General features: G+C 48.6%; 416 protein-coding genes, 1 tRNA gene, 1 other RNA gene and 21 pseudogenes (2 of these 439 cut by a window edge). 250 read left to right on the top strand and 189 right to left on the bottom strand.

All coding sequences use genetic code 11. From position 1 onward, the window contains the following. A protein-coding gene (locus tag ACPXXB_RS10705) for an arsenite methyltransferase (RefSeq protein WP_423907314.1) crosses the window boundary here: on the bottom strand, window positions 1–117 show its beginning. Its footprint begins 687 nt before the window's first position; only the first 117 of its 804 coding nucleotides appear in the window; the start codon lies at window positions 115–117; its stop codon lies beyond the left edge, outside the window. A gap of 505 nt (window positions 118–622) precedes the next feature. Between ACPXXB_RS10705 and ACPXXB_RS10700 the strand changes: the two genes are divergently transcribed. The 8 genes and pseudogenes from ACPXXB_RS10700 (at window position 623) to ACPXXB_RS10665 (ending at window position 12,297) form a co-directional block, all read left to right on the top strand. Beyond that, window positions 623–1,585 carry an acetyl-CoA carboxylase carboxyltransferase subunit alpha gene (locus ACPXXB_RS10700; protein ID WP_423907313.1) on the top strand — a complete coding sequence of 321 codons (963 nt, stop codon included), beginning with the start codon at window positions 623–625 and terminating at the stop codon, window positions 1,583–1,585. Continuing rightward, window positions 1,582–3,030, top strand: a complete 1,449-nt coding sequence (tilS, locus tag ACPXXB_RS10695) for a tRNA lysidine(34) synthetase TilS (RefSeq protein ID WP_423907311.1) — start codon at window positions 1,582–1,584, stop codon at window positions 3,028–3,030. The genes ACPXXB_RS10700 and tilS overlap by 4 nt, the downstream gene beginning before the upstream one ends. A gap of 335 nt (window positions 3,031–3,365) precedes the next feature. Next, window positions 3,366–5,015 (top strand): CTP synthase, encoded by a 1,650-nt coding sequence (locus tag ACPXXB_RS10690; RefSeq protein WP_423907310.1) that lies wholly within the window; start codon window positions 3,366–3,368, stop codon window positions 5,013–5,015. 48 nt (window positions 5,016–5,063) lie between these two features. Next, on the top strand, window positions 5,064–5,891 hold the full coding sequence (kdsA, locus tag ACPXXB_RS10685; RefSeq protein WP_423911130.1) for a 3-deoxy-8-phosphooctulonate synthase: 828 nt from the start codon (window positions 5,064–5,066) through the stop codon (window positions 5,889–5,891). A 115-nt stretch (window positions 5,892–6,006) separates the two neighbouring features. Beyond that, entirely contained in the window at window positions 6,007–7,311 is a 1,305-nt protein-coding gene (gene eno / locus ACPXXB_RS10680) for a phosphopyruvate hydratase (protein ID WP_423907308.1), read from the top strand. Between the two features lie 11 nt (window positions 7,312–7,322). Next, window positions 7,323–7,598 carry a septum formation initiator family protein gene (locus tag ACPXXB_RS10675; protein ID WP_423907306.1) on the top strand — a complete coding sequence of 92 codons (276 nt, stop codon included), beginning with the start codon at window positions 7,323–7,325 and terminating at the stop codon, window positions 7,596–7,598. 35 nt (window positions 7,599–7,633) lie between these two features. Then, a pseudogene (locus ACPXXB_RS10670) lies at window positions 7,634–10,083 on the top strand (type IIL restriction-modification enzyme MmeI). Between the two features lie 1,050 nt (window positions 10,084–11,133). Further along, a complete protein-coding gene (locus ACPXXB_RS10665) occupies window positions 11,134–12,297 on the top strand; it encodes a Fic family protein (protein WP_423907304.1) in 1,164 nt (387 codons plus the stop codon). Between the two features lie 54 nt (window positions 12,298–12,351). Here ACPXXB_RS10665 and ACPXXB_RS10660 read toward each other — a convergent pair whose 3' ends face one another. After that, window positions 12,352–13,173, bottom strand: coding sequence for an MOSC domain-containing protein (locus ACPXXB_RS10660; RefSeq protein WP_423907302.1), 822 nt, complete (start codon window positions 13,171–13,173; stop codon window positions 12,352–12,354). Window positions 13,174–13,239: 66 nt separating this feature from the next. Here ACPXXB_RS10660 and argE point away from each other — a divergent pair, with 66 nt between their 5' ends. Together argE and folP are read left to right on the top strand one after the other, a co-directional pair. Beyond that, a complete protein-coding gene (gene argE / locus ACPXXB_RS10655; protein WP_423907300.1) occupies window positions 13,240–14,400 on the top strand; it encodes an acetylornithine deacetylase in 1,161 nt (386 codons plus the stop codon). A 6-nt stretch (window positions 14,401–14,406) separates the two neighbouring features. Then, window positions 14,407–15,711 (top strand): dihydropteroate synthase, encoded by a 1,305-nt coding sequence (gene folP, locus ACPXXB_RS10650; protein ID WP_423907299.1) that lies wholly within the window; start codon window positions 14,407–14,409, stop codon window positions 15,709–15,711. Window positions 15,712–15,745: 34 nt separating this feature from the next. Here the strand turns inward: folP and apaG are convergent, their stop codons facing one another. Next, a complete protein-coding gene (gene apaG / locus ACPXXB_RS10645; protein ID WP_423907297.1) occupies window positions 15,746–16,123 on the bottom strand; it encodes a Co2+/Mg2+ efflux protein ApaG in 378 nt (125 codons plus the stop codon). Between the two features lie 193 nt (window positions 16,124–16,316). Between apaG and ACPXXB_RS10640 the strand changes: the two genes are divergently transcribed. From ACPXXB_RS10640 to ACPXXB_RS10630, 3 genes are read left to right on the top strand one after another with little or no spacing between them, the layout of a single operon-like run. Then, window positions 16,317–17,207: an ABC transporter permease gene (locus ACPXXB_RS10640; protein WP_423907296.1), complete on the top strand. Its 891-nt coding sequence runs from the start codon at window positions 16,317–16,319 to the stop codon at window positions 17,205–17,207. Then, window positions 17,200–18,057, top strand: a complete 858-nt coding sequence (locus tag ACPXXB_RS10635; protein WP_423907294.1) for a quaternary amine ABC transporter ATP-binding protein — start codon at window positions 17,200–17,202, stop codon at window positions 18,055–18,057. Before ACPXXB_RS10640 ends, ACPXXB_RS10635 begins: the two co-directional genes overlap by 8 nt. 7 nt (window positions 18,058–18,064) lie before the next feature. Continuing rightward, window positions 18,065–18,289, top strand: a complete 225-nt coding sequence (locus ACPXXB_RS10630) for a hypothetical protein (protein ID WP_423907292.1) — start codon at window positions 18,065–18,067, stop codon at window positions 18,287–18,289. Window positions 18,290–18,554: 265 nt separating this feature from the next. On the opposite strand, the gene clpB is transcribed toward ACPXXB_RS10630, so the two are convergent. Then, window positions 18,555–21,149 (bottom strand): ATP-dependent chaperone ClpB, encoded by a 2,595-nt coding sequence (gene clpB, locus ACPXXB_RS10625; protein ID WP_423907290.1) that lies wholly within the window; start codon window positions 21,147–21,149, stop codon window positions 18,555–18,557. Window positions 21,150–21,358: 209 nt separating this feature from the next. Further along, window positions 21,359–22,240 carry a YkgJ family cysteine cluster protein gene (locus tag ACPXXB_RS10620; RefSeq protein ID WP_423907288.1) on the bottom strand — a complete coding sequence of 294 codons (882 nt, stop codon included), beginning with the start codon at window positions 22,238–22,240 and terminating at the stop codon, window positions 21,359–21,361. 216 nt (window positions 22,241–22,456) lie between these two features. On the opposite strand from ACPXXB_RS10620, the gene glmU reads away from it, so the two are divergent. The 4 genes and pseudogenes from glmU to ACPXXB_RS10600 form a co-directional block, all read left to right on the top strand. Next, complete coding sequence (glmU, locus tag ACPXXB_RS10615; protein ID WP_423907287.1) at window positions 22,457–23,869, top strand: bifunctional UDP-N-acetylglucosamine diphosphorylase/glucosamine-1-phosphate N-acetyltransferase GlmU; 1,413 nt, start codon at window positions 22,457–22,459, stop codon at window positions 23,867–23,869. Window positions 23,870–23,910: 41 nt separating this feature from the next. Continuing rightward, window positions 23,911–25,743, top strand: a complete 1,833-nt coding sequence (gene glmS, locus ACPXXB_RS10610) for a glutamine--fructose-6-phosphate transaminase (isomerizing) (RefSeq protein ID WP_423907285.1) — start codon at window positions 23,911–23,913, stop codon at window positions 25,741–25,743. A gap of 142 nt (window positions 25,744–25,885) precedes the next feature. Beyond that, complete coding sequence (locus tag ACPXXB_RS10605; RefSeq protein WP_423907284.1) at window positions 25,886–26,569, top strand: transposase; 684 nt, start codon at window positions 25,886–25,888, stop codon at window positions 26,567–26,569. 113 nt (window positions 26,570–26,682) lie between these two features. Then, window positions 26,683–27,075, top strand: a pseudogene (locus ACPXXB_RS10600) (transposase); the annotation flags it as partial. A gap of 17 nt (window positions 27,076–27,092) precedes the next feature. Here ACPXXB_RS10600 and ACPXXB_RS10595 read toward each other — a convergent pair. Beyond that, complete coding sequence (locus ACPXXB_RS10595) at window positions 27,093–28,007, bottom strand: hypothetical protein (protein WP_423907282.1); 915 nt, start codon at window positions 28,005–28,007, stop codon at window positions 27,093–27,095. A 171-nt stretch (window positions 28,008–28,178) separates the two neighbouring features. Between ACPXXB_RS10595 and pdxA the strand changes: the two genes are divergently transcribed. Further along, window positions 28,179–29,543, top strand: a complete 1,365-nt coding sequence (gene pdxA, locus ACPXXB_RS10590; RefSeq protein ID WP_423907280.1) for a 4-hydroxythreonine-4-phosphate dehydrogenase PdxA — start codon at window positions 28,179–28,181, stop codon at window positions 29,541–29,543. 29 nt (window positions 29,544–29,572) lie between these two features. Then, window positions 29,573–30,412: a 16S rRNA (adenine(1518)-N(6)/adenine(1519)-N(6))-dimethyltransferase RsmA gene (gene rsmA, locus ACPXXB_RS10585; protein ID WP_423907278.1), complete on the top strand. Its 840-nt coding sequence runs from the start codon at window positions 29,573–29,575 to the stop codon at window positions 30,410–30,412. 3 nt (window positions 30,413–30,415) lie between these two features. Here rsmA and ACPXXB_RS10580 read toward each other — a convergent pair whose 3' ends face one another. From ACPXXB_RS10580 to ACPXXB_RS10545, 8 genes and pseudogenes are all read right to left on the bottom strand, one after another. Further along, the gene (locus tag ACPXXB_RS10580) at window positions 30,416–31,141 is read right to left on the bottom strand and encodes a lysophospholipid acyltransferase family protein (RefSeq protein WP_423907276.1); all 726 of its coding nucleotides are present in this window, start codon (window positions 31,139–31,141) and stop codon (window positions 30,416–30,418) included. 21 nt (window positions 31,142–31,162) lie between these two features. Continuing rightward, on the bottom strand, window positions 31,163–31,732 hold the full coding sequence (gmhB, locus tag ACPXXB_RS10575; RefSeq protein ID WP_423907274.1) for a D-glycero-beta-D-manno-heptose 1,7-bisphosphate 7-phosphatase: 570 nt from the start codon (window positions 31,730–31,732) through the stop codon (window positions 31,163–31,165). Then, the gene (glyS, locus tag ACPXXB_RS10570; RefSeq protein WP_423907272.1) at window positions 31,722–33,908 is read right to left on the bottom strand and encodes a glycine--tRNA ligase subunit beta; all 2,187 of its coding nucleotides are present in this window, start codon (window positions 33,906–33,908) and stop codon (window positions 31,722–31,724) included. Before glyS ends, gmhB begins: the two co-directional genes overlap by 11 nt. After that, the gene (gene glyQ, locus ACPXXB_RS10565) at window positions 33,908–34,846 is read right to left on the bottom strand and encodes a glycine--tRNA ligase subunit alpha (RefSeq protein WP_423907270.1); all 939 of its coding nucleotides are present in this window, start codon (window positions 34,844–34,846) and stop codon (window positions 33,908–33,910) included. The genes glyS and glyQ overlap by 1 nt, the downstream gene beginning before the upstream one ends. A gap of 82 nt (window positions 34,847–34,928) precedes the next feature. Beyond that, window positions 34,929–36,614: a hypothetical protein gene (locus tag ACPXXB_RS10560; RefSeq protein WP_423907269.1), complete on the bottom strand. Its 1,686-nt coding sequence runs from the start codon at window positions 36,612–36,614 to the stop codon at window positions 34,929–34,931. Window positions 36,615–36,744: 130 nt separating this feature from the next. After that, window positions 36,745–37,758 (bottom strand): UDP-glucose 4-epimerase GalE, encoded by a 1,014-nt coding sequence (gene galE, locus ACPXXB_RS10555; protein ID WP_423907267.1) that lies wholly within the window; start codon window positions 37,756–37,758, stop codon window positions 36,745–36,747. Between the two features lie 11 nt (window positions 37,759–37,769). Then, window positions 37,770–38,181 (bottom strand): annotated as a pseudogene (locus ACPXXB_RS10550) (alanine:cation symporter family protein); the annotation flags it as partial. A 124-nt stretch (window positions 38,182–38,305) separates the two neighbouring features. Further along, window positions 38,306–40,786, bottom strand: a complete 2,481-nt coding sequence (locus tag ACPXXB_RS10545; RefSeq protein ID WP_423907265.1) for a DNA internalization-related competence protein ComEC/Rec2 — start codon at window positions 40,784–40,786, stop codon at window positions 38,306–38,308. 199 nt (window positions 40,787–40,985) lie between these two features. Between ACPXXB_RS10545 and ACPXXB_RS10540 the strand changes: the two are divergent. Next, window positions 40,986–41,167: pseudogene (locus ACPXXB_RS10540) on the top strand (type II toxin-antitoxin system ParD family antitoxin); the annotation flags it as partial. Between the two features lie 91 nt (window positions 41,168–41,258). Here ACPXXB_RS10540 and groL read toward each other — a convergent pair. The 12 genes from groL to ACPXXB_RS10480 form a co-directional block, all read right to left on the bottom strand. Then, window positions 41,259–42,902, bottom strand: a complete 1,644-nt coding sequence (gene groL, locus ACPXXB_RS10535) for a chaperonin GroEL (protein ID WP_423907263.1) — start codon at window positions 42,900–42,902, stop codon at window positions 41,259–41,261. 37 nt (window positions 42,903–42,939) lie between these two features. Next, window positions 42,940–43,230, bottom strand: coding sequence for a co-chaperone GroES (gene groES / locus ACPXXB_RS10530; RefSeq protein WP_423911128.1), 291 nt, complete (start codon window positions 43,228–43,230; stop codon window positions 42,940–42,942). A gap of 274 nt (window positions 43,231–43,504) precedes the next feature. Further along, window positions 43,505–43,756 (bottom strand): hypothetical protein, encoded by a 252-nt coding sequence (locus tag ACPXXB_RS10525; protein ID WP_423907261.1) that lies wholly within the window; start codon window positions 43,754–43,756, stop codon window positions 43,505–43,507. Between the two features lie 270 nt (window positions 43,757–44,026). Further along, window positions 44,027–44,254 (bottom strand): GIY-YIG nuclease family protein, encoded by a 228-nt coding sequence (locus tag ACPXXB_RS10520; RefSeq protein WP_423907260.1) that lies wholly within the window; start codon window positions 44,252–44,254, stop codon window positions 44,027–44,029. Further along, entirely contained in the window at window positions 44,241–44,828 is a 588-nt protein-coding gene (locus ACPXXB_RS10515) for a hypothetical protein (RefSeq protein ID WP_423907258.1), read from the bottom strand. Before ACPXXB_RS10515 ends, ACPXXB_RS10520 begins: the two co-directional genes overlap by 14 nt. A 66-nt stretch (window positions 44,829–44,894) precedes the next feature. Next, window positions 44,895–47,444, bottom strand: coding sequence for a DEAD/DEAH box helicase (locus ACPXXB_RS10510; protein WP_423907257.1), 2,550 nt, complete (start codon window positions 47,442–47,444; stop codon window positions 44,895–44,897). A 5-nt stretch (window positions 47,445–47,449) separates the two neighbouring features. Further along, the gene (locus tag ACPXXB_RS10505; RefSeq protein WP_423907255.1) at window positions 47,450–48,532 is read right to left on the bottom strand and encodes a lipase family protein; all 1,083 of its coding nucleotides are present in this window, start codon (window positions 48,530–48,532) and stop codon (window positions 47,450–47,452) included. Between the two features lie 95 nt (window positions 48,533–48,627). Beyond that, on the bottom strand, window positions 48,628–48,813 hold the full coding sequence (locus ACPXXB_RS10500) for a hypothetical protein (protein WP_423907253.1): 186 nt from the start codon (window positions 48,811–48,813) through the stop codon (window positions 48,628–48,630). A 36-nt stretch (window positions 48,814–48,849) separates the two neighbouring features. Beyond that, window positions 48,850–49,389, bottom strand: a complete 540-nt coding sequence (locus ACPXXB_RS10495; protein WP_423907251.1) for an REP-associated tyrosine transposase — start codon at window positions 49,387–49,389, stop codon at window positions 48,850–48,852. A 241-nt stretch (window positions 49,390–49,630) separates the two neighbouring features. Further along, complete coding sequence (locus ACPXXB_RS10490) at window positions 49,631–51,031, bottom strand: site-specific DNA-methyltransferase (protein ID WP_423907249.1); 1,401 nt, start codon at window positions 51,029–51,031, stop codon at window positions 49,631–49,633. Window positions 51,032–51,164: 133 nt separating this feature from the next. Further along, complete coding sequence (locus tag ACPXXB_RS10485; protein WP_423907247.1) at window positions 51,165–53,096, bottom strand: SulP family inorganic anion transporter; 1,932 nt, start codon at window positions 53,094–53,096, stop codon at window positions 51,165–51,167. A 1,613-nt stretch (window positions 53,097–54,709) separates the two neighbouring features. Then, window positions 54,710–55,840, bottom strand: coding sequence for a carboxylate-amine ligase (locus tag ACPXXB_RS10480; protein WP_423907246.1), 1,131 nt, complete (start codon window positions 55,838–55,840; stop codon window positions 54,710–54,712). A 160-nt stretch (window positions 55,841–56,000) separates the two neighbouring features. On the opposite strand from ACPXXB_RS10480, the gene ACPXXB_RS10475 reads away from it, so the two are divergent. Continuing rightward, window positions 56,001–57,371 (top strand): aspartate aminotransferase family protein, encoded by a 1,371-nt coding sequence (locus ACPXXB_RS10475; RefSeq protein WP_423907244.1) that lies wholly within the window; start codon window positions 56,001–56,003, stop codon window positions 57,369–57,371. Here the strand turns inward: ACPXXB_RS10475 and ACPXXB_RS10470 are convergent. Further along, window positions 57,355–57,417, bottom strand: a complete 63-nt coding sequence (locus tag ACPXXB_RS10470; RefSeq protein ID WP_423911125.1) for a hypothetical protein — start codon at window positions 57,415–57,417, stop codon at window positions 57,355–57,357. The genes ACPXXB_RS10475 and ACPXXB_RS10470 overlap by 17 nt on opposite strands. Window positions 57,418–57,628: 211 nt before the next feature. On the opposite strand from ACPXXB_RS10470, the gene ACPXXB_RS10465 reads away from it, so the two are divergent. The 5 genes from ACPXXB_RS10465 (at window position 57,629) to ACPXXB_RS10445 (ending at window position 59,310) form a co-directional block, all read left to right on the top strand. Next, a complete protein-coding gene (locus ACPXXB_RS10465) occupies window positions 57,629–57,994 on the top strand; it encodes a hypothetical protein (protein ID WP_423907243.1) in 366 nt (121 codons plus the stop codon). Between the two features lie 50 nt (window positions 57,995–58,044). Next, window positions 58,045–58,440 carry a hypothetical protein gene (locus tag ACPXXB_RS10460; protein ID WP_423907241.1) on the top strand — a complete coding sequence of 132 codons (396 nt, stop codon included), beginning with the start codon at window positions 58,045–58,047 and terminating at the stop codon, window positions 58,438–58,440. 44 nt (window positions 58,441–58,484) lie between these two features. Continuing rightward, window positions 58,485–58,649: a hypothetical protein gene (locus tag ACPXXB_RS10455; RefSeq protein WP_423907239.1), complete on the top strand. Its 165-nt coding sequence runs from the start codon at window positions 58,485–58,487 to the stop codon at window positions 58,647–58,649. Between the two features lie 116 nt (window positions 58,650–58,765). Then, entirely contained in the window at window positions 58,766–58,894 is a 129-nt protein-coding gene (locus ACPXXB_RS10450; RefSeq protein WP_423907237.1) for a hypothetical protein, read from the top strand. Continuing rightward, window positions 58,891–59,310, top strand: coding sequence for an Lrp/AsnC family transcriptional regulator (locus tag ACPXXB_RS10445; protein WP_423907235.1), 420 nt, complete (start codon window positions 58,891–58,893; stop codon window positions 59,308–59,310). The genes ACPXXB_RS10450 and ACPXXB_RS10445 overlap by 4 nt, the downstream gene beginning before the upstream one ends. Before the next feature lie 25 nt (window positions 59,311–59,335). Here the strand turns inward: ACPXXB_RS10445 and ACPXXB_RS10440 are convergent, their stop codons facing one another. Beyond that, window positions 59,336–59,947 carry a LysE family translocator gene (locus tag ACPXXB_RS10440; RefSeq protein ID WP_423907234.1) on the bottom strand — a complete coding sequence of 204 codons (612 nt, stop codon included), beginning with the start codon at window positions 59,945–59,947 and terminating at the stop codon, window positions 59,336–59,338. Window positions 59,948–60,158: 211 nt separating this feature from the next. On the opposite strand from ACPXXB_RS10440, the gene ACPXXB_RS10435 reads away from it, so the two are divergent. The 8 genes from ACPXXB_RS10435 to lipA all read left to right on the top strand — a co-directional run bounded on the left by ACPXXB_RS10435 (window position 60,159) and on the right by lipA (window position 69,019). Beyond that, the gene (locus ACPXXB_RS10435) at window positions 60,159–61,076 is read left to right on the top strand and encodes a hypothetical protein (protein ID WP_423907232.1); all 918 of its coding nucleotides are present in this window, start codon (window positions 60,159–60,161) and stop codon (window positions 61,074–61,076) included. Between the two features lie 16 nt (window positions 61,077–61,092). Then, window positions 61,093–62,232: a glycine cleavage system aminomethyltransferase GcvT gene (gene gcvT / locus ACPXXB_RS10430; protein WP_423907230.1), complete on the top strand. Its 1,140-nt coding sequence runs from the start codon at window positions 61,093–61,095 to the stop codon at window positions 62,230–62,232. A gap of 47 nt (window positions 62,233–62,279) precedes the next feature. Next, a complete protein-coding gene (gcvH, locus tag ACPXXB_RS10425) occupies window positions 62,280–62,654 on the top strand; it encodes a glycine cleavage system protein GcvH (RefSeq protein WP_423907229.1) in 375 nt (124 codons plus the stop codon). A gap of 69 nt (window positions 62,655–62,723) precedes the next feature. Next, window positions 62,724–65,582: an aminomethyl-transferring glycine dehydrogenase gene (gene gcvP, locus ACPXXB_RS10420; protein ID WP_423907227.1), complete on the top strand. Its 2,859-nt coding sequence runs from the start codon at window positions 62,724–62,726 to the stop codon at window positions 65,580–65,582. 279 nt (window positions 65,583–65,861) lie between these two features. Continuing rightward, window positions 65,862–66,374 carry an iron-containing redox enzyme family protein gene (locus ACPXXB_RS10415; RefSeq protein WP_423907225.1) on the top strand — a complete coding sequence of 171 codons (513 nt, stop codon included), beginning with the start codon at window positions 65,862–65,864 and terminating at the stop codon, window positions 66,372–66,374. A 3-nt stretch (window positions 66,375–66,377) separates the two neighbouring features. Continuing rightward, window positions 66,378–67,238: an EamA family transporter gene (locus tag ACPXXB_RS10410; protein ID WP_423907223.1), complete on the top strand. Its 861-nt coding sequence runs from the start codon at window positions 66,378–66,380 to the stop codon at window positions 67,236–67,238. Between the two features lie 52 nt (window positions 67,239–67,290). Then, a complete protein-coding gene (locus ACPXXB_RS10405) occupies window positions 67,291–67,860 on the top strand; it encodes a LysE family translocator (RefSeq protein WP_423907221.1) in 570 nt (189 codons plus the stop codon). A gap of 190 nt (window positions 67,861–68,050) precedes the next feature. Beyond that, window positions 68,051–69,019, top strand: a complete 969-nt coding sequence (gene lipA, locus ACPXXB_RS10400) for a lipoyl synthase (RefSeq protein WP_423907220.1) — start codon at window positions 68,051–68,053, stop codon at window positions 69,017–69,019. Between the two features lie 43 nt (window positions 69,020–69,062). Here the strand turns inward: lipA and chrA are convergent, their stop codons facing one another. From chrA to ACPXXB_RS10385, 3 genes and pseudogenes are all read right to left on the bottom strand, one after another. Further along, window positions 69,063–70,508 carry a chromate efflux transporter gene (chrA, locus tag ACPXXB_RS10395; RefSeq protein ID WP_423907219.1) on the bottom strand — a complete coding sequence of 482 codons (1,446 nt, stop codon included), beginning with the start codon at window positions 70,506–70,508 and terminating at the stop codon, window positions 69,063–69,065. Continuing rightward, the gene (locus ACPXXB_RS10390; protein WP_423907217.1) at window positions 70,489–71,280 is read right to left on the bottom strand and encodes a chromate resistance protein ChrB domain-containing protein; all 792 of its coding nucleotides are present in this window, start codon (window positions 71,278–71,280) and stop codon (window positions 70,489–70,491) included. The genes chrA and ACPXXB_RS10390 overlap by 20 nt, the downstream gene beginning before the upstream one ends. 251 nt (window positions 71,281–71,531) lie before the next feature. Beyond that, window positions 71,532–72,508, bottom strand: a pseudogene (locus ACPXXB_RS10385) (IS30 family transposase). 100 nt (window positions 72,509–72,608) lie between these two features. Between ACPXXB_RS10385 and ACPXXB_RS10380 the strand changes: the two are divergent. The 7 genes from ACPXXB_RS10380 to ACPXXB_RS10350 all read left to right on the top strand — a co-directional run bounded on the left by ACPXXB_RS10380 (window position 72,609) and on the right by ACPXXB_RS10350 (window position 80,353). Then, on the top strand, window positions 72,609–73,319 hold the full coding sequence (locus tag ACPXXB_RS10380; RefSeq protein WP_423907216.1) for a 2OG-Fe dioxygenase family protein: 711 nt from the start codon (window positions 72,609–72,611) through the stop codon (window positions 73,317–73,319). Window positions 73,320–73,343: 24 nt separating this feature from the next. After that, the gene (locus ACPXXB_RS10375; protein ID WP_423907214.1) at window positions 73,344–74,051 is read left to right on the top strand and encodes a LysE family translocator; all 708 of its coding nucleotides are present in this window, start codon (window positions 73,344–73,346) and stop codon (window positions 74,049–74,051) included. A gap of 355 nt (window positions 74,052–74,406) precedes the next feature. Further along, window positions 74,407–75,426, top strand: coding sequence for an amino acid ABC transporter substrate-binding protein (locus ACPXXB_RS10370; protein WP_423907212.1), 1,020 nt, complete (start codon window positions 74,407–74,409; stop codon window positions 75,424–75,426). 236 nt (window positions 75,427–75,662) lie between these two features. Beyond that, complete coding sequence (locus tag ACPXXB_RS10365) at window positions 75,663–76,856, top strand: amino acid ABC transporter permease (protein WP_423907210.1); 1,194 nt, start codon at window positions 75,663–75,665, stop codon at window positions 76,854–76,856. Window positions 76,857–76,861: 5 nt separating this feature from the next. After that, window positions 76,862–77,989 carry an amino acid ABC transporter permease gene (locus ACPXXB_RS10360; protein WP_423907208.1) on the top strand — a complete coding sequence of 376 codons (1,128 nt, stop codon included), beginning with the start codon at window positions 76,862–76,864 and terminating at the stop codon, window positions 77,987–77,989. Window positions 77,990–78,036: 47 nt separating this feature from the next. Beyond that, window positions 78,037–78,810 carry an amino acid ABC transporter ATP-binding protein gene (locus tag ACPXXB_RS10355; protein WP_423911123.1) on the top strand — a complete coding sequence of 258 codons (774 nt, stop codon included), beginning with the start codon at window positions 78,037–78,039 and terminating at the stop codon, window positions 78,808–78,810. A gap of 133 nt (window positions 78,811–78,943) precedes the next feature. Further along, complete coding sequence (locus ACPXXB_RS10350; protein ID WP_423907207.1) at window positions 78,944–80,353, top strand: hypothetical protein; 1,410 nt, start codon at window positions 78,944–78,946, stop codon at window positions 80,351–80,353. A 56-nt stretch (window positions 80,354–80,409) separates the two neighbouring features. On the opposite strand, the gene ACPXXB_RS10345 is transcribed toward ACPXXB_RS10350, so the two are convergent. Both ACPXXB_RS10345 and ACPXXB_RS10340 read right to left on the bottom strand, forming a co-directional pair. Beyond that, entirely contained in the window at window positions 80,410–81,078 is a 669-nt protein-coding gene (locus ACPXXB_RS10345) for a dienelactone hydrolase family protein (RefSeq protein WP_423911120.1), read from the bottom strand. A 358-nt stretch (window positions 81,079–81,436) separates the two neighbouring features. Further along, entirely contained in the window at window positions 81,437–82,027 is a 591-nt protein-coding gene (locus tag ACPXXB_RS10340; protein WP_423907205.1) for a DNA-3-methyladenine glycosylase family protein, read from the bottom strand. Between the two features lie 144 nt (window positions 82,028–82,171). Here ACPXXB_RS10340 and ACPXXB_RS10335 point away from each other — a divergent pair, with 144 nt between their 5' ends. The 7 genes from ACPXXB_RS10335 (at window position 82,172) to ACPXXB_RS10305 (ending at window position 89,534) form a co-directional block, all read left to right on the top strand. Further along, the gene (locus ACPXXB_RS10335; protein WP_423907204.1) at window positions 82,172–82,852 is read left to right on the top strand and encodes a winged helix-turn-helix domain-containing protein; all 681 of its coding nucleotides are present in this window, start codon (window positions 82,172–82,174) and stop codon (window positions 82,850–82,852) included. Beyond that, window positions 82,836–84,314, top strand: a complete 1,479-nt coding sequence (locus ACPXXB_RS10330) for an ATP-binding protein (RefSeq protein ID WP_423907203.1) — start codon at window positions 82,836–82,838, stop codon at window positions 84,312–84,314. The genes ACPXXB_RS10335 and ACPXXB_RS10330 overlap by 17 nt, the downstream gene beginning before the upstream one ends. Before the next feature lie 47 nt (window positions 84,315–84,361). Beyond that, on the top strand, window positions 84,362–85,390 hold the full coding sequence (locus ACPXXB_RS10325) for an AI-2E family transporter (protein ID WP_423907201.1): 1,029 nt from the start codon (window positions 84,362–84,364) through the stop codon (window positions 85,388–85,390). Window positions 85,391–85,613: 223 nt separating this feature from the next. Beyond that, window positions 85,614–86,393, top strand: a complete 780-nt coding sequence (locus ACPXXB_RS10320; protein ID WP_423907199.1) for an SDR family NAD(P)-dependent oxidoreductase — start codon at window positions 85,614–85,616, stop codon at window positions 86,391–86,393. Window positions 86,394–86,597: 204 nt separating this feature from the next. Next, window positions 86,598–87,524 carry a homocysteine S-methyltransferase family protein gene (locus ACPXXB_RS10315; protein WP_423907197.1) on the top strand — a complete coding sequence of 309 codons (927 nt, stop codon included), beginning with the start codon at window positions 86,598–86,600 and terminating at the stop codon, window positions 87,522–87,524. A gap of 43 nt (window positions 87,525–87,567) precedes the next feature. Beyond that, window positions 87,568–88,455: a DNA cytosine methyltransferase gene (locus ACPXXB_RS10310; protein WP_423907195.1), complete on the top strand. Its 888-nt coding sequence runs from the start codon at window positions 87,568–87,570 to the stop codon at window positions 88,453–88,455. After that, window positions 88,452–89,534: a HindVP family restriction endonuclease gene (locus ACPXXB_RS10305; protein ID WP_423907193.1), complete on the top strand. Its 1,083-nt coding sequence runs from the start codon at window positions 88,452–88,454 to the stop codon at window positions 89,532–89,534. The genes ACPXXB_RS10310 and ACPXXB_RS10305 overlap by 4 nt, the downstream gene beginning before the upstream one ends. Before the next feature lie 29 nt (window positions 89,535–89,563). On the opposite strand, the gene ACPXXB_RS10300 is transcribed toward ACPXXB_RS10305, so the two are convergent. The 4 genes from ACPXXB_RS10300 to ACPXXB_RS10285 all read right to left on the bottom strand — a co-directional run bounded on the left by ACPXXB_RS10300 (window position 89,564) and on the right by ACPXXB_RS10285 (window position 95,048). Beyond that, window positions 89,564–90,091, bottom strand: a complete 528-nt coding sequence (locus ACPXXB_RS10300; protein WP_423907192.1) for a very short patch repair endonuclease — start codon at window positions 90,089–90,091, stop codon at window positions 89,564–89,566. Between the two features lie 69 nt (window positions 90,092–90,160). Next, window positions 90,161–93,427, bottom strand: coding sequence for a carbamoyl-phosphate synthase large subunit (gene carB, locus ACPXXB_RS10295; RefSeq protein ID WP_423907190.1), 3,267 nt, complete (start codon window positions 93,425–93,427; stop codon window positions 90,161–90,163). Beyond that, complete coding sequence (carA, locus tag ACPXXB_RS10290) at window positions 93,420–94,598, bottom strand: glutamine-hydrolyzing carbamoyl-phosphate synthase small subunit (protein ID WP_423907189.1); 1,179 nt, start codon at window positions 94,596–94,598, stop codon at window positions 93,420–93,422. Before carA ends, carB begins: the two co-directional genes overlap by 8 nt. Window positions 94,599–94,802: 204 nt before the next feature. Beyond that, a complete protein-coding gene (locus tag ACPXXB_RS10285) occupies window positions 94,803–95,048 on the bottom strand; it encodes a hypothetical protein (RefSeq protein WP_423907187.1) in 246 nt (81 codons plus the stop codon). Window positions 95,049–95,082: 34 nt separating this feature from the next. Here ACPXXB_RS10285 and ACPXXB_RS10280 point away from each other — a divergent pair, with 34 nt between their 5' ends. Together ACPXXB_RS10280 and ACPXXB_RS10275 are read left to right on the top strand one after the other, a co-directional pair. Then, window positions 95,083–95,421, top strand: a complete 339-nt coding sequence (locus ACPXXB_RS10280; RefSeq protein ID WP_423907185.1) for a hypothetical protein — start codon at window positions 95,083–95,085, stop codon at window positions 95,419–95,421. Then, window positions 95,421–95,666, top strand: coding sequence for a hypothetical protein (locus tag ACPXXB_RS10275; protein ID WP_423907183.1), 246 nt, complete (start codon window positions 95,421–95,423; stop codon window positions 95,664–95,666). The genes ACPXXB_RS10280 and ACPXXB_RS10275 overlap by 1 nt, the downstream gene beginning before the upstream one ends. Before the next feature lie 49 nt (window positions 95,667–95,715). On the opposite strand, the gene ACPXXB_RS10270 is transcribed toward ACPXXB_RS10275, so the two are convergent. The 7 genes from ACPXXB_RS10270 to ACPXXB_RS10240 all read right to left on the bottom strand — a co-directional run bounded on the left by ACPXXB_RS10270 (window position 95,716) and on the right by ACPXXB_RS10240 (window position 104,409). Then, on the bottom strand, window positions 95,716–95,868 hold the full coding sequence (locus tag ACPXXB_RS10270; RefSeq protein ID WP_423907181.1) for a helix-turn-helix domain-containing protein: 153 nt from the start codon (window positions 95,866–95,868) through the stop codon (window positions 95,716–95,718). A 219-nt stretch (window positions 95,869–96,087) separates the two neighbouring features. Continuing rightward, window positions 96,088–96,429 (bottom strand): hypothetical protein, encoded by a 342-nt coding sequence (locus ACPXXB_RS10265; RefSeq protein WP_423907179.1) that lies wholly within the window; start codon window positions 96,427–96,429, stop codon window positions 96,088–96,090. A 33-nt stretch (window positions 96,430–96,462) separates the two neighbouring features. Beyond that, window positions 96,463–96,954 carry a helix-turn-helix domain-containing protein gene (locus tag ACPXXB_RS10260; RefSeq protein ID WP_423907178.1) on the bottom strand — a complete coding sequence of 164 codons (492 nt, stop codon included), beginning with the start codon at window positions 96,952–96,954 and terminating at the stop codon, window positions 96,463–96,465. Between the two features lie 319 nt (window positions 96,955–97,273). After that, on the bottom strand, window positions 97,274–98,686 hold the full coding sequence (locus ACPXXB_RS10255) for a phosphomannomutase/phosphoglucomutase (protein ID WP_423907177.1): 1,413 nt from the start codon (window positions 98,684–98,686) through the stop codon (window positions 97,274–97,276). Window positions 98,687–98,738: 52 nt separating this feature from the next. Beyond that, entirely contained in the window at window positions 98,739–100,178 is a 1,440-nt protein-coding gene (gene lpdA / locus ACPXXB_RS10250) for a dihydrolipoyl dehydrogenase (RefSeq protein ID WP_423907175.1), read from the bottom strand. Window positions 100,179–100,181: 3 nt separating this feature from the next. Then, a complete protein-coding gene (gene odhB / locus ACPXXB_RS10245) occupies window positions 100,182–101,531 on the bottom strand; it encodes a 2-oxoglutarate dehydrogenase complex dihydrolipoyllysine-residue succinyltransferase (RefSeq protein ID WP_423907173.1) in 1,350 nt (449 codons plus the stop codon). A gap of 64 nt (window positions 101,532–101,595) precedes the next feature. Beyond that, complete coding sequence (locus ACPXXB_RS10240) at window positions 101,596–104,409, bottom strand: 2-oxoglutarate dehydrogenase E1 component (RefSeq protein WP_423907171.1); 2,814 nt, start codon at window positions 104,407–104,409, stop codon at window positions 101,596–101,598. 211 nt (window positions 104,410–104,620) lie between these two features. On the opposite strand from ACPXXB_RS10240, the gene ACPXXB_RS10235 reads away from it, so the two are divergent. Next, window positions 104,621–105,391 carry a HesA/MoeB/ThiF family protein gene (locus ACPXXB_RS10235; RefSeq protein ID WP_423907169.1) on the top strand — a complete coding sequence of 257 codons (771 nt, stop codon included), beginning with the start codon at window positions 104,621–104,623 and terminating at the stop codon, window positions 105,389–105,391. A 23-nt stretch (window positions 105,392–105,414) separates the two neighbouring features. On the opposite strand, the gene ACPXXB_RS10230 is transcribed toward ACPXXB_RS10235, so the two are convergent. The 3 genes from ACPXXB_RS10230 to ACPXXB_RS10220 form a co-directional block, all read right to left on the bottom strand. Next, window positions 105,415–105,681 carry a hypothetical protein gene (locus tag ACPXXB_RS10230; protein WP_423907167.1) on the bottom strand — a complete coding sequence of 89 codons (267 nt, stop codon included), beginning with the start codon at window positions 105,679–105,681 and terminating at the stop codon, window positions 105,415–105,417. A 103-nt stretch (window positions 105,682–105,784) separates the two neighbouring features. Next, entirely contained in the window at window positions 105,785–106,705 is a 921-nt protein-coding gene (locus ACPXXB_RS10225; RefSeq protein WP_423907165.1) for a hypothetical protein, read from the bottom strand. A gap of 385 nt (window positions 106,706–107,090) precedes the next feature. Beyond that, window positions 107,091–107,489, bottom strand: a complete 399-nt coding sequence (locus ACPXXB_RS10220; RefSeq protein WP_423907164.1) for a coiled-coil domain-containing protein — start codon at window positions 107,487–107,489, stop codon at window positions 107,091–107,093. 114 nt (window positions 107,490–107,603) lie between these two features. Here ACPXXB_RS10220 and ACPXXB_RS10215 point away from each other — a divergent pair, with 114 nt between their 5' ends. Then, window positions 107,604–107,822, top strand: coding sequence for a hypothetical protein (locus tag ACPXXB_RS10215; RefSeq protein ID WP_423907162.1), 219 nt, complete (start codon window positions 107,604–107,606; stop codon window positions 107,820–107,822). Here ACPXXB_RS10215 and ACPXXB_RS10210 read toward each other — a convergent pair. Both ACPXXB_RS10210 and ACPXXB_RS10205 read right to left on the bottom strand, forming a co-directional pair. Then, window positions 107,800–110,370: a putative Ig domain-containing protein gene (locus ACPXXB_RS10210; RefSeq protein ID WP_423911117.1), complete on the bottom strand. Its 2,571-nt coding sequence runs from the start codon at window positions 110,368–110,370 to the stop codon at window positions 107,800–107,802. The genes ACPXXB_RS10215 and ACPXXB_RS10210 overlap by 23 nt on opposite strands. Before the next feature lie 133 nt (window positions 110,371–110,503). Beyond that, window positions 110,504–110,725 (bottom strand): hypothetical protein, encoded by a 222-nt coding sequence (locus ACPXXB_RS10205; RefSeq protein WP_423907161.1) that lies wholly within the window; start codon window positions 110,723–110,725, stop codon window positions 110,504–110,506. A gap of 339 nt (window positions 110,726–111,064) precedes the next feature. Between ACPXXB_RS10205 and ACPXXB_RS10200 the strand changes: the two genes are divergently transcribed. From ACPXXB_RS10200 to ACPXXB_RS10190, 3 genes are read left to right on the top strand one after another with little or no spacing between them, the layout of a single operon-like run. Continuing rightward, the gene (locus ACPXXB_RS10200; RefSeq protein ID WP_423907160.1) at window positions 111,065–111,262 is read left to right on the top strand and encodes a hypothetical protein; all 198 of its coding nucleotides are present in this window, start codon (window positions 111,065–111,067) and stop codon (window positions 111,260–111,262) included. Next, complete coding sequence (locus ACPXXB_RS10195) at window positions 111,225–111,596, top strand: hypothetical protein (RefSeq protein ID WP_423907158.1); 372 nt, start codon at window positions 111,225–111,227, stop codon at window positions 111,594–111,596. Before ACPXXB_RS10200 ends, ACPXXB_RS10195 begins: the two co-directional genes overlap by 38 nt. Continuing rightward, entirely contained in the window at window positions 111,589–111,948 is a 360-nt protein-coding gene (locus ACPXXB_RS10190) for a hypothetical protein (RefSeq protein WP_423907156.1), read from the top strand. The genes ACPXXB_RS10195 and ACPXXB_RS10190 overlap by 8 nt, the downstream gene beginning before the upstream one ends. Before the next feature lie 694 nt (window positions 111,949–112,642). Here ACPXXB_RS10190 and ACPXXB_RS10185 read toward each other — a convergent pair. Next, entirely contained in the window at window positions 112,643–113,050 is a 408-nt protein-coding gene (locus ACPXXB_RS10185; RefSeq protein ID WP_423907154.1) for a ComF family protein, read from the bottom strand. 427 nt (window positions 113,051–113,477) lie between these two features. Here ACPXXB_RS10185 and ACPXXB_RS10180 point away from each other — a divergent pair, with 427 nt between their 5' ends. Next, window positions 113,478–114,173, top strand: a complete 696-nt coding sequence (locus ACPXXB_RS10180; protein WP_423907152.1) for a class I SAM-dependent methyltransferase — start codon at window positions 113,478–113,480, stop codon at window positions 114,171–114,173. Here ACPXXB_RS10180 and ACPXXB_RS10175 read toward each other — a convergent pair. Continuing rightward, window positions 114,170–115,579, bottom strand: coding sequence for a M48 family metalloprotease (locus ACPXXB_RS10175; protein ID WP_423907151.1), 1,410 nt, complete (start codon window positions 115,577–115,579; stop codon window positions 114,170–114,172). The two genes, ACPXXB_RS10180 and ACPXXB_RS10175, sit on opposite strands and share 4 nt — an antisense overlap. Before the next feature lie 215 nt (window positions 115,580–115,794). Here ACPXXB_RS10175 and ACPXXB_RS10170 point away from each other — a divergent pair, with 215 nt between their 5' ends. Then, entirely contained in the window at window positions 115,795–116,712 is a 918-nt protein-coding gene (locus ACPXXB_RS10170; protein WP_423907149.1) for a sulfurtransferase, read from the top strand. A gap of 17 nt (window positions 116,713–116,729) precedes the next feature. On the opposite strand, the gene rpiA is transcribed toward ACPXXB_RS10170, so the two are convergent. Further along, a complete protein-coding gene (rpiA, locus tag ACPXXB_RS10165) occupies window positions 116,730–117,392 on the bottom strand; it encodes a ribose-5-phosphate isomerase RpiA (protein ID WP_423907148.1) in 663 nt (220 codons plus the stop codon). A gap of 5 nt (window positions 117,393–117,397) precedes the next feature. Then, the gene (locus tag ACPXXB_RS10160; RefSeq protein WP_423907147.1) at window positions 117,398–118,207 is read right to left on the bottom strand and encodes a CbbQ/NirQ/NorQ/GpvN family protein; all 810 of its coding nucleotides are present in this window, start codon (window positions 118,205–118,207) and stop codon (window positions 117,398–117,400) included. A gap of 221 nt (window positions 118,208–118,428) precedes the next feature. On the opposite strand from ACPXXB_RS10160, the gene ACPXXB_RS10155 reads away from it, so the two are divergent. The 10 genes and pseudogenes from ACPXXB_RS10155 (at window position 118,429) to ACPXXB_RS10110 (ending at window position 129,989) form a co-directional block, all read left to right on the top strand. Next, window positions 118,429–119,793: a CoB--CoM heterodisulfide reductase iron-sulfur subunit A family protein gene (locus tag ACPXXB_RS10155; RefSeq protein ID WP_423911114.1), complete on the top strand. Its 1,365-nt coding sequence runs from the start codon at window positions 118,429–118,431 to the stop codon at window positions 119,791–119,793. 70 nt (window positions 119,794–119,863) lie between these two features. Further along, window positions 119,864–120,628, top strand: a complete 765-nt coding sequence (locus ACPXXB_RS10150) for a hypothetical protein (protein ID WP_423907145.1) — start codon at window positions 119,864–119,866, stop codon at window positions 120,626–120,628. A 2-nt stretch (window positions 120,629–120,630) separates the two neighbouring features. After that, the gene (locus ACPXXB_RS10145; protein ID WP_423907143.1) at window positions 120,631–121,383 is read left to right on the top strand and encodes a hypothetical protein; all 753 of its coding nucleotides are present in this window, start codon (window positions 120,631–120,633) and stop codon (window positions 121,381–121,383) included. A gap of 15 nt (window positions 121,384–121,398) precedes the next feature. Beyond that, window positions 121,399–123,789 carry an FAD-dependent oxidoreductase gene (locus ACPXXB_RS10140; protein ID WP_423907141.1) on the top strand — a complete coding sequence of 797 codons (2,391 nt, stop codon included), beginning with the start codon at window positions 121,399–121,401 and terminating at the stop codon, window positions 123,787–123,789. A gap of 256 nt (window positions 123,790–124,045) precedes the next feature. After that, window positions 124,046–124,900, top strand: a complete 855-nt coding sequence (locus tag ACPXXB_RS10135) for a restriction endonuclease (protein ID WP_423907139.1) — start codon at window positions 124,046–124,048, stop codon at window positions 124,898–124,900. 51 nt (window positions 124,901–124,951) lie between these two features. After that, window positions 124,952–125,218, top strand: a pseudogene (locus ACPXXB_RS10130) (DUF4160 domain-containing protein). 2 nt (window positions 125,219–125,220) lie between these two features. After that, window positions 125,221–125,472 (top strand): DUF2442 domain-containing protein, encoded by a 252-nt coding sequence (locus tag ACPXXB_RS10125; RefSeq protein WP_423907138.1) that lies wholly within the window; start codon window positions 125,221–125,223, stop codon window positions 125,470–125,472. Then, window positions 125,469–126,083 (top strand): 4Fe-4S dicluster domain-containing protein, encoded by a 615-nt coding sequence (locus tag ACPXXB_RS10120; protein ID WP_423907137.1) that lies wholly within the window; start codon window positions 125,469–125,471, stop codon window positions 126,081–126,083. The genes ACPXXB_RS10125 and ACPXXB_RS10120 overlap by 4 nt, the downstream gene beginning before the upstream one ends. Window positions 126,084–126,139: 56 nt before the next feature. Beyond that, the gene (locus tag ACPXXB_RS10115; RefSeq protein ID WP_423907135.1) at window positions 126,140–127,054 is read left to right on the top strand and encodes a CoB--CoM heterodisulfide reductase iron-sulfur subunit B family protein; all 915 of its coding nucleotides are present in this window, start codon (window positions 126,140–126,142) and stop codon (window positions 127,052–127,054) included. Between the two features lie 190 nt (window positions 127,055–127,244). Further along, window positions 127,245–129,989, top strand: coding sequence for a class I SAM-dependent DNA methyltransferase (locus ACPXXB_RS10110; protein ID WP_423907134.1), 2,745 nt, complete (start codon window positions 127,245–127,247; stop codon window positions 129,987–129,989). Window positions 129,990–130,421: 432 nt separating this feature from the next. Here the strand turns inward: ACPXXB_RS10110 and ACPXXB_RS10105 are convergent, their stop codons facing one another. Continuing rightward, window positions 130,422–130,640, bottom strand: a complete 219-nt coding sequence (locus tag ACPXXB_RS10105) for a hypothetical protein (protein WP_423907132.1) — start codon at window positions 130,638–130,640, stop codon at window positions 130,422–130,424. 94 nt (window positions 130,641–130,734) lie between these two features. After that, complete coding sequence (locus ACPXXB_RS10100; protein WP_423907130.1) at window positions 130,735–131,802, bottom strand: YgfZ/GcvT domain-containing protein; 1,068 nt, start codon at window positions 131,800–131,802, stop codon at window positions 130,735–130,737. A 302-nt stretch (window positions 131,803–132,104) separates the two neighbouring features. Between ACPXXB_RS10100 and sdhC the strand changes: the two genes are divergently transcribed. From sdhC to ACPXXB_RS10055, 9 genes are all read left to right on the top strand, one after another. Then, window positions 132,105–132,476, top strand: coding sequence for a succinate dehydrogenase, cytochrome b556 subunit (gene sdhC, locus ACPXXB_RS10095; protein WP_423907128.1), 372 nt, complete (start codon window positions 132,105–132,107; stop codon window positions 132,474–132,476). Continuing rightward, window positions 132,473–132,826, top strand: a complete 354-nt coding sequence (sdhD, locus tag ACPXXB_RS10090; RefSeq protein ID WP_423907126.1) for a succinate dehydrogenase, hydrophobic membrane anchor protein — start codon at window positions 132,473–132,475, stop codon at window positions 132,824–132,826. The genes sdhC and sdhD overlap by 4 nt, the downstream gene beginning before the upstream one ends. A gap of 72 nt (window positions 132,827–132,898) precedes the next feature. Beyond that, window positions 132,899–134,689 (top strand): succinate dehydrogenase flavoprotein subunit, encoded by a 1,791-nt coding sequence (sdhA, locus tag ACPXXB_RS10085; RefSeq protein WP_423907124.1) that lies wholly within the window; start codon window positions 132,899–132,901, stop codon window positions 134,687–134,689. Continuing rightward, a complete protein-coding gene (locus ACPXXB_RS10080) occupies window positions 134,689–135,480 on the top strand; it encodes a succinate dehydrogenase iron-sulfur subunit (RefSeq protein ID WP_423907123.1) in 792 nt (263 codons plus the stop codon). Before sdhA ends, ACPXXB_RS10080 begins: the two co-directional genes overlap by 1 nt. Window positions 135,481–135,495: 15 nt before the next feature. Continuing rightward, window positions 135,496–135,774: a succinate dehydrogenase assembly factor 2 gene (locus ACPXXB_RS10075; RefSeq protein ID WP_423907121.1), complete on the top strand. Its 279-nt coding sequence runs from the start codon at window positions 135,496–135,498 to the stop codon at window positions 135,772–135,774. Between the two features lie 19 nt (window positions 135,775–135,793). Further along, window positions 135,794–136,153 (top strand): hypothetical protein, encoded by a 360-nt coding sequence (locus tag ACPXXB_RS10070; protein WP_423907119.1) that lies wholly within the window; start codon window positions 135,794–135,796, stop codon window positions 136,151–136,153. Between the two features lie 161 nt (window positions 136,154–136,314). Beyond that, window positions 136,315–139,440, top strand: a complete 3,126-nt coding sequence (locus tag ACPXXB_RS10065; RefSeq protein ID WP_423907117.1) for an SNF2-related protein — start codon at window positions 136,315–136,317, stop codon at window positions 139,438–139,440. A 12-nt stretch (window positions 139,441–139,452) separates the two neighbouring features. Beyond that, window positions 139,453–140,946 (top strand): hypothetical protein, encoded by a 1,494-nt coding sequence (locus ACPXXB_RS10060; protein ID WP_423907115.1) that lies wholly within the window; start codon window positions 139,453–139,455, stop codon window positions 140,944–140,946. A gap of 116 nt (window positions 140,947–141,062) precedes the next feature. Next, a complete protein-coding gene (locus tag ACPXXB_RS10055; RefSeq protein WP_423907113.1) occupies window positions 141,063–141,998 on the top strand; it encodes a DMT family transporter in 936 nt (311 codons plus the stop codon). Here ACPXXB_RS10055 and ACPXXB_RS10050 read toward each other — a convergent pair. The 3 genes from ACPXXB_RS10050 to ACPXXB_RS10040 all read right to left on the bottom strand — a co-directional run bounded on the left by ACPXXB_RS10050 (window position 141,993) and on the right by ACPXXB_RS10040 (window position 145,028). Continuing rightward, window positions 141,993–142,757, bottom strand: a complete 765-nt coding sequence (locus ACPXXB_RS10050; protein ID WP_423907112.1) for a phosphoadenylyl-sulfate reductase — start codon at window positions 142,755–142,757, stop codon at window positions 141,993–141,995. The genes ACPXXB_RS10055 and ACPXXB_RS10050 overlap by 6 nt on opposite strands. Window positions 142,758–142,834: 77 nt before the next feature. Further along, a complete protein-coding gene (locus ACPXXB_RS10045) occupies window positions 142,835–143,371 on the bottom strand; it encodes a DUF934 domain-containing protein (protein ID WP_423907110.1) in 537 nt (178 codons plus the stop codon). Beyond that, window positions 143,322–145,028, bottom strand: a complete 1,707-nt coding sequence (locus ACPXXB_RS10040; protein WP_423907109.1) for a nitrite/sulfite reductase — start codon at window positions 145,026–145,028, stop codon at window positions 143,322–143,324. Before ACPXXB_RS10040 ends, ACPXXB_RS10045 begins: the two co-directional genes overlap by 50 nt. Before the next feature lie 144 nt (window positions 145,029–145,172). On the opposite strand from ACPXXB_RS10040, the gene ACPXXB_RS10035 reads away from it, so the two are divergent. The 12 genes and pseudogenes from ACPXXB_RS10035 (at window position 145,173) to waaA (ending at window position 157,516) form a co-directional block, all read left to right on the top strand. Further along, window positions 145,173–145,646, top strand: a complete 474-nt coding sequence (locus tag ACPXXB_RS10035) for an Lrp/AsnC family transcriptional regulator (protein WP_423907107.1) — start codon at window positions 145,173–145,175, stop codon at window positions 145,644–145,646. 163 nt (window positions 145,647–145,809) lie between these two features. Continuing rightward, a pseudogene (gene aroQ, locus ACPXXB_RS10030) lies at window positions 145,810–146,241 on the top strand (type II 3-dehydroquinate dehydratase); the annotation flags it as partial. Window positions 146,242–146,462: 221 nt separating this feature from the next. Next, window positions 146,463–146,930, top strand: coding sequence for an acetyl-CoA carboxylase biotin carboxyl carrier protein (gene accB / locus ACPXXB_RS10025; protein ID WP_423907105.1), 468 nt, complete (start codon window positions 146,463–146,465; stop codon window positions 146,928–146,930). Between the two features lie 40 nt (window positions 146,931–146,970). Continuing rightward, the gene (gene accC, locus ACPXXB_RS10020; protein WP_423907103.1) at window positions 146,971–148,347 is read left to right on the top strand and encodes an acetyl-CoA carboxylase biotin carboxylase subunit; all 1,377 of its coding nucleotides are present in this window, start codon (window positions 146,971–146,973) and stop codon (window positions 148,345–148,347) included. Window positions 148,348–148,354: 7 nt separating this feature from the next. Next, complete coding sequence (locus tag ACPXXB_RS10015; RefSeq protein ID WP_423907101.1) at window positions 148,355–149,587, top strand: zinc-ribbon and DUF3426 domain-containing protein; 1,233 nt, start codon at window positions 148,355–148,357, stop codon at window positions 149,585–149,587. Window positions 149,588–149,738: 151 nt separating this feature from the next. Beyond that, entirely contained in the window at window positions 149,739–151,373 is a 1,635-nt protein-coding gene (purH, locus tag ACPXXB_RS10010) for a bifunctional phosphoribosylaminoimidazolecarboxamide formyltransferase/IMP cyclohydrolase (protein WP_423907099.1), read from the top strand. Between the two features lie 32 nt (window positions 151,374–151,405). Further along, the gene (locus tag ACPXXB_RS10005) at window positions 151,406–152,527 is read left to right on the top strand and encodes a DUF2628 domain-containing protein (RefSeq protein ID WP_423907098.1); all 1,122 of its coding nucleotides are present in this window, start codon (window positions 151,406–151,408) and stop codon (window positions 152,525–152,527) included. A 24-nt stretch (window positions 152,528–152,551) separates the two neighbouring features. Beyond that, a complete protein-coding gene (purD, locus tag ACPXXB_RS10000; RefSeq protein WP_423907096.1) occupies window positions 152,552–153,850 on the top strand; it encodes a phosphoribosylamine--glycine ligase in 1,299 nt (432 codons plus the stop codon). Window positions 153,851–154,044: 194 nt separating this feature from the next. After that, complete coding sequence (purE, locus tag ACPXXB_RS09995) at window positions 154,045–154,557, top strand: 5-(carboxyamino)imidazole ribonucleotide mutase (RefSeq protein ID WP_423907095.1); 513 nt, start codon at window positions 154,045–154,047, stop codon at window positions 154,555–154,557. Further along, window positions 154,554–155,180 (top strand): L-threonylcarbamoyladenylate synthase, encoded by a 627-nt coding sequence (locus ACPXXB_RS09990; protein WP_423907093.1) that lies wholly within the window; start codon window positions 154,554–154,556, stop codon window positions 155,178–155,180. The genes purE and ACPXXB_RS09990 overlap by 4 nt, the downstream gene beginning before the upstream one ends. Before the next feature lie 23 nt (window positions 155,181–155,203). Further along, the gene (hemF, locus tag ACPXXB_RS09985) at window positions 155,204–156,130 is read left to right on the top strand and encodes an oxygen-dependent coproporphyrinogen oxidase (protein WP_423907091.1); all 927 of its coding nucleotides are present in this window, start codon (window positions 155,204–155,206) and stop codon (window positions 156,128–156,130) included. Between the two features lie 84 nt (window positions 156,131–156,214). Then, window positions 156,215–157,516 carry a lipid IV(A) 3-deoxy-D-manno-octulosonic acid transferase gene (waaA, locus tag ACPXXB_RS09980; RefSeq protein WP_423907089.1) on the top strand — a complete coding sequence of 434 codons (1,302 nt, stop codon included), beginning with the start codon at window positions 156,215–156,217 and terminating at the stop codon, window positions 157,514–157,516. A 183-nt stretch (window positions 157,517–157,699) separates the two neighbouring features. Here the strand turns inward: waaA and ACPXXB_RS09975 are convergent, their stop codons facing one another. Next, the gene (locus tag ACPXXB_RS09975; RefSeq protein ID WP_423907087.1) at window positions 157,700–158,605 is read right to left on the bottom strand and encodes a DMT family transporter; all 906 of its coding nucleotides are present in this window, start codon (window positions 158,603–158,605) and stop codon (window positions 157,700–157,702) included. Next, complete coding sequence (locus ACPXXB_RS09970) at window positions 158,602–159,210, bottom strand: TauD/TfdA family dioxygenase (protein ID WP_423907085.1); 609 nt, start codon at window positions 159,208–159,210, stop codon at window positions 158,602–158,604. The genes ACPXXB_RS09975 and ACPXXB_RS09970 overlap by 4 nt, the downstream gene beginning before the upstream one ends. On the opposite strand from ACPXXB_RS09970, the gene ACPXXB_RS09965 reads away from it, so the two are divergent. Further along, on the top strand, window positions 159,121–159,309 hold the full coding sequence (locus tag ACPXXB_RS09965; protein ID WP_423911224.1) for a hypothetical protein: 189 nt from the start codon (window positions 159,121–159,123) through the stop codon (window positions 159,307–159,309). The two genes, ACPXXB_RS09970 and ACPXXB_RS09965, sit on opposite strands and share 90 nt — an antisense overlap. Before the next feature lie 294 nt (window positions 159,310–159,603). Here ACPXXB_RS09965 and pepN read toward each other — a convergent pair whose 3' ends face one another. From pepN to ACPXXB_RS09910, 11 genes are all read right to left on the bottom strand, one after another. Then, complete coding sequence (pepN, locus tag ACPXXB_RS09960; protein WP_423907084.1) at window positions 159,604–162,345, bottom strand: aminopeptidase N; 2,742 nt, start codon at window positions 162,343–162,345, stop codon at window positions 159,604–159,606. Between the two features lie 83 nt (window positions 162,346–162,428). Next, a complete protein-coding gene (fdxA, locus tag ACPXXB_RS09955) occupies window positions 162,429–162,752 on the bottom strand; it encodes a ferredoxin FdxA (RefSeq protein ID WP_423907082.1) in 324 nt (107 codons plus the stop codon). A 257-nt stretch (window positions 162,753–163,009) separates the two neighbouring features. After that, on the bottom strand, window positions 163,010–163,390 hold the full coding sequence (locus ACPXXB_RS09950; protein WP_423907081.1) for a hypothetical protein: 381 nt from the start codon (window positions 163,388–163,390) through the stop codon (window positions 163,010–163,012). Between the two features lie 374 nt (window positions 163,391–163,764). Continuing rightward, the gene (locus ACPXXB_RS09945) at window positions 163,765–164,955 is read right to left on the bottom strand and encodes a YbfB/YjiJ family MFS transporter (protein WP_423907079.1); all 1,191 of its coding nucleotides are present in this window, start codon (window positions 164,953–164,955) and stop codon (window positions 163,765–163,767) included. 15 nt (window positions 164,956–164,970) lie between these two features. Continuing rightward, complete coding sequence (locus tag ACPXXB_RS09940) at window positions 164,971–165,858, bottom strand: diiron oxygenase (RefSeq protein WP_423907077.1); 888 nt, start codon at window positions 165,856–165,858, stop codon at window positions 164,971–164,973. 191 nt (window positions 165,859–166,049) lie between these two features. Further along, window positions 166,050–166,679 carry a hypothetical protein gene (locus tag ACPXXB_RS09935; RefSeq protein WP_423907076.1) on the bottom strand — a complete coding sequence of 210 codons (630 nt, stop codon included), beginning with the start codon at window positions 166,677–166,679 and terminating at the stop codon, window positions 166,050–166,052. Window positions 166,680–166,732: 53 nt separating this feature from the next. Continuing rightward, on the bottom strand, window positions 166,733–167,248 hold the full coding sequence (locus tag ACPXXB_RS09930) for an SAM-dependent methyltransferase (protein WP_423907075.1): 516 nt from the start codon (window positions 167,246–167,248) through the stop codon (window positions 166,733–166,735). Beyond that, the gene (locus tag ACPXXB_RS09925; RefSeq protein WP_423907073.1) at window positions 167,238–167,351 is read right to left on the bottom strand and encodes a class I SAM-dependent methyltransferase; all 114 of its coding nucleotides are present in this window, start codon (window positions 167,349–167,351) and stop codon (window positions 167,238–167,240) included. The genes ACPXXB_RS09930 and ACPXXB_RS09925 overlap by 11 nt, the downstream gene beginning before the upstream one ends. A 69-nt stretch (window positions 167,352–167,420) precedes the next feature. Continuing rightward, window positions 167,421–167,558, bottom strand: a complete 138-nt coding sequence (locus tag ACPXXB_RS09920; RefSeq protein WP_423907072.1) for a hypothetical protein — start codon at window positions 167,556–167,558, stop codon at window positions 167,421–167,423. Between the two features lie 36 nt (window positions 167,559–167,594). Further along, a complete protein-coding gene (locus ACPXXB_RS09915; RefSeq protein ID WP_423907071.1) occupies window positions 167,595–168,059 on the bottom strand; it encodes a MaoC/PaaZ C-terminal domain-containing protein in 465 nt (154 codons plus the stop codon). Further along, window positions 168,059–168,313: an acyl carrier protein gene (locus ACPXXB_RS09910; RefSeq protein WP_423907069.1), complete on the bottom strand. Its 255-nt coding sequence runs from the start codon at window positions 168,311–168,313 to the stop codon at window positions 168,059–168,061. The genes ACPXXB_RS09915 and ACPXXB_RS09910 overlap by 1 nt, the downstream gene beginning before the upstream one ends. Before the next feature lie 186 nt (window positions 168,314–168,499). On the opposite strand from ACPXXB_RS09910, the pseudogene ACPXXB_RS09905 reads away from it, so the two are divergent. After that, window positions 168,500–169,173, top strand: a pseudogene (locus ACPXXB_RS09905) (IS1595 family transposase). Window positions 169,174–169,234: 61 nt separating this feature from the next. On the opposite strand, the gene mutS reads toward ACPXXB_RS09905, so the two are convergent. Further along, window positions 169,235–171,871: a DNA mismatch repair protein MutS gene (gene mutS / locus ACPXXB_RS09900; RefSeq protein ID WP_423907067.1), complete on the bottom strand. Its 2,637-nt coding sequence runs from the start codon at window positions 171,869–171,871 to the stop codon at window positions 169,235–169,237. Window positions 171,872–171,895: 24 nt separating this feature from the next. After that, window positions 171,896–172,726, bottom strand: a complete 831-nt coding sequence (locus ACPXXB_RS09895; protein WP_423907065.1) for an inositol monophosphatase family protein — start codon at window positions 172,724–172,726, stop codon at window positions 171,896–171,898. A gap of 131 nt (window positions 172,727–172,857) precedes the next feature. Between ACPXXB_RS09895 and ACPXXB_RS09890 the strand changes: the two genes are divergently transcribed. The 10 genes from ACPXXB_RS09890 to ACPXXB_RS09845 all read left to right on the top strand — a co-directional run bounded on the left by ACPXXB_RS09890 (window position 172,858) and on the right by ACPXXB_RS09845 (window position 185,033). Next, a complete protein-coding gene (locus ACPXXB_RS09890; RefSeq protein ID WP_423907063.1) occupies window positions 172,858–173,664 on the top strand; it encodes an RNA methyltransferase in 807 nt (268 codons plus the stop codon). Further along, the gene (locus ACPXXB_RS09885) at window positions 173,661–174,263 is read left to right on the top strand and encodes a DUF924 family protein (RefSeq protein WP_423907061.1); all 603 of its coding nucleotides are present in this window, start codon (window positions 173,661–173,663) and stop codon (window positions 174,261–174,263) included. The genes ACPXXB_RS09890 and ACPXXB_RS09885 overlap by 4 nt, the downstream gene beginning before the upstream one ends. 131 nt (window positions 174,264–174,394) lie before the next feature. Then, complete coding sequence (locus tag ACPXXB_RS09880) at window positions 174,395–176,413, top strand: DNA methyltransferase (RefSeq protein WP_423907060.1); 2,019 nt, start codon at window positions 174,395–174,397, stop codon at window positions 176,411–176,413. A 153-nt stretch (window positions 176,414–176,566) separates the two neighbouring features. Then, window positions 176,567–176,692: a hypothetical protein gene (locus ACPXXB_RS09875; RefSeq protein WP_423907059.1), complete on the top strand. Its 126-nt coding sequence runs from the start codon at window positions 176,567–176,569 to the stop codon at window positions 176,690–176,692. 191 nt (window positions 176,693–176,883) lie between these two features. Beyond that, window positions 176,884–177,441: a DEAD/DEAH box helicase family protein gene (locus ACPXXB_RS09870; protein ID WP_423907057.1), complete on the top strand. Its 558-nt coding sequence runs from the start codon at window positions 176,884–176,886 to the stop codon at window positions 177,439–177,441. Then, window positions 177,425–179,464 carry a DEAD/DEAH box helicase family protein gene (locus ACPXXB_RS09865; protein ID WP_423907055.1) on the top strand — a complete coding sequence of 680 codons (2,040 nt, stop codon included), beginning with the start codon at window positions 177,425–177,427 and terminating at the stop codon, window positions 179,462–179,464. The genes ACPXXB_RS09870 and ACPXXB_RS09865 overlap by 17 nt, the downstream gene beginning before the upstream one ends. A gap of 153 nt (window positions 179,465–179,617) precedes the next feature. After that, entirely contained in the window at window positions 179,618–180,319 is a 702-nt protein-coding gene (locus tag ACPXXB_RS09860; RefSeq protein WP_423907053.1) for a thermonuclease family protein, read from the top strand. A 381-nt stretch (window positions 180,320–180,700) separates the two neighbouring features. Continuing rightward, the gene (gene tkt / locus ACPXXB_RS09855; RefSeq protein WP_423907051.1) at window positions 180,701–182,698 is read left to right on the top strand and encodes a transketolase; all 1,998 of its coding nucleotides are present in this window, start codon (window positions 180,701–180,703) and stop codon (window positions 182,696–182,698) included. An 83-nt stretch (window positions 182,699–182,781) separates the two neighbouring features. Then, entirely contained in the window at window positions 182,782–183,783 is a 1,002-nt protein-coding gene (gene gap / locus ACPXXB_RS09850) for a type I glyceraldehyde-3-phosphate dehydrogenase (RefSeq protein ID WP_423907049.1), read from the top strand. A gap of 74 nt (window positions 183,784–183,857) precedes the next feature. Further along, entirely contained in the window at window positions 183,858–185,033 is a 1,176-nt protein-coding gene (locus tag ACPXXB_RS09845; RefSeq protein WP_423907048.1) for a phosphoglycerate kinase, read from the top strand. A 358-nt stretch (window positions 185,034–185,391) separates the two neighbouring features. On the opposite strand, the gene ACPXXB_RS09840 is transcribed toward ACPXXB_RS09845, so the two are convergent. Then, on the bottom strand, window positions 185,392–186,000 hold the full coding sequence (locus tag ACPXXB_RS09840) for a YjbE family putative metal transport protein (protein ID WP_423907046.1): 609 nt from the start codon (window positions 185,998–186,000) through the stop codon (window positions 185,392–185,394). Between the two features lie 169 nt (window positions 186,001–186,169). Here ACPXXB_RS09840 and ACPXXB_RS09835 point away from each other — a divergent pair, with 169 nt between their 5' ends. The 3 genes from ACPXXB_RS09835 to ACPXXB_RS09825 are packed head-to-tail and all read left to right on the top strand — an operon-like array spanning window position 186,170 to window position 187,386. Next, complete coding sequence (locus ACPXXB_RS09835; protein ID WP_423907045.1) at window positions 186,170–186,424, top strand: hypothetical protein; 255 nt, start codon at window positions 186,170–186,172, stop codon at window positions 186,422–186,424. Beyond that, on the top strand, window positions 186,417–186,593 hold the full coding sequence (locus tag ACPXXB_RS09830) for a hypothetical protein (RefSeq protein ID WP_423907043.1): 177 nt from the start codon (window positions 186,417–186,419) through the stop codon (window positions 186,591–186,593). The genes ACPXXB_RS09835 and ACPXXB_RS09830 overlap by 8 nt, the downstream gene beginning before the upstream one ends. Then, window positions 186,529–187,386: a hypothetical protein gene (locus ACPXXB_RS09825; RefSeq protein ID WP_423907041.1), complete on the top strand. Its 858-nt coding sequence runs from the start codon at window positions 186,529–186,531 to the stop codon at window positions 187,384–187,386. Before ACPXXB_RS09830 ends, ACPXXB_RS09825 begins: the two co-directional genes overlap by 65 nt. Before the next feature lie 30 nt (window positions 187,387–187,416). Here ACPXXB_RS09825 and ACPXXB_RS09820 read toward each other — a convergent pair. After that, window positions 187,417–187,593 (bottom strand): annotated as a pseudogene (locus tag ACPXXB_RS09820) (DEAD/DEAH box helicase family protein); the annotation flags it as partial. Between the two features lie 187 nt (window positions 187,594–187,780). On the opposite strand from ACPXXB_RS09820, the gene ACPXXB_RS09815 reads away from it, so the two are divergent. The 5 genes from ACPXXB_RS09815 (at window position 187,781) to ACPXXB_RS09795 (ending at window position 193,176) form a co-directional block, all read left to right on the top strand. Continuing rightward, on the top strand, window positions 187,781–188,638 hold the full coding sequence (locus ACPXXB_RS09815; RefSeq protein ID WP_423907039.1) for an IS481 family transposase: 858 nt from the start codon (window positions 187,781–187,783) through the stop codon (window positions 188,636–188,638). Then, window positions 188,631–188,864 carry a hypothetical protein gene (locus ACPXXB_RS09810; protein WP_423907037.1) on the top strand — a complete coding sequence of 78 codons (234 nt, stop codon included), beginning with the start codon at window positions 188,631–188,633 and terminating at the stop codon, window positions 188,862–188,864. The genes ACPXXB_RS09815 and ACPXXB_RS09810 overlap by 8 nt, the downstream gene beginning before the upstream one ends. Before the next feature lie 21 nt (window positions 188,865–188,885). Continuing rightward, the gene (locus tag ACPXXB_RS09805) at window positions 188,886–189,911 is read left to right on the top strand and encodes a putative 2-aminoethylphosphonate ABC transporter substrate-binding protein (RefSeq protein ID WP_423907035.1); all 1,026 of its coding nucleotides are present in this window, start codon (window positions 188,886–188,888) and stop codon (window positions 189,909–189,911) included. Window positions 189,912–190,021: 110 nt separating this feature from the next. Next, on the top strand, window positions 190,022–191,167 hold the full coding sequence (locus tag ACPXXB_RS09800; RefSeq protein WP_423907033.1) for a putative 2-aminoethylphosphonate ABC transporter ATP-binding protein: 1,146 nt from the start codon (window positions 190,022–190,024) through the stop codon (window positions 191,165–191,167). Beyond that, window positions 191,167–193,176 carry a putative 2-aminoethylphosphonate ABC transporter permease subunit gene (locus tag ACPXXB_RS09795; RefSeq protein WP_423911112.1) on the top strand — a complete coding sequence of 670 codons (2,010 nt, stop codon included), beginning with the start codon at window positions 191,167–191,169 and terminating at the stop codon, window positions 193,174–193,176. Before ACPXXB_RS09800 ends, ACPXXB_RS09795 begins: the two co-directional genes overlap by 1 nt. A gap of 29 nt (window positions 193,177–193,205) precedes the next feature. Here the strand turns inward: ACPXXB_RS09795 and ACPXXB_RS09790 are convergent, their stop codons facing one another. The 3 genes from ACPXXB_RS09790 to ACPXXB_RS09780 are packed head-to-tail and all read right to left on the bottom strand — an operon-like array spanning window position 193,206 to window position 196,380. Then, window positions 193,206–193,955 (bottom strand): SDR family NAD(P)-dependent oxidoreductase, encoded by a 750-nt coding sequence (locus ACPXXB_RS09790; RefSeq protein ID WP_423907032.1) that lies wholly within the window; start codon window positions 193,953–193,955, stop codon window positions 193,206–193,208. A gap of 23 nt (window positions 193,956–193,978) precedes the next feature. Continuing rightward, window positions 193,979–195,502: an alkaline phosphatase family protein gene (locus ACPXXB_RS09785; protein ID WP_423907030.1), complete on the bottom strand. Its 1,524-nt coding sequence runs from the start codon at window positions 195,500–195,502 to the stop codon at window positions 193,979–193,981. Then, a complete protein-coding gene (locus ACPXXB_RS09780; RefSeq protein ID WP_423907028.1) occupies window positions 195,499–196,380 on the bottom strand; it encodes a LysR substrate-binding domain-containing protein in 882 nt (293 codons plus the stop codon). The genes ACPXXB_RS09785 and ACPXXB_RS09780 overlap by 4 nt, the downstream gene beginning before the upstream one ends. A 272-nt stretch (window positions 196,381–196,652) precedes the next feature. Here ACPXXB_RS09780 and ACPXXB_RS09775 point away from each other — a divergent pair, with 272 nt between their 5' ends. From ACPXXB_RS09775 to ACPXXB_RS09760, 4 genes are all read left to right on the top strand, one after another. Next, window positions 196,653–197,786, top strand: coding sequence for a 2-aminoethylphosphonate--pyruvate transaminase (locus ACPXXB_RS09775; RefSeq protein ID WP_423911109.1), 1,134 nt, complete (start codon window positions 196,653–196,655; stop codon window positions 197,784–197,786). Between the two features lie 147 nt (window positions 197,787–197,933). Next, on the top strand, window positions 197,934–199,631 hold the full coding sequence (locus ACPXXB_RS09770) for a Na/Pi cotransporter family protein (RefSeq protein ID WP_423907026.1): 1,698 nt from the start codon (window positions 197,934–197,936) through the stop codon (window positions 199,629–199,631). A gap of 239 nt (window positions 199,632–199,870) precedes the next feature. Further along, window positions 199,871–200,719, top strand: a complete 849-nt coding sequence (locus tag ACPXXB_RS09765) for an EamA family transporter (RefSeq protein WP_423907024.1) — start codon at window positions 199,871–199,873, stop codon at window positions 200,717–200,719. Window positions 200,720–200,840: 121 nt separating this feature from the next. After that, on the top strand, window positions 200,841–203,342 hold the full coding sequence (locus ACPXXB_RS09760) for a GcvT family protein (protein WP_423907023.1): 2,502 nt from the start codon (window positions 200,841–200,843) through the stop codon (window positions 203,340–203,342). Window positions 203,343–203,379: 37 nt separating this feature from the next. Here the strand turns inward: ACPXXB_RS09760 and ACPXXB_RS09755 are convergent, their stop codons facing one another. Then, window positions 203,380–204,843, bottom strand: a complete 1,464-nt coding sequence (locus tag ACPXXB_RS09755; RefSeq protein WP_423907022.1) for a PLP-dependent aminotransferase family protein — start codon at window positions 204,841–204,843, stop codon at window positions 203,380–203,382. 496 nt (window positions 204,844–205,339) lie between these two features. Here ACPXXB_RS09755 and ACPXXB_RS09750 point away from each other — a divergent pair, with 496 nt between their 5' ends. Genes ACPXXB_RS09750 through ACPXXB_RS09740 form a run of 3 tightly spaced genes read left to right on the top strand, consistent with a single transcriptional unit; the run spans window position 205,340 to window position 207,722 of the window. Then, entirely contained in the window at window positions 205,340–205,852 is a 513-nt protein-coding gene (locus ACPXXB_RS09750) for a tetratricopeptide repeat protein (RefSeq protein WP_423907020.1), read from the top strand. Next, entirely contained in the window at window positions 205,738–206,799 is a 1,062-nt protein-coding gene (locus tag ACPXXB_RS09745) for a trypsin-like peptidase domain-containing protein (RefSeq protein ID WP_423907018.1), read from the top strand. The genes ACPXXB_RS09750 and ACPXXB_RS09745 overlap by 115 nt, the downstream gene beginning before the upstream one ends. A gap of 2 nt (window positions 206,800–206,801) precedes the next feature. Continuing rightward, entirely contained in the window at window positions 206,802–207,722 is a 921-nt protein-coding gene (locus tag ACPXXB_RS09740; RefSeq protein ID WP_423907016.1) for a hypothetical protein, read from the top strand. 46 nt (window positions 207,723–207,768) lie between these two features. On the opposite strand, the gene ACPXXB_RS09735 is transcribed toward ACPXXB_RS09740, so the two are convergent. Continuing rightward, the gene (locus ACPXXB_RS09735) at window positions 207,769–207,927 is read right to left on the bottom strand and encodes a hypothetical protein (RefSeq protein ID WP_423907014.1); all 159 of its coding nucleotides are present in this window, start codon (window positions 207,925–207,927) and stop codon (window positions 207,769–207,771) included. A 39-nt stretch (window positions 207,928–207,966) separates the two neighbouring features. Here ACPXXB_RS09735 and ACPXXB_RS09730 point away from each other — a divergent pair, with 39 nt between their 5' ends. Continuing rightward, the gene (locus ACPXXB_RS09730) at window positions 207,967–209,019 is read left to right on the top strand and encodes a cobalamin-independent methionine synthase II family protein (RefSeq protein WP_423907012.1); all 1,053 of its coding nucleotides are present in this window, start codon (window positions 207,967–207,969) and stop codon (window positions 209,017–209,019) included. A gap of 213 nt (window positions 209,020–209,232) precedes the next feature. Here ACPXXB_RS09730 and ACPXXB_RS09725 read toward each other — a convergent pair whose 3' ends face one another. Together ACPXXB_RS09725 and ACPXXB_RS09720 are read right to left on the bottom strand one after the other, a co-directional pair. Then, window positions 209,233–209,628 carry a hypothetical protein gene (locus tag ACPXXB_RS09725; RefSeq protein ID WP_423907011.1) on the bottom strand — a complete coding sequence of 132 codons (396 nt, stop codon included), beginning with the start codon at window positions 209,626–209,628 and terminating at the stop codon, window positions 209,233–209,235. Between the two features lie 90 nt (window positions 209,629–209,718). Beyond that, window positions 209,719–210,039, bottom strand: coding sequence for an ABC transporter substrate-binding protein (locus ACPXXB_RS09720; protein ID WP_423907009.1), 321 nt, complete (start codon window positions 210,037–210,039; stop codon window positions 209,719–209,721). On the opposite strand from ACPXXB_RS09720, the gene ACPXXB_RS09715 reads away from it, so the two are divergent. The 3 genes from ACPXXB_RS09715 to ACPXXB_RS09705 all read left to right on the top strand — a co-directional run bounded on the left by ACPXXB_RS09715 (window position 209,927) and on the right by ACPXXB_RS09705 (window position 213,251). Next, a complete protein-coding gene (locus ACPXXB_RS09715) occupies window positions 209,927–210,508 on the top strand; it encodes a LysR substrate-binding domain-containing protein (protein ID WP_423907008.1) in 582 nt (193 codons plus the stop codon). The two genes, ACPXXB_RS09720 and ACPXXB_RS09715, sit on opposite strands and share 113 nt — an antisense overlap. Before the next feature lie 621 nt (window positions 210,509–211,129). Continuing rightward, window positions 211,130–212,668, top strand: a complete 1,539-nt coding sequence (locus ACPXXB_RS09710) for a CoA-acylating methylmalonate-semialdehyde dehydrogenase (RefSeq protein WP_423907007.1) — start codon at window positions 211,130–211,132, stop codon at window positions 212,666–212,668. A gap of 205 nt (window positions 212,669–212,873) precedes the next feature. Then, window positions 212,874–213,251 carry a hypothetical protein gene (locus tag ACPXXB_RS09705; RefSeq protein ID WP_423907005.1) on the top strand — a complete coding sequence of 126 codons (378 nt, stop codon included), beginning with the start codon at window positions 212,874–212,876 and terminating at the stop codon, window positions 213,249–213,251. Window positions 213,252–213,519: 268 nt separating this feature from the next. Here the strand turns inward: ACPXXB_RS09705 and ACPXXB_RS09700 are convergent, their stop codons facing one another. From ACPXXB_RS09700 to ACPXXB_RS09685, 4 genes are all read right to left on the bottom strand, one after another. Then, on the bottom strand, window positions 213,520–214,362 hold the full coding sequence (locus tag ACPXXB_RS09700) for a glycerophosphodiester phosphodiesterase family protein (RefSeq protein ID WP_423907003.1): 843 nt from the start codon (window positions 214,360–214,362) through the stop codon (window positions 213,520–213,522). 72 nt (window positions 214,363–214,434) lie between these two features. Further along, window positions 214,435–215,115, bottom strand: coding sequence for a thiol:disulfide interchange protein DsbA/DsbL (locus ACPXXB_RS09695; protein WP_423907001.1), 681 nt, complete (start codon window positions 215,113–215,115; stop codon window positions 214,435–214,437). Between the two features lie 37 nt (window positions 215,116–215,152). After that, the gene (mpl, locus tag ACPXXB_RS09690) at window positions 215,153–216,583 is read right to left on the bottom strand and encodes a UDP-N-acetylmuramate:L-alanyl-gamma-D-glutamyl-meso-diaminopimelate ligase (protein WP_423906999.1); all 1,431 of its coding nucleotides are present in this window, start codon (window positions 216,581–216,583) and stop codon (window positions 215,153–215,155) included. Beyond that, complete coding sequence (locus ACPXXB_RS09685) at window positions 216,580–217,095, bottom strand: hypothetical protein (protein ID WP_423906998.1); 516 nt, start codon at window positions 217,093–217,095, stop codon at window positions 216,580–216,582. Before ACPXXB_RS09685 ends, mpl begins: the two co-directional genes overlap by 4 nt. Window positions 217,096–217,139: 44 nt before the next feature. Here ACPXXB_RS09685 and rnd point away from each other — a divergent pair, with 44 nt between their 5' ends. Further along, complete coding sequence (gene rnd, locus ACPXXB_RS09680; protein WP_423906997.1) at window positions 217,140–218,255, top strand: ribonuclease D; 1,116 nt, start codon at window positions 217,140–217,142, stop codon at window positions 218,253–218,255. Window positions 218,256–218,369: 114 nt separating this feature from the next. On the opposite strand, the gene ACPXXB_RS09675 is transcribed toward rnd, so the two are convergent. After that, window positions 218,370–219,563: a murein transglycosylase A gene (locus tag ACPXXB_RS09675; RefSeq protein WP_423906995.1), complete on the bottom strand. Its 1,194-nt coding sequence runs from the start codon at window positions 219,561–219,563 to the stop codon at window positions 218,370–218,372. A gap of 266 nt (window positions 219,564–219,829) precedes the next feature. Between ACPXXB_RS09675 and rpsU the strand changes: the two genes are divergently transcribed. The 3 genes from rpsU (at window position 219,830) to ACPXXB_RS09660 (ending at window position 220,813) form a co-directional block, all read left to right on the top strand. Continuing rightward, on the top strand, window positions 219,830–220,045 hold the full coding sequence (rpsU, locus tag ACPXXB_RS09670; protein WP_423906993.1) for a 30S ribosomal protein S21: 216 nt from the start codon (window positions 219,830–219,832) through the stop codon (window positions 220,043–220,045). 46 nt (window positions 220,046–220,091) lie between these two features. After that, window positions 220,092–220,445: a GatB/YqeY domain-containing protein gene (locus ACPXXB_RS09665; RefSeq protein WP_423911106.1), complete on the top strand. Its 354-nt coding sequence runs from the start codon at window positions 220,092–220,094 to the stop codon at window positions 220,443–220,445. 155 nt (window positions 220,446–220,600) lie between these two features. Further along, on the top strand, window positions 220,601–220,813 hold the full coding sequence (locus ACPXXB_RS09660; RefSeq protein WP_423906991.1) for a hypothetical protein: 213 nt from the start codon (window positions 220,601–220,603) through the stop codon (window positions 220,811–220,813). 326 nt (window positions 220,814–221,139) lie between these two features. Here ACPXXB_RS09660 and ACPXXB_RS09655 read toward each other — a convergent pair whose 3' ends face one another. Continuing rightward, the gene (locus ACPXXB_RS09655) at window positions 221,140–221,454 is read right to left on the bottom strand and encodes a hypothetical protein (protein ID WP_423906989.1); all 315 of its coding nucleotides are present in this window, start codon (window positions 221,452–221,454) and stop codon (window positions 221,140–221,142) included. 274 nt (window positions 221,455–221,728) lie between these two features. On the opposite strand from ACPXXB_RS09655, the gene ACPXXB_RS09650 reads away from it, so the two are divergent. Beyond that, the gene (locus ACPXXB_RS09650) at window positions 221,729–223,858 is read left to right on the top strand and encodes an autotransporter domain-containing protein (RefSeq protein ID WP_423906987.1); all 2,130 of its coding nucleotides are present in this window, start codon (window positions 221,729–221,731) and stop codon (window positions 223,856–223,858) included. 244 nt (window positions 223,859–224,102) lie between these two features. Here ACPXXB_RS09650 and ACPXXB_RS09645 read toward each other — a convergent pair whose 3' ends face one another. Further along, entirely contained in the window at window positions 224,103–224,507 is a 405-nt protein-coding gene (locus ACPXXB_RS09645; protein ID WP_423906986.1) for an NUDIX hydrolase, read from the bottom strand. A gap of 38 nt (window positions 224,508–224,545) precedes the next feature. On the opposite strand from ACPXXB_RS09645, the gene ACPXXB_RS09640 reads away from it, so the two are divergent. Further along, window positions 224,546–225,241: a hypothetical protein gene (locus ACPXXB_RS09640; protein WP_423906984.1), complete on the top strand. Its 696-nt coding sequence runs from the start codon at window positions 224,546–224,548 to the stop codon at window positions 225,239–225,241. A 269-nt stretch (window positions 225,242–225,510) separates the two neighbouring features. Then, a complete protein-coding gene (locus tag ACPXXB_RS09635; RefSeq protein WP_423906983.1) occupies window positions 225,511–225,657 on the top strand; it encodes a hypothetical protein in 147 nt (48 codons plus the stop codon). A 179-nt stretch (window positions 225,658–225,836) separates the two neighbouring features. Here ACPXXB_RS09635 and ACPXXB_RS09630 read toward each other — a convergent pair whose 3' ends face one another. The 8 genes from ACPXXB_RS09630 to ACPXXB_RS09595 all read right to left on the bottom strand — a co-directional run bounded on the left by ACPXXB_RS09630 (window position 225,837) and on the right by ACPXXB_RS09595 (window position 235,015). Beyond that, on the bottom strand, window positions 225,837–226,838 hold the full coding sequence (locus tag ACPXXB_RS09630) for a Fic family protein (protein ID WP_423906981.1): 1,002 nt from the start codon (window positions 226,836–226,838) through the stop codon (window positions 225,837–225,839). Between the two features lie 209 nt (window positions 226,839–227,047). Next, window positions 227,048–228,028, bottom strand: coding sequence for an ABC transporter ATP-binding protein (locus ACPXXB_RS09625; RefSeq protein WP_423911104.1), 981 nt, complete (start codon window positions 228,026–228,028; stop codon window positions 227,048–227,050). After that, window positions 228,025–228,993, bottom strand: coding sequence for an ABC transporter ATP-binding protein (locus ACPXXB_RS09620; protein WP_423906979.1), 969 nt, complete (start codon window positions 228,991–228,993; stop codon window positions 228,025–228,027). The genes ACPXXB_RS09625 and ACPXXB_RS09620 overlap by 4 nt, the downstream gene beginning before the upstream one ends. A gap of 10 nt (window positions 228,994–229,003) precedes the next feature. Next, window positions 229,004–229,840 (bottom strand): ABC transporter permease, encoded by an 837-nt coding sequence (locus ACPXXB_RS09615; protein ID WP_423906977.1) that lies wholly within the window; start codon window positions 229,838–229,840, stop codon window positions 229,004–229,006. Then, window positions 229,837–230,781 (bottom strand): ABC transporter permease, encoded by a 945-nt coding sequence (locus tag ACPXXB_RS09610; RefSeq protein ID WP_423906976.1) that lies wholly within the window; start codon window positions 230,779–230,781, stop codon window positions 229,837–229,839. The genes ACPXXB_RS09615 and ACPXXB_RS09610 overlap by 4 nt, the downstream gene beginning before the upstream one ends. Window positions 230,782–230,872: 91 nt before the next feature. Beyond that, on the bottom strand, window positions 230,873–232,459 hold the full coding sequence (locus tag ACPXXB_RS09605) for an ABC transporter substrate-binding protein (protein WP_423906974.1): 1,587 nt from the start codon (window positions 232,457–232,459) through the stop codon (window positions 230,873–230,875). 122 nt (window positions 232,460–232,581) lie between these two features. Then, on the bottom strand, window positions 232,582–234,141 hold the full coding sequence (locus ACPXXB_RS09600) for a M81 family metallopeptidase (protein ID WP_423906973.1): 1,560 nt from the start codon (window positions 234,139–234,141) through the stop codon (window positions 232,582–232,584). A gap of 127 nt (window positions 234,142–234,268) precedes the next feature. After that, window positions 234,269–235,015, bottom strand: a complete 747-nt coding sequence (locus tag ACPXXB_RS09595) for a hypothetical protein (protein ID WP_423906971.1) — start codon at window positions 235,013–235,015, stop codon at window positions 234,269–234,271. A 479-nt stretch (window positions 235,016–235,494) separates the two neighbouring features. On the opposite strand from ACPXXB_RS09595, the gene ACPXXB_RS09590 reads away from it, so the two are divergent. After that, on the top strand, window positions 235,495–237,519 hold the full coding sequence (locus tag ACPXXB_RS09590; protein ID WP_423906969.1) for a CocE/NonD family hydrolase: 2,025 nt from the start codon (window positions 235,495–235,497) through the stop codon (window positions 237,517–237,519). A gap of 107 nt (window positions 237,520–237,626) precedes the next feature. Here ACPXXB_RS09590 and ACPXXB_RS09585 read toward each other — a convergent pair whose 3' ends face one another. From ACPXXB_RS09585 to speB, 6 genes and pseudogenes are all read right to left on the bottom strand, one after another. Next, on the bottom strand, window positions 237,627–238,067 hold the full coding sequence (locus ACPXXB_RS09585) for an NUDIX hydrolase (protein ID WP_423911101.1): 441 nt from the start codon (window positions 238,065–238,067) through the stop codon (window positions 237,627–237,629). A 93-nt stretch (window positions 238,068–238,160) separates the two neighbouring features. After that, window positions 238,161–239,807 (bottom strand): annotated as a pseudogene (gene gpmI / locus ACPXXB_RS09580) (2,3-bisphosphoglycerate-independent phosphoglycerate mutase); the annotation flags it as partial. Between the two features lie 32 nt (window positions 239,808–239,839). Next, window positions 239,840–240,427 carry an RdgB/HAM1 family non-canonical purine NTP pyrophosphatase gene (rdgB, locus tag ACPXXB_RS09575; protein ID WP_423911099.1) on the bottom strand — a complete coding sequence of 196 codons (588 nt, stop codon included), beginning with the start codon at window positions 240,425–240,427 and terminating at the stop codon, window positions 239,840–239,842. Window positions 240,428–240,438: 11 nt separating this feature from the next. Then, a complete protein-coding gene (gene rph, locus ACPXXB_RS09570; protein ID WP_423906967.1) occupies window positions 240,439–241,173 on the bottom strand; it encodes a ribonuclease PH in 735 nt (244 codons plus the stop codon). Window positions 241,174–241,275: 102 nt separating this feature from the next. Next, the gene (locus tag ACPXXB_RS09565) at window positions 241,276–241,776 is read right to left on the bottom strand and encodes an N-acetyltransferase family protein (protein WP_423906965.1); all 501 of its coding nucleotides are present in this window, start codon (window positions 241,774–241,776) and stop codon (window positions 241,276–241,278) included. Between the two features lie 76 nt (window positions 241,777–241,852). Further along, a complete protein-coding gene (gene speB, locus ACPXXB_RS09560) occupies window positions 241,853–242,809 on the bottom strand; it encodes an agmatinase (protein ID WP_423906964.1) in 957 nt (318 codons plus the stop codon). Window positions 242,810–243,041: 232 nt separating this feature from the next. On the opposite strand from speB, the pseudogene ACPXXB_RS09555 reads away from it, so the two are divergent. From ACPXXB_RS09555 to ACPXXB_RS09510, 10 genes and pseudogenes are all read left to right on the top strand, one after another. Further along, window positions 243,042–243,190 (top strand): annotated as a pseudogene (locus ACPXXB_RS09555) (dissimilatory-type sulfite reductase subunit beta); the annotation flags it as partial. Window positions 243,191–243,220: 30 nt separating this feature from the next. Next, window positions 243,221–243,613 (top strand): sulfurtransferase complex subunit TusD, encoded by a 393-nt coding sequence (gene tusD / locus ACPXXB_RS09550; RefSeq protein WP_423906962.1) that lies wholly within the window; start codon window positions 243,221–243,223, stop codon window positions 243,611–243,613. A gap of 38 nt (window positions 243,614–243,651) precedes the next feature. After that, window positions 243,652–244,059, top strand: coding sequence for a sulfurtransferase complex subunit TusC (tusC, locus tag ACPXXB_RS09545; RefSeq protein ID WP_423906961.1), 408 nt, complete (start codon window positions 243,652–243,654; stop codon window positions 244,057–244,059). 56 nt (window positions 244,060–244,115) lie between these two features. Then, complete coding sequence (tusB, locus tag ACPXXB_RS09540) at window positions 244,116–244,418, top strand: sulfurtransferase complex subunit TusB (RefSeq protein WP_423906960.1); 303 nt, start codon at window positions 244,116–244,118, stop codon at window positions 244,416–244,418. Between the two features lie 339 nt (window positions 244,419–244,757). Next, on the top strand, window positions 244,758–245,399 hold the full coding sequence (locus ACPXXB_RS09535) for a hypothetical protein (protein WP_423906958.1): 642 nt from the start codon (window positions 244,758–244,760) through the stop codon (window positions 245,397–245,399). 40 nt (window positions 245,400–245,439) lie between these two features. Continuing rightward, on the top strand, window positions 245,440–245,646 hold the full coding sequence (locus ACPXXB_RS09530) for a hypothetical protein (RefSeq protein WP_423906956.1): 207 nt from the start codon (window positions 245,440–245,442) through the stop codon (window positions 245,644–245,646). Between the two features lie 196 nt (window positions 245,647–245,842). After that, complete coding sequence (locus tag ACPXXB_RS09525; RefSeq protein WP_423906954.1) at window positions 245,843–246,181, top strand: TusE/DsrC/DsvC family sulfur relay protein; 339 nt, start codon at window positions 245,843–245,845, stop codon at window positions 246,179–246,181. A 1,679-nt stretch (window positions 246,182–247,860) separates the two neighbouring features. Next, window positions 247,861–248,307 (top strand): tetratricopeptide repeat protein, encoded by a 447-nt coding sequence (locus ACPXXB_RS09520; protein WP_423906952.1) that lies wholly within the window; start codon window positions 247,861–247,863, stop codon window positions 248,305–248,307. Window positions 248,308–248,560: 253 nt separating this feature from the next. Then, window positions 248,561–248,797: a sulfurtransferase TusA family protein gene (locus tag ACPXXB_RS09515; protein WP_423906950.1), complete on the top strand. Its 237-nt coding sequence runs from the start codon at window positions 248,561–248,563 to the stop codon at window positions 248,795–248,797. A gap of 72 nt (window positions 248,798–248,869) precedes the next feature. Then, on the top strand, window positions 248,870–249,982 hold the full coding sequence (locus ACPXXB_RS09510) for an anthranilate phosphoribosyltransferase (RefSeq protein ID WP_423906949.1): 1,113 nt from the start codon (window positions 248,870–248,872) through the stop codon (window positions 249,980–249,982). A 127-nt stretch (window positions 249,983–250,109) separates the two neighbouring features. Here ACPXXB_RS09510 and ACPXXB_RS09505 read toward each other — a convergent pair whose 3' ends face one another. From ACPXXB_RS09505 to ACPXXB_RS09485, 5 genes and pseudogenes are all read right to left on the bottom strand, one after another. Next, complete coding sequence (locus tag ACPXXB_RS09505; protein WP_423911096.1) at window positions 250,110–251,645, bottom strand: AMP-binding protein; 1,536 nt, start codon at window positions 251,643–251,645, stop codon at window positions 250,110–250,112. A 13-nt stretch (window positions 251,646–251,658) separates the two neighbouring features. Beyond that, window positions 251,659–253,140: an acylating sulfoacetaldehyde dehydrogenase gene (gene sauS, locus ACPXXB_RS09500; RefSeq protein WP_423906947.1), complete on the bottom strand. Its 1,482-nt coding sequence runs from the start codon at window positions 253,138–253,140 to the stop codon at window positions 251,659–251,661. 87 nt (window positions 253,141–253,227) lie between these two features. Then, a pseudogene (locus tag ACPXXB_RS09495) lies at window positions 253,228–254,159 on the bottom strand (Bug family tripartite tricarboxylate transporter substrate binding protein). 198 nt (window positions 254,160–254,357) lie between these two features. Beyond that, entirely contained in the window at window positions 254,358–254,900 is a 543-nt protein-coding gene (locus tag ACPXXB_RS09490) for a tripartite tricarboxylate transporter TctB family protein (protein WP_423906946.1), read from the bottom strand. Further along, complete coding sequence (locus ACPXXB_RS09485; RefSeq protein WP_423906944.1) at window positions 254,897–256,426, bottom strand: tripartite tricarboxylate transporter permease; 1,530 nt, start codon at window positions 256,424–256,426, stop codon at window positions 254,897–254,899. Before ACPXXB_RS09485 ends, ACPXXB_RS09490 begins: the two co-directional genes overlap by 4 nt. 200 nt (window positions 256,427–256,626) lie before the next feature. Here ACPXXB_RS09485 and ACPXXB_RS09480 point away from each other — a divergent pair, with 200 nt between their 5' ends. After that, complete coding sequence (locus tag ACPXXB_RS09480; RefSeq protein ID WP_423906942.1) at window positions 256,627–257,337, top strand: GntR family transcriptional regulator; 711 nt, start codon at window positions 256,627–256,629, stop codon at window positions 257,335–257,337. 50 nt (window positions 257,338–257,387) lie between these two features. Here the strand turns inward: ACPXXB_RS09480 and ACPXXB_RS09475 are convergent, their stop codons facing one another. From ACPXXB_RS09475 to ACPXXB_RS09460, 4 genes are all read right to left on the bottom strand, one after another. Then, a complete protein-coding gene (locus ACPXXB_RS09475; protein ID WP_423906940.1) occupies window positions 257,388–258,872 on the bottom strand; it encodes an aminotransferase class V-fold PLP-dependent enzyme in 1,485 nt (494 codons plus the stop codon). Between the two features lie 229 nt (window positions 258,873–259,101). Then, entirely contained in the window at window positions 259,102–261,708 is a 2,607-nt protein-coding gene (locus ACPXXB_RS09470) for an ABC transporter permease (RefSeq protein ID WP_423906938.1), read from the bottom strand. Window positions 261,709–261,742: 34 nt separating this feature from the next. Continuing rightward, entirely contained in the window at window positions 261,743–262,435 is a 693-nt protein-coding gene (locus tag ACPXXB_RS09465) for an ABC transporter ATP-binding protein (RefSeq protein ID WP_423906936.1), read from the bottom strand. Further along, entirely contained in the window at window positions 262,416–262,637 is a 222-nt protein-coding gene (locus ACPXXB_RS09460) for a hypothetical protein (RefSeq protein WP_423906935.1), read from the bottom strand. The genes ACPXXB_RS09465 and ACPXXB_RS09460 overlap by 20 nt, the downstream gene beginning before the upstream one ends. Between ACPXXB_RS09460 and ACPXXB_RS09455 the strand changes: the two genes are divergently transcribed. Next, the gene (locus ACPXXB_RS09455) at window positions 262,609–263,217 is read left to right on the top strand and encodes an arylesterase (RefSeq protein WP_423906934.1); all 609 of its coding nucleotides are present in this window, start codon (window positions 262,609–262,611) and stop codon (window positions 263,215–263,217) included. The genes ACPXXB_RS09460 and ACPXXB_RS09455 overlap by 29 nt on opposite strands. A 15-nt stretch (window positions 263,218–263,232) precedes the next feature. Here the strand turns inward: ACPXXB_RS09455 and ACPXXB_RS09450 are convergent, their stop codons facing one another. From ACPXXB_RS09450 to ACPXXB_RS09420, 7 genes are all read right to left on the bottom strand, one after another. Next, window positions 263,233–264,420, bottom strand: coding sequence for an MFS transporter (locus ACPXXB_RS09450; protein ID WP_423906932.1), 1,188 nt, complete (start codon window positions 264,418–264,420; stop codon window positions 263,233–263,235). A 759-nt stretch (window positions 264,421–265,179) separates the two neighbouring features. Further along, on the bottom strand, window positions 265,180–265,377 hold the full coding sequence (locus ACPXXB_RS09445) for an adenylyl-sulfate kinase (protein WP_423906930.1): 198 nt from the start codon (window positions 265,375–265,377) through the stop codon (window positions 265,180–265,182). Between the two features lie 31 nt (window positions 265,378–265,408). After that, on the bottom strand, window positions 265,409–266,689 hold the full coding sequence (locus tag ACPXXB_RS09440) for an MFS transporter (RefSeq protein ID WP_423906929.1): 1,281 nt from the start codon (window positions 266,687–266,689) through the stop codon (window positions 265,409–265,411). Beyond that, a complete protein-coding gene (locus ACPXXB_RS09435) occupies window positions 266,686–267,198 on the bottom strand; it encodes a hypothetical protein (protein ID WP_423906927.1) in 513 nt (170 codons plus the stop codon). Before ACPXXB_RS09435 ends, ACPXXB_RS09440 begins: the two co-directional genes overlap by 4 nt. After that, on the bottom strand, window positions 267,191–267,496 hold the full coding sequence (locus ACPXXB_RS09430) for a hypothetical protein (protein ID WP_423906926.1): 306 nt from the start codon (window positions 267,494–267,496) through the stop codon (window positions 267,191–267,193). The genes ACPXXB_RS09435 and ACPXXB_RS09430 overlap by 8 nt, the downstream gene beginning before the upstream one ends. Next, entirely contained in the window at window positions 267,480–268,778 is a 1,299-nt protein-coding gene (locus tag ACPXXB_RS09425) for a glutamine synthetase family protein (RefSeq protein WP_423906924.1), read from the bottom strand. Before ACPXXB_RS09425 ends, ACPXXB_RS09430 begins: the two co-directional genes overlap by 17 nt. 11 nt (window positions 268,779–268,789) lie before the next feature. Then, window positions 268,790–270,343, bottom strand: coding sequence for a 2OG-Fe dioxygenase family protein (locus ACPXXB_RS09420; protein ID WP_423906923.1), 1,554 nt, complete (start codon window positions 270,341–270,343; stop codon window positions 268,790–268,792). A gap of 449 nt (window positions 270,344–270,792) precedes the next feature. Here ACPXXB_RS09420 and ACPXXB_RS09415 point away from each other — a divergent pair, with 449 nt between their 5' ends. Together ACPXXB_RS09415 and ACPXXB_RS09410 are read left to right on the top strand one after the other, a co-directional pair. After that, window positions 270,793–271,725: a dihydrodipicolinate synthase family protein gene (locus tag ACPXXB_RS09415; protein ID WP_423906921.1), complete on the top strand. Its 933-nt coding sequence runs from the start codon at window positions 270,793–270,795 to the stop codon at window positions 271,723–271,725. Between the two features lie 719 nt (window positions 271,726–272,444). Further along, on the top strand, window positions 272,445–275,930 hold the full coding sequence (locus ACPXXB_RS09410; RefSeq protein WP_423906919.1) for an indolepyruvate ferredoxin oxidoreductase family protein: 3,486 nt from the start codon (window positions 272,445–272,447) through the stop codon (window positions 275,928–275,930). Window positions 275,931–275,992: 62 nt separating this feature from the next. Here ACPXXB_RS09410 and ACPXXB_RS09405 read toward each other — a convergent pair whose 3' ends face one another. The 8 genes from ACPXXB_RS09405 to ACPXXB_RS09370 all read right to left on the bottom strand — a co-directional run bounded on the left by ACPXXB_RS09405 (window position 275,993) and on the right by ACPXXB_RS09370 (window position 282,050). Further along, window positions 275,993–277,297: a glycine cleavage T C-terminal barrel domain-containing protein gene (locus ACPXXB_RS09405; protein ID WP_423911093.1), complete on the bottom strand. Its 1,305-nt coding sequence runs from the start codon at window positions 277,295–277,297 to the stop codon at window positions 275,993–275,995. After that, window positions 277,210–278,046: an NAD(P)/FAD-dependent oxidoreductase gene (locus ACPXXB_RS09400; RefSeq protein ID WP_423906917.1), complete on the bottom strand. Its 837-nt coding sequence runs from the start codon at window positions 278,044–278,046 to the stop codon at window positions 277,210–277,212. The genes ACPXXB_RS09405 and ACPXXB_RS09400 overlap by 88 nt, the downstream gene beginning before the upstream one ends. After that, entirely contained in the window at window positions 278,046–278,285 is a 240-nt protein-coding gene (locus ACPXXB_RS09395) for a hypothetical protein (protein ID WP_423906915.1), read from the bottom strand. The genes ACPXXB_RS09400 and ACPXXB_RS09395 overlap by 1 nt, the downstream gene beginning before the upstream one ends. Further along, the gene (locus tag ACPXXB_RS09390) at window positions 278,272–278,394 is read right to left on the bottom strand and encodes a hypothetical protein (RefSeq protein ID WP_423911090.1); all 123 of its coding nucleotides are present in this window, start codon (window positions 278,392–278,394) and stop codon (window positions 278,272–278,274) included. The genes ACPXXB_RS09395 and ACPXXB_RS09390 overlap by 14 nt, the downstream gene beginning before the upstream one ends. Before the next feature lie 243 nt (window positions 278,395–278,637). Beyond that, window positions 278,638–279,393, bottom strand: coding sequence for an amino acid ABC transporter ATP-binding protein (locus ACPXXB_RS09385; protein ID WP_423906914.1), 756 nt, complete (start codon window positions 279,391–279,393; stop codon window positions 278,638–278,640). Window positions 279,394–279,458: 65 nt separating this feature from the next. Next, window positions 279,459–280,373 (bottom strand): amino acid ABC transporter permease, encoded by a 915-nt coding sequence (locus ACPXXB_RS09380; protein WP_423906912.1) that lies wholly within the window; start codon window positions 280,371–280,373, stop codon window positions 279,459–279,461. Further along, complete coding sequence (locus tag ACPXXB_RS09375) at window positions 280,373–281,128, bottom strand: amino acid ABC transporter permease (RefSeq protein ID WP_423906910.1); 756 nt, start codon at window positions 281,126–281,128, stop codon at window positions 280,373–280,375. Before ACPXXB_RS09375 ends, ACPXXB_RS09380 begins: the two co-directional genes overlap by 1 nt. Before the next feature lie 82 nt (window positions 281,129–281,210). Continuing rightward, on the bottom strand, window positions 281,211–282,050 hold the full coding sequence (locus ACPXXB_RS09370; protein WP_423906908.1) for a transporter substrate-binding domain-containing protein: 840 nt from the start codon (window positions 282,048–282,050) through the stop codon (window positions 281,211–281,213). A gap of 180 nt (window positions 282,051–282,230) precedes the next feature. Here ACPXXB_RS09370 and ACPXXB_RS09365 point away from each other — a divergent pair, with 180 nt between their 5' ends. Continuing rightward, window positions 282,231–282,425, top strand: a complete 195-nt coding sequence (locus ACPXXB_RS09365) for a hypothetical protein (RefSeq protein WP_423906906.1) — start codon at window positions 282,231–282,233, stop codon at window positions 282,423–282,425. A gap of 59 nt (window positions 282,426–282,484) precedes the next feature. Here ACPXXB_RS09365 and ACPXXB_RS09360 read toward each other — a convergent pair whose 3' ends face one another. The 7 genes and pseudogenes from ACPXXB_RS09360 to ACPXXB_RS09330 all read right to left on the bottom strand — a co-directional run bounded on the left by ACPXXB_RS09360 (window position 282,485) and on the right by ACPXXB_RS09330 (window position 290,832). Further along, window positions 282,485–282,910, bottom strand: coding sequence for a PaaI family thioesterase (locus ACPXXB_RS09360; RefSeq protein WP_423906905.1), 426 nt, complete (start codon window positions 282,908–282,910; stop codon window positions 282,485–282,487). Next, window positions 282,907–283,611 carry a haloacid dehalogenase type II gene (locus tag ACPXXB_RS09355; RefSeq protein ID WP_423906903.1) on the bottom strand — a complete coding sequence of 235 codons (705 nt, stop codon included), beginning with the start codon at window positions 283,609–283,611 and terminating at the stop codon, window positions 282,907–282,909. The genes ACPXXB_RS09360 and ACPXXB_RS09355 overlap by 4 nt, the downstream gene beginning before the upstream one ends. Window positions 283,612–283,719: 108 nt before the next feature. Further along, complete coding sequence (locus ACPXXB_RS09350; protein ID WP_423906901.1) at window positions 283,720–284,619, bottom strand: hydroxymethylglutaryl-CoA lyase; 900 nt, start codon at window positions 284,617–284,619, stop codon at window positions 283,720–283,722. Continuing rightward, window positions 284,619–286,763, bottom strand: coding sequence for an acetyl/propionyl/methylcrotonyl-CoA carboxylase subunit alpha (locus ACPXXB_RS09345; protein WP_423906899.1), 2,145 nt, complete (start codon window positions 286,761–286,763; stop codon window positions 284,619–284,621). Before ACPXXB_RS09345 ends, ACPXXB_RS09350 begins: the two co-directional genes overlap by 1 nt. A gap of 2 nt (window positions 286,764–286,765) precedes the next feature. After that, window positions 286,766–288,373 carry a carboxyl transferase domain-containing protein gene (locus tag ACPXXB_RS09340; protein ID WP_423906897.1) on the bottom strand — a complete coding sequence of 536 codons (1,608 nt, stop codon included), beginning with the start codon at window positions 288,371–288,373 and terminating at the stop codon, window positions 286,766–286,768. A 48-nt stretch (window positions 288,374–288,421) separates the two neighbouring features. Next, window positions 288,422–289,630: pseudogene (locus ACPXXB_RS09335) on the bottom strand (acetyl-CoA C-acyltransferase). A gap of 41 nt (window positions 289,631–289,671) precedes the next feature. After that, window positions 289,672–290,832 (bottom strand): isovaleryl-CoA dehydrogenase, encoded by a 1,161-nt coding sequence (locus ACPXXB_RS09330; RefSeq protein WP_423906895.1) that lies wholly within the window; start codon window positions 290,830–290,832, stop codon window positions 289,672–289,674. Window positions 290,833–291,053: 221 nt separating this feature from the next. On the opposite strand from ACPXXB_RS09330, the gene ACPXXB_RS09325 reads away from it, so the two are divergent. The 16 genes from ACPXXB_RS09325 to ACPXXB_RS09250 all read left to right on the top strand — a co-directional run bounded on the left by ACPXXB_RS09325 (window position 291,054) and on the right by ACPXXB_RS09250 (window position 306,986). After that, window positions 291,054–291,452 carry a PaaI family thioesterase gene (locus ACPXXB_RS09325; RefSeq protein WP_423906894.1) on the top strand — a complete coding sequence of 133 codons (399 nt, stop codon included), beginning with the start codon at window positions 291,054–291,056 and terminating at the stop codon, window positions 291,450–291,452. Between the two features lie 126 nt (window positions 291,453–291,578). After that, a complete protein-coding gene (locus ACPXXB_RS09320) occupies window positions 291,579–293,537 on the top strand; it encodes an AMP-binding protein (protein WP_423906892.1) in 1,959 nt (652 codons plus the stop codon). Between the two features lie 80 nt (window positions 293,538–293,617). Further along, window positions 293,618–294,409, top strand: coding sequence for an ABC transporter ATP-binding protein (locus tag ACPXXB_RS09315; RefSeq protein ID WP_423906891.1), 792 nt, complete (start codon window positions 293,618–293,620; stop codon window positions 294,407–294,409). Between the two features lie 19 nt (window positions 294,410–294,428). Next, window positions 294,429–295,388: a DUF3883 domain-containing protein gene (locus tag ACPXXB_RS09310; protein WP_423906889.1), complete on the top strand. Its 960-nt coding sequence runs from the start codon at window positions 294,429–294,431 to the stop codon at window positions 295,386–295,388. Between the two features lie 15 nt (window positions 295,389–295,403). Further along, window positions 295,404–296,417, top strand: a complete 1,014-nt coding sequence (locus ACPXXB_RS09305) for a branched-chain amino acid ABC transporter permease (RefSeq protein WP_423906888.1) — start codon at window positions 295,404–295,406, stop codon at window positions 296,415–296,417. A 36-nt stretch (window positions 296,418–296,453) separates the two neighbouring features. Beyond that, on the top strand, window positions 296,454–297,530 hold the full coding sequence (locus ACPXXB_RS09300; protein ID WP_423906887.1) for a branched-chain amino acid ABC transporter permease: 1,077 nt from the start codon (window positions 296,454–296,456) through the stop codon (window positions 297,528–297,530). 52 nt (window positions 297,531–297,582) lie between these two features. Beyond that, entirely contained in the window at window positions 297,583–298,878 is a 1,296-nt protein-coding gene (locus tag ACPXXB_RS09295; protein WP_423906885.1) for an ABC transporter substrate-binding protein, read from the top strand. Window positions 298,879–299,005: 127 nt separating this feature from the next. Then, a complete protein-coding gene (locus tag ACPXXB_RS09290; protein WP_423906884.1) occupies window positions 299,006–300,142 on the top strand; it encodes a DNA methyltransferase in 1,137 nt (378 codons plus the stop codon). Between the two features lie 63 nt (window positions 300,143–300,205). Beyond that, window positions 300,206–301,114, top strand: a complete 909-nt coding sequence (locus ACPXXB_RS09285; protein WP_423906882.1) for a DNA adenine methylase — start codon at window positions 300,206–300,208, stop codon at window positions 301,112–301,114. Then, window positions 301,107–302,276 carry a hypothetical protein gene (locus ACPXXB_RS09280; RefSeq protein ID WP_423906881.1) on the top strand — a complete coding sequence of 390 codons (1,170 nt, stop codon included), beginning with the start codon at window positions 301,107–301,109 and terminating at the stop codon, window positions 302,274–302,276. Before ACPXXB_RS09285 ends, ACPXXB_RS09280 begins: the two co-directional genes overlap by 8 nt. A gap of 118 nt (window positions 302,277–302,394) precedes the next feature. After that, a complete protein-coding gene (locus tag ACPXXB_RS09275; protein WP_423906879.1) occupies window positions 302,395–303,210 on the top strand; it encodes an ABC transporter ATP-binding protein in 816 nt (271 codons plus the stop codon). A 56-nt stretch (window positions 303,211–303,266) separates the two neighbouring features. Continuing rightward, a complete protein-coding gene (locus tag ACPXXB_RS09270) occupies window positions 303,267–304,502 on the top strand; it encodes a phenylacetate--CoA ligase family protein (protein WP_423906877.1) in 1,236 nt (411 codons plus the stop codon). Between the two features lie 18 nt (window positions 304,503–304,520). After that, complete coding sequence (locus tag ACPXXB_RS09265; protein ID WP_423906875.1) at window positions 304,521–305,312, top strand: enoyl-CoA hydratase-related protein; 792 nt, start codon at window positions 304,521–304,523, stop codon at window positions 305,310–305,312. Between the two features lie 274 nt (window positions 305,313–305,586). Next, complete coding sequence (locus ACPXXB_RS09260; protein ID WP_423906873.1) at window positions 305,587–305,946, top strand: type II toxin-antitoxin system MqsR family toxin; 360 nt, start codon at window positions 305,587–305,589, stop codon at window positions 305,944–305,946. A 9-nt stretch (window positions 305,947–305,955) separates the two neighbouring features. Further along, on the top strand, window positions 305,956–306,543 hold the full coding sequence (locus tag ACPXXB_RS09255) for a type II toxin-antitoxin system MqsA family antitoxin (protein ID WP_423906872.1): 588 nt from the start codon (window positions 305,956–305,958) through the stop codon (window positions 306,541–306,543). Between the two features lie 104 nt (window positions 306,544–306,647). Further along, a complete protein-coding gene (locus ACPXXB_RS09250; RefSeq protein WP_423906870.1) occupies window positions 306,648–306,986 on the top strand; it encodes a hypothetical protein in 339 nt (112 codons plus the stop codon). 58 nt (window positions 306,987–307,044) lie between these two features. Here ACPXXB_RS09250 and ACPXXB_RS09245 read toward each other — a convergent pair. Continuing rightward, window positions 307,045–307,388, bottom strand: a pseudogene (locus ACPXXB_RS09245) (integrase core domain-containing protein); the annotation flags it as partial. Between the two features lie 1,006 nt (window positions 307,389–308,394). Then, a complete protein-coding gene (locus tag ACPXXB_RS09240; protein ID WP_423906869.1) occupies window positions 308,395–310,935 on the bottom strand; it encodes a S8 family peptidase in 2,541 nt (846 codons plus the stop codon). Between the two features lie 268 nt (window positions 310,936–311,203). On the opposite strand from ACPXXB_RS09240, the gene ACPXXB_RS09235 reads away from it, so the two are divergent. Further along, window positions 311,204–311,440, top strand: a complete 237-nt coding sequence (locus tag ACPXXB_RS09235; RefSeq protein ID WP_423911221.1) for a hypothetical protein — start codon at window positions 311,204–311,206, stop codon at window positions 311,438–311,440. 135 nt (window positions 311,441–311,575) lie between these two features. Here the strand turns inward: ACPXXB_RS09235 and ACPXXB_RS09230 are convergent, their stop codons facing one another. From ACPXXB_RS09230 to ACPXXB_RS09200, 7 genes and pseudogenes are all read right to left on the bottom strand, one after another. Then, window positions 311,576–312,187 carry a hypothetical protein gene (locus ACPXXB_RS09230; protein WP_423906867.1) on the bottom strand — a complete coding sequence of 204 codons (612 nt, stop codon included), beginning with the start codon at window positions 312,185–312,187 and terminating at the stop codon, window positions 311,576–311,578. A 71-nt stretch (window positions 312,188–312,258) separates the two neighbouring features. Next, window positions 312,259–312,482: pseudogene (locus ACPXXB_RS09225) on the bottom strand (transposase); the annotation flags it as partial. A 7-nt stretch (window positions 312,483–312,489) separates the two neighbouring features. After that, window positions 312,490–312,846 (bottom strand): hypothetical protein, encoded by a 357-nt coding sequence (locus ACPXXB_RS09220; protein WP_423906865.1) that lies wholly within the window; start codon window positions 312,844–312,846, stop codon window positions 312,490–312,492. After that, window positions 312,833–313,054, bottom strand: coding sequence for a hypothetical protein (locus tag ACPXXB_RS09215; RefSeq protein WP_423906863.1), 222 nt, complete (start codon window positions 313,052–313,054; stop codon window positions 312,833–312,835). The genes ACPXXB_RS09220 and ACPXXB_RS09215 overlap by 14 nt, the downstream gene beginning before the upstream one ends. Continuing rightward, entirely contained in the window at window positions 313,033–313,746 is a 714-nt protein-coding gene (locus tag ACPXXB_RS09210) for a hypothetical protein (RefSeq protein ID WP_423906861.1), read from the bottom strand. Before ACPXXB_RS09210 ends, ACPXXB_RS09215 begins: the two co-directional genes overlap by 22 nt. 343 nt (window positions 313,747–314,089) lie before the next feature. Beyond that, window positions 314,090–315,943 carry an acyl-CoA dehydrogenase gene (locus ACPXXB_RS09205; protein WP_423906859.1) on the bottom strand — a complete coding sequence of 618 codons (1,854 nt, stop codon included), beginning with the start codon at window positions 315,941–315,943 and terminating at the stop codon, window positions 314,090–314,092. Between the two features lie 197 nt (window positions 315,944–316,140). Next, complete coding sequence (locus tag ACPXXB_RS09200) at window positions 316,141–316,515, bottom strand: MerR family transcriptional regulator (protein WP_423906857.1); 375 nt, start codon at window positions 316,513–316,515, stop codon at window positions 316,141–316,143. 125 nt (window positions 316,516–316,640) lie between these two features. Here ACPXXB_RS09200 and icmF point away from each other — a divergent pair, with 125 nt between their 5' ends. The 6 genes and pseudogenes from icmF to ACPXXB_RS09170 form a co-directional block, all read left to right on the top strand. Continuing rightward, entirely contained in the window at window positions 316,641–319,991 is a 3,351-nt protein-coding gene (gene icmF, locus ACPXXB_RS09195; RefSeq protein ID WP_423906856.1) for a fused isobutyryl-CoA mutase/GTPase IcmF, read from the top strand. 31 nt (window positions 319,992–320,022) lie between these two features. After that, the gene (locus ACPXXB_RS09190; protein WP_423906854.1) at window positions 320,023–320,874 is read left to right on the top strand and encodes a 3-hydroxybutyryl-CoA dehydrogenase; all 852 of its coding nucleotides are present in this window, start codon (window positions 320,023–320,025) and stop codon (window positions 320,872–320,874) included. Between the two features lie 38 nt (window positions 320,875–320,912). Further along, a complete protein-coding gene (locus ACPXXB_RS09185; RefSeq protein WP_423906852.1) occupies window positions 320,913–322,526 on the top strand; it encodes an acyl-CoA synthetase in 1,614 nt (537 codons plus the stop codon). A gap of 101 nt (window positions 322,527–322,627) precedes the next feature. Then, window positions 322,628–322,879, top strand: a pseudogene (locus ACPXXB_RS09180) (toxin HicA). Continuing rightward, entirely contained in the window at window positions 322,872–323,198 is a 327-nt protein-coding gene (locus ACPXXB_RS09175) for a type II toxin-antitoxin system HicB family antitoxin (RefSeq protein WP_423906850.1), read from the top strand. Before ACPXXB_RS09180 ends, ACPXXB_RS09175 begins: the two are co-directional and overlap by 8 nt. A 334-nt stretch (window positions 323,199–323,532) precedes the next feature. After that, window positions 323,533–323,985 (top strand): annotated as a pseudogene (locus ACPXXB_RS09170) (type II secretion system protein N); the annotation flags it as partial. Window positions 323,986–324,073: 88 nt separating this feature from the next. Here ACPXXB_RS09170 and ACPXXB_RS09165 read toward each other — a convergent pair. From ACPXXB_RS09165 to pepP, 5 genes are all read right to left on the bottom strand, one after another. After that, window positions 324,074–325,012 (bottom strand): carbohydrate kinase family protein, encoded by a 939-nt coding sequence (locus ACPXXB_RS09165; protein WP_423906848.1) that lies wholly within the window; start codon window positions 325,010–325,012, stop codon window positions 324,074–324,076. Between the two features lie 63 nt (window positions 325,013–325,075). Continuing rightward, a complete protein-coding gene (gene fur, locus ACPXXB_RS09160; RefSeq protein WP_423911087.1) occupies window positions 325,076–325,504 on the bottom strand; it encodes a ferric iron uptake transcriptional regulator in 429 nt (142 codons plus the stop codon). A gap of 155 nt (window positions 325,505–325,659) precedes the next feature. After that, window positions 325,660–326,925: a UbiH/UbiF/VisC/COQ6 family ubiquinone biosynthesis hydroxylase gene (locus ACPXXB_RS09155; RefSeq protein WP_423906846.1), complete on the bottom strand. Its 1,266-nt coding sequence runs from the start codon at window positions 326,923–326,925 to the stop codon at window positions 325,660–325,662. A gap of 18 nt (window positions 326,926–326,943) precedes the next feature. Then, window positions 326,944–328,305: an FAD-dependent monooxygenase gene (locus tag ACPXXB_RS09150; RefSeq protein ID WP_423906845.1), complete on the bottom strand. Its 1,362-nt coding sequence runs from the start codon at window positions 328,303–328,305 to the stop codon at window positions 326,944–326,946. After that, window positions 328,302–329,606: a Xaa-Pro aminopeptidase gene (pepP, locus tag ACPXXB_RS09145; protein WP_423906843.1), complete on the bottom strand. Its 1,305-nt coding sequence runs from the start codon at window positions 329,604–329,606 to the stop codon at window positions 328,302–328,304. The genes ACPXXB_RS09150 and pepP overlap by 4 nt, the downstream gene beginning before the upstream one ends. 224 nt (window positions 329,607–329,830) lie before the next feature. Here pepP and ACPXXB_RS09140 point away from each other — a divergent pair, with 224 nt between their 5' ends. From ACPXXB_RS09140 to ACPXXB_RS09045, 20 genes are all read left to right on the top strand, one after another. Beyond that, window positions 329,831–330,034: a hypothetical protein gene (locus tag ACPXXB_RS09140; RefSeq protein ID WP_423906842.1), complete on the top strand. Its 204-nt coding sequence runs from the start codon at window positions 329,831–329,833 to the stop codon at window positions 330,032–330,034. Window positions 330,035–330,104: 70 nt separating this feature from the next. Continuing rightward, on the top strand, window positions 330,105–330,440 hold the full coding sequence (locus tag ACPXXB_RS09135; protein WP_423906840.1) for a cell division protein ZapA: 336 nt from the start codon (window positions 330,105–330,107) through the stop codon (window positions 330,438–330,440). 162 nt (window positions 330,441–330,602) lie between these two features. Next, window positions 330,603–330,791: non-coding RNA, 6S RNA (ssrS, locus tag ACPXXB_RS09130), on the top strand. 119 nt (window positions 330,792–330,910) lie between these two features. After that, a complete protein-coding gene (locus ACPXXB_RS09125; protein ID WP_423906838.1) occupies window positions 330,911–331,525 on the top strand; it encodes a 5-formyltetrahydrofolate cyclo-ligase in 615 nt (204 codons plus the stop codon). A gap of 146 nt (window positions 331,526–331,671) precedes the next feature. Further along, window positions 331,672–332,121 (top strand): EVE domain-containing protein, encoded by a 450-nt coding sequence (locus tag ACPXXB_RS09120; RefSeq protein ID WP_423906836.1) that lies wholly within the window; start codon window positions 331,672–331,674, stop codon window positions 332,119–332,121. Between the two features lie 181 nt (window positions 332,122–332,302). Beyond that, a complete protein-coding gene (locus ACPXXB_RS09115) occupies window positions 332,303–332,800 on the top strand; it encodes a peptidylprolyl isomerase (protein WP_423906834.1) in 498 nt (165 codons plus the stop codon). Window positions 332,801–332,861: 61 nt separating this feature from the next. Beyond that, window positions 332,862–333,644, top strand: a complete 783-nt coding sequence (locus ACPXXB_RS09110) for a YdcF family protein (RefSeq protein WP_423906832.1) — start codon at window positions 332,862–332,864, stop codon at window positions 333,642–333,644. 356 nt (window positions 333,645–334,000) lie between these two features. Next, the gene (locus ACPXXB_RS09105; RefSeq protein WP_423906831.1) at window positions 334,001–334,909 is read left to right on the top strand and encodes a LicD family protein; all 909 of its coding nucleotides are present in this window, start codon (window positions 334,001–334,003) and stop codon (window positions 334,907–334,909) included. Between the two features lie 65 nt (window positions 334,910–334,974). Beyond that, window positions 334,975–335,397: an adenylyltransferase/cytidyltransferase family protein gene (locus ACPXXB_RS09100; RefSeq protein WP_423906829.1), complete on the top strand. Its 423-nt coding sequence runs from the start codon at window positions 334,975–334,977 to the stop codon at window positions 335,395–335,397. 55 nt (window positions 335,398–335,452) lie between these two features. Then, on the top strand, window positions 335,453–336,808 hold the full coding sequence (gene miaB, locus ACPXXB_RS09095) for a tRNA (N6-isopentenyl adenosine(37)-C2)-methylthiotransferase MiaB (protein WP_423911085.1): 1,356 nt from the start codon (window positions 335,453–335,455) through the stop codon (window positions 336,806–336,808). 25 nt (window positions 336,809–336,833) lie between these two features. Continuing rightward, complete coding sequence (locus ACPXXB_RS09090) at window positions 336,834–337,847, top strand: PhoH family protein (protein ID WP_423906828.1); 1,014 nt, start codon at window positions 336,834–336,836, stop codon at window positions 337,845–337,847. Then, a complete protein-coding gene (gene ybeY, locus ACPXXB_RS09085; protein ID WP_423906826.1) occupies window positions 337,828–338,325 on the top strand; it encodes an rRNA maturation RNase YbeY in 498 nt (165 codons plus the stop codon). Before ACPXXB_RS09090 ends, ybeY begins: the two co-directional genes overlap by 20 nt. A gap of 283 nt (window positions 338,326–338,608) precedes the next feature. Continuing rightward, window positions 338,609–340,099, top strand: coding sequence for an apolipoprotein N-acyltransferase (gene lnt / locus ACPXXB_RS09080; protein WP_423906824.1), 1,491 nt, complete (start codon window positions 338,609–338,611; stop codon window positions 340,097–340,099). A gap of 167 nt (window positions 340,100–340,266) precedes the next feature. Further along, window positions 340,267–340,884 carry a biotin transporter BioY gene (locus ACPXXB_RS09075; RefSeq protein WP_423906822.1) on the top strand — a complete coding sequence of 206 codons (618 nt, stop codon included), beginning with the start codon at window positions 340,267–340,269 and terminating at the stop codon, window positions 340,882–340,884. Between the two features lie 122 nt (window positions 340,885–341,006). Further along, on the top strand, window positions 341,007–343,082 hold the full coding sequence (gene pcnB / locus ACPXXB_RS09070) for a polynucleotide adenylyltransferase PcnB (protein ID WP_423906820.1): 2,076 nt from the start codon (window positions 341,007–341,009) through the stop codon (window positions 343,080–343,082). A gap of 108 nt (window positions 343,083–343,190) precedes the next feature. Beyond that, window positions 343,191–343,826 carry an L-threonylcarbamoyladenylate synthase gene (locus tag ACPXXB_RS09065; RefSeq protein ID WP_423906818.1) on the top strand — a complete coding sequence of 212 codons (636 nt, stop codon included), beginning with the start codon at window positions 343,191–343,193 and terminating at the stop codon, window positions 343,824–343,826. Between the two features lie 9 nt (window positions 343,827–343,835). Further along, entirely contained in the window at window positions 343,836–345,065 is a 1,230-nt protein-coding gene (locus tag ACPXXB_RS09060; RefSeq protein ID WP_423906817.1) for a tryptophan--tRNA ligase, read from the top strand. Between the two features lie 24 nt (window positions 345,066–345,089). Then, window positions 345,090–345,980 (top strand): segregation and condensation protein A, encoded by an 891-nt coding sequence (locus tag ACPXXB_RS09055; RefSeq protein ID WP_423906815.1) that lies wholly within the window; start codon window positions 345,090–345,092, stop codon window positions 345,978–345,980. Further along, the gene (gene scpB, locus ACPXXB_RS09050) at window positions 345,973–346,590 is read left to right on the top strand and encodes an SMC-Scp complex subunit ScpB (protein WP_423906814.1); all 618 of its coding nucleotides are present in this window, start codon (window positions 345,973–345,975) and stop codon (window positions 346,588–346,590) included. The genes ACPXXB_RS09055 and scpB overlap by 8 nt, the downstream gene beginning before the upstream one ends. Before the next feature lie 113 nt (window positions 346,591–346,703). Continuing rightward, window positions 346,704–347,573, top strand: coding sequence for a pseudouridine synthase (locus ACPXXB_RS09045; RefSeq protein ID WP_423906812.1), 870 nt, complete (start codon window positions 346,704–346,706; stop codon window positions 347,571–347,573). A gap of 394 nt (window positions 347,574–347,967) precedes the next feature. Here the strand turns inward: ACPXXB_RS09045 and ACPXXB_RS09040 are convergent, their stop codons facing one another. The 4 genes from ACPXXB_RS09040 to ACPXXB_RS09025 form a co-directional block, all read right to left on the bottom strand. After that, a complete protein-coding gene (locus ACPXXB_RS09040; RefSeq protein ID WP_423906810.1) occupies window positions 347,968–348,750 on the bottom strand; it encodes an SDR family NAD(P)-dependent oxidoreductase in 783 nt (260 codons plus the stop codon). Window positions 348,751–348,754: 4 nt separating this feature from the next. Continuing rightward, window positions 348,755–349,867, bottom strand: a complete 1,113-nt coding sequence (leuB, locus tag ACPXXB_RS09035) for a 3-isopropylmalate dehydrogenase (RefSeq protein WP_423906808.1) — start codon at window positions 349,865–349,867, stop codon at window positions 348,755–348,757. Window positions 349,868–349,901: 34 nt separating this feature from the next. After that, window positions 349,902–350,741 carry an enoyl-CoA hydratase gene (locus ACPXXB_RS09030; RefSeq protein ID WP_423906806.1) on the bottom strand — a complete coding sequence of 280 codons (840 nt, stop codon included), beginning with the start codon at window positions 350,739–350,741 and terminating at the stop codon, window positions 349,902–349,904. A gap of 79 nt (window positions 350,742–350,820) precedes the next feature. Next, window positions 350,821–351,270, bottom strand: coding sequence for a c-type cytochrome (locus ACPXXB_RS09025; protein ID WP_423906804.1), 450 nt, complete (start codon window positions 351,268–351,270; stop codon window positions 350,821–350,823). A 427-nt stretch (window positions 351,271–351,697) separates the two neighbouring features. Between ACPXXB_RS09025 and ACPXXB_RS09020 the strand changes: the two genes are divergently transcribed. Both ACPXXB_RS09020 and ACPXXB_RS09015 read left to right on the top strand, forming a co-directional pair. Then, a complete protein-coding gene (locus ACPXXB_RS09020) occupies window positions 351,698–352,999 on the top strand; it encodes an ammonium transporter (protein WP_423906801.1) in 1,302 nt (433 codons plus the stop codon). 25 nt (window positions 353,000–353,024) lie between these two features. Continuing rightward, on the top strand, window positions 353,025–353,192 hold the full coding sequence (locus ACPXXB_RS09015; RefSeq protein WP_423906799.1) for a hypothetical protein: 168 nt from the start codon (window positions 353,025–353,027) through the stop codon (window positions 353,190–353,192). A 111-nt stretch (window positions 353,193–353,303) separates the two neighbouring features. Here the strand turns inward: ACPXXB_RS09015 and ACPXXB_RS09010 are convergent, their stop codons facing one another. Then, on the bottom strand, window positions 353,304–353,987 hold the full coding sequence (locus tag ACPXXB_RS09010; RefSeq protein ID WP_423906796.1) for a FadR/GntR family transcriptional regulator: 684 nt from the start codon (window positions 353,985–353,987) through the stop codon (window positions 353,304–353,306). 229 nt (window positions 353,988–354,216) lie between these two features. Here ACPXXB_RS09010 and ACPXXB_RS09005 point away from each other — a divergent pair, with 229 nt between their 5' ends. The 13 genes from ACPXXB_RS09005 (at window position 354,217) to ACPXXB_RS08945 (ending at window position 370,248) form a co-directional block, all read left to right on the top strand. Next, a complete protein-coding gene (locus ACPXXB_RS09005) occupies window positions 354,217–355,557 on the top strand; it encodes an NAD(P)/FAD-dependent oxidoreductase (protein WP_423906795.1) in 1,341 nt (446 codons plus the stop codon). 72 nt (window positions 355,558–355,629) lie between these two features. Continuing rightward, complete coding sequence (locus ACPXXB_RS09000) at window positions 355,630–357,168, top strand: glutamine synthetase family protein (protein ID WP_423906792.1); 1,539 nt, start codon at window positions 355,630–355,632, stop codon at window positions 357,166–357,168. A 34-nt stretch (window positions 357,169–357,202) separates the two neighbouring features. Then, the gene (locus ACPXXB_RS08995) at window positions 357,203–357,523 is read left to right on the top strand and encodes a hypothetical protein (protein ID WP_423906789.1); all 321 of its coding nucleotides are present in this window, start codon (window positions 357,203–357,205) and stop codon (window positions 357,521–357,523) included. Between the two features lie 18 nt (window positions 357,524–357,541). Then, window positions 357,542–358,477: a glutamine amidotransferase gene (locus ACPXXB_RS08990; protein ID WP_423906786.1), complete on the top strand. Its 936-nt coding sequence runs from the start codon at window positions 357,542–357,544 to the stop codon at window positions 358,475–358,477. Then, window positions 358,465–359,316 (top strand): GXGXG motif-containing protein, encoded by an 852-nt coding sequence (locus ACPXXB_RS08985; protein ID WP_423906783.1) that lies wholly within the window; start codon window positions 358,465–358,467, stop codon window positions 359,314–359,316. The genes ACPXXB_RS08990 and ACPXXB_RS08985 overlap by 13 nt, the downstream gene beginning before the upstream one ends. 28 nt (window positions 359,317–359,344) lie before the next feature. Further along, window positions 359,345–359,515 (top strand): hypothetical protein, encoded by a 171-nt coding sequence (locus ACPXXB_RS08980; protein WP_423906781.1) that lies wholly within the window; start codon window positions 359,345–359,347, stop codon window positions 359,513–359,515. Beyond that, window positions 359,505–359,816 carry a YbjQ family protein gene (locus tag ACPXXB_RS08975; protein ID WP_423906779.1) on the top strand — a complete coding sequence of 104 codons (312 nt, stop codon included), beginning with the start codon at window positions 359,505–359,507 and terminating at the stop codon, window positions 359,814–359,816. Before ACPXXB_RS08980 ends, ACPXXB_RS08975 begins: the two co-directional genes overlap by 11 nt. A gap of 147 nt (window positions 359,817–359,963) precedes the next feature. After that, window positions 359,964–361,301 carry an FMN-binding glutamate synthase family protein gene (locus ACPXXB_RS08970; protein WP_423906778.1) on the top strand — a complete coding sequence of 446 codons (1,338 nt, stop codon included), beginning with the start codon at window positions 359,964–359,966 and terminating at the stop codon, window positions 361,299–361,301. An 8-nt stretch (window positions 361,302–361,309) separates the two neighbouring features. Beyond that, a complete protein-coding gene (locus ACPXXB_RS08965; protein ID WP_423906775.1) occupies window positions 361,310–361,696 on the top strand; it encodes a hypothetical protein in 387 nt (128 codons plus the stop codon). Window positions 361,697–361,817: 121 nt separating this feature from the next. Continuing rightward, entirely contained in the window at window positions 361,818–362,570 is a 753-nt protein-coding gene (locus ACPXXB_RS08960) for a pyridoxine 5'-phosphate synthase (RefSeq protein ID WP_423906774.1), read from the top strand. 477 nt (window positions 362,571–363,047) lie between these two features. Then, entirely contained in the window at window positions 363,048–366,197 is a 3,150-nt protein-coding gene (locus ACPXXB_RS08955; RefSeq protein ID WP_423906771.1) for a site-specific DNA-methyltransferase, read from the top strand. Continuing rightward, complete coding sequence (locus ACPXXB_RS08950) at window positions 366,197–367,108, top strand: AbiJ-NTD4 domain-containing protein (protein WP_423906768.1); 912 nt, start codon at window positions 366,197–366,199, stop codon at window positions 367,106–367,108. Before ACPXXB_RS08955 ends, ACPXXB_RS08950 begins: the two co-directional genes overlap by 1 nt. Further along, window positions 367,105–370,248 (top strand): DEAD/DEAH box helicase family protein, encoded by a 3,144-nt coding sequence (locus tag ACPXXB_RS08945; protein WP_423906766.1) that lies wholly within the window; start codon window positions 367,105–367,107, stop codon window positions 370,246–370,248. Before ACPXXB_RS08950 ends, ACPXXB_RS08945 begins: the two co-directional genes overlap by 4 nt. A 261-nt stretch (window positions 370,249–370,509) precedes the next feature. On the opposite strand, the gene ACPXXB_RS08940 is transcribed toward ACPXXB_RS08945, so the two are convergent. The 4 genes from ACPXXB_RS08940 to ACPXXB_RS08925 form a co-directional block, all read right to left on the bottom strand. Further along, a complete protein-coding gene (locus ACPXXB_RS08940; protein WP_423906763.1) occupies window positions 370,510–370,956 on the bottom strand; it encodes a universal stress protein in 447 nt (148 codons plus the stop codon). Between the two features lie 32 nt (window positions 370,957–370,988). Then, window positions 370,989–373,046: an ABC transporter permease gene (locus ACPXXB_RS08935; RefSeq protein WP_423906760.1), complete on the bottom strand. Its 2,058-nt coding sequence runs from the start codon at window positions 373,044–373,046 to the stop codon at window positions 370,989–370,991. After that, the gene (locus tag ACPXXB_RS08930) at window positions 373,043–374,119 is read right to left on the bottom strand and encodes a quaternary amine ABC transporter ATP-binding protein (RefSeq protein WP_423906757.1); all 1,077 of its coding nucleotides are present in this window, start codon (window positions 374,117–374,119) and stop codon (window positions 373,043–373,045) included. Before ACPXXB_RS08930 ends, ACPXXB_RS08935 begins: the two co-directional genes overlap by 4 nt. Window positions 374,120–374,269: 150 nt before the next feature. Next, on the bottom strand, window positions 374,270–375,190 hold the full coding sequence (locus tag ACPXXB_RS08925; RefSeq protein WP_423911082.1) for an ABC transporter substrate-binding protein: 921 nt from the start codon (window positions 375,188–375,190) through the stop codon (window positions 374,270–374,272). Window positions 375,191–375,575: 385 nt separating this feature from the next. On the opposite strand from ACPXXB_RS08925, the gene ACPXXB_RS08920 reads away from it, so the two are divergent. The 4 genes from ACPXXB_RS08920 to rimK all read left to right on the top strand — a co-directional run bounded on the left by ACPXXB_RS08920 (window position 375,576) and on the right by rimK (window position 380,927). Continuing rightward, the gene (locus ACPXXB_RS08920; RefSeq protein WP_423906754.1) at window positions 375,576–377,936 is read left to right on the top strand and encodes a DUF1989 domain-containing protein; all 2,361 of its coding nucleotides are present in this window, start codon (window positions 375,576–375,578) and stop codon (window positions 377,934–377,936) included. Between the two features lie 184 nt (window positions 377,937–378,120). Next, window positions 378,121–379,473, top strand: coding sequence for an NAD(P)-binding domain-containing protein (locus ACPXXB_RS08915; RefSeq protein WP_423906752.1), 1,353 nt, complete (start codon window positions 378,121–378,123; stop codon window positions 379,471–379,473). Between the two features lie 41 nt (window positions 379,474–379,514). Further along, on the top strand, window positions 379,515–379,973 hold the full coding sequence (locus ACPXXB_RS08910; RefSeq protein ID WP_423906749.1) for an ATP-dependent zinc protease: 459 nt from the start codon (window positions 379,515–379,517) through the stop codon (window positions 379,971–379,973). 42 nt (window positions 379,974–380,015) lie between these two features. After that, a complete protein-coding gene (gene rimK, locus ACPXXB_RS08905; protein WP_423906746.1) occupies window positions 380,016–380,927 on the top strand; it encodes a 30S ribosomal protein S6--L-glutamate ligase in 912 nt (303 codons plus the stop codon). A gap of 81 nt (window positions 380,928–381,008) precedes the next feature. Here the strand turns inward: rimK and polA are convergent, their stop codons facing one another. Beyond that, a complete protein-coding gene (gene polA / locus ACPXXB_RS08900) occupies window positions 381,009–383,759 on the bottom strand; it encodes a DNA polymerase I (protein WP_423906743.1) in 2,751 nt (916 codons plus the stop codon). A 217-nt stretch (window positions 383,760–383,976) separates the two neighbouring features. Here polA and ACPXXB_RS08895 point away from each other — a divergent pair, with 217 nt between their 5' ends. Then, entirely contained in the window at window positions 383,977–384,318 is a 342-nt protein-coding gene (locus ACPXXB_RS08895) for a hypothetical protein (RefSeq protein WP_423906741.1), read from the top strand. A gap of 76 nt (window positions 384,319–384,394) precedes the next feature. Here ACPXXB_RS08895 and ACPXXB_RS08890 read toward each other — a convergent pair whose 3' ends face one another. Together ACPXXB_RS08890 and ACPXXB_RS08885 are read right to left on the bottom strand one after the other, a co-directional pair. After that, the gene (locus tag ACPXXB_RS08890; RefSeq protein WP_423906739.1) at window positions 384,395–386,581 is read right to left on the bottom strand and encodes an ATP-binding protein; all 2,187 of its coding nucleotides are present in this window, start codon (window positions 386,579–386,581) and stop codon (window positions 384,395–384,397) included. Between the two features lie 44 nt (window positions 386,582–386,625). Continuing rightward, window positions 386,626–387,324 (bottom strand): response regulator, encoded by a 699-nt coding sequence (locus tag ACPXXB_RS08885; protein ID WP_423906736.1) that lies wholly within the window; start codon window positions 387,322–387,324, stop codon window positions 386,626–386,628. Between the two features lie 267 nt (window positions 387,325–387,591). Here ACPXXB_RS08885 and ACPXXB_RS08880 point away from each other — a divergent pair, with 267 nt between their 5' ends. Next, complete coding sequence (locus tag ACPXXB_RS08880; RefSeq protein WP_423906734.1) at window positions 387,592–387,873, top strand: hypothetical protein; 282 nt, start codon at window positions 387,592–387,594, stop codon at window positions 387,871–387,873. Here ACPXXB_RS08880 and uvrD read toward each other — a convergent pair. After that, window positions 387,849–390,017 carry a DNA helicase II gene (gene uvrD, locus ACPXXB_RS08875; RefSeq protein ID WP_423906732.1) on the bottom strand — a complete coding sequence of 723 codons (2,169 nt, stop codon included), beginning with the start codon at window positions 390,015–390,017 and terminating at the stop codon, window positions 387,849–387,851. The genes ACPXXB_RS08880 and uvrD overlap by 25 nt on opposite strands. 174 nt (window positions 390,018–390,191) lie before the next feature. On the opposite strand from uvrD, the gene ACPXXB_RS08870 reads away from it, so the two are divergent. Together ACPXXB_RS08870 and ACPXXB_RS08865 are read left to right on the top strand one after the other, a co-directional pair. Beyond that, window positions 390,192–391,589, top strand: coding sequence for an aspartate aminotransferase family protein (locus ACPXXB_RS08870; protein ID WP_423906729.1), 1,398 nt, complete (start codon window positions 390,192–390,194; stop codon window positions 391,587–391,589). 22 nt (window positions 391,590–391,611) lie between these two features. After that, window positions 391,612–392,460 (top strand): CHAD domain-containing protein, encoded by an 849-nt coding sequence (locus ACPXXB_RS08865; RefSeq protein ID WP_423906727.1) that lies wholly within the window; start codon window positions 391,612–391,614, stop codon window positions 392,458–392,460. Between the two features lie 27 nt (window positions 392,461–392,487). On the opposite strand, the gene ACPXXB_RS08860 is transcribed toward ACPXXB_RS08865, so the two are convergent. The 10 genes and pseudogenes from ACPXXB_RS08860 to radC all read right to left on the bottom strand — a co-directional run bounded on the left by ACPXXB_RS08860 (window position 392,488) and on the right by radC (window position 400,533). Continuing rightward, window positions 392,488–392,564 (bottom strand) — tRNA-Met (locus ACPXXB_RS08860). A 152-nt stretch (window positions 392,565–392,716) separates the two neighbouring features. After that, window positions 392,717–393,304, bottom strand: a complete 588-nt coding sequence (locus ACPXXB_RS08855; RefSeq protein ID WP_423906724.1) for a sarcosine oxidase subunit gamma — start codon at window positions 393,302–393,304, stop codon at window positions 392,717–392,719. Beyond that, window positions 393,297–396,320 carry a sarcosine oxidase subunit alpha family protein gene (locus ACPXXB_RS08850; protein ID WP_423906722.1) on the bottom strand — a complete coding sequence of 1,008 codons (3,024 nt, stop codon included), beginning with the start codon at window positions 396,318–396,320 and terminating at the stop codon, window positions 393,297–393,299. The genes ACPXXB_RS08855 and ACPXXB_RS08850 overlap by 8 nt, the downstream gene beginning before the upstream one ends. Further along, complete coding sequence (locus ACPXXB_RS08845) at window positions 396,317–396,628, bottom strand: sarcosine oxidase subunit delta (RefSeq protein WP_423906719.1); 312 nt, start codon at window positions 396,626–396,628, stop codon at window positions 396,317–396,319. Before ACPXXB_RS08845 ends, ACPXXB_RS08850 begins: the two co-directional genes overlap by 4 nt. After that, entirely contained in the window at window positions 396,628–397,872 is a 1,245-nt protein-coding gene (locus ACPXXB_RS08840) for a sarcosine oxidase subunit beta family protein (protein ID WP_423906718.1), read from the bottom strand. Before ACPXXB_RS08840 ends, ACPXXB_RS08845 begins: the two co-directional genes overlap by 1 nt. 16 nt (window positions 397,873–397,888) lie before the next feature. Further along, window positions 397,889–398,191, bottom strand: coding sequence for a hypothetical protein (locus ACPXXB_RS08835; RefSeq protein ID WP_423906715.1), 303 nt, complete (start codon window positions 398,189–398,191; stop codon window positions 397,889–397,891). Then, entirely contained in the window at window positions 398,175–398,387 is a 213-nt protein-coding gene (locus ACPXXB_RS08830) for a hypothetical protein (RefSeq protein ID WP_423906713.1), read from the bottom strand. The genes ACPXXB_RS08835 and ACPXXB_RS08830 overlap by 17 nt, the downstream gene beginning before the upstream one ends. Continuing rightward, entirely contained in the window at window positions 398,377–399,207 is an 831-nt protein-coding gene (locus ACPXXB_RS08825; protein WP_423906710.1) for a DNA-methyltransferase, read from the bottom strand. Before ACPXXB_RS08825 ends, ACPXXB_RS08830 begins: the two co-directional genes overlap by 11 nt. A 69-nt stretch (window positions 399,208–399,276) precedes the next feature. Continuing rightward, window positions 399,277–399,819 (bottom strand): annotated as a pseudogene (gene cobO / locus ACPXXB_RS08820) (cob(I)yrinic acid a,c-diamide adenosyltransferase); the annotation flags it as partial. Between the two features lie 39 nt (window positions 399,820–399,858). After that, a complete protein-coding gene (gene radC / locus ACPXXB_RS08815) occupies window positions 399,859–400,533 on the bottom strand; it encodes a RadC family protein (protein ID WP_423906708.1) in 675 nt (224 codons plus the stop codon). A 63-nt stretch (window positions 400,534–400,596) separates the two neighbouring features. On the opposite strand from radC, the gene coaBC reads away from it, so the two are divergent. Together coaBC and dut are read left to right on the top strand one after the other, a co-directional pair. Beyond that, window positions 400,597–401,856, top strand: a complete 1,260-nt coding sequence (gene coaBC, locus ACPXXB_RS08810; RefSeq protein ID WP_423906705.1) for a bifunctional phosphopantothenoylcysteine decarboxylase/phosphopantothenate--cysteine ligase CoaBC — start codon at window positions 400,597–400,599, stop codon at window positions 401,854–401,856. Then, a complete protein-coding gene (gene dut, locus ACPXXB_RS08805; protein ID WP_423906702.1) occupies window positions 401,825–402,283 on the top strand; it encodes a dUTP diphosphatase in 459 nt (152 codons plus the stop codon). Before coaBC ends, dut begins: the two co-directional genes overlap by 32 nt. Before the next feature lie 84 nt (window positions 402,284–402,367). Here dut and ACPXXB_RS08800 read toward each other — a convergent pair whose 3' ends face one another. Beyond that, window positions 402,368–403,159 carry a hydroxyacylglutathione hydrolase gene (locus ACPXXB_RS08800; protein ID WP_423906700.1) on the bottom strand — a complete coding sequence of 264 codons (792 nt, stop codon included), beginning with the start codon at window positions 403,157–403,159 and terminating at the stop codon, window positions 402,368–402,370. Between the two features lie 105 nt (window positions 403,160–403,264). Continuing rightward, a pseudogene (locus ACPXXB_RS08795) lies at window positions 403,265–403,414 on the bottom strand (IS1595 family transposase); the annotation flags it as partial. Between the two features lie 239 nt (window positions 403,415–403,653). Here ACPXXB_RS08795 and ACPXXB_RS08790 point away from each other — a divergent pair. From ACPXXB_RS08790 to ACPXXB_RS08780, 3 genes are read left to right on the top strand one after another with little or no spacing between them, the layout of a single operon-like run. Then, on the top strand, window positions 403,654–404,088 hold the full coding sequence (locus tag ACPXXB_RS08790) for a hypothetical protein (protein ID WP_423906698.1): 435 nt from the start codon (window positions 403,654–403,656) through the stop codon (window positions 404,086–404,088). Continuing rightward, window positions 404,085–404,687 carry a hypothetical protein gene (locus ACPXXB_RS08785; protein WP_423906697.1) on the top strand — a complete coding sequence of 201 codons (603 nt, stop codon included), beginning with the start codon at window positions 404,085–404,087 and terminating at the stop codon, window positions 404,685–404,687. The genes ACPXXB_RS08790 and ACPXXB_RS08785 overlap by 4 nt, the downstream gene beginning before the upstream one ends. Before the next feature lie 17 nt (window positions 404,688–404,704). Then, window positions 404,705–405,235: a hypothetical protein gene (locus ACPXXB_RS08780; protein WP_423906695.1), complete on the top strand. Its 531-nt coding sequence runs from the start codon at window positions 404,705–404,707 to the stop codon at window positions 405,233–405,235. Between the two features lie 151 nt (window positions 405,236–405,386). Here ACPXXB_RS08780 and ACPXXB_RS08775 read toward each other — a convergent pair whose 3' ends face one another. Both ACPXXB_RS08775 and ACPXXB_RS08770 read right to left on the bottom strand, forming a co-directional pair. Beyond that, on the bottom strand, window positions 405,387–405,788 hold the full coding sequence (locus ACPXXB_RS08775) for a DUF6680 family protein (protein ID WP_423906692.1): 402 nt from the start codon (window positions 405,786–405,788) through the stop codon (window positions 405,387–405,389). Between the two features lie 62 nt (window positions 405,789–405,850). Further along, the gene (locus tag ACPXXB_RS08770) at window positions 405,851–406,396 is read right to left on the bottom strand and encodes a toxin-antitoxin system YwqK family antitoxin (protein ID WP_423906689.1); all 546 of its coding nucleotides are present in this window, start codon (window positions 406,394–406,396) and stop codon (window positions 405,851–405,853) included. Window positions 406,397–406,602: 206 nt separating this feature from the next. On the opposite strand from ACPXXB_RS08770, the pseudogene ACPXXB_RS08765 reads away from it, so the two are divergent. Next, window positions 406,603–406,734, top strand: a pseudogene (locus ACPXXB_RS08765) (transposase); the annotation flags it as partial. 161 nt (window positions 406,735–406,895) lie between these two features. Here the strand turns inward: ACPXXB_RS08765 and ACPXXB_RS08760 are convergent. Together ACPXXB_RS08760 and ACPXXB_RS08755 are read right to left on the bottom strand one after the other, a co-directional pair. Continuing rightward, the gene (locus ACPXXB_RS08760) at window positions 406,896–407,714 is read right to left on the bottom strand and encodes a homoserine O-acetyltransferase/O-succinyltransferase family protein (protein WP_423906686.1); all 819 of its coding nucleotides are present in this window, start codon (window positions 407,712–407,714) and stop codon (window positions 406,896–406,898) included. Window positions 407,715–407,727: 13 nt separating this feature from the next. Then, window positions 407,728–408,345, bottom strand: coding sequence for a transglycosylase SLT domain-containing protein (locus ACPXXB_RS08755; RefSeq protein WP_423906683.1), 618 nt, complete (start codon window positions 408,343–408,345; stop codon window positions 407,728–407,730). A 163-nt stretch (window positions 408,346–408,508) separates the two neighbouring features. Between ACPXXB_RS08755 and dapA the strand changes: the two genes are divergently transcribed. Both dapA and purL read left to right on the top strand, forming a co-directional pair. Continuing rightward, entirely contained in the window at window positions 408,509–409,396 is an 888-nt protein-coding gene (gene dapA / locus ACPXXB_RS08750) for a 4-hydroxy-tetrahydrodipicolinate synthase (RefSeq protein ID WP_423906680.1), read from the top strand. 85 nt (window positions 409,397–409,481) lie between these two features. Beyond that, window positions 409,482–413,507 (top strand): phosphoribosylformylglycinamidine synthase, encoded by a 4,026-nt coding sequence (gene purL / locus ACPXXB_RS08745; RefSeq protein WP_423906677.1) that lies wholly within the window; start codon window positions 409,482–409,484, stop codon window positions 413,505–413,507. A 274-nt stretch (window positions 413,508–413,781) separates the two neighbouring features. Here purL and ACPXXB_RS08740 read toward each other — a convergent pair whose 3' ends face one another. From ACPXXB_RS08740 to ACPXXB_RS08730, 3 genes are all read right to left on the bottom strand, one after another. Continuing rightward, window positions 413,782–414,036 (bottom strand): DNA cytosine methyltransferase, encoded by a 255-nt coding sequence (locus tag ACPXXB_RS08740; protein ID WP_423906674.1) that lies wholly within the window; start codon window positions 414,034–414,036, stop codon window positions 413,782–413,784. 67 nt (window positions 414,037–414,103) lie between these two features. After that, window positions 414,104–414,358 (bottom strand): hypothetical protein, encoded by a 255-nt coding sequence (locus ACPXXB_RS08735; RefSeq protein ID WP_423906671.1) that lies wholly within the window; start codon window positions 414,356–414,358, stop codon window positions 414,104–414,106. Window positions 414,359–414,399: 41 nt separating this feature from the next. Further along, window positions 414,400–416,070, bottom strand: coding sequence for an electron transfer flavoprotein-ubiquinone oxidoreductase (locus ACPXXB_RS08730; RefSeq protein ID WP_423906669.1), 1,671 nt, complete (start codon window positions 416,068–416,070; stop codon window positions 414,400–414,402). A gap of 109 nt (window positions 416,071–416,179) precedes the next feature. Between ACPXXB_RS08730 and ACPXXB_RS08725 the strand changes: the two genes are divergently transcribed. Beyond that, on the top strand, window positions 416,180–417,421 hold the full coding sequence (locus ACPXXB_RS08725; protein ID WP_423906666.1) for an acetylornithine/succinyldiaminopimelate transaminase: 1,242 nt from the start codon (window positions 416,180–416,182) through the stop codon (window positions 417,419–417,421). A gap of 74 nt (window positions 417,422–417,495) precedes the next feature. Here ACPXXB_RS08725 and ACPXXB_RS08720 read toward each other — a convergent pair whose 3' ends face one another. Further along, entirely contained in the window at window positions 417,496–418,713 is a 1,218-nt protein-coding gene (locus tag ACPXXB_RS08720) for a branched-chain amino acid ABC transporter substrate-binding protein (RefSeq protein ID WP_423906664.1), read from the bottom strand. Between the two features lie 228 nt (window positions 418,714–418,941). After that, entirely contained in the window at window positions 418,942–419,250 is a 309-nt protein-coding gene (locus ACPXXB_RS08715) for a hypothetical protein (protein ID WP_423906661.1), read from the bottom strand. Between the two features lie 239 nt (window positions 419,251–419,489). Here ACPXXB_RS08715 and pqqA point away from each other — a divergent pair, with 239 nt between their 5' ends. From pqqA to pqqE, 5 genes are all read left to right on the top strand, one after another. Continuing rightward, window positions 419,490–419,564 (top strand): pyrroloquinoline quinone precursor peptide PqqA, encoded by a 75-nt coding sequence (pqqA, locus tag ACPXXB_RS08710; RefSeq protein WP_423911079.1) that lies wholly within the window; start codon window positions 419,490–419,492, stop codon window positions 419,562–419,564. A 62-nt stretch (window positions 419,565–419,626) separates the two neighbouring features. After that, window positions 419,627–420,541, top strand: a complete 915-nt coding sequence (gene pqqB, locus ACPXXB_RS08705) for a pyrroloquinoline quinone biosynthesis protein PqqB (protein ID WP_423906659.1) — start codon at window positions 419,627–419,629, stop codon at window positions 420,539–420,541. 62 nt (window positions 420,542–420,603) lie between these two features. Next, complete coding sequence (gene pqqC / locus ACPXXB_RS08700; protein WP_423906656.1) at window positions 420,604–421,344, top strand: pyrroloquinoline-quinone synthase PqqC; 741 nt, start codon at window positions 420,604–420,606, stop codon at window positions 421,342–421,344. Window positions 421,345–421,358: 14 nt separating this feature from the next. Continuing rightward, a complete protein-coding gene (gene pqqD / locus ACPXXB_RS08695) occupies window positions 421,359–421,640 on the top strand; it encodes a pyrroloquinoline quinone biosynthesis peptide chaperone PqqD (RefSeq protein ID WP_423906653.1) in 282 nt (93 codons plus the stop codon). 10 nt (window positions 421,641–421,650) lie between these two features. Beyond that, window positions 421,651–422,787, top strand: coding sequence for a pyrroloquinoline quinone biosynthesis protein PqqE (pqqE, locus tag ACPXXB_RS08690; RefSeq protein WP_423906651.1), 1,137 nt, complete (start codon window positions 421,651–421,653; stop codon window positions 422,785–422,787). A gap of 286 nt (window positions 422,788–423,073) precedes the next feature. Here the strand turns inward: pqqE and ACPXXB_RS08685 are convergent, their stop codons facing one another. Continuing rightward, the gene (locus tag ACPXXB_RS08685) at window positions 423,074–425,884 is read right to left on the bottom strand and encodes an insulinase family protein (protein ID WP_423906648.1); all 2,811 of its coding nucleotides are present in this window, start codon (window positions 425,882–425,884) and stop codon (window positions 423,074–423,076) included. 128 nt (window positions 425,885–426,012) lie between these two features. Further along, window positions 426,013–426,572: pseudogene (gfa, locus tag ACPXXB_RS08680) on the bottom strand (S-(hydroxymethyl)glutathione synthase). 130 nt (window positions 426,573–426,702) lie between these two features. Between gfa and ACPXXB_RS08675 the strand changes: the two are divergent. From ACPXXB_RS08675 to ACPXXB_RS08660, 4 genes are all read left to right on the top strand, one after another. After that, window positions 426,703–427,020, top strand: a complete 318-nt coding sequence (locus ACPXXB_RS08675; RefSeq protein WP_423906646.1) for a hypothetical protein — start codon at window positions 426,703–426,705, stop codon at window positions 427,018–427,020. Further along, the gene (locus ACPXXB_RS08670; protein ID WP_423906644.1) at window positions 427,013–427,228 is read left to right on the top strand and encodes a hypothetical protein; all 216 of its coding nucleotides are present in this window, start codon (window positions 427,013–427,015) and stop codon (window positions 427,226–427,228) included. Before ACPXXB_RS08675 ends, ACPXXB_RS08670 begins: the two co-directional genes overlap by 8 nt. Window positions 427,229–427,338: 110 nt before the next feature. Further along, window positions 427,339–429,111, top strand: a complete 1,773-nt coding sequence (locus tag ACPXXB_RS08665; RefSeq protein ID WP_423906642.1) for an SLC13 family permease — start codon at window positions 427,339–427,341, stop codon at window positions 429,109–429,111. Between the two features lie 153 nt (window positions 429,112–429,264). Continuing rightward, window positions 429,265–431,091: an aldehyde ferredoxin oxidoreductase family protein gene (locus tag ACPXXB_RS08660; protein WP_423906639.1), complete on the top strand. Its 1,827-nt coding sequence runs from the start codon at window positions 429,265–429,267 to the stop codon at window positions 431,089–431,091. A gap of 53 nt (window positions 431,092–431,144) precedes the next feature. Here the strand turns inward: ACPXXB_RS08660 and ACPXXB_RS08655 are convergent, their stop codons facing one another. After that, window positions 431,145–431,963, bottom strand: coding sequence for an enoyl-ACP reductase FabI (locus tag ACPXXB_RS08655; protein ID WP_423906636.1), 819 nt, complete (start codon window positions 431,961–431,963; stop codon window positions 431,145–431,147). Window positions 431,964–432,062: 99 nt separating this feature from the next. On the opposite strand from ACPXXB_RS08655, the gene ACPXXB_RS08650 reads away from it, so the two are divergent. After that, window positions 432,063–432,878, top strand: coding sequence for a class I SAM-dependent methyltransferase (locus ACPXXB_RS08650; RefSeq protein ID WP_423906633.1), 816 nt, complete (start codon window positions 432,063–432,065; stop codon window positions 432,876–432,878). A gap of 18 nt (window positions 432,879–432,896) precedes the next feature. After that, window positions 432,897–433,442, top strand: a complete 546-nt coding sequence (gene orn / locus ACPXXB_RS08645) for an oligoribonuclease (protein WP_423906631.1) — start codon at window positions 432,897–432,899, stop codon at window positions 433,440–433,442. Between the two features lie 65 nt (window positions 433,443–433,507). On the opposite strand, the gene ACPXXB_RS08640 is transcribed toward orn, so the two are convergent. Continuing rightward, complete coding sequence (locus ACPXXB_RS08640) at window positions 433,508–434,068, bottom strand: hypothetical protein (RefSeq protein WP_423906630.1); 561 nt, start codon at window positions 434,066–434,068, stop codon at window positions 433,508–433,510. Between the two features lie 198 nt (window positions 434,069–434,266). Between ACPXXB_RS08640 and ggt the strand changes: the two genes are divergently transcribed. Both ggt and ACPXXB_RS08630 read left to right on the top strand, forming a co-directional pair. Beyond that, entirely contained in the window at window positions 434,267–435,946 is a 1,680-nt protein-coding gene (ggt, locus tag ACPXXB_RS08635) for a gamma-glutamyltransferase (RefSeq protein ID WP_423906627.1), read from the top strand. A gap of 49 nt (window positions 435,947–435,995) precedes the next feature. Beyond that, window positions 435,996–437,735 (top strand): trypsin-like peptidase domain-containing protein, encoded by a 1,740-nt coding sequence (locus ACPXXB_RS08630; RefSeq protein WP_423906625.1) that lies wholly within the window; start codon window positions 435,996–435,998, stop codon window positions 437,733–437,735. A 189-nt stretch (window positions 437,736–437,924) separates the two neighbouring features. Here ACPXXB_RS08630 and queG read toward each other — a convergent pair whose 3' ends face one another. After that, on the bottom strand, window positions 437,925–439,007 hold the full coding sequence (queG, locus tag ACPXXB_RS08625; protein WP_423906622.1) for a tRNA epoxyqueuosine(34) reductase QueG: 1,083 nt from the start codon (window positions 439,005–439,007) through the stop codon (window positions 437,925–437,927). Window positions 439,008–439,166: 159 nt separating this feature from the next. Between queG and ACPXXB_RS08620 the strand changes: the two genes are divergently transcribed. Beyond that, window positions 439,167–439,496 carry a hypothetical protein gene (locus ACPXXB_RS08620; RefSeq protein WP_423906619.1) on the top strand — a complete coding sequence of 110 codons (330 nt, stop codon included), beginning with the start codon at window positions 439,167–439,169 and terminating at the stop codon, window positions 439,494–439,496. A gap of 194 nt (window positions 439,497–439,690) precedes the next feature. On the opposite strand, the gene ACPXXB_RS08615 is transcribed toward ACPXXB_RS08620, so the two are convergent. After that, window positions 439,691–439,996, bottom strand: a complete 306-nt coding sequence (locus ACPXXB_RS08615) for a hypothetical protein (RefSeq protein ID WP_423906617.1) — start codon at window positions 439,994–439,996, stop codon at window positions 439,691–439,693. Window positions 439,997–440,154: 158 nt separating this feature from the next. Continuing rightward, window positions 440,155–440,496, bottom strand: coding sequence for a hypothetical protein (locus ACPXXB_RS08610; RefSeq protein WP_423906614.1), 342 nt, complete (start codon window positions 440,494–440,496; stop codon window positions 440,155–440,157). A 426-nt stretch (window positions 440,497–440,922) separates the two neighbouring features. Here ACPXXB_RS08610 and ACPXXB_RS08605 point away from each other — a divergent pair, with 426 nt between their 5' ends. The 19 genes from ACPXXB_RS08605 to lapB all read left to right on the top strand — a co-directional run. Further along, entirely contained in the window at window positions 440,923–442,434 is a 1,512-nt protein-coding gene (locus ACPXXB_RS08605; protein ID WP_423906611.1) for an NAD(P)H-hydrate dehydratase, read from the top strand. An 85-nt stretch (window positions 442,435–442,519) separates the two neighbouring features. Then, entirely contained in the window at window positions 442,520–443,023 is a 504-nt protein-coding gene (gene tsaE, locus ACPXXB_RS08600; protein ID WP_423906609.1) for a tRNA (adenosine(37)-N6)-threonylcarbamoyltransferase complex ATPase subunit type 1 TsaE, read from the top strand. After that, window positions 443,020–444,192, top strand: a complete 1,173-nt coding sequence (locus tag ACPXXB_RS08595; protein WP_423906606.1) for an N-acetylmuramoyl-L-alanine amidase — start codon at window positions 443,020–443,022, stop codon at window positions 444,190–444,192. The genes tsaE and ACPXXB_RS08595 overlap by 4 nt, the downstream gene beginning before the upstream one ends. A gap of 52 nt (window positions 444,193–444,244) precedes the next feature. Continuing rightward, window positions 444,245–446,134: a DNA mismatch repair endonuclease MutL gene (gene mutL, locus ACPXXB_RS08590; protein ID WP_423906604.1), complete on the top strand. Its 1,890-nt coding sequence runs from the start codon at window positions 444,245–444,247 to the stop codon at window positions 446,132–446,134. Between the two features lie 22 nt (window positions 446,135–446,156). Beyond that, window positions 446,157–447,074, top strand: a complete 918-nt coding sequence (gene miaA, locus ACPXXB_RS08585) for a tRNA (adenosine(37)-N6)-dimethylallyltransferase MiaA (protein WP_423911076.1) — start codon at window positions 446,157–446,159, stop codon at window positions 447,072–447,074. Window positions 447,075–447,292: 218 nt separating this feature from the next. After that, a complete protein-coding gene (gene hfq, locus ACPXXB_RS08580; protein WP_423906601.1) occupies window positions 447,293–447,571 on the top strand; it encodes an RNA chaperone Hfq in 279 nt (92 codons plus the stop codon). Window positions 447,572–447,767: 196 nt separating this feature from the next. After that, the gene (gene hflX / locus ACPXXB_RS08575; protein ID WP_423906599.1) at window positions 447,768–449,069 is read left to right on the top strand and encodes a ribosome rescue GTPase HflX; all 1,302 of its coding nucleotides are present in this window, start codon (window positions 447,768–447,770) and stop codon (window positions 449,067–449,069) included. A 220-nt stretch (window positions 449,070–449,289) separates the two neighbouring features. Continuing rightward, a complete protein-coding gene (gene gyrA, locus ACPXXB_RS08570; RefSeq protein ID WP_423906598.1) occupies window positions 449,290–451,908 on the top strand; it encodes a DNA gyrase subunit A in 2,619 nt (872 codons plus the stop codon). 26 nt (window positions 451,909–451,934) lie between these two features. After that, window positions 451,935–453,020, top strand: coding sequence for a prephenate dehydratase (gene pheA, locus ACPXXB_RS08565; RefSeq protein WP_423906596.1), 1,086 nt, complete (start codon window positions 451,935–451,937; stop codon window positions 453,018–453,020). A 62-nt stretch (window positions 453,021–453,082) separates the two neighbouring features. Beyond that, complete coding sequence (locus tag ACPXXB_RS08560; protein WP_423906593.1) at window positions 453,083–453,961, top strand: prephenate dehydrogenase; 879 nt, start codon at window positions 453,083–453,085, stop codon at window positions 453,959–453,961. A gap of 350 nt (window positions 453,962–454,311) precedes the next feature. Further along, entirely contained in the window at window positions 454,312–455,025 is a 714-nt protein-coding gene (locus ACPXXB_RS08555) for an AzlC family ABC transporter permease (RefSeq protein WP_423906590.1), read from the top strand. Beyond that, the gene (locus tag ACPXXB_RS08550) at window positions 455,022–455,315 is read left to right on the top strand and encodes an AzlD domain-containing protein (protein ID WP_423906587.1); all 294 of its coding nucleotides are present in this window, start codon (window positions 455,022–455,024) and stop codon (window positions 455,313–455,315) included. The genes ACPXXB_RS08555 and ACPXXB_RS08550 overlap by 4 nt, the downstream gene beginning before the upstream one ends. 97 nt (window positions 455,316–455,412) lie before the next feature. Next, a complete protein-coding gene (locus ACPXXB_RS08545) occupies window positions 455,413–455,643 on the top strand; it encodes a hypothetical protein (protein WP_423906584.1) in 231 nt (76 codons plus the stop codon). A 307-nt stretch (window positions 455,644–455,950) separates the two neighbouring features. Then, complete coding sequence (aroA, locus tag ACPXXB_RS08540; RefSeq protein ID WP_423906582.1) at window positions 455,951–457,294, top strand: 3-phosphoshikimate 1-carboxyvinyltransferase; 1,344 nt, start codon at window positions 455,951–455,953, stop codon at window positions 457,292–457,294. 10 nt (window positions 457,295–457,304) lie between these two features. After that, complete coding sequence (cmk, locus tag ACPXXB_RS08535; RefSeq protein WP_423906579.1) at window positions 457,305–457,988, top strand: (d)CMP kinase; 684 nt, start codon at window positions 457,305–457,307, stop codon at window positions 457,986–457,988. 305 nt (window positions 457,989–458,293) lie between these two features. Continuing rightward, window positions 458,294–459,970 (top strand): 30S ribosomal protein S1, encoded by a 1,677-nt coding sequence (rpsA, locus tag ACPXXB_RS08530; RefSeq protein WP_423906577.1) that lies wholly within the window; start codon window positions 458,294–458,296, stop codon window positions 459,968–459,970. A gap of 40 nt (window positions 459,971–460,010) precedes the next feature. Then, window positions 460,011–460,301, top strand: a complete 291-nt coding sequence (locus tag ACPXXB_RS08525; RefSeq protein WP_423911073.1) for an integration host factor subunit beta — start codon at window positions 460,011–460,013, stop codon at window positions 460,299–460,301. A gap of 5 nt (window positions 460,302–460,306) precedes the next feature. Further along, window positions 460,307–460,567 (top strand): LapA family protein, encoded by a 261-nt coding sequence (locus tag ACPXXB_RS08520; protein ID WP_423906575.1) that lies wholly within the window; start codon window positions 460,307–460,309, stop codon window positions 460,565–460,567. A 104-nt stretch (window positions 460,568–460,671) separates the two neighbouring features. Then, window positions 460,672–461,373, top strand: partial view of a lipopolysaccharide assembly protein LapB gene (gene lapB, locus ACPXXB_RS08515; RefSeq protein WP_423906573.1) — the 5' portion only. 489 nt of this gene lie beyond the right edge of the window; the window shows 702 of its 1,191 coding nt (coding positions 1–702); its start codon is at window positions 460,672–460,674; its stop codon lies off the right edge, out of view.

Here is a 461,373-nt window from a genome sequence, read left to right as displayed (position 1 = left end):
CGATTCATCGCAACATGAAGTTGCTGAATTTCCACAATCTGAATTATCTGATTCGGCTACCTTGCCATACTGTTCCCGAACGGCTTTGCGAAGATGGTCATTTGCGAATTGAGTCATTGCTGATTCCTGTCTTGAGGTTTAAAAAAGTAATTACACGGCGATAGCTGAAGGCAGCAGAAAAGGATGTAAATATTGAGGAATTATATACTTGATTTTCCGTAAAACAAAGCAGTTGCATTTTAGAACTATCAATATTCTATTCCCACCATCACCAAACCGCTACGGGCTCCCATGTCGGGTTGCCGCCGAATACAATACCTTAGTTGGAAATGCGGGGGAATGACGATCTTGTGCTGGCGCCGGCCCATGTATGGAGCAGGATTGGAACGATGTGGTATTATCAGCAACTCATTCCACCTGCCTGATTTTGTCTCATAAGGTATTGAGTCGGGACAAATGGTTTAAAATTCAAACGTATATACATTGAGACCTTTGCATAATTCAAAATACTATCGGAAGTGGGACTTTAGTCCCGCCATCGGCAATCATCTTGCGCGGCTAAAGCCGCACTTCCGGTAATTATGCAAAGGTCTCACATTATTAAAACCGCACTAAAATTGTTATGAGTCTTGATTATCTCGAATTTGAGAAACCTATCGCCGAGTTACAGGAAAAAATTGCCGAGCTACAGAGAGTCAGTTCAGCCGGCGAGTTAAATCTGGGCGCTGAAATCAGCCGGCTGCGCGCGAAAAATCTGCGGCTGACAAAAGAGATATTCGCCAAACTTGGAGCCTGGCAAATTACACAAATCGCCCGCCATCCTTTGCGCCCGTACACGCTGGATTACATTGAAAGAATTGTGGTCGATTTTCAGGAACTGCATGGCGACCGAATGTATTCCGATGATGGCGCAATTGTTGCTGGACTGGGGTGGATTGATGGCCACAGAATCGCCATTGTTGGCCACCAGAAGGGTCGGGATACCAAACAACGCACCAGACGCAATTTTGGTATGGCAAGACCGGAGGGCTACCGTAAAGCCCAGCGGATAATGCGGCTGGCTGAGCGATTTAGCCTGCCAGTAGTCACATTTATTGATACGCCTGGCGCCTATCCCGGAGTCGGCGCCGAGGAACGGGGGCAAAGCCAGGCCATTGCACAATCTATTGAAGTGATGGCGACATTGAAAACCCCCATAATTTCCGTGGTCATTGGCGAAGGGGGTTCTGGAGGCGCGCTTGCGATTGGGGTATGCGATAAATTGTTGATGTTGAAATATTCAACCTATGCGGTGATTTCCCCCGAAGGATGTGCCTCTATTTTGTGGAAGAGTGCGGATAAGGCCGCCGAAGCCGCTGAAGCGATGGGGGTAACGACTCGGGAGTTATCAAAATTTGGTCTGGTCGATGAAGTTATTGCCGAACCACTGGGCGGTGCACACCGAGACTATGATGAAACCGCCCGGTCGGTCAAAGACAAAATTGTTGACGCGCTAAGAGAGTTTGAGAACGTCGATAATGAGCAACTGCTTGAAAATCGTTATGCGCGGCTCATGAGTTTTGGGAAATTTGAACTTAAAGCGTGAACTTAAAGATTAAGCAATCCACTACTGACTTTTCCGCCCAGGCGCTATCCAGGATTTTATTTGAAAACTTTGGACTGGCTGAGAATACACAGTTTGTGGTTGCTTATAGCGGTGGGTGCGATTCCCAGGTTTTGTTGCACGGACTGGCATCTTTACGCAATCAATCAAACATTAATATCATTGCGGCGCACTTTGATCATGGATTACAACACCAATCTGCGATTTGGACCAAGCAATGCGAACGCTGGTGCAATGAGTTTGAGGTGCGTTTCGTTTCTGTTCGTCGGACAATTAATGCTAAGCTGGGGGAAAGCATTGAAGCAAATGCGCGGGATGCCAGATACCATTGGCTTGATGAAATTTCGCAACCTAAGCATGTGGTGGTCAGTGCCCATCATGCTGACGATCAGGCGGAAACTTTTTTGTTAAACCTGTTTCAGGGAAAAGAAATTGAACAACTTGCAGGGGTCTCGCCTGCAAGACCAATAGTTCATGGATCGAAAACCCAATTGATTCGTCCATTGCTTGGTTTTAGCAGAGCGCAATTGATGAGCTACGCACAACTGAAAAAACTAAAATGGATTGAGGATCCGATGAATCATGATATCCGGTTCTATCGAAATTATATTCGGCATGAGTTAATGCCCACTCTGAGTCATCGATGGCCCGGTATTGTTATCGCACTAAACCGGGCGGCCGATTCCTGCCGTCGGATCGCTGAATGCGATAGAGCGAAATTATCAGCGTTGCACGAAAGCGGCTGCTGCCCACAATTCAGAGGTGTTTTTTGTTTAACCGATCCGTTGCATCTTGATCAGTTTTTGGATGTGCCCCAGGTTAATGAAAAGAACCAGTTTGAAGTGACTGGATTGATCCGTTACTGGATTCACAACGCCGGTTATGCGTCTCCTTCAAATGGACAATTGGCGACCCTGTATCACCAAATTGTGGCGCAACAGGCATCACAGGCAACCCTCGAGTTCAATGGCCCGGATAGTCCGGATAACCTGGCGGCACGGTATTATAATCGTCATTTATATCTCACCAAGTCGATGCCGGGCCAGAAATCCCGGGGGCGGAGATATTTAACCATGACCTGGAATATGCAGGCAATGAACATTCCTGAATATGGCATAGCGGTGGAAATAGCGAATGCGGAATCGGGAGGAATACAGCGGCGCGCTATGCAAGGAAAAAAGATTCAATTAGTTTGGCGAAAAGGCGGTGAGCGGGTGCGGCTGAATAATCGACAGCATCATTCTTCATTGAAAAAATTATTCCAGGCTAGTTGTGTACCGCCTTGGGAACGGGATTGTCTGCCATTTTTAAAAATCGACGATGAAATAGCCTGGGTCCATGGTATTGGCGGGTTGGGAGAATATGCAGCGGATTCGAGTAATTTGGGAATCCGCCCCCAATTTTCCCGGCTTAATGATGCGGATTAACGATTGAGAGTTTTACCCTTTTGTTGTATATTTTTTGGATATGCCCAGACCATAGGGCATAAAGGGCATAAACGTCTCAGCATTAAATTTGGCAGTACCACAAAAGGGTATGCCGTTACCGTTAAAGAGAGCATGTATCAGGCGCGCCTGCATTTGGTAGTCTATCCTCCCGTCCGGGGAACTGCATTCGGGTCATTCCCTAAACACATCCGCACCCTGAACGATTATTAATGTTTGGTTGATTTATTATGGTTATTTAGCCTGTTTTATTGAGTTAAGTAGTGCAATTGAAGCCAATGCAGGGTATTAAAATTTACTAGTAACTACGGGTCGCTATGACAAAATTCGTTTTTATAACCGGCGGGGTTGTTTCTTCACTTGGCAAAGGCATCGCTTCGGCATCTCTGGGCAGCGTCCTGGAAGCCAGAGAGATCAAGGTGACGCTGCTTAAGTTAGATCCCTATATCAATGTCGATCCCGGTACCATGAGTCCGTGTCAGCACGGCGAGGTGTTTGTGACCGAGGATGGCGCCGAGACCGATCTGGATTTGGGGCATTACGAACGCTTTGTTCGCACCACCATGGGCAAAGCAAATAATTTTACCACCGGCCAAATTTATGAAACGGTGATTCGGAAGGAGCGGCGAGGGGATTATCTGGGTGGCACGGTGCAGGTGATTCCGCATATTACCGACGAAATCAAGGCATCGGTGATAGCCGGGGCTTCGGGGGCGGAAATTGCATTGGTGGAAATTGGCGGCACAGTGGGTGACATCGAATCATTGCCATTCCTTGAGGCCATTCGCCAAATGCGGATCGAGTTTGGCAAGAAAAACACCTTGTTTATGCATCTTACATTGGTGCCTGAGATTGCAGTTACCGGAGAGATCAAAACCAAACCCACTCAGCACTCGGTAAAAGAGATGCGTTCAATTGGTATTCAGCCGGATATATTATTGTGCCGTGTTCGGGACACACTCCCCGATACTGCCCGTAAAAAGATTGCCTTATTCACTAACGTGGAGGAGGAAGCCGTTATCTCGGGTGTCGATGTCGATAACATTTACGAAATTCCAAAATTGTATGTGGCGCAAAAAATAGACCAGATTGTTATCGAACAACTCAATATCAAAGCGCGTCCGCCGGATATGTCGGAATGGGACCGGGTGCTGGAAAACAGCATTCATACCGAAAATAAAATCACCATTGCCATGGTCGGCAAGTATGTCAGTCTGACCGAGTCCTATAAATCGCTGTCAGAAGCATTATTTCACGCCGGCATTCAAACTCGTACCAAAATTGAAATATTTTACGTTGATTCAACCGAGATCGAAGAAAATGGCGCCGCAATGCTGGAACCAGCTGACGCTATTCTGGTGCCGGGCGGATTTGGTGAAAGAGGTGTTGAGGGCATGATAACAGCGGTGCAGTATGCGCGGGTCAACAAGATTCCTTACTTGGGCATCTGTTTGGGTATGCAGGTGGCAACCATTGAATTTGCGCGTAATGTTGCGGGTCTGAAAAATGCGCACAGTACCGAATTCGACAAGAAGTCGCCTCATCCTGTGATTGCGTTGCTCACCGAATGGATTGACTATAAGGGGCAGCGCGAACGGCGAGACGAAAATGCCAATCTGGGCGGCACCCTGCGCTTGGGAGCGCAGGAAATTCACCTTAAAAATGGTTCCAGGTACAAGCGTATTTACCATAAAGAGGTGATCAAGGAGCGCCATCGGCATCGTTTTGAGTTCAACAATAACTATATGAAACAACTCGAAGATCGCGGTTTGATTTTTTCCGGGTTGTCATGCAACGGCTTGGTTGAGATTATCGAACTTGAAGATCATCCCTGGTTCGTGGCTTGCCAGTTTCATCCCGAATTCACCTCAAACCCCAGAGACGGCCATAGGATGTTCACCGATTATGTTAATGCTGGACTGAAGCGCCAGCAGTTAGCGGCAGAGCCGCAACCAACCAAGGCATAATCGACACACGAACATTCAATTTATAACTTTCAATATTATAAGCGGATGATGAATTTACCCACATTCAAGACAAACCATGATAAGCCGTTCTTTTTGATTGCCGGGCCATGCGTCATTGAATCGGAAGAAATGGCATTATCTACTGCCGCTGTGTTAAGGGAGATCACCGATAAGTTGAGTATTGAGTTTATTTATAAATCATCATTTGACAAAGCCAATCGTACTTCTGTCGATTCTCCTCGCGGCCCCGGTCGGGATAAGGGACTGGAAATTCTCAACAAAGTAAGAGAGCGAATAGAAGTCCCGGTATTAACCGATGTCCACAGCATTGAAGATGTTACCGATGCTTCTGAAGTTGTGGATGTCCTGCAAACCCCGGCATTTTTATGCCGCCAAACCGATCTAATTCAAGCCGCGGCATTGTCAGGGAAGCCGGTGAACATCAAAAAGGGGCAGTTTCTGTCACCCAATGAAATGCAGCATGTGGTGGATAAAGCGAATAGCGCTAATAGTGATGCAACGATAATGGTGTGTGAGCGAGGTTCGAGTTTCGGCTACAACAATCTGGTGGTGGATATGCGTAGTCTGGAAATTATGAAATCGACCAAGTGTCCGGTCGTGTTCGACGCCACCCATTCGGTACAGTTGCCCGGTGCGGGCCAGGGAAAGTTCAAGGGGAAATCCAGTGGTCAGCGTGAATTCGTGCCGGTTTTGTCTAAAGCCGCCATTGCGGTAGGCGTGGACGGCATATTCATGGAAACTCATCCAGACCCGTCAAATGCCTTTAGTGATGGACCTAATGCCTGGCCGTTGGATCAAATGGAAGCACTACTTAAACAACTCATCGCCATTGATCGCCTGATCAAATCCATATGAAGCCAAATCAATATAACGAATATTTGGCCTTGAAAACTGTGATTATTAAGCCCTTCATTAGTCGGTTACGGTTCGTAGTCAAATTTTATTACTCAGAAACCAGTACGCTTTCAATATGACGCAGTCACCAACACAAGTTAAAGATATAAATGCCTGGGAAATTTTAGATTCACGGGGCAACCCGACCATTGCGGTGGATTTGGTTTTAAATAACGGGTTTTCTGGCAGTGCCGCCGCCCCATCCGGTGCGTCAACCGGCTCACTTGAAGCATTGGAGTTGCGAGATGGAGATAAGCAACGATATTTGGGCAAGGGCGTATTGAATGCCGTTCTAAATGTAAATACCGTATTGAAAAGTGCAATTCGTGGTCAGGATGCTCTGGACCAAAGGCATATAGACAACACCATGCTGGAATTGGATGGCACAGAGAATAAAAGTAATCTCGGTGCGAATGCGTTACTGGCTGTTTCTCTGGCATCAGCCCATGCTGCCGCCAATGCTCAGGGTATTCCGTTATACCAACACCTGGGCGCGTTGTATGGCAATCACAAGTTTACTTTGCCGGTGCCGCAAATGAATATTATTAATGGTGGCGCTCACGCCGATAATGCCATTGACTTCCAGGAATTCATGATTTTGCCGGTGGGATTTCCAATTTATTCTGAGGCGCTGCGTTGTGGCGTTGAAATTTTTCATTCCCTGAAATCCGTTCTATTGGCCAACAATCTGAGTACCGGAGTAGGGGACGAAGGCGGGTTTGCGCCGCAGTGCGCGTCTAATGAGGAAGGTTTGGGCCTGATTATGCAGGCTATCGAAAAAGCAGGCTATCGCCCCGGTGATCAAGTAATGATTGGACTGGATGCGGCCAGTTCGGAATTTTGTAGTGATGGAAAATATCGATTAAAAGCGGAACGGCTGGAATTAGACTCCAGTGAATTTGCCGAGTATTTGCAGAACTGGGTTAATAAATATCCCATTATCAGCATTGAAGATGGAATGGATGAACTGGATTGGGAGGGATGGGCGCAGTTGACCAAGATTTTAGGCGATCAGGTACAACTAACCGGCGATGATTTGTTTGTGACCCATACTGAAATACTGAAAAAAGGCATCGATCAAGGCATCGCCAACTCGATTTTGATAAAATTTAATCAAATTGGCACGCTGTCTGAAACATTTGACGCCATCAGTATGGCCCAGCAAGCGAATTATTGCGCCACCATTTCCCACCGTTCCGGGGAAACCGAGGATACCACCATTGCGGATTTAGCGGTTGCCACTGCCGCTGGGCAGATTAAAACCGGGTCATTATGTCGATCTGAGCGGATGGCGAAGTACAATCGACTATTGAAAATTGAGCAGACATTGGGCGACAATGCGGTATATGCTGGCGCAGACGCATTTTCTAATTTGAAATAGTACGCGATAAATTGAAACCGATTAACCTCATATTGCTTATCATTTTTCTGGGCGCCCAATATGCGTTGTGGTTTGGAGATAAGAATGTTTTCGACTGGTATCGTCTTAACCAGGCAGCCGAGCAAACTCGGTTGGAAAACGTGGAACTTGATCAAAGAAACCAACGGCTTGTTGCGGAGGTGATCGATCTCAAGGAAGGCGGCGAAACCGTGGAAACCATTGCCCGGTCGGTACTCGGTTTAATAAAGAAGGGGGAAACCTTTTACCAGATCATCGACAATAAGTAAAAATAATTAGCGACATAAATAATTAACGGACATAAATGCCCCTAAGCTGGAACGAAATCCGCGCCCGCGCCCTGACCTTCTCCAATGAATGGAGCAACGAATCCTCCGAAGGCGCCGAAGCCAAATCTTTCTGGGACGGTTTTTTTAATATCTTCGGCGTGTCCCGCCGCCGTATCGCGTCCTTTGAAAAGCGCGTAAAGAAAATCGACGGCAAGGACGGTTATATCGATTTGCTGTGGAAAGGCGTGCTGCTGATTGAGCATAAATCGCGCGGTAAAGACCTTGATCGCGCCTGCCGTCAAGCATTGGATTACTTCCCCGGCATAAAAGAGCGCGACTTGCCACGCTACATGGTGGTGTCCGATTTTGCGCGTTTCCGATTGTATGATCTGGATGCCGATCTTGATAAAAGCGCTGCCGAGCATGAATTCGCCTTGGAAGACCTGCACAAAAACGTCCACCGCTTCGCCTTCATCGCTGGCTACCAAACCCATAAGATCAAAGAGCAAGACCCGGTCAACATCAAAGCCGCCGAGTTGATGGGCAAACTGCACGACCAATTGCGCGACATTGGCTACGCCGGCCATGATTTGGAAGTGTATCTGGTGCGCCTGTTGTTTTGCCTGTTCGCCGAAGACACCGGCATATTCCAGCGCCAGCAGTTTCAGGACTACATCGAAGATCGCACCTTTGAGGACGGCGCCGATTTGGGCCACCATCTGGTCACCTTTTTTCATCTGCTCAACACGCCGTCTGAAAAACGGCTCAGCAATCAGGATGAACAACTCAACGCATTTCCATATGTCAACGGCAAGCTGTTTGAGGAAATGCTGCCCCCGGCCGCATTTGACAGCGCCATGCGCCAAGCCTTGCTGGCATGTTGCGCGCCGCCCATAAAAACGGACAAATGGTGATCGACATTCACCAGATGATACAACTGGATGTCGATCAATTTTATGGCATCGAAATCGAAGAGTTCCCGGCGCAAATCGCGCAGGTAGCGTTATGGTTGGTTGACCATCAAATGAATCTGCTGGTCTCGCAAGAGTTTGGCATGTACTTCGCGCGTATTCCGTTGCAGTCGAGCGCGAAAATAGTGTATGGCAATGCGTTGCGGATGGATTGGCGCGAAGTGATTGCGCCGGAAAGATTGAATTACATCATGGGGAATCCGCCGTTTATCGGGCAACGTTATCGACCCGCTGATAAAACAGCCGAAATGCTTGCGTGTTATCGTAACCCAAAAGGTGTTGCAATGGTGGATTATGTGTCAGCGTGGTATTGCAAGGCGGTTAATCACATTGCCGACACCAATATTCGATGCGCATTTGTTTCCACCAATTCCATTATTCAGGGCACACAAGTAGCTCCCTTGTGGAATGAATTGCGAAGTCGAGACAAGGTTCATATTCATTTCGCTCACCGAACTTTCAAATGGAGCAATGAAGGCAGAGGCAAAGCCGCCGTGTATTGCGTGATTATTGGTTTTGGTTTGCACGAAGCGAAAACGAAAAAATTGTTTGAATATGAAAATATCAAAGGCGATGCCCATGAAATAAAAGCAAGAAACATCAATCCTTATCTTGTTGATGGGCCCGATGTTATTGTGAAAAGCCGCAACACACCGCTTTGCCTGGTTGCGCCCGTGGTGCGCGGCAGTAGCCCGGTTGATGGCGGAAATCTGTTATTGAGCGAAGAAGAAAAACAAGAATTAATTACCGCAGAACCGCAAGCAGAGGAGTGGATTAAACCCTATTCAATGGGAAACGAATTTATCAACGATATTCCTCGTTTTTGTTTATGGTTAAAACATTGCCCACCGGACAAATTGCGAAAAATGCCGAATGTAATGAAGCGCGTGGAAGCGGTAAAAGAAATGCGTAGCAAAAGTGCGAAAACAGCAACGCAAAAGTATGCAAATCAACCGACCATTTTTATGGAAGACAGGCAAGGCGACTGTTCATATCTGGCAATACCTCGTGTCTCTTCAGAAAGGAGGGACTATATTCCAATTGGCTATTTGCCGCCCGACCATATAGCCGGCGACAAACTTTACACAGTGCCCAATGCAGATTCATATCTTTTCGGCGTGATTACATCATCAATGCACATGGCTTGGATGCGAGCCGTGTGCGGTAGATTGGAAAGCCGATACAGCTATTCAAACACCATCGTCTACAACAACTTCCCCTGGCCCAAAACCCCAACCGAAAAACAAACCGCCGATATCGAAACCAAAGCCCAAGCCATCCTCGACGCCCGCGCGCAATTCCCCGACTCCACCCTCGCCGACCTCTACGACCCGCTGACCATGCCACCCCTGTTACAAAAAGCCCACAACGCATTGGACAAAGCCGTTGATCGTGCCTACCACCGGGCTTCGGATAAAAGAGGCGCCTTCAACAACGAAGCCGACCGCGTCTCGTTTCTATTCGACCTCTACCAACAATACACCGCACCAATATTACCGGAAGTGAGGCTTTAGCCTCGCCAAGCCGTTGCAAATGTCGGGACTAAAGTCCCGCTTCCGGGGCATGATAGCCGGAAGCAGGGCTTTATCTTCGCCAAGCGATTGCAAATGTCGGGCCTAAAGTCCCGCTTCCGAGGCATGATAGCCGGAAGAGAGGCTTTAGCCTCGCCAAGCGATTGCAAATGGCAGGACTAAAGTCCCGCCTCCGGGGCATGATTGTCGGAAGAGAGGCTTTAGCCTCGCCAAGCCGTTGCAAATGTCGGGCCTAAAGTCCCGCTTCCGTGGCATGATAGACCGGAAGAGAGGCTTTAGCCTCGCCAAGCGATTGCAAATGGCAGGACTAAAGTCCCGCCTCCAGGGCATGATAGCCGGAAGAGAGGCTTTAGCCTCGCCAAGCCGTTGCAAATGTCGGGCCTAAAGTCCCGTTTCCCGGGCATGATAGTCGGAAGCAGGGCTTTATCTTCACCAAGCGATTGCAAATGTTGGGGCTAAAGTCCCGCTTCCGGGGCATGATTGTCGGAAGTGAGGCTTTAGCCTCGCCAAGCGATTGCAAATGTCGGGACTAAAGTCCCGCTTCCGGGGCATGATTGCTGGAAGTGAGGCTTTAGCCTCGCCAAACGGTTGTGGGTGGCGGGACTAAAGTCCCGCTTCCGGGGCATGATTGTCGGAAGAGAGGCTTTATCCTCGCCAAGCCATTGCCAATGACAGGACTGAAGTCCCGCTTCCGGGGCATGATAGACCGGAAGAGAGGCTTTATCCTCGCCAAGCCGTTGTAAATGTCGGGCCTAAAGTCCCGCTTCCGGGGCATGATTGCCGAATCAATCTATTATTTGTAATAAAAATGACTATTTATACAACTTTTATTGAATAATTGATTGAATAACTGATCTAAAAAATGCCCAAGATAAACACTATAACTGATTGTATTATAAAAAATTATATTTATAATATAATTAGATATTTATTTTTCACCAAAAAATTGCCTAAAAAATTGCTTGAAAAATTAGTCAACAATATGGAATAATGTTGCACACTTACAAGATGCTTGTATGGAGGATACGAAAAATGTCATTTGAGCACCTGAGATTTACCCGCCAGTGGGAATTATCCGCAGAAACAACTTATCAATTGGGCCAATGTCGTGGCTTGGTTGACAGTCTTTCAATGGCGCCGATCAAGCCCGAAGCCAAAGGCAACCTCAAGCAGGTTTCCCTGATTAAAGGGGCTCAGGCGACCACCGCCATTGAGGGCAATACGCTTACAGAGGAAGACATAAGAAAAATCCTGAAAGGCCAGCATCTTCCACCAAGCAAAAATTATCAAGAACAGGAGGTGGATAACATTCTACGAGCAATGAATGAAATCAAGGACGATGTGCTTACACAACCGTCACCCGCAATCATCGCTCCAGAATTGTTAAAACGCTATCATCTTCTCGTCTGCCGGAATTTACCCGCGCCATTTAATGCGATACCAGGAGAATTCGCTCAATCACAACGCGCAGTGGCAGGCTACCGATGTCCCCCGCCCGGCGCAAGAAAGAATCAGGTCGAGGGGTTGGTAAGGCAGCTTTGCGATTGGTTGCAGACCGAATTTGGGTTCGCATTCGGCAAGCAGTCATTTAGAGACGGGATTATTCAGGCTATCGTTACTCACGTCTATATTGAGTGGATACATCCTTTTGACGATGGCAATGGACGTACCGGCAGATTGGTTGAGTTTTATCTGTTGCTCAGAGCCGGAGTGCCGGATGTTTGCGCCCACATTTTATCTAATCACTACAACAATACCCGGCCAGAATATTACGCTCATATACAAAAATGCCAAAATCAACGTCAATTAACCTCATTTATAGCCTACGCGGTTAGCGGGTTTTTAGACGGACTCAATGAGGTTTGGGAAACCGTCGCCGGTGGGTTGCTTGAAAGAGTTTGGCGGGGGTATGTTTATGATAAATTCGCCGAGATAAAATGGAGCAAGCCCACTTTCAAAAGAAGGCGGCGATTGCTATTGGACATGCCGCTTTTTGAGTCATATGATATTGAATCTATTCAACTTGCATCGCCTAAAATTGCCCGGGAATATGCCAAGGTGAATATTTCCACGATGAAAAGAGATATTCGTAGTTTGATAGACGCAGAGCTATTGGTTGAGAATCCCGAATCCAGAAAAATTTCAGCAAATATCGGGATTCTGATTGAGCAATATCCTGAAAGGCTGCAAAAATAATTGCGTCATCCCGAGTAGAGCCTGAGCCAAACAAAACCGAGGTTATCTGAGTTATCAGTTTACAATAGAGACACGATCGCCGATGCTGACACTGCCTTCGCCATCGGGAATTGAATTCATCCCAAAATAAACCTTGCCGCCTCTTTGGCGATAGCTTGATAAGGTATGGATCGGCTCCGGGCCGGCAAGCACGCCGGTTTGTTGATTAACGGTGGGGACCGAACATCGCGCGCAAGGTTTCACAATTCTTAAATTAATATTGCTTGAATCATTATGGCTTGAATTATTATTGACTCGAATAGTATGCCAATGATCTTCGGCAAAGGCATCGCAACCTTTAACCACAATATTGGGCCTGAACCGGTCCATGCCCACTGGCGCCTGTAGTCGCTGGTTCAAATCGTCCAGTGATTCCTGGGATAACAATAACAAAGGAAAGCCATCGGCGAATTTTGTATGCTCACCTGAGTTTGCGAATTTCCGGTCGCATTGCCTGATTTGGTCGGCAGGAAATGAAACCAGTTTACAGGGTGAATCCAGAGCCTGACTCAGCCATTCGTTGGTTATCGGATGGTATTCCAACGCACTGATCTGATCGCCCCAAACTTCAGTATTTATACGCTCAGCATTATCACCGACGGGCTTGACAACGTGGGCTTCCATGCCAAAGGTCGACAGCACCAGCACATCGTCAACTATCTCAGTTTCAATCAAGGCCATTTGCGGAAAACTGCGTTGCGTCATAAATGTTCCGTCCGCTTGCACCACCATCCATTGCCGGTCGAATTGAAATCCAGCCAGGGTAAGCCGTGCGGATTGCAGAGATATGCCGCCCAGAGACTTAACCGGATAGACATGAATTTCGGAAATGTGCATTTTAGTATTGAAAATTTATGAGAATTATACCTGTAACAGTCGCGCGAAACTTCTATAATGCGGTGCATGAACGCACCACCGAAAACGACCGATTTATTGTCTCAGCTAATTAGTTTCGATACCACCAGTCGAAATTCCAATCTGGATTTCATCGAATTTGTCGGCGCCCTGCTTGAGCCATATGGCATAAAAACCGAATTGACTTTTGATGATAAAAAGAAAAAAGCTAATTTGTTTGCGACCTTAGGCGGCGGCAACCAACCCGGCATCGTGTTATCCGGGCATACCGACGTGGTGCCGGTAGATGGACAGAATTGGTCCACCGATCCATTTCAGACTGAAATAACCGGCGACAGGATGTTTGGCCGTGGCGCTTGTGATATGAAAGGATTTATCGCGATATGCCTGACAAAAATCGAGGAAATTTTGGAAGCGGATCTTGCCACCCCAATACACTTTGCCTTTTCCTACGATGAAGAGGTTGGATGTTTAGGGGTCACTGGACTACTCGACGAGTTGAAAAAGAAACCGATCCAGCCCAAAGCCTGCATCATTGGCGAACCCACCAGCATGGGCGTAATTCGGGCCCACAAAGGGGTGTTATTCAAGCACTGTTGCGTGCGCGGAAAATCGGCACATTCCTCGCTGGTGAATCAGGGTGTTAACGCCATAACGGTGGCTGCCAAAATCATTGCATATGTGGATGCCATCCAGCAACGTATTCAAAATGAAGGCCCATTCGATAACGAATTCGATCCGCCCTATACCACTTTGCATTGCGGCGTGATGCACGGCGGTACGGTAAACAACATAATCCCGAACCAATGCGAGTTTGATTTTGAGATTCGTAATTTGCCGGATGAATCTACCTTGCCGTTGTTTGAAGAGATTGATGCCTATATAAAAACACAGCTGCTGCCGGCTATGCACGCCGTATCACCGGATACGGGCATCAATTGGCAGACCCTGTCGGATGCTCCGGGCATGGATACGCCTGCGGATGATAGCTTGATTCCCATGATTTCCAGGCTCTTGGATAGTACCGTTGCACCCGGCAAAGTTAGTTACGGTACCGAAGGCGGCTATTTCCAAACTGCGGGCATACCAACCATCATTTGCGGTCCGGGCAGCATCGAGCAAGCGCACAAGCCCAATGAGTTTATTGACCTTGCCCAACTTAAAAAAGGCGAACGGTTTATAACCGCGTTAATTGGCTCCCTGAAGTAAATCCCCATGGCGATTTTTTTTGGATTGGGTTCCAATGAGGGAAACCGTAATGCCAATTTGCAACAAGCTGTCGAACAACTAAAATCCAGTGGCTTTGAAATATCTGCAATTTCCCCGATCGTTGAAACGCCGGCGTTGCTGCCCAAGAACGCAGAGCCATCGTGGAATAAACCTTTTTTAAACTGCGTCATATCGGGGCAAGCGAGCTGGCAGCCCAGCCAGGGACTGAAAATTGTCAAGCAAATAGAAGCCAATTTAGGTCGCGGCCGCATATCGAAAACCGGGGCGAAAACATGGGCCCCGCGCACTATCGATATCGACCTGCTGATTTGGCATGACAAGATCGTTGATTCAAGAAAATTGACCCTTCCTCATTACGCCGTAACCGAGCGTGCATTTGTACTCACCCCATTGCTACACCTGCAACCCGATCTGGTCATTCCCGGGCAAAATCAAACGGTGTTTGATTTGTGCAGGACGGTTAAGCCGTCGCCGTTATGGATGGGAGTTTTAAACATTACTCCGGATTCATTTTCTGATGGCGGCGTCTGGGATAATGATGGGGACGATGATGAGGCGCTGATTGGACAGATCGATGCCATGATCGAAGAAAATGTGCAAATTATTGATATTGGCGCAGAGTCCACCCGCCCAAACGCGACCGCAATTGATGCAGACGAAGAATGGCATCGCCTGCAACCGGCGTTAAATTTAATAAACCAGAGATTAGACCGGTTGAGCATCAGACCAACAATTTCTATCGACAGTCGTCATGCCGCTACGCTGGAAAAAGCATTGCGCCACGGTGTCGGCATGATCAATGATGTCACTGGGTTTCGCGAGCCTGCGATTCGGGAGATGGCAAAAGCCAGCGGTTGTCAGGTTGTGGCGATGCACAGCATGAGCATCCCGGCGGATGCTAAAATAGTGTTGCCTGCCAGCGATACCGCAGTCAACCAACTACGCGATTGGCTGAACAGAAATATTGACCAATGGCTGGACGACGGTCTCGATCTGAACAAGATTATTTTCGACCCAGGCATTGGCTTCGGTAAAAACTCGCTTCAGTCTTTTGAGTTATTGCAACATTGTAATGAGTTAAAAGATGCTGGGTTGCGCCTGTTGATAGGGCATTCCCGAAAATCCTTTATGAGCGGATTTACCGAGCGGAAATTTGGCCAACGTGATCTGGAAACTCTGGGGATTTCCCTGGCATTATGCCAACAGGGGGTTGAAATTATTCGGGTGCATAATCCAGTGATGCATATTCGCGCCTATCGAGGCTGGTCGCACACTTCCAGGATGGATTAGACCGGGATGAATCAGAACTTGTGTGGCAATACAATTAGTGGAAGACAACTTGTGCTGACAATGTGAACACCGGGATTACCGCGTCAAACAGTCCGCCGTTTTCATCCTGCATTTGATAACTGCCCATCATCGAACCGACCGGGGTTTGCAGAATGGTACCGCTTGTATATTGAAAGCTTTCTCCTGGTCTCAAATGGGGATGCTCGCCGATAACGCCGGGACCTCTGACTTCTTCGGTTTTGCCTTCAGAGTTGGTGATGATCCAGTGCCGAGTGAGCAACCTGACGGCGATATTTCCGCGATTTTCCATGTACACGGTATAAGCAAAAACAAATTGGTTGTCCTCGGGTATCGATTGGTCCTGGAGGTATTGCGGGGTAACCGAAATGTGTATTTGCTGGGTTTTACTCATGCCTTGATTAGAAACTATCTCACAATGGGTTGCAAGCAGCAGCTTTGCCAATTGCCCTGAATCCGACAGAGATAATGAACAGTATTTTCCAATCCTTGGATGAGTCTAAACAAAGGTCGGTCAGGTCAAAGCATCAAGCCTGTTTGCTTTCCCGGCGAACAGGCTTTTTTTTGACATCAAGACGGAGGCGTCTATGGATTTCCTTTCAGAATTCCCGGAAATGGAACGCCAGGAGTTGCGCGACCTAAAAAAAGGCATCGATGCCGGGTTTCGCGAGTTTTCACGGGAATACGGCGAGTTGATCGAGAATTTTTTCGAGCCGCTTTTATGGTTCTTGGTTCGGCTGGAAAAGTTGCTGATCGCCACGCCCTGGCCGATGATTATTATCATCATGGCGATATTGGCATGGGTCGGCTCGCGCAGCATCAAAATCGTGATCGGTTGCATATTGTCGTTTCTCGCCATCGGCTACTTCGGCATGTGGGAAGACACCATGTCCACGCTCGCCATTATTTCGGTTTCCACCATCGTCTGTATCGCAACTGGAATTCCTTTGGGTATATTGATGGCGCGCTCCGACCGCGCACAAGCGGTGGGCACGCCGATTCTTGACATTATGCAAACCATTCCCGCGTTTGTGTATCTCATTCCGGTGGTGATGCTGCTCGGCATCGGCAAGGTGCCGGGGCTGATCGCGGTTTGCATTTACGCCATTCTGCCCATCGTCCGCCTGACCAATCTCGGCATCAGGCTGGTCAGCAAGGAAGCACTGGAAGCGGCCGATGCCTTCGGCGCGAATTACAAGCAACGGCTGTTCGGCGTTCAGATTCCGCTGGCATTGCCGAATATCTTCGCCGGCGTGAACCAAACCATCATGATGGCATTGTCCATGGTGGTGATCGCCTCCATGATCGGGGTGGCGGGATTGGGAGTTCCGGTGCTGCGCTCGATTTCCAATCAATATCTCGCGCTCGGCTTAATGAATGGTTTGGCGATTGTCGCGCTGGCGATCATCTTTGATCGCATCTCCCAGGAATACGGCGATCGTTTACAGAAGCATCGCAAAGGCATTCATCATGACTGATCAGGCAAAAACCGAAACCAGGCCCGAAATAAAAATAAAAATCGAAAATCTTCACAAGATTTTCGGCGTACGGCCGCAGTCGGTGCTGGCGCAAGTTGAGCAGGGCATGTCAAAACAAGAACTGCTTCAGCAACACAACCATATCCTCAGATTAAAAGACATTAACATCGACGTTCCGGCGCGCGGCATCTCGGTCATCATGGGCTTGTCTGGCTCCGGCAAATCCACCCTGATTCGCCACATCAATCGCTTGATCGAACCCACTTCGGGCAAGATCATCGTCGATGACCAGAATGTACTGGCGATGAGCAAGGAAGAGTTGATCGAATTCCGCCGTCATCAGGCATCCATGGTGTTCCAGAAATTCGGGCTGCATGTTCACCGCACCGTTGCCGAAAACATCGCCTATGGTCTTGTCATTCAGGGAACGCCCATTGAACAGGCGAAGGAGCAAAGCAGGCACTGGGTCAAGCGCGTCGGCTTGGCGGGTTTCGAAGAGCATTATCCATCGCAATTGTCGGGTGGCATGCAGCAGCGTGTCGGCTTGGCGCGCGCGTTGGCGACCGACGCGCAAATCCTGCTGATGGACGAGGCGTTTTCGGCCCTTGACCCGCTGATTCGGTCCGACATGCAGGGCATGTTGCTGGGGCTACAAGAGGAGTTGCACAAGACCATTGTGTTCATCACCCACGACTTGGACGAGGCTTTACGGATGGGCGACAGCATTGCCATTTTGCGCGACGGCACGGTTGTTCAGCAGGGCGACCCGCAGGATATTATTCTGCATCCGGCGAACGACTACATTTTCGATTTCATCAAGGACATCAATCGCGCGCGTAATCTCGGTTAAATCGGTGATGACCGCCGATGACTCCGTTTCAGGACCGAATTTTCGCGATGACGTGGTGTTGGAGGATGCGCTGCAACAAGTGGTCTGCGCCGATGCCCGCACTGGAAATGTTGTGGATGCCGAGGGCACCGTGCTCGGCAGTGTTCATATCGATCAGATTATCGCTGGCATCGCCCGCCCCAAGGTCGATAGAGGCGGGGTCGAGGGCAATGGGGAAGCCCGGTATAAATAATCGACCGACGGCGGGGAAGCCGGCCCTCTGATATTCCCAAACGGCAGCCGTTCCCGCCGACCCCTATTCGCGGTTTTCAATCGCTTTCAATCTCGCCGCCACATTCCCCTTATTAAAAGAACCCGCCGATATAGGGCCCTATCATGCTGTCGCGATGTTTATTTATATTACCGCTACGCACAGCAAAATAAGCGCTTGGCACAAAATACAAGAAGTGCTGTAAATATGTCAGTTGCAGGTAGGTCATTTATTGTCTTCCAATGCGTTATTCGCGCACCTTTCCGAAAACCAACTCATCATTATCAACATCAACTGTAATCACATCGCCAGCCACATAACGCCCGCTCAGAATTTCATGCGCCAGCTTGTTCTCAAGCTGCGTTTGAATCACTCGCTTCAACGGACGCGCGCCATAAACCGGATCAAAACCAATCTCCGCCAGTTTATCCAACGCTTTAACTGAAGCCACCAGTTTCATATCCCGTTGTTCGAGTCGGTCGGCGAGATACTGAATCTGGATTCTGGCAATTGCCCTGAGTTGTTCTCGTTGCAGTGGGTGAAATACCACCATATCATCGACGCGATTGAGGAATTCCGGGCGAAAATGAACGCCCACAATTTCCAATACCGCATTTTTCATTGCCTGGTAATCGTCCCCGCAATCATCTTGGGCGCTCATCTCCTGAATCATCTGCGAGCCCAGATTGGAGGTCATGACAATGATCGTGTTCTTAAAATCCACAGTGCGACCCTGGCCATCGGTTAATCGACCATCGTCCAGAACTTGCAGCATCACATTGAATACATCGGCATGCGCTTTTTCCACCTCGTCCAGCAAGATTACGCAGTAAGGTCGCCGTCTTACCAATTCAGTTAAATAGCCCCCTTGCTCATAGCCAACGTATCCTGGTGGCGCACCAATCAAGCGCGCCACTGAATGTTTTTCCATAAACTCCGACATATCGATTCGCACCAAGGCGTCCTCGCTATCGAACATGAATTCCGCCAGCGCTTTAGTAAGTTCTGTCTTGCCTACCCCGGTTGGGCCAAGGAACAAGAACGAACCATATGGCCTGTTCGGATCGGAAAGACCTGCTCTGGAACGCCTGATTGCGTTTGCTACGGCATTGATTGCTTCATCCTGGCCGATGACTCGTTTATGTAAGTTCTCCTCCATCTGCAACAGTTTTTCCTTTTCTCCTTCCAGCATCTTCGATACTGGAATGCCAGTCCATTTGGCGACCACTTCGGCGATTTCGTCTTCGGTAACGCGACTGCGCAGCAATGTCATTTCCTGGCTTTCTGCATCATCAGCAACTTCGATCTGTTTTTTCAGTTCAGGAATCCGACCATATTGAAGCTCCGACATTCGGGTAAGATCGCCGGCGCGGCGCGCGGCTTCGAGTTCAACACGCGCCTTGTCCAACTCCTCCCTAACATGCTGACTACCCTGAACAACAGATTTTTCCGCGTTCCAGATTTCTTCAAAATCGGCATATTCTTTTTCAAGTTTTTCAATATCCGCTTCAAGATCGGCCAATCGTTTAGTTGATGCATGGTCATTTTCTTTGGTGAGCGCTTCACGTTCAATTTTTAATTGAATGATTCTTCGATCAAGACGATCCATCACTTCCGGTTTGGAGTCGATTTCCATTCTGATCCGGCTGGCCGCCTCATCCACCAAATCGATGGCCTTATCCGGCAAGTTTCGATCGGTAATATAGCGATGGGATAATGTTGCCGCCGCGACAATCGCCGGGTCGGTAATATCGACGCCGTGGTGCACTTCGTAGCGCTCTTTCAGGCCACGCAGAATGGCAATGCTATCTTCAACACTGGGCTCATCTACCAGCACTTTCTGGAATCGCCGTTCAAGCGCGGCGTCTTTTTCGATATATTTTCGATACTCGTCCAGCGTAGTCGCACCGACGCAATGCAGTTCGCCTCTGGCGAGCGCCGGTTTCAACATATTTCCGGCATCCAAAGCCCCTTCCGCCTTGCCCGCCCCGACCATGGTGTGCAGCTCATCAATGAACAGAATGATTTGACCTTCCTGTTTAGACAGATCATTGAGCACGGCTTTCAATCGTTCTTCAAATTCACCCCGAAATTTTGCCCCGGCCAGGAGTGCGCCCAGATCCAAGGAAAGCACGCGCTTATTTTTTACGCCATCGGGTACTTCGCCGTTGACAATTCTCTGCGCCAAGCCTTCGATGATTGCGGTCTTGCCGACGCCAGGCTCCCCGATTAACACCGGATTGTTTTTTGTGCGGCGCTGCAATACCTGGATGGCACGGCGAATTTCATCGTCTCGTCCGATAACCGGATCGAGTTTGCCCTGCTCCGCTCTTTCGGTAATATCGATGGTGTACTTTTCCAGCGCCTGGCGTTGGTCTTCGGCATTTTCGCTGTCCACCGATTGTCCTCCGCGCATGTTTTCGATGGCTTTTTCGATGACGGTTTTTGATGCTCCGGCAGAGCGCATTAATTTCCCTAAACTGCCTTTGTCATTGATCGCCGCTAAAATAAACAATTCGCTGGCAATAAACTGGTCGTTGCGGTCTTGCGCCAATTTGTCAGTAACGTTGAGCAGCCTTCCCAAATCATTGGAAACATGCACATCGCCGTGATTGCCCTCAACCCGGGGCAGGCGATCCAATGCATCCCCTAAAGCCGAGCGCAACTGGTTGACGTTGACATTGCTTTGCGCCAGCAAATAGCGCGCGCTGCCGCCATCCTGGTCTAACAGCGCCAGCATAAGGTGAAGCGGTTCGATAAATTGATGGCTGCGCCCGACAGCCAGACTTTGAGCATCGCTCAGGGCCAATTGAAGCTTCGCGGTTAACTTGTCCATTCGCATGGTTTGCCTCATAAAAGTCAATTAATTCTATTGACTAAATGGGGTCTAACCCACTGTTATTCAAGCAGTATCTACTGAATTTGACTGCCCAGCCTCTCGGTGAGGCTCATTATGGAGTACGCGATGATCGGGCACGATGGAACATGGCAACAAGTCGAATCCAAAGTAACTCAGATACATGTTGTCAGTCGATCACTGTGTCCGTGGATTCATCTGGGCACCCGCCTTAGCGTGTTTTCGCGCTTCGCCAGGTGTTTTTCCCGGCGTTTTTCCCGAGCGTCAGACTTAACCGGAATGCTCAATTCTCCGAATAACACTTGTTTCAGAAATCGACAGGAAAACTGGAATAATTTGTCTTCATCGTCAGTCAGCGATTTTTTCTGTTGTTCACTCAGGTCGAAAACCTGGTCAAATCCTTTGCTGTTGAAAAACGCCCGAAAGTTGTCGATATCGTAACTGCACATATCGAATAATTGCAGTGAGCGGGATGATGGTTTTCCTATGGTTGGGCCGGACGATCTTTTCTTCAAGACAATGTCCCGCCAATGTCGATTGTTTTCGTCGTATTCAAAAATACCCTGTTCTTCCAGATACTCACGCACGGTCAGTTTACGCGGCTCGTCGTGACCTTTGCAGTGATCTTCCTTGACAACGAAATAGATATCCTCAACTTTGGAACCGCCTTGCTTGCGTACCCCCATGGACCCCAGGGCATAGTAACGACACGCAACGGGTCGGTCTTCATAAACGCTACAGCCTTGTTCTCTCAAAAATACACAAGCCGAAGATCCCCGCTTGGTAATCAGTTTGAGGCCAGGCATTTCATGGGCGTCCATGGGAAACGGCACGGTAAATTGATTGACCCATTGAGAAGAAGTCATATTGAGTCTTCGTTTCAGTCTAACAATATCGTAGGGCGTTAATGTTATATCTATATTTTTACAGCAGGCATTAAAGCAAGAGATGTTTTTATGGCAATGGAACTGAATTTCGCTATCTAAATCAAGCTCAATCGGCACAACCGGACTTTGGTAAGGCGGACTTTGATCAGGAATAGATTCCTTTATTTTTTCAAGATCTTCGACGGACATTTTTTGTGCAACTCCAAGCAAACAGATGTAAAATCAATAACCTTAAATAATAACGCTTGAATCAAGTTCATGCAATTTGTTCAGGCAATTTCAGGGCAATTTAGTATTGAGCGCTTAAGCTTGAATGATTCATCCAGGGTCAGCTACATTACCCGCTTATTTTATAACTAAACATGACCATGGAATCTGATCTATTGCAACTGGGAACACCGGTTTATGGCAGTTGAAATAGTCATTCTCGCTGCCGGCAAAGGCAAAAGAATGCATTCCGATTTGCCAAAAGTGTTGCATACGATTGGCGGCAAACCCATGCTCCAACATTTGCTGGAAACAGTAGGTGATTTAGCGCCACACCGCACCCATGTGATTGTAGGCCATGGAAAGGACCAGGTGATTAATACTATCGAACAGCGTTATTCCAGCGTAAACAAAAATTTAAGCATTAATTGGGTGGAACAATCCGAACGCAGGGGCACCGGTCACGCGGTGATGCAGGCAATGCCCGATGTTAATCGGGATTCGACGGTGTTAATACTCAACGGCGATGTCCCATTGATTTCCCTCGCCACCCTGAAACGAGTTTCAAAAGCGAGCGATAACCTCAATGTGTTAACCACGACCCTGAGCGATCCATCCGGGTTGGGGCGAATTATTCGAAATGACAATGGTCAAATCGTCGGTATTGTGGAGCAAAAAGACGCCAGCGATCAACAAAAGAAAATCACCGAAGTTAATACAAATTGCCTCAGCGTAAAAGCCAATTATCTTTCCAGGTGGCTGCCTCGGATCAGTTGCAAAAACGCTCAAAAAGAATACTACCTGACTGATGTGATTGCCTGCGCGGTTGAGGATGACATTGATGTTGTTGGCATCACAAGTGACTGCGTCACTGAAACTTCGGGGGTAAACAGCAAGGCAGATCTTGGAAAACTGGAACGCATGTTCCAGGCAAACCTTGCGCGCCGGTTCATGGCAAACGGGGTGACGTTGCTGGACATGAATCGGTTTGACGTTCGCGGAGTATGTCAATTTGGCAGTGATTGCGTTATCGACATCAATGTAATATTGGAGGGCAACGTAAAAATTGGCAATCGTGCATTGATTGGCCCAAATACCTTGATTCGCAATGCCACCATCGGTGATAACTGTGTGATCGAATCCAATAGTGTTATCGACAACGCCATCATCGGCAATAATTGCAATATCGGTCCTTTCGCAAGAATCCGGCCAGAAACTGTGCTAAACGATGAGGTTCGTATTGGTAATTTTGTAGAAATCAAAAAAAGCAGCATCGGCAATAAATCCAAAGTGAATCATTTGAGTTACCTGGGTGACAGCGAAGTTGGCAAAAATGTGAATGTCGGCGCCGGCGTTATTACCTGTAACTACGACGGTGCCGACAAGCATCAAACCATCATCGGTAATGATGTATTTATCGGCTCCGATTCTCAACTCATCGCACCGCTGGAAATTGGGGATGGCGCAACCGTTGGCGCCGGGTCCACCATTACCGACAACATCCAAAAAAATTCCCTGGCCGTGAGTCGTGCGCGACAAACATCCATCGGCAATTGGAAACGACCAGTGCGAACCGAGCAAAAACTGCCATCAAGGCAAAAACCCGCATAAATTTTGAGAATTGAGTTGAGCCTTGAATTGAGAGTGAAGTTATGTGTGGAATTGTAGGTGCGGTCGCTAAATCCGATGTGCTACCAGTGTTACTGGATGGCTTAAAGCGACTCGAATATCGAGGCTATGATTCAGCCGGGGTCGCGGTGATTGACCAGAATAGAAAGGTTTCTCGGACCCGTAGCGCCGGGAAAATTGTTGAACTGGAAAAAGCCTTGTCTTCATCTAGTGCAATGCGAGGCACAACCGGCATCGCCCATACCCGCTGGGCAACGCATGGGCCGCCCACAGAAATAAATGCCCATCCCCATATGAGCGGCCATAATCTCGCTTTGGTTTGCAACGGCATTATTGAAAATCACCAAGCGCTGCGCAACGCGCAAAAGGCCAACGGCTTTCAATTCGCGTCTGATACTGACACCGAAGTGATCGTCAATGAAATCCACCAAAACATCCAATCAGGCCTTGATCTGCTCGAAGCGGTAAAAGCAACCATTGCGGTACTGGAGGGCGCGTACGCCATTGGGGTTGTCAGTGCCGACGAACCTGACCGATTGGTCGGGGCGCGGCGCGGATCGCCATTGGTGGTTGGAATTGGCGATGGCGAATCATTCATTGCATCGGACATGTCTGCGTTGATCTCCGTAACCCGGGACTTTTTTATTCTGGAAAATGGCGACATCGTTGATATCAATGGCGGCAATATTTCTATCATTGACCAATCCGGTCAACCGCAATATCGGGATAAAAAAAGGAGTGGTTTATCTGCTGAAGCTGTGGAATTAGGCGATCACCGCCACTACATGATTAAAGAAATTCATGAACAAGGCGTGGCCATCGCAACTACGCTGGAAGGCCGAATCACCGGAACGCGCTTGCTGGAGGCTTGTTTTGGCGTCGACGCCAGTGAAATTTTGGACAAAACCAAATCGGTGCAAATTATCGCCTGCGGCACCAGCTATCACGCCGGCATGGTGGCTCGACATTGGTTTGAAGAGTTTGGAGTGCCTTGCCAGGCGGAAATAGGCAGCGAATTCCATTCCCGCTGCCATGTTGTGCCTGAAGATTGTCTGGTTGTGACCCTGTCCCAGTCCGGAGAAACCATCGACACCTTATCCGCGCTGGCGGCGGCCAAACAGGCTGGATATGCACATTGCCTGACCATCTGCAATGTGCCTGAAAGCTCGCTGGTTCGGGAGTCCGAGTTAGTGTTAATGACCCACGCAGGCGCGGAAATCGGGGTCGCATCGACCAAAGCATTCACCACCCAATTAACGGCGTTGCGATTACTGGTCATTGCCTTGGGTCGGCGATTTTCCATGACCATAACCGACGAAGCTCGATTGATTAAAGAGCTGCGGGAATTGCCGTCTAAAGTGGATCAAGCCATAACCCTGGAGCCCACAATTAAAGCAATCGCAGAACAATTTGCCGACAAACAACATGCTTTGTTCCTCGGACGAGGGACGCACTACCCGATTGCCCTGGAAGGCGCATTAAAACTCAAAGAGATTTCTTATATCCATGCCGAAGCTTATCCGGCAGGCGAGCTCAAGCACGGTCCGCTGGCCTTGGTTGATAATGAAATGCCAGTCATTTCTGTGGCGCCGAATGATCGATTGCTAAAAAAATTAAAAGGAAACATAGAAGAGGTTCGAGCCCGGGGCGGAAAATTAATCGTTTTCGCCGACCCAAGCGCTGAAATACCTGCCCAGGAGAATTTACAAGTCATCAATGTCGCCCCCGTGGATAGTTCCATCTCGCCAATAATTTACACCATTCCATTACAACTGCTGGCCTATCATGTTGGCTTAATCAAAGGCACCGATGTCGATAAGCCGAGAAACCTGGCCAAATCGGTGACTGTCGAGTGATTGTTGCAGAAACGCATTAGAAACGCCTTGGGTCAGAGTAGAAATTATTTGTTAAGCAAATTGATTCGTTGAAAATGTAATGTTTGTATAGAGATTGAGTAAACCGCTTAACAACTAACGTCAGAAGATCAAGGAGGGTCAAATGGCAAGACTACCAAGGTTGTGTCCGCAGGGCATGCCGCTTCATATTATTCAGAGAAGCAATAATCGTCAGATAAGTTTCATATGTAATGAAGACTATCGTAACTATCTTGGTTTTCTATTAGATGGGGCAATAGCCTATAGCGTGGATGTCCATGCGTGGGTTTTGATGACAAATCATATGCATCTCCTTGCGACATCGCACTACGATGGCAGTATTTCGGAAATGATGCAATATGTTGGGAGATATTATGTTCGCTATTTTAACCAACAGTATAGGTGGACTGGCACTTTGTGGGAGGGCAGGCTTAAGTCGTGCTTGATCGATAGCGATCAATACTTTCTAACTTGTCAGCGCTATATAGAGCTCAATCCGGTACGGGCTGGAATTGTAAATGACCCTGGAAAGTACCCTTGGTCTGGTTATCAAAGTAATGCTTTGGGGTTGAAGAACGCGCTGTTATCGGAGCATGAGATATATTTGTCTTTGGGTTTGGATGAATATCAAAGAAGACAGCGTTATCGGGATTTGTTTGAAGATATTTTGAATGCTGAACTAGTTGATGATTTGAGAAATGCAACAAATAGCTGTATGGCATTTGGGAGTGCAAGGTTTAAGGAGCAAGTTGAACAACTTTATCAACGAAGAGTGAAGCCAGAAAAACCTGGTCCCAAGCCCCAATAATTCCTACTCTGACCCTGATCTCCTTGATCTCCTTCGACCAGAGTATCGTGTTCACCGGCATCAAGGCATCAAGACAATGCCCCATCCCACTGCGTCGTATCGGCTGCCGCGATGCCGATACCGGCAAGCATTACGTTTTCTTGACCAATAATTTGAAACTGGCAGCCAAAACTGTTGCCGACCTTTACCAAGCGCGTTGGCAGGTGGAATTGTTCTTTAAGTGAATCAAGCAAAACCTGAAGATAAAGTCCTTCATCGACACCAGCAATAACGCGGTGATGACGCAAGTCTGGATCGCGCTGTGCGTGTATTTACTCTTGGCGTTCATCAAATTCCAGTCGAAGCTGGGCAAAAGCATGCAACAAATGCTCCGCCTGTTGCATCTTAACTTGTTCGACAAGCGCGACTTGATGGCTCTCTTGCGTGGCGACCCGCCCCCTCATGCCCTGCTTCAATCACAATCAATTCTCACTGCTGTGAAAGTTAATGGGACAGCAGTGATTTAAGTAATGCTTTGTTAAAATTAGTCTGGGGCAGTATCAAGTAGCATAATCAAAAATTTCTGTTGCATCTTTATATCTTCATCAGCACTTCTATTAGTAACATCAAGCGCATTTTCTATAGATTGTAACTTACCCATAATCTCTGCTTTAGTAAGTTTTCTTTGTTCAAGAGCCTCGGTAATTTCAAGTATGCCAAAGTAAAATGAACACTTATTATGATAATTAAAAATGTCTCTAAGCCCCTGTTGAACAGTATATTCTGTATATTTCTTTTGCATTCCTGTGTCGATTTTGGCTAATTGTTTTTCTCTTGCCGTATTAGTAGCTTTAACAATAGTCGTGGCTACTGCTTTGGCATAAACTTCTTCATTCGTTATTGATCGGACAGAGTTTGAAATAGTTGATGCTGCTGTTAATGCTGTTTTAGTACTTGCGGGATTTATTGCCATTGATACGGCAGAAAAAAGTGTGGCCGCAACACCAGTTCCAATGTTTAATGCATCCCCACTCGCTATAACAGACACGTGATGAGCCGCACAAACTCTATCTGAAATAGTAATAATCTCCTGTAATAGCGCATTTCTTAGGAAACACTGGACTCCCACGTTCGCGGGATGGACGCAAGAGTTGTTAATCAGAGTTTCCCCTAATTTATTTGTATTCTCTGTTGCATCATCAATACTTTTAATTCTCTTTTCCCCTAATTTACTTGTATTCTCTGTTGCATCATCAATACTTTTAATTCTCTTTTCTAACTCTTCTGAATTTATGATAAATTCATTTACATCTTCTTTTTTATTTACAAGTGGACTAACCTGATCTTCAAAAAGTGATTCTGGTCTATAAAACCGATCGGAACAACCCGATAAAAATACTAAACTTAAACATATCAAGCGGTAAGAGATATTTCGCACTCTTGGTTTCAAAAAAATCATGCTTTTCTCCGGTTAGCAGGTGCCAAACGACCACCAGGTTAAAAATTAGGGGCTGGCACCTAATAAATTTCTTTGAGCAGTTTTTTCAGGTCTGTCAGCAATTTGTTTGGAGCGACTATATCAACCTTAAGACACCTATACAAGGTTTCACAGTATACTTCAGGCTGAACCATGAGTCTCTATCAGGACATTTACGATATTGTTAAGCGCATCCCGGTTGCAACGGTAACGAGTTACGGGCGTATCGCCCGTATGGTGAATTGCAACGCCCGGCAGGTTGGCTATGCGATGGCGGCTACGCCAGATGATCAGGCCATTCCGTGGCACCGAGTGATCAATAGCAAGGGGGAAATCAGCGCGCGCAAACAAGGCGGCAGTGATCAACAACAAAGACAGAAACTTATCGACGAGGGCGTTGTATTCGATCAAAAAGGACGTGTGAGTTTTGATGAATTTGGATGGAGGACTGCTGAAATACCGCCTATATCAGGAGACTGGTCTGAAGATTGGCCCGAAGACTGGCCGCTAGGAAAAATGAAAATTTCACTACCAAAAATTATAATTTGTAGCGGCGAGCCCGCAGGTATCGGCCCGGACATTGTGATTAAAGCCGCCCAGCAAGGGTTTGATGCCACCTTGGCGGTAGTGGGCGATCCAAATTTACTTAGATATCGCGCCGAACTGCTTGGCATTGCGTTGGATATTAATGAATATCAGTCACCAGACAAATCCAACCCATGTTACCCAGCCCCCCCCGGAGGGCGAGTTCTGGTTATCCCATTAGAAGTTTCTACTTCGGTTACGCTAGGTCAACTGGACTCAAAAAACAGCCGATACGTAATCCAATGTATCGATACCGCAGTGGATTTATGCCGGTCTGGGGAGTTCGATGCCATGGTCACGGCGCCAGTGCATAAGGGGATAATCAATGATGCCGGGATACCTTTTTCCGGCCATACCGAATGGATAGCCAAGCGCACCGGAGCCGACCAACCCGTGATGATGCTTGCCAACGGCACCACCCGTGTCTGCCTGGTTACCACCCACCTGCCCTTAAAGGAAGTCCCTGGACAGATTACGGTGAGTCGCATTAAATCCGTTCTTGAGGTCATGGCAAGCAGCCTCACCCATCTTTATAGAATTCCTGACCCCAGAATTGGTGTGTGCGGGCTAAACCCCCATGCCGGCGAAGGCGGCCATCTCGGCACAGAAGAAATTGAAATTATTCAACCGGCAATTTTAGAAATGCGGCAACAAGGGTTCAATCTGATTGGTCCATTACCGGCCGATACGGCATTCACCCAAACCCAATTGAGCCAACTTGATGGTGTTCTGGCGATGTATCACGATCAAGGGCTGCCGGTTATTAAGCACAGCGGATTCGGAGAAGTAGTCAATGTTACCCTTGGACTTCCGATAATACGAACCTCAGTAGATCACGGGACGGCGTTGGAGCTCGCGGGCAGCGGCCTGGCAACGGCATCAAGTTTAGTCGCTGCCATCAATCTTGCAATCGAATTTGCGGGCAATCGGTAGAAAATACTTTGCGCAACATAATACATGGCATGACACATGGAATAACACCGCGTAAACGTTTCGGACAGCATTTTCTCACAGATGAAAATGTTCTGGAAAGAATCGTAAATGTGTTCCATCCAGCAGATAACGAATTAGTATTGGAAATCGGGCCTGGTAGCGGCGCGCTTACAGAACGGTTATTAGATCGTATTAGCCATCTCACAGTAGTCGAACTTGACCGGGATCTGGCAGCCACACTCAGTGAAAAGTACGATTCAGACCAGCTGACCATCGTCCAAGCCGATATATTAAACTTTGAAATCGCTTCTGTGTTTAATTGTTCCGAACCGGCCGGTGACGCGCTGCCTGTTATCGCTGATGATTTAACCGGCCAAACAAGTAAAAAAGTTCGGATAATCGGCAACCTTCCCTACAATATTTCCACCCCCCTTTTATTTCATTTGCTCAAATCCGTCGAGCACATTCAGGACATGGTATTCATGTTGCAAAAAGAGGTTGCGCAAAGATTAAGCGCCGCACCTGGAAGCAAAATCTACGGTCGGTTGTCGGTAATGGCGGCACTGGAGTTGGACTGTCAATGCTTGTTTGATGTCCCGTCTCAGGCATTTGAGCCGCCGCCCAAAGTCGAGTCAACGGTAATTCGCCTGACCCCCACACCACTCTCTCGGGCGGCATCCCATCTTATCCACGATCGCAACCGGCTTAACGAAATTGTCAAACTCGCATTCGCCCAACGCAGAAAAACATTGCGAAATTCTTTGCAGCAACTGGTGTCAGATGCACAATTCGAAAATGCGCGGGTTGATTCTTCCAAGCGAGCCGAAAATTTAACAGTGGATCAATTCATCCAGTTATCCAATGCCTGAAGACTACCGACTGCCCGTCCGACCACTTGGCAATTTTTTCAGATTTGCGTAAATCCAGGCTTCAACCTCCCGATTAATTTCCCGGGGTTTTCTGCCACGAGTTTCCATCATCGGCCCGATAATCACATCCACCACTCCGGGGTATTTGAGGAAGCCATTCTTAGACCAAAATAACCCGGCATTGTGGGCTACAGGAACAATCGGACGCCCGGATTTGGCCGCAATCATCGCACCGCCAACCTGAAATTTACCTGGTTTTCCAGGCTCCATTCGCGTGCCTTCCGGAAAAATAACCAACCAGCGTCCTTCGTTTAAACGAACTATTCCCTGTTTGATCAAATAATCCAACGCCTTGGTTTTTTTTGAACGATCGATAGCGATAGGTCGATTCATCGCCAATCCCCATCCAAAAAATGGCAGCCACAGCAATTGCTTTTTTAACAAATATGATTGGGCCGGAAAAATGAGTTGGAAGCAAAGCGTTTCCCAGGCAGACTGATGGTTTGAAATTACGATGGACGGTTGGCGGGGGATGTTTTCCGCGCCGGTTACCCGGTAACTGATGCCGCACAACATTCGCAATGTCCAGATGTTAAAGCGCGCCCAAATCGAAATTACTTTTGCGCGGGTCAACGACGGTAAAAAGAAACAACAAATAGCGATCAGACTGACAATCACAGTCGTTATGATCTGGCCGGTGAGATAAAGCAGTGAACGCAAATACAGCATAAAGAATTACGGCAGCAATAATCAACACTGCGCGCTTAACAAATTATCGACAAAGCGACTCAAATCCTTAAACCTCGGTACAGTGGCAATGGCGGGTCCATAGTCATACTTAGAAATCTCTTCGATACTACCTAACCCGCTCCCGGTTTCGACCAGTACCGGCATCGCTCCGGCGGTGGCGGCGGCCTGTAAATCACGCACCGAATCACCGACCGCGTAAACATCTTTTAGGCTGTATTTCAGCCGTTTTGATAATTCAAGAAACATTCCCGGTTTAGGTTTCCTGCATTCGCACTGATCGTCGGCACGATGCGGGCAGAAAAATATTGCGCCGATTTCCCCGCCGCTATGGCGCAATTCGTCGATCATCTTTTGGTGAATTTTATTCAACGTATTGATCGTATACAGACCTCTGGAAATCCCGGATTGGTTGGTAATTACCACTACTCGATAGTCTTCCCGACAAAGTCGGGAAATCGCTTCCAAACTGCCGGGAATCGCAACCCATTCTTCCGGAGACTTTATATAATCATCCGAATTGTGATTGATTACCCCATCCCGATCCAGAATAATTAATCTGCTATTCTCCATTGCAGTCTCCCTGAATATTTCCGGTCTCAATCCGAATGCGGGAAATATCCGCTACGCCCAAAAATAATTGGCGAATTTTGATCAGCAATGCCAATCTATTATTTTTAATCGCCGGGTCATCATGCATTACCATTACCTCATCAAAAAATTTATCAACCGGGGCTTTTAACGCAGACAACTTGTCGAAACCCTTGTCGTATTGATTAGTAATAAAGTATCCCTTGACTTCCTTGCTGATTGTTTCGACGCCCGTCGCTAATTGTCTTTCCGCATGGGCTGTCATTAGTTTGTTGTTAAACTTAATATCGTTATCCAGATTAGCCTGGGTTAAAATATTTGCGATTCGTTTATTGGCCGAAGCCAAAGATTCAGCGGCGGCACGCCGCTTGCTGAAAAAATGACTCACTGCCTGCAATCGATTTGCGAAGTCGAGGGGCTTGGTCGGTTTGCAAGCCTGCACCGAAGCGATTTCCTCGGCACTGAAACCTTGTGCCTGAAAATATCCTTTCAGTCGCTCGCTGGTGAATTCGAATACCTGGTCAATCACCGCGTTACTGGTATCAATATTTTTTAGATCGGAATTGACATACTGCTTCATTGCCCGAGAAAGCAATTCAAATAAGTCCAGGTCAAGTTTTCTTTCGATGATTATTCGCAACACGCCTAACGCGGCGCGGCGCAGGGCAAACGGATCCTTGTCTCCGGTCGGCGCTTCGGCAGCCGCAAATATGCCCATCAGCGAATCAATCCGGTCTGCCAGCGCGACACATTGCGCCAAAGGAGTCGACGGCAATTTATCGTTCGCGTACCTCGGCTTGTAGTGACCATCAATGGCATCGGCAACGTGCTTGTCCTCGCCTTGTTTGGTCGCATAATACTTGCCAATGGTGCCTTGCAGTTGAGGAAATTCACCCACCAGGTCGGTCACCAGGTCGGCCTTGCACAGTCTGGCAGCACGCTGTACGCCTTTTTTATCGATGTTGAGTTTTGTTGCAATCACGCCCGCTAACCTTCCTACACGGATTGTTTTGTCGTAAATTGAGCCAAGTTGATGATGAAACAAAACGCCTTTCAATGAATCAACCCGATCATGCAATTTAACTTTCTGGTCGGTATTCCAGAAAAATTCGGCATCAGCTAACCGAGCGCGAAGTACGCGCTCATTACCCTGGCGTACCCGTTTTGGCGTCTTGCTTTTGATATTGCTGACCGAAACAAACAACGGCATAAGCTTTCCTTTCTGATTGGTAATATGAAAATACTTTTGATGATCGACCATCGTTGCGACCAAAACTTCCTTGGGCAATTTTAAATATTTCTGGTCAAATTCTCCCAAAGATGCCATCGGCCATTCAACCAAACCGGTAACCTGGTCAAGTAAATTTTGACCGATTACCGCTTGGGCATTGGCTTTTTTTGCCAGGCGAGTGATCTGCTTAACGATCATCAATTGACGAGTCTGGTAGTCGGCGATTACAAATCCATTTAGCTTTAATGTATTAAGATACCGATCAGCCGAAGGTATCTTTAATGTTCCAGAGCAATGAAACCGATGCCCTCTGGTGAAACGATTGGCTTTTAGTCCCAACGCTTCGGTTCGAATCAAATCACTGCCGTACAATGCCAGCAACCAATGTACCGGCCTGACAAACTCCACATCGTTATTTCCCCAGCGCATTCGTTTGGGAATGGGCAACGCTTTTATGCTGTCATTCAAGCATTGAGTAACCAGCACATTTAAGTTTTTGCCTTTTACCTTGTTTTCAAAAACCAGCCACGCCCCTTTATCGGAAACACGTTTTTTCAATCGCGAAACAGGCACATCACAGGATTTTGCGAACCCTTGCGCAGCGGCAGTCGGATTGCCCTGATGGTCAAATGCCGCCGCTACGGTCGGGCCTGTTCGCTGTTCAATCTGGTCAGGCTGTTTTGGGGAAACGCCTTTGACCCATACCGCAAGCCTTCGGGGCGTGGCATAGTATTTGTACTGATTCGGTTTATTCTCGGCTACCCCGGACATGACTAAACCATCGAAGAAATTTTGTGCAAACGACTGCGCCAGATTTTTTAACGCTTTAGGTGGCAACTCTTCTGTGCCTAGTTCAATTAACAGGTTTTTCCGCCTGCCTGCCGATTTTCTCGCCGATTTTCTCGCCGATTTTCTCAATTGCGCCACTATTTAGTTCTCCATTGAGTTCTCCGCCGAAATCGACGAGTCGCGGTTTTGATATTGCCGGGAAACCCTAATTTTTCCCGAGCTTGGTAATAGCTCCGGGCCACAGCCCGTGCTAAATTACGCACCCGCCCAATATATCGGGCGCGCTCGGTCACGCCAATGGCATGCCGAGCATCCAGTAAATTAAAGGCATGGGAAGCGGTCAGCATTTGTTCATATGCGGGCAAGGGCAATTCCTTTTCCAATAATCTTAGTGCCATGGCTTCCGCCGCATTGAATTGATCAAAAAGCTGCGGGATACCTGAACATTCAAAATTATAAATCGACTGCTGCACCTCATTTTGCAAGTAAAGATCACCATAACTGTATCCAGCTGTGGCGCTATTTGAACCCTCGCACCAAACTAAATCAAACAACGAATCCAGGCATTGTAAATACATGGCGATGCGCTCCAGACCATAGGTGATTTCACCGGTAACGGGCTTGCAATCCAAACCGCCCACTTGTTGGAAATAAGTGAATTGGGAAACCTCCATGCCGTTTATCCAGATTTCCCATCCCAGACCCCAGGCACCCAAAGTCGGTGACTCCCAATCATCTTCCACAAATCGCACGTCGTCCTTCAACATGTCCAGCCCAAGGCTGGACAGAGAGCCAAGATACAAGTCCTGGAAATTTTCCGGGGATGGTTTCAGGACCACCTGAAACTGGAAATAGTGTTGCAGACGATTGGGGTTTTCACCATAACGACCGTCTGTGGGACGACGCGACGGTTGAACATAAGCCGCTTGCACCGGTTCCGGGCCTATGGCGCCCAAAAACGTTGCCGGATGAAATGTTCCCGCACCCATCTGCATATCATATGGCTGCAGAATGACACAGCCTTGATCGGCCCAGTATTGCTGCAATGTCATTATAAGCTGTTGAAATGTAACCATATTATTTGTGGCGATATAATTATCGCTATATTTTTGTCAGCGTTATGGCATGGGTTAGCAATGATAACCGCCAACAACCCCATCAGATTTGTGTTGGGATTTGTGCCACCAGATTGTCCAAGGCGCCAAGTCTATCGCCTTTTAATGTTATCCGCATTAATGGACGACCTTTTCTTTCCAAAACAACGTAATCCCCATCTGCCTGGGCACGGTGCAAATCGGCGAAACCATATTGACGCATCGGGATTTTAATTTGCTCCATGCACTGCTCGGTAATCTGGATAAAACATCCGCTGGCAGGCCCGCCTTTGTGCAACTGCCCGGTAGAGTGCAAATAACGCGGGCCGTAACCCAATGTTGTGGTCAATGCAAAGCGTTGCGCCAACCCACTGCGGAGCGCTTGTAGTCGGTCATTAACATCGTGAAAACTCGGAAGATACGCAAGCATTGCCAAATACAACGCGCCCTCGGAAATTTCCCGAAACCGGTCGAATACCGCTTGTGCCGTGGTTACGGTATGGTCCTGGCCGGCCATAGAATTCGCGTACACCGTATAGTTCCGGTTTTCAAATAATCTACTGAACGTGTGTGATTCTCGACCCGCTACAAATGCTTGAGTCTGTTGCTTCGCTTGTTCCACATCAGGCTGATCGAATGGGTTGATATCCATGATGCTGGCAGCAAGCGCTGTGGCCATTTCCCAGCGAAGAAATTCTCCCCCAAGGTCGTATCGATCACCCAGTTGCCACTGCATACTTGCCCCTCGGTCTGTATTCCGGAGCGGAGGCTTTGTAGCGATTCCTGCATTTATATTGTCCTCCTTTTGCTTGCCGCCAAGCCCAATATACACACTGGATCGATGCTTGAACCGATGCTCGGAGCGATTGTATCCGGGGTTGAGCGCATTGATTCCCGGCTCAGCGTACACCGGTAGCACGCCTTGTGCATTTTTTCCGGTGCTTTCCGCAACCAGTTGCTCAATCCAAACCGCTAAAGATTGTAACGGCCGAGCAAGCCGCAGTTCCAAAATATTTTTCTCCACGATATTTTTTCCTGGCAAGGCCCCGCGGCCCATCAGGTTAGCTAATTGAAGTACTGGATTACTGGCATCGTCGGAGCGACAACGCGCACTAAATATCCGAGTTTGCGTCAATAACTTATTAAGATTAACGCCAATTAATGCAGCCGGCACCAATCCAAAATAGCTTAATGCGGAATAGCGCCCGCCTATGTCGGCAGGGTTAAGAAAAATTGCTGTGAAATCCATTTCAATGGCTTGCTGATGAAGCCGCGAATTCGGATCGGTAATGGCTACCAGGTGGTCGCCGGGGCAATTTGTATATTCACGCAACCGGGAATGAAAGTAGGCGAATAAATCCGAGGTCTCCACCGTGCTGCCGGATTTACTGGCAACAATAATCAACGACCGCCCAAGATCGACATCAATCGCATTAATTTGGGCCGGAGACGTGGTATCCACAACCAATAGTTGGAGATAGCCTGATTGACTGCCAAACACCGCTGAAAATACTTCAGCGGCAAGGCTGGAGCCGCCCATACCCAATAAAATAACCTGGTCGAATTTGCCGGACTCAGCGGTTTGTTGTGCCCAGGCACTGAGCTCGCCAATATGTTGTTCCATCCATTCAACCGCATCCAGCCAACCCAGGCGGTTGGAGATGGAATCCGAACCGGAATTGCCGCTGCATTTGGTTTGGCTCCACAGGGACAGGTCTTTTTGCCACAACCGTGTCATCAGCCCCGTCATTAAATTGGGTCCGGATTTACCCTTTTTCATAATATTCATGGATCGGGCACAAGCATCATGTTATTCAGGGTCAGGAGTTCCAGTTTGGCTCGCACCAGCTTCTTTAAAAGATAACAGGCAAGAGGTGCCATCAAATTATTTTGCCCGCGTGCAGTTTTTTCTCCCACAGGTAAGCAGAATGGCATATCGTTGCAAGATCATTGTGCTGCGGCTGCCAGTTTAACACCCGCTTAATTTTCTTGTTATCCGCAATCAGCTCGGGTGCATCTCCGGCTCTTCGCGGCTTTATTTTTACCTCGAAATCCACGTTGCTCACTGTCTTGACGCAATCAATCACTTGTTTAACGCTAAATCCGTGACCGTAGCCACAATTCAATACGGTACTTTCCCCGCCGTTATGCAAATAAGACAATGCATCAAGATGAGCAGCGGCCAAATCATCCACGTGAATATAATCGCGAATGCACGAGCCGTCAGCCGTGGGGTAATCATCGCCAAAAATCGATAAATGCGGTCGCATGCCGCAAGCGGTTTGACAGGCCACTTTGATTAGATGGGTAGCCTCGGGTGTGGCTTGGCCCAGACCGCCCCCCATATGAGCGCCGGCAACATTGAAGTAACGCAACGCGACATAGTTAAACGGTTGTGCGGTCGAGTTGCGGCCAGCCGCCGAGAAATCGCGTAACGTCCACTCGGTAATTAATTTAGTCGAACCGTAAGGATTGATCGGTTGTGGTTCAACCTCTTCGCTCACCGTACAAAATTCCGGAATGCCATACACCGCCGCACTGGATGAAAACACGAATTGGCTTACGTTCTTTGCAATACAAGTATCAATAAGATTGAGCGACCCGATGACATTATTTTGGTAGTACTTGGCAGGATTTCCCACAGACTCAGGGACTACAATATGACCGGCAAAGTGAATCACGGAATCAATGTTGCATTTGCGGATTATTTCGCCGACCAAATCCCGATCGTGGATGTTTCCCTGATAAAACTCTGCGCCATCGGGGAGCGCCCACTGGTGACCGGAATACAAGTTATCCAGCACCACCACATCATAACCGGATTCAACCAAGTGCAATGCGGTATGCGAACCAATATATCCCGCACCCCCGGTAACTAGAACATGCTTATTCAAAATAATTATTTAGAAAATACACCGCGCGCCGCGCCGAAACGAATGGCGGCAGCCACAGCGGCACCCGCAAATCCACCCGCGGCGGCAATCGGTTCAAAGGCGTATTTGAAAATTAACCCTATTGCGGCGGGCACTTCAGCGATGTTTATCAGGATAATAACCAGCGACGCACCGACATATAAAACGATCATCTGCCGACGGTGGCCGATAGCGCGGTCATCAACGCGTTAAATGGCTTGACTTCACCCTCGCCGCCGCCATCGTCTTTGGCGAACAGCAACCTGAACCCGTAACCGACTTTACGCCACGGCATAAAAACCAGGCCAAGCATCAATAGAACCCCGGTAACACCCAACATACCGAGCATCGGATGCCCCAGACGAAGGCATTGATTTGGCTGATTATATTGTTTAAATATTCCATACTATCCCCATTATGAGATAAAAGGGAATTCATTATATTCATCTGCACGATTAAGCGCAAGTAGACTGCCGGTAGTTGCCGGCGGTTATTTGAGGAACTTAAATTTTATCTGCGGCTGGGTGCGTTATAGCGTATTGTTTGTCGCACCCTTCGGCTCAAACCAGTATCCGTTCAGGTCGTCTCGATAGTTTGGCCGATGGTTTGGCTGTTGTTGGGTGTGGTCGAAATTTATAGTGAGCGCACCGCTGTGCGCGGTATCGAGCAGGGGAATTTGTCGCAACGCATATCGCTCAGAAATAACTTTATGAGGGTGGCCGAATCGATTTAGGTATCCGCTACTCAATAGCGCTAATTTCGGCTTAACCCGGTTCAAAAATGTTGCCGTTGATGAGGTCTTGCTGCCCTGATGTGGCACCTGCAATATATCGGCGCCGAGCCGGTCGCCGTACCTCGCCACCAGCATTCTTTCCGCTCGACTTTCTATATCGCCAGTCAGAAGCAGCGAGCCGAATTTGGAGCTGACCTTGAGCACGCATGACGCATTATTGCCTTTCGCAAAGTCATTGTTCAGCGGCCACAGTATTTCGAAGCGAACCCCATCCCAAAGCCATTTCTGCCCGCCCCGACATTTTTCCGCAGTTAATGTACTGTCAATTTTATCAGGTATTTTATCAGGTATTTTATCAGGCACTCCGGCAAGAAAATGATCAATATTAAATACGCTGTTGATGGCTCGATAACCGCCGGCATGATCGCTGTGTTCATGGCTGATTATCAATTTATCAATACTGCTGATGCCACGGGACTTTAGATAAGGCACGACCACCGTTTTACCCGCATCCATGCCACCATTGAATTTTGGTCCGGTATCGTAAACCAGCGTATGGTTTCGGGTTTCCACTACGCTGGCCAAGCCATGACCGACCTCGAGCATGGTGTATTTGAATGCGCCGTGACCGGGCTTTTCAGGCTGGAAAAAGAGCAACGGCAAAAACCACAAAACCGCTGTGAATCTTGCCGGAAACGGTGAGCGGAAAAACAGCAAAGCGGCGCCAACAGCAGCAAACATCAAGGCCCAAATGGGCGCCGATGGGGGTTGCCAAACCGACCAGTTCGCGTCGGCAAGAAATTGTAAAACCGACCAAACATGATCGATTGCAATTAGCACATACTCAAATACCACCAATGCCCATTCGGAAAACCCCAAAGCAAACAGGCACAAACCGAACAATGCCACAGGCACCACGACGAAGCCAATAACGGGAATGGCAACCAAATTTGCCAGCGGGGCGGTTAACGATAATTGATGGAACAGCAGCAATAACAGTGGCGCCATGCCAAAACTCAAACCAAGTTGGATTGACAGCCATCCTCTGGTTTTTTCGGGAAGTGAATACTTATTGCCGGGTCGAGTATTTATGTGGCGGGTGTTTTTATTGAGTTTTGTCACACAACAAATTATCACCACCACCGCACAGAAAGACAGCCAAAACCCGGTAGCCAGCGGAGTCAATGGATCGACCAGCAAAACGACACTCAGTGCCACAATCAACAACTCAAACGGCGCCGGTTTTCTTTTTAACAACATCGATATCGCGACTACGGATAACATAACAACCGCACGCTGAGTGGGGATTGTCATCCCCGCCAGCAAGGCGTAACAACATCCTGCGACCAACCCTGAAATCACCGCAACATTTTGCGCCGGTATTCTGGTTTGCAGTTGCCCGGTCAATCGCCAAACTCTTGCAACCACCCACATCACCAGCCCGGAAACCAAACCGATATGCAGCCCGGAAATAGCAACCAGGTGGATGGTTCCGGTATTTTGTAAAATGCGCCAATCAGCATCGCTCATCGCACCGCGCACGCCAACAATCAGGGCGGTCAATATGCCGTGGCGAGGAGCGTCCTGCATCCGGGTTTGGATAAATGTGCTGATGCGCTCCCGGAATTTTGAAATCGAATATTTATTCAGACCGGGGTTAATTAACCGATTGGACGCTTCGTTGCGAACATACCCGGTCGCTCGAATTCGGTGTTCAAATAAATAGGTTTCGTAATTGAATCGGCTACCCGGATTTTGATAGCCGCGCGCTCGCTTCAGACGCACCGTGAACTGCCAGGCCTGATTCGCCTTGAATACATCGGCATTGTGGTAGGCTTTTAATCTTATCTTGCCGGGCGAATCATAGGCTTTGTCTTTCCAGGTCAGGGTGTCTACGACAAAATCAAATCGCGAATAGTGCGGCGTTTGCAAAGGTACACCGACTATCTTTCCGCTAACCACAACATCTTGCTTTTCCAATGCGCTATCAATCGTTGTATGCAACAAGTTTGTCGCCGTGAAATTTGTCCAGGCGACGCCGAGGACAAACAGAAGCACTAAGCGCGCGGAATTTTTCCAATAGGCCACAAACGCACAAAGCAGCAAGGTAACCAGGGTTACCCATAGCGGGATTAACGCATCGAGAAAACGATGGCCGATTACGCCGCCGGAAAAGGCAAGTAAATATAGTGAGGCCGGCAACCGAACGCCACGGAAGGCGTGAGTGCAAATAATGCGGGAGCAATTATTTGCCGATTTGCCACGGTCAATCCTCATGAGCAATCCTTTTAATTTCATCCATGAATAGTTATGTATTTATACCACGAGTCTAATCGCAGCAGGTCACAGCAACCGATGCTTTAGTGTCGTTTCGGCTTAGCGGGCAAAGCGGATATATGGACACTCGCCCACTGTAATGACTTGTTATAGGGTTTATACCAGAATTAGATATCTATCGGTACTTTGGAAATGAGAAATGGCTAGAAATACCAGCATTACTTTGGGCGAACACTTTGAAGACTTTATAGCAGGCAACTTAAAAGAGGGCGCTTTGGCTCAGCCAGCGAAGCTGTAAGGGCTGGCCTTAGATTGCTTGAAAACACAGCAACCGAATTGGAAACACTGAGGCGAATGTTTAATGAGAGAGGCAATGCAGGCGTAATTGCCAGGGAGCAAATGTCTGCCAGCACATCCATGTCAATAAAAAAGGCTCCCGAAGGAGCCTTTTCCAGTGCTTTGAAAGCGGTAGTTACATCATTCCGCCCATACCACCGCCCATACCGCCCATATCAGGCATTGGTGGTGCGGTTTCATCTTTGGGAATTTCTGCGATCATCGCTTCGGTGGTGATTAGCAATCCAGCAATTGACCCGGCATTTTGAAGTGCGGCTCGGGTAACTTTGGTTGGGTCAAGAATACCCATTTCGATCATATTGCCGAATTCGCCCGTGCTGGCGTTATAACCGTAGTTGTCTTTGTGCTTGGCCACATCGTTCAAAATCACAGAGGCATCCTCACCGGCATTGCTTACGATTTGACGCAGGGGTTCTTCAAGACATCGAACGACGATTTTGACACCCAGGTCCTGATCCTGGTTTTCGCCTTTCACTTTGGCAACTTCGCCAACGCAACGAACCAGAGCGGTTCCACCACCAGGCACGACACCTTCTTCAACGGCAGCGCGAGTCGAATGCAGCGCATCCTCAACCCGAGCCTTCTTCTCTTTCATTTCAATTTCCGTGGCAGCGCCTACTTTGATTACCGCAACACCGCCAGCGAGCTTAGCAACACGCTCCTGCATTTTCTCCTTGTCATAATCAGAAGTCGCTTCTTCGATTTGCGCACGAATTTGATTCACACGCCCTTCGATTTCGTCTGAACTGCCGGCGCCATCGATAACGGTGGTGTTTTCTTTGGTGACCTGGATGCGTTTCGCTTCACCCAAATCCTCCAAAGTAGCACTTTCAAGGCTCATGCCGACTTCCTCGGAGATTACCTGACCGCCAGTAAGAATCGCAATATCCTGCAACATGGCTTTGCGACGATCACCAAAACCTGGGGCTTTCACGGCGCAAACCTTGACGATGCCACGGATGTTGTTGACCACCAGAGTAGCCAATGCTTCGCCGTCGACATCTTCAGCGATCACCATCAATGGGCGGCTTGATTTTGCCACGCCTTCCAGAATCGGAAGCAAATCACGGATGTTTGAAATTTTCTTGTCGTAGATCAAAATGTACGGCGACTCAAGATCAACCGACATGCTGTCCTGATTATTGATGAAGTAAGGCGACAGGTAGCCGCGATCAAACTGCATACCTTCCACAACTTCCAATTCATTGTCCAGTGTATTGCCTTCTTCAACGGTAATGACGCCTTCTTTTCCGACTTTTTCCATTGATTGCGCAATGATATCACCGACGCTGGTGTCCGCATTAGCAGAGACTGTGCCGACCTGGGCGATTTCTTTATGATCGGTGCAAGGTTTAGACAACTTTTGCAGACCATCAACAGCGGCTATAACCGCTTTGTCGATACCGCGTTTCAGATCCATGGGGTTCATGCCCGCGGCGACGGCTTTCATCCCTTCGCGAACGATACATTGCGCCAGTACGGTGGCGGTGGTGGTACCGTCACCGGCAACATCAGAAGTTTTAGAAGCAACTTCTTTAACCATTTGCGCGCCCATGTTTTCGATCTTGTCTTTTAATTCGATTTCTTTGGCGACAGAAACACCGTCTTTAGTCACGGTGGGTGCACCAAATGATTTGTCGAGTACAACGTTTCGGCCTTTGGGGCCGAGGGTAATTTTTACGGCGTCAGCCAGGGTATTGATGCCCCGCAGCATGCGTGCGCGTGCACTTTCGCCAAATACGACTTCTTTAGCAGCCATCTTAATATGTCCTCAGTAATAATTGTTCTGTAATGGATTAGCTTTCGATAACGCCCATGATGTCGTCTTCACGCATCACAAGCACTTCTTCGCCTTCAACTTTGACTTCGGTGCCGGAATATTTTCCAAACAGCACTTTGTCGCCAACTTTGACGTCGAGACCACGTTGATCGCCATTGTCCAGCACTTTGCCGTTACCAACTGCCAGGACTTCGCCTTGCATCGGTTTCTCGGCGGCGGAATCGGGAATGACAATACCACCTGGGCTGGTTCGCTCGTCTTTGACTCTTCGTACGACGACACGATCATGAAGCGGACGGATATTCATAACGCTAGTTTCTCCTAATAAATAATTGAAATAAAAACTTGATTGTTGAGTGTTTTCAATGGCCATGCGCCTTAACTTGATTAGCACTCGCCTTTGGTGAGTGCTAATGATAGTGTCAAAAGAAAAAAAATCAATAGGGAAATACTGATTTTTTTAAATAACCGCCACAAAGACAATTTGCCGGCTGCCATGGTCGCTATTGTCATATTCAGGCGGTATCGACGCACCCGCAAAGGCACAGCGAGTTGAAAACCGTACGGCGCCGATGTAATCCTTACCTTGCCACGTCTCGCTTGCGTGCGGTGTCGACGGTGATGCGCTGAACTGAATCGGGAAAAGGGCTGATAACCAACAGCCGCCCGCGATCAATCGCTTTCTTGACATCGGCAGGATACCGTTGCGGCAAACCGCCCCGCCGGATAACGGCACGAGCACAGGAAAGCGGTTTTGCGGCACTCGGCCATGCCGACATCGCGCCGAGTGCGAAAACGACGGCGTTCCATCCGTGGAAGCGTAGAGTTGGCATCAATGCGGGTTTTCAATAAGGAGCAGTCCCCCTATTAAAGAAAGATTGTTATCCGCTTATAAGCTGGAAACGTTGAAAGGCACTGTCTGTCGCCGCTTCGGTTTTCGACGTTTCGCGCGGGGATTGGCGTCAATATCGGCAACTTGAAGTTTCATATCTTTTATTGCCATCCCCGGTAGCTGCACAAATCCAGTCGCGGATTTTGCACAAGAATCCCTTACAGTAGCGAGGTTTGGGGAAATGCGGACTTGTGCAGCGGAAACTCCAAGGTTACTGCTTACGCACTTGCCCGGGATGTTTTTTCGCCTGTTCCTTTTCCCATGCAAGGGCGGCTTCTCTGGTGGTGCGGAAGCCGACTTGCTTGATATGACCTTTGCCCAGTCCGTGCTCGCTCCGATGCTCCGCTTCGCGCCGGTCTATGTCGTTGGTGATGCCCCTGTGGACAATTTTATTGCCTTTCTTGAAATGGTATTTATAGATGGTTCTACCGGTTGGCATTGTCGGCCTCCTCAAAATGGTTGATTAGCGTGTCGGTTATCTGTACAAACCGAATTATATCAAGATGCGCGCGGGTTGTCTTTCCACCAGAAAAACTCCTGATGGTGATTCTATCACTATATTGATCCACTGTCCTGTCAGCATCAAATCCCGCTGGAATCTTACGGGACCCGCTCCCCGATTTTCCTTGCCAAGGGAGTGAAGTTCGGTAGTCCTGTTCCGAAATCTTATAAGGAAAAATCCCAGTGGCATGGATAGCGGAATTGCAGGCTTGCCTGAATAGCAACGGTTTTTGTTCACCTTTTGGAAAGTTTGCCCAATACTCCCCGCAAACTTTCTCTTCAATATCTTTCTTTTTGGTATCTTTAGTTTCAAACGACCCCAGCAAACTACGCGTCGCCGTTGCCACCCACAGCATCAATCGCCTTACCTCGTTTTCGTGGAAAGCCTTTGTCCAATCGGTCACATTCGGTATTTTTGCCACCTCTTTATCTGCCAAAAGCAAACTCATCACAAAGTATAAGTCCCGACGCAAGGTCAGCATATCAACGATGGGGGTGTCTGCCTCTCTCATTTTGCCAAGCCCATTCGGTATTTGATGTCGTAGTTGATGATGTAGCCTAGTTCCACAGCAAGCACGCTATTGATTATCCGAAACAAATTCATTCATTTTCTCTTTCCATGTGTCTTCGAACATCATTCTGAATCGAGCGGGGGGTGGGGGTTCCTTTACCTCCATTGTGCCTCTTTCAAGTGCTGTCGAGTAGGTTTTCTCGAGAGTATCAAGGAGTTGTTTCTTGTAATCCGTATCCTCGTTGCCTTTTAAGTGCATGCCCTTTGTTTCCAGAATCAGAAGTGTTCCGTTATCTCTGCGGCAAGCCACAAAGTCGGGATAAATCCGCTGCCGCCGCCATCCTTGCAAGGAATACGCCTGCCTTGCGGCGATTCTGTGCCACCAATATATTGCGTTGTTTGTGTCCAGATACAGCGCAAAATCTTTTTCCAGACCATTAAAACCACTTTCATAAACAGGGTCAAAAAGGCTTTGCTGTATCGGCCTGCCATGTTCGCCCTGAAGCGACCTTTCCGGGTCGGAAACAAACACCTCAAACGAGTTTTTGAGTTTGTGGTTCAGGTATCCATCGGTCTCAAGATGAAACCTGATTTCATTCCGCCCGACTTTATCGCGGAACACAGATTCGGCTTTGCCGTCTATGTCGCATTTAACCCGGCGCCTCAACTTTTCCGAAAGATAAATCCGGTTATTCAACAATTTTGACTCTTCGTGTTTTTTGCCTTTGTGCTTTTGAATAAAACTCTCCGCCACGCGCGCCGCCTGCCACGGATTCGGAATCATGTCGGTAAGCCGCCGGACAAAATAATCCAGGCTCAAACTTTCTCCGGTATCAAGGCTTTCTTCCGAAACCTCGCCTTGTCCCTGAATATCAAGCGTGGTTTTGATTTCCCGGGTGATGTCTTTGTCGTCCAGTTTAACCGCCGCGCCGCCATCAATTTTGCCCCAGTTCACCGCACTCAAAATATCGCGGTCATAATCAATCGTGCGCCACCTCATCCCTTGTTTGTGCAACACCTGCGGGAGAAAGATTTTCAACCTTTTGTATTTGCCGCGGCGTTTGACGGTTATTTTCTCAGGCGCGCCGTTGTCGCCGTGTCCGCGAATCGAGTCGCCAAGTCCGGTAAGCCCCTCTTTTTCCAGTCCGGCCTTCACACCTTCAACCGCCTCGCCCACATCCTTGTTGTAACAGTAGATAAAGCATCGGTTCAGGGCGTTGCTCTTCTCAATGTTGCGCGCGTGCGGCTGCCGCATCACCCGCCCGACCATTTGCGTCATCGCCGTGGTCGCCGTGGTGTTGTCCAGCAGCGCCAGAATATACGCAAACGAGCAGTCCCAGCCTTCTTTGAGCGCATCTTTGGTGATAATCCAGCGAACCGAACTCGCCTCGCTTAGCAAATCCTCACCCTCAAGTTCCTTGTGTTCCGCTGACTGAATCCTAATCTGATTTTGCGGAACGGAAAGATTTTGTATCAAGTATTCCCGCGCATCGTCGGAATGAATATATCCCCTCGCCCTTTGGTCTTTGCCGGTCCGTTGCACCCGCACCAAAGCGATCGGGCGGACATAGCGGTTTTCTCTTTGTTTTAATTTCCGCGTCTCATTTTCAAGTTGGTTTAACTTGTTCTGCGTCTCGGCAAGCGTATGTTTCCAGTCGGAATTGCTGAAACTGTGAATCTCAATCGGCAGTTTAATCATTTCCTCGGCTTGCAGTTCGGTGCCGCTGATATTCACAAGAATGTTGCTTATGCGGGTTTTCGGCGTGGCCGACAGTTCCAGCACAAAGCGGGGATTGAGCCGGTTAACGGACTTTACAAATTGTTTGTTGTTATCGTCATTTTTCCCATATGCTTTGTGGGCTTCATCCAGAATTACCGTGGGACGGACCAGTTTGAGCACATTGATCAGGCTTTGCTTCACCGAGCTGCCGCTGTTGTTTTTTTCCAGATCGGGATGTTGTTCTGAAAGTATTTTATTTGCGGTCGAATCATCCTGTTCCGGGAAAAATGACGTATATCCGCCGCTGTCCCGGAATATCTTGAGGAAATCCTTGTTCTTTTGCCGGTTAGCGGATGGCAGCATCAGCATCATCACGCACAGTTGGCTTTCAATATCCTGCTTGGTGAAACGGTCGTTTTTCTGCAGCAGTTTCACCTTGCCGCCGGAAATCCGCTCAAGCATCTGCCGGTAGGGATGTTCACGGGTTCGAAAAGCCGCAATGGTCTGCCCATAAATCGCCCTGGTCGGCACAATCCACAAAACAAACCCGGTGTCCTGCTTGATGCGCTCAAGCGCGGCCACCCCCAACAGCGTCTTGCCGCCGCCGGTCGGGATTTTCAGGCAAACATGCGGGATTGGCTCGCCAGATGTGGCGGTGCGGGAAATGTATTCGGAGGGTTCAATCTTTCCGTCTTGCGGAATGCCGGGCAGAACGCCTTGCTCTTGCAGACTTTTCCATGCCGATAGGGGATAGTTTTTCAGTTCTTCGGGAGTATCAATTCCCGATTTCGCAAGTACTTTCCTCGCTTTTTCACCTTTCAGCCGGGCTTCTTTTAGCGCATCAAGCCAGCGGTCTAACTGCTCAAGGGCGGTTTGCTGGTAGTTTTTGAGTTGCATTCAGCCTATGGGTTTCGTCTTGTAGCAATAACCATTAATTTCTTTCTGTATATGCTTATGGAATGATCCGCTAGAAATTTTCTCATAAATATCTTGTGCTTAAAAGTTTTTATTCTATAAAAGAAACTTACTGCGGGTAACAGTTTGACATTTGCATAATTTCCTTTAGGGCAATTTGTCAAATAGCGCATATCCCCACAATGTAAATAACCCCCGAATTTTAACGATAGTTTCTGCGCCCCTGTATCACAAACTAGTGAGAGTAAAGGAATTTGCATTTTGGCAATCATTCTTAATACCCATGCAATTGCGCGAATAATCGATCCTGCTAGTGGTAGCATAGTTACACAGTCAGCCGCGTTCACCACTCTAAAAATAGGACTTTTGATAGACTCTACCCATACATCGTTACCTACTCTCGGCGACCCAAAGGTATAGCATGCAGCAATGCCACCGTTGTGCGACAGTTTTTTTGTTGCGATAGTTGCCAAAGCACCACCTAGACTGTGCCCAGTTATAAACAACGGCAAATCAGAAAAATCAGGTTCGTTCAAGGCCTCCTGAATATCTAAAGCAACCTCGTCAAAAGCGACATTAAAACCTGAATGGATCTTCCCGCCACTCTCGCATAAAGTAGTTGCTACATTTGCATCGGTCTTAATATCTTTCATTTCGGTTTTCTCCGTGCCTCGAAATGCTAATGTTATAAATTTCCCACTGCTGGATATCAATATCGCCTGAGTACCGTTATTATCGAAAGTTTTAACGAGTTCAATTTTCAATTTCGTTAATTCCTTCTCAAGTTGTTTTTTCTCTTCATCATGATCGTATGCGAACATATCAATCAGGGTAGTCAACGATGATTTTTTGTCTGCACCGAGAATTTCTAATGCTTTTATGCGAAACCAATCAACATGTTTGCCATGTGGAAGTAGTGGGTTGAATCTGATATAAGCCAACTCCGACAAGCACGCCATCAGCCACGCGGTTCTGTCGCTATATGCCTGCCTGTAAGAGGGTAGATTTTTATTCAGCAAACCGTTAACCCGATCTAACTCTGCCTGTGATTTAGTAAGTATATTGGCCATGATTACCTCCTGACATATTGTCTATAGATACTTGTGTTGATTGTAGTACTGCTTGATCATCGTTGTTTGTTAAAATTTCGGCGAGGATGCTTAATTTATCCACCTAACATGGCATACGGCAAGCCGCAAAACACGATTCCCATGTCCGTCAATTCCTTCTGCCCCATGAACTTGTGGGTGGCGAATACAACAGCGGTTTTCTTTTTTGCTGTGGCTTGTTTGGCAATGCGTTCGGCGCGGTCGCTGTTGAGAGCGTTTTGTTGGCAGGTTTTGAGTTGCATATCAGTAGGTTGGGGTGAGGCACGAACCCCAACAATTCACGCCGGCTCTCCAAAAGACACAACATCCTTTTTGGCATCATTTTCACATCCCCAATCCGGGGTTAATATACCATTAGAAATATATTGATGAATGGTTGAATATGGCCACTCCACCGCCTGATCTACATGTCCATGTTTCACTGGATTGTAGTGAATGTAGTCAACATGGTTTTCGTAATCATGGGCATCTCGGATTAAATGCTCCCAATAGCGTCTTTGCCAAATACCGCGTTCCCCCTTTCTTCTCCTGCTTTGATTGATTGATTCCGTTTGGGGCAATGCCCGCGAAAAACCGGATTTAATTAACATCCATCGTGTGGCATAATCCGCATATTCATCGGGCAAAGTCATAAGCGCATGGAGATGATTCGGCAATATCACCATGGCGTCCAGTATAAAGGGGTGTTGTTGCTTAACGCTGTTTAAGACAACACGAAACTTGTCAATTTCATCGACCAATAATGTTTTTTTTCGGTCGGCCAGGTTGACTGTGAAAAAATAGCTGCCGCCTTTTATTTCTGTCCGTCTATAGTTCATTGGGTTCTTTCGGTTTTTATTGTCGGCATGACGGCAAATTTGTTGGGGTTCGTTCCTCACCCCAACCTACACATTCGCTTGCCCACCGTCGTTTATTAGAATATCCCATATGGCAACCCGCAAAATGTTATCCCCATCCCCGTCAATTCCTTCTGCCCCATGAACTTGTGGGTGGCGAATACAACAGCGGTTTTCTTTTTTGCCTTTGCCTGTTTGGCGATGCGTTGGGCGCGGTCGTTGTTCAGGGCGGAGTCGGCGCTGCGCAGAAGGGCAGTGTCGGTTCGTAGATTAAGTAAAACATTCGGTCTTTGGTTTCACAAAAAAAGCCGTCTTTGCCGCGTCGTGTTTTCGGGTTTATTCGCTTCGGCGATTGTCCGGTGGCGGTCCAGAAAATATGGCGCGCCAGGGTGTCGTAATCCGGGAGTTTCTTGCCGATGAGCATATTCTCAACACTCATTTCATCGCCCAGGGTGCAGTAGGTGAAACTGCCGCCCAATCCGTTTTTCAGGTTTGCGTCTTTTGATTTCTTAACGCCTTTGATCACGCGGCGGACACGCTCGGCAGTGATTTTGTCGGTGTAGTTTTCGCATTCCACAAGGATGAATTTGCGATTGCCGTTGTCTTCTTTGTTCAGAGCAAGAACCGCATGGGCAGTGGTGCCTGAGCCGGCGAAGGAGTCAAGGATGATAGATCCATGATTTGTAGCATGAAAGAGAAGTTGTTTTATGATATCGACAGGCTTAACTGTTTCAAAGCCATGCAAACGAGATTCCAAAATATCCGACAGTTCCATCTTTGCATTTTCAGTCGTGCCCTTTTCTTTTGAGAAAAAAGCCCAAAAGGGTTTGGTTATCTCTGTTCGCTCGTCATCAGGTCTGATTTTGAGATAGGGTTTTCCTTCCTTTTTCAAGAGGTCGCCTCGCTCTTGAAATTTTTCGACCTTTTTGATTCCAATTTTCCACTGATTATTCCGCTGTGGATTAACTCCCAATATAGGGAACACCATACTATCGCGCGAACGGATTCCTAACGCACTCATTTGCTCAATCAAAATATAGCGAAATTCACCGTTTTTATCTTTTTCTGGATATTCCTTTTCATCAAGGGGAACAAGATTAAAGCGCATTTTAGGACGTTTTGCGTAACATAAAATATGTTCTATTTTAGGTTGTAACTTGTTGAAAGAATCTTTTGTATTTTGTGTTTTTGTTTTAGATTCCCACCCTATATTTCCCACAAAATTCTCCTCCCCAAAAATCTCGTCCATCATCATCCGCAACCGATGCTGTTCATTGTCATCAATGGAGATAAAAATCACGCCGTCCTCAGCCAGCAGTTCTCTTAACAACTGCAATCTCGGCCACATCATGCACAGCCATTTGTCGTGCCGCTCCAGGTCTTCACCGTCCACCGGGCTTTTACCCTTCAGCCACTCCTTCATCATCGGGCTGTTCACATTGTCGTTGTAAATCCATTTTTCATTGCCGGTGTTATACGGCGGGTCAATGTAAATGCAGTTCACTTTCCCTGCATAGCGCGGCATCAGTGCTTTGAGCGCGTGCAGATTGTCGCCGTGGATAATCAGGCTGTCGTCGAGGGATAGGGTTCGCCTTTTCGGGGGGGGGGGAGGATTTCTTCGCATCCACCTCAAGCGTCCGTGAAGGCACGGTCAAGTGATGAGAATAGACGATTTGTTTGCCTTTGAAATCAAGAGTCGGCATTGCGTATCCCCAAAATAATGTTGTCGTAGATAGTTGGCATGATTCCCGCTTGTGTTATGTCGCGCCTTTTTTCGTGGTTTTCTTTGCGGCTGTTTTTCTGACTATTTTACCCACTTTTTTACTGACCTTTTTCGTGGTTGTGCTTTTGACTTTAGTCGGTTTCTCATCTTCGGGTTTCTTATCCTCAGGTTTTTTGTATTCGAGTGTTTTACATTCCAGAAAAATTCTATTTTCACAGACGCTGCAAATGTCCCGGTCCAGTCGATCGAAGACCTTGCTAATTGCTTCCTCTTTAGAATCGAATATGTTGTCTTCGCCGATGAAATCCAGATAGCCGCCATCTTTGAGAACTGCGCTGGCGCTGTCTTTTAAGCGATACAGATACAGGTCGCCGCCCATCTTTCTTCTTTCCCTGGTTTCAGCCATCAATAGTTCAGCTCCGCCAACATCAACCTGATTGACCCCTTTGGTGAGCAGCAACAGGTGTTTTTGTTGCGGGTAGTGTTCGCGATACAATCGAAACATTTCGCCGACATGCGCCACCGACCCAAAATAAATGGAGTCGTCCAGCCGCAGCATCTTGAACTGCGGGCATTCCGGCAACGCCACCCCGGAACCGAATTTTCGATGTTTCGATTCTGGATTGGGAACCCGTGGAATAATTCTCGGTCGAGAGGTTTTCCTGAGATAGATTAACAATGACAGGATCACGCCAAACAGGATGGCGAATTCCAGTTTGAAGAAAATTGTGCTGAAGAACGTCACCGCCATTATCGCCGCTTCTTTGTTGTCGGCGCTGCAAATTTTTCTGATTTGGGCAAAATCAATGATTCGCCAGGCAACCAAAATCAATAAACCCGCCACCGCGGCTTTAGGTAAATAGGCGGTCAGTGGCGCAACCACCATGAGCAACGGAATCAGTAACAGGCCGGCAAAAATTGCCGATAATGGCGACCTCGCGCCAGCCTCAAAATTCGCCCCGCTGCGGTTGAATGAACCGGTAGCAACATATGCTGAGAAAAAACTACCGACGATGTTCGACAGGCCCTGACCAATAAATTCCTGGTTGCCTTGAATGGGCTGCCCGGTTTTAAGGGCAATTGAACGAGCGATGGACACCGCTTCGGTCAGGGTAAACAGGGTCATGGCAAGTGCCAATGGCGCCAACTCCTGAAGCACTTCCGCTGAAAAATCCGGCATCGATAACGGCGGTAATTGTCGAGGCAATGCGCCGACCATATGAATACCGGTTTTATCCTCACCGAAGATGAAATTAAAAATGGCGGCCACTACGCCGCTAACAAACAGGGCAGCTATCATGCCTGGAAACTTTGGCCATTTTCTCCTGAGGATAATGACCACGGCCAGAGACGAGAATCCGACAAACGTCACCATCGGGTGAAATGCGCTCCAATGCTCCCACAGATACACCACCGACTCATAGAAATGCTCTTTAACCGGGATTTCCAGGCCGAGAAAAATTTTGATTTGTTTGGATGCGATTAATAGCGCCGCTCCAGAAGTGAATCCGACAATGACCGAGTGAGATATAAAATTTACCAAGGCGCCCAGCCGGACTGCGCCCATCGCAAACTGGGTAACGCCAACCATGAATGCCAGGGTGATGGCAAGCGAAATATATTCTGGGCCGCCTGGTATTGCCAATGCACTCAGGGACGAGAACATGACAATGGATGCGGCCGTGGTCGGGCCTGAAACCAGATGCCAGGAAGATCCGAAAAGCGCGGCAATGATGGCGGGCACGATGCTTGCGTACAGCCCGTACTCAGGCGGCATTCCAGCTATGGCGGCGAAGGCGACACCCTGAGGCAATACGATTGCCGCACCGGTCAATCCTGCCAACAGGTCGGCGCGAACGGTTTCTTCGGTGAGATTCCGCCCCCATCTCATGAACGGAAAAAATTTGGAAAGAGAAAAACTAAAAAGCAACGAATATTCCTGCAAAAAGTGCCTTAAATTAGCCATCGGCCAACCATCGAATAAGCCTTCCGGCTACGGGGCCACGGCGCGCACGTATTGGAACAGATGAGTTTTAATTTAACAATAGATTATTAGTAGTCGTGGCGAAAAACTCCGTGAATTCCGGGCTTCGCCAATTATTCAGGAATCCATATCATTTCGGAAGCGGGACTTTAGTCCTGCCATCGGCAATCGCCTTGCGAGGCTAAAGCCTCACTGCCGGCAATCATGCCCTCGGAAGCGGGACCTTAGGTCCTGCCATCCGCAATGGCTTGGCGAGGCTGAAGCCTCACTTCCGGCAGTCATGTCCATCTCGGAAGCGGGACTTTAGTCCTGCCATCGGCAATGGCTTTGCGAGGCTGAAGCCTCACTTCCGGCAATCATGCCCATCTCGGAAGCGGGACTTTAGTCCTGCCATCGGCAATGGCTTTGCGAGGCTAAAGCCTCACTGCCGGCAGTCATGCCCATCTCGGAAGCGGGACTTTAGTCCTGCCATCGGCAATGGCTTTGCGAGGCTGAAGCCTCACCTCCGGCAATCATGCCTCTCCCGGAAGCGGGGCTTTAGCCCTGCCGTCGGCAACCGCCTTGCGAGGCTGAAGCCTCACTGCCGGCAGTCATGCCCATCTCGGAATCGGGACTTTAGTCCCGCCGTCGGCAATGGCTTTGCGAGGCTGAAGCCTCGCTTCCGGCAGTCATGCCCATCTCGGAAGCGGGACTTTAGTCCCGCCATCGGTAATGGCTTTGCGAGGCTGAAGCCTCACTGCCGGCAGTCATGCCCTCGGAAGCGGGACTTTAGTCCCGCCATTTGCAATCGCCTTGCGAGGCTAAAGCCTCACTGCCGGCAGTCATGCCCTCGGAAGCGGGACTTTAGTCCCGCCATTTGCAATCGCCTTGCGAGGCTGAAGCCTCACTTCCGGCAATCATGCTCATCCCGGAAGCGGGACTTTAGTCCTGCCATCGGCAATGGCTTGGCGAGGCTGAAGCCTCACTTCCGGCAATCATGCCCATCTCGGAATCGGGACTTTAGTCCTGCCATCGGCAATGGCTTGGCGAGGCTGAAGCCTCGCTTCCGGCAGTCATGCCCATCCCGGAAGCGGGACTTTAGTCCTGCCATCGGCAATGGCTTTGCGAGGCTGAAGCCTCACTGCCGGCAGTCATGCCCATCTCGGAATCGGGACTTCAGTCCCGCCGTCGGCAATCGCCTTGCGAGGCTGAAGCCTCACTTCCGGCAATCATGCCCATCCCGGAAGCGGGACTTTAGTCCCGCCATCGGCAATGGCTTTGCGAGGCTGAAGCCTCACTGCCGGCAGTCATGCCCATCTCGGAATCGGGACTTCAGTCCCGCCGTCGGCAATCGCCTTGCGAGGCTGAAGCCTCACTTCCGGCAATCATGCCCATCTCGGAAGCGGGACTTTAGTCCCGCCATCGGCAATCGCCTTGCGAGGCTGAAGCCGCACCTCCGGCAGTCATGCCCCTCCCGGAAGCGGGGTGCTGTGGATGCCAGCACCAAGGGCGGCATTTTTGTCGGCCGAGCATAGCAGGCGTTTCAATGCGTTACACTTAAATCAGTTCAGAATTTACCCACACGAATAGATCCTATATGACACAAAATTTTGTGATTAACAATTCAATGTCTCGCGGCGCAACCAATCCACAACTTTTTTTATTGCTAATTCATGGGAATCGCCTTTTTCCAATGATTTTTTATAAATAAAAAGTTGTCTATGGGCGCTGGTGCCTCTTTTGATAATCGTTTTTGCGTGGTTAATTTCTTTCAAGCATCCTGCCTCGATGGCATCTTGCTTAATCAGGGTTAAAATTTCCGACAGTAAATCGGAATAATTTACTACCTTTCCGATTCCAAAATCTATTAATCCCTGGTCGATGCCATAGCGCTGGGCGCGCCATCGATTTTCGTCCACAAGCATGTTGGAATATTTTCGCCATTTTTGGTTTCTTGTGCGTAGCCGGTATAACATTCTTAACCAGCATTGATAAATCGCGGCGATGCAAATGGCGTCTTTCAGCGAGGTGCATAAATCCGCAATACGCATTTCCAATGTCGGGTAGTAGGCGCTAGGTCGCAAATCCCACCATAATTTGGTCGAATCTTCGATAACGCCAGCTTCGACTAAAACATTGACATGACGTTGATATTCAGAGTAGCTCTCGAATACATGGGGCAATCCGGTTCTGGGCATTTCATCCCAAACTGACATGCGATAAGACTTCAAGCCGGTGTCTCCTCCGGTCCAGAATGGCGACGATGTGCTTAACGCCAGCAGGTGCGGAAGAATATAAGTGGCCTGATTCATCAAATCGACGCGCAAATCATCATCATCAATGCCAACATGAACATGCATACCACTAATCAACAAACGCCGCACCACCGCCTGCAGATCACGGGCCAACTCGGTATAGCGCGCTTTTTTGGTGATTGCCTGATCTTGGGGCCGGGCGAAAGGATGGGTGGAAGCGGCAATGATCGCCATGTCATGATCTTTGGCCACATCCGACACAGATTGACGGAGATTGCCCAGTTCATCATTTGCCTGTTGCAATGAAGCGCAAACCGGCGTGCCCACCTCAACCTGAGATTGCAAGAATTCCGGCGAAACCCGGCTGCCAAGTTTCGCTTTCATGGCCGGCATCAACGACTTCGGCGCCTTGCGAACCAGGTCGCCGGTTTGCGGATTTACCAACATATATTCTTCTTCGATACCGATGGTGAAGCTGGGTTTGGCAGTCATTTCAATCCTGAATAAAAATAAATCAATGTTATCATGCTCGAAAATAGGCGTGCCACCAGATGATGTCAGATGATGTCTTCGCTATTACCAACATCCAGGTTATCATTTGAGCATAATTAAATCTATTACGCCGTCTCCGGTTGCCACTAACTAATAAACCATGAGAACCTACCACACCGCGCAATTGCGTGAACTCGATGCGAAGCATTATATGCACCCGTTCACCGACCACAAGGGCATGCGCGAAAACGGCGCGCGCATTATTACTGGCGCGGAAAATATTTATATTTACGACAGCGATGGCAATAAATATCTCGATGCGATGTCGGGACTATGGTGCGTAAATATTGGCTATGGCAGGACTGAATTAGCTGAAGTCGCGAAATTACAGATGGAGCAATTACCTTACTACAATAGTTTCTTTCAAACCGCACAATTGCCAGCGGTGGAATTGGCGGAGGCTCTCGCCGAAATCGCGCCGACACAAATGAATCGCACTTTTTTTGGTTGTTCAGGCTCTGATGGCAACGATACCGTGGTGCGTTTAGTGCGTTACTTCTGGGAAATTCAGGGTCAGGAAAATCGTAATATCATTATCAGTCGAAACAATGCCTACCACGGCAGCACAATGGCCGGCGCCAGCCTGGGCGGAATGAAAGCCATGCATGCTCAAGGCGGACTGCCCATTGCCAATATCGAGCATATCGATCAACCTTATTTCTATGCCGAGGGCGGTGATCTCAGCCTGGAGGAATTTGGCTTGCAGCGCGCCCAGGCGCTCGAACAGCGCATACTGGAAGTGCGCCCTGACCGTGTTGCGGCGTTTATTGCCGAACCCATCCAGGGTGCTGGAGGGGTAATTATCCCACCGGATAATTATTGGCCGGAAATCAATCGCATCTGTAAAAAGTATGATGTGTTGCTGTGCGCGGATGAAGTGATTTGCGGTTTCGGTCGAACCGGCGAGTGGTTTGGCTCAGACACATTTAACATTGAAGCGGATGTGATGACCTTGGCAAAAGGGTTGTCCTCAGGCTATCAAACCATTGGCGCAGTGATGGTTGCCGATAAAATAACTGCGGTTCTGGACAGCAAAGGCGGCGAGTTTGCGCATGGCTATACCTATTCCGGCCACCCGGTGGCTTGCGCGGTGGCGTTAAGAAATATTCAAATTTTACGCGATGAGCAAATCATAGAACGGGCGCGCGATAACACCATGGATTATTTTCAATCCAGGGTTTCCGCACTCGGGGAGCATCCATTAGTGGGAGAGGCACGAGGCACCGGATTTCTTGGCGGCTTGGAACTGGTCGCGGACAAAGACACTAAACAGAAATTTGATGAAGATGGCGGCGCGGGAACGGTGTGCCGTAAAATGTGCCTGAACAATGGCTTAGTGATGCGCTCGGTCGGGGATATAATGGTGATATGCCCGCCGCTCATCATCACCCGCGAACAAATCGATGAATTTTACCATCTCGCGTGGGCCAGCCTGGATCAGTCGTTGGCTTCGCTCAAAATTGCGGAATGAATGCCATAAAAAATATAAGGGCTTTTGGGTTCAGAATATTAACCAATATTCCTCGTAACAATAATTCTTTTTTTGTTGTCGTGTTGGGCGATGAGTTGGCCGGTCACCCCAGCATCGTCGGGCGGACAGAGCCTGCCCTGTTCGTGGGTTAAATGGGGTTATAAACCTGTCCCTACCTCCCCATCTCCGCCGCCGTAGCGTTGGTGGGCTGTTCTTCGTCTCCACCAGAATGTGGCGATAGTGCAGTCAAAAAAGATGTGATTATCATCGCCGAGCAAAATATCCCTGCCAAATTCTCTGAGCGCAAAGAATTTCTCGAAAGTGTACAAGATAAAGGTGTTTTTGCACTTCTTGGATGGTATGATTTAGATGCAATAAACATTATTCGCACAGCCGACGAAAGGCTCGAGAAAATATTGGCGGTTTTGGCTTTGGATGCTGAGTTTAGTATTGAATCCATTCGCACTCTCGACATCAACGAAACCATCGGCGAGACGAAATGCACCGCCAAGTTGCGATTTGGCAACTTGGAAGGGAAGGTTACTTACACGATACAAAACACTTCGGACGGTGAATTGTATGTGGGAGCCCATTTACCCAATTTGTTACCCGATTTGCGTTAATTCAAACCAGAAAACCGCTGGCTTATTCTAATCTTCTATCGGAGGAAACCATGTCTTACAAAATCAAATGCAACGATTGCGGTGAAACGACCAACGGCGGGAACATCGTCACTCTTTTAAATAAACACCGTCACCCGGACTGGTTGTTTAAATGTGGCAAATGCAACGTCGGTAAGGGCTGCATAAAGAAGACCTTGAATGAGCAAGAAGGGACTAAAATAACCGTATACCTAGTCGGTATTTTGAAAGTTGGTGGTCACGGCAACTTTCAGCCCTATGCTTTCTTGTGTGCCAAATCGTGCACTGCCGAACCGCACGCCGTCTTGTTTGGCTACTACAAAGATTTGCGAACAAAGGGCGGCAAACTCAAACACGGGCATGGCCCTGGCGGTGCACCGATGATCTCTTTCGCCAGTCTAAAAAGGTTGGTTGACGAGATTTCATAACGAGGTTTTATTGAACCGGCAAAGCGTCACGGGCGGTCAGTCACTTGACCGCTTTTTTATGCCAGCCACTGCCGGGCAGCGGGCATCACGACAAATCTATGGCGTGGGCTTTGAGGTCGGTGAAGTCCATGGCCTCCAGCACGCTGGCATGGGTCGCCCGCATCACCACCTTCGGGGCGGCTATGGATTTTTATGAATTTTCCAGTTGATGTACATCTAATTACAACAGGCCAAACGTGCAATCATGTTAAAATATTGTCCAAATCGGGCTGAACAAGGGGATTTTCCGCCGGGTTCGCGACTGTGTCCTTGAAACAAGTTTGTTATGAATACTCATATTGAAAACGGCACCATCAGAAAAACCGATGGCGTGGAGCATATTTTTTACGATGATTACTGGATTCGTTATTACCCGCCGCCGGCATTAACAGAAGCAATCGGTGAGAAACGATGACATCGAATGAAAAAAATATTTTATTGTTGCTTGAAAAAGATAGTCGAATATCTATTCAAAAAATCTGTAGAAATATGAATATCTCACGAAGCACCGTTTATAACTTAATAACTGGTCTAAAAAATAAAGGCATCATAAAAAGGTTCACTATTGAACGTGGAGATATTGATGACATACATAAAATAACAGCCTATATAGTAATAAAATGTGAAAAAATACACTGCATCAACGCAGTTGAGAAATTTAAAACGCTACAAGGGGCAAAAAATTGTAGTTATGTATTTGGTGAATACGATTTTGTCATACTCGCTTCTGTCTCCAGCATAAAAGAATTGCATCAATTAAGATTTGATATACACAATACAGAAGGCGTAACATTTGCTAATACGACGATTGTCCAGCATAAATGTTTTTAGTCATTAATTCTGTGTTTCTTCCGGATTAAAAGAAAAGTCTAATTGCCAATCCAACAAAAATAATGCACAACAAATATTTTTGATACCTTAAATACTTATCATTTTTTAGCAACGAATTTCCTATCGTGCCACTAAACAGACCGTATAGTGAGTTTATAATTGTCCCGAGTACTGTCAGCAATAGGCCGAGAAAAATTATTTGGTAACTGGTATTACCCAATTCTTCATTGACAAATTGCGGAATGAACGCCATAAAAAATATAAGGGCTTTTGGGTTTAGAATATTAACCAATATGCCTCGTAACAATAATTCTTTTTTTGTTGTCGTATTTTCCAGTGAATATGCGCTGATGGGTGACTTCCATATCCGATAGGCGAGCCATAATAAATAACACGCGCCAGCATACTGTATAAGCAACAACGATCCGGGGAATAGCGCCACCAAAGCAGAAACGCCGAAAGCCGATATCAAGGTCAGCATTAACCCGCCGATGCCAACACCCAACGCGGAATACAGCCCGCCTTTTTTCCCATAACTGATACCATTGGAAACCACATAAACCATATCAACCCCGGGAGTAATCATCAAAACAACGACTGCCGCTACATAAACATAAAGAGATTGAGCATCAAACATCAGGATGTTCCTGATTTAGGTGTGACTGATTTGGCTAAATAGTCAATTGAATCAGAATTATTGTTCAGAACCATAATTGTGAATTTTCCAGTTGACGTACATCTAATTACAACAGGCCAAACGCGCAATCATGTTAAAATATTGTCCAAATCGGGCTGAACAAGGGGATTTTCCGCCGGGTTCGCGACTGCGTCCTTGAAACAAGTTTGTTATGAATACTCATATTGAAAACGGCACCATCAGAAAAACCGATGGCGTGGAGCATATTTTTTACGATGATTACTGGATTCGTTATTACCCGCCGCCGGAAGAAACCCTGGCCGAAAAAAAGAAACTGCTGGACGCCCTGACCCGTCGAACCTTTCATCATACCGAACCCGGCATTAACACGCCCGGGGAAAAGTTGGATGAAGTTCGGGCGGCATATGAAAACGAAAGTGATCCTGGTCGAAAGCGGGTCAATGCCGCCATGCTGGCCGGCGCGCTGTTCAATCGCGCCACGGATATATTCACGACCATCGTTGACCTAGAGGACAGCGGCATCAAAATCACCAAAGACGATGATTTCATGCGTCAATGCTCAAGCTGTTTCTCGGAAGCCCTGTCGTTGTCCGGCAATGTAAAACATCATAGCGGCGAAGAAGGCGTGGATGAACTTTGGGGGGAGCCGGTGAAAGTATTCACCATGCCCATCGCCGATTACTACTGTAGCCGCTACCGCAAAATCGCCCAGGCCATGCGCGAAATTGATCAAGTCGGAGAAACCATTCAGTGTACGCTTTGCTGCCTGCAATGGTTTTCCCAAGCAAAGCCCTTGGTGGAAGATTTTATCAGCATCGCCAAATACGAATGTGAAATCCTTCGCAGCGATCCAAACTATTTGGCGATATGGCCGGAGTTTGTCGCTGACGGCGAAAAAATCCTCGCCTTTCGCGCCACTATTCCAGAAAATGCAAACAATAAGTTGGAAAGACACATCAAACGCGGCACAATCCTGTTGCGCTCGGGAAAAAATTTAATGACCTGGATTGCAAATGTGCGCGTGCAGATGCCGATGAGCACCGCGCATTATCTGGAAGCATGCGCCGAGTACCGCCAGTCCACCGAAAAATTGCTTACTGAAAAATGACAATCATCATTCGATAATGAACTCACCTGAAAACTTGCAGCGTACCGCGCTATTTGATTTACACCAACAATCTGGCGCAAAAATAGTGCCTTTCGCCGGGTATGAAATGCCGGTTAATTATGCGGATGGCATCATCAAGGAGCATATTCATACCCGCGAAAAAGCCGGTTTATTCGATGTTTCTCATATGGGACAGATTCGGGTTTCGGGGGCGAATGCCGCACCGTTGCTGGAAACGCTGATGCCCGTGGATATCGTGTCTTTACAACTGGGACAGCAAAAATACGGGCTGCTGTTGAATGCCCAAGGCGGCATAATTGATGACCTGATGGTCGCGCGGATTGGTGAAAATGAGTTCATGCTGGTGGTCAATGCAGCCTGTAAAACCAATGACTTTAATTACCTGAATAATCAACTCGGCAGTCGTCTGGAGCTGGAAATGATGCCGCACAAAAGCCTGCTGGCGTTGCAGGGGCCTGCTGCGGCCCAGGTCATGCAGCGTCTGGGACAGGATCTTTCGGATATGGGTTTTATGTCGGTACGGAAACTCCAGGTTAAGGGCATCGCCTGTTGGTTTTCGCGCTCGGGTTATACTGGAGAAGATGGGTTTGAAATTTCCGTGGATGATAGCCATGCGGTGGAAATCGCCGAAACCCTGCTGGCGGACGATGAAGTGAAATGGGTCGGATTGGGAGCCAGGGATTCGTTGCGCTTGGAGGCAGGTTTATGTTTGTATGGCCACGATATTACCGCCCGGACCACGCCAATTGAAGGTAATCTGCTGTGGGCCGTGTCCAAGGCCAGACGCCGCGGCGGCGAGCGTGCCGGTGGATTTCCCGGCGATAACATTATTTTGTCGCAGATTCCTAAACAGGTTTCAAAATTATTAGTCGGACTGTCCCCGCAAGGTCGCGCGCCGATTCGAGAAGGCGCCGTTATTGAAGATATTCAAGGCACTGAAATTGGCCGCCAAATCGGTGCCGTGACCAGCGGCGGTTTCAGTCCCAGTCTCGGCAAGCCAATCTGCATGGGCTATGTCGATATCGAGCATAGCGCCGAAAATAATGTATTGAATGCGGTGGTAAGAGATAAACGATTGCCGATTAATGTGTCAAAATTACCATTCGTTGCACGGAATTATTACCGACCAGCCTAAACAAACTACATACACAAACTAAACAATTAAAACGAGAGAGGTTAATCATGTCAACAAAATACACTGATGATCACGAATGGGCCAGAGAGGAAGATGATTTGGTGGTGGTGGGAATTACCGACTATGCCCAGCAACAGCTTGGCGAAGTCGTTTTTGTGGAGCCACCGGACCTCGACCGGGAACTGGCGAAAGGCGAAGACGCGGCGGTGATTGAGTCCGTTAAAGCTGCCGGGGAGGTAAAAGCCCCGGTCAGCGGGATTGTCGTTGCGGTCAATGAGTCGCTTGCGGATGCGCCGGAAAAAGTCAATGAAGACCCCGACGGCGAGGGCTGGATATTCAAAATAAAACCCTCTGATAGCAGCGAAATAGCGAGCCTGATGGATGATGCGGCTTATAGTTCGTTGATCGAATCTTTAGCTTAATTACCGTACCCCTGATGAATTTCCTTACCAAACCATACCAGAACCAGCCCTGCCAAAACGAGATGAACCATGCCTAGAGCCGATGATTTCACAACCCGCCATATTGGCTCCAGTCCTGAACATATTGCACGGATGCTTGAAGTTCTGGGCCTGGATTCCCTGGACGATATGATTGAGCAAACTATTCCAGCGTCAATCCAGAGCAAAAACGAATTTTCCCTGCCGCGTTCGCTGGATGAAAACCGACTTAATAAATTGAGCCGCCTGATTGCGGCCGATAACACCGCGGCGATCTCCATGATCGGGCTGGGTTATTATGGTACGGTAACGCCGCCGGTGATTCGTCGCAATGTCATGGAAAACCCGGATTGGTACACCGCCTACACGCCGTACCAACCGGAAGTCAGCCAGGCACGGCTGGAAATCCTGATCACTTTTCAGCAAATGATCATGGATTTAACCGCGATGGAACTTGCCAATGCGTCATTGCTCGACGAGGCAACGGCCGCCGCCGAAGCCATGTTGGTCGCCCGGCGCGTGGCGAAAAGTAAATCCAGCCGATTCTTGGTTGATCAGGATTGCTTGCCGCAAACCATTGCGGTTGTGAAAACCCGCGCTGAACCATTAGGAATTGAAGTCGTGGTCGGCGATGGCGAGCGCGAGATTGAAAACGGCGAGTATTTTGCCGGGCTGCTGCAATACCCCGACGCGTCTGGACAGGTGCGGGACTACCGCGAAACAATCGATAAACTGAAATCCCAGGCTGCTTTGGTGATCATGGCGGCGGATCCGTTGTCGCTGACCCTGCTCAAGCCACCCGGTGAAATGGGCGTCGATATTGCGATTGGCAGCACGCAAAGATTCGGCGTGCCGATGGGGTTTGGCGGACCGCATGCCGCCTACATGGCAACCCATGAAAAATACAAACGCGCGCTGCCCGGAAGATTGATCGGCGCCACCATCGATGTCAACGGCAATCCGGCATACCGCATGGCATTGCAAACCCGGGAACAACACATACGCCGCGACAAAGCCACCAGCAACATTTGCACCTCTCAAGTCTTGTTGGCAATCATGGCAACGGTTTACGCCATGTATCACGGACCTGAAGGCTTGACCCGCATCGCCAGCGGGATCAATCGCTTGGCCCGCGCCCTGGCCCAAGAACTAAAAAGCCTGGGTTTTGAGATCGTCCACGCTCAATTTTTCGACACCCTGCTTATCCGCGCCGCGGGTCAGGCAAAAAGAATTCAGGATAAAGCGGAGCAAGCTGGATATAACCTGCGTCTGGTGGACGATGATCATTTAGGCATCAGCCTGGACGAGACCATCTCTCGGGAAAAAGTCGTTGGGCTGCTGGAGGTGTTTGCCGGCACCACCGCAGAACAAGTCAGCGGCTCATTGTTCGACATTGATTTGAATCAATCCATTCCAGAGAATCTAAAACGCTCAAGCGAATTCCTGACCCACCCGATTTTCCATCGCTATCGTTCTGAAACGGAATTCATGCGCTACCTCAGAAAAACCGCCAGCAAGGATATTACCTTGGCGCGCGCCATGATTCCGCTCGGCTCATGCACCATGAAACTCAACGCCGCCAGCGAAATGGAGCCCATTTCAAATCCATTATTCGCGCATATCCATCCCTTTGCGCCGGCCAAGCATACCAAAGGGTATCATCGAATAATCAATCGACTGGATTCGATGTTGTGCGAAATCACCGGCTTTGACGGCTTTACCTTCCAGCCCAACGCCGGCTCGCAGGGCGAATACACCGGTCTATTGTGCATCCGCGCCTTTCATCACTCCCAGGGCAACACACAACGCACCGTCTGCCTGATCCCGTCCTCGGCGCACGGCACCAATCCGGCCAGCGCGGTCATGGCCGGGATGAAAGTGGTGGTGGTCAAGTGCGACCACCACGGCAATATCGACATCAACGATTTCAAGGAAAAAGCCGAATTGCACGCCGATTCATTAGCCGCCACGATGGTGACATATCCCTCCACCCACGGCGTTTTTGAGGAGTCCATCAAGGAAATTTGCGATATCGTCCATGCCAATGGCGGTCAGGTTTATATGGATGGCGCCAACATGAATGCCATGGTGGGCATCTGTCGGCCAGCCGAGATCGGCGCCGATGTCATGCACCTCAACCTGCATAAAACCTTTGCTATCCCGCATGGCGGCGGCGGCCCCGGCATGGGCCCGATTGGCATGAAGAAGCACCTACTGCCGTTTCTTCCCGACCATCCGGTGGTCAGATGCAACCGCGGAGGCTCAAGCCCGTTGGGCACGGTATCCGCGGCGCCGTGGGGCTCGCCATTGATTCTGCCCATATCCTGGGCCTATATGCGGCTGCTCGGCAAGCATGGATTAAAGCGCTCAACCCAGGTCGCTATTCTTAATGCCAATTACATCGCCCATTGCCTGGATGCGCATTACCCGGTCGTGTATAAAGGCAAGAGCGGGCGGGTTGCCCACGAATGTGTCATCAACTTGGCGCTGATCAAGGACAGTTGCGGAGTGACCGTCGAGGATGTCGCAAAAAGATTGATCGACTACGGTTTTCATGCGCCCACCATGTCGTGGCCGGTGCCTGATTCGCTCATGATCGAGCCGACTGAGAGTGAATCTCTGGAAGAGATTGACCGATTTTGCGACGCCCTGATTTCGATTCGAGCAGAGATTCGGGAAATCGAACAGGGCCAGGCAACCCTGGAAAATAGCCTGTTGACCAATGCGCCGCATAGCTATCATCTGCTGGTCAAAGACGACTGGAATGCGCCCTATTCCCGCGAGCGCGCATTCTTTCCCACCGAAGCCGCCCGAAATAATAAATTCTGGCCGCCAGTGGGGCGGATAGACAATGTCTATGGCGACAAAAATCTTGTCTGCAGCTGCCCGCCGATGTCGGATTATGCCTAAGGCTTGTACCTGAGGCTTATGTCTGAACGCTAAAGCCGAAGAAGAAATGCTTAACAAGATATGACAAATGACGGATCTATATACCAGTCCACTGATGCATGTTGTCAATATTTGGAAAACTTGACAAAAAACAACACTGGAGTCAGTCATTCATTTTTTGATTATGTGGAGAATGATATGACTAAAGAGCACTGGAAAGAATTTTTATTGTTAGAAGTAATTAGAAATGAAGTTGTAGATGATGAGGTTGCAATGATGATTCCATGATTGCAACATTCGATGAAACAAGTAATATCATCTAATCTTTGGGACGAATGTGGCCATGGGAATTTAGATAATTTTCATACTACTTGGTTAAGAAGATTGTTAAATTCTTTGGGTGATACTGAAAGTATTGTTAACTACAGAAATAGAAAACCATGGTTTGCATCACTTACATCAAATTCGTTCAATTATTTATTGACCTCACCAGGAAAAGTGTTATCAGCTTATGGGCATTTTTTAGTTACTGAGAGTTGGGCTGAGCCACATTTTACAAAAATGTTAAACGGAATGGATAGAGTTGGATTAGTTGATGATGATATTCAAATTTACTTCACAGCTCATAAGACAATAGATCCATTTCATACTGCTGAAATACTAATGGGGATAAAAAATATGCAACCTGCATTATCCAGTACAGGACTTAAGGAAATTGTTGATGGTGTGCAACAGGCTATAGCTGCTGGAACACTTATGTATAACAGCCTTTATGCACATTTCTCCAATACGCGGAAACCTTCAAAAAAATAAATTATGAAACCAATACACATAATATTTGCCGTATCTGTATCTGCTATTTGGGGGGGAAACTTTGTGATTACCAAGATGGGTTTGCAAGAATTACCCCCAATATTATTCACATGCATAAGGTATACATTGATTGTATTTCCATTAATATTTTTCATTAAAAGAGATACGTTGACATGGAGGTTGATTTTACAGATTGGCACGACCCTTGGGGTCTTTACATTTACGCTTGCATTTATAGGCATAAGTCTTGGGATGCCTGCTGGTATGACATCTTTGTTAATGCAGTTTCAGGTTATATTTACATTAATATTATCGGCAATTTTCTTAAAGGATTCGCCAACGACAAGTCAGCGTATAGGAGCAGCTGTTGCTATTTGTGGTATTTGTATTTTAATTTTTGATTCCAGCAATTCTCTATCAGTTATCGGGTTGTCATTTGTTTTGGCAGGCGCCTTTTTTAGTGGCCTTACTAAAATCTTCATGAAAAAAGGCGGTAACTATGACACCTTCCGCTTAATGGTTTGGATGAGTATTATCCCTCCTGTGCCTTTGTTGCTATTGTCATTGATTTTTGAAACTGGACAAATAGACGCTTTAATGAATATATCCTATAAAGGGATTACTGCCTTATTATTCAACTCTTTTGTTTCTACTTTGGTGGGATTTGGCTTAATCGGGTATCTAATCAAACTATATTCTCCGAATAAAATTGTTCCCTATGCATTTTTGGTTCCAGTATTTGGGCTAATGCTCGGGTATTTGTTTTTTGGCGAAACACTAAGTTCAGCAGAAGTTGTGGCTTGTGTTTTTATATTGTGTGGACTAATTTATCCACAGTATGTGGCAATAAAGAATGCAACCTAATGATGTTTTGGGGTAAATAAAATTCCAATACTTTATTTTATTTTTTGGATTAATGTTTCCTTTGGTTTTTAGTCCCGGGCCCGCCAATATAGTTTTTGCCGCATCAGGCGTTAAGCAAGGCGTTAAAAAATCTATTCCGCTAATCATCGGGGTGAATTTGGTTTTTGTTGTTTATTCACTGATTATTGGTTTTGGTTTTGGGGAATTTTTAAAGCACTACCCTGATGTGATTTTTGTCGTGCAATTACTAGGTGTTATCTATATTACCTATTTAACTTATAAATTTATAAGACCACAAAAACACAAACAAATTAATGGCGAAAAAACTTACACTTTTGTAGATGGCGTTATTTTACAAATGCTAAATCCCAAGGGTTTGTCAATGTTGTTTTTGATGTTTTCCGTGTTACTTGATGGTAGTTTTAACCAAATACAACAAGTGATATATTTGGTTATTATGTTGGCAGTGCTTAATATTTCAACGCATTTTATTTGGGTTGCTGCAGGCAGTAGTATTGCCCAATGGGTAAGCAATCCAAAAGTGGAACAATTGCTAAATTATTTTTTTGCCGTATCTTTATTATTAGTGGCAGTTTGGTTGTTGTTACCACTTGATTTTTAGTTATCATGGCGGCAGCCCCGTTGTCGTTGGCCCTGCTCAAGCCTCGCTGGTGAAAATGACCGGGTGAAAATGAAAGCAATTTACATGTATGGACAATATAAACAGGATAATCGTTATGAAAAGAGAATCAATAAAACAAAAATTAAAAAATCTTGTCTCTCCTGTCGATCCATAATAATGGAAGAAAACCATGCAACCCGCGGCCGGTAAATTAAATAAAATAATTCAGGGCGAAAAACTTCGCGGCAAGGAAAAGATGGCGCGAATTCCAGTCAGGATTGCGCCCCTGCCGCGCGCTCAGCTGCTCAGAAAACCGAAATGGATTCGCGCCAGTTTCACCGGCACTCCAGCGGTTTCTGAACTCAAAAAAATACTGCGGTCAAAAGGATTGCACACCGTTTGCGAGGAAGCGGCCTGCCCTAATCTCGGCGAATGTTTCGGCAACGGCACGGCGACATTTTTAATTATGGGCGATATTTGCACTCGGCGATGCCCGTTTTGCGATGTGGCACACGGGCGACCCAACCCCCTGGATGCGGATGAGCCACGCAATCTCGCCGAAACCGTGGCCGCGATGGGCCTGAACTATGTGGTCATCACTTCTGTGGATCGCGATGATTTGCGCGATGGCGGCGCAACCCATTTTGTCGAGTGCATCCGCGCGATTCGATCTCAATGCCCAAATACGAAAATCGAGATTCTCACGCCCGATTTTCGCGGCAGAATAGAGGTTGCCGTGGAGATTCTGGAAAAATCCCCGGCCGATGTGTTCAATCACAATCTGGAGACGGTTGCGCGATTGTATAAACAAGCGCGACCGGGAGCAGACTATCAATATTCGCTGGATCTTTTGCAACGCATGAAACGAAACCAACCGGCCGTGCCGACGAAATCCGGCATCATGCTGGGGCTCGGCGAAACCCGAGATGAAGTGATCGAGGTGATGGATGATTTGCGCCGGCATGAGGTGGAAATACTCACCTTGGGACAATACTTGCAGCCCAGCCGCCATCATTTACCAGTGCAACGATATTGGCACCCGGACGAATTTGCGGAATTGGGCGAGATTGGAAAGACGCTGGGATTTTCCAATGTTGCGTCCGGAGCAATGGTCAGATCTTCCTATCACGCCGATTTGCAGGCGCACATAGAAACCTGAGTCTGTTACTGCACAAGCTGCTGACCTCCATTGCGACAGTTCCTCAAAAGTAGAAAATTAATCCGCCAAGAACGATACTCGCTGCCAGCGTCTTAATTATCCCAACCTTGCACCGCATCAGAATCAAGGCGCCAATAGCCAGCAACGCCGACCATGGGTGCAGGGTGTCCCAAACCGGTATCTGAATGTTCATGCCCAGGCTATGGATTTCACGCAATTCGCTAAACAATACATGCATACTGAACCAAACCGACAGGTTTAGAATTACACCGACGATAGCCGCCGTAATTCCGCTGAGGGCGGTGCTCAAGGCGCGATTACCGCGCAAGGATTCGATATACGGCGCACCCAAAAAGATCCACAAGAAACAGGGCACGAAAGTGACCCAACTGGTCAACAATGCACCCAACATTCCGGCAACCATCGGATCAAGCGGGCCCGGGTTCCGATACGCGCCCACGAAGCCGACGAACTGAACCACCATAATCAATGGCCCGGGCGTGGTTTCGGCCATCCCCAAGCCATCCAGCATTTCGCCCGGGTTGAGCCAGCTGTAGGTGTTGACCGCTTGTTGCGCCATATAGGCGAGCACGGCATACGCCCCGCCGAAGGTAACAACCGCCATTTTGCTGAAAAACACGCCTTCCTGCACATACACATGCCCGAGGCCCAATGTAATCGCCAACGCAATGACCGGCCCGAACCAAAGGGCGAGGCAGCAAGCCAGCACCTTCCAAGCACGTGTGCGAGACGGCGCCACATGCTCCAACTTGCCCTGCTGCAACGCGCGATCCAAGGCATAATCCTGCATCGGCGTCGCGTTATCGTCAGCACTCTTTTCAGGTTGGATGATTTGGAACTTGGCTGGTGCTATTCGGTCGCCTAAAAATCCGGCCAGACCAGCACCGACAACAACCAACGGGAACGGCACGCCAAAGAAAAATATGCTGACAAAAGCCGCTACTGCGATGGCAACTAAAAAATTGTTCTTCAGCATTTTCCTGCCGATGCGCACAACTGCCTCGAAAACCACCGCCAAGATAGCCGCCTTGACACCAAAAAAAACGGCTTCAATGATGTGCAAATCCCGGTATTCCACATACAGAATGCTGATCAACAAAATGATTGCCGCACCCGGCAGAACAAACAGCACGCCGGCGACCACGCCGCCGCGGATGCGGTGCAGCAACCAGCCCAGATAAATCGCCAACTGCTGTGCCTCCGGACCTGGCAATAACATGCAATAGTTAAGTGCGTGCAGAAACCGGCTTTCGCTGATCCACTTTTTTTCATCCACCAGTATGCGGTGCATCATGGCAATTTGCCCAGCCGGCCCGCCGAAACTTAACCAGCCGATTTTCACCCAAGTCCAAAAAGCTTCAACAAAACCAATGCCATGGCCAGCCGTGGAATCCTGTCCACTTGGCAACGCTCCATCCGCTGACAAAAATTGCCCGACTCTATTTTTTCTATTTTTCTTTTTGTTCATTGGAAGCATTGCGGCACCAGCTGTATAACGCATCATAAAAAATCATTCCTTTTTCCAACATCTCCTGATCATCCCGATAGAGTGCCGACAGCCCCAGAGAAAGCGCGACCAGACCGGCCGCCTGCGGCGCCAAATCCAGTTGCACGGTACCCGCGCCGCGGACAACGGCAGCCATTTTTTTCAGCGCCGCATCGCGCATGTCAAAATGGCGGATAAAGGCATCGAAACTACAAAACCCGCGGTCATGCGCGAAGGGTGTATCCGCACCCGGAACATCAAAAACGATTGCGCCGGTTTCCACGGCAATTTCCTGAACCCAGTCGGCTTCCACATAATGAAAGACCGCGCTCGGATCGATGAACCGCCGAATCAGCCAAGGGCAGGCGATACGGTCGATCTTCGGATTTTCCCGCGTTATCCAATGCTTTCCCTGATGCGCCGTCATTGCCTTGCGTGGCAGGGTGGTTGCGCCGGCAGCCTCCCATGCACCAAAACCTCCTGTTAGATAACGGGCATGGATGCCTTGAGATCGCAATATCGCAACCGCCGCTTGACTGACCTGCTGACTATGAACACAATAGATAACCACCTCTTTTTCATCGGGAATCTCTCTCGCCCAGTCGCCAGTAACCAGATGATCGCGCCAGTAAGCGGTGGGAATCATGCGCTCGGCCTCCTCGAATGCCTGCAAACGGCGAACATCAATAATCATCGGCGCCGCATACGTATGTATCGCAGAAAACAACTCATCTACAGCAATAGAATTTTTCATTTTGGGGAATACCGCCTCATACAATTTTAATGTTAACGATAATAAAATCAAAAACAGTTTTTAAGCAATTTCTGCATCAACACCCTTTTTCTCCATTGCTCATATTTATATCATACTGTAGCTCAGAAATATGCACATATAAAAACTTCTAAAAATACTGCTGATAAACTGATAGGAACCAAAATACTTGCTAAATATTCAAGGCCACTTATGCCTAACCTGTCAATTGATCTATCGGTGGTCTCTAGTTTCTATTGCAACAGTTCATTAAAAACCTCAAAAGGCGTTTTCCAGTCTAACACGTTACGCGGTCGTCCATTTAATCGATCTTGAGCCTTGCGCACTGCATAAGCGCTGACTTGATTAAAGTCCGTGCCTTTCGGAAAACACTGCCTGATCAAGCCGTTGGCATTCTCATTGGCGCCGCGTTCCCATGGGCTGCGCGGATGGGCAAAATAGACCTGCATGTTGGTCTCTTTGGTGAACAAGCGATGCGCCGCCATCTCTTTGCCCTGATCGTAGGTCAGGGTCAGTTTCATCTGTTTCGGTATCGTTCGCAGTTTGCGCGCAAACGCCTTGCGCACCGTTTCGGCGTCCTGTCCCTTCAAGCGCGCCAGCAACACCGTCCGGGTGGTGCGCTCAACCAGCGTGCCAAGCGCGGATTGATTGTGAGCGCCCTGGATTAAGTCGCCTTCCCAATGCCCGGGCACAGTGCGTTCAGCCACTTGCGCCGGCCGCTCCTCAATACTGATCATCTCTGGAATCCGACCCCGCCGGTCAAGGCCCCGGCTGCGGGGCCGCCGCGCCTTTCGATGCTGCCGCAAACAACGCAACAGGGATTGACGCAGACCCCCCGAGGCAACGCATACAAATACGTGTAGATGGTTTCGGCGCACACGCGCATGCGTTCATCCCCAGGATAATCCAGCTTGAGCTTGGCGCTGATTTGCGCCGGCGACCACTGCTTGCGAAGTCCGTTGATGACGACCCAACGCAAACCCTTGTCTTTGGACAACTTGCCCGAACGACGATAACATCGCCGCCGAGCCTTGTTGTCCGCGGTGACCGCCAAGTAATAAAATCCGCTCTTGCTGCGGTTGAGTTCACGACTGATGGTTGATGGACTGCGATAAAGTTGCCGGGCAATTTCACGGACGCCCGCGCCACAATGATACAATGCGCCGATGGCTTCTCGCTCCACCAAGCTTAGACGATGATAAACCTTCATTCTTCAACGCCTCGCTTGATATTGTTGTATTCATACTATAGGTGTTGCGTTAGAATTTAGAGACCACAATCTACAATTATCAATAGAGAGGAAAACTAACATGTCCGAAATATATCCAAAAAACTACGCCGTTGTTAATGTTGGGGATTTACTTACACAATATGCGCCGCAGTTTGAAAACCTCGGGCCAGATATATATCACCCTGCTGAAAAAGGTGGGCGTAGTCGTAAGCTGGCTCAGTATCATGCAATTTTTGACGCTACAACTCAAGAAGCGGATATCACCAGACTTATAACCCAACCTTTCTTGCAAGGTCAAACAAATAAACTAACTGGTCACATCGAAAGGCCGATTGAATCGGTAAACTCGGATGTTGATTTCACGCCTTATATTCTAAACGGATTTAAAACTATACAAAAAAGATGGCCGTTGCATGATGTCGAAAACGAATGGCTGACTAACTGCCATCAAATAAGAACCCATGCTTATAACCCGAAAGAGGGCATCCCAGTGCCTGAAGGAATACACAGGGATGGTGTTGAATACATAATGATGGGCTGTGTATCACGTGTGGAGATAAAGGGTGGTGTTTCCCATGTACATGACACGGCAGTATCCCCGCCCATTTTTGAGACAACTTTAGAACCAGGAGAGGCAATAATCATAGATGACCGTGAACTTTTCCATATGGCTACACCGATTTTGGCGAATGAGGACTACGGATACCGTGATATGATCCTTATGGGCTTCCATTTCTGGAGTCGTGGACATTATCGTGCTAATTGGCGGGATAACATATACAAAGATTAAGTGTAAGAGTGATATGCAATCAATTTGGGCAAGAAAAACATACAAAATCCTTCTTGTAATAACTTAATTTGGAGTACGTACATGTATATAGAGGAAATATATTACTTTTTACCTAGCCTTGTTACGGTCTATGCAGCCACCTTGGTCGCCTTCATTAGTCCGGGGCCTAATTTTTTGGGCATTGTTTCCAGTTCTGTGCACAGCAGAAAAAACGGCGTATTGGTTGCGCTTGGCATCAGCGTGGGAACTGGGATATGGGCATTATTTGCCGCAACAGGCATTACTACACTCTTGAGTATTTACGAAAATGCCGAGATTGCTATGCAAATTCTTGGTGGCGGCTATTTATGCTGGCTTGGCTATAAGTCTCTGAGATCAGTCTTTATATCCGCCAAGTTAATTATTGACGACGGGGATCAATCAGAAGATTCCACTGCTTTCGCCAGTTTCAGAAAGGGTTTGCTCATTCAAATGACAAACCCCAAAACAGCCTTGTACTGGCTGGCCATCACGTCGATAGCAATATCTCCCGCTTCTCCCATGATCATTATTTTTCTATTGGTGACGGGATGCTTGGTAATAGCCGTCTTCTGGCATGCGCTGTTGGCGCTCGTTTTTTCCTCCGGGCCGGCTCGGAGTTTTTATCTCAGGCTAAAGCCATGGATATCCGGGCTCTTTGGCATATTATTCATAACCTTGGGACTGAGGCTGGTATTTAATAATTTGTGGTGAGGTTGTCATTTGCGCTGGCATTGCAGGTTTGTGCCCCGCTTCGCGGGACGGATATATGGCTGGATTCCGGCTTTCGCCGGGCGGTTATACCGATGTCGGCCAATTCAACCGCGCACCGGCCGACTGGCCTGTTTTGCAACACCGAACGCCCTCACCAAGCCCTGGCCCTGCGCTCTCCCGTACAATCACTGTTTATCAACCACCCGAAGTGCCATATGTTATGGACTTATACACGCGATTGACAGGTTTCTTTGAGAGTGGTAATATATTCTAACTATAGACAATAATTGTCAAAATCGTAATATATTTAATGGGTCTTAGTTAAGACCATACTTAACAATTTTAGGAGATTCCAATGAAATTACCAAAGATCGCGGCACTTGCTACCGCGCTATCGCTAACCGCGATAACAGCCTCTGCTGGCACCCTTCAGGATGTTCAAGCCAGAGACGAGCTCAATTGCATCATTTCAACAGGGCTTATCGGCTTTGCCGCGCCGGATGAAAACGGCCGATGGGAAGGTGTGGATGTTGACCTCTGTCGTGCGGTGGCCGCTGCCGTTCTTGGCTACGCCGAAAAAGTCAAATTCATCCCGGCCACCACCAAAAACCGTTTTACCGTTTTGAACTCCGGGGAAGCCGACATCCTGTTTCGCAACACCACTGAGACCATGAGCCGCGATACCGACCTGAAACTGACCTTCCTGCCCATTAACTACTATGACGGACAAGGCTTCCTGATTCGCAAGGATTTAGGCATTACCTCCGCCAAGGATCTGGATGGCGCCTCGGTTTGCATCCAGACCGGCACCACCACCGAGCTCAATCTGGCTGATTTCTTCCGCACAACCGGGATTTCCTATGAGCCGGTTGCGGTCGAAACCAACGAAGAGGGCATCACCAACTACAACGCCAATCGGTGCGACGCGTACACCACCGACGCCTCCGCGCTGGCTTCTATCAGAGTCGCACTTGAGAACCCGTCGGGCCACATAATCTTGCCGGAAATTATTTCCAAAGAGCCTCTGGGCGGCGCGGTTAGACAGGGTGATGACCAGTGGGCAGACATCGGCAAATGGGTTGTCAACGCCGTAATCAATGCCGAGGAGCTTGGCGTTACCCAGGCGAATGTTAAGCAACTGGCCAGTGCGCCCGGCGACAATCCAAGCATCAACCGCCTGCTCGGCACCGAAAGCAATATGGGCGAGATGCTCGGCTTGGACAACGCGTGGGCGGTGCGCGCCATTTCCGCGAGTGGCAACTATGGCGAATCCTTTGATCGCCACATCGGCCCGAACACGACGATTGGCCTTGCGCGCGGTCTCAACGCCCTGTGGAAGGACGGCGGCATTCTATACGCCGCGCCGATTCGATAAATCGGCTGTTTGCATCGGCTTATCGCGGGCCAGACCGGGGCGCTTCAGCGCCCCGGTCTGGCCCGCGAACCATCAAAAACCACTTGAAATTGGCGCGATACCGATTAAAATCAGCATCAACATGGAATGGTGTCCGCTGAAATCAACGGCTGGGCCAAAACCGCCCGCCCACAAGACGCCAACGACCCCTCCTGATAATCATGCCTCAATAATCATGGCCCCATGAGCACGGCACAATGACTGAAATAGCCCTATCCCGACCGCAGCGAAACATCGTTTCCCGCCTGTGGAACGACAAAGAGACCCGCCAAGTAATCATCCAGATACTGGCTTTCGCGGCGATATTCGCGTTCTTCTTCATCATAGTACGCAACGCGATTTTCAACCTTGAGGCGATTGGCAAGGATCTCAGCATGAATTTCCTGTCGCAGCCGTCTAACTACGACATTAGCCAGTCGTTGATCGAATACAGTTCGCGTTCGACCCATTTTCGCGCGATGATGGTCGGCATCATCAATACGTTGCTGGTGGCGGTTTTCGGCATCGTATTAGCGACCATTATTGGTTTCTTGTTGGGGGTATGCCGACTATCCAAAAACTGGATCGTCAACAAATTGGCATATGTGTATATTGAATATGTGCGTAATGTGCCGGTGTTGCTACATATCTTGCTGGTGCATGGCATTATCGTCAATTCCCTGCCAACGCCGAAGAACGCGGTAGTTGTGAACGAGGTGGCGTTTCTCACCAATCGCGGATTCTTCATCCCCAGCCCCGACTTCCAGCCATTGTATTGGGTAGTGGCCGCACTGTTTGTCATCAGCGTCATTTCCAGCTTGTGGTTCCGAAAATACGCTCAGAAAGTGCAGGATCAAACCGGCAAGCATTATCCAGTATTCTGGATATGCTTTGGCGCCATCGTCGGTATTCCTTTCATTATGTATTTCCTGCTGGGCTCGCCCATCGTCTGGGAGATTCCCGAACTCAAGGGATTCAATTACAAGGGCGGCCTGGTCATCCGCCCCGAATTCATCGCCCTGTGGCTGGCATTGTCCATTTATACCGCGGCCTTCATCGGCGAGATCGTGCGCGCCGGTATCAGCGCGGTGGATTGGGGGCAAAACGAAGCGGCCGCGGCATTAGGCGTTACCCGTGGCCGCACCCTAAATCTGGTGGTGATTCCGCAGGCGTTGCGAATCATCATCCCGCCCTTGACTAGCCAGTATTTAAATCTTGCCAAAAACTCATCGCTGGCGATCGCCATCGGCTATATGGACATCGTCGCCACCATCGGCGGCATCTCGTTGAATCAGACCGGGCGCGAAATGGAATGTATGGCCATCGTATTGACGTTGTACCTGATATTCTCGCTGTTGATATCGTCCGGTATGAACTGGTACAACAAGCGAATTAAACTGGTGGAAAGGTAACCATCATGGCATCAAACGAAAAAAGCTATGCGCCCGGCCAACATCCGAATCTGCCGGCGCCGGCAAATCTGGTTGGCCCAATCGCATGGATTCGCGGGAATCTGCTGTCGTCTCCGACCAATATTGTGCTGACGGCTTTAGCGGCCTGGTTCCTGTACATCATTGTGCCGTCGGCACTCAACTGGCTATTTCTCGATGCGGTATTTACCGGCGAGGATCGCAATGCCTGCCGGGTCGCCGGAGAGGGTGCCTGCTGGGCTTTCATCGGTGAAAGATTCAAGCTTTTCACCTACGGATTTTATCCGCTGGAACAGCGTTGGCGCGTCAATCTTTCGTTTGTGTTGCTGTGCCTGGCGATGGTGCCAGTATTGTTCGACAAGGTTCCCCACCGCAAATACGGCCTTTACTATGCGGTCGCGTTCCCGTTTATTGCCGGTTGGTTGCTGGTCGGGGGGAATATACTCGGACTGGAACTGCCGGCGGTGGCCACCGACAAATTCGGCGGCATTATGCTGACCTTGGTAATCGGCGTAACCGGCATCGCTTTTTCCTTGCCCATCGGCATTCTGCTGGCGTTAGGCCGGTCATCCAGACTGCCGCTGATCAGGGTTTTCTGCATCGGCTTCATCGAATTTATCCGCGGCGTGCCGCTGATTACGCTGCTATTTGTCGCTTCCACCATGCTCAGTTACTTCTTGCCGCCGGGCACCAAGTTTGATTTGTTGTTGCGCGTGTTGATTATGGTAACGCTGTTTGCTTCGGCCTATATGGCCGAGGTGATTCGTGGCGGGCTGCAAGCGATTCCCAACGGTCAGATTGAAGCAGGCGATGCGCTGGGCTTGAAATACTGGCCAGCGATGCGCCTCATCGTGCTGCCGCAGGCGCTGAAAATTTCCATTCCGGGCATCGTCAACACCTTCATCGGTCTGTACAAAGACACCACGTTGGTTATTATCATCGGCTTGCTCGACCCGCTCGGCATCGGCCGCGCCTCGCTTGCCGACACCAAATGGACTGGGCTTTCCAATGAAGTCTATATTTTCGTCGCTATATTTTTCTTTATCTCGTGCTTCGCGATGTCCCGCTATTCGCTCTATCTCGAAGGAAAACTCGAAACCGGACACAAACGATAACGCCAAAAAAATAATGAGGTATTTCTGTTATGCCTAATCAAACCGATATGTCTAATCAAACCCAAGTCGATCAAACTCAGAACGCCAATCTCGCCATCAATATTGTGGCCATGCACAAATGGTATGGCGAATTTCATGTGCTGAAGGATATCAATCTGTCGGTAACCAGCGGTGAACGAATCGTTATCTGCGGCCCATCCGGCTCCGGCAAGTCCACCATGATTCGCTGTATCAACCGGCTGGAAGAGCACCAGCAAGGGGATATTATCGTCGATGGCGTGGAACTTACCAATGACCTGAAAAATATCGAAACGGTGCGCCGGGAAGTCGGCATGGTGTTCCAGCATTTTAATCTTTTCCCGCATTTAACCGTCCTGGAAAACTGCACACTGGCGCCGATTTGGGTGCGCAAAACCCCCAAGGCCGAAGCCGTGGAAATCGCCATGAAATACCTTGAGCGGGTCAAAATCCCGGAGCAGGCAAACAAGTTCCCCGGCCAGTTGTCCGGCGGTCAGCAACAGCGCGTGGCCATCGCCCGTAGTTTGTGCATGAACCCGCGCATTATGCTGTTCGACGAGCCGACCTCTGCGCTTGACCCGGAAATGATCAAGGAAGTGCTGGATGTCATGGTTGAACTGGCGCAGGAAGGCATGACCATGTTATGCGTAACCCACGAAATGGGCTTCGCCAAAACCGTCGCCAACCGCGTGATTTTCATGGATGTCGGCGAAATTATCGAAGAAAACACCCCGGATTTATTCTTCGACCACCCGCAACACGACCGCACCAAATTGTTCTTAAGCCAGATACTCAGCCATTAGCGAAAACTCGTCCGCTCGCCGACAATCGTTGTTCACACACTGATGAGTGGTTAGTCGGCCGGCAAGCAGCTCACGTCCAAGGTATGCGGGAGATTTTCCATAACACCTCCATTCGGCATTTGTCGTTCTGCCCATGCAGCGTATCCCCGTAGTGCTGGTTCTGTGCCTACTCTTTGGCCCGGTCTTTGGTCAGGCTTTCGCACAAGATACACCGCCCGAGACTGAGCAGAAAGCGTTGGATCTGGAGAATGATTTTTGTGAAAAAGCGCCCATTGACCAGCTTTGCTCGTATCTGCCCCATGATGTCACGGATTTCAGTGCGTCCTTTGTCTATCGGCTGATTATCCCGTCCGCGCAAAACCCATTTGACTTGTTTTCCTGGAAATCATTCATCGCATTGAACTGGCCCACGGACGACAAGGGTCATCCCCAAAGAAACCTGATTGGTACCGATCCGGAGGCGCCACGAGTATGGAACCACTATAAAAACCCTACACAGCTATTCGATCTGCCCGGTAATAATGTTTGCGCCGGTCGGCCCAGGAATAAATCGGTTTTGGTGATGGATGAGTTCATACAGGCCACGGGCCAGCCTTTGATCGACCGTAACCTGAACTATGTTGTCTATGATGTCCGGGTGAACCCGGTGGTGGAGACATACATCTATACAAATGGCCTTGAGAGCGTTGCTGGCCAAATCGCATTTAAGAATAGCGGAATTCCAATTGAGTTTCCTCTAGGTCACTACACCAATGTTGAAGCAAGAACGGGAGGTTCCGTGGGGGCGTTGCAAATTAAATCGGCGTGGCGCATTTTGCAGCCACATTCAAAGGATGACCCTAGGCGTTATCATACTGTCAATAGTTTAATCGCCATAGATGGAAGAGACACTATCACTGGCAAACCTTTGTGCGTTAAAGCCAAACTTGGATTGGTCGGTATGCACATTATGCATCGCACGCAAAGCGGCAATGGGGATGATTGGATATGGACAACTTTTGAGCATATAGATAATGTACCCACGGCGGATAACGCGCGCGGGCCAAACAGTATTTTTGCCGAAGAGTTATTTCCGGGCGGTTGTCAAATCGCCAACCCACCGGCACATCGCTATTCTTTCTACCAAAAAGACTGTCCGGACTGCAAAACAAATTGGATCGATTCCCAAGCCAGACAGAGCTGGAAGTGGTCGTCGCTGGCACCCTTTGCCGCCACCGCCGTGGCAGAAAATGGCTATGGTGTTCAGGCGGTTCGGTGCTGGAAACCGTCTTTAGGCACGCAGGCGATCAATCAAATCTGGCAACAAAAACTATCTGGCACCGTTTGGGCAAATTATCAATTGCTAACCACGCAGTGGAAAGGAGCCAATAAGGATCTGATGTTTCCAAACGGTGAAGTCCCCAGGTATCTGACCAATTCAACCATAGAAACCTATATTCAAACCAATCAAGATGGAACTTGCCTAGGCTGTCATAGCACTGCGACAAGCGATGCCCGGCAAACCGCTAATTTCACTTTTGTGTTAAAACGGGTGCGTCAGTAAGTACCCTGAATACGGCATCCGATGCCCCCCCACGCGAGTCGGCTTTGATACGGTCATCATTGGCCGATATGCTGTTGTAAAAAGGCTTGAACCCGATCACCAACCCATCCCGTCTGGTCAACATCGAACTCGTGTCCGGCGCCTTCAATTATTCTGAGGGTAAATAAATGCTTTTGATTTGGCTCGGTTTTTTTCAACATCTCCTGGCATAATAAGGTACGCAACAACTCGTCTTTCTCGCCCACAAACACCAAGGATGGCGCAATATATTCCGAGTCCATTTCACAATCCGGAGAAAACGCCACCGCCGCCTTGAATCGCCGCTTAAATAGCCGCGCATATCCGTGGGCATTCACGGATTTTACTGATCCCGAACCGCCCAACCCCCATCCCATGATGGCGGCTCTTTCCGTATCAATGTGAGGCAATGCGCTCAAATACTCCAGTGCGCCCATGCCATCGAACAACAAATCAGTGCTACTCACAATGTCGCCATAGCGGGCTGGATGATCACAGTTCATGCTAATATGCGAACGTGATGTCACGCTATTTACTTGCACCGCGACATACCCCCATTGAACAATTTGTGCTGGCCAGTCTTGCTCCAGGTCGGTCCAGCCCTTGCAGGCAGGAAACATCAGAACGACAGCAAACGGGCCTTCCCCCTCTGGCATTGTCAGTGTCGCTGATAATGCATCCCCAGGTTTTCCTTGCCTGGTCGGCATACCTTGTGCTTTGGATACACGAATCATGAATGGCGTCGGCGGCAGTACCGCGCTGTTGAATGAGATTATTTCCTTAGCCAACGACACGCTGATGAATGGGATACTGCCAATCAGAAAACTGATGCACGCAAAGACAAAGGAACGCACCCGCATCAGCAGGATATGGCGAGTCAAGTCAGTGCCGTGTAATGCTATTGAATAACCGTTGTGCATTCTGGCGACGGGATTTCTGGTTGGCATTTCCAGTCATGTTAGAGTAAGCCGCATTTCTGGTCAAGCGATAATTTGTCAACCAAGTCTCTGCGCTCGTGAATTCAACGAGCGTCCGGCCATTGTCGATGGCCGCAATGCCCCACAGTCAATCCAGAGTCGCTGAGCCATAATACTTCCACATCAACAACGCCACGCTGGTTCGGTGCGGCGACCATTTCTCGCTGAGATTTCTGGTTTGTTTTTCATCAGGGCGACTGCAAAGTTTTTGATAACGCTGCACCGCCGTTTGCAACGCCAGGTCATTTGCCGGAAATATGTCGGCGCGACCCAAAGCGAACATGGCGTAAATTTCCGCTGACCACCTACCCATTCCCTTGATTTTGGTGAGTTCCAAAATCACCCCGCTATCGGTCAGTGTTTCCATACCCTCCAGTATCAAGTCTTTGGCCAATACCATTTCAGCCAATCCTCTAACATAACTTATTTTTCTTGCCGACAACCCGCACTGCCGTAGCTGGGTAGGCGTCCGATTCAGTATTTTTCTTGGTGTGACTGCTCCACGGTTCGATTTTTCGAGTCTGTCCCAGATTGCAGCAGCTGCTTTGGTGGATAACTGTTGCGCATTAATAATCCCAACCAAAGTCGAGAAACCTGGTTTTCTTATGCGCGGCTCAGGATAACCCACTTGATCGATGACTTGGGTCAAGCCCGGATCAAGTCGACATGCCTTGTTCATCTCTGATTCAAGCGACGCCCGCTGTATTCCGACATGTTGAACTTTATTGGCTGGCGGCCGCACCGATTGACAATCGATTATCATTTACAATACCATATCATTTTTCGTTCACCATAGCACCACCATCCCGCCTTGGAGAAACTCATGCGCGTATTGATAATCGAAGACGACCAAGCGACCGCGGCCTACATACAAAAAGGATTGGCGGAGGCCGGACATGCCGTTGACATAGCGGTTCAGGGTGATGATGGTTTATCGATGGCGACCAGCGAAAACTACCAGGCATTAATCGTTGACCGAATGTTGCCGGTTATGGATGGACTCACTGTCATTGCCGCCTTGCGGTTACAAAACAACCATACTCCGGCCTTGATTTTAAGCGCTTTGGGTGATGTGGACGAGCGCGTAGAAGGCCTAAAAGCGGGGGGTGATGATTATTTAACCAAGCCATTCGCATTCTCTGAATTGCTGGCACGGCTGGAAGCACTGGAAAGAAGATCCGCTGCGGGCACCCTGGAAACTACTTTGGCGGCAGGGGATCTGGTAATGAATTTGCTCGATCGAGAAGTCAAGCGAGGTGACACATTCATTGATTTACAACCGCGCGAATTTCGGTTGCTTGAATATTTGATGCGTCATCGCAATCAGGTGGTCACCCGAACCATGCTGCTGGAAAATGTTTGGGACTATAATTTTGATCCACAAACCAATGTCATAGATGTTCATATCAGCCGTCTGCGCGGAAAAATAGATAAAAATTTTGATACCCAGCTGTTAAACACTGTGCGCGGCGCGGGATATATTTTACGTGCGGCAAAGACATAGTTTATTTCATAGTTACACCCTTCGACTGGCGTTGCTGTACGCCATCATCTTTAGCGCGTCAACATTATTGCTGTTTTATTTCTTCTATATTTTTACCGCGTCCTATATGACCCAGCAAATGGACAGCACGATACAGGCAGAAATCCAGGGTCTGGTCGAGCGATACGATCAGGAGGGACTTCGGGGATTAACCACATTGATCTCTGAACGGGTGAACCGGCAGCAAGCCACGGGTAATTCTATTTATTTACTGACCACATTCACCTTGCAACCGGTGGTGGGAAATCTCGACCGCTGGCCCAGCAATGCGTCCAGTAATAACGACTGGATTGAATTCAGTTTAGAAAGAAATGAACAAACCAATGAAACTCATTTGGCGAGAGCCAAGATTTTTCGCCTGCCCGAAAAGTATGGATTGTTGGTCGGTCGCGATATAAACCAGCTCACCGAAGCTAAAAGAAGAATAATTCAGGCATTGGCCTGGGGGCTGGTCATCATGGTCTTGCTGGCATTCCTTGGCGGACTGGTATTGAGTAGAAAAACGGTAAGAAAGATCGAGCGGATAAATCAAACCACCAAAAGCATTATGTCCGGAGATTTATCGAGACGAATTCCGGTAACCGGTCGTAATGATGATTTTGACCAGGTGGCGGATAATCTCAACCAAATGCTGGATCGAATACAAATGCTTATGGAAGATGTGCGCCGGGTATCCGACAACATTGCACACGACTTGCGCACGCCTCTGGCAAGGTTGCGACAACATTTGGAAGAGGCAAGGCTACGGGAAGAGCCGACCTCAAAGTCTGCCATAAACCTGGAACAATCGATCAAGGAAGCTGACTCATTACTGGTAACCTTTAATGCGTTGCTTCGCATTGCGCGAATTGAAGCGGGCCAGGTCAGGGCCGGGTTTTCCATGATTGATTTTCATGCGCTACTGCGGGACATCGTTGAATTTTATGAGCCGTTGATTGAAGAAAAACACCAGACCCTGGAAACAACTTTACAAGCCAACATAAAATCTCAGGGAGATCAGAACCTTTTATTCCAGGCATTTGCCAATGTGGTTGAAAATGCGATTAAATACATGCCCGATTGCGGCAATCTCTCACTATCGTTAATTCGATTGAATGCCGAGCTTGTGATCACCATCGCCGACAATGGTCCGGGCATTCCCGAGTCAGAACGGGATACAGTTTTTCGTCGATTTTACCGGCTTGATCAAAGTCGCAGCAGCAGTGGCAACGGCCTTGGTTTGAGCATGGTGTCGGCAGTCATTGCATTGCATCGCGGCACCATTAGCCTGCAGGATAACGCGCCGGGATTACGTGTTATTATCAGACTGCCGCTAACGGAAAGTTTGGCCAAAACACAACTCGTGGAGGCGCCACCCGTGGGCGAATCTGTCGTTCAAGAAATTGATCTCCCGACAGAGGCAAACCGCACAGCGATAAGCTAATACACACGCCAATAAATACGATAGGGCAATACACACAATAGATTTGTATGGAATTTTCAAATAACTTTTCTCCAACAGCAAGGATGATATTAGTCGGCGCTGCAATTGTCGTGTTGATCGCGGGACTCAAGAGTGCAAGCGGCATCGTTTCTCCATTATTAATGGCGGTGTTCATATCCATCGTCTGCACCCCGGCATTATTTTGGATGCAGCGTCGTGGATTCCCAACTGTGGTCGCATTGATTGTTATCCTCGGGATAGTTGGACTATTAGGCGTTGCGGTGTTTAGCCTAATCGCCAGCTCCCTCGATCAATTCAGCAATTCGCTGCCCAGATATAAACAAAACCTCGCGGCAATGTATGAACAGTTCAACGCAACCATCATGCGCTGGGGATATTCGTTACCCGTGGACGGCATTGCCGAACAAATGAATCCTGACTCGCTGATCAAGCTGCTCAACTATATGCTCAGTGGCTTGAGCAACATTCTGGCAGACGGACTCGTGGTATTTCTGGCCGTGCTGTTTATCCTGGCAGAGGTGGCAAACTTGCCCAATAAACTCAGGCACGCCTTAAAAAGTCCGGATCAGTCGATGAAAAGACTCCAGGCATTTACTGGAAAAGTGATTCGTTATCTCGCGTTAAAGGCGGCCACCAGTGTATTAACTGCGATTTGTGTTGCCGTGGTGTTGTGGATATTGAAAATTGACTACGTTTTTCTTTGGGCGGTATTGGCGTTTTTCCTGAATTTCATACCCTATGTCGGCTCCGTTCTGGCCGGCATCCCGGCCGTATTGCTGGCATTGGTTGACCACGGCCTGGTCACCGCGTTATGGGTTACTGCGGGTTATGTAGTCATTAACATCGTGATTGGAAATATTATCGAAACCCGACTAATGGGCGGCGGTTTGAACCTGTCTTCCTTCGTGGTGTTTGTTTCCCTGATTTTCTGGGGCTGGGTATTGGGACCGGTCGGGATGTTTCTCTCCATTCCCTTAACCATGTTGATCACCATTGCGCTGGAAAGCGGCCCGGATTCACAACGCATCGCCCAGTTAATGCAAAATACTCACTAGCCGGTTATCCGCTCGGGGCGTGCGTGAAAAATTACTCCTGCAATTTTTTCTTGATCGTAGCGAACCCGCAGGGGCACAACAATCAGGGATGATACGCACAATCCAGTCAAACACTCATGAGATGCGCTTTAGCGCGGGGAATTCATTCATTCGTCCTGTTAATTTGATTATCCCGCATTTTTCGGTTTTAATCAGGATTCCTTAATTCCTCTGGCATCTTTTAATGTCAACTCGAAATCGTATCCAGCCGTTGTTTCAATTGGAAGGTAAAGTCGCCTTAATCACCGGTGCCAGCAAGGGAATTGGCGAAGCCATAGCGCGCGGGCTGGCCGAATTTGGGGCCAAGGTGGTGGTCAGTAGTCGTAATCAGGAAGCGGTTGAAACCGTTGCTGATGCCTTTAGAGCGGATGGGCTGAAGGCAATCGGTATCGCCGCGAACATTGGAAACATCGACCAGGCCCACGCCCTGGTCGATAAAACGGTGGAAGCATATGGTGGATTGGACATTATCATTAACAACGCCGCCGCCAATCCCGTATCTGGTCCAATTCAAAAAACCGAACAAAGCGCTTTCGACAAGATCATTGATGTCAATCTAAAAGGCCCGCTTGAATTATGCAAAAAAGCCTACCCGATTCTCAAACAACGCGGCGGCTCGATCATTCACATCAGCTCAATAGGCGGCGTTACCCCACAATCGGGCATCGGCATATACAGCGTCAGCAAAGCGGCGATAAATAACCTGACCCAAGTCATGGCACAGGATTGGGGCGCGGACAATATTCGGGTGAATGCGATTTGCCCCGGATTGATCGAAACAAAATTCAGCGAAGCCCTGTGGAGCAATCAGGCGATTTTGGAACGGTTTCTAAAGCGCATACCGCTCAAGCGCATCGGCACCGCCGACGAGGTCGCCGGACTGGCTGTTTATTTGGCATCGGATGCCGCGGCTTATTGTACCGGCAGTATATACATGCTTGATGGCGGCTATTCGGCGAATTGATGGATGCAGGAAAACCAGGGTTTCTGCAACAGTCCCCGCGTAAAAACAGGAATCGGGGGCAAATAGGGTTGACTGAAGGGCTGTCATTTTGGCCAGTCGCCGATTGTTTATTTAAACCTGCTACATTCATTCATGACACAATCGCTCAAACCTTAAAACAACCACCGCTCAAAAAACATTCAACGCTCAAGGTTTTTAAAGATTATGGCTTCGTTAAGTGAACGACTAGACCGCAATGAGATTATCCTGCTGGATGGCGGTGTCAGTACTGAAATTCAGAAACGAGGGGTACCATTGGATGCCAATGTCTGGAGCGGATTAACCACCAAAACTCACCCCGACCAAGTGCGTCAGGTACACGAAGACTATATCCGTGCGGGCGCCCAGGTCATAACAGCAAACACCTATTCCACCGCACGGCATGTTCTGGAAAGTATCAATCTGGGACACGAAGCTCAAGCGCTTAACTTTAAATCAGTGCAAATTGCAAAACAGGCACGTGACAATGCGGCCGATGACGATGTATGGATCGCCGGGTCCATGTCCAGCATGCCGCCATTGACCAGCCATCGGGAAGTCGCCACAGGCGCGCATGTGGAAGCAAGTTATCAGGAACTTGCTGAAGCGCTGGCACTGGCCGGGGTGGACCTGATCATTACGGAAATGATGAGGGATATTGACAATGCAACCATGGTTATCAACGCCGCCGTCTCCACCGGCCTTCCGGTCTGGATCGGATACAGCACGATGATGGCCGAAGACGGCATTGATGTAAAAAGCTTGCGTTGGAAAAACACCGATAGCATCGCGACTGCTCCTGATTTTACCACGCTGGTTAAAACGCTGAGCCCGCTTGGTGGCCAGGCTGCAGGAATCATGCACACCCAGGTAGGTAATATTGAGCCCGCCCTTGAAGTGCTGGGAAAACACTGGTCAGGCGCAAAACTTGCCTATGCCGAAACCGGCTGCTTGTTGTTGCCGGAATGGCGTTTTGAAGAAGTTTGCTCGCCCCTGGACTATGCCGCAGAAGTCAAAAAATGGATAAAAAAACACGGTGTGCAGATCGTTGGCGGTTGTTGTGGAACCGGCCCCGAACATATCCGTGCACTAAAACATTTGCGATATAATTAAACAAGACAGAATTTCAATCACTGGCGAAAGTGAAAACACGAGCATGAACAAGGTTGTCGATTTATTCGCTGGGGTTGGCGGACTTGGTTTGGGGTTTGAGCAGGCTGGCTTCGATGTGATCGCCGCGTATGATATCTGGGCCAAGGCAAGCGCCGTGCATGACAGGAACTTGCGCCATCCGGTTTATTTACTTGATTTGTCCAACGAGAAATCGGCGGCCAGGCATATCGCGCAACACTCCCCGAACATCATCATCGGCGGTCCGCCATGCCAGGATTTCTCCAGCGCCGGCAAGCGAAAGGAAAGAAAAAACGCCGATCTGACACAATCTTTTGCCCGCATAATAACGCTCATCAAGCCGATGCTGTTTGTCATGGAAAACGTCGAACGGGCGCGGAACAGCATGTCTTACGCCCGCGCCCGCAAGGTGTTCAAGGGAAGCGATTACGGGCTGACCGAGGTTGTGCTGGATGCCAGCTACTGCGGTGTCCCGCAACGGCGCAAGAGGTTTTTCTGCGTCGGTGCGCAGAACCTGCCGGACGGCGCGTTTGCTGCGCACCTGGCTGGTATGCTTGCCAGCCAACCGCTCACGGTCGCCGACTATATGAAAGATGAAATCGACACCCAGTTCTATTATCGGCATCCGCGCAATTATTCGCGCCGCGCAATTTATTCGACAAACGAACCATCGGCCACAATTCGGGGCGTGAACAGGCCTATCCCGCCGAATTACCCGGGCCATCCCGGTGATGCTGCCCCAATCGACAAGGCAAGGCCGCTGACCACTCAGGAGCGCTCACGCATACAGACTTTCCCAACATCATGGAAATGGCATGGAAACAAAACCGATGTTGAGCAAATGATTGGCAATGCGGTACCGGTGGAACTTGGCGGGTTTGTCGCACGCGCAATCATGCAGGCGCGACAATGAGCAAGCCGTCCCTCTATGGATTGGTCAACTCCAATAGATCCGAACAGAATCTGTGGGGCAAAAACCAGTTTAACAGTGCTTTCCCAGTCTCCCTGTGTTGCTATATGCGCGACCACGGCATGCGCCCGATCTATATTGCCGTGAACAGCGACTTCTCGCACCGCACAGAAGAAAACGAGATCACGTTCGCTGACGTGTTTGGAGCATCTGCGCCTGAAGCGAATATTCGATTCGAGTTTGAAACAGCTTTTGGGCCATTCCGCGAGTTTTTGTACGATAGTCTGGATAGGATTGACCTTGTGACAAAAGACACTTCCGGCACACAATTCCTCAACCCGTTGGAAGTAAAGCTAACGGTTGTCCCCGACAGTACCACCTGTAAACTGGAAAATGAAAGCTCTTGGAGTAGTGAGCTGGTTATCCGCCCCGCGACTTCTTCCTATGCTGCACTGAGCATTTATAACAGCATTGGACAATGTGCTACCGCCAGGAACATCGTGGAACCACTGTCCGCTGAAGTGCAAGATTGGAATAACGCCACCGAAATATCTTCTAAGAAAACCGATGTCATTGATCGTCTGCAAGAATACCTAAAAACTTTCCATGAGAAACAAAAGCCTTTTCTGATTCATCCGATATGGAAAACAAAAGGAAAAAGCCCTCAGTTGGCGGACAACTGCTTTGATGTATTTGTATGGTCCGATTTCGCCGTATGCAAAGCTTTCATTGATCTCGCCTGTGAATCGAAAAGGGGGAAACTTTCACGCTCTATGCGGGAATGCGCTCGTATGTTGCGGTGCTTGAATGAGCTGCACACAAAAGGCAAGGTCGACATCCAAAAAATATACAAGGGAATGGGGATGGGAAACCAGACAGACAAGGCATTGGCACTAAGCGGAACGGCCACCCACCAATACATGCGCCACGAAAGACTGACAAAACCAGTGCTAACAAAAGACGTGCTGAAAGATATTATTTTGAACGGCGGAGAACGTTTGCTGAGCCCCGAAAGACGTTTCGATGCCACAATTTACTATACTTGCCGAGAATTACTATCTGGACAAACTCGCGGCAATTGAAGGAAGAGACTGCGGAAAGCCCCTCGAAATCAAGTCGTTTTGTCCCTTTTCCTGTCGCCCTCGGAAATTAAATATCGGCTCCTTTTCTCGGCCACTTTCAAGACCGCGCTATCCTGCATTGAGAGTTCATATTCGATCTTCTTGCGTATTCCCAGTGTGCGAAGAATATCGTCCACTACTTGGTTCGGGCACTTCATAATCTCGCATTCCCAAACCGTGACCACCTTCCACCCGGCTTTTTTCAGGGCCGCCAGATTGACCTTATCGCGCGCCCGATTGGCTTCCAGTTTCTTTTTCCAGTAGTCCTGGTTGCTGGCCGGCATGCGCGCGTTTTTGCATCCGCGATGAAGATGCCAGAAACATCCGTGCACGAAAATCACGGTGCTATGCTTAGGCAGAACGATATCCGGCTTGCCCGGCAATCCGCGCCCGCCCAACCGAAACCGCAGACCGCGCCGATGCAACAGCATTCTCACCACGACCTCCGGTTTCGTATGCTGCCCGCGCACACGGCTCATCACCCATGAGCGCTGCCGCTTCGACATGGTGTCAATCATGCGCCGATGAAAAAATCAATAATTGAAATGCGATTGCCTGTGCCATGTCATTCAGGTCATCCGGGGCAGCTAAATCAGGATGGGGTTATTTTTGAGTTTTCGGTGAAGCGCCTGCAGTTTGTTAACCGTTATCGTTCCAGCATGTTGGTGTGCTTCTACCGATGCTTTGGCTGCTGCCAATGTCGTATAGTAGGTCACTTTATGAAGCAAAGCTTCACGGCGAATTGTATAGGAATCTTTTAAGCTCTGTTTACCGGAAGTGGTGTTTATAATTAAATCGAAATCGTCATTTTTTATCATGTCGACGACGTGCGGCCGACCTTCGATCACCTTGTTGACTCTTTTAGCTGGAATCCCTGCATTGTTAATGACTATCGCTGTTCCTTCCGTCGCAATAATTTTAAAACCTGCCTTGTGAAAGTAACCTGCAATTTCAATTGCATCGGCTTGGTCTTCTCTGCGCAAGCTAAATAAAACTGTGCCGCTACGTGGAATCGTATAACTGGCGGCATTTTGCGCCTTTTCAAACGCTTCGCCAAAACTTTCGCCGATTCCCATCACTTCGCCCGTGCTTTTCATTTCCGGGCCCAACACGGTATCAACGCCGGGAAATTTAATAAACGGAAATACCGCCTCTTTTACCGAATAAAATCCAGCAACCTGTTCGCTGACAATTCCCTGCTCCATTAAAGATTGCCCGACCATACATCGGGCTGCAATTTTCGCTAACGGCCGGGCCGTTGCTTTGGATACAAATGGCACCGTTCTTGAAGCTCTGGGATTGACTTCAAGCACGTAAATTTGATTATCCTTGACCGCGAATTGTACGTTCATCAATCCAACCACGTTAAGCGCCAATGCTATGGCTTTGGTCTGCTTTCGCAACTCATCTTGAATTGAAGTCGATAAGCTAAATGGGGGTAACGAACAGGCCGAGTCTCCAGAATGCACTCCGGCCTCTTCGATATGCTCCATGATGCCGCCAATCACGACTGCCTGCCCATCGCATACCGCATCGACATCGACTTCTACGGCATCATTCAAAAACCGATCAAGCAACACCGGCGAGTCAAATGAGACGCTCAAAGCAGATTTCATATAAGCGGATAAATCTTCAGAACCGTAAACAATTTCCATCCCCCGCCCACCCAAAACATAGGAAGGTCGCAACACCAGTGGATAGCCAATTTCTTCGGCTAGAGTAAGTGCCTCCTTTGAATTATTTGCAATTCGATTGGGCGGTTGCAATAGCCCCAGGTCAGAGAGCAGTTTTTGAAAGAACGCCCTATCTTCTGCTTGATGTATCGATGTCGGTGTTGTGCCAATAATTGGCGTACCGGCATGCTCTAACGCCCGCGCCAACTTCAATGGCGTTTGTCCACCAAACTGCACAATCACGCCAAACGGTTTTTCAATCCGGACAATTTCCAGCACATCTTCCAAAGTCAGGGATTCGAAATACAATCTATCTGAAGTATCGTAGTCCGTGGACACGGTTTCCGGATTGCAATTGACCATAATGGTCTCAAATCCATCCTCCCGCAACGCCATAGCGGCGTGGACACAGCAATAATCAAATTCAATTCCCTGTCCAATTCGATTTGGGCCGCCGCCCAGGACAATAATCTTCCGGTTATTGGTAGGCAGCGCTTCACATTCATCCTCGTAGCTGGAATACAAATACGCCGTGGTTGTATCAAACTCCGCCGCACAAGAATCCACTCGCTTGAATACCGGATGAATATTATGGGTATGCCTAAAGTCTCTGATTGCTTGCTCATCGACACCCATTAAAGTCGCAATTCTTCGATCAGAGAATCCTTTTTTCTTCCATTGCCGCATTGAATCTTGCGTGATTAAATCGGGCTTGCTTAAATCAGAGCCGCATTTTTCAAGCGTAGCTTTGGAAATAGCGCTTTCTGTGACTATCAAATCTTCGATTTCTGCGAGAAACCAATGATCAATCTTGCAAATCTTGTGGATGTATTCCACCGACATCCCAAATCTGAACGCTTCGGCGACATACCATGGTCTGCTCGCACCGGGAATTCGAAGTTTAGCGGTTATAAATTCCTCGGCTGAATTGTCATTTGGAATGGTTTGCTCATCCAACCCCTGCGAGCTAATTTCCAATCCACGCAGTGCTTTTTGGAAAGATTCCTGAAAAGTCCGGCCAATGGCCATGACCTCGCCAACGGATTTCATCTGGGTGGTCAAAGTTGCATCCGCCTGGGGAAATTTTTCAAAATCGAAGCGTGGAATTTTGGTCACCACGTAATCAATGCTCGGCTCAAAAGACGCCGGGGTCGCGCCCCCGGTAATATCGTTGCTTAACTGGTCCAGCGTAAACCCGACGGCCAGTTTAGCCGCCACCTTGGCAATCGGAAAACCCGTGGCCTTGGACGCTAACGCTGAAGACCGCGACACCCGTGGATTCATTTCGATAATAATCAACCGACCGTTCTGTGGATTGACTGCGAACTGAACATTTGAGCCGCCGGTATCAACACCAATTTCACGAAGCACCGCGATACTCGCATCGCGCATAATTTGGTATTCTTTATCGGTGAGAGTCTGCGCCGGCGCAACGGTTATTGAATCTCCGGTATGCACCCCCATCGGATCGAGGTTTTCAATCGAGCAGATAATAATGCAGTTATCGTGACTGTCCCGCACCACTTCCATTTCATATTCTTTCCAACCGATGATACTTTCTTCAATTAACAACTCTTTGGTTGGCGATGCGTCCAGTCCGCGGCTGCAGATCTGGTTGAACTCACTGCTGTTGTAAGCAATTCCGCCGCCACTGCCGCCTAAAGTGAAGGACGGTCGAATAATTGCCGGGAAGCCAATTTTTTCCGCTATGGCATGGGCATCCTCAATTGAATGCGCGATTTCGCCATTAACGGTTTCCAGATTTATCTTTTTCATTGCCATGCGGAAAAGCTCACGATCCTCGGCTTTGTCAATGGCTTCACTGGTTGCGCCAATCATCTCGACTTTGTACTTGCTCAAAACACCATGGCGATTTAAATCCAACGCACAATTCAACCCAGTTTGTCCGCCCATGGTGGGCAAGATCGCGTCTGGTCGCTCCTGTTCGATTATCTTCTCCAGAGTACGCCAGGTTATTGGTTCGATATAGGTCGCATCCGCGAAATCCGGGTCGGTCATAATCGTAGCCGGGTTGGAATTGACCAGAATCACCCGATAGCCCTCTTCTTTTAACGCCTTGCAGGCTTGCACCCCGGAATAATCAAATTCGCAGGCCTGACCAATGACAATAGGCCCGGCGCCAATGATTAGAACCGACTTTATATCGCTGCGTTTAGGCATTAAAACGACTCCCAGCCTTGGCGCTGTTCTCTATCATAGTGATAAATCTATCAAATAAATAACCAATATCCTTTGGGCCAGGGCTCGCCTCGGGATGGCCCTGGAATGAAAAGGCAGGTTTATCTATGCGCTCAATTCCCTGAATTGATCCATCGAATAATGACCGATGTGTGACCTTGATTTTATCGTTTAACGAATTTTCATCGACCGTGAACCCATGATTCTGACTGGTAATCAATACCTGTTTGGTGTGTAAATCCTGAACCGGGTGGTTCGCGCCATGATGCCCAAATTTCATTTTCATGGTTTTTGCGCCGCTGGCCAGCGCCAATAGCTGATGGCCAAGGCAAATACCAAATACGGGTATATTGTTATCCAAAATTTCTTGGATAGCGGTGATCGCATAGTCACAGGGTTCTGGATCCCCAGGCCCATTGGACAAAAATACGCCATTCGGGTTACATGCGAGTATTTGATCGGCGGTGGCGGTGGCTGGCATCACGGTAATGTCGCATCCGCGGGCCGCCAATATCCGCAATATATTGTGCTTTATGCCAAAATCACAGACTACAATTTTCCAATCATGTTTTGCTGTGGCCGGTTTTGCTGTGGATCGGTATCCAGATTTCAAATTCCAAATTCCATCGCGCCAATGATAAGGCTGGTCCACGGAAACCTGTTTTGCCAAATCCATACCCGCCAATCCCGGAAATGCCTTTGCGGCCTCTAAGGCGACATTCAGGGCGGCATCGCCATCAATGCTTCCTCCGGCGGCGATACAACCGCGTTGCGCACCTTTGGTTCGAAGCAGTCTGGTCAACTTCCGGGTATCAATATCGCTGATCGCCACCACGCCCTGCTCTATCAGAAAATCCGGGAGTGATCGTTGGGCTCGCCAATTGCTATACCGTTGCGGCACATTTTTTACAATGAGACCGGCGCAGAAAACTTTTCTGGATTCAACGTCTTCGGAATTAACCCCGACATTACCGATATGGGGATAGGTCAGGGTGACCAGCTGTTTTGCGTAGGAAGGATCGGTCAGGATTTCCTGGTAGCCAGTGATGGCGGTGTTGAAAACCACCTCGCCTGCACCCATTCCATTCGCACCAATTGATTTACCATAGAACGTACTGCCATCTTCAAGGATAAGCAGAGCAGGTATATTCAAAAATCTCTCCAGTCAAGCAAACAACAGGGCACTGCCTGTCACTAATTTTGCCACTACTATTGCTAAAAAAGGGAGAAACCGCACGGTTTCCCCCCTTGTTGCATCATAGTGGCATCATATTGTTGTTACAACATATTTTAACACGCGCTATTCTACATTTCCCGGGGATTTGTATTGTCCGGGCTCACCCCATATGAGACAAAATCAGGTCGCCAAGGCGAGTTGCCGATAATACGCCATTGGCGTCATTAAATCCAAACTATGTATAAGTCCACCCCCTTTGGCACTCGGGTTGATTATGGATGAGGAAGTTGCAGGAGATTGCAAGCCGAGGCCATGATGGGGCAGGCCGGTGTTGCAGTCGAACAGCCAGTCGGCCAGTTTGCGGTTAAAGCTGGCCAGGTCGGTGTACAGCAGATCCTCGTGACAGTCGACGAGTTGCTCCTGCACGGTGCGGTTGAAGCACTCAGCGCAGGCGGTCGTTTTGTTCGTATCATCCCTGATACGAATCCGCTTCGCGGACTACGCGCCATTTCTCTCCTGGCGAAATGGTGGGCGATTTGGGATAAGTCCGCCAGTGGGTGATGCGGTGCAGGTCAAGGCGTTGCTGAAAGCGGCTCATGAATTCGGAGCCGTTGTCTTCGATCCTGAAGCGCGGCGGTTTTGGCAGCCGTTGACACAGCGCGTCAAGGGCGATGGCCGCCTGGCGGCTTTGATGTCGATGGCAAAGCGGGAGTGGGGGTCGATGAAAGTGGACAGGCAGCGGCGTAGGCCATCGCGCAGGCGCACCACGGTATCGCAGGCGAACACTTCAAGCGGCTGATGCTTGAAGCCTTTGGGCTTGCGGGTTTTGGGTTTGCGGGGGATGAGTTTGTGGCGGCCGCGGGCACTCAGTCTGGTGGGGGCATGGCGCATTTTGTTTGGACCGCAGGCGATGATGCGGCCGATGGCGGAGACGCTGGGCAGTGCAATGTCTTGCTGCCTACACCAGGGTCGCAGCAAGACCCGCAGTTTGGCTTTGCCGATGTTGGGGAATTGCTCGCGCAGTTGACGGATTTCCCTAGCTAGCATCGGTGCTGTGGCTGTCGCCGATGCCTGGGGGCGCAGGATTTGGCAGTCAGGGCTGCCGGGTCGCCGCTGGCTTGGCGCACTGTTTCCAGCGATAAAGCGTTCTGCGACTGACATCGAAGGCGTCACAAGCAGCCGCTGCGCTATGATCCGCGAAGAAACCGAGGATTTTGAGGCGTTGTTGAGCATGTTTGGAAGTCATCTCCCAAAGCTCTGCCCTAAACAGGCTATGCGGCAAAGCCTTTGTTCGGTATCCGATATGCTGATGTTGCATGGCTCTCCTTCTGCATCGGAGTGCCAAATGTATCTGAGCTTATACAAACTATCGTGTGCTCGGTAATGATTATAGGGCCACTGGTAACGGGCCAGTTCCTGGTTGATCGCGGTCACCGTCAACCGGCCTTCATACAACGGGCAGCACTCATAACGACTGCATTGGCGCGCTCAACGCAACCATTCCATTCAGGCTGTTCAGGCGGCAGCGCAAACAGCGGCAGGGCCAAGGCCTACGGGCTTGCTCAAACGCATCCCGAAACTCGCTGCCGCCATCGTCATGTATTGAGCGGATTTTGAACCGCGCTGGTTCGATAAGACGGGCCAGGAAGTCCTTGGCGCAACGGCTGGTCGCGCGACTATAGGCTTTCAAGGCAACCAACCCGGCAGCCGGACCGGCTGCCTTGAATTCCTTGATGCCAAAGCCTGCGGTGAAACCAACCCTCATTCGGTCAATCTGCATCAACTCGCCCGGCTGCCTAGAGCGCATCCCCTATTACCAACGCTTGGCGTAGCCTTGGAATCAATGCCGTTGGGCTTGACCGGCCATGCCATCAAACGACGCCGGCCTGATCCGCTTCAAGCGCGCCAGCCGGGCCAGGATGCGCCCGACCGTGCTGAGGCTGAGGCTTAGCCCCTGAGCCTTGGACAACACCTTCCAGAGCTTACGTTTGTCCACAGAGCCTGCCCCTAGCTTGAACAGGGGGGGATAACCCCTGCACAAGTGCAGCACTTGGCGCTCCTGTTGTTTTGTCCATTGTCGTCCGCGCACGCGCTGCGGACAACGGCTTTGGCTTTCCAAGCCGCGCCGCCGATAACGGTCTAGCCTACGGCAGCAGGTCGCCTTCGACCCGCCGATGGTTTTCAGGCATAACCCCGTCGTGCCGCTTGCTGATTTGAGCTTGGCATACAGTGCCAGTTTCCTCATTCGATCGATTGCGGGTTCACTGGCGGTATCGGCAATCGCCCAACTGCGAACAGGTTTTCGCTCCTGCAAAACCTGCATTTCCGACATCCTTGGCGGTCATATGATTGGATACGCAGGCTGTTGATCTGCATCGGGCAGGCGACTGTGATTTAAGTGAATTGATTTCACCTCAGACTGCCCGATTTTTTATCCTCTTAATAGTCTCATTTGTGTCTGAGCCAGGACAGTCCTGAACAGGGTTGTTGATTTTTTGAGACAGGCTCAAAATATTGCGCCCGCGGCCATCAATCATTATACTGATCTGCCAGTGGGAAGAGGTGCCTAGCGCATGATATTTACGATGTCGCCAGGAATATCCCGAAACTCTGAATGAATCGGAATTTTCTGGATTATTCAGTTTTTCTACCTAAAACGGCAGCCTCAGCCCCGTTCGGACCGACAAAATAAGCGTCCTGAATCGATCTTGTATGTTTTCCAACTGCGCCTGAGTCGTGGCTTCGAATCGCATAATAACAGTCGGCGTAGTGTTTGAAGCGCGCAACAACCCGAATCCATTATCGAAATCGACGCGCACTCCATCGATAGTATTTACGACCGCATCATCAAATAATGCGGCGGCGACTGATTGATCAACCAATTGCCCAACTAATTCCCCAATCAACTCATGCGGCTCACCCTCCTCCATTTCCATTCTTAGTTCAGGGGTATTAATGGTGTTTGGGATAGCGGCAAACAGATCCATCGGCGCCTGCTCTGACTGCGCCAGCAGTTCGCATAGTCTGGCGCCGGCATAAATACCATCGTCAAATCCACCCCAACGGTCATTGAAAAAGATATGCCCGCTCATTTCCCCAGCCAACGCTGCGCCGGTTTCCTTTAACTTGCCCTTGATAAATGAATGGCCGGTTTTCCACATGGTGGCCACGCCGCCATATTGCCGAATTAATTTTGGAAGAATTTGAGAGCATTTCACATCAAAAATAATTTCCGCGCCTGGGATAATTTGCAATATAGCACGAGAGAACAACACCATTTGCCGGTCGGGCCAAATGACATCGCCATTGGCGGAAACAATTCCCAAACGATCACCGTCGCCATCAAACGCCATGCCAAAATCCGCCTTGTTGTCTTGAACCGCCTTTATCAAATCCTGCAGATTTTCCAATTGACTTGGGTCGGGATGGTGATTGGGGAAATTTCCGTCCACTTCGCAGAACAATTCGATTACCTCGCAACCGATGCGCCTGAACACGTTCGGCGCCACCGCGCCGGCAACACCGTTGCCACAATCGATCACCAATTTGAGCGATCTGGCCAGGTAGATGTCTTCCTCTATCGCCTTACAGTATGCCGGTAAAATTTCCCGGCGGCTAAGTTTTCCCTTTCCAGCGACAGAATCCCCGCTTGCGCAATCATGCGCGATCACCTTTTGCTTGATTTTTTGAATGGCCTCGCCTGACAGCGTAGTACCCGCAATCATCATTTTCAGGCCATTGTACTCGGGTGGATTATGGCTTCCGGTCACCATCACCCCGCTTCCGGTATTGAATTCCATTGTTGCAAAATAAAGCGCGGGTGTTGGAACCTGACCAACTTCAATGACATCGCAGCCTGTCGATAAAAACCCGTTCGCCAGTGCGTTGGCAAGTTCGGGGCCAGTTAATCTCCCATCCCACCCAACAACAACCTGGTTAACGCCCTGTCGTAATGCCTCGGATCCCAACGCTTTTCCGACCTTCTCGACAATTTCCGCAGTCAGCGATGTTCCAACAACCCCGCGAATATCATAAGCCTTGAAAATTTGGTCAGGGAATGTCAATGATAAATCACCGCCAAGTCAAACTAAAATTTCGACTCTGATTAACCTTGCCTTAGTTAACCTTATGAATTGCACGCTTATCTACTGCAAGGGCCGCTTCATGGGTCGCTTCTGAAAGCGTCGGGTGTGCATGCATGGTTCGGGCTATATCCTCAGAACTGGCCTGATATTCCATCGCCAACACACACTCGCCAATGAGTTCAGAGACATGCGGCCCGATCATATGCACTCCAAGCAAACGATCAGTGTGTTTGTCGGCGATCATCTTTACCAAGCCAATGGGCTGTTCCATGGCCCGCGCACGTCCGGTTGCAGCAAATGGAAATGATCCGGTTTTTATTTCAATTCCCTGCTTATTCAATTGTTTTTCAGTTTGCCCGACCCAGGCAATTTCAGGGGAGGTATAGATTACCCAGGGCACACAATTAAAATCCACATGCCCTACGCCGCCGGCAATTCTTTCTGCCACTGCAACCCCTTCTTCAGAGCTTTTATGCGCCAGCATAGGGCCTCTAACCGCATCGCCGACGGCCCAGATATGCGGCACATTGGTTTTACACTGATCGTCCACCTCAATAAATCCGCCCTGATTGATGGCAACGCCGCAGTCCGGCGACAACAATCCAACGGTAGCAGGGCGACGTCCCACTGCGACGACAATTCGATCGACTTCAATATGACTGTGTTTGTCTTTTTGCGTGTAACTTACTTGTACACCACCGGCGCCAAGGTCGGCTTTTTTGACCATGGCACCCATACGAATATCCAGACCCTGTTTGGTAAATTGTTTTTTGGCTTCGCGCGCAATTTGCTGATCGGCAACCGCCAAAAAGTCGTCCAGTGCTTCCAATACCACAACTTCCGACCCCAAACGATTCCACACACTACCCAGCTCCAAACCAATTACGCCAGCCCCAATAATCCCAAGACGTTTTGGAACCTGCTCAAAACTTAACGCCCCAGTCGAATCAACGATAAACTCATGATCAAACGGCATATCAGGTAATTCAATGGCCACCGAACCCGGCGCCAGAATTATTTCCCGAGCACTGAGGGTTTGGATAACTTGACCACTGTCATCCAATACATTAACGGTGTTGTCTTGCATCACCCGCCCATGCCCGTGTACCGAAGTCACTTTATTGGCTTTGAACAGCTGAGCAATCCCGCCGGTCAGCCCGCTGACGATATCGTCTTTACGCGCTTGCATCTTGGCAATATCTACAGTCACATTATCGGCGTTTATACCGTGCGCCGGGAATTGGTGAATGATGTTGTGATACTGCTCAGAGGAATCGAGCAATGCTTTGGAAGGGATACATCCAATGTTCAAACAGGTGCCGCCCAGAGACGGCATGCCCTTTTGGCCGCCGTTTTGCTTGGCCTGACTGTCTATACAAGCCGTGTTCAAACCAAGTTGGGCACAGCGTATGGCCGCGACATAGCCGCCCGGACCGGCGCCAATTACAATTACATCAAAACTCATTGCCATGATTTATATATCCAAAAGCAATCTTGCCGGATCCTCTAACACCTGTTTTACTGTTACCAAAAATTCAACCGCATCCTTACCGTCAACCATGCGATGATCATAGGAAAGCGCAAGATACATCATCGGACGAACAACCACATCACCGTTTTCCGCCATTGGACGCTGCTGAATTTTATGCATGCCGAGAATCGCGCTTTGTGGTGGATTAACGATTGGGGTTGAAAGCAGTGAACCAAACACCCCGCCGTTGGTGATGGTAAAGGTTCCGCCGATTAATTCTTCCATAGCAATCTTGCCCTGTCCGGCGCGTCCACCAAAATCCTGAATCCGGGATTCGATTTCGGCGTAACTGAGCGTTTCACAATTTCGTAAAACAGGCACCACCAACCCGCGTGGCGAAGATACGGCAATACCAATATCATTGTAGTTATGCTGAACAATATCGGTGCCATCAATATAGGCGTTGACCAATGGAAAGCGTTGCAATGCGAATGCGCTGGCTTTAACAAAAAATGACATGAACCCTAATTTTGCACCATGTTTTTTCTCAAATGCCTCTTTATATTTTACTCTAAGCGCCATTACCGGTTGCATGTTGACTTCGTTAAATGTAGTCAACAAAGCCGCGGTCTGCTGGGATTGAACCAGTCTTTTTGCGATAGTCTGTCGCAATCGACTCATCGGCTGCCTGGCTTCTTGCCGCTCTTTTGCAGGCGTCGTTGGCACGGTCGCCAAGGTCGCCCGGGTTGATGATTGCGCGGTCTTTTGTGCATCGTCTTGCACATCGTCTTGGGTCGCTTTTGGCGAGTGTGACGCCATCGGGTTGGCTGTGGAAGATTCGGTTTGTCCAGAAAGCGCCGCCGCATCAGCAATGTGCCTGAGGACATCTTGTTTAGTTAACCGACCATCACGACCTGATCCAGAAACAGCATCCTGGTCGATACCGGTCTCGTCGATAAGCCGACGAACGGCAGGGCTTAATGGCTTAGTTTCGTTTGGAGGCTTGCTCTCGTTTGATGTCGTTTCAACGGCTGCGCTGCGCTCGCCCGGTTCGACACGGGCGTTTTCAGCCTCACGGGCAACCTCAGATGCAACGGATGCCTGAGACTGAGCCTGGCCCGGCTCGATTCTGGCTAACACTTGTTCAGCAAGCACTGTGGCGCCTGATTGCTCAACAATTTCAGTGAGCACACCATCTTCAGGAGCAGGAACTTCCAATACGACTTTGTCAGTTTCCACTTCGACTAATATTTCATCCCGACTCACGGCATCGCCAACCTGCTTGGTCCAATCAAGCAACAGCGCATCGGCCACGGATTCAGGCAATACGGGAACTTTAATTTCTATAGACATAATATTATTTTGAATCTCAATTTGATTCGCTCAGGCTTAAGAATAAGCGCCTTAAAGGTACTATTCATTGGCAGTCAAGCGCCTCATTGACAATTTGTTGTTGTTGTTTAATATGCAGCTTATAGTAGCCAACAGCAGGAGACGGTGAGCCCTCACGACCAACATAATCCAAAGTCTGCCGCTGGCTTATCACCTTGCCCAGATAATAGCTGATCTGATACCAACAGCCTTGGTTCTTTGGCTCTTCCTGACACCATACCACACTCTCAACTTGAACATATTTTTCAATTTCCGCGCGCAGTTCGCGGAGCGGAAATGGATGCACCTGTTCGAGTCGAATGATAGCCACATTTTCTTGTTTTCCTGCTTGTTTTTCGAGGCGACGCTGTTCCAGGATATCGTAGTAAACTTTGCCGCTGCATATAACCAGTTTTTTTATCTTGTGATTATTCAGGGAATCTATCTCCCCAAGCACCGGATAAAATTTTCCATCAACCAAATCACTCGGGGTTGAAACCGCCAACTTATGACGCAGCAAACTCTTCGGCGTCATCACAATCAGCGGACGACGAAAAGATCTGATCATTTGTCGCCTTAGCATGTGAAACATCTGCGCCGGGGTGGTCGGCACGCAGACTTGCATATTGTGTTCCGCGCAAAGTTGCAAAAACCGTTCCAGCCTGGCCGACGAATGTTCCGGTCCCTGGCCCTCCATGCCGTGCGGCAGAAACAGGACTAAACTGCAAATTCGCATCCACTTCGCCTGTCCGCTGCTGATGAATTGGTCGATAACCACCTGGGAGCCATTCACAAAATCACCAAACTGCGCTTCCCAAATGACCAATGTGCGCGGCTCTGTGGTCGAGTAACCGTACTCAAAGCCCAGTACCGCTTCCTCGGAAAGCAGAGAATTAATCACCAGAAAATCGCTGTGAGACTGGGTAACGTACTGTAAGGGTATGTAGGTGCGCGCCTGGGATTGGTCATGCAGCGTGGCATGCCGATGGGAAAATGTACCCCGGCCCGCATCCTGTCCAGACAGGCGAACCTGATAATTCTGATCAAGCAATGTGGCATAGGCCAAAAGTTCTGCACAGCCCCAGTCCATTCCCTTTTCGCCCTTCGCCATCGCCACGCGATCTTCAAGTATTGCCTGAACGCGTTTGTGTGCAACAAAATCGTCCGGGAATTCAGACAGGGTTTGTGCAAGCCGGACCAATCTGTCATGGCTAACCCGGGTATCGACCTGTTCGCGCCAGTCGTCTCCCATATAGGGCTTCCAGTCGAGCGTAACCAGAGCCTTGTTAGGATCGATGACTTGCCCGGCAACAACATGCCCTTCATCAAGCCGATCCCGGTATTGTTGAATCATCTGATTCGCTTTTAGCTCGCTAACCACCCCTTGGTCGATCAGTTTTTCCGCATAAATTTGGCGCGGTGTTTTATGTTTTCTGATTTTGCCGTACATAATCGGTTGGGTAACGGCAGGCTCATCGGCTTCGTTGTGACCATGGCGGCGATAGCAGACCAGATCCAAAACCACGTCGCCTCCAAATTTCATCCGATATTCCATTGCCAATCGGGTGGCGTAATTTACCGCATCGGCATGGTCGCCATTGACATGGAAAATAGGCGCCTGAACCAATTTTGCGACTTCCGTGCAATACAACGTGGAACGCGCATCCAGTGTGTTGGTGGTGAATCCAATCTGGTTATTGATAATGATATGCATCGTTCCGCCAGTGGAAAAACCCCGAGTACTGGCCATGTTTAATGTCTCCATGACCACGCCTTGCCCGGCGAATGCGGCATCACCGTGAATTATTATTGGGATGACTTGGTTGCGGGCGCTATCTTTTCTTCGTTCCTGTCGCGCGCGCACCGAGCCCTCGACTACCGGGCCGATAATTTCCAGGTGAGATGGGTTGAACGAAAGCGCAACGTGAACGACCCCGCCGGCGGTTTGAATATCAGACGATGCCCCTTGATGGTATTTCACATCACCGGTGTTGGTGTCCGCATCTTCGGTTTCATAGTCGCCCTCAAATTCACTGAACAAATCTTTGGGCGCTTTGCCTAGAATGTTAACCAAAACATTCAATCGACCACGATGGGCCATGCCAATGACGACTTCTTTCACGCCCTGTGTTCCAAATTGCTGGATCAGGCCGGACAGCATGGGTATCAGCGCGTCACCTCCTTCAAGGGAAAATCGTTTTTGGCCGACATACTTGGTGTGCAAATATTTTTCCAGGCCCTCGGCGGCAGTCAGCCGGCCCAGCAATTCAATTCGCTGCGCATCGGGCAAAGGTTTTCTGATCTGCATAGATTCGGCCTGTTCCATTAACCAGGTTCTTTGGTTGATATTGGTAAGGTAACGAATTTCATAGCCGACCGGACCACAATACACTTGATGCAAGAACGCAAGAATTTGGCGCAAGGTTTTGCGTCCGCCGCCCGCCATGTCGCCGACATCAAATTCGGTATCCAAATCCTGGTCGCCAAGATCGTATTGATCAGGCTGTATTTCATGGGCGTCGCCTCTTGGCATTACCCCAATAGGATCGACATCAGCGAGTAAGTGCCCGAGAGACCGGAACGCCATAATTAACTTTTGAACGCTCGCCTGTTTGTGTGCGGAACTTTCGAACCAGGCGCGCGAGCCGCCTTCACTGGGCGACATCCCGGTCGGGGTAATGTCGGGCAGCGCTGAAAAAACGGATTGCCACTGCTTCGCTTCATCAGTAACGTGTTGATCGGCGCCGTTATCCAATCCATGCCCCGCAGTTTCTTGATATACGGATTCCAGATACGATCTGTTAGCCGCACTCAAAAATCCGAGATCAGTTAAATTTTGAGTATCATTTTTTAGTGGCATGAGGTTAGAAGATGAAAATAATGGTATGGAGTCGGTTGTGATGCTAAATTGTCATTGCACGATTAAGTATACCAAAGCAAACGCCGGTTACTACTCTTAAAATCGAAATATCCGGCCTGGATATCAGATAACTATTCGGAACCGTGCTACCGTTGTATATGTAGTTCAAGCGGTAACTTCGCTATTCACAATATAACGATTAAATTAAATTATGGTTTACAATGTAATGCGTATGCGCGAATCTAATTTCAACGAACGCTATAGTCGACAAATCCGGCTGCCCAGAATTGGGGAAAAAGGGCAAATAATGCTGGCTGAATCAAGGATTTTTATTGTTGGCATGGGTGGGCTTGGCTCTCCCGTGGCATTGTATTTAGCGGCGGCGGGTGTCGGTCGGATGTGCATCGCCGATTTTGATCAGGTGGATGAATCGAATTTACAACGACAGATCATTCATAGCCACAGCGATATCGGAGAATTAAAAGCATACTCCGCGGCTAATTCTTTGCGAGCAATCAACCCTTCGATTGAGGTTGAAACGCTCGATTATTCGCTGGAATACGCCGATTTCATCGAGTACAGCCAGGATATCGATTTGATTATTGATTGCACCGACAACTTCCCGACCAGATTTGAATTAAACGAAGTGTCGCTTCAAACCAAAACACCGCTGGTCTCCGGCGCCGCGATTCGTTGGGAGGGGCAAGTCACCGCTTTCGACCCCAGACATGAAAAAAGCCCGTGTTATCAGTGTTTGTACCCGAACAAGAATATTGAAAGCACAACATGCGCGATGGAAGGCGTTGTGGCGCCACTAGTCGGCGTCATCGGCGCCATGCAGGCGATGGAAGCGGTGAATATATTGCTGGGCGATGGGCAGCTTAACGGCATAGTGTGGTTGTTTGACGCCAGCAGCATGGCGTGGCAGAAAATGAAACTGCCAAAAAATCCAAATTGCCCAGCTTGTGGCAGCCAAGCGTGAAGCCCTCCAGATCAGAAACGTGATTACGATGCAACGCCAAACTTGGGTTGTAACCGGGATGTCGGCATGACTGCATGGTCTTTGGTTAGTCGCTGTAATTGATCCTTAATAACTTCGATTTGAGAAAACAAATCTTTTATCCCTGACAACTTGTCGCAAATTGGAAAACGATGCGCGAGCTGATGAAATGGGGGAAATGGGTGAAATAGCCGCCGCTGACCGGTCTGCCGGAACCAATCCGGTTCGACGCCGCCTACGGCGGAATCGTCGTGCGCGGTCAAGGGCATCATCGACTAGTTTTGCAGGGTTGGCTGTGGCCGCCGCCAATAAAACTTATACCCCGAACTCGTCGCCGACGGACTCCGGCGCCTTCAATGCGTAGGGTAGGGCTACTTAATCATGAACATGCGCCGTCAGATCACTTTCCAGCATTTTCAAGCGCTCCTTTACTTTGTCCCCGAGGTTCGATTCGCGCAATGTTTTTTCTTGTTGGTGTCGCAAACTCACGAAACCTCCCTTAGCCCCATCCCCAAACACCTGGCTGATACAGATTTTGATAAAATCATTCTCTTTGGTGGTCGGTGATTCACTGTTTTCTATTACTTTCAGGTCCTTCAGTAATTCCGTATCCTTGTCTTTGAGTTTCATGATGACCTCATCTATGGCCTTATCTAATTCGCTGTCATCATCTAAAATTGTTGGCGCATTCATGCCGAAAAGCGTTAGGGAGTCCGAAGGCGCGATTTTGTTATATTGAGTTATTAAATTTTCGACCTTTGTTTGCGCATCTTCCATTACCGCCGTCTCTGCCTTCAGCGCATCTAACCGGAATCCGATCTCTCTGCCTACCCTTATCTGCTCCCTGATCTTCTCCAACCGATCAAATGAATGATTCATCGCGCCGACACAGGCATCCACAAGAGGCTCCAAGCCATCATCATCCACATAGTCGCGGTAGATCGCATGCATGACTTTGGCAACCGCCTGGTCTGAAGCAGCGCTGTCCGGTGAAATCTCGCCTATGGCATCCGAAGACTCGGTCGTATTCATATCGCCCCCGGCAACCGGCGCCAACTTCCGCCTCCTGAAAGCGCCCGTTATCATCTCTTGCGAAAGTAGCGTTATCATTGTTTTGTCAATGCGCGCCAGCATCAACACATATGAAACCCGGTCTACCGCCCCATTGGCATATGCTTCACAAGCGCGATACATTTTGTCGCGCAACAATTGAATCACCGCCAATCGCTCTCCCAATTGAATGATGCTCTCGTTAAGAGAAACCATCGCATCCCTATCCTGGTTTTTCAGCGACAAAGCGGATGAAAGGGTTGCGCAATATCCGGAGACAGTTCAATGCAAAGAATTCTCTTGCGGAGTGATCTCGCCAGAGTGGTGCGGGTCGCTTTTGTTCAGCAGAACACGTTGTTTGGCATCTATTATGATTGATTTGTTTTCAAGATTGACAGTGCGATAGAGCATTCCAATTCGCGCACCCCGCCAGGGAGACAGCCAATACAATGCCGATGATGGCTCTTGGCAGTTTTATTGTTTCAGTAATCACGTCACTTGCTCCAGCCGAGACGGGGCGTATCAAGGCCCCGGCTTCAAGCACACTTGTTTTCATGCGCATATTGAACCGCTTTCGTGGAAGAGCCGCCAATCGGCGGCTGGCGGCTCATCCCATCCCGCCTTGGAGTAATCACGAGAGTAATCCGACAATCAACGTCGTTTGCACCGCCGCCACGCCTAACACTACCCCAACCATCCACTTGGTCATCTCCTGCCTGGCCTGAGCGATGTCAACCTTGAGGGCGGCCTCAACCTGGGCGATGGTGACCTCAACCTGGGCGATGGTGACCTCAACCTGGGCGATGTCGGCCTTGAGGGCGGCCTCAACCTGGGCGATGTCGGCCTTGAGGGCGGCCTCAACCTGGGCGATGTCGGCCTTGAGGGCGGCCTCAACCTGGGCGATGTCGGCCTTGAGGGCGGCCTCAACCTGGGCGAGGTCAGCCTTGGTCGCCAGGTTGGTGTTGAGCAACAACGCTTGCTCCTCAGACAAGGCCTCCGCTTGCTGCTCGGTAAAACCGGTCCCAGTCAAATGCTTGATGAAGCGATGGGTGTCAAATGCAATGGCTTCGTTCATGGCCGTTATTCTGCCGTGTGTGCCGCCTTGCTGTCAACTGCTTTGAACAGTCCCTGTAAGGAGAAGAGGATGAGGCGCCCAAGGGGTCGCCGCCGCGGCGCGCATCGCAAGCGGCGGGCGCAACCCATCCTGCGCTTGCCTGCAGAGGCGGACTGCGCCTACCAGCACACCGATACGCCGAACTCCTTGCCGGTTGATGTTCCCATCGAATTGGCGGGCGCAACCCGCCCTGCGCCGGTCGCCGCCCACCCTGCCGACGCTGAAATTAAAACCGCACTTCGCCTTTGAGCAGGATGGCGTGTTCGGTCGCGGCGGCGCTCGGCTCGCGGCGTTCGCCGACCAGGTTCAGGTCAAAGCGCGAACCCGCTTTCCAGTTCAAGCCGATGCGGTAGCTGTCGGTCGCGCCGAGGGTCATCTCGCTATACGGCGTCAGCACGCCATCGCGTTCGCGCAAGGACAGGCCGTAGCCGATGCGGGCGTCCATGCGGGCGCTGTAGTCGGCGGCGCCGTCATCGCTATCCGCCGGCAAATCTTCCCATAACCGCTGGATGCCGCCGCCGATGTCGCCGTAGCCGGGACTCAGGTGGAACGACAAGCCTTGCCCATCGCCACCGGGCTGCAGCGCAAGGCGACCCTGAACACCCCATTCCTCATAGTCGCCGCTATGCCCGAGCAAGGCGCGCACGCTGCCTTCGGCGGTTACACCCGTAGCCGGATTGCGATAACTCAGCCGGCCTCCGACTTCGGCCCCGGCGCCGGTCTTGCCATCGCCGCCGTCATAGCGCACACCCGCTTCCACGGATGGCTCAAACACGCCGCCGCCAGCGAGGACGCGCGATTGGCTGGCCTCCACCGTCATCCGCAGGCGGGTGGCGTCCACATCTTGCTTGACAATGCCGACGCCGCCTTTCACTTCCATCGCGGTTTGCAAGGCTTCGCCTTTGAGCCGCAGACTGCTCGCGCCGCCCTGCCACAACTGGCCGCTGCCGCCGACGCCGAAAGTGCGTTGGTTGATATCGCTCAACTGCTTATTCCCGCCTTTCGGCGTCCTCTCCAACTCGCCGTTGCCATAGCCGACGGTCGCCCATAAATCCAACTGGCCGGCGCGCCAGCCGATATAGGGATGCACGCTGGTCAGGTCAATTTCGTGGTCGCCCTTGCCGAGGGCGCTGTCTTTGTAGTCCAAATCGCTATTCAGCCACGATACCGCCAAGCCGGCGAGGACATCATTGGCGATGCGCGCATCAAAGCCCAGATGCGCACCGGTCAGGTCGCCGTCCCATTCAGTGTTATGGCTCTTGCCGGACAAATTGCGGTATTCGCCGCTGCCCCACAATGCCAACGATGAGCCGCCGGTCGCGCCATCGCCGACGTTCAGCGGCAGCGTGAAGCCGGAGCCGGCCAGCATCTTCTTGAAGTCGCCGAGGTCATCAGTCGCGGTCCCGCCACGAGTACTGAGCGCACCGGCCAGACTGCTCTGCCCGCCGATGGCAACCGAGCGCGTCGCGCTTCCAGCCTGCCCAATCCGCCGGGCAATCGCGCTGACCGTGCTGTCCGCCATGGCGCGCGCCATTTCCGACAGGATCACGTTATTGCGATCCATATTGAGATCCTCATCGGACTTGGTCACCGTTATCGTAAAGGTCTGGCTGGTAGTGGCGCCATTGGCATCGGTCACCGTGTAGATCGCTTCGTAGGTCCCCAGAGACGTCGGCGTGCCCCTCAGGCGGAAGTTGCCCTTGTCAAAGTTTATCCCGGGCAGTCCATTCTCGTCGCCCATCAAGTCGGTCACCTTGTAGCTCCGAGGAGCAGTACCGCCGGTAGCCGCAGGTAAACTATAGCCGAAATCTTCTCCAACCGTGTAGCGCTGATCGGGCACCGTACTCAAAGCCAAAGCCTGCGAAGCCGATGCAACGGTAATCGTGAATCTCTGGATCTGTTGCCTCTGCAGGCTACCGGTGTTTGTGACCCCGGTATCCGTGACCGTGTAAGTCAGCTCGGTTTCCCCCTCCTCAGTCGGCACGCCCGACAGAGTGCGGGTGTCGGGGGCAAAGCTCAGTCCGTCCGGTAAGGCACTGCCCGATGGCCCAGTCAGGGTGTAAGTCAGGGTGCGGGCGACCTGCGACCTAAAGGCCGCTGGCAGAATCAGGTCAGGGATCTCTACGCCAGCCGTGTAGTCCTCGTAGTCACTCGGGGTTCTCACGGGAGGCAACCCCAATACGGTGATGGCCACCGTGAACATCCGGGTAGCAGTGGCGCTAGGGTTAGCCGAGTCCGTGGCTGTGTAAGTCAGCTCGGTTGCCCTCACAGTGGTCGGCACGCCCGACAGAGTGCGGGTGTCGGGGGCAAAGCTCAGTCCGTCCGGTAAGGCACCGCCCTCTGGGCCGGTCAGGGTGTAAGTCAGGGTGCCGGTACCGCCTGTAGCCTCTGGCAGGACATCGTCGGCGATCTTTACGTCCTTCGGGTGGCCCCGGTCGGTCACCACGGGCAATGCCAGTGGTCCGGGTTCGACGGTGATCGTGAACGTCTGAGCGAATTGTTGCCTACTGGCGGAATCTGTTACCCAGTAGGTCAGCTGGGTTTCCCCCGCCGTGGTCGGTATGCCCGATAGCGTGCGACTGGGCGCATCAAAGGTCAACCCGGCAGGCTCATTCATCAGGGTGTAAAGGTGCAAGGGGGCAGTGCCGGTGCCGCCTGTAGCCGCTGGCAGGTCCAAGGTGATGTTTGTGCCAGCCGTGTAGGTTGGATTGGTTAGCGTAGCACTAAAACCCAAAGCAGTGAATGCTGGGGCTGAGCAGAAGCTTGTACCAGCCGGGACACCTCCCGTTTCGCACACCGTGATATAGACGGTGAGGTCGGCTTCGCCACTGGCCTGGTCATTCACCTGGTAGGAGAGTACAAAGCCATTTGCTTGTGAAGTCCCTGCGCCCGCGAGAGTCGGTGTGCCCGACAGTGTGCGGGTAGCCAGGTCAAAGGCAAACCCCAGTGATTCGTGCCCCCCCCCGCAGAGAGTAGGTCAGATCGCCGGTGCCGCCTGTAGCCGCCGGGAACACTACGGGGGTAATCTCCTGGCCCAGTCTGTAGTACAAATCGATATAACCAGCACTGGCGACGGCACCTATTCCAACCGAGTCCGGGAAGGTCTGCGCCCCTGCTGGCGATGCCAGCCCGATCAACAGGCACAGACCCAACAGAAGAGCACTAAGGCGGCGGCGAACAGTTTTTTTGGATGTGGGGACAAAATTCGAAATCATAATCAGTTCACTCATAAGTAATTAACGGTTGAAACCCAATTTTCTGAAGGTTTCGCCTAGTCTATAGGATAAGCAGCTTATAATATACTGAATCTTGAGCCAGATTAGCAATCTTTTGTATAAGTCCATCCCCTTTGGCACTTTGGTTGATTATGGATGAGGAAGTTGCAGGAGATTGCAAGCCGAGGCTATGATGGGGCAGGCCGGTGTTGTAGTCGAGTAGCCAGTCGGCCAGTTTGCGGTTGAATGCGGCCAGGTCGGTGTAAGCAGATCTTCGTGATAGTCGACGAATTGCTCCTGGATAGTACGGTTGAAGCGCTCGGGATGGGCGTTCATTTTGTTCGTATCATCCCTGATACGAATCCGCTTCGCACTTACGCGCCATTTCGCTCCCGGCGAAATGGTGGGCGATTTGGGATAAGGCTGCCAGTGGGTGATGCCGCGCTCATTGAGGCGTTGTTGGAAGCGCCATAATGAACTCCGAGCTGTTGTCTTCGATCCTGAAGCGCGGCGGTTTAGGCAGCAGTTGACACAGCGCGTCAAGGGCGATGGTCGCCTGGCGGCTGGACTAGGCGGCGGCTTTGATGTCGATGGCAAAGCGGGAGTGAGGGTTGATGAAGGTGAACAGGTATCGGCGCAGGCCATCGCGCAGAAGGGGTGTGTGAGGAATCGCGGCTTTAGCCGCGCCCGCGATGCGCAGGCCATCGCGCAGAAGGGGTGTGTGTCATCCAAAGGCGGTTACCACACAGGCCATCGCGCAAGCGCACCACGGCATCGCAGGCGAACACTTCAAGCGGCTGATGCTTGACGCCTTTGGGCTTGCGGGTTTTGGGTTTGCGGGGGATGAGTTTGTGGCGGCGGCGGGCATCCAGTCGAGTGGGGGCATGGCGCATTTTGTCAGGGTCGCGGGCGATGATGCGGCCGATGGTGGAGACGCTGGGCAGTGCGATGTTTTGCTGCCTGCACCAGGGTCGCAGCAAGACCTGCAGTTTGTCTTTGCCGAGGTTGGGGAATTGCTCTCGCAGTTGGCGGATTTGCCGCACCAGCATCGGTGCTGTGGCTGTCGCCGATGCCGAGGGGCTCAGGATTTGGCAGTCAGGGCTACGCGGTTGTCGCTGGCTTGGCGCACTGTTTCCAGCGATACCGGGTTGTGCGGCTGACATTGAAGGCATCACAAGCAGCCGCTGTGCCATGTTGGTTGAAGAAACCGAGTGTTTTGAGGCGTTGTTGAGCGTGTTTGGAAGTCCTCTCCCAAAGATGCCCTAAACAGGCTACGCGGCAAAGCCTTTGCTCGGTATCCGATATGCTGATGTTGCATGGCTCTCCTTCTGCATCGGAGCGCCAAAGGTATCTGAGCTTATACGCTTCCCGCGCAACATGACGATATAAGCAGGAAGCGTTGGCATCGGTAGGTTGGTTTTCGCCAGCGGTTGACTGAGCGAAAATGCTGGGGTACTCTGCATTTTATGAAAACAATACTCAAAAATTCCGAATCAACAGTGTTTGGCATTTCACTGACCAATCGAACTGCGAATCAATTGAAGGAGCGTCGGCTGCTTTCTTTTTCGGAAACGGTGAAGTGCGGGGAAGCGTGGCATCAAGATACCTGCTCCAGGCGGAAATGATTGGAGCCAAGATTTAGACAAAAGGCGCGAACTGAATAAGTATGTGCATTTAACCTTTATTCCCGACCATCCAATGCCTTCTTGTCGGGGTAAGGGAGCGAATTCCAAACCGCGTTTGGCTCAAAATTGATTCATCCATCATTTTCGATGAATAAGTGCGATTCTGCGCTGGCATCGCCAACAAAACCGTGGCATCCATTCTCGACGCTTTTGAAATTTCGGCTTGAAGCTATGTTTTGGCGATGGCCCACACGCTGACACGCTCGACCCCAGCGCCAATCAATGCTTTTGCGGCAGCAGTGACCGTGCTGCCGCTGGTTACCACATCATCGAGTAACGCGACATGCCGATGAGAATCTGGATTTTTCCCCACGCATACTTTCCCGACAAAGGCTTTTCTCACATTTTGTTGTCGCATTTTTTCAGTCAAACCGGTCTGTGTCACGGTATTTTTTACTCTTTTGAGTAGCGTTTGATCAAGGGGAATGCCGAGTTGCTTATTCAACACCCGGGCAATTTCGGTGGCTTGATTGAAGCCGCGCTGGACGATTCTTTTTCGATGCAGCGGTATTGGCACGATAATATCGGGCCATTGAGCAGGATTTTTCACCACCCACAGCGATAACATTTTGCCCATAGCCACTGCGTACGACAGCTGGTTTGAGTACTTCAACGCCTGTATTTGATCGGAAATAGGGGATTGATAACGAAAAGGGATGATTGAATCTTGATATACTGGTCGGTGAGCCTGACAATGACCGCAAACCCCGGGTTGGCTTAAATGAATACTGCAAATCTCACAGGCGCATTCTGTCCAGGGTAATAATTTCTGGCAGTTGATGCAGAACCCCAGATTACTTACGCACCGACAAAGCGCGCATTTCTTGGGCAACAAGTAATCTAGTGGCCCGCTTAAAACCGATGTGCTGAAAACCGACCTTAACGTCTTAATCGTTGATCTCCTTAATTTATTTTGATTTTCCATAATCGGTAGTGCGCTATTGGAACTTGATCTACAAAAAATCGCAAGGGTTCGCAAAAGAAATTTTGGCCAAGCCAGCGCGATGAATTATTTATTATCCCCCATTCGCAGGGAGCTTGAGCAGCGTATCGACATCGCCACTACCGAGCCCGCAGATAGTTTGATTATTGATTTTTTAAACAGCGATTTGTTGCAGAATAACGCAACAATCCAACATTATTCCTTATTAGAGGCTATCGGCGATGTTGAATTCGAGGATCAATCATTTGATTGCGTGGTCATTAATCTGCAATCATCATGGATGCAGTTTGAGAAGTTGATGGTGCAAGCTAAACGGTTATTGCGCCCTGGAGGGTCGCTGTATTTTTCCGCATTTGGTCCGGACACTCTTGGCGAGCTTCAATATAGTTGGTCACAAGCGGATGATTTATTCCATGTGCACCCGTTTGTTGATATGCATCATCTAGGGGATGCGCTGTTAAAGGTTGGATTTGTTAAACCCATCGTTGATGCCGATTGGATTTATGTGGATTATCCCAGTATTGATATCTTATTCGAAGACTTAAAACAAGAAGGCTTCACCAATATTTATTCACAACGGCGCAAGACACTCACGGGAAAACACCGATTTGAGAAATTCAAGCGAGAGCTGATAGAGGTCGCCACAAAAGCAAGTAATATCAATATTACTTTTGAAATCATTTATGGGTTTGCCGAATTGTCCGACCTGTCAGATGGATCGATTCGTGTTATGCCGCCGTCAGTAAGCGGATTTTAGAACCCATTGCCAATCTTTTTCTGTAAATCCAGTTTCTCCTCCAAATCGCTGAGTTGTGCGCTAATACTCTGCGCTAAATATCCTTCGGATTCGGATTCCTTCAACGCCAGTTTCAGCGATGCGATTGCGCCCGAATAATTTCCTAATGTGGCATGATAATCAGCATCAGCTTGATGGGCTTCGGCCAGGTTTCCTTGTTGTGCATTCGCTCGGGATAAAAATCGGTATAGCCGATACAAATCGGGGTGCCGACGAATTTGGTAGCGCACGGTTTTTTTAGCCATGTCCGCTTGCCGATTGCGCAGGAACACATTCGCAAGGTAGTAATTTAAATAAACTTTGTTCGGGTTGTTGCCGATCAGCGCTTGATAGCGGGCAATGGCTTGATTCACTTTGTTGTCCGCTAAATCAATTTCAGCCTGGGCAGTTTGAATCCACGGATGAGTGGGATATCGTTCACTCAAGGGCATGAGCGCCGTTCTGGCTTGCTCCAGTTTTCTGGATTGGGTTAGCGCAATCGCGGTGCCGTAAATGGCGGCATCCTTGATTTCGGTTTGCCCGGATTCCATTTGATCTTTAAAGAACGGAATCGGGTCATCTCTGCGTTCGGTGTATAGCGCTCGAATCCTGGCTTTGGCAAGGTAAAACTCGAAGCTGCTTGCATGGGGTTGAAGAGGATACTCTTTGGCTCGGGCTTCGGACTCCGCTATGCGGGTAAGAGAAAGAGGGTGGGTGCGCAGAAACGCCGGTATTTCCGTGCTGTCGTGGCGAGTATGGCGTTCAAGTTCGCTAAAAAACTCGGCCATTGCATTGGGGTCGTATTTTGCGCCCGCCAGTAATTGAATCCCTATGGCATCCGCTTCCCGCTCAAATCCGCGGGTATAGCTAAGTTGGTTAGAGGCTGCGGTTGCATTGGCTGCGGTAAAGCCAACCAGTCCGGCTTGCCCGCCGACCAGTATTGATCCAATAACCGCAGCGATCAGAGGAATTTTGTTTTCATTTGCTTTGGCCAGCAATCGCGGCAAATGCCGTTGGGTTAAGTGGGCGATCTCGTGACCGGCAACCGATGCCAGTTCACTTTCCGTTTTGGTCGTCATAATCAAACCGGTATTGAATGTAATATAGCCCCCGGGAACCGCAAATGCATTTAATGCATTGTCCTTAAGCAAGTTAAATGAAAGTTTGGTGCCGCGTAAATCCGCGCTTGCGCCAACCCGATCGCCGACTGATTGCAAGTAATCCTGCAACTGGTAATCTTCAACATAGGAGGGGTCATGGATAAGTCGGCGTAAAAATGCCTGACCGATCTGTTTTTCCTGGGCCGGGTTCAGATATTGAGTGGCGCTGTCGCCAAGTTCCGGCAAGTCGTTTGATTGTGCAAAAGTCAAAGCGTTTACTGTCATCATTGCCAACAATATCAGTCCGCAATATAAAAATTTTTTGAATGTCGTTGACTTCATCTTTTGCTATTTCTGAAGTAGAGAAATACAATTAGGAATTTGCAAGCTTCAGTAGGTATCATAACTGTTTGGAAACTGAAAAATGCTTAAAGTTCTGTAATTTTAGGGTGCCGGTTGCGCTCGGCGAGGATTATAGAACATTGAAACCGGAGATATAGAAATTGCAACAATACACCACCCTCATATCGGTTGACCGACTGGCGTCATTGATGAAGTCTGATGATGTTCATAATCCGCTTATTGTATTCGATTGCCGATTTTCCCTGGCCGATACTGAGCTTGGTCGGAGCAAATATGGCACCGGCCATATTCCCGCGGCGATTTATGTTCACCTTGACCAGGACCTGGCCGCGGATATAACGCCGCGCAGCGGGCGACATCCGCTTCCCGAAGTCGGGAGTTTTGTCCAACGGGTGCGCGCCTGGGGAATAGATAATCACACCCAGATTGTGGTTTACGATGATGCCGGAGGCGCTATCGCCGCAAGATTGTGGTGGATGATGAAATGGATTGGCCATACCCGGGTTGCATTGCTGGACGGCGGGTATGCGGCTTGGCGGAATTCAGGGCGGCCAATATCCGACCAAGTTGAAACGTCGATCAAAACTGACCGGCAAAATGTCTCAAATGAGAATGAAAAATTTAGCGCCAAGCGCAATGAAAATAGTTTCAAAAATAGTTTGATTGAGGTGGATGAACTGATTGAATTACTAAAATCAAAGCGGATTAATCTTTATGACGCCAGAGCCGAGCCGCGATTCGCAGGCAAACACGAGCCTATCGATGCTGTCGCTGGGCATATTCCCGGGGCAATAAACCTGCCCTTCAAGCACAATCTGGATGAACATGGATTTTTTCTTTGTGTGGATGCGCTCAAACGACGTTTTCAGTTTGTGCTGAATGGAAAAGTCGAGGCGCAAATCGTCCATATGTGCGGTTCAGGGGTTACCGCCTGCCACAACATCCTGGCAATGGAGATCGCCGAAATTGCGCCAACCCGGCTGTACGTCGGATCGTGGAGTGAATGGATTCGCGATGCCGACAGAGAAGTCGCGGTTTCGGGCAATCCAGAGAATTAAAGAGGGCTTCTACATGCCTATTTTCGGGCCAATTTCTCCACGCCACTATCAGTGCCCAACAACAATACATCGGCGCCACGAATAGCGAACAAACCCACGGTGACCACACCAGGGATCTGGTTGATTTGTCGTTCCAGCTCCACCGGGTTTTCGATGTCCAGATTTCGGACATCAATGATGATATTGCCGTTATCGGTGGTGAACCCGGCGCGCAGTTGCGGTTGTCCACCGAGTTTGACCATCTGCCGGGCAACCATGCTTTGCGCCATCGGGATCACTTCCACGGGCAGCGGAAACTCGCCCAAGCGATCAACCAATTTGCTTTGATCGGCGATGCAGACAAATTTCTCGCTCACCTGGGCCACGATTTTTTCCCGCGTCAATGCGCCGCCGCCGCCCTTGATTAAATGCAAATGCCTGGTCGCTTCGTCGGCGCCATCCACATAAAGCGGCAGGCTCACCATTTGACTCAGCGCCATTACCGGAATGCCATGCCCGCGTAATCTTTCAGCGCTCGCTTCGGAGCTCGCCACTGTGCCGTCGATCTTGCCTTTAACGGTTGCTAGCGCATCAATGAAATAATTCGCCGTAGAACCTGTTCCCAGGCCGATAACATCGCCATTTTGAACATATTCCAAGGCCGCTTGCGCCGCGGCTTTTTTTTGTTCTCTAGTTTCCATCTTGGTTAAAACAACGACGCGCTAAGTTCGCTCACGGCTTTGAGCATATCGGGATCGTCGGTCAAAGTCTCGGAAATGGCGCCGCGACAAGCGACCCGAGGATCGATGCCGCTAACCATTAATTTTGCCGCATGAACCAGCAGCCGTGTACTGGCCCCTTCCTCCAAACCGCTGCCTTTCAAGTTTCGGGTCATGCCGGCGTATTTGACCAGTCGCGCCGCCATTTCGCCATCCAGCCCGGATTCCTTAACCACAATATCCGCCTCAAGACCCGGTTTCGGATAGTTGAACTCGATGGACACAAACCGCTGCCGAGTGCTTTGCTTTAGGTCTTTGAGCACGCTTTGGTAGCCGGGGTTGTAGGATATGGCCAGGCAGAATTCGGCCGGCGCGATCAACAACTCCCCGGTCTTCTCGATCGGCAGCGCGCGTCGATCATCGGCCAGCGGATGAATCACCACGGTAGTATCCTTGCGCGCTTCGACAATTTCATCCAAGTAACAAATCCCGCCGCCGCGCACCGCCCGGCTCAGCGGTCCATCGGCCCAGCGCGTCTCCCCGCCGATAATTAAATACCGCCCAACCAAATCCGCCGCCGTCAGGTCGTCGTGGCAGGATACCGTGACCAGCGGTCGTTTCAGCCGCCAGGCAATATGTTCCATAAATCGGGTTTTGCCGCATCCGGTCGGGCCCTTTAACAGCACCGGAATGGCGTTGCGATAAGCCGCCTCGAACAACTCAATCTCGTTATTCTGCGGCGCGTAATACGGCTCGCTGTCGATCAGATATTGTTGCAGCGGCTGTTCGTTGGTCATGGTTATTGTTTATGGTTATTGTTCATGGCGGCGGCAAAGAAAGGATTGGTTGGGTAGCCAAGTTTAACGCATCCGCAAGCACGGTTCCAAGTATAAACCCGCCCCAGACCGATGGCGAATAGGGCAACCGATTTCGTGCTTGCCACTGGAATCGGAAGCGATAAAGTCTTATAGTCGCTGAATGGTAAAATCCCACACCCACCCAAAAACGAATGATAGACATGACTGACATCGTTGCCACCAATGAAACCATCCTGGTCATCGGCGGTGGCATCAGCGGCATGACCACGGCGTTGGAGGCGGCGGAATGCGGTAAGGACGTGATTCTGATCGAGAAAAATCCGGCGCTCGGCGGACGGATTTCGCAATTGTATAAATACTTTCCCAAGCTATGCCGTCCCAGTTGCGGGCAGGAAATCAACCTGCGGCGGATAAAGGCGAATAAACGCCTGCGTGTTTTGACTATGGCGGAGATCGAAAATCTCACCGGCGAAGCCGGAAACTATACCGCGACCATCAAAATTCATCCGCGCTATGTAAAAGAAAACTGCACCGCCTGCGGCGCTTGCGCGCGTGCCGTGACCGCGCAAATAGATGATCCGCATAACTATGGCATGAGCAAGATTGGCGCGGCGTATCTGCCTAACAATATGGCGTATCCGCAACGCTATGTTATCGATCGGTCCATCGTCGGCACCGAGCAAGGCGAACAAGCCAAAGCCGCTTGCCCGGTGGACGCGATTGATTTGGATATGCAGGAGCAGAGCATGGCAATTAAATGCGGCGCGGTGGTGTTTGCGACCGGTTGGCGGCCCTACGACGCGGCGCGCATTGAGCCATATGGCTACGGGCGCTATGAAGATGTCATTACCAGTGTCGAGCTGGAGCGCATGATGGATCCTTTCGGGCCGACTGCAGGCAAGTTAGTATGCCCCTCAACGGGCGAGGAAGCCAAAGACATCGCCTTTATTCAATGCGCCGGTTCCCGCGACCGCAACCACCTGCCTCATTGCTCGCGCATTTGCTGCATGGCGTCGCTGAAACAAAGCACCTATCTTGGCGAAAAGTACGGCGACGACGAAGACGCCAAAGCGACCATTTATTATATCGATATCAGAACCATCGATCGCTTCGAGGATTTTGAGCGACAAGTCCGACAAGACAAGAAGGTTAAATTCATCAAGTCCAAGGTTGCCAATATTGTGAAACATCCTGAGAGCGGCAAACCGGTGTTGATAGGGGTCGATACCCACGGCTATCATCGCTACGAAAACGCCCACGATTTAGTGGTGCTGGCGGTGGGCATGCAGCCCAGCCTCGATATCGCCTCGATCACCCATACCGCGCATGGCATCGCGCTGGACAGCAGCGGATTTATTGAACTCGATTCTGCCAACGACGGCCCCGCCAATGCGCCTGCGAATGCCCACGTGAATGGTGTCTTCGGGGCAGGGTGCGCCTCCAATCCCCTGGATGTCAATCGTTCGGTACAAAACGCAACCGCAGCCGCATTACGCGCTATCCAAGTGGTTAATCGCGTGGCCGCTAGCTCAGCGACCAGTGCAGTCGATAATCCAAATCAGTGAAATCGCTCCCTTTGATACCCGATTATAGAATGTTTGCCAATAGTCATACTCGCAGAAAAGAGGTCGTCCATTGATTGAGAAGGTTGCCGATTTGCTGGATCGATGCAGATCGAAAAGCGATACTGTGATGCCGCGGACGGAACTTTTCAATGAAGGCTGGTTGCTCCGGGTCGTGCTCGATTGGTACAGTCATCAGCGGAACTTGGATTCCCCTTTTGCATTTGAGCAAGGTGCGAAATGGTACTCAGAGGGGCGTCTGTCATCGCCTTTTCTCGCACGACACAAGGGCGATCAATGCGCCGAAAAACATACCAACGCTGACGGAATCATTGGTCATTTTTCATTTTGTCCGGATACGAGGTCGGGTATTAAGCCGGATTCAAATGCGACACAGTTGGTTGTGGTGGAAGCAAAGTTGGGTAGCGGGCTCAGCGAAGGAATTAAAAACGCACCGTACTATAACCAAGTAGCAAGAAATGCCTGTTGTCTCGCCCATATCGCCAGCAAAGCTGGAATAACCCAGGACAGTCTCACAAAACTTGCTTTTTATGTGGTTGCCCCGGAGTCTAGAGTCAATAACCCGAAGTCTAAAGCCGATAAAAAATTACGCGAGTGGACAACCAAATCCAGCATAAAGAAAAAAGTGAAAAACCGCGCCGAGGATTATGGAAAGGAAGAAGAGTGGTACGAAGATAAATTCTTGCCGTTCTTGGAAGTCATGTGCGTGAAGCTCATAACCTGGGAAGATATTCTCAGCGACATGGAGTCATCTGCAGCCGGGACGGAGTACCGAGCGTTCTACGACAAATGCAAATGTGCCAATTTGGTGAAATAACTATGTTCTACGACGACTACCAACGCAACTACGCCATTCCGCCCGGGCGCGAGCAGGCGTTGGAGGATTTTCTCAATCAGACGCATGAGGGCAAGCGGCATAAGCAGCAGCACAAGAGCAATTCCAATAGCGAAGACGCGCTGACCTGGTCGTGTTTTGAGGTATTGGCGAGTTTGCCGTTCGCAAAACAACTTGGGGTTTTGCGGGAAGTGTTTGAGGATGCGTATAACGGCAAGGAAAAGCCGGTTTTTCATGACGGATTGGGTGAGGGCGACCTTCAAATTTATATCGGCAAGGAATACATTGGATCTTCCACGGGCGAATCCACCGAGCTGGATGCCAGCATTGAACTGCCCGGGGCGTTGGTTTTTTTTGAGGCGAAACTATACAGTTCCATGAGTGTGGCGACGTCGCAAAAGCGCGATCAGATTGCGCGCAAACTGCGCGTTGGCGTGGACGCGCCGCTTGGTGATGATCGCGAGTTCTTTTTTATTTTTCTTGACATCGCGCCGTCGGACAAAATGAAAATGATGCGAAACGACGGCGACCCCGAAAAAACGGGGGCTGCCTTCAATGACAAGTGGAAGAGCGCGTATTGGTTTGAACAATACAAAAGCGGCGAAGATCTGACGGCGTTGCGCACGGCGCTTGACGGCATAACCGCGCAGCCGTTGCAATCCATCGCTGACAACATGGGATGGCTGACTTGGGGTGATTTATTTAAAAGCATCCTGCGCAGAGTGGCGCTAAAATAAGATGAAAAAAATGATATGACCAACAAAGTGAAAATAGCGGCTTATATGTGCAAAGGGTGCGGGTTGGGTGAACGATTGGACACCGAGCAACTGGTTAATATCGCTCAGTCTGAGGGCGGCGCGGACATTTGTAAATCCCACGATTATTTATGCAGCAGCGATGGCATAGCCACCATCCGCAACGACATTGACAGTCAAGGGGTTACCCACGTTGTCATTGGCGCCTGTTCTCGACGCTCCAAGACCGAAGCGTTTAACTTTATTGCCACGGACGGCATGTATGCCGCGGGCGCAGGACGCGCAGGAGCGGCGGACGATGTCGCCGAAGGCGTGGCAGTGGCGCGGGCGAATTTGCGGGAAGGCGTAATCTGGTCACAACCGGACAGCGATGATGCGCGGGAATTAACTCAGGATATGGCGGACGACTACGTCCGTATGGCTTGCGCCGAAGCGAAATTCATGCAGCAACCTGAGGCTAATCCAGAGCGTGGCGTGAATAAGCGAGTTCTGGTTGTTGGCGGTGGTATCAGTGGGATTACCGCGGCTCTGGAAATTGCAAAAGCAAACTATGAAGTTTTATTGGTCGAAAAAACCGCGCAACTGGGAGGCTGGACTAAAACCTTTCATCGGCGGCTTCCCGCTAGGGAACCTTATGCCCATCCCCAGGATAACGACATCAATGAATTAATCAATCAGATTGAAGTTTCTACCAACATTACGGTATTTTTGAATGCAACACTGACAAAAACCAGCGGTGCGCCGGGGCAGTTCGCGGTAGATATCACCACTGAAAGCGGTGCAACGGCGACCGAAAATGTCGGCGCGCTGGTTCAGGCCAGTGGCTTCACCCGTTACGACGCCAGCCAACTTCCCGAATTTAGCTACGGCAAAACCGCGGATGTGGTCGATCAAATCGAACTGGAAGCCTTGGCAAAAAGCGCGAATGGCGCGAATGGCCCGAATGGCGATGGCGGCATTGCTCGACCGTCCGATGGCAAAGTGGTTGAAAGCGTGGTTTTCGTGCAATGCGCCGGGCAGCGTTCCGACAAGCCCGGACATCTGCCTTATTGCTCAGGATATTGCTGCAACGTCAGCATTAAACAGGCAATGTATTTCAAGGATCAAAACCCGGACATTGATACCAACGTGATTTATACCGATCTGCGGGTGCCGGGCAATGGCGAGGATTTTTACCGATCGGCCCAGCTGAAAGGCGTGGTTTTCACCAACGGTTCTGTTAATAAAATTGAAGTTAATAAAATTGAGGTCAGTAAAGTTGGCACCGAGGGCAATCAATTGTCAGTCAATTTTCATGATCATATTCTCGATCAGGACGCTATTATTCACGCAGACCTTGTGGTATTGGCAACCGGCCAAGTACCCAATTCCGGGGTCGATATTGACGCGAGTATTGACAATGCCGCAGACGATAAGGCAACAAATGATAAAGATGGGCAATCCGCGGACGGCGTTCAGGTCGGCGCCCAAGTCAAAGTATCGGTGGAATCGATTTTGAATCTGGACTATCGACAGGGCCCCGACCTGCCGCATTTGAAGCATGGGTTTAGCGATTCCCATTTTATTTGTTTCCCCTACGAAACCCGGCGCACCGGCATCTACGCCTGTGGCCCGGTTCGTCGGCCAATGGATATTCAGCAATCCATCGAAGATGCCACCGGCGCGGCAATGAAAGCGATTCAGGCGGTGGAAGGGGCTTCAATGGGTCGTGCCGCGCATCCGCGCTCGGGGGATTTATCCTACCCGAGTTTTCGCAAGGAAGGCTGCACCCAATGCAAACGCTGCACCGTGGAATGCCCGTTTGGCGCTATTGATGAAGATGAAAATCATTACCCGGTATTTAACGAATCGCGATGCCGGCGTTGTGGAACCTGTATGGGGGCGTGTCCGGTGCGGGTCATTTCATTTGAAAATTACTCGGTGGATACCGTGGGGCAGCAAATCAAGGCCATCGACATGCCAGATGAGTTCGATGAAAAACCCAGAATTCTGATACTTGCCTGCGAAAACGACGCCTATCCTGCGCTTGACATGGCCGCCCACAACTGCATAGAATACAATGCCTTTGTGCGTATTGTCCCGGTGCGCTGCTTAGGCTCGGTGAATTTGATTTGGGTTACCGATGCGATAAATGCGGGGTTTGACGGCATTATGATGATGGGCTGTAAAAAAGGCGAAGATTATCAATGCCATTTTGTCAGTGGTTCTGAATTGGCGCATGAGCGGATGAGCAAGATTGACGACACCCTGAGTCAATTGCAACTGGAACCGGAACGGGTGCGGACATATGAAGTCGAAATTACCGATATTGAGCGCGTGCCGAAATTGATTAACGATTACGCCGCCAAAATAGACGAGATTGGCATGAATCCGTTCAAGGGCTTTTAACGATGAATTGTGAGTAATGAATTATGAATCAAGCGCGAAATTATTGGTTGCATCGGATTTCCAATTCCCCGGAGGTTTCGCATCCTTTGTTGGAGAAGCATAACTTGCTGTCCTATGGATGGAGTAAGGTCGGAATCAAAAAATGTCCCGGTGACTTTTGCGATAGCAAGGCGAATTTCAATAAAGCATTGGAAGAGATTTATAAAAAAAATATTATTGGGAAAAAAAATGGTTTTTATGGAATTTCACATGTCTTATGAAGCCCGGAGATTATGTAGTGGTGCCAGCACCCAAAAAATTTCATGTCTACGAAATAGCCGACAATGCGCCGTTCGCAGTGCGCGATTTTCCTGAAGAAATTTTTAGCGATTTGGCCAAGTCGTATGGTGGCGCACTGACAACAAATGCAGAGGGCAAACTTGTTCTAAACGGCGACCAACTTGATTTGGGATTTTTCCGCCCGGTAAAGAAAATACAACGCAACATTCCTCGGAGCGAGTATGCGGATTCTAGTCTGACATCCCGCATGAAATATCGCGGATCCAATATAAACTGTAACGGTATGAGCGGGAGTATTGAAAACGCCGTAAGCGCATTCAATTCAAAGAAGCCAATCAATTTGCACAGTTTGATTTTAGACAAGCATCAAAAGAGCACTCTGGACATTATCAAAGCCAAACTCAACCCGGATAAATTTGAAAAACTAATTGCTTGGTATTTTCAAAAATTGGGGGCTGAAACTGATATTCCAGCGAAGAATGAATCTCATAAAAAGGGTGACGCGGATGTTGTGGCTATCTTTAATTCGATAGGAGTAATGATTTGTGTTCAAGCAAAGTTTCATGACGAGAAAACGGGGAAATGGGGAGTAACTCAGATTGAAAAGTATTACAAATATATTCGTGATGAGATGTGCGATAAAAATAACAAGGATAGTGATGATAAAACCGATCACATAATTGCGTGGCTGGTTTCAACAGCGGATGATTTCACTGAAGAATGTACGCGTAAGGCTGGAGAATGTAAAACTCGCCTTGTCAACGGTGAAGAGTTTGTCAAAATGTTGTTGGAAGTCGGAATTTCAGATTTGGGGGGCTTTGCAAATATATGAAACCGCAAGAACTCATGTGGCAAGCGTGGAAAATTGAGCCGGGAGGTTGAGATGCCGACGATATCGATGTTTTACGGTATGATTATACGAATGTATTTTTCTATGAACGAGCATCCGCCGCCGCATTTTCATGTGTATTACGCCGAGCACAACGCCAAAGTTGATATTAAAACTTGCGAAATCACCGACGGTGAACTACCGACGCGCCAGAAAAGATTGGTGCTGGCTTAGGCGGAACTTCATCGGGAAGATTTATTGGCGAATTGGGAGTTGCTAATGAATGGCGAAGAGCCGTTCAAGATCGACCCGTTACGATAGTCATGCATCCTGCTGTCATATCTGTTGTGTGCAAACCGGATTATGTCTTGTCGGTTGTGTTTGACAACGACGAGTGCGGGGTGTTGGACATGTCGCCGTATTTGGATTTCGGGGTGTTCAAAAAACTTCTCGAGCCGGGTGCGTTTGAAACCGCGCATGTTTCGTTCGGCACCATCGCGTGGAAATCTGGTGCCGATCTTGCCCCGGAATTCGTGTATGAAAAGTGCCTGAAAGCAAATATGAAAAAAACATGAACGCCGTCAGCCCAATCGAAAAATACCGCAACAGTTTCCTCAAAGAAGTGGAAGCCAATGTGGAGGAAGGGGATTGGGTCAAGATGTGTATGCAATGCGGGGTTTGCTCCGGCTCTTGTCCGCTGGGGGAGGCATGGGCGCATCCGCCGCAGGAATTGTTTATGATGATCCGCGCCGGCAAGCGCGACGAAGTGCTACGCAGCGAATCGATGTGGATGTGCACGTCATGCTATAACTGCGTGACGCGTTGTCCGCGCGGGTTGCCGATCACGCACATCATGCACGGCCTGGCGAACTACGCCAATCGGTTGGGGCTGGCGCCGAAGATGAATCCGACCAAACGCTTCGCCAAATTGTTTTGGGACAACATCGCTGCCACCGGTCGGGTCAACGAATCCAGACTTTCCATGAAATTGTATTTTATGAACGGTTTGGTGAGCGGTATTAAAACTGCGTTTGCTATGCGAAAGGTGGGTCTCGGCATGTTAAAAACCCACCGACTCAACCCGATGGGATTTTTCAGGGCTGGCGGAATAAAGGAAAAAAGCCAGTTGCAACAGATGTTGAAGAAGGCATATGAAATCGAAGATAAACGCAAGGACCTGGGTTGAATCATAACAAGTTGAATCATCACAATTTGAATCAGCGTAACAAGTGGCTTTAAATTATGGCTAGAAAAGAATACTCGTTTTATCCGGGTTGTTCCTCCGAGCGCAACGCATCGGCATCCAACTATATGGTGTCGGTGGAATCAATGTGCAAAACGCTGGACATCAAGCTCAATGAAATCCCGGACTGGAACTGTTGTGGCGCATCCATCGGTTATGCCGACGGTGGCGAGCTGCCGCGCCATGTGATGAATGCCAGAAACATTGCTTTGTCCCAGAAACACAACGCCGGGCAGGATATTGTCGCTACCTGTGCGGCCTGTTGGCTCGGCGCCAAAGAATCTGTCGAACGTCTGTCAAAGTCCGAACAACTGCTGGCAGACACCCAGAATATACTGGCGGATGCCGGGTTGAAGGTTGACATCGATAAGGATACCGCTAGCGGTGTGCGTCATATGGTTGAAGTATTGATCGAAGACTTTGGCTACGATGAACTCGCGGCGCCGGTTAAGAAGCCGTTGGAAGGACTAAAAATAGCGGGTTATGTTGGCTGCCAGACCAACCGCCCATTTGGCATCGACGGCGAGTCCTTTGAGAATCCAAAATACCTGGACAAAATGGTGGAAGTCATGGGCGCGGAAGCGGCCGATAAATATGAACAAAAAGTAACGTGTTGCGGCGGGGCATTGGCTTTCTCTGAGCCAGAAAAAAGTCAGGCGCAAATCAAGGAAATCGTTGAATCGGCCTACGACCACAATGCCGACATGATCGTTACCCCATGCCCGGTATGTCAAATGAACGTCGAGGTTTATCAGGAACAGATCAACAAAACCTATAACAAAAATTTTAATATGCCGGTGGTGTACTACAGTCAGTTGATGACCGTCGCCTACGGCGGCAGCGCCAAGGAAGCCGCCCTCGACGGGCAGATTATTCGTTCCAAAAAATTAGAAGAGATTGCGGAAGCCAAGTAAAACTTGAGTCAAGTAGAACCCGAGCCAAGTAAAATCTCGGCGGTTCTTCTCGATTGTGGCCAGTTGTGGAGTGTTTTACCCTATCGGGCACTACGGAATCCGCTTGGTGACGCAAAGCGTCTCAAGTCATACTTAGGTCGCCAATTACGACGATGTTCATTAAACACGACTATCATTCCTGTAAATCCGAATGCCGCTGAGTTGGAACGAAATCAAAACTCGCGCTGTCGTTTTTTCCAGGGAATGGGAAAATGCTCATTATGAGAAAGGTGAAACTCAATTATTTTATAAAGATTTTTTTGATATTTTTGGTATCCCTCTGCGCAAAGTAGGTTTTTTTGAGAAGTCCGTAACAAAATTGAACAACCAGCAAGGCTTCATTGACCTGTTTTGGCCCGGAACCTTGCTGGTCGAGCAAAAATCAACCGGGCGTTCTTTAGAATATGCAAGAAAACAAGTTTTCAATGATTATCTGCCCGGTATCAGTACTGAACAATTTCCGCGTTATATTCTGCTTTCTGATTTCCAAAATTTTGAACTCCTTGATTTAGAAACAGGCGAACAGGCTTTCTTCAAACTCTCAGACCTGCACAAAAACGTCCACCGCTTCGCCTTCATCGCCGGCTACCAAACCCACAAGATCAAAGGGCAAGACCCGGTCAACATCAAAGCCGCCGAGTTGATGGGCAAACTGCACGACCAATTGCGCGACATTGGCTACGCCGGCCATGATTTGGAAGTGTATCTGGTGCGCCTGTTGTTTTGCCTGTTCGCCGAAGACACCGGCATATTCCAGCGCCAGCAGTTTCAGGACTACATCGAAGATCGCACCTTTGAGGACGGCGCCGATTTGGGCCACCATCTGGTCACCTTTTTTCATCTGCTCAACACGCCGTCTGAAAAACGGCTCAGCAATCAGGATGAACAACTCAACGCATTTCCATATGTCAACGGCAAGCTGTTTGAGGAAATGCTGCCCCCGGCCGCATTTGACAGCGCCATGCGCCAAGCCTTGCTGGCATGTTGCGCGCTCGATTGGAGCCGCATCTCCCCGGCGATTTTCGGTTCGCTGTTTCAATCCATCATGGATGAAGATGCGCGCAGGAATTTAGGCGCGCACTATACCAGCGAGCAAAACATACTGAAGCTGATCAATCCGCTGTTCATGGATGATCTACGCGCCGAATTCAACAAGGTGAAAAACAACAAAAACAAACTGTTTGAATTTCATAAAAAACTCAGAACCCTGGCCTTCCTCGACCCGGCCTGCGGTTGCGGCAACTTTCTGGTAATCGCCTATCGCGAATTGCGCTTGCTGGAGCTGGAAGTATTGCGCGCGGCCCATAAAAACGGACAAATGGTGATCGACATTCACCAGATGATACAACTGGATGTCGATCAATTTTATGGCATCGAAATCGAAGAGTTCCCGGCGCAAATCGCGCAGGTAGCGTTATGGTTGGTTGACCATCAAATGAATCTGCTGGTCTCGCAAGAATTCGGCATGTACTTTGCGCGTATTCCGTTGCAGTCAAGCGCGAAAATAGTTCATGGCAATGCGCTGAGGATGGTTTGGCGCAATGTGATTGCGCCGGAAAGATTGAATTACATTATGGGAAATCCGCCGTTTATCGGACATCAGTATCAATCAGCGGAACAAAAAACCGAAATGCTTGCGTGTTATCAGCATATCAACAAAGCGGGCATAATGGATTATGTGACCGCGTGGTATTGCAAGGCGGTTGATTACATTGCCGACACCGATATTCGATGCGCATTTGTTTCGACCAATTCCATTACCCAAGGCGAGCAGGTTGCGCCGTTGTGGAATGAGTTGCGCGCGCGCAACAAAACCCACATTCATTTCGCTCACCGAACTTTCAAATGGAGCAATGAAGGCAGAGGCAAAGCCGCCGTGTATTGCGTGATTATTGGTTTTGGTTTGCACGAAGCGAAAACGAAAAAATTGTTTGAATATGAAAATATCAAAGGCGATGCCCATGAAATAAAAGCAAGAAACATCAATCCTTATCTTGTTGATGGGCCCGATGTTATTGTGAAAAGCCGCAACACACCGCTTTGCCTGGTTGCGCCCGTGGTGCGCGGCAGTAGCCCGGTTGATGGCGGAAATCTGTTATTGAGCGAAGAAGAAAAACAAGAATTAATTACCGCAGAACCGCAAGCAGAGGAGTGGATTAAACCCTATTCAATGGGAAACGAATTTATCAACGATATTCCTCGTTTTTGTTTATGGTTAAAACATTGCCCACCGGACAAATTGCGAAAAATGCCGAATGTAATGAAGCGCGTGGAAGCGGTAAAAGAAATGCGTAGCAAAAGTGCGAAAACAGCAACGCAAAAGTATGCAAATCAACCGACCATTTTTATGGAAGACAGGCAAGGCGACTGTTCATATCTGGCAATACCTCGTGTCTCTTCAGAAAGGAGGGACTATATTCCAATTGGCTATTTGCCGCCCGACCATATAGCCGGCGACAAACTTTACACAGTGCCCAATGCAGATTCATATCTTTTCGGCGTGATTACATCATCAATGCACATGGCTTGGATGCGAGCCGTGTGCGGTAGATTGGAAAGCCGATACAGCTATTCAAACACCATCGTCTACAACAACTTCCCCTGGCCCAAAACCCCAACCGAAAAACAAACCGCCGATATCGAAACCAAAGCCCAAGCCATCCTCGACGCCCGCGCGCAATTCCTCGACTCCACCCTCGCCGACCTCTACGACCCGCTGACCATGCCACCCCTGTTACAAAAAGCCCACAACGCATTGGACAAAGCCGTTGATCGTGCCTACCACCGGGCTTCGGATAAAAGAGGCGCCTTCAACAACGAAGCCGACCGCGTCTCGTTTCTATTCGACCTCTACCAACAATACACCGCACCAATATTACCGGAAGTGAGGCTTTAGCCTCGCCAAGCCGTTGCAAATGTCGGGACTAAAGTCCCGCTTCCGGGGCATGATAGCCGGAAGCAGGGCTTTATCTTCGCCAAGCGATTGCAAATGTCGGGCCTAAAGTCCCGCTTCCGAGGCATGATAGCCGGAAGAGAGGCTTTAGCCTCGCCAAGCGATTGCAAATGGCAGGACTAAAGTCCCGCCTCCGGGGCATGATTGTCGGAAGAGAGGCTTTAGCCTCGCCAAGCCGTTGCAAATGTCGGGCCTAAAGTCCCGCTTCCGTGGCATGATAGACCGGAAGAGAGGCTTTAGCCTCGCCAAGCGATTGCAAATGGCAGGACTAAAGTCCCGCCTCCAGGGCATGATAGCCGGAAGAGAGGCTTTAGCCTCGCCAAGCCGTTGCAAATGTCGGGCCTAAAGTCCCGTTTCCCGGGCATGATTGCCGCATCAATCGCGAGTTTTTAACGCTTCTTGAATTGTGTCCGCATTGCCAGAGAGTTTTGCTATTGCAATATCCAAAGAGTAATGACCAGCACCAGCACAAGATGACTTAATAAGTTCAAGTGCAATTTCTACCGCTTGGCTACGACCCTCAGTAGCAAACGCTACATTTGCGTGACTTTTGGTGTTGCCAACAAAAGTTGCTTTTTCTTTTTGGTCGCTCATAATCAATCTCCGAGGAGTTAAATGGAGCGTGATTTTATTACGATATGTGAGAATGAATCAAAGGGGACTGAATCGCGCGTAATCAAACAGTCCTTTATTGTGCCTGGTTTATTTCATAAGGCAGGTCAATTCGCTTCAACTTCGGGCCAGCCGCAGAGCCGATCATCAAATCACCCGATTCAACCATTGTTGCTGGCACCATGGCCGACAATTGAAACTGACTATCCCCGGTTTTAACGGCATCAACAACCAGTCCGGATTTCTGGCCGGACCTCTGTCCAGACTGAGCTGGACTATAAATTTCATCGCCCGGTGAAATACAGCTGTTTGATTCCACTTCGGCAATGAGCAGGCGTTGTTTTGGTTTCCCCAGATATTTTATCCGGGCCACAATTTCCTGACCGGGGAAACACCCTTTTTTGAAGCTAATGCCATCCACTAACTCCAGGTTTATGGTCTGTGGGATAAAGACTCCAACGGTTTGTGCATAAACCTGAGGGATTCCCGATTGAATATCCAGCCATCGCCAAAGATCGGAATGGTACAATGAATTGCTGCCGGTTTCCAAATACGCTGCCGTGTCCTTGGCCACTGTATCCTGGAAGCGTGTAATGATCAAATGCCGTGGAACCACGGAATCAACCCGATACTTAAAATCGGTAAAGTCCACCGTAAAGTCGGCCGTCAAGTCCACATGGGGCGCTTCTCCGACCATCCCCAGTAATCCATGCTCAGTATCCAGCTGGATATCCACTTTCGCTCTCATCACAAACATTTTTAAGCGACTGATCAGTGATTCGCTGATGTCCTTGGGCACGATCATCCAAAATCCCTTGTCCTGGCACACTTCCTTACGCACTAAGCGGATAATCGCCAAGGTCCTGCCCTTAGGGTTGCAGTACGCATGGAGTTGGCAATGGTTTTTATCAAGTATATTGATATCGTTACTGAATTGCCCTTGCAGAAAAGACTGAGCCTGGTCGCCGCTGACCCGAATAAGACTTAACGGGGAAAGATCAATAAGGTGGTTGCGCTGCGATGTGTCCGCTACAATCAACCCTGGATCAATCGACTCCAGATTGATTGCACTGGGATGAATCAGATCAAAAGAATCCTTCAGAGAACCATTCTGATAATTAGGTGGTTGTTGTGATGATGTCATAATCGCGGATTGGAAGTTTCATATTTCGGGACGCATTTCCCATAATTGGCCAGACTAATCCCATCTTTCAGGAATGGCAACCTCCTACAAAGCTAAAACGATTATAAACCCTTGCGGGATGGTTACAAACCTCCCCGACAAAAGATAAAGAGGTACCCTAATATCCAATTTAGCAATAATTTTCACGGTAGGGTATAGTATAGCGTAATTGTTTTAAACTTGGTGGCCACTTCTGTTTTACAGGTTACCCACCCCATAACGAACAATAGCAACAACAATATCGACTCATTCAGGAGATTTGTTTGCCGACCAACAATCGCCCACTGTCACCACACCTTCAGGTATATAAACCACAACTCACTTCGGTGCTGTCCATATTGCATCGGGCGACCGGTGTGGTGATTACTTTCGCGGCTATGATAATCGTCTGGTGGTTGTGGTGCATTGCCGCCGGTTCTGAAAGCTTTAACTGGGCATTTCAATTTTTGAATTCCCTGTTTGGCAAGGGGTTGTTAATCATATGGACGTTATGCACCAGTTACCACTTGTTCAATGGCATCCGCCATTTGTTTTGGGACTGTGGCTATGGTTTTGAATTGGATCAGGCGTATTTGTCAGGAAAAGCAGTGTTGGCAGGTTCAGCATTACTGACAATTTTGGTGTGGTTGATATGAGTAACCATCACCCTGCAAGTCACGGCAAGGGTTCTCACCATTGGCGATGGCAAAGAATTTCAGCTATCGGTTTAATTCCATTAACGCTTTGGTTTATGTTTGCTATGGTCGATCACATCGGCGATGACTACGCAACCGTTGCAGGCTGGATTGCCCAACCTTACGTGGCGGTTTTACTGGTTTTGTATATTGGTTTTATGTTTTTTCATGGCCAGCTGGGTATGCAGGAAATAATTGAAGATTACATTCATGACCAAAAATTGAAATCCATCTGTTTGTTTATGACCAGGGCGGTTTTAATTGCTTCAGCATTAGCTGGACTTTATGCAATTCTGCGTATCGCATTTTAATCAAGATCATTTGAAGCAAGGTCATTATGCAATTTATAATTACAAAATTTATGGCGTCGAGCGACGTAAAACATGACTGAAGCCTACAAAATTATCGATCATCAATACGATGTCGTTGTGGTTGGCGCCGGCGGCGCCGGTTTGCGCGCTACATTCGGCATGGCTTTGGAAGGATTGAGCACCGCCTGTATCACTAAACTATTCCCCACTCGAAGTCATACCGTGGCCGCTCAGGGCGGCATGAGCGCATCATTGGGCAATATGGGGGAAGATGACTGGCGTTGGCATATGTACGATACGGTGAAAGGGTCGGATTGGCTGGGTGACCAGGATGCCATCGAATATATGTGCAAGGAGGCGCCGGATGCGGTTATTGAATTGGAGCACTATGGCGTGCCGTTTTCGCGCACTCCCGACGGCAAGATTTATCAGCGCGCGTTTGGCGGCATGACCACCCATTTCGGCGAAGGCCAGGCGCAGCGTACTTGTGCTGCTGCTGACCGTACTGGTCATGCCATATTGCATGCCTTGTATCAGCAATCATTAAAACATAATGCACAATTCTTTATCGAATATTTTGCAATAGACCTGATTATGGATCAGGGCGAATGCAAAGGCGTGATGGCTTGGGATTTGGATAAAGGCGAACTGCATCGTTTCGCCGCAAATATAGTCATACTGGCCACCGGCGGCTATGGCCGAGCTTATTTTTCCGCGACTTCCGCGCATAGCTGCACCGGCGACGGCGGGGGTATGGTATTACGCGCCGGCTTGCCATTGCAGGACATGGAATTTATACAGTTTCATCCAACAGGTATTTATGGCGCGGGGGTCTTGATTACCGAAGGCGCGCGCGGGGAAGGGGGCTATCTGACCAATTCCAAAGGTGAGCGGTTTATGGAGCGATACGCCCCCAATGCAAAAGATCTGGCTTCGCGGGATGTGGTTAGCCGTTCCATGACCATGGAAATTCGTGACGGATTGGGGGTTGGCGAAGAAAAAGACCACTTGCACTTGCACCTGGAGCATTTGGGTGCGGATGTCCTGGCCGAGCGCTTGCCCGGAATTTCTGAATCCGCAAAAATTTTCGCTGGCGTGGATGTAACCAAACAACCCATTCCAGTACTGCCCACCGTGCATTACAACATGGGCGGCATACAAACCAACATTCACGGCCAGGTGGTTACCTTAAAAGATGATAATCCGGAGACGATTGTTCCAGGCTTAATGGCAATCGGCGAGGCGGCTTGCGTGTCGGTTCACGGCGCCAACCGATTAGGGTCAAACTCGCTGTTGGATATTGTCGTGTTTGGCCGAGCGGCGGCACATCGCGCCCGAGAATTGATTGCGCCGGGAAGTAAAACACCGCCGCTGCCCAAAAGCGCAGGGCAAGAAATTTTGGATCGATTTGACAAAATTCGTTATACCAAGGGCACTATTCCAACCGCGGAAATACGTTTGGAAATGCAGAAAACGATGCAAAATAATTGTGCCGTGTTTCGTACCGAACAAGTGATGCGAGAAGGAGCCGAAAAATTGACCGCAATATGTAATAAATTTGCTAATGTCAGCGTTACCGATCGGTCGATGATTTGGAATTCGGATTTGGTGGAAACGCTGGAGTTGGATAATTTATTGCGCCAGGCCAGAGTTTCAATTCACTCGGCAATAAACAGAACTGAAAGTCGAGGCGCCCATGCGCGGGAAGACTACCCCGACCGTGATGATGAAAACTGGATGAAACACACATTGGCATGGCAGGAAAATGTTGAAGATGATCCGAATATCGACTATAGGTCAGTGCATAGCTACACCTTAACCGATGAAGTGGAATATATTGAACCCAAAGAGCGCGTGTACTGATGGCTGAATTCCGACTGCCGGCGAATTCCCGCATTACCAAAGGAAAAACATTCAAGGATGTGAGCAGCGGTGCGTTGCGTGCGGTCCATATCTACAGATGGAACCCTGATTCCGGCGACAATCCCCGAGTAGATACCTATGAAGTTGATACGGCAGCCTGTGGCTCCATGGTGCTGGATGTTTTGATAAGAATAAAAAGTGTTATCGACAGCACGCTGACTTTTCGCCGTTCTTGTCGGGAAGGCATTTGCGGGTCCTGCTCAATGAACATCAATGGCGTAAATACGCTGGCCTGTACCCGTGCCGTGGATGAATCAAGTGGGGACATAAAAATTTACCCTTTGCCGCACATGTCGGTGGTCAAGGATTTAGTGTCGGATATGAGCAATTTTTACGCTCAATATGCGTCAGTTAAACCCTGGCTCAAGGCCGATAGCGATGGCGTTATCTCCAAGCCCGATAGAGAACGGCTGCAATCAGAGGAACAAAGAGCCAAACTCGATGGGCTGTATGAGTGTATTTTGTGCGCATGTTGTTCGACTAGCTGTCCAAGTTATTGGTGGAATAGTGATAAATATCTCGGTCCTGCAGCGTTGTTGCAATCCTATCGTTGGATCGCTGATAGCAGGGATGAAGCAACCCAAGAACGCCTGGAAGATTTAGACGATGCATTCAAGTTATATCGTTGTCATACCATCATGAATTGTACCAATGCTTGCCCCAAAGGATTGAATCCTGCCAAAGCGATTGGAGAAATTAAAAAAGCGATCGTTCAACAAAAATCGAGTTGATTATATGATACGCATATGGCGGATGAACGAACAATTAAACAACGACCAGGCAAACAACTGCTTTGGCGATGTCGCCGAGGAACTAAAGAACTGGATTTGATTTTGAGTACATTTGTTGCAGATTATTACCACGAACTTTCCAAAAACGAGGAAAATGAGTTTAACAAGCTGTTGGAAGTCGAGGATACGGTATTAACGGAATGGCTGTGTTACAAGGTAACACCCGCTAGTCAAACATACGGCCAGGGAATGGTGAAAATTGTCTCACGAATACTGTCTACCTATCGCCGTTAAACTCGATTCATCGAATCGAATGTCGGTCTTGTTAGCCGGACTTTATCTGCTGCCCCTGATTCCGGTTTGCATTGAATTCGAAGCGATCTATTCGTTAGGAGTGACGTTAATTTGTTTAGCAATGTTGAAGTATGAATTGATTTGCCACTCAGCACTCAAGCCGTTTTCAACTATTCGAGTTAATCAACAGGGAAAATGGCATCTGGTTAATCTGGAAGGAAAACTAGAAAGCATTACATTTAAAAATTTCATGTGGTTTGGCTCAGTACTATTTCTGCTTTTTACACTGAACGGAAAACGACAAAGAGTGATGGTGTTTGAAAATCAACAAAACACGTCGCACTGTCACAAGCTGAAGGTTTACCTGAAAAACATCTGAAAAACTAAGGTGAAAAATTAAGGGAATTCAGGCAATGCTAAAATACCACATTAATGATTAGGCTTGCATAATTATTCTTTTCAATACTATCTGTAAATTCCTGTAAAATGTATGCACAAGTATATGATTCCCAAAAAATTCTTTCATATACAATCCAGCCCATGCCCAATGCCTCACTATTTTCCGAGGGGACCAAAGTATGCCGTCCCTATAATCCCGGCAGACCTGGCTGGCTAACCGGGCGTAAACGAGACAGGGGTAACGATACCTATTATCAAGTAGAGTTTCAGGATGGCGCCATAGAGTATGTTCCCGAGTACGAACTAGACATTGTTCAAGCAGAATACGCAAACCTCGACTGGCTGATCGAACAAAGAAAGTTTGGTCGCTTGCCCGACCTCAGGCGGAACCTCACACATATCCAGTTGGGTGGCAGATTATCAAGCATTATTTACAGCTTAGATATAACCAATACAGAATTCTATCCTCATCAATTCAAACCGGTTCTTGCATTTCTGGAATCCCCATCTCGTGGATTGCTCATTGCCGACGAAGTCGGTCTTGGAAAGACAATCGAGGCCGGGCTCATCTGGACGGAACTGCGCGCACGATATGACTACCGACGAGTATTGGTGGTTTGCCCGGCAATGTTGCGCGAGAAATGGCGCGAAGAGTTACGCAACCGATTTGGGGTTGATGCAACCATCATGGATGCCGATGAACTCTTTGCTGAACTCAATCGCCCGCCCAATCGACTGCCAGATGGCAAGGGAATTATCTGCAGTATGCAGGGTATCAGGCCGCCGAGCAGCCAACAACAAAAACAGGATGCGTCGGGAGCGCGTCACAAACTGGCGCAGTTTCTTAATGAACATTCGGATAATCCACCGATCGTCGATTTGGTGATTATTGATGAAGCCCACCATCTTCGAAACCGCAGTAGTCAGACTGCGCGCCTTGGAAAGATGTTGCGGGACATTAGTAAAAACGTGCTTTTATTGTCTGCAACGCCCATAAATCTGAAGAGCGAGGATTTGTTCAGTTTGCTCAATATTATAGATCCGGATAGTTTTGATGTACCGGGATTTTTCAAACAAGTTTTGCAAGCTAATGAACCACTGATAAAAGCACGGAAACTTATTCTTGACAAGAGTGCGGCGGCGGAAAGTATTCAGCAGTGCCTGGACGAGGCCGCCGGCCATGCCCTTCTTCGAGACAACTTGCAGCTTGAGCGGCTTAGGCAAACGCTTAAAGACCCAGAAAGTGCTACTACCGAAACCGACCGCGTACGCTTTGCTGACAGAATTGACCGAGTAAATCCGTTGCGACATGTGGTTAACCGCACCAGGAAGGTTGAAGTCATGGAATTAAATGTGGTGAGACAACCTCATGCTCAGTTTGTCGAGCTTGATGAGCAAGGGGCAGAGAGAAAATTCTATGATAGTGTCACCGAGGCAATCAGAGCATATTCCAGGGAACAGGGAATTAACGATGGATTCCTTCTAGCCAACCCACAACGCCAAGTATCCAGTTGCATGTACGCAGCGGCGAAATCATGGAAGGACCGGGCGGGCCATAGCAATGAAAACATATATGAGGATATGGTTTATGAGGATATGGGAGTAGAGGTTGATTCCACTCAAGACATAGCGCCTCTTGTGAGCTACTTGTCCTCCACCGTACTGCCTGCAGTGGATTTGCAAGAACTACGAACAAACGACAGTAAATTTGACTCTTTTTATGATGTTGTTAGAAGGTATTTGAATAACTATCCCGAGGAAAAAATCGTGGTTTTCTCTTATTTTCGCGCCACATTGAGCTACCTTGAAGAACGGTTAGCGGAAAAAGACATTGCCAGTCAAGTCCTCATGGGGGGTATGCGAGAGAGTAAACAAGAAATCATCGACCGATTTTTCTCAAATAGTTCAGTCAAGGTGCTTCTATCTTCCGAAGTGGCGAGTGAAGGCGTTGATTTGCAATTTTGTCGTATGATTGTCAATTACGATTTGCCTTGGAATCCCATGAAGATCGAACAACGGATAGGGCGATTAGACCGGATAGGACAGGAGGCGGACAGTATCACTATCTGGAATCTCGGTTACGCTGACACCATTGATGAGCGTATCTATAAAAGACTTTTTGAGCGATTGGACATCTTTAAGCGTGCGCTTGGCGACATGGAAGCGATGCTGGGGGAGAGGATCAAAGAGTTGACCGATTACCTCATTAGCCATCGCCTGACTCCGCAAGAGGAAGAAGACAGAATTTCACAAACCGCTATAGCAATCGAAAATACTCGACAAGCAGAAGAAAGACTTGAGAAAGATGCATCGAATTTAATTGCCCATGGGGAATACATATTAGAGCGGGTGCGCACCGCGCATGACCTTAAAAAAAGTATTACTGAAGAAGATTTGATTGTTTATGTAAAAGACTATCTCAATCAGCAAGCATCCGGGCATGAATTCCATCAACCGAAAAGTGGAAAGCATGTTTTTGATATTAAATTGCCGGCTGCGACCGCTGCTGAACTTCGAGAATATATTAAAATAAAAAATTTGCACGGAAAGACCCAATTGGCGACGGGAGACCGGGTGCAATGCGAGTTCATTAACAAGACAAAAGTTGCCGTTGGTGCCATGGAGAAGATTAACCAATTCCATCCGCTGGTGCGCTTTATAAGCACTAAAATTAGTAATGAGGAGCGATTTCCATTGGTTGCAGTCAGACTCCGGAATCAAGAAAATCATACAGGGCCGAGGTTACCTAACGGGCAGTATGCATTTTCCATCGATAAATGGAGGTTCACTGGCGGACTTCATGAAGAAGAGGATATGCGGGTGCAAGTAATAAACATTGAGACAAGCCATGAGCTGAATGCAGAGGAATCATGGAAACTGCTCAATACAGCGCGTCTCAATGCCTCGGACTGGCCGGAAGCCCCCGCCGAAGTGTCCGCATGCCTTGCAGACAAAATTCTTGATTGTGATTTGCGTCTGCAAAAGGATTTTAAAACTACCAGCGACATCAAAGAGATTGAAAACAAAGATCGTGTCAATTTTCAAGTTCGTTTGACAAAACTGCATCGTGACAGGCAAGTGGCATCACTGGAACAAGTACTGCTAAATTACCGTAGCCGCAACCAAGAGAGGATGATACCCGCAACCGAAGGGCGCATAAAGAAAATTAACAGCAGATTTGATGTGCACCTTGAAGCACTAATATTAAAGGGTAATATGGAGCCCAAGCGTCAGCAGGCTTGTTGTGGAGTACTACTATTAAATTGAAAGGAGGAGAAAATGAACTGGCAACACATACTCAAAAAATTTTGGGCGAAAAAATCCCATAAATCCACACTGCGAATAACCGCCGTGGAATATGGTGCAAACCAACAAGACTCCGCCAAACAAAATACTATAAAGAGTACGCGAGGCACGGAAGGGGCTACTCCCCGGAAGGCGAAAATCAAGGCATGTCTGACACAATTCGCTGACATCCCTGACGGTGCGCGGAAGGTCCGAGTAATTATCGGCATTGATTTTGGCACCGCCTTTACCAAGGTTGTGATAGAGGTAAAGGAATATAAATACGGCGTACCACTAAACGACACCAAGCAAGGTACAGAAAAATATTTGTTGCCGACTCGCATGTATCAGGATGCCTCCGGCAACTTGACTGTCACCGAGCCGAAAAACCTTGCTTCATCGCATACTGAGTATACTGATTTGAAAATGCGAATACTCGACAATACGCTGGACAAAGAAACAAGAAACCGCATCATCACTTATATCGCATGGGTACTGCAAAAATCACGTGGCTGGCTTATGAACGAGAAGCAAGCCGTGTTTGGCGCCACCCGGCTGAAATGGGAGGTGAACGTCGGACTGCCAACCGAGAAATACGAAGACGAGGAGTTACGGAAAACATATCGGGAGCTTGTCGGGGAAGCATGGTATATGAGTACTGACCCACAACTCAGAGGCGAAAGCGACGGAAAGTCAAACAACACCGAACGTAAATTGCATCCTGATCATATCGAGGCGTTCCCGGAATTTGTCGCCCAAATCCAGAGCTATATTTCCTCACCGCAACGAAAACGCGGCATCCACACCTTGGTTGATGTTGGTGCGGGCACTATTGATGCCACGGTCTTCATCGTTCATCAGGAAAAAGGAGAGAACATACATCCCATTTTGGCAGCGTCCGTGGAGAGTCTGGGGACCATCTACCTCGCTAATCACCGTTGCAGCAGTTTAATGCCATCCAGCGACTGGACGCCAAGCTCTCAAGACTTGTTCCCCTCGCTTGATGAATTTACCGAGAAACTCGGTGTAACGCTGGAACAGATCAACGTTGTAGATAAAGGATTTAGGAAGAGGGTTATAGATCAGATTAATTCACGGCTTAAACATGCAAAGCCAAAGGCGCCAATTCAAACAGATTGGGAGACCGGGGTGCCGTTGATGTTATGCGGGGGCGGTGCGCGTGTGGAATTCTATAAAGAAGTCGTCAGCATTTTGATACGACCAGAGTATGGTTACCTTTTGCAGAAATCCCGCCTGTCGGTACGTGATAAGTTGGATGCCCCCGGTCTTTTGGAGGAAGACAGCGATCGGCTGTCGGTTGCATACGGGCTTTCGTTTGATGCATTGCAAATCGGAGAAATAACCCACCCCGGTCCAATCCCATTCGAAACCGAAAACACCGGTCAGGGAAAATCGTGCCCCAAATGCAGTGGCACAGGTGGGGGTTACAGTAATTGCCCCGAGTGCGGCGGTAGTGGGTTTCGGTGAATTTTTCACTTCTTGCCATGCTCACCGACCGATAATAGTCACTTTTTAACATAACCAATTCCAATGTTCCGTGTTTATACCAGGATTCTTGTTTGTGATTCATAACAAAAATACAATTGCCCTATATTTTTCCACGTATTTTTTCTAATAGTTTCAATATCATTTCCGACAACCTAAAAGGCGCAAGCTGGATCGCAATGTCGTGCTTGTACGCATCGATTATGGTGACCATGATCAAAACCATCGGCGACGATGTCAGCGCGACGGTAATCGTTGCCGGCCGGTGTTTTTTTGGACTAATCCTGTTATCCCCGATGTTGCTGCCCATGTTATTGAAAAAGGGGCTTGCCGGTCTTGCCAGCACCCAGCTGACACTGCATTTAGTTCGCGGCGGGTTTGTTGCGGTGGGGATAAATCTGGGGTTTTATAGCCTGACAATTCTACCTATCACTACGGTAACTGTTCTTTTCTTCACTGTTCCATTGTTTGTTACCTTGCTGGCGCGGCCGGTTTTGGGAGAGCCTGTCGGGTGGCGGAGAATGTCGGCAACCCTGGTTGGTTTTCTGGGCGCGATAGTGGTGATTAACCCGACCACCGATGTGTTCGATATGCGACTGTTGGTACCGGTTGTCAGTTCCGCGTTTTTTTCCGTTTCACTGGTGCTGCATAAACAATTATCAAAATCCGATCCTCCCTGGGTGCTGATGTTTTACATGTTCAGCTGTACGCTGGTTTTAACCGCACCATTTTCAGTGGCACATTGGCAACCCCTTGAACTTGGAAACTTTGGTTTGATCGTGCTGATTGCAATATTTGCTACCTTGCGGACATATGCCGACATTAAGGCTTACTCCATCGGAGATGTCAGTTTCGTTGCACCGTTCCAATATTTGCGTATTTTATTTGTAAGTATTCTTGCCTACATACTGTTTAGTGAAGTGCTTGCGTTTTACGAATGGGTGGGGGTGATGATTATCATGTCCAGTACATTGTATATTGCACACAGAGAATATCGTCTAAATCGACACCGCGTTCAGCACGACCGGCTATGAGGCCGAAGTTATATTCAGCCGCTGGTTATTTGACGTGCCGGTTATCTTAACGTGTAGTCCACATTCCTTTTGAGTCTCTTCCTCCCACCACCAGCGTCCTTCACGTTCATGTTGATTCGGTATTATCACCCTGGTACAAGGCTCGCATCCTATACTACGATAACCCCTGGCATGGAGCGGGTTATAGGGAACATCATTTTGTCTGATATATTCCCATACCTTTGCCGAACTCCAGTTTGCCAATGGATTAAATTTAATCAAGCGATGTGTCGTGCTGGAAAATACGCTGTCTTGTTCTAAAACGGGAATGGTAGCGCGTGTATCCGGGCTTTGATCCTTGCGTTGTCCCGTGATCCAGGCGGTCAATGTAGCCAATTTCCGCTTGAGAGGAAGCACCTTTCTTATATCACAACATTCATGATGACCATCTTGATAAAAACTGAACAAGCCTTTTTCCTTAACCATTTTTTGCAGCGCCGCGGAATCCGGTGAAAGTACATCAATCACAATTTTATAATGCTGGCGAACCTGCTCTATAAATTTATAAGTCTCACTGTGAAGCCTGCCAGTGTCTAGACAAAACACACTGATCTCAGGATCAATGCGAATCGCCATATCGATCAATACGACATCTTCGGCACCGCTAAAAGAAATGGCTGTAGTAGAAAATTTTTCCAAGGCAAGCCGAATAATATCAGTTGGCTCTTGCTGATTGTAATCCACGGCTAATTGTTCAAGGTTTAGCATATATTCGTTCAAAGAGGCTTGTTTATGAGGCCGAAATCAAGCCATCCGTGTTACAGGTTGTCCTTGAGTCCGAATTTTAATTATGAATTTTAATTATAAGGATATACCGTATCGATTTCGGTGAAAAATGACAATGCCTGCTTCAAGTCATGCTCCAGGTCCCGCTCCGGGTCGTCGGCGGTTAGCTGAAATGCGTTGATGCCGCATCGTTCCATAAGTGACAGATTATCGACCGCAGCGCCGATTGCTCTGATTTCCCCTTGATAGTGGTGTTGCTGCCGTAGTTCCACAGCTTGGGAATAGCCGCGACCTTCAGTAAAGCTTCCAAATATAATGGCAATGACGGGAATGGAATCGAGATATTCGGCGATTGACGAAACTGAGTCGTCTGCATCTAAGTAAATGCCCAGATGGTCGCTGTGTCTCTTGCCAGGGCCATTGCCATGTTGTCCATTGATGGGGTTGCGAATCTCTAACCAATGGCGCACTGAGACTAATCTGGGACGCGATTCATCTTCAACCGAAGGCACTCGATGCGGTTGGTCGAGTCCAGGTTCTGAATCAAGCTGATCTGGCTCAAGCAGCCACGGACTGTCGATAATCTGGCGATTTTTTATGATTTGCATATAGGTTTTCCTGGAAAGGGGAAACCCCGGTTCGAATCACCGTTTCGAGAAATGATTCATCAGCCTGGCGCTGTTCCAGGTAGGTTTCTACAATATTCTCAATGGCATCCACCAATGCGGTTTTTGCTACTGAGGGGCCAAGTCTTTGACCGATTCGCGCGTCGTTTTCGGCGGAACCGCCTAGTGTTAATTGATACCATTCCTGGCCTTTTTTATCCACGCCCAGTATGCCGATGTGTCCGGCGTGGTGGTGTCCGCAGGCATTCATGCAACCTGACATTTTAAGTTTGATGTCGCCAATTTGATAAAGCCGGTCGAAATCAGCCATGCGGTCGCTGATTTCTTTGGCCAGCGAGAGCGTGCCGGCGTTTGCCAGAGAACAAAAATCCAATCCGGGACAGGCAATCATATCGGTTAGTTTGCCGATATTCGGTGTGGCTAGGTTAAGCTCGTTCAACTTGTGCCACACGGTAAATAAATCGCTGCGCTTAACATATGGCAGCACCAGGTTTTGCTCATGGGTTACCCGTATCTCGTCTTCACTGTAATCTCTGGTGATATGGGCGAGTTGTTCCATGATATCTGCGTCAAGGTCACCGGGTGCTTCGCCTTGCGCTTTTAACGAGACGTGGACCACGACATAGCCTGCTAAGGCATGTCCGGTATTGTTGTGCTTGCGCCAGTTCATAAAAGCAGGATTGGCGACTGGAATCAGGGTGTTGTCCACATTGCGACCGCTCCCTAATTTCTTGGTGAAAAATGATTTGGCATGGTTGATTTGTCGGTTGGTCAATTCTGGGGTTACTGCTGGGGTTGGTGCGGGCGCGCCTTTTTTGGAAGCAGTCCAGGCTTGGTTAACCTTTTCAGAAAACTTTTCGATGCCAAGTGCATTAACCAGAATTTTAATTCTGGCTTTATATTTATTATCTCGACGACCATATTTGTTATATACCCGCATAATGGCCTGGAGATAACTCAGCAATTCTGAGGCCGGCAGGTCATCATGAATTAACTTGCCAATGACCGGGGTTCGACCCATGCCACCGCCGACATAAATTTTAAAACGAACTTCGTTGTCGCTGTTTTTAACAATGCGAATGCCGATGTCATGAAACTGGATCGCCGCTCGATCATTCTTCGCGCCGGTCACCGCAAATTTGAATTTTCTGGGTAGCCAGTTAAATTCGGGATGGAGGGTAGACCATTGTCGCAACAGTTCGCACCACGGTCTCGGGTCTTCGTATTCGTCGCTGGATACACCGGCCAGATGGTCGGAGGTTATATTTCTGATACAACTTCCGCTGGTTTGGATAGCATGCATATCGACTTCGGCGAGTTCATGCAGAATTGCCGGAACATCATCGAGTTCGGGCCAGTTGTATTGAATATTTTGGCGTGTCGTAAAATGCCCGTAGCCTCTGTCGTATTTTCGGGCGATATGGGCGAGTTTGGCTAATTGCGCGCTGTTCAGCTGACCATATGGGATAGCAACCCGCAGCATGTGCGCGTGGCGTTGCTCGTACAGCCCATTTCGCAATCGAAGTTGGGTAAAGCGATCGCTATCCAGTGTGCCCGCATTGAAGCGGGTGACCTGGCCCTGAAATTGGCTGGCACGCTGATGCAGAAACTGTCTTTCTTGGTCGCTATATTGATACATGTTCGTTCACCATCTTTAATCAAGCTGGACTTAATTTCGGGAAGGAAAGTGTAGAAAACTAATTGAGAATAAACAAGACTAATTAGAAAATAATACTGTTAATATGCTATATTGTCGATTTACAGAGTACATATATCCTATAAAATGAAAAAACTAGAAAAAAATACTATAGACAAGGTAGATCGTAAAATTTTGTATTATCTACAACGAGATGCCAGTATGACCATCAAGGAAATTGCCGAGAAAGTTCATCTGTCCCCGACGCCTTGTTGGAAACGGATTCAACGCATGGAGCAGCAGGGAATCATTCGCGCGCGAGTGGCACTGCTTAACCCGGAGAAAGTGGATGCCGGGGTCACGGTTTTTATTGCTGTTATGACCGACCAGCACAATACCGCCTGGAGCGAGAAATTTGCATTTGAAATGTCCTCGATTCCAGAAATCATGGAAATCTATCGCATGAGCGGCGAAGTGGATTACCTGCTGCGAGCGGTGGTGTCGGATATTCCAGCCTTTGATGATCTCTACAAGAAAATAATCGACCGCATCGCGTTATCCAATGTAACCTCGACATTCGCCATGGAACAAATAAAATACACCACTGCGCTGCCGGTGTGATTGTTTGATAAGCGGATTTTCGGCGATTAATATAAGGATTTGCTGTTTCGGAATAATCGGTTATAATGCCATAAATTCCATAAAATTCGGTGAACCTCGCCGAACTGGACCGTAAATCGTAATTTTGAGATAATCTCGGCTGAAACCAATACAATCTGACATCATGGCTAAATTTCTCGTGCTTCACGGACCAAATTTGAATCTGCTGGGCTCCCGGCAGCCCGAGCACTATGGCCGTGTCAGTTTGAAAGAAATAAATGACAATCTTACCCGACTGATTGAAGCCGATTACCATGAACTGGCGTGCAAGCAAAGTAACGCAGAAAACCATTTAGTGGATTGGATTCAACAGGCCGCAAACCAGAATGTGGATTTTATTATTATCAATCCAGCGGCGTTTACCCACACCAGCGTGGCCATGCGCGACGCGCTGTCGGCGGCAGGGATTCCGTTTATTGAGGTTCACTTATCAAATGTGTATGCGCGCGAGCCTTTTCGTAGTACATCTTATTTTTCAGATATCGCGGAAGGCGTGATTGCCGGACTGGGCGCGCACGGATATGAGTTCGCCTACATTGCGGCGGTGGATTATTTGCGCCGGGAGCGTGAGTATCCCTGCCCAATTCCGGGATGTGCGAAAATCTTTCACGGCTCGCGAGGCGGATGGGACGCGCACATCGCATCGTTGTGCAAACACCCAAATTGGCATCCAAGCGTTCAAGATGACGAGAAGCGAAAACGGCTATTCAAACGTGAATATGGGTATTGGTTCGAAGACGAGCGCTAACGGCGAGACAAAAACCGAGAGACAAAAACATGGATTTACGAAAAGTTAAAAAGTTGATTGAATTGCTGGAGTCGTCGGCACTGGTGGAAATGGAAATTACTGAAGGGGATAGCACGATTCGATTGAGCAGGGCGGCATATTCCCCAGCGGTGGCGCAACCACACCCTGCCACCGCGCATATTACGACAGATCGAGTTATCACCGATCAGCCGGCCAGCGCGCGTCAGGATATTGAGACCGGGCAGTCTCAGGTTGAAATCATCGGTAGTGCGGTTAAATCTCCTATGGTTGGCACATTTTACGAATCAGCGTCACCGGATTTGGATCCTTATGTCACTATTGGCTCTGTTGTTAAACCCGGGGATATCCTGTGCATCATTGAAGCAATGAAAACTTTTAACCAGTTGGAAGCGGATATTACCGGGATTGTCAAAGCAATCTACAAATCCAGTGGTGACCCGGTTGAGTTTGGCGAACCGCTATTTCTAATAGAATAATCTAAAAGTGCACCATATGATCAGGCATGACCAATCAGGCATGACCAATCAGATCAAAAAGCTGGTTATAGCGAACCGTGGTGAAATTGCACTACGGATTTTACGCGCGTGCCGTCAATTGGAAATTCTAACTGTGGCGCTGTATTCCGAAGCAGACCGCGATTCAAAATATGTTCGTCTGGCCGATGAATCGGTTTGCATCGGCCCGCCGCCGGCCGCGGAAAGTTACTTGAATATTGCTTCGGTAATTGCCGCGGCTGAGGTTACCCAGGCGAATGCAGTTCATCCAGGCTATGGATTTCTTTCTGAAAATGCGGACTTTGCGGAACAAGTCGAACAAAGCGGATTTATTTTTGTGGGACCCAGTGCAAAAACTATTCGCACAATGGGCGACAAAATTTCAGCCATTGCCGCTATGCGCGCCGCCGGCGTGCCATGTGTTCCTGGTTCTGATGGGCCGATACCGGAAGGTACTGATGAAATTATCAAGATCGCCAGAAAAATTGGTTTTCCGCTAATGATAAAAGCCAGCGGTGGCGGCGGCGGTAAGGGTATGCGGGTGGTGCGTAGAGAAGCCGAGTTATTGGAATCAATTCACGCCACCAGAAAAGAAGCGCAAGCGGCCTTTGGAAACGGTGTTTTGTATATGGAGAGGTTTCTGGAAAAACCCAGGCATGTAGAATTTCAGGTGCTTGCGGACGCCTTCGGTAACGCAGTTCATCTCGGCGATCGCGATTGTTCCATGCAAAGACGTCATCAAAAAGTCATAGAAGAGGCGCCGGCACCGGGAGTAACCGACCAACAACGCAATGAAATGGGTTGGTGTTGTGTGCAAGCATGTATGCAAATTGGATATCGGGGCGTGGGCACCTTTGAATTTCTTTACCAAGGGGGGGAATTCTTCTTTATCGAAATGAATACGCGCATCCAGGTGGAACATCCGGTTACCGAAATGATTACCGGCATCGATCTTTTACAGGAACAAATCCGTGTTGCGGACGGCGAGAAACTTAGATTTGCTCAAGCCGATATTCATTTCCGCGGACATGCCTTTGAATGTCGGATTAATGCGGAAGACCCAAAAACGTTTTTGCCTTGTCCGGGTCGAATTTCCCAATACCATATGGCAGGCGGTCCAGGGGTTCGGGTTGATTCTCATGTTTACAGCAATTATACAGTGCCGCCTTATTATGACTCTATGATTGGGAAAATTATTACCCATGGTATGCATCGCAGCGAGGCGCTGACTCGAATGAACGGCGCCTTGCAGGAGATGGTGATAGACGGAATTAAAACAAACTTGCCGCTACATCGTGAATTGGTCCAGGATTCCAAATTTATCAAAGGCGGATGTGACATACATTATCTTGAAAAAACCCTGTTGAAAAACACCTCTCGAAAAAAACTGAAGAAATAAATATCTGGTGAATAATCGATTGAACAGTCGCTATTGTGGTTGCCCGAAATGTGATGAGGTTTTTATATTGGCAGATGAAAAACTCAATCAATGTGCTGGAATGGTCAGATGTGGAGCATGTCAGGAAGTCTTTGATGCCAATACCAACCTGATGCAAAAAACCGAGAATGGTTTTGTTACGGTCGGGTCGGAGGAGCGGTTGCATGAAGAAGTTAATTCTCAATTCATGAGTGGCAATGACGAGGGAGAGTCGGGGGAAAAATCCCGGCCCTCGAAATTGAATATAAAGCGCGCTCAAAATGAGAGTAAAGGCATTGAAATTAGTGGAGTAGAATATCCATTTGAACATCGCGTAGCCGATTCCATCGATGTTCATGCCGATAAAGATCATGGCGGCAAACAAGACCATGAACGATTGAAGGCGCCATATGAAAACTACGGCAACGCTAAAGCGCCAACCATTGTGCCTTTGGATTTTGATCCTGACCGGGAGGATTGGCCCGAACAAGCGGATTCGTATGACTCGCTGACCGAAGCATGCCAGATTGAGTCCAATAGCAGGCCCGAGAGCATGCACAATAAAGAATTTGAATTCATCGACCTGAAAATTGATTCCAAAGATGTTGATCAAGAATCGTCAGGCTCATCGGCGAGTTCGCCGTTTCAAAATTCGACTCTGGAGGATACTACCCTAGGTAGAATGAGCAGCAATAGAGTCGAGCAATACATCAACGACAGCGCCAATCCATTTGTGACTTTTATCTGGTTGATTGTGGTCATAGGTTTTGTATTTTTACTGGGTATGCAGGTTAAGTATTTCTTCGTAGAGCGATATGCCCAGGACCAGACATACCGTAAATACCTCGCTGGTTTTTGTAAAATTGCAGGGTGTGACCTCTCGCCTCGTCAAGGCTCTTTTCAATTCACGCTGACCCATACCAGGATTGATCTCCATCCCACCGAACCTGGTGCCTTGAGAGTTACCGTGAAGTTGGTTAATGAAGCCAAATTTGCCCAACCTTATCCCTACTTACAGTTAACGCTTACCGACCGGGGTGGCCGGGTGGTCGGCAGGCGAACATTTCCCCCTGAGTTGTATTTGTCGAATGGCGCTAATAATATGAGTGGCAATATGATTGGACAAGGTGAACTTGCGTCAATTGTTTTTAATCTTGCGCGACCACACGAAAAGGCGGTTGGATTTGTAGTAGATATTGTGACTGAATCAATATCGTCATAAACTCAGATTGTTTTGACCAAATTCGATCTATTGGCTTAATGCCGTGTCGCCTAAGAAAATTATATTCTCGCCAATAATGTATTTTAGCACCCATGGCGCACCCTGATATTCTGGGCTGGTTGCCTCCTGTTTTAAGACTGGAATAAATCCTATGACACACCCCGTTGGCCGTGCGTTGATCAGCGTTTCCGACAAGCGCGAAATCGTGAAATTCGCCACATCCCTGAACCAGTTTGGAATTGAAATTCTATCAACCGGCGGGACTGCAAGTTTGTTATCTGGCCAAGGCATTGCCGTTATAGAGGTCAGCGACCATACTGGATTTCCCGAAATTATGGATGGTCGGGTCAAGACCTTGCACCCGAAAATTCATGGCGGCATATTGGGTAGACGGGAAAAAGACAGCGAAGTCATGCAGTCGAATCAAATTGCGCCCATTGATTTAGTGGTGGTCAACTTGTATCCTTTTCAACAAACCATTGCCAAATCGGATTGCACACTAGATTTAGCCATGGAAAACATCGACATCGGCGGTCCCGCGATGTTAAGAGCGGCGGCGAAAAATTATGCTGAGGTAACGGTGGTCGTGGATGTAGGCGATTATGCGAGAATCTTGTCCGAGCTTAAAACTAACCATGGCAAAATTTCCAGAGTGCTGCGATTCGATCTAGCGGTAAAAGCCTTTGAACACACTGCCGTGTACGACGGCGTGGTCGCAAACTATCTGGGAAAGTGGACTGAAGATAGCGAGCACACCAAATTTTCAGGCAAATTTCCAGGCACCTTTTTTCCAAGAACGTTTAGCAGCCAATATACCAAAAAACAAGCAATGCGCTATGGGGAAAACCCGCATCAACGGGCGGCATTTTATGTCGAAACGGAGACCGGCGCCGAGCCCCTTAACCTGAGTGTCCCAAGTGTTTCAAACGCGATTCAGCTTCAGGGAAAGGAGATGTCCTATAACAACATAGCGGATACCGACACGGCGATAGAATGCGTTAAACAATTTGCGGGAAGCGCCGCTTGTGTCATCGTCAAACACGCAAATCCGTGCGGTGTTGCCCGCGCGGATAATCAACTACTGGCTTATCAACGAGCATATCGCACTGATGCAGAATCCGCTTTCGGCGGCATCATCGCATTTAATTCAACCCTGGAAGCGGAAACGGCAAAGGAAATTATTGCCCGGCAGTTTGTTGAAGTCATCGTTGCCCCTGAAATACCCGGAGAGGCACGCGACCTGCTGGCGGAAAAACAAAACCTGAGAGCGCTTGAAACCGGGGCATGGGATAGCATGGCATCGGATAGCAAGGCGTTTGGCAGTGAGCAGTTGGATTTCAAAAAAGTCAACGGTGGACTGCTGATCCAGGAGAAGGACGCTAAACTTTTTGATACCCTGGATTTGGTTACAAACCGCTCACCCAGCGACACGGAAATGCAGGATTTATTGTTTGCATGGAAAGTTGCAAAATTTGTCAAATCCAATGCAATAATTTACGCATCGAATCAAATGACCATCGGTATCGGCGCGGGACAAATGAGTCGAGTGAATTCGGCGCGGATTGCGGCTATTAAAGCGCAACACGCCGGACTCAAAGTTAAAAATGCAGTCATGGCATCGGATGCGTTTTTCCCCTTTCGGGATGGTCTCGATAATGCCGCATCGGTGGGCATCAGGGCGGTTATTCAGCCCGGAGGCTCGATGCGCGATGATGAAGTCATTGCGGCTGCGAACGAACATGATATGGCAATGATTTATACCGGAATACGACATTTCAGGCATTAATTTCGGCATTAACCAGAAAGAGGAGCAGGGTGGTGTCACGATCAAAGTACCGGGTGATAATCAACGGCAACGTTATGCCTGAATGCGATCGTCGAGAGGTTGTCCAGGGACTTGCGAACTTGTTTAACTCAAGGGCCAGCGCCATGGAGAATTTATTGACGGGAAATTCAGTGCCGCTAAAAAAACAATACGACAAAGATCAAGCGGAAATAATTTGCAACAACATTCGCAAGGCAGGCGCGCAATGCTCAATAGAGGAAATTCCTGAAACTGAAATTGCAACAGAATCAACCGCAGACGAGTCATCGGCCAGCGACGAGGAGCCTCGGCAGTCAAGCAAGGAAAAACTCCAGGTCTTGCTGATGCGGTTTGTCAAAAGTAATACGGACTATTATCAACAGCAGTTCAGTAAATTCGGCAATCCCCTCAAACCCGCATTTAAAATTACCTGGCACTGGCCCGCATTTTTCTATTTCTTTTTTTGGGCGCTTTATCGAAAAATGTGGTTATGGGCGGTGATTCATGCGATTGGCGGGACCGGGTTGATGTTATGGGTAAGCCCTGGTTTCGTTTACCTTGTTTGGGTATTTATATGGCCCTTGCTTGCTAATTATCTATATTTTAGGGTAGCGGCAACTGCCGTCAACCAGGTCATGGAATATCCGCAGGCCGAGCAACATTATTTAGACAAAGGCGGGGTCAGCAAACGGGCGGTTTGGGGCGGCATCTTAATTGCCCTGGTTTCGACCATGTTGGTCAGCAATTATGTCACCACCCGGTTTCTGGCGGAATACGGTGAGCAAATCCAAGATGTATTGCCAGGCTCGGGAACCCAGATTCGGGGAAATGGCTCAATGCTTAAAGACGTTGCCGAGAAATCAAGACTTGCCCGGACTTCCCTGATTTTAAGCGTCTTGGCGACATCGTTTAAAATTTTGCTGCTTACCGATAACGCGCAACACACTCAGTCGACACAAACGCAGCCGGTTATTTCAATATTCATTGACCGACTCAATACAGGCGAAATCAACGATGGGTGGGGTAATGAAATTCGTATTGAGCAGCAAGTCGATCGGTATGTTTTAATTTCTGCTGGACCAGACCGGATTTTCAAAACCGACGATGATGTTCTTCAGCCAATAATCATCCCATGATTGTCCTGATTAGAGGCAGATAAAATGAAAGTATTGGTTGTCGGCAGCGGTGGACGTGAGCATGCATTGGCATGGAAAATAAGTCAGTCTCCTCGCGTTACCACAGTTTATGTTGCGCCGGGTAACGCCGGAACCGATAACGAACCCGGTATATGTAATGTCAGTATATCGACAGATGATTTCGACCGCCTGATTGGTTTTGCCGAGCATGCCAAAATTGAACTGACAATTATTGGCCCCGAAGGGCCGCTGGTGAACGGGATTGTCGACCGGTTTCAACAGGCCGGGCTAAAATGCTTTGGGCCCTCGCAAAAAGCATCGCAACTGGAAGGATCAAAAACCTTTGCCAAGGAATTTCTGTCCAGACACGCTATTGCCACCGCCGCTTATAAAAGTTTTACCGCGTTATCGCCGGCCTTGGAATATCTACGGTCAGTTGGATTGCCGGCAGTAATCAAAGCGGACGGATTAGCTGCCGGCAAAGGCGTTATTATTGCCGATACCCTGCAACAAGGTAAAAAAGCCATAACCGACATGTTATTCAAAAATCGATTTGGCCAGGCCGGCAATCGGGTGGTTATTGAAGAGTTTCTGAAGGGAGAGGAAGCCAGCTTTATCTGCATGGTGGACGGTGAGCATATTTTAGCCATGGCTTCGAGTCAGGATCATAAGGCGGCGTTCAACGGTGACACGGGTCCGAATACCGGGGGAATGGGCGCATATTCTCCTGCCTCCGTTATTGGTGAAAAAATACATGCCGCGATTATGCGGCAAATTTTGCAGCCCACCGTTGCCGGTCTTGCAGCCGAAGGTATTCCCTATACTGGATTTTTGTACGCCGGGGTGATGATTGACAGCGATGGCATTGCAAAAGTTCTGGAGTACAACTGCCGTTTGGGCGACCCCGAAACACAGCCCATCATGATGCGGCTGAAATCGGATCTTGTGGCGCTGTGCCTGGCTGCTTTGGACGGCAAGCTCGATCAACAAATAGCAACCTGGGATGCTCGTTCGGCACTCGGCGTAGTGATTGCCGCCAATGGATATCCGAATGCACATGACAAAGGGCAAATAATCAAGGGTTTGGAGTCGGCATATGATGGTGTGGACGAGGGTGTTAAAATATTCCATGCGGGCACCAAATCGGAGAATGGGAAAGTCATTACCGCCGGGGGCAGGGTGCTGTGCGCCACTGCGTTGGGCAACGAAATTGAAGATGCTCAGCGGCGCGCCTATGCGTTAGCGAAATCCGTGCATTGGGAAGGCTGCTGGTACCGGGATGATATTGGACACCGGGCAATAAAACAGGCAATAAAATGTTAACGGCCCCAAACTTTTTGAACCGCAAAATTCTCAGCGCCCTAAAATCAGGATGGCCATTGCGTTACCTGATGCGTTATCTGGGGTTGAACATCGTGGTGTTAATGATTAAGCTACATCTGCCAACCCGGCATAGATCCGCTTAAACAATCTACTGACCAAGAAATATTTACGCTACTCATCATGACAAAATCCATATGACAAAACCTTTCGTCGCCGTTTTAATGGGGTCTGATTCCGATTTGCCGGTTATGCAATCCACGTTTCAGGTGCTGGACAAACTGAAGGTCCCCTGGGAAGCGAAAATCACTTCGGCGCACCGAACTCCGAAAGCGACCCATGACTACGTAAAAGACGCCGAGCAAAGAGGCTGTGCCATATTCATCGCTGCGGCTGGGCTGGCGGCCCATCTGGCGGGTGTTGTAGCGGGTTTAACCATAAAACCGGTCATTGGTGTGCCCATGGACGGCGGGCCGCTAAACGGTCAGGATGCGTTATTGTCCACGGTGCAAATGCCAGGCGGCATCCCGGTGGCCAGTATGGCAATTGGCAAGGCCGGTGCGAAAAATGCGGGGTATCTGGCGGCGCAGATTTTGGCGCTATCAGATCAAGGAATAGATAAGAGAATTCAAGCCGAAAGGGAAGAAAACGCCGAACAAATAAGGCGCAAAGATGCCAGGCTGCAACTGGAATTAAACAAGGAAGAATGAAACCAGAAATAATGAGACAAGATGGAATTATACATGGCGGGATTAAACAACGGCGAATTGAGCAAAAGTTGATCCTCGCCTCGGCCCTGGAAACGGCGAATATTGTGCGCCAGGGTGGCGTGGTCGCTTACCCTACAGAATCATGTTATGGCCTGGGTTGCGATCCTGAAAATCATGGCGCACTGCGCCGCATTCTCCAAATTAAACGAAGAAGCAAGCATAAAGGATTAATTTTAATAGCCGATCATCTATGCAGATTACGCCGTTTTTTGAAGCCTCTGCCGCAAGAGTTTACCGATGAATTTCTGGCAGGTTGGCCTGGACCTTATACCTGGGTGCTGCCTGCTAGACAAAGCGTTTCCCGCTGGCTGCGTGGAAATCATCCCACGATTGCTGTGCGAGTTTCGAGGCACCATCAGGTCAAAGCGCTGTGTCGTGCTGCTGGCATGGCTGTCGTTTCCACCAGCGCGAATCGATCCCGCCGCTCAATCTTGCGCTCCGCTACGGCGGTTGACCAACAATTTGGTGATGAGATTGATTGTATTATGGAAGGATCGATTGGTTACGCGAGTTCACCCACCGTTATCCGTGATGGCATAACCGGTGAATACCTCAGAAACTAGTCATTTAAAGTGGGTGTAGATTGTTGACTGTTGCAAATGAGCATCCAGATGTTAATCAGGTAGCCGTCTTTTTAAAGCAATTGCAAATTCAATGTTGCGACCGATTTCAGGAATTTAATCCAGAACTGCCTTTCCATCAGGACCGATGGACATATGAAACTGGCGGTGGCGGAATTACCCGGATGATAGAAAATGGTCAGGTATTTGAAAAAGGCGGGGTTAATTTCTCTCACATCAAAGGAAATAGTTTGCCCGCTGCGGCAACCGCATCCAGAGACCATATAGCGGGTAAGCCGTTTGAGGCTGCCGGCGTATCTGTGGTTATGCATCCGTTGAATCCGTTTGTGCCGAGCGCGCATATGAATGTGCGTTTTTTCATCGCCGACCCTGAATCAAGTCATCCTGTCTGGTGGTTTGCAGGCGGGTATGACTTAACGCCATATTATGGGTTTGCGGAAGATTGCAAACACTGGCATCAAACGGCCAAAGCAGCTTGCGATAAATTTAATCCGGATTTTTATGATAAATTCAAGGCACAGTGTGACCAATATTTTTTTATAACGCACAGAAACGAGCCTAGAGGAATAGGCGGGTTGTTTTTCGATGATTTCAATGAACTTGGTTTTACCGAATCTTTCTCATTGATGCAGAGTGTCGGCAACAGTTTTCTCGATGCCTATATGCCCATAGTCGAAAGGCGAAGACATATGAAGTACAACGATGCTAACAGACGCTATCAATGCTATCGCCGAGGTCGTTATGTGGAATTTAACTTGATTTATGATCGTGGAACGATTTTTGGTTTGCAGTCAGCCGGACGCACGGAATCCATATTAATGTCCATGCCGCCAGCAGTGGAGTGGCACTATAACTGGCAGCCGCAACCGGGCAGCGAAGAAGAAAACCTGATTCGTTATTATCTCAAACCCAGAGACTGGGCCAGAGAATAGGCCAAGGAATAGGCCACAGATTAACCAGAAATTAGCACAGCACGAACAATCTTTATTGTTCCGCTCAGGCTTACAGTTATCACCATGCTCACGCTCTATAGAATTGCTCTTTACTTCGCCTTGCCAGTGGTGGTGATTCGATTGCTGTATCGAACTAGCCGCAACAAGCAATACCTGACCAAAATATCTCAGCGCTTTGGATTTAATCTGTTGTTGCCGGAGGTTAAAAATAATCCGGCTAAAGAAGATGCGTATTCGGATGGCATCTGGATACACGCGGTATCCGTAGGCGAGGTCAATGCCGCAGTGCCATTAGTGAAAAACTTGCTGGCCAGTTTTCCGGGCAAGGCAATTACCATCACCACTATGACGCCGACCGGTTCTGACCGGGTACGCAAAGTATTTGGGGAAAGCGTGCAGCATTGTTATTTACCCTACGATTATCCTGGGGCAGTCAAGCGGTTTTTGAATGCGGTGCGACCGCAATTGGCGATGGTGATGGAGACCGAGATCTGGCCAAATTTAATCAATGAATGCCACAGTCGGCAAATTCCAATGATCTATACCAATGTCAGATTGTCCTCCAGATCTCATAAAGGGTATTTGCGATTTAAAAAATTATTTGCTCCAACGCTAAAAAAAGTCAGCCGGTTTGCAGTTCAGGCCAAGGCGGATGCGGAGCGCTTGATTAACATTGGCGCCAACGCCGATACCGTTGAAGTGACTGGAAGCATCAAGTTTGAAATGACGTTGCCTGCCAGTGTTACCGAAGCCGCTCAGTCTGTCAGACGCGATCTGGGATGGGAGCGGCCGGTTTGGGTGGCCGGCAGCACCCATGAAGGCGAGGAATCGCAGGTGATCGATGCTTATCTAAAAGCCCGCAAAGAGATTGAAAATTTATTGCTGGTGTTGGTTCCTCGTCACCCGGAACGATTTTCCGCGGTTTTCAAGTTAGCCGTCGGTTATGGATGCGAAACTGTTTTGCGCTCACAATCCAATACCGGGATTCCACAAGACACTGAAATTTATGTGGCCGATACCATGGGTGAGCTGACGCTGCTCATCGCCGCAGGTGATGTTGCGTTTATCGGCGGTAGTCTGGTATCCATCGGCGGACATAATGTGTTGGAAGCCTGCGCAGCGGGGGTTGCTGTCATATTTGGGCCGCATATGTTTAATTTCCAGGAAATTTCTGATTTGGTATTGGCAAAGGGAGCCGGCATCCAGGTTATGGACAGCGATGAACTTTGCGAGGTGATTGTCAAGCTGCTTAACGACCCGGTAATCAGAGATCAATATGGATCGGAAGGCAGAGAGCTTATTGAGGCAAACAAAGGTGCGTTGGAGAAAATATGCGCCATGGTGGATAGGTGTGGTTTAATTTAGTGAACCGCTGATTTAAGACGGCGACATGCACAGGCGGGAATTGGCGAACCGTTATTAGATCGCCATTATGTATGTTGATTTTCCCTCGTGGAGTGGCAAGTTTGCGAGCAAGGCGCAAGGTGTATGAGGAAGAAAAACGACAGGGGATAGCCGTTGCCGGGTAACTCAGCTGCCAGCAAAACCCTATTGCTCCCCCGACCGCTTGGCCTCACCGCGGTGCACCCAGAAAACTCCCACGGCGGCAATCGCCAAGCCGATCATGCCGTTTCTGGTCACCGCATTCCCGAAAGCGAGGTAATCCATCACCATGGTCACAGGCGGGGTCAGGTAAAGCAAACTGGCGACTCGGGTTGCCGGGCATTTCTTGATTAACAGAATCAGCAAGGCATATGCGCTGAGGGAGACGACGAATATCAGCCAGGCCAGGGCGAACAGGAAGTCGGCGTTCCAATCGGCTTGCATGTTCTCCAGCGAGAGCGCAAAGGGCAACAGCACAATCGCAGTCGCCGCACATTGCACGGCCAGGTTGTTGATGACCGGCAGGAATCCCTCGGGTGATTTGATTTCCAGCGAGCGCTGATAGACCGTGGCCGCGGTCAAACTTAAGGTGGACACAAAAGGAAGCAGGTAAGCCCACCAAGGCGCGACTGCGCCGATGCCGCCGATGCGGTCGGCGACCACGAACACCACACCGAGGAAGCCGGCCGACAGCCCGGCCCATTGCCAGCGGTTGACTTTTTCATCGAGGATCGGACCGACGACAACCCCCGTGACCATCGGCTGCAAAGCGGCCACCAAAGCGACAATGCCCGGCGCGACGCCGAGGTTGATGGCCTCCAGCACGGCGACCAGCCAGACACAATGCGCCAGCAGCCCCATCACCGCCGCCTGGCGAATTTGCGTGCCGCCGCCGAAGTGCAACTGTCCGCGCGCCGCCAGCCAAGCGAACAGCACGACCGACAGTATCAGATAGCGAAAGAACAGCAGCGTAAAAGTGCCCGCATGCGGCAAGCCGTATTTCGCGCCGATGAAGCCCGAGCCCCACAGGACGAGAAACGCGAATTCGATCGCCAGAATGTTCCTTTTCATGAGTCTGCGCCTTTTTCGCGCAGATTCCGCAGATGCCCCAGCAAGTCGTCCATTTCCATATAGACCTGTTGGAAATGCCGGCTCCCGGTTTCCGCGCGAAAGACGCTCCTGCCGTGCAACACACGATGGTTGTTCACAACCATCATTTCACCCGGGCGAACCCTGATAATCAGTTGGTTCTCAGGGGCGTGAATCAACTGGCTGATCGCGTCGTAGGCCGCATAGCAGCGACCAGTGTCGTGCAGCGACATCCGCAGCGGTTGGACGGCCCAGTTAACGTACCGGATAATGTGGAGTTTTTCCCATTCATCCAAAATGATGGTGGGCGCCGATGTGGTTGTGTCGGCGTTCCTGGAGTAGAGTCGAAACACCACGGGGGCGCTGCTCAAGAAGTCGAGGTGGTGCGGGTGCTTCTCCCGTAGTTGGTCAACCACCATTTGGCCATCGACATAAACGCTCTCTCCGCCTTCCACGTCGTTTTCCAAGCAGTGGAATAGAAATACGTTCGGCGGCCATTGGTACCCAGAGCAGTCGGTGTGTGGGGGCAAGGCGACGCCAGTGAAGCCCTGAGTGTAGGCATCGGCGGAAACCTTGATGTCGGCCACCCTGTCGAAAACGATTTCGCGGACATACGCAAGGTAATTAGCGAATTTTTCGGTCTCGTTATGGACGACGTGAGCTTAATCCGCTCGCCCATGGTGTGATCGTAGCATTCATCGCAGAAGCAGTTGTCCCGCAACATGAGGGCGTGAAAGTCATTTCGCGCCCCATCACCCCATTCGACGCGAACGGCGCAAGGGGGGGCAGAATGGTACAGTGGGTAATGGCATGCAACATTGTGTATCCTCCAGCGTCGAGTTAATTTGTCAGTATTATACCGCATCGTAACGGACGCGGCGGACCGCCTGGCGATGAATTTATGCGGTAACGAAGATCATATTGTCTCTACGATAGACAAATCAAACCCTTACGGCGCAAGCCGCACCGCAGACTCTTTTTCAGGCTAGATTCTTCTCGACGATTTCGCCGACATCGTTCGATAGATTCGGCAACGACGAAATTTCCACCAGTGTTTTTTTCATTTTGTCCCGAATACCCGATTTATATTTGTTCCAGCCATTCAGGGCCGAGACCAATCTTGCAGAAACTTGCGGGTTTATGGGATCTAGTTTTTCGATCCAGTGCATGATGAATTGATAACCCGATCCATCATCGGCATGAAAACAAAATGGATTGCCGTGGGTAAATCCTGAAATTAGCGCGTAAACTTTATTCGGGTTGGTAAAATCAAATCCAGGATGTTCGGTTAATTTTTTCACGGTGCGTAAGGTTGAGTCGTGGGCGAATGTTGCCTGAGTGCGTAACCACATATCCACTACCAGCGGCTCTTCTTTCCACTGCTGGTAAAAATCGTCCAGGAGTTGTTGTTTGTCGTCACGAAGCGAGTTTGCGATAAAGGCGATTGCGGACGCTGAATCTGTCATACAACGAGATTTTTTCAATTGATTCAAACTCAGCGATTGGGATTCATGATCATCCAGCGTATTTAAATAATCCAGACAGGTATCCCGCAGACTACGCGCCGCCATTTCGTCGGGGTCTGGTTTTCCTGTATTCATAGACTGACATTGATGATAACAAGCTAACAACTTATCCTTGGCTGAGGTTGCCAGAAAGATTTTCAATTGCTTTCTTGATAATTCAATCGCTACTGGATCGATGGGCGATATCTGCTCGCTAATATAGGCAGCATTGGGCAGCGCTAGCAATTTAGCGAGGAAAGCCCGGTCGTCGGCTTTGGCCTCCTGCGTCGCTCTGCCTCCTGCATCCATGCAGTCGTCCCCCGTCCTTGGGGTCGTATCTCCCCCCTCCCTGGAGGCACTGGAATTTTCGGTCAATTTTTCGTTTAGGGCGACACTCAATACCGCATTAAATACTTGAGCGAGTCGTACATTCTCACGGCCGGGCCTGTTTTTCTGAATATCGGTAATATCGCCAAGAAGTTGCTTTAAGAACAGTTTTTGAGCGGCCTCCCAACGGTTGAACGGATCGTCATCGTGGGTTAAAAGCGTTTCCAGTTGATCATCGCTGAGCGGTAAATTCATCTCAACAGGTGCGCTGAATCCTCTTAGCAATGAGGGTATGGGTGAATTATCAATTCCGGTAATTTTGTAGGATTGTTCGGGTTTATCAAGGATTAACGTGAGTTCATCGACATCATCGTTCAATAACAGTTTTTCACCGGCCGCACTGAATAAAGCAGTTTTAATAGGAATGACAAAGGGCTGCTTATATTCTTGTCCGGGCGTCGCCGGGCAGGTCTGGCGCATTTTTATTTCGTAGCAAGCGTTGTCGCTGTCAAAGCGGGTCTCGACTTCTACCCGCGGTGTGCCGGCCTGGGAATACCAGCGTTTGAATTGGGTTAAATCTTGATCACTTGCCGTTTCCATGGCGCCGACAAACTCATCTGTGGTGACTGCCTGGCCGTCAAATTTCTCAAAATAAAAATCAGTGCCTTTGCGAAACCGCTCTGAGCCGAGCAAGGCATGAATCATTCTGACCACTTCAGCGCCTTTTTCATATACCGTAGCCGTGTAAAAATTGTTAATTTCCTGGTAAGAATCTGGACGGACCGGGTGCGCCATCGGACTGGCGTCCTCCTTGAACTGGTGGGCGCGCAGAGCGTTAACATCATCGATACGCTTGACCCCGCGGCCGCCCATGTCCGCGCTGAACGCCTGATCGCGAAATACGGTGAAGCCCTCTTTTAGACTCAATTGGAACCAATCGCGGCAGGTCACTCGATTGCCCGACCAGTTGTGAAAGTATTCATGGCCGATAACCCCTTCAACATTTTGGAAATCGTCGTCCGTTGCCATTTTCGAATCTGCCAATATGTATTTGGCATTGAAAATATTCAGGCTCTTGTTTTCCATCGCACCCATATTGAAATCATCCACGGCCACTACGTTAAACAGATCGAGATCATATTCCCGACCATAAACCTGCTCATCCCAGCGCATGGCGTTCTTTAAAGATGCCATAGCGTGATCACATTTTTCGATATCCCGGTCGCGCGCGTAGAACTTCAAGCTCACAATACGCCCGCTCATGGTTTCAAAATGGTCTTCGAGGCAACTTAATTTTCCCGCAACAATGGCGAATAAATAGGTTGGCTTGGGGAACGGGTCGTGCCAAAGCGTATAGTGAAAATTTTTATCATCACCGCTCTCGACCAGATTACCGTTACAAAGTAAAACCGGAAATGTCAATTTATCAGCACTCAGTTTCACCTTATAAATTGCCAGGCTGTCCGGTCGATCGATGCCGGGGGTAATCCGCCGATAACCTTCCGCCTCGCATTGGCTGCAAAGCATATCGCCCGATTTGTAAAGCCCGCTTAATGCCGTATTTCGGGACGGATCAATGGTGTTTACGATGTCCAGTGTAAAATATTCAGACACATCATGGCCCACATCATAGAGTGTCAAGCGGGTGTCCGATTGGCTGAACTGACTGGAATCAAGTTGATTTCCATTCACCGCAATGGACTGGACCTCCATTAGCTCGCAGTGTAATTCCAGATTGTTCGCGCCTGCATTTTTTCGGACCACTTTATGGCAGCCATGCACGATAGTGGTTTCAAATCCCAGCGTTATATCGAGATCAGAATGGGTAATAACAAAATCCGGCGGCCGATAGTTTTTTAGATATGTCGTGGTCGGGGCTTCAGATTTCATGCACATAGCCCCTGGATTAGCATAATAACGCCACTATGAAAAGTTCAGGGTAAGGTGATTTTGTGGGGAAATTTATGTGACGGTTACCGTTTCAAGTGCTGTAATTTATCCTTGATATCTTTCCATTCTTCCCAATCTTCAGGGTGCGGTTTCATTTCAGCGATTACCGGCCAGGTTTCACTTAACTCGGCGTTCAATTCCAGAAAATGCTTTTGATCTTCCGGAACTTCATCTTCTGAATAAATTGCATTAACCGGGCATTCCGGCTCGCACAAACTGCAATCGATACATTCTTCGGGGTCGATAACCAAAAAGTTCGGTCCCTCATGGAAACAATCAACCGGGCATACCTCGACGCAGTCGGTCAGTTTGCAGCGAATGCACGATTCGACCACCACATAAGTCATCTTCGAAAAGCTCCAGTATCAATCTAAAAAGGTGAGATATTGTATGTATTATTCGAGGACAGGTACAGTGGCGCGCGCTATTTTTTTGCAGGTTTTTTGCCCAAGCAATTTATTGATTTAGGGTCTTAACTAGTCAAGACCCAAATTATAAATAAGAGATTCAAAACTCCCAGAACAATTTCAAATTTATACGGTAATAAATTCAGAGCGCATCCCAACATGCTTGCAATTCCAATCATAATAGTTGAGCGAATTATCTATATTATCAATTGTTGAAACTCTATTTTATAGGGCATCGCAAGGATCAAGCAGTAGATAATTGTTAGCACTGCACCAAATATAAATCCAGATATTAGTTGCGCCGTGACATAACGGATTTGAGCGATACTATTGGTAACAAATGCATTTAAAAAACCGGCTTCTCTCCGACCCAGCAGGTAAGTGCCCGTTCCAGACACACCGTTTATAAAAGCAACGAACGAAACAAATCCAGTGAGTGCTAAAACAGATAATCCGCTTGGGCTTTGCAAGTAAATCGATGTCACAATAACTAATGGATAAATAATTGCAGAAAAATACCACCCGGGATCTCTGATCCTTTCCATTAACAATAACTTTGTTAACAATAAAATGTTCATGTTCACGGAAATGGGAGTTCTTGTTCAAGCCTATCTTGGTTGAAAGAATTAAATGTATCACGATAATTGTTCTTCAAATTTAACTTGGTTGTTGGTTGAATGTGTAAAAAATAATCTGGGCTGAATATTCGGACTATCGTTAGCGGTTTAGAAAAATGGTCAGAAGTGAAAACGCTTTGCGCCGATGATAGTGTGGGGTCTCCCCATGTGAAAGTAGGACACTGCTAGGCATTTATATCCACAATCCCCGATCTTTGATCGGGGATTTGTTTTAGGGCATTCAGACATTATGATGTCCACCGGACCCGGACTCCAAACCAACAGTACCGAGAAAAAAACAACACGGCACTTATGCTCATCAGCATAATGCTTGTTTATACGTATTTTTCGTTTCGTGGCTGGGTCGCAATAAAGATTGATTGCTGGAAAAAAGCAAGAACACCGCCGACAAACAACACTAACGCACTCACCCACAAACTTGTGGAAAGGTTGCCGCTGACATCGGCGACCCAGCCGGCACCAATCGGCCCCAAGGTTTGTCCGATGGCAAATACAGTAGTGTAGAGGGCAACCGTGGCACTCCACTGTGTGCGTGGTATGTTTTTTTTAGTGAATGTGGTTACTGCGGTGGGTGCAATAAAAAATGAAAGTCCAAAGAGGAACGCCGAAACCAACAAGCCGCTCCAGCCAGCAAGTGCGAAAGGTAATACAACCGCGAATCCTGTCATGATTGAGGATAGCCCCAAGGGGAAGCCATTGCTGTGGGCCGCCAGAACGCGCCGCCAAACGAACGACGACAGCATGACAGCAAAGCCGAGAGTACCCCAGGTTATCGCTACCGCCCACACGCCGACACCGTTTTCGTGCATCCACGCAACTACAAAGGTCATATACACGATGTAGCCGACGGCAAAAAGAAAGTAACCGCCCAAAGACGGGATTAATTTGCGCCAGGGCGGAAAAGAAAACTTGTCACCGTCGGCCCTGGACGCATTACTCAATTGTTTCGTACCCCACCACGCGGGTGCAAGCGAAACGATGCATAATCCGCCCAGTACTTTCCACGCATGAGGCCATGCGCCGGCATTCCAGATTTCCATAATTGGCGGAATCAAAAAAGCGGTAATCAGTATGCCAAACCCACTGCCACCGAAATATAACGCTATAGCCAATGCATTTTTCGATGAATCGGAAGCAAACAGAGTTGCCACCATGACACCACCGGAGATGAAAACCGGCGCCCCTCCAATGCCAGCGAGCAGGCGTAAACCGATGAGGGATGAGAAGTCAGCAGTGAAGCCGGAAAGTAACAGAGCCACTGTAGTGATTATCATTCCATAGCGAAACAGGCGAAGCGGTCCAAGTGAATTACTGCAGTACAAAGCCATCAAAGCACCGATCAGATAGCCGGCCGCATTGGCTGTGTTAATCCAACCGGCCATGGTGTAACTCCAACCAAGGTCCGTTTGCATGGCGGGCAAAATCAAGCCATAGCTAAAGCGCGCAAAACCGTTGCTAACCGCCGTCCCAAGCGCAAGTGTCAGGACAATAATCCAAGCATGCATACCAACCACCTCTTACTATGTGTGAAAAAAAGAGGCATCATTAACAATTCCACATTTGCGGAAAAATTCCACTGTCCTTGTGAACCAAGCATGATGAAATATATCACGGTCGGGGGAATTTCTGATAAAATTTCTGAAAGCAGCCGAGTTTCTAAAGTGGGTTGTTTCTACAATACCGGTATCTGCATAAACGAGCGGATTGTACATAAGACCAGTGAAGTGAATAATCAATTTTTTGAAGTATAAACTGATTCTCATTTGTTGTTCTTCATCAGCACCATTACTTAGGATTTCGCTATGTAATTTTCTAATGATTTCACGTCCGAACGCAACATGTCGTGACTCATCTACATGGTGTTGGTAATTAATTTCTCGCACAATGTCTGGTACTTCTTTATTCCTCCCCACTTTTTGGTTATAGTAATCTACAAATTCTTCGAAGATAAGAGCGCTTGCAAAAGAATACAAATCATTTTCTATGTCATCACTTGTGCTGGGCGTTCTGATTTGTAATGTAGGATATAGCTTTCTTCCATATAGATGACAAAATCGTGCGAAAAACCACATGTGCGAATTTTCTTCTGCTAAAAAAATATGAAGATACTCAGAAATTTGAGTGTACCGTTTGTTGTAAAAACACCGACATACAAATTCAAGTACGGATTTTATTCCATGGACATTTAGGCTAAAAAAGTGAATCGTTTCCCACTTGCTTAACAAAAATAGTTGTTCTTCGGTTAAATTTTTATGAATTTCTGTTCCATAAGTTGTCAGCAGATCTTCATCACACCACAAACAATCAAGAGGAATATCTTTAGGCCAACTGAACCGTGTGTATGGGTCGTAGGTTTGAGATCTGGATAACTGTATAAGACGATTTATTTTATCGTGATCTATTTTCATGCCAATACTCAATTTTTCAATTAAAAAGAGTTTTTACTTTTCGTTGTGTAGCAAGTGCAGTCTGGGAATCACCAAATACATCTGAGTACATGGCAATCCATCTCTCCATACCAAAAGCAATGCAACTCGTGTTCGCCGATACACCAGAATATGAAATGCTAAATTTATCTCCAAAGTAATTTCTATGAAAATTAATAGATGCTATAGCATGGCCTTGAAACAAAAATTCTTGTTTTACTGGATGTAGTCTTGAAAAGTATGGCAGGAGAACTCGTGGTATCAAAAAATTGATCTGAAGCTTCTACCATGTTGAATGGAATATTTAGAGCACAAAGCAACATTGATATTTGATCTACACCAAAATCGAGGTGAGATTGAGAGTCTGCTTCGTTACCTACACAGACAAATTCTTTCATTGTAAAATTCCTATCGCGAAATGCATCAAGCGGCTTGTCTTCTTGTCGAAAGCAACGTGCTTCGCACCCGATTATCTTTTTCTCCTCGATCTCAATATTTTGCATATTCAGATAAACCTTGTAACACGCTGCTGGCAAAAGTGAAAAATTTATTCCTTGGGGTCGGAAAGATTGATCCAATATCATTTCACCATTGGATAATCGTTTTTGATCATTCTCCGAAATCAAGCAAGTTATACAAGTCAGGTGCGGAAAATTTCTTATATATCCGATCTGAGTCATTTCCTCTACCGACAATATACTGTCAAATTCGTATTTGGAGTCGGTGGTTTTCTGAAGGAAAATTTTATCCAGCAATTCTCCTAGCTCGGTTTTTACTAAACACCAACCATTTTCAATTTCCATTGAAGCGACCTCATAAAATTAGTTTACTACACACTTTTAAGTTAATAACCTAATCAGCTATCAAGAGATGCACAGATCAGCCAATTACGTGAAACTCCTATAATAGAACGATCTTGTACGGTATATGGCCAACGTTTTTCACCAACGCCTTTTTCACCAGGTTCTTTAATTTTAGTAACTTTCCATCCATTCATCTGTAAAAACCCTTCCGGGTTATCGCTACCGAACTGCCAAGGATATCCGTCATTGCGCAATTTTGAAAGGAAAATTAAACTAGTCGGAGCATTTAAAAGAGACTTACTCGGCATATCGGTCACAAAACGGCTACCCCGAGACGATGCTTCTTTAAGTGTTTTCAAAAGATTATCGACTTGCTCAGTTTTTAGGAAAAACAAAAGTCCCTCCACTATCCATAGTGTATTGGCGCTAGCGTCAAATCCAGATCTTTTCAAGTCACCTAGCCAATGCTGATCAAAGTCTACTGCCACCTCAATACGACAGCAACTAGGTTGAGCTTGAAGTTCTAATAAACGTTTATTTTTTTCTTCAAATAAGTCCTTAGTGGTCAAGTTCGTAAATAATTATTCCATCAGGCCATGAGAGTCGAAATGCTCTTGTATCCATACCTGCTGCGACAATAACTACCTGTCGTATAGAAGTTTCTAGCATCACATCGGATATTTCATCGTCGAAGAAACGTGTGCGTATCGAAACAAATTCACGGACGCCCGCTCCCTTATATTAATCCAGCAACCGAAATCCATCTGGTTCGGCGAGCTTACGCGCTAGACTATCTTCAAACAACCTATCTTCACCATACTCTGATTCAAGTGCACGAATAGCAGCCGTCCATTGTGCAGTTAAAGAGATTGCTTTCATAATTTTCCCTTTGCCTCTTGTTTTGTGTTAATAGTATTATGGGTGCTTCTTAAAACGACAGTTCAAAACCAAAGTGCAAACCGGCTTGACTTCATTGCTTCGAATCAATATGCCTTTTTTACGAATTGTCATAATGTCGGGTTGAGCTAAAGACGGGATTTTATTCAAGATTTCGACTTGTCCATTTAATACATCCCCTGGTCGAACAGGGGACAACCATCTAAGCTCGTCAACCCCCGGAGATCCTTCAACCGCGGCATTTTTAAGTAGTTTCGTGACATAAAGACTCATCCATATGCAAGCCGTATTCCAGCCGCTAGCAACAAGTCCATTAAAAAACGACAGTTGTCCAGCCTCTTCACTCAAGTGATAGTCTTGAGGATCATATTTTCGCGCAAAGCTGACAATTTCATCAGCTGTTATGGTATGAGATCCGAGATGGTAAATCTTTCCTGTCTCGAAGTCTTCCGCAAACCGCGTGTAACCCGTATCAGATATCATTATCCAGTATCATCCCGAGAATTATCGATGAATTGGTTTATGCTTTTGAGAGTACGAAAATCGTCGATATTAATACTCTCGATATCAATTTTTCTACCGATTATTTCTTCGACGAATAGTATAAATTCAACAAATTGGAGGGAATCAATAAGACGATTCTCTATTATATCCGTAGTTTCTAAAAACGTAGTGTCAGTCAAACTGGAATTTTTATCCAAAATATATTTTTTAACTTTTGAAATCGAATCACTCATTGATTGTCTGCCTTATGAGTTTTGTTTGATTTGCAGTAGCATATTGATATCGGATATTCCGACAACACAGAGTGCTACACAGTTATAATACTTGTTATGACTATTTGGTCAAGCATTTTTTTGCTGTCCAAATAACCTAGGGTCATAGGAAGTTAAGCATCACCGGATGTGTGCTAACCTTCTGAAATGACTACCAAAAACAGGTATTATCGCCGTTCCCGAATCGCAGAGAAGACTTTTCGCCGAATTATTCGCTATTTTGCGATGGATTTCTCGGCGTCGGATACCGCCCGGTTGACCGCTGTTTGCATCCGCTCGATCAACTCGATCTACATAACATTGCGCCACCGTTTGGCGCAAGAATGTGAACAACATGCCAACTTGGCAGGTCATATGGAAGTGGATGAGTCGTATTTTGGACCCAAGCGTATTCGTGGCAAGCGCAGGCGAGGTGCTGGCGGCAAAACCGTCGTGTTTGGTTTGTTCAAACGCAATGGCTGGGTTTACACGGAGATAGTGCCAAATGCACGAAAACCCACGCTCCAGGCGGTTATCCGCGGCAAGGTTGATCTGAATAGCGTGATTCATTCCGATGGTTGGGCTACCATGGTCTGGTTGATATTGGTTATGCGAAGCATTTTCGGGTTGAGCATGGCCGCAATGAATTTGCCAATGAGCGCTCTCATATTAATGGCATTGAGTCCTTTTGGGCTTACGCCAAATTGCGATTGAGCAGGTCGAAAGGGATTCACAAACATATGTTTTATTGCCATCTCAAAGAAACTGAATTTCGTTTTAATCATCATCGAGACAGTCTTTATCATGTCATACTCAAACTGCTTCGTGAGCAGCCAATTTAACGTCTTAACTTCCTATGACCCTAAAACAATGTCAACCCAAAGCTCAAATGTCCTCTTTTCTTTATTCAAGCAATTTATTAAGCTCATACAGAATATTCAGTGCTTCTCGAGGTGAGGTTTGATCGGCCACGATGCCTTTAAGTTTGGCGATTACCGCTTGTTCTCCCGCTCCGGTCGCGGGAAATAAACTGGATTGGGGAGCGGCTGATTGTTTGGCATTATCAATGCTGCCGACGTATTGATCTTCCAGTCCACGCAGTTTCTCCCGTGAATCTTCTATCACTTCATCGGGCACGCCGGCAAGCCGGGCGACTTGAAGACCATAGCTCTGACTGGCTGGGCCGCGCTTCACGCTATACAAAAATACGATGTCGTTGCCATGCTCAACCGCATCAAGGTGGACATTGCTCACTGATTCGAGTTGATCGGCAAGCGCGGTAAGTTCAAAGTAGTGCGTAGAAAATAAAGCAAATGCCTTTACCCGATTTGCCAAATCCTTTGCACATGCCCAAGCCAATGCCAGGCCATCAAAGGTGCTGGTTCCCCGGCCCATTTCATCTACCAGAACCAGGCTGATTTCCGTTGCATTTCGGAGGATATGCGCCATTTCAGTCATTTCCACCATAAATGTGGACCGACCCCCGGCCAGATCATCCGCAGCGCCAATTCGGGTGTAAATGCGGTCAATGGGACCGATTTCCGCGGATTTTGCGGGTATGAAAGAACCGGTATGGGCGAGCAAGGTAATAATCGCCACTTGACGCATATAAGTGCTCTTGCCGCCCATATTCGGGCCGGTGATTATTTGCATTTTTGATTTTTGATTCAGGCTCACCGAATTGGCGATGAAACTGCCTTCCAGCATCTGCTCGACAACCGGGTGCCGACCTTCAGATATGACTAAAACCGAATGTTCGACTAAATTTGGGCGGCTTAACTTTAATGCCAGGGCGCGTTCAGCATAGTTGTTCAGGCAATCGAGGATTGCCAGACTATTCGCGCACTGCAATAAATCCGCCACTTGGGGAATTAATGTCTCAAGCAGGTCATGGTAAAGCCACTTCTCGCGTGCCAGCGCCTTGCTTTTCGCGCTCAGAATCTTATCTTCAAACACTTTTAATTCTTCGGTGACAAACCGCTCGGCATTCTTGATTGTTTGGCGACGTATATATTGTTCAGGCGCCTGATCCGACTTGGAGCGGGGCAATTCAATATAGTAGCCATGCACTCGGTTATATCTGATGCGAAGAGTGCCTATGCCGGTTCGCGCTTTTTCCCGGGTTTCGAGTTCGATCAGAAAATCCCCGGAGTCTCGTTGCAGATGACGAAGTTCGCCGAGTTGCTGATCGTATTCATCTCGCAATACGCCGCCATCTCTGATAACACTGGGCGGCTCATCCTTTATCGCGCGTTCTAATAACGTCCGGAATTCAGGTTTAGCGGTGAGTGCAGGCTGCAGTGAATGAATCAGTTCTAATGAGCTGGATTCGATAAGTGAATTTATTTCCGGCAATATGCCCAAGGCATTTTTAAGTCGCACCAGGTCGTGAGGGCGTGCGGTTTTCATGGCCACTCTGGCGAGAATTCGCTCCATGTCGCCGATTTGTTTTAATAATGGTTTCAGATCGCTATATCGTTGATCTTGTAATAGCCAGTCTATCGCATCATGGCGCTGTGCCAGCTCGCGGCGGTTTCGAGTAGGGCCATTGAACCATCTGCGTAACATCCTCGCGCCCATGGGCGTATCGCAGTGGTCGAACAGTTTAACCAGGGAAAGTCCCTGTTTGCCGTCCTGGGCGGTGTCAATTTCCAGGTTTTTGCGACTCACCGCATCGATGATAACGGCGCTGTTTTGTTGCTCATAGTGGATGCCTTTGATATGGGGTGTGGCATCGCCGTGTAAATCTTGAATGTACCGTATCAGCGCGCCGGCAGCGCGAGTGGCAATGGGAAAATCTGCGCTGCCGAATGCGGCCAGGCTTTGTGAAGCAAATGTTTCGCATAATACCTGATGGCAGCGCGGTTCATCGAAATACCAATCCGGGATTTCGGTTTCCCGATTCTTGTCGAATACGCCCAATTGACCGCCTGATTGCCCGCTTGATTGCCCACTTGATTGACTGTGCGCGACCAGAATTTCCGCGGCGTTCAAGCGCAGTATTTCGCTTGACAGTCGTTCCAGATTCTCAACTTCAAATCCGTTGAAACGACCGCTGGAAATTTCCAGGGTGGCCACGCCAATTTTTCCATCGCTGTCAAACAATGCCGCCGTGATATTTTCCTGCCGATCGGCGAGCAGGTTTTCCTCGGTTAATGTTCCTGGCGTGATTACCCGCACTACTTTTCGCTCCACCGGCCCTGTGGAAGTGCTGGGGTCGCCGATTTGCTCACAAATGGCGACCGAGATTTGCTGTTTAACCAGTTTTGCCAGATATTGATCGACGCTGTGAAATGGTACCCCGGCCATCGGAATCGGGCTGCCGGTGGATTTGCCCCGAGCTGTTAAGGTGATATCTAAAAGTTTCGCCGCTTTTTTCGCATCGTCGTAGAACAACTCATAGAAATCCCCCATCCGGTAAAGCAATAACATGTCTGGGTATTCTGCTTTGATACCCAGATACTGTTCCATCATTGGTGTGTGCGATGCGGTATTGCGCCCGCTTTGAACGGTTTTAACCGATGACAACGGCTTATTCATAACAGGGGTGTTTTATAAAAAGAGCTACGTTTTAGTGCTGAGTTTTGATTTTACCAATGCCAACAGTTCATTAAAAATGCCCTGATTGGCAGCCAGGATGTTACCGTTTTCGAGGAAATCCTGGTTGCCGTCAAAGTCTGCGACCAGACCTTTGGCCTCCCGTACCAGCAGGCTTCCGGCAGCGATATCCCAGATTTTTAAGCCAGGCTGCCAAAAAGCATCGGTGCGGCCACAAGCCACAGAAGCCAGGTCCAAAACCGCAGATCCCGAATGTCGAATACTGGCTACTTTGGGAATCAGAAGTCTGAAACACTTCAACCAGCTATCGAAATTCCCGCTCTCGAAATCATGCGCATCCATGTTGGGATAACCCGCACAGATTAAACTTTGCTGCATGGAGGCGCGACCGCTTATCCGTATTCTTCGGTCGTTCAATTGCGCGCCCTGGCCGCGCGAGGCCGTGTATATTTCATCCCGAAGTGGATCAAAAATAATGCCGTGCTCTATTCTGCCTTTGTGACGTATTCCTAGTGAAACGGCAAAATTGGGGTTGCCATGGAGGTAGTTTGTGGTGCCGTCCAGGGGGTCAATTATCCATTCAAATTCGTCTTCGCCCTGATGTTCGGAGTCTGGAGAATGCGTTTGGCCGCTTTCCTCGGCGATGATTCGGTGATTGGGGTAGAGGTAGTGAATCGTATCGATGATATCTTCTTCGGCCATTCGATCCACGTCGCTGACAAAATCATTTCTGCCTTTTTTCTGCACCGACAACTGATCGATTCTGTCGATATGGCGCACGATGATACGACCTGCGCGCCGTGCGGCTTTTACCCCGACATTAACTATCGGGTTCATTGGGCTTGTCTGGATTTATTCACGGAATCATTCCTTATAACGGATTGCCTTTAACGGATTACATGAGGCAGAATCGCGCTCAATGTTTTGTTAGCCATCGAAATCGAAAGACCATCGAAAGACCTGATAAATTGAAAGAGCTTGATTATATCCGAGTCGCGCTCATTGAACCTACCCATCCGGGAAATATAGGGGCGACTGCCAGAGCCATGGCAAACATGGGGGTCAATCAGTTAACACTGATTAATCCCAAAGCGTTTCCCAGCCCGGTCGCTAATGCACGGGCCGCAGGTGCGGTCCGCATTCTGGATAATGCGCAGGTTGTTGATAATCTGGACCAGGCAATCGCCAACTGCACGTTGGTTTTTGGAACAACTTCAAGGCTGCGCTCGATTGAGTGGCCGTCTCTCGACCCACGGCAAGCCATGGAAAAAGCCGCCGCACATGCGGCACATTCCCAGGTCGGGATTCTGTTTGGCAGCGAGAGCAGCGGCTTGACCAATGACCAACTGGAGCGTTGTCATCATTTGGTGCGTATCCCGGTGGAAGATAAATTTGCGTCCCTGAACCTTGCATCTGCGGTAATGGTAATGCTGTACGAACTAAGACGCAGTTTGCTAGGCCAGGAAAGTGTTTCTCCAAACCCTGCAAATGAGCCGATGGCTAACGTGACAGACATGCAAAATTTTTACATTCACCTGCAGCAAGTTTTAAAGCTCATAGCGTTCAGCGATGGTCGATCGACAAAACTGCAACGAAAACTTGTTCGGTTATTCAATCGAGCGCATCCTTATGAGCAGGAGATAAAAATGTTGCGCGGGGTGCTTGCCGCCATTGAGGGCAAGGTTGCAAGCCTGAGTGGTATTGTAAACCGGCAACGCTTGACAAATAATGAAGCGATTCAAACAGAAAAGCAAAGCCAGAGAAGCAAAGCATGAGCGAACAAATCGAGAGCGTACTGGAGTTCTGGTTCGGGCGTGGCCAAACCGCAATCGAGGTGGCTGCTGAAAAGACCCCGCTATGGTGGAGCAAAAACGACCTGATTGACCGGGAAATCATCGACCGTTTTGCCGCAACCAGCGAAGCGGCGGCCAATGGCGAACTTGCTCATTGGGCCGAATCTTGCCGCGGCTTGCTGGCGCTGATTATTTGCACTGACCAGTTTCCCCGCAACATGCACCGCGATACGCCAAAGGCATTTTCCTTTGATTCGGTTGCCCTGGGTTTTGCCAAACAATGCGTGGACAGCGGCGCGGCGTTGCAACTACGCCCCATCGAGCGGGTGTTCGCCTACCTGCCGTTCGAGCACAGCGAAGAGTTAGCCGAGCAGCAACGCTCGGTCGCCCTGTATCAGGCATTGGCGCAAAGCGTCGGCGCGGACGAGGCCGAATTGTTTAATGGTTACTGCGAGTTTGCCGACAAGCATTACCGGATCATCGCGCGCTTCGGCCGTTTCCCCCATCGCAACCGGATTTTGCGGCATCACTCAAGCGATGAAGAACGGGCTTTTCTCGAACAGCCGGACTCTTCGTTTTGATGGGCGGGTGCTGCCGATAGCAGGGTTATACTTTGCTATCTGTGGACATAATCGGGTGTTTCCTGGCCTGATCTTGGATTCGATAGACAGGCAATGTTTGGGCGAAAGACAAATGCACGATAAACAAGAAAATGACAAAGAGTTTTAATGAAAAACTGGTTGATTTGCTGAAAACAGATGCCCGTTTTGTTGACGGTGATGGCGGTCTGATCAGAGCGGCGGTGATTGATCGGGCGTGGAAGATTGACCATGATCTGGTGAAGTTGCTGTTGGGGAAGCCTCAGATAAAGAAGACATTCTTTGATGAGATCGAGGGTCATTGGATTTTCAATATCAATACCTTTATCGAGTATGTGTCCGATAAAAACTTCCTTGCCAATTCCTATACTCGTTTTCGCAATAAAATCGGCTTGAACATTGACGGCAAGTTTCTGCGCGAGCGGGGCGAGGTGTCGCTGGTTTGGCCGTACAAGGATTGCGTGCTGGAAGGCGGGCAGACCAAAGAGGAGGAAAAGCGAAAAGAAATCTTTTTCAATGAAACGCTGGCGCAGGATGAAATTGACCGGCTGTTTGACCCGAAGGTGCTGACTAACTGGAAACGCTACACGGTTGACGGCGAGCGCAAGGTTACGAAAATTGCGCGGGATGAAAACGGCACAATCCGGGAAAACCTGATTATCAAGGGGAATAACCTGTTGGCGTTGCATATTTTGAAAAAGCAGTTTCGGGGTAAGGTGAAACTGATTTATATTGATCCGCCGTATAACACGGGCAACGATTCTTTTGGTTACAACGATAATTTCAATCACTCTAGTTGGCTGACTTTTATGAAGAACCGGCTGGAAGTGGCGAGGGAATTGTTGAGAGATGATGGCGTTATACTGGTCCATTGTGATTTTATAGAAGATAGTTATCTAAAAGTTTTATTGGATGAAATATTCGGTCAAAATAATTATGTAAACAATATTGCCATTAGGGATTCTCATCCGAGTGGATTAAAGTTATCTGCAAGAACAAAAACAATTATAAAAACAAAATCAACAATGCTTGTTTATAGAAAATCAGAAGACATAACTATAAATCCTATATATCAGCCAAGGCTTGAATGGGATACTCATTTTAATTCTTTTGTTGAAATTGGTGATGAGGCTCTACCCAAAATCCCTCTTAAGAAATATATAAAATCCAATAAAATTTGCGGCAAGGATTTTGAGCTAGATTCAAATGCCCTCAAAAACCATAGGTTCAGAGAGTTTTCTTTTGAGAATAGAGATAAGATATTTCAGGGGACTAAAGAATTGCCAACAGAAGCAAGAGAATTAAGTTTAAGAAACAAAGATAAAGTAGTTGAATATAAAAAAGGAGAATTTGCATATAACGGAAGAAGACTCTCTCCATTGAGCAGGAGCATTTATAATATTGGATTTGAGAAATATTACGAAGAGGATTTTGGCAAATTGCTATGTGATTTTTGGGATGATATAGATTTCAACAATTCTCAGAATGAAGGCGGGACAAGTTTTCCCTCAGGGAAAAAGCCAGAGTTACTTTTGGCGAGGCTTATTTCAATGTTTACCAAAGAAGGTAAAGATATAATGCTTGATTTTCACTTGGGAAGTGGCACAACTGCTGCTGTTGCACATAAAATGGAAAGGCAGTACATTGGAGTTGAACAGATTGACTATGGAGAAAATGACAGTGTAGTCCGCCTTCAAAATGTTATAGGGAAACGAACAGAAGGCACACTGATTGAGGAGTTAGAGGGTTATGACCAATCCGGCATTTCCAAATCCGTCAACTGGCAAGGCGGCGGCGACTTCATCTACTGTGAACTGATGAAATACAACGAGACCTATATGGACAAAATCCAGGCCGCCAAATCATCCAAATCGCTTGTCAAACTCTGGAAAGATATTGCAGAAAACTCCTTCCTGAACTGGTATGCGAATTCGGAAATGCCGAAACAAGCGGTCAATGATTTTATCGAGATCGGCAAAACCGAAAACGGATTGGACAAACAGAAAAAACTGCTGGCGGGGCTGCTGAACAAAAATCAACTCTATGTCAATCTTTCGGAAATAGACGATAAAGATTTTGCGGTCAAAAAAGAAGACAAAAAATTAAATCAGGAATTTTACGGAGATTTGTGATGCGCGAAGACATTCGCTGGATTCAAAGAGCCAATCATTTCGACAGCGCCTTTGCCGAATTGAAAGAGGCGGTTGAACAATCACACGCTCAATAGCCTATAATACTTCATAATGTTTTCCCTACACGCAGGACAACACGAGAGAATCAACCCCATGACAGCTAAAACGAGAGATTCGATTTCTACCCATATTCGCGAGTTCTGTGTGCCCGAGGATTTTCGCAAAGCGGTTAATCTGGAGAAACAGAAGCAAAAAAGTCGCACGATGGCTGTCGATTGAATCCCATGCGTAAAATCGGTATCGCCCGCTGGGGCTTTCTGGCGTGATTAGCGCCCTATTTCGGCAATTGCTTGCTTGGCTGGACTCGCGCACAATCTAAACGATAGCCGATTATCTCCAAGCATGTCGGTGACGATGCATGAAAAAGAGCGGCCGATGGCAGGCAAGACATTTTACCGAGCGGGCGCGTAATGTCGGATAAGTTTCTGTATGAAACGCTCGATTCTGCTTCTGAATTGGGTTTCTTGAAAAAGGAAATCCCGTCATATCTAAAAGATAACCTGAATCCAAAGTTTGCACTGCGCCCCTATCAGGTGGAATCATTCGCGCGCTTTTTTCACTGCCGTGACCAGGATTTTCCGGACAAGGAATGGCCTTTGCATTTTCTGTTTAATATGGCAACCGGCAGCGGCAAGACGCTGATCATGGCCGGGCTGATTCTCTACCTGTATGAAAAAGGCTATCGGAATTTCCTGTTTTTTGTCAATTCCACCAACATCATCGAAAAAACAAGGGATAATTTCCTTAATCCGTTATCAAGCAAGTTTCTTTTCAAGGAAAACATCCGCTTCGGCGCACAACGTGTGAATGTGACCCCGGTGGTCAACTTTGAGGGCATCAACGAAAACGACATCAGCATCTGTTTTACTACCATTCAAAAACTGCATTCCGATTTGACAGCCGAAAAGGAAAACGCCATTACTTACGAAGATTTCAAGAGTAAAAAAAATCGTGCTGATGGCGGATGAAGCGCACCATATCAATGTCGGCACAAAATCTCAGCGAGACGTTGAAGAATTAAATTGGGAAGGAACGGTTCAACGTATCTTTGGACAAAACGAAGACAACCTGCTGTTGGAATTTACCGCCACGCTGGATTACACGCATGGAAACATTGTTGAAAAGTATCGAAACAAGGTGATTTACCGTTACGATCTGCGGCAATTCCGCAATGACGGTTATTCCAAGGATGTGTATATCGTCCAGGCGGATTTCGAGGAAAAAGAGCGCATCATGCAGGCGCTGATTCTCAGCCAGTATAAACAGGAAGTGGCGGCAAAACACCACATCAACTTAAAGCCGGTCATATTGTTCAAGGCGCAAAAGACCATTGCACAGTCACAGCAGAACAAGGCTGACTTTCACCAACTGATTGAAAATCTGATCGAAGATGACATTGAGCGGATACGCGATAAATCGGATATTCCGCTAGTGAAAAGAGCCTTTGAGTTTTTCAAGAGCAACGGTATCACTCCAACACAACTAGCGGAAAGACTGCGCAGGGAATTTGAAGAGCGCCGCTGCATTTCAGTTAACGAAGAAAGGGAGAAGGAGGTTCAGCAGATTCTGCTTAACACGCTGGAGGATAAAGACAATCGTATCCGGGCGGTATTTGCGGTGCAAAAACTGAACGAAGGGTGGGATGTCCTTAACCTGTTTGACATTGTCCGCTGTTATACAACCCGTGACGCAAAAGCGGGCAAGCCCGGCAGAACAACCCTTGCCGAAGCGCAGCTTATCGGACGTGGGGCGCGCTATTTTCCGTTTGTGACCGGCGAGCAAAATGACCGTTTCCGGCGAAAATTTGACAGCAGCCTTGCGGATGAAATGCGGGTTTTGGAAGAACTGCACTATCACAGCATAAATGATTCCCGTTATATTGCGGAGCTTCGCACTGCTTTGATTGATGAAGGTATGATGGATGAACGGGAGATCAGCGAACCGCTTCAACTAAAAAATTCTTTTAAGGAAACAGAATTTTACGAGTGCGGCTTACTCTATATCAATGAACGGGTTAAGAATAACTATGGATATGTCAGGTCGCTTTCGGATATGGGTGTCAGCAAGAAAAACTATGCACACAAAATAGCGAGCGGCAGGGGAGCAACCGATGCATTGTTAGACGATAATGAAAAGGTCGGCAGAGTCGCCGAAGCAGTGCAAAAGGACATGAAAATTACGGAAATTCCCGGACACATTGTTTGTAACGCCATTGCCCGGCAGTCGTTTTTTACCTTTCGTTCCATCAAGAAGTATTTTCCCCATGTTGCATCGGTGCGGGAATTTGTAGAAGCGGATGATTATCTGGGTGGACTGGAAATTACGTTTTTGGGGGATTTGACTGAACTTGACGGTTTATCCAATAAAGCGCAGCTTGATGCGATGATAGGACTGCTTAGTCTGATTGAATTGGAAGTGCGTAAGAGTATTACAGAATACAGAGGCGCGGAAGATTTCAAGCCGAATGCTGTTTCTTCTATCTTTTCGGAAAAGGTTCTTAAACTGATTCAAGGCAGTGAAAGAGCCAACGGCGATGAGCAGTTTGTCTCTGATAAGGACTGGTATGTTTTCAGCGCAAATTACGGCACCAGGGAGGAAAAGGCATTTGTCAGAATGTTTAGCCGACAGATGGACACGCTAAAGGAGAATTATGATGGCATATATCTTGTCCGCAATGAAAGGCATTTCAAGATTTTCAATTTTTCCGACGGGCGGGCATTCGAGCCTGATTTTGTGCTGTTCCTGCGGGAGAAGGGCGGAAATATGCTCACCTATCAAATTTTCGTGGAGCCAAAAGGAAAGCATTTGAAAGCGCATGACAAATGGAAGGAGGATTTCCTTAAAGAAGTGACTAAGAAATTCAAGGGGAGAATTTTAGAATACAAGGCTAAAAAATGGTCGCAAAACTATAGGCTAGTGGGCGTGCCGTTTTACAACAATGAAGATGAAAACAACTTCAAGGGAAGTTTGTATGAAGTGGTGGGAAACTGATGCTTTCATTAGCAACCGGATTTTGCGGCGTCACTCAGCCGATGAAGAACGAGCTTTTCTCGAACAAGCGGGAGTTTCGTTTTGAGCCGATTGTGCTGTGTTGCCCCGCGTGATTAGACAAGCAAACCAGTACTTTACACTTAGGATAACGTAATGAAAATCTCGTTTATTGGAAACTCCGTATTCGTATTGTTGTTAGCTTTTGGAGCATCCGTTGTATTTGCTCAAGAACTAACCGAATTTGCACCGCTTGAGAAGTTGGCGCTATCTGTCAATATCCAGCCTGAGGATACTTCGCCTGATGATGCCTCAAGGCGGTCTCTGGTCAATTTTATGTTGGCGGCGACCATAAAAGGCATCGCTGACGGAGATACCGTAACCTTGGAAGGCGCGAATAAGACACGTTTTAAGATACGGTTTTCTGATATGGATACACCGGAAATTGAGCATGCTGAGTTTACACCTCGCGGAGGCGAGCGTAAGACAATTCCTTTTCGACCTGGACAGCCTGGCGGGAAAGCCGCGACTGATGCGCTGAAAAATCTTGTCAGTGTTGGAGATTCGGTTGCCGCCGAGTGTTATGAAATAGACCGGTACGGGCGTATGGTCTGCCACATATTCAAAGGCAAGACAAACATCAATCTGGAAATGATTAAGAATGGTTGGGGCTGGTTGCCGCGTGATAAAGGGGATGATTTCAAAACAACATGGATTAGGGATCCTGCAAGCTACGATGCGGAGAGTTTAGCAAAACAAAAAGCGCTCGGCGCCTGGGGGTTGCCTGGACAGGTGTCGCCTGCACGGTGGCGCGCAGACTGCTGGAATGATGGGAAGTGCGAAGGGGCAGAGAAGTAACGACGAAAACGGCTGGTTTCTTAATAGGCAAAGAACGTTACAGTCGCTTCTACTGGGAGTTGGCCCCAGATCTCAATATAAGGCCTGCGGTCGGATGGCTGCCAGCTATCATAGAATCGAGTAATAGAAGTTTCCCCGGTCGTTTTATTTTGTCCGGGTTTTCTGTCCTGCAGCATAACATTTAGGCTTCTGCCCGGACCCAAAAACAGATATATTCCACCTCCATAATAAACCCGGTATTGAAGCCTGGCGCCCGGTTGTAAAAGCGGTTTTCTTGTCGCACTACAGGTATATTCAAATAGTGAATTGATGCATTATATCAATAATTTAGAGCCTAAAAATAAGCTTGGCAGTAACCATGAAACAGCAGCCAGAGGTTAAATGTCCCAAATAAGCCGACGAGAAAAAGCCAATGCCATTCGCGCCTTGAGTATGGATGCAGTGCAAAAAGCCAATTCAGGACATCCCGGCGCGCCGATGGGCATGGCCGATATCGCGGAGGTGCTTTGGTCGGATTTTCTTAAACACAATCCGGCCAATCCAAAGTGGCCTAACCGGGACCGGTTTGTGCTTTCCAATGGTCATGGTTGCATGTTGATTTATTCGTTGTTGCACCTTTCAGGCTACGATCTTGGTATAGATGAGATTAAACAGTTCAGGCAACTACATTCGAAAACACCCGGACATCCAGAATACGGTTATACCTCGGGAATAGAAACAACCTCCGGCCCATTGGGACAGGGAATATGTAACGCAGTGGGCATGGCAATTGCTGAAAAGACATTGGCGGCCCAGTTCAATCGAAAAAATCATCCCATTGTCGATCATTTTACATATGTGTTTATGGGTGACGGCTGCTTAATGGAGGGAATTTCTCACGAGGGTTGCTCCCTGGCGGGCACACTTAAGCTGGGAAAATTAATTGGATTTTACGATGACAATGGCATTTCCATCGATGGCCCGGTAGAAGGCTGGTTTACGGATAATACACCGATGCGGTTTGCGAGTTATGGCTGGCATGTTATTGCCGATGTAGATGGCCATGATGCCGATGCCGTAGCCGCAGCTATCGAACAAGCCAGGGCTGAAACTACGCGACCCAGTTTAATTTGTTGTAAAACGATTATTGGTTTTGGCTCGCCTAACAAGGCCGGGAAAGCGTCCAGTCACGGCGCCGCACTGGGCGCAGACGAAGTGGCACTGGCGCGCAAGCAGTTAGGCTGGCGGCATCCGCCGTTTGAAATTCCGAAAGAAATCTATGCTTCCTGGAATGCCCTGGAGACCGGTCAGTCCGCAGAGTCCCAATGGAACGAGGCATTTGAGCGTTATCAAAACGACTATCCGGAAATGGCGGCGGAATTTAAACGCCGAACAAACAATCAACTTCCCGGCAATTTTGCAGAACATTGTGCAAAGTTAATTATTTCAATCGATGAAAAACAGGAATGTATCGCATCACGAAAGGCATCGTTAAATGCGCTGGAAGGTTTGGGCCCATTGTTACCCGAATTAATTGGCGGGTCTGCCGACCTCGCGGGTTCCAATTTAACCAGATGGTCTGGGTCAAGAGGGATTGAAAGCCAATCCGATGGTAACTATATCTATTTCGGTGTGCGTGAATTTGGTATGGCGGCGATAGTCAATGGGCTCGCCCTGTATGGTGGATTCAAACCCTATGGGGCAACATTTTTGATGTTCTCGGAATACGCCCGCAATGCCTTGCGCATGGCGGCGTTGATGAAAATACCAAGTTTATTCGTTTTTACCCATGATTCAATTGGCTTGGGGGAAGACGGCCCTACTCATCAAGCGGTGGAGCAAACGGCGACACTGCGGTTAATTCCAGGAATGTCGGTTTGGAGACCTTGTGATGCTGTTGAGTCTGTGGTTGCGTGGCAGCAGGCTTGCCGATCAACCGATCAGCCCTTTTCTCTTATTTTTTCGAGGCAGAATCTGGCGCACCAAACACGAACTGCCCACCAAACAGATGAAATCAAACGCGGAGGGTATGTGCTTAAAGATTGCGATGGCGAACCCGAAGCAATTATTATTGCCACAGGCTCCGAAGTTGAACTCGCCATGGCGGCGGCCGGGCAATTAGCGGAGCGCCGAATTCGAGTGGTTTCCATGCCGTCCACCGATAGATTTGATGATCAGGATGGAGCCTACCGTGAATCCGTACTACCGTCTGATATTATCAAACGAGTCGCTGTTGAAGCGGGTGTTGGCGATGGCTGGATGAAGTACATCGGGTTTGGCGGTGCTGTGGTAAGTCTTGAGACTTTTGGTGAATCCGCCCCGGCGGCCGATGTTTTTAAATACCTTGGCATGACTACGGAGAAAGTTGTTGAAGCGGTTGCACAGGTTTTATCGCGCTAGGGTTTTATCGAGTTAGGTTGGTTTTATAAGTTCAGTCGGTCCTGGATTATCCAGGAATCAAGCAAATAGTTGGAGTTATTACAATGTCAATAAAAGTTGCAATTAATGGTTATGGGCGTATTGGTCGAAATATCATGCGCGCCAAATACGAATCTGGAAATGATGAAATTGAAATCGTTGCGATTAACGATTTAGGCGATGCTAATACCAACGCGCATCTCACCCAGTATGATACGGTTCATGGCAGGTTTCCCGGAACCGTCGAAGCCAAAGACAATCACATCTTAGTCAACGGCGACAAAATTGCGGTGTTTGCCGAGCGTGACCCGGCAAAATTGCCCTGGGCTGATTTAGGCATTGATGTGGTGCATGAAAGCACGGGTTTTTTCACCACTAAAGAAAAAGCCAGCGCGCATTTAACCGCCGGTGCAAAGAAAGTTGTTATTTCCGCTCCGGGGGGGCAAGACATCGATGCCACCATAGTTTACGGGGTTAATCATGATGTATTGAAAGCAAGCGACACGGTAATTTCCAACGCTTCGTGTACCACAAATTGTCTGGCGCCGCTGGTTAAAACACTCAACGATTCAGTCGGTCTGGTACATGGTTTAATGAATACCATTCATTCCTATACCAATGATCAGGTTCTGACCGATGTCTATCACAGTGATTTGAGACGCGCCCGCTCCGCAACCAGTTCCATGATTCCCACTAAAACCGGTGCCGCAGCGGCAGTGGGATTGGTGCTGCCCGAACTCAATGGCAAGTTGGACGGTTTCTCTATCCGCGTTCCCACTATAAACGTATCCGTTGTGGACTTGACTTTTGTGGCGGCACGGGAAACTTCGGTGGAGGAGATTAATCAGATATTGAAAGAGGGTGCAGATGGAAAAATATTAGGCTATTGCGATCAGCCGTTGGTGTCATCAGATTTTAATCACAACCCGGTTTCCTCGATTGTGGATGCGGGAATGACCCGAGTGACTGGCGGAACATTGGTTAAAGTATGCGCGTGGTATGACAACGAATGGGGTTTTTCGAACCGAATGTTGGATACCACCGTAGCATTAATGCACGCTAAATAGGGTGTTATTTTAACAATCGACCAGGTCCATCACCTTAAAGTATTTCAGGGTGGCGGGCCGCCAAATTTAAACGAATGGCTATTACCAGGCTGCACGATTTAGACATCGCTGGCTCGCGGGCGCTGATTAGACTGGACCTTAATGTTCCACTGCACAACGGTTGCATCACTTCAACGACAAGAATAGAAGCCTCAGTGCCGACCATTAAGTACGTCCGTGATGCCGGAGCGAAGGTTTTGATCATGTCTCACCTTGGCAGGCCGGTGGAAGGGGAATCAAATCCAGAATTTTCACTGGCGCCCATAGCTCAATATTTATCAACAATTCTTGATCAATCCGTATCTCTGAATACGAATTATTTAGAGGTAAGACCGCAACTGAAAAACGGCCAGGTGGAATTGCTGGAAAATGTAAGATTTAACCCAGGCGAGAGCAGTAACGACCCATCGCTCGGGAAACAATACGCAGAATTGTGTGACATCTTCGTCATGGATGCCTTTGGCATGGCCCATCGTGTTCAGGCTTCGACTCATGGTGTGGGAATGAATGCCCCTGTTGCATGTGCCGGACCGCTCTTGAGTGCGGAATTAAATGCGCTTGAACACGCTCTGGAACATCCTGAACACCCGGTTGTCGCCATCGTAGGCGGTGCAAAAGTATCCACCAAATTAACCCTGTTGGAATCTCTTTCAAGCGTTGTCGATCAATTGGTTCCTGGCGGCGGAATAGCCAATACGTTTATCGCGGCGGCAGGCTATGCAGTTGGAAAATCTTTATATGAACCAGCGTTGATCGATCAGGCGCGGGCGTTAATGGAGTCCGCACGCAGTCGCGGCGCGGAAATCCCCATTCCAACTGATGTGCTCGTAGGCAGGCAATTTTCAAGTGATACAGCAGCACAGATAAAATTAGTGGATGAGGTTGATGAGGATGATTATATTTTCGACATTGGCCCGCAAACCGCAAGACGATATGCGTCCATTGTGAAAACTGCGGGCACCATTGTATGGAATGGCCCGGTGGGCGTATTTGAGTTTGAACAATTTTCGCAAGGCACCGCAATACTGGGTGCAGCGATTGCGGACTCGACCGCATTTTCAATCGCTGGCGGCGGAGACACATTGGCTGCAATAGAGAAATTTGATCTTACTGATCGAATATCCTACATCTCAACCGGGGGCGGCGCGTTTTTAGAATTTCTGGAAGGCAAAACCTTGCCTACTGTGGAAATGCTTCAGGCCAGAGCTTAGGTGGCGGGATGCCGGTCTGCTTCAAGCCGAAAAAGTTTCTTTGTATTGATCAGATTGGACGCCAAACTGAGAGGGCATCCAAAGATTGATAGTACGATGACCAGCAACCCCTTGAAACAAAAATGATAACCTTGTTTGAATACACTATAAATATGTCGCGGATTTAATTTGTAAGCGCAACGAAGTCGGTCCGACAAAACTTATTCCTTTGATTTATTCACAGGAAAATTCATAGCCTGATTCCAGACCAAGATCACACTAATATTTTGGGGTCTTAACTATTTAAGACCCAAATTATTTTTATCAAAAGTTGAGGGGTTGCTCAAGATTAACAGGCCATTATTATTGTGGAACAAATTTACAAGGCAGAAGGGAACACCTGCAGATACCCATCAACTATCATTTTGATTCCTACATACAGGATTACGGCCACGCCGACGAAGCCGATCCACCGATGCTTTTGTAATGTCTCGGCGATAATGGAAGCCGCGATGGTCATAAGCACTACCGACAATGTCAGGCCTATCACCAGAATTCCACTATGTCCATCTGCAATGCCTGCTACAGCCAGGACATTGTCCAGCGACATCGAAACGTCGGCCATAATGATTTGGAAAATTGCCGATAGCAAGGGTGGGTTTTGCGCTTTCGATGAGCCGTCGGGATTAGCCGCATTTTCGAGGGTATGGGGATGCCGTAAATCCTGCCACAACTTCCAGCAAATCCAAAGTAACAACAACCCGCCCACGAGCGGCAGCCCTTTTATAGCGAGAATTTGCACCGTTACCAACGCAAATAGTATCCGCAATATGACGGCAACGCCGACACCGTAAAAAATCACTTTTCGGCGGTAGTCTTTGCTAAATTTTGCAGCAACTAACCCAATGACTATGGCGTTATCACCGGCCAATACCAGATCAACAAATATGATTTGTATTAACTTGACTGCTTGATCTGTAAATTCCATGGACGTAAATTTCAAAAAGTTCAGCTTTTTAACCTCTGGAGGCGGTTACAGCAAAGTAATGTGGGTTCGCCACCTTTGGCACTCTGGTTGATTGTGGATGAGGAAGTTTACAGGAGATCGCAGTCCGAGGCTATGATGAGGCAGGACGGTGTTGTAATCGAGTAGCCAGTTGGCCAGTTTGCGGTTGAATGCGGCCCATGAACTCGGAGCCGTTATCGGAGAGGATGAAGCGCGGCAGTTTAGGCAGCCGTTGACACAGCGTATCAAGGGCGATGGTCGCTTGGCGGTTGGACTGGCTGGCGGCTTTGATGTCGATGGCAAAGCGGGAGTGAGGGTCGATGAAGATGAACAGGCAAGCGGCGCAGTCCATCGCGCAGGCGCACCACAGTGTCGCCGGCGAACACTTCAAGCGGCTGATGTTTGAAGCCTTTGGCATTGCGGGTTTTGCGTTTACGGTTGAGCGGTTTGTGGCGGCCTCGGGCACTCAGTCTGGTGGGGGCATGGCGCATTTTGTTTGGGTCTCGAGCGATGATGCGGCCGAGGGTAGAGACGCTGGGCAGTGCGATGTCTTGCTGCCTACACCAGGGTCGTAGCAAGACCCGCAGTTTGGCTTTGCCGAGGTTGGGGAATTGCTCTCGCAGTTGGCGGATTTCCCCAACCAGCATCGGTGCTGTGGCTGTCGCCGGGGCGCGCAGGATTTGGCAGCCAGGGCTGCGCGGTCGTCGCCGGCTTGGCGCACTGTTTCCAGCGATAAAGCGTTCTGCGGCTGACATTGAAGGTCTGATCGCCGCGCATGCGGGTTGCATCTGGGTGCGCGATAAAGACCCAGACCTTATCCAGGAGATCGGGCAGGCTCTTATGGAGCATGAAGAATGTGGAATGGTATATAGTGCGCCACGCAATGAGGTCGAGGGCATCGTCCCGGGTAGTTTCTCCCGATGTTTGGTGATGGCAGACCACGCTCGCTCACCAGATATTTATTACATCCTGAATACCAATGACGAGCCCAATGAGCACGGCTATATCGGGACTTGTCACTTTGAGAGCAATCTTTCAGTGGGTGGCGGCATTCACGGCGGAATGCATGCTAAGGAATTGCATAGTGTGTGCTTCGCCTCGGGTAGTTTATTTGGTGACGCAAAAACCATAGATACGCATTCCGGTATATTCGATATCGCGCCAACTATCTTACAGGGTTTAGGGATTGCTGCACCTCAGAGCATGGATGGGCGAGTGCTTGGCGAAGCCTTTGCAGATCGTTCGGGCGACGTAGTAGATCCGGCACCAGAACGACATGAGACTGGATTCGGTCAATATCAGCAGGTGCTTCTGCGAACCCGTCTGGGAGACGCTTGTTACCTCGATGGTGGTTGGCGTGAAGGCTAATTCTGATACTTAATTCTCGGACTGCTATTAGGAGACGCAATACTCCGCCGCGTTGTCGGGGAAGAAATCCCGCATCTCGGAATACAACTGCGCCGCCAGGGTTTTGTTGTGGGCCAGTATCAACGCTGGCCTGCTGGTGGCGGCGATGATATTGGCTATGGTGACAGTCTTGCCGGAGCCGGTTACCCCAAGCAGGGTTTGAAACGCCTTGGGGTATTATCAACAACTTACCCTGGCTGCCTGATTTTGTCTCATATGTACTGAACCCGGACAAATACTGTATAGGTTCAGAACATATTGCACTGCGACAAGGGGCAAGGAAGCGCACTATCAGCATATAGGTTATGGCATCAAAGGGTTTTATCGAGTGGGCTGTTATGCGCTAAAATCAGCCATGAACAATGACATAGCAAAACAGCGCATCAGGACGCTTGAATTCCGGGATCGACATGGGCTTGAAGCGGCCTTGGAGCGCTCGGGGAAATGCCGGCGCACGTTGTATTCATGGCGCAGGCGATGGCGTGAGCGTGGCCTGATTGGGCTTGCTCCTGAATCCAAAGGGCCTAGGCAAAGGCGGCGGCGCAACTGTCTGGCGGAAGTGATTGAGCGCATTCGGCATTACCGTGAACTGTTGCCCAACCTGGGCAAAGAGCAAGTGGCGGTGTTGCTGTTGCCTTGGTGCAAGCAGAGGGGGCTTGGCTGCCCCGGCGCCGCTGCCGTCGGACGGCTGATTGGCGCCGCCGCGGACAACATGCGCGGCTCAAAGCTGGCTTTGACCGCCAAGGGCAAGCCCAAGGCATGCCGCCGCCAGAGCGTGCAACGCCGCCCCAAGGGCTATCGGCCGCAACGGAGCGGCGAATGCGTCGGGCTGGACGCCATCGAGCGCAGGATGGGCGGATTGCGCCGCTATATCCTCACCTGCATCGACGAAGTCAGCGATCACGCCGTGGCCATGGCTGTGCCACAGATCTCAAGCCAAGCGGCCAAGCGGTTCTTCGAGGCTTGCTTCAAACTCACGCCATTCAACATACAGCAGGTCATCACCGACAGCGGCAGCGAGTGCAAAGGGGAGTTCGACCAACTGCTCAAGGACAGCAATATCGTCCATCCATGGACTTATCCGAAAACCCCGAAAATGAACGCGCATGGCGAGCGCTCGACCGCACCATCCAAGAGCGGTTCATCGACTGCCACGAGAGCCCGCTGTTCGACGACCTGGCTTTATTCAACCAAAAACTGGCCGATTGGCTGATCAACTGCAACGCCATCCGACCCCGCAAAGGGCTTGCACTGAAAACGCTAGTTCAGGCTGTCATCGACAACAAAAAGTGCAATATGCGGTGGAACCATACAAATACTTTACAAGCAAAATTTTAGGGGATAAACTAGCCAAGCTGGATAACAATCTGTTGCGGCGATTGTATGTGGACGGTGGTAACGAACACTGGCCGGTCGGTTCTGATTGTTATCAATTTTAAAAAACAATGCGGAAAAATAAAATGAAACACAATCGATGCAAACTATTATCAGGCGGGCTGGCGGCTTTGTTGCTGGTGTTTAGTGGGGCTGGTAATGCGGTGGACTTGACGGTCTACACTGCTGTCGAGGCGGAAGACCTCAAGCGTTATGCAGACACATTTAACCAAGATCATCCAGACATCAATATAAAATGGGTGAGGGATTCAACCGGGATTGTCACCGCTAAATTGCTGGCGGAAAAGGACAACCCACAAGCCGATATTATTTGGGGGCTTGCCGCGACCTCGTTGCTGTTGATGAAGTCCGAAGGGATGCTGGTGCCGTACAAGCCGAAAGGGCTTAAAAATCTGGACTCGAAATTCTACGACCGCGATTCGGTGCCTAGTTGGGTGGGTATGGATGCCTGGGTTGCGGCGGTTTGCTTCAACACAGTCGAAGGGGCAAAAAATAACCTGACGGCACCCACCTCCTGGAAAGATCTCACCAAACCCATGTATAAGGGTCATGTGATTATGCCGAACCCGAATTCATCCGGCACCGGCTTTCTCGATGTCTCCAGCTGGCTGCAAATATTCGGCGAAGACGGCGGGTGGGACTATATGGATGCGCTGCACAAGAATATCGCGCGCTACACCCACTCAGGCTCAAAACCTTGCAAACTTGCGGCTGCGGGAGAGATTCCAATCGGCGTTTCTTTTGCGTTCCGTGGCGCCAAATCTAAAAAGGCAGGCGCGCCTCTCGATATCATCCTGCCAAGCGAAGGCATTGGCTGGGATATGGAAGCCACCGCGATTATTGCCGGCACCGACAAACTTGAAGCGGCGCAAACATTGATGGATTGGTCAATCACCAAAACAGCGATGGAAATGTACAACACCGCGTATGCCGTGATCGGTTACAAAAACCTGGCGAAGCCGGTCAAGTATTACCCGCCGGACACCCCGTCTCGTATGATTAACAACGATTTCGAATTCGCGGCCAACAACAGAAAACGAATTCTGGCCGAATGGCAAAAACGCTACGATTCCAAATCTGATCCGAAGTAATCAACTTCCCCAGTGCAATCCGGCCTGACCGTTTTTTCTGGTCAGGCCGTTTCTTTTGCAATATGCTCTCGCTCGCGTCCACCGAGTAATGTCTCGAGAAGCATATATTCATGAACCAAAGGCAAACCGCCAACACTCCCCGCCCAACGCCCTTTCTCCAGATTGACCGGCTACGAAAAAAGTTCGGTGATTTTGTTGCGCTGGACAATGTGTCGCTGGATGTGTTTGAAGGTGAATTCGTGTGCTTCCTGGGTCCATCGGGCTGCGGCAAGACCACCTTTCTGCGCGCTATCGCGGGCCTGGATATTCAGACCGCCGGCACCGTCCATCAGGCCGGCAAGGACATTTCAGCGTTGCCGCCTTCGGAGCGGGACTTCGGCATTGTGTTTCAATCTTACGCGCTGTTTCCCAATCTGACGGTTGCCAAAAACATCGCCTTTGGATTGGAAAACCAGAAACTCAGCAAGCCCGATATCTCCAAGCGAGTGACCGAGTTACTCGAGCTGGTCAACTTGCCCGATCAGGGTGCCAAATATCCGGCGCAACTATCCGGCGGCGAGCAACAACGGGTTGCCCTGACCAGAGCGTTGGCGACCTCTCCGGGATTGCTACTGCTCGACGAGCCGCTTTCGGCGCTCGATGCCAAAGTGCGCACCCATCTGCGCCATGAAATGAAGGCGCTGCAACGGCGCCTGGGGGTGACCACCATCATGGTTACGCACGATCAGGAGGAGGCCTTGACCCTGGCCGACCGCATTGTGGTGATGAATCACGGCGTGATTGAACAAGTTGGCACGCCGACTGAAATCTACCGCCAACCCGGCACGTTGTTCGTGGCCGACTTTATCGGCGCAATGAATCAAGTCGCGGGGCGGGTCGCAAGCAGTGATTGCGTTGCGGTCGGGGAGATTACATTAGCCACAAGGCCGCACAACTTGTACCTGGATGAACCCGTGGTTGTCACCATTCGTCCCGAAGATATCGTTCCACACGGCGCGGGCGCGCGTTCGCCGGGCGTGCCCGATAGCGGTGACCACGCCGAAAATACCTTGGCGGCCGTGGTCGAAGACATGGAGTTTTTGGGATCATTTTGGCGGGTTTCATTGAAGAACAATGCGCTGGGAAATGCAGCCCTGACGGCGGATATGTCGATCAACGCGGTGCGGCGCATGACCATCGCCATCGGAGAACCCTTCACTGTGGAACTGCCAGCGGAACGCCTTGTGGTATTCCCTCGGAATGATGACAACGTATGATGACCAGCACCGCTCAAGCAATCAATGCCACAGCTCCGTTAATCCGCCCTAAAACCAGCAGGGACGACAAAATAATGATCGGCTATATGTTGGTCGTCGGCCTGTATTTGATTATCGCCTTGGCACTGCCGCTGTATGCGATGCTGTCGAAATCCGTTTCGACCTTTTATTTCGATCTGAACAATTTTGAATTCCAGGTTAATAACGGCGATGGTTGGAGCGCGCCGGTCACCGCTTTCACGCTTAACGAAAAATTACAAGCGGTTCAACCAGAACAACTCACAACCAGTTCTGATGGCAGACTGGCGGCCACCGTTTTTTTCCCGGACTTCAGTTTTCGCGGCCCGGCCGAATACAGAATTCGCCAACTCAATCCCGATAGCTCCTTTCTGGTCGGTAGTAAGCGGATTGTGGATACCGAGTGGCATGAGTTTGAGTCGAACACATTCAGGCGCATTTACCTGCGCGCTTCGCGCTCGACCGGGCTGAACAACTACCGCATTTATTTCTCGACCCCGGCGCTTTTTCTATCGATGAAAAATTCGCTGATTATTTCGTTGATCAGCACGCTCATTACCGTGAGTCTGGCATTCGGTTTTGCCTACGCGCTGACGCGCAGCACCATGCACTTCAAGGGGTTGTTTCGGATTATTGCCATGGCGCCAATTCTGGTGCCATCGTTGCTGCCCGGCATCGCGCTGGTTTATCTGTTCGGCAATCAGGGCATGTTAAAAGAACTATTGCTCGGCGAGTCGATTTACGGTCCCATCGGCATTGTCATCGGCTCGGTGTTTTTCACCTTTCCACACGCGATGATCATCATCACAACCGCGTTGAGCCTCTCCGACGCCCGGCTTTATGAAGCCGCGATTTCCCTGCGCGCCAGCCGTTGGAAAACATTCTGGACGGTAACCATCCCCGGCGCTCGCTACGGTTTGTTCTCCGCCGCATTCGTGGTTTTCAATCTGGTGATCACGGATTTTGGTTTGCCGAAAGTGATCGGCGGTCAATACAATATGCTTGCGGTCGATATCTATAAACAAGTGATCGGCCAACAAAACTTTGAAATGGGCGCGGTAGTCTCGGTTGTCTTGTTGATACCGGCGCTGTTGGCGTTTTCCATTGACCGCGTGGTGCAAAAAAAACAGGTTGCCCAGCTCTCGGCGCGCTCGGTGCCGTTTGAGCCAAAACCGCACAAACAATTTGATGCAATCTGCCTGATCTATTGCGTGCTGGTAACCGTATTTATCGCCGGGCTGATCGGCGTTTGTCAGTATGCCGCGCTAATCAAGTTTTGGCCTTATGATTTAAGCCTCAGTTTGAACAACTACAATTTTGATGTGATGGACGGCGGCGGCTGGGTTTCCTGGGCCAATTCCATTCGCTTGGCGCTATACACCGCAGTTGCGGGCACCATTATCGTTTTCTGTGGCGCCTATATGGTGGAGAAAACCAATAGATTCGTCGCCACCCGCTCGGCCTTTCAATTTCTGGCGATGATGCCGATGGCAATTCCCGGCATGGTGCTCGGCCTGGCGTACATTTTTTTCTTTAACAATCCAGCCAACCCGTTAAACGGAATCTACGCGACCATGGGCATTCTGGTGGTTTGTACGGTAACGCACTTTTACACGGTCTCGCATTTAACCGCAATCACCGCGCTAAAACAAATGGACAAGGAGTTCGAGTCGGTCGCCTCGTCGCTGAAACAGCCGTTCTACAAACTGCTTTCCAAAGTCACCGTTCCGGTTTGCCTGCCGTCGGTGCTGGACATTTCGATTTACCTGTTCGTCAACGCCATGACCACCGTTTCGGCGGTGATATTCTTATACTCGCCCGACACAACATTGGCGTCTGTCGCGGTGCTTAATATGGACGATGCCGGCGATATCGCGCCGGCCGCGGCCATGGGGATGATGATTTTTTACTCCAACGTGTGCGCGCGCTTGCTGCATCTGTTTATTACGCGAAAGGTGATGCGCAAAACCCAGGCCTGGCGCACACGTTAGGGCGGTTCGACCTGAATGTAATGACACCATCAAGGATGAGCGGTAATCCCGCCATCAACAATCAATTCCGTCCCGGTTATGAATGCAGCATTATCAGACAATAGAAACAGACATGCGTTTGCCATGTCTTTTGCGCTACCCAAACGACCGAGGGGAATGTGTTCAGCAACGTTAGCCTGCAACTCTGGTTTTCCTTGCCACCTTTCCTGCATGGGGGTTAACGCCGGGCCGGGTAAGATCACATTGCACCGTATCCGGTCTTTAGCAAATTGAATGGCGAGAGATTTAGACAATCGAATCAATGCCGCTTTCGACGCGCCGTAGGCATTCTGGGGCAGCGGGTCGCCCTGCAATGCATCAATGGATGAAAAATGCACCATCGCGCCAAATCCAAATTTTTGCATTTCAGGAATGACGTTTTTAACAAGCAAAACCATAGAGCGAAGATTGATGTTCATCACTTGGTCCCAGACATCCATATCGATATCCACAGCGGATTTGTCCTTATCCAGCCACAGCACCCCCAAGGTGTTTACCAGATAGTCGATGTGCCCGAACGCTTGCCGGGCACGGTTTATAGTGTTTTCGACGGCATCTTGAATACTCAGGTCTGCCTGAACATAAATGGATTTTCCTGGGCCGTCAGCAATGTCATCCGGCCGCGGCTTAATATCCGCCAGACAAACATTGACACCGCGTTGGATAAGTTGACACGCAATCTCCAGCCCCATACCACCCTCTGCGCCCGCAACCACAGCGGTTTTTCCTGAAAATTTCATAACATAAACAAACGCACAATTAATTAGTTTGTGTGAACGGATGCGTATCGGGTCACCGGCCCCCGAGCAGATAAATAGGTTTCGGACAATGCTCTATCGTCATGATTCATCCGCCAGGAGATCAGTTTTTGCGCATACTCCAGAACCAGCCCCTGGTATTTGGGGTCTTGTGCGCGATTATGAAACTCATCCGGGTCATTACGCAAATCAAAAAACAAAGGCGGCAATGCGGTAAAGTGAACGTATTTATAATTTTCATCCCGGATTACATTTAGTGCGCATTGATGTTGGCTAATGCCGAGAACTTCTTCAACTGTTGGATTTAGCACTTCCCTGAAATCATATTCCCAATGCACTTCATTGCGCCACCCAATTGGAGCGACATCGTGATTGATAAAAGGCATTAAAGAATGACCATCGCATTGGGTAGGTCGATCCAGGTTTAGCCACTCAAGCAAGGTCGGCATGATATCCACGTTTTCCGAGAATCGGTCAATTTTAGACCCGCGAGTGGTATCCGCCTGTTTTCGCGGGTCACGAATAATCAACGGAATATGGTAAGACGCATCAAAGTATCCGCTTTTACTCATCATCCAATGCTCCCCCATTTGCTCACCGTGGTCGGACGTGAAAATTATCAAGGTATCGTCCCATTTTCCGAGAGTTTTGAGCCTATCGAATAGCCGTCCGAGTGCATCGTCCACTTCGCTCATCAGTCCATAGTAGCTGGCTTTCAACCGTCTGGTTATTTTCGCATTCAAGGGCGCACGGTATTTTTTCCGAGATAACTGGTACGCCAGCCAGGGATGCTGCAACGCTTCCGTTTGCGGGGATTCTGATCGCTTGCAATCCGCTAATGTACTCGGGTCGTACATACTGTTATAAGGTTCCGAGGCGACAAACGGCGGATGAGGATGGAACAGTGACAAGTGCGTTATCCAGGGTTGCGATTGTTGCTCTATCCAGTTTATGCACTGATCTACCATAAAATTGGTGGCGTGATCTTTGCTCTCTATGATTGATGGCAGCGGCGCCGGACCGCCGTCTTCCGATTGCGTTCCTGCTTTTTCTGTTTGGTAAATATCATACTGAAAATCGGGCAGCGCATAGCCACGCTCAAGTAAATGCTTGGCCCAGTTCTGAGGAAATTCATTTAGATATACCGTATCGGTGGCCATGCCGCGCAGAGGTTCACTGTAATGTTTCAAGCGCGGGTCCAGCTGATCGACACATCTGGGGTCCAAGGCGGTGTCTGTATAACCGAACAAATAGGGCGCGTAGCCGGCTTTGCCAACCTCCAGCGCCCAGTTTGTATGGCGCGCATCAAACGGAGTGCCGTTGGTGCATACCCGATGATTGTGAAGATACATTCCGCTGTGCAGGGAAGTACGGCTCGGGCTGCAAGGGGTGGCTTGGGCATAGTGTCGTTTGAACAGAACACCTTCACTCGCCAGCAGATCAAGATTCGGTGTTTTGACATTAAGGCGGCCTAAGCTTGACAGGCAATCTCCGCGCCACTGGTCGGTGGTAATAAAAAGTATGTTCATGTTGCTTTGTTGATGTTTGAATAGATCATTTCCAAAAATGCGTTGGTTACCTGTACCGAACGGGTTTGCTTTAAACAAACCACCAATTCTGAATGGGTCAAGGCCGCATTGTTGACCCGCAATGATTTAAACCTTGAGCTTGTGCCTAATTCATTTTCCGAAATTATGCCGACCCCGAATCCTGCCGCGACTGCTTCACGAACACCTTCTCGGCTACTGATCTCCATAACATCACTCAGGCTAAGATCGGCATCGTCCAGCGCCTGTTCGAAAATTGATCGAGTCTGCGAACCTTTTTCGCGCAGGATCACTCGTTGACCAACCAGTTGTTCCAGTCCAATGGAACGTCGCTCAGACCAAGCATGATCAAGAGCAACAAAAGCAATCAGTTGATCGGGTTGCAACGGAATAATGTGCAGTCGTTGGTCATCGGCAACATTAGGCAGGATTGCGACATCGCAACGTTGCGACTCAAGCCAGTGCATCACCTGTTCGGAGTTGCCGTATCTTATTGAAATATGGATGCCGGGATAGAGGCGCTGAAATTGTGCGAGCAGCGGGGTAACGATATAGGGTGAATCAGCCCCTACCTGTAGCTCGCCCATGGTTAAGTTTTTAGCGGACCGGAAAAGTTGCTCGACCTGGTCTTCGTGTCGAAACAACTTTCTGGTAATATTAAACGCCGATGCGCCGAGATCGGTCAACTCAATACGCCGGCCATGGCGAACGAATAGTTTTACGCCATAACGTTCTTCCAGTTCTTTCACTTGCCCGGACAAGGTTGGCTGGGTAACGTGGAGCATGTCCGCCGCCTTGGTAAAGCTGCTGTGCGTCGCGACGGCGTGGAACGAGCGCAAATGGGCGTGTGGGATTGGCATAGCCTATTTCAAACATCAGTTATATCAATTGGATAAATACTATTTGATAGAGGTATACCTCGTCTATAAAAAGTTTATGTATTTTAATATAGGCTCGCACTCGAATCATCTAAAATATTAGTCCGAAGTGTAAATATCAATTGCCAACTGCCATAGCCACTAAAATAGCCAGCTGAATAGGACTGGCCGGTACACAATATTACGAACCCCCCTAAATTATCGGTATTTGTCAAATGAATTCCAAATCTGATCGTTCTAAATCCGCGCATAACATGAGTGCGCGCGCCGCCTCTCCAACCGGCGATCCTTTCTTGCTCACGCCGGGCCCGCTGACTACCTCCAGCACGGTAAAGCAGGCAATGCTCCACGATTATGGCTCCCGGGATACTTATTTCATTGACTTGAATCAGCGGCTGCTTGCTCGCCTGGTGGATATTGTCAATGGTCAGGGTAGCCATACCAGCGTGCCATTGCAAGGCAGCGGTACGTTTGTCGTTGAAGCAATGATGGGTTGTTTTGTGCCGTCGCAAGGCAAAGCGCTTATTTGTATCAATGGCGCTTACGGTCATCGAATTGCAAAAATTTGTCAGTACTACGGCAGAAAATTCTTGATTCAGGAATCGAGTGAAGATGTGCCGGTTGATCTTGATCAATTGGACAAAACCCTTGAACAGGACAAATCCATTACCCACGTCGCGGCGGTTTACTGTGAAACCACATCTGGAATTTTAAACCCGCTCACCGATATATCCAATATCGTTGCCAAACATAATCGGGGATTTCTAATCGACGCAATGAGCGCATTCGGGGCATTGCCCATTGACAGCGAGTCGGTTAAATTTGATGCGCTGGTTGCTTCCAGCAATAAATGCCTGGAAGGGGCGCCCGGCATGGGTTTTTGTATCGCCAGGAAAGAAGCGTTGCAAAACACCAAAGGTAATTCTCCTTCACTTAGCCTGGATTTATTCGATCAGTGGACGATAATGAATAAAACCAGGCAATGGCGATTCACGCCGCCAACCCATGTGTTATTGGCATTCGATCAGGCGCTGAAAGAGTTTGACCAGGAAGGCGGTGTCGCCGGGCGGGGCGGTCGCTACCAAAGCAACTGCGATATTCTGGTCAATGGTATGCGGGCAATGGGATTCAAAACCCTGTTGACGGATGAACTACAGGCGCCAATAATCGTTACCTTTCATATGCCAGAAGATGCGAAATTTGATTTTAACGAGTTCTACAATCATCTGCGCGAACAGGGCTATGTTATTTACCCAGGCAAACTCACCGTCGCTGAAAGTTTTCGAATAGGTTGTATCGGACGGCTTGGCGCTGATGAAATGAAAGGCGCATTGGCCGCAATTCGAAATACACTGGATAGATTTGGCATTTCAGGGCGTATCACCTAGGGGCGTTCTCAATTAAGCCAGATGACAGTCGCCGCCCGGTTCAGCGTGGCCCGCATGGACTGGTATGATGGGCCTAGTTGGCGGTACGCAATCGCATCAAAACACGCGCTCTATAATTTCAGCTCACGCGCCCTATAATTTCAGCTAGTGACTCACTCTCCCAAACTGCTGCTCATTCTGAACTTGGCCGGAAGCATTGCCTTGCTGTTATGGGGCAGTTATATGGTGCGTGCGGCCGTTGAAAAAGCCTACTCCGCAAAAATTGGCGCATTCATTGCCAGCGCAGCGGGTTCACGGTTTAAATCATTTTTGTGCGGACTGGTATCCGCATTGATTCTCCAAAGCGCCACCGCGACTGTGATGCTGACTACATCATTCATCACCAGCGGTCTGCTGTCGCTGGGCATTGCCATCGTCATCATCATCGGCGCCGATCTGGGCTCGGCGCTCGCAGTTCGCATACTTTTTCTTGATCTTTCATTTCTGTCTCCATTGCTGCTGTTGGCCGGGCTGTGCTTCCACCGTTTCGCGCGTACCTGGCGCGGTCAACAGTTAGGGCGAATTTTTATCGGTGTTGGGCTGATGTTGTTATCTATTCAACTGATCAAACAAGTGATCGCCCCCGTCGCCAACCAACCCATACCGGCGGAAATTTTGGAATTGCTGAATTCCGTCGCCTGGTTAAGTTTGATTCTTGCCGCGCTATTCACTTGGTTGGCGCATTCCAGCGTGGCCGTGATTTTGGTGATTGCTTCCATGGCAGAAGTAGGGCTTTTGCAGCCACCGTTATTTATTGCGACGTTGCTGGGCGCTAATATTGGTTCTGGATTGATCGCGCTATTGCTGGTTAATCGACGTCATGCAGAAACCTATAGCGCGGCGCTCGCGAATTTTGTAATGCGCCTGGGATTGGCATTGGTTGCATTTATGCTGTCGTTCATGTTGATTCGACTGGTTGGCAAATTTGGTGGAACAGGCGGGGTCCAGGTGATCAACATGCACATTGCATATAACCTGGTGCTGGCGCTTATGTTCATTCCCTTGAACAATGCTGTCGCCCGGTTTTCAAATTGGTTGTTGAGTTCGGGAAAACAGGATGGCCTGGTGCCGGATTCCCATGCGCCGGGAAGCAGCCTTGACCCTGAATTTGTGAATAAACCGAAACTGGCGATATCCTGCGCCAGAAGAGAAGCGTTCAGGTTGGCAGATAACACAGAAGCGCTGTTTGGCAAAGCATTGCAAATGTTTGATGCCGCCGACCGATTGATCATCGAGCAATTCATTGAAAAGGATAAAGAAATCAATGCCAGGAATAAGGCAATTCAGCGTTATCTTTCGGAAACCCGTCGGCACATCCGCAATAAAGATCAAAGCAATAAAGATCAAAGCAACAAAAATCAAAGCAATAAAAATGACAGTAACAACAATCACGAACATCGGCTGGACGAAATTTTGCGGTTTTCCACTACCATGGAAAACATCGGTGACATTGTTTCCCATAATCTGGCGAGACTGGCTATAAAGCGTATTGATCGCGGCGTGGTCTTTTCGTCCGAGGGCGAGGAAGAATTAAACCTGATCCATGCCCAGGTACTGAATCTCATACAGCTTGAAATCACCTATTTCGCCGCTATCGGCGAAGTAAAAAGCCAATCCAAAAAGAAGCTGGCCAAAAAAAGGCTGATTGAATCAATCGAACAACTGGGGCAGGAAAGTATTGCCCAGCACCGCTTACGCTTGAGTGATCGCAGGTCAAGCAGCATCGGCACCAGTTCCATTCACCAGGACGCAGTACGGGATATGCTCCAGGTGGTTGGGTATATATCGCATATAGAAGTGAGCTGAGAGCGAACGTCGCTATTGCTCGACCACTATCATCCAGATCATTATACGACCGCCACGGAGGGTGGAAGTGCAAATAACGCAGGAGCGGTTATTTGCCATTACGTCCATTTAATCGCCGATTTTTTGCTCCTCGGCAACTGCTCCTGCATTGCTCTAATAAGTTACGTCCATGTAACGATGTAAAATCGGCATACATTAAGTCCATGTAAATAAAACCGTTCTGCCAACCAGAAATCAATATGGAATTGAGTGTAGCCTTAATTGTTCTTGTCGCGGCGTTGTTGCATGCCACCTGGAATGCGATGGTAAAATCAGGCAAAGATCACCTGCTCTCCATCACCGGGCTGAATTTAGCCGCCGGGCTCATTGCATTGCCGTTGTTGCTGTTTGTAGGGTTGCCCGAGGTCGATAGTTGGCCCTATTTGTTTGCTTCCGTGGTGCTGCATTCCATGTACTATGTTGCGCTCAGCGCGGCCTACAAATATGGAGACTTTTCCCAGGCTTATCCGGTGGCGCGTGGCACGGCGCCTGTTCTGGTCACGTTATGGGGCGTGTTGGTGCTCAATGAAATGCTCAATGGCATTGAAGTTGTTTCGTTAATCGGTGTGCTCACAGGAATTCTGATCTTTGCCACAAAAGGATTTCGACGGGTAATGCAGGACCACCAGGCGCTTGTATCCGCACTTGTAACCTCAATGTTTATCGGCGGTTACACTATCGCCGATGGTATTGGCGGCAGATTGTCGGAGAATGTTCCTGCTTATATGGTTTGGCTATCTGTTCTGGATTGTATTCCCATCTTGCTTTATACGATTTTTAAAAGAGGCATTGCCGAAGTTATCTCAATCGGGCATAAATGGAAAATTTTTTTACTCGGCGCATCATTGGCATTGGCATCGTACTCACTGGTGGTTTGGTCAATGACCCAGGCGCCGATACCACTGGTTTCCGCGGTGCGGGAAACCTCAATCATAATCGCTGCGCTGATCGGCGCTTTTTACTTCAAGGAACCGTCGGGTAAACGCAGAATCATGGCCTCCATTGTGATTTTTTGTAGCATCGCCTTGCTTGCGGTGGATGGGTTTTAGGGCGCCTGCATATTGGCAAGCACTAAAATACACCTGTTTTTGTATTGCCCCGTTGCCGCCGTTAGGTATATTCTGCACGGTTCACAATTTCCATTTCAATCTCTAACGCACAGCAATTAACATGACATCAGAAATTCCAGGCAAAGCAAGCGCGATCATTATCGGTGGCGGCGTTATCGGTTCCAGCGTCGCCTACCATTTAGCAAAACAGGGGTGGCGCGATGTGGTGTTGTTGGAGCGAATGCAATTTGGCTGCGGCACCACCTGGCATGCGGCCGGGCTGGTCGGCACCATGCGCGCCAATGAAAGCCATGCCAGGCTGGCGCAATATTCCATGTCCCTGCTGGCTGAGATCGAAACGGAAACCGGGCAATCCACCGGGTTCAAGCAAGTGGGTTCGCTGTCCATCGCCCATAGCCAGGCGCGGTTTGAGGAGCTGAAACGGGTAGCGTCCATGAACAACGCTTTTGGCGTTACCCAGGTTGATATGCTGACCGCCGATGAAGTCAAGGAAAAGTATCCTTTTCTTGAAACTGGCGATTTGCTGGGCGGAAGCTGGGTCGCCCATGATGGTTATGCCAGTCCGGTGGAGGTTACCGCGAGCTTTATCAAAGGTGCGCGTAATCGCGGGGCGTTGTGTCTGGAGGGGGTAAAGGTGACGGGCATTATGCGCGCTAATGGCAAGGTAACCGGGGTGCATACCGTGCAAGGTGATATCGTGGGCGAGATCGAAACGGATTATGTGGTTAACTGTGCGGGCATGTGGGCGCGCGAGGTGGGCAGGATGGCTGGGGTAAATGTGCCGCTGCATGCTGCGGAACACTATTATGCGGTGACAGAAAAACTGGATGATCTGCCGCTGGATTTGCCGGTCATGCGCGATCACGATAAATGCGCCTATTACAAACAGGATGCGGGTAGTTTATTGGTGGGTCAATTTGAACCTCACGCTGTACCCTGGGGGCATCATCTTAATGGAAGCAATGTCAATGGCAGCGGGGGCATTCCCGAAGATTTTTGTTTTGATGAAATTGACGGTCATTTTGATGAGCAGATGATGCCGGTGCTGGAACATGCCATGGCCAGGGTGCCGATGTTGCAGCATGTCGGGTGGCGAAAATTTTTCTGCGGGCCGGAGAGTTTTACCCCGGATGACCAATTCCATATTGGCGAGGCCCCAGAACTTAAAAACTTCTATGTCGCTGCCGGATTAAACTCCATCGGTATCCAGAGTTCCGGCGGCATCGGCAAGGTGTTGTCGGAGTGGATGCATCATGGTTATGCGCCGCTGGATTTATGGAGTGTTGATATTCGTCGCATGTATTCGTTCCACGGCACGCAACAATATATCCAGAATCGGGTGACCGAGACACTGGGTCTTTTATATGACAATCATTGGCCATACAAACAGATGGAAACCTCCAGGCATGTTCGCCATTCACCGATCCATGAAAGGTTGGTCGAGCGCAATGCCTGTTTCGGCGAGGTTGCGGGTTGGGAGCGGCCAAATTGGTTTGCGCCGAAAGGCGTGCAACCGAAATATGAATATAGTTTTGGAAAACAGAACTGGTTTGAATATTCCGCCAATGAGCATAAGGCATTTCGTGAAAAAGTGGCGCTGTTTGACCAAAGCAGTTTTTCAAAATATCTGGTTCAGGGCAAGGATAGCTGCCGTGTCCTGCAAAAAATTTCTACTGCGGACGTTGATGTCCCCTTGGGTAAAATGGTTTATACCCATTGGCTTAACGAGCGCGGCGGCATTGAAGCGGATCTTACGGTCACCCGCATCGAGGAAAATCAATACCTGGTGGTAAGCGGCGCGGCGGTAACCAATAAAGACCTGAATTGGTTAGCGAGAAATACGCCTGATGATGCGTTTTGCACGGTGACCGATGTCACCAATAGCTGGGCAGTGTTCGGGGTTATGGGCCCGGACAGCAGAGCATTGCTCAGCGATGTATTGGGGATGGATATGAGCACTTCAAATTTTCCATTCGGCATGTCAAAACCGATTGAACTGGGTTGCGTGGTCGGGCGTGCGGCGCGAATATCGTTTGTGGGTGAACTCGGTTGGGAGTTGTATATTCCGACTGATATGGCGCGACACGGCTTCGATACATTATGGCGGGTCGGTGAAAAATATGGTTTGAAAATGGCCGGGCTGCATTCACTGGATAGCGGCCGCATCGAAAAGAAATTCGTCCACTTCGGGCACGATGTCGCCGATCAAGACACGCCGCTCGAATGTGGCCTCGGTTTTGTCTGTGATTTTGAAAAATCAGCGCCCTTTATCGGCAGAGATGCGATTCTCAAACAAAAGGAGAGCGCAAGCTGGAAGAGAAAAAGGATGGTTCAATTTCTGTTGCAGGATCCTGAAATCATGCTGTACCACCATGAACCAATCTTGCGCGACGGTGAAATGGTCGGGCATTTAACCTCGGGAAACTATGGGCATACTCTGGGTGGTTCCGTTGGAATGGGCTACGTCTATCATGACGGCGGAGTGGATGCCGACTATTTGAATTCTGGAAAGTTTGAGATTGATGTGGGGGGTGACAAGGTTCCAGCAAACGCGAGTCTGACTGCGATGTACGATCCGAAGGCTGAAAGAATGCGGGGGTAGTGAGGTAGTACAGGGGGGGGGGGATTGAACTAATTGATTAGCCGATTATTTCAATCAACTTCTCAAATCCCTCTTCGATTTTATCTGTCGGTATAGACGAAAAACCCAGTCGGAAATAATTTTTTGGGTGGGCATATGAACTGTAGCCATGGAAGAAGACTTCTCCGGGTTCGAATAATATCCCGTGCCTGGCGGCGGTTTGTGCCAATTGATTGGTGTCGAGAGATTTCGGTCCTTTTACCCAAAACGCTGATCCGCCAAATGTGGGTGGCTTGCTGGTTCCTGGAAAATGAGTCTCCAGCAAACTTCCCAGTAGTTTCCATCGTTCGTGCAGGGTATGACTGAGGCGATTGATTAAGGCGTCGTGGCAGCCTTTTTTCAGGAATTGAGCGACAATGAACTGGTTGTTGCTCGGTGGATGGCGCAGCATGAGTCTTCGCAGCGCGCGAGCCTGATCAACAAATTGCCGAGGGGCAACCAGGTAGCCCAGGCGGATGCCGGGAGCCAGCGTTTTAGACAAGCTGCCGATATAAATAACCCGACCGTCGTTGTCCAGGTTTTTCAGTGCAGGCGTAGGTTCGCCAATGTAGTTAAACTCTGATTCATAATCATCTTCAATGATGATTACATCATGTTTATGGGCTTGCTTCAATAACTCGATGCGCCTTTCTTTGGGCATGGTTACGGTGCTTGGATAATGGTGACTCGGCGTGGTGTAAACGCAATCGCATTTAGCGAAGCAGGAATCGGGTATCAGTCCATGGTTATCAACTTCAAGGGCAACGATTTTGGGGGTAAATACAGCAAAGGTGTTTTCTGCATCAACATATCCGGGGGTTTCAAATCCTACGGTTTTATTAATATTGAGTAGTAGCTGCGCGCTAATATAGATGCCTTGTTGCGCCCCAACGGTTATCAGTATTTCATCGGGTTCGGCCCACACGCCACGCCGCGGCAATATCTTTTTATGTATCTGGTCAATGAGTTCCGGGTTGTCTCGGTCGATTTGATCTTTTGCCCAATCGTAAATAGCGTTTATCGAGACTGCTTCACGAGCGCATTCACGCCAATCTGCGATGGGAAAATTTTTTCGATCATATTGACCGCAAATAAACGGATAGGGATATTGATTCCAGTTCTCAGGCTTACTGTTTTGGCGAAAATTATATGGGGTTACCACCAGCTTTTTACGCCAGTCGATTTTGCTGTCAAACCGTTTTGATTGATTAGGGGTGTTGACCCGCCCTTTTAAAATTTCTTCATTGACATAAAAACCACTGCGCTCCCGTGCCAGTAAAAACCCTTCGTCAACCAGGTTTTGATAGGCTTGTACTACGGTATTGCGCGCAACCGATAGCTGCCTGGCAAGTTTTCTACTCGATGGCAGTGGAGAATCCAGCGCTAGATGACCCTCCAGGATGGAATTGACTATCATCTCCTGGATGCAGGACTGTAGAGTCCCCTGTTGCTGAGCCGGCAGTTGGAACAGGTATTCGGTCACGATATATTGATTCCCAGAAGTCAGACAGCAATTACATCACAGATTGGGGTGAAAAAGAACGCCGCCCAAGAAATGTACCTGGCAAATGTATCCGGAAAGTGTGCCCGGAAAGTGTACCTGATGCTGAAGCCGCATAAATTCTGAAACCTTTGGCGCTCGATTCAGCCATTCTGATATACTAATCGGGTATAAAAATTTGCAACCACATCAACAAATTCGGGAGTGCGCTCAATTCTAAAATTCGTAAACTAAAATAACACACGAGAGTAAAATGAGTTTATTAACGACATGTATTGGCGCGTATCCTAAACCGGATTACGTTAAATTACCGGACTGGTTCAATCACCCGGCTGGTCCGGATACTGCGGATCCAGTCAAACAATCCGTGTAGTGACGCCCGATAGTCGTAGGAAAAATCATCGCCGAAATCCACTAAAGATGAAAACAAAGATATTTCGTGTTTTGTGTTTTGGGCTTTGTCGCCTTGGCAGCGACAATGGCGTTTACCGCCGCCGCGCAAACTACAGCCGAACAAATTGAGGCATTGCGCAAGGAGGCGGAGCAGGGGAATGCGGATGCGCAATATTATTTGTATTTGAGCTTTGCATACACATCTCACCCGCACGATGGGAGGCGCTGGCTTCGCAAGGCGGCTGATCAAGGGAATGCGTGGGCGCAATATGATTTGGGCAATGTCTACGAGAACGGCGAAGGCGTTGCCGAGGATAAGCGTGAGGCGGTGCGCTGGTATCGCAAGGCGGCTGAGCAAAGGCATCCAGAGGCGCAATATATGGTGGCCAGGGCATATTGGGATGGCGACGGCATCGCCAAAGATCAACCCGAAGCGGTGCGCTGGTTTCACAAGGTTGCGGAGCAGAGGAATGCGCGATTTTTTTGCCGTTGGCGCAACGTTATTTGGGTTTTGCATATAATAACGGCGAAGGCATCGCCCAAGACAAACGTGAAGCAATGCGTTGGTATCGCAAGGCAAAGTGGCATGAGGATCTGAATTCGCTATATCTTGAAGGCTTTGGATATTGGTATGGCTTGGGTGGCGTGAAAGACAAGCGCAAGGCAATGCGTTCGTATCGCAAGGCGGCGGAGCGGGGGCATGTGCGCGCGCAAACCCAGTTGGGCGATGCATATTGGACTGGCGAAGGCGTTATTGAGGATGAGCGCGAGGCATATATCTGGTATTCCATTGCCAAAGCAAACGGCGACAAAACCGCGGCTGATAATTTGCGCGAGAAAAATTGGCGCAATTATTTATCGCAAGCCGAGATCCGCTCGGGGCAAAAAGAGGCGGCGCGGCGACTGGATGCGATTGAAAACCGCGAAGAGGAGGCTACGGAAAAATCCGCCGTCGGGGCGAATATCAACCTCGCGCTCGCGCCAAAAAGCGCGAATATCGCCGAGCGAGTATTCGAGAACGCATGGCGCTCGGTGGTGGTGGTGCATAACGGCGACGGACAGGGAAGTGGCGTGATCATCCGCCCTAACATTGTGGCGACCAACTGCCATGTGGTCGATGCCGGCGACCGCATCGTCGTTTATAAAGCGGACAATCGCCGAGCGGATACGGACTCCGCTTTTGCTGCCACCATCAGCCATTCCGATGAAGACAAGGATTTTTGCTTGCTGGATGTTGACGGCTTGTGGGGTGTGCCGATAACGGTGCGTAAATATGGGACGTTAAAAGTGGGCGAAGATGTTTATGGTTTAGGTGCGCCGCATGGATACGATTTGTCAATTTCTTCAGGGATTGTTTCGCAACTGCGGAGCAACGACGGCAATCGGTATATTCAAACGGATGCGGCAATATCGCCGGGCTCGTCGGGCGGTGGATTGTTTGACAGCGAAGGAAGTTTGGTTGGCATTATGACATCCAAAATTACCAATAAAGGTGTCGAAGGCATCGGTTTTGCCATTCCCGCCGATTTGGCGCTGGGGTATTGAATATGAATCTAATCGAAAATGATGCAAAGGCAACAAACTCTGCATATAAAGCAATTCAAAACGCTCAAGTTGGGTGTGAGAGATTGGGTGCCATCAGGCAGCATGTTGAAGAAATTTACTCTTTAACCAAAGATGTGCTTGATAAAAAGTTTCGTGAACAAATCAAACATGATTTTCATTCCTGCTATGCGGAAATGTATGTTGCTGCGGTTCTTAGAGACAGATATGGTTTCAATGTGTCCCATCCATCGGATGAAGGTCCTGATTTATTTTTGGAGGATTCAAATTGCTGGATTGAGGTGGTTTCCGTTACCGATGGTAGTCCTGACAAGCTAAATTCTGTTTCAGAATTGATTCCATGTAAGGGGCAAAAGAACCCTGAAAACAAAGTCATTCTTAGGTTGAGCAGCGTTTTTTGGAAAAAGTCAAAGAAAATGATGTGTGACAGAAGAAAAGGAATCGTTGATTCATCTGCTCCAATCATCATTTGTATTAGCGGGGGCGCGATGACAGAAAGAATCCCTATTGTCCCTATTGGTGGACTCCCACCTATAGTGAGAGCTGTTTTGCCGATTAGTGGTGCGTATTTGTTGATAAATCGGAAAACAAACGTAGGCTCGATAGAATATAAATATAGTGAGAGCGTGAACAAGAAGTCTCCAACTGGAAATGTGTCAATCAATACAGATTACTTTTTAACCGATGAACACTCACATATCAGTGCGGTTGTATACTCGTCTGCAAATGCCGGTGACCCACTTTCGAGAGATAAATGGGGATGTGATTTTATCAAAATATGTAATCCCAAAGCTACAAACCCATTGCCAAGAGATTTTTTTAAGTGTGATGAAGAATATTCTGTGTCAGTCACAACTGATGGTTTTACTATAAAAGAAGTTAGTAAGCAAAAATCAGAAAGTTAAGGCCCCGAGGCAAACGAGAATCGCTAATTCCCTGCGGAAACGCGGATTAAACCTGCTCAACTAACCGTGCCAGTTTTTCAATCCCCGCTTCGATTCGGTTTTCCGGGACGGGGGAGAATCCCATGGCGCTCTTTCCAGCCATTCTGATATACTGATCGGGTATAAAAATTTGCAACCACATCAACAAATTCGGGAGTGCGCTCAATTCTAAAATTCGTAAACTAAAATAACACACGAGAGTAAAATGAGTTTATTAACGACATGTATTGGCGCGTATCCTAAACCGGATTACGTTAAATTACCGGACTGGTTCAATCACCCGGCTGGTCCGGATACTGCGGATCCAACTAAACAATGGTTGGACGCAATGGCGGCATTGGGGCCGGACGCGCCTGAGATTATTGAGCAAGGCATCAAGCAGGCGGTAACCGATCAAGTGGGATGCGGAATCGATATCCCAACCGACGGGGAAATTATTCGTGAAAACTATATTCACTATCATTGCCGGTATTTGCATGGGTTCGATTTCGTTAATTTGACCGAAAAAGAAGTGCGCGGCGGCGCCTATTCGGCCAAGTTGCCCTCCATCGTCGGTCCGGTTTCGGTGAAACAACCGTACATCGTAAAGGACTGGAAAACGGCTCAGGCATACACCGACAAGCCACTGAAAATTACCTTGCCCGGGCCGATGACCATTAGTGATACCAATTCGGATATTTATTACAATGACCCAAAAAAGTTAGAGTCGGATTTGGCCGAGGCATTAAATCTTGAAGTTTTAGCTTTGGCGGACGCAGGATGTAAACACATTCAAATCGATGAGCCGGTATTCGCGCGCAATCCGAAAAATGCGCTGGATTTTGGTTTTGAAAACCTGGAAAAAGCCTTCCACGGTTGTCCTGATCACGTGGCTCGCACGGTGCATATGTGCTGCGGTTATCCTGACAAGTTAGACCGCACTGACTATCCGAAAGCCGACCCTGATTCGTATTTCCAGATCGCAGATGCGATCGAGGATTCCACCATCGACGTGGTATCTTTTGAGGATGCTCATCGACACAATGACCTGTCGTTACTCGAGCATTTTAAAAATACGGCGATAATATTTGGTGCGGTGGCGATTGCGAAAAGCAGGGTCGAGCCGGTAGAAGAGATCAGAGAGCGTTTGCAGGCGGCGCTGCAGCATATTGATGCCGAGCGTTTGCTCGCAGCCCCGGATTGCGGTCTGGGACTGCTTGGCAGAGAGCTCGCTATGGCTAAATTGCGAAACCTGAGTGAGGCTGCCCGAAGCGTATAAACGTCATTTTTGTAATTTATATGTAAATACAGCAGCACTCCTTTTTAAGAGCGCTCTCTCTTAAGTGGTGGGTGATTCACAATGACAGCTATCAGAAATTGCGCAGGAACAAAAATTGACATATAGCAGTCTTAAACGGTATCGCAACCCCCTGTGCATTTGAACGCCCAGTCGTCTTGGGTTGGTAATACTAGGCTTTCCAAACTCTTTCAATCATATGAGCCCCATCAGCCGATTGACACCATCGGCGATTGTTCCTTGAATACGCCGATCATAAGCATCCAGATCAGATGGAAATGTAAAAATGCCATTGCCGCCATCATTGTGTACGATCTCTTGCATATCCCAGTATATTTGTTTGCGCCGCACGAAATCCGCCTCTGTTTTACCTGCGGTCATTAGTTTTTCAAACTGATTATTGCACCAGTACGCTTCAGCCCAGGGATCACCACAAGCAAAAGCCACCGAGAACATCATGCCCGGAGTGGGGCGTGTCGACCAGTTGGACATCACATAGGGTTTTTTCATCCAGACATTAGACCAATATCCATCGTTCTGTTCTTGCTGAATGTTAATCTCTATACCTGCTGTGCGTGTGCTTTCTTTCATTAGTACTGCCGCATCGACCGCCCAGCCCCTCAATCAAGTTGTAGCGATTAAGTCCTTGAAGTCGTTTGACAGTTTTGTTGTCGACCCGATCTATAATATCCACACCACCGCTAAGCAACGCGCTAGTGCGGGCTGTTGCGTCGGTAATATAAACATTTCGACCGAATCGACCCAGGCTCTGTCATTTTTCCAGTAGTTTGGATTGCGGCTGGCCTTAAAACTTACACCCGGTTTGAACTCTTCAAGGATGTACGGTCCTGTTCCCATGAAGTTGTTCGTTAGAGGGTGCCGCAAACTTTTGCTAACACCGGAAGATCTGTTGTTTCTAACGGCAGTGCAGAGCGCCTTATTAACTCTTGAGGCTGGGAAAATGTCTATTGTGGGGTGCAGTGTCGATAGACATGTGACCATCAGTGTTCCATTTTCACTGAGCGGAAAATGGATGGTCCCGAGACTTCACAAATTGACTCGTATCCGCCCTGATCTTGATTTGCGTGTTGATGCTACCGACCATCTGGTAGATTTCGACAGGGATCCGGTTCATCTTGCTATTCGTTACTGTGAGCATCCACCGGATAATCTACACTCAGTGCTTCTTTTTGCTGACACCGTTTTCCCCGTCTGCAGCCCCAACTTGATGGCAAAATTTGAGGGGCATCTTGATCCCGATCAAGTCGTCAAGCCAATACTTTTGCACGACAAAATGGCTGATTACACTTGGTACGACTGGATAAAGTCTGTTGGATTGAACAACCAACCGACAGTCGGCGGACATAAATTTAGTCATACAGGAAACGCACTTGATGCGGCTATAGCCAGTCAAGGTATCGCACTGGGTCGATTGGCATTAGTAGCGGATGATTTGGCGATGGGTCGCTAATGTCGGATTTGACGTTATCAACTGGCAAACCACATTTCGTACACTGATTGCCTACCGCTATCGGCTAGCTGAATTGGCTGAATTTGTTTCAATCATCAGTTCAGTCTCTTCGGGGCTGGTCACAAGACCACCTTCGAGGTTTTCTTGGCGAAAATTTCTTCCGCGTGGCAAGCGCGGTCTGGATGTAGACAGGTTGAGCGCACGGAATAAATAGCTCAACCATTTATGTAGTTAGTACTCTAAAATACTGCATAGAATTAGCGATACCGCATAAGTCAGATCCTGTCATGCTGAGTTATTGTCAAAAGGGGTGTTTCTGTTTCAGCACCAGAATCAAGTGGCGGCCTGATCAATTGCTGTCACCTCAATTCCATTTTTACACCTGTTCCCGCAATCGCCTTCACCGGGGAATCAAACCCGCGCAAGCGTCGCCATTTCTTCTCTGTGTACGCGCCCAATTTTCACTTCATGTGCAACATGCCAGCACGGGGGGCCCCCTTTCTGGCAGGAGTTCATTTTACCTGTTGGCATCAACCTATTGAAAAAATTTACGTGTTGAAATAGATTGTTTTAACTCTAATCTCATATAATCCGCTAAATATTGTCGAAAGGAAAAACCCCATGAAACAAGAGTCAATTGAAATCGAAAAACTGCATTATGAAAAACTGCACCATTTTGTAAATGGCCAAAAAACCCCGGGTCAAAGTGGACGATTTGGCGATATATACAACCCTGCTCTCGGGGTTGTTGTTAAACAAGTTCCCTTAGCCAGTAGTGCCGAGGTTAGGCAGGCGATTGGTATTGCACAGGATGCGTTCCCCGAGTGGGCGGCCACGCCAGCCGGGCGCCGCGCGCAGGTTATGTTTTCGTTTCGGGATCTGATTAAATCACATATGGACGAACTCGCCGAAGCGGTCTCTTGCGAACATGGGAAAACCCTGGACGATGCCAAAGGCTCGATTACCCGTGGGTTGGAGGTGGTTGAATTCGCCTGTGGAATTTCGCAGATGCTCAAGGGGGAACATTCAGGCAGTGTGGCCCGCGGCGTGGATTGCTGGAGTGTGCGTCAGCCGTTGGGTGTTTGCGCCGGTATTACGCCGTTTAATTTTCCGGCGATGGTGCCGATGTGGATGTTTCCGGTGGCCATTGCCTGCGGTAATACGTTTGTGCTCAAGCCTTCGGAGCGCGATCCGTCCTGTTCCTTGCTGTTGGGTGAGTTAATGAAACAAGCGGGACTGCCTGATGGTGTGCTTAATGTTATGAATGGCGACAAGGAAGCGGTCGATACATTGCTGACGGATGGCCGCGTTCAGGCGTTAAGTTTTGTCGGTTCGACCGCCATCGGCGAATACATCTATCACACCGGCAGCGCGCATAACAAGCGCGTGCAGGCGTTATGTGGCGCCAAGAACCATATGGTGGTGATGCCCGATGCGGATATGGACCAGGCTGCCGATGCGGTGATGGGCGCGGCCTATGGCTCCGCCGGCGAACGCTGCATGGCGATTTCCGTGGTGGTGTCTGTGGGTGATGCACCTGCGGATGCGTTGATTGAAAAATTGCTGCCCAAACTGGACGCGCTTAAAATGGGGCCTTATACCCATGCCGATTCTGAAATGGGGCCAGTGATAAATCCGCAGGCCAAAGCCCGTATTGAGGGTTATATAGAAAAAGGCTTAGAAGAAGGCGCAACGCTGGTGCGCGATGGCCGTGGGACGGTGGTTGTGGGGTCGGAAAAAGGCTGCTTCGTCGGCGCCACTATTTTTGATCATGTTAAAACCAACATGAGCATCTATACCGATGAAATTTTTGGGCCAGTGCTGAGTATTGTGCGCGCCGACAGTTACGACCAGGCGGTGAAGATGATTAATCAGCACGAGTATGGAAATGGCGTGGCGATTTTTACCCGCGACGGCGATGCCGCTCGCGACTTCGCCAACCGCATCCAAATCGGCATGGTCGGCATCAACGTGCCAATTCCAGTGCCGATGGCATTCCATAGTTTCGGCGGTTGGAAGCGCTCGCTGTTCGGTGATCATGCGATTCATGGCCCCGAAGGCGTGCGCTTCTACACCCGCCTCAAAACCATCACCTCACGCTGGCCCTCCGGCATCCGCTCCGGCGCGGTGTTTAATTTCAAGGCTGGGGGGGAGCATTAGCGGGGATGAGTTCAAGATGATCGTTAACCCGCTCACGCTAAGCGAAAGAATGCGCTTGGTGAAAGATATGTGGGATAGTATTACCTCAGACCATTCTGGTTATCGTTTTGCTTGGACATCGAAGCCAGCAAGGAGACCGAAAAGGAATTGGATTAAGAGGTTTAACAGATCGTTGCTTGTTTAGCATTTGTATAGGAGCATAGAATTGATGACAAAGATGGATATGATCTGGGTTGCTGTTGCAAACGCGTTGCACCAAAATGTCAAATTATCAATTATAAAAAGCGATATTGATGAATTGGTGTATGACCTATTCCAAACCAAGATCACATCAGTTATGATTAATATTCACTTGGCCAGTTCCGCAGACCGCCAAGCTGATAACAATAATCCGCAACGCGGCGGCAGCCGTAACCGATACCTGTTTAAAGAAAACAACGGCAACTTTCGTCTGTACAAAAAGGCGGATGGCATTCATGATGGTTGGGATAAAACTGGTCCGTGTTGCCCGTCTATCGACAATTTGCTATCTGAATATCGATATCTTGTAACGTGGTACGAGAACGAGTATTACATGACATGAAGCCAGCCGAGTGAAAAATAAAATTCACTATAGTGTTTTGATTCAATGGTCTATGGGGATAAGTGTTATATGGCTTCCTTGCCTGAATTTGGTGCATATGCTAACACGCATGGGGAAGCCTACGAGAAAGCCTTGCGGAATGCAAAAGAGGTTTTGGGTTTGTTAATCGAAGAAACTAAATCTCTGCCAATGCCACAAACCTATAACATGGCACACGTTACCACCTAACCAATATTCCAGCGGGTGGCGTTGCCGTTCGCTAATGCCGTCACTCATCACCAAGCACCGCCCGGCACCGCTCAGGATAATCAGTGATGATGGTGTCCACGTCCAACTTGGCCATTCTCTTGATGTCCCGCTCTTCGTTGACCGTCCACGCATATACCTCCAGGCCGAGACTATGGGCTTCACGCGCCAACGGTTTAGTTAGGCCACGATAGTCGCAAGACCACACACCGGCGCCTGCGTCCTTTGCTTTATTCAGGTCGGCAGATTTGTAGGGGTGTTTTTTTGTAAATCCGATTTTTAAATCCGGTTGCCGTTGTTTTAGCAGATGCATCAATCGCCAATCAAAACTTTGCAAAAAAACGCGCGCCAAAGGAAACGATAAGTCGTCAAGTTTTTTTAATACCAGAGAAACATAATGCTCGGGTTCAGGAGTCCAACATGGTCTGCCGGGCTTGCTCTTCATTTCCAGGTTGAGGATGACGTTGCTATATTCACGAATCAACTCAATGCATTCATCCAGGGTCGGCGGTGAGGCGCCGTCCACCGGGGTTTGCTTGCTGAACATTTTGGCGTATTGAGTGCCTGACTTTAATTGACCGACATCGTATTGACGAAGTTGCTCCAGCGACAAACTGCGAATAGGGGTGCGATTCCTAATCCACTTTCTCTTTATCCACTCGCCCCTTGAGTTCCTGGTTTTTGAAGGGTTGAGAACCAGGTCGTGGTGCAACACAATATGGTCGTCCGCGGTAACGCACAAATCCACTTCAACGCCATCAACCGCATGTTGCAACGCGTATTCGATTGCCGGCAGTGTGTTTTCCGGTCGCCGTCCGCGGGCGCCGCGATGGCCATGTATCGCTGGCTTATTTTGCGTAGTCATTGGGCAACGCGGGTTGTGTGTTTCAACAACTTCCACGCGCTGGTTCAAATTATCTGGTTCAACTCGCTAACTTCAACTCGCTCTGGCTTGGGCGGCTTTTTCGATAAGAAAATTAATCACTTTCATCAATTTCTCCTGACTGCCCGCGTGGGTGATAGTGGTTCTGTAACGACCATCCACAATGATCGACGGCACCCCGGAAATGCCATACTTTCTAGTCATTACATTTGCAAAGTTAAGTTTGTTTTCTACTGCGAAAGAGCTAAAGGCATCAATAACAGACTGGCGGTCCACACCATTTTCCGCAGCCCAATCAGCAAGTTTATCAACCGAGTCAATCCTTAGTCGCTGCACATGAATTGCCGAGAATAATTTACCATGCAGCTGCTCCACGACACCGAGGGCTTCAAACGTATAATACGCTCTGGCATGGAATTCCCATTTCGGGCTCAATAAAGCAGGGACCGGCACGTATTGCGCATTTTCGGGCATGTTTTTTCGCCACTCAGCAATAAACGGTTCAAGCCGAAAGCAATGCGGGCATCGATACCAGAACATTTCCACGACCTCTATTTTGTCTCCGGTTTGCACCGGCTGAACCTGGTCAAGCAATTCATAGTGTCCGCCCTCGACAAACGGTTCTTCCTGCGCGCGCGCATTTGCGATACTCAATGTTAGTGATAAGCCTAACAATATAGTGAGCAGTGCGGCCGGGGCCGCAAACAGTGCATAAAGCTTGCTTTGGATATTCATATCTAAATTTTTTATGGTAAGTTTCGGGTGTTAATTTTTAGGGTGCCGCCATTAAATGTTCGGTTTGGACAAGTTTGGCTTCCAAGTGTTCCCGTAAGGCATCGGGTATGCCATCAAACCCGCCGTTACTCATACAAATAATAACGCTATTTTTGGTTATCCTCAACTCAAGTTCCCCGGTAATGTTACTGATTAAGTCTTCTTTGTTTTCACAAATCCGTAAACGCGTTCTGGTGTTTAGTGTCTGCGGTTGCCAATCCAGTGCTTCAGGTTGATATATGAAGGTGGCATCCGCGTTATTGAAGGATTGGCCCAATACATCGCCGTGACAACCCTTTTTCATGGTATTAGAACATAGCTCGACCACAGCAATAATTTTATGTTCAGTGTATTTTGATTTGATGGCATCGATAGTTAGCGCAATGGCGGTGGGGTGGTGGGCAAAATCTTCGTATAGCGATACGTTTTCTTTGTTAAACAGTAACTGAAGTCGACGCTCGGTCGCCTTGAAAGTTGATAATGCGGTGCATGCATGACTGACTTCAATACCCGCTGAGTAGGCTGCGGCGATGGCTGCCAACGCATTTTGCATATTGTGTTGACCAATGCAGGACCATTCCACCAGTCCGCTGGGTTTGCGCTTGGATTGGCGCTGGTGATAAATTTCAAAACTGGAAAAATCCTGAGTTAGCTTGTCAGCGAACCAAAGACAGTTTCGATTGTGAATTGAAAAGGGAACAATTTTGCTCCAACAACCCAGGTCCAGAACATCGGCGATGTGGTGATCGTCGTCATTGGCGATAACCGAACCGGCGGACGGAATGATTCTTATCAAGTGGTGGAACTGGGTTTTAATTTGATGGAGATCATCAAAAATATCGGCGTGATCAAACTCAAGATTACTCAATACCACGGTGTCGGGATTGTAATGAACAAACTTTGAGCGTTTATCGAAAAAAGCAGTGTCGTATTCGTCAGCTTCAATAACAAACCATTCGCTTCGCCCGAGTTCTGCGGATTTTGAAAAATTTCCCGGTTTGCCACCGATTAAATACCCAGGACTTTTGCCGCATACATGCATTATCCAGGAGAGCATCGCCGCGGTTGTGGTTTTTCCGTGGGTGCCGGCCACAGCGATTACCTTGCGATTGCGCAGCAGATTGTCGTGCAGCCATTGGGGGCCGGATTGATAGGAATAGTTGCGCTCTAAAACGGCTTCCACCATTGGATTTCCCCTTGAAAGGGCATTACCGATGACAACCTGATCGCAATGACTATTTATTTCAGCGTGTTTTAAATGCTTTGGATCATAACCTTCATAAATTTCAATTTGCTCGGATTCCAACAGCGTGGACATGGGTGGATACACGTTACTGTCGCAGCCGGTCACTTCATGGCCGCTGGCTTTAGCTAACTGAGCAATGCCTGCCATAAACGTCCCGCAAATCCCGGCGATAAAAACTTTCACAGAAGTTGATCTCCGAATAGTTTCAATAATATGGTTGCAAAAGACAACTCAAGAACCAATGTAATGAAAAATGCCAGCACTCGGCTTATTTCCAGCGTTTCCCGGAAAATGAAAATTATAACCGTGAAGTACCAGAGACTGGATGCAATGATTGGAATTTTCGTTAAAGAGAGATTGCCTTGTGATAATTCGCTGCCATCGGACATCATGATAAATGGAATGATGATAAGCAACAGCAAAGCGGAGCAACCGTACAATGCGGTGGCAGACTGCAGCCAACGCTCGGGTTTTGAAAACAGAACAAGCAGAAGCTTTAATCCCAGACCCGGTAGGCCCGCCTGGACCAAAGAAATAAAGAGAATGTTATCCTTTATAAGGTGATTATTCCTGACCATAAATAATCCGAGGGTTGCGGCAATTGCCAGAATCAACAGGTTTACAGAAGCCTCGAGATCCTGGGGTTTTGCCTTGAACAGGCAGATTTGAATTAATGTTCGGGCTGTTTTAGGCATCAATGAGGCAGTTAATTTTCTGTTTGGATGATACCATTAGTTGCATGACAAAAATTAAACTGATCTCGGATCGCCATGCGCTGGATGAATGTATTTGCGCTGCGAAAAAATCAAAGTGGATCGGGGTGGACACCGAGTTTCTGAGAGAAAAAACCTATTATCCTTTGCTGTGTCTAATTCAGATTCGGACAGAATCGGAAGGGTTTTGTATTGACGTGTTAGCCATCGAAGATCTAATTCCGCTACAAGAAGTATTCGCCGATAAAAATATTATAAAAATTATCCACTCCTGCCGTCAGGATCTGGAGGCGTTGGATCAGCGGCTCGATGATCCGATTTGCAATTTGTACGATACCCAAATCGCGGCAGCATTTTGCGGATATGGTGAACAAATCAGTTATGCGGCGTTGGTGGAATCGATTTGCCGGGTAAAGTTGGAGAAGTCGCATACGCGCACCGATTGGTCGGCACGACCTTTGTCTCCCGCACAACTGCAATATGCAGTTGATGACGTGAATTATCTTGATCGGCTACAAGAATTTCTTGGCCGTCAGTTATCTGAATCCGGGCGCCAGACCTGGCATCGCGATGAATGCGAGAGAGTCTTAAAATCAAGGGAGTATCGAATCGCCCCGAAAGATGCGTGGAAGCGTCTAAAGGGCGGGGCGAAAATTCCAATCAGGTATCAACAAAGTGCAAAGGCGCTATCGACTTGGCGTGAGCGCAAAGCCCAGCAAAGAAATCGACCACGAGAATGGATTTTATCTACTCGGGCATTGACCGAGATATGTATCCGTCAACCCGCTAGCCTGGCGATGCTTTCCGAGATTGAATCGGTTAATGCCGGGCTGGTCAGAAATTCCGGGGCGGCAATTCTGGGGGTCCTCAAATCTAATTCGCCAAAATCTAATGCGTGCGCGAATGACGGCGCTAATCCGATTTGGAAAAACGATGTGCCGTTGGACAAACAGCAAAGAGGGCGGGTTAAGGCAGTTATGAATAAACTAAAAAGCGTTGCCGAACGGGCCAATATAAGCGAGTCAATACTGGCTAACCGAAATGATATAGAAGCCTTGATTGCCGGGAAAACAAATATCCCATTGCTGGAAGGGTGGCGCTATGAATTTATTGGGAAACAGATATTGGCTGAATTTGCCTGACTGTTCAGTGCTCTGATCGCTCAATCTCAAGCGCCAATAATGAGGCGCGGTCTCTTGGCGGTTCCTGCGTGGTTCTTGTATGAACAAGGAGGGGGCTTCTCCAGTTTCCGGATTTTAATCTTCCGGCTTATGCGATTTTGGCAACAACACAATCAAACTGCCTTGTTCTTTCATGTTTCCGGCGGAACGTTCCGCATAATCGCCGTGGCCCCAAAATAAATCCGCGCGCAACACGCCTTTTATGGCGCCGCCGGTATCCTGAGCAAAGACTAATCGCAGGTAATCCCTGTCAGGTTGCCCCGGATAGTTTGTCGCCAGCCAAATGGGTGTGCCTAGTTTTACCAGTTTGGGATCAATAGCAAGACTGCGTTCGGCAGTTAAAGGTGTGTTCAAAGATCCTACGGGGCCATTTTCGGTGGATTCCCGCAGAGCAAAAAACACATAGCTGGGATTTTCATTGAGTAAGTTCACTGCTTTTTCCGGGTAGTCCTGCAGCCATTGACGAATAGTAAATAATGAAATTTCTTCCCGATTAAGTTCGCCTTGCTCAAGCAAAATACGACCGATTGCCACATATGGATGTCCGTTTTGATTGCTATAGCCAACGCCAATCGTCTCGTCATCGGATAACTGAACACGCCCGGAACCCTGAATGTGCAGAAAAAATACCGCATCGCGGTCATCCAGCCAAAACAATTCTTGACCAGATAATAAATCCCGATTGGTTTCGATTTCCTCACGAGAATAAAACGGAACGATGGTATTGCCAACCCTTCGACCCCGTACCCGCTTGTTTTTCAACGCTGGATACAGGCTGCCGAGATCGATGGTAAGCAACGACTCAGGTTGCTGATATATGGGGTAGCGAAAGCGGGCATCCGCAATCTTGCTGCCAAACAACAGCGGCTCGTAATAACCGGTAATCAAGCCGTGCTGTTTACCGCCCTCGGCATACAGCGGGCGCGGAACAAACCAGGTTTCAAAAAAGTTTCTAGCCTCGGCATTGTCGGGCTGCCCAAGCGCATCGATAGCGGCGACGGCGTTGCAAATTTCAGCCCACAATGGCCATGCTGGATTGTTCGCAAGCGCCTTGCAGTTATTTTGCAGGGCTGGCCAGGCTTCGGCATGGTTATCCTGCTCCCAACCGCTTATTGACTCCCATTCAATCGGGTTTCCGAAGCCGGCTTCTCGAGGTTTGAAAAGGGTGCAGGAAGCGAGCAAGGTTGCGCCCCCGAAAATGATCAATATCTGTAAAAATAATGTTGGCATGGATGTCTTGAATTGTTGGTCACAAGTTATTTTGGGCATTTGTTGTTTATCAATTGGATAAGATAGTTAAATGGATTTTTCTGTGTATTACAACCAGGTTTATTTTTTAGGGGCTGTCCTGGATAACTAAGACTATCGTAAGACGAGCTGATGAGGAAGAGTCGTTTGAGCCGCGCATGTTGCGTTGCGCGGGGGGTGGCGGTCAGGCATGCCCAAAAATCGGAAATTCCCGAAAATCCTTGTGAAACTGGCTGAAAAATACAGTACAATCACGCCCCTTTTTAACCAGCCAGGAACTGAGCCATATGCCATCCGTACAAGTTCGACAAAACGAGCCCTTTGATGTCATTTTAAGACGATTTCGCCGGGCCTGCGAACGTGCCGGGGTTTTTACCGAATCCCGCCGTCGCCAGTGCTACGAAAAGCCGACTACCATCCGCAAAAGAGATGGTGATGCCGCGGTTCGACGGGAAATGAAACGGGTATCTCGTCAAAGAGCCAGGTACAAACGTCTTTATTAGGAGCGTCTCACCGCAGCGCAGCCTTGCTGGGCTGTCTGTGTTGGCTATGCTTGCCCATCCTGAATATCCCAATTATCCCAAACTTCTGATGAGTCTAAAGGAAAGCTTGATGGCTGATATGAAAGCGGCGATGCGAGACCGGCAGGTGGTCAGACTCGAAACCATCAGATTGCTGCGAGCGGCTATCCAACGCAAAGAGGTGGATGAGCAAATTCAGCTTGATGACCAAGGCGTACTGCGAATAATCCAAAAAATGGTCAAGCAGTGTACTGAAATCTGTTGTTTGTTCGGCCCGATGAGCCGACCCTCGCGGTCATATCTGGCTAGCCGCCGAGGGCCATGCAGGAGGGATAAACTGCCGTCAAGATGTCTTAATACCGCAACGGTTGCTTTGACATAATGGTATCGGGTCGGGTCGTCTGGAATCTGTAATACCAATCCTTTGAAGCGAACGCAATTATCCTTGCCGACTTTGCACTGATAACGCTGACACAGATAATCATCCAGCTCTCCCCCGATCCAGAGCACGAACCCACTGCCTGTTGTGCGCGGCGGATGGGAAAATTCAGCGTTGAAAGCGGGTCGATAGACCTCGCGCAGGTAACGATTAGCCTCGCTCATGTCGGTGATGCCCTGCAAAGCCAACTCCTCGGGCAATCGGCCCTGGTGCGTCCCGAAGGCGCGTTCCGAACGCCCTCTGGCTTCGGGCGAATAGGCTTCAATCATCTGGATGCCCAATCGTTTCATGGCTTCGCCAAACTGGGTTAATCGAACCTTATCCACCTTGCCGCCCGCCTCAGGGGTGAGCCAGTAATGGCTGCCCCGATCGGTGCAAGGCGTGCAAAACAGGCCTTGCGCACGGATGACTTCCTGCACGCCCTTAAAGCTGCTCGCCGTCCCTTCCTCATCCACAAAAAACATCGAATAGTGCTCATTGGTGGCGTCATCCATGGTCACAATCAAGTCCCACTGGCAACCCGGCACCCATTCATGGGTGCTGCCGTCCTGGTGAAGCATCATACCTTTCATCGGCGCCGGTTCTCGTCGTTGCGATGAAGACCTCGTTTTCGACCTTTCTTCATCACCCCTTCACGCTATAGCACAGTCTTCACCCAACTATAACTGCGAGCGCCGGCGTGTTCACGCCGATACCACCCGTGAAAGTGTTTCACATTCCAACCGCGATAACGCCCGGTGTATAACTCCACCAGCCGCATCACTTCATCAACCGGCGCTTTGTGGCGCCAGGGCTGATTCAAACGCTTATCCAGCAAACCCGACAACCCCGATTCCTCGTGCCGACACATATAGCGCCGAAACGTCCGCGAACACACGCCCAACAACTGCGATGCCTCCTCTTGGCTTAATCGTTTGCATTGACAGCCTTCATACGCTTCTTCATATCTCATCTGTTTGGTCTCCTGTAACCAACCTGCCCGATTCATAGTCAACTCCAAAAACAGCGACTATAAATCCGGACACATTACGTGTTACAAAAGCGGACAGGTTACTTATCATTAACAGGACTTATACAAAGTGTTGCGCTTTGCTGAGAAATCGTGTAGCCTGCCGTCGCTGTGAGTAATACAAACCTATAGTGAATTTTAACCAACCTACGGAGATAGACCTAAATGCGATGCTTCAATACTTTGTCCCCCCCCCCCGCCATCGTTGCGTGGGCGCTTGCTCATCCTTGCCATCGGCCTTGCCGCGGGCATGCTTGCCCTGTCGGTGCAGGCGGAACCCTTTACCATTGCCAGCGGCGAGACTGAAATCATATCGAGCAGCAAAATACTCAATGACGGGGAAACAGGGACCATTGAAGAGGCAGGGACGCTCCAGGGGTCCGGAGAGCATGCGGCCATAGTCTGGGGAGTGGGTCCCAATGTGCGGATTCTCAATAACGGGATGGTTGCTTCGTCGGGGAACAATAGTCCCGCGGTCGACGCAGGCGCTTCTGGCGCAGAGATCACCAATAACGGATTACTCGCAACGTCTGGGGTGAGCAGTCACGGTATTTTAGTAAAGGGGGCCTCCGACAAGGCAACAATCATTAACAACGGCGCGATAATGACGCAGGAGTTTCAGAGTCATGGGATTCAAGCAAGCGGCAAGAACACCGAGATTACCCACAGCGACAGCGGGACGATAACGACGAAGGGCAAAAGAAGTCACGGCATTTGGGCAAGCGGCAAGAACACCAAGATTACCCACAGCGGGACGATAACGACGGGAGGTGAAACCGCTTTCGGCATTTGGTTAAGCAAGAACGCCGAGATTATCCACAGCGACAGCGGGACGATAACGACGCAGGGGAAAAATGGTTATGGGATTGTAGCAACCGGCGAGAACGCCGAGATTACCTACAGCGGGACGATAACGACGCAGGGGGAAAATGGTTATGGGATTCAAGCAACCGGCAAGAACACCAAGATTACCCACAGCGGGACGATAACGACGCAGGGGAAAAATGGTTATGGGATTAGAGCAACCGGCGAGAAAGTCGAGATTACCCACAGCGGGATGATAACGACGGAAGGTGAAACCGCTCATGGCATTTTGACAGGCGCCGACAGCACGGTCACGGTCAGTGGCCTGGTGTCTGTGACCGGACGGGATGCTTATGCGATTTTGGGTTCCGATACAAATAGTCAAACACTGAACATCTTGCCCGGCGCGCGGATCGTCGGCCGGATTAACCTGGGAGAAAAAGACGGCGGCGGTGATAATGATGTTGTCAACGTCATGACGGATACGCGTATGACTTCAGCGGCTTGGACCTTTGAGGGCGCCGAGACCATCAACCTAGCTACCAGCGACATGCCGGTGTTGCGGAATGGCGATACCGTGGTGATGCTTGACTCGACCGGCTCTGCTGCTGCCCGCATGGCCCTAGGCGCGACCACGAGCCAGATCCATGGGGCCGTGCATCGGCAATTGGCACAAGCGCCGGGCCTCACAAAATCAGGCGCCAACGCCTGGGGGCGTTTCTTTGGAGGGGATAGCAAGCGCGGCGATGACGGCGCGGCACTGGCCTGGCGGCACAACCTCATCGGCTTGGTTGTCGGACATGAAGCCATCCTGGCAGGCGGCCACCGCGTCGGCGTGTTAGTCGGCGTCAGCCACGGGCAAGCCGAGACCAAAACAACCTTGATCTCCACCGACGCAGACGGCGTGTTTGCCGGTGCTTACGGACAGCGCATCATCATCAATGAGAGGGGGGTTGGGGGGCTGGCCCTGAACGGCGCGGTGATTATCGGGCACCAAGACCATGACGGCAAGCGCACCGTGCTCGACAATCTTGCGGGCTATGAAACCGCGGACGGGGATTACGGCAGCATCTATATCAGCCCTTCGCTGAGCCTGACTTGGACCCGGCCGCTGGCCGGCGGCCTGGAACTGCGCCCTCATGCGCAGGTGGCGTACACCCATGGCCACTATGACGGCTATACGGAGAGCGGCACGGCCAACTCCAACCTGCGCTTCGGCGGTCGGAATGTCGATGTTGCCAGTGGTCGTCTGCAGCTCGGGCTGGCCCGTGCCTTGGCTGGCGACAAGGGCGAGGTCGAGTGGCGCGTGGGCGCGGAGCACATGGATTATGGCAAGGACAGCGCGACCGTGCAATTGGACGGCGGCGATGCGGTCTCCTATAAGGTGCCTGGTGCTAATCGGGTTACCGGCGGCTACCTTGGCGTCCGCATGGACTATGCCATCAAAGACCGCTTCAATCTGGTCGCCGACGTGGAGTATGGCCGTGCGTCGGGGTCTGAAGAGTCCCTCGCAGGCACCTTGGGACTGGAAATCAAACTTTAGGAAGCTCTGAACTAATCAGGGTTTCCTTAGGGTTGCAATTTTCGCATATAGGCGCGCGCGCATAGGGAGCATAGAGCATATATTCATTTGGTTGAAACGCATTGGTTGGGGTATGCGGACATTGGAAATGACCAGGCATCCAACAACCATTCGGCGCGGTTGAAGCGATTTGGCTGTGGCGATGGGCTAAAACTTTGGGCTATTGAAATTTCACGCGAAAGAATGAGCGCATTTTCAGCGCCGCTTAAATAAGAGATAAATATTCCTGCACTTGGTAAAGCGCGACGATGCTCTTTGCGTCATCCATTTCACCGGCCTTGACCATTGCCTTGATTTTGTGTATGGACAGCCAATGTATTTCCATGAATTCGTGTGCCTGGTGGGCGGTTTCGCTTTTGGCGAGGTCGGTGGCGAGGAATATATGCAGCCGTTCGTCGCAAAAGCCGGGCGTGGTCAGGATTGAGCCCAAGGAACGCCATTGTCCTGCGCTGAATCCGGTTTCTTCCTTGAGTTCTCGTCGCGCGGTTTGTTCTGCGGTTTCATGAATTTCGGTGATGCCGGCCGGAAACTCCCACATCCAGTCATGTACAACATGGCGAAACTGTTTGATTATGCAAAGGTTGTTTTTGTCATCCATCGCCACAACCACCGCACCGCCGGGGTGCCGAACTGCTGGCCGGGGTGGCGGTGTCCCGGAGCCAGATCGATCTGGACTACACCAACACCGGCGACGGCGATTATGAGTCGGATCTCACCAGCGTCCATCCCTACCTTGGCTGGACCGCCGGGCGGCTGGATTTGTGGGCCACCGTCGGCTACGGCGAGGGTGATCTGGAGATTACCGATGACGTGCAACGGCGGCTGACGAGCGATAGCGAGACCGGGAGAGACCTCAATCTGGGCGCCGGCGTGCGATGCGCCAATCCAGTCACTGGCCTGACCCTGGAAGGCAAGGTACGCACTCTTGTAGGACGGGCAGACTATGAGGAATGGGGTATCCAGGGTCTGATCAGCCTGGATGCCGGTGCCGACGGGCAGGGCTTGTCGATGAGTTTGAAGCCCGGCTACGGTGATACCGCCAGCGAGGTGCAAAGGATCTGGGGCCAGGGTGTGCTCGACTATGCTGACAAAGATGCCGACCGCACCTACGGCATGCGGCTGGATACGCGGATAGGCTATGGTTTTGGTTTTACCTTGCGTGACCGCCATGGTGTGCTGATGCCGTACGGCGAGCTGACCCTCGGCGCCACCGACAGTTATCGTATGGGCCTGAACTGGAAGGCGGGTTCGCGCTTTGACCTGACCCTGCTCGGCGAGCGCCGCGAGCATAGCAGCGACCCGGCCGAACACGCCATCCTGCTCAAAGGCGAAGTGCGGTTTTAACTTTCGGCGACCGCCACGGATGGTTGCGACCCGCCGCCTGCAGTGTGCATAATGCGCGATGGGATATGCCACTATCTGGCCGCTATCTGTATGGGGTGGGTGCATACAGAGGATTGTCCGGGCTCAGACACAAATGAGACTATTAAGAGGATAAAAAATCGGGCAGTCTAAGGTAAAATCATTTCACTTAAATCACAGGAGACCACCCGATGCAGATTAAAAGCGAAGCGTATCAAATCAAATAAATATAACCGCCAAGGAGGGTGGAAATGCAGGTTTTGCAGGAGCAAAAACCTGCCCGCAGTTGGGCGATTGCCGACACCGCCAGTGAACCAGCAAGCGATTGCATGAGGAAACTAGAGAGTTATGCCGAGCTGAAATCAGCAGGCGGCACGACGAACGACCTTCTCTTTTAGCGTATTTGGAACGATCTTGCTTTGATTCTTGTCCTGGGATTGCCAAATATGGGTGAATTAACCGAAAAACAACTACCCTACCTTACCCGTAGCAAGACAATGCCCGAAAGGAATACCAGTACTCCGGCGCCTGTAAGCGGCATGATTAACTCCAAAAAAGAAACGGCTTAATGCTGGCTTTACATATCCAGACCATTGTCTTCGTCCGGGCCACGCTTCCACTCATTTTCTCCGGGGGCTTTGTAAGTGCAGTCGCCGTTGGAGTGGGCGTAATACCGTGAAGATTTAAGCACCTGTTTTGTGATGATGACCGCCGCGTTAAGAGACTCTGATGCTAGTATGGCAAGGCGTTCGGCGAAAGGACGCAAATCACCAGCATCGGCTAATTCGAGCGCGGCGATGTACGGAGGCTTTTCCGCGGCTGTAATCATCGGTGGAAATTCACCGCGCCGTATGTAAGCATACGCCATAAGCAGGCGTGCAGTGCGGCCATTGCCGTCCTGGAAAGGATGGATTTGGATGTAGCGATGATGCAACCATGCCGCTTCGACTTCGGTGGCATAGCTTTGCTCATGTATCTTGGCGTACATATCAAGCAATCTGTCCAGTTCGGAGCGCACTTGCTCGGGTGGGCAATACTGATGAACAACGCCATCCGGGCGGCGCGGATTGTTTGGGCGCAGTTTGTATTCCCCTTTAAGAAGCGGAATGCCGACACGTTTCCCTCCCAGGGTTCTGCTCGCGGCGGTGGCTTGATACCGGGTGAGCAGTTGATGCCATTCCTTGAACGCCGTATGCGATAATGAGCGACGTTGCGCGACCGTATCAAAGACCATTTCCAATGCGGTTTTCTGGTCTTTCAGCAATCCCGTCAGGCTATCATCTTCCACCTCAGGTGACGCCATCTTATGAGATAGCCGGACACTCTCTAACCCTTCGGTGATGAGTTGCTCGGTAATGCCTCTGGGAATCACATAAAGTCCTTCGATTTGCCCGGTCTCAATGGCAAAACGTCTTTGCCGTTCTTCCGCCCAGATGTCCATGATCTTTTTATCCAGTTTTGTGCTTTCGAGCTGCGGACGCAAGTTGCGCCATTGGGATAAGGCTTCTTGGTAGCCGGGATCCCACCACTTAATCGCATCAGTCGGCATGTCCTCAATGGGAGACCACTGTTCTCTCATTCTTGATTCTTTGATGAAAATAGATGTAGCGATAGATATTACGCTATTTTGAGATTTTTTGGTGAAAACAACTCTCCCATTTGCGATATTTCAAACTCTATAACCGGGACACCGTATTGTGCTGACAATCGGGCCGCTGACGGCGTACACTGGAATTTTGATGGCGCCATAATCCGTACCCACCGTTCCATCCAACCGAAATTGAATAATTAACGGGGATAGTGACAGGTTAGCGAATGCGCATCGCTGACCATATGCACCGGGGGAAAGGTGCTGTTACAGCCGTCCGCTGCAAACGGGCAACGAGTGTGGAATTCGCAGCCCTTCGGGCGATCCATGAGGCTAGGTACTTCACCCTTAAGCTCAATACGCTCAATACTCGCATCCGCATCCGCATCCGCATTAGGGTTAGCGGACAATAGCGCCAAGGTATAGGGATGGCACGGTTGCGCAAAAATATCATCGGTAGGACCCTGTTCGACGAAACGACCCAGATACATAATCGCAGTACGGTCGGATATGTGACGAACTATGTTTAGATTATGAGTGATGACAAAAATACTGATACCGAGCTCATCCTGCAATTGGTTGAGCAGGTTAAGAATTTCTCCCTGTACGGAAACATCCAGTCCAGCGGTAGGTTCATCAGCAATAATCAGTTTCGGACTCAACGCCAGCGCCCGGGCAACGCCGACTCGCCTTGCCTGACCACCGCTCAACTGGTGCGGATAGCGCTCGGAAAAATGATCCGGCAAGCCAACCATTTTCAGGAGTCGGGTGTGCTCCGCTCTCAGGTCCCGATCTTTCATGCCATGCACTATGTACGGTTCGGTAATCAGTGCACCGATGCTTTGTCGTGGACTGAGCGATCCCACCGGGTTTTGCCAGATGAAGGAAATTTGTTTGCGGTAGGCCATCATGTCGGCATTGTTCATAGCGGTCACATCTTCCCCGTTGAAACGGATTGATCCTTCCGAAACAGGCAGCAATCCTGCCGCAGCTAACGCCAGTGTGGACTTACCAGATCCGCTTTCACCCACAAGGGTAAATGTTTGCCCTTCTTCGATAGAGAAAGAAACATCGCGCACCGCATCGATAAAGGGGTCTGAAACCTGCTTAATCATCGCCTGTACGCTCGACATAACGCGGAAACGAACTCGCACGTTTTTTGCTTGCAGAACAGTGCTCATGACCATGCCCGGTGACAGCTTACGAAATGACCTTTGCCCGAGTCGGTCCACTTTGGCGCCACCGTATCGCATTGATTCATGATCTGGGTACAACGATTCTTGAAGATACAGCCTGCTGGTATCGTCACCAGATCCGGGATTTCGCCGGCAATGGTCGGCAGGAAGCGGCTTTTGGTGGCAATGCCGGCGGGATCACACCGAAGCAGTCTTTCGGTATACGGATGAGCCGGACGATGAAAGACATCGCGAATAGTGCCCTGCTCCACCACTTCGCCAGCATACATTACAATCACAAAGTCGCACAATTCGGCAATGACGCCGAGATGATGGGAAATGAAAAGAATGGAACAACCTATGTCTGTTTGTAACGCCTTGAGCAGATGAATAATCTGCACTTCCAGGGTCGCGTCTAAAGCGGTGGTTGGTTCATCTGCGATCAACAACGAAGGCTCGGCCTGTAGCGCCATGGCAATGGAAATGCGCTGTTGCATGCCGCCGGAAAATTCATGGGGAAACTGTTTGAGACGGCTGGCGGGATCAGGGATGCCGACGCTGGTTAGCATATCGATGGAACGCTGGGTTTTTTCGGCCCGGGATTTGTTATCCCGGTACTGAATGTCGATCATCTGTCGGCCGATTGACAACACTGGATTCAGCGTCGACATCGGGTCCTGAAATACGATGGACATTCGATCGCCACGGATAGCGCGCATCTCGTTTTCGGACAGTTTTAATAGACTCCGACCTTCGAAATTCGCAGAACCATTGGGTATATTGGCATTTTCTGCCAGCAAACGGATGATTGAAGAAATGAGTGTTGACTTTCCGCAGCCACTTTCACCGACCACCCCCACGATTGATCCCTTAGGCACATCCAGGTTGACATGCCGTAGAGCTTTTAACTCGCCACGATCCGTATCATAGTGCACAGACAGGTCGCGTATAGTGAGAACATTCTCGTTCATACAATAAGGCTCATAGGCTTTTTCTGAGTTTGGGATCAATCAGATCGCGCAACGATTCGCCGAGAAACGTAAACCCAAGCGTAATCAAGACCAGCGGAATACTTCCGGCGATGATGGGCCAGGGGGTATTGCGAATCAAGGTATAGCCGTCGTTAAGTATGCTGCCCCAGGATGGTGTCGGTGGCTTGACCCCCATGCCAAGAAAACTCAGGCCCGCCTCCAATGCAATCACTGTGGGGATGTCCATGGAAGCCAGGATAATCAGTGGGCCAATGACATTTGGCAAAATATGGACACCGAGGATACGGGTCGTTGACACGCCCATGGCACGCTCAGCCAAAATAAATTCGTTGGACTTGATGGTAAGGGTCTGGGTACGAACCACACGGCCGTAGCTGGGAATAGATGTCACGATGATAACCGCGATTACGGTAGTGAGCGAAGGACCAACCAATGCCACCGTTGCCAACGCAAACATAACCGTTGGAAAAGAGCGAATAGTATCGAAAAACATCATAATTGTGTTATCCAGCCAGCGTGGTCCGAATCCGGCGATCATGCCAAGTAATACCCCGATGCTGAGCGCTACACCTATGGATATCAATGCTACTTTCAGTGCCACCTGACCGCCATGTAATACTCGTGAAAACAGATCCCGACCAAGTTGATCTGTGCCCAACAGGTGACTTGCTGATGGACTTTGCAGGCGTTCGAGTATATTCAGGGCCACCGGGTCGTAAGGCGCAATAATGCCAGCCAGAAAAGCGCCAATGACAATGACCGTAACCAGTATTAAACCAAACAGGCCGAGTGGTTCCCTGGTTATGCGCTTTAGTATATTTATCATAGCGAAACCCGGATACGTGGGTCGAGCCAGGCGTTAACCAGATCCGACAAGGTGGTACTGATCACAAACAGGATAGTGCTGATCAGCACCGAACCCATAACCACCGGATAGTTACGCGTGGTGATGGAATCAAAAATCAGTTTGCCAATTCCTGGCCGCGCAAAAACGATTTCAGTGAACAGGGCCGCGGACAATAGAAAACCCATACCGATGCCAATCAGGGTTACCGTTGGCAGAACTGCAAGTTTCAACGCATAGCGGAAGACCACGGTGCGTTCGGCAAGTCCGTAAGCGCGTGCAGTGCGGATGTGATTTTCCCCCATAACTTCGAGCATGGATGCGCGCACCAACCTCGACAGGTAACCAATCCAGGAAAGAGCAATGGCGAATGCGGGTAACACCAGATGGGTAGCCTGATCCCAAAATTCACCCTTTTCTCCAGCGCCTACTGCCGGAAACCAGTGCAGGGTAACCGCAAAGATCAATAGTGAGTACAGCGCCACCACAAAGGCAGGGGCTGTGATGCAGGCAACGGATAATATGCCGCTGATTCGATCGCCGAGGGAATTTCTGTGTATCGCGGAATAGCAGCCCAGAGGGATGCCAATCAGCGCAGCAAAAATGATGGCTGTTAAAATAAGCCAGAGCGTATACGGTAATTGACCGAAGACGATATCGGCTACGGGCCGATTGGTGATGACGTCCATACCCAGGTCGCCGGTGAACAGGTTTCCGAAGAAGCGCAATATTTGTACCGGAAGCGGCAAATCCAGCCCCATGCGTACCGACATACTGGCGATTAATTCGGGGGTCGCCCTGGGTCCCAGAAGGATTCGGGCAGGGTCCCCTGGCACCAAATGGATCATGCAAAACAACACTGTCACCGCCAACATGACAATAACCACACCTAAGGCGACGCGTTTTAGACAATAAAACAACATAACCGGCTAGTAAGCCGACCCCGAATAATCACAACGATGGGTTGACGTATTGTTGTCGATCACATCGTCGTGGCAGGGGAGTTCGAATCGATCAAGCACTGGTAAATGAACGCAGTAACGGCAAACCGTCCGGTCGGAATGCAGGCTTTATGCTATTGCGATAAATTACCGGCGTTGCCTCATGGGTGATAAAGCGGTATGCCCCGCTTTGTTCCATCATATCCTGCATCTTGCGATACATTTCATCGCGTTGGGCATTGTCAGATGTCATCTTGGCTGCGGCCTCCAGCCTGTCGAATTCTTGGTCGCTGTAGCGTTCCCAATTCCAGATACCTTTTTGACTGGTTATAAACCAGGCAGTGGCGTAGGAAGGATCCGGCGCCATTGAAAAGCGGTTAAGAATAAGTTGAATATCTTTGTAGCGCTCGCCCGCACTGGAATCGCCCAGCGACCAAAATGCGCCGGATTCGTGCAGATTGATTTCAACATTTATGCCAGCCTGGGCGCAGGTGGCTTGAATCACCTGAGCGGTGGTTACATTAGTCGCCTTATTCAATACATCCAGCGTTATGTTGGCGCCGCCACTCATTCCCGCGGCTTCAAGGTATTCCTGAGCTTTGGCAATGTTCATTTCTGGTGGCACTAAACTTTCCGGACGGTAACCAATCAATCCGGGTGCGATGATACCCGTTGAAGGTTCAGCAGCACCGAAATAAGAAGCCTGGAGTATGGATGGAACGTCGATACAGTGCTGAACGGCCTTGCGCAGGTTTTCGTTAGCCATGATTTCGTTTTCGACATTCATGCCTACCCATACATAGTATAGAGAAGGATACTCCTCTACAGTAGAATTTTCCGGCGGTGAAGCTTTGAGATTGCCTACTGAACCCAGAGATAACCGGGTGCAGTCAATATCACCGGACTCGTAAGCGATCTGAGCCGTGTTTTCATCGTCGATGGGAAAAATGTGAATCTCGTCAAAGCCTGCTTGGCCGCCGTGCCAGTCGGGATTGCGCGCCAGGATGGTTTTCTGTTTCGGTTGCCATTCCTGATGCAAGTAAGGCCCTGATGTGCAAGGGGTAGTCGTATCCACCTTGCCACCCGCTTCTTCCCATGCTTTTTTGCTGACAATATTCCCAACGATATATGGAAGGGCGATGTTCCAGGCCGGCGGATAGGGTTCATTGAAGACGATGGTGCCCTGATACTTGCTGTCAACTGTAACTTCTTTCAACGAGCCCCAGTCCGGGGTATTGGTGGATTCGAGAGATTCATCGATAATTCGTTGGTATGAATACTTAACGTCTTCTGCGGTCATCTCGCCGTAGCCACCGGTAAACATGATGCCCGGCTTCAACTTGAATTTAATATGGGTGTCATCTACCTGTTCGATAGATTCCGCCGCATCCAGGTCATATCCCCATTTGCGGCCCGGCTTGTACTGGATCAATTTGCTATAGATGCTGCTTTGAATCTCTTCATCTACAATGCCCTGAGAAAACGCCGGATCCAGGCTGCGCATATCCGCATAAGTACGAATGTTGAGAATTTTCTTATTCTGGGCATAGATTATTTCTGAGACTCCGCCAGTGGCGGCTACCATGCTCAGTACACCGGATGTCTTTAGGAATCGTCTTCGTTTTAGGTCTGATGCGACCATCTGATGTTTCGATTTCATTGTCTGTTTTCCTCTGTGATTGATCGGTGATTGGAAAAATTTTAGTGAGTTAACCACTTATGCGTCTAATCTAAGGTATAGCGGTTCAATCTACAATTTCGCAACCTGTCATAGAAATTGCGTCAGAATGCGTCATGGTGCGTACTGTAGTGCGATTGACATCCGGTCCGGGGTGCCGCCGATTCCAGGTCAAGAGGGTAAACAGGACAAGGCAGATTCTTAAACCTGAATTGAGTATAGTCAGAACTGCACACGCCAGGTCCTGCTGCCAGCACGATGTGTTTAGCAATTTTTTCAAAGGATGCCCTGAAATGTTGTCGCGATTTGATCAGAACATAGTGTTTCTTTAAGAGGTCAATTCCAGCGTGGGTAAAGCAACCGAGGTCATAGGGCTCCCAGCGTTGTTCGCTCATCAACAATTCCAGTCCATCGGTTTTTAGTACAGCGGTGCGTCCCAGATTTACCCTGAGTCCAGTTTGCATTGGGCCGGTAATGGTGAATCTGCCGTTTGTGATTTTTGAGATCCGCCCACTCAAGGTAAGACTATGCCCGATTTGGGCGATGGAAGGGACATCTGTTTTTCCTCCAACCGGTAGTGTTATTGACGCGCCTTCGCTGGCTTCGATCATTTGATCCACTGCGGACGGATCCCAGATCGGTCCGGCAATAATATTTTTCAGGCCTTGGTTAAGCATCTCATCCAAAACGGTAAGATCATCCGCACTGCCGCCTGTGCCGCTGTTATCACCGTGGTCGGCAATAATCACCGGGTAATCGGACATCTGTTTTGCTCTTGTTATGGATTTTTTCAAGTCTTCTGCTTCGAAAATAAAATCCGCTCTGCGCTGCCACGACATGTCGCATAACTCGTTTACGATGGTTTCACCATTGTTACTATCCGCGCGTTCCACAGTTAACGCGCTCAAGGAAACATGCGGGATATCCGCGAGAGGGAAGCCGCCGAAAACCGAGGCATTTAAAACTTTCCCGGATTCTGTGGCACTAATCGCTTGATTCATGATGTCCTTCATTGGTTGTTGCAGTGGTGTTTGTTTAATCATGTGGGTCATTATCGGTACAGTACGCCAGCAAATTTTCGTTGACACTCCCGTCTCCAGGATATGAAACAAAGATTGCGCCGCTCGTTTGCCAGTTTCATACATATCGATATGTGGATAAGTACGATATCCATCAACAACGGTGCAATTCTCTGCCATGTCTTTGGTTAAATTTGTATGAAAATCCAGGGCTACCGCTATCGGTACTTTGGCGTTTATCCGTCTGATACGCTTTAACAATTCGCCTTCACCGTCATCGTATGAGTGAGTAACCATGGCACCGTGTAAATCCAGTAGCACCGCATCACAACCTTTTGCAACGTCCTCACATATTTTGCTCACAATGGTTTCATACGCATCATCGTCAACTTTACCGCTGGGTTCGGCATAGGCGGCGACCGGAACGGATATTTCAGCGTCCCGTGCCTTGGCGACATCAAGCAATGCGGCAAATGCGAAATCAGTAGAACTGTAAATCTCGACAGCCTGATCACCACAGGGTGGGTCGCTCAAACCAACGCCGCTGGCAAAAGCGTGCAAGGGGGTGGCGAGAGGTGAAAAAGTATTTGTTTCATGCTGCATTAAAGCAACCACACAACGCATAAGACGCTCCTGATTTTGCATTCGTCACAGTGTACAACAGGATACCCTGAAATAAGAATGCCAGCAATTTCGCGGCTGCGAAACCGGGTGATACAATGGAAAACCGTTAACTTAATCTTTCTTGCTGACAGATAATTTCAGATGCTGTTTATTGACCGCGAGCGGTTAGCATATATTCATCTGGCGCAATGTCGTTAGAAATACGTTCTCGAATCCGGTCAATTATGGCCGTGCTATCAGTGCTAAACAGACCACATCCGTTTATCGCGTTTCTTAAGTCAATGGATTCACCCAGATATTGATATTCGACTCGGGTGGCTTTGGGCACATGTGCGTTGAGGCTGCTGACACCGATAGTTATGCCGGATAGATAGTCGATGTTGTTGTGATAGTTGGGGTATAGAATGGTGTGGCACACGACCTGGCGAGTCAGGGTTTCATGCTCTGTGAGAAAAATACGGTCAGCAAGGTACAATGCCAGACCACGGTATTTGAAACGGTGGTGATGGCTGGTTTCTAATTCCTTGTCCCACAGGTGCTCCACGGACTTTGTGTAAAACCGATCCTCGTGACGGTACAGGTGGATAAGGCTACGGGCCAGATAACCCGGATAGCCCAAGGCGTGAAAGTGGCTGTAGTAATATCCCTTGTAGCGCTCCAGCAGGTCGATGGAGTTGGGTAACGTATCAATCCACTCGTTAATATCTAATCGGGTTCGTGCGTCATCGGCATCTGCTTGCAACCTGGAATTCTGTTTCTGACGAAATTCCTTTTCGGTCTGATTTATGCTCTCTTGATCGACATCAAAGAAGCGACAGATTCGTTCGAGATTGTGCCTGGACGGATAAACCGTGCCACTTAAATATTTGTTGAACTGTTGTTCGGTTGATTTCAATTAAACGGCAGACGTGTGCCACTGACGGTTGTTGATTACACAGCAGTCTGAGGTTATTGGCGAAACTCGGATTTGGCATGACCTAACTTAAAGTATGAGTGCCAGATAACCTAACAATATTTTCTCCGATGGCCATAAATCAACTGGATTTGACAATAAACCCGGGTTAATTTTTCAAAAGACATAAAGCTAAAACTGTATATTAAGAAGGGTATAGAGACTGCCGGATGCCATGTCGAGCCAGCCGTTAGTTCGGTACATTCAATCAGTATGGCATCGTCATTCCTCAGTCAGGTTTATGTACAACAAAAGATGCTTCCCCAAATCGAGTGGTGAGATTAACATATCCCCCATGATAGACAAATATTTATACGCCCGGATTCCTGATATCAAGGATTCTTATCCTGATGGGATAGTTAGATGAAAGTTATCCACTCAATTTGGGAAGGAGTTTATTTTATTTTACAGGTGACCATCCGATGACCACTGTTACTTCATTTTCGCGTAGCGTTAAGGAAATCGAAAATATCTGGATTACGCTGTCTGATGGACTCAAATTGTCGGCCCGAATCTGGATGCCCGAAGATGCGCCATCGAATCCTGTTCCCGCTATCCTGGAATACCTGCCCTACCGCAAACGTGACGGCACATGCGAGCGCGACACCTTGACCTACCCTTACTTTGCCGGGCACGGATACGTCGGCGTTCGTGTGGACCTGCGGGGAAACGGGGAGTCCGATGGACTCATGCTGGATGAGTACCTGAAACAGGAACAAGATGACGCACTCGAGGTGATCGATTGGCTGACCCGGCAACCGTGGTGCGACGGCAACGTCGGCATGATGGGCATTTCATGGGGCGGGTTTAACAGCTTGCAGGTTGCTGCATGCCGCCCCCATGTGCTCAAGGCCATCATATCGCTGTGCTCGACCGATAATCGTTACAGCGATGATATTCACTACAAAGGCGGCGCTTTGTTGATGGAGAATCTCGGCTGGGCGAGTACCATGTTTTCTTATTCTTCGCGTCCGCCGGACCCGCTGCTACGGCCCGATGACTGGGAGGAGATATGGATGCAGCGGCTCAAGAACACGCCTTTGCTGATTGAAAAATGGTTGAGTCATCCCAACCAGGATGATCTGTGGAAGCACGGCTCCATTGATCGCAACTACGCCGCCATTGAAGCGGCGACGCTGTTGATCGGCGGTTGGCACGACGCCTATTCCAATACCGTGCCGCGCATGTTGGAGTGCCTTGAATGCCCACGGCAGGGAATCATCGGCCCATGGGCGCACAAGTATCCGCATATCGCGGTGCCGCAACCCCGCATCGGTTTCCTGCAAATTGCCGTGCGCTGGTGGGATCACTGGTTAAAGGGCATCGACAATGGCGTTATGACGGAACCGCTCTATCGCGCCTACCTGATGGACGGCATCGCGCCGCAATCCAGCTACCAATTCAGGCCGGGGTGCTGGGTCGCCGAACATCGGTGGCCGAGCGATCGGGTCAAGGCTGCCCGGTTTTTCCTGCGCCCCGATGGACTCAGCCGGGTGTCCGACGGGAATGCGGACACGCGCGCCGAACACCGAATCAACTCGCCCGAAGATACCGGAACCAACGGCGGCGAATTCTGCATCATGTGGTCTGGGCCGGATTGGCCCACGGATCAACGCGATGACGACGCTCGCTCTCTCGTTTTTGACGCCGAGGTCCTGGACGACCCGCTGATTTTATTCGGCGCCCCCGAAATAACCCTCGCGCTTGAGGCCGACCATCCCCACGGAAATGTCATCGCAAGGTTGTGCGATGTGGCGGCGGATGGCGCCAGTGCCTTGATCACTTATGGCGTGTTGAACCTGGCCCATCGGCGCGGTTTTGAGCATCCGCAACCCATGATTCCGGGCCGGCGCGAAACCGTTAAGTTCAAACTGGATGACTGCGGTTATGTTGTGCCGGCCGGGCACCGCATCCGGGTCGCCGTCTCGACCGCTCACTGGCCGTTGCTCTGGCCGTCGGCATGCAACACCACCCTGAAATTATACGCAGCCGAATGCCGCATCGATCTGCCGCGATACGAAAACGCCGGCGGACACGCTGATGGTATGGTGCCGGAATTTCCGCAGGCAGTCACCTGTGAACCATATGACCAGCAAACACTCACTCCCGCGAACAGTTTCCGCAAGGTCACCAAGGACCTTGGAAAGCAGATCACCGACGTGGAAATCCTCAACGATTTTGGCAAGTCGAAGAGCAATGTCCACGGCTTGATCACGCATGAAACCAACCATGAATTGCATACCATCGACCCCGGCGATCCGCTGAGCGCCCGCTCCAGAATCACCGGCACCCAACTGCTACAACGCGACAAATGGAAGACCCTGACCGAGACTACCACGGAAATGTGGTGCGATCAGAATTACTTCCATGTAAAAGCCAATCTGAAGGCATATAAAAACGATAGTCTGGTATTCGAGCGCTCGTGGGACAAGTCAATTTCCAGGTGAATTTGCAGCGGCCAAATTTGAAACAACTCGTGCAAATGAGATTGTAAAGCGAAAATTAAATTTTCCACTCACGCTTTTCCTGATTATACCAACTGATCCAGCGCCGCTTAAATAAGAGATAAATATTCCTGTGCTTGGTAAAGCGCGACGATGCTCTTCGCGTCATCCATTTCACCGGCCTTAACCATTGCCTTGATTTTATGTATGGACAGCCAATGTATTTCCATGAATTCGTGCGCCTGGTGGGCGGTTTCACCTTTGGCAAGGTCGGTGGCGAGGAATATATGCAGCCGTTCGTCGCAAAAGCCGGGCGTGGTCAGGATTGAGCCCAAAGCGTGCCATTGTGCTGCGCCCAATCCGGTTTCTTCCTTGAGTTCTCGTCGCGCTGTTTGTTCTGCGGGTTCATGAATTTCGATGATGCCGGCCGGAAACTCCCAGATCCAATCATTCACGACATGGCGGAACTGCTTGATTATGCAAAGGTTGTTTTTGTCATCCATCGCCACAACCACTGCACCGCCGGGGTGTCGAACAACTTCTATTGCCATGATTTCATCATTGGGCAGTTTTGATGTCTCAAGTCCAAGATCGATCACGCCGCCTCGATAAATCGCTCGTCGATTCGGTTCGTTGGCGAAAGCGATTAATGAAGGCTGATAATCTTCTGGCGCGCGATAACCGAGCAAGTTGAAAACGGTGGCGGCCACATTGGCGAGACCGCCTTCAATGCTGCCATTTAGTTGATAGGCGTCATCGCCCACGCTGTCAACTGCGCTATCCACAATGGCAAAGGGCACCGGGTTTAGCGAATGAGATGTTTTTACGATTCGTTGACCGTCTTTTTCGACAAACATTTCATCGGCGTTGCCATGATCCGCAGTGAATATCAAAATGCCGTTATGTTTTTTAATGCAATCAAGCAAACGCCCAAGACATTTATCGACGCATTCCAAGGATTGCACCGTCGCCGGAATATCGCCGGTATGCCCGACCATGTCGCCATTGGCGAAATTTATTCTGCCGAAGTCAAATTTCCCTGATTCAATCAATTTAATAGTGGCATCGGTGATTTCCACCGCTTTCATTGCCGGCGCCTGGTTGAACTCGCAATTATCCGATGGAATCTCGATATAGGTTTCAAGGGATGGGTCGATATAACCGGATTTATTTCCATTCCAGAAATAGGTGACGTGCCCGAATTTTTGCGTCTCGCTCACGGCAAAGGTGCGCATGCCTTCGGCGCACATGAATTCCACCATAGTGCGTTCAATGAGCGGCGGATTGACCAAATAGTTTTTAGGCACTTTGAGATCGCCATCGTATTGCAGCATCCCGCAAAAATAGACTTGCGGGTAATCTCCACGATCAAATTCAGAAAAATCAGGCCGGGAAGAATCAGAGTGCTCCAATGCCTGGGAAATTTCAATGCTTCTATCGCCGCGAAAATTGAACAAAACCATGCCATCGCCTGAAGCCATTTTCCCGACTGCGCCTTGGTCGTCAACCACCACGAAGGGGGCAAGATATTGATCGGACAGTTTCGGATTGGCTTGGTATTGCCGGTTCACTTCATCCAATGCGCTGGCGACTTCGCGGCCGATTCCCGTGACTTTAGCTAAAACATGGGTATCAAATCCTCGCTTCACCATGCCCCAATCCGCTTGGTATCGATCCATGGTGATGGCCATGCGACCGCCACCGGAGGCAATCCGATAGTTAAAATCTCCGGACATATTTACCTCGTCCAGGACCTCCTGGAGTTGGCCGAGGTATTTTGGCGCCGATCTTGGATCGACATCACGACCGTCCAGCAAGGCGTGTACGCACACCGATGCAATGGCCGATTGATGACAACGTTTTACCAACTGCAATAAATGGTCTATGTGGGAATGCACATTGCCGTCAGACAGCAATCCAAGAAAGTGGATGGTTTTGCCCTGTTTTCCACGCGCTTCGATTTCCTGCCAGCACTCGCTTTGATAAATGCCGCCGCTCGCAAATGCCGCGTTAACCAGCTTGGCGCCCTGATCAAAAATACGACCGCCACCCAGCGTATTGTGGCCGACCTCGCTATTACCCATATCCGAATCTGTGGGCAGCCCAACATAGGTGCCGTGGGCATGCAGTCGGGTGCTGAGCCTTGATTTCAATAACTCATCGATAACCGGAGTGTTGGCCAGGGAAAGCGCATTGGCAGGCCCTGCCTCAGCCAGACCCACGCCATCGGCAACCACAAGCAGCAATGCGCCCTTTCGTCCCTTGAACGTAACCAGTTTTTGCAGATGCATCAGGATTGTTTATTTCAGAAAAATTTTCATTATTATATCAACTGTCGCCGCAACTGCCGAAGCGCTTTCCCACGATGACTGTTTTTGTTTTTAACCGATGCTGGGAGTTCCGCTGAGGTGCATCCTAAATCGGGAATGTAAAAAACCGAATCATATCCAAATCCATTATTGCCCATCGGTGTATCGGCAATTCGCCCTTCCCATCGGCCATGGAAAATTGCAGGATTGGGGTCGTCGGCACACTTGACCAAGGCAATGACGCAGTGAAATCGGGCATTTCTATTTTCCAGCGGCACGCCCTGAAGCGCAGCCAATAATTTATCGATATTTTCCTGATCGGTGGCGTTTTCGCCGGCATAACGCGCCGAATGGATACCCGGTTTCCCCCCTAAATAATCGACCCCAAGCCCTGAATCATCGGCGATTGCCGCAAGGCCGGTGTGCAGACTCGCGTGCCGGGCTTTAATCAATGCGTTTTCGACAAAACTAATGCCATTTTCATCCGCATCACCCACGCCGTAATCGATCTGTGCGGTGATTTCGTGATCTGAATCGCGTAAAAGTGTTTGGAGTTCCTTGATTTTGCCTGGATTACCCGTGGCCAGAACAATTTTCATTATCAAACAAGAATTTAAGCGTTCTCCAAACTTGAGCGTTGAATTTCGAACAAAGACTGGCACGCTTGCTGGGCATGATCCAACATTTCATTCATAACTTCTCGGGAGAAGGGCGTTCGTTCCGCAGTGCCCTGGATTTCGACATATCTGGCATCATCATCCATCACCACATTCATGTCGGTCTCGGCATGACTGTCTTCAAGATAATCCAGATCTGTCACCACTTGACCTTTATAGATGCCGACGGATACCGATGAAATCGCGCGATGAATCGGATTTTGTTTGATCTTGCCGTCAGCAATCAACTTGTTCACGGCATCAACCAATGCCACATAAGCGCCGGTTATCGATGCCGTGCGGGTGCCACCGTCGGCTTGTAAAACATCGCAATCTATCGTGATCGTGCGCTCCCCCAACAGTTTGGCGTCAATCGCGGCACGCAGAGATCGGCCGATTAAGCGCTGAATCTCAAGCGTCCGCCCCGATTGCCGGCCCCGAGTGGCTTCACGGTCCATACGTGTATTGGTTGAACGGGGTAGCATACTGTACTCGGCAGTGACCCATCCCTGCCTGGAGTTTCGTAAAAAATGCGGAACCCGATTTTCTATGCTGGCGTTGCAAAGCACCTTGGTATCGCCAAAACAAATCAAAATAGAGCCTTCGGCATGCTTGGTGTAATGGCGGATAATACTCACCGGACGCATCTCGTCCGCCATGCGATTGCTTGGGCGATTGCTCGGTCGGGTCATGCTGTCAATTTTTTCGTAGGCGATTCTTTGCGTGTGAGGAGCGGATTATACATTACCCAACTTTGTTATCTGCGGTTCGAATAACAGTTTGAATTGCGCACCCTAAAACTTCTTCTGATACAAAGCAATACTATGATATTTTCCAAACTTTCTCCCAACCTCATCAAACTTTCCGACCAACCTAAACCCTAACCGTTGATGCAAATCAATAGATGCCTGATTGGGCAACGTAATAAACCCATAAGCCCGGTGAATATCTTGCTCAGCAATTAAATCCATTAAAGCGCTATATAGCTTTCCTCCTCGGCCCACAGATTTGATGTCATATGCAATATAAACCGTGGTTTCGGTAGAAGTATTGTATGCGCCCTTAGGCTTAAATCGGGTATTACAGGCAAACCCAATAATCCCGCCACTGTCCTGACCAACCAACAGATTGTAAGGCGAGTCGGGCAGATTAAATGTCCTGACCCATTCAATACGCTGCGCTAAACTCCATTTTTCCGTATCAAAATTTACCGCGGAATTCTCAATATACCAATTCCCGATCCGATTAATCGCCTCGGCATCATCAACCATCGCGGTGCGAATATTAAAATCCACTCAACAATTCCCGCCTCGCTCGGTCATTCCCGCGAAAGAATAAATCCAGTAATTTTCGCCGGAAAATTACAAACACTCAAGCACGGCACGCCATTAAATTTATCATCTCAAATGCAATAGTTGCTGCCGCCAACGCCGTAATCTCAGCATGATCATAAGCGGGTGCGACTTCAACAATATCCGCGGCAATCAAATTCAACCCTTGCAACCCGCGAATAATATTGACCAGTTCACGGCTGGACAGCCCGGCAATTTCCGGGGTGCCAGTGCCTGGCGCATAGGCTGGATCCAGCACGTCAATATCGATGGATAAATATAATGGATGGTTGCCCACCCGCTCCCGAATACGTTTAACCACATGATCGACGCCGTGCGACTCTAATTCGTCGCAATGCACGACCTTAAACCCAAGTTCTTGGTCGCTCTGTAAATCTTCCCGACTATATAAAGGGCCGCGAATTCCCACATGTATGGAGGCATCATCATTAAACAATCCTTCTTCCGCTGCCCGTCGGAATGGCGTGCCGTGGGTATAGGGCGCGCCAAAATAAGTGTCCCAGGTGTCAAGATGCGCATCGAAATGCACCAACGCCACCGGGCCAACCTGTTTATTTACAGCGCGCAATAACGGCACCGCGATAGTGTGGTCGCCGCCCAAACTGACAATGGCATGGGCTTTTGTGAATAATTCGGTGGCTGCGGTTTCGATTTGCTGAATGGCTTCATCGATGTTAAATGGATTACATCCAACATCCCCGGCGTCCGCGACTTGAAGCGTCTTGAAAGGTTCGGTGTCGTAAGCGGGATGAAAATTAGTTCGCAAATGTCGGGATGCCTGACGGATTGCCTGGGGGCCAAAACGCGCGCCGGGTCGATAACTGGTGCCGGAGTCGAAAGGAATTCCCAAAATGGCGACATCGCAATACGGCACATCTCTCAATTCAGGCAATCGGCAAAATGTGGATGGCCCGGCATAGCGGGGAATTGCAGTTCCGCTAACCGGCTCGATAGGAGGCGTTTTTTTATCGTTCATGCAAGGTTCTCACTGTTGATTATGGAAACAAGCCAAGTCGTTATCCGCATTCCAATTTGGTGAAAGGGCGCGGGGGAGTAAAAATTCGCGGCGCCTTTTGTCACTGCGATTTTGTGACGAACAGTATAGCATTATCAATACTGCCTGATATTTAATCCCGCCAGTCCGTTTTTTACGGCACAATTAGCCATGATGAGCAATAGGTACTACGAAACTGTCGATAATCTTGAAAAAAGACTGGGAAAGTATCAATGACTGGATCGAGCGTATCGGCTGGTCACGATTCTTTGAGCGCACTGGATTGCCGTTGTCAAGCGCCATATTGATCATTGGCGCGGTTCACGCAAGAATTTGAAATCGTCAACTTATATCCGATTGTAATCACAGCAGAACCCCTGAAAAACTACTGATATGAAATTCGGCATAGTGATCAACGAGGGCCCATACCAGCATCAGTCATCTGATACGGCTTACCATTTCACTAAGGCGGCGTTGGCGGCCGGTCATACGATAGTGCGTGTTTTTTATTACCATGACGGCGTCAACAACGGCACCAATCTGGCTACTCCGCCAAAGGATGATCGCGATATTGTCAAGCGCTGGTCGGCGTTGTCAAAGGAGCACAATCTTGATCTTGTGGTTTGTGTGGCGGCTGCCCAGCGGCGCGGAATTGTTGATGCCGACCAAGCCAAACGAAACCGCAAAGCAGCCGAAAATCTTGCCGACGGATTTCGAATATCGGGCTTGGGACAATTGATTGAGACCGGAATTCAAGCCGACCGTTTGATGGTGTTTGGCGACTAAGGGCAGCGGCAGGCAAGTCAACGAGCGGGTAAGTTACGATGAGCACGATAAAGAAATTTATGTACATAAATCGAACTGCGCCATATGGCTCGATTTATTCGCTGGAGGGGCTTGAGGTTGCCTTGATTGGGGCCGCATTCGACCAGGATGTGTCTATGGCGTTCGTCGACGATGGCGTGTTTCAACTAAAAAAAGGACAAGATACGTCAAAATCCGGCATAAAGAATTTCTCGCCGGCATACCGCGCCTTGGGCGACTACGACATTACCACGTTGTATGTGGAAAAGGAGTCTTTGCAGGCGCGTGGCTTGACCGTTGAGGATCTCATGCCGTTAACCTATGAAGACCAGAATGACGACTATCAGGAAAAACCATCCATTCGTGTGGTTGATAGTGAACAACTCGCGGATATCATCGCCGAGCAGGATGTTCTGCTTAATTATTAGACTATTAGCCGTACCTATTAGCCTCGCCTGTTAGCCTTGCATATTAGAGTGGTCAAATGTTACATACCGTGAACAAATCACCGTTTGAAAAAAACAGTTTCAATACCAGTTTGCGACTGGCCAAGAAAGGCAGCGATATTTTGCTGATTGAGGACGCGGTCTATGCGGCATTGAAAGATTCGGCGATAGAAAAAGCCGTCAAACAGGCGGTGACAATGCACAGCATATACGTTCTTGAGCCAGACCTGATGGCAAGAGGACTGCAGCCGGCGCGTCTGATTAAGGGTATTCAAATTGTGGGATACGAAGGGTTTGTCGATCTCGCAGTAAAAAATGACAAAGTTCAATCTTGGTTGTAAGCAGTGTGAACAATATCCATGGCTAGTCTCCTGCAATATCATCTTGCCCTTCATGCCTCGGCCGACAATCTTCGGTACGCCTCCTTGATTCAGTGCTAGCCAGAGACCTATAATTTTGCGACCATCAAGGCCTCGCAACTGGCACGGGTGGTGCGGCAACTCAACAACCGACCACGCAAATGTCTTAGCATGAAAACGCCGAATCAAGCACTGTTCGGCATACTACCCTCTGTTGCACTTCAGGGTTGAATCCACAGACCCATACAGACTATTGACAACACGCCTTGGAGAGCGCATAACAGCAGTCAAGACTATCAACATGAGGGTGTTAACAAGGTAATGAGTAAGAAGTTAGCTTTTAGTTGTGTGATGTGTTTAGTCTTCTTTTTTTGGGGGAAAAGTGTTTTTGGCCAAATGAATAAAGAAGATCACGCGGATATCAGTTTGCACTGTCAGCATTTTCCACTGAATTGCTTGCAAGAGGATGTGGGTGAATTGTTGCAACAAAAACAAATGGCAGAGAAACCTTTGCCTTGGACGCCACATGAATCAGGCCAGTCAATCTTTGCAGCAATATCGGAGATAAACAAGATAGCTGAAAGAGAAGATATCAACTGGGCTAATGTTGATATGGACGCTCTTTGGGAGCATTTGAAGGATATGAATTCGTTGATGATATACACAAGTGTTGAAAAACAAGAATTATCAAATGGTCTTGTGATGAATGTAACAGGTGATGAAAATTCCACCAGAGCCATGGATACAATGATTCCTGCCCACTCAGATTTCTTGAGGAGCGTACGGCCAAAGTGGGATATTTCATTTAGAAAAGTTGAAAAGGGGCATTCAATCCGTGTGGTATCTGAAGATGACAATGAAGCTCTAAAAATAAAAGCTCTTGGATTTTCAGGTTTTATGGTTCAAGATGATCACCATGCAACTCATCATCTCGGAATTGCATTGGGCCAACACGTTCACTAACGTTAAGTTTATTCGTTTTTAGCCCTAGTGGAAAAATAACATGATTTGCAATATAAAACGCTTGCGTGCCGAGTATAATAACGTTGTAATTTTTGATATTTGTGGTGTGCAAACTGATGGGCATTGCTGTCTGATTTACGGTGCTTCAGGTTCTGGAAAATCGACTTTCTTGAAAGGGTTGGCTAGTAGCAATTGTGCTCTTGCTTCTGAAACAAGCCAAATACCGTTAACAAATACCGCCAATTAAGAAATCCCGCCAATCAGATAATAAATGCTTGAGAATAAAATTCGACAATTTGAGTGTCACCACCGTAAATCAGAGTTTCCTTAAATTTTCATTAAATAAATGAGGAAACAGAAGATGCGAAGAAAACGACTTCGATTGGTTCAGAATTTACCCACGCTAATCCGCGTAGACTCTTTTTCTGATAGAAGAAAGCACAATGGCAGAACTTCTCGAATTTAACGGTCGCACTTACGACACCGATGAAGAGGGTTATCTCGCTAACCTGTCCGATTGGAATCCTGAGATCGCTGATTATATGGCCAAGCTGGATGATTGCGATTTGGACGAGAATCGCTGGGAGGTGATTAATTTTCTGCGCGCATATTACCAGAAATATCACATCGCGCCTGCGGTGCGTGTATTGACAAAATTTATCGGTAAAGAATTGGGCAAGGACAAGGGCAACAGCAAATATCTTTATCAATTGTTTCCGTATGGCCCGGCTAAACAGGCGTGTAAATATGCTGGATTGCCCAAGCCGACTGGTTGCGTATAATCGGCGCCCACAGATTGCGCACTTCGCATCTCTAAATATTATAAAGGAACGAGTGCGAGCTTGAATTCTACTTCGCACCCCTTTGATTTTAAAGGAACGAGCACGAGCTTGAATTCAACACCAAACTTAAACACAGCCAATACTCGATGCCACGTTCCAAGAATTTATAAACGAGGTGAACACCAAACTTAAACAAAGCCAATACTCGATACCACGTTCCAAGAATTTATAAGCGAGGTGAACAACATACTTAGACGAAGCCTATACTCGGCGCCCGTTCCAAAAAATAATTAAACGAGGTGCACTTCGCACACCTACTATTTTTGAGGAACGAGTGCGAGCTTGAATTCTACTTCGCACCCCTTTGATTTTAAAGGAACGAGCACGAGATTGAATTCAACACCAAACTTAAACAAAGCCAATACTCGATGCCACGTTCCAAGAATTTATAAACGAGGTGAACAACATACTTAAACGAAGCCTATACTCGGCGCCCGTTCCAAAAAATAATTAAACGAGGTGCACTTCGCACACCTACTATTTTTGAGGAACGAGTGCGAGCTTGAATCCAACAACATACTTAAACGAAGCCTATACTCGGCGCCCGTTCCAAAAAATAATTAAACGAGGTGCACTTCGCACACCTACTATTTTTGAGGAACGAGTGCGAGCTTGAATCCAACAACATACTTAAACGAAGCCTATACTCGGCGCCCGTTCCAAAAAATAATTAAACGAGGTGCACTTCGCATACCTACTATTTTTGAGGAACGAGTGCGAGCTTGAATCCAACAACATACTTAAACGAAGCCTATACTCGGCGCCCGTTCCAAAAAATAATTAAACGAGGTGCACTTCGCATACCTACTATTTTTGAGGAACGAGTGCGAGCTTGAATCCAACAACATACTTAAACGAAGCCTATACTCGGCGCCCGTTCCAAAAAATAATTAAACGAGGTGCACTTCGCATACCTACTATTTTTGAGGAACGAGTGCGAGCTTGAATCCAACAACATACTTAAACGAAGCCTATACTCGGCGCCCGTTCCAAAAAATAATTAAACGAGGTGCACTTCGCATACCTACTATTTTTGAGGAACGAGTGCGAGCTTGAATCCAACACCAAACTTAAACGAAGCCTATACTCGGCGCCCGTTCCAAAAAATAATTAAACGAGGTGCACTTCGCATACCTACTATTTTTGAGGAACGAGTGCGAGCTTGAATCCAACACCAAACTTAAACGAAGCCTATACTCGGCGTCCGTTCCAAAAAATAATTAAACGAGGTGCACTTCGCACCCCTTTGATTTTAAAGGAACGAGCACGAGCTTGAATTCAACACCAAACTTAAACGAAGCCTATACTCGGCGCCCGTTCCAAAAAATAATTAAACGAGGTGCACTTCGCACCCCTTTGATTTTAAAGGAACGAGCACGAGCTTGAATTCAACACCAAACTTAAACGAAGCCTATACTCGGCGCCCGTTCCAAAAAATAATTAAACGAGGTGAATGATTCGGGCACGAGCATATATGAAAAACCCAAACTTTTTATATTTTCTAGGCTCGGCGCTCGTTCTAATAATTCCAAAACGAAGTGTACCTCAGGAAGATCAACCTTCCGGCAATCAAACCTAACCTTAATGCTGTTTTCCCAAGTTCTGGAAGCGAGACCGGTATGATGGACAGCAAAGAAATGAGTTTAAAAAGCGGCATCGCTGCATTTGAAACTAAAAATTTTACCATGGCAATGAAACTTTTGTCGCCGCTCAGCGAGGCTGGCAATGCCGAAGCACAATACCGAATGGCGATAATGTATCAAAATGGTCTGGGGGTCGTGGCCAACGAACTGCTGGCGTTTAAATGTATGGTATCCGCAGCGAAACAGGATCTGAGGTTCGCACAACATGGCTTGGGATTTATGTATTTAGAAGGTGAATGTATTGGCAAAGACGCGATAAAAGCGGTTGAGTGGTTTACCCGCTCAGCCGAGCAGGGGCTAGCGGGGTCACAATCCACATTGGCCATAATCCATGAAGAGGGGCGTGGGCTTCCTGTGGATCGGGAAAAAGCCAGACAATGGTATCGACGCGCTGGCTTCACTGACAAAGCCAACACAATCTGATTTTACCACTGGCTAATTCTACGGCTGAACTGAATTTTGTTGATTCACCATCCGCATTTTTTCAAAAAAATCCACCCACAAATCTAAAAGAGTCATTTTGGCTGTTGGGTTATTGGATGTTGTTGCTCGGATAACGCCAGGACGGCATTATTCAGAACTTCCATATTTAACAAGGTTCAAGACAACTGAATGGTGCTAAAATGAATGTAACTCATTGTAATTTTACCATGACTGGATATGGAGGTTATTATTTATGATTGATTTTGATCAAGAGCTTGATGCGCGCGGGCTCAACTGCCCGCTACCCATTTTGAAGGCAAAAAAGGCACTGGGAGGGCTTGAGCCCGGCCAGACGCTTCGGATTTTGGCAACCGACCCAGGATCGGTAAAAGATTTTGAAGCCTTTGCAAATCAAACGGGTAACGAGTTGCTGGAATCGTCCCAATCAGAAAACGAATTTCAATTTGTATTGAAAAAAATAACCTGTTAAAGCGTTAGCCACGCGGTTAACGATTTTGTTCTTTATATTTGACCTTGATATCATTGCAAGCGGCTACCAACGATGAATGATATGGCCAACCCACAATCGCGAATGCGGGTCTATCTACAACTTATTGCCACTGGGCCGGAATTAAGCAAATCACTTGACCAGGCCCAGGCTGAAGACGGCATGTCGATGATTCTCGATGGCGAAATTGATCCGGTTCGGGCCGGTATATTTCTCATCGCGTTACGAATGAAACGCGAGAGCGACGCAGAGAATATAGGTGTTTTAAATGCCTTGATCAAGAACACACGGACGCAACAAACCGCATCACCCGAGATTCTTGCCGTGGCAGATCCATTCAATGGTTGCCTGCGCGGCTTGATTGCAACACCCTTTCTGCCCGCGGTGTTTGCGGCATGTGGTCTGCCAACCTATACCCACGGACTCGAATCAGTCGGTCCAAAATATGGCATTACGACACGCATGGTTCTCGAATCTGCCGGAAAAAATGTTGACAAAAGCTTGGCCGATGGCACCGCCTGCCTGGACAATACCGAGGTAGGCTGGACCTATCTCGATCAGAAACACTACATCCCTAGTCTGCATGATCTGGTTGAATTACGCGACACAATGGTCAAACGAAGTTGCTTGTCAACGCTGGAAGTCGTATTGCGCCCGTTGTTTGGTTGCCGCTCAACCCATTTGCTCACTGGATTTGTGCACCAGGCGTATCCGCCGATTTATGCGCTGCTGGCGAAGCATTGCGGATTCGATTCAGCCATGATTATTCGCGGTGTTGAAGGCGGATGCATCCCTTCACTGAGTCAGTTATCACGATATTTCTCGTATCGGGGTAATCAAGCCATTCAATTACATCGGCTGGTGCCCAAGGAATTGGGCATTGAGCAGGATGCGCGCATGGTTGCCATTCCGAATCAGTTTGCAGCCGTAATGAAACAAACCGGTTTTCAGAACACACAAATACTTGATGCTGTAGTAGCGCATAACCTAGAGCGGGGTCTCGATGCCCTGGCAAATAAGCCGGGAGCAATGCATGACAGTTTGGTTTATGGTGCGGCGATTGGTCTCATGCATGTTGGATTGGCGGCAAGTTTATCGGATGGCGCGCAACGGGCCAGGAAGGCAATCGCAAGCGGCGACGCGCTGGCGCGCTTTCAAGCAGGTTAGTCCAAAGCAGGATGATGGCTCAGCATTATCTGAAAGGAGGCGGCGCACGAATCTGTGGTACGAATGAGCTATAACTAATTGAAAGAATTATGAAAACGTTAGAATCAGTCGCATTGTGCAATCTGACCTAAGTGCTTGCCAAGGTTTGTTGCAGTTTAAGTCGTTGTATCTTCCCCGAAGGCCCTTTGGGCAGTTCGTTCAAAATGCGAATACGTTTCGGTGATTTTACTTTGCCCAGCCGTTTTTCACAGTGCTCAAGAAGCGTGGATTCGTTACATGTTGTATTGGGTTTCAGAGATACCGCAGCCATTACTTCCTGGCCGTAGTTTTTGTCTGGCACGCCGAACGCAGCGGCCTCCAGCACACTGGGATGTCTGTAAAGAACGTCGTCGATTTCTCTTGGTGCGATGTTTTCACCGCCTTTAATGATCAATTCCTTAATCCGGCCAGTGACAAAAACGAAACCCTGATCATCGCAGAAACCAATGTCTCCTGTATAAAACCATCCATCATCGTCTATAGCCTGTTGGGTGGCCTCGAGATTTTTGTAATAACCTTGCATGATGTTATCTCCGCGTACGGCTATTTCGCCCTGAGCATAAGCTGGAATTTCACGTCGGCTGGAATCGACAATGCGAACCTCGTTGCCAAAGGCAATACCGGGAGAACCCACTTTGCATTTGCTGCGATTCATCGGGTTTGACAAAATCTGGGCCGCACATTCGCTAATGCCCATGGTTTCAATAATGGGAACACCGAATAACGATTCAAAGGTTTCACGGGTTGCCGACGGCAGGGCGGCCGAGGCGGAACGGGCAAAACGCAATTGTTTGTTCAATAGCGTTTTATCCGGGCCGAGTTCGGGGTTGCTTTGTCGATGTTCAATCAGATAGGAGAATATGGTGGGTACCGCACTGTACCAGGTACACTGATGATCAAGAATCCAGTTCCAAAATCTGGAAATGCTGAGTCGGTGACTAATGACGACGCTGCCGCCGCTCACCAGTGGCGCCATGATCGAAACCATTTCAGCGTTGATATGATAAAGCGGCAAGACACAAAGACTTCGATCTTGTGCGGTAAGTTGGTGTGCCTGAACGGTGTTATCGCCGCCTGCAATTACGTTTTTATGGGATAAAAGAACGCCTTTTGGCCGACCGGTGGTGCCAGAGGTATAAACCATCAGTGCCGTTTGGTTGCTCTCCATCGGTGCATTGCTTTTCTCGGCGGTCAGGGATGCGGATGCCAGATCAACGGGACCGGTATCTTCATTGCATTGGACAATATCGACCAAGGATTCAATTTTTTCAAAAATATCGACAAACAACAGTCGGTAGTGGCTCGAACAGAAAATTATTTTTAGATCGGAATGCTCGATCACGTATTCGATTTGCTCCGCGCCTGCGACGACATTCAAAGGCAGAACTACTCGACCCGAATACATAATCCCCAGCATTAGAGTCGCAGTCCAACAACCATTACCCATCATCAATGCAGCGGTTTGACCGCGTTCAATGCCACGCTGGTCAAGGTATTTTTCGATTTGCCGGGCATGGTGTTGCAATTCGCCAAAGCTAATGCGCAAATCGCTTTCGGCTGAAAGCAAGAAATTGGTATTGGGATAAGCCTGGGCGCACTGGTCAATCAGACCGCGAACCGTCACATTGGCCAAGGTTTCAGGCCTTCGTTGCAGGTGTGATATCGTATTGTTTCCAGTATCTGCCAAAAATATCCTGTTCGGTTGGCTCGTTGGCTTTGATGCGATAAGCGATGCGCGTAGTGTTTAAGTAATGTCGGTAGTTCATGTTGTCGGAAATACTGTTTTTGCCCCAACTGCCGCAGCCCATAGACAGCGAAAATGGTAATCCATTGTCAAAGCTGCCGCCAGTCGCATAGCAGTGAATCTGATTAACGATGATCCGGCATACAGGCATGTTGAGACCCAGGTCCAGAGCGCGGGATGGGTCATTGCTGTGCAAGGATAACGAATGACCTTTTCCCTGATAATCGAGTATATCCCGCGCTAACTGCTTTGCTGACTCAAAATCCGCTGTTCGATATAGCGTCAAAACCGGGCACAGCTTCTCGCCTGCCCAGATAGATAGACGCGGGGGGTGTTGTTTACCGACGCCGTTTTCTTCAACCAACAAGATTCGGGTGGCATCGTCGGTTTCAGTGCTCAGCTGCGCCAGCGCTACAATTTCTATTGCCTCGCGGGCGATTAAGTTTTGATTGAGATGTCCTTGTTGCCAGAGTTGTTGTTGTAGCCTGGCCCGGTTCGCCTGGTCGAGTAATACTGCGCCTTCCTCGATCAATGCTGACACAGCCGCATCATACTGCGCATCGACTACGATCAGATTATTTTCAGAAGAGCAACTGGTGGCATTATCAAAGGATTTGGAAATCACGATTTTTCGCGCAGCCCGTGCTACGTTCGCGGTCTCATCAATAATCGAGACAACATTCCCGATACCGACGCCCACCGTCGGCGTTCCGCTGATATAGGCACTGCGGACATTATTTTGTGATCCCGTGGCAACGATTAAATCTACGTTCTGCATCAAGTGTTGGGTAGCCGCTTTGCTTACCGGAGAGGGCAATTTTTGAACCAGATCGGTGGGTGCGTCGACACGGTTCAGTTCTGCATGGACTAATTCAATCAGTCTCAAACAGGTTCGATCGCCTTTGGGAGAGGGCGCCAGAATGATGGCATTGCGTCCTTTAAGCGCGTTGATTACTTTATTAATGGGTGTGGCCGCAGGGTTGGTTGAAGGTACAATGGCGCCCACCACGCCGACCGGCCGGGCGATTTCTATGATTCCTTTTTCTGGATATTCGGCGATAACGCCTACCGACTTTGCTTCGCGCAAGTCGCGCAGCAAACCAATGGTTTTTCTACGATTCTTCAGGAATTTATCGGTTACCTTGCCGAGACCGGTATCCGCCACCGCCAATTCGGCCAATTCCTGATTGTTATCTGAATCAACAATTGCCCACCCTGCGGCGGTGACCACCTCATCAACGGCAGCCTGGTCGTAGGCCGCATAAATCGCCTGTGCGGCGCGCGCACGCGCGACTACGGCGTTGATCTCCGTCGCCATGCCCGGGTCCGGGTCCAGGTCCAGGCCTATTTCTTGATTAGTTTCCGAATCGGGCATATATAAACCGGTAACAAAAATACATCGCCAGGCCAGCCCGACGATACTGCTTGACGATGTACAAGCGTCACCAACAGAGGAATGCTATTATTCTTTCAATCCAGCCAGCAAATCGGTCAGCGCAATCTGTCGTTCCTGCCACATCGCTATTACTTCATCACGATTCATGACCCGTACCGGAGAGTTGGTTTGTTGCATTTTGCCAAGGTTTTTCTTTTCGTTGAACATCAAGGGCACTTTCTTGGCGAGATAATCAATGATGGCATGATCGGTTCCCTTAGGCACCATCAATCCACGAAAGTTGACGCTTGAGTTATCAACGTCAATTCCTAGCTCTTTTAATGTCGGCACGTCGGGCAGAAATTCGTGTCTTTCAAGATCAGCCACTGCCAGAATTTTGATATCCCCAGCGGCTCGAGCGCAGTCAGACAGATTGTTAAATCCGGCCATTACCTGGCCGCCTTTAACTAATTTCAGCGCCCCCACACCGCCAGCGCCGGGAACGTAAGTCATCTTGGCGCTGGTGGCTTTTACAAGTTGCAAGTAAGCAATGTGATGCCCTACATATTTGCCAGCACCACTTACAGTGACGGCCTTGGGGTTGGCGTTGGCAAATTCCACTAACTCAGCAACCGAGTTAAATTGACTGTCCTTGCCGACAATCAGTACCGCGGGATCTGCACCCCAGTTACCGACCGGTTCGAGATTATTGATGTTGTATTTGGTGTCATACACAATTGATTGGGCGATGAAGTGGGGAACATTGTAGGCTGCCATCATATAGCCGTCTGCGGGCGCTTTTTCAGCAAACCAGTTCCAGCCCTTGCGTCCGCCGGCGCCGGGTTTGTTGGTCACATAAATGGGCGCGCCAATGGATACGGGTGCCTGGGTTTTTTGTCGCGCAGATCAGATGACAGCGTCGCAATGCGCGCCTGAAAATCTGTTGCGCCACCTGGGTTATACGCCACCATGACGCCGATCGGGCGGTCCGGATAGGTCTGGGCATTGGCGGTCGCCATAGCCCCTAATATCAGTGCGCTGGTTGCCAGGCTTGCCGCCAGGTATTTTAATTTGTGAGATTTCATTTTTTCCTCCAGGGATTGGTAGTTAGCCTCAATTGAGGCGTTTAATACGACTTGCAGTAAAAATTATTATTCCGCAACTGCGGATAGTGCGGAGACTATTTTGCGTGATGCACAGGTTAGTCCAGGGGTCATTCAAAATAGCAGACCTGTTGGTGTTCTGACGTTTAATAGTCTCCAAAAAAGAGCATATAAAAATACCATAAAAATTAGCCCAACTATAATGTTATAGCCCACTTTATAAACGGGCGCTTTCATATTGAGGGCGTTGTGCTTGCCATAGATTGACGTAATAATTACAAACGTAAGCAATGAACTGGCGTAAAAACCAAGTCGTTCCATAATCAAAACATAGATGATTCCTACAATTATTCCGGGCAGAAACGCCTTCCAGGCGAGCCCGCTCGCTAATCCACGTGGCGTGGACGCAGACTCCGCACAAAAGCTCGCTTCTATTGAAATGGGGCGTAGTTCAAAAGATTTATTTTTTACGAAGCGGATGACAACGCCGGCCCACTGCGCCAATGCCAGCAATAGCATAAGTCCAGCCACAATGCGTGGAAATAAGTAGATCTCTGGATCGGTGTTCCAAAAAGCAGCCGCAGTAAAAATAATACCGAGCAGCACGGCAAAAAACGCCGACCACCCCTGAGCCGCATGAGTTGACCGTATCATCATGCCGCGCCTCCGCCTGGGCTTTCCTGCTGTTGCCGCTTCGACTTGGCGCCGGAATAAACGCTGTAAATGATGGAGCCAATACAAATTGAAATCAACGTCAGATTGATGGTGCCGGAGGTAAAGTAAGCAAATGCGCTGCCGCTGCTTTGCCCGATCAATTGACCCTGTAAAAAATTATCTTCAGCGATGGGGCCAAGAATAATGCCTAACACCAGAGGCGCCGGACCGAAACCCAATTTGCCTCCGAAAAACATAATCAAGCCAAGGACAAACATAATCAGCACGTCGGAGTAGCTCGACTGAATACTATATGTCCCATAAACTGCCAGCACCAGAATAATCGCCGCCATATAGGGACCCGGAACCTTCATTATCCAGCCACTGTGTTGGCTTAAAATCAACCCGATTATCAGCATCAATACCTGCGCGACCAGCAGAGAATTGATAAAGGTCCAGGTAACATCGCCATGAATCGTGAACAGATCCGGCCCGGGGAAAAGGCCATGAATCAAAAGACCGCCCAGCAAAACCGCCGCTGTTGGGCTGCCCGGTACGCTTAGCGTTAACAGCGGCACCAATGATGGGCCGACCATGGCATTATTGGCGGATTCCGCCGCGATGATGCCATCGGGCTCGCCGCTACCGAATTTGCTGGCATCACCGCTGGTTTTCTTGACCTGGTCATATGCGATCAGCCCGGCGATTTGACCTCCGGCACCGGGAATAACCCCGACAATAACACCAACCAACGATCCAATGCTGAGTGCCCGTACCCTGGTCAGGTTGTGCTTCAATGATTGCATCAACCGTGACTCTCCCAGAGCATGCAGCATGGTATCGTTCGTGGAATCATTATTCGGCATTGATTGCTCCAGCAGGCTGAAGACCTGCGGTACTGCAAATAGCCCAATCAACGCAGTGACAATGTGGATGCCGCTTTCCAGGTGTTCGCTAAAGACGAAACGGTCTTCGCCGAGCATGGGATTGTCGCCGATGGTGGAGAGCGCAAGCCCGAATAATCCAGCAAAAAGCCCCTTGACCACGGATTCGCTACCGATGGTGCCGATGATAGTTATGCCGAGTATTGCGATCCAGAACAGCTCGGTGGGGCCAAACTTCAACGCCAGATCTGCCAGCGGCGGGGTGAAAAATATGAGGACAAATATTCCGATAATGCCGCCAACAAATGAGCTCATAAAACAGTAGTGCAAGGCTTCGGCAGCGCGGCCCTTTTTGGCCAGTTGGTGACCGTCCAGCGCGGTGGCGATATTGGCAAGGGCGCCAGGCACATTGACTAAAATTGCACTGATCGCGCCACCCGCAACGGTCGCGGTGTACATTGCGCCAAGCAGTATCAAGCCGGCAGCCGGTTGCATATGAAACGTAAAGGGAATCATTAACGCGACTGCCATAGTCGGGCTGAGGCCAGGTAATGCGCCTAAGATCAATCCTGCCAGTGTCCCGCCAACAAGTAACGCGATATGATATAGCGTGAATACGTTATGGAAGTGGTTTAGAAACTCCACGGTTATCCCGGTGTGTAGCAAAATAGCTTCATTTCGCGTCCTGTATGAAAAAAACGATATAGTTCATAATCAGATTCACCTCAATTCATATATATGAGTTATTATATGCTAGATTAAGTGTTAGTCAATTGCAAGTCCATTCCAACAGTCCATTTCAGACCTATATTTATCTCAAAAAAATTTAAGCCAGATTATTGTTCATGCCAGTTAAACCTCTATACAAAGTCGTTGAGCAGTATATTCGTCAACGAATAACCGACGGTGAGTTAGTCCCCGGCGACCTGATTCCATCGGAATCCAGATTATCCGAAAGTCTCAGCGTCAGCATTGGAACCGTGCGCAAAGCCATTGATTTGCTGGAGCAGGAAAAACTGCTGTTCCGCCATCAGGGCAAAGGCACCTACGTTTCACGGGTCGATTTTGATCGTAGCCTGTTTCGGTTTTTTACTTATGGCACTGCTTCAGGGGAGGCCACAAGAATCCATAAGTTGACCCCGCTACGAGAACGCATTTCGGGCACCGCGGACATATGTAAACATCTTGCGGTACCCGTAGGCACTTCGCTGATATATATCGAACGAGTTGGATATGATGATGAAGAGCAACCGGTCTTGGTCGAAAAATGTTGGTGGCTTGCCGATATAGTAGGTGGTTTGGAAAACAACGACCTGCATATCCCGGACCTGCTGTATGCCATCATTGAGGAAAAATTTGGTGTTCATGTGGTGCGTGCCGAAGAAACCTTGACCGCAGACATTGCTGACGCACTAATCGCCAAAACCCTCAACATCAATGAAGGCGATCCTTTGGTGGTATTGCGTCGAATCACCCATGCCACCAATGACCGCATCATCGAATATCGGGTTACTCAAGGTCGCCCCGATCGCTTTAGTTATAAAACAGAAATTTGACAGGCATTAATGAAAATGCCCGGCAAAAGTCTCCGGCGCCATTCCCGCGTCTAGCCCGCCAGCCAACGGTTCACTTCATTGGCTGCGGAAAATAGCGGGGCGCAGTCGAAATTAAAGGTTTTATGGCGATAATCGCCAGCGGATATTTTTTCGTATTGCTGTTGGTAAAATTCCCGATCATTACAAATAGTTTGTAGCGCATCCACCAAGGCCTGTACATCGGTGCTATCGTTGTAAATGCCGAAGCTGGCCCGAACCATGCCGCGATGCAGTTCGGCAAGCGCTTCCAATTCTTCGTTGCTCAGTTGGTCGGCGATTTCGCCAAGCTCGTCGGTAATCATCTCGCGCACGTACGGTTGCGCGCAAAAACAGGCGTTGCGTACCGAGATATTGAAATAATCGTTTAGAATCGCCGCCGTTAAGGCATGATCCATACCTTTGATATTAAACGACAGTGCCCCGATTCGCTTACTGTTGTTTGGGTCGGTATTGCCGTACACCATGAGATCGTCTATTTTCTCAAGCATGTCAATGGCTTGGCGAATAATACGGGACTCTTCCTGGTCTATAAAGTCCATGCCGAGTGTTTGCAGCGCATGCATTACCGCAGCCAATGCGATAGCCCCGACTATATTTGGCGTACCCGCTTCTTCTCGATCAGGGAAATTGTCGGTGGGCAGGTAACGATTTATGTGAACATCATCAACCATTCCGCCGCCCACTTCCACCGGCTCTATCCCGGAGAATAAATCTTTGCGTGTAATCACGACGCCGGGCGACGACGGCGCATACATTTTATGCCCAGACAAAGCGATCATGTCGATATTCCTCGCCGGGTTCTCGTGGCCACTCATTTTTATCGGTACGTGGGCGGCCATTTGCGCGGCATCGACCAATATCAAGGTATTGTACCTGTGGGCCAGGTCGGCAATATCATAAACGGGATTTTTGATGCCGGTTACATTGGACACGCCGGTTACGGAGATATAGTTAACATTATCACCGTGTTCTTGCAGCGCTTTTTCGATTCGGCTGAGGTCGATGCAACCGAGCTTGCTGCCATTAACTTGCGTCGGCACATGAACCACTTGGTCGAAATGCCGTCGGTGCGGCAAGTCGTTGGAATGATGTTCCATTATCGAGGTAATAACCACTCTGCGCTGCGGGCGTTTTTCTCGTAACGTTCTGGCGACCCTGTTGATGCCGCCGGTCGCGCCGCTGCCGACAAAAAACGCAGTATAGGTTTGCGGGTCGGCGTTAACGAACGACAGCACCTTGTTATGCGCCCAGTCAAACTCCACGGTGGACAACTTGGCGCCAAAATGCGCGCTGGTATGGGTGTTTGAATAAAAAGGCATATACCTGGAAATGACATCGCTGACCAAACCCAATTGCAAAGTACTGGCGGTGCTGTCCAGGTAGATTCGACGACTTTTCTCTCCGGTTGCAAGCCTGTATTCGAGGTCGATGCCCACCGTGGTTTGGCGCAGTTTTTTCAATAGCCTGGTTTTGTCATTTATCTGCAAACTGTTCATGGTTTTAAATTGCGAGTGGGGATGGGTCAAAATCGATATTTAACCGGTCAATACTATTCTACTGATTCCAGCCAAATCTCCCAAATGGAGTATACGCCTATGGACGCCCCTATATTCGTTCTGATGCGGACACTAATCAAAAAGATGTCACGTATTTGTCAGGCAGTATCTGCCATGAATTCTTTGTCACAGCTATAATTCAGATTTAATGTAGCCGGATTTTCGTATTTCAATTTGAAACAGGCGGTTTGGAATTCCAATCCATCCGCGCCAAAAGCCTTACCGGGCGGACTCCTAAAAGACTTCGGACGCTGATATAACCGATGGTTGCGACTACAATTACCGCGCCTGCTATGCTGAATGCCAGCCATTGCCACGGCATGCTATAAGCAAATTCAAACACATATTTTGCCAATAGCCAGCCACTTAAAAGCGCCATTCCACCGCCGATAAATCCAGCCAGGGCGCCAAGAAATGCAAACTCCAAAACAATTGCACGACGCACAAATTCCCGACCTGCGCCAAGCGTTTTCAATAATGCAATCTCCAGTTCACGCGCACTTCGCTGGCCCTGCAACACACCAAACAACACCAGCAAGGCGGTGACCAGGGTGAATACAAACACCACATTCACCGCATTGCCGCCTTGATTAGCGAGAGTTCGAATTCTCCCAAGCAGCATACCAAGATCAATCGCGGTAATATGCGGAAAGGATTGGCTGATCTGGCGCACTAACTCGTTTCGCTGTTGCTCGACGTAGATGCTGGTAATGTAATTTCGCGGCGCATCATCGAGCAAACCAGGCGCTGCAATGATGTAAAAGTTCGGTCGCATATTGTCCCACTTAACTTCACGTAAACTACTGACAGGCGCCTCAATGAGCACCCCGGCGATATCCATTGTCAGTCGGTCGCCCAGAGCAAGACCAAGAAGTTTCGCAGTATCTTGCTCGACTGAAAACCCTTTTTCACCCTCTTTCATAATATTCTTGATATAGGGCGCCGAGTAATTGGTTCGCGAACTATCGAGGTTAAGTTTAGGCTCGTGCCGGTTTCTCAAAAATATACCTGTATCAGGTGCGCCGTCCTTGAACCAATTTCCGGCACTCAGCCTGTTATCAACCGGCAATTCGGCAAGTACTGTGAGATTAAAATCATGATTTATCCGATGCCGCGCATCCTCGTCTTCGAAAGTCCTATCGGAAATTTTCCGGTTATTGATCGCGGTAATTCTTGCCCGCATAATCGGATACAATTTCACGTCGGTGACCCCCTGGGTATTTAGCAGCGAAGAAAACGCTTCGGTTTCGTGCGCCTGAATATTGAGCAAAAATAGATTTGGCGCGTCTGGCGGAAGACTGTTTTGCCACTCCTCAAATAAATCCTCACGCACCGCCCCGAGCAGCACCAAAGCAAATATAGCGGCCCCAAAAGCGCTTGCCAGCCAGGCGCTGCGTCCACTATTTGACTGGAGCGCTTTCAATGCCGCGTACCAAGCTGTCGAACGTGGTGCGATCAGCCGTTTGGCAGCACCGATCATGCTACGCACCGCAAACCAAAGAATGGCAGCCGCAAAAACCAGCCCGCTCAATACCCCGAACGCCAACCACAGATTTCGAGCTAAAAAGACGGTCACAATAATTACCAGCGCCAAAATACTGAGGCTTGCGCTGCGATTGCGCCGGATACCATCGATTTGTTCAGCCCGCAGCAATGTCATGGTTGGCACCCGTTTGACAGCAAGCAGAATCGGTATCATAACCGCTGCCACCACAACGACACACATCAACAATGACAACCATATCGGCAACCATGTGGGTGGGGGTAATGGAATACCGGTCGCGTCTTGAATAATTGCCGCCGCAAAGTGTTGCACCAAATATCCGAGACCAATGCCCAACAACGATACCGGCATGACTGCGAGCATATAGACTCGGGCGAGGGACTTGAGTGTTTGCGAATGATGTTGGCCAAGACAACGCAGCAATGCTATTTCATGGATCTGCCGACCCCATAGTCCTTGCGCTGCCAATGCCATGGCCACGATAGCCAACACCACAGAAAGCAATACGGTAACTCGTAAGTAGGAGACTACCCGGCCGATAGTATTGCGTACCTCATCGCGCCGCAGGTCGGCGACATGCCAGGATTGGTAAGGTTTAAGAATCGGTTCAATGGCTTGTCCAAAGGCTGCCAGCGATTCTTTTGACCCGGCCACCAATAATCGAAAGCGGGCGCGACTAGCTGCTGTTACCAAGCCTGTTTGATCGAGATCGTCAATATTCATCAGCAGTCGTGGCGCCAGTCGCAACATGCCTGCGCCGCTTTCAGGCTCAAGCAGAATTTCGCGTTCGAAGCGCAAAAAACTGTCGCCAAGCTGGAGCTCGGGAGATAATTCAAGATTCAAATCCTTGACCAATTGAGTTGCGCTCCACACCGTGCCCCTGGGCGGCGCCGCCGAAACCGATTCTGGCACGTTATTGCCGTCAACCGCCGCCAGCAGCAATTCGCCACGCAGCGGATAATGGGAGGAAACTGCCCGCACACCAGCCAGGCGACTGCCGGTCGCGGTGATCGCCATACTCATGAAACTTACGCTACGCGCCACCTGCAATCCAAATTCCCCGGCCAGAGTTGCATATGAATCATCCACGGGACGAGTCGAATCGATCATGCCGTCAGCGCCAAGCAGGGCGCTTGTGCGCGTCTGCATACCCTGTTCAACACGATCAGTGAACAGGCCAACCGCGGCAAGCGCCATACCCACCAACAACAATCCGAGGAAAAGCAGATTGAATTCGGCCAAACGAGTGTGACGTATAAGATCCTTTAGCATACCGTTTCCCGCAGGGATACTTAAAATAATGCCGTTACACCAATCGACCGGCTTCAATACGGTATTGATCGTCGCAGCGTGCGGCAAGCGCGCGATTATGCGTGACCAAAACCAGCGTGGAACCATTGTCCTTGCAGAGCGAAAACATCAGATCTGCTATCTGGGAACTGGTGGCATGATCCAGATTTCCAGTGGGCTCGTCAGCAAACAGAATCGCTGGCGCGACCACCATGGAGCGGGCCAATGCGACACGCTGTTGCTCGCCGCCACTCATCTGCGAGGGCAAATGACCGCAACGCTCCGATAAACCGACGCGGGATAAAGCCTGCCGACTATTCTCGACAATGGCTGTGCTCTCAGGGATGACCTCAAGCGCGAGGGCAACATTTTCGACTGCGGTGAGATTGGGCAGCAAATGAAACGACTGAAACACAAATCCGACTCGTCCGCGACGAAGTTTGGCACGCTGGTCTTCGTTCAGGTTATTCAAGGTCTGTCCCATTAACGTCAAGTACCCGCTAGTGGGTTGATCAAGCCCTGCCAGCAAGCCCAACAAGGTAGTCTTGCCGGAGCCGGACGCTCCCGATATCGCTACCGTTCGACCGGTGGTTATTTCTAGTGAGATGTCTTGTAGAATATCAAGTGTATCTGAAGCCAACTGAACTGTCTTACCGACACCAATGGCTTGTGCCACAATATGGTCTGAATTAGTTTTTACCGATTTCATAACGGCAGGTTTGATAAACTACCCAAGGGGTAACAGGAATTTGATCACCTTTTTCATAGTATTCTTGGATAGGGTGCCGAGTATCGTTTTTGCGAAACGATGTACTTAAAATTCGGCTCGTACCTGCACCACAAAGGGCATAAATGCCGCTTCCGTAAAAATATTCATATATCATGTGCAAAGCCTTGATTTTTTCGTTCATTCTAAGTTTGCTGGCAATATCGGCAAACGCCCAAGCCTATACGGTTCTGGTATGGGGCGACAGCCTGAGCGCAGCTTACGGCATTCCCGTAGAACAGGGCTGGGTAGCCCTTCTCGGCGAGCGTCTTGCGGGTCGCAATATCCAGGTCGTAAATCGGAGTATCAGTGGTGAAACCACATATGGCGGCAGCGCACGTATGCCACAAAGTTTAGCGGATATACATCCTGATCTTCTCATACTCGAACTGGGCGCCAACGACGGGTTGCGCGGACTGGATCTTGGTTTAATGAGACAAAATCTTGCCACAATAATTCAACTGGCGCATGATAATGATGCCGAAGTGTTGCTGTTGGGCATGAAAATCCCCCCAAACTACGGCCACACCTATGCCGATTCATTCCATGCTATCTACCTGGATCTGGCCGCGCAATACCACATTGCCCTAGTTCCTTTTTTTCTGGAAACCGTGGCGCTGAACCATGACTTAATGCAGCGCGACGGGTTTCATCCCACCGCGTCCGCGCAGGCTGAAATTTTGGATCATGTTTGGCCGGTGTTATCTTCACTACTGCCGAATTAACGATTTTGTGATGCGCTACAACCGGCGCGGCAGGTAAGTGGATGCAAAGGTTGCGACTACCAGCAGACCCCCTAAAAACAGGTAGAACATATGAAATGGGGCGACCGTCAAAATGACTGCCGCCACCAGCGGAGTCATTAATTCGGAACCCTCGCGCCAGGTTGAAAATATCATTGTCATCTCGGTTCGCTCACGGGCTTTGACCAGGCGCATAAACGGAATATTGCCAAGCACATCCAGCATCGCCGCGCCGACCGCAGCGACAACCCAAAATACCAATCCGATGGGTTGTGCCTCGCCGATCAGAAACAGCATCGAAACACTCAGTCCTGCAATCAGCTGACCGGCGATAATAATTGATCGGGAGCCAAATTTATCCGCCAGACTTCGACATAACGGGCTGAAAAACAGCAACCCGCTTGCCACTGATAATAATCCGCCGGCAACCCAGTTAGGCAGGTCGGCCTCGACCGCGTAAATCGGGCCATAGACAAATAGCGCCACCCAAAACATCGATCGACTCAAAGTGATTAGATAGGCAATACACAGGGCCGGCTGCTTGAAATACCGCGGTATGACTTTCAGGGGATTAGCCGATAATCGGTTTGCTTTGCGGACTATTTTATTGGGGCCGAGGCGAAGGCGCCAGAAGTAGGCAAGCATCGCGCAAGCGCCTAATGCGGCCGCCAAAAACGGCGTCCAGGGCGCACTGTTGTTCCATAACCAGATACCCAGCGAGGGTCCAATCAACCAGGCCGCGCCATTGTATACCATGCGCCTTGATTCAATTCGGGTTAGCGCTTGTTTGCCGATATAGTCCATGATGTATAACGACAAGCAAACCGAAAACAAGGAGGCTGCGGCTGAGCGCAAGCCAATGCCGACGGCGAATTCCAATTCATCTCCAAGGTATAGAATGAGCGCGGCGACGATTGAAAAACCGCCGCCTAACGTGACCACCCAGCGACGCTGTAACAGACGTTCCAGCGTGGCGAAGTTGAGTGTGATCATCAGTGTCATGATCGAGCCAAGCAGATAAGCTAGGGTGACCGCTTGTTTGGAGCCGAGCGCCTCAAGCGCAAGCAATGGCACGATTCCCACCAATATGGAACGGGAAAATCCATCCAAGGCATTGAGTTTGGCAAGGGAGTCGCCTGCTTCACCAATAAGCGTATTCAAGCCATGAGGACGTCGATGGAACATATCGATATGCCGTTAGGTTGATATTCAACGGTTGGCGGTATCCGATAACCTCACATTCCCCGGCAGGTCAGACCGATCGGGCCGCTTAATCGCGAATGTATTCCAAACCTGATTAAATAACCATATAATTTTCTCCAATATGAAATAATACTGAAATAAGGTGATTTCTGTTCATAATGGGGAATGAAGCCTGCATGAATGACACACAAATAGATGCTGGATTAAGGTGCGCCAGTTCCTTGAAGGCACCGAGCAGATTGAATTTGCTATACAGTTCAAAGCAGACCATTATGCCTTTATCCAGTGCCCTGATACGATTTGGCTATACCACTGACCAAGTCTGACAAAGGGCATTTGCTATGGTATCTCGCTCAGATCAGCGGTACTCCCACCTTCAGGTTAAACGCCTCGCAGCCGATTATCTTGTGCATGGACGACTGCGGCGCAGGCAGACGATTTACCCAGAAATACACAGCCGAGGATTGTCGCCTATTGGCGCGTACAGACAAACTCCACTGAGGGTTGGAGCACGGGCGGGCGTAGCAAGCGGAAAGCTTCTTCTGCCCATTTCCATATGCTACCGTCACTTGTGACGCGTAGATTTGGGTGGTTGGGCTCCACAAATAGAGCGTTAGTATCGGCGAAGCGACTTTCCTTTATCCGGTCTACCCAAATCGTAAATGTAGCCCCAAACATTGCCCGAGTTTCAGGTGTAGGACAAATAAAGTCCGCAACTGCTGTCCCACCAGCCTTGGTGACCTACTCGCACATCCAGCCCATTCGTCGCGCTTGCTCGATGCGATCTTTGTTAGAAAACCCGAGATCACTATTGATGTTTTTGCGAACGACATCTGCATTAAAATGTACGGCATTTAACAGTGGGGCCAGCTCTTTGGCTAAACTTGTTTTTCCAGCACCGGGTAGACCCATAATTAGAATTTTTTGACTTACGATCATTTTCCGTTCATATGTCCGGCACATGGAGATATTATGTTTTTTTTAGACCAGGATATTTAGATTGGTTAAGAGTTCTGTTAGCTATTATGATGGCCAAGCCAGAGAGGATTGCTCCGCCTAAGCAGAAGTATATATAAGGGTCGAAAAAATATTGTGTGGACTCATCATTTAATGTGATGAATGTGGCTTGAATGTAAAACCCCATCAAAGCCGCCATCATACTTTCAAGCCCCATGTCCAAGATATCGAATGATGTTAATACTACGACGGCGTTTTCATCCTGTGCTGTATTATGAACAGCAGTGACCATACCAAGACCTAATCCAGCATGAGAGAATGCAGTAACCATCGCAATAATCCCAAAAAATATAATGATAAGCGAATTATGATTAAAAATAGAGAACAGAAGCCATAAACCACTTATTCCCGTTAATAGTACAAGAGGCCCAACTATTGCCTTTGTATAGCCGAAACGGCGAATGACTTCCCCCCAAACGATAAATCCTGCCATCATTCCGGCGGCTCTGCATATTATAATCAGGGAAATTTCTTTGGCGCTTAACCCGACTATTAATGCGAGATAGACAATAAATAGCGGTAATGATGACGGTAAACGTAAAACGCTAATAGTAATTAGCGCACGATAAGTTAAATTGCGCCAAAGAAGTTTTGTTTGAGAGAAAATCTCTCGAAAACGGGGTTGTGCCACAACCCCCGCATCTAAACCTTCCTGTCTCCATACTATCCAAAAAGCAAACATACAATATGCCATTAATAACAGTACTATAGATAAAAAAACTGTCGGGCTGATTGCTTCGCCAACAACAAGTCCTAGCACTGTGAAAAAGACAAGATTAAAGCCATTGAATAGAAACCGCATACGGCCAAAATACCCACCTCGTTCCGATGATTTGGTAACACTACGTATTATTGGTTGCCAAGCAACTCCAAAGGTTGTGACATGGACCAAGTGCACCGTGAAAACCAGTGCGTAAAATAGCGTTAATCCAAATATGCGATTCTGTGCCAGTAGTGCAGGTATAACAAGTAGTAGAGGCACCAAGCAAAAACGGATACTATACCCAGCCAGCAATACCCGTCGTGCGCCCCATTGCCGCACGAATTGCGTGCTTAAGAATTGTAAGGGAATAGTAAAACTCAAAAGACCAATAGCGACCCCAATTTCTGCTTCGGTTAGATTAAAATATCCTGATGCATAATATTGTAGTAAATCCCCATTCAAACCTCCGAAAGCTGTCATCAAAGGTAAAACACCAATATTTGCGATAATCAGAGCGTTTTTTGGTCTCATATAGTTTTGCCGTTATCTGAGGTGATTGTGCCTTGTGTTTCTTGCGTAACAGTCTTTGTTAATGTTGTGAAAATACGCCAAGCAGCCTCAATCATAGGGGTTTTGTTAGAAGAGTTTATGGCCAATGGCACAGGCTTCTGATAAGGTAGAATACCGTTACTTTGCTCTGTCGTACGGTGCCATTTTGATTGCGACAGCACTTCATGAGGCTCCCATTTCCGGATTGGTCCGGGACTCCAATGCAACATGGTCGGTATAAAATCCATATTAGCAAAGCTGCAAACTTGCCTTAGTATGGTTGCTGGATCGTTCCGGAACTCTTCGGTTGTATACAGGGCAGGTCTATGCCCAATTATCTGGCATGTCCGTTCGTACAATGTATAAAGTTCAGTATAGCCAAACTCATCTTCGGTGAAATCAGGTTTGATATTGCTTAAAGAGTTATATACAGCATCCGGGTTATTAATCAGAAACAGATTTGTTGCAGATTTTAGAAATTCATCACTCACAATATGGTCTTGCTTGAAAGGCAAGTTCTTTTACAAATCTAACTTTATCGCTGTTTTTCGGACCAATTGCAGCATAGGCACCTTTTTTATTAAAAACTTTTCCCCCTGAATAGTTGCCATAACGAGCACTACATCTCTCGTTTCCAAAATAATAACAGTCGGTAAAAGGCTCATGTATTACCATGATGCCAGGATGTTGCATCATTGCTTTTTCGAAAGCTGTTGATGCGCTACGCGGTGTACTCCACAGGATAATTAATGGTGGCTCTGATGGTGGTGTTTTAGAAAAAGGTGCCATAGGTTTCCTTTTCCCAGTCAGTAACATGAACCTGAAAATGCTCTGCTTCCCGTTTTTTAACGGTAAGGAATGTTTGCATCAAAGGTGTGCCAAGTGCATCGGCGAGCCAATCAAGAGCGGACAGTCGTTTCAAAGCATTTTCAAAACTAAAATCAAACAGTGGAAGATCGTTTCGCTCGAATGCATTATCATATACTGGCGAAGACAAGCGACCTTCCGTTTCCAGGCCACGTTGCATTAATGCTAGAACGCCGGCCACTGCTAGGTAGGGATTGGCATCAGCAGTTGGTAGCCGAAACTCCACTCTACACCCCGCTCCATTGCGATCGGGAACACGAACAAGCACACTACGATTATCAAATCCCCAACTCGCACTCAGGGGGAAAAAACTGCCGTCCACAGAGGCTTTGAATGCGTTTATCGTCGGTAAAAACAATGATAAAGCGTCATTTGAATGTGTTAAAAGACCGACAATTGATCTACGGAGCTCCGGTGACGGTGTATCATCCTCTGCAACAGAAAAGGCGTGGTCAACGCCGGAAAGGCTAACATTCACATGCAATCCATTTGGTGACAGCCCATTATCTGGTAGTCCCATGAAGGTAGCGTGATAGCCGCTGCGCTGTGCAATCTCCTTGATAATATGTTTTGTTTGGAATAACAGGTCGGCCATGGCGAGAGCATTGGTATAGTGCAGGCTAACCTCATATTGGCCGTCACAATTCTCGGCGGCAATCCCCTCAACAGAAATTTCAGCCTTGTTCAAGGCTATGGCAAGAGTATCCAAAAAATCAGAGGCTTCCGTCATTTGATGTAGACTGTAGGCTTGGGTGCCCCGGTTGGCAAAAGTTCTATCTTTATGTTGCAACGAGAATTCCAGTTCAACCCCAACAATCGGTTTCGCACCGGTTGCTGCCCTAAACTGTTCGATCACCCGTGCTAGGGCGTTCCTAGGAGCAACAGGCAGGGGATTGCCATCAGATTCCAACACATCGGCGATGACCATGGCGCAACCATCTCGCCAAGGTGCCGGACGTAATGTTTCAGGGCATGGACGCATATAATTATCGTCTGCGCCATGCTCCCATAAAATCCCGGTTTCTAAAACGGGGGTACCTGTTACGTCCTTAGAGAAAACCCCGCAGCAATTCCGCATCCCTGTCTTTGCAATGGATTGATAGCTGTTGGCAGTTAACAACTTTCCTCGACAGATACCGTGAATGTCTGCATATGCGACATAAATATGTTCTAAGGTTGCTGTATTTAAGATATTTTCAGTCATTCAAGGAGTTTTCAAGGATTATATTGAGATGAGCGATTAGATAGGGGAACGTGAAAACGGAAAATATCGTCAAATTCCTCTCGTCGCCAACATAATTCCGGGTGACCTGTATCGATTGTAACAACCGCAGCCCGTGGCAGAATAAAATTTGTAGAGCGAGAAACCGTATAAGCTCCTGAATCTTCAATCGATATTAAATCTCCAATAGCCATGCTGGTAGGGAGTGCACACGTCTCGGCCAAAATATCACCTTCATAACGAAGAGGCCCGGCTACTCGATAGATTTGAGTAGGCTGATCTATCGGTTGATCTAATGGTATTATTAGATGCCTTTCCGCCATGGCGATAGTTGGGAACAAATTGAGACCAGCATCTAACATAAGCCAAGTAAGTCCCCCGCTACGTTTGATCTCGATTACCCGCGCAATCATGGCCATGGCATCTGAGATCAGAGCTCGTCCGGGCTCGCAAAAGAAACGCATGTCTGAAACATTGTGTTCCCGGGCTTTCTTGGCAATGCCGTTAGCGACAGCGGTAATATCCATGCCATCCTTTTGATCAGTCAGAACATCACGCCCATATAATGCAAGGAGTTGACGCAACGGGCCACGACGTTCTCGACGGATACCGGATACACCAAACCCACCCCCGATATTGATTGTCGTAATAGGATATAGTTCACGTAACATAGAGGCATAACGGAATACTCGATCTAGTGCCGCAATAAATATATCTTCATCAGTGATCTGTGATCCTAGATGACAGTGTAATGCTGTTAGTTGCAGAGGCCCTTCTTCATTGAGTCCAATAGCGGCTAGAGCATTATCCGCCGCTCCGTCATCAATGCTAAAACCAAACTTGGATTCTCTCGCTCGCTCGGCAGACTGGATGTTGAATGTTGGATCATCTCCGAGAAAAACAGCAACCCCAGGATTAACTCTAAGACCTACATCTACTTTGCAATTAAGGTGAAGATCTGTATCCTTAAGTCTATTTCCTTCGTCTATGCTGTCAATATTGATTTGAATGTTGTTGATGACCGCTGTTTCAAGCTCCTCGTCAGTTTTATAAGGCCCATTGAATGCCATTTGGTTTCCGGCAAAACCTATTTTTAACGCAAGTTTCATTTCTGGGCCCGATACAACATCAACACCGCCATATTTGCGATGACTCCAGCGATTTGTAGCGATAATAAAAATATCCCGATGTCCCTCTAATTCATTATTACAGGCACTAATATCTGTTGCATTATGCCACATAGCAGCATCTTCGTTACAAACAGCTTTTCCCGGCATTATCGTTTTTGCAAAGAAAGGTTCCCCGCCTCCGTTGGGAAGAAACTGGCTTTGCCCACCGTCTATATTTTGTCTGTGAAAGACGGCGACGATTTGCCAGTCTTGACCATCACAGTGAGGACCTTCGACAACAGCTACACCATGAATATCCTTTGTTGTAATAACGCGTATCTGATGCACCTTTGCATGAAATTCTAGCGATTTATCAAATCCAAAAATATTGAATAGTGAGTCTAATTCTACAGAAGGATCAACTTCCACCGACAGCATGATTAAACTTCGGGGATTGAATGAAAGGTCTATGAGGTGGTAACGCTGACTCCCAACGACTAGAATCCGTTGAATATGTCATTTTAAAATCATCATACCGCCGAAAACGATGTTTTCCACCTGACAATTGGCCACGACCTTGGGGCACAATATGGGTCAAGTGGAAGATTGTTGAATGCCTTGAGCACGCAATCTGTGCGCTCAAATGGTCTGACATCATGTTTATTTGTTCCGAGGCTGGTTAAATTATCGATACTATCATCACCGATAATTTCTTCGATTGTACGCATGAATAAATCTCCAGAATATAAGCACACAACTATACCCCATGCTGTTCAACAAAGAGAAGTCTCTCCCAATATGAAATGATACTGAAATGAGATGATTTCTGTTCATAATGGGGAATATACCTGCATCAATGACACACAAATAGATACATTAAATAGCCTATGATGACGACAAAAATGACCGGCGTGATTGCGCCAATCCTGACCCCATTTAACGATGACTTGAGTTTTGCGCGCGAGCTGTATGTCAGCCATGCACATTGGCTACTGCAACAAGGCATTCACTATATCGCACCCTTCGGCACTACCGGCGAGGCGCTCAGCATGTCGGTCGGTGAGCGGATTAGCGCAGTGGATACGCTGATTGATGGCGCCATTGATCCGGGGGTATTGATGCCGGGTGCGGGCCTGTGCAATCTCGATGATACCGTCACCCTGTGTCGCCATGCAGTGCAGCGAGGATGCGCGGCGGTGATGACACTACCGCCATTTTTTTATAAAAATGCCAGCGATGACGGGCTGTACGCCTATTTCGTTCGCTTGATCGAGGCGGTCAACAATGTCAGGCTTAAAATTTGCATGTACCATATCCCGCCCTTGGCGGGCATCGGTTTTACCCCTGATTTGGCGCGGCGATTAGCGCGGAATTTTCCTGACGCCATTGTGGCCTATAAGGATAGCTCGGGGGATTTCGAAAACACCCAAGCAGTCATCGCCGCGGCGCCGAATCTCGCGGTGTTTCCAGGTTCGGAAACATTTTTACGGTCTGGTCTTGAGTATGGCGCCGCCGGCTGCATTTCGGCGACCTGCAATGTCAACCCGGCGGGAATACGTCACGTTTTTGATGTCGCAACCGCTGCGAAACAAGGTGATCTCGATCGGGTTGCCGATGAAATGGCCGCCTTCCGCAAGCGGATCGAAGGCGATGCGCTGATCCCGGCGATGAAAGGCTTGCTGGCAAGGCAACGCGGTGATCGCAGATGGCGTAATGTACGACCGCCATTGCTGTCGGTTAGTGAAGCCGATACACAGGCGTTAATCGATTCTCTCGACAGTGCCGGGAACGCAATACTTGGTCGGCTGATAAATGGATAGGCACATACATTCTAGTCGGGTATGTTATATTTAGTTGCTGAATAATTACCATCGAACTTCATGATGTTTGGAGCCTTAAACTACATAACATTATGCTACATTGTGCAATTTTGCTTGCCATCTTTGGTCTTGTTTTCGGTGGCTTGAATGATGTTGTATTTAAACGCTACGACTCACCAACCAATACATTGCGTTATAGCAAAGTGGCGCTTATTAATCAGATGCTCTTTGCTGCCACAGTGCGCGCCGAGTCACTTTAATCGGCCTGTATTCCAAATCAAGCAAAAATGATTTTGGATTGTATACAAAAACGCAGTTTCGCATCCAGTTATAATAATATGAGAAATGATTTCTCGAATAATCGTCAAATCAGACTTATATAGGCTGATGGCGGCCGGATTCGTATACAACGAAGAAGCCCGTTTGTCTCAACCACATCACACCTCCCAGAACTGCCACGGCCTCATTGAGTCAGTCGATAGCATGGCGAATTCCATACACTTCCTCACATCGCATCCGTTTTAGCCTCGGGTGAAACGCTGTCCTGGTCGTCTCTCGTGCGCAAACGTACTTGAGTAAACGCGGACAGGTTTTCAGTGAATATTCGGAAAATTAACTAAAATTCAAACAATGCTGCCTATTCGTGGTCAAAAATTACAACGCCATATTCAACAATACATTAGCAGTAATTTTGTACTGACACCACGTATGATTATCCGATGGCACAAAAAGTATCTCTGAACGATAAATATTCGTTTGCAGTCGATCGGGCCTATATGACCGGCATAGAGGCGCTGGTTCGGTTGCCGCTGGTGCAACACCAAAGGGATATTGCTGCGGGGCTTAATACAGCAGGTTTCGTATCCGGTTACCGGGGCTCTCCGGTCGGCACCTTAGACCAGTCGATCTGGAAAGCCGGGGCATACTTTGAGCAGCATAATATTCAGTTCCAGCCGGGCGTGAACGAAGACCTTGCGGCCACCGCGGTTTGGGGCTCTCAACAGGTTCATCTAATCCCCAAGCCGAAATATGACGGCATATTTGCGATGTGGTATGGCAAAGGACCAGGAGTCGATCGAAGTATGGATGTAATCAAGCACGCCAATGCATTCGGCACCACGAAATATGGTGGCGTTCTGGCCGTTGCCGGTGATGACCATGCGTGCAAATCCTCTACCGTACCCCACCAAAGCGAGCATATGTTTATTGGCGCAACGGTGCCGGTGCTTAATCCCGCCAATGTGCAGGAGGTTCTCGATTTCGGCTTGTATGGTTGGGCTTTGTCACGATTCAGTGGTTGCTGGGTCGGCTTAAAAGCGATTACCGAAAACATGGACTCTGCGATGTCGGTTGAGCTACGCGATGAACGTGTACAAATCGTGCTGCCTAAAGATATCGACCTGCCACTGGGCGGCTTGAATGCACAGTGGCCGACAACGCCATTGCAGCAGGAAGCGCTGTTGCAACAGCACCGGATTTACGCAGCGCGCGCGTTTGCGCTTTCAAACAATTTAAACACGGTCATGCTGGACTCCGAGAGTCCCAGGTTGGGGATTGTCACCTCCGGGAAAACGTATCTTGATGTTATGGAGGCAATGAATGATTTGGGAATTTCCCGGCAACTGGCATCTGAAATTGGCGTTCGTATATTAAAAGTGGGCATGAGTTGGCCTTTGGAGCCCGTTGCAATCCACCAGTTTGCCAGAGGGCTATCAGAAATATTGGTTGTGGAGGAAAAGCGCAGCATCGTTGAAAACCAACTGACCAGCCAGCTTTACAACTGGCCGGTAAAAGATCGTCCCCTGGTGGTGGGAGAATATGATGAAAATGGTCATAGTCTTATCACTAATCTCGGTGAATTAACGCCCGCGGTTATTGCCGGCGCCATTGCCAGCAGAATTAATCAATTTTATGAGAGCAAGTCAATCAACCAGCGGCTCGAATTTATTCAGGCTAAACAGGATCGAATCAAAGCCAATCCCACGAATTTAACCAGAACGCCTTATTTCTGTTCCGGTTGCCCGCATAATATTTCCACCAAAATTCCTGAAGGCAGCACGGCAATGGCGGGAATTGGCTGCCATTATATGGTCAAGTGGATGGACCGAAACACCGAAACGTTTACCCATATGGGCGGAGAGGGGGCTGCCTGGATTGGGCAATCCGCTTTCTCTGAAACTGAGCATGTATTTCAAAATATGGGGGATGGCACCTATTTTCATTCCGGTATTCTAGCCATCCGCGCTGCCGTTGCCGCAGGGGTCAACATTACCTACAAAGTGTTGTTTAACGATGCCGTGGCAATGACCGGCGGGCAACCGGTTGAGGGTTCACTTTCCTTATTCGATCTGGTCTCTCAGGTTCGGGCGGAAGGGGTTAAAAAACTTTCGGTGGTATCGGAGCATCTTGCCCATGCTAAAAAATCGCTTGGGAATTTTTCGGATGTAACCATACATTCAAGAAAGCATTATGAAAAATTGCAGCGTGATTTTCGAAAAATAAAGGGCACCACAGTCATCGTCTATGATCAGGTATGCGCCGCGGAAAAGCGGCGGCGGCGAAAACGTGGGCTGATGCCGAAAAGCAAGGTTCGGGTGTATATCAATGAGCAGGTATGCGAAGGGTGTGGCGATTGCAGCACTCAGTCAAATTGTCTGTCGGTGTTGCCGAAAGTGACCGAAACCGATGTCAAGCGCCAAATCGATCAACATGCGTGCAATCAGGACTTGAGCTGCGTGGACGGGTTTTGTCCGAGTTTTGTCACCGTTACCGGGGCTTCACTAAACAAGCAGCAATTTTCCGGCAAGCAACAATGGGATGAGCCGTTACCCGAGCCAAAACCAGCCACGCTGGAAAGACCCTGGAACGTACTGGTCACAGGGATTGGCGGCACCGGTGTGCTGACCATTGGATCAATCCTGGCGATGGCGGCGCACATTGAAGGCAAGGGCTGTTCAACCTTAAACCAAACCGGCCTGGCGCAAAAGTTTGGTGCGGTAGTCAGCCATGTTCGCGTCGCACAACATCAACAACAAATCAATGCGGTGCGAATTTCAGAAGGCGATGCGGATCTTTTACTGGGCTGTGATCTGGTGGTTTCGGCCATGCCGGAAGCCATCGCGCGATTGAATATCGAGCGCAGCCATTCGATTGTCAATAGTTACCAAAATCCCACCGCCGATTTCATACTGGATAAAGACTACACGTTCCCGGCCAGGGAAATGCAACAACTCATTGGAGACGAAACCGGCGTTGATAAAACCAAATTTATCGATGCCACCAAAATAGCCAGAAACATGATCGGCGATTCAATCTCCAGCAATATGCTGCTACTCGGCTTTGCCTATCAAAATGGATTGATACCGGTGCAATCGACCAGCATTTCAGCGGCCATCAGACTCAATAACGTAGCGGTTGACCTGAACGAACAGGCGTTTCTTTTAGGGCGTCGGGCGGCGGTGGATTATGAAGCCATCGAAAGCCTGGTTTCCGATCTTGATCCAGTGGTCGCGCCCCTGGAACACTTGGACGAGATTATTCGCTGGCGGGCTGACTACTTGACTGATTATCAGGATATCGAATATTCAAAACGATATCTTGGCCTGATTACCGAGATCAAAAATCTGGAAAGCGCGCTTAAGGGTTCAGGCAAGGATTCAAGTGCTTTGCCAAACCAAACCACCGAGTTTGAGTTCACAAAAAATGCAGCAAAAAGCCTGTTTAAGTTAATGGCATATAAAGACGAATACGAAATTGCCCGTCTTTATTCGGGCAGGGAATTTTGGGACGGCCTGAACCGCCAATTCGAGGGCAACTGGAAATTAAACTTCTATATGGCGCCGCCAATGATTTCTAAAAAGGATGCACTGACCGGGCGCCTGATAAAGCGTTGTCTGCCGGGATTCCTGATTAAAATATTTCCACTCATAGCAAAACTAAAAGTTTTAAGGGGCAGTGTCTTTGATCCATTCGGGAAAACCCGGGAGCGCAAAATTGAACGTCAGTTGATCAATCAGTTTTCAGCAGACATCCGAAAGGTCGCCAGTCATTTTTCTCAAAAACATCTCTCTGAAAAACATTATCAACTGTGCATTCAATTCGCCGCCGCGCCAATGAAGATAAAAGGATTTGGGCATATTAAAACCAGCAACATTGATTTGTATAGGCAGACCCGGAAAACGGTGTTGCAGCAACTTGACTGCTGATGCTCAGCCAGGAATCTCATGCCATTTTATTCGCCAAAGGGTATCACTGCGTCCAGGTTTGTTTAGTCATGCCGGACTTGATTCAGTATCCGCAATGACGAGTCAACTTCTAAAGTTTTAAATCTTCCCTTCATTCTGGTTCCTTGCGGATCGTAAGCGTGTTTACAGGTAATGCTCCCTGGCGACAATCGCCCAGCGATGTCTACCTCAACCTTGGTTCCTTCAAGGTCGGTCGCGCTTCCGCGATCAACCATAGCCAATGCAACCGCCGTACCTATACGGTAACCGTAGGTGGCAGAAGTCGTTTTCCCAATAATTTCTCCATCGCAATAAACTGGTTCATTGCCGAGCGGCAACGCATCGGTTTCCCGCATCAAAATGCTTACCACCGTCGATTGCTGTGGTTTATCGCGCAACGCCAACAGGGCATCGCGTCCCATGAAATCGCTTTGCCAGTCTATGGCGAAACCCAGCCCGGCCTGAAGCGGATTGATGTCGGTGTCGAGATCATGCCCGTAGACAAGGAATCGTTTCTCGATGCGCATCGAGGTTTGTGCAAATATGCCGGCAGGCTCTGCACCGGCTTTATTGAGCGCATCAAATACGGCCTCCGCATCCGTAGCCGCACAGGTGATTTCCCAACCCGGTTCCCCAACATAAGATAGGCGCGCGCCGCGCACGGCTACCCCGGAAATTTCGCTGGCTGTATGATGGAAATAGGCAAGCGAGTTTAACTCTACCGCGCCAATACTTTGAGCGATCAATGGGGCAGCTGGCCCCATCAGGCCGATTACCGCATATTGATCGGTCTCATCGACGATCCTCACTTTTTCATCATTCTTCAATTGGCATTTTAACCAGGCGATATCCCGCCGAATTGCGGCGGTGCCCACGTATAAACGATATTCCTCAGGCTCCAGGCGCAAAGCCGTCAGGTCGCTTTCAAAACTACCACGCTGATTGAGCATGGCGGTATAAATTGCCTGCCCGGGTGGCCTGGTCATGTTGTTGGCGCACACCCGATTTAAAAACCTTTCCGCATCCGCTCCCTTTACATTGATCTTGCCAAAAGTCGATTGGTCAAACAGGGCCGCATTCTTATGCGCGATTTTTACTTCCTTGCCAACCTGCTCAAACCAATCTGGTCGATTGAATGTTAGCATCGGCTCCGCTGACTTGGCAAAATAAAGTGGTCGCTTCCAGCCGTAAAATTGTCCAAAGTGAGCATTGGCATTTTGCCATTTCTGGTGCAGTGGGGTGGTCCTCATATTGCGCGTGGTCAACCACTGACTCTCAGGATAGACAATGGCATAATGCTCACCCAGAACTTCGGGCACGCGCTCCGCCAATGCCGTAGCGGAATTAATGCATTCGGGAAAACGTTTGGGATCAGCTTCGTGCAAATCAGTGGGGGGGTATGACCGTGGACAATACAATGTGCCAACGCCATACCCGCGCCGCCGCTAATGGCGATGCCCACGAAATTCATGCCACAACCTAAAAACAGCCCGGTAGTTTCAGCGGATTCGCCAAGCAGAAATGAGCTATCGGGGGTAAAACTCTCCGCGCCGTTGAGTAGAATTTTAACCTCTGCAGTTTCGAGACAAGGCAATCTATGCAACGCATTCGTCATCATCGGCTCGAAGTGCCCCCAGTCTTCCTGAAGCAACTGGAAGGGCGTGTTCTCTCCCACTATCTCCGGTGCTATAGGCTTGCCTACGGGCTCAAAACAACCGATAAGCAATCCACCGGAATCATCGCGAATATAAAGGTGGCCATCATGATCGGAAAGCGTCGGCAGATTCACGTGGATGCCTTCAACGGGTTTGGTCAACAAGTAAAAATGCTCGCCAGGCCACAGTGGCGCTTCAACCCCCGCCATGGCGGCATTTTCCCGGCTCCAAAGACCTATGGCATCACAACGAATTGCGCCTTGATTGGTTTCTAATCCAACGACTCCGCCGTTTTCGGTATAAATCGCGATTACGCCGGTATCTTCAAGTATGTTTGCGCCCAGCACTCTGGGTCCTTTAACCAGTGCCGAACACAAATCCGATGGACTCACCCTGCCATCATCGAGGAACCATACAGCGCTAATCACGTCTCGCGCATTCATCAAAGGCCAGCGTTGTTTAGCCGCTCCCACCGAAACTGAGCGAGCTCAACACCGAACAGATGGGCCAGCGCCTCTTGTTGCTTGATATGGATAAGCCGTTCAGGATTTGTTGCAATGGACAGAGATCCTTTGTTAATCCAGCCAGTGGACTGCCCGGTTTCTTTCTCCAGGATTTTATACAAATCAATGGAATAGCGAATCAGATCGGTCAGGTTACGGGAGGTTCTAAGAGCGCGCACCTGAGCGGCGGAATGCCATTATGGTCCCGGATGTCAGTTTGTTGCGTTCCAGCAGAACAGCATCGCCCACTCCTGCCTTGGCAAGGTGGTAGAGGGTGGAGCATCCCATGACACCGCCTCCTATGACGATCACCGAAGCATGTGCCGGGAGGCGATTTTTTTCGAGCATGAATAGCTGTCAGTAAAAGAGTTGGAGCAGACTTTGTTCGTTATAGATTCGGCCAAAGATGAAGCTTCGCAGTTCAATATAGACGACGATTATTTAAAAAAGCCGGGTCGCTAATCCACTGCGGTTATTATTTACTTTACAACATGAATCCAGTAATTGAGAGCATACCGCAGGTAATCTGGCTCAAAGAATCTGACTCAGAAACTCTTTTGTACGAGGATCGGTGGCCTGGGTGAAAAATGTTGCAGGTGGTCCATGTTCTACGATGACACCGCGGTCGGTGAAATAAATATGGTCTGCAATTTCTCTGGCAAAGCCCATTTCGTGGGTTACCAATATACATGTCATTCCGGACTGTGCCAGGTCTTTGATCGCCAGCAATACTTCCTTGACGGTTTCAGGATCTAACGCTGCGGTGACTTCGTCAAACAACATCACATCTGGATTCATCGCCAAAGATCGGGCTATCGCCACTCTTTGCTGTTGGCCGCCAGATAATTCGCCCGGGTAGCTGTCTTCCTTTCCCTGTAAATTGACCCGGTTCATCAGTTTCCTGGCGCGTTTTTCGACCTCACTCACAGGTTGTTTAAGCACTTTAATTGGTGCCATCATGACGTTCTGCAATGCCGTCTTATGCGGAAACAAATTGTATTGCTGAAAAACCATACCGACCTTTTTTCTTAACGCCAGTTTGTCAAGGTTGGGTGAGTTGACTTCGATGCCTTCCACTGTAATAGAACCCGAGTCGATTGAGTTCAATGCGTTGATGCAACGGATGAGCGTTGATTTCCCGGATCCTGATGGTCCAATGATGCATATCACTTCCCTTTTTTTGACATCTAACGATACCCCTTTCAACACTTCCAGTTGACCGAACGATTTATGTACCTGCTGTATGGAAACGATCGGTTTGTCACTGTTGCGGTTTGTGTCATTCATTGGCTGGCTCTCAATATCTGTGATTCAATATTTATAATGCAAACGAATTCACGATAAATTAAATTTTACAGTTTCACGGAAAATCGTTTTTCTAAGGCGATGGTGTATCTTGCGATCGGATAGGAGTAGGCAAAGAAAATAATCAGCGCAAATCCATAAAAGGGGACTAACAATTCGGGGCGGTTGTTTTCGGATTCCATTGCTTGACGAGACAGCGTGATTAACTCTTCTACGCCTAGCAGTGAAACTAATGGTGTAGCCATGGTTAAGATGGCATACCAGTTCATCCATGGTGGAATCATTCGTTTGAAACACTGTGGTAAAATCACCATCCTGATAGTCTGGATGCGACTATATGCCAATGACTCGGCCGCTTCCCACTGTCCAATCGGAACAGACTGAATACCACCCCGAACGATTTCCGAAATATTGGCCATAATCGGCAATGAAAGACCCATTACCGCCTTGACCCAATCCGGGATGGGAATGAGGGTATCGCCAATACGAATCTCGAACGGGAAAGAAAGCATCACAATAAACAGCAACACCAGCCACGGAGAATTTCTGAATAGCTGAGTAATAAACCAGGAGAGCTTTAATAGCCATGGCTTCGGTGAAACCTGGCACAGCCCCAACAAAACGCCTAAAATTGTTCCGAACAACATCGTCAGCACGCTGATGATGATATTAAACAAGAACCCACTGGTCAGCAGGAAGGGCAGCCACCGCCAAAGCGCGGATATCGCATCCATTTGTGTATAATTGCTTTGTGCCAACGAAAGCATTGGCCATATCAACGCGCCACCAAAAACTAAAAATGGAAGCCACGACGGCATCGCTCCCAGCCAGCGAGAAAACAGCAGGTCGCCAGCCATCCCCGAGCCGATTGCATTGAACGGCTTTAATACGGGTAAATCGGTTTGCGCCAGTTCTGTTTGCAGTCCCTGGTTTACCCCGCTGATAGACCTGAAAAATGCCATTAGCTGCCATACCCCGGGATACGCATTTGATGCTCCCAGCGATTCATTCCAAACACCAGCACGCCGACCAGAATAATATACGTAAAAAACAACACTGCCATCGCCGCATTCTGCGCGGTCGAGTAATCATTGTATATGCTCACCATCTGATAAAGCAATTCCGGGACCGCAATGGCCAGTGCCTGGGTGGTTGTTTTCACCAAATTCACCAGATTGTTGTTTAATGCGGGCAGACTAACCCGAAATGCCAGGGGAAAGGTGATATAGATAAATGTTTGAAAATGACTCATCCCAAGGGCTTCGGCAGCCTCCTGAGTCGATAGCGGAACCGCTTCAATACCGGAACGGAATATTTCTACATTGAAGGCGCCGGCAAAAAACGACATCGAAATAATGGCCCAGCCGACGTTAGAAATAATTGGAACTTCCAACCAACCGTCCGGTGAATAGGTCGGGGTAAATTGCCCCAGAGCAAAATAAAAAAACAGCAGTTGCACCAATGGCGGCGTGTTGCGAAAAAACTGTATATATCCCTGCACAAGATGACGAACAGTCTTATGCGGCGATCGTTGAAACCAGGCCCCAGCAAGTCCAATCACGACGCTAGAAATGACACAAATAACGGCTAATTTGAGCGTTACCCATAAACCGGTAATCAACCGATTAAACTGTAGCGGCTCGTAAAAGAAAATAAAATTCCATTTCGGATAGATGTCTGCCAGATCACGAAAAAAGAACTGGATGGTTTCTATCATTGAGAGGCCAGCGTTTGGTCAGACACGCAGTGACCGATTGGGTTACCCGTAATCGGCGCCGCTTTGTTTTAACAGCTACTAACTACTCTTGAATCCAGTCCGCAAAACGCGCCTGTTGGTTGCCAAGATAAGCGGTTTCCTGAATTCCCCACTTTTTCTCAAGCTCAATCAGCTTGCCGGACTGATGCCAGTTAAATGTCATACCAGACATGAACTGTCCAAAAATGCAGTCCTTTTCGGCTAACGGTACCGCTAATCCCCAGGGATTGTCGTCTTCAGTTGGCATGGGCATTTCGAAGTCGTCCCATTCGCCCGACGAAAGATCAGCCACAATGGATGAATCATCGTAAACAAAGCCGATACATTTTTTGTCTCTTAATGCCTGTTTGGCTTCAGCATTACCGGTGAAAGCGATCACTTTTGCGCCATAACGATCGGAGGCGTTTTTGTTATAAAAAGCGCCCTGTTTGCCGCACACCGGCTTGCCGCGCAGGTCCTCCCAATTCTTCAACCCCAGTGCCTTGGGCGCCAGCAGGTTTGTGCCGGAAGTGTAATAGTTAGGTTGCGTGATGCCCACAATTTTGCGTCGGTCCGGGCGATCAGACATGGTGGCAATCATTAAATCGATCTTGCCTTGCTCTAAAAATTGCATTCGGTTTGAGGACTGCACCGTCACAACCTCGACATCCACGCCCATGGTTTCGGCGACTTCATTAGCCATGTCAATTTCCATTCCAACTAATTCGCCATCTGAATTGCGGTATCCCCACGGCTTGTAGTCCGCTTTTACGCCGACTATGAGCTTTCCACGACTCATCACCTTGTTCCATGTTTCGTTGGTGCATTGCGCCGAGTAGGCGGATGCGGCTGAAAGCATAAGAACGGCGGTCAAAAGTGTTACCACATAATTTTTTAAATTCATATCACGTTTCCTCATCTTTATTGTGTTGGTCTGCAAATCTGGTGTTAATTGTGAACCCAGGAAAAAGCGCATTGTTTATTGCCAAATGCCAGTCAAATTCCTGCCAAATGTCAGTGGTAAATGCCAAGGGTAAAAACTATAATATTACATCTGCAGTTTTATGTATGAGAAATATATCACATGTTACCCTCAGTGTTTTGCGCTGGGTGCAGGCACATTAAAATCCTGGCGCTGGATGGCGCCTGCGCCAATGCCATATCAATGACGATATGCTTTACCTCAGGTTCTGCTACACAGGCAGGAACAGAACTGACAGGAATCCTGATGCAACAACATCATTTAACCAGCAATGATATTGAAAGCGTCATTATTTGATACGCGGCGGTGGAGATGGGTCTTAACCGTTCTACTAGGTGAGTATTTAGTTTTGATGTTCATTTTGGATAGAGTATTAACTGGGTGCAACGAAATTCCGCAATGACTTTGTCGGTGTTTCCGTCGAATACGGTGGCGTCCCACACTTGGGTGGTCTTGCCTCGATGTATGCAAGTTGCGGTGCATCGTATTTTCTCGCTTCGGGCTGTTCCAATGAAATTGCACTTCAGCTCTAGGGTGGTAAAGCTGGTTGCGCCTTCCGGAAGATTGGAAAAACAGCCATATCCTGCTGCCGTATCCGCCAAAGTGACTATGCTGCCGCCATGAACAAAACCATTGAAATTCATCAGGTTATCGGTAATTTCCATTTCCAGCACTGATTTTTCGCTATTCAGTTCGAGCGACCGAATACCCAGTGAACCGGGCAAACAATGTCGGTCTGCGCGGTTAAAAAATGCTGAATCACGATTATGATTACGGGTCATGATTTCCCCTCCCCAATTTGCCATCGGTCAATTTTCCTGTGCAAGTCTCTGATTGAATCAACTATCAGAGTAGGTTGATACTCCCAAGGATCAAACACGACTGCGTTTGAACGCTGAACCCAGACCGCTTTCATGCCGGCGGCAACCGCGCCAATCACGTCGAATCCATTGCTCGATATCAGCCAGGTATTTTCAAGTTGCGCTTTGGCAGTCCTGACAAAGTGGCGGTACACCGCAGGGTCAGGCTTAAACGTGCCCACCTCATCGACACTGACAACATCGGCAAAATATTCGCGTATCCCGGCGTTGGATAATACCGTATGCACGGCTTCGGCCTGACCGTTGGAAAAAGCATAGAGATTGAGCCCGGCATCTTTGGCGGCGGTCAACCCGGCAATCACGTCACCGAATGCAGGTAGCGTCGAGTACGCGCTGCTCAAAGTTTGCTTTTGTTGATCACTAAAGTTGTGATTGAGAAAGGCCGCAGTGTAGTCCAGCGCTTCCCGGGTGCAAACGCCAAAATTTTGATACTGCTTCATCAATCCGCGTCGAAAGGTATATTCAAGTTGTTTCTCGCGCCAAATCTGTGAGAAACGCGCGGCCTCAGCGGTCTCAGCGCCGATTATTTTTTCAAGTTCGCCGATGATGCCGTGGGTGTCGATCAAGGTGCCGTAAACGTCAAAACCAAGGGTAATGCTCATAGATAAGGCTCAAAAATCAATCTCCACTTATAAAAATTTTGCAGCTGACCATAATAACACCGAGTTGATGTTATCTGAGCCAGTGCCTATTGCAGTATTGAGTGTTTTTTAATCTGTCGCCATCGCCAGATTTACCCGGGACCTAACCGGCCGACCCAGCTGCGCGCAAATATAACGACCGGTATCGATCAGTTTATCCAGATTCACGCCGTGGGCGATGCCTAATCCATTGAGCAGATGCACCACATCCTCGCTAGCGACATTGCCGCTGGCGCCATGAGCATAAGGACAGCCGCCGAGACCGGCCACGGAACTATCGATAACGCTGACCCCCAGTTGCAGCGCAGCATAGATATTCGTCAGGGCCTGCCCATAGGTGTCGTGAAAATGAACCGCCAACCGATTTATTTCGAGGTCATTTGCCAGCGATTCGATCAGGCGCTGGGTCATTAGTGGCGACCCTGCGCCAATGGTGTCGCCCAGGGATATTTCATAACAACCCAGGTCAACGAGCTGGCGCACAACATTGGCCACCGCAGTAATTTCAATGGTGCCTTCATAGGGGCAGCCCATGACACAAGAAACGTAGCCGCGGACTTTTAATCCTTGCCGATGCGCTTGTGCAACTACCGGCATAAAACGCCGGATGCTTTCGGCGATGGAGCAGTTGATATTCTTTTGGCTGAACGTTTCCGACGCGGCGGCGAATATTGCGATCTCCTTTGCGCCGGCGGCCAGCGCTTTTTCCAATCCGCTCTGGTTGGGCACTAACACGGGAAAGTGTATATCGCCGTCCAGCGGCAACTCGGCAAGCACGGCGTCGGTGCCGGCCATTTGCGGCAGCCGCTGTGGATGCACAAAACTGCCGGCTTCAATGTGGGTGAGTCCGCAATCCATGAGCCGCCGTATCAATTCAACCCGCAGATCTTTTGATAGCGTGGTTGATTCATTTTGTAATCCGTCCCGGGGACCGACTTCAACCAGACGAACCTGGCTCGGCATGGTCATTATTCGATCACCAATAACGCGTCGCCGTCCTTTACCTGATCGCCGACAGCGTAGTTCAGTTGTTTAACCACGCCGTCTTTCGGGGCGGTTATCTGATGTTCCATTTTCATGGCTTCGACGATCAGTAGAGGGGTGCCGCTGCTGACTTTTTCGCCGACTTCGACGGCTACGGCAATAATCAATCCGGGCATCGGCGCGCGCACTGCTCCGCTGTGCTGAGCACTCGCTTGTTCCTGAAAACGACGATCGACAAGTTTTAAATGGTGGTTGCGGCCCTGATAATGCAGCATGATCTGGTCGCCGGATTTTGCAACCACGCCGCTAACCGCATGTCTAACATGGGGCCCATTCATTTTCAGTTGAATATGATTGGCGCTGGACATTTGGTATTGGGCGGCGTAAACACCGCCGGGCAAATTAAGCCTCAAATTAACCGCCGACAAATCAAGATCCGGGTGTTCACGGTTGAACTCAGTGCCTGCAAATTCAATGCCTGCCACGAAATGAGCGTCCTCGTGGTCGCCTTGGTGATTGCCTTGGTGACCGCCTTGATGATCGTCCTGGTAATCAAAGTGCAGCGATAATGTTCGAGTCAGGTTGTTTTGCCAGCCATCGGCAAGACTCCAGGGCGACCATCGGTCAGACTGTTGCCGTTGCTCATTGACTTGGCGAGCGGCTATTTGCCGGTCGTGATTGATCTTGAGTTCATAACAACAGGCTAAAGCAAGCACCGGGTCGAAGTCGATAACAGCCCTTTCAATTAACTCACGATAGTGTTTCTCCACAAACCGGGTTTCGGTCGCGCCATTTTGGAATAAACGGTGATTGATTAATTTGTCTAAAAACGAAATGTTGTGATGCACGCCGAGAATTTGATAGTCGGCAAGCGCCAGAGTTATTTTATGCAGCGCCTCCTGCCGCGACTTGCCGCAAACGATTAGTTTAGAGATTATTGGATCGTAATGGTGGCCGATAACATCGCCGGCTTTAATTCCCGTGTCAACTCGAATGCCCGTTTGATCGCCGACTCGATCATCGGCCCGATCATCAGGATGATGAATAAAGTGCACTGTGCCGGTTGCCGGCAGAAACTGTTGTGCGGGATTTTCAGCGTAGATACGTGCTTCAATGGCATGGCCGGATAACGACAACTGTGATTGCGAGCAAGGCAGGGATTCGCCGCTGGCAACTCGAATTTGCCATTCCACCAAGTCTTGGCCGGTGACCATTTCGGTAACCGGATGTTCGACCTGCAGTCGAGTGTTCATTTCCATGAAATAGAACGCATTGTCGGGCGCCAACAAAAATTCCACCGTGCCGGCCCCCATATAGTCGACCGCCCGCGCACATTCCACCGCCGCACGGGTCATCTGCCCGCGCAAATCATCGGTCATCCCGACCGCCGGTGATTCTTCGATTATCTTTTGGTGGCGGCGTTGCATGGAGCAATCGCGCTCGTACAGATGGACGATATTGCCGTGCTGATCCGCAAAAACCTGGACTTCAATATGCCGCGCCACGGGCAAGAATTTTTCAAGCATGACCCGATCATCGGCGAAAGCGGAGCGGCTTTCGCGTCTGACTGCTGCCAGTGCGGGCAATAAATCGGCCCTTGCTTCGACCATCCGCAAGCCCTTGCCGCCGCCGCCGGCCACCGCTTTTATTAACAACGGATAGCCGATTTCATTCGCTCGCTGCTGTAAATATTCATCGTCCTGCTGTTCATCATCGTATCCCGGCAATACTGGAACATTTGCGGATGCCACGGCGCGTCTCGCTGCACTCTTGGCGCCCATGATGCGGATTGAAGCTGGAGAGGGACCTATGAAGGTGATGCCGGCCTGGTTGCACTGTTCGGCAAAATCGGCATTTTCAGAAAGAAAACCGTATCCGGGATGGATCATTTGCGCGCCGCATTGCTTTGCGGCAAGTAATATTTTATCGCTATCCAGATAGCTTTCACCGGCGGTAACGCCGCCCAGGGCAACAGATTCGTCGCATTGTTTAACATGCAGCGCAGCGCAGTCGACATCGGAATAAACGGCCACGCTACCGAGCCCCATTCGCTTTGCGGTGCGCGCAACCCGACAGGCAATTTCTGCGCGGTTGGCGATCAGCAATTTAGGGGGGAATTTAGCTGGCATCCTTACATCCTGAACACGCCGAAACGGGTTTCGGGAATGGGTGCGTTCAGCGAGGCCGATAAGCCCAACGCCAACACCTTGCGCGTATCCACCGGGTCAATGATGCCATCATCCCATAGTCGTGCGCTCGCATAGTAGGGATGTCCCTGAGTTTCATATTGATGATGGATGGGTTGTTTAAATGCATCCAACTGTCGCTGGCTCCAGCTTTCTCCGCTCGCCGTTATGGCATCTAGTTTCACTTGCGCCAGGACATTCGCGGCCTGTTCCCCGCCCATAACCGAAATTCGGGTATTCGGCCAGGTCCACAGGAAGCGACCGCCAAAGGCGCGGCCGCACATGGCGTAGTTGCCAGCGCCAAAACTGCCGCCAATGATGACTGTCAGCTTAGGAACTTTTGCATTGGCCACGGCTAAAACCATCTTCGCTCCGTTTTTAGCGATGCCGCCGGCTTCGTATTTTTCGCCGACCATGAATCCGGTGATGTTTTGCAAAAATACCAACGGGATGCGCCGTTGGGCGCACAGTTCAATAAAGTGGGTGCCTTTTAGCGCGGATTCGGAAAACAGAATGCCGTTGTTGGCAACCAAGCCCACTGGATAGCCATGAATATGCGCGAATCCACAAACCAGAGTGGCGCCATAATTCTCCTTGAACTCATCAAGTACGCTGTTATCGACAATCCGCGCAATGACTTCTCGAATATCGAATGACTTATGCCGGTCTTCGGGAATGATGCCGTACAGTTGTTTCGGTGGGTAACCGGGCTCAACAGGCTCCCGGCAGTCGAGGTCAATGACTTTTTTTCTATTCAAATTTCCAACGATATTTCGCGCCAGCCCTAGCGCATGATAATCATCGTTGGCGATATAATCCACCACCCCGGAGGTTTTCGCATGAACTTCCGCGCCGCCTAAATCTTGTGCGCTGACCACTTCTCCGGTAGCCGCTTTGACCAGTGGCGGTCCGGCCAGGAAAATGGTGCCTTGGCCACGAACGATAATGCTTTCGTCGCACATCGCCGGAACATATGCGCCACCGGCAGTGCAACTGCCCATGGTCACCGCGATTTGGGGTATGCCGGCGGCGGACAAGTTCGCCTGGTTATAAAAAATTCGCCCGAAGTGTTGCTGGTCTGGAAATACTTCGTCCTGGAGCGGCAGGAAAGCGCCGCCGGAGTCAACCAGATAAATGCAGGGCAAGCAATTTTCCAACGCAATCTCCTGGGCGCGTAAATGTTTCTTAACCGTAATCGGATAATAGGCGCCGCCCTTAACGGTAGCATCGTTGGCAACAATGACACATTCGATGCCATTGATTCGACCAATACCGGTGATAATCCCGCCCGCCGAAACACCCCCGCCATACATACCCCACCCAGCGAATTGGGAAAATTCAAGAAACGGAGAAGCGCTATCAAGCAGCTGATTAATGCGCTCTCTTGCCAGCAGTTTGCCGCGGCTTAAATGCTTGTTGCGGGCATTTTCATTGCCGCCTTGGGCGATGGTTTGCACGTTGGCGGAAAGGTCGTCGACCAAGGATTGCATCGCTTGGGTATTGTCAGCGAATTCCCTGGACCGAGTATCCAGTTGGGTTTTGATGTTTGTCATGCCTAAGCGGAATGGCGTTGAGCGGAATCGGGTTGCAGCGGGAAAGATTTAAACCAACTCAACCGCCATGGCAGTGGCTTCGCCGCCGCCAATGCACAGGGCCGCCATGCCACGCTTGAAATCATTGAGTCGCAAAGCCGAAATCAATGTTACCAAAATGCGCGCGCCGGAAGCGCCAATAGGATGACCCAACGCGCAAGCGCCGCCATGAATGTTCATCTTTTCGCGCGGGATTTTTAATTCACGCATCGCGGCCATAGTCACCACGGCAAAGGCTTCATTAACTTCAAACAAATCGACTTCGGCGACTTTCCAGTTTAGCGTGTGCAGCAAATTATCCAGGGCCGCGACTGGCGCGGTTGTGAACCATCGGGGCTCGCCAGCATAAGTGGCGTGCCCTGAAATTTTGGCTATGGGGGTTAAATCCCGTTGTTCGGCGCTGGATTGGCGCATCAGCACCAGCGCGGCGGCGCCGTCGGAAATTGAGCTGGCATTGGCCGCGGTCACCGTGCCGCCTTTTTTGAACGCCGGTCTAAGATGGGGAATTTTATCGATTTGCGCCTTGAAAGGCGGTTGGTCGCGCTCGACCACAGTGTCGCCCGATTCTATTGTTGTGCGTGATGAACCTTGACGTGAGGGCACGGCGACCGGCGTTACTTCGGCGTCAAAGTGTCCCGCAGTGCTGGCATTTTGTGCGCGCTGCAACGAGCTAATCGTGAATTCGTCTTGTTGTTCACGGGTGAATTTATATTTGCGCGCGCATAATTCCGCGAAAGCGCCCATCAACGCGCCTTTTTCATAAGCGTCTTCAAGGCCATCCAGAAATAAATGATCGACCACGCTGCCATGCCCCATTCTGTGGCCAGAACGCGCATCGGGCAGCAGGTAGGGCGCATTGGTCATGCTTTCCATTCCTCCGGCCAGCATAATTTCGTTGCTGCCCGCGATAATCAAGTCATGCGCCAGCATGACAGCTTTCATGCCGGAGCCGCACATTTTGTTTATGGTGGTGCAATTAATCGAAAGCGGCAGGCCCGCGCCAAGCACTGCCTGCCTGGCCGGCGCCTGCCCTTGGCCCGCGGACAATACATTGCCGATAATCGCTTCACCGATGTCATTGCCATCAATCCCGGCCCGTTACACGGCCGCTTTTATGGCTTGGGCGCCAAGAGCCGATGCGCTGAGCGGCGAGAAACAGCCCTGGAAACTGCCCGTGGGCGTGCGCGCGATGGAAACGATGACGACCGGGTCTTGCATTATCTTTTTACGAAATTGAATTGCGGAATTGAATGGTTGTGTCAGAGGGTTTCGCGGAACAATTCCCGACCGATGAGCATACGCCGAATTTCCGAAGTGCCTGCGCCAATTTCATATAATTTCGCATCGCGCAGCAACCGGCCGGCCGGGTAGTCGTTAATATAACCATTGCCGCCCAATGTTTGTATCGTCTCGAGGGCCATCCATGTGGCTTTTTCCGCGCTATACAGAATTGCGCCAGCCGCATCCTTGCGCGTTGTTTCGCCGTGATCACAGGCGCGTCCCACGGCATAAACGTAGGCGCAACAGGCGTTCATAGCACTATACATATCCGCAAGTTTTCCTTGCATCAGTTGAAATTCCCCGATAGCCCGACCAAATTGTTTGCGTTGGTGAATATACGGCAGCACAATATCCATGCAGGCGCGCATAATGCCCAACGGGCCGCCGGCAAGCACCGCGCGCTCGTAGTCGAGGCCGCTCATCAATACCCCAAGGCCAGCATTTTCCTGCCCCAAAATATTCTCCCTCGGCACCGCCACATTATCGAAAACCAATTCGCCGGTATTGGAGCCGCGCATGCCCAGTTTATCCAGCTTCGGCGCGGCTTTTATGCCAAATTCACGCTCAACGATAAAGGCGGTTATGCCTTTATGCCCGGCAGCCGGTTCGGTTTTTGCATAAACCACCACCACGTTGGCATCGGGCGCGTTTGTGATCCACATTTTGGTGCCGTTCAATAGAAAATGATCGCCGTTAATTTCCGCTTTCAGACGCATGCTGACCACATCGGACCCGGAATTGGGCTCGGACATGGCCAGCGCCCCGACATGCTCGCCGCTAACCAGTTTGGGAAGATATTTTTTCTTTTGCGCCGGGTTGCCGTTACGCTGAATTTGATTGATGCACAAATTTGAATGAGCGCCATAACTCAAACCCACTGATGCGGACGCGCGACTGATCTCCTGCATGGCGATTATATGAGCAAGATAACCCATGTCGCTGCCGCCGTATTCCACGGATGCGGTAATTCCCAGCAACCCCAAATCTCCAAGTTTGCGCCACAAGGGCGCGGGGAACTCGTTTGTTTTGTCAATTTCAGCGGCCAGGGGCGCGATTTCCTGTTGGGCGAATGTAGAAACCGTATCAACTAACAGGTCGATTTCCTGGCCCAGATGAAAATTTAAGGCGGGCAGGTTCATATAGCCTAAAGAGGTCTTAAGTAAAAAATCAAGATAAATTACTTGACGTTTACGTAAACGTCAAGTATAATCCCTGAAATTCACGGCAACTCACGAATTTAACGGTATAATTAGAGTTATGTTCAGTCGTTTATATCGGCTCGTCTAGGTCCAGTCAATGCGTTGATTCGGTAATCCGTTTTCTATTGATACCCATAAATCCAAACACAACAGTAAGCATTATGAATCTTGAACAAGCTCGTGCGTTTCTTGCCAGGGAGTTCCCGCAAAATACCAGCACAGTGGAGGCGATCGGCATCGGTAAATCTACATTGCGACAAGCCATAGGATTCAATCATTTAAGACCCGGCGGAACGGTATCCGGCCCGACATTAATGACCCTTGCGGACTGTGCCGCCTACGTTGCCATCCTTGGCCAACTCGGTGAAGTCGCCCTCGCTGTTACCACCAACTTGAATATTAATTTTTTGCGCAAGCCGGCAGCGGATAAAGATGTCATCGCCGAGTGCACACTTTTGAAAACCGGGAAACGGCTGGTAGTCTGCGAGGTATTGGTTTATTCCGAAGGGTTGGATGATGCGGTTGCCCAGGTTACGGCAACTTACTCGATACCCCCGTAACAGAGGTAAAAATTTTCGTAGTTTCTTGATGACCTAGTAGCGATTGATTTCGTAAGGGAGGGACTGCTGAAAAGGTTATAGTTGGTTAGCCTTGTATTTCCTATAAAACCTGGCGCCTATAAAAACATGAATGATACTTTTCCAAAGTTTTTGATATGGAATGCTGAGCGCTTCGGCGATCGGCCGGCCATGCGTGAAAAGGATTTGGGGATTTGGCAAACCTGGACATGGAGAGAAATGAAAGACCAGGTGTTCGCTTTCGCGCATGGGCTGGCGGCGTTGGGATTTAAGCGCGCTGACAAACTGGCGATTGTCGGCGCTAATCGGCCGCGCCTGTATTGGGGCATGGCGGCGGCGCAATGCCTGGGCGGTATTCCGGTGCCGATCTACGCCGATTCGGTGGCCGAGGAGATGCAATATGTGCTTAATCATGCAGACATCGGATTCGTCCTGGCCGAAGATCAGGAGCAGGTGGATAAAGCGTTGGCAATAAAGGAAAACTGCCGGTCATTGAAGCGCATCATTTTCGACGATGCGCGCGGGCTTGGGGATTATAATGGGGATTATGCCGGGAATTATAATGGCGCGCCGCTGCACGACTTCGGCGTTGTTCAGCAATTGGGTCGTGAATTCGCAAAGGAAAACCCCGGCTTCCTGGAACATGAAATCGCGCAATGCCAGGGCCGCGATATTGGCATCTTTTTATACACTTCCGGCACCACCGGCAATCCGAAGGGCGTGGTGTTGACCCATGACAATATCCTGATTACTTCGCTCAACAGCGCCAGGCAGGATAATCTCACCGAACATGAGGAAGTGCTGTCCTACCTGCCTATGGCTTGGGTGGGCGATCATATCTTTTCTTATGGACAGGCTTATGTTGCCGGATTTTGCATCAATTGCCCGGAAAGCGCGGAAACTGTTGCCAACGACCTGCGGAAAATTGGCCCGACTTTTTATTTCGCGCCGCCGCGAGTTTTTGAAAATATTCTGACTTCGGTGATGATTCGCATGGAAGACGCCGGCGCATTCAAGCAAAAACTGTTCCATTATTTTATGGCAGTGGCGAACCGAGCGGGCATTGCGATTTTGAATGGCGAATCGGTTGCGCGCAAAGATCGAATCCTGTACGCATTGGGCAGTCTTATTATTTACGCGCCCTTGAAAAACACCATGGGATTCAGTCGTATTCGGGTGGCATACACGGCCGGCGAGGCGATCGGTCCGGAGATCTTTGATTTCTTTCGCGCTTTGGGCATCAATATCAAGCAGTTGTATGGACAAACCGAGGCCGCGGTATTTATCACCGCGCAACCCGACGGCGAGGTTTTTGCCGACACTGTGGGCAAGCCGTCTCTGGGCGTGGATGTAAAAATCACCGCTGACGGCGAAGTGATTTATCGTAGTCCAGGGGTTTTTCACAGTTATCACAAAAATGACGAAGCCACCCGGAAAACCAAAAATAAACAGGGCTGGGTGATGACCGGTGATGCCGGCTATTTTGATGATAATGGCCACCTCAAGATTATCGATCGGGTGAAGGATGTCGGAAAGCTCAGGGGCGGAGCATTGTTCGCGCCAAAATATATTGAAAACAAACTGAAGTTTTTTCCGCAAATCCAGGAAGCGGTCGCCTTTGGCGCTGAGCGGGATTTTGTTACCGTTATGATCAATATCGATCTCGAAGCGGTGAGCAACTGGGCCGAAAGAAACAATGTCGCATATGCCAGTTATCAGGAACTGGCCGGGCACCCTGAGGTGTACGCCATGCTCTTGAAAAATATTGAGCAGGTTAATCAGGATTTGTCCGCCGATCAACATACCGCCGATTCTCAAATTCGCCGATTTTTAATCTTGCACAAGGAACTCGACGCCGACGATGGCGAGCTAACGCGCACGCGCAAGGTGCGGCGGCGCATCATCGCCGAAAAGTATGCTGTGCTTGTCGAGGCTTTGTATTCTGAGGTAAACACCTGCTTTGTCAAAACAGAAGTCACTTTTGAAGATGGCCTCAAAGGTGAAATCAATGCCGACCTCAATATCATGGATGTGCCGGTCTTTGATGCGACGCTTCGAGCCGCTTAGAATCGCAAGTCAATCACGGCGCGTTAATTACGGCAGGTCGGAAAATAAGTCAGGTAAATAAGTTTAGGCAAATAAGTTTAGTGGCGCCCCAACCCAATATCGATGATGTGTTGCTGGAGGTGAAAAATATCTCGCTTTCCTTTGGCGGGGTAAAAGTGCTCAGCGACATCAGTTTCGATATTAAGCGCGGCGAGATTCGCGCCATCATCGGACCCAATGGCGCCGGCAAGAGTTCAATGCTTAATATCATCAATGGTTTCTATCATCCCCAGGAAGGCGAAATCTGGTTTAATGGTCACAAACGGGTTTCCGAAAAACCATTCAAAATCGCGCGCCAGGGCATTGCCAGAACGTTCCAGAATATCGCGTTGTTCAAGGGCATGTCAACATTGGATAATCTGATGACCGGAAGAATTACCAAGATGAACACCAATATATTCTGGCAGGCTTTGTGGAAAGGCCCGGCCGAGCGTGAAGAAATGCAGCACCGTGAACGCGTCGAGCACATCATCGATTTTTTGAAAATTCAGTCGATTCGCAAGACCCCGGTAGGTCGGTTGCCTTACGGCATGCAAAAACGGGTTGAATTAGGCCGCGCCCTGGCCGCCGAATCCAAATTATTGTTGCTGGACGAGCCAATGGCAGGGATGAATCTGGAAGAAAAACAAGATATGTGTCGTTTTATACTCGATGTGAACGACGAGTTTGATACCACCATTGCGCTGATTGAGCATGATATGGGCGTGGTGATGGATCTAGCGGATCGTGTGGTGGTGCTGGATTATGGGCGCAAGTTAGCGGACGGTACGCCGCATGAAGTGCGAAATAATCAGACCGTTATCGATGCCTATTTGGGGGTCAGCCATGAATAAGCCAACGCAAAGCACGAAAATGAAACTCAAAAACCTTGACCCGAAAAAACTTCTGTTTGCCAAGATTGCTTGGATGCGTGAGTACAAAGGCAATGATGGTGGACGAGACCGCCCTGTTGGCGGTGGAAAATATGTCAAAGACACCGGTAGCGCCGCAGAAGATAAGAATTTTAAGCCATATGGAAATCAGTATTACGGTTATGTCCCGCCGAACAACGGGAAATTCATGAAACTTGACATCCAAAAACATTTTGGTGCGAGTAAGGGAGAATCTAAAATCAGTGGTATTACTGTGATATGGGTTGCTCCGTTTCCTTATGGCAAAGGCGCGAGAGTTGTCGGCTGGTATCGAAACGCCACTGTGTTTAGCGAAATACAAACACTCCAGAAAAGAAAAATGTACCAAACACAATCCTCCGTCGAAGATTGTCACCTCCTTTCTGAAGGAGCAAGAGATCTGCGCTTGCCTGATAATTTCCGTCGCCCCCGCATGTATGGCGACGCAGACACGCTAAAAAGCGAGAAAGCATTTTTATCCAAACTGGATAAACTCGTCGAGAAAATGCCACGCCGTACAAAAGCGGATGTGGAAAAACGAAAAAAGGTGGAGATATCCGCGATTGATTGCGTATCAAAGCACTATCAACACGAAAATTGGCATGTTAAAAGCGTGGAAGAGGACAACTGCGGCTGGGATTTGACGATATCCAATGAAGTGGATGAATTACATGTGGAAGTTAAAGGGCACCAAGGCAATCGTATCAATTGCGAATTAACTCCTAATGAATACAAGCGCGCCAAACGCAAAAACCACGCTTACATGTTAGCGGTAGTCACCGATGCGTTGAGTAAGAAACCTTGCCTGAGAATATTTAAGCCCGTTTATGAGCATGGCAAGGAATTGAAATGGGATTGCATTGTCGGTATTGGTAAAGTTAAGACCGAGGAAAAAATAGGTGCCGTTATTTCGGAAAAATAAGGAGTCCAAACCAAAATGAGCCTGGAACTACTGAATACGCTTGAGGTGATATTGAATGGGCTGATGGCTGGGGTGATGTATTCTCTGGTTGCGCTGGGATTTGTGTTGATCTTCAAGGCATCGGGGATTTTTAACTATGCTCAGGGGGTGATGTGTTTATTTGCCGCGCTCACTTTGGTCGGGTTTCAAACCGGACAGGTTCCATTCGCGCATTTAATCAATGTTATTTTCGGCACCGAATATCACCATTGGTCCAGCGATATAACAGGTGGCATGAATATTTTTCTTGCCATCGTATTGACCGTCATTGTCATGATTGGTTTTGCCTATATCGTCGAACGCCTGGTCTTGAAGCATCTGGTTAATCAGGCGCCGATTATCCTGTTTATGGCGACCATTGGACTGGCATTTTTTATGGAAGGTTTTGGAGACTTGATGTGGGGCGCGAATATCAAGCCGCTTGATCTGGGCATTCCTTCTGGCGGGTCATTCTGGTGGGAGGAGGTTACTCGCACCTGGGCTACGGCAGATTCCAAATACATTGGAATGTACATTGATGTGCTGGACGTTTGGGCCGCGGCGATTGCGCTCCTGTTAGTTGCTGTATTAACACTGTTTTCACAATTCACCAAAACCGGTCGCGCATTACGCGCAGTCGCCGATGATCATCAGGCAGCGCTCACCGTCGGCATTTCATTGCGCGCGATCTGGGTCATCGTTTGGTCTATTGCCGGCATTGTCGCGCTGGTGGCTGGAATCATGTGGGGTTCCAAGTCCGGCGTTCAGTTTTCCTTGTCGCTCATTGCATTAAAAGCATTACCGGTACTGATCCTCGGTGGCTTCACCTCCATCCCCGGGGCAATAGTGGGTGGACTCATCATCGGGGTGGGTGAAAAGTTGTTTGAATTCTGGATCGGCCCTATGGTCGGCGGCGCCACTGAAAACTGGTTCGCCTACGTGCTGGCGCTGTTTTTTCTAATGTTCAGACCGCAAGGTTTATTTGGTGAAAAAATTATTGAGCGGGTCTAAAATAATCGTGTCGAAAATAAGCAAAAGTTAAGTAAAATGTTTTACCGAGAATCCGGGGACTTCAAAGCCAGCTATAACAAAGATCAGCAAATCTTCGCGATTGCGCTGGATCGCTGGTTTGTGATTCTGTTTTGTGCGTTTGCTTTTCTGGTTGTGCCATTTTTGATTAACGACTACTGGGAGAAGTCGGTATTGTTGCCGGTGTTGGTATGGTCAATGGCGGCGCTGGGATTAAATATACTGGTCGGGTATTGCGGACAATTGAGTTTGGGCACCGGGGGGTTTATGGCGGTCGGCGCATATGCCTCTTATAAATTAACCACCGCATTTCCCGAACTTAATATGTTTTTAGTGGTGCTGCTGTCCGGTGGAATTACTGCGTTTGTGGGTATTTTGTTTGGTTTGCCGAGTCTTCGTATTAAGGGGTTTTACCTGGCAGTAGCCACATTGGCATCGCAATTTTTTCTGGTGTGGTTGTTTAATAAAGTCCCCTGGTTCTATAATTATTCCGCTTCTGGAATGATTAGTTCACCGGAAAGGTTTGTGTTTGGCATTGCCATCACCGGCCCCAACTCACCGCCGTGGGCGACTTATCTGTTTTGTTTGACAATAGTGGTCGTTTTTGCCTTAATTGCTAAAAACCTGACCCGAGGTCGAATAGGTCGGTCGTGGATGGCAATTCGTGACATGGACATCGCCGCGGAGATTATTGGTGTGCCACCGCTAAATGCTAAATTGTCTGCGTTTGCCGTAAGCTCGTTTTATATCGGTGTTGCCGGCGCGCTGTTTTTTTCTGTCTATCTCGGCGCGGCAGAACCCACCGAAGCCTTTGGAATCGACAAGTCGTTTCTGGTGCTGTTTATGATTATCATTGGTGGTCTGGGATCCATTTTCGGATCGTTCATTGGCGCTGCATTTATGACACTGATGCCAGTGTTGTTTAAGAATATCATGGTCGGCGGGCTGGGTTGGCCCACCGACCTGGTAGCCCATTTGATTTTAATATTGATTGGTGGGTTAATTATGTTTTTCTTGATTGTCGAACCACATGGGCTGGCGCAGCTGTGGCGGATCGCGAAAGAGAAGCTTCGACTTTGGCCGTTCCCTCATTGATACGGTCTTACCCTCGTCCGTACAGGACATTAACCATTTCCGAGGAGGAAATATGAAACTTACTAAACTAACTGCCGTAGCCATAGCGATGGTGATGTCGATTGGCGCTGAGACGGCAGCAGCGGATTTGGTGTTTCCATCACTGAGTTACCGCACCGGACCTTACGCCCCCAACGGCATTCCATTTGCGGATGGCTATGCGGACTACTTCACATTGCTGAACCAACGCGATGGCGGTATCGGCGGCGCGCCGATCAAATTGATCGAATGCGAAACCGGCTACAATACCGAAAAAGGCGTGGAATGCTATGAATCCACAAAAGGCAAAGGCGCATTGGTCTATCAGCCGCTGTCCACCGGCATCACCTATCAGTTGATCCCGAAGGCCACCGCCGACGACATTCCGGTGCATTCCATGGGCTACGGCCGCACTTCCGCCGCCAACGGCAAAATATTCAGCCACATATTCAACTACCCGGGCACTTACTGGGACGCCGCCTCCATCATCATTAAATATATCGCAGACCAGGAGGGCGGGGATCTTAACGGCAAAAACATCGCGCTGGTGTACCATAATTCCGCTTACGGCAAGGAGCCGATCCGCACCCTTGAGGAATTGGCTAAAAAACACGGCTATGAGTTAACCCTGCTGGCGGTGGATCATCCAGGCCAGGAGCAAAAATCCCAATGGCTGCAAATTCGCCGCGATCAGCCGGACTACGTATTGATGTGGGGTTGGGGGGTGATGAACCAGGTCGCTGTCCAGGAAGCTGCTAACATTCGCTATCCCATGGATCACTTCATCGGTGTCTGGTGGTCTGCCTCTGAAAATGACGTATTGCCGGCTGGCGATGGCGCCAATGGCTATAAAGCGATTACGTTCCACGGCGTTAGCGATCGGTTTGATGTTTATGATGACCTCAGAAAATATGTTGTTGACAGAGGAAAAGCCGCGGGAGATGGTTCCAACCTCGGAACAGTTTTGTATAACCGGGGTATGTACGCCGCTGTACTGGCTGCGGAAGCGGCAGCAACCGCACAGAAAATGCACGGCGTCGCCGATATTACCTCCGCTCAAATGCGCGACGGCATGGAAGCCCTTAAAATTGATCAGGCGCGTATGGCTGAGCTGGGTCTTGCAAACTTCGGTCCCGAAATCAATGTCACTTGTGAGAACCACGGCGGCCCTGGTCTCGGCGCCATTCAACAATGGGATGCCGCCGCCAAATCCTGGTCGCTGATAACTGATTTCACCGGCGCCGACCGTGAAGTGGTCGATGCATTGATTATGGAAGACTCCGCCGCTTACGCCGCCGAAAACAATATTTCCGAACGTGATTGCGGTTAACAGTGCTGGTAGTTAGTCCAACGTGTGCCGATGGCAATGGAGTTGCTATCGGCCGGGGGTTTTGTCATTCATCTGAGTTAGATGTTGTCTCAAGAAAATTAGAGAGTTATTAGTTTGGTATTTATCCATGCCTGCAACAAATCAGCAACCTCGGGAAAAGCTTCTTTCCAATCCGCCATCCAAATTGAACACGGAAGAGTTGATATCCGTCATTCTCGGCACTGGAGCGAAAGGCAACAGCATAAGCCGTTTGAGCAAAGAATTGGTTGATTATCTTCGCTCGAATTTGACCGACAAAATCACTGTGGCGGATTTGCTACAATTCAAAGGAATTGGGACAAATAAAGCACTACAGATTATCTCTGCATTAGAGTTAGGCGGACGTTTCCGGGCCAATCGGGAAAAACTGAGAGTGTATCAGTCCGGGTTAGGACAGTTTATTTGTGGCGATTGTTTGGATGGCATGAAAACACTTGCTGATGACAGCATTGTGCTTGCGTTCACATCGCCACCGTATCATAACGCAATCAACTATGACGATCATGTAAAAAAGTTAAACGGGGAAGTCGGTTACTGGGAGAGAAAGGAGCAGTCTTATGATTTTTATAAAACATTTCTGATTGATAGATTCAAAGAGATGTATCGCGTCATAAAGCCAGGTGGTCACAATGTGGTGAACATTTCACCAGTGGCATGGGAGGGAAAGCGAGTGGCGTTGCCTTTTCATTTTGTTTGTTGGATGGAGGAAATTGGCTGGCGGTTCAAGGAAGACATTGTTTGGGAAAAGGGCGTGGTCAGAGATAAAAGAAGTGGTGTTTTAATGCAACATCCGTATCCTGGCTACTACTACCCGAGTTTAGCCGTGGAGTACGTTTTTGTCTTTCAAAAACCGGCTGCAAAAAAATCTGAAAACAACATTTATCACAATCGTTCGGCGAAAGAAAAGCGAGAAAACAAATTGGATTTGAAAGGCTATCAAGAGCAAAGCAAGAACATTTGGAATATTCGGCCTGTTGCTCCGCAAGAGAGTATTCATCCGTGTCCATTTCCCGAAGAACTGGCAAGACGGGTTGTTCAGTATTATTCTTATAAAAATGATATTGTTCTTGATATTTTTTCCGGTAGCGGGGTTACTAATCTTGCGGCCGAAAAACTTAACCGGCGACACATCGGAATGGAAACCGAGAAGCAATATATAAAATACGGTGCGAACACGATTCAAAAATTAGGAAATCGCATACATACATTGAACAAAAAGGTTTGATACCGCAATGTACGCAATTCAGTTGAGCATTGATACGCGGCTAACCTGCGCTAAGTTGATTCTATGATTACCCGAAATATCACCAAACCGATTGATGCGACTCTGGAGCAAGTCTCCGCGCTCTTGATTGCTTCGACACCGACAAACCAGCCGCCGAGGCTAACGCTTAAATCTCCCTTGCGCTATCCGGGTGGCAAGTCGCGCGCCGTCAAACAGATACTTCATCTGTTGCCGCCAAACCTTGATCGCTTGTGTTCGCCGTTCATTGGCGGCGCGTCAGTTGAGTTAGCTTGTGCTGCTCGGGGCGTGGAGGTTCACGCCTACGATGCGTTCGCGCCGTTAGTTAATTTCTGGCAGACGCTGCTGGATGACGCGCCCAAATTGGCGCAGCTAGTGCGCGCTTATCACCCGCTGAGCAAAGTTGAGTTTTACGCTTTACAACGGGGGTATTTCACGATGAAAGGCAAACGCAAACTGGCGGCTGTTTTCTTTGCCCTTAATCGCAGTTCATTTTCCGGCACAACGTTTTCTGGAGGGATGTCTCCCGGTCACCCGCGTTTTACCGATACTGCTATTGCCGGGCTTGCCGCGTTCAAGACGGATAGACTTACGATTAAGCAAGCCGATTTCAAGCAGTCATTGGGTCGTCACAAACACGACTTCCTATATCTTGACCCGCCCTATGTTATCGAGAGCAAATTATACGGCAAGCGCGGCGATCACCACGCAGATTTTGACCATGCTACTCTTGCCAAGATATTGCGAAATCGAGATGGTTGGTTGCTTTCATATAATGATTGTCCAGACGTTCGAGAACTATACAATGGCTTTCGCATCCTGCCCTCGGAGTGGGCTTACGGGATGAACGCCAGCAGACAATCAAACGAGGTGTTTGTGTTGAGCGCTGACTACGCCGATGTGTTTAGTGATGTGTGTAATCCGAAAAACCAAAGAGGATTATTTGATGAGTAAGCCCATTGATATTGTCGCAGAACTAAAAGAAATTGAGTATGTGACAAAACTCTCCGCTTCACTAGAAATTTTTGAAATGAACAAATTTCTAAATGGCAATTTGTCGTCCAAAAGCAGATTTATACTCAAGACCGCAAGCGACGAATACGCTGTTAGCCAATGGGTTTCTCCCAAGCGAACGCGGTCTTATCCATTTGCCCGCGTTTATGACACTTTAAATAAAAAGAATCGCGTAACGCTAATTCCTTTTTGCAAGGATGAAGGCGCGGATGGCGACCGCGATTTTATCCAGTGGGATACCGTTTCGTTAATGAGTCTGTTCAATGTGTATGTGATTGTCGGTTACTACACTACAGCGAAAAAGAACATACGACCAAAACAGATACACAAGAATAAAATCACTAACCAGAGTCTTGACCACTGTTATGTCGGCGGACAACTCAAAGAATTGCAAAATTATCATTCCAGTGCGTTGCATTGGAATTTGAAACAAATGGAGCAACTATTCGATGTTGCGGAATGTGCTTTGGTAGCATATCGGAAAATAAGTTGTAAAACAGGAGTCCGCTTGCATGGCGAAGATGGCATTAAAAAACGTATCACGATTGCCAAACAAGACGCTTCCAAATTTAGGGATATATCAAGACAACTGGCCCAACAGGCACAAATTCGTGAGGCTTTAATTAATCAACCTAAAGAGAAAACTGGGGGAAATAAGGCAATCATCACACTAAAAAATCTTTTGGGCGGGTTATATTACTGGACTGCAGACGAATGCTTTATTGCACACGGGCGCGTGTTCTTGATAGAGAAAAAACACAGCAAGACAAAAGTGCTTCCGTCTCAATACGACATAAAAGATGCCTTTATAAAGATGGCGTTGTTTTCCAACATAAGCAGTTTGAAATACAACAATGTAACTATGCCGTATTATGCCGTCGTGGGGCTAACTTCTGGCACGGTTCGTGGTAGTCTGCATAGCGAGATGAGCAGTACAGAACTTAACCATTTTTTCTCTACCAACAAAGCCAAAGAAAAAGACAAGAAACTGATTCTTTCCGCAATAGATGAGGCTCAATCCAACGACTTTGGTTTGTTTATTGTCAACTCGGAAGATGCGGTGGCTAAGCAAGGCCATATTTTGCAGGAATTGGTTAAGTAACTTTTGAGCGGCAATAATAAAAAACATCACGAGAATCCACTATTTTCTGACCAGAATAAATTTCCCCCATCAAAATAGAATAGTCGAGTCGAGCTAGTCACTTATTACCCGTTATATCATGCCCGCACAACCAACAATCGTCCTGAGTATCAAGAATATCGAGGTGATTTATGATCACGTCATTCTGGTGCTCAAGGGCGTTTCATTGGATGTGCCGGAAGGCGGGATTGTCGCCTTGCTGGGCGCAAACGGGGCCGGCAAAACCACAACAATTAAATCTGTCTCCAATATCCTCGGCACCGAACGCGGCAATGTAACCAAGGGATCGATCGAATTTATGGGTGAAAAGGTAGAAAACCTGTCGCCAACGGAATTGGTTCAACGAGGGGTCATTCAGGTCATGGAGGGGCGCCATTGTTTTGAACATTTAACGGTGGAGGAAAATCTGCTGACCGGCGCTTATACCCGTAAACATGGCCGCAGAGCAATTAGCGATGATCTGGAAAAGGTTTATAGCTATTTCCCCAGGCTAAAAGAAAGACGAAAAAGCCAGGCCGGTTATACCTCTGGAGGCGAACAACAAATGATTGCCGTTGGGCGGGCATTAATGGCTCGACCGAAAGTAATTTTATTGGATGAGCCTTCAATGGGACTTGCGCCTCAACTTGTGCAAGAAATATTTGAAATCATCAAAAAACTTAATCAACAGGAACGGGTAACTTTTCTGTTAGCGGAACAAAATACATCGGTGGCATTGCGCTACGCTACCTATGGATACGTTTTGGAAAACGGCCGCGTGGTTATGGACGGTGAAGCGAAATCTCTTGCCGAAAATGAAGATGTCAAGGAATTTTATCTTGGCGTCAGCGGCAGCGATAAGAAAAGTTTCCGTGATGTTAAGCATTATCGGCGGCGCAAACGCTGGCTTGCTTAATAGTTTGCCTGAGCGTATTTGCTGAGCGTATTAGCCGTATTGCCTGAAATTATTTTATGCGGAAATATTACGATTCATTGGAAGTGCGCAGCACTGAGCGCAGAGAACAGGCACTGCTTGAAAGTATTTCCACGCAACTCGCTCACGCCAGGGAAAACACCGCTGCTTATGCGAGCAGTTTGCGGGATTATGATGGGCAACCGCTGGCTTCACTTGATCAGTTACAAAACTTTCCAGTCACCAGAAAATCAGAACTGATCGACCGCCAGCAGCAGCGACCGCCGTTGGGTGGTTTGACCGCTTTTAAGCACAATCAGTTAGCTTATATTTTTGCCTCTCCCGGACCGATTTACGAAGTCAGCACCAAACGCCCAGACTATTGGCGGTTTGCACGGACATTATTTGCCGCCGGTTTTCGTGCGGGCGATTTAGTGCAAAACTGTTTTTCCTACCATTTCACTCCGGCAGGCTCAATGGGCGATAGCGGATGTCATGCCTTGGGTTGTAGCGTAATACCCGCGGGCGTTGGCCAAACTGATTTGCAAGTGCAAACCATAAACCATTTAAAACCAAGCGGTTATATCGGCACGCCGTCATTTTTGAAAATTATTCTGGAAAAGGCGGATGCGTTAAATCTGGATGCGAGTAGCCTGAACAAGGCGCTGGTTTCTGGGGAAGCGCTGCCGCCTTCATTGCGAAATGATTTTACCGAGCGGGGAATATCGGTCCTGCAATGTTATGCCACCGCTGATCTGGGTGTGATTGCTTATGAATCTTCTGTGCATTCGGGGCTGATAGTCGATGAGGGCGTTTACCTGGAAATTGTAAGACCCGGCAGTGGTGATGTTGTTGCCGATGGCGAAGTCGGTGAAGTATTGGTGACCACGTTGAATCCAGATTATCCTTTGATTCGATTTGCCACCGGCGACCTGTCTGCGGCGCTTGAGGGAGTCAGTGAATGTGGCCGCACTAACCGACGAATAGCGGGTTGGATGGGGCGCGCCGACCAGACCGTGAAAGTGCGCGGCATGTTCATTCATCCCGAGCAGATAGAGGGTCTGATAAAACGCCATCCAGAAATTATCCAGGCAAGACTGGTTGTTGATTGGGTCGATCAAAGCGATCAAATGACTTTACACTGTGAAGTTACGCAACAATCCGAGGCTCTTGACGAAGCAATAAACAAAAGTATTCGGGAGTTGTGCAAGGTTCGCGGAGAAGTTAATTTCGTTGAACCTAATTCAATTTCCAATGATGGGCTGGTCATAGAAGATATCAGACGGCACGAATAATCAAGCGGGATAATCAATATGAATTACGCGGATATAAGTCTTGAAGTGGATCAACGGTGCGTAGCCCGGTTAACCCTGAACCGCCCGCAAAAGCACAATGCCATGGGTAGCCGGATGATGTTGGAGTTGCGCGATGCCTGCAAGGCGATAAGCAATGACAATGCTATAAGAGCAGTGGTTTTGGCTGCTGCCGGAGAGAAAAGTTTTTCGGCCGGCGCCGACCTGGGTTGGATGAAAGAAAATCTGGCGCGCAGTCGCGCACAAAGAATCAGGGAAAGCGCCGCCTTGGCGGATGTTTTGGAAGCATTAAACCGGCTCAACAAAATTACCATCGCTCGGGTTCACGGCGCGGCTTATGCCGGCGGCGTTGGACTGATTGCAGTTTGCGATGTCGCAATATCCGTATCCACCGCGCGCTTTGCGTTAACCGAAACCCGGCTGGGACTGACCCCCGCTAATATCTCTCCTTATTTGATTGATCGAATGGGCATCAGCAATGCTCGCCGCACATTATTGAACGGGCATGTATTTGATGCAAACGAAGCCGTTCAATTCGGATTGATTGATAAAGTGGTTGAACCCGCTAATCTCGACCAGGCAATTGAAAAGGAGCTGCAAAGCTGCCTTGCTTGCGCTCCCGGAGCCATCGCCATGACTAAAGGATTAATACGAAATGTCAGTCAACAAACGATGCAGGAGAATCGAGAATACACCGCAAAGATGCTGGCTGATGCCTGGGAAACCGAGGAAGCCATTGCCGGCATCGGTGGATTTTTTAAGAAAAAACCGCCGCCGTGGATGTCTGGATGACGACAGGTTCGGGGGCGCTACCCGTGGGAGCGGGATGCCACAAGAGGTCATAATGGATTTTCGCAGCCATCACCGCTATTTGTAGTCGTGAGTCAAACTGCTACAATCGTCAACAGACAGAGGATAAATTAGAGAATAAATTCATGAACAGCAAAGGAGACCGGCGGCAGGGGGGTAACCGGCGATGATTGAGTGTCATTTTTCATGGAAATCAGCCAAAAAAATTAAATATTTTCACTTTTTCCGTATTGACATCAAATGAAAAATAACCATAATGGTTAGTTACACGCCACAAAAACGCAAAACATCCGAATATTCGCTTGAACATATACACCGGCCGGCAGGCAATCAACAGGTTTATTTTAAGACGAGTGCGGTGTCTAACGACACCACAAATCTTGGTTATTTGCTGACAGATGTTTGCGAATGCTTGAAAAACTTGACCTCGGAAAACTACCGGGAATCCGTGAGATATGGAGAATCAGAGATTTGGCTTGATGTCTATCATTGCCAATGGTCAGCGTCACAATCTGCGCTAAATAACCCCCCAAATAACCCAGACTCTCTTTATATCAAACTCGGATTCAATAAAAAATGTACAGCCATTGTTGTTTCTTCTTTCCACCTTTCTTAGGGATTTACCATGAAACTTTTAACCGATGAGTGCCCGGTTTGTTGGCAGGGAAAATTAACCGCATCCACATTCACCGGCAAATTCAAACCCAGAGATGGCAGCAAACCATTTCAAGTCAAGGGCTTGGAATGTTGCCTTTGCGATTCGTGCGGTTGCGCCCCCGTTCTGACCGACCAGATCAAACGCAACGAGATAAAAATCGCCGATACCAAGCGCAAACGCATCGGGCTATTGACTAGCGCGGAGATCAAGGCCATTCGTATAAAACTGAACCTCACGCAAAAACGCGCCGCTGAAATTTTTGGCGGCGGAGCAAATGCGTTTTCAAAATACGAAAGAGGTTACGCCATACAAAGCGAAGCGATGGACAAGTTAATCCGCGTGGCGGCGAAGTTACCGGATGCTTATTCAATGTTGGCAGAAGGCAACAAAACAGTCGGTAAATCCCAAGATACTTTTACGCAACCTTTGGATGCCCCTATTGTTGAAAACACCGATTATCATATATCGCAGTCCATGCAAGACAGCGCGCAAATGCCATCAATCAAACCGACAAATCTCTCTCCCGTAAATGCTGAATTTCGGCAAGCCGCATGAATGCAAAACAACAAAAACTAACACAGACAGCGGCAAGCAAACTTAAGTTGCTGGACATATTTTTATATCAAAGCAATTGCTCGCGGCCTGTGAGCGTTCTTAAAATGGATAACCTGGAATTAGCCACGCTGAGTAAACGCGGAGTGGGACATACCGTCCAAACCAACAAAAGCGCACCCGATACGCTTATCATAAGGGTCGCGCTAGGTGTGCGTCTGGACAAGTCGAAAGCAAAACAGGTTAAGTCGCAGACATATGTGAAAATTGAAGCAGATTTTCTCGTTCTTTACGAAGTGAAATCCAAACTTTCCGTCGCAGAATTAAAAGCGTTCTCCCAATTTAACGCCACCCACAATGTTTGGCCTTTCTGGCGACAACATGTAGTCGATATTGTTCAGCGTGCCAACTTGCCAAAAATAAACATACCGCTTTTTAGCGGCTAGCGGTTGTATAGGCTCCCTACCCCCGCTTTCGTGTTGTGTCCGGCCTGATCCTTATGGTTTATTCCAGGGTTTCCAGCGGTGCTTTATAGCCTAAACACTTCAGGCGGGTTTTGTTGTGGTTATCCACAAAGGCACGGATAAACCGGTCTCTTTCCCGGTAGCCGCGGAACTTGTTTCCGCCGGTGTTGGCGCTGATGCATGCCTTGTGCCGCAGCGCTTCGCTAATGCGGCGATTGCAACGCTCCGTCATGCCATTGGTCTGCGGGCGATACGTGCGGATTAGGCGATGCCGGATGCCGTGAGCCTGGCAGAGCAGGTCAAAAAGATGGCGACCACTGGGTTGCCCTTTTTGGACACCGTAAAGCGGTCGGTGAAGGCGCCATCATTATCCGTCAAAATAGTGTACGCCGGATGCGGGAAGGCGGCGATGAAGTCTTTCAGGCAGCCGCTAATACCTTGCGCATCCCGCCGATACAGCATCTGGACAAACACGAAGCGCGTGGCGCGGTCTATGGCGACAAACGCATAACTGCGGCGCTTGCCTAGCCGGCTCAACACCTGAGGTCGATGTGGATATAGCCGCAGGAGGTTGGCTCAAAGCAACCGAAACCATGAGTTTGCCTGGGTTTGGTTCGTTGATTGAAGCCCAAGCGCCGCAGGCAACGAGGCAACGAGACACTGCGCCACGGCCCAGCGCGACCGGCTGGCAGCGGTTCATAACTTCGACGATGTCATCCAAGGACAAGCACGAATCGACCCGCAGTTCTCGGATAATCGCCTCGTGCTGCGGGCGGGCGCTTGCACCCAGGTTGTGGCGAGTGTGCGTGCCGTCTTGGGTGCGCCCGGCGTGCTTCCACTTTATAGATGGTGGTCATTGACACGCCTGGTTCCGCGGACCGCGCAACGGCGGTTTTGGTGGATGCCTGGATGTAGCCCCGGGTAGCCGGCGTGGTCGTGGCTGATTTGTGCGGATTAATCTTCATCTTTTAATCTCCTCCGGGCATGTTGGATGCCTAATGATATACGAAAAGAATCGTAGTAATCAGAAGGCACCCTACACTTTCGCGAGGGCAGGTTTAGCACTCTGGCTGATTTTGAATGGGGAAGTGTGCAGGGGATTGCAGGCCGAGGCTATGATGGGGGGGGTAATCAATCAGCCAGTCGGACAGTTTACGATTGAATTGGGCGAGGTCGCTACCCATGGGAGTGGGGGCCAAGTGGGGCATATGGATTTTTGCGGTCATAGCGAATCCTAACGTGGTTTTCAGGATTCATTGAATGAACGGTATAACTGCTCTCTTGACGATCCCGTTGTTCAGCAATTTGGTTTAGCCCTTTAGCGATAGAAGCAGCAGCGATGCAAACCATTGTGGCAAGCTTTTGACCCGGGCAGCGAAAAACCGCCCCCTTAAAAACGCCGCTCAAAAGACAGGCGCATGAATGGGCGGATGCCACTTGCGCGGTCGTGCTGCGGGTGATGTTCCACTCCCATACTGGTTTTTAGCGCGCCGCCGGCGAAGGGCAAGTGATAGACCGCTTCGGCTTGCAGGTTGCGCTCGGCTGGCGCCAAAGACACTTTGTGGTCGCGGTATAAGATTTCGCGGTATTTGGTGCGCCCAGTGGGGATACGCAAAGTCACGTCGCCGCTCTCGGCGCGCAAAGGCTGCGACAGGCGCATGCCGAACCAATCGCCACGCTGCCACATTGAAGCGCGCACCGCGCCAATGCTGAATGCACTACTGATGATGGCGCCGGCATCGTGCAGCAAGCCGCTGTCGTCAACTTGCGGGCGAGTGCGCCCAAGGTATGCCGAGGCCAATATGCGCCAGTCGTGGCCCAACGTCCATGCGCCGTTGACACCGATAAACGCGGTCTCGCCTTGCGCCTGACCGAGCGCGCCTTGCGGTCGCGCACCGAGGAAGCCATCGGCCTCGCGTACCGCACCGGCTTGCAGCGACAACCCGCCGTTAAGGGTCAGGTCGAGCAGCGCGCCGATGCCACGCTTGCCGCCAGGGTTTTGTTGGCCATCAAACTGTGGTGCGCCGTGCATCAGCGCGAAGCCGAAACGCCCGCCGCCAGCGCGCGAATGCGACCAGCCCATTCCCGGGCCGTCGCGCACCAGCGATAAATACGGCGCGGCGAACGCAAGCGGGTCGCTAAAACGCCGTGCGCCGTAGGTATATTCATGTTCGCTCTGACTGTTTTGAAAATCGGGATTCAAATAATTCAAGGCGTTCGGGTGGGTGTCAAACGACTGTTCATACAAACCAAGCGCCCGCCCACCGTGATCGCCATATGAGAACCACCAGCCATCGGCGGAAGAAAATCGTGCATCGCTCAGCGTGCCGTCTCCGTTAAACCCCAGCGACAATGTTGCGCCATTGTTTTGATAGGGCGAGGCCGCCAACGACAACTCCCGCTGTTCACGGTATATGCCACTGCCGCGTTCTTGCGCTGGTTGCGTCACCCAGGCCGCCGCCGATTGAAAGAACGGCGCGCTGAGGGAATCGAAACCAGCGACCTCCACATCTGCCAACTGGCGTTGCAACGAGGCGCCAAAAGCGCCGCCGGACAAGGTGATGCCGCTGCCGGCAAACGGGCGACTGCCTGGGTCGCCGGGCAAGCCGGTCATTATCGCACCGACCGGCGAGGTGGCGGCGTCCAGATCGACCAGGCCGTGGCCGTAAATATCGGAGTTAGCGTAGCGACCCTCGCGGTTGGCGGTGGCGAGCAGGCGGGTGACCAATTCGGTATTGCCGAGTTGTCCGCGAAAAAATTGGCGCAACAGGGCGAGCGAGCCGCTGACTATTGGCGCGGCGAAGGAGGTGCCTGAACCGATGGTATACTCAGTGTCGCTACGTGACAAAGCCGAGACGATGTTGGAGCCGGGCGCGGCCAGGCAGAAGTCCTTGGCGATGCCGCAATGGTTCGAATAACTGGCGATCGTGCCGTCTTGATCCAGCGCCACCACGGCGAGGATATGACTTTGCAATTCCGGAAAATACGCGCCCATGCCGGACCACAGATCTGGCGAATCGAAAACCGGCGTTTGGTCGCTCGCCAGCGTGTGACCGCCAGCGTTACCAGCCGCCCAGACAATGATTGTCTTGTCGGCATCGGGCGTATTTTTTTGCTCCAGTGCCACGGCGGTATGCCCGAAGCGGCTGCGAACTTCCCGTCGGTCGTATCTCGAGATCGCGCCGTTCACCCCAAAACTTGAGTTAATAATGGCGGCGCCCGCGGCTCGCGCTCTCGCGATAGATTTGCTAAATTCTGTTGCGAGACTCCGATCTTCCAGATCATTGTGATTTTCCAATAGAAAGTATCTGTAACTGCCGGGGGCAGGCGGGTTGCCTAAGAAAATCTCGGTGAAATGCACATTGGCATCGAAAGCCACGCCGTGCATATTCAGGTCTGAGCCGCCATCACGATTACCGACGGCAAGCGCGGCGACAAAGGTGCCGTGAAATTTGTCATCATCGTCCGGGAAATATCCAGTCTGAGTTACCTTGGTGACTTTGTCGCGGCCGGATAAGTCGCGGTGGGTGTTACGGATGCCAGTGTCCACAATCGCAATGGTCTCGCCCGCGCCAGTTGCGCCGCGCGCGTAGGCGGCCGCGGCGTTGATTCTGCCCAGATGCGAATCAGTTCCGCTAGTTGATCCACTCATATATCTCACAGTGTATTCATCAGATGCCTCAAATTCACTCTTTCTCTTGGCGTACTCGGCATCATCGGGCGGCACACTGACATTCGGCGAAGTGCGCGGAAAGAGTGTGCCACCGTCGCTGGTCGCAGCACCACCGCCGCCCCCTCCGCCACCGCCGCCCCCTCCGCCACCGCAAGCACTCAGTAACAGACTCAGCGCGCACAGTGCAAAGAGTTTAGCGGCGACTAACGCCTGTCGTTTGCTATTTTGCGGGGGGGGGGGGGGTAGCATTTTGAACATTGTTAATTATCATGATGATCAGTCCTCATCGTTGTGGTTAAGTGGCGGCGATGCCGGGCCTTTGCCTAAAACCTGAATAAAGAACGCCCCGCTAAAGCCGTCTTTTTGAATCGCAATATTTTTGAATCAGTGTTGTATTCGCGAGAGACCCGGATCCAGCACCTATGCGCGGGACATTATTAACCGTGCCGACGGAATAGTCAATGACATGTCTGGGTCTGTGGATTCAACCATGAAGTGCAACAGAGGGTAGTATGCCGAATAGCGCTTGATTTGGCGTTTTCATGCCAAGACATTTGCGTGGTCGGTTGTTGAGGTGATGCACGGCTCCTTGGCCGCCGCCTTCCTCGCTGGCATGGCCGATCGGCATTGCCGCGGCGCGGCCATCAGCGGGTTGGAATTCCGCGCGCTCAGCCCGCTGTTCGCCGAGCAGCCATTCACTATCGCGGTCAAAAAACGCGCGCGCGAACTGCATCGGTGGGCGGCGAATGACCGTGGCGAATGACCGCGGCGAACTGGCGATGACCGCGATCGCCTCGCTGTGATTTTGGGTTCAGGTTGGCCGTTTTGGTCGGCGTTTTGGAACCCGTCCGACCGTCGCCCGACCGTCCGAGCACCCCTTCAACCGCCCAACCGCCCCTCAACCGTCCGAGCGCTCGGCGTTTTGCTCGGCGTTGCGGTCGGTATCGCATAGGATGGTGATCCTCGGGCCGAAATAACTGACCAGCAGCACCCGATCCAAATCGCGGTCGCGCCGAAACCAGTAACGTGACAGAAACCGCAAACTATTGGCCTCGGCGTAGGCGTAGCCCTGATAGACCCCTAGCGGCAAAACCGGCGCGCCGAAATAATCCTCGGCTTGCGCGGCGTCCAATTCGCCATATGGCTGCGCCGACGTGAAAAAACTGAAGCGCAAACGCAGTTTATGCGGACTGCCGTGACCGACTGTGTCGTTATCGACCGTGCTGTGATCGACTGCGCCGTGATCAACTGCGCCGTGATCGATCAAGAAACCGACATGGTGCTCACGATCGGGATTGATGTTATCGCCAAAGACATGGCAAACGCCCGCGTAGACCGAGGGCAGAGTGGCAAGTTCCAAACCCTCGCCACGCTCAAAACGCGCCCAGATGCGCTGCTGCCGCGCGCCGCAAAAATCATGGCACACATTGGTCGGCAGACCGACGCCATCGGCAATCGCGCCGTTCACCGCCATCGTCAATAACCATGTCAGACTGATATGCTTTTTCATTCTTTTGATGATTTCAAGCGCCTCGGCGGCGCGCGGAGGATAACACCTTGCGGGGGGTTGAGGCGATGGCGTGTACAAGTCCACCCCCTTTGGCGCTTGGGTTGATTTTGGATGAGGAAGTTTACAGGAGATTGCAGTCTGAGGCTATGATGAGGCAGGACGGTGTTGTCATCAATCAGCCAGTTGGCCAGTTTGCGGTTAAAGCCGGTCAGGTCATGGAATAGTTCATCCTCGTGGCAGTCGACGAACTGCTCTTGGATGGTGCGGTCGAGCGCTCGGCATGGGCGTTCATTTTGTTCGTATCATCCCTGATACGAATCCGCTTCGCGGACTACGCGCCATTTCGCTTCCGGCGAAATGGTGGGCGAGCGGTGATAAGCCCGCCAGTGGGTCATGCCGCGCACCGGGTTGTATTTGGCGGTGCGCTTGCAGCCTTCCACTTCGGCGATCACATCGGTGGCATAGAGGGCATCGTACAAACTGCCCCTGCGCGCATTGGCGGCGTTGAGGGCATAGCGCGCGTTGTCCACCGGCGCAACCAACTGCGGCCCGGCGATGACCGCGACCTCGTCGTTAACGCCGTCGGTTCGCGTCGAAAAATCACCGCCAGCGGGTAGCAAGCAACCGATCTCGGCGAGGAAACTTTTATACGCCGTCATCTCCGGCCGCCCCGGATGAGCCAAGTGTCAAGCGTTTATTTTCTTCTGCAACCAATCGCGTTTTTCCAGCAAGGCGCGGTTCTTGCCCCCCCAAGTCCGCGACAATCCCCGCCGCCTCAACCCCGCTGCCCGGGGTGATTTCCTTGGCGATTAAATCATGCAGGGCGCGGTTGATGCTTAGGCCGCTTAGTTGGATTCTTTTGGGCATAGGCAATTCTTAATCTCCTCGTCTTCCGCTGTCGCGATTTCCCACTCTTGGTTTTTTAGGAAATAACGAATGTTGCCCTTCGAGTCGTCCTTCCATGCTTTTGCGATCTCCTTCGGTGAAGGGCCATCATCAGGATCCGATCTGTTCACTGTCGCCAAGAGGATATCGGCGCCGTCATAATACTTTTTATTCCCTATCTTGGGCCACGAGATGTCGAGGATTCCACCTTTATCAATAATCGGCTCCTTCTCGCAAGCATACAATGATTGTTGATACGCTGGTCTCGACCTCACCACCTGAGACCATTCACAAATGATGTCGGATTTCTGCGGTAGATTGGGGGTAACAATCATTCCAACACATCCCCAAGAAGCGGATAACGGACCTGCGGGTGTCTTTTTTGATTGCTCAGCAGCCCAAAGCGCTTCCGCTTCGCTGACCAAATCATCAGTTGATTGGGCTTTTTGGACGCAAGGAATTGCCAGCCCCCATCCCATTTTGTCTGAATCCCGATCAGAGAAAACCATTGTGTAAGTATCGCCTCGGCTATCTGATTTTCTCCCATAGCGAATTGGCGCTTTAACCCGTTCTCGATCACATAGCCGCAACCGTTCATTACGCCATTTTTGGCGATGGCATTTTCCATCCCAGACCAGAGATCCGATAGCGAGTATCGCAACGCGAAGATTCATATTGTTGGTTTCCTTTAGATGTATGTTGATGTAGAAAAATGCAATTTTATGGACTAAAACTTGTCGCATTTGCCATATGAAATACTAATCGAGTCACTATTTCCGACAACATAATTTTCGCAAAATACCCGCCGGCGCGACAACCAAAGGTATATGAGCTTATACACAGCAAACCTGTTGAATGTGGAAAATACAACCACAAGGCGAAAACACCAACCATTATTTTTGGGGCTGGCGTAGATAACTGGAAATTTGAGTTATTCCAGTCGGATGAGAAAAAGTCGATTAAGTTGGTCTAAGCAAGTCAAATTGGCGGTGCGTTTTGGCAAGCTGATGAGGGGGCTTATTGCAGCGTTTCGAAAATAGCGGTATCAAGATTGGCGATGCAATTCGCGCTTTGTTTTATCACCGTCTGATGGTAGGCGACTTTTGGCATTTCAGAGGCGAAATAAAATTTTGCGGTTTCAATTTTTGCTCGGTAAAACGGATCGCCGCCGTTATCAAGATTGATAAAATCCATGGCAACGCTTGCCGCTCTTGCCAGTTGCCAGCCGCACATTACCGTGCCCCAAAGCCGAAGATAGGGGTCGGCAATGGCGGCCGCCTGCTTCATATTAACGCCGGCAATATCACCGCCAGAAAGATCACCGCGGGCCATTTTCATGATCGTCGTCATGCTTTGTTCCACTGCATTCAGACCTTCGATTACCTGCTCACGCATTGAACTCAACGCAGATTGGTGTACGGTTTCCATTTCCTTGCGAATGTGTTCAAGGACTGTGCGCGCCATATCACCTTGGTCGCGCAGCAGTTTTCTGCCAACCAGGTCCAATGCCTGAATGCCGTTGGTGCCTTCATAAATAGGTGTAATCCGTTGATCACGATAATGCTGCGCCGCCCCGGTTTGTTCGATGAATCCCATTCCGCCGTGTACTTGCAAGGCGATGGATACATTCTCAAGTCCCATTTCCGTCATGTAGCCTTTGGCGATTGGAGTGAGCATTTCAACCATGGCCTGGTTAAATGTTCGCGCCGCCGGGTCGGGGTGTTTAAGACTCTTGTCGAAAGATGCGCCCAATACCAGCCCCAGTGAGCGCAACGCTTCAATCCGGCACTTCTGCAGCATCAACATGCGCTTGATGTCCGGATGATTGATGATGGTAACGCGCTGCCCGTTCGGATTCTCAATCGCGGCGCCCTGGACGCGCTCGTTGGCGAAGCGCACAGATTGTTGGTAGGCGCGCTCGGCCACGCCATTGCCTTCGACGCCGATGGCAAGCCGGGCGATATTCATCATGGTGAACATGTATTTCATGCCGTGGTTTTCTTGCCCGACCAAATATCCCACCGCGCCGTTTTTTCCAGGCCCGCCTTTTTCACGATGGTTGCCAGCACCGTAAGCCAGCACCGCCGTGGGGCTGCCATGAATCCCCAATTTGTGTTCCAAGGAAACGGTTTCGATATCATTACGCACGCTCCATTGGCGGTTTTCATCGGGCAGGAACTTAGGCACAATAAACAGCGATATTCCCTTAACCCCTGCGGGCGCATCCGGCAGGCGCGCCAGCACTAAATGGATGATGTTTTCGGTTAAATCATGATCGCCATAGGTAATAAAAATTTTCTGACCGCTTATCAGGTAGTGATCGCCATTGGCTATGGCCTGGGTTTTTACTGCGGCCAGATCTGAGCCGGCGTCGGGCTCGGTCAAATTCATGGTGCCGGACCAGATGCCGGAAATCATATTATCCATGAAGGTGTCTTTTTGCTGAGCGGAGCCGTGCAGATCAATGGCTTTGATGGCGCCCTGGGTCAGTAATGTGCATAACGAGAAAGCCATATTCGATGCATGCCAAATTTCCTGGACTGCGGTTGCCACCAGCCAGGGCAAGCCTTGACCACCACGCTCCGGCGAGAACGGCAGCCCGTTCCAACCGCCTTCAATGAATGTGGCATAGGCTTCTTTCCACCCGGGCGCGGTTTGCACCTGGCCATCCATCAATTTAACCCCGTGAATATCGCCGCTTCGGTTTATCGGCGCGAGAATTTCCTCGCCGATTTTTGCGGCTTCGCGCAATATGGCTTCCACTAGGTCTGCGGTTGCGTCCGCATTGCCGGGCAGGGCGGCAACGCCTTTGAGGTCGGCTAAATGTACGGTTGAAAACAATAAATCCCGGGTCGGCGCTTTGTAGATCATGTTGATTTTCTCAGGTTAATTTTCTCAGGTTAATTTTCTCATGTTGCTTGGTCTAATTTGATTTTTGTTGGCTGAATTGTCGCGCATGGTTTCCAATTTCACTTCGCACCCCTTATATTTTAAAGGAACGAGCACGAGCTTGAATTAAACACCAAACTTAAACAAAACCTACACTCGGCACCACGTTCAAAGAATAACTAAACGAGGTGTGCCTGGATACGTTCGGCTACTGCCTCCATTTCATCCAGCGTATTGGTGATGTCTTGTTGTTTTTGAAGCAATTCCTGGCGATGGGTTTCGATGATTGCCAGCACGTATTTCAGTTGTGCCGCTTCATTGGGCTGGGTGTCGTACAGCGCCATAGTGGTTTTGATTTCAGCCAGCGAAAACCCTAATCGCTTACCCCGCAATATCAATTTTAAGCGCACTAAATCTCTTTCACGATAGACACGTTTGCCATTTGTCCTTTCCGGGCTAAGCAAACCTTCTGATTCATAGAAGCGAATGGTGCGGAGGGTCAAATCAAGGTGTTTTGACAGATCAGAAATGGTATAAGTGGACTGTGCATTCATACCGATTTGGGGCATACCAATTTGAGGCGCATAGCTGTTGAGCAGGCAAAATTAAATTGATGTTTACGTAAACGTAATGTAAGTTGCAAAACTAACAGAATCCAACTTCGGAAGCGAGAATTATTTTGGGCAAGACTATTTTAAGCCGGGCCGACCCATTGCCAGCAAAGGCGATATCAAATATTCGCTTTGTCACCGCAGCCAGTTTATTCGATGGGCATGATGCGGCAATCAATATCATGCGTCGAATTCTGCAGGCATCGGGTGTCGAAGTTATTCATCTTGGGCACAATCGCTCGGTTGCCGAAGTGGTGAATGCCGCATTGCAGGAAGATGTGCACGGTATCGCACTGAGTTCGTATCAGGGCGGGCATGTCGAATATCTCAAGTACATGATGGATATGCTGCGTCAAAATGGCGGAGACAAAATCCGCGTATTTGCCGGCGGCGGCGGTGTCATTGTCGCGCAAGAAAAAGCGATTCTGGAAGAATACGGCGTGACTCGCATCTATGCCCCGGAAGATGGTCAGGCGCTGGGGCTCAGCGGCATGATTGAAAACGCCATCGCCTTGAGTCAATTCGATACCGCAGTGGACGCGCCACAAATCCTGCAACCGTTAGTCAATGGCGACCGCAGAGCGTTGTCTCAGGTTTTATCTGCGCTTGAGAATGGCGCTGCAACCAGTGAATTGCCCAGTGAATTGCCCAGTGAATTAGCGCGGCGGATTGCACACTACAACCATCATTCAGCAGACAAAATTCCTGTGCTTGGAATCACCGGCACTGGCGGCGCCGGTAAATCGTCATTAACCGACGAATTGATACTGCGGTTTCGACTGGGCTTTGACGATGGGTTAAAAATCGCAATCATTGCGGTTGACCCAACTCGCCGCAGAACTGGCGGCGCATTACTGGGTGATCGAATTCGCATGAATGCAATCAATCACGATAATATTTATATGCGCTCGGTGGCGACTCGCGGTAGCAATACCGAATTACCGGAGTATGTGTCGGACATGATCGGCGCCTGCAAGGTTACCGGATTCGACTTGATTATCGTGGAGACGCCTGGAATCGGGCAGGGCAATGCCGGTATTTCGTCTCTGGTTGACTGCTCGTTATACGTGATGACCCCGGAATTCGGCGCCCAATCTCAGCTTGAAAAAATAGACATGCTGGATTTTGCTGATGTCGTTGCGATTAACAAGTTCGATCGAAAAGGCGCCGCGGATGCCTATCGCGATGTGTGCAAGCAAGTGCAGCGCAATCGCGGGGCTTTTTCCGCCAATCCAATGGAGATGCCGGTTTTCGGCACCATTGCGGCACGCTTCAACGACGATGGATTGACCGCTTTGTATCAGGAAATATTGTCGCAATTCGATGACGGCGGATGGTCTTTTCTAAGCAATGAAATGCCCAATAAATCGGCCAATAAATCAGTCAGTAAAGCATCCAATAGATTGCCCGTGGTTACGACGCGATATTCAACCGATCAGCATAAAATTATTCCGGAGAAGAGCATCCGTTATCTGGCGGAAATCTCGGAAACTGTTCGTGACTATAAAATTCTGGCACTAAGCGAATCGCAAAAAGCCAGAGAAATACAACAATTGGAATCGTCGCTGTCCATGCTGGTCGATTCCGGCCATACCGATAATCAATCTTTGGAATTATTGGTCGCGGAGAAAAAATCAATGCTTGGTCCAGAGAGCGCAGCACAACTCACGGCCTGGCAGCAGCTAAAACAAGACTACGCCAACGACGAGTTGGTAGTGGTTATTCGGGATAGGGAAATAGCAACCCGATTAAAATTTGAAACGCTTTCGGGAACAAAAGTTTCGAAGGTTGCCTTGCCCGGCTATGCCGATCATGGGGAGCGCTTGAAATGGCTGATGCTGGATAATCTGCCGGGGCGATTTCCATTTACCGCCGGGGTTTTTCCATTTAAGCGCAGCAACGAAGATCCTACCCGAATGTTTGCCGGTGAAGGTGATGCCTTTAAGACCAATCAACGGTTTCGAAAACTGTCGGAATATTCCGAAGCAAAACGCCTTTCGACGGCGTTTGATTCGGTAACCCTGTACGGATGCGACCCTGACGAACGCCCGGATATTTATGGCAAGGTCGGCAATTCCGGCGTGTCCATCGCCACTGTGGATGACCTTAAAGCCTTGTATGAAGGATTTGATTTATGCTGTCCGACGACTTCGGTTTCGATGACAATCAATGGACCGGCGCCGATAATTTTAGCCATGTTTTTGAATGTTGCCATCGATCAACAGGTCGCGGCGTTTACCGCCAATCAAGGCACAATACCGAATGCCGAGCAAGCGGCGGAAATTCGAAGCGCTGCGCTAGCCAAGGTTCGCGGCACCGTGCAGGCCGACATTCTCAAGGAAGACCAGGGCCAAAACACCTGCATATTCTCCACTGAATTTGCGTTGAAATTGATGGGCGATATTCAGGCATATTTCACAGACAACCAGATTCGCAATTTTTATTCGGTATCCATATCGGGCTATCACATCGCCGAAGCCGGCGCAAATCCGATATCCCAACTGGCATTTACGCTGGCCAATGGATTCACCTATGTAGAAGCCTATTTGGCCAGAGGAATGCACATCGATGATTTTGCCGGCAATTTATCGTTTTTCTTTAGTAACGGCATGTGTTCCGAATATACCGTGATGGGCCGTGTTGCCAGAAGAATCTGGGCGGTTGCGATGCGCGATCGTTATGGCGCCAATGAACGCTCGCAGAAATTAAAATATCACATTCAAACCTCAGGCCGATCCCTGCATGCGCAGGAAATGGATTTCAACGATATACGTACAAGTTTGCAAGCGTTAATTGCAATCTATGACAATTGTAATAGTTTGCATACCAATGCTTTTGATGAGGCGATTACCACGCCGACAGATGAATCGGTGCGTCGGGCGATGGCGATACAATTAATCATCAATAACGAATGGGGTTTGGCGATGAATGAGAACCCTAATCAGGGGAGTTTTATTATTGATGAACTGACTGAGTTATTGGAAGAAGCCGTGCTTACGGAATTTGAACGAATTTCTGAACGCGGAGGGGTGCTGGGGGCAATGGAAACCGGTTACCAACGCGGCAAGATACAAGACCAGTCGATAGCCTACGAGCAGCGCAAACATGACGGCAGTTTGCCCATCATTGGGGTCAATACGTTTCTTAATGCCAATCGGGCCAATCCAGTTGAAGTGGCAGGGCGCATGGCGCTATCTCGTTCCACCGAGCAGGAAAAGCAAAGCCAGATCAAAAGATTGCGCTCGTTTCAGCAGAAAAATCGTGCGCACTGTGATGATGCGCTAACCCGGGTTAAACACGCTGCGATCAATAACGAAAATATTTTTACGCAATTGATGGTTGCGGTTCGGCACTGTTCTCTTGGTCAGATTTCGGAGGCATTGTACGAAGTTGGCGGCCAATATCGTCGCAATATGTAGAGACCTGAAATTTTAAGCGCCCGAATAAAAAATGGACATAAAGGCAGTCGGTGTGATCGGTGCGGGTACCATGGGAAATGGCATCGCACAGGTATTTGCCGCATCTGGTTTTAATGTAATGCTGGTGGACGTCGATCACGAATCTCTTGAACGGGGTGCGCGGAGCATCGAGAGCAGTCTGGAGCGGCTGCTCAAAAAAGAAAAAATCAGTGCCGATGAAAAATCATCTGCATTACTCAAAATTTCAACCACAACGGATATCAATATCCTTAGCCAAGCTGATTTTGTAATAGAAGCGGTGGTTGAAAATTTTGAGGTCAAGGCCGGGATTTTCAACCAACTGGATTCGCTGTGTAAGTCTGGCGCCGTGCTGGCCTCCAATACTTCATCAATTTCACTTACCCGTATCGCTGCGCAAACAAATCGCCCGGATAAAGTCATCGGCATGCATTTCATGAACCCGGTTCCAGTAATGCAGTTAATCGAGATCATACGGGCAATGCAAACCAGCGATCAAACCTGTCAGCTGGCAGAGTCTGTTTCTCACAGGTTGGGAAAAACGCCAGTCGTCGCAAATGACAGCCCGGGTTTTGTGTCCAACCGCATCCTGATTCCAATGATCAACGAAGCCATTTTTGCATTGCATGAGGGCGTCGCCACAGCGCAAGCGATAGATGAAATAATGAAATTGGGCATGAACCATCCGATTGGCCCTCTGGCGTTGGCGGATTTAATTGGCCTGGATGTTTGCCTTTCGGTATTGGAGGTTTTACAAGACGGTATGGGCGATCCGAAATTCCGACCCTGCCCGTTGTTGAAAAAGATGGTTGATGCCAATCACTTGGGGCGAAAAACCGGAAAAGGATTTTATGAATACCGCTGAGTCTGGATGGCGCTAACAAATAGGCAACGCAGTTGATAATGCTGGAACGGGGAAACTCATTCGAACAAATTCGTGACCGATTCAGATGGGATATTCCTGAATACTACAATATCGGCGTTGATGTGTGTGATCGTTGGGCCGATACCTACCCTGACCAGGTTGCGATTATTCATGACCATGGCGATTACCAGGAACAATTCACCTACCAGCAGTTAAGGGCACGATCAAATCAACTGGCCAATCTGTTAACCAGTCTGGGTGTCAGTCGGGGCGATCGAGTTGGGATTCTGCTGCCTCAAAACCCATATACTGCAATTTCCCATATCGCTGTGTATAAGCTGGCCGCTATTGTGGTGCCTTTGTTCACGCTGTTTGGAAGGGATGCGTTGCAGTTTCGTCTTGCCGACTGCGCCGCAAAAATCGTTATCACCGATGCTCAGGGGGCGCACAGGCTATCCGAAATTTTCGACCAGTTGCCGGATTTGCAAAGCGTTCTTTGTATTGAAGGCACTCAGTGCGATGCCATTGATTTAGCCAAAGAAATAGAACAGCATAGCGAGGATTATCGAGCGTACAATACTCGAGCAGATGATCCCGCATTAATTGTTTACACCTCAGGGACGACCGGAAACCCAAAAGGGGCGCTGCATGCTCACCGCACTTTACTGGGGCATCTTCCTGGTGTGGAGATGAGCCACGACTTATTTCCGCACCCGGGCGATAAAATTTGGACCCCGGCTGACTGGGCCTGGATTGGCGGATTGATGGATGTGTTAATGCCGGCCTTGCACCACGGCGTTGCTGTTGTCTCCCGCCGTTTTAAGAAGTTCACCGGCGAAGCCGCGTTTGCCTTAATCAATAAACATGCAATACGTAATGCTTTTTTGCCGCCCACAGCATTAAGGATGATGCGCACAGTCAGCAAGGCGCAAAGTCATGTCGCAAAGCCGATGCGAACTATCGCCAGTGGTGGTGAAACGCTCGGAGCCGAGCTATTGGCGTGGGGACGTGAAATATTTGGCTTGACCATCAATGAGTTTTATGGACAGACCGAGTGCAATATGATTGTGTCGAGCTGCGGATCGCTTTTTCCGCCAGTTCCCGGGGTAATGGGATTGCCGGCGCCGGGGCACGATGTTCAGGTGATTTCGGCGACAGGAGAAGCTGTTGCGCTCGGAGAAATTGGCAGCATCGCGGTGCGCGCGCCTGACCCGGTTATGTTTTTAGGATACTGGAATAATGCAGAAAAAACGCAGGAGAAATTTATTGGAGAATGGATGTTGACCGGCGATAAGGGGATTGCCCAAAAAAATGGCGCGATAAAGTTTGTGGCGCGCGATGATGATGTGATTACCTCGTCGGGATATCGTATTGGACCGGGGGAGATTGAAGATTGTCTGATAGGCCATCCCGCGGTACAGATGGCGGCTGTTATCGGCAAGCCGGATCCGATGCGGACAGAAATTGTCAAGGCATTTGTAAAACTGAATGATAATTACAAACAATCCGAGCAATTAATTGGTGAGCTTCAGCAATGGGTAAAGGTGCGTCTGTCGGCGCATGAATATCCTCGTGAAATACAATTCGTTGAATCTTTGCCACAAACGACCACAGGAAAGATAATTCGCCGATTGCTCAGGGAGTCTGCCTGAGGTAATGTCAAGTTCGGACTGCCGACCCATTATCCGTTGGAGCCGTTGCCGAGGTTCGTTTCCGTTTTGAAATATAGTATCAATAATGATACTATACGGGTATGGCTACCATCAAAGGCATGCTTGATCAAATGAAACGGAACCCTAAAAGTATTCGTTTCAATGATTTATGCAAGGTCTGCGACCATTTCTTCGGGGAGCCTAGGTAGTCGAGGTCCAGCCACAAGGTTTACAAAACGCCATGGCAAGGTGACCCTCGAGTAAATATTCAAAACTCCAAAGGCAAAGCCAAACCTTATCAGGTAGGGCAAGTGCTACAAGCGATTGAGCGTTTGGAGGCTCAAGATGACTAAAAACCACGATCGTTATACATACCGCTTAATCTGGTCTGAACAAGATCAGGAGCATGTCGGCCTATGCGCTGAGTTTCCAAGCCTGAGCTGGCTTGATAAAACGCCTGAGAAGGCATTGGCGGGTATCAGAAAATTAGTTAAAGGATGTTTAGATGATATGATCAAAAATAGAGAGAATGCGCCTGAGCCAATTGCGATTAAAAGTTACAGCGGTAAATTTATGGTGCGCGTACCACCGGAAACTCACCGCATGCTTTCAATACAAGCCGCTGAGTCAGGTATTAGTTTAAACCGGCTGGTATCAAGTAAATTAAACTAATCTACGCATGCTCAGTTAGTCCGGTCAGGATTTACAGTACAATGTTATTTCGGATATCCGCCCGGATATTGCACCAAGGCGGACCGAATCTGTTATGGGTTGAAGTATCTAAATTGTTTATCTGATTCAGGCAACTATGAGTTTGTTACAGAATGAATGCAAAAACACATAATTCTCTTGCTTGGTTAGCCTTGGGTTTATCATTGACCGCAATGGCCTGGAAATGGCCTGGATAGTTTATGACATCACCTTGCGATACCGTATGCTGGTTGATGATGATTAGGTGTTGCACTTTGGGGAGAGTTCAATTGCGTAGCAGGTCAACCAGACATTATCTCTTGATGCGGCGATCAAGGTGCATTTATTTGATGTTCAACCCGCAGCCGCAAAAGTTGTGCAACCTAAAGTTATCAACGCACCAAAAACCCAGATGAAACTGAAACTAACCGGGTTGGTTTCTGCCTCATCGACAGAATTTGGTTACGCCATGATTGAAGTTAAGCGATGCGAAACCAGTGTGGTCGGCGTAGGTCAGAAAATTGGAAAGACCAGTGCCAAACTGCATGCCATCCAAGGCGGTCACATTTTAATTGACTACCGCGGCAAAATAGAAAAACTTCAACTCGAGCGAGAAATTCTGGGATTTGCCGATACCAATGCGCTATCGACAGAGACTATAAAACAATTAAATCTTAGTGTAGTAGAACTTGCGACGCTAACCCAGATAGTGGGACGCGATGCCAAAGCCGACGACGAAAATTTCCTCGAAGCGGAACAAGTGCAATAGTTTTTCTAGCCGCTTCAAGAGCTTTCGATTAGACTAAATTGGATTTGCTCAATTCAAGGTTCGCATGGTGTTTCCCCGACTTGATTCTTTACAATGAAATCGCTGTTGCGAAATTTTCTTTGTAGCGGGATTCGATATCGCTTTTGCTTGGTTGATGATTCTGGGTTCCGGTCTGTTCAATTTTAATGCCTCCCATTACCGATGCCAGCTGACCGGTAGATTGCCAATCCCACTGGTTAGCCACACCGTATAGCAATCCAGATCTAAAAGCGTCGCCGCAACCTGTGGGGTCTTTAATCCCGGATATCTTAATTGGGGCGATATGAATTTGGGTGTCGTTCGCATAAATGTCACAGCCGTCTCCTCCACGGGTAACGATTAGAGCCTCAACTTGCCTTGCGATTTGCGCCAGGCTTTTGCCGGTTTTATCGATCAGCATTTCCGATTCATAGTCGTTGACAACCACATAGTTCGATTGCTCAATAAACCGATTGAGCTGGTCGCCATCAAACATGGGCAAGCCCTGGCCGGGATCAAAGAAAAACGGAATGTTGGCGTCCGCAAATTGCGCGGCATGCTCAATCATGGCATCGCGACCGTCTGGAGCGACTATGCCAATGTCGATATTCGTGGCCTCGCTAATTTTATTTTCGTGGGCATGATTCATCGCCCCTGGGTGAAATGCAGTAATCTGATTATCGTCGGTATCCGTAGTAATGAATGCCTGGGCGGTATAGGTATTCGGGATTTCTTTTACATGGCGGTAGTCGAGGCCAATTTTTTCCAGCCAATTACGGTAGGGAGCGAAATCCTGACCGACTGTGCCCATCGGAACCGGCTCGCCGCCAAGCAGGTGCAGATTATATGAGATATTGCCGGAGCAGCCGCCGAATTCCTTGCGCATGTCGGGCACCAAAAAGCACACATTGAGGATGTGTAGCTGTTCGGGAAGAATGTGGTTTTTAAATTGATCCCGAAACACCATAATGGTGTCATATGCGAACGAACCAGTGATTAAAGTGGACACAAAACCGCGCCGTGAAAAAATTAATAGAAATGAGTTATTGTTTACAGGGAATGATTTTGCGGGTTATTTTGGCAGTCGGCTATTTTGACAACGCGCACAAATTCCGTAGAGTGTAAGGGAGTGGTCCTGTAAGGAAAAGCCATGATCCTCGGCAACTTTTTCCTGCAACGATTCGATTCGCCTGTCAACGAATTCGGTAACCTTGCCACACTGGTCGCAAATCATATGATCGTGATGGTCTTCGTCGTTGAGTTCAAACACAGATCGATCGCCTTCAAAGTGATGCCGAATGACCAGACCGGCATCTTCAAACTGGGTAAGCACACGATATACCGTGGCCAGTCCCACTGAATCTTCCTCGTTGAGCAATTCCTTATAGACATCCTCGGCCGAGAGATGGCGTATTTTACTGTTCTCAAGTATGGATAACACCCGCAGTCGGGGCAGGGTGGTTTTTAATCCTGCTTGCTTAAGATCGGCGCTGTCCACTATCGGCTATTGTAACGAGAGATTGATGTGTCAATTATACCTCAAACAAGCCATTTGATTCGTGTTCTGTTGCTTCGTTGATTCATGTAAAACAGGACCGCAAAGAAAGACGGCAAAGCATCAGGCAGAATTACAGCCAAGAGCGCCCCCGTTTCTTATTATCCTTTACAAATTTCAGGTAGATCGCCGGACAGACCCATGGCGTATTTGGCAAATTGTGCTTTTAGCGGAGGCATCCGGTCGGCTACATTCAAGCCCAGGCGCCTAGCGGTTTTTATGGGCTCCTGATCGTGCCCAAATACCGTTTTGAAACCTTTCATCATGCCTAACACCAGCGCATTTTCTCCTTTGCGCCAGCGTTCATAGCGGCGCAGCACAGAGTGGTTTGAGATGTTTTGCCCTTTAGTGCGAGCAGTGTTCACAACTTCCGCCAAGGCAGCCGCATCCATAAATCCGATGTTGGCGCCGAGTCCGGCCAGCGGATGAGTGATGTGGGCGGCATCCCCTGCCAGTGCGGTGTATTTGGAAATATAGTGCGCGGCATGATACTGGCGCAATGGAAAACGAAATCGTTCATCACATTCAAGTACGCGCCCCAGATGTTGATCGAAATAGCTGGACAATACCGTGCAAAACGCATCATCGGATAAATCCATGAGGCGGTCGGCGCAATCCATTCCACCGGCTCGGTCACAGGACCAGACGATGGAACATCTGCCGTCTTGTAACGGCAACATGGCTACCGGACCGGTGGGCAGAAAACTTTGCCACGCGGTTTTTTGATGGTTTTTCTCAGTTGTGACACGGGTCACAATGGCATCCTGCTCATAATCGAAGGAAGCCGTATCAATGTCGCATAGTTCTCGGACTTTTGACTGCGCGCCATCGGCACCGACCAATAATCCGCATTCAAGCGATTTGTTGTCTGCTGTGACTAATACTAATTTATCTTTATGGATTTGCCTTTGCGATAAAGAAGTGCTCTCCATGATGGACGCATTGTAGTTTTGGCGCAGTTTCTCAATCAAGGCGCTGACCATGACACTGTTTTCGATGATAAATCCCAGTTGGGGTTGACCTAAGGCTTGGGCATCGAAGGAAATGGCTGCATCGCCACCCTGCTCCCAGACGTGCATGGCGTGATAGCGACTCACTCGTTTATCCAGCATGGCTTGCCATACCTCCAACTCCCGAAAAATATTCATTGATGCGATGTTAACTGCGCTGACCCGTGAATCGCCCGGTGGACAAATTGTGTCAGCTTGCCAATCCGGGACGGACTTGCTGTCAAGCAATCCGACCCGCAAACCTTGCTTGGCAAATAAGCAGGCTGCGGTGGCGCCGACCATCCCGGCGCCGGCGACAACAACGTCAAATGTGGCATCGCATGTCGTATCAGATGGCGCACCGGATTTCTTTGGCATCCTGGATTTCCCGGTAATCTATTCGCTTAATGGGATGCCCAAAGCCAGCTTCGATTGCCTTCCGGCAAGCCCCATAGTGCGTTTCAATAAGAATCGTTTGGCCGGCGGGCAATGCTCGATCGTGTTGAGGCCAAGATTTCGGATAAACCCCAAAGTTTTTGAATCGTTGGAAAAAACCGCTATTAAACCGTGGGTCAATTTATTCACCATTTCGGTATCGCGCTTGCGCGACCGAGTGTAGGCATTGATCATCGATTCATCGCCCAGGCCAGAATTTTCCCGGTGCGAATTTTCCGGGTCCGAATCCGGCAGATTAAAGATAATTTCGGCCAGTTCGGCGACATCCCGCAATCCCAGATTAAACCCTTGCCCGGCCACCGGATGTACGGTATGGGCGGCATTGCCGATAATGATAACTCGTCCGCTGGCTGGGTCCGGCAATGTCAAGCGTTTGAGCGGGTAATGATTGCGCGGTGATGGATTGCTAAAATTTCCGGCACGATCACCGAATGTATCTTGCAACGATGCGGCAAATTCATCATCAGATAAAGACATCCGCGATGCCACATTATCCCGGCGGGTCGTCCACACTAAAGCATATCGGCACTTGGCATCACCCATATCCTCAATCGTGCTATGCGGCAGCAGCGCCAGTGGCCCCTCGTCGGTAAAGCGTTCGTAGGCGCGTCCATTGTGGGGTCGGTCGGTGGTCACGATACTTAAAACAGCGGATTGTGCGTAGTCGGTGGCCCTCGCTTTGTGATGAAATTGCGCATCGTGATTCAATTGCTGACCAAGAGATGATCGACCGCCATCGGCCACAACCACCAACTTTGATTTGATGCGCTTGGTTTTTCCTTCATGGATAATTTCCACTGAGCAAAAGTCACGCTGTTGCCGCAGATTTTGTGCGTAAGCAGGGCAGGCAATGCGGGTGTTTTTATCCTTTTCCAATTGCGCCCACAGAACTTTTCCAATCACCTTGATGGGCACCACGTAACCCAATGCATTGATCTTGGTATTATTGATTCGGGCATCTTTATGGGATAGATGAGTTTGACCAAAATGACCTCGATTTGATATGTGAATATCCAAAATAGGCTGCGCCTGGATAGCCTGGATATTTTTCCAAATACCCATTGCGCTGAAAATTAGTTTTGCACTGTGAGTCAGCGCCACGGTGCGTTCGTCGTCATTGGATTGGTGGGCCGATTGATCGTCAGATTGAGGATTGACAGATTCAACAAGCAGTACATTCCTGCCGGTGGGCTTGAGGGCGACCGCGAGACTGGCACCCACCAGACCACCGCCGATGATGATGATATCCGCTTTACCATCCAGTCCGTGGGCGTGGTTTCCGGGATTGCTTTCCGTTGTCATTTTCTCGCCATCAATTCTTCTATCTCATTGATTTCTTTAGGAACATCTTTGGTAAGCACTTCGTTTCCCTGGCGCGTGACATGCACATCGTCCTCGATGCGTATGCCGATATTGTGCCACTTGGGATCGATATCGTTGGCCGCTGAAATATACAGTCCAGGCTCAACAGTCAATACCATGCCCTGTTCCAGAATACGCCATTGTTCGTCAATTTTGTAATCGCCTACGTCATGCACATCCATCCCCAACCAATGCCCGGTTCGATGCATATAAAACGGCTGATAGGCTTGGGTTTCGATGAGTTCGTTAATTTCTCCATCCAACAGTCCAATATCAACCAGGCCCTCGGTCAGCACTTGTACTGCCGCTGTATGATACTCAACCACACGGTTGTTGGGTTTAACTTCATTGAGCGCCGCTTTTTGCGCGGCCAGAACAATTTCGTACAGCGCTTTTTGCTCACCGCTGTATTTTCCATTGACCGGAAAAGTTCGAGTGATGTCTGCGGCATAGCAATCGACCTCTGCGCCCGCATCAATAAGTAATAAGTCGCCATCATGCAATTCGCAACTATTCTCCAGATAATGAAGAATACAAGCGTTGGCGCCGCCAGCAACGATAGACGGGTAGGCATTGTATTTGCTGCCGCCCAGACGAAACTCACATTCCATTTCCGCCTGTACCTGATATTCAAATTTCCCCGGCTGAGTGAATTGCATGGCGCGTCTGTGCGCTGCTGCGGATAGCTTTGCTGCGCTGCGCATGATCTTGATTTCGTCTTTTTTCTTGATGATGCGCATTTCATGGAGGATATGACGAACATCGACATACTCGCCCGGTGCGCGGGCGCCGCAACGGCGTTTACGCCGAACCGTGTTGATGCAGTCCAATAATTCACTGTCGAATTCAGGATAGCGCCCCATCATGGTGTAAACCTTGTCGCGATTGTCGAGTAATTCCGGAAGCTTTTGCTGCAGTTGGTCGATAGGAAATGCCTGGTCCGCGCCATAGTCGGAAACCGCGCCTTCAAGCCCGGCACGACGACCATCCCATTGCTCCTTGGCCGCATCTTTTTCCCGACAAAACAATAAAAATTCCCCTGCCTTTCCACCGGGAATAAAAACAGCTACCGCTTCGGGCTCGGAAAAATGAGTGAGATAATAAAAATCGCTGTCCGGGCGAAATTGAAAAAGCACATCGCCGTTACGCATTTGATGGCGCGCAGTGGTCAAGATGGCAATGCCATCGCCGATAAAGTGCATCAGGTCCTGGCGACGACGTTGGTAAGCATCAGCGGTCATGGCGGCCGTCGGCAATTAAGGAATTAAGCATGGTGTATGATTTACTTTGATTTGTATGGGTATTGTAAACCAGAGCGTAAAATTTTCTCATCATTTAATATTAATGAATCTGTCAAATTGACCGAAAAAGTTGATATATTTAGTAAAATATCAATCCAAAAGCATATCCGACAATAAACAGCTTTTTAGAAATATCAACGAAATATCGATTGGCGGTTATAAAAATGACGGAAGACACCCTGCAAAAATTAGAGCAACGTGTAGCAGACATGATCAAATTGGTCGAAGATATGGGGCGTGAAAATGAAATACTGCGAACCGACCAGCAAATGCTGCGCCAGGAATTTAAGTCGCTACAGGAAAAAAATAAAATCGCCAGGGGTCGCGTGGAGCAAATTGTTTCGAGACTAAAATCACTGGAACCCTGAGTTCGAGTTCATAAAAATATTAATAAAAACATCATAAGAATTATCACACACCAGAATTCATCTCGACTCAATGACTATGCCAAAACAGGAACAGCAGCAAAGCGTAAAACAAAGCGTGAAAGTGAGCATAATGCAGCGGGAATTTACCGTGGCATGCGGTAATGAAGAAACCGAAGGATTAGTCGAAGCCGCGGCATATCTCGATAAACAAATGCGCGCGGTTGCCAAAGGCAGTCAGATTCTGACCATCGATCGCTGTGCAATCATGGCCGGTTTAAACATCACCCATTCATTGCTGCAAATTCAAAAGGCCGTTGGTGCGCAAGAAAATGTGGATTCCAGACTGCAATCGCTGCATGACCAGATTGACAAGGCCGTGACTGATAGTCAGCAGGTTGTGTCCTGAATCCCATAATATCTGAATTAGGTATCTGAATTGAGGCTTCGAATCGGGGGAATACAAATATGTGCAGGAGCGGCGATTACATTGACGGTTTTCGTATAATCTGACCCGCCAATATTAAATCGGTTCCACAACAGGTTGTGGTCGTGTTAGACTTGAAGCGGGTATTGCCTGTGGTGTTCGAGTTGTCTCCGAAACCCTCAGAACCTAATCTATCAATTCGGGTGCTGTTATGAATGACGGGTGTGTATGACCTCAGCGTTTAGCTGGCGCGAATCCCGAAGTTATTCTTTGCGCCCACTTTGGACCATTTCGGTTCAAGGCAAGTGAGCATACGGCACTTGCGGGTAATACCTGTTTTTCTTATTTTTAGGGCTCGTTCAATTTTCCACCCGCCTCCTGGATAAATACGCCTGAACGATCTTGTGCCAGAACAATATCAGAATAATACCAGAGCAATAGCGTGCAATAGCGTGAGCAATAATAGTCATAAAGCTGTGCTCAGAAATGCCATGCGCGATAAACGCAGATCACTCAGTCCCGACCAGCAAGCCGTGGCGGCTAGCGGACTATTAGCTCAGTTGCAATCAGTCGCCGCGTTTTTGGCGGCTACGAAAATCGCCCTGTATTTAACCAATGATGGTGAAATTAATCCCATGGACGTTATGAAATGGTGTTGGCGGAATTCAAAACAAACGTACCTTCCGATTGTTGTTCAGGAAGAAAAAAATACACTGTTGTTCGCAAACGTGAATGAACAAACCGAATATGTGGAAAACCGATTCAGCATCAGGGAGCCGGTAGTCGAACAGAATCAAATTATTCAAGCACAGAGTTTGGACCTGGCGCTAATGCCGTTGGTGGCATTTGATCAAAATGGCAATCGGATCGGCATGGGATGTGGTTTTTATGACACGACTTTCGCCTTCTTAAAAGAAAAATCAACCGACAAACCTCACCATAACCCTCGCCTGATCGGAATCGCCCACGAAATTCAGAAGGTGGACGATATTGCCGTAGATTACTGGGACATTCCGCTGACTACTGTTGTAACTGATAAAAACATATATACTTTAGACGCGCCCTAATCCATAAAAATCAGGCAATGAAAACCCTGGTTATCGGAGATGTGGTAATTGACGTTGACCAATCCACAGGAAATGCCCGTTCCATTAAGAGTGAGTGCGAACAATCCTAATCCAGGCAAGGTAAAAAATTTATTATTTGAAAAATTATGAAATACTGGTTAATGAAAAATGAACCTGATGCCTTTTCCATTGATGACTTAGCCACGGTTAAAATCGAGCCTTGGGACGGGATTCGGAATTACCAGGCCAGAAATTTTATGAGAGATGATATGTCGATTGGTGATAAAGCGTTCTTTTACCATTCGAGTTGCAAAGTGCCCGGTATTGTCGGCCTTATGGAAATTGCCAGTGAAGCCTATGCCGACCACACTGCATTTGATCCGAACGAGCATTACTATGATCCTAAAAGCAAGCCGGACAATCCAACCTGGATCATGGTCGATGTCAAGTTTATTTCCAAATTGGATAACCCCATTGCCTTGCAGGCACTAAGGCAATATCCTCAATTATCGGGTATGCGCCTGTTGCAAAAAGGCAATCGACTATCGATCACCCCGGTTGAGAAAAAGCATTGGGATTTTATTTACGCACTATAGGTAAGGCCGACGCATTGTTATTTCTCTGTTGTCAATTTATCATGCATCCACTCTTAAACAGGTTTGTTTAATGAAATCGCTTAAAAAACTTAGTCTGGCTGTATCAATTCCAGTCTTATCAATTATTGGTGCAAGCATTTTCTGCTTGCCTGCTTATGCCACTGAAACTGGAAACAAAAACATGATAAAAATGACTACTTCCCTTGGTGTCATCGACATCGAACTGTATCCCGAACAGGCCCCGGAAACGGTAAAAAACTTTATTCGCTATGTACAGAGCGGTCACTTTGATGGGTTGATATTTCATCGGGTAATTCCTGGGTTTATGATTCAGGGCGGTGGATTTACCCCGGATATGAATCAACGAAACACCCAGCCACCCATCGTAAACGAAGCGGACAATGGGCTGAAAAATACCGTTGGCACATTATCTATGGCCAGAACCTCGGTGCCGGATTCTGCCACCTCGCAATTTTTTATCAATCTGGTGGATAACGCATTTCTCGATTTCACCGCTAAAACTCAACAAGGATGGGGATATGCGGTATTTGCCAAAGTCATCAATGGGTTGGATGTTGTAAAGCAAATCGGCGGTGTTGCAACTGGAAATGTTGGCGGACATGGCGACGTGCCGCTAGAGGCCATAGTGATAAAAAAGGCTGAGGTCATTTCAGAATAATGCAGTCAGGTTTTGTTTAAAATCTGAAGCAATCGGGCGGAGATACGATGGGGTTGGCGATGTGGTTTTAGCATGGAGCAAGCTGTCGGCATTTTTGCTGTCACCGTTGTTACTGACGCTGATATTGTTTTTGTTGGCATTGATCTCGATGATTCTCGGCGGTAAAAAGTCATCGATATTTTGTCTGCTGGCGGGCGTGATTATTTTGGTTGTAACTTCCTCACCGATGGTTGCAAGCCAATTGGCGGCATCGCTGGAGAATCAATATCCGCCAAAGCCAATCGAAAGCTCCCCCAATGCCAAGGTGATAGTGGTGCTTGGTGGCGTTATCCGAATGCCAGTCAAACCTCGATTAGAAGTGGAATTAGTGGAAAGCTCTGATCGTATATTGCATGCTTTTCGATTGTTCCAGGCCGGCAAGGCGCCCACCATATTCATATCAGCAGGAAATATCTTAAAGATAGACGATCGGGAATCTGAAGCATTTTATATTTCCCGGTTGCTTGTGGAATGGGGCATCCCCGAAAATGCGATTGCGAAAGCAGGTTATTCCCGGTCCACCCGAGAAAATGCGATGGAAACTCATGCCTATCTTGATGACAGTAAATTGCTCGATGAACCTGTGTTGTTGGTCACTTCCGCAATTCATATGCCAAGGGCCGTGAAAACCTTTGAGAAAATCGGCATCAATGTCATCCCAAGCACCACCGATATAATTGCGGCAGGCGCCCTCGTTCCGGACTTTATAAATTGGCTTCCGTCTTTGGGTGCGCTCAATATTTTTACTAAAGCATGGCATGAATACCTGGGTCTCTGGGCATATCGTCTAAGAGGTTGGGTTTAGATTTAAGGGCTCGGTTTTGACCTGAAAGAATTTGAAGCCGAAAGAAGGGGCTGTTTTGTGTTATAGTCCCCTTGTTTAATCAACCTGTTGGCTATGGTAGCCAAGCAGCAGTTCCAGTTCTGGTATACGTCGTACTAGTCGTACTAGCCTAATTCTATCTACTGTGCCGGTGATGAGTGCCTGATTCTGGCCGCTCGCTGGGTTTTGCTTGCCGATGGCGGCTTTTTTAGTGATTCCCGCAACGCATATTTAACAGGAGAACAGCACATGGGCTGAATAAAGACCGCGTTCGTTGGCAATGATGTCAGCGCTTTGATTCAGGGTCCATACTCAAATAATGAAAAGTGGAGAAAAAAATGGTATCGAGTAACGGAGCAGATGAAGCTGCTTTAGAAAGATCGTATTCAGTTGCGCCGCCAGTGGATGTAGCCATTGCCGAGGGGTTGCTGAGGGAAGCAAAACAGATTATGGAACAACTGGGTGTGGTCTTCTTTCTTCGGCAAGGCACATGCCTTGGCGCAATCAGGGACAAAGGTATTATTCCGTGGGATGATGACTTGGATCTTGGATCAATAATCGGACTGCATGGGGTCACGGAAAAGACCATAGATACGGTTGTCTCAACCTTTAGGGACGAGGGGTATTTTGCCAGGATTGAACGCAACGACCACTATATAAACGTGTCGATGATGAAGTCCTCAACGAGGATAGACTGGGCCTGCTACAGGATCGTTGACCACAGCATAGTCCACTACCCTGGGGTGCGTATTCCTGCCAGGCTTTTTACCCGATTGAAGGAAATAGACTTTATTGGCGCGAAGTTTCTGGTCCCCAATCCGCCCGAAGAATACTTGCGTCACAAGTATGGTGCAACGTGGATGACACCAAAGAAAGTGGGGTTTGAGAAAGACGTTTTGGATTTAGTTGCGGATGGTCCCTACCTGGCAGCCGGGGCAGACCGGGACGTTTCCTCAAAAAACATCGGTTGCAGTAGGGGCGGCGGCAAGCTAAGGGTCCTTGATTATGAGAGTAAACCTATTTTTGGCGCCGAGGTCAGGGTTGCCGGGGTAGGCCGTTCCAGGACCAATAAGCTTGGCTACACGAAGTTAAATCTGCCTGGCGATGACTGGTACGCGCTCGTTATCAAGTATGACAGCCACGAGGAAGTGCTCTATCAGGAGAATCTGACTCAAGACCAAACCTACATTTACAGAGCGGATCCATCGGCAGTTTCTGGCCGGCTCTGTGTCTTGTCCACGGAGTGAGATGCCATGATTTTAATGCCAAATACCAGTCCGTGGGGAAGCCGGATAAAAACGGAAACGGATCGATGATACGAGTGTATGCAGACATGGTGGCCGATCTGTTTCATTATGGGCATGTTGAGTTTCTGAGGCAGGTCAGCAGCCTGGGGGACTATGTCTTGGTGGGAATTAATTCTGATGATGTGGCAAAGGTTCATAAGCGCAGACCGATACAGACGATGGAACAGCGTATCGTGGCGGTTGCTGCCTGTCGGTATGTGGACCAGGTGATTCCCAATGCGCCGTGGGTATTCGACCCCACGTGGATAGAGAAGTACGACATCGATCTAGTGGTACATGGTGACGACTATTCCGATGAGCAACGACGGCGTATCTACAAGGCTCCCATTGAGATGGGCATATTCCGAACGGTCGATTATACAAAAGATGTTTCAACCACGGATATTATTCGTCGGTGCAAAGAGTCACCGCCTGAAAAATACTGTTGATTTGATTCGACCGGATCGGGTTAATATTCAAGGCAAAGTGTCGGATGATTTTGTTATGAATCGCAAATTATTTATTAAAACTTTTGGCTGCCAGATGAATGAATATGATTCGTCAAGAATGGCGGATTTATTGTGTTCCAGCCATGGATGTGAAACTACGGCGGATCCTGCTCAGGCGGATATTGTGTTGTTGAATACCTGTTCGGTGCGTGAGAAGGCTCAGGAAAAAGTTTTCTCTCTGCTCGGACGTTGGCGGGAAATTAAAGCGAAAAACAAAAACCTGGTGATTGGCGTGGGTGGTTGCGTGGCCAGTCAGGAAGGTGAGATGATTTTGAAACGCGCACCTTATGTGGATATGATTTTTGGCCCGCAAACCCTGCATCGACTTCCGGCAATGCTCAATCAAGTCATAGAAAAACGCCAACAAGCCGTGGATATTTCTTTTCCGGAAATCGAAAAGTTTGATTGTCTGCCGCCGCCGAGTGTGGAAGGGGTCAAAGCATTTGTTTCGATCATGGAAGGATGCAGCAAATACTGTTCGTTCTGTGTGGTGCCGTACACACGGGGGACGGAATTCAGTCGTCCATTCGATGATGTGATTACCGAAGTTTACGGATTGGCGCAACAAGGTGTTCGGGAAATTACTTTACTGGGGCAAAATGTAAATGGCTATCGCGGCCACGATGGCAGAGGCGGCGATGACGGAATCATGGAGTTTGCAGAATTACTGCATTATGTTGCTGCGGTGGAGGGTATTGATCGATTGCGTTACACCACTTCCCACCCCATAGATTTTACCGACCAGTTGGTTGAAGCATATGCGGAAATTCCCGAGTTGGCAGGCCATTTACATTTACCGGTGCAAAGCGGGTCGAATCGAATTCTTGAACTGATGAAACGCGGCTACACAGCAGAGGATTATCTGCAATGGATCGATAAACTAAAAGTTGCACGTCCGGGCATTTCCGTGTCGTCGGATTTTATTATTGGCTTTCCCGGTGAAACGGATATGGATTTTCAGGCCACAATGGATTTAATCTCAGCCATTAAATTTGATCAAAGTTTCAGCTTTATTTACAGTCGGCGACCGGGAACACCGGCGGCGGAACTGGAAGATGACGTCAGCATGGAGGTAAAAAAACAGAGACTGTCGGCCTTGCAATCCAGGATTATTAACTTAGTTTCTTTTTTCAGTCATGAAATGATCGGTACTGAACAAATTATTCTTGTCGAGGGTCCGTCAAGAAAAGATCCAAAGCAAATGTCGGGTCGCACTGAAAATAATCGGGTTGTGAATTTTGATGGAGACCCAACAATTATTGGAGATTTTGTTAATGTCATGATCACCGAAGCATTGCCCAACTCCCTGCGCGGAAGATTGCTTTCGGTTAATGAAAAACAGGTCGCTTAAAGCTTGCATTAAATAATAACAGGCATTGTCTAAACCGATTACCTTCCAACTTCTGCCAGTAGAAAACGAGCGGCTGTCGGATTTATGCGGACCATTGAATTGTCATTTAAAACAAATCGAAAACTACCTTGAGGTTAAAATTATCCAACGCAGTAATAAATTCTGTATCAATGGTGCAAAATTTAAAGCGGAACGTGCCGCCGCCGTGGTAAAAACATTATTTGCGTTGACCGAACAGAACAATCAATCATTAACAACAAGAGATGTTCATTTGGTGCTGTCCCATAAAAATAACGTGACAAATAACATTGCTAAAAATACCGAACAGGGTGGTGTCGGCAGTGTAAAAACGGTTAAAACTGATTATATTGATGCCGATGATGAAGTCGTCATCCGCTTGCGAAAAAATCGTATCAGTGGCCAAAACGAGAGACAAAGAACTTATCTAAAAAACATTAGAGATAACGATATTAGTTTTAGCATCGGCCCGGCCGGAACTGGGAAAACTTATCTCGCGGTAGCATGTGCGGTACATGCGTTGGCGGAGAATGCGGTTGAACGAATTCTATTGGTCCGGCCCGCAGTGGAAGCCGGTGAGAAGCTGGGGTTTTTGCCCGGCGATATCGGGCAGAAAATCGACCCCTACCTGCGCCCGATTTTTGATGCATTGTATGAAATGCTTGGATTCGACCGGGTTGGAAAATTGATTGCACGAGGCACCATTGAGCTGGCGCCGCTGGCGTATATGCGCGGTCGAACGCTGAACGAATCTTTTGTGATACTTGATGAAGCGCAAAATTCCACGGTCGAGCAAATGAAAATGTTTCTGACTCGCATCGGATTTGGTTCCAAGGCAATTATCACCGGAGATATCACTCAGGTCGATTTGCCCAAAGGGCAGCTTTCCGGGCTTAAACATTCGCAACAAGTGCTATGCGACATAAAAGGAATCAGCTTCACCCACTTCAAACCCCAGGACGTTGTCCGCCACCCCCTGGTACAACGCATTGTTGAAGCGTATGAAAAAAACGCCCAGTAAAATAACGCCGGGAAAAAACAGTTCCAAAATGGCGATTGATTTGCAACTGGCAGGCTTTGATGATGTGGCTGACGGTGCGGAAGTCCCCGGCTTAGCGGCGATAGATTGGTGGGTAACAGAAACATTTTTAGCGATCGACCGCTCGCCTGAAAACTTAACCGTTCGGGTAGTGAACGAGGAAGAAATCACCGAATTGAACCATCGTTATCGTGGAAAAGATAATCCCACTAATGTGCTGGCTTTTCCATTTGAATCGGTGGCTGAGGTTGATTACCACTCTCTGGGCGACATTGTCATTTGTTTTACAGTGGTAAAAAACGAATCAAATCAACAACATAAGCCTGTGAAAAGTCATTTCGCCCAGATGGTTATTCACGGTACGCTGCACCTTTGTGGTTTCGACCACCAAACCGATGATCAAGCCGCTGCGATGGAGGATATAGAAAAAAGCATACTCGCAAACATCGGTGTCAATTAATCCCGCATCAATTGAGGGTGAAAATGCGCTAGGGATGGCTGATAATCAACCCTTGATCATGAACCGAATCACCGATGTTAATAATCGTCTGGAGTTTAATTGTGGTTTCAGAAATGACTCGTTTTTGCCTACAAATTGCCCGAGTATTCGGTCTTGTTTGGCTTCAATTATTCAAAGCCATTCTCATATTTCAGGTGCAATAACCTGGTGAATTTGATTATCTCGCATTTTTCGGTTTTAATCGGAGGTTCCCAAGAGCAGTGTTACGAGCACAAATCGAATAGTGATTAAAACCCTGCTGGCGATCGTCGCTGGCGTTCTCAATGCCGTATCCTTTGCACCATTCAATTGGTGGCCACTGAGCATGTTGAGTTTCGCCATGCTGTTTTGGATCTGGCACACAAGCAGTACAAAGGGCGCAACCTGGTATGGGTTTGTTTATGGGCTTGGTATGTTTGGCGTCGGTATTTCATGGATTTATATCAGCATACATACCTTTGGTGGTATGCCGCCGATTATTGCGGGTCTATGCATCTTCGTACTGGTAGCCATACTCTCCATTTTCCCGGCGCTGAGTGGGTGGTTGCAGTCCTGCTTTTCAGCTTGGCGTCCAACCATTCGGCTGGCGTTTCTAATGCCATCGTTGTGGATATTGTTTGAATGGTTGCGCGGGTGGCTTTTTACAGGACTGCCCTGGTTATCTACCGGTTATGCCTATTTGGATACGCCGCTATCCAATTATGCACCAATTGGCGGTGTCTATCTTGTGAGTCTGATCGTGCTGGTCAGCGTCGGCACTCTGGTGGCGATTATCAGGCAAATCACCACGGGCAATTCAATCCTGGCGGTATTATTTATTTTGGTTTGGGTAGCGGGATGGCAACTAAATAAAACAGCCTGGACCCAGACGCAAGGGCAGCCGATTTCCGTTGCCGTTATTCAGAACAATGTTGCGCTCAGGAAGAAATGGGATGAACAGGAAGTCAATCGCATTATTTTTGAATACATGCAAAAAAGTCAGGAATATCGAGATGTAGATTTAATCGTGTGGCCAGAGGCCGCAATTCCCGATTATCTGGATAACATCGCGAATGATTTTTGGCGAGATATTGAAGACCACCCGGCAGATTTTATTTTCGGTGTTTTGCATCGAGACACGGTGGATGATGTTACGCAATATTACAATAGTGCCGTGGCGGTCACCGATCACATCATGATTTATGGAAAACAGCACTTGGTGCCATTTGGCGAATATTTTCCATTTCCGGGTTTGCTCGGGCCGTTGACTGAAATGCTGAATATCCCCATGTCGTATTTTTCGGCTTGGCAGCAACCTCAATCACCGCTAATTGCAGCAGAAAATCGATTTGCAGTATCGATTTGTTACGAGGATGCGTTTCCCCAGGAATGGCGAGATCAGGTTGAGTCCTCGGGTGCGTTGATTAATGTCAGCGAAGACAGTTGGTTTGGTGATTCCCTGGCACCGCACCAACGATTGCAAATGGCAAGATTTCGCGCGCGGGAAAGCGAGCGACCGATGATTCGCTCTTCCAATAATGGATTGTCGTCAGTGATTAACTGGAAGGGTGGCATCGATGTTTATGCGCCGCAGTTTGTCCAACATGTGGTAACCGCAACCATCCAGCCAAGATCCGGGGCGACGCCTTACGTCGCGTTTGGCGAAAATCCGGTTTTAATCCTGATTGGGACGTGGTTGATTGTGGGATTGTTGTTCGGTAAGTCGGCGGAGCGGAACAATAAATTGTACACCTAAATCCACCTTTGGGTGAATGAGGCCATGAATGAGAGTCATGAATCAGGATTATTTGTTTGTGATTGTTTTATATTATGGCCATGATTGGTGGTATTATCCAGCATCCGCATAACGCATTAAACCGCTTCCATTTCAGCGCAAACAAATTACTTCAAAGAGGTTTTGGCATGATGTCGCAATCAATCCGTTTTCCCACATTAGCCACCGTTTTATGGCCTGAATTATCGCACCACCGAAGTTGGGCACGGCACATTATATTGGCAACAATCGGCGTAGCCCTGTTAACGCTGTCAGCCAAGATCAAGATTCCATTTTATCCGGTGCCCGTGACCATGCAGACATTTGTGGTTCTGGCGTTAGGCATCGCCTATGGTTCTAAATTAGGCGCCTCTACGGTATTGCTTTATCTGGCAGTGGGCGTCATCGGGCTTCCGGTATTCGCCGGCACCCCTGAAAAAGGAATGGGTCTGGTTTATGTGATGGGGCCGACCGGGGGATACTTGCTGGGATTTGTTATTGCCGCGGCGACAACCGGATACCTTGCAGAAAAAGGCTGGGATAGAAAGCTAACCTTGACATTTGCAGCGATGCTCATCGGTAACATTATTATCTATATACCCGGTCTGATTTGGCTGGCTAATGTAGTGGGTTGGGATAAACCGATTTTTGAATGGGGCATGTATCCATTTTTATTGGGCGATTTGGCTAAAATAGTGTTGGCCATGTTGCTGATTCCCGCGACCTGGACGATCATTAAAAAACCGGGCATCAAAAAATCAGGCTGACTCTGGAATGTTTTACTGGGTAGCGGTAGTCAGGCTTATCCGGTTGCCTGTAGTTTGATTGGAAAACGGACCCAATAATAAAAATCAGGTCCAATACTAATGATAGTAATCAAGGATCGAATTTGAAACGGAAATCAACTCATTTGCAACCCACCCAACATTCTGCGGTACAGCTTGGATTCGATAAGTCGTGCGTTAGTCAAAACGCGGTGGAAGTAGTCCGGGGGCTGCAGTCGGCGGGTTTCGACGGTTATTTAGTAGGTGGTTGTGTCAGAGATTTATTGATGGGCAGAAAGCCCAAGGATTTCGATGTTACCACCAATGCCAACCCCGAACAGATCAAGAAAATTTTTGATCGCGCCCGGATAATTGGGCGGCGGTTTAAGATCGTGCATGTCACCTTTGGTCGTGGTCGTGAGCGTGAAATAATTGAGGTGGCGACTTACCGCGCTATGCCCGACAGTGCAAATAAAAAGGGATTTCGTGGCAGACCAAAGGCCTCCAGTGCCGGCAGAATTTTAGACGACAATGTTTACGGCACCATTGAGGTTGACGCAATTCGACGAGACTTCACCATCAACGCCCTGTATTACGACCCAAATAAAGAAACGGTTTTTGATTTTGTCAACGGAATTGAGGACGCGAAGACAAAAACATTAAGGATAATTGGCGATATAAACCTTCGATTTGCCGAAGACCCGGTGCGTATGATACGCGTTGTTCGGTTCCAGGCCAAACTGGGATTACAGGTAGGGGAATCCATTTTATCCGCCATTGAAAAAAATGCCGCACTACTCCAGGATGTTCCGGCAGCACGGTTATTCGAGGAGGTTTTAAAGTTGTTTCACCATTCTGCGGCAGCGAAAACCTGGCTGCGATTAAGAGAAACACTGTTGCTCTATTATTTGTTTCCGCAAACGGTGAAATGTATAAACCAGGAAGGCGGGGATAAATTCGAGTCGTTAATTTTAAATGCGCTTGACAATACCGATAAACGGGTTGGACAAAACAAGCCGGTTATTCCCGCGTACTTATTCGCGGTAATGCTGTGGTGGCCATTTAAAATTGAATTCAAGAAACTGGTTTCAAAAGGCGTGCGACGAAATGAAGCGTTCTGGATTGCCAGCGATTTGGTTTTCAAACAGCAGTCCAGTTCAGTGACTCTGCCTTTGCGGGTTAAGGGGCCGGCGCATGAAATATGGGCAATGCAATCTTTGTTGGAAAACAGAATTCCGCACTCGATTGAAAGATTACTTGAAAACAGGCGATTCCGAGCGGCTTATGATTTTTTGTTATTGCGTCAGAAAATTGGGGAAGTCAGCAAGGATATTGTGGATTGGTGGACCGAAATACAGGAGCGCGATTTTCATCAGCGCCAATCAATGATTGAAACAATAATTGAAAAGAGGCGCGGTAACTCGAACCCAAAAAGGTCCCCCAAAAAGGGCGCAGCAAGCAGTGCCGCAGAAAATAAGACGACCCCAGGGACGGGGGAGGTAGAGCGACGCAGAATGCCAAAGCCGACGACCCCAAGGATGGGGGAGGTAGAGCGACGCAGGATGCCAAAGCCGACGACCCCAAGGATGGGGGAGGTAGAGCGACGCAGGATGCCAAAGCCGACAAGGATGGGGGAGGTAGAGCGACGCAGGATGCCAAAGCCGACAAGGATGGGGGAGGTAGAGCGACGCAGGATGCCAAAGCCGACGACCCCAAGGATGGGGGAGGTAGAGCGACGCAGGATGCCAAAGCCGACGACCCCAAGGATGGGGGAGGTAGAGCGACGCAGGATGCCAAAGCCGACGACCCCAAGGATGGGGGAGGTAGAGCGACGCAGGATGCCAAAGCCGACGACCCCAAGGATGGGGGAGGTAGAGCGACGCAGGATGCCAAAGCCGACGACCCCAAGGATGGGGGAGGTAGAGCGACGCAGGATGCCAAAGCCGACGACCCCAAGGATGGGGGAGGTAGAGCGACGCAGGATGCCAAAGCCGACGACCCCAAGGATGGGGGAGGTAGAGCGACGCAGGATGCCAAAGCCGACGACCCCAAGGATGGGGGAGGTAGAGCGACGCAGGATGCCAAAGCCGACGACCCCAAGGATGGGGGAGGTAGAGCGACGCAGGATGCCAAAGCCGAGAAAACCAAAGCCGACCGCCATGGAAGGCGGAAGTGTCGATACTGTCGGGAACAGGTATTGACCGATGGTGTCCAAAGCGCGCAATCCAACCGGAAAATACAATGGCTAATTTGCCAACCACCCATCCACCGGCTGCTCATCCACCGACTACCTGTTCACCTCAGGCGCTATGGCCCAATATTTTTCAATACATCCAATAAATCCTCAAAGACGGCTAATCCATCAAGCCGCCGAAATAATTGGCCATGGCGGCGTGGTGGCATATCCAACGGATTCCAGCTATGCATTAGGTTGCTCAATCGGCAACAAAGAGGCGATGAATCGCATCAGGATAATCAGGAAAATCGGGGAGGATCATAACTTTACTCTGGTGTGCAAGGATTTATCCGAGCTCAGTATTTACGCGAAAGTTGACAATGACATCTATCGTTTGTTGAAACGCTTTACTCCCGGACCGTATACATTTATTCTCGCCGCTACCGGTGAAGTTCCAAGACGGCTTCAAAATCCGAAACGACGCTCGATCGGCTTGCGGGTACCGGACTTTCGTATCGTAGAATTGTTGTTGGGTGAGCTGAATGAGCCGTTAATGAGTTCGACTTTAATTATGCCTGGAGAAACATTGCCGTTAAATGATGCTGAACAGATTCGCCGAGCGCTGGAGCATGAAATCGACCTGGTTATTGATGGCGGGCCTTGTGATTTCCAGCCGACGTCTGTGGTTGACTTGATCAGCGGTATCCCCAATGTGCGCCGAGTGGGCAAGGGCGATGTCAGCACATTTATATCAAGCGCACATAAATAATAACGAGATATGCGTTCACCATCAGAAACCAACGCTTTGACTAACAACCGGGTTTTGTCCGGAATGCGGCCCACCGGCCGGCTGCATCTTGGGCATTATCATGGGGTGCTGAAAAATTGGGTACGGATGCAAAAGAACTATGAATGTTTCTATTTTGTTGCCGATTGGCATGCGTTGACGACGCATTACGATACCCCGGAAACCATGAATGAGTATATATGGGAAATGGTGATTGATTGGCTGGCAGCCGGAGTGGACCCGGAACAAGCAACATTGTTCATCCAATCCCGAATTCCTGAACACGCCGAGTTGCACTTGTTGCTGTCTATGGTAACGCCGTTGGGTTGGTTGGAGCGGGTGCCAAGTTTTAAGGACCAGCAACACAAGCTCAGGCAGAGAGATCTGGCCACATATGGGTTCCTGGGTTACCCGTTGCTGCAATCCGCGGATATTTTAATCTATCGAGCGGCCCACGTTCCAGTCGGAGAAGATCAAGTTCCCCATGTGGAATTGACCAGGGAAATTGCTCGCCGATTTAATTATTTTTTTGGGCGCGGCCCGAATTTTGAAATCGAGGTACAACAAGCAATCAAGCAAATGGGAAAAAAAGCGACCAAATCGTTTAATCAACTTAAACAATTGTTTAACGAAAAAGGCGATCGCCAAGCCCATGCTCAGGGAATTGCATTAATTCGAGCGCAACAAAACCTCAGTCAGGCGCAACAGGATCAACTGGTGGGATTCCTGGAAGGGCGGGGAAAAGCGATTTTGCCGGAACCCGAGGCGTTGCTGACTGAAGCCGCAAAAATGCCTGGACTGGATGGACAAAAAATGTCCAAGTCCTATGCTAATATCATCGCATTGCGGGATGAACCCAAGCGCGTTACGCAATCCATTCGGGTGATGCCGACGGATCCCGCTCGGGTACGAATAACCGACCCAGGCGATCCAGATAAATGTCCGGTTTGGCAGCTACACCTTGTTTATAGTGACACCGAAACCCGGCAGTGGGCTTCATCTGGATGCCGCGCGGCATCTTTTGGGTGCCTCGAATGTAAGAAACCACTGATTGAAAAAGTGCTGCAACAACAGGAAGAAATTCGACAGCGGGCTCAGCCATATGAATCCAACCCCGCAAGGGTCAAAGAAGTGATTCACGCTGGTTGTCAAAAGGCGCGGGCGGTAGCGGTGGAAACCATGGAAATCGTTAGAGAATCTGTGGGCACGGCGTATAAATGAAAGCGTGCAAATGATTATATTATTGTGAGCGATATAAAAACCACTCATCAAAACCAGGCAGTAACCGACGCTCAGGCAGCTGATAGCGCACCAAACCAGGCTGAAATTGCGCAGGATAATGACGCTCAGGTCAACAAAGCGCTGGTCAACGGTGAAGTATTCGATAATTGGCCTCATGATCTGTTTATTCCACCTGATGCCCTGGAAATATTTCTGGAAACCTTCCAGGGTCCGTTGGATTTATTGCTGTACCTGACACGAAAACAAAATCTGGATATCCTGGATATTCCAGTGGCGCGCATTACCAAACAATATATGGAATATGTGGAGATGATGCGAAAATTTCGACTGGATCTGGCAGCGGAATACCTGGTCATGGCGGCCATGCTCGCGGAAATTAAATCGCGTTTGTTGTTGCCCAGGTCGGCTGCCGAAGAAGACAGTGATGAACAGGATCCGCGTGCCGCTTTGGTTCGACGATTACAGGAATACGAGTGCTTTAGTCAGGCCGGCAGGGACATCAATAAACGACCAAGGTTGGAGCGCGAACTGTATCTGGTGAGCGCGGATTTTGAAGATTTCGAATCGGTGAAAATTGAGCCCCGGGCATCGCTGAATGATTTGGCAGTGGCGTTTCGAAATGTTTTGGAGCGCTCGGAGATGAACAAACATTTTTCTTTTGGCAGAGAAAGGCTGACGGTGAGGGAAAAAATGACCCATATTCTGGATAGAGTTCGCACTACCCGCTTTCTTCGATTCGAAGACTTATTTGATCCGAAGGAGGGCAAACCCGGGTTGGTGGTAAGTTTTATGGCGATTCTGGAATTGGCGCGGGATGATATGTTGGTTGTTATGCAGAATGAGCCGTTCATGCCGGTGCATTTAAAAAGCGTCGAAAGAAATGTACATGAGTAACGAACTTAAAAATATTATTGAAGCTATTTTGATGGTCTCAGAGACACCATTGAGTGTGGCCAAAATTCTGGCTGTTTTTGATGACAAATTGGCGCCGGCAACTGAAGATGTTAAGGCGGCACTCGCCGAGTTACAGGAAGATTGCGCGGAACGCGCCATTGATCTTAAGAAAATTGGTAATGGTTATCGATTCCAAACTAAACTCAAATATGCAGGCTGGATCAGAAAGCTACAGGCCGGCAGACCACCGAAGTTGCCCCGGGCATTACTGGAAACCCTGGCCATAATCGCGTATCGGCAACCTGTTTCCAGGGGCGACATCAAGGACATCAGAGGTGTTAGTGTTAGCACGGAAATTATGCAGCGGCTGATAGAGCGAGAATGGGTCAGCCAGGTGGGAGTTCGGGATACGCCGGGCCGGCCGGCCATATTTGGAACCACGCCGGCGTTTCTTGCTTATTTTAATCTTGAGTCGCTGAGTGAATTGCCGCTTTTAACGGAACAGCGTGAGCTCGGTGTCATTGCCCGCGAATTTGATATGCCTTTGCCGCTGGAGGTATTGGCCGCTCTGGATGACAAGCAAGAGGGCGATGCACCTGATACATGTTAATTTTTAAGGAAACGGCACCAGCCAAACCGGAAACACCTTACCCAAAACAAAGGCGACGTTTATGCCCTCTCTAAGAGTATTATGAAAAAGGATAAACCTGATGCGAAAACCTGATGCCACAATATGATGCTGGTCTTGCTCGAGAACGGCTGCAGAAATATTTGTCCAGTATCGGGGTTGGTTCCAGAAGAAAAATAGAAGAGTGTATAAGCCGAGGGAAAATAACGGTTGATGGCAAGATTGCTAAACTGGGTGATCGTGTTACTTCAAGCAGTCGGATAAATATTGATGGCCGACCATTAAAAGACCACTCAAAATGCCACCCAAAAAGAAAGTTCGGGAATAAGCGACACCATCGTCAAAAACGTATTATTCTGTACAATAAACCGGAAGGGGAAATTTGTACCCGGTCGGACCCGAAAAATCGACCGACCGTATTTCGCCGCCTGCCGGTATTGAAAGGAGAGCGTTGGGTTGCGGTTGGTCGTTTGGACATCAATACCCGCGGATTATTGTTGTTCACCAATGATGGCGATCTTGCCCATCATTTGATGCATCCAAAACTCGGGTTAGAGCGAGAATATCTGTGCCGGGTATATGGGCAGGTTGATAATCGATCACTCGACCGATTAAAACAAGGCATCAAAATTGACGGGCAGTTGATTCGATTTCTCCAGGTTAGACGCCAACGAGGAGAGCGCAGTAATACCTGGTATTCGGTTACTGTCAAACAAGGGAAGTACCGTGAAGTTCGGCGGATGTGGGAAGCGATTGGTTGCAAACTAAGCAGGCTGTCTCGAATTCGATACGGAAAAGTTGCGCTGCCAAGAGGAACTAAATTAGGAGACTGGATTGAACTTGGTTCAGATTTAATCGAAAAACTGGAGAAAAACGACGACAACGACAAAGTGGTTACTCCTAAACCACCCAAAAAATCCAGGCAATCCAGTAAAAAAAGGCGACCCCATGGACGGGGGAGGTAGAGCGACGCAGGAAGCCAAAGCCGACGACCCCATGGACGGGGGACGACTGCATGGATGCAGGAGGTAGAGAGACGCAGGAAGCCAAAGCCGAGGTAGAGCGACGCATCGCTACATGGACGTAGCTTAAGAGCAATGCAGGAGCAATTGCCGAGGAAGCCAAAGCCGAGGTAGAGCGACGCATCGCTACATGGACGTAGCTTATTAGAGCAATGCAGGAGCAATTGCCGAGGAAGCCAAAGCCGACGAAATATCCGTTGGTACGGTGCTGATGAATGGAATCGATACTCTGTAACAAACAATTTTGTCCGTAGATTCACAAAGCCATGAATAAAAGGATTTTGATATACACCGCTTTATTTTGTTACAAGGCTTATGATGCGCATCCCCCGGTTTTTCAACCCGCCAAAGGCGTGACCGAGAATCGTTTTGCAGTTTGCTGATTGCTTGCGTCCGATAAAAGGTATAGATAGGCGTTAACAATTTCAGTGTCGTTTGCTTCTCTCAAACCTTCATCGGTTTCACCGGGGTAAAAGTGTTTTCGAATTGCTGTTTTAACCTTGCCTGGATCCACCGTATTTACCCGGGTTTTATAGTCGAAGAATTCTGCGCTTAATGATTCACAAAGATTTTCCACGCTAGCAAATGCCGCACCAACAGCGCCCCAATAGGCACGCCCCACTCGCCCAATGTCCATCACGGTGAAAATGATTGACACCGGGTTGGGGTGATTTAGATTTGGACAAAGCGTTTTAGTTAGATACATGGGTTTTATCAACTGTTGGTTCAGTACTTGCGACCAGGTTTCCATTTCCGCATGAGGTGCAGGGGTGAGCGCAGCTCCCCACATTGCACAATGCACCAGACCATGAATTTCCGGAAACTGAGCGAGTAACGATGTGCCTAGCGTTTCAAAGGCCCGTGAATCAGCGCGCACCATATCAAACTCAATCATCATCGGCTGCGCTAACCCCTGATCGCATATTGCGTCATATAGCGCGGTCATGCTGCGCTGTTTCCGATCCAGCATTAACACGGCGGCTCCCGATTTGGCCGCAGCCAATACCACCGCACTTCCAATTTCCGATGCCGCTCCTGTCACTAGAACGACGCGGTCGGCAAGGGTTGATTGATATGGGATAAAGTCGGGCGGGGTGGTCAGGATGTCGTTTTGATTCATGCCGTTATCGATTTGGGACGGGAAGGCAGCTCAATGCGGCAACAACCCGGTCACCAAACTCGCCGGTGCTGACCATGGTGACGTCTGTGCCTGGCTTTGATAAATCAGGCGTGGCATAACCTGCCGCAAATACGGATTCCATGGCATGCCACAGGTTACTGGACTCCCCGGTCATTTGAAAACTCAGGTCAAGCATCATTGCCACTGATCCGATCATGGAATAGGGGTTGGCGATATTTTTACCCGCAATATCCGGCGCTGACCCATGGGCCGGTTCATAATAAGCCTTATCCGGCCCCACGCATGCCGACGGCATAAGTCCCAAGGATCCCAAAATCCCGCCGGCCTGATCGCTAAGAATATCTCCAAACAAATTTTCCATGACCATCACATCAAATTGCCCTGGATTCAGGCATAAATGTGTGGCAGCCGCATCGACCAACATATGTTGGACTTCCACATCAGGAAAATCTTGTGCCACTTCGCCGACTACATCGGTCCACAACACGCTGGATTTCAACACATTGCTTTTGTGAATACTGTGCAGTAATTTTCTGCGTTTCATGGCCGATTCAAAACCAATTTGCACAATACGCCTGATTTGTTGTTCGTTGTATTCAAGCGTCTCCCGGGCAAAGCGCAGTCCTTGTTCATCCACCCCGGTTTCTTTTTTCCCAAAATATAATCCGCCCACTAATTCCCGGATAATCATAATGTCAATGCCATCGCCGATGATTTTCGGCTTTAACGGCGAAAAGTGTGCCAGGCTCGGCGGCAGATAGACAGGCCTGAAATTTGCATAAGTATCGTAGCGCTTACGCATTGGCAGCAAGCCACCTCGCTCGGGTTGCTGGTCAAGGGGGATTTTTTTCGATTCCTCATGCCCCAATCCAATGGTGCCTTTTAAAATCGCATCCGCTTTGTCACAGATTGCGATAGTTTCATCGGGAAAACTTTTGCCGGTTTCAAACCAGGCCGCGGCCCCGAATAATCCCGGCATCAGGCTAAAGGCAACATCGTTTCTCGATTCGACCACCTTGAGCACTTTGAGGGCTTGTTCCATAATCTCTTCTCCGATGCCGTCCCCCGCTAACACCGCAATATTGTATTCAGTCATTTTTAAGTCGTGCTTTGTTTAAGCCCTGTCTTATTTAAGTCCTGCCTTGTTTGAGTCTTGGTGTGGTTTGCAATGTCCAGTTTGGAGGGCGTTTTTCGATGAAAGCATCAATGCCTTCCTGGGTTTCATCGAGCATCATATTTGCGGATATGGTCGCTGTCGCGTGTGCATAAGCCGCACTTAAATCCTGGTTGATTTGTTGGTAGAACATTTTCTTGCCCAGAGTCACCACTCGATGAGGATGGCGAATAATTTTGCCAACCAAATCATCGACTGCTTGATCAAGGTTTTCTGATCGCACAACTTTGTTAACCAGCCCATAATTCAATGCGCTTTGTGCATCTATGAACTCTCCGGTCATGAGCATTTCCAGTGCGCGTTTACGGTTAATGTTTCGGCTCAATGCGACTGCGGGAGTGGCGCAAAATAATCCGACCCGAATGCCGGAGACGGCGAATTTTGCGCTATCCGCTGAAACCGCAAGATCACAGGTTGCGACCAATTGACAGCCTGCCGCAGTCGCCATTCCCTGGACTTTTGCGATGACCGGTTGGGGTAAATTAACCAGCTTCATCATCACTTCACTGCACTTGCCGAATAACTGCCTGCCGAATAACTGCTGTCGTGATTGTTGGATCTCATTCTGGCGCATTTGCCCGCGCATTTCCTTGAGGTCGTGACCGGCGCAAAATGCTTGCCCGTTGGCAGCAACGACAACGGCACGGATGGTTGAATCGGCCGCGATAGCATCGAGCTCAGCGGATAACAAACTCAGGAGTTCACTCGACAATGCGTTGTATCGTTGCGGGCGATTCAGGGTAAGGGTTGTGACACCGCCCTGCTTTTTGGTTAGCAGTATATTGTTTTCGGACATCAATGAATATCGGGTGTTTAGCGCGTCCTTAAATCAAGCAGGAGTGAATCAAGCAGGAATGAATCAACAGGCATGTTTTTTACTTAACTTGATCGATCATAAACTGTACCGCAGCGGTGACCGCACTGTCGCTCAGAGAAGTGTTGCCGCCTTTAGGCGGCATTACCCCGGACGACCCGGTAAAACCCAGCAACGCATGTTCTACCAGACTATCCATTCCCTGTTCAATTCGCTCTTTCCAGTCGTCGACTTTTCCTAAAATCGGTGCGCCGGCAATGCCGCCAGCGTGACAGGTGGCGCAGGCCGTGTTGTAAACCGTTTCGCCGTCTTCAGCGGCGGCAGAATCGGATTCGTTGGTTGCAGCGCCTGCTCCAGCACTGCCGACATCAATGTTTAAAGTCCCTACGGCCGCCACTCTTGCTTCCAAAGATTCAGGTGAATTGTGATGAGCAATCGCATTTGAAAACAACAAAATGGCCATAACGTTGGTCATAACACTGGTAAAGGCAACACTAAAATATTTCATCATTCGCTAATCAAATAAAGAATACAATTAAAATAGGTGTTTATAATGGCCGAATCGGTAATAATTGTCATATCGCTTTTTGAATCGGCCAATGTTGTGCCAGAAATTCGGTGGAATTATACCGTATTTTGTACAAAACAATTTGCCCATAAATAATGCAGTTCGGCGGCGAGTTACCGAGTAAGCGGGAATTTCGTCTAAATTTGCAACGTTCAGGGTAGAACCATTTCTATACCAAATGGTGCAAAAAACAGTTTTTATATTTTTCATAAGCAAGTAGAATTGACAGCCGTTGCCTCTTTTCGTGGAGGCAACAGATACCATATGCAGGCCGCCACAAGTTGGAATCTTTAGTTATGTCCTTAATGCTTGGATGTGCGGCCATAACGCAAAACAACTTTGTAAGCAACCTTATTACAGGAGGGAGCAAATGACACTAGAAGAACTAGAAGCGGCCGTTATGGCGGCCAATACAATAAACCTCGAGGTTTATTATTATTGGTGTACCGCCATAATGATCCTGATTCACGCTGGCTTTTTGATGTACGAAATGGGCGCCTCCCGCGTCAAAAACACCCTGGCTTCCGGCACCAAAAACATTCTTGCCTTTGCATTCATGATTCCGACATTCTATATGTTTGGATGGTGGATATATCTGGCAATGATTAATGGTTTCATACCAGATTTTGAAGCAGGTGCAGGTGGTGTGCCATGGGGTGATTCCATGGGTCCAAACCTGCAGGATCATGCCTCGGGCGTATTCTGGGGTGCGTTTACCTTATTCGCCTGTACAACGGCTTCCATCATGTCTGGTGCGGTTATCGAGCGTATCAGAATGGCTGCATTCATCGTGCTGGCGGTGGTGCTCGGCTCTGTGGTCTGGAATCTTTCTGCATCGTGGGGATGGCATTATGCTGGCTGGATGGTGACAGGGTGGGGATACCACGATTTTGGCGCATCTGGTGTGGTACATATCATTTCAGGGTTTTTTGCCCTAGGTGTTTTGATCAATCTTGGACCCCGAATCGGCAAATACAACGACGATGGTTCACCCAACGTAATCAAAGGTCATAGTTTGCCCATGACCTGTGCGGGATTAATGCTGATTGTTTTTGGTTTCTTTGGCTTTCTTGGTGGTTGCATCATCTTTCCGGGAACTGAAGTAAGTTTTGACCCAGTAAATTGGACCAACATCTACGGTCAGCCAACAACACTATCAGCAATCACTTTCAATACGCTGATGGGGGTAGCAGGTGGCATTATTGGTTGTTACGTCATGACCCGGGATCCTTTCTGGATGATGTCCGGAGCCCTTTGCGGGATTATCTCCGTAGCTGCGGGTATGGATGTCTGGGACCCAAGTTTGTGTTTCGCCATAGCCTTCGCGGGCGGTATTCTCGGTCCATGGGCCGCGGGTGTTTTCGAGCGTATGGGTATTGACGACGCAGTAGGCGCGGTATCTGTTCACGGTATTTGTGGTATCTGGGGTGTGCTCGCTGTTGGCATATTTGTGGGTGGTTATCCAGAGTTCTCTGCCGACATTCCCCCAGCGACTTTCATGGGTCAGTTTAAGGGCATGATTGTTATGGTCCTACTGGGTTTTATCCCTGGATACGTAATCTCACTGATTTTCAAAATGTGTGGCATACTTCGCGCCAGCGATGGCGTGCAAACCGCGGGTATGGATGTTGAAGTGGTTGGTACAGCCTATCCTGAAGAAATTAAAAGCTAAACCTTAACTATCGGAGAAATATACTATGTTTAATTCAAGTCCTATAACATCCTGGGAAGGTGCTGGCGCATTTTTTAATTATGCCGGCTCCGGCGGTGCGGTCTTTTGGTTTTTTATTGCAGCTATCCTTTGCATCATTCCTGTGTTGGTGTCTTTAAAAGCGGAAAAGGCTGCCGAGGACAAGTACAAATAATGAATAATTAGTTTTACTATTCAAGCCGCGGTTGGTTTCCAGCCGCGGCTATTTACAGGGATGTATGCCGATTTTGCAGGAGCAAAAAATCGGCGATTTGCACTCCTGCCATCAAGAATCCTTCAACAAATCCTTCTTTGCCTGGTTCAGGTGTTCGATCATTAGATTCGACGCGTTTTCTATATCGCGCCTGATTATGGCGTTCAGCAGATCGCTATGTTGCCGATTGTATTGGGCTATTTTTTCCGGCGTTAATATATTATGTTTACGATGGCTCCACTGGGTATGGTTGCGAATATCATTAATTCGCTGATATATCCAAATCAGCAAGGGGTTTTGCGAGCAGTTGGCCAGCATTAAATGGAAAGTTTCATCTGCGGATGAAAAAGAATCCGGGTCTTGTTGACAATTAACCACATTGTCTAATGCTTGTTTCAGTTTTCTTAACTCCCGATTGTTGGCGTTAGAGACGACCAATTTAACAATATAAGGTTCTATGGCCAGTCGAGTCTCGATTAGATCCAACGGACTGGTTTCTTCAGATATAGCGTCTTGGTCGAATTTAATGTCGTGATTAACAAATGTGCCGCTGCCAAACTTTTTCCTGACAAAATTCGCTCGTTCTAATTGATTGAGAGCGGCTCTGACTGTTCCTCGCGCTACGGAAAATTGCTCTGCCAGGGATCTCTCGGTAGGCAGGCGCTCGTTATAAGCGTAGTCACCATTAACAATAGCGGCACGGATACGATTAAATAATCCGGCAGCGCCGAGTGTGACTTTCAAGTGGTCTTGCATGGTATTTTGAAGTGGGTTGTCTCTATCCGGTTAGAATGATACGCTGGTTGGTTCGGAAATGGTCTATTATAATTACCTTTGTCGGTCAATTTGGTATTGTAAACCTGTATAGATAATGGTTGAATACGGTTAATCACAAATTATCCGGCGAATGGTATAAAATTGTTTAAAATTATATGCACCTAAAATGTACCATAAATTTAATATCATCACTATATAAAAATCAGCCATGGCCTTTCCTCAGCACAGTGATTATTTAATTATTGGCGCTGGTATCCACGGACTAAGCACTGCCTATCATTTGGCGTTAGCACTCAAAGCCAAAGACAAGGGCGACGGCGGTAATATATTAGTCATCGATAAAACCGCTATCGGAGCAGGTGCTTCGGGCATCGCCTGTGGCGTTGTTAGAAATAACTATTTCCAACCGGCGATGCGCGAGTTAATGGCGCAATGCGTCGAAATATGGGAAAGCGACGCCACAGCCTATAGTTATCACCCGGTCGGCTATATGCAAATAAGCCCGGATTCCATGTTTGAAGATGTGGCCTCAATCGCCGAACAACAAAAACAGATTGGGTACGACTCCGTATTCATAGAAGGCGAGCAAGCCTCTATGGACTATATGAAAGGGCTTTTCCATGACTGGCAAGCAAAAGGCATCACCTCGGTCCTGCATGAAAAGAAAGGCGGCTTTGCAAATAATACAAAATCGTTATATGGCTTGGCAGGCAAAGCTGAAGCGCAAGGCGTTCGCATATTAACCGGCGTAAAGGCTGCCGGTTTTCAAAGCGATGATGCCAGTAGTGCGATCAAAGCAGTGGTAACCGATAAAGGCAATATTGCTTGTGATCAATTGATTGTCGCGCCGGGACCCTGGGCAAAAACTATTTGGGACATGCTTGAGTTGCCAAAAACGGTGGACATTAATTCCGCGGGCGAAATTCATCGGAATATCCCAATGTGGGTTTACTGGTCATTGCAGGAAGGCACTTTGGGCGTTGACCCGGATATGCAAAAAACCAATGATGGGAAATTACCGCCGGTTATTCATGTCGATTCCAATTCGCCATTGTATTCTGATGTGGACCGATCATTGATTACAGATGAAATATGGGGCATTTATTATAAACCCGATTTTCATTTTAATGGCGTACAAGGTGGTGCGGCGCCATTTAAAGTGGAAACGGATCCGGACCAAGTCGCCGTTGATCCTTATGGCGTGGATTCGCCGGAGTTTATCGTCGGGCCTGAATTTGCGCATATGTGGACCTCGGCGTTAGCCCATTGCCAAAAACGTTTTGAAGGTCAGACACCGAAATACAATGACCAACCGTCTGGTGGAATAGGTTCGTTTACCCCGGATAGTTTTCCGGTTTTCGATAGTTTCAGGGACAACTGTTATTTCATCGCCGATTCCAATCATGGTTACAAGATGCTTGGGGTTGGAAAATTGGTTGCCGAAGAACTGCTCGGTTCAAAAAGCAAGCTATTGGAACCTTTCCGTTTTTCGCGTTATATTGAAGGCAGGCTGCACCCGGTATCCAACAGCCCATTTCCCTGGAGTTAGTAAATAATAGAGCTAGTAAATAATTCGGATAAAACTTAACATAAATAAACAATTTGTCTATTGGAGAATAAAATGCCAAAAAAGAAAACCGCTACAAAGAAAACCGCGGGCGGCAAACGATCTACCAGTCGGGTGCAAACCTCGACTGATTTAGAGCGTCAAGTCAATGCCCCGGGCCGGGCGCAACTGGTTAAGCAGGTGCGCGCAAAAATCAAGGAAACCGGCGTAACCTACATTTACTTCCAGTTTGTTTCCGTGACCGGTCGAATCGTTGGCAAGGGCATTCCCGCTGACCATTGGGAACGAGTCGCAGAAAGAGGCTTTCAACTGGTTTACGGTTCTACCGCAAACCTGTTTATTGATCGGCATGGCGACTATATTGGCTATGGCCCTGAAGCATCGGAGTTGGTCGGCATCGCCGACCCTGAAACTTTTGTGCAATTGCCCTGGGATAAACGCATCGCCCGGGTATTTTGCACCTGCTATCGTAACCGCGAAGAGCGCGTTGACCCCGGTGCGCATCTGACCTCCGATTGTCGCGGCAACCTGGCAATTATCCATCGAGAGTTCGAGAAAAAGCACAACATGCACATGCGCGCCGGCACCGAGCCGGAAATGATGTGGCTCAGGTTGGACGAGAATAAACAACTGAAAGGGGGGGTTACTAAACCTAACTGCTATCACATAGATCAATTCGAAGAGCTTCGTCCAGCGTTTATGCAAGTTATCGAATATGGTGAAAAGATGGGGTTCGATATGATTCAGGGCGACCACGAAGATGCGCCCGGTCAGCTTGAATTGAACTGGATGTTCGACGATGTCCTGAGAAATTCTGATCGACTGACAACCTATCGTCAAATCTGCGCTCAGGTGGCCCGAGAAAAAGGTCTGCATGCCTGTTTCATGTCCAAGCCTTTCATGAACGTTTCTGCATCGGGTTGTCACCATAACGTTTCGTTATGGTCGGGCGGCAAGGACAAAGTCAACAAATTTCACCAAAAATCCATTGCCGGCATGGATGGCGTATTTACTTATCGTCAAGGCGGCAAGAACTATTTCATGCCAGACCCGAAAATCGACGCCGTTAAACCGGGCCCGATTGGTCTGCAGTCAATCGGCGGGGTTATCGAACACCTCGCCGCCTTGACTTCCATCGGCTCATCCACGGTTAATTCCTATCGGCGTTTGTGGGACACCGGTTTCTGGGCCCCGGTTTTTGCCGACTGGGGATTTCAAAACAGAACCTGTGCATTGCGCGTTTCAGCGCCAGGCCGTTTTGAATATCGTTCGGTGGATTCCATGGTAAACCCGTACCTGATGGGTGGCGCGCTGCTCAAAGTGTTCGATGACGGCATCTCCCGCAACCTTGATCCGGGCGAGCCCGAAGAGCGCAATATCTACACCGCGATGGAAGCCGGCAAGCAAGTCAAAAAACTGCCGATGACTTTGGGCGATGCCCTAAAAGCATTGGCAAAAGACGATGTGGTTCGCTCGGCCATGCCGGGCGAAATGTACCAGGTTTACCATCATTATAAAAATGATGAATGGGAGCGGTTTAATCATTCAGTGTCCGATTGGGATCTGGAAAATTATCTCGATTGCCTGCCATGAGCGACAACGCAGTTATTTGCCTAAGGGGAAAGCAATGCACTGGGAGATAGAAGAAGACATCCTCGTTCTTTGTCTTTACTTTGCGGTTAGCAGAAGAGCGGTCGGCCCTGCGCATCCGCAGGTAATCGAATTATCGAATTTTCTTCGTCGTGGTTGTGCATCTATCGCCATGCGCACTGGGAATTACGCGGCGATTGATCCTGAAAATGAGAACGCCGGGCTCAACCACCCCGCACAGCAAACGCAAAATGCGTGGAATCAATATCACGCTGACCTGAATTTGTTACAGCAGGAGTGTTCACGGATTCGCCTTGAAGCGCCGGATTTTGTTCAGCAACGTGAACCATCACTTTAATCAAACAGGAGACGAATTATGTGCGGTATTGCAGGACTAATCCATCGCGGCAGAAGTTCCGACGTTGGGGCGGAGATGACCTCAATGCTTCAATCTTTGAAGCATCGGGGGCCGGATTCGACCGGCTTCGCGCTGTACGGAAACCCGACCGAGGATCAGTATGTGATGCGCTTCAAAGTCGCCGAACAGGAAGACATGAACAAGGGCTTTGACATACATCGACAAATTGTTGAACGTCAAAAAGAAGTCGACCATCGACTGGAAAGCCTGGGCGCAAACGTAAAACGCCGTAATCAAGCGACCGAATATTCCCACCGATACACTTTTTCATTCGATGGCGATATGAGAAAACTCGCCGATTATGTCGAGGACATCGACGGCGTGGAAATTCTATCCATAGGGGCGTGCCTGGAATTGATCAAGGATCTGGGCGATGCCGCGATGGTATCTGAGCAATATGGCTTGGCCAACTTCGAAGGCACGCACGGCATCGGCCATACCCGTATGGCTACCGAATCTGATGTGGATATCCGCTCGGCGCACCCTTATTGGGCTTATCCGTTTAACGACGTTTCCGTTGTGCATAATGGTCAGCTTACTAACTACTGGAGTTTCCGTCGCCAGATGGAACGCCGTGGCCATCGTTTTGTGTCCAATTGTGATTCGGAATTAATTGCGGTTTATATCGCCGACCGAATCGGGCAGGGCGATGATCTTGAACAAGCCATGAACCGGTCTGTCGACGAACTGGATGGCGTGTTCACTTATCTGGTGGCAACCAGCGACAAACTGGGCATGGCGAAAGATGTCATGGCGGCCAAGCCCATGGTGTTATATGAAAGCGATGAATTTGTCGGGCTGGCTTCAGAAGAAGTCGCGATTCGCAGTATATTTCCAAGTGAAATTGAAACTTGGGATCCCTATCACGGGGAGGTAAAAGTATGGCAGGTGTAGGACATAAATCCCATGGCAAATCCCACGACATGGGTCTGCATGCCGAGCAGTTGGCCGGTCGAACGCAACAGCGTTTCTTTAGCGCCGCTGAGGAAGAAAATTTTACCTATCCCTGGGCTTACGAGGTTGACTTTGATAAAACCGCGGAGTTTGATGCTGAGGAAATGGATTCATCCGCAATTAACCTGAAAATTCGCGAACTGATGCAATCGGGTCACGGCACCATCACCGTAAAAAATCCTCGTGCCAAACACGGAGTGGGTGTGGGGATTCTGAATCGTTTAAACCTGAAATTTGAAGGCAGCCTAGGCTATTTCGGCTGCGGATTAGTCGATGGGCCTAACATTCACATCAGCGGTCGAGTCGGTTGGTCTTGTGCGGAAAACATGATGGCGGGTAAAGTCGTGATCGATAAAAATGCCGGCTCAACATTTGGCGCGGCGATTCGCGGCGGTGATTTAGTTTGTCGTGGCGATGTCGGCTCGCGCACCGGGATTGACCAAAAGGGCGGCACCATCATCGTTGGCGGTCGCACTGGCGCATTCTCTGGATTCATGATGCAGCGTGGGCGCATGATCATTTGTGGTGACGCGAGTAAAAATCTGGGTGATTCCATGTATGACGGCACTATCTACGTTGGCGGTCAGGTCGAAGACCTGGGTGTGGATTGCGTACCGGGTGAAATGAATGATACTGAGCTGAAATGGCTGAAAACCAAGTTGGGCATGTATGGCATTGAACCGGCTTGCGGAATCGAAAATTTAAAGAAATTCGTCTCCGGCAAACAGTTATGGAACTACGATAACCTTGAACCGGCCGAGAAGAAGTTAGTTCTTTAATTGCAGCCAAACGAAATAGGAGAAAAACATGAAATGTACAGGATGCGGTAAAAAACTCGCTTTCTTTGACATAGAGCAGAGAGATGGCATGTGTTTGAAATGCCACACTTCGAAGCAGGAAATTTTAGAAAGCGAAAAAAAAGAACTTGAAAGCAAACTTGCAAGCATTGTTCTAACCACGGACCGTTGTGGATTTTAAGATTAGAAAACGTCTGGGAATCATCACTGCTGAGTGCGTATTGGGTATGAATATATTCAGAGATATTTTCGCTGGAGTACGGGATATAGTCGGTGGGCGTAGCGAGGCAACGCAGAAAGTTTTGGGCGATCTCAGAATAACCGTCCTCAACGAACTTCGCAAAGAGGCATATGCTCTTGATGCTAATGTGGTGGTTGGTGTGGATTTGGATTACAGTGAATTCAGCGGCGGTGGTAAGTCCATGTTGTTTTTAGTGGCATCTGGAACCGCAGTGATTGCGGAAATGCAAGATACACAATAATCTCGTTACAACCATGAAAATGCACAAGAAACAGGGCAATTTTATCTTGAGAAGCATCACAAAATGCAATTAGAACGCCGATATATCGGATTACGCTTTCGGCTAATCCGACCTACGTCCTTTTAACAACCTTAACTATAACCAACCATGACAGTCAACAGAGACACCCATCACTTAGGGCAAAGTTTCATGTTCCCGCCGGAGGTGATTGATGATATTCATATAAAAGCTGAACTGGGACGTTACCGTATGCGCGGTTTCTCTTTGTTCAAAAAAATCCCGACCTGGGATGATCTGACTTTTATGCCAGGCACGCTGACTCGTTTTGTCATCGAGGGTTACCGCGAGAAATGTCTGACTGAAACCATAATTGGCCCCAAAGCAAAACGCCCCATGGTGTTGGATATTCCTGTTTATATCACCGGCATGAGTTTTGGCGCATTGTCATATGAAGCCAAAACCGCATTGGCTCGGGGTGCAACCATGGCTGGAACTGCGACCTGTTCCGGTGAAGGCGGCATGATTCCCGATGAACGCCGCTACTCCGAAAAGTGGATGTATCAATGTATTCAATCCCGTTACGGTTTTAATCCAAATCACTTGCGCCTTGCGGATTGCGTGGAATTTTTTATCGGTCAAGGCTGCAAAGTGGGGCTCGGTGGACACTTAATGGGTCAAAAAGTAACCGATCAGGTTGCCGAAATGCGCTCCTTGCCTGCTGGCATCGATCAGCGCTCCCCGGCCCGCCATCCTGACTGGCTCGGCCCCGATGATCTTGCATTGAAAATCAATGAAATTCGTGAGGCAACCAACGGTGAAATTCCTATCCAGTTAAAACTGGGGGCTGCGCGAGTTTACGATGACGTGCGCATGGCGGCTAAAACCGGCCCCGATTCCATCTATATTGATGGCATGGAAGGCGGCACTGGTGCGGGACCCCATCTTGCAACAGAAGAAACCGGCATACCGGGCATCGCGGCCATCCGACAAGCGCGCAAAGCCATTGAAGATGTCGGTAAATCCGGGGAAATATCCTTGGTTTATGCCGGTGGCATTCGTAACGGTGGTGATGTGGCTAAAGCGTTGGCGCTAGGTGCGGATGCGGTCGCCATCGGGCACTCTGCATTGATGGCGCTGAACTGTAACAAAGCGATTCCTGAAGCCGATTTCGAGAAAGAAATGGGCGTTGCCGCGGGTCATTGCTATCATTGTCACACTGGTCGATGCCCGGTTGGCATCGCCACCCAAGATCCAACCTTGCGTAAACGGCTAAACCCCGACCAAGCGGCGGAGAGGGTCTATAACTTCCTGCATACACTGACGATCGAAGCGCAGCTTTTGGCGCGCGCCTGTGGAAAAACCAATATCCACTCCCTTGAGCCTGAAGATTTAGCCGCATTAACCATGGAGGCTTCCGCATTGGCGCAAGTCCCGCTGGCGGGCACCCAACATACCGTCGGGCGGCCGGATATGACCCGATTTTAGGAGACTGAATGATGAGCAATGATGTAGATAAATTTATCGAATCCGATGGCTTGGATAGCGGTCGGGAAAAAGATATTGGTCAACACATCGGTTATCGTTATGACGTTAATCTGGCGCCGGATATGGCGCGTTGTCCGACATTTCTTAAAAAATACATGGCGATAATGGGGTGGGATGATTTGAACTGGCTTGAAGATGTGCATATGGGTTATGAGGAGGGCAGACCCGCTGTATTCGACCGTAACATCAATGGCTGGGTGCAGGTTCCGGAAGATATGAAACTGTCGGATAACCAACAGGACCGGGACATGATTGCCAGGCAATTATTGGTCAAATTCCAGATGGCAAAATCCCATCCTCTGGTAGATTTAATGAACGCCTATAAAAAATTCTAGCTGGTTTTCATTGTCCCTTAAAAAATCTGTAAGGCTGAGCAGATTGCCCTTGACTGGAATTCTTCTCGTTTTGAAACGGCGGCCTGAAAAGACGGCCTGAAAAGCTGGCAAGTTGAAAGCGATGACAAACTTAAGCATCAATCTCAATAAAATTGCATTACTCAGGAATTCCCGCGGCCGAGACTATCCTGATGTGGTCGCATATGCGAAGAAGTTTATCGATCTCGGGGTTCAGGGTATTACCATTCATCCGCGCCAGGACCAGCGCCACGCAAAGCGTTCGGATGCTTACGATCTGGCGAAATTGCTTAAGGACTTCAATCAGGTTGAGTTTAACATTGAAGGTTATCCAGCGGATGATTTCCTTGAGCTGATAGCGCAAACCAGGCCAGATCAATGCACCTTGGTTCCCGATGATGTTAATCAACTTACCTCAGACCATGGTTGGGATGTTGCCGGATCTCAGGAAATTTTAGGGTCCAGCCTGGAGCGTTTAAAAATCGCAGGTGTTCGCAGTTCGCTTTTCCTCGATCCCAATCTGAAACAAATTAAAGCCGCCGCGGCTATTGGCTGTGATCGTATTGAATTGTATACCGAACAATTTGCGGCATCATTTAACCGGGCATTTAACCCGGCATTTCACAAGGAAAACGCAGCGGAAGTATTCAAAAATTATAAAGAATCCGCAGCATATGCTCAGTCGCTGGGATTGGGAGTCAATGCCGGACATGATTTAGACCTCAACAATCTCGGCCGTTTCCTGGAGATAGACGGCATCCTGGAAGTGTCCATCGGTCATGCGCTGACAATTGAATGTCTCGATTCTGGTATGCAGCAAGTGGTCGCTCAATATTTACAGATTTGTTCTCAATAAATTGAGACCTTTGCATAATTACCGGAAGTGCGGCTTTAGCCGCGCAAGATGATTGCCGATGGCGGGACTAAAGTCCCACTTCCGATAGTATTTTGAATTATGCAAAGGTCTCAAATTGTATGTCGTGCTGCACCGTCAATGAGGATGGGCAATTGAGCGGCAAAAGCGCAATTTCAGGCTACTGCATAGCCGCGCCTGTATAAGCTCAGAAACATTTGGCACTCCGATGCAGAAGGATATCTATGCAACATCAGCATATCGGATACCAAACAAGGGCTTTGCCGCGTAGCCTGCTTAGGGCATGTACTGGCTACTCGACTGCAACACCGTCTTGCCTCATCATGGCCTCGGCTTGCAATCTCCTGCAACTTCCCCATTCATAATCAACCCGTGTGCCAAAGGGGGTGGACCCATACCGCGCCTTTATCTACGCCTTAAGGTTGGTTATAATTGCGCCCACTTTTTGTTGAGATGGAAATGAACAATACGCCCAAAATCCTGAGCAAAGCTGCCGAAGAAAACATCGTCAAACTCAAAGCTAAACTACGCCAGCTGTTTCAACTTGACCGCGGCGACCTGGATTTCGGCTTGTATCGCATTATGGCGCTGAAAAGCACCGAAGTTAGTGCATTTCTGGACAACGAACTGCTACCGCAGGTTACGGGCTTATTAGGAGATATTGCCAACTCCGACACTTCATTACTGCAAAAAAATATTGAAGACATATCCCAAAAGGCGAAAGATGCTGGTTTTGACCCCAAAGAATCCCCAAAGGTCAAGGAATTAAATACCCTGATAAAATCCGCCAAAAGCGACCAACAAACGGAAGCGGATACTTACAACCACCTTTACAACTTCTTCTCGCGCTACTACGACGAAGGTGATTTTATGTCGCTTCGCCGCTATAAAGGTGCGGGCAAAGAAGCCTATTCAATTCCCTACAACGGCGAAGAAGTAAAACTCCATTGGGCAAACGCCGATCAGTATTACATCAAGACAACCGAGAATTACGCCTCATATGTTTTCATTGTTGACAAAGAAGGAAAAGAATCCCGCGTACGTTTTGAGATTGCGGATGCCGATAATGAAAAAGACAATATCAAAGAAACCAACGGCAACCAACGCCTGTTTGTGCTAGCGAAGGATTTTGTCGCCTTCGACGAAAATCAGTTAACTATCCGCTTTGACCATCGCCCTTTAACCGAAGGCGAGAAAAAGAAACATCCGCAAAACGGCAACAAGCGACAGCACGCCATCAACCAAGAAACCGAACAGCGAATTCTCGCAAAAATTACCAAAGACCAAGAGGCATGGCTAATTCCAATTTTTGCGCCTTGCCCCACCGAAGCGGATGAAAACCGCACCTTGCTCGGCAAGCATATCACCGCCTATACAGCAAAGAACAGTTTTGATTATTTCATTCACAAGGACCTCGGCAGTTTCCTGCACCGGGAACTGGACAATTACCTGAAAAGCGAAGTCATATCCATTGATAACCTGGAATTGACAGACGATCCCACCGTATTCATACGCGGCTTGGCGCAAATAAAAGCGATAAAAAACGTCGGCAATAAAATCATAGATTTTCTGGCGCAATTGGAGGGCTTCCAAAAGCAACTATGGCTGAAAAGGAAATTTGTGTTGGAAACGCAATATTGTGTGACGCTTGATAAAGTGCCGCAATCGCTCTATTCGGAGATTGCCAAAAACAAGTCGCAGCGAGATGAATGGGTCAAACTGTTCGCCATTGACGAGATAAATGGTGACCTTGCCGCAACCGCTTACAGCAAGCCATTGAAGTTGAAATTTCTCAACGAGAATCCGTATCTGGTTTTGGATACCCGGCATTTCGATAAAGGGTTTTCGGACAAACTGCTCGCCGCTTTATCGGAAGCCGGGGCGATAGAGGAACAGATGAGCGGCTTGCTGGTGCACGGGGAAAATTTTCAGGCATTGAATTTAATGCAGGAAAGGTATCGGGGGCGGGTGAAGTGCGTTTATATTGATCCGCCGTATAACACGGATGCCTCTGCGATTATGTACAAGAACGGATATAAAAATAGTTCTTGGCTTTCATTTATGCACGACAGACTTGTGTGGTCTAAAAATATTTTGACTAGAAATGGCATTTTGTGTTGTGCAATTGACGATGAGGAAGTATCGCTATTACGCACTTTACTGCAATCCGTATTTACGAAGGAAATCGGTATTGCGCCGGTGCGCTCAAACCCTGTGGGTCGTAAGTCAACCGGTCAGTTTTCACCTACGCATGAATATGCGCTGTTTTATGGGCAGGATGAATCTATTCCCGGTGTGTTACAAAAAACCGAAAAACAAATTTCTCGTTACCGCTTTTCTGATGAGAGGGGACGCTATGACTGGTTAACACTGATACGACAAGGGTCAAACGATAAAAGAGAAGATGCCCCTAAAATGTTCTATCCAATTTATGTTGGGAACAATGATGCAATTCGCATCCCTAAAATGGAATGGGATGAATCAGGGCGGGAGTACAAAATTTTAGAAACCCCGAAGAAAGACGAAGTCGTTGTTTGGCCGGTTAGGGAAAACGGCAACGGTAAAATAGAGAAAAACTGGCACAGAGGATGGGAGCGTGTTCGGTTAGAACTGAGCGAGTATCGTGTACTTCGTGATGACAACGGTGGTATCAACATACAATTTAAAACTTATATGGACGAGCGCGCAATGCCGCAAACATGGTGGGACAAGAAAGAGTATGCTTCTGCCAATCATGGGGCGATTATCACTAAAGAATTGTTTGGCGAAATGCCTTTTGATTTTCCTAAATCAGTCAAGTTAGTGGAAGATTGTTTGCGTGCATCCGGTGCAGACAGCTCGGATGTTAATGTCATTGATTATTTCGCCGGCTCCGGCACCACCGGTCATGCAGTAATAAACCTCAACCGAGAAGATAATGGCAACCGCAAATACATCCTCGTCGAAGTCGGGCATCATTTTGAAACCGTGCTTTTGCCGCGAATGAAAAAAGTCGCTTATTCCAAGGATTGGAAAGGCGGCAAGCCGAAGGGAAGAGAAGGCATCAGCCAGTTATTCAAATACATCCGCCTTGAATCCTACGAAGACACGCTGGACAGTTTAACGGTTAAATCGCGCGCCGATTTGGTTGATACGGCAGAAACAAAAATGTTCGCAGAAGATTACCAACTGCGCTACGCGCTTGGCGAAGAAACCGCGGAAAGCGCGTCACTGGTAGGCAAAGATTTTATAGACCCATTCAATTACACCTTGTCCGTAGTGCGCGATGGCATCCGCCGCGATGTCCGGGCAGACCTTGTAGAAACTTTTAACTTTCTGCTTGGCTTGCGGTTATCCGCTCGCCGGCAAATAGAAAATGTTTTGACCATCACCGGTACAAATTCCAAAGACGAAAACTGCCTCATCCTGTGGCGCAACCTGGAGAAAATGAACGCATCCAAACTGGATAAGTGGTTTCTCAAACACCGCAAAACCTTTGGCGATGATTTGAACTGTATTTATGCGAACGGTGACCACACCTTGAATATGCTCAGAAAACCAAACGAAAAATGGGAAGCGGTTACCACTGAGCTGGTTTTCCGGGAATTGATGTTTGAGAGGGCGGAGTAATGACAGATAAAAAAGGAAAAGAATGGCGAGAACTAACATTCTCACAAAGAGAAGGAAAAACGCCTTTGCCGGAACCTTTGCAAGCAGGAGTCTTGACAAAAAGATTCAGGAATCGAGTTTGGCGTGTTATTGAAATAAGCATAAGCCATAACTCCACTAATGATTCATTTGATGATTCATTTGCATCGTATTTTACTAAAACTGCAGAGGGAAGATTTTTCAAAAAATTTCCCTATTCATATCGATTTAATGTGTTGGATATACCTCATGACGAAATCGGAATAATAGAAACAGAGGAGGTGAAGGGCTGGCTTAGGAATCTAATTCTAAAGGCAGAAATCTATGAACTCCTTACCATCATAGAGTATATGTTGCGCCGTTCATATATGCCTAAACCTTTAAGCGATCAGATAAAAGATTGCTTTGACGACGCTCCATATATTATCAGTTGTTCAAGTGAACCAATATGTATTATTCCTGCTACAAGCGAGGAAATGAAGGAAAGCGTCAAACGATCATTAGACAACATCAACCAATCTAAATTGACCGGATCAAAGTCTCATCTTTGCAATGCTGCACAAGAACTGAGCAACAACAATTATGCCGCTGCCATTCGGGAAAGCATACATGCGGTTGAAGCGGCTGCCCGACAGATTGATTCTAAAGCTTCAAAGGGTCTCGGTGCTGCATTGGATTCGCTTGAACAAAATGGAATGCTTAACCACAAGGCGTTGCAAGATGCTTTCATGAAACTCTACGGCTATACAAATGATGAGCAAGGAATTCGCCATCCATTGATTGAAAAAAACGCCGCCTATGTCGGGTTTGACGAAGCAATTTTTATGTATGGCGCTTGCGTGTCATTTATTGATTATCTTGTCAGCAGGCATAGACAGAGACAAGAAAAATGACGGCGCTTGAAAAAAGAATGGTGTTGCACCGTTTTATGTGCAACCAATTCGATTATGCCAGCTTACGCGCGATGTTAAAGCGGCTAGACGGTTTGCCGGAGGGACTTGCCGAGAACAACACGACCCGGTTTTTCCAAACACTCTCTAACTACCTGCATCCGTACCCAACGGAAGCGACACAGAACGACCTTGCCCGCTATGACGAAAACATAATCGCCCATAGCCAAACTTTGGGAATGACGATTGAAAAGGGCAAATCGTGGAAGCCATTTCAATATCTCGCCTTGCTTTTTACCGAGCGCTATCTTGATTTGTATTTCCAAGATGCTGAAATCCTGATTGAAAAACTAAACAGATGGAAACGACAAGAAAGGGAGTCCGGTATTCCCGACTATGATATTGCCGACTATACGATCGACGATCTATGCACGCTTGCTTTTCAAAGCGCGACCGGTTCGGGCAAAACATTGCTACTACACGCTAACATCCTGCAATACAAACACTACCTGAAAGAATACAAACGGTTACACAAACTCAACAAAATTATATTGGTAACGCCGGACGAGGGGCTTTCCCGCCAGCACTTGCGCGAACTGCAATCAAGCGGCATACCGGCGCAACTTCTCTCCGACAATGCGGGGCCGGGCTTGTTTTCTCAAGGTGGCGCAATCGTGGACATCATTGACCTGCACAAACTGGATGAAAAAAAAGGCATTAAGCGCGTCGCGCTGGAATCCTTTGAAGAAAACAACCTTGTTATGGTTGATGAGGGTCATTTGGGAACCGGCGGCAGGGTTTGGAGAAAACGCCGCAAGCAACTCGCCACAAATGGTTTCACTTTTGAATACTCGGCAACATTCAATCAGGCGGTTTCGGGTAGCGGGGGGGATATAAAGAAACTGCGCGATGAATACGGCAAGTCAATTTTGTTTGATTATTCCTACAAATTTTTCTACGGAGACGGTTACGGCAAGGATTACCAAATATCTAATTTGCAACAGACCGATGATGGCGAAGCGAACAACTTTTACCTGCTTGCTTGTTTGTTGATGTTTTATCAGCAGTGCCGAATCTACGAGGACAAAAGCGGACAGTGGCGGGAGTTCAACATAGCTCCGCCGTTGTGGGTTTTTCTCGGAAAGACCGTGAACGGCGGCAACTCCGCCGGAAAGAAAGCGACTGAAACTGATGTGGTCAGAATCGTAAACTTTATAGCCTGGGTGCAAAGCAAGCGGCAAGATGTGGTGCCGGGAATTACCAAACTGCTAAGCGGCAATACCGGACTGACTGATGAAAACGGAGCAGACATTTTTAGTAAGTCTTTTTCCTATATTAAAGAAACGAAACCGCTACAAGTTTACGATGACTTGTTGATAACCGTCTTTCGCGCATATGGACAATTACATATCTCTCACTTGACAAGCTTGGATGAACTGCAACTCAGTACCGGGGATGCAAACCCGTTTGGGGTCATCAATGTCGGCGATGCATCCGGGTTGTACACAAAACTTGAGGCGGTTGAAAATCCGCTATTCTCGCTTTCAAAAAACGCATTCACCCAACCACTTTTCGGCGATGTGGACAATTATAACTCGCCGGTAAATATCGTCATCGGCGCACGCAAATTCGCTGCCGGCTGGAACTCGTGGCGGGTCAGCACAATGGGGCTTATGCATGTTGGGGCGGGCGAGGGTCCGCAAATAATTCAGATGTTTGGCAGGGGAATTCGTCTCAAGGGATACGATATGTCGCTCAAGCGGCACACCGCGCTTGCAGGGGCACGCCCGCAAGATAGTAACCAACTCAAATTAATAGAAACGCTAAACATCTTTGGTCTCAAAGCCAACTATATGGACAAATTCAAAGAGTATCTTCAAAAAGAAGGTATTAACGTTGACCGGGTTGCTTTTATATTGCCTACCAAAAAACAATTCGGGAAGGTAAAGAATCTAAAAATTCTCAAAAAACAAGACAATGTCGGCGAGTTTCAATACGCTGGCAAGATTATTGACTTGCCAAAGAAACCCAAATTAAATGATAGCGTGACGCTTGATCGCTACAAGCGTTTGCAGGTTCTTGAATCGAATCAAAATCATGCAGGCGGCAACATATCCGCCAAGGAAGAACACAAACTTGAAAAAAAGCATTTGTCTTTAATAAACAAACTGTCGGTCTATCACAAGGTGCTGGAACGCAAACGCAGGTTTCAGTGGCATAACATGACCATTGCTCAGGCAACAGTGAACGCGCTGCTTGAAAACCAGGATTGGTATGAACTGTACATTCCGCCTGAGAAACTTATACCGTCCGAATACAGCAGGGTGCGCGAATGGGAAAGCCTTGCGGTTGATTTGATTTGTGAATACGCTAATCAACATTGGCGCAGAAAGAGAAATAAATGGGAGCATGAACATATCGAAGTTGCGCCGCTGGATGATGAAAACTTGAACTATGTCGAGGCATACCAACTGTCGGTTGATACCAAAGAGGAAGGCTTGATAAAAGAGATTGAGCAGTTGGCGAAAGAGGTGGCGCAAGGTAACTACGAGAAGGAGATCAAATTACCCTCTGTGCAACTCTCGCTTCTGGCGCCAGCTTTTCATGCTTACATTCCCTTGCTTCAAGCGTCTGTCGGTGCGGGAGAGTCCGTTAAAATCTCACCGCTTGCGCTGAATGATGGCGAAGCTGATTTTGTTGGATACCTGAAAGTTATTGTGGAAAACCAGAATATTGATTTTCTACAAGGCAAAGAAATATACCTGATGCGTAATCTCAGCCGTGGGAAAGGGGTTTCTTTCTTTGATGATTATTCTTTTTATCCGGATTTCATTCTTTGGGTTAGAGACTCAAACAGGCAGGACATTCTGTTTATAGATCCCAAGGGGCTTGTTCACTTTAACAGCAAAGTTAAATCCAAAGTGAATTTGCATACGCGCATAAAAGAAACCGAGAAAAAAATTCAACTGCAACACCCAGATATTTTTCTGCATTCATACATTTGGTCTGTCACAAAACCTAAAGATATTGGCTCTGACACCGAGATGACGGATGAAAGTTGTCGGGGAATGGGCATATTTCTGGCGCAGGGAAAGTTTTTGGCAGTGCGCGCCCTGTTACAACATGCGCTTGGTGTTGTATAGCGGTTGTTAGGGTACAGAGAACGCGCGACTTGATGATGCGGAGCCTCCGTGTAATCAAGGCTTCGTCCCACCATTGGCTGGCGGCGATGAAAAGCAGGTGTTACTGCATACAAGGTTTGTTATTTTCGGTCCCATACCAGCTTTCGGCCGCTTGCCCCACACAAGGTTTTTACTGCAACGCTGTTGGCCATTTCTGAATCTGTCCACGGGATAGCCTCAGCATCTGCGAAAATAAAATTTGGGTCTTGACTAGTCAAGCAATTATTTGACAATGAGTACAGGACATTTTGCAAGTGTTTCAACACGTTGGGATACGCCGCCACGCAACAGCCCTTCTATATCACCCATGCCCCTTGATCCAAGAACGATCAAATCTGAATTATGGCGTGTAGCAGTTGCAATAATGGTGCGTGCGATGGATCCTTGTTCGACCTCCACTTCCACCTCTGATACACCAGCAGTTTTGGCTCTTTTAACATCGTTCTTTAACATGTGTTGCGCCGCGTTCATGAGCACATCGATATTCGTTGTGCCTGGTATATGCTCGTTCTTGACGAATTGTTTCATCACTTCCGGCATCTTATCCAGTTTCACTACATGTATAAGAACAAGTTTTGCATTAACGCCTTGTGCAATTTGAGAAGCTATTTTGACCGCTTTGGAAGATTGAGGGGATCCGTCAACTGCGAGTAAGATATTTGAAATCATTGTTCAGGCGTCTAAATCCGGGGTTATTAAGTTTAGTTTAATCCGAGAGCTTTCTTTCTTTGATTTGCCCAGGTTCGAAGAATCTGGTCGATTGCGAGTCCAATAAAGGCGACGCACAGCCCAAGGATCAGTCCATTGCCAATACCCTCTCGATCCGACAGGGACTTGAGAATCAATTGCCCGAGATCATCAGTGCCGATCAACGCACCAATGATGACCATCGCAAGTGCAAACACCACGGTTTGGTTTACACCAAGCGCCAGATGGGGAAACGACATGGGCAACTCGATGAAAAAATAGCGTTGTATGCGACCGACGCCTGCCATTGAGCCGGCATCGTGCAGTGATTGCGGCACAGCTAGCAAACCTTGTATGGTGTAACGGGTGGCCGGAACGGTGGCGTAGATCACGATGGCGATCAGCACCGAAGTATCGGTGACACCAAACAGCATCATTACCGGAATCAGGTAGATGAATGATGGAAATGTCTGAAAGGTATCGCAAACTGTCAGCATGATACGCGTGGTCACCGGATGTTGTGCACACAATGTCCCAGCCACGATGCCGACGAAGCTGGAAATCAGAACGGAAATGGTCATCAGGTACGCGGTGATCAGCGCCCGGTCCCACCACTCGGTAAATGCAATAAACAGCAGGAGTCCACCCACGGTTAGCGCTACTTTCCATCCACCAACGATATATCCAGTCCCCATAGCCATCAAAAAGGTTGCGACCACAGGCATGGCAAGATAGGCTTTCTTAACCGGCACCAGAACCTCAACAATCAACCATTCGTTAAATCCTTTGAGTGTGTAGAAAAATGTATCCCAGACCCAGTCAACTCCGGCTTGCCAGAAGTCCTGGGTGGTAATGCCCTTGTTATGGGGAATCAAGTTGAGGTAATTGAACCCTTCCTTGAAGAAAAACGAACCAATAACGGCCAGAATTATGCCGACGACAAAAACCACGCCGAAAATCAGAGAATACTTGTGGCGTTCTACAAATGACAGGTCCGCAAAGTAATCGATCTGTTTTTCGGCCCAGGCCAGTGACATCCTGTCCAACACAATAGCAATTAGAACGATACACACGCCGAGCTCCAGCGCCAAGCCTATCCTCAGTTGGTTGAGCGCGATCAGCAAATTGTTCCCTAAGCCCTTGGCGCCGATCAACGAAGCGATAACCACCATCGCTAGGCATTGCATAATGACCTGGTTAACGCCAATCAATATATCTCGACGGGCTGTGGGAATCAGTACCTTGAGCATTAATTGTCGGTCGGTGCAACCGCTCATCTGTCCAGCTTCAGCAATCTCTGGCGATAGTTTTTGCAAGCCCAACAGCGTCAGGCGTACCATAGGAGGTGTTGCAAAAATTACCGTAGCAATCGCGCCCGCATGATCACCGATACCGAAAAATATCATTATCGGAATTAGGTAGGAAAAGGCCGGCATAATCTGCATCACGTTGAGCAATGGATTTAGTACCGCCTCCACAGTTTTACTTTTGAAAGCCCAGATGCCCAAAATCAGGCCGAAAAAAACCGAAACCGGGGCAGCAATCAATACGAAGGACAGTGTTTCCATCGACGGTTCCCACTGTCCGAATACCGAGATGTAAACAAATGTAAAACCGACAAAGATGGCCAACCGCTTTCCATTCAGTGCATAGCCGAGAATGGTGAAACCCCCGGCAACCACAGTCCAAGGCAATGCTGGCCAGCGCGCCCATGGATTTTCTGTAGCCCAATCCCATCCGCTAAACGTGACTATGGTCTTGACACCACCCAGCATGATTTCTCTAATAAACTCAATCAGGAACAAAATCACACCTGAAGCCGAACGGGTGAATTGGTTCATCAACGGCTTTTGTTCAAATTCCTCAATATCCGGGTCCCATACGTCGATTAACCACCAATCGAACAAGATATACCTGACAGCATCGTTGATAATGATCGGAAGCTCCTTGAATAACGGCGGCAATCGCCACAGTACGCTGTCCGAAGGGGAAATAACCAGACACAGCAGGATAAATACGACCAGCAGTAACGCAAACTGCAGATATTTCTTTTCTTTAAACGCTTCGGTCATGACGTTTGTTCTTCAGAGTCATCGGCACGGCTACCGAACAGGATGCTGACCACTTTGGAAGCATGCACAGATCCCACGATCTCTCCTGCGTCATCGATAACGGCAACAGGTCTTGTGGCATTTAGAATGGATTCGGCCACGGTTGCAATGATGGCGTCTTGTGACACCTTTTGATCGCTGTGATCTTCATTGGGATCATAAGGTTCCATGACAGACTTGATTTTCAAGACCTTTTCCCGCGGCACTTCCTCGGTAAATTTCCGCACATATTCGGTGGCTGGATTGAGGACGATATTCGCTGGTGTATCTAATTGTTCGATAACGCCATCCTTCATAATGGCGATCCGGTCGGCCAGGCGTAATGCTTCGTCGAAATCATGGGTGACAAATAAAATGGTTTTGCTCAGAACATCCTGTAGCCTTAGAAACTCGTCCTGCATCTCCTTGCGGATTAACGGGTCGAGTGCTGAAAAGGGTTCGTCAAGGAACCAGATGTCGGGCTCGATGGCAAGGGAGCGAGCAATACCGACACGCTGCTGCTGACCACCCGAAAGTTCTCGTGGAAAATAATTTTCCCGCCCAGTAAGGCTCACCAAATCCACCATCTCCTTGGCGCGTTCTATGCTGTCCTTGGTGCTGACCCCTTTCACTTGCAAGGGAAAGGCAATATTTTCCAGCACGGTTTTGTGGGGCAACAAAGCGAAGCTTTGAAACACCATGCCCATTTTGTTGCGCCGCAGCTCAATGAGCTGTTTGTTGTTCATCGTCAGGATATCTTCACCATTGATGTATATATTGCCAGCGGTTGCCTCGTTCAGCCTGGCAATGCAGCGCATAATCGTGGATTTTCCGGAACCCGACAAACCCATAATAATCAGTAGCTCGCCTTTATGCACCTCAAACGATGCATCGTTGACGCCCACAATGCAACCGGCTTCCTGGAATTTAGCCGAATCGACGACGCCGCCGGATTTTTCCAACATGCTTTTCGCATTATCGCCAAAAATCATGTAGACCGATTCGCAGCGGATAACGGGTTCTTTTGAATCTGTAGTCGCGGTTTGTGTAGGCATGAGGGTGTACTTTAGGTTTGGTTTGTTACATTCAAGTTAGAGTGTAAAACTACCACGTTTTAATGGTTGGGCATATTTATTAACAAAAATCCCCTGGTTCGATATCTCGCCAGGGGATTTTTAATTTCAGACGTTGATATATCGCCCGGATTATTTAGTCCAATCCGTCCAAACATCTTTGTTTTCAGCCAACCATTTGGCGCCAGCATCTTTGTGGTCCATTTTGTCGGTATCAACCAAAGCAGCCATTTGGCCGATTTGAGTTGTTGTAAATGACAATTTGGAAAATGCTTTGTAAGCAGCTGGATGAGTTTTTGGGAACTTATAGTTCGCAGCTTTTTTCAACCAGCCTACGGGTGAACCACAACTACCGTCACCACCGTCGGCCACCCGGCATCCATCAGTGTAAGGAGGGAACTCGATGAAAGTGAAACCGGTAGCATCGGTGAAGTTCGGGGTCCAGTTAAAGATAACAGTACCACGACCTTCTTTCTTGGCAGACGCCAATTCAGTCCACAATGCATCGGCACCACCGGCGAATTTAACGACCCATTTGTCAGCCAGACCAAGTGCTTTAAGACGCACAGGCATTAAGTCGCCGTGCCAGCTTTGTGGGCCTTCTAACCAACGGCCTTTGCCATCTGAATCAGGTGTGGTGAAGTTTGCAGAACAATCTTTTAACGCTTCCCAGTTAGGCAGACCAGGGCATAGACCCTCGTCGATGACCCAGGTTGGTACGCCCATTTCTTCCAGGGTGGTTGCAGCGTGGGTACCGGCATCAATGAGACCGCCTTCGCTCATAGCGTTATAGAAAGAACCGCCGAATGTGGATTGCCAAACTTCGTGCGAAATAGTTACGTCACCATTTCGGATTGATTCGTATACTGCTTGTGAATCCGCAGGTACGTATTCAACGTTATTGCCCATGCTTTCAAACATACCGCCAATAACGTGAGCCATAACAATTTGGCTTGACCAGTTGTGAGTCGGGATAATGATCGGTGCGGTGCTGTCTTTTGCTTTAGCAACGCCTGTTGCAGAAAGCAGCGACACACATCCGGCAAGTACCATTATACGGATTGATTTTGATTTAAACATAAAAATTATCCTCGCAGGGGATTTTGGTTTATTGTGTTGTTAATCTCACAGACAGCGGTAGAGAACTTTTGCATTATACTCTCCACAAGTAAATGTGATTTACGATAAAATCCGGAACGTCATACGTTGCGGACATTTGTTAACTATACGCCAATTATTCTACCAATAGAAGTACCCTAATTGAACCAATTCAATATTTTTACTTAAATATTGCAAATGTTAGTGTATAGTTTAAGGTAAAAGTTGAATGTGGTATAGATTTGGCTCAATATGCTGATGGAATTCATGTTTATAGCCATGTGTATCATGTGTATATTGTGGTCGAGATGTCAAGGTTACTTAACTACAAAATATGACTATGGATATAAGTTCCGTAATTAAACTTCGTGAACCTGGACTGGGGCAGGAGTGGATTGGCAAAGAGCGTTATGTGGTGCGCGCCGGTGCTGTGGTCGCGGTGCCAATGCTGCTGGGAGATGAGCTGGAAATAGTTGATCCGGAAGGGCTACAGCCGGCCCATGTGCTGGCATTTAATGGTTCCGGCCAATCTGCAACGGCGCAACTCGGTGTTGCGCCAAATACAAATGGAGAAACCATCGCCCGGATGCTGGATAGCGACAGCCCGGTTGCAGCGAAAATAAGAAATAAACTTAAAGCATTATCAGTCAGTTTGCCGGAAGCGAAAGTTGCTGAAGTTTTATCGGGCGATACAGTGGCCGGATCAAGCACAAAATTCGTCAGCGAAGGCGAATTGGTTTGCTTGGTGTGCGCGCCCAGAGAACCGATGATAGCATATGAATACATATCCTCAATAGATTTGCCCCCGACTGATTTAATTGCCTATATCACGAGAGCTAATCCGGGGCAGGTCATTGCCAATGAATTACCCGACCCCTTGGCAGATGAACAACAAAGTTTCAGAATCGATGCGGCAACCGCCCAAAGTTATGAAGTCAAAGCCGGGGAATATATTCAAGTTCTCGATATCGATGGTCGAGAGTGTTCGGATTTCCAGTGCTTTGACCAAGCCCAGCTGGATAAAGGGTTGATGCGCTATCTCAGCGCAACCACAACTCGGGCGTTAACCGGCTCGGCCTATCCTGGACCCGGATTGTATTCAAAGTTTTATGATGTGGACTTCCAGCCATTACTCGAAATTGTTCAGGATACCTGCGGGCGACACGACAGTTTCGGTTTGGCTTGCACGAGTAAATACTATGACGATGCCGGTTATCCCGGCCACACAAATTGCTCGGACAATTTCAACCAGGCGCTGGAAGCGTACCCGATTGCGCCGCGCAAAGGATGGCAGGCGATGAATCTATTCTTTAATACTTTCTTTGATGATGCTTTTACATTTATATTTGATGATCCCTGGTCGCGGCCGGGAGACTACGTGTTGATGCGTGCAATCAAGGATTTGGTTTGTGTTTCATCTGCCTGCCCATGCGATATCGACCCCGCGAATGGGTGGGTGCCAACCGATATCCAGATACGAACCTATTCCGAAAAAAATTTATTCAAGCGCGCGATCGCATTTAGAAAAACCACCGATGCAGAACCTGAAATGACAAAAGAAACCGGCTTTCATAGAAAATCCTCCGAGCTAACCCGTAACTTTGTTGAATACAACGGCTATTGGTTGGCCAATAACTACACTGACTATGGTTGCACCGCCGAGTATTGGGCTTGTCGAGAAGGGGTAATCATGACCGATCTCTCGCCATTAAGAAAATACGAAGTGGTCGGGCCGGATGCCGAAGTTTTGATGCAAACCTGTGTCACTAGAGACATCAGAAAACTTTCAATCGGGCAGGTTGTATATACTGCCATATGTTATGAATCCGGTGGCATGATTGATGACGGCACGGTTTTCAAATTGGGCAAGAATAATTTTCGCTGGATTGGCGGAAACGATGCCTCCGGGTTATGGATTAGGCAACAAGCCCGGAAAAGAAACATGCGCGCCTGGGTCAAGGATGCCACTTCCCAACTCCACAACTTACAAATTCAAGGCCGAAAAAGCCTGGATGTGTTGAAAAAAGTTATATGGACTCGGCCGGATCAAGCAGCGATTGAAGAACTGAAATGGTTTCGTTTTTCTATTGCCAGAATGTGTGATGAATCCGGGCTGCCTATTTTGGTATCGCGCACTGGATATACCGGCGAACAAGGCTATGAGATATTTTGCCATCCCCGCGATGCCGAAGCGATTTGGGATGCGGTGTGGGAGGCCGGGCAGGAATATAAAATTGCGCCATTAGGATTGGAGGCGCTGGATATGCTGCGCATCGAAGCCGGATTAATTTTTGCTGGCGCCGAGTTTGACGACCAAACCGATCCTTTTGAAGCGGGAATTGGTTTTACCGTGCCCCTGAAATCAAAACAAGATGATTTCATTGGTCGGGAAGTATTGGTTGGTCGCAAACAAAATCCCCAGCAAAAACTGGTTGGGCTTGACGTAAAGGGAGAAGAGATTGGTGGCAATGGCGATGGGGTTTTTATCGGTCGGGAGCAAGTGGGCAGCATTACCAGTGGCGTGATTTCGCCTATATTGAGAAAGAATATTGCGCTGTGCAAGATGAAAGTGCTGTATGCGGAGTCAGGCACTGAAATTGAAATTGGAAAACTTGATGGCCACCAGAAGCGTATTCCCGCAACCGTTGTGCCTTTCCCGCATTTCGATCCGAAGAAACAGCGGGTTCAGGGAAATTATTGATTTAAATCGACACAGAGACCACACAAACCACAGAGAACAAAAGAAGGATAAATTGAACAACATAAACAATAATTCTGTGGTCTCGGTGTCAAATTCAGATAGTTTCGCAATAGGATTGAAGCAATAGAATTGAAGCAATAAATTTTCAATAAATTTTAATGAATACTTCCAGGTGGAGTAAAAAATGACAAGTGTTGCAATAATTGGCGCAGGCCCCTGTGGTACCGCGCAACTTCGAGCATTCGCATCGGCGCAGAAAAATGGCGCTGAGATTCCAGAAATTGTTTGCTATGAAAAGCAGGAAGATTGGGGTGGGTTGTGGAACTATACATGGCGCACCGGATTGGATGAATATGGTGAACCTGTTCATGGCAGCATGTATCGTTATTTGTGGTCAAATGGCCCGAAAGAATGTCTTGAGTTTGCTGATTACACCTTTGAGGAACACTTCGGGCGCCCGATCGCTTCTTATCCCCCGCGCGCGGTGCTGGCTGATTATATAAAGGGCCGAGTCGAAAATGCAGGGGTGCGCGACTGGGTGAAATTCAGGACTGTTGTGAAAGATGTGAGTTATTCCGAATCTACCGGTATGTTTACAGTAACCGCAAGGGACTTGCTAAAAGACCGGGTAAGTTCAAGAGAATTCGATAATGTTGTTGTCGCTAATGGGCATTTTTCAACGCCGAATGTGCCTCAGTTTGAGGGGTTTGAATCTTTCAACGGTCGGGTGCTTCATGCCCATGATTTCCGCGACGCAGTGGAGTTCAAGGGCCAGGATATTTTGATTATAGGCACCAGCTATTCGGCCGAAGATATTGGCTCCCAATGTCATAAATATGGATGTAAATCTGTCACTGTGAGTTACCGAACCGCGCCAATGGGATTCCACTGGCCGGATAGCTGGCAGGAATTGCCATTGCTGACCAAGGTGGTGAATAAAACCGCACATTTTAAGGATGGGTCGACTAAACAAGTGGATGCCATAATTTTATGTACCGGCTATTTGCATCACTTCCCATTCATGCCCGACTCGCTGCGGTTGGTTACAACAAATCGCTTGTGGCCTTTGGATTTATATAAAGGGGTGGTCTGGGAAAAGAATCCGAAAGTCATGTATCTTGGTATGCAGGATCAGTTTTATACCTTTAACATGTTCGATGCTCAAGCCTGGTATGCCCGGGATGTTATTATGGGAAAGATAAAAGTGCCGTCTTACCAAGCGATGATTAAACATAGTGCAAAGTGGCGCGACCGAGAGGAATCTCTGCAAAACGATGAACAAATGATCTGGTTCCAGGGAGATTACACCAAGGAATTAATCGATGAAACCGACTACCCGACTTTCGATGTGGAAGGGGTCAATAAAACATTTATGCAGTGGGAGCATCACAAACATGACGATATCATGGGCTTCAGGAATAACGCCTATCCATCTCTGATGACCGGTAATAATCAGCCGGTGCATCACACGCCGTGGATGGACGCTATGGATGACTCCATGGAAAATTACTTGGAAAGTTATTTTCAGGAATCATAAAATCGCCAGACGACAAGCCCGCCAGAAGGCAAACCCGGAAGATGCAATCACTTGACCAGAAGAAAATAATCGGATGGCGAGAGTGGGTCGGACTACCCGGTCTCGGCATAGACAAAATCAAGGCAAAAATTGACACCGGCGCACGTACCTCAACGATGGATGCTGTGGGCTATGAATTGACAGAAGAGGATGGAATCATCCTGGCCCGATTTCAGGTAACTTTCGGTAATCGAAATAAATTGAAAGAAAAAGTTTGCACCGCAAGAGTCGTTGAAAATAGAAAGATTACCAATTCCGGAGGGCATGTCGAGAAACGCATAGTCATTGTGAGTAATATCAAAATCGGCCAGCTAATAAAAGAGATTGAAATTACGTTGACACAACGCAAGAATATGAAATTCAGGATGCTGCTCGGCCGAACAGCAATAAGCGAAGATTTTGTGGTAGATGTCACCCGCTCCTATTTAATGGGGCGAAAACAAAAGAGCGCCGATAATTAGTAAAGCAAATCTCCCTATAAAAAATTTCTGACTTGGCAAATTATGAAAATCGCAATACTCTCTCGTAATCGAAATCTATACTCAACCAGGAGACTGGTTGAAGCGGCAGAACTGCGGGGTCATAGCGTACAAATACTAGACCACCTACGCTGCTTTATGGATATTACTTCTGACAATCCAACCATCCACTACGGTACTGTCGAATTTAACCGAAATGATTTCGATGCGGTCATACCCAGAATCGGCGCATCGGTGACCTATTACGGCACCGCCATTGTACGTCAGTTCGAGATGATGAATATTTATAGCATCAACGAATCAGTGGCAATCACCCGCTCCCGGGACAAACTGCGCTCGCTGCAATTACTGTCGAGAAAAGGCATCGGCATGCCCATCACAGCATTTGCTCACTCAAGCAAGGATATTGACGGCATAATCAAGGAAGTGGGTGGTGCGCCATTGGTGATAAAACTGCTGGAAGGCACTCAGGGAAAGGGGGTGGTGCTGGCGGAGACTAAAAAGGCGGCTGAAAGTGTTATCCAGGCTTTTATGAAATTAAACGCAGATATTCTTGTGCAAGAATACATAAAAGAAGCGGGGGGAAGTGATATTCGTTGTTTGGTCGTGGGTGAAAAAGTGATTGCTGCTATGCAGCGCCAGGGTCCGCCAGGGGAATTTCGCTCCAATTTGCATAGAGGCGGAAAAGCGAGTCTGGTTAAATTGAGTCCAACTGAAAGAAAAACCGCGGCGCGGGCTGCGAAAGTGATGGGATTGAATGTTTGTGGCGTTGATTTGCTGCGCTCAGACAGTGGCCCATTAGTCATGGAGGTGAACTCATCTCCTGGATTACAGGGGATCGAAACGGCCACGGGCAAAGATGTCGCTGGAATGATTATCGGGTTCATAGAAAAAAATGCCAAACCAAAGAGAAACCGCACCCGTGGGTCGGGTTGAACATGGTGTGGAAATAGTTCACCGATTATTTAAATGGAAAGCACTTTCAGAACGCATCTGGTTTAATCCCGGATGGAAAAACTAGTGCGCTTCTTTCCAGTTTGCGCCAACGCCGATATCCACAATAAGCGGCACTTTTAATTTTGCCACCCCGCACATCAATTCCACGGAAATCTCTTTCATTTGGTTAACATTTTTCTTCTCCACTTCAAACACCAGTTCGTCGTGAACTTGCAAAATAATTCGATTGCTTGACTGGTTGTCTAAAATCCATTTGTCAATCGCTAACATTGCCAGCTTGATTAGATCAGCTGCGGTGCCCTGCATAGGCGCATTAATGGCGGTGCGTTCAGCGTATTGACGACGCACCGCATTTTTAGAATTTATTTCGGGCAGATTTAATCTTCGACCGAATAGCGTTTCAACGAAACCTTTTTCCCGCGCGCTTTGCTTGGTTTTTTCCATGTACTGTTTCACTCCCGGATACCGATCAAAATAGATATCGATATAATTCCTGGCTTCTTTTTGAACAATCTTTAGTTGGCGCGCCAGACCAAATGCGGACATACCATAAATCAATCCAAAATTGATCGCTTTTGCTCGCCGCCGTTGTTCTTCGTCCACTTCATCGGCCGCGATGCCGAACACTTCAGCGGCGGTGGCGCTGTGCACGTCGATGCCGTTATTAAAGGCATTGATCAGACCCTTATCGCCAGATAAATGAGCCATAATCCTCAGCTCGATTTGAGAATAATCCGCTGCAATCAATACATTACCGTCTTCGGGAATAAAGGCTTCGCGTATCTTGCGGCCATCTTCAGAGCGAATGGGAATGTTTTGCAGGTTCGGATCAGCCGAGGACAGCCGGCCCGTAGAAGCAACAGCCTGATGGTAAGACGTATGAATGCGACCGGTTTTTGGGTTAATCAATTCAGGTAACTTGTCGGTATAAGTGCCCTTTAATTTCGCCAAACTCCGGTGCTCAAGAATCAATTGAGGAAGTTCATATTCCGCCGCCAATTCCTGAAGCACATTTTCCGCCGTCGAGGGTTGGCCGTTAGGCGTTTTACGCTTCACCGGAATACCTTGTTTTTCGTACAATATTTCCTGTATTTGTTTGGGCGACGCGATATTGAAAGGTTCGCCAGCAACGGCATATGCCTTTTTTTCGAGTTTAACAAGCCGGATTGCTATTTCTGCGCTTTGTTTTTTTAGTTGAGCGGCATCAATTTTCACGCCATTGGTTTCGGTGCGCACCAACGCGCTCATCAGCGGCATTTCTATTTCGTTAAATAGCTTGTTTAGCTTTGGATCTTTTTCAAGTTTCGGCAATAGAGTTTGGTGCAGTTGCAAAGTAATATCAGCATCTTCCGCCGCGTAGGGCGTGGCCACTTCAATGGCGATTTGATCAAAAGTAAGTTGATTTTTTCCGCTGCCGGCTACATCGGAAAATTTAATGGTTTGTTTGCCTAAGTGTTTCAGCGCCAATGTATCCATATCATGTCGTGAATTACCGGCATCCAGTATGTAGGAAATGAGCATGGTGTCATGGGTTATCCCTTGTAAATGGATATCGTAATTTTGCAACACCTCTACATCGTATTTTAAATTCTGACCGGTTTTTGCCTGACTGGGATCTTCGAGAATCGGGCGCAATTTTTCCAGGGTTTCTTTAAGCGGGAGTTGCTTTGGCACGCCGGCATAATTGTGTCCCAGCGGCAAATAAGCGGCTTCACCCGGGGTTACCGCAAACGACATTCCGACCAGCTCAGCGCGGTGCACATCAAGAGAAGTGGTTTCGGTATCTATTGCAAATATGCTGGATTTTTTGAGTTTTTCTATCCATTTATCAAGGGTTGATGTGTCCCAAATAGTTTCGTAATCCAGTCCATTATCCAGTCTATTATTCAGGCCATTTGAATTGGCATCATCCGATTCTTTCCGCTCTTCAACATGGCCATCATCGTCATTTTGAGCCTCGATTTCTTTCAGCCAGGAGCGAAATTCCAGGTCGGTGTAATAAGCGCGCAGTAATTCATAATCCGGATTGCCCCGGGTCAAATCATTTGGAGACTGCTCAAGTTCGACATCACATTTTATTGTCGTGAGTTTTTTAGATAATTCAAGTTGATCCAGGTTGTCGCGCAGATATTCGCCGACTTTTCCGGAAATTTTATCGGCATTTTCAATAATTTTGTCCAATGTGCCGTATTCATCGAACCACTTCACAGCGGTTTTCGCACCGACTTTCGGAATGCCTGGAATATTGTCCGAGCTATCTCCGATTAATGCCAAATATTCAATAATTCGTTGCGGTGGCACGCCAAATTTTTCGCTAACACCGGCCGGGTTAAGACGCACATTTTTCATGGTGTCGACCATTTCCACTTGGTCATTTACCAATTGCGTCAGATCTTTATCGCTACTCACGATCATGGTGCGAAATCCCTGAGTTGTAGCCTGGATTGACAGCGTGCCGATGACATCATCGGCTTCCACCCCCGATATGGAAATTAATGGAAGACCCATTGCCGGAATAATTTTATTGACGTATGCAAGTTGTTGCCGAAGGTCTTCGGGCATGGGTGGGCGATTCGCCTTATATGCTTTATAAAGGTCGTGTCGAAAGGTTTTTCCTTTTGCGTCCATGACTACGGCAATATGAGTGGGCTGGCACTCTTTGAGCAGGCTTCTCAGCATATTGACCATTCCAAAAATAGCTTGGGTTGTTCTGCCATCAGAGGTGGTCAATGGATTGCGCCCCAATGCATGGTAGGCACGAAACAGGAAGGAAGTGCCGTCAACGAGGATGAGTTCTTTATCGGGAGACATAAAATTTTAGTGCGTTAGAGGTAGGCAAGCAGCAACAAATATCGCCGTATTATGGCACCATTCATTAGAATTGTATTGGAGCGCTTTTATTAAAATTGCGTTACAAAATTGGACTGCTCCCAATCAGATGAGCAAACGTGTTACTATTGTTGGCACTAATGAAACTATACCGAATAGTAAGTTGTCAGAAATATTGAATTCCAACGGGACTGCGATCATGAATACGAACATGAATATGAAACATGGGGCTATGATTAAAAGCACGGTTGTAAAATGTATCATGCTTGCCTGTTTTATACATATAATTCAGGCTCAGGCTCAGGAAGAATCTGCAACAAACCCGCTTTTAATTCCACAGGATTTGACGATTAAGCAAAGCGGAGAATTTCAATTCGAGGAGTTGCGCATTGGTGGCAGATTGGAAAGGTTGACTGTGCGGCATAAAAATCGAATGACTGAGATCTATCAAAATCAACGCGATGATTCGATTTGGTTTTCGGAAGAAAATGAACTCGGTGAAGCCCAGAACGTCAGGCAGTGGAAACTCGGTGGTTGGTGAATTATATTGATCGTAACGACATCGTTTCGAATGGTCTTGGAATTGCTTATTCAGGAAGCCCGGAAATTCAGAATCGCTACTTGCGGACGACCGTGAAAGGATTCGAATGGGTGACAGGAATAGAAACTGTTACCGCAACGCCTTGATTATCAGGCCGATTTTCTGCCCATGAGGTTCCCTGATGGTACTCTGCGATTAGCCTGACGACAAAAAGACCCAAGCCCAGATGGGAATGCTTGGCGTTAGTCTTTCCGTAAGAAACCATCGGGTCGAACAGTCGATCGTTGATTTTTTCCGGCAGTTTCGGCCCCTCATTAAGGACTGTGATTTCCGCATGATCTTTATTGCCGTTGGTGCTGACGATTATCGGTGTGCCGGGCTTGCTAAATTGCATGGCATTGTCGATAAGTTTATCCAGCATTTGTGCCAAGTGGTCAGGGCTACAGTCCACTACCAGAGGTGATGCTCCAATTTGCAATAAAAATTTATGTTCGGGATAACTGCTACGGTAGCCGTCCATAAATTCTGAAATCAACCCAGGCAAATCTACAGGTTTCTTTATTTCAGTGCGCATCGCTTCTTCGAGGTTTGCGGCTTCCGTGAGGTTAGTCAAAATAATGCGTAGTCGATTTACGCCATTTCGTGCGCGTTGCATATGCTTGTTCTGGTCGATGTTTGGAACATCCGTTTCCAGAATTTCAAGAGACGAGCTAACTACATTCAGCGGATTGTTCAATTCGTGTGCAAGAGTATCTGGCATTCCTTCAAGATATCGGGTATAGCCGGACAGCCGTTTTAACATACTGGTAATGCTGCGACCGAGATCGCCAAGTTCGTCCGCAGGATAAATCCGACTCGGGATGCGGTCTTCAATAACACGACCTTCGGGGGTAATCGCTTTTTCCGTTGTGTTGTGTAAACGACGGATTCGCAGCGTGAGTCGCCAGGCAAAAATAAATAATGTTAAAAGTATGAAAAAGAAAACCAATATAGTCACCAGAGTCAAACTCCTGAGCAACTGATATTGCAGCCCCAATATGGCATGATTGCTTTGTTCCACTATTACTGCGCCAAGAATCTCTTGTCTGGACTTAATGGGATATCCGGCAACAATGATTTGTGCCTTTTGGTCCATCGAAAGACGTTGTTCTACCTTGGGAACGCCTTTTAGTATTGTCGTAAAAATTTTATCCGGGCGGTGGCTTACCTCCGTTGAAATGTCGGTAAACTGAACCGGGGGGCGCTTTAATAATGCGTCAATGTGGTCCTGGATATTTTGAATAAAACGGATTGCCCAATTATTTTCCTCTTCCGCAGTCGATCCGGGAGGAGGTGCCGGAGATAGTCCACCCACTACAGCACGAACCCGCTGCAAATTATCGAGAATCCATATTCTTGACTGAGGCTGATCCAGACCTTTAAGAATTTTAGTCAATTCAGGAGAAGTGAGTAATATTTGCGCGGGCTCGGCGCCAGATATCTGTGGCGAAGTGGATAATACGGCACTAATTTCACGGTTTTCTTCGCTGTCCACATCCACTGCAAAAAACCCGACTCGAGATCGGTAACCAATGACATCACGCGGAATGCGTAATTCGATTTGATAACCCCATTCGGTTTCCGCTAACTCCGCGGTAAACGCTGTGACATCATCGCCTTCCAAAGGTAGTTTCCATTGTTCGTCAACCAGGAATATGCTCATTCGCCCTGGCTCGCTGGCAACCAGCAGATAATGTTCCAATGTTTCGTTGGGAAGTTGGACCAACATTCTGATTTGATCGCTGGCATCCAGGGAACGCTTTTCCAAATCTCTGTAAACTAATTTATCGTCATTAATTTCAAACAACGCATACAAGTATTGTTGGTAATGCCCAATGATGTTTTTAAGGGAAAACGAGTCCGGGTCGTAGTCGCTGCTACAAATTAACAATTCGTCACCGGTATAAAAATTAGCGAATCGTTGAATCGACTCCCAGTCACCCAGTTTTCCATCTAACTGGATCAGATTATCCAGCTCATGAGCGTACAAATCGTTTTCGTTCCCCAGCACCTCGGGAACACCCGTTTCAGGGTTAAATAATTCCGCACGATCATTGAGTACTGTGGCAACGCCATTAGCGGTTAACAGCAATGCGTTTTTTTGCCCCTGGACCAGGAATTGCTTCATCTCCAGAACGTAGTAGTACCCCATCCAGGGGATAATTAATAGCACCGGAACAATCCACAGCAGTTTGGCGCGAATACTGATCGTACGAAGTGCCATCGACATAATATTGGGAATGAATCAGGGATGCCCTGGAATTGAAATTAGTGTTCAGGCTGCCATCGATACCCCACACCAAACACTGTTTGAATCATTGAAAATGATTCGTCAACCTCTTTGAATTTCTTGCGAATACGGCGGACATAGCCGTTGATAGTATTTTTTTCCACGTAACTTTGTCGGGTAGTTTGCATCAACGCCGCGTAGGTTTTTACATGCCCCGGATTCCGCGCCAATGCTTCGATAAGCCAAAATTCAGTGAGGGTTAAGCTCAATTGATGACTTTTCCAGCTAATCGCCATACTGTTTTGGTCAATTTCAAGATCGCCTAAAACCAGTGCCGAGGGTTGATCTAAATCACTTTGTACCGAAGAGGCAATACGAAACAAAGAAGAAACTCGTACCGAGAGAAATTGTAAATTGACGGGTTTAGTGATGTAGTCCCAAGCATCGAGCCGAAGTCCGGAAACTCGATCGATATCACTATCTCTGGCGGTAAGAAAAATAATGGGCATCTTCGGACTCTTATGACGTAGTTCTCGACAAATGTCGAATCCGCCGTCAATTTCATCTTCCAGCATGATATCCAGGATCGCAAGATCAGGCAGGGATTTGTTGAATCCACTCAGTGCTTCATTCTTGTTGGCGTAGGTTTGAACAATATAACCCTGACCACTCAGCGCATCGGAATAGTTTTCACGCTGGTCAGCATCGTCTTCGACAATGGCAATACTTCTGGGCATGGATAGCTCCCTAAACGAGTTTTTAAAGTGAACAGTATAACGGATTGAAATGCGCAATGAATATCTTTGATTATGAACTGATAACCACCATAAAATTACCACTGGTTTCCCCAACGAATACCATCCCGAAAGGGTGTAATCAAACGCTGTTGAGAACCATCGAATTATTGATTAGAGCATACCGTTTATTCGATTGTTTGCTTGGGTGAAACCAGACTGGCCGCTAGAGAGATCAATCCACTAGCGGCCAATAAGAGGACCTACGACGTGAGTCACAAAGTTTTTATTCCGATCACCGATGAAATACTGTATGACTATCCGGATCTGATCACAACGCCGTTACGACCTTATCAAATCGGCAACCCCTGTTATCACTGGATGGCAACGATTGAGTCATCTGAACAAAATGGACAACATCCGCGGGCGCAAAATCCAGATGCACAAGATCAAATTAAATCGGTCAGGCGCTTTGATCATCGAATGGTCGTGGAAGCCCGGCAACAGGCTATGGCCGACGAGACACTTCAAATGGATTCAAGATTGGCGTAAGCGCAGATTAACCATTTAGGGCCGGTATCTGCAAAATTAACTTGCACTCTGGCGTGTGCGCCCTGGCCCTCAAGAGTGATGACCATTCCTTCACCAAATTTTTTGTGGCGCACCTGTCGCCCCGGTTTGAGTCCGTTAAACGCCTCTGCTGCAGCATTTGAGTTCGTGGTAACAGCGCTTCTGTGAAGTGGCCTGCTGAAACTGGCTGAGCGAATTTCTTCGACCAACTGTTCTGGAATTTCCGCTAAAAATCGAGAAGCCTGGGTATAGTTTTCTCGGCCATAAAGACGCCGAATCTCGGCGTAACATAAAAACAGCTGTTGCATCGCTCTGGTCATGCCCACATAACATAGCCGCCTTTCTTCTTCGAGTCGGCCGTCTTCTTCGATGGAACGTTGGTGTGGAAATAGCCCTTCTTCCATTCCGCATAAAAACACCAATGGAAACTCAAGCCCTTTTGCTGAATGCAAACTCATAAGTTGCACGCAATCTTCCCACTCTTCCGCTTGGTCTTCACCGGCTTCAAGCGCGGCATGGGCAAGAAACAGCGATAGTTCATCCATCTCTTCTGCTGCGTTATCCGGATCGAAGTTACGGGCGGCATTGATCAGTTCTTCCAGGTTTTCAACTCGACCTTGGGCTTTTTCGCCGCGCTCCTTTTTGTAATGATCTAACAATCCGCTTTGCTTCAAGACATGATCTGTGGTGTCGGTCAGATCAAGTTCTCCAGTGGTTTCGGCTAATTGATTAATCAGGTCCTGGAACAGGCTTACCGCGGACAAGGCTCTTGGCGGCAGTTCTTGTTCGCTGATTATTTCAGTGGTCGCCTGCCACATGGAAATTTGTTTCAAGCGCGCCCGCTCGCGAATAAGTTCCAGGGTTTTGTTGCCAATGCCCCGCGTCGGTAGATTTACGATGCGCTCATATGCCGGGTCGGAATGGCGATTTGAAATCAATCTTAAATAGGCCAGAGCATCTTTTATTTCCGCACGTTCGAAAAATCTTAATCCGCCATATACCCGATAGGGCATACCCGTAGAAAGCAGTTGTTCTTCAAAAACCCGCGATTGGGCATTGGAGCGATATAAAATCGCAGATTGATCTCGTCGGTTGCCCTGGCTCACCCAGTTTTGGATTTGGTCGACAACAAACCGGGCTTCATCTATTTCGTTGTTAGCCGCATATAGTCGAATCGGGCATCCTTCAGCCTCATTAGTCCACAGCTCTTTCCCTAAGCGTCCGGCGTTATTAGCGATAACGGCATTGGCGGCATTAAGGATATTTCCGGTGGATCGATAGTTTTGCTCCAAACGAAAAATCGTTGCGTTATCGAAATCCTTCTCGAAACTCAATACGTTTTCAACCCGGGCTCCGCGCCAGCCATAAATCGATTGGTCGTCGTCGCCCACGGCAAAAAGATTTTTATGTTGACCAGAAAGTATTTTTACCCATTGATACTGGATCGAGTTGGTGTCCTGAAATTCGTCAACTAATACATGCTTGAAGCGCTGCTGATAAGTTTCACGAACAGTTTGATTGTTGCGAAACATCTCCAGCGTGCGCAGTAAAATTTCGGCAAAGTCCACCAAGCCGAATCGACCACAAAATTCTTCATAGGTTACATAAATCCGATGAAGCGTTTGCTGCTGGCTGTCGTTACCGGCCGGTAGATGCTGCGGGCGGCGCGCCTCTTCTTTATGGCTGTTGATCATCCATTGCATTTGTCGAGGCGGCCAATAAGCTTCATCCAGATCAAGCTCGCGCAATACCCGACGAATTAACCGATACTGATCACCGCTGTCGATTATTTCGAAGCTTTGCGGCAAACCTGCTTCGTCAAAGTGCATGCGCAGCAAGCGATGGCAAAGGCCGTGAAATGTACCCATCCATAAGCCGCCAAATCGCATTTGCAATAGTTCTTCGATGCGCCCGCGCATTTCCCGGGAGGCCTTATTGGTAAAGGTTACTGCAAGTATCGAAAGCGGGGAAATGTGGTGCGCCTGGATTAACCAGGCAATGCGGTGGGTAAGCACTCGGGTTTTACCGCTGCCCGCGCCGGCGAGGACTAATAATGGGCCTGGAGGTGCAGCTACCGCTTCCCTTTGGGCATCGTTTAGCGGGTCGAAAATATGAGAAACATCCATGCGCGAATTGTACTCTGGAACGCTATCGGTACAAAGATTTATCTTATTTTCGTAGAGGCCTGGCAAGTGGTCTGGTTGATTATACTAAACTGGTTCTATTGCACAATCAAATGTGAAGTGTATGGTTAAATATGTTAAATTAATTTCACCGCTTATTAGCCCGGTAACAGAATAATGAATAGCGCACTCAGTGATATTAAAAGTTCGGAAGTTGTCAGTAGCGATAAATCCTATGTCTGGCACCACCTAGCCCAACACAAGCCGATGCAAACAACCGACTCCACGGTTATTGACCCCATGGTTATTGTTGAAGGCAAGGGTCTGCGAGTAACCGACATCAACGGCAAGGAATATCTGGATGCGGTGTCTGGTGGCGTTTGGACCGTTAACGTCGGTTATGGCCGAGAATCCATAGCCAAAGCGGTTCACGACCAATTGCTCAAAATGTGCTACTTCGTAAATTCGGCGGGGAATATTCCCGGCGCGCAGTTTGCCGAAAAACTGATCGACAAAATGCCCGGCATGAGTCGGGTTTATTATTCTAACTCAGGCTCCGAAGCCAATGAGAAAGGCTTTAAATTAGTCAGACAGCTTGCCGCACTGAAAAATAACGGCAAGAAGCACAAAATTATTTATCGCGATCGCGATTACCACGGCACGACCATCACAGCACTCAGTGCCACCGGCCAGATTCAACGCAAGGACCAATACGGTCCATTTACGCCGGGATTCGTTGAAATGCCGCATTGCATGGCGTATCGGGCAGCCAATGGCGACCACCCGGATTATGGTGTTCAAGCTGCCAGGGAATTGGAGCGAGTGATTTTGGAGCAAGGCCCGGATACCGTAGGCGCCGTCATTCTTGAGCCGATTACGGCTGGCGGCGGCGTTATCACCCCGCCTGACGGGTATTTTGAAACCATCCAGGAAATATGCGCGAAGTACGGCGTGCTCATCCATATTGATGAAGTGGTTTGCGGCATGGGGCGAACCGGAAAATGGTTTGGCTATCAACACTATGGCGTTAAACCCGATATTGTTACCATGGCAAAAGGGGTTGCCAGTGGTTATGCGGCTATTTCCACGACGGTTACCACCGACAAGTTGTTTAATGAGTTTCTGGCAGAGCCGAGCGAAAAATTGCAGTACTTCCGCGACATCAGCACATTTGGCGGATGCGCGAGCGGTCCGGCAGCGGCGTTGGAAAATATGCGGATTATTGAGCGGGAAAATCTTCTCGACAATGCCAATAAAATGGGCGGCTACCTTTTAGACAGATTGCATGAACTGCAAGAAAAATATCCGGTAATTGGAGATGTTCGCGGCAAAGGACTATTTGTCGGCGTGGAAATGGTAAAAGATCGTAAATCCAAACAACCAGTGGACGAGTCTGTAGCCGCTGGAATCGTTGCGGATTGCTTGCAACAAGGGGTCATGATCGGTCGAACTAACCGCAGCTTTGCAGAGCATAACAATACGCTGTGCTTAAGCCCGGCGTTGGTTTGTACCAAAGGCGATTTGGATGAGATTGTTGGTGCAATTGATAATGCTTTGGCAAAGGCAGCTATCTGAACCGGACCCAGTTTTGATGTAGATGAATTGCCTGGAGAAATATCGCAGTAAACTGATAAGGGAAATAAACAACGACCTGCGGGTAATTCTGGCCAAATCTGAACAAGGTCCTGCACAATGGCTTGAACAAGGGCCTGAACAAGACACTGTGCATAATTTCAGAATAGGGGTGAAAAGGCTCACGGCACTGTACTGCTTTCTTAACGAGATTAACGACGCTCTAAAAGCAAAGAAGATACTCAAACCCTACCGTTCGCTGTTTAAATTCATTGGTAGTATCCGCGATGGGCATATTGCCGTGCATTTAGTGCAAAATTTAGCCGATGTCAATTTAGCTGAAGTCAATTTAGAGGAGTCGAAAATTCTGGTTAGAGCGATCAGAGTGAGGATAAGAAAAGACTATCGGTTATTCCAAAAATATGTTCAATCGAATGCTCGGGTATCAATCAGGATGCCTACAGTCAGGTCCGCAGGTATTTCCGAAAGAGCCATCCTTCGATACAAACGGATTGTGCTGGATGATCTTTTGGTTCAAATTCTCCGTACCGAGGGACCGATGAACACTGAGATGAACATGAATAAGTGGCATAAGAAGCGAATACTGCTTAAAAGATATCATCACACACTGGATGCTTTTCGGTTCTGTCCGCGCCATAAATCGGATGAAGACGAACTAAAACAAATAAAAATACTGGAGCAGTTGCTGGGTGATTGGCACGACCGAGTCGTCACCATACAGCTTTTGCAATCCTTTCAGGGACTTGAAGCACAAACCGGGCCGACTATTGCGATAATGAAAAAACAACACAGGTTGCTGTTAGGGGCAGCGAAAATTTACTTGAGAGACCTCCGCTTGAATAAGGAGACATAGGGCATGAAGGCGGCTTTATTGATTTAATGGTGGCTACGCCCTGACTTGAACAGGGGACCCCATCATTATGAGTGATGTGCTCTAACCAGCTGAGCTACGTAGCCATTTATGCGTTTTCATCATATGCCGCGGGGGTTGCGAGGGTACCTCAATCCATATTTTCGTACAACAGCCGATATTGTATACCCGATTCTGGTCTATGTTTTACTGGTTTTCCAGAGATCGTCGGAATTGATGCGCGGCAATCAATCCAAAATTACAAAGCATTCATCCCGCTTGCTAAATAATCCCAGACATATTCGGTAAAACTCCATCGAACCTGGATATCGTAAGCCGGGGCCGCACTTATATTATGGTTGATATTATGACTGATTTTATGCAGCAAAATACTGGCTTGGCCGAATCGGGTTTGGGCGCATGCGCCGTTGGCAAACCTATCCGGGTGCAAATCCAAAGGACATGCCTTGGCGAGCAAGGCGGGTGAATCGGGGCCGTCAAGCCTGAGTACAGTGTAATAGTCAGTAACCTCTACAACTACACTATGAAGGCCAGACAAAACCGCTTTAAGGCTGGCTATTTTGTTTTCAGTGTCGGCTATCTGACAATGCATTAACCACTCATTTGGACCAAGCCAATACAGTGTGGATGCGTCATTTTTAGTGCAGGTATTTGCTTCAATAGGTAGCGCCAATTCAATTTCGGATTCGACCTTCTTAACAAATTGATTGTTATTCGAATCTCCCCGCAAATTAATTTTTCCACACCACGGCAACTCAATCAGGCTGGTATCGCCATCAATCCGTGTGCGGTTATAAGCGGGAGAGTTTGTTTTGAGATCAGTCATGTGAACGCGCGCTCTGTTTGTCGAAAAATACCGGATCGGTTACCCTGACTCTGTGACTGGCGCCATCCATTAGCGCAACGTCCAGAGTTTGTCCTTTGCGATTGAAGCCTTCTTTAATTAAAGCCAAGGCGATAGACCGCCCCACGTTCGGGCTTAGGTAACTTGAGCTGACGTGGCCGAGCATATCCATTGGCGGTTTTGATTTGAGGGCTTCCACCACGTGGACGCCTTCGGGCAATACAAATTTTGGGTCTTCGGTAAGCAGCCCAACCAATTGTTTTCTGTCTGGCCTTGCCGTATCTGTGCGAGCGAAGGATCGCTTGCCTAAAAAGTCTTGTTTTTTGTTTGACACTATCCAGTCCATACCCAGGTCCATTGGCGTCGTTGTGCCATCCGTATCCTGACCGACGATGATGAAGCCTTTTTCAGCGCGAAGCACATGCATCGCTTCCGTACCATATGGACAGATGTCATACTTTTTGCCTGTTTCCATCAATGCTTCCCAGAGCGCCAGGCCATATCTGGCCGGCACATTGATCTCAAAAGCTAATTCGCCGGTAAAACTTATTCGATAAATCCTGGCCGGGATGTCGGCCACCTTGGCCTCCTTCATGGACATGAACGGAAATGATTCGCTATCCAGTGACAGTTCGGTCAGTTCTCCCAGCAACTTCCGAGAATTTGGACCATTCAGTGATGCCACTGCCCATTGCTCGGTCACGCTGGTTGCATACACCTTCATTTCAGGCCATTCGGTTTGCAGCCATTCTTCAATCCAGTTCATCACCCGCGCCGCGCCGCCGGAAGTCGTGGTCATGTGATAGTGATTTTCCGCCAGGCAAGTGGTCACCCCATCGTCAAACACCATGCCATGTTCATTTAGCATTAACCCGTACCGACTTCGCCCGGGCGCGAGTTGGTTCCAGGCATTGGTGTACAGCATATTTAGAAGTTTGATGGTGTCCTTGCCCTGAAGATCGATTTTCCCCAGCGTAGAGGCATCAAGCAGCGCGCAGGAATTTCGAGCGGCAAGGCATTCTCGTTGCACCGCGTCATGCATGCTTTCGCCCACTTTTGGAAAATAATACGGGCGCTTCCAATCGCCCACGTCCTCATACACCGCGCCATTTTTGTCATGCCACGGATGTATGGCGGTTTTACGTTTTTGCAGGAATAACTCGCGTCGGTCATGCCCGACGATTGAACCGAAGGTGAGCGGCGTGAATGGAGGCCGAAAAGTTGTGGTTCCGACTTCAGGAACGGTCACATTTCGTAAGTTTGCCATTACCGTCATTGCATTCAGATTTGAAGTTTTGCCCTGATCGGTGCCCATCCCGGTGGTGGTGTATCGTTTCAGATGTTCCACCGATTCAAAACCTTCCCGGGCGGCTAATTCGATATCAGCAACGGTAGAATCATTGTGCAATTCATGAAAGTGCTTTTTCTTTCCTCTGCCAATGGGATGGTCGCAGGGAAGAATCCACAGTGGCCGCAATGGCCCGGTTTGCAGTTCATTGGCACTGGCGTCCGAGTTGAGATTGTCAGTGTTAAATCCCGCAGCTTTGGCCGCCGCACAACCTGCTTCGAAGCCTTCAGTTAAACAATCGTTAAGGGTATAAGAAGCTCGGCATGCGCCCGCAACGATAGCCGAATTATTGATAGAAATTTGTTCGGGCACAAAGCAGTGTTGGTCATCGAGGAATTTCAGCTTACCTTTAGCCTGACTAAACAAATGCACCGTGGGGTTCCAACCACCGGCAACCCCCACTACATTGCAAACCAGCGACGCGGGCAACCCAACGACATCACTGCCATCGTTGTTAAGCGACATTATCTCAACTTTTCGAATTTTTCCTTTTCCATAATCAACCCCGGTAATTGCAGAATTTTCGATAATGTCGATTCCAAGGGCTTTTGCCTGGTTGACTAATTCACTAGCGGGTTTCTGTCGAACGTCAACCACTTGTACGTGTGCGCCGACATTTTTCGCATCTATGGCGGTTAAATACGCGCTGTCATTGTTGGTCAGAATAACAATGTTTTTCCCGGGCAATACCCCAAACCGATTGATATAGGTGCGAATAGCGCCAGCCAGCATGACCCCCGGACGATCACTGTCCGCGAAAACCAATGGTCGCTCGATCGCGCCAGTTGCAAGAACAACTTGCCTGGCGCGAATTTTCCAAAGTCGTTCTTTGGGCGCCATGCCCGGATTGTTTGGCCCCAGATGCTCATTAACGCGCTGGTTGGCAACCAGGAAATTATAGTCAAAGTATCCGCTAACTGTGGTGTTTCGCAATAGCGTCACCTGTTCCATTTTCTTCAATTCTGAAACACGTTGAGCGACCCAGGCTTCAGATAAACGGTCATTGACGGATACGGTATCGCTCAATAATGAGCCGCCAAATTCATTTTTCTCATCCAGCAACATGACCTTCGCTCCGGCACTGCCTGCCGCATAAGCCGCCTGGATGCCTGCAGGGCCGCCGCCGACCACTAATACATCGCAATGAGCAAAGGTTTTATCGTAATTGGCCGGGTCAATTTCTTTTGGCGATTTGCCAAGACCGGCTGATTTTCGAATTAATTTTTCATAAGTCATCCACAAAGACCCGGGCCACATGAATGTTTTATAGTAAAAGCCAGCGGGTAAAATTCTGGATAGCCTGGAGTTTATCGCGCCGAGGTCAAAGTTGACCGAGGGCCAGCAGTTCTGGGAGCTGGCGCACAAACCTTCGTACAATTCGATTTCGGTGGCGCGCCGGTTAGGTTCGGTGTGGGCGCCGGTTTCAAGTTGCACCAGCGCATTGGGCTCTTCTGAGCCCGCTGAATAAATTCCGCGCGGTCGATGGTATTTAAAGCTGCGCCCAACCAGATAAACGCCATTGGCGAGCAATGCCGATGCCAAAGTATCCCCAGGATAACCTTCGTAGGCTTTGTCGTCGTACCAAAACCGAATGCTCTTGGTGCGATTGAGTTGGCCGCCTTTTTCCAGACGATTAACTTGCTCGGTCATTTTGTATTCCCTGAATTTATTGTAGTATCAGGATAAATTTCGGGTGCGGGATCGCCGGGTTTATAAGTGCCATGGATGTGATCGGTAACCGTATTTCGGGCCGCATTAAACCAACGTCGACAACCGTGGGTATGCACCCACCTTTCGTAATGGACGCCCTTGGTATTGCTGCGAAAAAATACGTAATCGCCCCATTGCTCATCGGATAATTGTTGGGGATGTTGGGGACGAGCGATATGGGCTTCACCGTGACAACTGAATTCTGTTTGATCACGCTCTCCACACCATGGGCAAGTAATTAAAAACATCAGTGTGCCACCGCCGCGGCCGCGCCTTCGTCAATCAAAGCGCCAGTGTTGAATCGATCAATTGAAAAGGGCTCAGCAATGGGATGCATTTCGCCGCGGGCGATGGAATGAGCAAAAACATTTCCAGACCCAGGCGTCGCCTTAAACCCACCAGTTCCCCAGCCGCAATTAAAGAATAGATTGTCCACCGGTGTTTTCGAGATCAGCGGTGAGCGATCCACCGTGACATCAACGATTCCGCCCCATTGACGCAACATTTTCAGGCGCGAGAATATCGGATAAAGTTCGATTATCGGGCCGACGGTTTCCTCGATGATATTAAATCCGCCGCGCTGGGAGTAGGAGTTGTAAGCGTCCGAGCCGGCGCCGATAACCAACTCGCCCTTGTCCGACTGGCTGATGTACGCATGAATGCTGCCGGACATGACCACGCAATCCAGAACAGGCTTAATCGGCTCCGAAACCAGCGCCTGCAATGGAAAAGATTCAACCGGCAATCGAAACCCCGCCATTTCCGCCAGCACGCTGCAATGCCCGGCCACCACGCAGCCCACTTTTTTGGCGCCGATCAATCCGTGACTGGTTATCACGCCTTTGACCGCATTGTTTTCAATTTTGAAACCGGTCACTTCGCAGTTCTGAATTATATCCACGCCCATTGCATCCGCAGCCCGGGCATAGCCCCATGCCACCGCATCGTGTCGAGCGGTACCGCCGCGTTTTTGCAGCAGCGCGCCCAACACCGGATAGCGACATTGCAGGTTAATAAAGGGCACCATTTCCTTAATTTGCCCGGGGGTTAAAAATTCCGAATCGATGCCGTTTAAGTGGATGGCGTTGCCGCGGCGGCTGATTTCCTGCATGTCATGGACGCTGTGCGCGAGGTGCAGCAAGCCGCGTTGAGAGAACATCACGTTGTAGTTGAGCGCTTGGCTGATGCCTTCCCAAAGTTTCATGGCATGTTCGTAAATCCCGGCAGATTCATCCCAAAGGTAATTGGAGCGGACGATGGTAGTGTTGCGTCCGGTATTACCACCGCCAATCCAGCCTTTTTCGATCACGGCGACATTGGACACGCCGCACTCTTTGGCGAGATAGTAAGCCGTGGCGAGACCGTGCCCGCCACCGCCGACAATAACAACGTCGTACTCTTTTTTCGGATCAGGACTGCGCCACGCCCGCTGCCAATCCTGATGATAGTTCACCGCATTGCGGAGCAAACTGAAAATGGAATAGTGATTCATGGGGATTGCTGGTTTATTACGGGGTTCTTCGAGAAAACGGCCTTAAAAGGAACTCATCATTTAACCCATCATTTTTGATTTTTAGCACTTTGCACATTTCTTTGAATAGAGTTACCAGATTATCGTTCTGCCTATCGGGCACTTCCAACTTGCTATGGCGGTCTCGAATTGCCGTAATAACCGCCGGGCTATCGTGAAAAAGAACGGCAACTTCATTGAGAAAGAACTGTGCTTCTGCTTCATCAGTTGTATGCCTTGTTAAAACAAAGCGATAACCGACAATTTTCCGCAGTGTTTCATACTCAAGAAAGATATTCATAGACTTCGGAAGGATCGTTTGGGTTGCAAGCGTCAGCGTTTCTTGTGGTGGTGATTAACTCATGTCCTAGAATGTCAGCGATAATCATTTCCTTGACTAAACCAGGCTGCAATAAATTGTGGATGCCAACTGTTCGCGCCAACTCTGCCGCCCTTAGGACCAGAGTAATAATTTTGCGATAAACCTCACGAGCCATAAGAAAACTCCAGAATTTGCTGACTTCTATCAATCTCATCCAACCGCCGTTGCGCGATTTCAACAAACTCTGGTTGTAACTCAAACGCCAAAAAATCTCGCCCGGTTCTTTTGCACACAACTGGACATGTGCCAACACCGGCGAATGGGTCAAGCACCAAATCCCCCTCTGATGAACTGGCTAAAACGAGCCTCTCAATTAATTTTTCAGGTTTCTGAATTGTGTTTAAAGCTTCCCTTGACGCCAATTCTTTCGATTTGTAGGTGAGTTGCTTAATATCGCCCCAAACATCCCCTGGATTTTTTCCTTGGTGATTGAATTTTGTCTTTCCGTATTGCCCATTGGCAACAGAAGGGACTTTTTCACAACGCAACCTGTGTTCCAGTTCAACCAATTGTGAAACCCTGATAGCATCAAGATTATAACATTGTGGGTTTTTTCCCTTGATGAAGTAAGCAATAATGTCATAATTATTTGTATAATTGAGGCGCCCCTGAGCCAGCCTGCTTGGTTGATACCAAACAATTTTAGATTTCAAATTCAGGTATGGCCGGTAATCAATGAAGTCGATACAATTGGGTTTGCCAAAAAGGTACAGGGCGCCCCCGTTCTTTAGTTTGAAGGAAAATTTTTTTATTAAATCAAGATTAAATTCCTGAATGGATGGAATTCGATCCCAATTATTTTGGGTTACTCCATATGGTCCATCGCATATAATGAGATCCACGGACTCGTCTTGAATTTTTCCTATAAAATCAAAAGTATTTCCACAGTATATTTGGTTTCTTTTCAACACAATATTTTCCGTATTTTCGAGCAACTATTAGTATATTCGCTAAGGATAGTCCGGTCAATTAAGCAGTACGGGGGCGGCCGCTTGGAAGTCAACCTAAAATTCAACCCCCTGGGATGCCAACATGCCTTCATCAAAGGCATGTTTAATCTTGGTCATCTCTGTCACCGTATTGGCGGCATCGATGACTGCCTGGGGGGCGTCTCTGCCGGTTAACAGCAGATGCAGCCACTTTGGTTTTTGAGTTTTAATGAATTCGGCTATTTCTTCCCCGCTAATCCAGCCGTAACTACTGCAATAATTAATTTCATCCAGCAGCACCAAATCGAATTTTTCCGATAGAATTTTTTGCCGGCTGAAATCCCAGATTTGCTGGCTGGTTTTAATGTCCTGCGCCGGGTTTTTGGTATCCCAGGTAAAGCCGTCGCCCATGGTATGCCATTCAATGTTGTCGAATTTTTCGGCGGAGATTTGCTCCCCGGTTTTCCATTTGCCCTTGATAAACTGAATGACACAAATGTTTAATCCCCATCCGGCGGCGCGAAATACCACGCCAAATGCGCTGGAAGATTTTCCTTTTCCAGTGCCGGTGTGAACCAGGGTGACGCCTTGTCTGCGTTCTCTTGTTTTCATTGCCTTGTGTTCATTTTCTAATTGGTGCGTTAATCAATGGTCTCGTTATATTAAACCGCGGTCACTAAGCGACACAAATTCGCCGTCGCCGATGACTAAATGATCCAGCAATTTGACATCAATCAATTGTAAAGCTTCTTGCAGCTTTAGGGTTATTGCGGTATCGCTTTGGCTGGGTTCGGCGATTCCGGAAGGGTGATTATGGGCGATGATGACTGCGGCAGCGTTATGCAACAGGACGCTTTTTACCACTTCACGGGGATGCACCGTAGCGCCGTTAAGAGTGCCATAAAACAATTCTTCATATTCGATTACCTGGTGGCGATTGTCGAGATAAATTATTGCGAACACCTCCCGATGCTGATCGCGTAACCGATGAACAAGATATTCCGATACCTGTTTGGGATTGGTTAGTGCGCCTCCGCGTTTGAGCTTTTCATCCAAGAATCGTCTGCCAAGCTCCAGGGCAGCCTGGAGCAATGCATATTTCGCGGGACCAAAGCCAGATGCGCTGCAAATGCTTTTTTTATCAGCAGTCAGAATTTTCCGCAGGCCGCCAAATTCATTGATTAAATCACGGCCAACATCAACCGCAGTTTTTCCGCGCACACCGGTTCGAATAAATATTGCCAGCAGTTCAGCGTCGGATAGTGATTGCGCGCCCTGTTGCAGCAGTTTTTCTCTTGGTCGTTCTGCCATTGGCCATTCCGTTATTGCCATGTCATATCTCCATTACCGCATCTCGATTACTCGATCTCCATTAATTGGGTTAAACTCTACACCATGATCGACTGTAAGACAATCCATAAACACAAGCGAATTTTGGTGGGTATAACTGGCGGAATCGCGGCCTATAAATCGCCAGACTTGGTACGCCGATTAATCGAGCGCGGCGCCGAGGTCCGAGTAGTAATGACAGATGCAGCCATAAAATTTATCGCGCCATTAACGCTGCAAGCGGTAAGCGGCCATCCTGTTTTCCAACATTCTGTTTTCGAACATGTACCCGATGCCGAAGCTGAATCAGGGATGGGTCATATCGAATTGGCGCGCTGGGCGGAATTGATCGTTGTGGCGCCGGCTACGGCGAATTTCATGGCGAAAGTGGCCCACGGCGAAGCGGATGATTTATTGTCCACTTTGGTGTTAGCCAGCGAGGCGGATTTGGTCATTGCACCGGCGATGAATCAACAGATGTGGCAGAACCAAGCAACCCGGGAAAATATTGAGGTTTTGCAGGGTCGTGGGGTAACGATTATTGGCCCCGGGGAAGGAGATCAAGCCTGTGGAGAAACCGGCCCGGGCAGAATGATCGAGCCCGAGGATATCGCTCAACAGCTTTTAGGCGATGGCATTCCACAACTGCTTGCGGGCAAAGCAGTGCTGGTCACGGCCGGACCAACCTGGGAAGCCATCGACCCGGTGCGGGGAATCACCAACCGCAGCTCTGGAAAGATGGGGTTTGCGGTTGCCGATGCCGCTAAAGATTTTGGCGCAACGGTGACGGTTGTTTGCGGCCCGGTGAGCATTTGTGCGCCAGTTGGAATTGAAAAAATTGATGTGCAATCAGCGCAGCAAATGCAGGATGCGGTTATGAGTCAAATTGGCAGTTGCGATATTTTTATTGGTGTCGCGGCAGTAGCCGATTATCGGCCAGTTGAAGTGGCGGCTCAAAAGATAAAAAAGGATAATGACGAAATGGTCATTACGCTGGTAAAAACCCCGGATATTTTATCTGCGGTGGCCAGGAGCAAGCCTAAACCGTTCACGGTTGGTTTTGCTGCAGAAACCGAGAATCTGATCGAAAATTCACAGAAAAAACTTAAAGCGAAAAACGTCGACATGATTGTCGCTAACGATGTGTCGGGGCAACAGAGTGCGTTTGGAAATGATAGCAATGCGGTGAACATCATTCATAAACAGGGTGAAGTCATCCTTGAACGCACCGACAAATATAGATTGGCAATCCAGATTATTGAACATATTTGTAAGCAATACTTAAAAAAGCAAAATGAAATCAAAAATCGATGTAAAAATCCTTGATTCGCGCATAGCGGGTGAATTTGGACTTCCGCAATACGCCACTCCCGGTTCTGCGGGGCTGGATTTGTGCGCGTGTGTAGCGCAACCTTTGCAACTACAGCCGGGACAAACAGAATTAGTCCCCACTGGAATCGCGATCCATATTGCTGATCCTGGACTGGCGGCGGTATTAATTCCTCGCTCAGGCATGGGGCATAAGTATGGCATCGTATTGGGAAATCTTACTGGCTTGATTGATTCCGACTATCAAGGGCAATTATTTGTGTCTTGCTGGAATCGAAGTCGTTCCTGGTTCACTATCAATCCGGGTGATCGAATTGCTCAGATGGTACTGGTGCCGATAGTGCAGGCGGAGTTTAACGTTGTGGAAACGTTCGAACAGTCCGATCGCGCCGCTGGTGGATTTGGCTCTACTGGCGAGAATTAACCAGCCGAATTATCTCGAAACATTGCGGGTGCGCAAAGCATCACGCCCCATGATTCCCCATGAATATCGATGGTTTCTTTTTGGCTACCAGCTATTTCTCAATTCTCTTAGCTTCACAAAAACAGTTTGCGGGTCGGGATTCTCGCTGATGTCTGGAAATTTCAATCGAAGTTGTTCAATAACCTCAGGGTTTTGCAGTCGAAAAAAGGTGTTGAACTCTTTTTCCTGAGCCATTGTTGTGACCAGGGCATTGGCCGGGTCCTGATTCATTGATTGTTCAAGTAATGCCTTGGCCGCCGTGTTTCCAGGTTCTCTGTCCAGGGTAAATTCGAGATTATTGTGTAGATAATCATGCCCCGGATAAATCAACGTATTCTCGGTCAATTGCATTAACTGATTGACAAAGGTTTGGTACAACTCTTTCGGGTGGCCGCCATTGTGGCAATTGCCCGCACCCGCATTAAACAATGTGTCTCCACAAAATAACGCGGGGTGGTCGGTTCTCGATAGCAAACAAACGTGGCTCATGGTGTGCCCGGGGGTGTCAAGGGCTTCGAGTTCTACGGTATTTCCAACCTTGACAACATCGCCTGCGCTTAGACCGTCAGTCATTTCGGGTATCGACGAACCGGCGCCGTGATGCGCCAGGACTTTGGCGCCGGTGGCAGCAACGACTTTTTGGTTGCCGCCGGTATGGTCGCCGTGTTCGTGGGTGTTTACGATCTGGGTAATGTTCCAGCCTTTTGTGTTTGCATAATCCAAACACTTTTTATGATCCAGTGGATCAATCGCCAGGGCTTCGCCGGTTTCAGGACAGGCAATTAAATAGTTGAAATTGCGATAAGCGTTACCGGTCCAAATTTGTTTAACAATCATAGTCGTCCCCCGATTCTGATTCGATAGCAGTATTGTAATTGTACAAGATTAAGGCGGGCAACAAGAAAAAATTAAGGGACTGTCATAGATAACTAACCAATTGATTTAATTTAGACTTTTGGTCACTAAGTTGTTAAAACGCCACTCACACTCTTTCAAAAACAGCGGAAAATGACCCCTCGGAACACCGTTAAACGTGCTTAAATGATGCTTTGCCGGGTTCCAAAAACTCTCAATACCATTGATATGATTTCGTTACTCGGCAAACCTTATGAGTGAAAATGAGGTTGTTAAAGTAACCAATTTAATGAATAATCAACCTAGAGAGTGTTTGGGTACAAAAACCCTCTTGAGGTTTTTGCTGGTATGACTAGCAAAGACTATTTTTAAACCCAAATGTTGCACTGTTGGGTTGAGTTCGTTGAGGTATATCAACATGAAAAAGTTAGTTATCACAATAGTTTTATTTGCGGTATCAACCGGTGTATTTGCCTATGGCCAAGCATATCTTCAGAGTTGCAGTTATACATACAGTTCAGACTATGGCGAAGGCGGATATACAGGGATTTATAAGCATTCATCTGGAAACATATACTCTTATTTTTTTCCAAGCAGCGAATATTTATGGTGTCCGCAAACGATCGATTTCTAATTACAACAAAACCCGCCTGAAGTGTTTAGGCTATAAAGCACCGCTGGAAGTCTTGGAAGAACCCATAAGAACCCATAAGAATCAGGCGGGACACAACACGAAAGCGGGAATCCAGAAATCGTTGGAAACACTGGACTCCCGCCCCCGTTCAAGCCGGGGGCAGGCTGTTCGCGGGAGGGATGCAAGAGTTGTTAATCAGAGTATCCTTAACTATAAAGTAGCCAGAACGATCAAAATCTCTCCTTTTTTGTTTTCCGCTGAAATTATTAATATATGAAACATTTTAAGAAAATCGCAACGCTAGTAATCTTGTTAATGAGTTTGTTGATGCAAACAACATGTTCATTAGGAGAGAGATTTGGTAGTGATTACGGAATTAAAACCCAAATTGAAATCCCACATGGGGAGCAATTTGGTAATTGGTACGGAGTTGAATCGATAGACAAAATGGATGGAACGGCTGAAAGAGTAATTATCAACACTTCACAGATTGGATTTAAGGATGGTAAGAATTTCTCTTTTAACTTGAAATGTGTGTTTGATTATGTTTTTTTTATTGTCGGCACTAACAACCGGTTAGTCCGATTTCGAACTGGCAAAATAAGGGTTAAGATTGATGACGGTGAAGTTATGGTTTTTGAGCAAAATGAGGTCTTTCAAGATAATCGTTTTATTGTTATTTCCGAAGACAAATCTAAAAAAATCATTCTGCTGGCTGAAAAAGGTCGGAATGTTTTTATCGAAGCCAATATTGATCTCGACGACGATTTTAACAGCATCGCCGGTGTAAATAATGTCCCCCTGGATGGTCTGAATATCGAAAAGTTTTCATTAAATGGTTTTAGCGAAGCATTAACATGGTGTAATGCTTTTTAATCGTATCAATAACAACCATGAAAAACACTCTGAAAATAAAACGTTATAAGAAATCACAATGCTTAATAGCCTTGCTGTTGGCGTTATCAATGCAGGCGGTATTGGGGGCGAGATTTGGTGATTGGGGTGTCTTGGACAAGGGCGAGAGCAAAAGTAACGAGTTTGGGATGGCTATATACGCAAAAACAAAAAATATTTGGGCCGGCACCCATCAAAAATTCTTTTTATCTTTGGATTGTGTTGCAGGCGATTTTTCAGGGAAAATTTATCAACTTGTAGTGAATATTAACCCACAATTTGGTGGAATATTTGTTACTGACAAAGTAAAGATGAAGGTTGATGGTGGTGAAACTATAGTTACTGAGGACAACCTTTTTTCAAAGACAAAAGTTCTTCTTTGGGAAAAAGATACTAAAAAAATCATTCGATTGGCTAATCAAGGTCAGAAAATTCTTGTCCAAGCTCGTATTGTTCCAGGAGGCGTAGTTATTGAAGAGTTTTCATTAGAGGGTTTTAGCGAAGCATTTGCATGGTGCAATGCCCCTTAATCGTATCGACAACAATATAAGAGAAATTAAATTAGGGGCTGTCCGAGATAGCCAACGCCAACAATATATTAGGGGCTGTCCTAGATAACCAAGTTTATCGTATAAATTAAGTGTTCTGTCCCCTTAATTTGAATTTTTGAGGCGGGCATTATTACATTGGCGGGTTGGGTTTTCTGTCGGGCAATGTCACAAATCTCAGAAGTTGATTTTTGGAAATTCCCATATTAATGTGGATATTCTTCGCCATTGATTCAATTAATTCAATTAAATCTTCGTCACGAATCGTATTCTGTTGGGACTGAACAAGCACCTTCTTGAATGCGTCCAAAACTTTCGAGGCGTTGGCGAAAGTAACTGGAATCTCGTTTAAGGCGACGTTGAATTGTGTCCTATCACAATTCGATTTATGCCCCATAAATCGGCGTAATGTGTCAATTTTCCTTTCCCGATTGCTGAACCAGTAGTAGAAAACCAAAGTCATTACAGATCCAATGATGCCACCTATAAGACTAGCCCCAGAGATGTCACTTACAAAATTAATGATCGAATACATTGAATTCACTCTGCTTGATTAGATTTGATTAAGCGCCCACCGAAGCGGGGGCATGGTTTCGGTTACTGTTGCACGCCATTGACATAGTTTTCGGTTTCCACCTCGCCATCGGGGTAGCGAGTCGTCCATTTTCCATGAACCTCGCCATTCGAAAACGAGCCTTCCATTGCAATCCCATCGAGAGTTCCGCCATGAAAGCGACCCGTCCATTTCTCATGTGCCTTGCCACTGCGGAATTTTCCTTCGCCAACGACAGATATGACTACTCTCGATTCCCGCCACTTTGTCAATAAAACTCCTCTGCCTTCTGCTACGCCATTACGGCATTCACCATACCAATCCCTTTCATGCTTGTTCAATATGCCGAGTGACCAGACGAAACAGTTCGGTTGGTTATCGAGTTCCAACCAGCAATCAGGGTCGCCTGCCCTCGTTGGCTTTCTGCATTTGGGCGTCAAAGCATCGGTTTGGGAACTTTCCATGATTGGATATTGGTGCCATAAAGCAACGCGTTCCTGCACATTATCATCGCCCGTGCTGGTGACCGCTGTTGCATTAACCGACATAAGAGTCACCAAAAGTGGCAACACAATCAATAACTTTTTCATAACAATCTCACTTGGATTAAAAATGGAATCGGCATTACACACAAAAGCCTCGCCCGAAGGCGGGGACTTGAGCATGACTTGCCGATGGAAACCTATTGGTTAAGGAATTTCCTCTGACTGAATTTTGAAATCTGGCTGAATGTGATCTCTGGCGTCTTCCGGATAAACACACTCAAATGTCAATTCAGTGTGGGGTAGCAGGACACGTGGTTTATTCGGATTCACTTTGCAGTTATAATGCGCTGGATGTCTCTGAGTTTAAGCATCTGCGTATTAACCATAGTAAAATGTTTGCCGACGAGCAAAATCACATCAATGGTATTGAGAATTTTTGGAACTAGGCAAAGCGGCAATTGCGCAAGTTTAACGGGATGCGGATTCGGATAATAAGTGCAATTTCCGATAAAGTACCCAATTCTCACAAAAAGCCACCCTGTTTGATTCGATTTACTGCGTTAGAGGGGTGCCGGGTATCGAGGCGGCGGTTGGTTTGCTATTGTTACAGATGTAAGAAATTATTAACCCAGTTGAACACAGTTTTTGAATGGGTTTCGTTTTTTGCTAGCGAATTTAGGGTTGCTTGATAAACTTCCGGACCAAGAAGTTCTTTGCGAAATTCGGCTCTTTCTCGGCAAAAAGCTTTGTTGAATTCAGGGTGTCCTTGGATGCCGAGCATTTTGTTGTCTGCCACTATCATGCTGTTTGGGCAGAAATCGTTTTCGGCGATGGTCTTGAATTGCGGTGGCACATTGACCACCTGATCCTGGTGAATAACAATAAGATTGTAGCGATCGCGATTTAGATTATCTGTATCCGTCATCCACGGTTTCCTGTCTATAATTTTAGCGCTGTGGATTCCAAAGCCCCAGCCGGCTGCCGCTTTCTCGGTTTTTCCGCCTAGGGAATGGGCAATAAGCTGGTGTCCAAAACAAATACCCACCACTTTTGTTTTCTGCTCCCAAGATTCTTGAATAAATGCCTGAAGCACGCCAATCCAAGGCAGATCTTCGTAGGCGCCACAACGCGAACCGGTGATGATATAGCCGTCATATTCTGTTGGTTGCGGCAAAGCTTCCCCTTCAAAACAACGGATAGGCGTCAAACTAATACTTTTTTTCGATGGGTCAACGCCATTCTGAAACATCTGAGCATAGTTGCCGTATTGCGCCTGTGCCGACTGGTCAACATCGTCGCACAAAAGCAGACCAACGCTGAGCGGATTGTTAAGCCGATTGTTGTTAGGCATGCTCATATTATAGGTCTGATTATGGCCGGAAATTTTTTGCTGATTGGCGTAATTGCGAGACCAGCCCGGCATGGGTTTTTCAAGATTAGCCGCAACGCTTGAGTTGTGCGCGGTACTGGGCAGCCCGATTCGCCACTCGTTTTGCGGTCGATATCAGCCATTTTTTTCTTTTGTAGGTTCCTTGCGCGTATCCGGTCCAGCCCTCGTGATACGCTAGGTAGTTGCGATAACCGTCGTGCGCGGGAATGTTCAACTGCTTGCGCGTTTGCGCGACATACCAGCCGATGAAATCCATGGCATCGGAGAATCGGTCGCGCTGCGCCATGAAGTTGCCGGCGCTCTTCTTGTACAAGCGCCAGGTTCCATCCAACGCCTGTGCATAACCGAATGCTGACGACGGGCGCTTCAACGGAATGCCGAGGAAACGTTTACGCCTCGGCTTGGCGTTGGCATCAAACCCTGATTCCTGCCGCATGATGGCGAGCAGCACTGGCGCATCCGCCTTCCATTTTTTCGCGGCGCGGTGCGTGTGCTTATGCCACTTGGGCTTTTCCTTGAAAATTTTACAGGCGTTGTCGGGGCGTCTCGGCGGTGGCGACGCGCAACCGGCGATGATCAGGGTGACAGCGAGCGCCGCCGCGATCATCAACCTGCAATGCAGACGGCGTGCACGTATTGATACAATGGATTTTTTGATGGTCATGCAGGGTTATTTAAAAAGTCATTGCCAATGATGCCAGATAATGCCACGGACACAATACCTGATTCCCAAGCGCTTTTGCCAAACGCCTGATTTTAACTTGTGAAATTGTTGTGCTAACAGTACCATTACCGGTTCCGAAAAACATTTCCAACTGGATAATATAATGCTTAAAGGTAGTTTAGTTGCGCTCATAACCCCAATGGAAGAGGATGGCAGTATCGACTATTCCGGTCTGGAAAAATTGATCGATTTCCATGTGGAAAACCAGACCGACGGCATCATTTCTGTGGGCACCAGTGGTGAATCGGCGACCCTGGACATCGATCAGCAACTCGAAGTCATTGGCAAGACTGTCGAGATGGCGGCCGGACGCATCCCCGTCATTGCCGGAACCGGCGGTAATTCCACCTCAGAGGCGGTGGAATTAACCAGCCGAGCCGCACAATTGGAGGTTCACGCCTGTTTGCTGGTGGTGCCTTACTATAACAAGCCGACCCAGCATGGGCTGTATCAGCATTTTGAATACATCGCCGAAACCGTCGATATTCCCCAAATTCTTTACAATGTGCCTGGGCGAACTGCTTTAGATATGAATAATGATACCGTTGCGGATCTATCCAGAATTCCAAATATCGTTGGCATCAAGGATGCGACCGGGGATATTTCCAGGGTGGCTGAATTCGTCAGCCGTTGTGGACCGGATTTCGCACTTTATTCCGGCGACGACGCGACGACTTTAGAGTTTATCACCGCAGGTGGTCATGGCTGTATTTCGGTAACGGCAAATGTCGCGCCACAATTAATGCATGAGATGTGTATCGCTGCGATAGCGGGGGACCTGGCGCGCGCCAGGGAATTAAATAATCAGTTGGCGCCCTTGCATGCCGCGTTGTTTCTGGAATCCAATCCGATTCCGGCCAAATGGGCGCTATATGAAATGGGCTACGCTACAAAAGGCATACGCTTGCCGCTCACGGCATTTTCCGGGAAATATCACGATCAATTGCGCGCTGCGATGGCACATGCCCATGTCTCGGCGCAGATTATTTGAACGATCATTTACTGATTATTAAAAATATCATCACCGCAGTTTTGCGGGGTTTCACAAGAACGGGGTTTTATAAGATAGTGAGTGCATGCTAGTCATCCCTGGATTGTCTGCGATTTCTGAATTTCGCAAGGAAAAGGCGATCGGTCACCTCTGCAAAGCCATGTCGAATTGTCCGTCCCACAGGGGGATACTGCAAATATCGGTTGATGCAAAATTTGTTTATTTCGTAGATCTGAAAAACCCGCTGAATGAACACGAAAAGGGTATTCTTGCTCAACTGTTGAACTTGGGCGCAACCGATTTTATCGAACATTCGGGAAAGGATAATCCTGTTTACCTCGATGGTTATTCTAGCTCTGGCACTTCGCAAACACGAACCGTGATTCCCCGCTTGGGCACCATTTCGCCGTGGGCAACCAAAGCGACGGATATCTTTCACCACTGCGGATTAGAACAAATCAATCGCATTGAACGGGGGACTCGATGGCGTTTTGCGGTGTCGGGCAACCAGCAAATTTCAAATAAAATTTTAGCCGGGGTGGTATATGACCCCATGACAGAATCCATTTTGGAAGATCCGCGCGATGCCGAAAAACTGTTCGCTACGGAAATGCCGACTCCTCTGGTAATCATTGATTTGCTCGGCGGTGGTTTAAAGGCGTTGAAGGTCGCCAATGAGAAATTTGGTTTCGCATTGAGTGCCGCTGAGCAGAGTTATCTAGTCGATAGTTTCAAAAGTCTGGGGAGAAATCCGACCGATGTGGAATTAATGATGTTTGCCCAGGTTAACTCGGAGCATTGTCGCCACAAAATATTTAATGCGGATTGGGATATTGACGGTGTTTCACAAGCGCAATCATTGTTTGCCATGATCCGCCACACCCATACACAAAACCGTGCAGGAACACTGTCAGCTTATGACGACAATGCAGCCGTGCTTGAAGGTTCGATGGCGCAGCGTTTGGCCGCAGACGGTAATGATCATGGTTACCGTTTTCAATTGGAGCCGGTGCATTTTACTGCCAAAGTTGAAACCCATAATCATCCAACGGCGATCTCGCCTTTCCCGGGAGCATCCACCGGTTGCGGAGGAGAAATCAGGGATGAAGGCGCGACCGGACGAGGCGGAAAACCCAAAGCAGGATTGGTGGGATACACGGTATCGCATTTACGGCTTCCAGATTTGCCCCAGCCTTGGGAAGCAACCGAAAACAAGCCTGAGCGCATTGCCAGCCCGTTGCAAATCATGCTGGAAGGCCCGGTTGGAGCGGCCGCATTTAACAATGAATTTGGGCGCCCCAGCATCGCCGGATATTTCAGAAGTTTCGAACAAGTTGACCACCAACCCGGCTCAAATGGTCGCGTCCGACACGGCTATCATAAGCCAATTATGTTAGCCGGTGGTCTGGGGAATATCCGCCCAAGGCACGTCAAAAAACTCAATATTCCCGATGGCGCACCGATTGTGGTTTTGGGCGGTCCTACCATGTTAATTGGGCTTGGTGGTGGAGCCGCATCCAGCGTGGCTTCGGGAACGGCTGCCGAGTCGCTGGATTTCGCCTCGGTGCAACGGGGAAACCCGGAAATGCAGCGACGATGTCAGGAGGTGATTGATGCTTGTTGTGCCGAGGGCGAAGATAATCCAATTTTGTCCATTCATGATGTTGGTGCAGGCGGGTTGTGCAATGCGTTACCGGAATTGGTGCATGACTCGGATTGCGGCGGGGATTTTGAATTACGTAAAATACTGAATGACGAGCCCGGCATGTCACCCATGCAAATTTGGTGCAACGAATCCCAGGAAAGATATGTCATTGCAATCGATAGAGATAAGTATCCAGCGTTTGAAAAAATATGTCAGCGCGAAAGGTGTCTTTTTGCACAAATAGGAACGGCGACAAAGGCCCTGAATTTGGCGCTCAACGACGATTGCTTCAACACCAACAGCCCGAAACCGATAGACCTGCCGATGGAAATTTTATTTGGATTGCCGCCGAAAATGCAGCGTCATGCCGAATCAATAAAGAAACATTTCTCGAAGCTAAATTTCAACGACTTGGAACTTGACCAGGCAGTAGAGCGGGTTCTCAGTTTCCCTGCCGTTGGTGACAAAACATTTTTAGTCACAATCGGTGATAGAAGTGTCTCCGGACTCGTTGCCCGTGACCAGATGGTTGGTCCCTGGCAGGTGCCGGTGGCGGATGTTGGGGTAACCGCATCCGGATATAAAAGTGTCACGGGCGAGGCTTTTGCGATCGGCGAGCGTACCCCAATTGCGGTAATCGATGCCCCCGCCAGTGGCAGAATGGCGATTGGCGAGGCAATTACTAATATTGCGGCGGCAGCCATTGAACGAATTGACAAGATAAAATTATCTGCAAACTGGATGGTGGCGGCGGGAGAACAGGGACACGATGCGGCTCTTTACGCCACGGTGAAGTCGATAGCCTTGGATATTTGCCCGCAGTTGGGTATTGCTATTCCGGTTGGCAAGGATTCCATGTCAATGAAAACGGTTTGGCGGGATAAAGATAACAATAAAAACAAAGTGGTCGCGCCGTTATCGCTGATTGTCAGCAGTTTTGCGGCGGTAACAGATGTTCGTAAAACGCTGACACCGGTTCTAAGCAAGGTTTCTGAACAAACCGATTTGTGGTTAATTGATTTAGGTTTTGGCAAAAACAGAATGGGCGCAAGCGTGCTTGCCCAGGTTGCTAATCATGTTACAAATCAAATGGGCGATGAAGTTGCTGATTTAGATGATGCGCAAACATTGCAACAATTTTTCGAGTTGATTCAGCGATTGAATAACAAAAATTTAATACTGTCCTACCACGATCGCTCAGATGGTGGTTTGATGACTACGCTGTGCGAAATGGCCTTCGCGTCGAGATGTGGCTTGTCGGTCAACCTTGATTCCCTGAGTGGGGTGGGCGAGGATAATTTTGCGGTGTTGTTTAACGAGGAACTGGGCGCGGTAGTCCAAACCCGCCATTTTGATCGAGATCGAGTTTTAGCCGCATTTGAACGCGCAAATTTGTCCAAAGCGTGCCATTTTATAGGTCGTCCTGAGCCGGGGAATAATATCGAGCTCACATTTGAGGGTAAGGTGTTTTTCGAAAAACCGCGTAGCGAGTGCCATCGTATTTGGTCTCAAACTACCTGGCAAATACAACGAATGCGTGATAATCCGGTTTGTGCAGATCAGGAATATCAGCGTATTAATGATAACCAGGATCCGGGTCTTTTTTGCGATTTAAGTTTCGACCATGGAGAGGATGCCAACCAACGAATTATATCAACGGCAAATATATTGCCGATAAATATTTCGATAGAGGTTAAACCCAAAATTGCTGTTCTAAGAGAGCAAGGGGTGAATGGACAGTTGGAGATGGCGGCGGCGTTTCACAGCGTTGGATTTGAGGCGGTTGACGTTACCATGACTGATCTGGTCAATGGTGCGACCCTGGCTGATTTTAAAGGCATCGCCGCGTGCGGCGGATTTTCTTTTGGCGATGTACTGGGGGCCGGGGAAGGTTGGGGTAAGTCGATCTTGTTTAATCCGCGATTAAAAGACCAGTTCGAAAAATTCTTTAATCGCGCAGATACGTTTTCCCTGGGCGTATGCAATGGTTGTCAAATGATGTCGTCAATAAAAAGTTTAATTCCGGGAGCGACCCATTGGCCAAAATTTTTGCGTAACACTTCTGAACAATATGAAGCCCGAGTTGCCATGGTTGAAGTGTGTTCGGAAAAGTCGGTTCTATTTGAGGGCATGGCGAGTTCTAAATTCCCGGTATCCGTTGCCCACGGTGAGGGGCGGGCCGATTTTGAGAGCGACTACGCTATGAACGAAATGCAGGCACAGGATCAGTTGTGTTTGCGTTTTATTGATAACCGCGGCGACCCGACGGCAACTTATCCATACAATTCCAATGGATCAATACATGGCATGACCGGATTCACCAACCATGATGGGCGAGCGACAATCATGATGCCGCACCCGGAACGAGTGTTTAGAACCCTGGCGAATTCGTGGCACCCTGACGGATGGGGAGAATATAGCCCGTGGATCAGGATTTTCAGAAACGCGCGGGCGTGGGTGGATTGAGCACCGCTTGTGGCGGATGAAACTGGCTTTTACTTTGGGGCGACCAGCATAAACTAGCCATTTTTGAATAATTCATCAGACGGCTTCCAATTTTCCGCATATTTGTCGGCTTGCTCTAGCCACCTGAATATACGCTTATCAATGGGACATTCAAATCCCCCGTATTCAGTAAAGAGCGCGGCATCTAGTGACAGTGATGCTTGCCGCATTTCTGGTTTAATATCAGCCGCTTTGCTGCCATTGATTGACACGTCTTGGCAGGGGAACCCGCCAATCACATATCAGCCCGCTTAGGCAAAGACGGCAAATGTTCAAATATATCGCCGCAATGGATGTCATGTTTTAGATTAGCCTTGTAGGTATCGCATGCGGCGGAATTCAAATCATTAGCCCAAACAATCTCAAACGGCAGGCGGTCGTAAGTCTTGCGATGAAACCTGAAGCCGCCTGCGAACCCTAAATCCATACCTCCGCAACCAGAGAACAGACTTACAATCTTTCTAATGTTTTGGATTTTTTGCTCAGCCATCTTTGTCGAAAATTAGCCAATGTTTCAGATGTTTTCAAGTCTTATTTGACTAGTTATGTGGTGGTTTTTACTTTCGTTGCCGGGATTTTCTTAGTCGATTGACCGCAAAAAACAACAGCGACCAGGATGCGCCCTGGAACAAAAGAAACAGGATTTGTTGTAGTCCTGACGCATTGCCGAAGACGATGCCGGTCAGTTTGGACAGCAATATCATCGGCAACAGCATGATGTTGGCGATGCTCGGCGAAACCTGCAAGCCAATAAACAAACCGAAAAACAGCATCAGCAGACCGAAAAGGAACCCCCAGAGCGCTATTTTCATCCTTTTCGTGTGTTCATCGGTTGGCACAAATGCACATCCACTCACATATTCGCATAGTTCGGTCCGCCGCCACCTTCCGGGCTGACCCAAGTAATGTTCATGGTCGGGTCTTTGATATCGCAGGTTTTGCAATGCACACAATTTTGGGCGTTGATGCGAAGTTCGGGTTTGCCGTCGGTTTTGGGGAATTCATACACGCCGGCCGGGCAGAAGCGCACTTCGGGGCCGGCGTAGGTGTTGAAATTGACTTTCACCGCATTCGCCGGCTTCGCCAATTGCAGGTGAACCGGTTGATCTTCATGGTGGTTGGTGTTGGACAAATAAACCGAAGAAGTTTTATCAAAGCTGAGCACGCCGTCGGGTTTTGCGTAGTTGATCGGCTCAAACTCTGATGCGAGTTTGAATGTTTCATGGTCAGGCACGGGATCGGTCAACTTTAACGGTAGTTTTCCGGCAAAAATATTTTGGTCGATAAAGTTATATGCGCCGCCCAGCCAAGTGCCGAATTTATGCAGTGCAGCCCCAAAATTTCTTGATCGGTGCAGTTCTTCGTAAAGCCATGAATTTTCAAAGTGGCTTTGATAATCATCCAGATCGCCATTTCCATGAATGACATCGAATACGGTTTCAGCGGCCAGCATCCCGGATTTCATTGCGGTATGGGAGCCCTTTATCTTTGAAAAATTTAATGTTCCGGCATCGCAACCGATGAGCAGTCCATTGGGCAGACACATTTTTGGCAATGCATTGAGACCGCCTTTAGTGATTGCTCTGGCCCCGTAAGCAATTCGTTTCCCGCCTTTCAGATAGCCCTTGATTTGCGGATGGTGCTTGAATCGCTGTAGCTCATCAAACGGGCTTAAATAGGGATTGTCATAAGACAAGTCGGTGATTAACCCGATTGACACCAGATTATCTCCGAGGTGGTAGAGAAAAGACCCGCCGGAGGCGCCGTGTTCGGCCAGCGGCCAGCCTACACCATGAACCACCAATCCTGGTTGGTGTTTGTCGGGATCAATTTCCCAAAGCTCCTTGATGCCAATGCCGTAGTGTTGAGTTTGACTGTTTTTATCGAGTTCGAATTGGTTTATCAACTGCTTGCCCAAGTGTCCCCTACAGCCCTCGGCAAACAAAGTTACCTTTGCCTGTAGCGCTATCCCTGGTTCGTAGGACGCTTTAGGCTGGTCGTCGCTGCCGCGCCCCATTTCACCGGTAGCGACTCCTTTGATGCTGCCGTCTTCGTGAAACAATACTTCGGAGGCTGGAAATCCAGGAAATATTTCAACCCCCAAGCCTTCAGCCTGTTCTCCGAGCCAGCGGCATAAATCGCCCAGACTGATGATGTAATTGCCTTCATTGTGCATCGGTTTTGGAACCATCCACAGCGGTATGCTGAGTGCTTTGCTTTCACTTTTGAACATCAACACTCGGTCTTTTTGAACCGATGTTTCCAGCGGCGCCCGCCGTTCTTTCCAATCGGGAAACAACTCGTTCAATGCTCTGGGTTCAAATAATGCACCCGAGAGAATATGCGCCCCCACTTCCGATCCCTTTTCCAGAACAACCACTGAGAGTTCTTTTTGTCGGGTCTCGGCCAATTGCATTAATTTGCAGGCAGCAGATAGTCCAGCCGGGCCGGCGCCGACGATAACCACGTCGACTTCCATTGATTCGCATTCGGGCTGCTGTTCAGGTTGCTGTTCGGGCATCATTTTTTTTCGATCAGGGGAATTATGGATTGGGGCATCCTTATTAAATAGTCTGCATTTTGCTATTGATGCGGGTAAAATTCCAGCCCTTTACCGATAATATAGATTATCCATGACAACGGCAAGTATGAATACCTCAGGCGAGGGCATTTCGATTACACGGGATATGTATGAGCAGGTAATGACGCCTAATTACGCGCCCATGGCGATATTGCCCGAGCGTGGCCAGGGTTGCCGTCTTTGGGATACAGATGGAAAGGAATATCTGGATTTTGCCGGCGGGATCGCCGTCTCGGTGTTGGGTCATGCGCACCCGGAATTGATAAAAGCATTGACCGATCAGGCAAATAAGTTCTGGCATTTAAGCAACTTTTTAACCAATAAACCGGCCATCCAACTGGCTAAAACGCTTTGTGAAAGCACGTTTGCTGAACGTGTGTTTCTGGCGAATTCCGGTGCCGAAGTAAACGAAGCGGCATTAAAACTTGCGCGCCGCTATGCGATTGACAAACATGGCAAGAATAAAATCGAAATTCTCGCTTTTGACAACGCCTTTCATGGCCGAACATGGTTTACCGTATGCGTTGGCGGACAACCGAAATACAGCGATGGCTTTGGGCCGAAACCCGGCGGTATATCACATCGACCATTTAACGATGCCACAGCGGTTAAAAAATATTTCACTGAACAGGGCGACAAAGTATGCGCAGTTATTGTTGAGCCGGTTCAGGGGGAGGGCGGTGTCACACCGGCAACAGCGGAGTTTGTTCAAACCATCCGCGAATGTTGTGATACCCATAATGCGTTAATGATCTTTGATGAAATCCAAACCGGTGTGGGTCGATCTGGAAAACTATACACATATGAAAAACTGGCGGTTACCCCTGATATTCTAACCACCGCTAAAGCGTTGGGCGGCGGATTCCCAATTAGTGCAATGCTGACCACGGAAGAAATTGCCAGCAGTTTGGTGGTCGGCACCCACGGCAGCACCTTTGGCGGCAATCCGATGGCCTGTGCTGTTGCCTGTAAAGTGTTGGAATTAATCAATACACCCGAAATGCTGTCTGGCGTTGAAACCAAGAGCCATCAAATGATTGACGGCTTAAAAGCAATCAATCAAAAGCACAATGTGTTTGATGATATTCGTGGCGTTGGATTGTTGCTTGGATGCGAGATGAACGCGCACTACAAAGATCGAGCAAGAGAGGTCTTGTCAGCCTGCACAGAAAATGGGTTATTGGTACTGGTGGCTGGCGCTAACGTGGTCAGACTCGCGCCGCCATTGAATATCAGCGAGTCTGAAATAAACCAAGGCCTTGCCCTGATGGACAATGCGATTCAGCATTTATAACAAATTGAAATTATAGCCATTTTAATGTCTCCCGCGGGGATGGTTGAAATCCCTCGCTTTTAGGCGGAGGGTGGTTAGTTTTTAAAAGCGCCACATCGCGTTTGAGGCCGATCCAGTCCCAGCGTATCCAACGCGCTGAATTGATGTAAAAACCCTGCTTGTGGCGACACGGATACTAACATCCGGGGCGCAGCCAATAAAATAGGTTGGCGCAGCTGCCCATTCCAGTTTCTAAAATTAAGTGCTACGCCTTTGAATGCAGCCAGTTGAAATTGGTTGCTCAACAGTTGAGTTCGCACCGCATCGACATCCGTCGAATTGATGCGTGTAACGGCTTCACCAATCGCTCGCCCGGCCACCCAGGCCGCATAATCGCGCTCAGTCATGTATCGACCATTGGCTTGTTTGCTGAAGCGCCGTTGAATCTGAGTTGCGCCCCAAAGTTCATTCGCGCGGTGCCAGGATGTCGCGATCAGACCTTGCGTCCCGACTACGGGACGCGGTATATACGTTTGATAGGGTAAATATTCACCAAAATTGTCATCCTCATCCGCCACCACAACCACATCGTAATTTTCGCCTCTAGCCTGCGTCATCAAGGAAACCTCCTGTTTGGCGGTAACATGACCTGAGTCGACTATGCGGCCACCGTATTCAAAGCGCCATTCCTGTTTAGCGACAATTTTAGCATTGAACTTTTTGGCGGCGTTTTCAATCGCCTCGGCATAAGCACGGTCGTCAGCATGTTTACCCACCACCAGCAACCATTTGTTCCAGCGCCTGATCAGCAAATATTGTGCGAGCGCATCTGCCAGCATGGCACGGTCGGGCAGGATGTGCAATACATTGGTTCGACAGTGTTGCTCACGTAATGCAATCGATTTATCCCGCACATTAAAAAACAAACGCCGGGGGATTGGATCAAGACCATCAACAACGGCCAGTAACTGTTTCGCAGGCAAATCCACGATAACAAATGGCTTGTCGGTTTGGTTTACGGTATCAATTAATTGTTGATTGTCTGCATCATGGGGAAATATTAGCTCGTCCAATTGATATTGGTGTCCCAGAAATTGCCCCGTGGTCGCGTTGTCATCCATCGCCAGCCGTATCCCTGGCAAGCCTCCATCTGTCGTGATTTGATCAACCAGGGACAGCGGCTTTTTCCCAGAATATTCCTGTCCCAAATAGAGCACCTTTACCTTGATATCAGATTCAGAAGCCCAAAGCGGGGCGAACATGGCAATAAACAGCAACCATATAGTCAGAAAAACCAGCTGGGCCAGGCCCATATTATGATCGTATATACAACCGAAATCTCCAAGCTGTCTGTTGCGCCAATCTAGTGTCTTCAGTCATATGGAATCAAGGATGAAACATTATCGCAGGCTGAGGCGAAGAACGAACCACCACCCATAAATTATGCCTTTTTCGATAGACTACATTTAGGGAACAAAACCGAAGTTTATCAAATCACCCACTTAAATATACACTGATGGAAACGCAAATGCGCATCAATATTAACTGGCCATGAAACAATAACCATGATCATAACCTTCATGGATATTCGATTCGAGCGGTTGGTCTGCTTTCTTTCGCTCACGGAAAAAGACAATGAGCTGAAAAATAGGCTCTCCCTGTGTTGCCGTACCGCTATCAACCGGCAAGCCTTTGCCATTGGGAAAAACCAAGCCATCTGCAAGTGGTTGTTGCAGGACGCTTCCCAAACACGGTGCTACGTTTTGGTTTCCTGCTTCGGTGCTATCAATAACCACCTCAGCCAGACTGTTATTTAACAATGCACAACACAGCAACACTAGAATGAACAACCCCTGAGTTTGATCTCCTACTGCTCACATCCCATTCCTCGTGCGATAAAAACATAACCTTACTACTCTTTGCTTTCAGCAACCATGCCCGAACGAACAATAGAATATTTAAACGTGAATATTCAGGTGTGCATAAAGTTGTAAATTGCTAAAATTGTCTTTATACTCGCATGTTCTCTAATGGCGCTATTCGAAAATGAAGCGCCAGCCCGATAACCCCACAATGTGAGGCTAATATTATGAAATGGGAAACACCAACTTACAAAGACATCCGTTTAGGCTTTGAAGTAACACTTTACATCGACAATCGCTAAGCACTGTGCGAAGGGGCAGTAATGCTCCTTCTTTTTAGCGCTGATATTTTTGTTTGTATATTTTGTATATCAGGGTACTGGGCGCGGGCGCGGGCGGTGGCTTTCCGCAATGGAACTGTAACTGCCCAAACTGTAAAAATTTGCGTCTCGATATGTTCTCCGGGAAACCAAGAACACAGTCGTCGATTGCTATCTCCGCCGATAAGCAAAACTGGTTGTTGATCAACGCCTCCCCGGATGTTCGAACTCAACTGGAATTTTTCGACGAAGCACACCCCCCAAATGCGGTACGGGGAACAGGCATCAAGGCAATATTACTGGTTGATGGCCAAATCGACCACTGTACTGGGCTGTTAATCCTAAGGGAAGGCGAGCCACTGGAGCTTTACACGACCAGCGTAGTTGAGCGCGATTTATCGACGCATTTTCCGATAATTACGATGCTTTCACATTACTGTGGTGTCAATCACCATGTTGTCCCCATTGATGGCTGTTCCTTCATGATCAATGATATAAGTGATATCAAAATCACTGCGCACGCGCTTGCCAGCAGAGCGCCGCCTTACTCACCTAACCGAAATAATGCAACACCCGGCGATAATATCGGCGTGACCATCGAACAAATATCAAACGGAAAAAAACTGTATTACGCACCGGGTTTGGGGGTTATTGAAGCACACGTTCTGTCGGCCATGCGACAAGCAGACTGCGTACTGGTTGATGGCACCTTCTGGACAGATGATGAGTTGGTTAAAACTTGCGGGTTCGACAAATATGCTCGAGATATAGGTCATTTACCGCAATCGGCCAAGGGGGGGATGATTGAGGTTTTGAGCGGGTTGCCGGAGAAAACAGAAAAACATTTGATTCACATTAATAATACGAATCCAATTTTAAACGAAGACAGTCCGGAACATGCTGAACTTGCCCGCGCCAATATCGGTGTCTGTTACGATGGACAAACAATTTTTTTGTAATCCGCAGTAACGATGGCCCAACTTTGTATGTGCCGTAAACATTTGGTGAACTCGCTAGAACAATGAATGACGCGGTTGATAAAACACCCTGGTCAAAGAATGAATTTAAGGCGCAACTGCTTGGGATGGAGCGCTATTACCATATTCATCATCCCTATCATGTGCTGATGAATGAGGGCAAACTCAATGAAGCGCAGATTCGAGGCTGGGTCGCTAATCGTTATTATTATCAGATTTGTATTCCGATTAAAGATGCGGCCATCATGGCAAACTGTCCAGATCGAAAGACCCGTGCATTATGGATACAACGCATTCTTGAGCACGATGGTCATGCGGATAATCCAGGCGGTATTGAGGCATGGATACAACTCGGCCAGGCAGTGGGATTGGGCCGTGAAGAAATCGTCAGCGAGGAGTACGTTTTGCCTGGGGTTCGTTTTTCGGTGGACGCTTACGTGAACTTCGCCCGTCGTGCTGATTGGCATGAAGCCGCAAGCTCTTCGCTCACGGAATTATTTGCGCCCAACATACACCAGCAACGCCTGGATAACTGGCCATCGCATTATCCCTGGGTTGATTTAAAAGGATACAAGTATTTTCGTAAACGACTTAGTGAAGCCCGACGCGATGTTAAGCATGGCCTTGAAATCACGCTGGACTGGTATCGAACGCGCGAAGAGCAGGAGAAAATGCTCTCCATTCTCAAATTCAAGCTTGATGTGCTTTGGACCATGGCCGATAGTATGTACATGGCTTATATGCATCATATGCCACCCTACTACAATATTGATAGCAATATTTAACTGCTGGAAAGCCAATGTGCGATCCAATCTCAAATAACAGCGTATTTACGTTTTCCAAATTAAATCGACTACAGTGGGAGCCCGCACAGGAAAAACACGTTATTTTGTACCCCGAAGGAATGGTCGAACTCAATGCTTCTTCGGCGGCTATTTTAAAGCTCTGCGATGGTGAACGCAGCTTCAGCGAAATTGTCAGCGCGCTTGAAAAACAGTTTTCTGTTAGCGATATCAACAATGAGGTGGCTGATTTCCTGACCACAGCGCTGGAAAAAAACTGGGTGCTGCTGAAAACCTGAACACACACCCATGAATAGCAACTCAACGACCACGCCATCAATCACCCCACCACGTTGGATACTGGCCGAGCTGACCTATGCCTGCCCGTTACAATGCCCATACTGTTCCAATCCGGTCAATTATGCTGGCATAAAGTCGGAATTGAGTACGGAAGATTGGAAGCGAGTACTTAGCCAGGCTCGTGAGTTGGGTGCTGTACAGCTCGGTTTGTCTGGTGGCGAACCGTTGGTGCGTAAAGACCTAGTCGAAATTATCAGTCACGCGTGTTCGCTTGGTTACTACAGTAATTTAATTACTTCCGGTTATGGGTTGAATAAAGACAAAATCCAGACCATGCAAACGGCAGGGCTTGACCACATCCAGCTCAGCATTCAGGCCAGTAATGCCGAACTGAATAATTATCTGGCGGGGACGGACAGCTTTGAGCATAAAAAACAAGTCGCTCGTTGGGTAAAAGAATCCGGCTATCCGATGGTGCTTTGTGTGGTGATCCACCGACAGAACATACACCAGATGCAAAATATCCTGGAAATGGCCACTGAACTGGGTGCAGACTACGTTGAGCTGGCCAATACGCAATATTATGGATGGGCTAAAGTAAATCGTGATTATCTGTTGCCCACCAAAGAGCAACTTGAGGCATCAGAAAGCATTGCTCAGGCCTACAAGGAAAAGAAGGGCGTAAAAGGCAATATGAAGATATACTACGTTGTGCCTGATTACTACGCGGATCGCCCGAAAGCGTGCATGAACGGTTGGGGCACAACTTTTTTGATGGTGGCGCCAGATGGCGCAGCACTCCCCTGCCATGCGGCGCGAGAACTCCCCGACATTGATTTCCCCAATGTCAATGATTACTCGATCTCAGAAGTCTGGTATCAGAGTAATGCCTTTAATCGATTCCGCGGAAACGAATGGATGCAGGCGCCTTGTCGCAGCTGTCCAGAAAAGGTTAAAGATTTTGGTGGTTGTCGTTGCCAAGCCTACTTACTCACTGGCGATGCCACCAATGCCGATCCGGTTTGCAGCAAATCTCCCCATCACAACGTGATTGAGCAGGCGATTAAATCCGCCAAAGAGTCAGGCGAGCCTGTCTACAGCCAAAGAGTATATTTCAGGAACCCGCAGAACTCCAAAGTCTTATAGGGCAAATAAACACAAGTATTAATTTTCCAGCTAACATTCACCCGACCCGTACACCTGTTATCAGGCATGAACTATGCCGAGAATCATGATGTTATTCTTATATCTGGTTTCGTTATAATTATTTGCAGTTGAGTTCCTTCCGTGTTGGTTCATCCATAATGCGTCTTTTCACCTGCCCAATTAAGCCGCTTTTGCATCAGAATTTTGCGAGGTTCTCCTGTAATGCAGCGGCTGATTTGAGTTTCTCTTTTCGCCTTTCAAGCGACGGTTTGATGTAACCTTCTCCCTAAAAATAATTCTGTAATGAATTGCGTATGTGCTCGGCTGAGAGAGCCTTGCCAGCCTGTTTCAAAATAGGCAAAGCAAGTTCGGTAGATAGATCTCCATGGCAAGCGCTCAACAAAACAGCAGCCTGTTCATCCAACACCAGACTGCGGTAATAGTCACACAGGGCTAATTTGTCCATTGCCTCAATCTCCTTGACCAATCGCTCACGCGTAGTAAAATCATAAGCCTGACGATCAAGTTCTGCCCAATAGCGAGAAGCCACATCGCCCAGATGTTTATCTTCGCGCATCAGTTGTGTAACCAGCCCGGCCTTGCTCGCAGCAAAACTTTTTGCAGACAGAACAGACAAGGTCTGCGCATAGTTGCGTAAAAACGTGCCGGTCAAGTCTATAATGTCATTCACCGAATGATGATCGGATTGCACCGAGAATCCCAACGCGGGCGTATCGCGCAAGTTAAATGTGAAAGCCGATACAATATAACCCACCTTCGCTTCGGTTCTTAGCGCATGAAAAAAGGGCGAGTGAATGAGTTCGCCAATCAATTGTGTCGCCGCCAATTCTTTTATTTCATTAGACTTCCCCTGAAAGATCAATGCGATAGCTGCATCGCTGTGTTCCTCTGGTGAAGTAATAAGCGCCCATTGACCAGCCTTGAGTTTACGCACTTTTTCACGTTGCGCCAATGACCCGGTTACACCGTCTGGCGACAAATGCATCATCAATTTTCCTGCGCGTACACTATCGTCCTCGCTCAGATTCCCCACCGACAACACCAACAATTGAGCGTCATTGAGCAGCCTCTGAACATATGTGATAAGGTCTTCGCAGCTTATACGTTCCAGCGCAGACAGTTGTTCCTGCACGGGCCATCTCGAGGTTAACAACACATCGTAAATACCGTTGATCGCTACTGTAAAGGGGTGGGCTTTCAATTCATTTTTTAAGCCTCGCCTAACATATTCGTGCTGAAAGTTAAAGGTTTCCTGGTCAATCTTGATCGACAGAATCACCCTGACAATTTCACCAAGCAAATCTGATTGTTGATCCGAATAGCCGTTTATTCGCACACTCAAGCCTTCCGGATTTTGATCGACTCGATACGCCATGCCCGCAAGGTACGCCGAATAAACTTCAGTTCTTAATACCTCTCTCAACATCCGTACAAATATTGTCGTTAGCACTGTGTGCTTAGCCGAGTAGCTGACAACTGGCGAGCGCAGGGCGAAATAAAATTCTGCTTTAGGCTGGCCAAAACGTAACAGTGTCTGGTGCCATACCTGTATATTGCGTTCATCCAGAACTTTAACGGGCTTGTTTTCTACCTCGCTTACCCCCGCTTTTGGTGATATCAACTTAAGTCTCCTGGGGATGAGCCTGGGGATGAAGGGGTTGGGCTTGGGCAACATCAACTCCGCTATAACTTTGACTTGACGCCAGCGTGTCAACTTGTCCTCGCCTATTCTGTCAATCGTATAGTCAACATCGTACCACTGTGTGGTCTTGTTGGTCACAAGATCCGGGTCGGTAATGATCAATTGCACATTATCGGGGTGCAAACTGTTCAGAATAAGCTTGATGACGGTTGGGTCGTACCGACCATAAAGACCGGGAACAGACAATACCTCAACCGCTTCATAACGATGCAATAAGCTAGCCACTTGCTGGACCAACCTGGATTCGTCCACTTTATCCTGAAATCGAAAATCAAGCTCAGCCATTTGCTTAAGCTCTTCAAAGTACGCTGAAGTTACACCTTTTTTCGCAATGAGATTAATCATCGAAAAAAGTAGCTCACCAATTTCGTCGATGTGTTGAAACCCCAGCTCATTCAGGCTGATATTGATATCAAACATCGCCTGAATGTCATCACTATACCCCAACCCGGCGTTTAGAGAATTGGCCCAGGCTCGTGCTTTAAGCAAGGCCAGTAATGAACCTTGCCCTTGATGTCCTAAAAAGGAAGCCAAATAATGGCTCGGCCTGGTATCGGTGTAGGGATACACAGATTCAATGGGGAAACAGAAAGTCACTTGCCGCACCTCCTTGATCGGCTTTAGCCTGAGTGCTCTGGGAACATCGTTTACTGCCACAAGAGGGTCGATAAAAGGTTGATAGGCCTCTCCATGAGATGCAATCGCATTGAATTTTCCCTCAACCCAGTATTGCAGCTGGTCCAGTGCGTGATGGCTGACCACTACCAGCGCCATATGTTGTGCATGATAGTAACGCTCGAAAAAATCAATTAAATCATCGCGCACTAAACGGTTCACTCGATCTGCTAAGGTTTGCAGGTTGCCTGCAGTAAATTTATGACTCGGATGCTGTGGATTAAAGATCTCGCCACGTGCGGCACTCAGTCGGGAGTCTTCATCTTTCTTGCGCGCCATGTATTCCGAATGCACAATTGAGCGTTCACGATTGATATAGGCTTTGTTGAACAGGGGGGCGATAAAAAACTGCGAGAACCGGTTCAGTGCGCCTTCCAGAAAATTCGGAGGAATATTGAAAAAATAGTTGGTAGAAGCCAACGCAGTGGACGCATTATACGAGCCGCCATGCTCACTGATAAACTGCTGGTACTCTCCTGCCTCAGGGTATTGTCTGGTACCAAGAAACAGCATGTGTTCAAGGAAGTGTGCAAGCCCCTGCCGGTCACCTGGGTCGTGCCCACTGCCCACTTGAATATCCAGCGCCGCCGCCGCTTGATCCGCTTTATCATCGAAGATCAGCATGACTTTTAGCCCATTATTGAGCACAAGCGCACGATATTCGCGCGTGTCCGTCGGGCTTTTGACGATTTCAGGCATAAGCACTGAGTCTGCTTGAACTAACACCGCAATTGCCGGATTTTACAAATAGAATTCAGGGTTACATAAATATCTCAGCGATGAAAAAGCCCGTCAGCTTAGGACCGGTTTCTGGAAAGAGTGGCCCCTTAACCAAGTACACCGTGTGCTGCGATCATATCCATCAGCGGTCGAGAAAGACAGTCATAAGGTTCAAGCCCTAACTCAGTTAGACGGGCCCAAACATCGGCCGTCTCATCGAGTTTTTTAGCGCTGTGTCCATGATTGAAGACACGAACGCGGCAAATGCTGGTGCCGACCATCCGGTTTGTGACGAGAGTTCTGTGTGTACAAAATCTAATCCGTGGAAAGGATGCACGGTGTTTTCAATACGGCCATACATATGCGTGCCACATTCTTTATAGGCATGGCGTTGGATAGTGGCATCCTCATCAATAATATGTAACTTGTCTTCGTTGGCGGTAACCGCTAATGCGTCTCTGGAAACGACGGCCACCTGCGAAAACAGTGCACCACTGGGTTTCCAACATTTTGAACGCCCACAAACATGGTTGTGCGCAGTTTGCGCGCCAATGCTAACTTCGACTTTGTCGTTGCTGCAGTTGCATTGTAGCGTACCACCGGAAAAATTAACATCGCCTGGATTAACGCCGTTATCAACAGCGGGATGTATAGAAACAGTTCTCATTAGTTTTATCCTGAACGCTTGAAAATATTCGTTAATGATCATTGAGCGCCATGTGTCTCAGAATTTTTTGTTACCGAAACAGTTTATATCATAATCTGGTGAATAATCAGCCCAGGCCTAGCAATTTTAAGTGAATTCAAACAGAGTTTTAATTCAAAAAAGGTTGCAACACGTTTCCTTAACGTCGGGCGTCGATAGAGCGCCGGCGGCGGTCGGGCAAAGAGCCAGGCTCGGCGATTGGGAGTTGGACACGGTCTATGGTGAAAACAATGCCGCGGTTATGCTGATCATGGTGGATCGGGTCTCGCGGTTTGTGTGCATTGACATCCTGCCTAATGGAACGGCGCGTGCGGCGGGGCGGTCGTTGGTCGGAAATCCTGCCCCCATCAAACATCGGGTTCTCACGTTGAGCTCGGACAATGGCAGCGAATTCACCGATCATGAGTGAGGCGGTTGCCGGCGTCCTGAAAAGCGATTTTCACTTCGCCCATCCAGCCCATCCCTGTGCGCCTTGGCAGCGCGGCGCCAATGAGAATACCAATGGACTGATACGGCAGCGCTTTCCCAAGACTAATGATCTTGCGACCATCAAGACCTCGCAACTAGCGCGGGTGTGCGGCAACTCAACAACCGACCACGCAAATGTCTTGGCATGAAAACGCCAAATCAAGTATTATTCGGCATACCACCCTCTGTTGCACTTCAGGGTTGAATCCACAACTGACCCATAGGGAGTTCAAAACGCTTACATCTGTGCCATAATCATATGATGACATTGGATCAAATCAGTATTCTTGGGTTGTTGTTGGTCACGGTTCTGATGTTTATATGGAACCGCTGGCGTTATGATGTCGTAGCAGGAATCGCGTTATTGGCGGCAATCTATTTGGGCCTCGTCGATGCCGATAGAGCCTTCGCCGGATTTTCCCATCCGGCGGTGATTACGGTGGCTTGCGTTTTGGTCATCAGCAAAGCATTGCAAAACTCAGGGCTGGTCGATATTTGTCTTCGTTTTCTGGCCGGCAGCCGACACAGCACCACCGGTCAGATTGCCGCGAATTGCGGCATTGTTGGTTGCTTGTCCGCGTTTATGAATAACATCGGGGCGTTAGCGTTAATGTTGCCAGTCAGCATAAGAGATGCCGAAAAAGCCAAGCGACGCGCGTCTAAAATTCTGATGCCGCTTTCATTTGCCAGCTTATTGGGTGGGTTGGTGACTATGATTGGGACGCCCCCGAACATCATTATTGCCACTATTCGCCAGGAGAATCTCGGTCAACCTTTTAGTATGTTTGACTTCGCCCCGGTTGGCCTGGCCGTGGCTGTTTGCGGATTTTTGTACATCGTGACCATTGGTTGGCGACTGATACCCGTGAATAGCCAGGAAGAAGTAGAAGAAGACCGTTTTCAAATTGCCCGATATTTGACCGAGGCACGAGTGACGGAAGGCTCTCCGCTTATTAATTCAACGGTCGGCGGGCTTGAAAAAATTTGCGAGAATGATGTGACCGTTATGGCTATTATTCGTCATAAGCGCAACCGGCTTGCGCCTTCCACAGCGGAGAAAATCCTTGAACATGATATTTTAATCCTGCAGGGAGATTCTGAATCGTTGCAGCCTCTTTTTGCATCGCCAGGGCTGGTGCAGATCGGGGATACGGATGTGGCAAGTGATTTACTGCAATCAGAAGAGTTTAAAGTTGTTGAAGTAGTGATTATGCCCAACTCAATGATGGAAGGCGTGCTAATGCGTGATCTGATGCTGCATGATCGTTATGGCATTAATTTGCTGGCGGTTTCCCGGCACGGCAGTATGCCGATGTTCCGACTGGCTCGAATCCGATTCCAGACCGGTGATGTGCTTTTGCTTCAGGGTGCCGATAAGACGATGGAGCAAACTGTCAGCGCATTGGGTTGTATGGTATTATTTAGCAAAACCAGAGTCTTTACTACTCACACAAAAAGTTATGTAACACCCGGGGTGTTTGCGCTGGGTATTGCCGCCGCCGCATTCGGCTTGGTGCCTGTGCAAATTGCTTTTGCAACGACATGTGCTGCACTGATTCTGTTGAAAGCCATAAAGTTAAGGGATGTCTATCGAAGCATTGAATGGCCGATTATCATATTACTCGGCTGTTTGATTCCGATAGGTGAAGCGTTGCATACAACCGGCGCAACGGAATTGATATCGAGCGGTATTTTAAGCGTCGCATTTGATATTCCGCTGTGGTTCCTGATCGCGTTGTTGATCGTTGTTTCGATGTTGCTGTCAGATTTGATCCATAATTCCCCAACTGCCGTATTGATGGCGCCGCTGGCGCTAAGTCTGGCAGAGGCCATGCAAATTTCACCGGATCCGCTGTTAATGGCAGTCGCGATAGGTGCGGCATCCGCCTACTTGACACCAATAGGGCACCCGTCAAATACATTGGTTATGGGCCCAGGCGGATATGGTTTCGGTGATTACTGGCGAATGGGATTGCCGCTCGATATTGTGATTGTGTTGGTTGCTGTGCCAATGATTGTTTGGGTATGGTGATAGAGATGTTCCCAATCGACATTCATTGTATTAGACTGGCATTGTAGCGGACTGAATTGTGCTGACCATGTTTTTGATGAAATGCTGCAGTATGATATTCCGAATTTAATTCATGGCAATCCATGACCCAAGACATTATCTGAGACATTACTGATGAGCTGGCAAAATAAAGTTTTACGTGTTGACCTTACCGCGGGCACCGTTTCTGTCGAACCATTAAACATGGATTGGGCAAATGATTATCTTGGCAGTCGGGGACTGGCAACCAAATATCTGTATGAAGAAATGGACCCTGAGGCGGATGCCCTGGGGCCTGATAACGTATTGATATTTGCCACAGGCCCGCTCGGTGGCACGATGGCATCCACCAGCGGCCGTTTTGGGGTAATTACCAAGGGGCCATTGACCAATGCCATCGCCTGCTCCAATTCCGGTGGGAAGTTTGGCGCCGAGTTAAAATTTGCCGGCTATGACATGTTGATTGTTAAAGGCAGGTCGGAAAAACCGGTTTATCTGAGTATTCGCGATGACAAAGTCGAGATATTGCCTGCGGATGAAATTTGGGGGCAATCAGTTTGGTATGCGGATGAATGGATCCGCAAACAACATCAGGACCCTCAGGTTAAGGTTGCAGCGATTGGTGCTGCGGGTGAAAATCTGTCACGTTTTGCCTGCGTGATTAACGATCTGCATCGCGCCGCCGGTCGCTCCGGGGTCGGCGCGGTAATGGGCAGTAAGAATTTGAAGGCGATTTGTGCTCGGGGAACGGTGGGGGTAACAGGTGAAAACCCGGGTAAATTCATGCGCGTTGTGCAGGAAGTGAACAAAGTACTTCACGGCAGCAGCAATAGAAGAGGCTTAATGCGTTATGGCACTCACGCCATGCTGGATAGTATGCAGGAATTTGGAGGGTTGCCAACGCATAATTTTCAAGCAGTCACTTTTGTGGGCGCTGAAAAAATAAATCATAAATCCGTAACCGTCAAAAATCGCAACGGCCATACCAGTTTGATTCGCAATGCGGCTTGTTTTGGCTGCACCATCGCTTGCGGGCGAATTGCAAAGATTGACCCCAAGCATTTTAGTGTCAAAGACCGACCCGAATACTGGGCCGCTTCTGGCGGGTTGGAATACGAAACCGTGTTTGCTTTTGGTCCTGTTGTAGGGGTATCTGATCTCGATGCGCTGACCTTTGCCGGGTTTATGATGAATGAACACGGCATGGACCCGATTTCTTTCGGCGTTACCCTGGCTGCGGCGATGGAATTGTATGAGCTTGGCATTATTACCAAACAGCAAACCGATGGCCTTGACCTGAGTTTCGGTAGCGCGGAAGCCTTGGTGGTCATGTCCGAAAGAACCGGAAAACACGAGGGATTCGGTAAACAACTCGGGTTGGGATCCAGGCTGCTTTGCGAAAAATATGGCCGTCCCGAACTTGCCATGGTTGCGAAAGGTCAGGAGTTTGCCGGTTACGATGGCCGCGCTATGCAGGGTATGGGGCTGGGTTATGCAACCAGTAATCGCGGCGCCTGCCATTTACGGCACGATACCTTTACCGAAGACTACAAAGACCCGGGCACAAAAGGCAAAGCGCAAGCCTGCGCCACCTCTCAGGATTTTGTGGCCATGGTGGATTCATCCGGGCTTTGTTTATTTACCACCGGCACCTGGGGTTACGAGGATTTTGCCAGGATGATTGATGCGGATTTACCCGGGAAATGGGATGTGGAACGGTTACGTCAGACTGGTGAGCGTATTTGGAATCTGGAAAAATTGTTTAATCTAAAAGCGGGCTTGACCATTAAGGATGATACCTTGCCGCCGAGGATGCTGAAAGAGCCTGCGCCGGCCGGGTTCAATAAGGGTGGCGTTACCGAATTGGAGGTAATGATTCCGCAATACTACGCCGCACGCGGTTGGTCTAAAGAGGGCGTGCCTTCAAAGGAAAAGCTCGACTCTTTGAATATTTTGGTCTGAGGTTATCCGCGACCCGATGTTATTCGGGACCTGATGTTATCCGGGAAATGCTGCTAGTCGGAGTTTTGCTCTGCCTGATCTTGTTCTATAAAATTCGCGCTAATGCCGACGGTATTGAAACCGCCGTCAACGTAGGTAATTTCGCCGGTGATGCCGGAGGCTAAGTCCGAACTCAAAAATGCTGCGGTATTGCCGACTTCTTCAATCGTAACCGCGCGTCCGAGAGGAGAGACTTTTTCAAAATAGCCCAGCATTTTCCTGAAATTTTTAATGCCGGCGGCAGCTAACGTCCTGATCGGCCCTGCGGAAATGCCATTTACCCGGATTCCTTTTCCGCCAACCGACTGCGCCAGATAACGAACATTGGCTTCCAAGCTGGCTTTGGCGAGTCCCATTACGTTATACCCCGGCATGGAACGAACCGAACCGATGTAAGTCAGGGTCAACATTGATCCATTTCGACCAGCCATTAACGGCAAGGCAGCCCTGGCCATTGCAGCAAAACTATAGGAGCTGATCTCATGGGCGATGTTAAATCCTTGCCGGGTAACAGCGTCCAAATATAAGCCTTCCAACTGTTCTTTCGGCGCAAAGGCGATGGAATGGACTAAAATATCGAGGCTATCCCAGGATTTTCCAAGTTCCGCGAACAGCCCATCGATCTCAGCATCACTGGCCACGTCGCAAGGCAGAACGATATGCGATTCGAGTTGATTGGCAAGTTTCTCGACCCGCGGTTTCATTTTTTCATTCGGGTAGGTGAATGCGAGCCGTGCACCTTCCCTGTGCATGGCCTGGGCCACGCCCCATGCGATTGACCGATTGCTTGCCACACCGGCGATTAACGCGCGCTTGCCTGATAGAAAACCCATTAACAACCTCTTTTGTTACACTGCTCGGATGAACAGCACTATCGATAAGGAGAATTTTAACAGTTATCTCTTAATTAAAACATTCTATGCATGCGACCAATGCAAAAAACAGTGATTTCGATTAAATGTGATGACACCAGTCGCCAGTTGGCTAACCAGCTGGCGGAATTTTTGAACGCACCGATAATTGAACAAGAACACCTACTCGATACTAAATTACTCAGGACTAAATTACGCAATACTAAATTTCTGCTTGAAATTAATCATGATGGGCTGAGTTTGCGTGTGGTATGCCAACCAAAACTAAAACCATTTTGCCTGAATTTCAATATTGCGCGACCCGGTAAAGGCAAAGACCCGTTGCTGCGCGCAATTGGCGCAAATACCCGGTCGGTTATCGATGCCACAGCAGGGTGGTGCGCCGATGCCTTACATATTGCCAGACACGGTATAAAGGTACTCGCCATAGAGCAAAACCGCATTGTTGTCGCACTGGCGACGCATGCGGCACAAGAAATGGATGACCCAAATTTAAGCAAGCGATTTACCTTGATGTCTGGGAACAGCATCGACCTGCTGGACAGCCTTGCACAATCCCCGGATGTCATTTATCTTGATCCCATGTATCCAGAGAAAAATAAAAAATCCGCAACCAGAAAACAGCTGATGCTTTTGAGAGATATTGTCGGCGCACAAGAAAACAGTCAGCAATTATTTGAGCGCGCAATGGCATGGGCGAAATACCGCGTGGTGGTCAAGCGGCCGCACTATGCGGCGCCTTTAGCATCAGGTAAGGTAGGCGAAACCCGAAGTAAATTAGTGCGCTTCGATATTTATAAACCGTATATCAAGGCGGCGCAGGTCAATTCGGGTACATTAGCGGCCTCTTGTTGGCGGCAATCAATTAACTCATAATAATCTTTAGGAATAAATATGCATCCCCAAAATCTGGTTTGGATAGATCTCGAAATGACCGGGTTGTCGCCTGAGCATGATCGAATAATTGAAATCGCTTCTATTGCGACCGACGCGCAGTTAAATATTCTTGCAGAAGGCCCGGTTATGGCAATTTATCAGTCGCTTAAACGCTTAGCCGATATGGATAAGTGGAATACTAAAACGCATACCGAAAGTGGTTTGGTTAAGCGAGTTCGGGCCTCCACAATCAATGAAAAACAGGCCGAACAGCGCACCATTGATTTTATTTCAAAATATGTTGCGGGTAATCATTCTCCGCTCTGCGGAAATACAATTTGCCAGGACCGGCGATTCCTTGCGAACTATATGCCGAGTCTAGAAGCCTACTTTCATTACCGCAATCTCGACGTGAGTTCCGTGAAAGAATTGGTATTGCGTTGGCGCCCTGATCTGTTGAATGGTTTTTCAAAGCAGAATACCCATAAAGCCTTGGACGATATTCGTGAGTCCATCGAAGAGCTGAAATATTATCGAAAAACATTTATAAAGTGGCAGCCGTAAGGTTTCCAGCCGATCAATAACCGTGGGCGTGATGTGGAACGATGCGCGCGCCACCTGGGCTACATCTAAATATTTACAGTCCCCCAACCAAGCTCCGCTTGAATTTTCCTTCGGAATTCAGTATCGATTTGTAGGGGCGCTTTACATATATACTCTCTCGCCACTTTTTTCTTTTCGTCTGGCAATGAGTGAAGATGCTCTGTAATCTCAATACAGGTAGGCATTTCACCTCGCGACCCTTTGAATCCACATTTAAGATTGGTCCATACAACCGCATCAATATTATTGCGCTCTGCCCATGCGCCAATTACATCAGCACATCTGCCAAGTAACTTACTCGTTTCCCCATCCCAACAGCCTATCGAATGCTGTATATTAGCGTCAGATATCCCTTCACGTTCAGCTAGTGCTTTTTTTGCTTCTTCTATGTTTGCCGATGACATTAATGACCATAATGATTGTACTCGATACCCCACGGCTGCAATCACAAGTGTTATTCTCCCATCCGAAGACTCACGAGCAAATTCAATCGGGAGAATTGGGCCATCATTGAACCATTCTCCGAGAATTGGGATCGATCTTGGGTCCCAGACTAAAGATCCCCACCCGAGGCAAGCTATTTTCATTAACGATTCCTATGTCTAACAGTTTAATAGATAAAAGACTTTCACTTATGTGTGTGGCTGGCTCGAAATATTGTCATTGTTCACAGTTTTTGCAGATTGCTTCCTCACAAACTGGCCTGTCCACGAGGAAAAATCAACATACATAATGACGATGTGGGATTATATGCGTAATTCATAATATCTAAATACCTGCTCATAATGAAATTGAAAATAATCGTATTAGTACTCGGCCTTTTCTGTCACAACGCATTGGCTGCGTCAGGGGTTGCCACCGCGCATCCAATCGCAACGGCAGCAGGCATAAAAATGCTGGAGTTAGGGGGGAATGCTTTTGATGCTGCCATTGCAATAACCGCTACGCTGGCGGTTGTTGAGCCTGCCAGCTCCGGCATGGGTGGCGGTGGATTCTGGTTGCTCTACGATGCCGACCAAGATAAGTCGATCATGCTCGACGGCAGGGAGAAAGCCCCGCTGGCGGCGACCCACGACATGTACTTGGATGAACAGGGAAATGTGGTGCCGAATTTGTCCATCTCTGGTGCATTGGCGGCGGGTATTCCCGGCCAACCGGCTGCCTTGGTATGGCTGGGGAAACATTATGGCGCCTTGCCTTTGAGGGTTTCTTTGCAACCCGCCATTGACGCCGCCACGAATGGATTTGAGGTTGGGCAGCGCTATCGGAAAAATATTGAGTATCGTATTGATGCCATTAATGCTTTCTCTGGGGCGGCGGAAATATTTTTGATTGATGGAAAAGTGCCTGAAATCGGTGCTCGCATTGTGCAAAATGATCTTGCCAAAACGTTACGCACCCTGGCGGTACAGGGTCACGATGGCTTTTACGCCGGGGATATTGCGGAAAAATTGGTGCAAGGCGTTAAGCAATCAGGGGGAATTTGGAGTTTGCAAGATCTGGCTGAATATCAGGTGGCAGTCAGGCAGCCTGTCGTGGTCGAGTACAACGGCATGACCGTGACCTCGGCAGCATTGCCTTCCTCCGGTGGTTTGGTGCTGGCCGAGAGTCTGAATATTTTGTCCAACTACGATATTGAATCCATGGACGATGTGGATTTTACCCATGTTACCGTGGAAGCGATGCGGCGTGCCTACAGAGATCGCGCCGAGTACATGGGGGATACGGATTTTGTCGAAGTGCCGACCAAGATGCTGAATGACAGGCAATACGCAAACGGTTTGAATCAATCGTTACGCATGGACCGGGCGACCCCTAGCGCACAACTCGCACCGACCTGGGTGGATCGGCAGAACGGGCAGGATACCACCCATTTTTCTGTGGTTGATGACCAAGGTAATCGGGTTGCGGCGACCTTATCAATTAACTACCCATTTGGATCCGGGGTAGCGCCGACTGGAACGGGCGTGTTATTAAACGACGAAATGGATGACTTTTCAGCCAAACCCGGGCAACCCAATGTCTATGGATTGGTTGGCGCTCGTGCCAATGCGATTGAACCTGGTAAACGCATGTTGTCCAGCATGAGCCCTACATTTTTAGAAACCGCTAATCGTATCGCCGTGCTGGGAACGCCGGGCGGCAGTCGAATAATATCGATGGTATTGCTCAGCGCGTTGAAATTTCATCGGCGCGCCGATACTCACTCTATCAATCAGGCAATCGCCCAGGAAATTGTTGGGCGACCACGATATCACCACCAATATCTTCCTGATGTCATTCAATACGAGCCCGGCGCCCTGTCGGAACAAACTATCGCCGCGCTTGAAGCCAGAGGCCATAAATTCAAACCGGTTAACCGGAAGTGGGGAAATATGCAGGTGGTGATTGTGGACCGGGACAGCGGTGAAATTACCGCGGCATCGGATGGTCGTGGAGAAGGGCAGGCCAAGGTGCTGCCGTAAACAATCTGCAAAAGATTGTTTTGGTTGATAATAGAAATTCTGGTCGATAATGAAAACAATGATGAAAACGCGGATATTTCGTATTTTTGGCTTAGTTGCTTTAGTGGCAACCATAGCGTTTGCTCCCGCCGCCGCGCAAATTTCAACCGAACAAGTTGAGAAATGGCGCGCGGTGGCGGAGCAGGGGGATGCGTGGGCGCAAACTAATTTGGGTTATGCCTACGATTACGGCGAAGGCGTTGCTCAGGATAAGCGCGAGGCGGTGCGCTGGTATCGCAAGGCGGCCGAGCAAGGGTATGCGGACGCGCAATATAATTTGGGCTATGCCTACGATTACGGCGAAGGCGTTGCTCAGGATAAGCGCGAGGCGGTGCGCTGGTATCGCCTAGCGGCGGAGCAGGGGGATGCGGACGCGCAAAATAATTTGGGCATTTTATATTGGAACGGCGAAGGCGTTGCTCAGGATAAGCGCGAGGCGGTGCGCTGGTATCGCCTAGCGGCGGAGCAGGGGGATGCGTGGGCGCAATATAATTTGGGTAATGCCTACGATTACGGCGAAGGCGTTGCTCAGGATAAGCGCGAGGCGGTGCGCTGGTATCGCCTGGCGGCGGAGCAGGGGAATGCGTGGGCGCAAAATAATTTGGGTAATGCCTACTGGAATGGCGAGGGCGTTGCTCAGGATAAGCGCGAGGCGGTGCGTTGGTATCGCAAGGCGGCGGAGCAGGGGTATGCGGAGGCGCAATATAATTTGGGTTATGCCTACAATAACGGCGAAGGCGTTGCTCAGGATAAGCGCGAGGCGGTGCGCTGGTATCGCCTGGCGGCGGAGCAAGGGTATGCGCGGGCGCAAACTAATTTGGGTTATGCCTACAATAACGGCGAAGGCGTTATCACGGACGAACGCGAGGCGGTGCGCTGGTATCGCAAGGCGGCGGAGCAAGGAGAGACGATAGCGCAATATAATTTGGGCGTTTCGTATTGGAACGGCGAAGGTGTTATCACGGACGAACGCGAGGCATATATCTGGCATTCAATCGCCAAGGCAAACGGCGATCAAGATGCGGCGGATAGTTTACGCAAGTTAAACTGGCACGATTATTTATCCCAAGCCGAAATCCGCTCGGCGCAAAAAGAGGCGGCGCGGCGAATGGAAGCCATTGACAACTCTAAACAGGAAATCGCGGAAACCTCCGCAGTTGGCGTAAATATCGCGCTTGCAAAGCCGCCTAACGGCGCGAGTGTCGCCGAGAAAGTATTCGAGAATGCCTGGCGGTCGGTTGTCATTATTATTAACGGCGATGGTCAGGGCAGCGGCGTGATCATCCGCCCCAACATCGTGGCTACTAATTGTCATGTTGTGAATGAGGGCGGCGATATTATCGTGTATAAATCCGCGAATCGTCGGGTGGATACGGATTCCGCTTTTCCCGCAATCATCCGCCATGCCGATGAAGATAAGGATTTTTGCCTGCTGGATGTTGTCGGCTTGTGGGGTGTGCCGGCAACGGTGCGTAAATATGGAACACTAAGAGTGGGTGAAGATGTGTATGGCTTGGGCGCGCCCCTGGGGTTGGATTTGTCGTTGTCTTTCGGTCTGGTTTCGCAACTGCGGGAAATCGACGGTTATCGGATTATCCAGACCGATGCGGCCATATCACCCGGCTCATCGGGGGGTGGCTTGTTTGATAGCGAAGGAAATTTGATCGGCATTATGACTGCGAAAATCGCCGATGAAAGCACCGAAGGCATCGGCTTCGCTATTCCCTCGGACTTAGTGCTGGAGTATTGAAGCGTCCGCGAACATTGAAGAGGATGTAAAATCGCTGAAGCCATGTAATAAATACCGGCAATAAATACCGGGTCAGGTCTCACATTGCACAGCGGGAATTCTGGCGGCACAATACTTAACGCCTAATCAATTCTGTAATTCAATACTGTTTCCCCAGAATACCCCATAAATACTACCCCATAAATAGGGTCACACTGCATTGCCCTGCCCATGACCATCCTGCCCCTGGCATTGCAACGCCCAAGCCACATGTTCGCACACCAACTCGGACGGATGATTCTGACGGCGTTTCAATGCGTCAATAATATTTTCCGAGCGAGGCGCGTTTCCGAGCGCGACTGCGATATTTCTTAACCAGCGAACATATCCGATTCGCCGGATCGCCGAGCCTTCCGTATTTTTCAGAAAAGTATCTTCATCCCAATTAAACAATTCCACCAGTGAGCGATTATTCAATCCGTGTCGAGTTTGGAAATCAGGCTCAACGGCTAATTTCGCATAGCGATTCCATGGACAGACTAATTGGCAGTCATCGCAGCCGTAAATTCGATTGCCTATGGCTTTGCGAAACGCCACCGGAATGGCGCCGTGCAATTCGATGGTCAAATAGGAAATACATCGACGGGCATCCAGTTGGTAAGGCGCTACGATGGCATCGGTCGGGCATACCTCAATACAGGCCTGGCAACTTCCACAATGGTTGGTAGCCGCTTCATCGACCGGCAGAGGAATGTCGGTGTACAACTCCCCGAGGAAAAACCATGAACCTTGTTCGCGATTGATGATATTGGTGTGCTTCCCTAACCAGCCCTGCCCGGATTTTTCTGCCAGGGCTTTTTCCATCACCGGGGCGCTGTCGCAAAATGCGCGATAACCAAATTCGCCAACTGCGCCTGAAATTTTATTGGCGAGTTTTTGCAAGCGACTGCGGATAACTTTGTGATAATCCCGACCCAGCGCATAGCGGGAGATATATGCTTTATCCGGTTGGTTTAAAACTTGTTCCGCATCCTGCATTTCTTCATTTAAATAATCCATTCGCACCGTGATAATCCTTAATGTTGCAGGCACCAATTCGGCCGGGCGGCTTCTTTTAGCGCCATGGACAGACATATAGGTCATTTCACCATGAAATTTATTCGCCAACCATTGCGCCAAACGATGTTCGCTCTGCGATAAGTCGATATCAGAAATTGCGGTATGGGCAAAGCCTAAATCAGCGCCCCAACGCTTAATTTGTTCGGCCAACTGTTTAAGGTTTTGATCTTTCATGCCTCACCAAATAATACGGCAATAATACGGCAGGCGCGTGATTCACTGAGTAAATATTTTGGAGCAATTATTTTGAGTCATGGTTTGAGTCATGGGCTGCAAAATCCTATTGTAATGTGAAATATTTCGATTGAGCATAATAGCGGTAAGATTTTGTACATGTTTAAATGTATTATCTTAATCACGGTATTTGGAGTTCTGACGGGCGTTGTTGTCTCTCTTGCGTCGGTTTTATTTATCGAAGTTATCGAGATTGGTAATGAGCTGCTCTGGGTAACAGGGGAGAGCCGCCAACCGGCTTCCACTCAATACTGGTTTTTATTGGCGGCGATTTTAGTACCGACGCTGGGGCCTAGTGGTGGGACTGCTGTGCATGACCAATTCGGAAAACAGGCCATTAACCGTGGTCGATACCATTCAATCCGTGCAAGCTCTCAAATCTATCGCGCCGCTTTAAGAGTGGGCCTGACTACGTTGGTCTGGCGATGATCGGTTATATCGCGCTGAAAATGATCTTCAAGGGAACCTTGCAACTCATCGGCTAATTGCGGCGGGCGGGGGTCTCCGTCGGATAAGAGTCGCACTATTTACGCCTATTCTGCCCTCTGCCCCATCCTTTTTGTCGTTCCTGCGAAAGGCGCCACTAAGTTCGGGGATGCCACGGGAGTCTGTTTAAATGTTTGTTAAGGGCAGTCTTGGAGTAACTCCATTGCTTTGTCAATAGTATCTTTTGATAGTTTGGTTTCCCGCCAGTTATCACAAATCATCCCCACTGCCTTACACTCCATATTTGCCTCAAAAATGAGTTTTGCATTCCTGCAACGAATGTCTGCTCCATTCTCATTGCTGATCTTATCCGCCACTAATCTTTCTATGGCTTCTTCTTTTGTAATTATGCCGCCAGCATGGTCCTTGAATAAATCAAAATACTCCACAAAGACCTCCCTTCCCACAGAATTCAATCTTCTGGTTAACTCTTTTTTGCTCATGCCATTAGCCCTTGATGCTTGAGCTCATCAAACAGGTAAAGCATAGTAACTTTGAACGTTAGCGAATAAGCGCGTAGTTTTGACTGTCCGCTAGAATGGTTGGTTATGGTTTGATACACAGACATTGCTATCTCCTCTTAAAATGCAGTGGAACACGATTATTCCCGTATCACAAATATCGCTTTGCCTTTTGCGGTTTTTGTCTCGCCCATTTTATCTCCTATATCAAGAAAAAGCACGCCATTAGCCCCAATTTTCGCTGCTTGTGCTTTTAATTCGCTTATCGTCCTATCCTGTGCTGCTTGGGATGAAAATTCAACCTCACTAGAGGCCTCAACTATTCCAATGGTTTCGTATTGCGAAGGTGGTTCAAGGTAAATTTTCACCATATCAGGACTAATAGCAGGCATGCTTTCGCCAGTCAGAATATATGAACCTGTTGCACAGCCGAGCAAAGTAACAAACAAACAAAGAATTACAGAAATTTTACATGTTTTCATCTCAACGCCTCGGTTAAGCATAACGATTATTTTTGATAAATTAGCTTTGCGCCCTTGATGTTGCCAAGTTTCGATGAAAATTTGACGATTAGCTACGAGCTGTTGCCTTTATTCTACTCCATCGCAACGGGGTAGGTTGGGGGGGTAGGTTGAGGTGCAAACCCCAACGCCAGGACTAATAGGAATACCCGTACGCACGCAGACAGGAAATCCCGGATGCTACACCAGGCGAGTCCAACGAGACAAGCGAATCATATATAATAGCGCGGGGATTGGTGAACACTTAAGGTGGGGAAGAACATGCGATTAAATGGCCGATATTCGCCGATACTGAACCCGATGTTGGTTTTTAATCTACAATTTCTGTACTGAACTTTCAATTGTAACTGGACAATAAATTATGTGTGAAATTACGGTTTATAAGTTTTGAAATCCAATCTCTATAGTTCCCAACAGGCCAGGGAAATGGACCGGATTGCCATCGACCGATATGGGTATTCCGGGCTATTGCTGATGAAAACCGCGGGAGAGAGGGCGTTTGCAAATATTATGGCGTGCTTTTCCGGGGTCGAACCTATGGTGGTGTTATGTGGCTCAGGAAACAACGGCGGGGATGGCTATGTGGTGGCGAAATGTGCACAAGCTATTGGCTTAGAGGTCGTTGTGGTGCAGGCATCGGAGCCAAAAACCAGGGACGCAATTCAGGTTTGCCATGAATTTGTTGACCGCGGCGGCAGCATTATAACAAGCGATACAAACGATATTGAAGTGCTTCAAAGTGCCGGGCTGATCATTGATGGCCTTTTCGGAACCGGGTTGAACCGTGCGCCATCAGGATTCTATGCGGATCTGATACGTGTTGCGAATCAAGCCAGTTGTCTGGCCGATTGTCCTGTGGTGGCATTGGATATTCCTTCTGGCTTGGATAGTGATACCGGCTTTGCGTTTGATCCCTGCATAAAAGCAGCGATGACTGTGACCTTCATCGGGAAAAAATTCGGTTTGTTTACCGGTCAAGGAAAGAATTGCAGTGGTCGGATCAAATTTGAAGATTTAAACCTGCCTGGAGATATTCAGAAAAGTGTAAAACCCATAGCGAGAATCATACCAAGGCCGGAACTGAAAAAAAGAGTGCCGGATAGTCATAAAGGAGACTACGGCAACATCATCATTGCGGGCGGCGATAACGGGATGCTGGGAGCGGCGCTGTTGGCCGGCCGTGCGGCACTGCGCTGTGGCAGTGGACGGGTAACGGTTTTAAGCACTGAGCGGCATTTGGATATGCCGGCGCTGCATTGCCCCGAGTTGATGAGCCAATGTATTGAAAATGAAACAGGTTTTGCTCGATTATGTGAGCACAGCGATGTCGTCGTTGTTGGCCCTGGAATGGGTCTGAGTGACTGGAGCAAGCAGATTTTTGATTGTCTGATTGAGCTGCAAAAACCTATGGTGATTGATGCGGATGGATTAGTCTTGTTAGCTGATGCCTTTGGAAAACGTGATGCTGGAAAACATGACCATTGGGTGCTTACGCCGCATCCCGGAGAGGCGGCGACATTACTGGGCTGTTCCACTGCAGACGTTCAAAAAGATCGAATCGGCGCCGTTAAGGCGATTGGCGAACAATTTGGTGGTGTTTGCGTGCTCAAAGGGGCCGGCACTTTGATTGCCGATTTGTCCGCTGCGGTCGGTGTATGCGACCGCGGCAATCCCGGCATGGCCAGTGCGGGCACGGGCGACGTTCTGGCTGGAATTATCGGTTCGCTAATCGGTCAAAATCTTGACTCTGGTAATCTTGACCTTGGCAAAGCCGCGCAAGCGGGTGTTTGGTTGCATGCAACGTGTGCCGATAAAATAGCCGGGAAAATTGGAATGGCAAGCCTGTTGGCAGGGGATATCATCGATGCGCTGCCTGAAACGCTATCGTCTATGCACTGATTGCTCTGCTGCTGACTAATTTTCTGTATTTAATCCCTGCTCGTGCAAAAGCCGCAAAGTATAAAAATAGTTTTCAAGCAATCGTATGCCTAACCTTGAAATTTCGGATGAATGCGCAATGCTGGCCTTAGGTCGTTCATGGGGTCGTTGCTTAGCTGATAATTTTTTACCCGGCAATCTTGAACATGGCTGTGTCGTGTTTTTGTCGGGGGAGATTGGTGCAGGCAAAACCACTCTGGTTCGAGGAATATTATCCGGGCTCGGGTTTGACGATATCGTAACCAGTCCTACTTACACTTTAGTCGAACCTTATACTGTTAACCGACGATCTGTCTATCATTTCGATTTGTACCGGGTAAAATGTCCTGAAGATTTAGAGATGATTGGCATTCGGGACATGATTACACCCGGGACGATTAGCTTGATTGAATGGCCGGATCGCGGGGCTGGAGTGTTGCCTGATCCGGACTATGAAATTGTTATTCGCTATATGCTTGCATCCCCTTGCGGGGCTCAAGTCGGTCGCGAAGTTGCCATAACTAATCACAACCAACACAACAAACGGCATCTTAACAAACCTAGGTTATGACTAAAATCTATCGGTCGCTACTGAGTGTAAGTCTGTTGCTGTGTAATAGTGGGCTGGTCCAGGCGGCGGCGGTGAACAATATCCGTATGTGGCATGCCCCAGAGCGGTCACGGTTTGTTTTTGACATGGACAAGGAGGTGACCTTTAATGTTTTCACGTTGAAAAGTCCTGGTCGGGTAGTGATTGATTTGCCGAATACGAAATTAAAAGGCACCGTTCCGGCAGCGCGGGCTAGCGGACAATTCATCAAACAACTTCGTGTTGGCTACCCGAAACCAGATACCATGCGACTGGTTTTTGATCTCGATAAACCGGTACGCTACTTTATCCAGTTACTCACACCGGTTGATAGTTTCAAATATCGGTTGGTTGTGGATTACTATCATCAGGATGCCGTGGTAGAAGCGGATCAACCTTCCAGGCCGGTAACCCGATCAATTCCCAAATCAATTTCAGGGCAACCTCGAAAACCAAAAAGTGAGTTGCTGGTTTTAATTGATCCTGGTCATGGCGGTGAAGATACCGGTGCCCGTGGACGAAGAGCCAAGGAAAAAGATATAGTGTTGGAAATTTCCAAAAAACTGAAAGCACAAATTGACAAACAACCAGCACTGAGAGCCGAACTCACTCGAAAAGGAGATTATTACGTTGGTTTGCGGAAACGTACCCGAATTGCTCGAAACCTTGAAGCCGATTTTTTTATTTCCATCCACGCGGATGCCTTTAAAAACAAAAATGCAAGAGGTGCTTCCGTATATGCTTTGTCCCAGCGTGGCGCATCCAGCGAAACAGCAAGATGGTTGGCAAACAAGGAGAATTCGTCTGATTTAGCCGGAGGCGTGAGTTTGGCGGACAAGGACGATTTGCTGGCAGAGGTATTATTGGATCTTTCGATGACTAAAACAGTGAGCGCAAGTGTTAGTTTTGGTCAGGAGGTTTTGGGTGAGTTAAAAAATGTTGGTCGGGTTCACAGCAAGCGCGTTGAGCAAGCTGGCTTTGTAGTATTAAAATCCCCTGATATTCCTTCGATTTTGATAGAGACCGCTTACATCACCAACCCCACGGAAGAAAAATTGTTGCAAAATTCGAAATATCAGTATCGAATAGTCAATGCCGTGGTATCGGGAATAAAACGCTACCTGACCAAAAATGAAAATTTATTTAACTGATTTTGCAACGTCATTATTTTATGGCTTGATTATTTTATAGATTAACTATTTTATGAAGCATATCCAAACTCAACGTCGAGAAATTTGCCAGCTTGACGACAAATTGATCAATCAAATTGCCGCCGGTGAGGTGGTTGAACGGCCGGCGTCACTATTAAAGGAACTACTTGAAAATAGTATCGACGGCGGTTCTACCCGAATTGAAATTCAGGTAGAACGTGGCGGATTGAAACGAATTTTGGTTAAGGATAATGGCTTTGGAATACCCAAAGAACAACTCGCTTTAGCACTGTCCAGACATGCCACCAGTAAGCTAACAGCAATCGAAGATCTGTTTAGCGTCGGCACGCTGGGATTTCGCGGTGAAGCGCTGCCTAGTATTGCTGCGGTTTCCAGATTGGTATTACAGTCAAAAGTGGCTGAACAGGAAAGCGGCTATGAAATATCCATACATGGCGGAAAGCCGGCATCGTCGCCAAAACCGCTGCCTCATCATCAGGGAACCACAGTCGAAGTTGAGGATTTATTTTATAACACGCCGGCCCGCAGAAAATTTTTGCGTACTGAAAAAACTGAATTGAATCATTGCGACAGTGTCATTCGCAAAATTGCGCTCAGCCACTTTGATGTGGAGATTAGTTTCACTCACGATGGCAAGCAGTCTTTTCATGTCCTGTCGGCGGTCAACGAAATTCAAAGAGAAAAAAGAATTGCCAGCATTTGCGGGAAACCATTTGCCAGCCAATGTATCTACTTTGAAGATGATGTTGAGGTTATGTCATTGAGTGGCTGGATGGGGCTGCCGGTATTTTCAAGGAGCCAACGCGATCTGCAATATTTTTTCGTAAACGGTCGTTCGGTTAGCGATAATCTGGTTGCGCATGCAGTGCGTCGTGCGTACAGCGATGTGCTATACCACGGTCGCCACCCGGCCTTCGTATTATTTTTTACAATAGATCCTAACCTGGTGGATGTTAACGTTCATCCGGCTAAAAGCGAGGTTCGGTTCAGGGAAAGCCGGTCGGTGCATGACTATATTTATCGTACATTGCATCGGACAATTGCACAGCTAACGCCGGAATCCAGTGAGGTTAATTTGCCAACCCCCCAAAATGTTCCAATGGGTTCAAACCAAAAGGGCGGATATGGTTCAGGTGCGGTACAGCAGAATATAAAAATGATGGTTCGGGAGCAGTTGCGGGCCTACCAAACCATGACGCATCTGACCCACGGGGCGACCCACGAGCAACAGGTTCAGAACCATTTTGATACCGGCGACATCAACCAAAAGACACCGCTCCAGTCATGCTCAACTCAACTGTCCGATAACCAAAGTGATCAGGGCATTCCTGCCCCTGGTCCGCCCCTTGGCTATGCCGTGGCACAATTGAAGGGGGTATATATTCTCGCCGAAAACCAGGAAGGATTGATTATGGTTGATATGCATGCTGCCCATGAAAGGATTACTTATGAAATGCTGAAACAGCAAATGGATGATAACCAGATAAACAGCCAGCCGTTGTTGGTGCCCTTGCAGATCAATGTCAGCAACACTGAAGCGGATGCGGCGGAGTCGTTTTGTTCACAATTCAAGGCTCTTGGATTCGAGATTGACAGGATAGGAGAAGAGAAGATAGTGGTTCGCTCGGTAGCGGAGTTATTAATCAGGGCCGACATCGATCGCTTGATTAGAGATGTGCTTTCGGATTTGATCGAGCATGGCAGCAGCGATCGAATTACCGACGCCCAACTCGAAATTTTATCCAGCGTGGCCTGCCACGGTTCCGTTCGCGCTAACCGGAAACTCGAAATCGAAGAAATGAACGCACTGCTGAGGCAAATGGAAACGGTGGAACGCTCGGGGCAATGCAACCACGGACGTCCGACCTGGATGAGCGTTTCATTGAGCGAAATTGATAAGTGGTTTATGCGTGGACGCTGAGCGACCTGCTGTAATTTTCTTGATGGGTGCCACCGCATCAGGAAAAACAGACACGGCGGCGAGGATTTACGATCAATTCAAATGTGAACTGATTAGCGTTGATGCCGCTCAGGTGTATCGGGGCATGGACATCGGCACTGCAAAACCCGATAAAAACTTTCTCGATGCCTATCCCCACCATCTGATAGATGTGCGCAACATCGATGAGCGTTATTCAGCCGCCGAGTTTTGCAAGGATGCAGGCGTTTTGATAAATGACATCCACCAACGAGGCAACACGCCGCTCCTGGTCGGCGGCAGCATGTTTTATTTTTCCGCCCTTGAAAATGGGTTGTCGAATCTTCCTTCTGCGGATTCGGATACCAGAATATTGATCGAAAATGAAATTCGCGAAAAAGGACTTGCGGCACTGCATCAGCAACTGGCGGCCATAGACCCGGATTCGGCCAGGCGCATTTCTCCATCTGATTCGCAGCGGATACAACGGGCCATTGAGTTATATCGATTGACCAATGTTCCGCCGTCCCAATTGACAACGCACTCCAGGCGTTCGGCGCACCTCGGCAGGCTTGAGAATCCTGTTGTTAAAATCACGTTGTTCACCGCAGACCGGAAATTTTTGCACCGGAAAATCGAACAGCGATATTTGCGCATGCTGGACCAAGGCCTGATCGATGAAGTAAAAGCGCTAATCCATGATTTGGAAGATCCGGCAAGCCTGACCGCTATGCGCACGGTGGGCTACCGCCAGGTGTTGGATTACCTGTTTGACAAGGTGAGTCATCAACAAATGGTGGATAATGGAATTGCGGCAACCCGACAATTGGCAAAGCGTCAATTAACCTGGTTGCGCAATCAGTCGAACCTGGTGTGGTTTGATAGTTGTCATCCTAAAACTGTTGACGCCATGCTGGTCTATTTGGGTAGCGTATTTGAATGACAGGAATGCGGTTGAAACTCACCAACAGAAAAGTCGGGTGTTTTCATTTGATAAAGCCTGGCCGTGGGCTTATACTAACAACATAATGGGTTATTTAAATTATAAATGGGGAGCAGCTGATATTCAGATTTATTGCGTCAGGTCTGTTACGGCAGAACCGTATTTGCCGAAGCTGAAACCTCAAATTAATACTACTGACAATAATAAAGGTAATTATAATGGCACAACTAAGAGGAACGGCCTTGCAAGATCCATTTTTGAATGTTTTAAGAAAAGAACGAATCCCGGTATCTATATTTTTAGTAAACGGTATAAAACTTCAAGGGCAAATCGAATCATTTGATCAATTTGTGATTGTATTGCGTAATACTGTCAATCAAATGATTTATAAGCACGCGATTTCAACCATTGTTCCAGCCCGAACCGTGCGCATCGCCCATGAAAACGAACAAGATGACTACAATTCTGAATTTGAAGAAAATCCCGGAAACGATTAACCGGAAACGATTAAATTGTCGCGCATAATGCTTGCTGGCAATTTAAGCGGTACAGGCTAGGATTTGTGTGGCCGAAAAATTTACGCGAAAAATTTAATGGAGATAGCGCGCCCTGTTTAGGTATATAGACCACGGTCGCAGTAACTTCGATCAGACAGAGCGGGCGATTCTGGTGTGCCAGGTTCAGCGACCATATATGGCGGCAGCACATGATAGCGTTCATGATCCTGGGCCACTGAGGGAACTCAGCGATCTGGCAATCTCTGCGGGCGCGGATGTTTGCGGGGTATTTATTGCGGTGCGCGCCAAGCCGGTTGCCGCCACCTTTATGGGCAAGGGGAAAGCCGAAGAATTGGGTGAAATGGCAGCGAATTATCATGCCACCGTGGTGATTTTTGACCACGCTATCAGTCCAGTCCAGGAAAGAAATATTGAACGTATTGTTCAGTGCCGGGTGCTTGATCGTTCTGGTCTTATTCTGGATATTTTCGCGCAAAGAGCCACCTCAAGCGAAGGCAAGCTGCAGGTGGAGCTGGCTCAACTGAAACACCTATCCACCCGTTTGGTTCGAGGCTGGACCCACCTGGAACGGCAAAAAGGCGGTATTGGTCTGCGTGGCCCCGGTGAATCCCAACTGGAGACCGATCGTCGGCTGATAGGCGCGCGAATAAAGACATTAACCGGTCGCCTTGGCAAGGTGGAAGCCCAACGTTCATTGCGTCGGCGGGCGCGTCATCGCACCCCCATTCCCACTGTTTCCCTGGTTGGCTATACCAATGCGGGAAAATCATCGTTATTCAATGCCATAACCGGGTCCGATGTGCGGGTTGAGAATAACTTGTTCACCACTTTGGATGCCACCATGCGGCGTGTGGAATTACCCGGTTTCGGACCAATAGTCCTTTCAGACACCGTTGGTTTCGTGCGCCAATTACCCCATACGCTGGTGGCCGCATTCCATTCCACTTTAGAGGAAGTTGCCAGTGCGACTTGTTTGCTTCTGGTCAGCGATGTGTCTGATCCAGACCATCTGGAGCTCGGCTGCCACGTCCAACAGGTGCTGGATGAAATCGGCGCCAAAGGTATCCCGGTTATTCATGTTAATAACAAAATAGATTTAACCGGAGACACGGTGAAAACAATTCAATATAACGGTCAACAACGGGTCGACAAGATATGGTTGTCCGCTGAAACGGGTGCCGGAGTCGAGTTTGTGCAACAGGCGTTGGCGGCGCTTTTAAGTCAGGAACATCGATATTATTTAATTAACTTAAAACCCCAGGCCGGCGCGCTGCGTTCCAAGTTGTTTACGCGCTGCGAAGTCATTAACGAGGAAGTGGATGAAAGTGGCGCGATCACTATGAAAGTAAAAATGCAGCCGGCCGTGCGCGGGTGGCTGGAATCCCAACGGCAATACGATGGATTGTGGGACCAGATTGCGGATGCAGAGACGGATGCAGCGATTGAGGGCATGACGGATGGTATGACTATAAAGTAGCGGTCGCTGCCACGTAACTCATACCTCCATTTTGTTCTGATTATTCGCTTGTTTGAGTGCGTTTCGCGCACCATATGTGATAAAATTTCGCTTTTAAGCTTTAGCTTTGCCTGACCCTGTTTGCGCTTGATTAAACTCTGAATTTATTTCATAAAATCAATAACTTGTACCTATTTTTAGTTGCCATCCTGAGATCGGCTGGAAACACAATTTCGCCGCTATGATAGAAACGCCATTCGCAAAAGAAATGCTTCCAGCCAATCTGGAAAAAGAGATGCGGCAATCCTACCTCGACTATGCCATGAGCGTCATCGTCGGGCGTGCCTTGCCCGATATTCGCGACGGACTAAAACCGGTTCATCGCCGGGTGTTGTACGCCATGTTCGTCCTTGGAAATGACTGGAATAAGGCCTATAAAAAGTCTGCTCGGGTGGTCGGGGATGTCATCGGCAAGTATCATCCTCACGGAGATACGGCGGTTTATGACACCATTGTTCGCATGGCACAGAATTTTTCCATGCGCTATATGCTGGTCGATGGCCAGGGTAACTTTGGTTCGGTGGACGGCGATTCGCCGGCGGCAATGCGCTACACTGAAATTCGATTGGCACGTATTTCACACGAATTACTCGCTGATCTTGATAAACAGACCGTGGATTTTGGCCCGAACTACGATGAGACGGAAACTCAGCCTCTGGTTTTGCCGACCCGGGTGCCAAACTTGTTGGTCAATGGTTCTACCGGTATCGCGGTGGGAATGGCAACAAACATTCCGCCGCATAATCTTGGCGAGACGATTGATGCCTGTTTTGCGCTGATGGATAACAGCGACATCAGCATTGCGGAATTAATGGAGTATATGCCTGGCCCGGATTTCCCGACCGCCGGAATCATCAATGGCCATGGTGGAATCAGGCAAGCCTATGAAACCGGGCGAGGCCGAATTTATGTGCGTGCGCGTACCGAAATCGAAACCAGCAGTAGCGGTCGTGAGGCAATCATTGTCCATGAGTTGCCTTATCAGGTGAACAAGGCCAGATTGATGGAAAAAATTGCCGAGTTGGTTAAGAACAAAAAAATTGAAGGCATTTCCGCCATACGCGATGAATCCGATAAATCAGGCATGCGCATGGTGGTTGAAATAAAAAGGGGTGAACAGTCGGAAGTGGTTTTGAATAATTTGTACAAGCAAACCAAGTTGCAAACCGTATTCGGCATCAACATGGTGGCGTTGAGCAAAAATCAACCCAATGTGTTTAACCTTAAGGAAATACTAACTGAATTCACCAAGCACCGCAGAGAAGTCGTTACCCGCAGAACGGTATTTGAACTCAGAAAAGCTCGCGGCCGCGCACATCTTCTCGAAGGTCTTGCGGTCGCGCTAACCAATATAGATCCTGTTATTGCGATGATTAAAGCCGCCCAAACCCCGGCCCAAGCAAAGGAAAATCTACTGAGCAAAACCTGGGAATCGGGTGCGGTGGCTGAAATGCTGTCAGGCAGGGATATAAATTTATCCCGTCCAGACGACCTGGATAAAAAGTATGGCATGACAGAGGCAGGCTATCAAATGTCGCCGCAACAGGCTCAGGCAATCCTGGATATGCGGCTGCATCGACTGACCGGTCTCGAACAGGAAAAAATTCACAAGGAATATGCTGCAATCATCGATGAAATTTTGGCATTGCTGGAAATTCTAAGCAACCCGGATCGATTAGTGGAAGTGATTCGGGAAGAATTACAGGATATTCGCGATCGCTATAATGATGCGCGCCGCACGGAAATTATTGAGGGTGAGATCGATTTATCCATGGAAGATTTAATTCCCGAAGCAGAAGTGGTGGTCACCATCTCCCACGAAGGTTATGCGAAGTCACAGCCGGTCTCGGATTACAGCACACAAAAACGAGGCGGCAAAGGCAGGATCGCTACCCGAACCAAAGAAGAAGATTTTGTGAGTCGAATGTTTGTGGCGAATTCCCATGACACTATATTGTGTTTTTCCAATATGGGCAAGGTCTATTGGCTGAGGGTGTTCCAACTTCCGCAAGCCGGGCGTCAGGCCCGTGGCAAGCCATTAGTCAATCTACTGCCCTTGAATGCAGACGAACAAGTAACCGCAATACTGCCGATCAAGGGTTATGAAGAGGGGGTAAATATTCTTATGGCGACGGCCTTGGGCATTATTAAAAAATGCCGCTTAAATGATTTTTCTCGACCCCGAAGCAATGGAATCATTGCGGTAAATCTACAGCAGGATGATCACTTGATAGGCGTTGCTTTAACCACTGGCATTGAAGATCTTCTGTTAATTAGCGATGCGGGAAAAGCTTCACGGTTTTCGGAAAATGATATCCGAATGGTGGGGCGCACGGCAAAAGGGGTAAGGGGGATGCGTTTGGATAAAGGTCAAAATGTCATTTCATTGATGGTGTTGCCCGCGGCAAATGTCAGCGAGGCAAATGGTAGCGGTGAACAAGCTGTCTCGGAGTCGGCAATTCTGGCTTGCACAATACATGGCTACGGAAAGCGCACTCTGATTTCAGATTTTCCTCGTAAAAACCGGGGCGGCAAGGGCGTTATCGCTATAAAAACGTCCGGTCGAAATGGCATAGTTGTAAGCGCGCACATCGTTAATGAATCCGATGAAGTTATGTTGATCACCGATGGTGGTATCCTGATTCGTACCGAGGTTGCGGAAATTTCGGTCCTGAGTAGAAATACCCAGGGAGTAAGATTGATTTCACTGAAAAATAACGAAAGATTGGTCAGCGTAAGTAAAGTTGAGGATGTCGATACCGATGAAGAAGAACCGCATCAAGAAACGCCCATTCATTGAGGCTTCAACCAATAGCAGGCTAAACCTTGACCAAAGAAACCAATAAGAAACTTAACGCTTTCCGGAATAATATCGACAAAATCGATGTGCATATCCTTCGATTAATGAATCAGCGGTTAAGCGCCGCGCAATCTATTGCTCAAATCAAAACCACATTGATGCTGCCGGCATTTTACCGACCGGAACGGGAAGCCCAGGTTCTGAGTCGATTGCGAAATTTGAATGACGGATTGTTGCAGGATAGTTCTCTGGAATCATTGTTCAGGGAAATTATGTCCATTACCAGGGGCATCGAGGCAGGGTTATCGGTTTCTGTACTGGGCCCGGCTGGCACTTATACCGAAGCCGCCGCTCGACACCATTTCGGCAGCGCCATCGCCATTGTCGATTTCCCTACCATCAATGAGATTTTTAGGGCGACTGAAACCGGGCACACCAATTTTTCTGTGGTGCCGGTTGAAAATTCGACTGAAGGCGGAGTGACCGGGACGCTGGACCGTCTGGTGAACACACCGCTAACCATCTGCGGTGAAATTAATTTACAGATTCATCATAATTTGCTGAGTATTGAGAATGACCTCAGGCAGGTAAAAAAAATATATGCACATACCCAGTCTTTGGGGCAATGCAAACGCTGGATAGATAAAAATTGTTCTCAAGCGGAATTAATCCCGGCCAGCAGTAATGCGGATGCGGCTAAAAGAGTGACTACGGAAAAATCCGCCGCCGCCATTGCTGGCGCTGTCGCTGCGGAACGGTACAAGTTAAAAATTGTAGCGGCAAACATTGAGGATGAATCCGGTAACACCACCCGGTTTTTAGTATTGTCCAACCGCGCCACACCACCGAGCGGTAATGATAAAACCAGTTTGTTGTTGTCCTGCCGAAGTCGCCCCGGCGCATTGCTGCATTTATTGCAACCTTTGCTGGATGGGCAGATTGACATGACCAAAATTGAATCCAGGCCCTCCAAATTTGGACTCTGGGACTATGTCTTTTTTATTGATATTTTGGGACATCAAGAAGAAAAACATGTGGCAAAGGCGTTGGCAGAACTAAAAGTCGAGGCCGGCTTGTTTAAGAATCTCGGTTCTTATCCCGCATCTGTTTAATTTCAATATCCCGACCAATATTCCGGCCAATAACCTGGACTGAACTTTTGAACGGACAATCGTTGAATCATATTCAGACTCTTGCTATTGTTGGCGTCGGCTTGCTTGGCGGCTCCCTGGCAATGGCATTGAAGCAGGCTGGTGCAGTCGGTCGGGTCATCGGCGTAGGACGCTCGCGGGTGAATTTGGACACGGCACTGTCGCTCGGGGCGATCGACGAAATCCAGTCCGATCTGCAACAGGCAGTTGGCCACGCCGATGTTATTGTGCTGGCAACGCCGGTCAATACCATCGCCGAACTTTTCGCAATCATTGCGCCGATGATGGATGACAACAAAATTGTTACTGATGTGGGCAGTGTTAAGAGCGGGATCGTTGAGCAGGCTAAACGCGCATTGGGAAACCGATTTAACCGCTTTGTAGCGGGTCACCCGGTTGCTGGGAAGGAAAAATCGGGTATCGCGGCTGCAACCGCTGATTTATTCGAAAATCACAAGGTTATTCTGACTCCAACTGAAGAAACTGATTCTGAAGCATGTCTGGCCATTAAGAAAATGTGGCAGACCACCGGTGCCGAAGTGAAATCGATGACTGTATCGGAGCACGACCGAATATTATCGATCACCAGTCACCTGCCGCATGTATTGGCTTATGTGATGATGAATTTTCTGTCCACTTCTCCAGAATCGGAACGCTGTTACGAGATGGCAGCGGGCGGTTTTTATGATTTTACCCGCACCGCATCCAGCGACCCTGAAATGTGGCGCGACATTTCGATAATGAATAAGCGCCATTTACTCGAACACATTGAGAAGTTTAAAAAGCGACTGGATAACGTCGCCACAATGATTGATGCGGGCGAACAAAAGGCAATCGAAGATTTGTATGCTTCAGCGAAACGCGCACGCGCTCTGGTTACGGAAAAACGAAAGTTTGAATAAACGCGGATACTCGAACAAGATGAGCACCCCGATGAAGTGGGGTAGTGAGTCTATCGGGATTTAATAGTGATCCTGGATAATGCGCGCGTTATTGAACAGCAAGGGACGTTAAGTTGTTTTCTGGGGGCGGCAAATTAATTTCTGTACTGTAATTTGATTTTGCGCTGTTTAAATGTAATATTATGCAGTGTTTGCGGAATTGGTTCCGTAACGTGATGACTTTCTGATGAATGTTTTGACCGATGAAGGTATTTATTTAATCGGTCCTAATAATGCAAACACGCCTAAAATGAATGTGATGAGGAATAGCAGCGCTAATTGCCCATGCCTCGACTGAGGTTGAATTACGCATGACCAATCAAAAAACATTTTCAAGAATTATGCCTGTTGTGTTAGCGCTTTCTCCGATTGGGTTTCTTTTTGGAATTCTCGCGGGTCAGGCGGACTGGAGTTTTTTGGATATTTTTTTTATGAGTTTGATCGGGTTTACAGGAAGCGGGCAATTTACCTATCTAGGCTTTGCCCACCCAGACAACGAGCATATTGAATACTTTACGGTGTTTTTAATCATTCTAGGCATCAATCTCAGATATATTCCGATGTCGCTATCCGCTTCCAGTTCCATTTCTGGCAGCGCTTTCATAAAAATGGTTTTGTCGCACTGGCTTGCCGATGAGTCATATGCGGTGGAACGAAAAGAAGACAGCACCAAAGAAAAAACGATTATACGGCTATCGGTCGTGGTTTTCTGGACGCTATCCACATCATGCGGGGTCCTGCTGTCGGGCGTTCTGCCAATGACCGCCAAAGAAATTTTGACCGGGCTGACATTTCCAATCAGCGCAATTTTAATACTTTTGAGTTTGGATAATATTTTTGCGTTTATTGACGAGAGACGCGCCAAACATACTTTTAATTATCGAAAGTTGTGCGCGGTGGCGGTGTGCTTTGGCGTATCAGTATTGTGCATCGTATTCATTGGCCCCAAGTATTTCTGGCTTCCCAGCATCGCAGTTAGTTACATCATACTGAGCAGATACGCTGGAACACGAGTGGAAGCATGAATGAGAGCCGCGTTGTCATTGGCATCGTTATATTATTCGGCATAAGCTTTATTGTCAGGGTTTTACCCGCATTTGTTTCTTTTGATTTTTCTGATAAGACACAAAATAACATAAAAACAATCCTGCCGATTGCGGTCTTTGTTAATCTAATGATTTATTGCATAAATCAAGAAATCACGCACGACTTATATCCTGCGATTATTTCCATAGCCGCGCTTGTCTTGATATTCAAACCATTGGGGCTGCTGTGGAGCATAGTCATTGGAACGGTCTTGTATGTGTCTTTGTAGAAAGAATTACAGGGTCAAGTTTCGCAATTCACACTCGCCACATTCACTACTGGATAGACTTGGGTGGTTTTAAACTGGTTCCAGCCCTGCTCAAATTATGCCAATCTGGGAAAATGAAAAACATCCGGACAACAACCAAGAACAACCCAAACTGTCCTGCAAACAAACCGCCCAACGCGCATTTGCAGACTTGCTTGTGGTAGAGCATAAAAAAATCGTGGGTTGGTGTGAGGCACGAACCCCAACAAATTTTGCTGAACCATTGGCGAGCAAGAACAAGGGGCGGCAGCTGTTTTTTCACAGAAAAATTAATGAAGGGAATTTATAAAAAATGACGTTGTTTGTAAGTTTGATCAGGTACTTTTGAATCAGGCAAAGGGTTCATCGTATTTAAACCTGGTGTATTAAAACCTGGCGCATTAGAACCTGGCGCATTAGAACGACCAAAAATAAAAGCGTTGTGAGTGGCTTATCAGAGGCGGAACAAGATGCCCATCAGGGGCGTCAATAAATCGTGTTCTGACTTGCCGAAGATCACTATATTATTGAACGAATGAGTTACATCACACGACTAACCTGTGTTAAAAGGTTTTCGGCCCACCTCTGAGAACGTCGTTGCATATGAAATTTTTGCCATGAAATTTTTGGTCAGTCCTTGTTCCGGCCTGCAAGGTCGAATCAAAGTTTCCGGGGATAAATCAATTTCACACCGTGCGGTAATTTTCGGCGCCATTGCCAATGGCGTGACTCGGGTCTCAGGCATATTGGAAGGCGAGGACGTGCTGGCGACCATTCAAGCATTTCGTGCAATGGGGATTAACATTGCCCGAGCAAGCAACCAACCTGATGACAACAATTACGAAATTCAGGGCAACGGTTTGCACGGTCTGGCGCAACCCGTCGGCAGTCTTGACCTGGGCAATTCCGGCACCGCATTGCGGTTATTAACGGGATTGCTTTGCGCACAGCCCTGGTCAACTACGCTGAGGGGCGATGACTCACTGAACCAACGACCTATGGGAAGAATAATCGACCCGCTCATGCGCATGGGTGCGCATATTGAATCCGCAGACGGCAAACCGCCGTTGAACATTACTGCGGTTGAGCCGCGCACTAATCCGCTTCGGGGGATTGAATACGCCACGCCAATGGCTTCGGCGCAGGTGAAATCCGCCATCCTGCTGGCCGGGTTATACGCCAAAGGTCGCACTTCGGTTATCGAAACGGCAACCACTCGGGATCATACCGAGCGTATGCTGGAAGGGTTTGGCTACTCAGTGCTAAAGATTGATCAAAAAATCAGCCGAAAAATCGAGCATATGGTAACTATTCAAGGCGGAGGAGAATTGTTTGCCCGTGAAATAGAAGTTCCCGCGGATTTATCTTCGGCGGCATTTTTCATTCTGGCGGCATTGATAACACCAAAAAGCGAGTTGGTTTTGCAACGGGTAGGGGTGAATCCCAGCCGTGCGGGTGTTTTGGATGTTTTACAACGCATGGGCGGCCAGATTGAACTGCAAAATCAATCCGATGTCGGAGGCGAGCCGATTGCCGATATAGTGGTCAGGAGCTCCAAATTACAAGGTTGTGATGTCGGCGGAAATGATATTGCGTTGGCTATCGATGAAATTTCGGTGATCGCAGTGGCGGCCGCCTGTGCCGTCGGTGTCACTCGAATTTCTGATGCTGAGGAATTACGGGTTAAAGAAAGCGACCGTATTCATTGTCTGGTAAATGGTCTTAAAGCGCTGGGCATAAACGTCAAGGAGAATTCTGACGGCATGGTTATCGAGGGAGGGAAACTAACTGGCGGGCGAGTGCAAAGTTGTGGTGATCACCGCATAGCCATGGCTTTTTCGATAGCGGGTGCGGCAGCGCTGGACTATGTTGAAGTTTTAGATTGTAACAATGTGGCAACCTCTTTTCCAAATTTTTACCAACTGGCGAATCAAGCTGGAATAAACATTGCGGTCCACTGAAACAAATTTAATGACAGCAAAAATGAATTGCGCGCCTGTGGTTGCAATCGATGGGCCAAGTGGTTCGGGCAAAGGCACGATAGCTTTGGCGGTGGCACGACAACTGGGCTGGCATTATCTTGATAGCGGCGCCCTCTACCGGGTGATCGGGTATGTTGCTGCAAAGAATAATATTAATCTCGAAGATGAAACGGAATTAATTGGACTGGCAGACAACCTGGATATTGAGTTCAGGAATGGTTCTGTTTGGTTATGCGGTGAACAAATAGGGGATGAAATTCGCACTGAAGAAGCGGGAAAACGAGCATCAATGGTCGCACCGATTCGCAGTGTTCGGGAAAAACTGCTGATCTGGCAAAGAAGCCGGGCACAGTCTCCCGGTTTAGTGGCGGATGGCAGGGATATGGGAAGCGTGGTATTTCCCAATGCAACCTGTAAAATATTCCTGACCGCCGGTGCCGAGGCGCGTGCACAAAGGCGTTTCAGGCAGTTGAGAGACAAAGGTTTTGATGTTAATATCTCACAGCTTTTTAAGGAAATATCTGAACGCGATGCGCGTGATGCGAATCGGGTAATTTCTCCGTTAAAACCTGCCGAAGATGCGGTTATGTTGGATACAACAAATTTGAATATTGAAGTTGTTGTCTCACAAGTAATGACACTGGTACGCAGCGCGATTAAACAAATGACATAAATGGCTATAAATTGACTGAAAACATACCGAGTTCAATTAAAGTCAGTCGAAAGGCAAAGGCGAATAGTCCCTGATAACATCTTTTCCGTAAGATGTGCTTTTGGATTATTTTTTATTTAACAATTAACTATTTTTTACTACGTCTCCTATCGTTATTACCGCTCATTAATGACGTTCGTTATGACAAACGAACACTTACAATTCTATCAAGATAACTCCTCTAACTATTTGATAGTATGAAACAATAATTTTTCAATGGTGAGTTTGAATGGGTAATGATATGGGAATAGGCGTAATTATTTATTATGACTGAAAATTTTGCGGCGTTATTAGAAGAAAGTTTGGCGAATGTCGTCATGCGACCCGGTGAGGTGATTGTCGGGGATGTAGTGGAAGCGAATGATGACTATGTTATCGTTAGTGCGGGGTTAAAATCAGATGCGGAAATTCCCGCCTATGAATTCAAGAATGCAGCAGGCGAACTTACTGTTAAAGTGGGTGATCAAGTTGAAGTTGCCCTGGAAGCGGTGGAAGACGGCACTGGCTGTACCACAATGTCACGGGAACGCGCCATGTGTGCCCGCGCATGGATTGAACTTGCCAAAGCACAGGAAGAGGGCGAAATAATCCGCGGTATTATTACCGGCAAGGTTAAAGGTGGATTTACTGTTGATGTGAGTGGATTACGTGCATTTTTACCCGGTTCCTTGGTGGATGTGCGCCCGGTTAAAGATTCCGCCAATATCGAAGGTCGGGAACTCGACTTTAAGGTTATTAGCCTCGATCAAGCGCGCAATAATATCGTCGTTTCAAGACGTGCTATTGTTGAAAATGAACTCAACGAAGAACGCGAAAAACTGCTCGATACCCTTGAAGAAGGGCAAGTGGTCAAAGGTGTCGTTAAAAATTTGACCGGCTATGGTGCGTTCGTGAATTTAGGCGGTTTGGATGGACTGCTGCATATAACTGACCTGGCTTGGAAACGGGTTAAACATCCATCGGAAGTATTGACCGTTGGTGATGAAATCGAAACTCGAGTGCTTAAATTTGACAAGGCACAATGTCGGGTATCGCTTGGATTAAAACAGTTGGGCGAAGATCCCTGGGTGGATTTAGTCCGTCGCTACCCGGTAAAGACCAGAATATTTGGCAAGGTTACTAATCTTACTGACTACGGTGCATTTGTCGAGTTGGAAGAAGGCGTCGAAGGTTTGGTACATCTTTCCGAAATGGATTGGACCAACAAAAATATCCATCCTGGTAAAATTTGTCATGTTGGCGATGAAGTGGAAGCGATGATTCTTGCTATTGATCCGGAAAGACGCCGAATTTCTCTGGGCATGAAACAGTGCAACCTTAACCCCTGGGAAGAGTTTGCATTGTCCCACAAAAAAGGTGACATAATTACTGGAAATATCCGCTCAAAAACGGATTTCGGTATATTTATTGGTGTACAAGGTGGTATTGATGGTTTGGTTCACCTTTCTGACCTGGCTTGGGGAAAAACCGGTGAAGAAGCCGTTGCCGATTATAAGAAAGGGGACGCACTAACCGTTATGGTACTTGCTGTTGATGCCGAACGGGAAAGAATTTCTCTCGGTCTCAAACAAGTAACCGAGGATCTTTTTTTGGGTTATGTCACGGAAAACGGTAAAGGCAGCACGGTAAAAGGCGTGATTAAAGAGGTCTCCGCCAAAGGCGCGACCGTTGAGCTCATTCCTGATGTTGAGGGCTATCTCAGGGCTTCGGAAATTTCCCGGGAGCGGGTGGATGATGCACGCACCGTGCTTAAGGAAGGTGACAAAATTGAAGCCAAAATTACCAGCATTGAGCGTAAAGATCGTAAGATATCCTTGTCTATCAAAGTGCGTGATCTGGAAATCGAAGATGAGGCTGCTCAGGAATATTCTCGAGAATCTAATATCAGTGGAACTACATTAGGTGATAAACTGAAAGAACAATTAGATAAACAGTCTTTTTGATATGTCTGCCGGTCACGAAAATCAGTTAGAACAACCAAGGCTGACTAAATCAGAGTTAGTCGCTTATCTTACTTCCGAGCAACCGCAACTTTCTGAGACCGATGTCGAGTTGGCGGTCAGTAGCATATTGGAGCGCATGGCCACTGCTTTAGCCAATGGTGAGCGGATTGAAATTCGGGGATTTGGCAGCATGACGTTGCATTATCGACCGCCACGGGTCGGGCGCAATCCAAAAACCGGCGAAAAGGTGGATGTGCCTGAAAAATACGTACCACACTTTAAACCCGGTGCAAACTTGCGAAAACGGGTAAATAGTGGAAACTCTACATAATTAACATGATAAAACTCTTGTATGTCATTGTTATTATTATCACGGTTTTTATTGGTCTGACCTTCACATATATGAATAGCCAAATGGTGGAGCTCAAGTATTTATCTTTCCGCAAAGAAATCAATTTGGCCCTGCTGTTGATTTGCACACTAACATTAGGTGTTTTTGCTGGTTTTTTTGCCAGCTTGCTGTCATCCCTGAAAGTACGACGCAACTTGTCAAAAGTTAAAAAAGAGCTTAAAAACCTGGAATCTTCAAGTCTGTAATTTAGGTCTAATCCTGAGGCATGTAACTCGCGTTTATAATGACGCCGGGCCATGGCCGAGTAATCGGATGACTAACCCTGATATAGAATTCTGTCACATTAATCATGGACCCAATCTGGTTATTACTGCTACTGCCTTTAGCCGCCGCCGGCGGTTGGTTGATGTCTGCCCACGACAAGTCTGCGGTTTCCAAGTCCAGCGGTTTGCCTGAAGCTTATTTCAAGGGGCTCAGTTTTTTATTGAATGAGCAACCCGACAAGGCACTGCAAGTGTTTTTAGAAGTCGTTGAAGTCGATAAGGAAACCGTGGAGATGCACATGGCTTTGGGCAATCTGTTCAGGCGTCGCGGAGAAGTTGAGCGAGCAACTCGAATTCATCAAAATCTGGTTGCACGCTCAGATCTTGATGATAGCCTGCGAGGATTAGCATTATTTGAACTGGCCCAGGATTACTTTAAAGCGGGATTGTTTGATCGAGCAGAAAACCTTTTCCATGAATTACAGCAGGTTTTAGAATACAAAGAGCAAGCCAATCGATTTTTATTACAAATCTACGACCAGGAAAAAGAGTGGCGGAAAGCGATCTATATTGCGAAACAACTGGATCAATTCGTAGAACAGGATTTCTCCCAGACCATTGCGCATTATTATTGCGAGCTTGCAGAAAAAGCGATTACCGAAAGCAATATTCAAGACGCGGAAAAACACCTCAAGTCAGCATTCCGTCATGATGCTCGTTGTATCCGGGCGGTAATTCAATCTGGACGGCTTGCGGCTATGCACGGTAATCATACCAATGCTATTGCT

This window comes from Candidatus Spongiihabitans sp. (genome assembly GCF_965237845.1).
Classification (GTDB): Bacteria; Pseudomonadota; Gammaproteobacteria; order Arenicellales; family Poriferihabitantaceae; genus Spongiihabitans.
Note: the sequence above shows the minus strand (reverse complement) of the source record. Positions and strands in the feature narration are given on the sequence as shown.

Coding starts and splice junctions, on each gene's coding strand:
- ACPXXB_RS10700 (WP_423907313.1), top strand. CDS start 623: ATGAGTCTTGATTATCTCGAATTTGAGAAACCTATCGCCGAGTTACAG.
- ACPXXB_RS10690 (WP_423907310.1), top strand. CDS start 3,366: ATGACAAAATTCGTTTTTATAACCGGCGGGGTTGTTTCTTCACTTGGC.
- kdsA (WP_423911130.1), top strand. CDS start 5,064: ATGAATTTACCCACATTCAAGACAAACCATGATAAGCCGTTCTTTTTG.
- eno (WP_423907308.1), top strand. CDS start 6,007: ATGACGCAGTCACCAACACAAGTTAAAGATATAAATGCCTGGGAAATT.
- ACPXXB_RS10665 (WP_423907304.1), top strand. CDS start 11,134: ATGTCATTTGAGCACCTGAGATTTACCCGCCAGTGGGAATTATCCGCA.
- ACPXXB_RS10660 (WP_423907302.1), bottom strand. CDS start 13,173: ATGCACATTTCCGAAATTCATGTCTATCCGGTTAAGTCTCTGGGCGGC.
- argE (WP_423907300.1), top strand. CDS start 13,240: ATGAACGCACCACCGAAAACGACCGATTTATTGTCTCAGCTAATTAGT.
- folP (WP_423907299.1), top strand. CDS start 14,407: ATGGCGATTTTTTTTGGATTGGGTTCCAATGAGGGAAACCGTAATGCC.
- apaG (WP_423907297.1), bottom strand. CDS start 16,123: ATGAGTAAAACCCAGCAAATACACATTTCGGTTACCCCGCAATACCTC.
- ACPXXB_RS10640 (WP_423907296.1), top strand. CDS start 16,317: ATGGATTTCCTTTCAGAATTCCCGGAAATGGAACGCCAGGAGTTGCGC.
- ACPXXB_RS10635 (WP_423907294.1), top strand. CDS start 17,200: ATGACTGATCAGGCAAAAACCGAAACCAGGCCCGAAATAAAAATAAAA.
- ACPXXB_RS10630 (WP_423907292.1), top strand. CDS start 18,065: ATGACCGCCGATGACTCCGTTTCAGGACCGAATTTTCGCGATGACGTG.
- clpB (WP_423907290.1), bottom strand. CDS start 21,149: ATGCGAATGGACAAGTTAACCGCGAAGCTTCAATTGGCCCTGAGCGAT.
- ACPXXB_RS10620 (WP_423907288.1), bottom strand. CDS start 22,240: ATGTCCGTCGAAGATCTTGAAAAAATAAAGGAATCTATTCCTGATCAA.
- glmU (WP_423907287.1), top strand. CDS start 22,457: ATGGCAGTTGAAATAGTCATTCTCGCTGCCGGCAAAGGCAAAAGAATG.
- glmS (WP_423907285.1), top strand. CDS start 23,911: ATGTGTGGAATTGTAGGTGCGGTCGCTAAATCCGATGTGCTACCAGTG.
- ACPXXB_RS10605 (WP_423907284.1), top strand. CDS start 25,886: ATGGCAAGACTACCAAGGTTGTGTCCGCAGGGCATGCCGCTTCATATT.
- ACPXXB_RS10595 (WP_423907282.1), bottom strand. CDS start 28,007: ATGATTTTTTTGAAACCAAGAGTGCGAAATATCTCTTACCGCTTGATA.
- pdxA (WP_423907280.1), top strand. CDS start 28,179: ATGAGTCTCTATCAGGACATTTACGATATTGTTAAGCGCATCCCGGTT.
- rsmA (WP_423907278.1), top strand. CDS start 29,573: ATGACACATGGAATAACACCGCGTAAACGTTTCGGACAGCATTTTCTC.
- ACPXXB_RS10580 (WP_423907276.1), bottom strand. CDS start 31,141: ATGCTGTATTTGCGTTCACTGCTTTATCTCACCGGCCAGATCATAACG.
- gmhB (WP_423907274.1), bottom strand. CDS start 31,732: ATGGAGAATAGCAGATTAATTATTCTGGATCGGGATGGGGTAATCAAT.
- glyQ (WP_423907270.1), bottom strand. CDS start 34,846: ATGGTTACATTTCAACAGCTTATAATGACATTGCAGCAATACTGGGCC.
- ACPXXB_RS10560 (WP_423907269.1), bottom strand. CDS start 36,614: ATGACGGGGCTGATGACACGGTTGTGGCAAAAAGACCTGTCCCTGTGG.
- ACPXXB_RS10545 (WP_423907265.1), bottom strand. CDS start 40,786: ATGAGGATTGACCGTGGCAAATCGGCAAATAATTGCTCCCGCATTATT.
- groL (WP_423907263.1), bottom strand. CDS start 42,902: ATGGCTGCTAAAGAAGTCGTATTTGGCGAAAGTGCACGCGCACGCATG.
- groES (WP_423911128.1), bottom strand. CDS start 43,230: ATGAATATCCGTCCGCTTCATGATCGTGTCGTCGTACGAAGAGTCAAA.
- ACPXXB_RS10525 (WP_423907261.1), bottom strand. CDS start 43,756: ATGCCAACTCTACGCTTCCACGGATGGAACGCCGTCGTTTTCGCACTC.
- ACPXXB_RS10520 (WP_423907260.1), bottom strand. CDS start 44,254: ATGCCAACCGGTAGAACCATCTATAAATACCATTTCAAGAAAGGCAAT.
- ACPXXB_RS10515 (WP_423907258.1), bottom strand. CDS start 44,828: ATGAGAGAGGCAGACACCCCCATCGTTGATATGCTGACCTTGCGTCGG.
- ACPXXB_RS10510 (WP_423907257.1), bottom strand. CDS start 47,444: ATGCAACTCAAAAACTACCAGCAAACCGCCCTTGAGCAGTTAGACCGC.
- ACPXXB_RS10505 (WP_423907255.1), bottom strand. CDS start 48,532: ATGGCCAATATACTTACTAAATCACAGGCAGAGTTAGATCGGGTTAAC.
- ACPXXB_RS10500 (WP_423907253.1), bottom strand. CDS start 48,813: ATGCAACTCAAAACCTGCCAACAAAACGCTCTCAACAGCGACCGCGCC.
- ACPXXB_RS10495 (WP_423907251.1), bottom strand. CDS start 49,389: ATGAACTATAGACGGACAGAAATAAAAGGCGGCAGCTATTTTTTCACA.
- ACPXXB_RS10490 (WP_423907249.1), bottom strand. CDS start 51,031: ATGCGAAGAAATCCTCCCCCCCCCCCGAAAAGGCGAACCCTATCCCTC.
- ACPXXB_RS10485 (WP_423907247.1), bottom strand. CDS start 53,096: ATGGCTAATTTAAGGCACTTTTTGCAGGAATATTCGTTGCTTTTTAGT.
- ACPXXB_RS10480 (WP_423907246.1), bottom strand. CDS start 55,840: ATGACTGCCAAACCCAGCTTCACCATCGGTATCGAAGAAGAATATATG.
- ACPXXB_RS10475 (WP_423907244.1), top strand. CDS start 56,001: ATGAGAACCTACCACACCGCGCAATTGCGTGAACTCGATGCGAAGCAT.
- ACPXXB_RS10460 (WP_423907241.1), top strand. CDS start 58,045: ATGTCTTACAAAATCAAATGCAACGATTGCGGTGAAACGACCAACGGC.
- ACPXXB_RS10450 (WP_423907237.1), top strand. CDS start 58,766: ATGAATACTCATATTGAAAACGGCACCATCAGAAAAACCGATGGCGTG.
- ACPXXB_RS10445 (WP_423907235.1), top strand. CDS start 58,891: ATGACATCGAATGAAAAAAATATTTTATTGTTGCTTGAAAAAGATAGT.
- ACPXXB_RS10440 (WP_423907234.1), bottom strand. CDS start 59,947: ATGTTTGATGCTCAATCTCTTTATGTTTATGTAGCGGCAGTCGTTGTT.
- ACPXXB_RS10435 (WP_423907232.1), top strand. CDS start 60,159: ATGAATACTCATATTGAAAACGGCACCATCAGAAAAACCGATGGCGTG.
- gcvT (WP_423907230.1), top strand. CDS start 61,093: ATGAACTCACCTGAAAACTTGCAGCGTACCGCGCTATTTGATTTACAC.
- gcvH (WP_423907229.1), top strand. CDS start 62,280: ATGTCAACAAAATACACTGATGATCACGAATGGGCCAGAGAGGAAGAT.
- gcvP (WP_423907227.1), top strand. CDS start 62,724: ATGCCTAGAGCCGATGATTTCACAACCCGCCATATTGGCTCCAGTCCT.
- ACPXXB_RS10415 (WP_423907225.1), top strand. CDS start 65,862: ATGAAACAAGTAATATCATCTAATCTTTGGGACGAATGTGGCCATGGG.
- ACPXXB_RS10410 (WP_423907223.1), top strand. CDS start 66,378: ATGAAACCAATACACATAATATTTGCCGTATCTGTATCTGCTATTTGG.
- ACPXXB_RS10405 (WP_423907221.1), top strand. CDS start 67,291: ATGTTTCCTTTGGTTTTTAGTCCCGGGCCCGCCAATATAGTTTTTGCC.
- lipA (WP_423907220.1), top strand. CDS start 68,051: ATGCAACCCGCGGCCGGTAAATTAAATAAAATAATTCAGGGCGAAAAA.
- chrA (WP_423907219.1), bottom strand. CDS start 70,508: ATGAACAAAAAGAAAAATAGAAAAAATAGAGTCGGGCAATTTTTGTCA.
- ACPXXB_RS10390 (WP_423907217.1), bottom strand. CDS start 71,280: ATGAAAAATTCTATTGCTGTAGATGAGTTGTTTTCTGCGATACATACG.
- ACPXXB_RS10380 (WP_423907216.1), top strand. CDS start 72,609: ATGTCCGAAATATATCCAAAAAACTACGCCGTTGTTAATGTTGGGGAT.
- ACPXXB_RS10370 (WP_423907212.1), top strand. CDS start 74,407: ATGAAATTACCAAAGATCGCGGCACTTGCTACCGCGCTATCGCTAACC.
- ACPXXB_RS10365 (WP_423907210.1), top strand. CDS start 75,663: ATGACTGAAATAGCCCTATCCCGACCGCAGCGAAACATCGTTTCCCGC.
- ACPXXB_RS10360 (WP_423907208.1), top strand. CDS start 76,862: ATGGCATCAAACGAAAAAAGCTATGCGCCCGGCCAACATCCGAATCTG.
- ACPXXB_RS10355 (WP_423911123.1), top strand. CDS start 78,037: ATGTCTAATCAAACCCAAGTCGATCAAACTCAGAACGCCAATCTCGCC.
- ACPXXB_RS10350 (WP_423907207.1), top strand. CDS start 78,944: ATGCAGCGTATCCCCGTAGTGCTGGTTCTGTGCCTACTCTTTGGCCCG.
- ACPXXB_RS10345 (WP_423911120.1), bottom strand. CDS start 81,078: ATGCCGACCAGGCAAGGAAAACCTGGGGATGCATTATCAGCGACACTG.
- ACPXXB_RS10340 (WP_423907205.1), bottom strand. CDS start 82,027: ATGAACAAGGCATGTCGACTTGATCCGGGCTTGACCCAAGTCATCGAT.
- ACPXXB_RS10335 (WP_423907204.1), top strand. CDS start 82,172: ATGCGCGTATTGATAATCGAAGACGACCAAGCGACCGCGGCCTACATA.
- ACPXXB_RS10325 (WP_423907201.1), top strand. CDS start 84,362: ATGGAATTTTCAAATAACTTTTCTCCAACAGCAAGGATGATATTAGTC.
- ACPXXB_RS10320 (WP_423907199.1), top strand. CDS start 85,614: ATGTCAACTCGAAATCGTATCCAGCCGTTGTTTCAATTGGAAGGTAAA.
- ACPXXB_RS10315 (WP_423907197.1), top strand. CDS start 86,598: ATGGCTTCGTTAAGTGAACGACTAGACCGCAATGAGATTATCCTGCTG.
- ACPXXB_RS10310 (WP_423907195.1), top strand. CDS start 87,568: ATGAACAAGGTTGTCGATTTATTCGCTGGGGTTGGCGGACTTGGTTTG.
- ACPXXB_RS10305 (WP_423907193.1), top strand. CDS start 88,452: ATGAGCAAGCCGTCCCTCTATGGATTGGTCAACTCCAATAGATCCGAA.
- ACPXXB_RS10300 (WP_423907192.1), bottom strand. CDS start 90,091: ATGATTGACACCATGTCGAAGCGGCAGCGCTCATGGGTGATGAGCCGT.
- carB (WP_423907190.1), bottom strand. CDS start 93,427: ATGCCTAAACGCAGCGATATAAAGTCGGTTCTAATCATTGGCGCCGGG.
- ACPXXB_RS10275 (WP_423907183.1), top strand. CDS start 95,421: ATGCTTGAAGCCTTTGGGCTTGCGGGTTTTGGGTTTGCGGGGGATGAG.
- ACPXXB_RS10270 (WP_423907181.1), bottom strand. CDS start 95,868: ATGACTTCCAAACATGCTCAACAACGCCTCAAAATCCTCGGTTTCTTC.
- ACPXXB_RS10265 (WP_423907179.1), bottom strand. CDS start 96,429: ATGCGCTCTAGGCAGCCGGGCGAGTTGATGCAGATTGACCGAATGAGG.
- ACPXXB_RS10260 (WP_423907178.1), bottom strand. CDS start 96,954: ATGTCGGAAATGCAGGTTTTGCAGGAGCGAAAACCTGTTCGCAGTTGG.
- lpdA (WP_423907175.1), bottom strand. CDS start 100,178: ATGGCAATGAGTTTTGATGTAATTGTAATTGGCGCCGGTCCGGGCGGC.
- odhB (WP_423907173.1), bottom strand. CDS start 101,531: ATGTCTATAGAAATTAAAGTTCCCGTATTGCCTGAATCCGTGGCCGAT.
- ACPXXB_RS10240 (WP_423907171.1), bottom strand. CDS start 104,409: ATGCCACTAAAAAATGATACTCAAAATTTAACTGATCTCGGATTTTTG.
- ACPXXB_RS10235 (WP_423907169.1), top strand. CDS start 104,621: ATGGTTTACAATGTAATGCGTATGCGCGAATCTAATTTCAACGAACGC.
- ACPXXB_RS10230 (WP_423907167.1), bottom strand. CDS start 105,681: ATGATGCCCTTGACCGCGCACGACGATTCCGCCGTAGGCGGCGTCGAA.
- ACPXXB_RS10215 (WP_423907162.1), top strand. CDS start 107,604: ATGAGGCGCCCAAGGGGTCGCCGCCGCGGCGCGCATCGCAAGCGGCGG.
- ACPXXB_RS10195 (WP_423907158.1), top strand. CDS start 111,225: ATGCCGCGCTCATTGAGGCGTTGTTGGAAGCGCCATAATGAACTCCGA.
- ACPXXB_RS10190 (WP_423907156.1), top strand. CDS start 111,589: ATGCTTGACGCCTTTGGGCTTGCGGGTTTTGGGTTTGCGGGGGATGAG.
- ACPXXB_RS10185 (WP_423907154.1), bottom strand. CDS start 113,050: ATGGGCAAAATGTTATCGCTGTGGGTGGTGAAAAATCCTGCTCAATGG.
- ACPXXB_RS10180 (WP_423907152.1), top strand. CDS start 113,478: ATGAATTATTTATTATCCCCCATTCGCAGGGAGCTTGAGCAGCGTATC.
- ACPXXB_RS10175 (WP_423907151.1), bottom strand. CDS start 115,579: ATGATGACAGTAAACGCTTTGACTTTTGCACAATCAAACGACTTGCCG.
- rpiA (WP_423907148.1), bottom strand. CDS start 117,392: ATGGAAACTAGAGAACAAAAAAAAGCCGCGGCGCAAGCGGCCTTGGAA.
- ACPXXB_RS10160 (WP_423907147.1), bottom strand. CDS start 118,207: ATGACCAACGAACAGCCGCTGCAACAATATCTGATCGACAGCGAGCCG.
- ACPXXB_RS10155 (WP_423911114.1), top strand. CDS start 118,429: ATGACTGACATCGTTGCCACCAATGAAACCATCCTGGTCATCGGCGGT.
- ACPXXB_RS10145 (WP_423907143.1), top strand. CDS start 120,631: ATGTTCTACGACGACTACCAACGCAACTACGCCATTCCGCCCGGGCGC.
- ACPXXB_RS10140 (WP_423907141.1), top strand. CDS start 121,399: ATGACCAACAAAGTGAAAATAGCGGCTTATATGTGCAAAGGGTGCGGG.
- ACPXXB_RS10135 (WP_423907139.1), top strand. CDS start 124,046: ATGAAGCCCGGAGATTATGTAGTGGTGCCAGCACCCAAAAAATTTCAT.
- ACPXXB_RS10125 (WP_423907138.1), top strand. CDS start 125,221: ATGCATCCTGCTGTCATATCTGTTGTGTGCAAACCGGATTATGTCTTG.
- ACPXXB_RS10120 (WP_423907137.1), top strand. CDS start 125,469: ATGAACGCCGTCAGCCCAATCGAAAAATACCGCAACAGTTTCCTCAAA.
- ACPXXB_RS10115 (WP_423907135.1), top strand. CDS start 126,140: ATGGCTAGAAAAGAATACTCGTTTTATCCGGGTTGTTCCTCCGAGCGC.
- ACPXXB_RS10110 (WP_423907134.1), top strand. CDS start 127,245: ATGCCGCTGAGTTGGAACGAAATCAAAACTCGCGCTGTCGTTTTTTCC.
- ACPXXB_RS10105 (WP_423907132.1), bottom strand. CDS start 130,640: ATGAGCGACCAAAAAGAAAAAGCAACTTTTGTTGGCAACACCAAAAGT.
- ACPXXB_RS10100 (WP_423907130.1), bottom strand. CDS start 131,802: ATGACATCATCACAACAACCACCTAATTATCAGAATGGTTCTCTGAAG.
- sdhD (WP_423907126.1), top strand. CDS start 132,473: ATGAGTAACCATCACCCTGCAAGTCACGGCAAGGGTTCTCACCATTGG.
- sdhA (WP_423907124.1), top strand. CDS start 132,899: ATGACTGAAGCCTACAAAATTATCGATCATCAATACGATGTCGTTGTG.
- ACPXXB_RS10080 (WP_423907123.1), top strand. CDS start 134,689: ATGGCTGAATTCCGACTGCCGGCGAATTCCCGCATTACCAAAGGAAAA.
- ACPXXB_RS10075 (WP_423907121.1), top strand. CDS start 135,496: ATGGCGGATGAACGAACAATTAAACAACGACCAGGCAAACAACTGCTT.
- ACPXXB_RS10070 (WP_423907119.1), top strand. CDS start 135,794: ATGTCGGTCTTGTTAGCCGGACTTTATCTGCTGCCCCTGATTCCGGTT.
- ACPXXB_RS10065 (WP_423907117.1), top strand. CDS start 136,315: ATGCCCAATGCCTCACTATTTTCCGAGGGGACCAAAGTATGCCGTCCC.
- ACPXXB_RS10060 (WP_423907115.1), top strand. CDS start 139,453: ATGAACTGGCAACACATACTCAAAAAATTTTGGGCGAAAAAATCCCAT.
- ACPXXB_RS10045 (WP_423907110.1), bottom strand. CDS start 143,371: ATGCAAATCATAAAAAATCGCCAGATTATCGACAGTCCGTGGCTGCTT.
- ACPXXB_RS10040 (WP_423907109.1), bottom strand. CDS start 145,028: ATGTATCAATATAGCGACCAAGAAAGACAGTTTCTGCATCAGCGTGCC.
- ACPXXB_RS10035 (WP_423907107.1), top strand. CDS start 145,173: ATGAAAAAACTAGAAAAAAATACTATAGACAAGGTAGATCGTAAAATT.
- accB (WP_423907105.1), top strand. CDS start 146,463: ATGGATTTACGAAAAGTTAAAAAGTTGATTGAATTGCTGGAGTCGTCG.
- accC (WP_423907103.1), top strand. CDS start 146,971: ATGACCAATCAGATCAAAAAGCTGGTTATAGCGAACCGTGGTGAAATT.
- purH (WP_423907099.1), top strand. CDS start 149,739: ATGACACACCCCGTTGGCCGTGCGTTGATCAGCGTTTCCGACAAGCGC.
- purD (WP_423907096.1), top strand. CDS start 152,552: ATGAAAGTATTGGTTGTCGGCAGCGGTGGACGTGAGCATGCATTGGCA.
- purE (WP_423907095.1), top strand. CDS start 154,045: ATGACAAAACCTTTCGTCGCCGTTTTAATGGGGTCTGATTCCGATTTG.
- ACPXXB_RS09990 (WP_423907093.1), top strand. CDS start 154,554: ATGAAACCAGAAATAATGAGACAAGATGGAATTATACATGGCGGGATT.
- waaA (WP_423907089.1), top strand. CDS start 156,215: ATGCTCACGCTCTATAGAATTGCTCTTTACTTCGCCTTGCCAGTGGTG.
- ACPXXB_RS09975 (WP_423907087.1), bottom strand. CDS start 158,605: ATGAAAAGGAACATTCTGGCGATCGAATTCGCGTTTCTCGTCCTGTGG.
- pepN (WP_423907084.1), bottom strand. CDS start 162,345: ATGAAATCTGAAGCCCCGACCACGACATATCTAAAAAACTATCGGCCG.
- fdxA (WP_423907082.1), bottom strand. CDS start 162,752: ATGACTTATGTGGTGGTCGAATCGTGCATTCGCTGCAAACTGACCGAC.
- ACPXXB_RS09950 (WP_423907081.1), bottom strand. CDS start 163,390: ATGAACATTTTATTGTTAACAAAGTTATTGTTAATGGAAAGGATCAGA.
- ACPXXB_RS09945 (WP_423907079.1), bottom strand. CDS start 164,955: ATGCATGCTTGGATTATTGTCCTGACACTTGCGCTTGGGACGGCGGTT.
- ACPXXB_RS09940 (WP_423907077.1), bottom strand. CDS start 165,858: ATGAAAATAGATCACGATAAAATAAATCGTCTTATACAGTTATCCAGA.
- ACPXXB_RS09935 (WP_423907076.1), bottom strand. CDS start 166,679: ATGGAAATTGAAAATGGTTGGTGTTTAGTAAAAACCGAGCTAGGAGAA.
- ACPXXB_RS09920 (WP_423907072.1), bottom strand. CDS start 167,558: ATGAAAGCAATCTCTTTAACTGCACAATGGACGGCTGCTATTCGTGCA.
- ACPXXB_RS09915 (WP_423907071.1), bottom strand. CDS start 168,059: ATGATATCTGATACGGGTTACACGCGGTTTGCGGAAGACTTCGAGACA.
- ACPXXB_RS09910 (WP_423907069.1), bottom strand. CDS start 168,313: ATGAGTGATTCGATTTCAAAAGTTAAAAAATATATTTTGGATAAAAAT.
- mutS (WP_423907067.1), bottom strand. CDS start 171,871: ATGAATAAGCCGTTGTCATCGGTTAAAACCGTTCAAAGCGGGCGCAAT.
- ACPXXB_RS09895 (WP_423907065.1), bottom strand. CDS start 172,726: ATGAACCCGATAGTTAATGTCGGGGTAAAAGCCGCACGGCGCGCAGGT.
- ACPXXB_RS09885 (WP_423907061.1), top strand. CDS start 173,661: ATGAGCGAACAAATCGAGAGCGTACTGGAGTTCTGGTTCGGGCGTGGC.
- ACPXXB_RS09880 (WP_423907060.1), top strand. CDS start 174,395: ATGACAAAGAGTTTTAATGAAAAACTGGTTGATTTGCTGAAAACAGAT.
- ACPXXB_RS09875 (WP_423907059.1), top strand. CDS start 176,567: ATGACAGCTAAAACGAGAGATTCGATTTCTACCCATATTCGCGAGTTC.
- ACPXXB_RS09870 (WP_423907057.1), top strand. CDS start 176,884: ATGTCGGATAAGTTTCTGTATGAAACGCTCGATTCTGCTTCTGAATTG.
- ACPXXB_RS09860 (WP_423907053.1), top strand. CDS start 179,618: ATGAAAATCTCGTTTATTGGAAACTCCGTATTCGTATTGTTGTTAGCT.
- tkt (WP_423907051.1), top strand. CDS start 180,701: ATGTCCCAAATAAGCCGACGAGAAAAAGCCAATGCCATTCGCGCCTTG.
- gap (WP_423907049.1), top strand. CDS start 182,782: ATGTCAATAAAAGTTGCAATTAATGGTTATGGGCGTATTGGTCGAAAT.
- ACPXXB_RS09845 (WP_423907048.1), top strand. CDS start 183,858: ATGGCTATTACCAGGCTGCACGATTTAGACATCGCTGGCTCGCGGGCG.
- ACPXXB_RS09840 (WP_423907046.1), bottom strand. CDS start 186,000: ATGGAATTTACAGATCAAGCAGTCAAGTTAATACAAATCATATTTGTT.
- ACPXXB_RS09830 (WP_423907043.1), top strand. CDS start 186,417: ATGTTTGAAGCCTTTGGCATTGCGGGTTTTGCGTTTACGGTTGAGCGG.
- ACPXXB_RS09825 (WP_423907041.1), top strand. CDS start 186,529: ATGATGCGGCCGAGGGTAGAGACGCTGGGCAGTGCGATGTCTTGCTGC.
- ACPXXB_RS09815 (WP_423907039.1), top strand. CDS start 187,781: ATGAACAATGACATAGCAAAACAGCGCATCAGGACGCTTGAATTCCGG.
- ACPXXB_RS09805 (WP_423907035.1), top strand. CDS start 188,886: ATGAAACACAATCGATGCAAACTATTATCAGGCGGGCTGGCGGCTTTG.
- ACPXXB_RS09800 (WP_423907033.1), top strand. CDS start 190,022: ATGAACCAAAGGCAAACCGCCAACACTCCCCGCCCAACGCCCTTTCTC.
- ACPXXB_RS09795 (WP_423911112.1), top strand. CDS start 191,167: ATGACCAGCACCGCTCAAGCAATCAATGCCACAGCTCCGTTAATCCGC.
- ACPXXB_RS09790 (WP_423907032.1), bottom strand. CDS start 193,955: ATGAAATTTTCAGGAAAAACCGCTGTGGTTGCGGGCGCAGAGGGTGGT.
- ACPXXB_RS09785 (WP_423907030.1), bottom strand. CDS start 195,502: ATGAACATACTTTTTATTACCACCGACCAGTGGCGCGGAGATTGCCTG.
- ACPXXB_RS09780 (WP_423907028.1), bottom strand. CDS start 196,380: ATGCCAATCCCACACGCCCATTTGCGCTCGTTCCACGCCGTCGCGACG.
- ACPXXB_RS09775 (WP_423911109.1), top strand. CDS start 196,653: ATGAGTGCGCGCGCCGCCTCTCCAACCGGCGATCCTTTCTTGCTCACG.
- ACPXXB_RS09765 (WP_423907024.1), top strand. CDS start 199,871: ATGGAATTGAGTGTAGCCTTAATTGTTCTTGTCGCGGCGTTGTTGCAT.
- ACPXXB_RS09760 (WP_423907023.1), top strand. CDS start 200,841: ATGACATCAGAAATTCCAGGCAAAGCAAGCGCGATCATTATCGGTGGC.
- ACPXXB_RS09750 (WP_423907020.1), top strand. CDS start 205,340: ATGGCGTTTACCGCCGCCGCGCAAACTACAGCCGAACAAATTGAGGCA.
- ACPXXB_RS09740 (WP_423907016.1), top strand. CDS start 206,802: ATGAATCTAATCGAAAATGATGCAAAGGCAACAAACTCTGCATATAAA.
- ACPXXB_RS09730 (WP_423907012.1), top strand. CDS start 207,967: ATGAGTTTATTAACGACATGTATTGGCGCGTATCCTAAACCGGATTAC.
- ACPXXB_RS09725 (WP_423907011.1), bottom strand. CDS start 209,628: ATGAAAGAAAGCACACGCACAGCAGGTATAGAGATTAACATTCAGCAA.
- ACPXXB_RS09720 (WP_423907009.1), bottom strand. CDS start 210,039: ATGGTCACATGTCTATCGACACTGCACCCCACAATAGACATTTTCCCA.
- ACPXXB_RS09710 (WP_423907007.1), top strand. CDS start 211,130: ATGAAACAAGAGTCAATTGAAATCGAAAAACTGCATTATGAAAAACTG.
- ACPXXB_RS09700 (WP_423907003.1), bottom strand. CDS start 214,362: ATGACTACGCAAAATAAGCCAGCGATACATGGCCATCGCGGCGCCCGC.
- ACPXXB_RS09695 (WP_423907001.1), bottom strand. CDS start 215,115: ATGAATATCCAAAGCAAGCTTTATGCACTGTTTGCGGCCCCGGCCGCA.
- ACPXXB_RS09685 (WP_423906998.1), bottom strand. CDS start 217,095: ATGCCTAAAACAGCCCGAACATTAATTCAAATCTGCCTGTTCAAGGCA.
- rnd (WP_423906997.1), top strand. CDS start 217,140: ATGACAAAAATTAAACTGATCTCGGATCGCCATGCGCTGGATGAATGT.
- ACPXXB_RS09675 (WP_423906995.1), bottom strand. CDS start 219,563: ATGCCCAAAATAACTTGTGACCAACAATTCAAGACATCCATGCCAACA.
- rpsU (WP_423906993.1), top strand. CDS start 219,830: ATGCCATCCGTACAAGTTCGACAAAACGAGCCCTTTGATGTCATTTTA.
- ACPXXB_RS09665 (WP_423911106.1), top strand. CDS start 220,092: ATGCTTGCCCATCCTGAATATCCCAATTATCCCAAACTTCTGATGAGT.
- ACPXXB_RS09660 (WP_423906991.1), top strand. CDS start 220,601: ATGGGAAAATTCAGCGTTGAAAGCGGGTCGATAGACCTCGCGCAGGTA.
- ACPXXB_RS09655 (WP_423906989.1), bottom strand. CDS start 221,454: ATGAGATATGAAGAAGCGTATGAAGGCTGTCAATGCAAACGATTAAGC.
- ACPXXB_RS09635 (WP_423906983.1), top strand. CDS start 225,511: ATGCAGGTTTTGCAGGAGCAAAAACCTGCCCGCAGTTGGGCGATTGCC.
- ACPXXB_RS09630 (WP_423906981.1), bottom strand. CDS start 226,838: ATGAGAGAACAGTGGTCTCCCATTGAGGACATGCCGACTGATGCGATT.
- ACPXXB_RS09625 (WP_423911104.1), bottom strand. CDS start 228,028: ATGAGCACTGTTCTGCAAGCAAAAAACGTGCGAGTTCGTTTCCGCGTT.
- ACPXXB_RS09620 (WP_423906979.1), bottom strand. CDS start 228,993: ATGAACGAGAATGTTCTCACTATACGCGACCTGTCTGTGCACTATGAT.
- ACPXXB_RS09615 (WP_423906977.1), bottom strand. CDS start 229,840: ATGATAAATATACTAAAGCGCATAACCAGGGAACCACTCGGCCTGTTT.
- ACPXXB_RS09610 (WP_423906976.1), bottom strand. CDS start 230,781: ATGTTGTTTTATTGTCTAAAACGCGTCGCCTTAGGTGTGGTTATTGTC.
- ACPXXB_RS09605 (WP_423906974.1), bottom strand. CDS start 232,459: ATGAAATCGAAACATCAGATGGTCGCATCAGACCTAAAACGAAGACGA.
- ACPXXB_RS09600 (WP_423906973.1), bottom strand. CDS start 234,141: ATGCAAAATCAGGAGCGTCTTATGCGTTGTGTGGTTGCTTTAATGCAG.
- ACPXXB_RS09590 (WP_423906969.1), top strand. CDS start 235,495: ATGACCACTGTTACTTCATTTTCGCGTAGCGTTAAGGAAATCGAAAAT.
- ACPXXB_RS09585 (WP_423911101.1), bottom strand. CDS start 238,067: ATGGCAATAGAAGTTGTTCGACACCCCGGCGGTGCAGTGGTTGTGGCG.
- rph (WP_423906967.1), bottom strand. CDS start 241,173: ATGACCCGACCGAGCAATCGCCCAAGCAATCGCATGGCGGACGAGATG.
- speB (WP_423906964.1), bottom strand. CDS start 242,809: ATGAACGATAAAAAAACGCCTCCTATCGAGCCGGTTAGCGGAACTGCA.
- tusD (WP_423906962.1), top strand. CDS start 243,221: ATGAAATTCGGCATAGTGATCAACGAGGGCCCATACCAGCATCAGTCA.
- tusC (WP_423906961.1), top strand. CDS start 243,652: ATGAGCACGATAAAGAAATTTATGTACATAAATCGAACTGCGCCATAT.
- tusB (WP_423906960.1), top strand. CDS start 244,116: ATGTTACATACCGTGAACAAATCACCGTTTGAAAAAAACAGTTTCAAT.
- ACPXXB_RS09535 (WP_423906958.1), top strand. CDS start 244,758: ATGAGTAAGAAGTTAGCTTTTAGTTGTGTGATGTGTTTAGTCTTCTTT.
- ACPXXB_RS09530 (WP_423906956.1), top strand. CDS start 245,440: ATGATTTGCAATATAAAACGCTTGCGTGCCGAGTATAATAACGTTGTA.
- ACPXXB_RS09525 (WP_423906954.1), top strand. CDS start 245,843: ATGGCAGAACTTCTCGAATTTAACGGTCGCACTTACGACACCGATGAA.
- ACPXXB_RS09520 (WP_423906952.1), top strand. CDS start 247,861: ATGATGGACAGCAAAGAAATGAGTTTAAAAAGCGGCATCGCTGCATTT.
- ACPXXB_RS09515 (WP_423906950.1), top strand. CDS start 248,561: ATGATTGATTTTGATCAAGAGCTTGATGCGCGCGGGCTCAACTGCCCG.
- ACPXXB_RS09510 (WP_423906949.1), top strand. CDS start 248,870: ATGAATGATATGGCCAACCCACAATCGCGAATGCGGGTCTATCTACAA.
- sauS (WP_423906947.1), bottom strand. CDS start 253,140: ATGCCCGATTCGGAAACTAATCAAGAAATAGGCCTGGACCTGGACCCG.
- ACPXXB_RS09490 (WP_423906946.1), bottom strand. CDS start 254,900: ATGATGATACGGTCAACTCATGCGGCTCAGGGGTGGTCGGCGTTTTTT.
- ACPXXB_RS09480 (WP_423906942.1), top strand. CDS start 256,627: ATGCCAGTTAAACCTCTATACAAAGTCGTTGAGCAGTATATTCGTCAA.
- ACPXXB_RS09475 (WP_423906940.1), bottom strand. CDS start 258,872: ATGAACAGTTTGCAGATAAATGACAAAACCAGGCTATTGAAAAAACTG.
- ACPXXB_RS09470 (WP_423906938.1), bottom strand. CDS start 261,708: ATGCTAAAGGATCTTATACGTCACACTCGTTTGGCCGAATTCAATCTG.
- ACPXXB_RS09465 (WP_423906936.1), bottom strand. CDS start 262,435: ATGAAATCGGTAAAAACTAATTCAGACCATATTGTGGCACAAGCCATT.
- ACPXXB_RS09455 (WP_423906934.1), top strand. CDS start 262,609: ATGTGCAAAGCCTTGATTTTTTCGTTCATTCTAAGTTTGCTGGCAATA.
- ACPXXB_RS09460 (WP_423906935.1), bottom strand. CDS start 262,637: ATGAACGAAAAAATCAAGGCTTTGCACATGATATATGAATATTTTTAC.
- ACPXXB_RS09450 (WP_423906932.1), bottom strand. CDS start 264,420: ATGTTCCATCGACGTCCTCATGGCTTGAATACGCTTATTGGTGAAGCA.
- ACPXXB_RS09445 (WP_423906930.1), bottom strand. CDS start 265,377: ATGATCGTAAGTCAAAAAATTCTAATTATGGGTCTACCCGGTGCTGGA.
- ACPXXB_RS09440 (WP_423906929.1), bottom strand. CDS start 266,689: ATGAGACCAAAAAACGCTCTGATTATCGCAAATATTGGTGTTTTACCT.
- ACPXXB_RS09430 (WP_423906926.1), bottom strand. CDS start 267,496: ATGGCACCTTTTTCTAAAACACCACCATCAGAGCCACCATTAATTATC.
- ACPXXB_RS09425 (WP_423906924.1), bottom strand. CDS start 268,778: ATGACTGAAAATATCTTAAATACAGCAACCTTAGAACATATTTATGTC.
- ACPXXB_RS09420 (WP_423906923.1), bottom strand. CDS start 270,343: ATGCTGTCGGTGGAAGTTGATCCTTCTGTAGAATTAGACTCACTATTC.
- ACPXXB_RS09415 (WP_423906921.1), top strand. CDS start 270,793: ATGATGACGACAAAAATGACCGGCGTGATTGCGCCAATCCTGACCCCA.
- ACPXXB_RS09410 (WP_423906919.1), top strand. CDS start 272,445: ATGGCACAAAAAGTATCTCTGAACGATAAATATTCGTTTGCAGTCGAT.
- ACPXXB_RS09400 (WP_423906917.1), bottom strand. CDS start 278,046: ATGAATGCGCGAGACGTGATTAGCGCTGTATGGTTCCTCGATGATGGC.
- ACPXXB_RS09390 (WP_423911090.1), bottom strand. CDS start 278,394: ATGGGATGCTCCACCCTCTACCACCTTGCCAAGGCAGGAGTGGGCGAT.
- ACPXXB_RS09385 (WP_423906914.1), bottom strand. CDS start 279,393: ATGAATGACACAAACCGCAACAGTGACAAACCGATCGTTTCCATACAG.
- ACPXXB_RS09380 (WP_423906912.1), bottom strand. CDS start 280,373: ATGGCATTTTTCAGGTCTATCAGCGGGGTAAACCAGGGACTGCAAACA.
- ACPXXB_RS09375 (WP_423906910.1), bottom strand. CDS start 281,128: ATGATAGAAACCATCCAGTTCTTTTTTCGTGATCTGGCAGACATCTAT.
- ACPXXB_RS09370 (WP_423906908.1), bottom strand. CDS start 282,050: ATGAATTTAAAAAATTATGTGGTAACACTTTTGACCGCCGTTCTTATG.
- ACPXXB_RS09365 (WP_423906906.1), top strand. CDS start 282,231: ATGTTACCCTCAGTGTTTTGCGCTGGGTGCAGGCACATTAAAATCCTG.
- ACPXXB_RS09360 (WP_423906905.1), bottom strand. CDS start 282,910: ATGACCCGTAATCATAATCGTGATTCAGCATTTTTTAACCGCGCAGAC.
- ACPXXB_RS09355 (WP_423906903.1), bottom strand. CDS start 283,611: ATGAGCATTACCCTTGGTTTTGACGTTTACGGCACCTTGATCGACACC.
- ACPXXB_RS09350 (WP_423906901.1), bottom strand. CDS start 284,619: ATGACCATGCCGAGCCAGGTTCGTCTGGTTGAAGTCGGTCCCCGGGAC.
- ACPXXB_RS09345 (WP_423906899.1), bottom strand. CDS start 286,763: ATGCCAGCTAAATTCCCCCCTAAATTGCTGATCGCCAACCGCGCAGAA.
- ACPXXB_RS09340 (WP_423906897.1), bottom strand. CDS start 288,373: ATGACAAACATCAAAACCCAACTGGATACTCGGTCCAGGGAATTCGCT.
- ACPXXB_RS09330 (WP_423906895.1), bottom strand. CDS start 290,832: ATGAACCTGCCCGCCTTAAATTTTCATCTGGGCCAGGAAATCGACCTG.
- ACPXXB_RS09325 (WP_423906894.1), top strand. CDS start 291,054: ATGAATCTTGAACAAGCTCGTGCGTTTCTTGCCAGGGAGTTCCCGCAA.
- ACPXXB_RS09320 (WP_423906892.1), top strand. CDS start 291,579: ATGAATGATACTTTTCCAAAGTTTTTGATATGGAATGCTGAGCGCTTC.
- ACPXXB_RS09310 (WP_423906889.1), top strand. CDS start 294,429: ATGAAACTCAAAAACCTTGACCCGAAAAAACTTCTGTTTGCCAAGATT.
- ACPXXB_RS09305 (WP_423906888.1), top strand. CDS start 295,404: ATGAGCCTGGAACTACTGAATACGCTTGAGGTGATATTGAATGGGCTG.
- ACPXXB_RS09300 (WP_423906887.1), top strand. CDS start 296,454: ATGTTTTACCGAGAATCCGGGGACTTCAAAGCCAGCTATAACAAAGAT.
- ACPXXB_RS09295 (WP_423906885.1), top strand. CDS start 297,583: ATGAAACTTACTAAACTAACTGCCGTAGCCATAGCGATGGTGATGTCG.
- ACPXXB_RS09290 (WP_423906884.1), top strand. CDS start 299,006: ATGCCTGCAACAAATCAGCAACCTCGGGAAAAGCTTCTTTCCAATCCG.
- ACPXXB_RS09285 (WP_423906882.1), top strand. CDS start 300,206: ATGATTACCCGAAATATCACCAAACCGATTGATGCGACTCTGGAGCAA.
- ACPXXB_RS09280 (WP_423906881.1), top strand. CDS start 301,107: ATGAGTAAGCCCATTGATATTGTCGCAGAACTAAAAGAAATTGAGTAT.
- ACPXXB_RS09275 (WP_423906879.1), top strand. CDS start 302,395: ATGCCCGCACAACCAACAATCGTCCTGAGTATCAAGAATATCGAGGTG.
- ACPXXB_RS09270 (WP_423906877.1), top strand. CDS start 303,267: ATGCGGAAATATTACGATTCATTGGAAGTGCGCAGCACTGAGCGCAGA.
- ACPXXB_RS09265 (WP_423906875.1), top strand. CDS start 304,521: ATGAATTACGCGGATATAAGTCTTGAAGTGGATCAACGGTGCGTAGCC.
- ACPXXB_RS09260 (WP_423906873.1), top strand. CDS start 305,587: ATGGTTAGTTACACGCCACAAAAACGCAAAACATCCGAATATTCGCTT.
- ACPXXB_RS09255 (WP_423906872.1), top strand. CDS start 305,956: ATGAAACTTTTAACCGATGAGTGCCCGGTTTGTTGGCAGGGAAAATTA.
- ACPXXB_RS09250 (WP_423906870.1), top strand. CDS start 306,648: ATGGATAACCTGGAATTAGCCACGCTGAGTAAACGCGGAGTGGGACAT.
- ACPXXB_RS09240 (WP_423906869.1), bottom strand. CDS start 310,935: ATGTTCAAAATGCTACCCCCCCCCCCCCCGCAAAATAGCAAACGACAG.
- ACPXXB_RS09230 (WP_423906867.1), bottom strand. CDS start 312,187: ATGAAAAAGCATATCAGTCTGACATGGTTATTGACGATGGCGGTGAAC.
- ACPXXB_RS09220 (WP_423906865.1), bottom strand. CDS start 312,846: ATGACGGCGTATAAAAGTTTCCTCGCCGAGATCGGTTGCTTGCTACCC.
- ACPXXB_RS09215 (WP_423906863.1), bottom strand. CDS start 313,054: ATGCCCAAAAGAATCCAACTAAGCGGCCTAAGCATCAACCGCGCCCTG.
- ACPXXB_RS09210 (WP_423906861.1), bottom strand. CDS start 313,746: ATGAATCTTCGCGTTGCGATACTCGCTATCGGATCTCTGGTCTGGGAT.
- ACPXXB_RS09205 (WP_423906859.1), bottom strand. CDS start 315,943: ATGATCTACAAAGCGCCGACCCGGGATTTATTGTTTTCAACCGTACAT.
- ACPXXB_RS09200 (WP_423906857.1), bottom strand. CDS start 316,515: ATGAATGCACAGTCCACTTATACCATTTCTGATCTGTCAAAACACCTT.
- ACPXXB_RS09190 (WP_423906854.1), top strand. CDS start 320,023: ATGGACATAAAGGCAGTCGGTGTGATCGGTGCGGGTACCATGGGAAAT.
- ACPXXB_RS09185 (WP_423906852.1), top strand. CDS start 320,913: ATGCTGGAACGGGGAAACTCATTCGAACAAATTCGTGACCGATTCAGA.
- ACPXXB_RS09175 (WP_423906850.1), top strand. CDS start 322,872: ATGACTAAAAACCACGATCGTTATACATACCGCTTAATCTGGTCTGAA.
- ACPXXB_RS09155 (WP_423906846.1), bottom strand. CDS start 326,925: ATGCCAAAGAAATCCGGTGCGCCATCTGATACGACATGCGATGCCACA.
- ACPXXB_RS09150 (WP_423906845.1), bottom strand. CDS start 328,305: ATGACAACGGAAAGCAATCCCGGAAACCACGCCCACGGACTGGATGGT.
- pepP (WP_423906843.1), bottom strand. CDS start 329,606: ATGACCGCTGATGCTTACCAACGTCGTCGCCAGGACCTGATGCACTTT.
- ACPXXB_RS09140 (WP_423906842.1), top strand. CDS start 329,831: ATGACGGAAGACACCCTGCAAAAATTAGAGCAACGTGTAGCAGACATG.
- ACPXXB_RS09135 (WP_423906840.1), top strand. CDS start 330,105: ATGACTATGCCAAAACAGGAACAGCAGCAAAGCGTAAAACAAAGCGTG.
- ACPXXB_RS09120 (WP_423906836.1), top strand. CDS start 331,672: ATGAAATACTGGTTAATGAAAAATGAACCTGATGCCTTTTCCATTGAT.
- ACPXXB_RS09115 (WP_423906834.1), top strand. CDS start 332,303: ATGATAAAAATGACTACTTCCCTTGGTGTCATCGACATCGAACTGTAT.
- ACPXXB_RS09105 (WP_423906831.1), top strand. CDS start 334,001: ATGGTATCGAGTAACGGAGCAGATGAAGCTGCTTTAGAAAGATCGTAT.
- ACPXXB_RS09100 (WP_423906829.1), top strand. CDS start 334,975: ATGATACGAGTGTATGCAGACATGGTGGCCGATCTGTTTCATTATGGG.
- miaB (WP_423911085.1), top strand. CDS start 335,453: ATGAATCGCAAATTATTTATTAAAACTTTTGGCTGCCAGATGAATGAA.
- ybeY (WP_423906826.1), top strand. CDS start 337,828: ATGAAAAAAACGCCCAGTAAAATAACGCCGGGAAAAAACAGTTCCAAA.
- ACPXXB_RS09075 (WP_423906822.1), top strand. CDS start 340,267: ATGATGTCGCAATCAATCCGTTTTCCCACATTAGCCACCGTTTTATGG.
- ACPXXB_RS09065 (WP_423906818.1), top strand. CDS start 343,191: ATGGCCCAATATTTTTCAATACATCCAATAAATCCTCAAAGACGGCTA.
- ACPXXB_RS09060 (WP_423906817.1), top strand. CDS start 343,836: ATGCGTTCACCATCAGAAACCAACGCTTTGACTAACAACCGGGTTTTG.
- scpB (WP_423906814.1), top strand. CDS start 345,973: ATGAGTAACGAACTTAAAAATATTATTGAAGCTATTTTGATGGTCTCA.
- ACPXXB_RS09045 (WP_423906812.1), top strand. CDS start 346,704: ATGCCACAATATGATGCTGGTCTTGCTCGAGAACGGCTGCAGAAATAT.
- ACPXXB_RS09040 (WP_423906810.1), bottom strand. CDS start 348,750: ATGAATCAAAACGACATCCTGACCACCCCGCCCGACTTTATCCCATAT.
- leuB (WP_423906808.1), bottom strand. CDS start 349,867: ATGACTGAATACAATATTGCGGTGTTAGCGGGGGACGGCATCGGAGAA.
- ACPXXB_RS09030 (WP_423906806.1), bottom strand. CDS start 350,741: ATGTCCGAAAACAATATACTGCTAACCAAAAAGCAGGGCGGTGTCACA.
- ACPXXB_RS09025 (WP_423906804.1), bottom strand. CDS start 351,270: ATGATGAAATATTTTAGTGTTGCCTTTACCAGTGTTATGACCAACGTT.
- ACPXXB_RS09020 (WP_423906801.1), top strand. CDS start 351,698: ATGACACTAGAAGAACTAGAAGCGGCCGTTATGGCGGCCAATACAATA.
- ACPXXB_RS09015 (WP_423906799.1), top strand. CDS start 353,025: ATGTTTAATTCAAGTCCTATAACATCCTGGGAAGGTGCTGGCGCATTT.
- ACPXXB_RS09010 (WP_423906796.1), bottom strand. CDS start 353,987: ATGCAAGACCACTTGAAAGTCACACTCGGCGCTGCCGGATTATTTAAT.
- ACPXXB_RS09005 (WP_423906795.1), top strand. CDS start 354,217: ATGGCCTTTCCTCAGCACAGTGATTATTTAATTATTGGCGCTGGTATC.
- ACPXXB_RS09000 (WP_423906792.1), top strand. CDS start 355,630: ATGCCAAAAAAGAAAACCGCTACAAAGAAAACCGCGGGCGGCAAACGA.
- ACPXXB_RS08995 (WP_423906789.1), top strand. CDS start 357,203: ATGCACTGGGAGATAGAAGAAGACATCCTCGTTCTTTGTCTTTACTTT.
- ACPXXB_RS08990 (WP_423906786.1), top strand. CDS start 357,542: ATGTGCGGTATTGCAGGACTAATCCATCGCGGCAGAAGTTCCGACGTT.
- ACPXXB_RS08985 (WP_423906783.1), top strand. CDS start 358,465: ATGGCAGGTGTAGGACATAAATCCCATGGCAAATCCCACGACATGGGT.
- ACPXXB_RS08980 (WP_423906781.1), top strand. CDS start 359,345: ATGAAATGTACAGGATGCGGTAAAAAACTCGCTTTCTTTGACATAGAG.
- ACPXXB_RS08970 (WP_423906778.1), top strand. CDS start 359,964: ATGACAGTCAACAGAGACACCCATCACTTAGGGCAAAGTTTCATGTTC.
- ACPXXB_RS08965 (WP_423906775.1), top strand. CDS start 361,310: ATGATGAGCAATGATGTAGATAAATTTATCGAATCCGATGGCTTGGAT.
- ACPXXB_RS08960 (WP_423906774.1), top strand. CDS start 361,818: ATGACAAACTTAAGCATCAATCTCAATAAAATTGCATTACTCAGGAAT.
- ACPXXB_RS08955 (WP_423906771.1), top strand. CDS start 363,048: ATGAACAATACGCCCAAAATCCTGAGCAAAGCTGCCGAAGAAAACATC.
- ACPXXB_RS08950 (WP_423906768.1), top strand. CDS start 366,197: ATGACAGATAAAAAAGGAAAAGAATGGCGAGAACTAACATTCTCACAA.
- ACPXXB_RS08945 (WP_423906766.1), top strand. CDS start 367,105: ATGACGGCGCTTGAAAAAAGAATGGTGTTGCACCGTTTTATGTGCAAC.
- ACPXXB_RS08940 (WP_423906763.1), bottom strand. CDS start 370,956: ATGATTTCAAATATCTTACTCGCAGTTGACGGATCCCCTCAATCTTCC.
- ACPXXB_RS08935 (WP_423906760.1), bottom strand. CDS start 373,046: ATGACCGAAGCGTTTAAAGAAAAGAAATATCTGCAGTTTGCGTTACTG.
- ACPXXB_RS08930 (WP_423906757.1), bottom strand. CDS start 374,119: ATGCCTACACAAACCGCGACTACAGATTCAAAAGAACCCGTTATCCGC.
- ACPXXB_RS08925 (WP_423911082.1), bottom strand. CDS start 375,190: ATGGTACTTGCCGGATGTGTGTCGCTGCTTTCTGCAACAGGCGTTGCT.
- ACPXXB_RS08920 (WP_423906754.1), top strand. CDS start 375,576: ATGGATATAAGTTCCGTAATTAAACTTCGTGAACCTGGACTGGGGCAG.
- ACPXXB_RS08915 (WP_423906752.1), top strand. CDS start 378,121: ATGACAAGTGTTGCAATAATTGGCGCAGGCCCCTGTGGTACCGCGCAA.
- ACPXXB_RS08910 (WP_423906749.1), top strand. CDS start 379,515: ATGCAATCACTTGACCAGAAGAAAATAATCGGATGGCGAGAGTGGGTC.
- rimK (WP_423906746.1), top strand. CDS start 380,016: ATGAAAATCGCAATACTCTCTCGTAATCGAAATCTATACTCAACCAGG.
- polA (WP_423906743.1), bottom strand. CDS start 383,759: ATGTCTCCCGATAAAGAACTCATCCTCGTTGACGGCACTTCCTTCCTG.
- ACPXXB_RS08895 (WP_423906741.1), top strand. CDS start 383,977: ATGAATACGAACATGAATATGAAACATGGGGCTATGATTAAAAGCACG.
- ACPXXB_RS08890 (WP_423906739.1), bottom strand. CDS start 386,581: ATGGCACTTCGTACGATCAGTATTCGCGCCAAACTGCTGTGGATTGTT.
- ACPXXB_RS08885 (WP_423906736.1), bottom strand. CDS start 387,324: ATGCCCAGAAGTATTGCCATTGTCGAAGACGATGCTGACCAGCGTGAA.
- uvrD (WP_423906732.1), bottom strand. CDS start 390,017: ATGGATGTTTCTCATATTTTCGACCCGCTAAACGATGCCCAAAGGGAA.
- ACPXXB_RS08870 (WP_423906729.1), top strand. CDS start 390,192: ATGAATAGCGCACTCAGTGATATTAAAAGTTCGGAAGTTGTCAGTAGC.
- ACPXXB_RS08865 (WP_423906727.1), top strand. CDS start 391,612: ATGAATTGCCTGGAGAAATATCGCAGTAAACTGATAAGGGAAATAAAC.
- ACPXXB_RS08855 (WP_423906724.1), bottom strand. CDS start 393,304: ATGACTGATCTCAAAACAAACTCTCCCGCTTATAACCGCACACGGATT.
- ACPXXB_RS08850 (WP_423906722.1), bottom strand. CDS start 396,320: ATGACCGAGCAAGTTAATCGTCTGGAAAAAGGCGGCCAACTCAATCGC.
- ACPXXB_RS08845 (WP_423906719.1), bottom strand. CDS start 396,628: ATGTTTTTAATTACTTGCCCATGGTGTGGAGAGCGTGATCAAACAGAA.
- ACPXXB_RS08840 (WP_423906718.1), bottom strand. CDS start 397,872: ATGAATCACTATTCCATTTTCAGTTTGCTCCGCAATGCGGTGAACTAT.
- ACPXXB_RS08835 (WP_423906715.1), bottom strand. CDS start 398,191: ATGAATATCTTTCTTGAGTATGAAACACTGCGGAAAATTGTCGGTTAT.
- ACPXXB_RS08830 (WP_423906713.1), bottom strand. CDS start 398,387: ATGGCTCGTGAGGTTTATCGCAAAATTATTACTCTGGTCCTAAGGGCG.
- radC (WP_423906708.1), bottom strand. CDS start 400,533: ATGGCAATAACGGAATGGCCAATGGCAGAACGACCAAGAGAAAAACTG.
- coaBC (WP_423906705.1), top strand. CDS start 400,597: ATGATCGACTGTAAGACAATCCATAAACACAAGCGAATTTTGGTGGGT.
- dut (WP_423906702.1), top strand. CDS start 401,825: ATGAAATCAAAAATCGATGTAAAAATCCTTGATTCGCGCATAGCGGGT.
- ACPXXB_RS08800 (WP_423906700.1), bottom strand. CDS start 403,159: ATGATTGTTAAACAAATTTGGACCGGTAACGCTTATCGCAATTTCAAC.
- ACPXXB_RS08790 (WP_423906698.1), top strand. CDS start 403,654: ATGGCCAAGCATATCTTCAGAGTTGCAGTTATACATACAGTTCAGACT.
- ACPXXB_RS08785 (WP_423906697.1), top strand. CDS start 404,085: ATGAAACATTTTAAGAAAATCGCAACGCTAGTAATCTTGTTAATGAGT.
- ACPXXB_RS08780 (WP_423906695.1), top strand. CDS start 404,705: ATGAAAAACACTCTGAAAATAAAACGTTATAAGAAATCACAATGCTTA.
- ACPXXB_RS08775 (WP_423906692.1), bottom strand. CDS start 405,788: ATGTATTCGATCATTAATTTTGTAAGTGACATCTCTGGGGCTAGTCTT.
- ACPXXB_RS08770 (WP_423906689.1), bottom strand. CDS start 406,396: ATGAAAAAGTTATTGATTGTGTTGCCACTTTTGGTGACTCTTATGTCG.
- ACPXXB_RS08760 (WP_423906686.1), bottom strand. CDS start 407,714: ATGCCGGGCTGGTCTCGCAATTACGCCAATCAGCAAAAAATTTCCGGC.
- ACPXXB_RS08755 (WP_423906683.1), bottom strand. CDS start 408,345: ATGACCATCAAAAAATCCATTGTATCAATACGTGCACGCCGTCTGCAT.
- dapA (WP_423906680.1), top strand. CDS start 408,509: ATGCTTAAAGGTAGTTTAGTTGCGCTCATAACCCCAATGGAAGAGGAT.
- purL (WP_423906677.1), top strand. CDS start 409,482: ATGCTAGTCATCCCTGGATTGTCTGCGATTTCTGAATTTCGCAAGGAA.
- ACPXXB_RS08740 (WP_423906674.1), bottom strand. CDS start 414,036: ATGGCTGAGCAAAAAATCCAAAACATTAGAAAGATTGTAAGTCTGTTC.
- ACPXXB_RS08735 (WP_423906671.1), bottom strand. CDS start 414,358: ATGAAAATAGCGCTCTGGGGGTTCCTTTTCGGTCTGCTGATGCTGTTT.
- ACPXXB_RS08730 (WP_423906669.1), bottom strand. CDS start 416,070: ATGATGCCCGAACAGCAACCTGAACAGCAGCCCGAATGCGAATCAATG.
- ACPXXB_RS08725 (WP_423906666.1), top strand. CDS start 416,180: ATGACAACGGCAAGTATGAATACCTCAGGCGAGGGCATTTCGATTACA.
- ACPXXB_RS08720 (WP_423906664.1), bottom strand. CDS start 418,713: ATGGGCCTGGCCCAGCTGGTTTTTCTGACTATATGGTTGCTGTTTATT.
- pqqC (WP_423906656.1), top strand. CDS start 420,604: ATGAATGACGCGGTTGATAAAACACCCTGGTCAAAGAATGAATTTAAG.
- pqqD (WP_423906653.1), top strand. CDS start 421,359: ATGTGCGATCCAATCTCAAATAACAGCGTATTTACGTTTTCCAAATTA.
- pqqE (WP_423906651.1), top strand. CDS start 421,651: ATGAATAGCAACTCAACGACCACGCCATCAATCACCCCACCACGTTGG.
- ACPXXB_RS08685 (WP_423906648.1), bottom strand. CDS start 425,884: ATGCCTGAAATCGTCAAAAGCCCGACGGACACGCGCGAATATCGTGCG.
- ACPXXB_RS08670 (WP_423906644.1), top strand. CDS start 427,013: ATGAGTGAGGCGGTTGCCGGCGTCCTGAAAAGCGATTTTCACTTCGCC.
- ACPXXB_RS08665 (WP_423906642.1), top strand. CDS start 427,339: ATGATGACATTGGATCAAATCAGTATTCTTGGGTTGTTGTTGGTCACG.
- ACPXXB_RS08660 (WP_423906639.1), top strand. CDS start 429,265: ATGAGCTGGCAAAATAAAGTTTTACGTGTTGACCTTACCGCGGGCACC.
- ACPXXB_RS08655 (WP_423906636.1), bottom strand. CDS start 431,963: ATGGGTTTTCTATCAGGCAAGCGCGCGTTAATCGCCGGTGTGGCAAGC.
- ACPXXB_RS08650 (WP_423906633.1), top strand. CDS start 432,063: ATGCAAAAAACAGTGATTTCGATTAAATGTGATGACACCAGTCGCCAG.
- orn (WP_423906631.1), top strand. CDS start 432,897: ATGCATCCCCAAAATCTGGTTTGGATAGATCTCGAAATGACCGGGTTG.
- ACPXXB_RS08640 (WP_423906630.1), bottom strand. CDS start 434,068: ATGAAAATAGCTTGCCTCGGGTGGGGATCTTTAGTCTGGGACCCAAGA.
- ggt (WP_423906627.1), top strand. CDS start 434,267: ATGAAATTGAAAATAATCGTATTAGTACTCGGCCTTTTCTGTCACAAC.
- ACPXXB_RS08630 (WP_423906625.1), top strand. CDS start 435,996: ATGAAAACAATGATGAAAACGCGGATATTTCGTATTTTTGGCTTAGTT.
- queG (WP_423906622.1), bottom strand. CDS start 439,007: ATGAAAGATCAAAACCTTAAACAGTTGGCCGAACAAATTAAGCGTTGG.
- ACPXXB_RS08620 (WP_423906619.1), top strand. CDS start 439,167: ATGTTTAAATGTATTATCTTAATCACGGTATTTGGAGTTCTGACGGGC.
- ACPXXB_RS08615 (WP_423906617.1), bottom strand. CDS start 439,996: ATGAGCAAAAAAGAGTTAACCAGAAGATTGAATTCTGTGGGAAGGGAG.
- ACPXXB_RS08610 (WP_423906614.1), bottom strand. CDS start 440,496: ATGAAAACATGTAAAATTTCTGTAATTCTTTGTTTGTTTGTTACTTTG.
- tsaE (WP_423906609.1), top strand. CDS start 442,520: ATGCCTAACCTTGAAATTTCGGATGAATGCGCAATGCTGGCCTTAGGT.
- ACPXXB_RS08595 (WP_423906606.1), top strand. CDS start 443,020: ATGACTAAAATCTATCGGTCGCTACTGAGTGTAAGTCTGTTGCTGTGT.
- mutL (WP_423906604.1), top strand. CDS start 444,245: ATGAAGCATATCCAAACTCAACGTCGAGAAATTTGCCAGCTTGACGAC.
- miaA (WP_423911076.1), top strand. CDS start 446,157: ATGGGTGCCACCGCATCAGGAAAAACAGACACGGCGGCGAGGATTTAC.
- hfq (WP_423906601.1), top strand. CDS start 447,293: ATGGCACAACTAAGAGGAACGGCCTTGCAAGATCCATTTTTGAATGTT.
- hflX (WP_423906599.1), top strand. CDS start 447,768: ATGGCGGCAGCACATGATAGCGTTCATGATCCTGGGCCACTGAGGGAA.
- gyrA (WP_423906598.1), top strand. CDS start 449,290: ATGATAGAAACGCCATTCGCAAAAGAAATGCTTCCAGCCAATCTGGAA.
- ACPXXB_RS08555 (WP_423906590.1), top strand. CDS start 454,312: ATGACCAATCAAAAAACATTTTCAAGAATTATGCCTGTTGTGTTAGCG.
- ACPXXB_RS08550 (WP_423906587.1), top strand. CDS start 455,022: ATGAATGAGAGCCGCGTTGTCATTGGCATCGTTATATTATTCGGCATA.
- ACPXXB_RS08545 (WP_423906584.1), top strand. CDS start 455,413: ATGCCAATCTGGGAAAATGAAAAACATCCGGACAACAACCAAGAACAA.
- aroA (WP_423906582.1), top strand. CDS start 455,951: ATGAAATTTTTGGTCAGTCCTTGTTCCGGCCTGCAAGGTCGAATCAAA.
- cmk (WP_423906579.1), top strand. CDS start 457,305: ATGACAGCAAAAATGAATTGCGCGCCTGTGGTTGCAATCGATGGGCCA.
- rpsA (WP_423906577.1), top strand. CDS start 458,294: ATGACTGAAAATTTTGCGGCGTTATTAGAAGAAAGTTTGGCGAATGTC.
- ACPXXB_RS08520 (WP_423906575.1), top strand. CDS start 460,307: ATGATAAAACTCTTGTATGTCATTGTTATTATTATCACGGTTTTTATT.